The organism is Methylomonas sp. MS20, assembly GCF_050275925.1.
In the GTDB taxonomy this organism is placed as follows: Bacteria; Pseudomonadota; Gammaproteobacteria; order Methylococcales; family Methylomonadaceae; genus Methylomonas; species Methylomonas koyamae_A.
Genome location: NZ_CP189962.1, coordinates 4363026 through 4824398 on the forward strand (window position 1 = coordinate 4363026; position 461373 = coordinate 4824398).

General features: G+C 55.1%; 348 protein-coding genes, 5 tRNA genes, 3 rRNA genes and 6 pseudogenes (2 of these 362 running past the window's edge). 101 read left to right on the plus strand and 261 right to left on the minus strand.

Features of this window, described 5'->3' with window-relative positions:
• The 53 genes and pseudogenes from ACQE3D_RS19620 to ACQE3D_RS19880 form a co-directional block, all read right to left on the minus strand.
• Window positions 1-653, minus strand: the 5' portion of a protein-coding gene (locus tag ACQE3D_RS19620; protein WP_281021238.1) for a DUF364 domain-containing protein. It extends 310 nt beyond the left edge of the window; only the first 653 of its 963 coding nucleotides appear in the window; the start codon lies at window positions 651-653; the stop codon falls past the left edge of the window.
• Window positions 654-663: 10 nt separating this feature from the next.
• Window positions 664-1044, minus strand: coding sequence for a hypothetical protein (locus tag ACQE3D_RS19625; protein WP_064029638.1), 381 nt, complete (start codon window positions 1042-1044; stop codon window positions 664-666).
• A complete protein-coding gene (locus ACQE3D_RS19630) occupies window positions 1041-1547 on the minus strand; it encodes a hypothetical protein (RefSeq protein WP_064029640.1) in 507 nt (168 codons plus the stop codon). The genes ACQE3D_RS19625 and ACQE3D_RS19630 overlap by 4 nt, the downstream gene beginning before the upstream one ends.
• A 3-nt stretch (window positions 1548-1550) precedes the next feature.
• Window positions 1551-1874, minus strand: a complete 324-nt coding sequence (locus tag ACQE3D_RS19635; protein WP_064029642.1) for a (2Fe-2S) ferredoxin domain-containing protein — start codon at window positions 1872-1874, stop codon at window positions 1551-1553.
• A 250-nt stretch (window positions 1875-2124) separates the two neighbouring features.
• Complete coding sequence (gene fdxB / locus ACQE3D_RS19640; protein WP_064029672.1) at window positions 2125-2430, minus strand: ferredoxin III, nif-specific; 306 nt, start codon at window positions 2428-2430, stop codon at window positions 2125-2127.
• Window positions 2431-2447: 17 nt separating this feature from the next.
• Window positions 2448-2657, minus strand: a complete 210-nt coding sequence (locus ACQE3D_RS19645; protein ID WP_064029644.1) for a CCE_0567 family metalloprotein — start codon at window positions 2655-2657, stop codon at window positions 2448-2450.
• Window positions 2658-2666: 9 nt separating this feature from the next.
• Window positions 2667-3140 carry a NifX-associated nitrogen fixation protein gene (locus ACQE3D_RS19650; protein WP_064029646.1) on the minus strand — a complete coding sequence of 158 codons (474 nt, stop codon included), beginning with the start codon at window positions 3138-3140 and terminating at the stop codon, window positions 2667-2669.
• Window positions 3141-3206: 66 nt separating this feature from the next.
• Window positions 3207-3638 (minus strand): nitrogen fixation protein NifX, encoded by a 432-nt coding sequence (nifX, locus tag ACQE3D_RS19655; RefSeq protein WP_082885565.1) that lies wholly within the window; start codon window positions 3636-3638, stop codon window positions 3207-3209.
• A 44-nt stretch (window positions 3639-3682) separates the two neighbouring features.
• Complete coding sequence (gene nifN, locus ACQE3D_RS19660; protein ID WP_064029649.1) at window positions 3683-5080, minus strand: nitrogenase iron-molybdenum cofactor biosynthesis protein NifN; 1398 nt, start codon at window positions 5078-5080, stop codon at window positions 3683-3685.
• A 47-nt stretch (window positions 5081-5127) separates the two neighbouring features.
• Window positions 5128-6570 (minus strand): nitrogenase iron-molybdenum cofactor biosynthesis protein NifE, encoded by a 1443-nt coding sequence (gene nifE, locus ACQE3D_RS19665; protein WP_313730796.1) that lies wholly within the window; start codon window positions 6568-6570, stop codon window positions 5128-5130.
• Window positions 6571-7456: 886 nt separating this feature from the next.
• Window positions 7457-8785 (minus strand): TolC family outer membrane protein, encoded by a 1329-nt coding sequence (locus ACQE3D_RS19670; protein ID WP_071160495.1) that lies wholly within the window; start codon window positions 8783-8785, stop codon window positions 7457-7459.
• A gap of 2 nt (window positions 8786-8787) precedes the next feature.
• Complete coding sequence (locus ACQE3D_RS19675) at window positions 8788-9429, minus strand: response regulator transcription factor (RefSeq protein WP_064029655.1); 642 nt, start codon at window positions 9427-9429, stop codon at window positions 8788-8790.
• A 17-nt stretch (window positions 9430-9446) separates the two neighbouring features.
• A complete protein-coding gene (locus tag ACQE3D_RS19680) occupies window positions 9447-10805 on the minus strand; it encodes an HlyD family type I secretion periplasmic adaptor subunit (RefSeq protein ID WP_168032570.1) in 1359 nt (452 codons plus the stop codon).
• Window positions 10802-12949 (minus strand): type I secretion system permease/ATPase, encoded by a 2148-nt coding sequence (locus ACQE3D_RS19685; RefSeq protein ID WP_313730795.1) that lies wholly within the window; start codon window positions 12947-12949, stop codon window positions 10802-10804. The genes ACQE3D_RS19680 and ACQE3D_RS19685 overlap by 4 nt, the downstream gene beginning before the upstream one ends.
• A gap of 353 nt (window positions 12950-13302) precedes the next feature.
• Window positions 13303-13779 carry a hypothetical protein gene (locus ACQE3D_RS19690; protein ID WP_313730793.1) on the minus strand — a complete coding sequence of 159 codons (477 nt, stop codon included), beginning with the start codon at window positions 13777-13779 and terminating at the stop codon, window positions 13303-13305.
• 127 nt (window positions 13780-13906) lie between these two features.
• Window positions 13907-14371: a hypothetical protein gene (locus tag ACQE3D_RS19695; protein ID WP_313730792.1), complete on the minus strand. Its 465-nt coding sequence runs from the start codon at window positions 14369-14371 to the stop codon at window positions 13907-13909.
• Window positions 14372-14692: 321 nt separating this feature from the next.
• Window positions 14693-15805, minus strand: a complete 1113-nt coding sequence (locus ACQE3D_RS19700; protein ID WP_168032580.1) for an ABC transporter permease — start codon at window positions 15803-15805, stop codon at window positions 14693-14695.
• Between the two features lie 3 nt (window positions 15806-15808).
• Window positions 15809-16930, minus strand: a complete 1122-nt coding sequence (locus ACQE3D_RS19705; protein WP_281021244.1) for an ABC transporter permease — start codon at window positions 16928-16930, stop codon at window positions 15809-15811.
• Complete coding sequence (locus tag ACQE3D_RS19710; protein WP_313730791.1) at window positions 16927-18678, minus strand: ATP-binding cassette domain-containing protein; 1752 nt, start codon at window positions 18676-18678, stop codon at window positions 16927-16929. Before ACQE3D_RS19710 ends, ACQE3D_RS19705 begins: the two co-directional genes overlap by 4 nt.
• Complete coding sequence (locus ACQE3D_RS19715; RefSeq protein WP_064026699.1) at window positions 18675-19700, minus strand: HlyD family efflux transporter periplasmic adaptor subunit; 1026 nt, start codon at window positions 19698-19700, stop codon at window positions 18675-18677. Before ACQE3D_RS19715 ends, ACQE3D_RS19710 begins: the two co-directional genes overlap by 4 nt.
• Before the next feature lie 719 nt (window positions 19701-20419).
• Complete coding sequence (locus tag ACQE3D_RS19720) at window positions 20420-21163, minus strand: hypothetical protein (RefSeq protein ID WP_313730790.1); 744 nt, start codon at window positions 21161-21163, stop codon at window positions 20420-20422.
• Window positions 21164-21350: 187 nt separating this feature from the next.
• On the minus strand, window positions 21351-22349 hold the full coding sequence (locus ACQE3D_RS19725) for an IS5 family transposase (RefSeq protein ID WP_313730789.1): 999 nt from the start codon (window positions 22347-22349) through the stop codon (window positions 21351-21353).
• A gap of 33 nt (window positions 22350-22382) precedes the next feature.
• Window positions 22383-22814, minus strand: a complete 432-nt coding sequence (locus tag ACQE3D_RS19730; RefSeq protein WP_313730788.1) for a hypothetical protein — start codon at window positions 22812-22814, stop codon at window positions 22383-22385.
• A gap of 877 nt (window positions 22815-23691) precedes the next feature.
• Window positions 23692-24828 carry a hypothetical protein gene (locus tag ACQE3D_RS19735; RefSeq protein WP_313730787.1) on the minus strand — a complete coding sequence of 379 codons (1137 nt, stop codon included), beginning with the start codon at window positions 24826-24828 and terminating at the stop codon, window positions 23692-23694.
• Between the two features lie 405 nt (window positions 24829-25233).
• Window positions 25234-25890 (minus strand): hypothetical protein, encoded by a 657-nt coding sequence (locus ACQE3D_RS19740; RefSeq protein ID WP_427551240.1) that lies wholly within the window; start codon window positions 25888-25890, stop codon window positions 25234-25236.
• A 38-nt stretch (window positions 25891-25928) separates the two neighbouring features.
• A complete protein-coding gene (locus ACQE3D_RS19745; protein ID WP_168032592.1) occupies window positions 25929-26102 on the minus strand; it encodes a hypothetical protein in 174 nt (57 codons plus the stop codon).
• Window positions 26103-26108: 6 nt separating this feature from the next.
• Window positions 26109-26534, minus strand: a complete 426-nt coding sequence (locus ACQE3D_RS19750) for a hypothetical protein (protein ID WP_313730785.1) — start codon at window positions 26532-26534, stop codon at window positions 26109-26111.
• The gene (locus ACQE3D_RS19755; RefSeq protein ID WP_313730784.1) at window positions 26531-26716 is read right to left on the minus strand and encodes a transposase domain-containing protein; all 186 of its coding nucleotides are present in this window, start codon (window positions 26714-26716) and stop codon (window positions 26531-26533) included. Before ACQE3D_RS19755 ends, ACQE3D_RS19750 begins: the two co-directional genes overlap by 4 nt.
• Before the next feature lie 15 nt (window positions 26717-26731).
• Window positions 26732-26797, minus strand: coding sequence for an IS66 family transposase (locus ACQE3D_RS19760; protein WP_427551779.1), 66 nt, complete (start codon window positions 26795-26797; stop codon window positions 26732-26734).
• A gap of 9 nt (window positions 26798-26806) precedes the next feature.
• Window positions 26807-27415, minus strand: a pseudogene (locus ACQE3D_RS19765) (IS66 family transposase).
• A gap of 68 nt (window positions 27416-27483) precedes the next feature.
• A pseudogene (locus ACQE3D_RS19770) lies at window positions 27484-27540 on the minus strand (hypothetical protein); the annotation flags it as partial.
• A complete protein-coding gene (locus ACQE3D_RS19775) occupies window positions 27537-28175 on the minus strand; it encodes an IS66 family transposase zinc-finger binding domain-containing protein (RefSeq protein WP_313730782.1) in 639 nt (212 codons plus the stop codon). The gene ACQE3D_RS19775 and the pseudogene ACQE3D_RS19770, both read right to left, overlap by 4 nt.
• A gap of 58 nt (window positions 28176-28233) precedes the next feature.
• On the minus strand, window positions 28234-28422 hold the full coding sequence (gene tnpB, locus ACQE3D_RS19780) for an IS66 family insertion sequence element accessory protein TnpB (protein ID WP_427500929.1): 189 nt from the start codon (window positions 28420-28422) through the stop codon (window positions 28234-28236).
• A 166-nt stretch (window positions 28423-28588) separates the two neighbouring features.
• Window positions 28589-28939, minus strand: a complete 351-nt coding sequence (gene tnpA / locus ACQE3D_RS19785) for an IS66 family insertion sequence element accessory protein TnpA (protein ID WP_313730781.1) — start codon at window positions 28937-28939, stop codon at window positions 28589-28591.
• 82 nt (window positions 28940-29021) lie between these two features.
• Window positions 29022-30188, minus strand: coding sequence for a UDP-N-acetylglucosamine 2-epimerase (gene neuC, locus ACQE3D_RS19790; protein WP_313730779.1), 1167 nt, complete (start codon window positions 30186-30188; stop codon window positions 29022-29024).
• Window positions 30188-31327, minus strand: a complete 1140-nt coding sequence (locus ACQE3D_RS19795; protein ID WP_313730778.1) for a LegC family aminotransferase — start codon at window positions 31325-31327, stop codon at window positions 30188-30190. The genes neuC and ACQE3D_RS19795 overlap by 1 nt, the downstream gene beginning before the upstream one ends.
• Complete coding sequence (locus ACQE3D_RS19800) at window positions 31320-32300, minus strand: NAD-dependent 4,6-dehydratase LegB (RefSeq protein WP_313730777.1); 981 nt, start codon at window positions 32298-32300, stop codon at window positions 31320-31322. The genes ACQE3D_RS19795 and ACQE3D_RS19800 overlap by 8 nt, the downstream gene beginning before the upstream one ends.
• Entirely contained in the window at window positions 32297-32998 is a 702-nt protein-coding gene (locus ACQE3D_RS19805) for an acylneuraminate cytidylyltransferase family protein (RefSeq protein WP_313730776.1), read from the minus strand. The genes ACQE3D_RS19800 and ACQE3D_RS19805 overlap by 4 nt, the downstream gene beginning before the upstream one ends.
• Window positions 32999-33042: 44 nt before the next feature.
• On the minus strand, window positions 33043-34665 hold the full coding sequence (locus ACQE3D_RS19810) for a hypothetical protein (protein ID WP_313730775.1): 1623 nt from the start codon (window positions 34663-34665) through the stop codon (window positions 33043-33045).
• Window positions 34662-35483 (minus strand): sulfotransferase domain-containing protein, encoded by an 822-nt coding sequence (locus tag ACQE3D_RS19815; protein ID WP_313730774.1) that lies wholly within the window; start codon window positions 35481-35483, stop codon window positions 34662-34664. The genes ACQE3D_RS19810 and ACQE3D_RS19815 overlap by 4 nt, the downstream gene beginning before the upstream one ends.
• Complete coding sequence (locus ACQE3D_RS19820; RefSeq protein WP_313730772.1) at window positions 35467-36294, minus strand: hypothetical protein; 828 nt, start codon at window positions 36292-36294, stop codon at window positions 35467-35469. The genes ACQE3D_RS19815 and ACQE3D_RS19820 overlap by 17 nt, the downstream gene beginning before the upstream one ends.
• Window positions 36295-36339: 45 nt before the next feature.
• Entirely contained in the window at window positions 36340-37485 is a 1146-nt protein-coding gene (locus ACQE3D_RS19825; protein WP_064030647.1) for a glycosyltransferase, read from the minus strand.
• A gap of 15 nt (window positions 37486-37500) precedes the next feature.
• On the minus strand, window positions 37501-38673 hold the full coding sequence (locus ACQE3D_RS19830) for a hypothetical protein (RefSeq protein WP_313730771.1): 1173 nt from the start codon (window positions 38671-38673) through the stop codon (window positions 37501-37503).
• Window positions 38674-38703: 30 nt separating this feature from the next.
• On the minus strand, window positions 38704-39801 hold the full coding sequence (locus ACQE3D_RS19835) for a radical SAM protein (RefSeq protein ID WP_313730770.1): 1098 nt from the start codon (window positions 39799-39801) through the stop codon (window positions 38704-38706).
• A gap of 27 nt (window positions 39802-39828) precedes the next feature.
• Window positions 39829-42939: a glycosyltransferase gene (locus tag ACQE3D_RS19840; protein ID WP_313730769.1), complete on the minus strand. Its 3111-nt coding sequence runs from the start codon at window positions 42937-42939 to the stop codon at window positions 39829-39831.
• Between the two features lie 19 nt (window positions 42940-42958).
• Window positions 42959-44722, minus strand: coding sequence for a glycosyltransferase (locus ACQE3D_RS19845; RefSeq protein WP_313730768.1), 1764 nt, complete (start codon window positions 44720-44722; stop codon window positions 42959-42961).
• 79 nt (window positions 44723-44801) lie between these two features.
• Entirely contained in the window at window positions 44802-46193 is a 1392-nt protein-coding gene (locus ACQE3D_RS19850) for a radical SAM protein (protein ID WP_313730767.1), read from the minus strand.
• A gap of 18 nt (window positions 46194-46211) precedes the next feature.
• Window positions 46212-47282 carry an alpha-ketoacid dehydrogenase subunit beta gene (locus ACQE3D_RS19855; protein ID WP_313730766.1) on the minus strand — a complete coding sequence of 357 codons (1071 nt, stop codon included), beginning with the start codon at window positions 47280-47282 and terminating at the stop codon, window positions 46212-46214.
• Window positions 47275-48237, minus strand: coding sequence for a thiamine pyrophosphate-dependent dehydrogenase E1 component subunit alpha (locus ACQE3D_RS19860; RefSeq protein ID WP_313730764.1), 963 nt, complete (start codon window positions 48235-48237; stop codon window positions 47275-47277). Before ACQE3D_RS19860 ends, ACQE3D_RS19855 begins: the two co-directional genes overlap by 8 nt.
• A gap of 2 nt (window positions 48238-48239) precedes the next feature.
• Window positions 48240-49760 carry a PfkB family carbohydrate kinase gene (locus ACQE3D_RS19865; RefSeq protein ID WP_313730763.1) on the minus strand — a complete coding sequence of 507 codons (1521 nt, stop codon included), beginning with the start codon at window positions 49758-49760 and terminating at the stop codon, window positions 48240-48242.
• 4 nt (window positions 49761-49764) lie between these two features.
• Complete coding sequence (locus tag ACQE3D_RS19870; RefSeq protein WP_313730762.1) at window positions 49765-50328, minus strand: SIS domain-containing protein; 564 nt, start codon at window positions 50326-50328, stop codon at window positions 49765-49767.
• A 9-nt stretch (window positions 50329-50337) separates the two neighbouring features.
• Complete coding sequence (locus ACQE3D_RS19875; RefSeq protein WP_313730760.1) at window positions 50338-51324, minus strand: SDR family oxidoreductase; 987 nt, start codon at window positions 51322-51324, stop codon at window positions 50338-50340.
• 9 nt (window positions 51325-51333) lie between these two features.
• Window positions 51334-52434 (minus strand): radical SAM protein, encoded by a 1101-nt coding sequence (locus ACQE3D_RS19880; RefSeq protein WP_168032616.1) that lies wholly within the window; start codon window positions 52432-52434, stop codon window positions 51334-51336.
• A gap of 352 nt (window positions 52435-52786) precedes the next feature.
• Here ACQE3D_RS19880 and ACQE3D_RS19885 point away from each other — a divergent pair, with 352 nt between their 5' ends.
• From ACQE3D_RS19885 to ACQE3D_RS19900, 4 genes are all read left to right on the plus strand, one after another.
• Window positions 52787-53983, plus strand: coding sequence for a nidogen-like domain-containing protein (locus ACQE3D_RS19885; protein WP_313730759.1), 1197 nt, complete (start codon window positions 52787-52789; stop codon window positions 53981-53983).
• Window positions 53984-54330: 347 nt separating this feature from the next.
• Complete coding sequence (locus ACQE3D_RS19890; RefSeq protein WP_313730758.1) at window positions 54331-55548, plus strand: efflux RND transporter periplasmic adaptor subunit; 1218 nt, start codon at window positions 54331-54333, stop codon at window positions 55546-55548.
• Window positions 55545-57482: a MacB family efflux pump subunit gene (locus ACQE3D_RS19895; RefSeq protein WP_313730757.1), complete on the plus strand. Its 1938-nt coding sequence runs from the start codon at window positions 55545-55547 to the stop codon at window positions 57480-57482. Before ACQE3D_RS19890 ends, ACQE3D_RS19895 begins: the two co-directional genes overlap by 4 nt.
• Entirely contained in the window at window positions 57479-58873 is a 1395-nt protein-coding gene (locus tag ACQE3D_RS19900) for an efflux transporter outer membrane subunit (protein WP_313730756.1), read from the plus strand. Before ACQE3D_RS19895 ends, ACQE3D_RS19900 begins: the two co-directional genes overlap by 4 nt.
• A gap of 135 nt (window positions 58874-59008) precedes the next feature.
• Here the strand turns inward: ACQE3D_RS19900 and ACQE3D_RS19905 are convergent, their stop codons facing one another.
• The 22 genes from ACQE3D_RS19905 to ACQE3D_RS20010 form a co-directional block, all read right to left on the minus strand.
• Complete coding sequence (locus ACQE3D_RS19905) at window positions 59009-60514, minus strand: TolC family protein (RefSeq protein ID WP_427500940.1); 1506 nt, start codon at window positions 60512-60514, stop codon at window positions 59009-59011.
• Window positions 60511-61737 carry an efflux RND transporter periplasmic adaptor subunit gene (locus ACQE3D_RS19910; protein ID WP_313730753.1) on the minus strand — a complete coding sequence of 409 codons (1227 nt, stop codon included), beginning with the start codon at window positions 61735-61737 and terminating at the stop codon, window positions 60511-60513. The genes ACQE3D_RS19905 and ACQE3D_RS19910 overlap by 4 nt, the downstream gene beginning before the upstream one ends.
• Window positions 61724-62917: a glycosyltransferase family 4 protein gene (locus ACQE3D_RS19915; RefSeq protein ID WP_313730752.1), complete on the minus strand. Its 1194-nt coding sequence runs from the start codon at window positions 62915-62917 to the stop codon at window positions 61724-61726. Before ACQE3D_RS19915 ends, ACQE3D_RS19910 begins: the two co-directional genes overlap by 14 nt.
• 3 nt (window positions 62918-62920) lie before the next feature.
• Window positions 62921-63781, minus strand: coding sequence for a glycosyltransferase family 2 protein (locus tag ACQE3D_RS19920; RefSeq protein WP_064030665.1), 861 nt, complete (start codon window positions 63779-63781; stop codon window positions 62921-62923).
• Window positions 63782-63790: 9 nt separating this feature from the next.
• Window positions 63791-65599 carry an aminotransferase class I/II-fold pyridoxal phosphate-dependent enzyme gene (locus tag ACQE3D_RS19925; protein ID WP_313730751.1) on the minus strand — a complete coding sequence of 603 codons (1809 nt, stop codon included), beginning with the start codon at window positions 65597-65599 and terminating at the stop codon, window positions 63791-63793.
• Between the two features lie 36 nt (window positions 65600-65635).
• Window positions 65636-66757: a Gfo/Idh/MocA family protein gene (locus ACQE3D_RS19930; RefSeq protein ID WP_064030666.1), complete on the minus strand. Its 1122-nt coding sequence runs from the start codon at window positions 66755-66757 to the stop codon at window positions 65636-65638.
• 72 nt (window positions 66758-66829) lie between these two features.
• A complete protein-coding gene (locus tag ACQE3D_RS19935; protein ID WP_313730748.1) occupies window positions 66830-68122 on the minus strand; it encodes a hypothetical protein in 1293 nt (430 codons plus the stop codon).
• A gap of 129 nt (window positions 68123-68251) precedes the next feature.
• Window positions 68252-68857, minus strand: a complete 606-nt coding sequence (locus ACQE3D_RS19940) for a nitrogen fixation protein NifQ (protein WP_064030668.1) — start codon at window positions 68855-68857, stop codon at window positions 68252-68254.
• 29 nt (window positions 68858-68886) lie between these two features.
• Window positions 68887-69237: a 2Fe-2S iron-sulfur cluster-binding protein gene (locus ACQE3D_RS19945; protein WP_064030669.1), complete on the minus strand. Its 351-nt coding sequence runs from the start codon at window positions 69235-69237 to the stop codon at window positions 68887-68889.
• Window positions 69238-69258: 21 nt separating this feature from the next.
• Window positions 69259-69546 carry a 2Fe-2S iron-sulfur cluster-binding protein gene (locus tag ACQE3D_RS19950; RefSeq protein WP_064030670.1) on the minus strand — a complete coding sequence of 96 codons (288 nt, stop codon included), beginning with the start codon at window positions 69544-69546 and terminating at the stop codon, window positions 69259-69261.
• 259 nt (window positions 69547-69805) lie between these two features.
• Window positions 69806-71086 carry an FprA family A-type flavoprotein gene (locus tag ACQE3D_RS19955; protein ID WP_064030735.1) on the minus strand — a complete coding sequence of 427 codons (1281 nt, stop codon included), beginning with the start codon at window positions 71084-71086 and terminating at the stop codon, window positions 69806-69808.
• Window positions 71083-71505: an ArsC/Spx/MgsR family protein gene (locus tag ACQE3D_RS19960; protein WP_313730746.1), complete on the minus strand. Its 423-nt coding sequence runs from the start codon at window positions 71503-71505 to the stop codon at window positions 71083-71085. Before ACQE3D_RS19960 ends, ACQE3D_RS19955 begins: the two co-directional genes overlap by 4 nt.
• A 5-nt stretch (window positions 71506-71510) precedes the next feature.
• Window positions 71511-71795: a 4Fe-4S dicluster domain-containing protein gene (locus tag ACQE3D_RS19965; RefSeq protein WP_064030672.1), complete on the minus strand. Its 285-nt coding sequence runs from the start codon at window positions 71793-71795 to the stop codon at window positions 71511-71513.
• A 91-nt stretch (window positions 71796-71886) separates the two neighbouring features.
• Entirely contained in the window at window positions 71887-73380 is a 1494-nt protein-coding gene (nifB, locus tag ACQE3D_RS19970; protein ID WP_064030673.1) for a nitrogenase cofactor biosynthesis protein NifB, read from the minus strand.
• A 190-nt stretch (window positions 73381-73570) separates the two neighbouring features.
• Window positions 73571-74698: a response regulator gene (locus tag ACQE3D_RS19975; protein ID WP_313730745.1), complete on the minus strand. Its 1128-nt coding sequence runs from the start codon at window positions 74696-74698 to the stop codon at window positions 73571-73573.
• 4 nt (window positions 74699-74702) lie between these two features.
• Complete coding sequence (locus ACQE3D_RS19980) at window positions 74703-78797, minus strand: response regulator (protein ID WP_313730744.1); 4095 nt, start codon at window positions 78795-78797, stop codon at window positions 74703-74705.
• A 111-nt stretch (window positions 78798-78908) separates the two neighbouring features.
• On the minus strand, window positions 78909-79271 hold the full coding sequence (locus tag ACQE3D_RS19985) for a DUF4186 domain-containing protein (protein ID WP_168032641.1): 363 nt from the start codon (window positions 79269-79271) through the stop codon (window positions 78909-78911).
• Window positions 79272-79278: 7 nt separating this feature from the next.
• Complete coding sequence (locus ACQE3D_RS19990; RefSeq protein WP_064030677.1) at window positions 79279-80292, minus strand: dihydroorotate dehydrogenase-like protein; 1014 nt, start codon at window positions 80290-80292, stop codon at window positions 79279-79281.
• On the minus strand, window positions 80285-83920 hold the full coding sequence (nifJ, locus tag ACQE3D_RS19995; protein WP_313730742.1) for a pyruvate:ferredoxin (flavodoxin) oxidoreductase: 3636 nt from the start codon (window positions 83918-83920) through the stop codon (window positions 80285-80287). The genes ACQE3D_RS19990 and nifJ overlap by 8 nt, the downstream gene beginning before the upstream one ends.
• Before the next feature lie 332 nt (window positions 83921-84252).
• Window positions 84253-84783 (minus strand): hypothetical protein, encoded by a 531-nt coding sequence (locus ACQE3D_RS20000; protein WP_064030679.1) that lies wholly within the window; start codon window positions 84781-84783, stop codon window positions 84253-84255.
• A gap of 60 nt (window positions 84784-84843) precedes the next feature.
• A complete protein-coding gene (locus ACQE3D_RS20005) occupies window positions 84844-85287 on the minus strand; it encodes an SRPBCC family protein (RefSeq protein WP_313730741.1) in 444 nt (147 codons plus the stop codon).
• Window positions 85288-85415: 128 nt separating this feature from the next.
• Window positions 85416-85784, minus strand: a complete 369-nt coding sequence (locus ACQE3D_RS20010) for a hypothetical protein (RefSeq protein ID WP_082885634.1) — start codon at window positions 85782-85784, stop codon at window positions 85416-85418.
• A 213-nt stretch (window positions 85785-85997) separates the two neighbouring features.
• Between ACQE3D_RS20010 and ACQE3D_RS20015 the strand changes: the two genes are divergently transcribed.
• Window positions 85998-87371 carry a hypothetical protein gene (locus ACQE3D_RS20015; protein WP_313730739.1) on the plus strand — a complete coding sequence of 458 codons (1374 nt, stop codon included), beginning with the start codon at window positions 85998-86000 and terminating at the stop codon, window positions 87369-87371.
• 2 nt (window positions 87372-87373) lie between these two features.
• Here ACQE3D_RS20015 and ACQE3D_RS20020 read toward each other — a convergent pair whose 3' ends face one another.
• Entirely contained in the window at window positions 87374-87883 is a 510-nt protein-coding gene (locus tag ACQE3D_RS20020; protein ID WP_313730738.1) for an O-acetyl-ADP-ribose deacetylase, read from the minus strand.
• A gap of 62 nt (window positions 87884-87945) precedes the next feature.
• On the opposite strand from ACQE3D_RS20020, the gene ACQE3D_RS20025 reads away from it, so the two are divergent.
• Together ACQE3D_RS20025 and ACQE3D_RS20030 are read left to right on the plus strand one after the other, a co-directional pair.
• A complete protein-coding gene (locus ACQE3D_RS20025) occupies window positions 87946-88158 on the plus strand; it encodes a DUF2905 family protein (RefSeq protein ID WP_064030738.1) in 213 nt (70 codons plus the stop codon).
• Between the two features lie 14 nt (window positions 88159-88172).
• A complete protein-coding gene (locus tag ACQE3D_RS20030) occupies window positions 88173-88679 on the plus strand; it encodes an alpha/beta hydrolase (RefSeq protein WP_313730737.1) in 507 nt (168 codons plus the stop codon).
• 26 nt (window positions 88680-88705) lie between these two features.
• On the opposite strand, the gene ACQE3D_RS20035 is transcribed toward ACQE3D_RS20030, so the two are convergent.
• From ACQE3D_RS20035 to ACQE3D_RS20100, 14 genes are all read right to left on the minus strand, one after another.
• Window positions 88706-89047, minus strand: a complete 342-nt coding sequence (locus ACQE3D_RS20035; protein ID WP_064030683.1) for a hypothetical protein — start codon at window positions 89045-89047, stop codon at window positions 88706-88708.
• Between the two features lie 335 nt (window positions 89048-89382).
• Window positions 89383-91914: a 6-hydroxymethylpterin diphosphokinase MptE-like protein gene (locus ACQE3D_RS20040; RefSeq protein ID WP_313730736.1), complete on the minus strand. Its 2532-nt coding sequence runs from the start codon at window positions 91912-91914 to the stop codon at window positions 89383-89385.
• A 67-nt stretch (window positions 91915-91981) separates the two neighbouring features.
• Window positions 91982-92836: a flagellin gene (locus ACQE3D_RS20045; RefSeq protein WP_064030685.1), complete on the minus strand. Its 855-nt coding sequence runs from the start codon at window positions 92834-92836 to the stop codon at window positions 91982-91984.
• A 600-nt stretch (window positions 92837-93436) separates the two neighbouring features.
• On the minus strand, window positions 93437-93760 hold the full coding sequence (fliT, locus tag ACQE3D_RS20050) for a flagellar protein FliT (RefSeq protein WP_168032653.1): 324 nt from the start codon (window positions 93758-93760) through the stop codon (window positions 93437-93439).
• Entirely contained in the window at window positions 93760-94146 is a 387-nt protein-coding gene (gene fliS, locus ACQE3D_RS20055) for a flagellar export chaperone FliS (protein WP_064030687.1), read from the minus strand. The genes fliT and fliS overlap by 1 nt, the downstream gene beginning before the upstream one ends.
• Before the next feature lie 18 nt (window positions 94147-94164).
• Window positions 94165-95568, minus strand: a complete 1404-nt coding sequence (gene fliD, locus ACQE3D_RS20060; protein WP_071160542.1) for a flagellar filament capping protein FliD — start codon at window positions 95566-95568, stop codon at window positions 94165-94167.
• A gap of 34 nt (window positions 95569-95602) precedes the next feature.
• Complete coding sequence (locus ACQE3D_RS20065; protein ID WP_064030689.1) at window positions 95603-96040, minus strand: flagellar protein FlaG; 438 nt, start codon at window positions 96038-96040, stop codon at window positions 95603-95605.
• Window positions 96041-96109: 69 nt separating this feature from the next.
• Complete coding sequence (locus ACQE3D_RS20070; RefSeq protein ID WP_064030690.1) at window positions 96110-96958, minus strand: flagellin; 849 nt, start codon at window positions 96956-96958, stop codon at window positions 96110-96112.
• 133 nt (window positions 96959-97091) lie between these two features.
• A complete protein-coding gene (locus ACQE3D_RS20075) occupies window positions 97092-98144 on the minus strand; it encodes a nucleotidyltransferase family protein (RefSeq protein ID WP_313730734.1) in 1053 nt (350 codons plus the stop codon).
• Window positions 98141-98785: an acetyltransferase gene (locus ACQE3D_RS20080; RefSeq protein ID WP_313730733.1), complete on the minus strand. Its 645-nt coding sequence runs from the start codon at window positions 98783-98785 to the stop codon at window positions 98141-98143. The genes ACQE3D_RS20075 and ACQE3D_RS20080 overlap by 4 nt, the downstream gene beginning before the upstream one ends.
• On the minus strand, window positions 98782-99852 hold the full coding sequence (neuB, locus tag ACQE3D_RS20085) for an N-acetylneuraminate synthase (protein ID WP_313730732.1): 1071 nt from the start codon (window positions 99850-99852) through the stop codon (window positions 98782-98784). Before neuB ends, ACQE3D_RS20080 begins: the two co-directional genes overlap by 4 nt.
• An 18-nt stretch (window positions 99853-99870) precedes the next feature.
• The gene (locus tag ACQE3D_RS20090; protein ID WP_313730731.1) at window positions 99871-100362 is read right to left on the minus strand and encodes a hypothetical protein; all 492 of its coding nucleotides are present in this window, start codon (window positions 100360-100362) and stop codon (window positions 99871-99873) included.
• A 1-nt stretch (window position 100363) separates the two neighbouring features.
• Window positions 100364-100990 carry a hypothetical protein gene (locus tag ACQE3D_RS20095; protein WP_313730729.1) on the minus strand — a complete coding sequence of 209 codons (627 nt, stop codon included), beginning with the start codon at window positions 100988-100990 and terminating at the stop codon, window positions 100364-100366.
• Window positions 100987-102747, minus strand: coding sequence for a VWA domain-containing protein (locus ACQE3D_RS20100; RefSeq protein WP_313730728.1), 1761 nt, complete (start codon window positions 102745-102747; stop codon window positions 100987-100989). Before ACQE3D_RS20100 ends, ACQE3D_RS20095 begins: the two co-directional genes overlap by 4 nt.
• A 129-nt stretch (window positions 102748-102876) precedes the next feature.
• Between ACQE3D_RS20100 and ACQE3D_RS20105 the strand changes: the two genes are divergently transcribed.
• Window positions 102877-104049 (plus strand): phosphoglycerate kinase, encoded by a 1173-nt coding sequence (locus tag ACQE3D_RS20105; RefSeq protein ID WP_071160548.1) that lies wholly within the window; start codon window positions 102877-102879, stop codon window positions 104047-104049.
• Window positions 104050-104103: 54 nt separating this feature from the next.
• On the opposite strand, the gene ACQE3D_RS20110 is transcribed toward ACQE3D_RS20105, so the two are convergent.
• Both ACQE3D_RS20110 and hslO read right to left on the minus strand, forming a co-directional pair.
• The gene (locus ACQE3D_RS20110; protein ID WP_313730726.1) at window positions 104104-104877 is read right to left on the minus strand and encodes a hypothetical protein; all 774 of its coding nucleotides are present in this window, start codon (window positions 104875-104877) and stop codon (window positions 104104-104106) included.
• 8 nt (window positions 104878-104885) lie between these two features.
• Window positions 104886-105767 (minus strand): Hsp33 family molecular chaperone HslO, encoded by an 882-nt coding sequence (hslO, locus tag ACQE3D_RS20115; RefSeq protein WP_313730725.1) that lies wholly within the window; start codon window positions 105765-105767, stop codon window positions 104886-104888.
• Window positions 105768-105844: 77 nt separating this feature from the next.
• Between hslO and msrA the strand changes: the two genes are divergently transcribed.
• The 3 genes from msrA to ACQE3D_RS20130 all read left to right on the plus strand — a co-directional run bounded on the left by msrA (window position 105845) and on the right by ACQE3D_RS20130 (window position 109528).
• The gene (gene msrA, locus ACQE3D_RS20120; protein WP_313730724.1) at window positions 105845-106501 is read left to right on the plus strand and encodes a peptide-methionine (S)-S-oxide reductase MsrA; all 657 of its coding nucleotides are present in this window, start codon (window positions 105845-105847) and stop codon (window positions 106499-106501) included.
• A gap of 233 nt (window positions 106502-106734) precedes the next feature.
• Window positions 106735-108588, plus strand: a complete 1854-nt coding sequence (locus ACQE3D_RS20125; protein ID WP_064030701.1) for a methanol/ethanol family PQQ-dependent dehydrogenase — start codon at window positions 106735-106737, stop codon at window positions 108586-108588.
• A 91-nt stretch (window positions 108589-108679) separates the two neighbouring features.
• Window positions 108680-109528 (plus strand): quinoprotein dehydrogenase-associated putative ABC transporter substrate-binding protein, encoded by an 849-nt coding sequence (locus ACQE3D_RS20130; protein ID WP_064030702.1) that lies wholly within the window; start codon window positions 108680-108682, stop codon window positions 109526-109528.
• Here the strand turns inward: ACQE3D_RS20130 and malQ are convergent.
• From malQ to glgC, 3 genes are read right to left on the minus strand one after another with little or no spacing between them, the layout of a single operon-like run.
• Window positions 109525-111030 carry a 4-alpha-glucanotransferase gene (gene malQ / locus ACQE3D_RS20135; protein WP_409521129.1) on the minus strand — a complete coding sequence of 502 codons (1506 nt, stop codon included), beginning with the start codon at window positions 111028-111030 and terminating at the stop codon, window positions 109525-109527. The two genes, ACQE3D_RS20130 and malQ, sit on opposite strands and share 4 nt — an antisense overlap.
• On the minus strand, window positions 111027-112718 hold the full coding sequence (locus ACQE3D_RS20140) for a glycoside hydrolase family 57 protein (protein ID WP_313730722.1): 1692 nt from the start codon (window positions 112716-112718) through the stop codon (window positions 111027-111029). The genes malQ and ACQE3D_RS20140 overlap by 4 nt, the downstream gene beginning before the upstream one ends.
• Complete coding sequence (gene glgC, locus ACQE3D_RS20145) at window positions 112708-113988, minus strand: glucose-1-phosphate adenylyltransferase (protein ID WP_064030704.1); 1281 nt, start codon at window positions 113986-113988, stop codon at window positions 112708-112710. Before glgC ends, ACQE3D_RS20140 begins: the two co-directional genes overlap by 11 nt.
• A 214-nt stretch (window positions 113989-114202) precedes the next feature.
• Between glgC and glgB the strand changes: the two genes are divergently transcribed.
• The 5 genes from glgB to ACQE3D_RS20170 all read left to right on the plus strand — a co-directional run bounded on the left by glgB (window position 114203) and on the right by ACQE3D_RS20170 (window position 123539).
• Entirely contained in the window at window positions 114203-116380 is a 2178-nt protein-coding gene (gene glgB, locus ACQE3D_RS20150) for a 1,4-alpha-glucan branching protein GlgB (RefSeq protein ID WP_064030705.1), read from the plus strand.
• 13 nt (window positions 116381-116393) lie between these two features.
• Window positions 116394-117827: a glycogen synthase GlgA gene (glgA, locus tag ACQE3D_RS20155; protein ID WP_064030706.1), complete on the plus strand. Its 1434-nt coding sequence runs from the start codon at window positions 116394-116396 to the stop codon at window positions 117825-117827.
• 58 nt (window positions 117828-117885) lie between these two features.
• Window positions 117886-118602, plus strand: a complete 717-nt coding sequence (locus tag ACQE3D_RS20160) for a type II and III secretion system protein (RefSeq protein ID WP_313730719.1) — start codon at window positions 117886-117888, stop codon at window positions 118600-118602.
• 120 nt (window positions 118603-118722) lie between these two features.
• Window positions 118723-119778, plus strand: coding sequence for an extracellular solute-binding protein (locus ACQE3D_RS20165; RefSeq protein ID WP_313730718.1), 1056 nt, complete (start codon window positions 118723-118725; stop codon window positions 119776-119778).
• Complete coding sequence (locus ACQE3D_RS20170; protein WP_313730717.1) at window positions 119778-123539, plus strand: bifunctional diguanylate cyclase/phosphodiesterase; 3762 nt, start codon at window positions 119778-119780, stop codon at window positions 123537-123539. Before ACQE3D_RS20165 ends, ACQE3D_RS20170 begins: the two co-directional genes overlap by 1 nt.
• Here ACQE3D_RS20170 and ACQE3D_RS20175 read toward each other — a convergent pair.
• The 21 genes from ACQE3D_RS20175 to serA form a co-directional block, all read right to left on the minus strand.
• On the minus strand, window positions 123520-124359 hold the full coding sequence (locus tag ACQE3D_RS20175; RefSeq protein ID WP_071160556.1) for an HlyC/CorC family transporter: 840 nt from the start codon (window positions 124357-124359) through the stop codon (window positions 123520-123522). The two genes, ACQE3D_RS20170 and ACQE3D_RS20175, sit on opposite strands and share 20 nt — an antisense overlap.
• The gene (ybeY, locus tag ACQE3D_RS20180) at window positions 124356-124814 is read right to left on the minus strand and encodes an rRNA maturation RNase YbeY (protein WP_313730716.1); all 459 of its coding nucleotides are present in this window, start codon (window positions 124812-124814) and stop codon (window positions 124356-124358) included. Before ybeY ends, ACQE3D_RS20175 begins: the two co-directional genes overlap by 4 nt.
• The gene (locus ACQE3D_RS20185; RefSeq protein ID WP_313730714.1) at window positions 124814-125803 is read right to left on the minus strand and encodes a PhoH family protein; all 990 of its coding nucleotides are present in this window, start codon (window positions 125801-125803) and stop codon (window positions 124814-124816) included. The genes ybeY and ACQE3D_RS20185 overlap by 1 nt, the downstream gene beginning before the upstream one ends.
• A complete protein-coding gene (gene miaB, locus ACQE3D_RS20190) occupies window positions 125803-127158 on the minus strand; it encodes a tRNA (N6-isopentenyl adenosine(37)-C2)-methylthiotransferase MiaB (protein WP_313730713.1) in 1356 nt (451 codons plus the stop codon). The genes ACQE3D_RS20185 and miaB overlap by 1 nt, the downstream gene beginning before the upstream one ends.
• 105 nt (window positions 127159-127263) lie before the next feature.
• Window positions 127264-127992 (minus strand): MBL fold metallo-hydrolase, encoded by a 729-nt coding sequence (locus ACQE3D_RS20195; RefSeq protein WP_313730712.1) that lies wholly within the window; start codon window positions 127990-127992, stop codon window positions 127264-127266.
• Window positions 127989-128624: a hypothetical protein gene (locus ACQE3D_RS20200; RefSeq protein ID WP_064030715.1), complete on the minus strand. Its 636-nt coding sequence runs from the start codon at window positions 128622-128624 to the stop codon at window positions 127989-127991. Before ACQE3D_RS20200 ends, ACQE3D_RS20195 begins: the two co-directional genes overlap by 4 nt.
• Before the next feature lie 64 nt (window positions 128625-128688).
• Complete coding sequence (gene queC / locus ACQE3D_RS20205) at window positions 128689-129390, minus strand: 7-cyano-7-deazaguanine synthase QueC (RefSeq protein WP_313730711.1); 702 nt, start codon at window positions 129388-129390, stop codon at window positions 128689-128691.
• The gene (gene queE, locus ACQE3D_RS20210; RefSeq protein ID WP_313730710.1) at window positions 129371-130030 is read right to left on the minus strand and encodes a 7-carboxy-7-deazaguanine synthase QueE; all 660 of its coding nucleotides are present in this window, start codon (window positions 130028-130030) and stop codon (window positions 129371-129373) included. Before queE ends, queC begins: the two co-directional genes overlap by 20 nt.
• Window positions 130027-130935 (minus strand): tol-pal system protein YbgF, encoded by a 909-nt coding sequence (ybgF, locus tag ACQE3D_RS20215; protein WP_313730709.1) that lies wholly within the window; start codon window positions 130933-130935, stop codon window positions 130027-130029. Before ybgF ends, queE begins: the two co-directional genes overlap by 4 nt.
• Window positions 130932-131489 (minus strand): peptidoglycan-associated lipoprotein Pal, encoded by a 558-nt coding sequence (gene pal, locus ACQE3D_RS20220; RefSeq protein WP_064030719.1) that lies wholly within the window; start codon window positions 131487-131489, stop codon window positions 130932-130934. Before pal ends, ybgF begins: the two co-directional genes overlap by 4 nt.
• A gap of 63 nt (window positions 131490-131552) precedes the next feature.
• Complete coding sequence (gene tolB, locus ACQE3D_RS20225; RefSeq protein WP_064030720.1) at window positions 131553-132836, minus strand: Tol-Pal system beta propeller repeat protein TolB; 1284 nt, start codon at window positions 132834-132836, stop codon at window positions 131553-131555.
• A 21-nt stretch (window positions 132837-132857) separates the two neighbouring features.
• The gene (gene tolA / locus ACQE3D_RS20230; RefSeq protein WP_313730708.1) at window positions 132858-134372 is read right to left on the minus strand and encodes a cell envelope integrity protein TolA; all 1515 of its coding nucleotides are present in this window, start codon (window positions 134370-134372) and stop codon (window positions 132858-132860) included.
• Between the two features lie 9 nt (window positions 134373-134381).
• The gene (gene tolR / locus ACQE3D_RS20235; protein WP_231883721.1) at window positions 134382-134792 is read right to left on the minus strand and encodes a protein TolR; all 411 of its coding nucleotides are present in this window, start codon (window positions 134790-134792) and stop codon (window positions 134382-134384) included.
• 44 nt (window positions 134793-134836) lie between these two features.
• A complete protein-coding gene (gene tolQ / locus ACQE3D_RS20240; RefSeq protein ID WP_064030723.1) occupies window positions 134837-135514 on the minus strand; it encodes a protein TolQ in 678 nt (225 codons plus the stop codon).
• Complete coding sequence (gene ybgC, locus ACQE3D_RS20245; RefSeq protein ID WP_064030724.1) at window positions 135514-135921, minus strand: tol-pal system-associated acyl-CoA thioesterase; 408 nt, start codon at window positions 135919-135921, stop codon at window positions 135514-135516. The genes tolQ and ybgC overlap by 1 nt, the downstream gene beginning before the upstream one ends.
• Window positions 135918-136955: a Holliday junction branch migration DNA helicase RuvB gene (gene ruvB, locus ACQE3D_RS20250; protein ID WP_064030725.1), complete on the minus strand. Its 1038-nt coding sequence runs from the start codon at window positions 136953-136955 to the stop codon at window positions 135918-135920. The genes ybgC and ruvB overlap by 4 nt, the downstream gene beginning before the upstream one ends.
• Window positions 136952-137551, minus strand: a complete 600-nt coding sequence (ruvA, locus tag ACQE3D_RS20255) for a Holliday junction branch migration protein RuvA (protein ID WP_064030726.1) — start codon at window positions 137549-137551, stop codon at window positions 136952-136954. The genes ruvB and ruvA overlap by 4 nt, the downstream gene beginning before the upstream one ends.
• Window positions 137548-138045, minus strand: a complete 498-nt coding sequence (gene ruvC / locus ACQE3D_RS20260) for a crossover junction endodeoxyribonuclease RuvC (protein WP_064030727.1) — start codon at window positions 138043-138045, stop codon at window positions 137548-137550. Before ruvC ends, ruvA begins: the two co-directional genes overlap by 4 nt.
• Before the next feature lie 30 nt (window positions 138046-138075).
• Window positions 138076-138831 (minus strand): YebC/PmpR family DNA-binding transcriptional regulator, encoded by a 756-nt coding sequence (locus ACQE3D_RS20265; RefSeq protein WP_064030728.1) that lies wholly within the window; start codon window positions 138829-138831, stop codon window positions 138076-138078.
• Window positions 138832-138900: 69 nt separating this feature from the next.
• The gene (locus ACQE3D_RS20270) at window positions 138901-139542 is read right to left on the minus strand and encodes an HAD-IB family phosphatase (RefSeq protein WP_313730705.1); all 642 of its coding nucleotides are present in this window, start codon (window positions 139540-139542) and stop codon (window positions 138901-138903) included.
• Complete coding sequence (serA, locus tag ACQE3D_RS20275; protein ID WP_064030740.1) at window positions 139539-141122, minus strand: phosphoglycerate dehydrogenase; 1584 nt, start codon at window positions 141120-141122, stop codon at window positions 139539-139541. The genes ACQE3D_RS20270 and serA overlap by 4 nt, the downstream gene beginning before the upstream one ends.
• A 69-nt stretch (window positions 141123-141191) precedes the next feature.
• On the opposite strand from serA, the gene ACQE3D_RS20280 reads away from it, so the two are divergent.
• Window positions 141192-141689 (plus strand): TlpA disulfide reductase family protein, encoded by a 498-nt coding sequence (locus ACQE3D_RS20280; RefSeq protein ID WP_313730704.1) that lies wholly within the window; start codon window positions 141192-141194, stop codon window positions 141687-141689.
• A 489-nt stretch (window positions 141690-142178) separates the two neighbouring features.
• Here ACQE3D_RS20280 and ACQE3D_RS20285 read toward each other — a convergent pair whose 3' ends face one another.
• The 7 genes from ACQE3D_RS20285 to ACQE3D_RS20315 all read right to left on the minus strand — a co-directional run bounded on the left by ACQE3D_RS20285 (window position 142179) and on the right by ACQE3D_RS20315 (window position 159760).
• A complete protein-coding gene (locus ACQE3D_RS20285; RefSeq protein WP_313730703.1) occupies window positions 142179-154133 on the minus strand; it encodes a YDG domain-containing protein in 11955 nt (3984 codons plus the stop codon).
• 17 nt (window positions 154134-154150) lie between these two features.
• Window positions 154151-154888 (minus strand): SapC family protein, encoded by a 738-nt coding sequence (locus ACQE3D_RS20290; RefSeq protein WP_175463715.1) that lies wholly within the window; start codon window positions 154886-154888, stop codon window positions 154151-154153.
• 47 nt (window positions 154889-154935) lie between these two features.
• On the minus strand, window positions 154936-156657 hold the full coding sequence (locus ACQE3D_RS20295; protein ID WP_313730702.1) for a ShlB/FhaC/HecB family hemolysin secretion/activation protein: 1722 nt from the start codon (window positions 156655-156657) through the stop codon (window positions 154936-154938).
• A gap of 523 nt (window positions 156658-157180) precedes the next feature.
• A complete protein-coding gene (locus ACQE3D_RS20300; protein WP_231883575.1) occupies window positions 157181-157345 on the minus strand; it encodes a hypothetical protein in 165 nt (54 codons plus the stop codon).
• Between the two features lie 90 nt (window positions 157346-157435).
• Window positions 157436-158995, minus strand: a complete 1560-nt coding sequence (tnpC, locus tag ACQE3D_RS20305; protein WP_313728405.1) for an IS66 family transposase — start codon at window positions 158993-158995, stop codon at window positions 157436-157438.
• A 31-nt stretch (window positions 158996-159026) separates the two neighbouring features.
• Window positions 159027-159377: an IS66 family insertion sequence element accessory protein TnpB gene (gene tnpB, locus ACQE3D_RS20310; protein WP_313727828.1), complete on the minus strand. Its 351-nt coding sequence runs from the start codon at window positions 159375-159377 to the stop codon at window positions 159027-159029.
• Window positions 159353-159760 carry a transposase gene (locus ACQE3D_RS20315; RefSeq protein ID WP_231883784.1) on the minus strand — a complete coding sequence of 136 codons (408 nt, stop codon included), beginning with the start codon at window positions 159758-159760 and terminating at the stop codon, window positions 159353-159355. The genes tnpB (ACQE3D_RS20310) and ACQE3D_RS20315 overlap by 25 nt, the downstream gene beginning before the upstream one ends.
• Before the next feature lie 354 nt (window positions 159761-160114).
• Here ACQE3D_RS20315 and ACQE3D_RS20320 point away from each other — a divergent pair.
• A pseudogene (locus ACQE3D_RS20320) lies at window positions 160115-160560 on the plus strand (IS66 family transposase zinc-finger binding domain-containing protein); the annotation flags it as partial.
• A gap of 176 nt (window positions 160561-160736) precedes the next feature.
• Here the strand turns inward: ACQE3D_RS20320 and ACQE3D_RS20325 are convergent.
• Window positions 160737-160892, minus strand: a pseudogene (locus tag ACQE3D_RS20325) (hypothetical protein); the annotation flags it as partial.
• Between the two features lie 83 nt (window positions 160893-160975).
• Between ACQE3D_RS20325 and ACQE3D_RS20330 the strand changes: the two are divergent.
• Entirely contained in the window at window positions 160976-161311 is a 336-nt protein-coding gene (locus ACQE3D_RS20330) for a transposase (RefSeq protein ID WP_313730699.1), read from the plus strand.
• A gap of 96 nt (window positions 161312-161407) precedes the next feature.
• Here the strand turns inward: ACQE3D_RS20330 and rrf are convergent.
• The 6 genes from rrf to tyrS all read right to left on the minus strand — a co-directional run bounded on the left by rrf (window position 161408) and on the right by tyrS (window position 168268).
• A 5S ribosomal RNA gene (gene rrf / locus ACQE3D_RS20335) occupies window positions 161408-161523 on the minus strand.
• A gap of 222 nt (window positions 161524-161745) precedes the next feature.
• Window positions 161746-164639 (minus strand): 23S ribosomal RNA (locus ACQE3D_RS20340).
• Window positions 164640-164931: 292 nt separating this feature from the next.
• Window positions 164932-165007: transfer RNA gene (locus ACQE3D_RS20345), tRNA-Ala, on the minus strand.
• Window positions 165008-165039: 32 nt separating this feature from the next.
• Window positions 165040-165116 (minus strand) — tRNA-Ile (locus ACQE3D_RS20350).
• 60 nt (window positions 165117-165176) lie between these two features.
• Window positions 165177-166710: ribosomal RNA gene (locus ACQE3D_RS20355) — 16S ribosomal RNA — on the minus strand.
• Together the 16S, 23S and 5S rRNA genes with 2 tRNA genes alongside form the textbook arrangement of a ribosomal RNA operon.
• Before the next feature lie 355 nt (window positions 166711-167065).
• Window positions 167066-168268 carry a tyrosine--tRNA ligase gene (gene tyrS, locus ACQE3D_RS20360; protein ID WP_313730697.1) on the minus strand — a complete coding sequence of 401 codons (1203 nt, stop codon included), beginning with the start codon at window positions 168266-168268 and terminating at the stop codon, window positions 167066-167068.
• Window positions 168269-168412: 144 nt separating this feature from the next.
• On the opposite strand from tyrS, the gene ACQE3D_RS20365 reads away from it, so the two are divergent.
• Together ACQE3D_RS20365 and ACQE3D_RS20370 are read left to right on the plus strand one after the other, a co-directional pair.
• A complete protein-coding gene (locus ACQE3D_RS20365) occupies window positions 168413-169705 on the plus strand; it encodes a peptidoglycan DD-metalloendopeptidase family protein (protein WP_313730695.1) in 1293 nt (430 codons plus the stop codon).
• Window positions 169706-169709: 4 nt separating this feature from the next.
• The gene (locus tag ACQE3D_RS20370; protein ID WP_313730693.1) at window positions 169710-170819 is read left to right on the plus strand and encodes an anhydro-N-acetylmuramic acid kinase; all 1110 of its coding nucleotides are present in this window, start codon (window positions 169710-169712) and stop codon (window positions 170817-170819) included.
• On the opposite strand, the gene erpA is transcribed toward ACQE3D_RS20370, so the two are convergent.
• Complete coding sequence (erpA, locus tag ACQE3D_RS20375) at window positions 170816-171148, minus strand: iron-sulfur cluster insertion protein ErpA (RefSeq protein ID WP_313730691.1); 333 nt, start codon at window positions 171146-171148, stop codon at window positions 170816-170818. The genes ACQE3D_RS20370 and erpA overlap by 4 nt on opposite strands.
• 126 nt (window positions 171149-171274) lie before the next feature.
• Between erpA and sixA the strand changes: the two genes are divergently transcribed.
• From sixA to ACQE3D_RS20415, 8 genes are all read left to right on the plus strand, one after another.
• On the plus strand, window positions 171275-171757 hold the full coding sequence (gene sixA / locus ACQE3D_RS20380; protein ID WP_064030569.1) for a phosphohistidine phosphatase SixA: 483 nt from the start codon (window positions 171275-171277) through the stop codon (window positions 171755-171757).
• A 176-nt stretch (window positions 171758-171933) separates the two neighbouring features.
• Window positions 171934-172452: an RNA polymerase sigma factor gene (locus ACQE3D_RS20385; protein ID WP_313730690.1), complete on the plus strand. Its 519-nt coding sequence runs from the start codon at window positions 171934-171936 to the stop codon at window positions 172450-172452.
• Window positions 172442-173398, plus strand: a complete 957-nt coding sequence (locus ACQE3D_RS20390; protein WP_313730689.1) for a FecR family protein — start codon at window positions 172442-172444, stop codon at window positions 173396-173398. The genes ACQE3D_RS20385 and ACQE3D_RS20390 overlap by 11 nt, the downstream gene beginning before the upstream one ends.
• An 85-nt stretch (window positions 173399-173483) precedes the next feature.
• Window positions 173484-175907, plus strand: coding sequence for a TonB-dependent siderophore receptor (locus ACQE3D_RS20395; protein WP_313730688.1), 2424 nt, complete (start codon window positions 173484-173486; stop codon window positions 175905-175907).
• An 86-nt stretch (window positions 175908-175993) separates the two neighbouring features.
• Window positions 175994-176563: an RNA polymerase sigma factor gene (locus tag ACQE3D_RS20400; protein ID WP_313730687.1), complete on the plus strand. Its 570-nt coding sequence runs from the start codon at window positions 175994-175996 to the stop codon at window positions 176561-176563.
• Between the two features lie 53 nt (window positions 176564-176616).
• Window positions 176617-177594 (plus strand): FecR family protein, encoded by a 978-nt coding sequence (locus ACQE3D_RS20405; protein WP_313730686.1) that lies wholly within the window; start codon window positions 176617-176619, stop codon window positions 177592-177594.
• A gap of 305 nt (window positions 177595-177899) precedes the next feature.
• A complete protein-coding gene (locus ACQE3D_RS20410; RefSeq protein WP_313730685.1) occupies window positions 177900-178190 on the plus strand; it encodes a DUF1778 domain-containing protein in 291 nt (96 codons plus the stop codon).
• On the plus strand, window positions 178187-178687 hold the full coding sequence (locus tag ACQE3D_RS20415) for a GNAT family N-acetyltransferase (RefSeq protein WP_313730684.1): 501 nt from the start codon (window positions 178187-178189) through the stop codon (window positions 178685-178687). The genes ACQE3D_RS20410 and ACQE3D_RS20415 overlap by 4 nt, the downstream gene beginning before the upstream one ends.
• Before the next feature lie 155 nt (window positions 178688-178842).
• Here ACQE3D_RS20415 and ACQE3D_RS20420 read toward each other — a convergent pair whose 3' ends face one another.
• From ACQE3D_RS20420 to ACQE3D_RS20430, 3 genes are all read right to left on the minus strand, one after another.
• The gene (locus tag ACQE3D_RS20420) at window positions 178843-179325 is read right to left on the minus strand and encodes a hypothetical protein (protein ID WP_313729869.1); all 483 of its coding nucleotides are present in this window, start codon (window positions 179323-179325) and stop codon (window positions 178843-178845) included.
• Window positions 179326-179336: 11 nt separating this feature from the next.
• Entirely contained in the window at window positions 179337-180107 is a 771-nt protein-coding gene (locus ACQE3D_RS20425; RefSeq protein ID WP_313729871.1) for a hypothetical protein, read from the minus strand.
• A gap of 61 nt (window positions 180108-180168) precedes the next feature.
• A complete protein-coding gene (locus ACQE3D_RS20430) occupies window positions 180169-180603 on the minus strand; it encodes an SMI1/KNR4 family protein (protein WP_313729872.1) in 435 nt (144 codons plus the stop codon).
• A 560-nt stretch (window positions 180604-181163) separates the two neighbouring features.
• On the opposite strand from ACQE3D_RS20430, the gene ACQE3D_RS20435 reads away from it, so the two are divergent.
• From ACQE3D_RS20435 to ACQE3D_RS20445, 3 genes are all read left to right on the plus strand, one after another.
• Entirely contained in the window at window positions 181164-181403 is a 240-nt protein-coding gene (locus tag ACQE3D_RS20435; RefSeq protein WP_313730681.1) for a hypothetical protein, read from the plus strand.
• A gap of 783 nt (window positions 181404-182186) precedes the next feature.
• Window positions 182187-184724, plus strand: a complete 2538-nt coding sequence (locus tag ACQE3D_RS20440) for a TonB-dependent siderophore receptor (RefSeq protein ID WP_313730680.1) — start codon at window positions 182187-182189, stop codon at window positions 184722-184724.
• Window positions 184725-185042: 318 nt separating this feature from the next.
• On the plus strand, window positions 185043-186320 hold the full coding sequence (locus ACQE3D_RS20445) for a PepSY-associated TM helix domain-containing protein (protein ID WP_313730679.1): 1278 nt from the start codon (window positions 185043-185045) through the stop codon (window positions 186318-186320).
• Window positions 186321-186372: 52 nt separating this feature from the next.
• Here the strand turns inward: ACQE3D_RS20445 and ACQE3D_RS20450 are convergent, their stop codons facing one another.
• Together ACQE3D_RS20450 and ACQE3D_RS20455 are read right to left on the minus strand one after the other, a co-directional pair.
• Entirely contained in the window at window positions 186373-186654 is a 282-nt protein-coding gene (locus ACQE3D_RS20450) for a type II toxin-antitoxin system RelE/ParE family toxin (RefSeq protein WP_071156007.1), read from the minus strand.
• Window positions 186651-186935 (minus strand): type II toxin-antitoxin system Phd/YefM family antitoxin, encoded by a 285-nt coding sequence (locus tag ACQE3D_RS20455; RefSeq protein WP_313730678.1) that lies wholly within the window; start codon window positions 186933-186935, stop codon window positions 186651-186653. The genes ACQE3D_RS20450 and ACQE3D_RS20455 overlap by 4 nt, the downstream gene beginning before the upstream one ends.
• 114 nt (window positions 186936-187049) lie before the next feature.
• Here ACQE3D_RS20455 and ACQE3D_RS20460 point away from each other — a divergent pair, with 114 nt between their 5' ends.
• The 6 genes from ACQE3D_RS20460 (at window position 187050) to ACQE3D_RS20485 (ending at window position 196310) form a co-directional block, all read left to right on the plus strand.
• The gene (locus ACQE3D_RS20460; RefSeq protein WP_313730677.1) at window positions 187050-187775 is read left to right on the plus strand and encodes an ABC transporter ATP-binding protein; all 726 of its coding nucleotides are present in this window, start codon (window positions 187050-187052) and stop codon (window positions 187773-187775) included.
• Window positions 187775-189199 (plus strand): DUF3526 domain-containing protein, encoded by a 1425-nt coding sequence (locus ACQE3D_RS20465; RefSeq protein ID WP_313730676.1) that lies wholly within the window; start codon window positions 187775-187777, stop codon window positions 189197-189199. Before ACQE3D_RS20460 ends, ACQE3D_RS20465 begins: the two co-directional genes overlap by 1 nt.
• On the plus strand, window positions 189196-190659 hold the full coding sequence (locus tag ACQE3D_RS20470; RefSeq protein WP_313730675.1) for a DUF3526 domain-containing protein: 1464 nt from the start codon (window positions 189196-189198) through the stop codon (window positions 190657-190659). Before ACQE3D_RS20465 ends, ACQE3D_RS20470 begins: the two co-directional genes overlap by 4 nt.
• An 86-nt stretch (window positions 190660-190745) precedes the next feature.
• On the plus strand, window positions 190746-191783 hold the full coding sequence (locus ACQE3D_RS20475) for an efflux RND transporter periplasmic adaptor subunit (RefSeq protein ID WP_313730674.1): 1038 nt from the start codon (window positions 190746-190748) through the stop codon (window positions 191781-191783).
• 2 nt (window positions 191784-191785) lie between these two features.
• A complete protein-coding gene (locus tag ACQE3D_RS20480) occupies window positions 191786-194875 on the plus strand; it encodes an efflux RND transporter permease subunit (protein ID WP_313731064.1) in 3090 nt (1029 codons plus the stop codon).
• A complete protein-coding gene (locus tag ACQE3D_RS20485) occupies window positions 194865-196310 on the plus strand; it encodes a TolC family outer membrane protein (protein WP_313730673.1) in 1446 nt (481 codons plus the stop codon). Before ACQE3D_RS20480 ends, ACQE3D_RS20485 begins: the two co-directional genes overlap by 11 nt.
• A gap of 243 nt (window positions 196311-196553) precedes the next feature.
• Here ACQE3D_RS20485 and nirJ read toward each other — a convergent pair whose 3' ends face one another.
• The 13 genes from nirJ to ACQE3D_RS20550 all read right to left on the minus strand — a co-directional run bounded on the left by nirJ (window position 196554) and on the right by ACQE3D_RS20550 (window position 204713).
• Window positions 196554-197729: a heme d1 biosynthesis radical SAM protein NirJ gene (gene nirJ, locus ACQE3D_RS20490; RefSeq protein ID WP_313730672.1), complete on the minus strand. Its 1176-nt coding sequence runs from the start codon at window positions 197727-197729 to the stop codon at window positions 196554-196556.
• Window positions 197730-197732: 3 nt separating this feature from the next.
• Entirely contained in the window at window positions 197733-198224 is a 492-nt protein-coding gene (locus ACQE3D_RS20495) for an AsnC family transcriptional regulator (RefSeq protein ID WP_313730671.1), read from the minus strand.
• Between the two features lie 2 nt (window positions 198225-198226).
• On the minus strand, window positions 198227-198493 hold the full coding sequence (locus tag ACQE3D_RS20500; protein WP_071156025.1) for a hypothetical protein: 267 nt from the start codon (window positions 198491-198493) through the stop codon (window positions 198227-198229).
• Complete coding sequence (locus ACQE3D_RS20505; RefSeq protein ID WP_064031144.1) at window positions 198490-198699, minus strand: ribbon-helix-helix protein, CopG family; 210 nt, start codon at window positions 198697-198699, stop codon at window positions 198490-198492. The genes ACQE3D_RS20500 and ACQE3D_RS20505 overlap by 4 nt, the downstream gene beginning before the upstream one ends.
• 104 nt (window positions 198700-198803) lie before the next feature.
• On the minus strand, window positions 198804-199247 hold the full coding sequence (locus tag ACQE3D_RS20510) for an Lrp/AsnC family transcriptional regulator (RefSeq protein WP_313730670.1): 444 nt from the start codon (window positions 199245-199247) through the stop codon (window positions 198804-198806).
• 2 nt (window positions 199248-199249) lie between these two features.
• On the minus strand, window positions 199250-199816 hold the full coding sequence (locus tag ACQE3D_RS20515) for an AsnC family transcriptional regulator (protein WP_313730669.1): 567 nt from the start codon (window positions 199814-199816) through the stop codon (window positions 199250-199252).
• Window positions 199809-200264, minus strand: a complete 456-nt coding sequence (locus ACQE3D_RS20520; RefSeq protein ID WP_313730668.1) for an Lrp/AsnC family transcriptional regulator — start codon at window positions 200262-200264, stop codon at window positions 199809-199811. Before ACQE3D_RS20520 ends, ACQE3D_RS20515 begins: the two co-directional genes overlap by 8 nt.
• A gap of 3 nt (window positions 200265-200267) precedes the next feature.
• Window positions 200268-201440 carry a cytochrome D1 domain-containing protein gene (locus tag ACQE3D_RS20525; RefSeq protein WP_313730667.1) on the minus strand — a complete coding sequence of 391 codons (1173 nt, stop codon included), beginning with the start codon at window positions 201438-201440 and terminating at the stop codon, window positions 200268-200270.
• 15 nt (window positions 201441-201455) lie between these two features.
• Window positions 201456-202061 (minus strand): Uma2 family endonuclease, encoded by a 606-nt coding sequence (locus tag ACQE3D_RS20530; RefSeq protein WP_313730666.1) that lies wholly within the window; start codon window positions 202059-202061, stop codon window positions 201456-201458.
• 51 nt (window positions 202062-202112) lie between these two features.
• On the minus strand, window positions 202113-202511 hold the full coding sequence (locus ACQE3D_RS20535; protein ID WP_281021345.1) for a DUF3465 domain-containing protein: 399 nt from the start codon (window positions 202509-202511) through the stop codon (window positions 202113-202115).
• Window positions 202508-202828 (minus strand): c-type cytochrome, encoded by a 321-nt coding sequence (locus ACQE3D_RS20540; protein WP_281021346.1) that lies wholly within the window; start codon window positions 202826-202828, stop codon window positions 202508-202510. Before ACQE3D_RS20540 ends, ACQE3D_RS20535 begins: the two co-directional genes overlap by 4 nt.
• Complete coding sequence (locus tag ACQE3D_RS20545) at window positions 202825-203133, minus strand: c-type cytochrome (protein ID WP_064031137.1); 309 nt, start codon at window positions 203131-203133, stop codon at window positions 202825-202827. Before ACQE3D_RS20545 ends, ACQE3D_RS20540 begins: the two co-directional genes overlap by 4 nt.
• Entirely contained in the window at window positions 203130-204713 is a 1584-nt protein-coding gene (locus ACQE3D_RS20550; RefSeq protein WP_313730665.1) for a cytochrome D1 domain-containing protein, read from the minus strand. The genes ACQE3D_RS20545 and ACQE3D_RS20550 overlap by 4 nt, the downstream gene beginning before the upstream one ends.
• A gap of 212 nt (window positions 204714-204925) precedes the next feature.
• Between ACQE3D_RS20550 and ACQE3D_RS20555 the strand changes: the two genes are divergently transcribed.
• The 5 genes from ACQE3D_RS20555 to ACQE3D_RS20575 all read left to right on the plus strand — a co-directional run bounded on the left by ACQE3D_RS20555 (window position 204926) and on the right by ACQE3D_RS20575 (window position 207832).
• Window positions 204926-205489, plus strand: a complete 564-nt coding sequence (locus ACQE3D_RS20555) for a MarR family winged helix-turn-helix transcriptional regulator (RefSeq protein WP_313730663.1) — start codon at window positions 204926-204928, stop codon at window positions 205487-205489.
• A gap of 27 nt (window positions 205490-205516) precedes the next feature.
• A complete protein-coding gene (gene pdxA / locus ACQE3D_RS20560) occupies window positions 205517-206509 on the plus strand; it encodes a 4-hydroxythreonine-4-phosphate dehydrogenase PdxA (RefSeq protein WP_313730662.1) in 993 nt (330 codons plus the stop codon).
• Window positions 206510-206649: 140 nt separating this feature from the next.
• Window positions 206650-206808 carry a hypothetical protein gene (locus ACQE3D_RS20565; protein ID WP_168033175.1) on the plus strand — a complete coding sequence of 53 codons (159 nt, stop codon included), beginning with the start codon at window positions 206650-206652 and terminating at the stop codon, window positions 206806-206808.
• 209 nt (window positions 206809-207017) lie between these two features.
• Complete coding sequence (locus tag ACQE3D_RS20570; RefSeq protein WP_313730661.1) at window positions 207018-207299, plus strand: DUF5710 domain-containing protein; 282 nt, start codon at window positions 207018-207020, stop codon at window positions 207297-207299.
• Entirely contained in the window at window positions 207296-207832 is a 537-nt protein-coding gene (locus tag ACQE3D_RS20575) for a YgjV family protein (RefSeq protein ID WP_168033179.1), read from the plus strand. The genes ACQE3D_RS20570 and ACQE3D_RS20575 overlap by 4 nt, the downstream gene beginning before the upstream one ends.
• A gap of 264 nt (window positions 207833-208096) precedes the next feature.
• On the opposite strand, the gene nifS is transcribed toward ACQE3D_RS20575, so the two are convergent.
• Genes nifS through ACQE3D_RS20590 form a run of 3 tightly spaced genes read right to left on the minus strand, consistent with a single transcriptional unit; the run spans window position 208097 to window position 210593 of the window.
• Window positions 208097-209311: a cysteine desulfurase NifS gene (gene nifS / locus ACQE3D_RS20580; RefSeq protein ID WP_064031131.1), complete on the minus strand. Its 1215-nt coding sequence runs from the start codon at window positions 209309-209311 to the stop codon at window positions 208097-208099.
• Window positions 209304-210218 carry a Fe-S cluster assembly protein NifU gene (gene nifU, locus ACQE3D_RS20585; protein WP_064031130.1) on the minus strand — a complete coding sequence of 305 codons (915 nt, stop codon included), beginning with the start codon at window positions 210216-210218 and terminating at the stop codon, window positions 209304-209306. The genes nifS and nifU overlap by 8 nt, the downstream gene beginning before the upstream one ends.
• Window positions 210219-210236: 18 nt before the next feature.
• The gene (locus tag ACQE3D_RS20590) at window positions 210237-210593 is read right to left on the minus strand and encodes a HesB/IscA family protein (protein WP_064031129.1); all 357 of its coding nucleotides are present in this window, start codon (window positions 210591-210593) and stop codon (window positions 210237-210239) included.
• A gap of 197 nt (window positions 210594-210790) precedes the next feature.
• On the opposite strand from ACQE3D_RS20590, the gene ACQE3D_RS20595 reads away from it, so the two are divergent.
• Together ACQE3D_RS20595 and ACQE3D_RS20600 are read left to right on the plus strand one after the other, a co-directional pair.
• Window positions 210791-211069 carry a nitrogen fixation protein NifZ gene (locus ACQE3D_RS20595; RefSeq protein WP_064031155.1) on the plus strand — a complete coding sequence of 93 codons (279 nt, stop codon included), beginning with the start codon at window positions 210791-210793 and terminating at the stop codon, window positions 211067-211069.
• 153 nt (window positions 211070-211222) lie between these two features.
• Window positions 211223-212821 (plus strand): SagB/ThcOx family dehydrogenase, encoded by a 1599-nt coding sequence (locus ACQE3D_RS20600; RefSeq protein ID WP_313730659.1) that lies wholly within the window; start codon window positions 211223-211225, stop codon window positions 212819-212821.
• Window positions 212822-213255: 434 nt separating this feature from the next.
• Here ACQE3D_RS20600 and ACQE3D_RS20605 read toward each other — a convergent pair whose 3' ends face one another.
• A complete protein-coding gene (locus ACQE3D_RS20605; RefSeq protein ID WP_313730658.1) occupies window positions 213256-214527 on the minus strand; it encodes a sensor histidine kinase in 1272 nt (423 codons plus the stop codon).
• Entirely contained in the window at window positions 214493-215137 is a 645-nt protein-coding gene (locus tag ACQE3D_RS20610) for a response regulator transcription factor (RefSeq protein ID WP_313730657.1), read from the minus strand. Before ACQE3D_RS20610 ends, ACQE3D_RS20605 begins: the two co-directional genes overlap by 35 nt.
• Before the next feature lie 286 nt (window positions 215138-215423).
• On the opposite strand from ACQE3D_RS20610, the gene ACQE3D_RS20615 reads away from it, so the two are divergent.
• Window positions 215424-216362: a hypothetical protein gene (locus ACQE3D_RS20615; RefSeq protein WP_313730656.1), complete on the plus strand. Its 939-nt coding sequence runs from the start codon at window positions 215424-215426 to the stop codon at window positions 216360-216362.
• A gap of 157 nt (window positions 216363-216519) precedes the next feature.
• Window positions 216520-217353 carry a hypothetical protein gene (locus tag ACQE3D_RS20620; RefSeq protein WP_313730655.1) on the plus strand — a complete coding sequence of 278 codons (834 nt, stop codon included), beginning with the start codon at window positions 216520-216522 and terminating at the stop codon, window positions 217351-217353.
• Window positions 217354-217547: 194 nt separating this feature from the next.
• On the opposite strand, the gene ACQE3D_RS20625 is transcribed toward ACQE3D_RS20620, so the two are convergent.
• The 3 genes from ACQE3D_RS20625 to ACQE3D_RS20635 form a co-directional block, all read right to left on the minus strand.
• Window positions 217548-217955, minus strand: coding sequence for a hypothetical protein (locus ACQE3D_RS20625; protein ID WP_313730654.1), 408 nt, complete (start codon window positions 217953-217955; stop codon window positions 217548-217550).
• Between the two features lie 366 nt (window positions 217956-218321).
• Window positions 218322-220139: an ATP-binding response regulator gene (locus ACQE3D_RS20630; RefSeq protein ID WP_313730653.1), complete on the minus strand. Its 1818-nt coding sequence runs from the start codon at window positions 220137-220139 to the stop codon at window positions 218322-218324.
• On the minus strand, window positions 220139-220792 hold the full coding sequence (locus ACQE3D_RS20635; protein ID WP_071156053.1) for a LuxR C-terminal-related transcriptional regulator: 654 nt from the start codon (window positions 220790-220792) through the stop codon (window positions 220139-220141). The genes ACQE3D_RS20630 and ACQE3D_RS20635 overlap by 1 nt, the downstream gene beginning before the upstream one ends.
• Window positions 220793-221245: 453 nt before the next feature.
• On the opposite strand from ACQE3D_RS20635, the gene ACQE3D_RS20640 reads away from it, so the two are divergent.
• Both ACQE3D_RS20640 and ACQE3D_RS20645 read left to right on the plus strand, forming a co-directional pair.
• Window positions 221246-221659 carry a hypothetical protein gene (locus ACQE3D_RS20640; RefSeq protein ID WP_313730652.1) on the plus strand — a complete coding sequence of 138 codons (414 nt, stop codon included), beginning with the start codon at window positions 221246-221248 and terminating at the stop codon, window positions 221657-221659.
• A 272-nt stretch (window positions 221660-221931) separates the two neighbouring features.
• A complete protein-coding gene (locus tag ACQE3D_RS20645; RefSeq protein ID WP_313730651.1) occupies window positions 221932-222474 on the plus strand; it encodes a hypothetical protein in 543 nt (180 codons plus the stop codon).
• A gap of 32 nt (window positions 222475-222506) precedes the next feature.
• Here the strand turns inward: ACQE3D_RS20645 and ACQE3D_RS20650 are convergent, their stop codons facing one another.
• Window positions 222507-223142 carry a DUF998 domain-containing protein gene (locus ACQE3D_RS20650; RefSeq protein WP_313730650.1) on the minus strand — a complete coding sequence of 212 codons (636 nt, stop codon included), beginning with the start codon at window positions 223140-223142 and terminating at the stop codon, window positions 222507-222509.
• A gap of 287 nt (window positions 223143-223429) precedes the next feature.
• On the minus strand, window positions 223430-223822 hold the full coding sequence (locus ACQE3D_RS20655) for a hypothetical protein (RefSeq protein WP_313730649.1): 393 nt from the start codon (window positions 223820-223822) through the stop codon (window positions 223430-223432).
• A gap of 350 nt (window positions 223823-224172) precedes the next feature.
• On the opposite strand from ACQE3D_RS20655, the gene ACQE3D_RS20660 reads away from it, so the two are divergent.
• From ACQE3D_RS20660 to ACQE3D_RS20680, 5 genes are all read left to right on the plus strand, one after another.
• A complete protein-coding gene (locus tag ACQE3D_RS20660) occupies window positions 224173-224883 on the plus strand; it encodes a DUF1566 domain-containing protein (RefSeq protein WP_313730648.1) in 711 nt (236 codons plus the stop codon).
• A gap of 60 nt (window positions 224884-224943) precedes the next feature.
• A complete protein-coding gene (locus ACQE3D_RS20665) occupies window positions 224944-225522 on the plus strand; it encodes a hypothetical protein (protein WP_313730646.1) in 579 nt (192 codons plus the stop codon).
• A gap of 125 nt (window positions 225523-225647) precedes the next feature.
• Window positions 225648-226076 (plus strand): hypothetical protein, encoded by a 429-nt coding sequence (locus ACQE3D_RS20670; protein WP_313730645.1) that lies wholly within the window; start codon window positions 225648-225650, stop codon window positions 226074-226076.
• 521 nt (window positions 226077-226597) lie between these two features.
• A complete protein-coding gene (locus ACQE3D_RS20675) occupies window positions 226598-229246 on the plus strand; it encodes a dockerin type I domain-containing protein (protein ID WP_313730643.1) in 2649 nt (882 codons plus the stop codon).
• Between the two features lie 42 nt (window positions 229247-229288).
• Window positions 229289-229864: a VPLPA-CTERM sorting domain-containing protein gene (locus tag ACQE3D_RS20680; protein ID WP_071156068.1), complete on the plus strand. Its 576-nt coding sequence runs from the start codon at window positions 229289-229291 to the stop codon at window positions 229862-229864.
• Between the two features lie 110 nt (window positions 229865-229974).
• Here the strand turns inward: ACQE3D_RS20680 and ACQE3D_RS20685 are convergent.
• Window positions 229975-230313, minus strand: a pseudogene (locus ACQE3D_RS20685) (DUF1016 N-terminal domain-containing protein); the annotation flags it as partial.
• Window positions 230314-230361: 48 nt separating this feature from the next.
• Here ACQE3D_RS20685 and ACQE3D_RS20690 point away from each other — a divergent pair.
• From ACQE3D_RS20690 to ACQE3D_RS20715, 6 genes are all read left to right on the plus strand, one after another.
• On the plus strand, window positions 230362-230529 hold the full coding sequence (locus ACQE3D_RS20690; RefSeq protein WP_313730641.1) for a hypothetical protein: 168 nt from the start codon (window positions 230362-230364) through the stop codon (window positions 230527-230529).
• Window positions 230530-230720: 191 nt separating this feature from the next.
• Window positions 230721-233066: an EcoAI/FtnUII family type I restriction enzme subunit R gene (gene hsdR, locus ACQE3D_RS20695; protein ID WP_313730640.1), complete on the plus strand. Its 2346-nt coding sequence runs from the start codon at window positions 230721-230723 to the stop codon at window positions 233064-233066.
• Window positions 233067-233157: 91 nt separating this feature from the next.
• Window positions 233158-233598, plus strand: coding sequence for an endonuclease domain-containing protein (locus ACQE3D_RS20700; protein ID WP_083385684.1), 441 nt, complete (start codon window positions 233158-233160; stop codon window positions 233596-233598).
• Between the two features lie 84 nt (window positions 233599-233682).
• Window positions 233683-235152, plus strand: coding sequence for a type I restriction-modification system subunit M (locus ACQE3D_RS20705; RefSeq protein ID WP_313730639.1), 1470 nt, complete (start codon window positions 233683-233685; stop codon window positions 235150-235152).
• Window positions 235153-235366: 214 nt separating this feature from the next.
• On the plus strand, window positions 235367-235669 hold the full coding sequence (locus ACQE3D_RS20710) for a hypothetical protein (RefSeq protein WP_313730638.1): 303 nt from the start codon (window positions 235367-235369) through the stop codon (window positions 235667-235669).
• Window positions 235666-237456: a restriction endonuclease subunit S gene (locus tag ACQE3D_RS20715; protein ID WP_313730637.1), complete on the plus strand. Its 1791-nt coding sequence runs from the start codon at window positions 235666-235668 to the stop codon at window positions 237454-237456. Before ACQE3D_RS20710 ends, ACQE3D_RS20715 begins: the two co-directional genes overlap by 4 nt.
• A 629-nt stretch (window positions 237457-238085) precedes the next feature.
• On the opposite strand, the gene ACQE3D_RS20720 is transcribed toward ACQE3D_RS20715, so the two are convergent.
• The 8 genes from ACQE3D_RS20720 to ACQE3D_RS20755 all read right to left on the minus strand — a co-directional run bounded on the left by ACQE3D_RS20720 (window position 238086) and on the right by ACQE3D_RS20755 (window position 245300).
• Window positions 238086-238379 carry a hypothetical protein gene (locus ACQE3D_RS20720; RefSeq protein WP_313730636.1) on the minus strand — a complete coding sequence of 98 codons (294 nt, stop codon included), beginning with the start codon at window positions 238377-238379 and terminating at the stop codon, window positions 238086-238088.
• Window positions 238380-238684: 305 nt separating this feature from the next.
• Window positions 238685-239263, minus strand: coding sequence for a DUF2452 domain-containing protein (locus ACQE3D_RS20725; RefSeq protein ID WP_313730635.1), 579 nt, complete (start codon window positions 239261-239263; stop codon window positions 238685-238687).
• Window positions 239264-239880: 617 nt separating this feature from the next.
• On the minus strand, window positions 239881-240117 hold the full coding sequence (locus tag ACQE3D_RS20730; protein ID WP_064024693.1) for a TIGR02450 family Trp-rich protein: 237 nt from the start codon (window positions 240115-240117) through the stop codon (window positions 239881-239883).
• 107 nt (window positions 240118-240224) lie between these two features.
• Window positions 240225-241355 (minus strand): S1C family serine protease, encoded by a 1131-nt coding sequence (locus tag ACQE3D_RS20735; protein ID WP_313730633.1) that lies wholly within the window; start codon window positions 241353-241355, stop codon window positions 240225-240227.
• 299 nt (window positions 241356-241654) lie between these two features.
• Window positions 241655-242122 (minus strand): hypothetical protein, encoded by a 468-nt coding sequence (locus ACQE3D_RS20740; protein ID WP_157197715.1) that lies wholly within the window; start codon window positions 242120-242122, stop codon window positions 241655-241657.
• A gap of 365 nt (window positions 242123-242487) precedes the next feature.
• A complete protein-coding gene (locus ACQE3D_RS20745; protein WP_168033209.1) occupies window positions 242488-243132 on the minus strand; it encodes a glutathione S-transferase in 645 nt (214 codons plus the stop codon).
• A gap of 354 nt (window positions 243133-243486) precedes the next feature.
• Entirely contained in the window at window positions 243487-243705 is a 219-nt protein-coding gene (locus ACQE3D_RS20750; RefSeq protein ID WP_313730632.1) for a hypothetical protein, read from the minus strand.
• Window positions 243706-243947: 242 nt separating this feature from the next.
• On the minus strand, window positions 243948-245300 hold the full coding sequence (locus tag ACQE3D_RS20755; RefSeq protein WP_313730630.1) for a sigma-54 interaction domain-containing protein: 1353 nt from the start codon (window positions 245298-245300) through the stop codon (window positions 243948-243950).
• Between the two features lie 210 nt (window positions 245301-245510).
• Here ACQE3D_RS20755 and ACQE3D_RS20760 point away from each other — a divergent pair, with 210 nt between their 5' ends.
• From ACQE3D_RS20760 to cydX, 10 genes are all read left to right on the plus strand, one after another.
• Window positions 245511-246209, plus strand: a complete 699-nt coding sequence (locus ACQE3D_RS20760) for an MBL fold metallo-hydrolase (RefSeq protein ID WP_313730629.1) — start codon at window positions 245511-245513, stop codon at window positions 246207-246209.
• 3 nt (window positions 246210-246212) lie between these two features.
• Window positions 246213-247130 (plus strand): sulfite exporter TauE/SafE family protein, encoded by a 918-nt coding sequence (locus tag ACQE3D_RS20765; protein ID WP_064024706.1) that lies wholly within the window; start codon window positions 246213-246215, stop codon window positions 247128-247130.
• Window positions 247131-247258: 128 nt separating this feature from the next.
• Window positions 247259-248890, plus strand: a complete 1632-nt coding sequence (locus ACQE3D_RS20770; protein WP_313730628.1) for a multicopper oxidase family protein — start codon at window positions 247259-247261, stop codon at window positions 248888-248890.
• A gap of 31 nt (window positions 248891-248921) precedes the next feature.
• Entirely contained in the window at window positions 248922-249953 is a 1032-nt protein-coding gene (locus ACQE3D_RS20775; RefSeq protein WP_313730627.1) for a sulfite exporter TauE/SafE family protein, read from the plus strand.
• Window positions 249954-249963: 10 nt separating this feature from the next.
• On the plus strand, window positions 249964-250383 hold the full coding sequence (locus ACQE3D_RS20780; protein ID WP_064024711.1) for a phosphate-starvation-inducible protein PsiE: 420 nt from the start codon (window positions 249964-249966) through the stop codon (window positions 250381-250383).
• A gap of 26 nt (window positions 250384-250409) precedes the next feature.
• Complete coding sequence (locus ACQE3D_RS20785) at window positions 250410-250646, plus strand: hypothetical protein (protein WP_313730626.1); 237 nt, start codon at window positions 250410-250412, stop codon at window positions 250644-250646.
• Window positions 250636-252201, plus strand: coding sequence for a cytochrome ubiquinol oxidase subunit I (locus tag ACQE3D_RS20790; RefSeq protein WP_313730624.1), 1566 nt, complete (start codon window positions 250636-250638; stop codon window positions 252199-252201). Before ACQE3D_RS20785 ends, ACQE3D_RS20790 begins: the two co-directional genes overlap by 11 nt.
• Window positions 252202-252232: 31 nt before the next feature.
• Window positions 252233-252829: an aspartate carbamoyltransferase gene (locus ACQE3D_RS20795; RefSeq protein WP_313730622.1), complete on the plus strand. Its 597-nt coding sequence runs from the start codon at window positions 252233-252235 to the stop codon at window positions 252827-252829.
• A 3-nt stretch (window positions 252830-252832) separates the two neighbouring features.
• Window positions 252833-253972, plus strand: coding sequence for a cytochrome d ubiquinol oxidase subunit II (gene cydB, locus ACQE3D_RS20800; protein WP_313730621.1), 1140 nt, complete (start codon window positions 252833-252835; stop codon window positions 253970-253972).
• Window positions 253973-253986: 14 nt separating this feature from the next.
• Window positions 253987-254130: a cytochrome bd-I oxidase subunit CydX gene (gene cydX / locus ACQE3D_RS20805; protein ID WP_064024721.1), complete on the plus strand. Its 144-nt coding sequence runs from the start codon at window positions 253987-253989 to the stop codon at window positions 254128-254130.
• A gap of 35 nt (window positions 254131-254165) precedes the next feature.
• Here cydX and ACQE3D_RS20810 read toward each other — a convergent pair whose 3' ends face one another.
• A complete protein-coding gene (locus tag ACQE3D_RS20810) occupies window positions 254166-255437 on the minus strand; it encodes an ATP-binding protein (RefSeq protein WP_313730620.1) in 1272 nt (423 codons plus the stop codon).
• Between the two features lie 127 nt (window positions 255438-255564).
• Here ACQE3D_RS20810 and ACQE3D_RS20815 point away from each other — a divergent pair, with 127 nt between their 5' ends.
• Both ACQE3D_RS20815 and ACQE3D_RS20820 read left to right on the plus strand, forming a co-directional pair.
• The gene (locus ACQE3D_RS20815) at window positions 255565-257313 is read left to right on the plus strand and encodes a bacteriohemerythrin (RefSeq protein WP_071156110.1); all 1749 of its coding nucleotides are present in this window, start codon (window positions 255565-255567) and stop codon (window positions 257311-257313) included.
• 24 nt (window positions 257314-257337) lie between these two features.
• Complete coding sequence (locus ACQE3D_RS20820) at window positions 257338-258642, plus strand: HD domain-containing phosphohydrolase (protein ID WP_313730619.1); 1305 nt, start codon at window positions 257338-257340, stop codon at window positions 258640-258642.
• Between the two features lie 13 nt (window positions 258643-258655).
• Here the strand turns inward: ACQE3D_RS20820 and ACQE3D_RS20825 are convergent, their stop codons facing one another.
• The gene (locus ACQE3D_RS20825; RefSeq protein ID WP_168033226.1) at window positions 258656-259360 is read right to left on the minus strand and encodes a DUF6901 family protein; all 705 of its coding nucleotides are present in this window, start codon (window positions 259358-259360) and stop codon (window positions 258656-258658) included.
• 68 nt (window positions 259361-259428) lie between these two features.
• Between ACQE3D_RS20825 and ACQE3D_RS20830 the strand changes: the two genes are divergently transcribed.
• A complete protein-coding gene (locus tag ACQE3D_RS20830) occupies window positions 259429-259998 on the plus strand; it encodes a response regulator (protein ID WP_071156114.1) in 570 nt (189 codons plus the stop codon).
• Between the two features lie 25 nt (window positions 259999-260023).
• Here ACQE3D_RS20830 and ACQE3D_RS20835 read toward each other — a convergent pair whose 3' ends face one another.
• From ACQE3D_RS20835 to ACQE3D_RS20860, 6 genes are read right to left on the minus strand one after another with little or no spacing between them, the layout of a single operon-like run.
• Window positions 260024-262147 (minus strand): EAL domain-containing response regulator, encoded by a 2124-nt coding sequence (locus ACQE3D_RS20835; RefSeq protein ID WP_071156116.1) that lies wholly within the window; start codon window positions 262145-262147, stop codon window positions 260024-260026.
• A complete protein-coding gene (locus tag ACQE3D_RS20840) occupies window positions 262144-264117 on the minus strand; it encodes an ATP-binding protein (protein WP_313730617.1) in 1974 nt (657 codons plus the stop codon). Before ACQE3D_RS20840 ends, ACQE3D_RS20835 begins: the two co-directional genes overlap by 4 nt.
• Complete coding sequence (locus tag ACQE3D_RS20845; RefSeq protein WP_064030369.1) at window positions 264114-264728, minus strand: DUF1638 domain-containing protein; 615 nt, start codon at window positions 264726-264728, stop codon at window positions 264114-264116. The genes ACQE3D_RS20840 and ACQE3D_RS20845 overlap by 4 nt, the downstream gene beginning before the upstream one ends.
• Entirely contained in the window at window positions 264725-265750 is a 1026-nt protein-coding gene (locus ACQE3D_RS20850) for a uroporphyrinogen decarboxylase family protein (RefSeq protein ID WP_313730616.1), read from the minus strand. The genes ACQE3D_RS20845 and ACQE3D_RS20850 overlap by 4 nt, the downstream gene beginning before the upstream one ends.
• Window positions 265747-266415, minus strand: a complete 669-nt coding sequence (locus ACQE3D_RS20855; protein ID WP_071156139.1) for a cobalamin B12-binding domain-containing protein — start codon at window positions 266413-266415, stop codon at window positions 265747-265749. The genes ACQE3D_RS20850 and ACQE3D_RS20855 overlap by 4 nt, the downstream gene beginning before the upstream one ends.
• An 8-nt stretch (window positions 266416-266423) precedes the next feature.
• Complete coding sequence (locus ACQE3D_RS20860; protein WP_313730615.1) at window positions 266424-268040, minus strand: ASKHA domain-containing protein; 1617 nt, start codon at window positions 268038-268040, stop codon at window positions 266424-266426.
• 437 nt (window positions 268041-268477) lie between these two features.
• On the opposite strand from ACQE3D_RS20860, the gene ACQE3D_RS20865 reads away from it, so the two are divergent.
• Window positions 268478-268996 carry an RNA polymerase sigma factor gene (locus ACQE3D_RS20865; protein WP_071156121.1) on the plus strand — a complete coding sequence of 173 codons (519 nt, stop codon included), beginning with the start codon at window positions 268478-268480 and terminating at the stop codon, window positions 268994-268996.
• Between the two features lie 78 nt (window positions 268997-269074).
• On the plus strand, window positions 269075-270142 hold the full coding sequence (locus ACQE3D_RS20870) for a FecR family protein (RefSeq protein ID WP_313730614.1): 1068 nt from the start codon (window positions 269075-269077) through the stop codon (window positions 270140-270142).
• Window positions 270143-270332: 190 nt separating this feature from the next.
• Here the strand turns inward: ACQE3D_RS20870 and vapC are convergent, their stop codons facing one another.
• Both vapC and ACQE3D_RS20880 read right to left on the minus strand, forming a co-directional pair.
• On the minus strand, window positions 270333-270722 hold the full coding sequence (vapC, locus tag ACQE3D_RS20875; protein ID WP_064025561.1) for a type II toxin-antitoxin system VapC family toxin: 390 nt from the start codon (window positions 270720-270722) through the stop codon (window positions 270333-270335).
• On the minus strand, window positions 270719-270913 hold the full coding sequence (locus tag ACQE3D_RS20880) for a type II toxin-antitoxin system VapB family antitoxin (RefSeq protein WP_064025563.1): 195 nt from the start codon (window positions 270911-270913) through the stop codon (window positions 270719-270721). The genes vapC and ACQE3D_RS20880 overlap by 4 nt, the downstream gene beginning before the upstream one ends.
• 202 nt (window positions 270914-271115) lie before the next feature.
• Between ACQE3D_RS20880 and ACQE3D_RS20885 the strand changes: the two genes are divergently transcribed.
• Window positions 271116-273584, plus strand: a complete 2469-nt coding sequence (locus tag ACQE3D_RS20885) for a TonB-dependent siderophore receptor (RefSeq protein ID WP_313730613.1) — start codon at window positions 271116-271118, stop codon at window positions 273582-273584.
• 1329 nt (window positions 273585-274913) lie between these two features.
• On the opposite strand, the gene ACQE3D_RS20890 is transcribed toward ACQE3D_RS20885, so the two are convergent.
• From ACQE3D_RS20890 to ACQE3D_RS20900, 3 genes are all read right to left on the minus strand, one after another.
• The gene (locus ACQE3D_RS20890) at window positions 274914-275204 is read right to left on the minus strand and encodes a type II toxin-antitoxin system RelE/ParE family toxin (RefSeq protein ID WP_313730611.1); all 291 of its coding nucleotides are present in this window, start codon (window positions 275202-275204) and stop codon (window positions 274914-274916) included.
• Between the two features lies 1 nt (window position 275205).
• Window positions 275206-275466 carry a type II toxin-antitoxin system ParD family antitoxin gene (locus tag ACQE3D_RS20895; protein ID WP_313730610.1) on the minus strand — a complete coding sequence of 87 codons (261 nt, stop codon included), beginning with the start codon at window positions 275464-275466 and terminating at the stop codon, window positions 275206-275208.
• A gap of 523 nt (window positions 275467-275989) precedes the next feature.
• The gene (locus ACQE3D_RS20900; RefSeq protein WP_071156130.1) at window positions 275990-276523 is read right to left on the minus strand and encodes a hypothetical protein; all 534 of its coding nucleotides are present in this window, start codon (window positions 276521-276523) and stop codon (window positions 275990-275992) included.
• A gap of 374 nt (window positions 276524-276897) precedes the next feature.
• On the opposite strand from ACQE3D_RS20900, the gene ACQE3D_RS20905 reads away from it, so the two are divergent.
• From ACQE3D_RS20905 to ACQE3D_RS20930, 6 genes are all read left to right on the plus strand, one after another.
• On the plus strand, window positions 276898-277437 hold the full coding sequence (locus ACQE3D_RS20905; RefSeq protein WP_313730608.1) for an RNA polymerase sigma factor: 540 nt from the start codon (window positions 276898-276900) through the stop codon (window positions 277435-277437).
• A 60-nt stretch (window positions 277438-277497) separates the two neighbouring features.
• A complete protein-coding gene (locus ACQE3D_RS20910) occupies window positions 277498-278496 on the plus strand; it encodes a FecR family protein (protein ID WP_313730607.1) in 999 nt (332 codons plus the stop codon).
• 131 nt (window positions 278497-278627) lie between these two features.
• Window positions 278628-281168 carry a TonB-dependent siderophore receptor gene (locus ACQE3D_RS20915; protein WP_313730606.1) on the plus strand — a complete coding sequence of 847 codons (2541 nt, stop codon included), beginning with the start codon at window positions 278628-278630 and terminating at the stop codon, window positions 281166-281168.
• Between the two features lie 407 nt (window positions 281169-281575).
• Window positions 281576-282079, plus strand: coding sequence for an RNA polymerase sigma factor (locus tag ACQE3D_RS20920; protein ID WP_064028031.1), 504 nt, complete (start codon window positions 281576-281578; stop codon window positions 282077-282079).
• A gap of 57 nt (window positions 282080-282136) precedes the next feature.
• Window positions 282137-283105 (plus strand): FecR family protein, encoded by a 969-nt coding sequence (locus ACQE3D_RS20925; RefSeq protein WP_313730605.1) that lies wholly within the window; start codon window positions 282137-282139, stop codon window positions 283103-283105.
• Window positions 283106-283579: 474 nt separating this feature from the next.
• Entirely contained in the window at window positions 283580-285949 is a 2370-nt protein-coding gene (locus ACQE3D_RS20930; protein WP_313730604.1) for a TonB-dependent siderophore receptor, read from the plus strand.
• Between the two features lie 294 nt (window positions 285950-286243).
• On the opposite strand, the gene ACQE3D_RS20935 is transcribed toward ACQE3D_RS20930, so the two are convergent.
• From ACQE3D_RS20935 to parC, 35 genes and pseudogenes are all read right to left on the minus strand, one after another.
• Window positions 286244-287035 (minus strand): hypothetical protein, encoded by a 792-nt coding sequence (locus ACQE3D_RS20935; RefSeq protein WP_313730603.1) that lies wholly within the window; start codon window positions 287033-287035, stop codon window positions 286244-286246.
• Window positions 287025-287360: a hypothetical protein gene (locus ACQE3D_RS20940; RefSeq protein WP_313730602.1), complete on the minus strand. Its 336-nt coding sequence runs from the start codon at window positions 287358-287360 to the stop codon at window positions 287025-287027. The genes ACQE3D_RS20935 and ACQE3D_RS20940 overlap by 11 nt, the downstream gene beginning before the upstream one ends.
• Window positions 287361-287375: 15 nt before the next feature.
• Window positions 287376-287936 carry a hypothetical protein gene (locus ACQE3D_RS20945; protein ID WP_313730601.1) on the minus strand — a complete coding sequence of 187 codons (561 nt, stop codon included), beginning with the start codon at window positions 287934-287936 and terminating at the stop codon, window positions 287376-287378.
• A gap of 442 nt (window positions 287937-288378) precedes the next feature.
• Entirely contained in the window at window positions 288379-293148 is a 4770-nt protein-coding gene (locus ACQE3D_RS20950; protein ID WP_313730600.1) for a type I polyketide synthase, read from the minus strand.
• A gap of 32 nt (window positions 293149-293180) precedes the next feature.
• Window positions 293181-299744, minus strand: a complete 6564-nt coding sequence (locus ACQE3D_RS20955; protein WP_313730599.1) for a type I polyketide synthase — start codon at window positions 299742-299744, stop codon at window positions 293181-293183.
• A 2-nt stretch (window positions 299745-299746) separates the two neighbouring features.
• Window positions 299747-309352, minus strand: coding sequence for an SDR family NAD(P)-dependent oxidoreductase (locus ACQE3D_RS20960; protein ID WP_313730598.1), 9606 nt, complete (start codon window positions 309350-309352; stop codon window positions 299747-299749).
• A 15-nt stretch (window positions 309353-309367) separates the two neighbouring features.
• Window positions 309368-309550: pseudogene (locus tag ACQE3D_RS20965) on the minus strand (hypothetical protein); the annotation flags it as partial.
• A gap of 76 nt (window positions 309551-309626) precedes the next feature.
• The gene (locus ACQE3D_RS20970; RefSeq protein ID WP_064031426.1) at window positions 309627-309827 is read right to left on the minus strand and encodes an MbtH family protein; all 201 of its coding nucleotides are present in this window, start codon (window positions 309825-309827) and stop codon (window positions 309627-309629) included.
• Between the two features lie 50 nt (window positions 309828-309877).
• Window positions 309878-310567 carry a thioesterase II family protein gene (locus tag ACQE3D_RS20975; protein WP_064031425.1) on the minus strand — a complete coding sequence of 230 codons (690 nt, stop codon included), beginning with the start codon at window positions 310565-310567 and terminating at the stop codon, window positions 309878-309880.
• A 549-nt stretch (window positions 310568-311116) separates the two neighbouring features.
• A complete protein-coding gene (locus tag ACQE3D_RS20980) occupies window positions 311117-312430 on the minus strand; it encodes a dicarboxylate/amino acid:cation symporter (protein ID WP_313730596.1) in 1314 nt (437 codons plus the stop codon).
• A 105-nt stretch (window positions 312431-312535) separates the two neighbouring features.
• The gene (locus tag ACQE3D_RS20985; protein ID WP_071157324.1) at window positions 312536-313360 is read right to left on the minus strand and encodes a substrate-binding periplasmic protein; all 825 of its coding nucleotides are present in this window, start codon (window positions 313358-313360) and stop codon (window positions 312536-312538) included.
• The gene (locus ACQE3D_RS20990) at window positions 313341-314744 is read right to left on the minus strand and encodes a hypothetical protein (protein WP_313730594.1); all 1404 of its coding nucleotides are present in this window, start codon (window positions 314742-314744) and stop codon (window positions 313341-313343) included. Before ACQE3D_RS20990 ends, ACQE3D_RS20985 begins: the two co-directional genes overlap by 20 nt.
• Window positions 314734-315342 (minus strand): hypothetical protein, encoded by a 609-nt coding sequence (locus tag ACQE3D_RS20995; RefSeq protein ID WP_281021412.1) that lies wholly within the window; start codon window positions 315340-315342, stop codon window positions 314734-314736. Before ACQE3D_RS20995 ends, ACQE3D_RS20990 begins: the two co-directional genes overlap by 11 nt.
• A gap of 246 nt (window positions 315343-315588) precedes the next feature.
• Window positions 315589-316641, minus strand: a complete 1053-nt coding sequence (locus ACQE3D_RS21000; RefSeq protein ID WP_168033266.1) for an ABC transporter substrate-binding protein — start codon at window positions 316639-316641, stop codon at window positions 315589-315591.
• A 137-nt stretch (window positions 316642-316778) separates the two neighbouring features.
• Window positions 316779-317600, minus strand: coding sequence for a prohibitin family protein (locus tag ACQE3D_RS21005; RefSeq protein WP_064031419.1), 822 nt, complete (start codon window positions 317598-317600; stop codon window positions 316779-316781).
• Between the two features lie 129 nt (window positions 317601-317729).
• A complete protein-coding gene (locus tag ACQE3D_RS21010) occupies window positions 317730-318218 on the minus strand; it encodes a YcjF family protein (protein ID WP_064031418.1) in 489 nt (162 codons plus the stop codon).
• A gap of 421 nt (window positions 318219-318639) precedes the next feature.
• The gene (locus tag ACQE3D_RS21015) at window positions 318640-319755 is read right to left on the minus strand and encodes a hypothetical protein (RefSeq protein WP_139306187.1); all 1116 of its coding nucleotides are present in this window, start codon (window positions 319753-319755) and stop codon (window positions 318640-318642) included.
• A 115-nt stretch (window positions 319756-319870) separates the two neighbouring features.
• Complete coding sequence (locus tag ACQE3D_RS21020; protein ID WP_064031416.1) at window positions 319871-321535, minus strand: ATP-binding cassette domain-containing protein; 1665 nt, start codon at window positions 321533-321535, stop codon at window positions 319871-319873.
• 7 nt (window positions 321536-321542) lie between these two features.
• A complete protein-coding gene (locus tag ACQE3D_RS21025) occupies window positions 321543-322442 on the minus strand; it encodes a cupin-like domain-containing protein (protein WP_313730591.1) in 900 nt (299 codons plus the stop codon).
• A complete protein-coding gene (locus ACQE3D_RS21030) occupies window positions 322435-329637 on the minus strand; it encodes a non-ribosomal peptide synthetase (protein ID WP_313730589.1) in 7203 nt (2400 codons plus the stop codon). The genes ACQE3D_RS21025 and ACQE3D_RS21030 overlap by 8 nt, the downstream gene beginning before the upstream one ends.
• A 15-nt stretch (window positions 329638-329652) precedes the next feature.
• The gene (locus ACQE3D_RS21035; RefSeq protein WP_313730588.1) at window positions 329653-332928 is read right to left on the minus strand and encodes an amino acid adenylation domain-containing protein; all 3276 of its coding nucleotides are present in this window, start codon (window positions 332926-332928) and stop codon (window positions 329653-329655) included.
• An 18-nt stretch (window positions 332929-332946) separates the two neighbouring features.
• A complete protein-coding gene (locus ACQE3D_RS21040; protein WP_313730587.1) occupies window positions 332947-334950 on the minus strand; it encodes a carbamoyltransferase family protein in 2004 nt (667 codons plus the stop codon).
• Between the two features lie 29 nt (window positions 334951-334979).
• Window positions 334980-342656, minus strand: a complete 7677-nt coding sequence (locus ACQE3D_RS21045) for a non-ribosomal peptide synthetase (RefSeq protein WP_313730585.1) — start codon at window positions 342654-342656, stop codon at window positions 334980-334982.
• A 79-nt stretch (window positions 342657-342735) separates the two neighbouring features.
• Window positions 342736-343536 (minus strand): class I SAM-dependent methyltransferase, encoded by an 801-nt coding sequence (locus ACQE3D_RS21050; protein ID WP_139306186.1) that lies wholly within the window; start codon window positions 343534-343536, stop codon window positions 342736-342738.
• 99 nt (window positions 343537-343635) lie between these two features.
• On the minus strand, window positions 343636-348300 hold the full coding sequence (locus tag ACQE3D_RS21055; protein WP_313730584.1) for a non-ribosomal peptide synthetase: 4665 nt from the start codon (window positions 348298-348300) through the stop codon (window positions 343636-343638).
• Complete coding sequence (locus tag ACQE3D_RS21060) at window positions 348297-353948, minus strand: polyketide synthase (protein WP_313730583.1); 5652 nt, start codon at window positions 353946-353948, stop codon at window positions 348297-348299. The genes ACQE3D_RS21055 and ACQE3D_RS21060 overlap by 4 nt, the downstream gene beginning before the upstream one ends.
• Window positions 353949-353956: 8 nt before the next feature.
• A complete protein-coding gene (locus tag ACQE3D_RS21065; protein ID WP_313730582.1) occupies window positions 353957-368116 on the minus strand; it encodes a non-ribosomal peptide synthetase in 14160 nt (4719 codons plus the stop codon).
• A gap of 2 nt (window positions 368117-368118) precedes the next feature.
• The gene (locus ACQE3D_RS21070) at window positions 368119-373371 is read right to left on the minus strand and encodes a type I polyketide synthase (RefSeq protein ID WP_313730581.1); all 5253 of its coding nucleotides are present in this window, start codon (window positions 373369-373371) and stop codon (window positions 368119-368121) included.
• A gap of 2 nt (window positions 373372-373373) precedes the next feature.
• Window positions 373374-378716: a type I polyketide synthase gene (locus tag ACQE3D_RS21075; RefSeq protein ID WP_313730580.1), complete on the minus strand. Its 5343-nt coding sequence runs from the start codon at window positions 378714-378716 to the stop codon at window positions 373374-373376.
• The gene (locus ACQE3D_RS21080) at window positions 378709-384042 is read right to left on the minus strand and encodes a type I polyketide synthase (protein WP_313730578.1); all 5334 of its coding nucleotides are present in this window, start codon (window positions 384040-384042) and stop codon (window positions 378709-378711) included. The genes ACQE3D_RS21075 and ACQE3D_RS21080 overlap by 8 nt, the downstream gene beginning before the upstream one ends.
• 362 nt (window positions 384043-384404) lie before the next feature.
• Window positions 384405-384512, minus strand: coding sequence for a transposase (locus ACQE3D_RS21085; protein WP_409521127.1), 108 nt, complete (start codon window positions 384510-384512; stop codon window positions 384405-384407).
• 839 nt (window positions 384513-385351) lie between these two features.
• Window positions 385352-385427 (minus strand) — tRNA-His (locus ACQE3D_RS21090).
• Window positions 385428-385445: 18 nt separating this feature from the next.
• Window positions 385446-385522, minus strand: a tRNA-Arg gene (locus ACQE3D_RS21095).
• A 6-nt stretch (window positions 385523-385528) separates the two neighbouring features.
• A tRNA-Pro gene (locus tag ACQE3D_RS21100) sits at window positions 385529-385605 on the minus strand.
• A 143-nt stretch (window positions 385606-385748) separates the two neighbouring features.
• Entirely contained in the window at window positions 385749-387983 is a 2235-nt protein-coding gene (gene parC, locus ACQE3D_RS21105; protein WP_427551275.1) for a DNA topoisomerase IV subunit A, read from the minus strand.
• A 236-nt stretch (window positions 387984-388219) separates the two neighbouring features.
• Here parC and dusB point away from each other — a divergent pair, with 236 nt between their 5' ends.
• From dusB to purD, 4 genes are read left to right on the plus strand one after another with little or no spacing between them, the layout of a single operon-like run.
• On the plus strand, window positions 388220-389197 hold the full coding sequence (dusB, locus tag ACQE3D_RS21110) for a tRNA dihydrouridine synthase DusB (RefSeq protein ID WP_071155713.1): 978 nt from the start codon (window positions 388220-388222) through the stop codon (window positions 389195-389197).
• A complete protein-coding gene (locus ACQE3D_RS21115) occupies window positions 389198-389461 on the plus strand; it encodes a helix-turn-helix domain-containing protein (RefSeq protein WP_064024856.1) in 264 nt (87 codons plus the stop codon).
• Window positions 389462-389490: 29 nt separating this feature from the next.
• On the plus strand, window positions 389491-391053 hold the full coding sequence (purH, locus tag ACQE3D_RS21120; protein WP_313730575.1) for a bifunctional phosphoribosylaminoimidazolecarboxamide formyltransferase/IMP cyclohydrolase: 1563 nt from the start codon (window positions 389491-389493) through the stop codon (window positions 391051-391053).
• 18 nt (window positions 391054-391071) lie between these two features.
• Window positions 391072-392349 (plus strand): phosphoribosylamine--glycine ligase, encoded by a 1278-nt coding sequence (gene purD, locus ACQE3D_RS21125; RefSeq protein ID WP_313731063.1) that lies wholly within the window; start codon window positions 391072-391074, stop codon window positions 392347-392349.
• A 58-nt stretch (window positions 392350-392407) separates the two neighbouring features.
• On the opposite strand, the gene ACQE3D_RS21130 is transcribed toward purD, so the two are convergent.
• Both ACQE3D_RS21130 and ACQE3D_RS21135 read right to left on the minus strand, forming a co-directional pair.
• Window positions 392408-392812, minus strand: a complete 405-nt coding sequence (locus ACQE3D_RS21130) for a septal ring lytic transglycosylase RlpA family protein (RefSeq protein ID WP_064024900.1) — start codon at window positions 392810-392812, stop codon at window positions 392408-392410.
• Between the two features lie 163 nt (window positions 392813-392975).
• Window positions 392976-393341 carry a SirB2 family protein gene (locus tag ACQE3D_RS21135; RefSeq protein ID WP_313730574.1) on the minus strand — a complete coding sequence of 122 codons (366 nt, stop codon included), beginning with the start codon at window positions 393339-393341 and terminating at the stop codon, window positions 392976-392978.
• Window positions 393342-393716: 375 nt separating this feature from the next.
• Between ACQE3D_RS21135 and ACQE3D_RS21140 the strand changes: the two genes are divergently transcribed.
• The 3 genes from ACQE3D_RS21140 (at window position 393717) to ACQE3D_RS21150 (ending at window position 396824) form a co-directional block, all read left to right on the plus strand.
• Window positions 393717-393914: a hypothetical protein gene (locus ACQE3D_RS21140; RefSeq protein ID WP_064024863.1), complete on the plus strand. Its 198-nt coding sequence runs from the start codon at window positions 393717-393719 to the stop codon at window positions 393912-393914.
• Between the two features lie 156 nt (window positions 393915-394070).
• The gene (locus ACQE3D_RS21145) at window positions 394071-396359 is read left to right on the plus strand and encodes a Tex family protein (protein ID WP_313730573.1); all 2289 of its coding nucleotides are present in this window, start codon (window positions 394071-394073) and stop codon (window positions 396357-396359) included.
• Window positions 396360-396440: 81 nt separating this feature from the next.
• Window positions 396441-396824 carry an exosortase system-associated protein, TIGR04073 family gene (locus ACQE3D_RS21150; protein ID WP_071155722.1) on the plus strand — a complete coding sequence of 128 codons (384 nt, stop codon included), beginning with the start codon at window positions 396441-396443 and terminating at the stop codon, window positions 396822-396824.
• Window positions 396825-396854: 30 nt separating this feature from the next.
• Here the strand turns inward: ACQE3D_RS21150 and ACQE3D_RS21155 are convergent, their stop codons facing one another.
• From ACQE3D_RS21155 to ACQE3D_RS21240, 18 genes are all read right to left on the minus strand, one after another.
• A complete protein-coding gene (locus ACQE3D_RS21155; RefSeq protein WP_313730572.1) occupies window positions 396855-400295 on the minus strand; it encodes an AAA family ATPase in 3441 nt (1146 codons plus the stop codon).
• A gap of 120 nt (window positions 400296-400415) precedes the next feature.
• Window positions 400416-402431 carry a hypothetical protein gene (locus ACQE3D_RS21160; protein ID WP_281021430.1) on the minus strand — a complete coding sequence of 672 codons (2016 nt, stop codon included), beginning with the start codon at window positions 402429-402431 and terminating at the stop codon, window positions 400416-400418.
• Window positions 402432-402517: 86 nt separating this feature from the next.
• Window positions 402518-402991: a pilin gene (locus ACQE3D_RS21165; protein ID WP_313730571.1), complete on the minus strand. Its 474-nt coding sequence runs from the start codon at window positions 402989-402991 to the stop codon at window positions 402518-402520.
• A 240-nt stretch (window positions 402992-403231) separates the two neighbouring features.
• Window positions 403232-405022: an asparagine synthetase B family protein gene (locus ACQE3D_RS21170; RefSeq protein ID WP_313730570.1), complete on the minus strand. Its 1791-nt coding sequence runs from the start codon at window positions 405020-405022 to the stop codon at window positions 403232-403234.
• A 9-nt stretch (window positions 405023-405031) separates the two neighbouring features.
• A complete protein-coding gene (locus tag ACQE3D_RS21175; protein WP_313730569.1) occupies window positions 405032-406381 on the minus strand; it encodes a phenylacetate--CoA ligase family protein in 1350 nt (449 codons plus the stop codon).
• Window positions 406378-407586, minus strand: coding sequence for a glycosyltransferase (locus tag ACQE3D_RS21180; protein ID WP_313730568.1), 1209 nt, complete (start codon window positions 407584-407586; stop codon window positions 406378-406380). The genes ACQE3D_RS21175 and ACQE3D_RS21180 overlap by 4 nt, the downstream gene beginning before the upstream one ends.
• The gene (locus ACQE3D_RS21185; RefSeq protein ID WP_313730567.1) at window positions 407573-408793 is read right to left on the minus strand and encodes a TIGR04063 family PEP-CTERM/XrtA system glycosyltransferase; all 1221 of its coding nucleotides are present in this window, start codon (window positions 408791-408793) and stop codon (window positions 407573-407575) included. Before ACQE3D_RS21185 ends, ACQE3D_RS21180 begins: the two co-directional genes overlap by 14 nt.
• Window positions 408794-408853: 60 nt before the next feature.
• Window positions 408854-409933 (minus strand): nucleotidyltransferase domain-containing protein, encoded by a 1080-nt coding sequence (locus ACQE3D_RS21190; RefSeq protein WP_313730566.1) that lies wholly within the window; start codon window positions 409931-409933, stop codon window positions 408854-408856.
• Window positions 409930-410784 (minus strand): HprK-related kinase A, encoded by an 855-nt coding sequence (locus ACQE3D_RS21195; RefSeq protein ID WP_313730565.1) that lies wholly within the window; start codon window positions 410782-410784, stop codon window positions 409930-409932. Before ACQE3D_RS21195 ends, ACQE3D_RS21190 begins: the two co-directional genes overlap by 4 nt.
• Before the next feature lie 53 nt (window positions 410785-410837).
• Complete coding sequence (locus tag ACQE3D_RS21200; RefSeq protein WP_157197721.1) at window positions 410838-411077, minus strand: hypothetical protein; 240 nt, start codon at window positions 411075-411077, stop codon at window positions 410838-410840.
• A gap of 53 nt (window positions 411078-411130) precedes the next feature.
• On the minus strand, window positions 411131-411967 hold the full coding sequence (locus ACQE3D_RS21205; protein ID WP_313730564.1) for a hypothetical protein: 837 nt from the start codon (window positions 411965-411967) through the stop codon (window positions 411131-411133).
• A gap of 93 nt (window positions 411968-412060) precedes the next feature.
• Window positions 412061-413950, minus strand: a complete 1890-nt coding sequence (locus ACQE3D_RS21210) for an XrtA/PEP-CTERM system amidotransferase (protein WP_313730563.1) — start codon at window positions 413948-413950, stop codon at window positions 412061-412063.
• A 21-nt stretch (window positions 413951-413971) separates the two neighbouring features.
• Complete coding sequence (locus ACQE3D_RS21215; protein ID WP_313730562.1) at window positions 413972-415105, minus strand: TIGR03088 family PEP-CTERM/XrtA system glycosyltransferase; 1134 nt, start codon at window positions 415103-415105, stop codon at window positions 413972-413974.
• An 8-nt stretch (window positions 415106-415113) separates the two neighbouring features.
• Window positions 415114-416304: a TIGR03087 family PEP-CTERM/XrtA system glycosyltransferase gene (locus ACQE3D_RS21220; RefSeq protein WP_313730561.1), complete on the minus strand. Its 1191-nt coding sequence runs from the start codon at window positions 416302-416304 to the stop codon at window positions 415114-415116.
• A gap of 3 nt (window positions 416305-416307) precedes the next feature.
• The gene (locus tag ACQE3D_RS21225) at window positions 416308-417384 is read right to left on the minus strand and encodes a FemAB family XrtA/PEP-CTERM system-associated protein (protein WP_313730560.1); all 1077 of its coding nucleotides are present in this window, start codon (window positions 417382-417384) and stop codon (window positions 416308-416310) included.
• Entirely contained in the window at window positions 417324-418193 is an 870-nt protein-coding gene (locus tag ACQE3D_RS21230; protein WP_313730559.1) for an XrtA system polysaccharide deacetylase, read from the minus strand. The genes ACQE3D_RS21225 and ACQE3D_RS21230 overlap by 61 nt, the downstream gene beginning before the upstream one ends.
• Window positions 418194-418201: 8 nt before the next feature.
• Window positions 418202-419320, minus strand: a complete 1119-nt coding sequence (gene wecB, locus ACQE3D_RS21235) for a non-hydrolyzing UDP-N-acetylglucosamine 2-epimerase (RefSeq protein ID WP_313730558.1) — start codon at window positions 419318-419320, stop codon at window positions 418202-418204.
• Between the two features lie 3 nt (window positions 419321-419323).
• Window positions 419324-420358, minus strand: a complete 1035-nt coding sequence (locus ACQE3D_RS21240) for an XrtA/PEP-CTERM system-associated ATPase (RefSeq protein WP_313730557.1) — start codon at window positions 420356-420358, stop codon at window positions 419324-419326.
• Between the two features lie 189 nt (window positions 420359-420547).
• On the opposite strand from ACQE3D_RS21240, the gene ACQE3D_RS21245 reads away from it, so the two are divergent.
• From ACQE3D_RS21245 to tnpC (ACQE3D_RS21255), 3 genes are read left to right on the plus strand one after another with little or no spacing between them, the layout of a single operon-like run.
• Window positions 420548-420955 (plus strand): transposase, encoded by a 408-nt coding sequence (locus ACQE3D_RS21245; protein ID WP_231883784.1) that lies wholly within the window; start codon window positions 420548-420550, stop codon window positions 420953-420955.
• A complete protein-coding gene (gene tnpB / locus ACQE3D_RS21250; RefSeq protein ID WP_313727828.1) occupies window positions 420931-421281 on the plus strand; it encodes an IS66 family insertion sequence element accessory protein TnpB in 351 nt (116 codons plus the stop codon). Before ACQE3D_RS21245 ends, tnpB (ACQE3D_RS21250) begins: the two co-directional genes overlap by 25 nt.
• 31 nt (window positions 421282-421312) lie before the next feature.
• Window positions 421313-422872 (plus strand): IS66 family transposase, encoded by a 1560-nt coding sequence (tnpC, locus tag ACQE3D_RS21255; RefSeq protein WP_313728405.1) that lies wholly within the window; start codon window positions 421313-421315, stop codon window positions 422870-422872.
• 14 nt (window positions 422873-422886) lie between these two features.
• Here tnpC (ACQE3D_RS21255) and ACQE3D_RS21260 read toward each other — a convergent pair whose 3' ends face one another.
• The 7 genes from ACQE3D_RS21260 to ACQE3D_RS21290 all read right to left on the minus strand — a co-directional run bounded on the left by ACQE3D_RS21260 (window position 422887) and on the right by ACQE3D_RS21290 (window position 431391).
• Entirely contained in the window at window positions 422887-424503 is a 1617-nt protein-coding gene (locus ACQE3D_RS21260; protein WP_427551277.1) for a TIGR03016 family PEP-CTERM system-associated outer membrane protein, read from the minus strand.
• A complete protein-coding gene (locus tag ACQE3D_RS21265; protein WP_168032894.1) occupies window positions 424490-425383 on the minus strand; it encodes an XrtA-associated tyrosine autokinase in 894 nt (297 codons plus the stop codon). Before ACQE3D_RS21265 ends, ACQE3D_RS21260 begins: the two co-directional genes overlap by 14 nt.
• A 24-nt stretch (window positions 425384-425407) precedes the next feature.
• Window positions 425408-426949: an XrtA system polysaccharide chain length determinant gene (locus ACQE3D_RS21270; RefSeq protein ID WP_071155757.1), complete on the minus strand. Its 1542-nt coding sequence runs from the start codon at window positions 426947-426949 to the stop codon at window positions 425408-425410.
• A 47-nt stretch (window positions 426950-426996) separates the two neighbouring features.
• Window positions 426997-427665: a polysaccharide biosynthesis/export family protein gene (locus ACQE3D_RS21275; RefSeq protein WP_064023853.1), complete on the minus strand. Its 669-nt coding sequence runs from the start codon at window positions 427663-427665 to the stop codon at window positions 426997-426999.
• Between the two features lie 21 nt (window positions 427666-427686).
• Window positions 427687-430056 (minus strand): tetratricopeptide repeat protein, encoded by a 2370-nt coding sequence (locus ACQE3D_RS21280; protein WP_313730555.1) that lies wholly within the window; start codon window positions 430054-430056, stop codon window positions 427687-427689.
• Window positions 430057-430144: 88 nt separating this feature from the next.
• Window positions 430145-430885 (minus strand): PEP-CTERM/exosortase system-associated acyltransferase, encoded by a 741-nt coding sequence (locus ACQE3D_RS21285; protein WP_254786680.1) that lies wholly within the window; start codon window positions 430883-430885, stop codon window positions 430145-430147.
• 32 nt (window positions 430886-430917) lie between these two features.
• Window positions 430918-431391 carry a Crp/Fnr family transcriptional regulator gene (locus ACQE3D_RS21290; RefSeq protein WP_071155761.1) on the minus strand — a complete coding sequence of 158 codons (474 nt, stop codon included), beginning with the start codon at window positions 431389-431391 and terminating at the stop codon, window positions 430918-430920.
• Window positions 431392-431486: 95 nt separating this feature from the next.
• Here ACQE3D_RS21290 and prsK point away from each other — a divergent pair, with 95 nt between their 5' ends.
• Both prsK and prsR read left to right on the plus strand, forming a co-directional pair.
• Complete coding sequence (gene prsK / locus ACQE3D_RS21295; protein WP_313730553.1) at window positions 431487-433577, plus strand: XrtA/PEP-CTERM system histidine kinase PrsK; 2091 nt, start codon at window positions 431487-431489, stop codon at window positions 433575-433577.
• Complete coding sequence (gene prsR / locus ACQE3D_RS21300) at window positions 433570-434937, plus strand: PEP-CTERM-box response regulator transcription factor (protein ID WP_064026795.1); 1368 nt, start codon at window positions 433570-433572, stop codon at window positions 434935-434937. The genes prsK and prsR overlap by 8 nt, the downstream gene beginning before the upstream one ends.
• Window positions 434938-434997: 60 nt before the next feature.
• On the opposite strand, the gene fae is transcribed toward prsR, so the two are convergent.
• The 5 genes from fae to ACQE3D_RS21325 form a co-directional block, all read right to left on the minus strand.
• The gene (fae, locus tag ACQE3D_RS21305) at window positions 434998-435549 is read right to left on the minus strand and encodes a formaldehyde-activating enzyme (RefSeq protein ID WP_064026793.1); all 552 of its coding nucleotides are present in this window, start codon (window positions 435547-435549) and stop codon (window positions 434998-435000) included.
• Between the two features lie 88 nt (window positions 435550-435637).
• Window positions 435638-436078, minus strand: coding sequence for an ankyrin repeat domain-containing protein (locus ACQE3D_RS21310; protein WP_313730552.1), 441 nt, complete (start codon window positions 436076-436078; stop codon window positions 435638-435640).
• A gap of 11 nt (window positions 436079-436089) precedes the next feature.
• The gene (locus ACQE3D_RS21315) at window positions 436090-436767 is read right to left on the minus strand and encodes a hypothetical protein (protein ID WP_168032886.1); all 678 of its coding nucleotides are present in this window, start codon (window positions 436765-436767) and stop codon (window positions 436090-436092) included.
• Entirely contained in the window at window positions 436757-437536 is a 780-nt protein-coding gene (locus tag ACQE3D_RS21320) for a 4Fe4S-binding leucine-rich repeat protein (RefSeq protein ID WP_071155769.1), read from the minus strand. Before ACQE3D_RS21320 ends, ACQE3D_RS21315 begins: the two co-directional genes overlap by 11 nt.
• A 3-nt stretch (window positions 437537-437539) precedes the next feature.
• Complete coding sequence (locus ACQE3D_RS21325; protein WP_064026785.1) at window positions 437540-438094, minus strand: flavodoxin; 555 nt, start codon at window positions 438092-438094, stop codon at window positions 437540-437542.
• A 338-nt stretch (window positions 438095-438432) separates the two neighbouring features.
• Here ACQE3D_RS21325 and ACQE3D_RS21330 point away from each other — a divergent pair, with 338 nt between their 5' ends.
• Window positions 438433-439422, plus strand: a complete 990-nt coding sequence (locus ACQE3D_RS21330) for a hypothetical protein (RefSeq protein ID WP_313730548.1) — start codon at window positions 438433-438435, stop codon at window positions 439420-439422.
• Between the two features lie 2 nt (window positions 439423-439424).
• On the opposite strand, the gene ACQE3D_RS21335 is transcribed toward ACQE3D_RS21330, so the two are convergent.
• The 7 genes from ACQE3D_RS21335 to ACQE3D_RS21365 all read right to left on the minus strand — a co-directional run bounded on the left by ACQE3D_RS21335 (window position 439425) and on the right by ACQE3D_RS21365 (window position 445303).
• Complete coding sequence (locus ACQE3D_RS21335) at window positions 439425-441314, minus strand: cytochrome c peroxidase (RefSeq protein WP_313730547.1); 1890 nt, start codon at window positions 441312-441314, stop codon at window positions 439425-439427.
• A gap of 139 nt (window positions 441315-441453) precedes the next feature.
• Complete coding sequence (locus tag ACQE3D_RS21340) at window positions 441454-442767, minus strand: selenium-binding protein SBP56-related protein (RefSeq protein WP_313730546.1); 1314 nt, start codon at window positions 442765-442767, stop codon at window positions 441454-441456.
• A gap of 186 nt (window positions 442768-442953) precedes the next feature.
• Window positions 442954-443226 (minus strand): DUF4242 domain-containing protein, encoded by a 273-nt coding sequence (locus ACQE3D_RS21345; protein ID WP_064027354.1) that lies wholly within the window; start codon window positions 443224-443226, stop codon window positions 442954-442956.
• Between the two features lie 203 nt (window positions 443227-443429).
• Window positions 443430-443963, minus strand: a complete 534-nt coding sequence (locus ACQE3D_RS21350) for a DUF4145 domain-containing protein (protein WP_313730545.1) — start codon at window positions 443961-443963, stop codon at window positions 443430-443432.
• 184 nt (window positions 443964-444147) lie between these two features.
• Window positions 444148-444438, minus strand: coding sequence for a type II toxin-antitoxin system RelE/ParE family toxin (locus tag ACQE3D_RS21355; RefSeq protein ID WP_071155776.1), 291 nt, complete (start codon window positions 444436-444438; stop codon window positions 444148-444150).
• Window positions 444435-444659 (minus strand): addiction module protein, encoded by a 225-nt coding sequence (locus ACQE3D_RS21360; protein ID WP_313730544.1) that lies wholly within the window; start codon window positions 444657-444659, stop codon window positions 444435-444437. The genes ACQE3D_RS21355 and ACQE3D_RS21360 overlap by 4 nt, the downstream gene beginning before the upstream one ends.
• 47 nt (window positions 444660-444706) lie before the next feature.
• Window positions 444707-445303, minus strand: coding sequence for a TetR/AcrR family transcriptional regulator (locus ACQE3D_RS21365; protein WP_071155780.1), 597 nt, complete (start codon window positions 445301-445303; stop codon window positions 444707-444709).
• A gap of 169 nt (window positions 445304-445472) precedes the next feature.
• Between ACQE3D_RS21365 and dcd the strand changes: the two genes are divergently transcribed.
• The 4 genes from dcd to ACQE3D_RS21385 all read left to right on the plus strand — a co-directional run bounded on the left by dcd (window position 445473) and on the right by ACQE3D_RS21385 (window position 452995).
• Complete coding sequence (gene dcd / locus ACQE3D_RS21370) at window positions 445473-446039, plus strand: dCTP deaminase (protein ID WP_064031738.1); 567 nt, start codon at window positions 445473-445475, stop codon at window positions 446037-446039.
• A gap of 36 nt (window positions 446040-446075) precedes the next feature.
• The gene (locus tag ACQE3D_RS21375) at window positions 446076-449273 is read left to right on the plus strand and encodes a glycoside hydrolase family 15 protein (RefSeq protein WP_313730541.1); all 3198 of its coding nucleotides are present in this window, start codon (window positions 446076-446078) and stop codon (window positions 449271-449273) included.
• Window positions 449274-449281: 8 nt separating this feature from the next.
• Window positions 449282-450277, plus strand: a complete 996-nt coding sequence (glk, locus tag ACQE3D_RS21380; protein WP_064031700.1) for a glucokinase — start codon at window positions 449282-449284, stop codon at window positions 450275-450277.
• A gap of 306 nt (window positions 450278-450583) precedes the next feature.
• Complete coding sequence (locus ACQE3D_RS21385; RefSeq protein ID WP_313730540.1) at window positions 450584-452995, plus strand: sensor domain-containing protein; 2412 nt, start codon at window positions 450584-450586, stop codon at window positions 452993-452995.
• A 67-nt stretch (window positions 452996-453062) separates the two neighbouring features.
• Here the strand turns inward: ACQE3D_RS21385 and ACQE3D_RS21390 are convergent, their stop codons facing one another.
• Together ACQE3D_RS21390 and ACQE3D_RS21395 are read right to left on the minus strand one after the other, a co-directional pair.
• The gene (locus tag ACQE3D_RS21390) at window positions 453063-453443 is read right to left on the minus strand and encodes a hypothetical protein (RefSeq protein ID WP_064031702.1); all 381 of its coding nucleotides are present in this window, start codon (window positions 453441-453443) and stop codon (window positions 453063-453065) included.
• Between the two features lie 553 nt (window positions 453444-453996).
• Window positions 453997-454818: a lytic transglycosylase domain-containing protein gene (locus ACQE3D_RS21395; protein ID WP_313730538.1), complete on the minus strand. Its 822-nt coding sequence runs from the start codon at window positions 454816-454818 to the stop codon at window positions 453997-453999.
• 694 nt (window positions 454819-455512) lie between these two features.
• On the opposite strand from ACQE3D_RS21395, the gene ACQE3D_RS21400 reads away from it, so the two are divergent.
• Window positions 455513-455731 (plus strand): hypothetical protein, encoded by a 219-nt coding sequence (locus ACQE3D_RS21400; protein ID WP_139306125.1) that lies wholly within the window; start codon window positions 455513-455515, stop codon window positions 455729-455731.
• A gap of 22 nt (window positions 455732-455753) precedes the next feature.
• Here ACQE3D_RS21400 and ACQE3D_RS21405 read toward each other — a convergent pair whose 3' ends face one another.
• The 4 genes from ACQE3D_RS21405 to ACQE3D_RS21420 form a co-directional block, all read right to left on the minus strand.
• Window positions 455754-456062, minus strand: a complete 309-nt coding sequence (locus tag ACQE3D_RS21405) for a hypothetical protein (protein WP_313730537.1) — start codon at window positions 456060-456062, stop codon at window positions 455754-455756.
• Between the two features lie 76 nt (window positions 456063-456138).
• Window positions 456139-457032 (minus strand): CPBP family intramembrane glutamic endopeptidase, encoded by an 894-nt coding sequence (locus ACQE3D_RS21410; protein ID WP_313730536.1) that lies wholly within the window; start codon window positions 457030-457032, stop codon window positions 456139-456141.
• Window positions 457032-457760: a 16S rRNA (uracil(1498)-N(3))-methyltransferase gene (locus tag ACQE3D_RS21415; protein ID WP_313730535.1), complete on the minus strand. Its 729-nt coding sequence runs from the start codon at window positions 457758-457760 to the stop codon at window positions 457032-457034. The genes ACQE3D_RS21410 and ACQE3D_RS21415 overlap by 1 nt, the downstream gene beginning before the upstream one ends.
• Window positions 457760-459064, minus strand: coding sequence for an adenosylmethionine--8-amino-7-oxononanoate transaminase (locus tag ACQE3D_RS21420; RefSeq protein WP_409521126.1), 1305 nt, complete (start codon window positions 459062-459064; stop codon window positions 457760-457762). Before ACQE3D_RS21420 ends, ACQE3D_RS21415 begins: the two co-directional genes overlap by 1 nt.
• Window positions 459065-459438: 374 nt before the next feature.
• On the opposite strand from ACQE3D_RS21420, the gene ACQE3D_RS21425 reads away from it, so the two are divergent.
• Window positions 459439-461373, plus strand: the 5' portion of a protein-coding gene (locus tag ACQE3D_RS21425; RefSeq protein WP_313730533.1) for a TonB-dependent receptor plug domain-containing protein. It continues 51 nt past the right edge of the window; 1935 of the gene's 1986 nt are visible here — the first part of the coding sequence; it begins with the start codon at window positions 459439-459441; its stop codon lies off the right edge, out of view.

The following is a 461373-nucleotide window of genomic DNA, read 5'->3' on the forward strand; positions in this document are numbered from 1 at the left end:
CCGGCCAGGTAATCGATACCAAATTCGTGCAGTTGCGGCAGCCACGGCACGGTCGGCCCCATTAACACCGTCGTGGCATGGCAAGCCAGCTCCGCCAGTCGCGGAAACGTTTTGTTCGGGATGGAACTGGCGGTCAAAAACACCCAATCGGCCTGCGGCAACAGAAATTCGCACGCGGAATCCGGCAAATCGCTGGCGGCCGGCTGGCGCTCCAGTACCGTCAACTGCATCTGCTCCTGATACCGTTCGATGCCAGGGTAACGGCCGATCACGACCACTTTCTTGCCTTTCAAGCGCGGGAGAAAATAATCGAACACCGCCAGGTTAGCGTATTCGGCGTGACCTTCCAATGCCAGCGAATCCGGTAGCGGTCTGGCGTTGACGCTGGCGTTGATCGCCGCCATCGCCACGGTCGCCTTATACGGCTCCCACTCGGTAATCCAAGCGGCCAGATCGATGATCGGCTTGCCGCATAAGGTGCCGGACCAATTCAGCGTCCGCGTGGCGTGCCCCGGCGTCATCGCCAAACCGGTAGTCGCATCGCCCCTGCCGCGACATAGCGTCCAAACCAGACCTATCATCAACTCGTCGACCACCGCATCGCCACCGCAATGATCCAGCAGCAACTCGTACAGGTACTTAGGGTTGCCCATCGCCCCCCCCTTATTGCGGCACGTCTAGCAATTTCGCTTCGGTTTTAATGTTGTCCTGCTTGCCCCAGGCATTGATCGCCTCTACAAACCATTGCTTCTTGGTCGGGTGAGGCTGCACCACATCGTACTCGGCATAAAAGCTGCCGTCGCCGTGAAATTTGATTTGACCGATCCGGCGCTTATTGGCGTCGTACCAATATCCCACCAAATCCACGCTTTGCGTGAACGGGTCGCTGACCAGACTGAATTGCGCGGCTTCGTATTCCGGCAACGCGATCTGAGTCTGTACCGGGAAACCCAGCTTGGCAATATTCGCGGCGATGCGTTGGCACACGGTTTTGCCGAATTCGCGGCGCATTTCAACGTGTTCAGACAAACTTTCCGCGCTCATGCGGCATCCTCCAACATTGCGCTCGCCAAGTCCATGATTACCGACGCACCGGAGCGGTCTTCCGGATCCAAGCCCCGAATAATGGACAGGATCAGTTGCGCCTCCTCATCCTGTTGGCGCCGCAGATTGATAAAAGCCAGCGCTTTCAAACTATACAGATAGAACAAGTGAACGTCGCTGGCATACATATCCCGCTTGCCGGTTTCCTGGCTCAACAGTCGGTAATCCGCCGTGAAGCCGCCTTGCCGAGCCGCCTCCGCCAAGGCCGCCCGGGCTTCGCGCTCCGCTTCCTGCAATCGGCCCTGGTAAAAATAAAACTTGTACAACGCGAAATAGGTTTGCAAACAGGTGCCGTCCAAGGCCTGGGCCTGCTGAAAAAACTTCTCGGCCAGCGGTTTGTCGGCGTGGCTGGCCGCCACCGCCGACTGCAACAGTTTGTTGACGGCTTCTGGGACATCCGGGCTAAACAGCACCCGCTCTTCAAGAAAGCTGACCGCGGCCATTGCTTACCAAACCTCGGCGGGCACGATAAGCTTTTCGACAGGCTTATCACCCAGCAAATGCTCCTCGATGATGGTTTTGACGTCGTCCTTGGTCACCCGTCCATACATAACACCTTCGGGATAGACCAGCACGCTGGGTCCCAGCATGCAAGGCCCCATGCAGCCGGTGTTGGTCAGGCCGATTTTTTCGAACAAATTGCGGCTTTGAATTTGCGCCATGAATTCGTTCATCACGTCGGCACAACCGCTGGCGGTACAGGAACCGCGCGGATGGCCTTGCGGACGCGCTTGAGTACAGACGAAAACGTGTTTATTGGGACGTGGCATGATAGCTTTCCTTTTTTGAACTGAAATAAGAAATCGGGTCGCTTGCGCGACGCTGAAAGGGGGCGCCCTTTCTTAAAGCGGGCAGATCGCTTCAAGCCTCCAACCAAGCTATATGGATGGCGGTCGCTTGCATCGCGTTTGCGCTCAACGGTTTCGCGTTGAGCGGCGCGGAAGCCTGCCGATAAAAAGTGGCCATCACAAGTTCCGACGCAAGCGGAGCGCTGGACACTCCGCATCCGCCGGACGGCATTTAAGCCGCTGCCTTATGCTCGTGGGTAAAGCAGGCTTTCGGGCAGACTTTGGAGCAAGCCTCGCAGCCAATACAGTCGGCGGCATTTTTGAGGCTCATCACCATCGTGTTGTCGTCATCCTCGTCGAAGTCCTCCAAGTCGGCGGCGTCCAGTACATCTCCCCGGTCCACCAAATCGAACACGTCGCGCGGGCACACCTTGAAGCAACGGCCGCAACCGATGCAGTCGCGTTGGTTCAAATCGGTCACGTAAGATGGCGTCCAAACGCTGCCGCCAAAAGTTACGCCGGTTACAAATTCGCTCATATCGCTCTCCTCAAGCCTCATCCGCCACTGGCGGCTTGAAATTTCTTGTTGGCTTCGTCCCAAGCCTTACATGCGTCGTACGTCGTTTGGGCAATGCCCATCAACTCCCCGTAAGCATCCGGCAAACGGTCTTCGATCAGATCATGCAACACCGACGCCGCCTCGTTGGCCAGGCGTTTGGTCTTTTTCACTTCTTTTTCCAGCGCTTTAATCTCTTCGTCACTCATAATTTCACCTCAAGCTTCCGCCACTTCTTTGAATTGCTCGATCAAGGCCACGGCTTTTTCCAACACTTTCTCGGTTTTTTCGTTCAACTCTTCCAAACTGCCGAAGCCGAAGCGATGCACGTCGCGCAACACTTTGTCGACCGCGATCAGTTTGCCGACCAACACCAGCGCCCGGCCGAAGCCTTCGTGGGTGATATTGATCACCGGTACCGCCATCAGACCGCAACGTTTTTCCACCAGCGAGGAAATGGCGTTGTAATACGCCTTGACGCGGGCCAGCGTAATTTCGTCTGGATCGCCGATGACCGGCACTTCGCGTTTGCGCTCCTTGGTCATGATCAGCGGATCGATGATTTTTTCCTCGGACCAACCTTCGTAGGTGTCGTAGGTATCCATTGCTCTGAGTTGTTTGATCATCTCGACAACGATTTCAGAGCTCATCAAAGGGTCGCCGGCTTCGACGACGAGTGCGGGTTGAGACATGGTGGGTTCTCCAGTGGTTTTGGTTAGGGCGGCGAACCGCCGCAATTTGTCGATTCGTTAAAGCGCTTACTCGTCCCAGCCTTCGTCTTCCATCGCATCGAAGCGGCCGGCATCCGGCCCCTTGTGCGCGTTGATGGCCTTGGTCAGCCAGGCGGAAGGCCCGGCTTTCATTTCGTTCTGCAAATCGCCGATCAAATCCTTGATGGTGCTGCCTTCATGGACTTTGATCGGCTGTATGCCCTGGGCGATGATTTGCTTGATCGCCGAGGCGCCGATGGCTTGGCAATAGACGGCCGCGCAGCCGTCCAGCAGTTGAATCTTGACCGACAACTTATCCTCGTTACCGTCCTGGGCCAGTTCGCCGAACTGCGCGGCTTCCAGCATTTCCGATTGCTCGGGGTCGACCGCGTAGACCGCGAACGAACGGGCTGAACCGAAATGCTGGTTGACGTGCACCATATCGGTAGTGGCAAAGGCGACTTTAATCGCGGTTTCCATGGGCATCCTCTGTTCAGGGGTATGCACAACCTGCATGCGACGGGCTAGTGACATGACGGCGAGCAGGCGTGGCGTTCGTTTTCCGGTTTTTGCGAATACGGCGAGTGATAGACTTCGATCTCTTCGTGCGCGAAGTTGATCACCAAGTTAGCCAAGTCGAACAAAGCTTGGCGCGTGCCGCGATAACCGATCCAGGTTTTTTGATAGCCGCCGATGATGTCGTACAACGGAAAGCCGGTGCGCAGGATAGGCACGCCCAGGCGTTCCGCGCTATCGACCGCGTGCGAATTGCCGATCAGCAACTGCGCGCCGTTTTCCCTAGCGGTCAGCTCCAGATCTTCCAGGTCGCCGATCTTGACGCTGCTAACCGGCATTTTGCTCAGAATCGCCGCGTTAGCCGGGCTGATCGCCGCGACCACGTCGCCGCCCATGCCCTTGATCAAATGCACGCAGGCATTCAGCAAATCGGGATCCGCAGCGATCGCCACCTTGAGCTGGCCCAGCATGAAATGGGTATCCAGCATCGCGTCCTGCAATTGAGCACGTTGGCGTTCTATCCGTTGCGGGACCGGCTGTTCGCTGATTTCGGCCAGCGCCAGGATCAGCGCATCGTTGGCTTCCAGGCCGTACAAATGTTCGAAAAAGTAACTCGGCACCCCGGTTTTTTCTTGCAGCAACTCGCCGGCTTTATGCAAGGAAGGTCCAATGATCAGCGAGGCCTTGGCCTCGCCCAGCGTAGCCAGTTCCGACACCGGCGTACCGCCTATCGTCACCGGCGAAAACTCGTCTTCGGTCAAGCTGCCGTCCAGCGAATCGGATAAATCCGGCACCAGCACCGGCCGCAAGCCGAACATCTCTATCGTGTCGCGCAGGGCTTCCAGGTCGCCGGGCGTCAGCATGTGGCTGACCAACACGTTCACCTGCCGACGGCGGTTGCCGGGTTTGGTACCGGCGGTTTCGGCATCAGGCACCAGCGCGTTGACGATCTCGTGTATCGTCGCGGCATAGCCGGTCTCGACGCAACCGGTAAAATCCGGCGTGTTGACCGCGACGACGGCGACGTGATCGTATTCCGGATACTTGGCGCGAAATTCGCGCACGTTGCGCTGTACGTCGCAACCCTGGGTTTCGGCCAAACCGGTGGTCAACACCGCGATCAAGGCCGGATTGGATTTCTCGGCGATGGCTTTCAAACCTTCGACGACGTTTTCGTCGGCGCCCAGCACCGAGCTAGCTTGGTCCATCGCGGTGGTTTGCAATGGAATCGGCTCGCGAAAATGCCGGACGAAGAATACTTTCGCGAATGCGGTACAGCCTTGCGAGCCGTGCAGCATCGGAATCGCTCGGTCGAAACCCAGGCAAGCCAACGAACCACCGGTTGGCGCGCTGGCCTTTAACGGACTGACCGAGAGTGCTTTCTTACGTTTGAGAATTTCCGCCATCGCCGCCTACCTAGTTGCCTGAGTCAATCGCACGCCGTCTAATCGGACTAAGCCGCCTGAATTTTTAAGGCCGGTTCGGCCGGTTCGCTCGCGACGGGTTTGGTCTGGCCGCCGACGCGCCAAGGCATAGGCGCCCTGACCGACTCCCAAACCGGACTTTCCAGCGTCAGCGCCAGTTGGCGCACCAGTTCCAGCATGCCTTCGTAACCGGCATAACCGAATTCGCGCTCTTGGTTGATATCCAGGAACGGAATTTTGGCTTTCAACGCGGTGTACATATTGCGGCCACCGGCGATCAAAATATCGGCCTTATAATCGTGAACGACCTTCAACAGCGCTTTCGGGCTACCGTCCTCGATCATCAGCGTATCCTCGCCCATCAGTTCGCGGATGCGCGCCTTGTCTTCCTCGGTGGACTTTTTGGTACCGGTCGCGACCACGACCATCCCCAAATCCTGCAAGGCCGAAATCACCGACCAGCTCTTGACCCCGCCGGTAAACAACAGCACCCGCTTGCCTTTCAAACGCTCGCGCCACGGCGCCAGCGCCGCGCGGATTCGAGCCTCTTCGCGGGCAATCAGCACCTCGGTGCGTTCGGTCAAATCCGGATCGTCGATGACCTTGGCAAAATCGCGCAAGGACTGGCTGGTATCGGTAATGCCGTAGAAGCTGCCTTCGAACCACGGGGTTTTGTAATCTTTTTCCATACGACGGGCCACGTTCAGCATCGCTTTCGAGCAGACCATCATGTTGACTTCGGCTTTGTGCATGGTTTGCACCTCGCGGAAGCGGGCGTCGCCGGACAAGGTGCACAGCACCCGCAAGCCCAATTCGTCCAGCAAGGGCAGTACATGCCAGAATTCGCCGGCGATGTTGTATTCGCCGACCAGATTGACGTCGTGAACCTTGATACCGGGCCGCTCGGTACCCGGCGGCAATGGATCGGGATCGCGCGTGCCGACCACATGGTTCAGCATCGCATCGGCGGCAATCCGGTTGCCCAGGTTTTTAGTGCCGTAGAAACCGGCGCTATCGATAGGTACCACCGGCACGCCCCAACGCTCGGCGGCTTCCTTGCAGGTCGCGTTGATGTCGTCGCCGACCAAGGCCGGAACGCAAGTGTTGTAGACGAACACCGCCGGCGGATTGTAGGTCTCGATGGCTTGTTTGATCGCGTGGAACAGCCGCTTTTCGCTGCGGCCCATCACGATATCCTGTTCGGTCAAATCGGTGGTCATGCCGATCCGGTATAAGTCCGGCCCCGACGACCGGGTCCCGCGGTTATCCCAAGAGCTGCCGGCGCAGGCAATCGGCCCGTGGACAATATGGGCGACATCGGCGATAGGCAACAACGCAATCTGGGCACCGTCAAACGCACAACCGCCCGCGGCGGAGCCGGGTTTAGGCTTGGCACAACCGGATTTCTCCTTCTTGTTGTGTTCGCAAGCCGGTTCGTCCAATAATTCCGCAATGTCTTTATTCGTTTTCATGACACGACCCCAAGTTTTTGCTTATCAACTTGCAACCGGCGTGCCAAGCAATAACCCGATGATTTTCCAGCGATTCCCGGACAAGCTTTTTGTAGGAAAACCGACAAACCACTAAGCGCGGGCGACAAACATTTGTCGGATACTCGGTCGTTCCGCCCGGCGATTCGGCTGGACTTTGTCGAACGCCCCGTAGCCGCCAGCCTCTCGCTAACTCTAACGCTTAACGCTACCCGCGCAATCCAGTGCGACCGGCCTATTGAAGTCCATGGCTTTTGCGCCCCGACTCGATTCGACGCTTACCAACTCGGACAGCCCGTCAAATGTTGAAAAATAGGCAACGGCGGCGCGAAGCATTGAACTTGCTCATGTTCGGTTCGAAAACCTCTCCGACCGGCCGCTCGACATCGGACTGGTCGTTGTCGTATTGCTAAGTATTGGTACGGAGACACGGAACAGCGTCGTCAAGATCCAACAGCGCTGTATCGGCTATTGGTCCTGAGCAAAAGGCTTACTACCGCGCTGTTCACGCTGGAACACTCAGGAACCGACGACGTAAAAAGCCGCAACCATTTATCGCAATGATTCAAAACAACTTTTTTCAGGAGATCACTATTGATTCGACGCGGGCGAAAGCGCACTATCATCGCCGTCGCCCACGCATTATTGAAAACCGTGTGTTTGGCGATCCGATAGGGCGACAGCTATCGGAATGCCCAAACTGATGCGGTCTTTCAGAACTACTGTTAAAGGGCCGGCATCGCTACACGGCTAGGATTGCGCCCCTCAACAAGCTATTAACCAGCTATGGACTCCAACCTATCACCGATCGACATATATCCGCATCATCTGTATGTCGCCAACTCTAGAAACCCGCGCATCGCGTTCTCTAATCCGCCGAACTGATGGGCTGAATCTCTTCCGGCAATTTGGTACCCAAATGCTTATTCAATTGGCCCTTGCTCGCCAAAATTCGGTACTGCGAGAATAACTCGTCGTATTTGGCGTTAATCAACGAGCTCTTGGCAACGTACATCTCGTTGTAGGTATCCAGCAAGTCCAACAAGGTGCGCTGACCGATATTGAACTGCTGTTGGTAGGCGGTGATGGTTTTTTCGGCCGAGTCTGCGTGTTGTTTGTAGAACTCCATCTGGCTTTTCACGGTCTGGTAAGCCACCCAGGACAAACGCATACTTTCGACCACTTGGCGATGGGTGTTGTCGCGGATGTCCTTGGCCTGATTGATCAATTGCGCGGTCTGCTCACGGCGGGCGATGTCCTTGCCGCCGTTGAACAGATTGTAACGCATCCGCAACATCGCGGTCATGTCCGAGTTGGTGCCGCGGATACCGTCCAAGTTGTAATTGTGGCTGACGCCGGTTTCGATATCGAAACGCGGAAAGTACGGTGCCTTGGCGGTTTCGTGCTGGGCGAAGGCCGATTCCACGTCCGAATTCGCCGACTTCAGAATCGGATGGTCGGCCAGCGCTTCGTCGATGGCTTGTTCCATCGTCGCCGGCAACGCGGCGGTCGGCGCGGCGACCGGTTCGACCGCGTCCGGCAAGATGCCGATCACCCGTTGAAAGCCGGTTTCGGCGTCTTTCAGGTTACCGGTCTCGGACCAGACGTTCTTCTCGGCCAAAGCCACCCGGCCCATCGATTGATCGACGTCGGCCCGCTTGCCGACGCCGCGCTCGCTACGCAATTTGATTTGCTCGTTGGTGCGCAAATGCAGTTGCAGGTTGTCCTTGGCTAGATTCAGTAACTCCTGACGGCGCAACACTTTCAGGTAGGCTTCGACGCCGTCCAGCGCGGTGATCTCGGACTGGCCGAACACGGTGTAGGCGCGCGAATCGGTACGTTTTTCCTGGCGCTCGACTTCGTTGGGAGTAGCCAGACCGTCGAACAACATTTGCCGGACCTGGATGGCGCCTTCCTCGCGATGATAAAACACCGAGCCGTCGCCTCGGGTACGGGTGGTCGGATTGTTCGACTCTTCCCAACCGATGCCGGCCGTGGCGTCCACGGTCGGAAAGTAACCGGCCTTGGCTTGGCCAATTTCTTCCTCGACCGCCCGGCGTTCGGATTTGGCCGCCTGGATCTTCGGGTTGTCGTCCAGCACTTTCTGGATCGAATCCTGTAACGTTACCGCGTAGCCGTCGGTCGCAAACGCTAGTTGTATCGCGATGCTTACACCCCATCCGGTCGTCGATTTCATGCCTATCCTCTTTGATATTGGTCGGTTTCTTTTAACAATATGGCCAGATGCAAGCGATCGTCGACACCCAATTTGCGGAATATCGACGATAAATGCGCCTTGACTGTGCGCTCTGAAATATTCAGCGCCAGCGCGATACGTTTATTGTTTTCGCCCTGGCGGATCAGATTGGCGACTTCGAGCTCGCGCGCCGACAAGCCGGCGATCTGCTGCAGTTTCTGCTCGGCGTCGTAACGATTTTTCACGGTTTGAGTTTGTCTGGCGCGGGTCAACGCCCCGATCACCTTGGGGACCAGGGCGCGGCGTATCCAGATGTCGCCGTCCAGAATGCAGGCGACGGCCCGCTTCAATAATTCGGCGGATTCGGATTGATCGCAGTAACCGGCCGCGCCGTTGATCAACACTTCGATTTGCCGGCTATCCGGCCAATCGCAGCCCATCACTAGAAAACGGGTATGGCGGTTGGAAAACAACGCCATCAGACTGGCATCGTCGTCCAGCTTCTTAGCGTCCAGAATGACCGCGTCGGCGGTGAATTCGGTCTTGGGATTGTGCAACATACTGACCGTGTATTCCGAAATCAACGCGTGGTTCCATTGCGCGGTCAACTGGGGATTATTAGAACAAATCAATAGGTTAGCCACGGATATGCCGTTTGTAATTATCGTTCTCTCAACGCCCTATCCCTGGCCTTGAATATCGGCTTCATCAGGTATTCGAGCACGGTTTTCTTGCCGGTCAATATATCGACCTCGGCGGTCATGCCGGCAATGATCTGCAAGCGTTCCCCTCGGTTTTGCAAAGTGTTCGTGGCGGTGCGCAGGCGGATCAGGTAATAGCTGTCCTCATCCTTTTTTTCGCCGGGAATACTGTCGGCGCTAATATGCTCCAACACTGCGTCCAAACCGCCGTATATCGAATAGTCGTACGCGGTTAGTTTTACCACAGCTTGCTGTCCGGGGTGAAGAAAAGCGATGTCGGCAGGGCGGATTTTGGCCTCGATCAGCAACTGATCCTCGACCGGCACGATTTCCAACAAATCCATACCCGGCTGAATTACGCCGCCGACCGTATTGATCTTGATGCGCTTGACGGTGCCCTTGACCGGCGACAACACCCGCGTCCGGCTGACCCGGTCTTCCAGCGCAACGGCGGAAGCGCTGGTGCGATCCAATTCGGCCTTGGTCTCGTTCAATTCCTTCAAGGCCTCGGTCCGAAAGCGCGCCTTGATTTCGGAAAGTTTATTGCGGGCTTCGTCCAGCGCCGAACGCGCGCGCGGCATCGCCAGATTGGCCGAATTCAATTCGCCGCGCAAATCGTTGGCGGCCCGCTGCAGCCGCAACAATTCGACTTGCGACATCGCGCCGTCGGCCACCAGCGGCTCGGACATTTTCACCTCGTCCTGCAGCATGTTGTAGCTACGCCCGAGTTGCTCACTCTTGGACTGCAACTCGACGATTTCTTGTTCGCGCTGGCGAATCTGCTCGCTGAGAATATCGGTGTTCGATTTCAGTTCGTGTTGGCGGGAAGCTAGCAACTGCCGGACATTGTCGGCAATCTGGGGCGCCTGCTTGACCACTTCGTCCGGCAATTGCAACGCGCCGCCGTTGATTTCGGCGTTCAAGCGGGCGGTATTGGCCAGCAGCTCGTAATACTTAAGCTTGGCTTCCTGAAACGACGAGGCAAAACGCACCCGGTCCAGTTGCAGCAAGACTTGATCTTTTTCGACGCTATCCCCCTCGCGCACCAGGATTTCCGAGACGATGCCGCCTTCCAGATTTTGTACGACCTGGATCTGGCTGGACGGTATCGTCTTGCCTTGACCGCGCGTCACTTCATCCAGCGTCGCGAAATTGGCCCAGACCAGCGCCACGACCACGAAGACCAGCGTGGTCAGCAAAATCAAATGACTTTGGATCGGCAATTCGTACAGCGCGCTGCCGTCGGCGATGTCGAAATCGCGGCGGTCCTCGCTGCGATAGCGGTAGTCGGCCAGCCAAGCACCCAAAGTTTTTTTCATCCGGCCACCTTGATCTGGCCTTGCCGCAAGGCTTCCAACACATGATCTTTCGGACCGTCGGCGACAATGTGACCGCCGTCCATGACGATGACCCGGTCCACCAGACTCAACAGCGAAGCTTTGTGGGTCACTAGGATCAGGGTCTGATCGGACAATTGCGCCGCGAAGCGCTGCTTGAAGGCTTCCTCGCTGCTGTTGTCCATCGCGTTGGTCGGCTCGTCCAGCACCAACAACGCCGGCTGCAACAGCAAGGCTCTGGCCAGCACGATGCTTTGGCGTTGACCGCCCGACAAACCGGCGCCGCGCTCGCCGACCGGCATGTCGAAACCGAGCGGATGGCGGGCGGTAAACTGCGCGACGCCGGCCAACTCCGCCGCCCGCAGCATCGCCGCGTCGTCGACGTACCCGGCGCCGAATACGATGTTGTCGCGGACGCTGCCGAACATCAACGCGTTATCCTGCGGCACGTAGCCGATTTGGCGACGCAATTCGGCGGGATCGAGCTGGCGGCTATCGCAACCGTCCAACAAAATCGCGCCTTGTTGCGGCTGGTACAGCGCCAGAATCAATTTCTCCAACGTACTTTTGCCGGAGCCTATCCGGCCGATCACGCCGACCCGCTCGCCGGCCCGAATCTTGAACGACACATTATCCAAGGCGGGTACCGGCTGGCCGGGATAGCTGAAGCCGACCCCGCGAAACTCCACCTCGCCGGCCAAACGCGGCCGGTGCATATAATCCTTACCGGCCTCGCGTTCCACCGGCAGGTCCATCATCCGCCGCACCGAGGCCAGGGCCATCCGCGCCTGATGATAGCGAGTCAGCAAGGCCGCGACCTGACCGACCGGCGCCAAGGCCCGGCCGGCCAGCATCGTGCATGCCACCAAACCGCCGGTGGTGAGTTCGCCGTCGCCGATCCGGTACACGCCGGCCACGACCAACAGCACCGCCGCCAGTTGTTGAAAGAACGCGGTCAGATTGACGGTCAGACTGGTGTACAAACGGGATTTAAGTCCCAGCCTCGCCAGCTCACCGATATTGTTTTCCCAGCGCCGTTGCAACTGGCTGGCCGCGCCGGTGGTTTTAACGTTTTCCAAATTAGTCAGGGCTTCGATCAAGGTCGCCTGGTTCTCCGCGGCGTAGCGAAACATCGTATCGACGGTTTGCCGCAACGGCGCCTGCAAGGCGATGCCGGCCAATACCGCCAGCGGCAATATCGCCAACGGAATCCAGGCTAGTGGGCCGGCAATGCTGTACACAATCAATACGAACAGCAGCAAAAACGGCAGATCTACCAAGGTCACCAAGGTGGCCGAGGTCAAAAACTCGCGGAAGGCCTCGAATTCGTGCAAGCGGTTAGCGAATGCGCCGGCCGAGGCCGGGCGAGCTTCCAGCCGGATGTTCAACAATTTTTCGAAGATGCCGGCCGACAACACGATGTCGGCGCGCTTGCCGGCGGCGTCTATAAAGTAGCCGCGCAGCAACTTCATCGCCAACTCGAAGCCGAACACGATCAACACCCCGAGCGCCAGCACCCATAGCGTTTCCAGCGCGTGATTCGGCACCACCCGGTCGTAGACGTTCATGAAGAACAACGGCGCCGCCAACGCGAACAAATTGATCAGCAACGACGCGGCCAACACCTCGGCGTAGATCGGCCATGCGGCGTAGACCACATTGCGTATCCAATGGCCGGTCCGCGCCGCGCCGAGATCGGCGGTTCTGGCATCGAAGCGGTGATTGACTCGAACGAAGAAAGCCCGGCCGGCATACAGATTCTCCAGTTCGGCGCTGGGCAGCGTCTTCTCGCCGCCGGTTTCCGAAACGGCGATGCGACAGTTCGCCCCATCCTTACCGATCAGCACGCAGGCGTGGCCGTCGCGGAGCAACAGCACCGCCGGCAGACTCAAGGCCGGAATGTCGGCCAGCGGCCGGCGCAGCAAGCGGGCCGACATGCCGGCCCGCTCGGCGGCCCGCCCGAACAGCGCCGGCGTCAGTTTGTGATCGACCAAGGGGAGTCCCGCGGTCAACGCCGCCGGGGTTTGCGAAATATGCAGGTGCCGGCAAACTGTCAATAAGGCGGCCAGCAACGGATCGTCGAAACCGGTGTCCTGGGTTCCGGCTATCGTTAGGTGGTCGAGCATGAAGGCGGGAAAAATGGTTGAATAAGTGACGGTATCGACGGTTTGGTCGGCAATTATAGGCTAGTTGGCGCGCGGCGGAGAAAATCGCCAGTCGCTGGGGCGTAATGGTCTCTGATAGGTAGCAAGCTTGACGCCGGCAGGCCGCTAGTGGAAAGCACCGAAAAGCACACCGGCGCCAGAGACATGGAGTTGCGAACGACTGAATTCTGACGATCAGTAACCGTAATTCAATGATTACCAGCATTTCATATTAACTGAGGGAGGCTCTATTGCAAGACCTGACCCCGTTTTTGGACTACGCGTTTTATTGCGAGCTCCGTCTGCACCACCTAAATTAGGCCCATTTTGCATCTTTATTTATTACAAACATCAGAGAGGTACGGAAGAATCATGGCAAGTTTATCTTCACCAAAATGAACGGTCTCCATTTGCATCTCGTGGTTATACCTGATTTTAATAAAATGATCGGATATGGATCTTATTAAATCATCGATGTTTGTTGTTAAATACTTAGCTTGAAATCCATTTTTAATTATGTCTGACTGCATAGCCCATAATTCGATCAGAGAGTGATTTCTTGGAGCTTTTTTGTCATCCTTCTTTAACAGAAATTTCAGATACATTTCACAAGCAAAACACCCACAAACGACATGGGGAAACACTAACAGCTGGTTCTGCTCAGCAATTGGAACGGTTGAGTTAAAGCACCTAATCGACGCGTCCCTAAACTGGTTTGCCGTAGCGACCATGTCATCTAAGGCGTCGGAGTCCGGATTTTTCGACGGCACTCTAAATGAGGCTAAGTGAAACGTGCATTTTTCATCAGTCATCCGTATCGCCTAAACGACAAACAAAGTCCTTGCATAGATAGGGATACCATGTAGTGGAGCTAACCGGCTCTGCGCAGCTTTATCTCGCTGCATCCAGCAACTGAAAGGAGCGAGGTTGAGCGCCGAATTAGAAGCGTTCCGTACCTGCACTTTTGGCTTCCTTTCTCGGATTATGTGGCCCGCAAAAACTGTAGCCAGAAACAGTATGATTTTTCTTCATGTCGTCTGAAATGTTCACCACAAGCTTGAATAGACTACCCCACGTTGCAATTGGAATGTGCTTTCCGGAAGGGTGCTCAGGCTTGAAATCGAGCTCAATGGTCGAGGAGGCTAACCAGTTTTCCGGAATGCCCTTCGCAGAAAGATGCTTATTTAAGATTGATCTGTAGCCGGAAACCAGTTTTGAAAACTCTGAACTTGCTGGGAATATTGATTTCGTAAGGAGATCAAGGCGAACTATTTGAACACCACTCTGTTGCGCAAGAAGACAAAGTTTTCCAATACCCCAATAGCCACCTACATCGTTGTTGCGGCTTATGAACGAACCATATAACCCGGATGCGATGTTTTTGAGTTCCTTCCGTCGTGCCATGGTGAACCTCTAACTAATCGAGCTCCGATTAGCGATAGCATAATCGGAGGAATGTTGACTTCGAAACGAGCGATTTGGCAAGCTAATTTCACAATTGAAGGCAGCTTATCTGCATTTTTTGTCTATTCAATTTCATTGTCATTGACCTGCTTAGGGTCGATTACAGTTATTAACTGTCAACGCTAGACTCCCATTCACCGAGCGCTATTGGTTATTCGAAAACATCAACGGCTACAATCCTGTTCCTTATTCAAACTTCAAGTACTCGCCAGGCACCCCATTCAACGCCAAGGCCAGGTTTAAACGATCAAACGCCCCCCTTCAATACATCCGCTTGCGAAACAACCAGCCGGCACACGTTAGCGAGGCCAAGCCGATCAAGGCCATCGGCCAGTATTGATGCAGCAGCGCCGGGCTGTCCAGGCCTTGCAGGAATACCCCGCGGACGATGACCAGAAAGTAGCGTAGCGGATTGAGCAAGGTCAGGGTTTGCACGGCTTCCGGCATGTTGGCGATCGGCGTGGCGTAGCCGGACAGGATCACCGCCGGCACGATGACCAGAAAGCCGCCCAGCAAGCCTTGCTGCTGAGTCGTCGACAGCGAGGAAATCATCAGGCCGACCCCAACGATCGCAAACACGTAGAACACGATGCCGATATACAAGGCCGTCAAACTGCCCAGCAGCGGCACCCGGAACCACAGCACCACCATGACGATGCTGAAAGTGGCCTCGAACACGCCGATCAAGAAGCCCGGCACGGCCTTGCCGACCACGATTTCCCTCGGTGTCAGCGGCGTCACCAATAACTGGTCGAAGGTCCCCTGCTCGCGCTCGCGCGCCACCGACAGCGAAGTCACCAACATCGTTACCACCAAGGTCAGCAAACCGACGATGCCCGGCACGATAAACCAACGGCTTTCCAGGTTGGGATTGAACCAGGCTCGGGTCCGCAACTCCGCGGCCGGCAGCGGCAAACCGTGGTCCCTGGCCCAGGCGATGTTGAAATCGGCGATCACCGTTTGCGCGTAGCCTTGGGCGATTTGGGCGGTATTCGAATCACGGCCGTCCAGCAGGATTTGCACGTCGGCCGGTTGGCGGCCGCTCAGCAGGTCGCGGCTGAAATGCCGGCCGATATGCAACACCAGCAATACTTGCTTGGTATCCAGCACTTCGGCGACTTCGGCCTCGCGCCGCAAGCGCCGCGCCTCCCGAAACGCCGGCGCGCCGCCGAAGCGAGCGATCAACTCGCGCGAGGCGATGCCGGCGTCTTCGTTGTACACCGCGATCGGCACTTGGTTGAGATCGTAAGTGGCGGCGTAGCCGAACACGAACAATTGCACGATGGGCGGCGCGATCAGCACGAAACGACTTTTCTTGTCCTTGACCAGATCGAGGAACTCCTTGACCAGCATTGCGTAAATCCGCCAAAACATCGTTCACTCCAAGCGGCGCGGCGCCCGCCACCAGGCCAGCGCCATGAACAGTGCCGCCATCAAGGCCAGCGCCAGCGCGTTGGGGACGACGACTTCCCAGACGTTGCCGGCCAGAAACACCGTCTGCAAGATCGCGACGAAATAGCGGGCGGCGATCAAATACGTCGCCCACTGGACGACGGTCGGCATACTGTCGATGTTAAAGATGAAGCCTGACAACAAAAACGCCGGCAAAAAGGTGATGATGATGGCGATCTGGCCGGCGACAAACTGGTTTTTCGCGGCAATCGAAATCACCAAGCCCATGCCCAAGGCCGCCAGCAGGAACAACGAGCCGCACACCAGCAACACCCACAACGAACCGATCAGCGGCACTTCGAACAGCCACACCGCCATCGCGATCGAAAGCAGCATGCCGCCCATGCCTAGCAAATAATACGGTATCAGTTTGCCGAGCAAAACCTGGCGAACGCTGACCGGCGTGGCGATCAAGGCCTCCATCGTGCCGCGCTCCCATTCCCGCGCCACCACCAGCGCGGTCAGCAAGGCCCCGATCAAGGTCATGATCACCGCGATCAAGCCCGGCACCAAAAAATTCCGGCTGCGCAGCGCACTGTTGTACCAAACCCGATTCCGTAATTGCACCGGCCGTACCGCCCGCAAGCCGCGGCTTTCGGCGCGCGCGTTCAGCCAGCGGTCCCAAACGCCGAGCACGTAACCGCTGACCAGCCGGGCGGTATTGGCATCGACGCCGTCCAGAATCAATTGTATCGGCGCCGGTTCGTTACCGTGCAAGCGCCGGTCGAAGTCGTCCTGCAAGTTGACGATGGCATTGATTTCGCCTGCCTGCAACGCAACGGCGGCGGCCGGCATATCCGGAAAATAACGACTGCGAAAATACTCGGACTGCTCGAATCCGGCGGTCAGCGCGGCGGTCTCGGCGCTTGGGGCGGCGACTACCAAACCGATCGGCACCCGCTTGGCGTCCAGCGACACGCCGTAGCCGAACAACAACAGCAAGAACACCGGCATCACGAAGGCAATCGCCAGGCTGCTGGGATCGCGCCAGACCTGCAGGAACTCCTTGCGGATCAGACCGATCAGCCGTTGCCGGGTCGCCGTCATGCCGCCCCTCCGCCGCCAGCCGCTTCCACCAAGCGTATAAACGCTTCTTCCATGTTCGAAGCCGCTTCGCTTCCGCCGGCGCGGACGATTTGCGCCGGCGTGCCGGCCGCCAGAATGTCGCCCTCCCGCATGATCAGTAGGCGGTCGCAATATTCCGCCTCTTCCATGAAATGAGTGGTCACCAGCACCGTCACGCCGCCGGCAGCCAGTTGGTTGATACGCGCCCAAAATTCGCGGCGGGCCAACGGATCGATACCGGAAGTCGGCTCGTCGAGAAACAGGATTTCCGGCTCGTGCATCAGCGCGCAAGCCAGCGCCAGGCGTTGCTTGTAGCCCAGCGCCAAATCGCGACTGTCGGTATCGGCAAACTCGGTCAAGCCGAACTCGCCGAGGGCCCAAGCGATGCGTTCCCGGCGCGCGCCGCCCCGCAAGCCATAGGCGTGGCTGAAAAAATCCAGGTTTTGCCGTACCGACAATTGGCCGTACAACGAGAATTTCTGCGACATATAACCCAAACGGCCCCTGGCCTGGGCCGCCGCCCGCCGCAAATCCACGCCGGCCACTTTCAGGCTGCCGTTGCTGGCCGGCAACAAGCCGCACAACATTCGAAACGTGGTGGTCTTACCGGCGCCGTTGGCGCCCAGCAAACCGAAAATTTCGCCGCGTCCGACCTGAAAGGAAAGTTTTTTGACGGCCTGAAAATCGCCGAACCAGCGATCCACCGCCTCGACCTCGATGACCGGCGCGGCGGTTGGGCCGATAACCGCCAGCGGGCAGACGTTCTCGACGACGCCGTGGCCGCCGTCGCGCTCGGTCAATAGCCAAATGAAGGCATCTTCCAAGCGCGCCGGCACCGACCGCGCCGTCACGCAGTCGCTTGCCGTAAACCAGCCGGCCCAGTCCGGCGCGGCACCCGGCGCCATGACCGCCCGGACCGCATCGCCCTGCACTACCGCGTCGATGACGCCATGCTGGCCCACGATGCGTTGACGCAGTTGCCGACTAGACAACACCGCGCTAGTTAGACGATAGCCGCACCCCCGCACCAATTCGTGCAGCGCGGCCGGCGCGCCCTGTCTGAGTATTCCACCATGATCCAGTACGATAACATGTTGGCAGCGCTCGGCTTCGTCCATGTAGGCGGTGCTGAGCAGGACCGTGGTACCGTGGTCGCTGACCAGCGCGTCGATGATATGCCACAGTTCGCGGCGGGACAGCGGATCGACGCCGACCGACGGTTCGTCGAGCAACAGCAAACGCGGCCGGTTCAGCAAGGTGCAAGCCAAACCCAGTTTTTGTTTCATGCCGCCGGACAAGCGTCCGGCCAAGCGGCTTTCGAATTTGCCGAGTCCGGTCATCGCCAGCAATTCGGCAAAGCGCTCGGGTCGGTCGGCCTGGGCGATACCGTGCAGATCGGCATACAGCGTCAGGTTCTCGCGCAGACTCAGATCTTCGTACAAACCGAAACGCTGCGGCATGTAACCGGTGGTGGCGTGCAACAGCGGCCCGGTCGTCGCGGTGTCGTTACCAAAGCTTTCGACGCTGCCGGCTTCCGGCAGCAACAAACCGGCGGCCAGACGCAACAAGGTGGTCTTGCCCGCGCCGTCCGGCCCGACCAGCGCGGTGATGCCGCCGCCGGGCAATTCGAAATCGATCCGGCGCAAGGCCGCCACTTCGCGGTCGCCGGCCCGGAACGATTTATCGACGCCTTGGAACCGTAGCGCCGGGGCGTTCGTCGGCGAGATCACGGCCGCTCGGCGCAGCCAGGCTGTCCGGCCGGCGGAGCGTCGACATCGATCTCGACGCTGACCGGCATGCCCAAGCGCAGTTGATCTTGGGCATTGCAGACGTAAACCCGCACTTGGTAAACCAGACTGGTCCGCAACTCGCTAGTCTCGACCGATTTGGGCGTGAATTCGGCGGTCGGCGAGATATATCCGACCCAACCGGCGTAATGCCGGTCGGGAAAACTGTCGCTGACGATGCGGGCCGGCAGGCCGTGGCGCAATTTACCGAGATCGGTCTCGGCCGCGTAAGCTCTGGCCCACAGCGGCTCGGTCAGGGCCAGCGTCAGCACCGGCGTCTGGGCGTTGGCCATGTCGCCAGGCTCGAGAATCCGGTTTTGCACAACGGCGTCGGCCGGCGCGTAGAGATGAGCGTCTTCCCAGGATTTCTTGGCCAACAGCAATTCGGCTTCGTCGACTCGAAGTTGAGCTTGGGCGGCTTGAATGTCCTCGCGGCGCGGGCCGATCGCGGTCAGCTGGTATTGTTCCTTCAGGGCTTGCAAGGTCTCGCGGGCACCGTCGTAGGCGGCCTTGGCTTGATCGACCGACTCCACCGAGGTCAATTTGCGTTCCGCCAAATTGCGCATGCGCTCCAATTCCTTCTTGGCCAATACCAATGCCGCTTCGGCGCCCTTGACGTCATTGCCCGCCTTACCGATTTCCTGCGGCCGCGAGCCGTTCAAGGCCTTATCGACCACGTGGCGCTGGACCTCGACTCGGGCTTGCGCCGCATCCCAGGCATACTGGAAACGTTCCAGGGTCTGCACCGCCAACAATTGGCCGCGCTTGACCCTCTCGCCCTCTTGCACCTGAATTTGCGCGACGTGTTCGGAATCGTGGAAGCTGAGTTCGACTTGGCGAATATCGATATTGCCGTAAAGCTTGAGCTGGGTGGGCGGCGATTCGGAATGCCGCCAATGAAACCCTGCGGCGGCGATACCGGCCGCCGCGAGAGTGGCGAACGCCGCGATGCGTAGACTGGACATGGTGTCCTTCCCGGTCTGGTTAAATCCGTCCTGGGACGATTAAAGGCGGCCCCTTCCCGATGCCGCCGCCGTCGGCCCCAGCCGACGACGGTCTCAGTATACTGAACGGACTCGCCGCCCGCCAATGACTTACCTCCCCCAACGCACCGGCGCCGAGGGGACCGGCCGAGTTGACTGTACGCTCGGCATCGACCATCCGCCATCCTTGCCAACTTGCACGGTTCGGTTGAGGATATTGACGACGCAGTTTTGATCCAAGCCGTTGGCAATCGCTGGCCTTTGCCCTACCATTCCCAGCAGTAACGCCACGAGTACCGAATGCCACACGCCCAAACCAGTACCGAATTTGTCGAAGCAAGCGCCGCCGGCAAAATCTACGTTTGCTTTTTGTGTCCGCCTAATTTGATTTCGACCATTTATTACAATCGTCATATAAATGCAGATTATATTTGGTGTCGGCACAAACCAAAATCATCGTCGGACTCGGGTAATGTCCGTATCGAATGCAAATGGTCTGACAAAATTACCACCTGATAAGCACCTTGCAAAAGTTCACATCTATTGTGTTTATTACCAATTCATGCGCTCCTAGAGGTGTCAATCGCGCTCGCTGACTTATTGCTAAGCGCTTATCCGTCGTTTTCGGCTATACAAATCAGTTATTTCCGATGCATGCATCGCGGAAACATGGAGGCGAGCGTAACGATGCGAAACTCATTCTATCGACCTTCAAAAGCCCAATGAATATCCGCTATAAAATCCTCCTTAGCTAAAACTTGACCTGTGTCGATTGTCTGATCGAGAATTCTAGCCTTTATTAGCTCATCGTTAACTCTATAGTAGACATATGAATCGTTTACCCAGAGAATTTCACTACCCCCTTGACTAGTAATTATTTTATATTCTTTGCCTGTATTGATATTGTGCAACATTAAAATTCCCGAGAAAAAAACATTAGCGCTATCAAATCGCCAATCGATCGGCGTGCCGGTTTCTGCCATATGTTTTCTTCTTCTATCAGATCCAGGACTTTGTGTTTTCCTAGCTATATCTGCCACATAGCCCACAAGCCACTCATTCAAACCTCGCACCTCTGTTCTCCCTCCCGGAAAACCAATAATCTTCCATTTAGAGGAACGTTTGTTGAAAACATAGTAAGTACTTTTCCCCAGCTCTTCAGCGGTACTTCTTTGCTTATTGTCTCTTGAACTTAATACCAGCATATTATTTGAATTAACATAAGCAATAACATTATCGCTTTGACTAAAAAGAATATTTTCCGGAAGCCTCCAATTGGTAGTCAATTTTTCACGACCCACCCAAATTGACAATTTAGAATCAGAACCAACTTTAATATAAAAAAAATCACCAGAAATAATCCCACCAGGAATGCCACCAGCCTTTATTTCGACTACGTCATTCAACTTATAATCAATCTGGTTGCCATCAACCCCCCATGACATTGTTATATCGGAATTACTCTTACCAAGAAAATAAGTATAAGCCAACTGTTTATTAGGGAACCTCTGAAAAACTGCCGTTTTGAGTAACAGTCATTTCGAAAGCAGCTCAAAAAATTCAATAATCGCCCGTTTTTTCCATCAAAACAGTCGTTATTTGTCGAAAACAAGCCCTTTTCCGGGCCTATTTTCAAATTCCAGACGCAATCAGGCTGCGCCGCTCATACGCATCGCCGCGCAGTACATTGGCAATCGCGGTCAAAAAGGTCAGACGGGCGGCGTTTTTAGCCAAGCCGCGATAGCGGTTCTTGGCATAACCAAACCGAATTTTAATGTCCCGAAAGACGTGTTCGACCTTGGCGCGGCGACTGGCCAGTTCCCGCGCGGCTTGGCGAAGGCGCTGGGCCTGTTCGCTCTCGTCTTTCGCGAGCTTGGTCAGCTTGCCTGGACGCATCGCGATCACGCAGTCTGGCGGGTTGTCGCTGGACATCTCGGGGCGTTTATCCAAACCTTGATAACCGGCATCGCCGTGGACGAACTGTTCTTCGCCGTGTAGCAAAGAGGCGGCTTCTACTATGTCGCTGACGTTGCCCGAGGTGACTTTGAGGCTATGCACTAAGCCGGTTTCGCTATCGACGCCGATGTGGAATTTGCTGCCGAAAAACCATTGATTGCCTTTCTTGCTGGCATGCATCTCGGGATCGCGCGCTTTGTCTTGGTTTTTGGTCGAGGTCGGTGCGGCAATCAGGCTGGCATCGACGAGGGTGCCGGCTTTTAGAAACAGCCCTCGCTCTCCCAAGGTTTGGTTGATCGCCTGAAAGATCTGCTCGGTGAGCCCGTGTGCTTCCAACAGGTGCCGGAACTGCAAAATCGTACTTTCATCTGGCACGCCTTCCAGGCGGACACCGCAAAAACGTCGCAGCGATTCAATCTCGTAGAGCGCATCTTCCATTCCAGGATCGGAATAGTTGTAGACAATCTGCGCGACATGCACGTGCAGCATGGCATTCAATGGAAACGGCTTGCGCCCATGTCCTTTACCAGACGCATAATGCGGCTCGATCACCGCCACCATCAGCGACCACGGCAATAAGCCTTCGAGCTGGTCGAGAAACTTCTCGCGCCGGGTGACTTTGCCTTTGTTAGCGTATTCGGCATCGGCAAAACTGAGTTGTTGGGGCTGGTCCATGGGTGTCGTCTCTACCGCGATTTCGTTGAAATATTATACCGCTTGCTGTTTTGGGGAATTAATCAGAGGTTCCTTAGGCAAATTGACCAAATGAGTTTCTAATACCGAACATGCCGCACACTTGTCAAAAACACCAGTTTTGATACGTTTTTCCTTCATTGGGTCATCCATTTCAAGAATGTTAACTGTATCCGGCTTAACAGGAGGCGAGCCAATTACAATCAATCTTTCATCGTAATAAACTTTCAGAAATTCCGCACCAAGCTGTTTAGATACGACTTCACGGCACAAATTCAGCGCCTGCTCATTGTTATCATACGAATATAATCGCGTTGGAAACGTCCCTTCACTCAAAGGCGTGGGTGTTGAACTAATAAAAAAAATATCCTTATTAATCTCCGTTGCAAATAAATGCTCATCTGTAAACAACAGCGACAACAATATAAATATGTGATTTATCTTCATCTAAATTCCATATGGCACTCAGCAACGGGGATCAGAGAAAAGTTAAATACAATGTTACTCTAGCCCTATTATTCATTATTGGCTATCCGACCAGGATTCCAAAAATTTAAGTGCATCAAGCAATGCATCAACTTGACACTCAGCACTACCAGATAATTTATTTATTAGGTTTGATAACTTCACCCACTGAGAAATAAACGATAGTAGAAACAACTCTTCATGGATAACGCAAAATTTATAACGAAATAGGCAAGCCGCACTTAATCTATCTCTATGCGAATAGAGGAAAGATAAACTCTTTTCTTTTATAGACGAATATGCGGACTCGAAAATAAAATCGCTTGAATACTCCTTTGCCAACTTAAAAGCATTTACCCTAGAATATTTTTCGCTACAAAAAATAGTTTCTTCATTTGCGTATAATACATCCGGCCTAGTAATTACGTATTGCACCATGTTGCCTGCTATTAGAGTTAACTCCTCATTCCCTGGCAATCCGTATATCTCTTGACATGAATACCAAGTTGAGTTTTCCAGGACAGAAACAAATGCATTTTACATCAAGTCAATACGATCTTTTGAGCCACCGTCCAAACAAAATAGTTTATTTAAAATATCCATTAATCCAGCCAAAATAAATTATTAAGGGACGCAGTTTTTTGCTACTGAAGTTGAGCAATGTGCGGCAGCATTTCGTTTGCTAGAAAAGGCCGCAAGGCGTAATCTTAGGGCGTCGAGAGGCGAAACCGTATTGCGCCGCATGTTGACTTTTAATCATTCGGCGCATTACGCTATTGCCAATGCGCCCTACGCGAGCTATAGCCCCTACTCATATTCGGGTTAACTATCCTACATACACCCATCATACCCAGATCAGTTACAGCCGTAGATCGCTAAGACTAATGATTTTATGCAAAGTAAATTTACCTCCTTCAATAACAGCTTTCGAATTATTTTGAACGACAAAAAGACCATTTTCGTTTTTAAATAAAAAAATCTTAGTCGAAAGGTTAAATATCATTCCTTTCTCTACAAAGTCCTTTTCAATTAACTTTCGACCTCTGCCATCTAATATATCAAGCCTCATGCCATTTTCCGGCAATCCATAAACGACAACAATTCGATCATTATAAAAACTTACACCCCCTGCTATATCAGCTACTTTATTGGCTTTTATCGAAAAGACAACGCTCTCCCATTTCTCCTTAAAATTAGAATCGAACAAACTGACAACTCTGTTTAATGAACCAGACTTGAAATTCTCATACGTAATTACAACATCACCAGTTTGATTTAATTCAAAACTCGCATTGCGTCCTTCAATGAATTTGCTTTTAATTAATTCGCCATCCGATGACAACCAACCAAACCAGATTGAATCTTTACCTTGCGAGCTAAAACCTGAACCAAGCAAAACCACTTTTCCGTCTTTTGCAAATAATCCATTATGAACATCAATATTGGACTCATAATAACGCTCCCATTCAATGACTCCGTCCAAGCCTGCTTTCAGCGCCGCACCTTTACCCTCGGAACTTCCAATCAACAAATAGCCTTTATTCAGGACTAACAGCTCCTGAAATACTGGCGCATGAAATAATTTAAACGAATCAAGCCTAATAACAGGAAATCCATCTCGAATAATTAAGTAACCAGAACTTTCTTTAATTAGACAAATAAAACCATGACCATCTTCAATCGCAGACTCTACACTAAAATCCTGATTTTCATTATTTAGATACTTGCCCTTAATCTCACTATAGACTGAGTCTGACTCAATAGCGCCAGAAACATTAACTCTCCATATTTTTTTACCTACCAATTTCGAACTGCTTCTTTCACTTTCATCTAACATAATCCATAATTTCTGTTTATCTGGAGCAAAAAAAACATTACGAACAATATAATCATTCCTCGAATCGAAAAACTCTTTAATATTTGAAACCGTTAAAATTTCAGCATTTACTAACTGTGGAAAAATAATAAAAACTAGAAATCGGAAAAATATTTTCATGACTAATACTTTGATTTGCAACTCAGTAAGTCTTTATCATCATTATCTTTTGGCGAAGGTTTACCACCTATACAACCAGTCGTGTAGGATGGGTAGAGCGGAGCGAAACCCATCACGAGAACATCAAACCCACCGAAACCCAATGTCAAAATCGACATCTGACCAAAACACGTATTTAAGTTAAACAAATGATTTCGGCCTTATCTGATAGATTTCAGCTATAGTCTCTACCCATCTACGGGGTACGGCTTTATCTTAATCCAACCACACCCAATATATTTTCATATTTCTGGCGGAAGTCGTCAGGCGTTCCGCCATGTCGGAGCCAGCTACTTACCCGAAACAGACGAGTACAGTTGAAGCCAACATTCGGCGGCTCATCCCATGGAGTACTCGCCTTACGGGTTACGGGTTAACCATCTGCGGGCCATCGAAATCCATTTTATGGGCTTTGCCCCAAACACATGAACCATCTTTAAAATATGCTAAATAGGGTAAATTTAAATAATCAACAGCAACAACTAAGGACCCATCGTCATAGCGAAACATTTTAATATCCTTATTTATTTTCGGAACACCAATTTCAAACACTAGATCCTCAGCTTTTACAGCGGATTTTTCAGAACTACTTGAGAAATATACAATCATATGCTTTCCATCTTCTTTATACACGATATTACCCAACCATTTATGTGGCACTTTTATTATGGTAGGCATTTGTATAGGAACAATTGGCATATCCATATTTAATCCATCACCGAAAACGAGGCGAACTAATGGAGCTTTAGACTTACTGTCCACAGAGTAGCGGTAACTTAAGCTTGACGCTTTAACCACGCCTATACCAATAATACCACCCGATTCAATGCATTGAGTATCAACATTACTTCTAACAATTTCCTCTTTGGAAGACTCAGCGCTACAAACACGACAAAATCCTGAAAATAACAAACAACATATTAAAACAACATAAAAATAGCGCATTACATTATCTATCCAGAAAATAAATTTTAAAATCCACATAAACCAAAACCACCTTCCATTGTCAACAATATTTATCAACAAAATCTCGGCGTTTTAAGATGTGACTTTTACTTCTATCAAAGACCAAAAGAAACACGGTCATGCACAGGATCAAACCCAGTTAAATTAACTGTTCCTGCAATCGCATCAACATTTTGATCGGCAGGCAAAGTCACGCGCGCATCAAAAGCTGTACCACCACTATGATTGGAATTTGCCGCCGGCCTTTGGCTTGCTAACAAACCGTGCAAAGTGAACTATCCGTCCACATCCCGAGGGATATTCGTCAGAGTCGTCGGCGTTTTGCTGTTATCCCAGTAACAAGTGCAACTAGTATCACAACTCTGACATTCCCCACAATTAAGCGTACACCGCCCCCCTCCCGGCTGAGACCCACAATGCCAGCCCGCCTTAATCACTCCCACGCCGTCATTGGATTTAATGATGCTGACCGTCCCTAACCCAATCGCTACGAATTCTTCCAGGTCGTGGTCGTAGGAGTACATTTCCACTTGCGCGCCGGGTTTGTGGCCGTCGACGTTGGGCAGGGTCAACGTGACGTCTTGGTCGCCGACGGTTTTGGCGTTGACGGTGTCGAGTTTGACCAGGTAGATCGGCGCGGACAGCGGGTTGTCGGCACCGGCGATCGTAAGCGATCCATAAACCCCATCTACCCCGCTCACTTCAATCCGTTAATATAGGCCGGATCGACAGCCCAAGGCAGCAGTTTCTCGATGTCTGCAAGCGTCTTAGCTTTGGGCGGTTCCGTAAAAATAGGCTGCAGATGGCGATAAGGCTCCAATCCGTTGAGTTTGGCGGTTTCGATCAGGCTGTAGAGGTTGGTGCTGGCCTTGGCGCCGCCCACGGTATCGGAAAAAATTCAGTTGTTGCGACCAATCACGAAAGGACGAATGGCGCGTTCCGTGGCGTTGTTGTCGATGTCCAGCCGCCCGTCTCACAGTAGACGGTGAGCGAGGCCCATTGCTTGCCCAAATAAGCCAAGGCTTTGGATCAGGCTGGTCGGGGCGACTTGAGTTAAGGATACATCGGCCCAGACCTTGATCTCGTTTAATAACGGCACAGCCTGTTCCTGGCGGATGCGGTATTTATCCGCCGCTGGCAGATGCTTGATCTGTGTCTCGATACGATAAAGCTTTTGGATGAAGCCTAAGGCTTTACTGGCCTTGCCGGCTTTGGGTTGACCTTTGCCGGTGGCTTTCAGCGCTTCATCGAAGTAGCGCCGGGCATGCGCCCAGCAGCCGGCGTGGCGCAAACCATTTTTGGCTCACACGGCCGCATAGGCGGTGTAACCGTCGGTTTGAACGGTGCCGGAAAAGCCTTGCAGCAGTTGGTCGGCAACGGCTTGGCTGCGACTGGGCGCGTAGTTGAACAGTACCACCGGCTGGCCGGACGGGCCACCGCGCCTGACCCAGAGGTAAGACTGACTTTCGGCCGCGCGGTCGGGCTCTTTGAGGACCTGCAGGGTCGGGGCAGAAAAATGCTCCTGCATTTTCTGCATTTTCTGCATTTTCTGCATTTTCTGCACTTTCTGCACTTCCCACATCCCTGTGGGTCGTCGTCCATCTGCAGCGCCGGATAATTCAGCAGATGTTCTTCGAACAAATTGATCAAGGGCTGAATCAACCCGCCGCTGCGGATCATCCAGGTCGCCAAGGTGGCGCGGTTCAATTCGACGCCGATCCGGGCAAACTGCTTGCTCTGCCGATTGAGCGGCAAGGCGGCGACATAGGCCAGAGGCCGGGCGAGGCGTTGCTCTTGGGAACCGGCTGAGGCGGTAACGGCGCGGTTTTGACGTATGCCTGACAACAAGGGCAAGCGTACTTCTTGCGAATATGGCGCAACACTTGCGCCTTGGCCGGGATGATGTCCAGTTGTTCGCTGATCTCTTCGCCGATTTCCTTCAGGGCGTGACCTTCGCTACACAGACGTTGGTCTTCGGGCAGGTCGTGGACGATCTCGACGCGGGGCAGTTCGGCAGGTAAGGCTTTGCGGCCGGGTTTGCGAGGTGCCGTTGCAACGGGGGTTTCCACTACCGCGGAATCGGCGTCCTCGTTTTCGGCTTCGCCGCCTTCCTCGGCATAGGCTTCCGCTTCGTTGAACAGATCGGCTTGCTCGGCGCGGTATTTTTCGCTGTTGGCACCCAATCGCTTGTGCAGCAGCAGATTGATCTGCTCTTGCAAAACGGCGCTCTTGCCCAACACCGTGCTGTAATCCGATTTCAACTGCGCAAGTTCCGTGGCAAGATCGACGGCTAAACGGCGTAGTGCATCCATCTCGTCGGGCAGTTTCAGATCGGTTTCCATGGGGGCCTATTATACCGCATGGAAAACCCATGAGCCATTGAAGCGCAATGGAAAAACATCAAATCACCGACTTGAAATCCAGCGTCTTACGCAGCGTCATCCGGTTGATGTCATAGCCCTCCAATAGCCAATTCAACTGCTGCTTCGTCAACGCCAGCGTACCGGAAGCATTCCCCTTGGGCCAACAAAATCGTTCCTGCTCCAAGCGTTTCTGCCACAAGCAAAAGCCGTTGCGCTCCCAATACAACAGGTCACCGCCGTCGCCGAGCGGTTGCGGAACACATACAAGCTCTTCGTAAACGGATTCAAGCCCAACTGCGCCTCCACCAGCACCGCCAGACTGGCCATACCCTTGCGGAAATCCACCGCCTGAGTACAGACATAGACCGACAGGCGCTCATCCGGAGGCCGCATCATGAGGCTTGCCGAGCCGGTGTCTGTAACAGCGCCGCGCCCGTCGCTACATCTGCACCAACCTGGCAACGCAAATCGCCCGGCAAATCGAACGCTAACGTCAGCGGGCCAGACGCAAGCGGTTTTGCTTCAACCAATGCGACTGCTTGAAACAATGGTCGCTGTGGCCAAGCACCTGATGCCGCCCAAGCCGACAAACGCTGACTCATCGCGTAGAACGTGCTAATCGCCAAACCCTGTTGACGCGCGTAAGCCGCCATGCTCAAGCCTGAGTGCTGCTGTTTGAAATGTTCAAGCCATCGTCGCTGCGCGATGGTCAGCGTGGCTTCGGATAAGGGTGACTCTGTCATCGGCAATCTCCTTGTTTGATTGCCTGATCGTTTCGCGGATTTACACTACGGTTTCGATTTGTGGTTATTCAATCGCTTACGTTTATTCCCCAATATCATAAAACCGCTTCTTCAGCAAATCGCCAAGATCGCTGCGCTTGAGCAAGTCCTTGATCCGGGCCGACGCGCCGCCGGTGCCGTAGGGTTGATGGAGATTAGCCAGAGTTTCGGCCAGTTCGCCGGACCAGACTTTTTCCAGCGCGGCTTGGATCGCTTCGGCTTGCGGCGGGCAATGCAATACGCTGGCGGCGCACAGCCGGCCGCGTTGGCGGTCGCCGATGTCGACGGTCGGAATCTTGAAGGCCGGCGCTTCCAGAAGGCCGCTGGACGAGTTGCCGACCACCGCGTCGACGTGGCGCATCGCCGACAAATAGCGTAGCGAACCGAGCGAGACAAAGGCCGCGACCCGCTCCGGCCAGCGCGCCAGATAGTCTTCGATCAACCCGGCGATGACCCGGCCGCCGGCGTCGGCGTTGCTGTAGGTGAAAATGACGCGAACCTCCGGAAACGCGTCCAAGGCTTGCAGCAACTGCTGAAATTGTTCGGCGGCGGTTTCGGCTTCCAAGGTCGCCGGATGGAAAGTCGCCAACAGGTTACGTTCTGCTAATTTGAAGTCGATGGCTTGTTCTAGCCCGGCGCGATCCAACAAGGGCAGCCGAGCGATATTGTCCAAACCCGGCGCGCCGACGTTAAACACCCGCTGCGGCTGTTCGCCGAGTTGAATCACCCGTTGCCGGTAGACTTCGGCGGCGGTGAAATGCAGGTGCGACAGCTTGGTCAAGGCGTGGCGGATCGCGTCGTCAACCGCGCCCTCGCTGAGTTCGCCGCCGTGAATATGAGCGATCGGAATCCGCAGGTTCATCGCGGCCTGCGCGGCGGCGAAAATCTCGAAGCGATCGCCGAGCACGACCACGATGTCCGGGTTCAGCTCGCCGAACGCATCGGCAAAGCCAATCAAGCCCAGACCCATCGCCTTGCTGATGCCGGTTGGCGTGTCCGACGACAGCAACATTTCCACCTTGCGGGCGATGCTAAAACCGTCGGCCTCGATTTGCCGCCAGGTCAAACCGAATTCCGGCGACAGATGCATGCCGGTCGCGACCAATTGCAATGTCAAATCCGGGTCGGCCTGGATTTCGTTGAGCAGCCAATACAGCAAGCCGTATTCGGCCCGCGAGCCGGTGACGACGCAAATTTTACGCGCGGCCATCAGATCGCCACGCTGCTGGGCAGATTGACCAAGCGTTCCGCCAGGCGCCGCGATTGGCTCAAACCGTCGGTTTGGCAATGCCGGTACATCGGCAAGTCGGGCATCAAGGTCCACAACGGCCGGGTCATCACGCCGTGGGCGTTGCTGTATTCCAGAAACGCGTCGCGTTGCGCGGCATCGTCCAGCAACAGCGCGTTGAGCCAGTAATTGGAGCGGGCGCCGGCCGGCTCTTGGACAATCTCGGCGCCGTTGGCGCGCGCCCAATCCAGATAACGCGCGGCCAGCGCCCGCTTGCTTTCGACGAAGGCCGGCAATTGTTCCAGTTGCGCCAGACCCAGCGCGGCATTCAGATTCGGCATCCGGTAGTTGTACCCGATTTGATCGTGCTCGAATTTCCAGGCGTGCGCCAGTTTGGCGGTGGTGGTCAGATGCTTGGCCTGCCGAGCCAGATCGTCGTCGTCGGTCAAAATCATGCCGCCGCCGCCGGTGGTGATGATTTTATTGCCGTTGAAGCTAAGCACGCCGAGCCGGCCGAAGGTGCCGCAATGACGCTCGCCGATGCGGCTGCCCAAGGCCTCCGCCGCGTCTTCGACGACCGGCACGCCGTAATCGTCGCAAACCGTCAGCAAGCCAGCCATGTCGCAAGGGTGGCCGAAGCTATGCATCGGCAGGCAGGCGGCGATGCGCCGGCCGCTGATTTTGTTGTAAACCGAGCCGGCCCGCCGCTCGCAGCCGCGTTCCAGAAATTCGGCCAGCGCGGCCGGCGCCAAGCCCAAGGTCGCGGCTTCGATATCGATGAACACCGACTCGGCGCCGCAATAGGCGATCGCGTTGCAGGTGGCGACGAAGGTCGCGGCCTGGGTGACCACTTCGTCGCCCGGCCGGACGCCGGCCAACAGCAAGGCGATATGCAGCGCGGCGGTGCCGTTGACGGTGGCGACCGCGTGCCTGGCGCCGCTGAATTCGGCAATCTTACGCTCGAATTCCCCAACAAACGGCCCAACGCTGGACACGAAGGTGCTGTCGATCACGTCGTTCAAATAGCGCTTTTCGTTGCCGCCGAAACGCGGCTCGTGCAGCGGGATGAAAGCGTCGGTTTGGTAAATCTCCCGCACGAAACCGAGCAAACCTTCAAACATTGTAAATGTCCGTTTTGTACTTGCTCAGATTGTCGGCCTCGCCAAACCAGGCCACGGTCCGGCGCAAGCCTTCCTCCAAACCGACTTGCGGCGCGAAGCCGGTCAAGGCCTTAAGCTTGGCGTTGTCGCACCACAGCCGATTGACTTCCGACTTTTCCGGCCGCAAACGCTGTTCGTCCACTAAAAATTCGACGTCGCTGGCCATGATGGATTTGATTAGCGCCAAGGTATCGCCGACCGAGATTTCGAAATTCGAGCCGATATTGACCGTCTCGCCTATCACCATGTCGGATTCGGCCAGCGCGATAAATCCCCGGCAGGTGTCTTCGACATAATTGAAATCGCGAGTCGGCGAAACGTCGCCCAGCTGGATTTCCTTTTTGCCGGCGGCGATTTGGGTGATGATGGTCGGAATCACCGCCCTGGCCGATTGGCGGGGACCGTAAGTATTGAACGGCCGGGCGATGGTCAGCGGCAGATTGAAGGCGTTGAAAAAGCTCATCGCCATCGCGTCGGCGGCAATCTTGGAAGCGCTGTACGGCGATTGTGGTTGCAAGGGATGTTTTTCGTCGATGGGCACGTATCGCGCGGTGCCGTAAACCTCGCTGGTCGAGGTATGGATCACCCGGCGTACGCCGGCATCGCGGGCGGCCTGGCAGATGTTCAAGGTGCCGCGAATATTGGTATCGACATAGCTGTCCGGTGCCTGGTAGGAATACGGGATCGCGATCAACGCGGCCAAATGAAACACCGTGTCGATGTCCCGGCAAATGGCCCGGCAGAACGCCGGATCGCGCACGTCGCCGCACACCACTTCGATGTCGTTCTTGCACGCCGCGTCGTCGAGCCAGCCCCAACTGTTAAAGGAATTGTACTGGGCCAGCGCCCGCACCTCGCAGCCGCGCGCCGCCAGCATTTCGGTCAAATGCGAGCCGATGAAGCCGTCGGCGCCGGTCACTAGCACTTTGTTCATACCAAACCTTGTTTAATAAACGCCTCGGCGATGGCCCAGTCTTCCTCGGTATCGATGTCCAGGCTTTGCACCGCGTTCATGATTAACGGCCGGGTGTTGGGCGGATAAAAGGATAGCCGTGCCAGCAAATATTCGCTGGGGCATAGATACATCGCCCCGTTCGGGGTTAGCAATGGACGACTTTGTTGCCGGCTGGTCTGAGTCGGTTGCCGACTGTCCAACGGCACCAGATAGCCGTCGTCGGCGCGAAACAGCGTGGTCGGGTCGCGATGGATTTCCTTGCAACCCACGACCGCATCGACATCCGGTTCCGCCATCATCCGCGCGGCTTGCCAAAGCGCATCCGGCGAACGAAACGGCGAAGTCGGTTGCAGCCACATCAGGCGCTCCGGCAAATAGCCGTATTGATCGCGAAACCATCGCAACGCATGTTGCGCAACTTGCAACGCCGACGCGCTATCGGTCGCGCAAGCCGCCGGTCGGATGAACGGCGCCGGCAAACCGTATTGCCGGCCGATCTGGGCATACTGCTCGGAATCGGTCGATAGGATACTCAAGCAATCGGGCAAGTCCGCCTCGGCGATGGCCCGAGCGGTCCAGGCCAACAGTGGCTTATCGCCCAGCCGCCGGATGTTTTTATCCGGCAAACCCTTGGAACCGGCGCGGGCCGGTACGACGATCAGCGTGGCGATCGACATTAGCCCGGCAACCCGCGAACCCGCAAAATTAAAAAAACCGCCATTCAGGCCATCACTTGTTCGTAAAAGCCGGTCAATCGATGAATATTGTTATGCATTTGCAATTCCTCGCGGGCCGCCACGACATTCCGCTTCAGCTCGGCCACATCCAACATCTCGATAATCTCAGGCAAAAACTCGATTTCGCGTTGATTAATAATCACGCCAATCCGGTATTCCTTAACGATACTGCAAACCGCGCTAAAGCGATCGCTTACCAAAACCGGTAATCCGGCTTCCAAATAATTAAACAACTTGGTCGGTATCAAATGTTTGAAATGCAAATCGCCGGTATAAATACCGCCAAAATCGTAAACCATTAAACCGAAATCGTAATGGGCGATTTTTTGATTGATATGTTGCGGCATATCGCCGATAAAAAAATTGAAATTGCGGTGGCGCTTGGCTAACTCGATAAAATCGGGATATAACTTGGCGTACTCCTCCTCGGCGGCGATCAACGGATTATTGTAAATATCCAGATAACATCCCCTGGCGATTAACTTCATCACCAGTCCCAGCAACTGCGAGTCCCCAAATAATTCATGCGGCCTATTCGCTGAAAACGGTGGCACCCCCCCAACAAACACTAGCCTTTTTTCTTGATTAACAATATTCGAGGCGTGGAAGAAATCCTTGACCGGTAAGGCCGGGAACGCCAAATGCTTGTTCCGTAAATGCGGCGAATCGCGCTTGACCAAGGGCCGCCGATATTCGTCGTCGCCATTAAAAATCACGCCATCAGCATGGTGAACAATATAATTCTCGCAGGCCAGTTGCAATTGATGGTTTTCGATGACATTTTCGCCCCAGGCCATTTTCATCGTATCGGGAATTTTCGACACGGTGGCCTCCGGCAGGTAAAACGATTGACTGTCCATAATCTCGATAATTTGCCGACAGTGCTTGGGCTTATACGTATCGATTAATACCGGAATATGGTATCGAAACAGCCAGCCCTGAGTATGCAGCAACAGTTTTCTATCGACCGAGTTTAACAGCATTAAAAAACTGATAAAATCGGTATAAATAATATCGTCGAAGAAACCGGCTTGATGTTTAACCATATTTTGGTCGAATACCAATGCCACGGTTTTATAGCCGCAGTCGCGCAATACCTTGCTCAGCCGCAATTGATTGAAATAAACCTTTTTCGCCGCGAAAACGATGACAGAGCCATCGTGACCGGTTGCCTGCTCCAACGCTTCTTCCAATTTCCGGCGGTGCTGTTTAAGCAAGGTCGTATATTGCCGGCCCAGCCGTTCGCCGGAAAATACGTCGTTTACCAATATATCGCCGTCGCCGATCTCGCGCACCACCGGGGTGCCCATGAAGGTATTGGACCGATGGGACGCACTCAACACACCCAGATTCCGATGCAGCGGTTTCATCGCCTGCAATAATGCAATACTGAGTCCGGAAACCCCATCGATTAACCAACGCCGGTTTTTAGGCTCGGATTCTTCCGGCAATAGGCCGTAACACTGTTTGATAACTTGATGATTGATACCCTCTTCTTTTAATAATTCGATAAACGAGCCGCCGAGCACATCCTTAGCCTCTTCGCTAACGACAGTCAATTTCTCGAAGGACGAGAAAAATATCTCTTCAAAAAAATCGCTTCTCACGCCCATTCGTATCCATTATGCCAGTCGGTGATAAAAGGGATGCCTAATTTGGCGGCATATCCAGCCAATTCCGGCGCGGAGCGGTCTAGTTGTTCCTGAATCAGCTCTTTATTCTCCTCGGAAATCGAATCGAAATACCCCTTGGTCAAGCCGGCTCTAAAATGCGAGCCGCCGCCGTCGCTTTCGGCTTTTTTTTGCATTGTCGAAAACGCCGAATCCAGGCAAATAGCCTCGATTTGTTGCTCGGTCAACTCCAAGCTTAAAAACTCGGCGCATCGCCGCACGCAAACCGCTTTATCTTCGACCAATTGTTCAAACGTCAATATTAAAGCTGACCCGGCCGCCGCGAACTCCAGCATTTTTTGCATTTGAAATAATTGCCCGCCGATACCCTGCCAGTTAAAACCATCCGACTGCCTGCGACAAATAATCCTGGAAATGCCTTCATCCTTGCTCAAACTCGCGAAGAAGTCGGACTTATTGGCGCCGCGCCCTATTTCCCAGTCGATATTATCGGCAAAATGATGGTACATCGATAAGGTCATCGCATAGATATTCCTGACCACAAAGATACTGCGTGCATCGTTTTCGATCAGTTCTCGCTGAATTTCCGCTACCGGCACGAAATGCCAAGAATAAAAGGCGTCGGTTTTAAATACAATATTCGCCGGATCGCTCGGATCGATACCCTTAACCAGCGCCGGCTCGAACCAGGGTAGCCCGGTCATGCCGGATATAATCTGGCGTATCATCCACGTGCCGCATTTCAACGGCGTCCCAACCACAATAGGCGAATCCGACTTATTTAAAGTATTCATACCCGCCTACATCACTGTAAAACGCCAGGGTTTGCGGTTCGACAATCCGCTCGAACGCTAATTTTTTCCAGTCCGGCCAAGCCCGATACAGACTATCCGGCTTGGCCGACACCCGCTCCTCGCCGCGAAACGGCCGGTAAACCCAGCGATAAATATAGGCTAATAAGGCGTCGGAAAACTCGACGCGATTCTTGGTTAAATACGCCACAATCTCCGCGAAACGTTGCGGCGATGTCACCAAACTTTCCAAGGCAACCCGGCGGATGCGGGTATCGATATCGACCCGGTGGCGATTTAATTGATACATACCCTGATAGGCCGACCATATTTCGACATCGTCTTTTCGATAAGCTTTAAGCCCCAACGCCTTGAAATAATCGTGTTGGGCTATCGACCATTCGTGTTCTATCGGTCCGAAACTGCCGTCCGGCATGCGCATGTTGCCGGCCCGCCAACTCACGTAAAACTCCAGCCAGACGTAGGGATGGCGAGCCAAAAACAGCAACGGAACTTTATCGATATATTGGTCGATCACCTCGCGAAAATGCCAAGGCCGATACGACCAACAATCCCCGATCGCTTGATAGGTGGTACCCATATCTTCCAAAAATGCCGTGAAGGCGTCCAGCGGCGGACGTTCGGATCGGCTACGCTCGGCTAAATATTTCGGTCGCGAGCCTTCGTGGGCCATCAGCGCGAATATTTCCGGATGTGCGTTTAAAGCCTTGGCAAACCAACTAAACCAATGGTCGCCGGCATATCCCCAAGCTAGCACATAAAACACATGACTGGATTCGTTAATTTGGAACAATGGCGATCCCGGAACTAGGGTAAGGTAAATTGAATATTCATCGAATTACACGGACGAATAGCCTATCGTTTTTAAATCGTTGAAAATAGAATCGACGCGATGCCGCCAGGTGTGATGGTTCAGAATTTCTTGTGCGGCATTATTTCTGATTCGATTCGCCTCCTGTGGATTGTCGCGGTAAAACTCCACCTTATCGGATAAATCGTCGATATCGAACTCGATATAATGCTCACCTGGCGTAAAAAAGGTTTTAATTCCGCCGGGTTTCTCGTCGTATTCCCCTTTTCGAACAAATATCAAACCGGCCGACGCCATACAGTCCACAACTCGAAAATGCATGCCGTTTCCCTCATGGAAATTCATGGACGACTCGTATACCGCTCGCATATCGCCAGGATCATTCAAAAAACGCCGGTAATAATCGCGATAAGCCGGCCAATCGCGCCAATTTTCCGGACCGTAAATGTCCAGCGGCAATTTCAAATCGACCAGCGCATCCAGTAATTCCCGACGATTCACCAGCCGTATCAGCCGGCCGGTCATGTCGTATTCCAAGGTCCGATCCGCCCGCAACTCGACACCGAATAGCGCCAAAGCCAAATCCGAGAGCAAGCGCATATAGTCTTCATGCACTTTCAAACTCGCCCGATTTTCAAGCAAGGCTTGTTCTATATGCGGCAGAAACTCGCCAAACTTTAATGGCGGGCCGGATTGGGAAATGTCCCTCGCCAATTCCTCGTGCCGCCAAGGCCGCGGAATATGTCCAACGAACGCGGCGCGGTTCGCCAGCTCGGTGCCGCTCGGGCAGTAGCTTTGGGGACACGCGCCGGGTCCAAACCAACGATGAAAAGCGCGGTGCGGGTATTTTTCCAGCCACTTGGGGCCGAATAAATAAGTGATCTCGCTACCGTGAAAGTCATTGATCGGCCTGCCGTTAAAATCCACGATCCAACAAATATGGACAATATCGGCCGGCAAGTAAGGCAAATCGCTTCTGGGCCGATTCATATCGAAAATAACGCGCGTACCGCGCTCCTTGATCCAGGCTAGCATTTCCGCCTCGTTCAACGGGCCGCAATGCCAGGATAGGCGAACGTCGCGGCCGGCGAATCCGCCGGCAATTTGGCCGGCCAGATGGCGGTACCAAGCATTGTCACGCGGGAAAAACACCGAAACGCTAATATCCGTCACGACGCCAAGCGCGGATTATAAGGCGTTAAAATCACGAACAATTTTTTCGACCCGATGTCGCCAAGTATGATTCTGTCGGATAAGGTCGATGGTCTCCAGGCGCTGCTTGCCGTGCCGATAATCAAGCGCCAAGGCATGCGCATAAGCCTCATCGAACTGGTGCCACAAAAATTCGACATAATGTCTGGAATTATCGAAGAAACTATGTAAACCGCGCCGCTTGTGCGGGTCCAAACCCAAGCGGTTGTACTTATCGCCGGAGTTTTCATTATACCAGCACAACAATCCGCCGGAGGCCATGCAATCGATGGCCCGAAAATGAAAGCCAACCCCGTCGTGCAAATTAAACCGGCTAATTTGATGCACTCTGTTTAACTCAGTCGGGTCATCGATATAATATCGATAATACCCTTGATACTCCGGCCAGGCCCGCCAGTGTTCCGAACCGTATATGGCCACAGACCGAGTTTTCGACAGTGGAAACGCGATGATCTGTGTGCGATTTTTAACGCGCTTTACCCGTTCCAAAAAATCGTAACGCATATCCAGTGTTAATTCGACATGAAAACCCGAACGTTGAAAAACGATATTATCGATAATATTCAACAAGGACGCATGCGTTTGACCGAAATAGCTGATTTCATTCATACGTCTGTTAAAAATCTCCAGCAACTCGCCGAAAAGCATACCGGTATCGACAGCGCCTTCGCCAATAATCGGTCGATTTAATTCCGCTTGGCTCCATGGTAAAGGAATATGGCCGATAAAACTGAACTCGATAGTCGGCAGATATTCGTCGATCGGCCGATAGGTATCGACGCAGGTGCCTGGCGGTAACCAATCTTGAAACCCGCCGGTCGAGTAATTATCGTCCCATCCGGAATCGAAAAAATAAGTGATATCGCTACCTAAAATCGAGTGCTCATTACGGCCTTGAAAATCCACGATCCATGTGATATGCGGAATTTTTAAATCGTGCAGCACCGGTATTTCGTTCTTGACCCGATTCATTTCGAATATAAACTTCGGCCGATACGACTTTACCCAATCCGACATCTCCTGATTGTCAAGAACTCGGCATAAGCCGCTTACGCTAAACCCGGCTTGCAAAAACGCCTTGGACAAATGCGAGTACAGCCGTCGATAAAAAGCCGTATCCTTGGGCAAGAAAATCGAAATGTTATTCAAAAACCGATTGCCCTATAAAGCGTAACGAGACTAAGCCAAAGCCGATTGAGCCAACCAGAACTCTCGAACTTCGCCGCCTTGATTCGCGTACTCAATAGACTGAATAATCGCGTCCATCGAATAGTGATCCACTGCTCGGCGGCCGAAATGATCGGATATCCTATCGAAGCTCATCACCTCGCAAAACCGGCACAACGCGCAGGTCGAGTTATTTGGCGCCGTCACTTCCCGAACGTAGCCTTTGTACTCTTCGGACAGAATCAATGCGCTCAAGCCTTGTTCAAAGATATTTCCTAAATATTTCTTACCGTAACAGGTTGTCATTGCCCCTGACCAATCGACATAAAACCGGTCCTTATAGCCGGTGCAAGTATCTCGGCGTGATTGGCTGTTGTCCGTATCGAATAACCCGTCATTAAAACTCATGCTATTTTGGTGGGCTTCGATAATCGCTTTAATCTCTTTTACTACCTGATAAGCTCTCAACTTTTCGTAGATTAACAATTCTCCAACCAGTTGATCGTTGGGTTTGCGTAACTCCAGAAAACCGACCCTGAAACTGCGAAATTGATGATCTAACAAATAAGCCGCAAGTTGCGGAAGCTCGTCGAGATTGCAACGCATCGCGACCGCATTCGACGCCAGATAGGGGGTGTCCGATCCCAAACGAAGTTTCGCTTCGTTGATTAAGTCTATGGCTCTGGCGATCTCCGAGAATCCCAAACCCCCGCGGATTTTTTTGACCGTGACATCGGTGACACCATCCAACGAAATCGACAACAAGGTTAAACCGGACCTAACCAAGTTTTCGGCATCACCGGCATTACGAATCAGTTTGGCATTGGTTTGCAGCGATACCGGAATATCTTGCGTCCGTAAATAAGCGATAATTTCGAAAATATCGTGATTGATCAGCGGTTCGCTACCGTCACCAATATGCACCAAGCCAAAGCCATCAAAACCTTGCGTTACGGTTTTCAGCCGATCGGCTGGCATCCACCGGAATTTCTTCAAGTCATCGTGAAACGTACACATCGCGCAACTGATATTACAGCCCAACGACACTTCCAAATGTAGACTGGGTAACGTGCGTATGCCCAGCATTTGCTTGAACTCGGTCCGACTCATTAACATAGCGTATTCCTGATTTAGCAGTTAAACAGGCTCGGACAAGCGCAGTGCAACGGAATCTCGAATACGTTCCGCGATACTCCGATAGGAAAACAAGCGCAAGGTTTTTCGATAAGCCTTGTCGACGATTTCCGCGCGGGCAGCCTCGTTATTTAGATAAAACTCGACTTTCTCGATTAACTCCTTTTCATCCGCGTAATAAGCCACCTCATCGTCGGAATAATATTCCGACAGCGGCGCGGCATCCTTGTAAATACGCCGGGATAACATAAAACAACCCGCCGCCATGATTTCCAGCGCGCGCATGTGCAAACTGGTGCCTGGACTGCCGTTAAAACAAATCCTAGAGCGATTCATTAATTCGTTAATATTTCCACCATTTTCCGCGACGCCATGCGCATAAGGCAAAAACTTGGCGAATTTATCCCAATTTCTACCGTATAGCGCTAGCTCAATACTCAGCCCGGCATCGAGCAACGCGGCGATCGGGCGGGTTTTCATTTCGGTTAAATAGTGATAATGGAATCGACTGCCGCTGCCGGCCATTAATTGATTAATAACGTCAATCGTGATGGTTATACCGTGGTCGCCCAATAATTGTTCCACCAACTTAAATTTACCGATTTGATTATCTAGACAAAAGCGGTGAAATTGATCGAGCGGCAACTGATCGGTATATTCTAAAATAACCTGATATATCCTGAATAAAAGCTCGGCTGGCAGTTTACGCTGTTTCAGCAAGCTCGATTCGGTCGAATCATATTGCTTAAAATAGCCGCCGCCGGATCGGAATGGTGCCAGCGTTTTGGCCGGATCGATCAGATGGGTAATAAACAAGAAGTCGTATTGGTAGGCGCGGTTTTGGATCGGATAATAATAGGCGTCGTTAAAGCCGAGCGGTAAATATTCGACCGGAAAACTGGCATATAATGGATTGCGATTCATCGCCAACCAATCCTTGGAAAATACGAAGGTAAAATCCCTGGATTTGACGGCGCGGCGATTTTGGGTGATCGACGGCAACATATCCTGTATCCAATTGACGAACGGCACCGGTTCCGGCAAGCCGGCAAATTCGTGGCGAAAATGATCGATGGACAGTATCAGGTCCGGTTTAAACTCAGCGATTTGCGCCACGATACTTTCCATGCCGTTACGGCGGAAATTGGCGGTATCGGTGGATAGCTGAATTTCAGCGCCGGCTCTGGCAAACCCGTCCAGCAAGTCCCGCATGCAATATTGCAAAAAGCTGGTAAATCGCGATGCAAAGCCCATCACTCGAATTGGCGTTGCCGGGTTTTTCTGAAACTTGTCGCGCCAAGTTTCAAAACTGACTTGCCGGTAGTAATCGTCGATTATCGCCAGCAATTTTGCGTGGGAATCGCTTCTATAGTCCCTGGCCTCGTCCACCGCGTGCTGAATTTGCTGAAACTCGGTTTCCGTCGCGCTAACATTAATCGTCACTTCCGGCAAAATCGATTGCTTAGCATTCAATTCGGCGACAAACTCGCTAAAACCGGACGCTTGAAAGCACAACCATACTCTATTCTCGGCGAGCACGTCTCGTATATCCCGGACTAACATAGTGGCCAGCAAGCCGCCGAAATCGGCATCGACCAGATAAATCGGAATCTCGAGATTCGGCATTTCCGCGATCGGTGTCGATGTGGCGGAAAATATTGCGGCTAATTCGCCGCCGTCGCCGATGCCGGCCAAGCCGTAACAAGGTACGTTAAAGCGTTGAGCCACCTTCGCCTGGGCGCGTATACTCCTTAGGTTTTCGGCTTTTTTCGGCAAATCCAATTGGTAAAGCCGCTGCTCGCCGGCAAATACCGCGACTGAATAAAATTCGCCCGCGATGGCTTCCCCGACAAGTACGTTAATTTGGCGATCGGTTAAATAAACACCGAGGTTTTCATAGAGCGTCGGCCTGTATTGTTTTAGAACCTGCAAATTCCCGGACCAGCGTTCCGCGCATTGATTAATCTCTTCCGCCGGCCCTTCCAACACGATCGGCGGCTCGAGTATCTCGCGCCGCGAATTCGGCCGCGCATGATTGAAATTACACCGCAGTATCGGTAGAGTCAACTGGTCGGCTTCCGGCTCGATCCGAACAACGTTGTCGGCCCCGCAACGTTTTAAATGTTGAAAAACGGTTTGTTCCCGGCAGAAATTAAAATCGTTTTTTCTAAACGGCAGCGACGCCAAGGATTCGAATCCCATATCGTCGGCCAGCCAATAGACCATATTAATGACGTCGTCCGCCAGAAAACCATTATCCAATTGATTTTCCTGAATCAGAATATGCGGGCGGAATTCGACATATTGATTCAGCGCATCGACCCTGTTTAGCGTATGCATCACATCGCTAATAACATAGAACATCACCGAGTATTCGGCGCTAGCCAGCGTTTCCGCCAGCGAGCATAATATCGACGAAGAATTGGCCGCGTAGATTAGAATACGCCATGGCCGATCGGCCACGAAATCCGGTTGCTGATCCAGCGCTTGCCGTTCCAACTCAGCAGTGAATTGCGCCCTGGTTTCGAACACCGAATCCAGCACCTGTTGGTAGTCGGCCATTAACTCGGGGTCCGCTCGCAATTCTTCCGGCAAACGCAATCGGCTGAATACCAAAAACTCCAGGATACGGTCCAAATCCACATGGATCAGATTTTCCAAATCGCTTGCCAATTTTTCGCCGTGGTAATAGCAAAGCTGCAAACCGGTACTACCGTCGTCGGCAATCCGAACATTGCGTTGCTTTGCGGTATTCAAGGCCTCCAAGGCATTAAAAAAGTCGGTATCCTTATGATTCGGCCGGTGATTGTCCGCGTTTCGCAATACCAGAATTTCTTCAAGCATATTGCCGGGATCGGCCGTTAAATCATGCTCCCGACCGTCTTGGTCGACGACGTATTTCGGTATCGGCAGCGTGTTATTCGCAAAAAACTCGCTAAATTGATATTGCGAAACATAAATTAAATTCGGCAATAGGCTATCGCTTAGCGGCCCGTCGTAATAACAATATTGCAAGCGCTCCACGCCGGTTTCGTCGACGCAACGGTTTTGCCGCTCGGCTTCTAGCAAAGCCAATTTCAGATCGAGAAAATAGCAATCCGGTCTAACGGCCATGGCGTCATTTAAGGTTGGATTAGCGGCCGACAAACATTGAAATCCGGCTCTGCTTGGCTTGGCTAAGTTCACCGATATTGCTGTGTTTAATAAAGTTATCGACGGCCGCGGTATAAGTAAACCGTTCAGCGATAACCGTGGGTGAAAGCGCCGGCCGGACTTGTGTTTTTAATATCTCCAGCAATTCCCAACGGGTTTTAAAAAACAAACAGGCGTCGTCCCAGTGCGGCTTTTCCGCCACGTCGCGGCAATCGTAGACCAGCGGAATGCAGCCGCAGGCCGCGGCTTCGGCCAAACGTTGGGAATTGATTTCGAAAGGATGGGACACCAGCGCGTAACGCGCCGAACGATACACATCGGCAACCTGCGTGCCGTGTTTCAACTCGCCGTTGAAATGGGCGGCCACATCGGGATCTTGCTCCCAGTAGCGCCCGTAAATTTCTACCGGCATTGCCGTGGATTCGCACAGCCATTTCACCGAATAATCGCGTATTGCGTAATGCAATAAATTCCAAAATACGAAGGCGGGCGGCAATCCAAAGCGGACCGCGATTTCGCCGGCCATCGACTCGGTGACAATCTCGCCGTTATCTATTTTATCGATAAAAATCTCTACAATTTCGCGCTGCTCTGGACGACTTAAATCGACCGAGTTGAGATACGAACTACCGACGAATACGACCTTGTTTTGCCGCTCGATGTCGCCATCGGTATTGAATATCTCGTCATCGACCGCGAAATGTTGGCGAACGATATTTTTCGCACCGGTTAACGCCAAATGGCGGTCGAGTACCGGCGAAATCGAAAACACATAGTCATTGCCTCGCCAACGCAATGCTTTATGTTCGGTAATTTGCGGCATGCTGTCCTGCCACCAAGAGATATGCGTGACATTATCGTTAAGCGCCAAATTATTTAATTGATTGACGTAAAAAATAACGTGGGGATTAAATTCGATATAGTTTCGGTAGAACTTAATCAGGTTATTGGTTTCCATTTCCCCGTCTTCCATGTAAAACCATACTTGGTATCCGCGCTTTTCGAAGGCCTTGGCGACCGCCCGCGAGCAATATTGCATAACCGTGGTCAATCGGCTCGACGGCAGCATGATTTTCAGTGGCTCGCCGTCGTGAAATTTAGGCGTTACTTGTTTCGCTTGCGCCAGCAATTGCGAAATCAAGGTCCGCCTCCGTTGCTTAACCTCGTTAACGATCGTCTCGAATCCGCTCCGAATCGAGGTTTTCAACTCGTCTTCCAATTCGTCGGGCAATTCGATTTTCGTCGGCAACCGGTAAGCGGTATCGACGAAGAATTCGATGGCTTGATCCAATTCCAAATGCAGCAGATTTTCTATGCCGTGCTCGGGTAGTTCCCCGCGGTAATAACAGATTTGCAAACCGTCTATCGTCGGATGTCCGCAATAAATTCGGTTCCGTTGTTTGGCGACATTTAACGCTAATAACGGATCGGCGAAAAAACTGTCCGCATGAATATAATCGACGACTTTATATTGCGTACGCTGCTGGTGAATTTCGTCGATAATATCGGCCGGCATCTCGTTGAAATGCACGACGCCCTCGTGCGAAATAGCAATTAACTCAGGTATCGGCAAATGATTATGCGAAAAGAATTCGCTAAAATTGTCGGCGGGTACCTGAATAAAGTTCGGCAATACAATGTCGGTGAGCGGACCGTCGTAATAGCAATATTGCGGCCGAGTCCGGCCGTTTTCGACCACCGGATTTTGTTTAAGTGCGGTCAGGTAGGCATCTTCTATATTCATAAAAAATGCATCCTTCGCCGAATCGTGTTGGCTTTGCGTCTCGCTCACTTGATTCATCGCGCACCCGGTTTGGTCGATATTAAATAAAATTAATATGTTCCGGCGGATTTTTTAAATCCCACAGGAATTTGTTCACATAATCCTGGCGGCAGCCGATCGCGCAATCTTTGTGTACATCGACCGACTCGGAGACGTCTTTGTGCACCTGCCAGTAGCGCTCGCTGTTGGCGACCAGATCGTAAAACGAATCGCTGTGCAGATCGCCGATGTAAAACCGTTCCTTGTTGAAGAACGGTCCGCACGGATAGATTTTGCCGTTGCCGGAAATCTGCAATAGAAACGGCGTGCCGAAGCATTGGTCGTATTTACGGTAGCCGTCCTTGTACAGATTGGTTTCGCCGGCGGCGTTGATCTTGTTCCATTTGGCCTGCACCACGTAGTGCTCGTTGCTTAGTGCTTCGGCCTGTTTCAATAGGTCGTTGACGTTCAGATAGGCGTCGTAATCGATGCCGATTTCCTTGTATTCGGAATCCGAGCAATGTTTGATGACGAAGTAATCCACGCCCAATTCGGCACCCAACTTGGCTTCGGCCAGCACTTCGTCGAAGCACTCGGGGATCAGTACCATTTGCAGGCCTATCGTGCATTTGTAATTATTTTCTTTCTTGATTTTGACCAGTTCGCGGATCTTGGCGATCAGCAAGTCGAAATTGCCTTCCACCGACTGATGCACCCGGCGAAAACCTTCCGGCGTGCCGGCGGACAGGTTGAAGCGAATGTAGCTCATGTTTTTCAGCAGGTCGTGGGCGCGATCCATGTCCAAGGCGATGCCGTTGGTCGCCATCGCGGTGTCTATACCCAATTCGCCGGCCAACACGGTCGCGTCGTACAAAGTCGGATTCAGCGTCGGCTCGCCGTCGCCAATGAAACCCAACGAGCGCACGCCCAGCTTGCCGCAGTCGCGCACGAAATTCAGCAAGGCCTCGCGGCCTATCATCGCGCCTTTGGTCATGTTCTGTACCACCGCATAGCAGTACAAGCAGGCGGTGTTGCAGAACTTGGTCAAACCCATGTCGATATGCACCGGCGCGAAACGCTGGCCGTTTTGCCAAGCCTGCACCCGGTCCAAGTGATGCATCATCTTGTGGCCGTCGAAGCGGAAGCGTTCGCGCTGGGTACGAAAACTGGGACCGGTGAACTGATTGGGCACCGAAGGCTCGTGTTCGCAGCCGGCCTCCAGGCGCACGATGCCTTCCTGGCCGTCGTGCGACACGGTCTTGAATTTCTGCCCCGGCAAACGGCTTAACTGGCTGGTGTCGATGACCTGATAGTCTTGCGACAAGGCACTGCGATCGACGATCTGATTGGAGGTGCGCAACTTGTGGCCGGGCTTGTTGAACAACGGCGCGTCTTCCGGGATGGAAGTGACTGCGGCATTGCCGAATCGGTTGATTTGCTCAGGTTTGGACATGGCGAGTTCTCGAATAAGTTAAAACGGGCCGACGAAACTGCGGTCGGGCTGATCCTTGGCCAAATCGGATTGCAATTGCCGCCGGACGCTGTCTAGTAGCGGCCGGCGATCCAATAACTCCAGCACCGTCTCGGCGATGCGCTCCGCGCCGGGGTAGTAATGGTTGGCTAAAAAATGCGTGGTCGGAACCGGATGGTTGGGATAGGCGATCAGGCGCGGCGCTTGTTTTAACGGGTGCGGCTGCCGTTGATACAAGCGCGAGATCAAGGTATGGCCGAGCGACGCCATTTCCGGCGCGCAATCGGCCACCAGCAACAAGCCGGTTTCGGCGGCCGAGCGTGCGACAGCATCGACATCCAGCGGGGTCAGGCAGCGCATGTCCACCACGTCGGTTTCGATACCGTGTTCGGCCAGTACGGCGGCGGCCTTCAACGCTTCAATCGTCATATGCGAGAACGCGGCGATGCTGACATCGCGGCCTTCGCGCAAGCGCGCCGCGCCGCTCAAGCCGGCGGCGGGCCGATCTTTATCGACTTGGCCGATCACATGATGCAGCCAGCGGTGTTCGACGAACAACACCGGGCCGTCGTCGGCGATCGCGTCCAGCATGAAATGGTAGGCATCGCTTGCCGTGGTCGGCATCACCACTTTCAGGCCGGGCACTTGGGCGAACATCGCCTGCAAGCTTTGAGAATGCTGCGGCCCCTGCCCCCAGCCGCGACCGATGATGACTCGCACCACCAGCGGCACGCTTTGCTTGCCGTCGAACATGTAATGCCATTTGGCTGCGTTGTTGACCAGTTGATCCATCGCCAGCAGCGCGAAATCGATGCGCTGATGCACCAGCACCGGCCGCATGCCGGCCAGCGCCGCGCCGATGCAAATACCGGTCATGCCGTTTTCGGCCAGCGGCATGTCCAACACCCGCTCGGCGCCGTATTTCTCGCGCAAACCTTGGGTGGTGGCGAAAATGGTTTTCGGATCGGGCACGCCCTCGCCGATCAACAGCATGTCCGAAAACCGCGCCAACCCGTCGTCCAAGGCTTCGCGGATCGCCGCGCCGTAACTCAAGGTCAAGATCTCAGACATACACATGCCGCTCCATGCTCGCCAATGCCGGCGCCGGGCCGGCCAAGGCTTCGGAGAAGGCTTCGGCGATTTCGGCGCCGACCCGTTGCTCGATTTCGAGCAATACCTCCGCGCCGACGCCGGCATCGGCCAAGGTCCTCCCGGTATGCAACAGCGGACAGCGCTGTTTCCAGGCCAACAGTTCGCCGGGCATGCGGTAGCCCAGCTCGTCGTCCTCGTTCGGTCCGCAATGTTCCGGCCAACGGTGAGTATGCAATTCCAGGAACTGCGGGCCCTCGCCGTTGCGGGCGGCGGCGATGGCGTTTTCCGCCAGCGCATGGACGTGTTCGACCTTGTTGCCGTCGCCGCTGACGGCCTGCAAGCCGTGGGCGGCAGCAATTTGATAAATGTCGCGAGCCGGCTGGCGTTCGTATAACGGCGTCATCACCGAGTATTGGTTGTTCTCGCAAACCATCACCAGCGGCAGTTTTTTCAGCACCGCGAAATTCATGGTTTCGTGCAGCACGCCTTCCTCGAAACAGCCGTCGCCGAAAAACACTACCACGACGTTGTTTGAATTTCGGCGCTGTTCGCCCCAGGCGTAGCCGGCCGCGACCGGCACCGTGCCGCCGACGATGGGTGTGGAGGCGATAAAGCCGGCCGATAAATCGCTCAAATGCATCGAACCGCCACGCCCGCCGCAACAACCAGAGGCTAAACCGTACAGTTCGGCGATCAGGCCGACCAGACTGCCGCCCTTGGCCAGATAATGGCCGTGGCCGCGATGGTTGCTGAAGACCTTGTCGCTCTCGGTCAGATGTGCGCAAACGCCGACCGCGATGGCTTCCTCGCCGATGCACAAATGGGTCGGGCAACGCATGTGCTGCTCGGCGTAACGGGCGGCGATGGCCTCTTCGGCACGGCGGATACGCAGCATCCGGTAATACAAATCTTGCAGTTCGGCGGTGGTCGGCACGTTCATTTCAGCAAGGTGGTAATGTATTTGAACAAGGCCACCGCCCGCACCGGCTCGCGGTTGCAGACGATTTGCACGTCCAGCGCCGCCGCCGCGCTGCCGGCGAATAAGGCTGCGTCCGGCGCCAAGCCGGCGCCCAGACACAAGCCGGCCACCGACAAGAAGGCGTCGCCGGCGCCGATGCGGTCCACGACCTTGGACGAGAGCGCCGGAATCTTGTACTGGGTCTTGGCTCGATCCAGCAGCAACGCGCCCTTGGTGCCACGGGTGATCGCAATATGGCTGGCCGCCAGCCTGTCGGCCAACTGTCCGGCCAGTTCTTCGATCGCCCCGCCTCGGTCGTGCACCGCCAAACGCAATTCCGGTTCGTTCATCGACAGGAAATTGGCGCGCGGATAGCGGGTGATCAAATGGTAACCGCGATTGCCGCTATTGACCTGGGCGTTGACGGCCAGAAATTTGGCGCCGGCCGACAAGGCCGCGACCATCTCGCCGGAAATGAAACCGTTGCCGAAGTCCGGCACGATCACCACGTCGAAATCGCCTAAATGCCGCTCCAGCCAGGCCACGATCTTACGATTGATTTCCACCGGCAACGGGGCGTCGTTGTAAAAATACACCTCGAACAATTTGGCGATGTCGGCATCGACGTAGCGGCGCTTGACGATGGTCGGCCGATCCTGGCTAAAGAAAAACACCGGATCGATGTTGGGATTCAAATTAGTGCGGATGAAGTCTTCGTGGCTTTTAGTCGCGCCCAACCCGGACAACAAGGTCACGTTGCCGGCAAACTCGGCCACGTGGTTGGCGACCGCGATCGCGCCGCCGGCGAAGCGTTCGTAGTCGTTGTATTTGACCGAAAACACGTTGCCCTTGCCGGACTGGCCCAAGGCCGAGGTGTAATGGTATTCGTCGACGATGGCCTCGCCGACCACCAGCACGTTCAAGCCCTGTAAGTGCTTAAGCTGGTCTATCATCGCGTTGGCGGAAATCCGCTCCTTGAATTCGTCCAAGTAAGCGGAAATTTCCGGCGAGAACACCTCGAAATATTCGTTCAGCAAACGGGTGGAACTCGAGGTCAATTCGTCGGTGAAGAACACCTTGCCGCCGTGGCGCTCGACCGCGTCCTGTTCGTGCTGGATGTTGCCGGTCAAATCGTCGCTGGTGCTCTTGTAGTCGCTGCCCTTGACGTACAAATCCGGCTTGACCGCATCCAGCACGTTGACGGCGGTCACGGCATGGTTGATCGCCACGCTATCCACGCAAGCCAGCGCGGCAATGTTTTCGGCGCGCAAATATTGGTTGAACACCGGCCTACCGGGGCCTTTGTTGACGTATTCGTCGGCGGTGACGCTAACCAGCAGGGCATCAGCCTCCCGCGCGGCGGCCTGTAAATGGCGGATATGGCCGATGTGCAGCAAATCGAAGGTGCCGTGGCACAGCGCCACGGTTTTACCCGCCGCCTTCAATTCGGCGGAACGCTGGGCCAGTTGCTCGATCGAGACGATTTTGGATGTCGACATAAGCCTACTTTTTAATCAATTGATCGGTGATGTGGTGCAGCACGAACAAATGCGCCAACTCGACCATGCCGTAATGGCTGCTGTCCAGCCAGACATTCCAGCGCCCTAACCGGCGCAGCGGATTGTCGGGCTTGAAACCGCTAAGGGTCAGTACCGCGAGTCCCTTGGCATTGGCCGCCGCCACCGCGTTGACGATGTTGGCCGACTGCCCGGAGCTGCTGATCGCAATCAGCACATCGTCCGGATAAGCGAAGGCCGAGACTTGCTTGGCGAACGCCTGTTCGTAACCGAAATCGTTGGTAAAGCAGGTCAGAGGCGCCGCTTCGTGCAAGGTCACTGCGCACAAGCCGCCGACGTTGCGCAGATCGGTGATGACATGGCTGGCTATCGCCGCGCTGCCGCCGTTGCCTAAAATGATGACTTTGGCCTGTTGCTGCTTGACCCGCGCGAATTCGGACAAAACGTCGGCGACAACGCCTTCGCCGTCCAAAGCAGCCCCGTCCGCCGCGTTGAAACGGCAGCCCGCCATCAGTTCGGCGAATTGTCCCGCGGCTTGTACTAATGGCATCGCGACCTCCTATTTATCCAGGTATTTAAACCAATCGGCGGTGGCGTCGGCGATCGAGGCCGAGGTCCACAGCGGCGCTTCCCGCCAATAATCGATGTGCGCCAGCATGTTGGCGACGCCTTGTTCGAAACTGACTTGCGGTTGCCAGCCCAGTTTCTCGCGAATCTTGCAAGTGTCGGCGAAGGTGCAGTCCGGCTCGCCGGGTCGTTTGGGAATATATTCCACCGGGCCGCCCAACAAGCCGACCAATTGATTCACGCTGTAAGTGCCGCCGCTGCCGACGTTCATCACTTCGCCGGCTAAGCCCGACTCGGCGGCGGCGATAAAGGCATTGGCCACGTCGGTGACGTAAGTAAAGTCGCGGGTTTGGGTGCCGTCGCCGACCACGGTAAACGGCTTGCCGTTGAGTTTTTGCGCCAAAAACACGCCGAACACCGCACCGTAAGCGCCGGTGGTGCGGGCGTGCGGTCCGTAAACGTTGAACAAGCGTAGCGATAGCGCCGGCAGGCCGTACAACTGCGCCCAGTGCAATACCAATTCCTCGCCGAGATATTTAGTCAAGGCATAGGGATATTGCGGTTTGACCGGCGCGGTTTCCGGGGTTGGGCACTGTTCGGCCAGGCCGTAGCAAGACGACGAAGCGGCATACACCAAGCGCTTGACCCCGGCGGCGCGAGCCGCTTCCAGCACGTTGAAAGTGCCGTCGACATTGGTTTCGAAATAGGCGCGCGGCTTTTCGATGGACGGTACGATGTCGGCCAAACCGGCCAGATGAAACACCCAATCGGCACCGTCGAATAACGGTGCGATGGCGGCAAATTCACGAATGTCTGCCTGATTAAACGCGAAGCGGTCCTGGCCCAGCAAATCGGCGATGGTTTCCTTGCGGCCGCCGATCAGGCTATCGATGACTTGGACCGAATGGCCCAGGCGCCACAGCTCGCGGCTGAGATGACTGCCGATAAACCCGGCACCGCCGGTAACAATAACCTTCATGATTTGTCCTTAAATGAAATTGACATGGGCGGGTTGGTTGTCGGCCAGTTTGTCCAAATATTGATTGACAGCTTCCATCCGGCAGTTTTTGCGGCACTCGTGAATGTCCAGTTCGTGGCCGATGTAATGCCAGTTCGCCCGGCGCTTGTCGCCTTCCCAGATCGCCTGAAAACTTTGTTCGGCAATATTGCCGTAGGCAAAACGCGAGTCGGTCAAATAGGCGCTGCAGCCGTAAACCTCGCCGTCGGCCATGATGTAGGCCCAAAAATACGGCGTGGCGTGACAGGTTTGGTAACGTTGCTCGTCCGACTGGCTGTAATTTTTCATGGTTTGTTCGCGAAACACCACGTTGAAGCCGTCGCCGTTAAAGGCCGCCAGTTCTTCGGCCATGCCCAGCAAATCGTCGTAGCGCAGATTTTCGTAGAGCCGAGTCTCGCTGAACAGGTGTTGGGAATAGGGTTTGACCACCAGATAATCCAGGCCGATGTCCTTGCAAATCCCGGCCAAAATGGCGATTTCGCCGCGGTTTTCGGGTAACAGCAAAATCTGCGCGCCTAGCGTGCAAGTCAGGCCATAGGCGCGTTTATGCGCGACGGCGGCTCGCAAATTGTTCAGCACCAAGTCGAAATCGGCGGCTTTGGTACGGTGTATCGCCGCGTAGTTCTCGGCGCTACCGGCGTTCAAGGAGACTTTAATCCACGAGGTCAGCGGCAGCGACTGTTCGATAAACTTGGCGTTCATCAGGGTGCCGTTGGTGGTAAACGATACGTCGATGCCGGCATCCACGGTGGCTTTGACGATGTCGTTAATGTCCTTATGCAGCATAGGCTCGCCTTCGCCGGCGTACATGATGCTTTTCACGCCCAGCCGGCCCATCTCGGCCAAACGATCCGCCAGAATGTTGACGTCCAATCGCTTGGCCTGATAGCCGATGTAATCGACCGCGCAAAAAGTGCAGCGATGGTTGCAGGCGCCGACCGGCGAGATTTCCATGTAGATCGGGTAGACCGATTTGGCGAGTTCCCAGTCCTGCCTGCCGTCCAGCCATTGAGCGACGCGCTTGGGGTGGTACACCAATTTATGACTGTCGATGCCGTATTTGTCCGTCATATTTTTGTCGCTTGCCGGTGAAAAACGCTATTGTCCCAGTAAAAGCGATAATTGTGCCAACGGGATAGCTATTAAGTGTAGCGTCCGGCCGGACGAATGCGGAAATGTCCGCGCGCACCGTCAACATCCAATGCAGGCTTACCGGAACCGCTTGCCGTAGCGCGCACCTAGCCAACTAGCCGAGTTTCCATCAAAAATTTTGATTGACATCACAAAATTTCGCTCGATAGAATGGAACCGTCGCAATAATTGTCACACGATTGTCATAAATACAAGGCGAAGAGCTGGAAAACAATCGGGAGCAAACACTTGCGCGACACCAGTCCATCACAATTGCAGCAAGGAGAGTGGAATGAAAGCACTGATAGTCGGCGGAATTCTGTCCCTGACGTTAGCGGTACCCGGTTCGGCAAACGCCGTTTCGTTGTTGACGCTGGCGGATGGCACATTCGGCGAGATAGCCCTGACCCCTAACGATGACGAATCGAGTTCGATGTTGAATCTGCCGTTTGCCGTTAATTTTTACGGAAACGTGTTCAACAACTTTTACGTGAACAACAACGGCAATATCACGTTTCAGTCGCCGCTATCCGAATTCACGCCCAGCAGTTTCCCGATCTCCGAACAACCGATGATCGCGCCCTATTGGGCCGATGTCGATACGCGTTGCGACGGTTGCGGCAACGTTTACGTCGGCGCGCCGAACAGCAATACGACCATCGTCACCTGGAACAACGTCGGTTACTACAGCGAACACGCCGACAAAACCAATAACTTCCAACTGGTGTTGCGCAACCAGCAAAACGGCGATTTCGACGTCGAATTTCGCTACGACCGGCTGGAATGGACCACCGGCGACGCCAGCAACGGCAGCAACGGCTTAGGCGGCACCCCCGCGCAAGCCGGTTTCGACGCCGGCGACAACGTCAATTACTTCACGCTGCCGGGTTCGTTCACCAGCGATATTCTCGATATTGCCAATAACACCAATGTCGTCAACGGCGATCCCGGCTTCTGGTCGTTCAGCATCCGCAACGGTTTGACGCCCGGCGCAACGCCGTCCAACCCGTTGTTGCCGGTTGTCGTAGACGGCGCTTTTGTCTTCGATTTCAATGTTCAGCCTGAACAACCCATCTTTATCGACCCTGAGGTAGCGGTCGGTTACGACTACGAAGTCACATCCGGCCCCAACATTGCTTCCGTTCTGTTGCCCACCAATCTCGGGGACGGAATTTACGATCTGTACCTTTGGGAGAATACGGAGTACGTGTTCGCGGCGGCATTGACCGCAGGCATTGAGTACTTCTTCGAACCCGGCGGCGTCAGCCGCTTCCGAATTCTGGGCATCGAAGTCAGCGCGGGCCTGGACCCCAACAATCCGCAAGCCTTCGTAACCGGTCTGACCTTCGTCGGTGCCGGCGCGGTCAGCCTGACTCAAACACCGCTGGTCAGCCAAGTGCCATTGCCCGCTTCCGGACTGCTGATGTTCTCCGGATTGCTGGCTGTCGGTTCCATGAAACTCTCGCGATCCGCACGTTCGGCCGGCTAACGGGTCAGTCGCTACTCCAAAGAGGGGCGGCCGTCGCAAGGGACCGCCCCCACCCTAATGACGGAGTGAAGACTCCTCCCATCCCACTCGAGTTCGAAACGGCGCGTTGACCGCGCCAATGATTTTCGCCACCTTTACCAAGCTTTACACCCAGCTACGGCTCGACCGTCTTGCCAAGCGTCCGCGCAACACCTAAACTGAACACCGGCTCACTAGCGAGCCGCGATCCCGCCGCCGAATTGTTCAGGCTCGGGAAGATTTACCCACCTACCGCTGTCGAAGCCATCGCCACTACTGCCGGTCGGAATGTTTACTAGTACCAACCGTAATCAACCGATACCGTTGCCATGCCGCCAAACCCGGAGAATAACCGTAGCCGTCAACGTCGGCCCGCGATCATTTTGCTGTTGCTGTTGACTACCGCGATCGCGGCTTATCGCTGGCTGACGCCCACTAATAAGTCCACGGATGCCGACCGCCCCGCGTTAGCGACCGTCACGCTCGGGGACATTGAGGAAACCGTCACCGCTCAAGGCAAACTCGAGCCCAAGGAATACGTGGATGTCGGCGCCCAAGTCACCGGTCAGTTACAAAAAATCCAAGTCAAAATCGGTGACGATGTCGAGGCCGGCCAACTACTGGCGCAGATCGATCCGCGAATTTATGCGGCTCGGGTCGCCGCCGACGAAGCCAATATCAAGAACCTGCAAGCGCAATTGCGCGGTCAACAAGCCCAAGCACTGTTCGCCCGTCAGCAATACGAACGCAACCGGGAATTGCTGGTCAGCCACGGCGTCAGCGTCCAGGATTTTCAAAACAGCGAATTCACGTTGAAAAACGCCGACGCCACCGTCGCGGCGCTGGAAGCGCAAATCGAGCAATTGCAATCGACGCTGAACGGCGATAAAACCAATTTGGGCTACACCAAAATCTACGCGTCGATGGCCGGCACGATGGTCGATCAAAAAGCCCGCGAGGGCCAAACGTTAAACGCCAATCAAACCACGCCGATGATCCTGCAGTTGGCGAAACTGGACACGATGACGGTACGCGCCCAAGTCGCCGAAGCCGATGTGATGCGGCTCCGCCCGGCCATGGCGGTATATTTCACGACGATGGGCTCGGGCGAGCGGCGTTGGCAAGCCACGGTCAGGCAAATACTGCCGACGCCGGAAGTCATCAACAACGTCGTACTGTATAACGTGTTGGTCGACGTCGACAACCACGACCGGCAATTGATGACCGGCATGAGCGCCCAGATGTTTTTCGTGCTGGGCAAGGCCGAGCAAGTCCCGCTAATACCGATCAACGCGCTCGGCGCCCGCGACCGCCGCAACGACAGCGACTTGGGAGACGCCTATCGCGTCAAGGTCGCCGGCCCGGACGGCGGCGAGAAAGTCGTCCAAATCGGCTTGCGCAATCGCCGTTTCGCCGAAGTGCGGGCCGGACTGGCGGTCGGCGACCGGGTCGAACCGCCCGCCGGCGGCGAAGACAAGATCAAAAACCGCCGTAAGGACCCCGGACCGCTCGGTCCGAATGCGGCGCCCGGAGTACCGCGCCTATGAATCAGACGCCATTGCTGCAACTGACCGACATTCAGCGCGTCTATCCGAACGGCGACGCCACGGTTCGAGCGCTGGACGGCGTCTCGCTGACGATTTGGCCCGGCGAATTCGTCGCGATCGTCGGCCAATCCGGGTCGGGCAAGTCGACGCTGATGAATTTGATAGGCTGCCTGGACCGTGCCGACGCCGGCGCTTACCGGGTGCTCGGTCGCGACGTGGCCGACCTGGACCCCGACCAACTGGCCGCGCTACGGCGGGATAGCTTCGGTTTCGTATTCCAACGCTACAATTTGCTGAATACCGCCACCGCCACCGAAAACGTCGAGATACCTGCCCTCTACGCCGGCCTACCGAAGCTCGAACGCCGACGACGCGCCTTGCAGCTGTTAAGCAAACTGGGTCTGGCCGAGCGTGGCGAGCACCGACCGATGCAACTTTCCGGCGGCCAGCAGCAACGGGTCGCAATCGCCCGTGCCTTGATAAACGACCCGCCGGTGATTCTGGCCGACGAACCGACCGGCGCGCTGGACAGTCACAGCGGCATGGAGGTGATGAGTCTGCTCGGCAATCTGCACGCCGAAGGCCGCACGGTATTGTTGATCACGCACGACGAAAAAATCGCGGCCCATGCGCAACGCGTGATTCATATCGCCGACGGCAAGATCGTCGGCGACGGGGAAGCTCATATCGGCGGTTCGGCCCTGCCGCCGCCGGCGCACTCCGGCATCGGCGGCGCGGGGCTGGCGGCGGAACTGGGCGAAGCAGCCAAGACCGCGCTACGCTCGCTACGCGTCAACCTGTTTCGCACCGCGCTAACCTTGCTGGGCATCGTCATCGGCGTCGCCGCCGTCGTGACCATGTTGGCGGTCGGCCAAGGCAGCCAGGAAAAAGTGCTGGAGCAAATGCGGGCGATGGGCACCGACATCCTATCGATCCGCCCCGGCCTACCGGGCTTTCGCGGTGGCGGCGACGTGGCCACCTTGACACTCGCCGATACCGACGCGATCGCGGAACTGGCCAACGTCGCATCGGCCGCGCCGGAACGCAACGGCCGGATGACCGTGCGTTACGGTAGCGTCGATTACGCGACCAGCGTGCAAGGCGTCGCGTCCAGCATGCCGTGGGTACGCGACTGGCCGGTCGCGCTTGGCGATTTTTTCGACGAGCGCGACCAGCGGCGCTACGCACCGGTGGTGGTATTGGGCGAAACGGTACGCAAACTGTTGTTCGCCGAAGGCGAAGACCCGCTGGGCCGTTTCGTGATGATAGGCAATATTCCGTTCGAAGTGATCGGGGTAATGGCAACCAAGGGTGCCGACGCCCAAGGCAGCGACCGCGACGACGCGGTGTTCGTGCCGATTACGACCGGCCTGACCCGTTTGTTCGGCCAGAAGTATCTGGGGGGCATCACGGTGCGGGTCGAGGACGTCATTAAGATCGACGCCACCCAACAAGCGATCACCGATTTGCTGATCGCCCGTCACCAGACCGAGGATTTCCGGATACGCAACATGGCCTCGATTATCGAATCGGCCACCGAAACCCAGAATACCTTTACCTTGATGCTAGGCATTGTCGCCGCTATTTCCTTGCTGGTCGGCGGCATAGGCGTCATGAACATCATGTTGGTCAGCGTCACCGAACGCACCCGCGAAATCGGTATCCGTATCGCCACCGGCGCCCGCCGCCGCGATATTTTGTTGCAATTCAACACCGAAGCCGCGGTGGTCTGTACCTTGGGCGGATTTATGGGTGTGTTGCTGGGATTTGCCGCCGGTTACGTTTTGAAGTACTTCGAGATGGCGGTGCTGTTTTCGCCGCTGCCGGCGATCCTCGCTTTTTCCTGCGCCTTCGGTACCGGCGTGTTATTCGGCTACCTACCGGCCCGCAAGGCCGCCTTTCTGGATCCGGTCGTGGCCTTGGCGGCGGAATGACCAAGAAAGCCCGACATCCAGCGTTCCTAGTTGTGTTACTAAGCCTGAACGCCGGCTGTAACCTGTTGTCCGACTACCGACGCCCCAGCGCCGAAACGCCGACGCATTGGCGGGAAGCGCGCGCGGACGATCCGGCCGATATCGATGAGCAATGGTGGCGAGCTTTCTCCAGCGAGCAACTCAACCTTTTGATCGGCGAAGCCTTGGCCGCCAACAAGGATCTGGCCGCGGCCGTTCAACGGATAGCGCAAGCGCGCGCTCAAGCCAGAATCGCCGGTGCCGACCTCTGGCCCAGTGCGACGTTGGACGGCAACTTCAGCGACAGCCGCAACGAACTGAGCGACAGCCAGAAAACCAGCGGCCAAATCGACATCGCTTACGAGGTGGATTTGTGGGGCGCCAATCGGGCCAAGCGCGACGCCGGCGGCGCTCGCGTGCTGAGCCAGCTGTTCGCCCGCGACGCGCTACGGCTGGTCGTAATGGCCGACATCGGCCAGACCTATTTCAACCTGCTGGCCCTCCAAGAACGCCGGCAAATCGCGGCCGATTTCCTGGAAACGGTCGGCGCGATCTTGACTATCGTCGAAGCTCGCCAACGAGCCGGCGCCGCCTACGAACTGGAAGTGGCCCAGCAACGCACGGCCCATGCCAATGCCCGCGCCAGCCTAGACCAGCTGATCCAGCAACAAGCGCTCGCGGAAAACAGTTTGGCGATTTTACTCGGCCACCCGCCGCAACATTTACACTTGGCGCCGGCGCGCTTCGCCGATCTGGCGACACCGAGCATTCCCGCCTCGCAGCCCGCCGACCTATTACAGCGAAGACCGGACATCGGTCAATTGGAAATGGAGCTGGTGGCCGCCAATGCCGATATCGCCGTGGCGCGCGCCGCGTTTTATCCGAAGTTGCAGTTAAGCCTAAGCAGCGTGCTTGCCAACCCGCAACCGGCCGGCGTGGCGGCGAGTCTGGCGGCCGGACTTTCCCAGCCGCTGTTCCAAGGCGGGCGCTTGGAAGCCGCTCTGGACTACGCATTAGCCGCGAATGCCGAGTTGATCGAAAACTACCGACAAACCGTGTTGACCGCCTTCAAGGAAGTCGAGGACGCCGCCGCGACCTTCGCCAACAGCCGCCGCCGTGTGCAAGCCCTACAAAGCGCCGCGGAGCAGGCCAAGTTGGCTTACCGGATTTCCGAGGACCGTTACCGTTTGGGCGCGGTGGATTTCCAAGCATTGTTGAATGCGCAGAGCAGCTACCTGGGCACCGAAAACAACCGCGTCCAAGCAAGATTGGATGTGTTGACCGCTCAAATACAAATGTATAAAGCTTTAGGGGGTGGTTGGTCGCTGGCCGAGCAAAACACCGATCCGACGGAGCAAGTCTTGTCGCCCTAGCTAACAAGAAAACGCAATCACGCAAGTCGGGGCGCGCGGCGGCGCTGCTTTTCTCAGCCTGTCGGCCCACTAATCAGGGCAACTTCGGCGGATCTCCTACCCGTACCGACCGCAATTCCTCCGGTATTGTCGTTGTCAACGAATGTTAGCGAGCACGTCGATGCCGTACAGATGTTTCAACTCGGCTTCCGCCACCAGATAATCGAACAATTTATCCAAGCGCTGGGTTTGGGTCGCATCCAGATTGCTTTCCAGATTCCGGTATTCCATCGGGTTCATCGTGCCAAGCTCCACACTTTTCCGGCCGGCTTCCAGTCGGCGTTCCTGAACCTTGCGCAATTTGTCCAGTAGTTCGATCTGCTCGGTCAATTTGGTTAATTTATTTTGAAATTGCCTGGATTGGCTGCGGGTATCGTCGATCGCGCCGCGCAATTGCTCGTCCAACATGGTCTTGTCGTGAGAGGCCACCTTAACGGCGGCATCGCGAGCCTCGAAATTGGGCAACTCGACTTGCACTTCCACGCCCACGGTCACCAAGTCGTTGATTTCCCTGGATTGCGAAGTACCGACCGACTTGATGTAGGGACTGTAACCGGCCCAGGTCGAGACGGTGGGTTTCCAGACATCTTCGTGCTTGTCGATTTCGACCGCTTGTTGAACTATCTGGATATTGACTTCCTGAGTTTGGAACTGCAAGGCCCGGTCGATATCGTAGGCGTGAACATCGCTCTTGCCCGGCTCCAGCGGATAGTCGTCCAATTCCACGCCGGTGGCATTCTTGATATCCAGCCAGCCCAGCAACTCGTTCATTTTGGTATCCATCGCCTCGCGGGTGTCGCCGGCGGTCAATTGCTGATTCAGCAAATTGCCTTCCTCGATCACGACGCCGACTTCGGAAGCGCGCCCCAATTCGAAATTGCGTTGTTGGGTTTTGCTCTGGTCGCTGATCGCCTCGAGTTTGCGAGTCTCGATATCCAGCTTATGTTTCTGCACCAGCGCCGCCAGATAGGCCTTATAAACCGAGAACATCACATCCTGTTCGGTACGGTTCAAACGCGCCTCGGCTAACTGTATACCCAAGCGGCTCTTGGCTGCCTCGTACTTGAATTCGGATTTGTACCACCAGGGCGCGGTCCAGCGCAGACTCATATAGGTGCGTTCCGAATTGGAACGGATCGAGGTGGGATTGGCCGGGTCGACGTTGACCACATTTTCGATCTGGCTGGTATCGCCGAACTGATAACTTTCATTGACGGTGAATTCGACCTCGGACGCGTATTTGGCGTCCTCGGCGTCGTAGTTCAAACGCGCCGACCGCACGTCGCGACGCGCTTTAACGACCGAAGGGTTGTGGCACAACGCCATTTTGATCGCGCCCGGCAAGCTCAAGCGACCGACCGACTGGCGCGGTATGCCTTCGCAAAATGCGGGCGCGGCGACTTCGCCGCTGTCGGCTTCCGCATCGTCGCCATACGGCCAAGCCTGAGCCGAGGGCATGCCGGCGCAGGTCATCGCCGCACCGATCAGCCAAGCCCGAATCCAGTCGCGGCTTCTGGCTCCGGTTTTGTCTAGACGTCTATCACCGATCTCCGCCCCGTTCGAGGCTTCGACACTCATCTTCGCCGATTTTCTATTCATCATTCTTCAAATTTGACTTTATCGCCGGATTGCAAACCAACTTGTCCGCTCAATACCACGCGCTCCCGCTCGCCGAGCCCGGACGAAATCGCTACCATGCCATCCATGCTGGCGCTGTAGGTGACCTGCTTCAATTCCAAACGCCGCTCGGCATTGACCGTCATGACGACGCCGCGCTGTCCGGAATAATTCAGCAAGGCTTTTTCCGGTATCGCTAGGGCCTGAAACGGATAATCGAAGCGGCAATAGCCGTTCATACCACGCGCCAGCGGTATCGATTCGGTCGGCACCCCCTCCAATTCCAACCAAACGTTGAACGTATAGGGGACTGTCGCGTCGGCCTTGCCGGCGACCGCGATGAAGTTGTCGATTTTAATCACCTTGGCGGCGAACGGCTTATCGGGATAGGCCTGCAAATAGACTTCCGCCCGATTGCCGGCTTGTATCGTCGAAAAATAGCGCTGATCGACCGAAGCCTTGAACATCAAGGTATCGCCCAGCGACATCAAGCCGTTCTTAGGGCCTAGGATGTTCTCGCCCGCATAGGTCGCCACCTGGACGACTTCGCCGTCGATCGGTGACAGGATGTCGGTCTTGGCGCCGCGACTGCTTTGCTTGGCGTCGCCGAAGATGTTCTTGCTGCGCGACTCGAACGATTGGCTCAAACTTTCCTGCGCCTTATTCAATTCGATTCGGGCCTGATTCATGTCCGCTTCGTACTGCGCCAAATCGGTTTGGGCGATGATGCCGCTTTTGAAGGCCTCTTTCTCCCGCAAATAATCGCGGCGGGCCTTTTCGTAGGCATTCCGTTTGTCCTCGACATCCAAACGGGCCAAACGGGTCGGACTGCCGCCGTTATCCAGACGTAGCAACAGATCGCCGACCTTGATTTTCGCGCCGCTCTCCACATACACATCGGTCACGATACTGGCGACTTCGATATTGATCGGCACCTCGTGCAAAAAGCCGATTTCACCGGCCGCCGACACGGTCTTAACCATTTCCCGCTGGCTCGGCAACGCGGTTTCGATTGGAATCTCCGCGTTCATTTTGCGCAACATGGCCGGATAACCCATCGCCGAGCTCCACAAGCGGGAATTGGGCGATTTATAGGTCGGCACGATCGCCGCGTACAGCAAGTAGGCGCCCAGCAGAATTAGGCCTACGTAAAGCCAAAACCAACCGGAAACGCCGGATAGTATCGATAGTGGTTTAGGACTTTTCACGAGTAACCGAACCATATACGTTAGACAAGGCGTCTATGATACGCCGCCAATCGAAATATGTCCTCGCGTGGGCCGCTCCGGCATTGACCAAACGCTCGGCCAATTCAGGGTTTTCGAGTACTTTCAATACCGCATCCGTCAGCGCCTTGGCGTCGCGCTGCGGCACCAGCAAGCCGGTTTCACCATCGCGAATCACGTCGGAGATGCCGCCGACATCGCAAGCCACCACCGGCGTCAAGTAAGCCAAGGCCTCGACCAACACAATGCCGAGACCCTCGGTGTCGCCCCGGCTATCGACAATGGACGGCAACACGAACACGTCGGCCTCGCGATACAATTGTTCCAATTGCTCGTTGGTCACGACGCCGTGGAAGCTGACACTGGCTTCGATGCCGAGCGTTTGGGCCAAGGCCTTCCACTCGGCCGCCTTGTCGCCGTCGCCGACGATATGCAAGCGCGCTTGGGTGTGCTTGACGATGTCCGGCCACGCATTCAGCAAATAGCCGACACCTTTGCGCTCGATTAGACGGCCGACATACAACACGTCCTTGACCGGCTTGGCGCGGTTTTTCTCGACGGGTTTGATCTCGACCGTGGCGCCGAACGGAATCACGTGTATCGATGCCACCGGAACCCCGGTCAGTGCCGCGAGCTGTCCGGCGGTATAGTTGGAATTGCAGATCAAGGCCTGGGCGTGCCTGACCGCATGGCGAATGAAATAGGCGACGAACGGAAACTTCTTGGATAGCAGCAGTTCGGCGCCGTGAAACGTCAGCACGATGGGCGTGCGATGCGCCATCGCCGCGAAATAGCCCCAGATCCCATGCGGGAACGGCCAATGGACGTGAATAACATCGTAATTGCCGCGCCGGCAAAATCCGATCGCCTGGACCAGACCGGACAGAATATAAAACCCGGCCACGAACAAATACAGCGGATTGCGAATCCGGTTGGGCGCGCCCTGAAAATGGGTCAAATTTTCGAAGCGTTTGAAAAAATAACGGAAGCGGTAAACCGGCACGCCTTGCACGCTATGGTTTTCCCGGCCTTCGTAGCTGGGCGCGAACACCTCGACCCGGTAACCGCGCTCGGTCATGTATCGGTTGCACTCGACCAAAAACGAACCGTTACGGTCCTCTTCGCCGAGCGCATACACCGAAGTCATCATGCACACTTTCATGGTTTAGCGATCTCCGGTTTTTAAAATGAATTCGACGGCGGCGCCAATGGCCAGCAATAACACGCTGGTCAACGCCAATCCGGTCGCCGCGACACCGCCGAGCACACCCTGACCGAGCAAGGCAATCGCCAGCGCCGCTACCGCGCAATAACCGAAAAACAGCAAGGGCCGATCGCCGTAAGCCAGCAATAATTTAACCGTCACCAGATCGGCGATAGCGATCGAGAAACGCTTGAGTCCAAAATTGGATCGGCCGTAACGGCGTTGATGCCACTGAGTAACCACTTCCTTAAAGCGGCAGCCGCGTTTCTGCGCCAGGATAGGCACCAAAAACCGGTGCCAATCGGAACGCAGCCGCAAATCGCTCAGCTTTTCGCGGCGAATCAACTTGATCCAGTTCATGTCGTGCAAGCGCACCCCAAACAAATACCAGTTGATCCAATTGTAAATTTTCGAAGCCAACAATTTGCCGTCGCCTCTGTCCTTCCGCCAGCCGACCACCACGTCGGTCTCGTCGTCCATCGCGCCGTACAGCACCGGGATGTCGTCTTCCGGCAAGGACTCCAGATCGGACGGCACCAGACACACGTAGCGGCCGGCGGTGTTGGGATAGGTATCGACAATCGTCGCGGTAATCCCCATCTTGTGCGGCCGGCTGACCAATTTGATCGGAACGTCGCCGGAGCGGCCGGCAAAGGCCGCCACCGCCGCGCCGGTACCGTCGGTGCTGCCGTCGTCGAAAAACACGATCTCGGCCGACACGCCCAGATTTTCGACAGCTTGCAACGCGCCGCTCAGAAAGCGTTCGACGTTACCGACCTCGTTATACGCCGAGGTGACAATGGATAATTCCGGAGCCGCCATGTCGCCGCCTTATGCCTGGAAAAAACGCTGTATCGTGGCCGCGACGTAATCGATCTGATCGCGGGTGATTTCCGGGAACATCGGCAACGACAAAATGTTGGCGGCGGCCTCCTCGGTACGCGGAAAATCGCCGGCCGAGTAGCCCAGGTAAGCCAGCGCCGGCTGCAAATGCAACGGCGTCGGATAATGCACGCCGCTGTCGATGCCGTTGGCTTTCAGAAAGGCGGACAATCCGTCCCTATCCTGGCAACGCACCACGTACAAGTGGTAAACCGGCTCGCAACCTTCCGCGACGGCCGGCAACGTTAACGGTAAACCGGCCAGCTTTTCTTGATAATGGGCGGCGGCGGCCTGCCGACTGGCGGTCCATTTCGGCAAATGCTTGAGTTTGACGTTGAGCAACGCTGCTTGCAAGGTATCCAAACGACTATTGCGGCCAACGATTTCATGCAAATATTTAGTCGAACGGCCGTGATCGCGCAGTTTGGCGATTCTGGCCGCCAATTCGGAATCGTTGGTGGTTACCGCGCCGGCATCGCCGTAGGCCCCCAAGTTTTTACCGGGATAGAACGAGAAACAACCGACATCGCCAATGCCGCCGACGGTCTGGCCGTTGATCGTCGCGCCGTGCGCCTGCGCCACGTCTTCTATAACCCGTAATCCGTGTTTTTTGGCAATCGCCAGAATTTCCGGCATCGGCGCCGGATGCCCATACAGATGCACCGGAATGATCGCCTTGGTCTTGGCGGTGATTTTGCTTTCCAACGCGGCCGGATCGATTTGATAAGTCAGCGGATCGATGTCGGCAAATACCGGGGTGGCACCGGACAAGGCGATCGCTTCGGCGGTCGCGATAAAGGTGTGCGGCGTCGTGATGACCTCGTCGCCTTGGCCTATGCCCAAGCCCATCAGGGCCAGTTCCAGCGCATCGGTACCGCTGCCGACGCCGATCGCGTAAGCGGTTTTGCAATAGCTGGCAAAACTTTGCTCGAATTCGGCGACTTCCTGACCGTTGATAAAGCGATTGTTCAAAATCACCCGATCCATCGCCAGACGGAATTCCTGTTTGTGGCGCTGATACTGGGCACCGAGATCGGCAAACGGCACGCGACGGGCGGGCGCATCGGTCGGCGCGGCTCCATCGGTTTTGTACGGACTTTGCGGCATCAACTCGTACTGGCATTTAACGCCCTCGACCTCGCCGATTTTCTTGGCCGGCACGCCGAACAAAATCGCGCCGTCCTCGGTCGATTTGGTGATCACACTGCCGGCCCCAACCAATACCCGTTCGCCGATTTCGAGATTCGGGCTGACCGTCACGGCCGCGCCCAAAATCGCGCCGCGGCGGATCACCGGTCCGTTCAGACATTCCTTGGCTTTGTCGCAAGTCGGATGCGGCACGTTAGTGGTGATGACTCTAGGCCCCAGCCAGACATCGTCCTCCAGCACGGTGTATTCGCACAAACCGGCTTGGGCCTGCAGACGCACGTTGTTGCCGATCTGGCAGTGGTGCTCGATGACGACGTTAACGCCGACCGAACAATGATCGCCGAGGTTGGTATTCTCGCGAATGAACACGTAATGACTGACATGGCAATGGCTACCCAGAGCAGCGCCGGCATAAATGATCGTGTTCGAACGAATATGGGTATCGTCGCCGATCACGGTCTCCAGTTCGCCGGGCTGATAGCCCTTGGGCGGATAACCGATGATGCAAAAATCCTCGATGACGACGTTCTTGCCGAGCTTGACGTTGGGGTGGACGATGGCAGTCGGCGCCACGCTGGCCGACGACTGCGAATTTTCTGAATTGGACATGAATTAAAAATCTCGTGGGTCGAAAAACTGAAGGGGTTACTTGCGCGGTTTACGAAGATCCTCGGCCGTGTCGCTCCGTCTGCGCATTTCCGCCCGGCCCAGTCGACTATGCGTCGGCTGAAAGCGCAACCAGACTTCGCGACTGGTCGCGGCGGACTCGTAAATCGCGCTGATCAAGCGCAACGACTTCAAGCCTTCGAGACCGTCCACCATCGCACCGCCGCCGTGATTGATCACGTGCACCACGTTGCGCAAATATTCCAAATGACCGAAGCCATAGACGTTGGGCGGATTCTGGTTGAACTCTTGCAACACCAGCTCGTCGTCGGGCGTCGGCTCTTCGAACAACCACGTCTTCATCTGGTTAACGGCGAAACCGCCGATCTCGACAGTACCGTGTTCGCCAAGGATGTTGATCGACGCCTCCAAATCTTTCGGCCGGGCCGCCGTGGTGGCTTCGATGACGCCCAGCGCGCCGTTACGGAAGCGTAGCACCGCGACGCCGGTATCCTCGACTTCGATATCCACCAGACTACGCGCGGTGTATGCGAACACCGAATCGACGTCGCCGCAAAGCCAGGTCAGTAAATCCACGTGGTGACTGGCTTGATTGGAAAACACGCCGCCGTCCCACAACCAAGTGCCGCGCCAGCCGTCCTGATCGTAATAGGCCTGATTGCGCATCCAGCGCACTCGCGCGGTGGCCATCGCAATCTTGCCGAAACGCCCGGCCTTCATCGCTTGATGCAGCTTTTGCACCGGCACGTTGTATCGATTTTGCTTGACGACGAACAGTTTGACTTGGGCACGATCGCAAGCCTCGATCATTGCCTCGGCATCGTCCAACGTTAACGCCATCGGTTTTTCGACGACCACGTGCTTTTTGTATTCAACGACTTCCAACACGTGCTGAGCATGGCAACCGGTCGGCGTCAGCACGTTGATCACATCAATCTTGTCGCCCATCGCCGCCATCATTTCGTGCAGGTCGGTGAAGTGCGGCACGCCGTATTTGCTGCCGAACAATTCCGCCCGTTCCTCGGTGACGTCGCAAACCGCCACCAATCTAGCGCCTTCCACGGGTCCCGACAGTACCTCCGCATGCCGAGAGGCAATCCGACCGCAACCCAATAACGCAAAATTCAGTGTATTTTCCATTTTCTTCCCGAATAACTCATCCCCACAGAACATAAACGCGGAATCGCCGATTCCGCACCCTAAAACTTTAGATCAACCGTGCTTAAGCGCAAATGCCATCACGCTGTCGGCCAGACGGCCCGCCTCGGCATCGTCCGCGATCACCGACCAGTAGTAAAGGCAATAGGCGACTTCGCCATAATTGATTTCCTTGACCTTGCCGAAGAAACTTTCCTGGCCCAGGCCGGTACGCGTATTGCCTTCGGCCGACACTTCGCCGCTAGTCAGAATACGCGGTTTCAACCAAGCCATACCCAAGCGCACCGCGTCGAACAACTGCTGGCGCAAACGAGCATCGTCGGAATAGGACCAGGCAATTTGCAGATTCATCAATGTGACAGCCTGGTAGCTACTATCGTGACCGCCCTTTTCGACGAATACGCCATCGCCGCGTTGAGCCGCCACCACGTCGCGCAAAAATCCGTTACCGATCGCAACCAAACTAGGATCGTCCAACAATTTGCCGTTCAACTGAAATGCCAGCCCATCAAACACCAGTCGGTTGGCGGTGTGACCATCTTGGCGCAGCATTTCATCGGTATTTTGTCTAAGCCAAGCCATCGCCTGGCGGACCTTAGGCAACAAAGCTTCCAAGCGCGCTGTATAGGCCGGCTGGCTGTTATCCTCTTTCAGTATCCACAGCATTTGCCCGTAAGCTTGCAGAAAAAAAGTGTCGGCATTGATCGCCGTGCGCGGCGATGCACCCTGGCCATTATGAAAATATCCGCTCGGATCTTGCTTGCCGAACGCAAATTCCGCGGCCCGCGCCGCTTTTTCAAACAATTCGGGATTTGCTTCCACCAAAGCCAGCGCCAATACCCAGCCGGCATCGCGCTGAGCCGCGACATCGGAAAACTCGTCGATATTCCGCCCGGCCGCCCCGCTGGCATCGATACGGCGGGGATTGCCCTTATAGGCTAGAAGTTGGCGAAACGTGGTGTTCGACGCCAGCGTTCTGATGACGGCACGTTGCGCCTTGACGGGACTAGTGGATAACGGAGAGGTCGCTACCGGCGACTGGATTGCAGCGCTTGGCGCGCCTGCGTCGCTTTGGGTGGGCTTGGGCTGTTCGAGGGTTTGAAACGTCGCGTCCAGCTCGGAGAGAGCAGCGGCTAATCCGCGCAAATCGTTGTGTTGGCGAGCTTGCTCGATGGCTTGCACCTGAGCGTCGGTCACTCCCAAATCGAACCCCCGCCGTTTTAACCCTTCGTAATGCTGCTTGAGTTCGTCATAGCGGTCGCGCAAAGCCCGCTTGTCCAACTCTTCGGCATGCCCGAGCGTCGCAATGCCAAGCAACGCCACAAGCGCCCAACGATACCAATGCATTTATCCATTCCTCCGGAAAAACTCCGCGTCCAAGCAAAAAGCACAAGTATAAGTTAAAAATGTGACAATTCCGGTAAAACCAGTATTTTAACGAAATCTTAATAGAGCGACTCTTCTCGTCGAGAGCGGTTAATCTTCCGGCCCAAAGCACTGTGGGTAGTCGTGACAAACCTCGCAGGAGGGCGCCCGACAGACATACAATCCTTCGGCCTCGCAAAGCTGCTTATATAAAAACTTTTTCCACTTCATATCCTTGCTGTTGCGCGCCACCAATTCCGGAAAATTCCGCAGTAACATATCGGACAAGTCCTTGCGCGACCATAATCCGAGATCTTGCCAAAGATGATCGCTGCCCAAGCAAGCCGAAACGATCAACGAGATCAAAATTTCCCGATCGTCGGCTTCGACGGCAAATTGCCGCAACAACACTTCCAAATCCTGTTTTTCCAGCATCCTACCGTAATCCAGCACGCTACCGGACACTGCCGTTTCCGCTAACGAATATCCGGAAAAATGCCGCGCCAGCAACTGCTTGAAATCGTCGGGCTCCAAGCCCATTCGGTCCGGCAACACGCCGTCTCCGACCGCCCAACTGGCGATAATTTGCGCCAGCCAGACGCGATTGGGCGTCGGGCTGGCACGGGCCAAAAGATCGTCGCGGATCGCCTGCCTGGACTGGTTTTTTGCCGCCAAATCGGCTTCCGCCGGCGACGCTAGGACGGGTATGCAACTCATCGACTTTCCTCCGGCCGGGGTTAACCGAGTTAGTATTCGACCCGGATGTCTTCGTCTCTGACTATCATCTGGCAGGCCAGACGCCACTCGCATGGCAAATCGTCGACGATCATTTTTTCCAACTCCTCGGCGGTTACCTTACCGACTTCTTTCAACACGGTTTTTTCCTTCTCGGTCAGCGGACCGCCCATGCGTTGATTTTTTTTGTCGATACTGGTTACCCGCACTAAACAAGTACCGCACTCTCCGTCTTCGCATTCGAAGTTAATCGGAATCTTGTTTTCCAAAGCCAGTTTCAGCACCGTCTGAGTGTGACTGCCGGCTACCGCGTAAACGGTTTTATCCCGATATTCGGGACTGGTAAAGGTCACTAAAGCCATGTCTGCCTCCTGTGAAGTGGGTTACACCGGTTTGACGGAGATTTGACCGCCCAACACTTGCGCCTGACAAGCCAGACGATTGTGTTTGCCGGCCATGTTTTCCCGCAGCACCTTATCTTCCAGCACCGATGGCTCGGTCAAATGATTCCAGCCCGAAGTCACCTTCATGATGCAGGTGCCGCAATCACCTTCTCGGCAGCCGTAGGTAATCCCAGACCCGACTTTTTCAGACACTTCGATGACTCGAGTGCCGGCCGGAACCGTGACAGTGACATTGATATCTTCGAACGTAATGGTCGCTTTGGCCATTGCTAAAACTCCTTAAGGTATTGAAAATAATCCCGAAAACCGCCTAATCTGACGAATCTTCGTTGTGGAGGCCCGATAAGGCCCCCCGATTTCCACCGCCTTTCGACGGTGGATCCACCGATGCGTCCTTGCATCGGCCCGGCCGAAACCCAGGGGCTCCGGCCGAATACTCGGTAAACCGCTTTTGCTGCTCAACAAGCGGGACAATCGGTGGCAAGACTCACACGGTCCTGTCCACGCGGCGCGCGTCGATGTTGTTTCAGGCCAAATCGGCGAAATTCACGGTGCGGTTGGCTCGGGCGCCGGTCAATTCCTGCGCCAGTTCCAAGCCAAAGGCTTTGCATTCCAAAATTTCGTCGTCGGTCGGGATCAGTTTCACCCGCAAACCGGGAATCGGCACCCGCAATTTCAAGCCGCGCAGACGGTCCTCGACCAGACGCACGCCTTCGCCGGTCCAGCCGTAGGAGCCAAACACCCCGCCCAACTTGTTTTTTAGATTGACCACGGTCAGCGAGGACAACAAATCCCAAATCGGCTTGACCGCGTCGCCGTTGATCGTCGGCGTACCCAGCACCAAGCCGTCGGCTTCTTCGATCAAATCGACGAAAGGCGCCACTTCTCCGCCCTCCAGGTCGTACAGCGATACCCGCACGTCCTCGACCTGCATCGCGCCTTGGTAAATCGCTTCCGCCATGCGCCGGGTATTCCCATAGGAACTGATGTAGAAAATCAGCAGAGTCTTCTGATTGGGGCTGAGCTCGTTATGTAGGGCCGGGCTGGACAACTGCCGGTAGCGCTGGATGTAATGCTGCGGCCGGTCGCGCAAAATCGGGCCGTGCGTGGGAGCGATCAGCGTCAGCGGCAACGGCTCGATCAGCTCCAGCGCGCGTACCACGTATTCCTTGAACGGCCGCATGATGTGCGCGTAGTAATACTCGAACGAGAACCGAAAATCGCCGACGCAATCGTTGTACAAACGCTTGTCGCAAAAATGGCAACCGAATACGTCGCCGGAAAACAAGATAGCTTCCTCGGGCGCGTAGGTGCACTGAGTATCCGGCCAGTGCAGGTAAGGTGTGTGCAAAAACTCCAGACTACGGTCGCCGAGCGAGACCGAATCGCCGGTCAACACCGGCGTAAAGCTCAACTCGTTCTGTTTCAGCAACCCCTTCAACATCGATTGCGCTTTTTGCGAGATGAACAACTGCGCTTGCGGCGCCCGCCGCATCAATTCCGGCAGAGCGCCGGTGTGATCCGGTTCCAGATGATTCAGAACGATGACCTTGATTTCCGAATAATCGGCCACGCTTTCCAGTCGAGCGAAAAAATCGCCCGCAAAACCTTCCTTCACGGTATCGATGACCGCGACACCTTCGCTGCCGCGAATGATGTAGGCGTTGTAACTGGTACCGTTGGCCGTCTTCAGAATGATGTCGAAGGTACGCAGATTGGGATCGAAAGCGCCTATCCAATGCACCCGCTCCGACAACGACACCGCTACCGGAACGCCGTCATCGTTTTCCAACTTTAGGGTGTTCATGGCTTGCACGCCTCGGCGTGGGCCTGCCTAGGACACGTCTCCAAATCCTTGCCGGACGGTATTTTCAAACCTAGCCAGCGATCGACCTGGGCTTCGTCGAAGCCGCATACCCGAGTGCCGTCGACTTCCATCAGCGGCCGGCGGATCAGCAAAGGCTGCCCAACCATCAACGCGATCGCCTGTGCTTCATCCAAACTATCCGGATCGATCAAGCCTTGCTTGACGGCCGGCGCACTACGGTTAAACCATTCGGCAACCGGCATTTCGCCAAAAAACGCCCTCAACAGGTCGGGTTGTTTGGCCCATGGATGCTGCAACAAATCATGCACGACCAACAAGTGGCCGGCCGCGTTAAGCAACTGCTTCTGCCGGGTGTTGTTCAAACAACCCGGTTTCTCGTAGAAATGGACGATGGCCATCGCCGTCAATGGGCTTGCAGTTCCGCCATCGCTTCCGCCATGCGCTCCGGCGGGATACCGGTCAGCGAACCGGGTGGGTTGATTGCGATGCCTTGCGCGTCGAGTATCGCGCCTTCGATCGGGCAAATGCTGGCGCACTGGGTATCTTTGTAATCGCCCTCGCACTCGGTGCATTTGCGCGGGTTGATTTTAAAATGCCCGGCCGATTCCGACATATAAATTGCCTTGCTGGGGCACAAAGGCTCGCAGGCGTAGCAGTTCACGCAGGTTTCAATAATTTTCAATGCCATGACGTCACCTCTTGGCGAATGTGTGCTGAATGGGCGGGTTACCCGCGTACGCAAGCCTTGCTTGCGTACGCGGCGTAAATCCGGTCCGTAGTTACGCGGTTGCGCGTTGGTCGTCTTTCACCTCGTCCAACTTGCCCGCGGCGGCCAATTCCTTGTACACCGCCATCACCGCATCCTCGATCGGCTCCATCGCGTGCTCGCCGTTAGGCACGATGCCGGCTTGCTCCAGCATGTCCCAAGGCTCGTAACCGATTTTCGAACACAGCACCACTTCGCAACCTTCCAGCGCCCGGATCGTGCGCTGCAATACGCTTTCGCCGTCGCCGCAAGTCTCGTCGCCGCTGCAATACAGATCGGTTTTGCGGTGGCTCATGAAACGCACCCCGTCAGGAGACGCTTCGTAGATCAAGAACTCTTTGGCATGGCCGAAGTGCTGGTTGATCACGCCTTGGCCGCTGGTGGCGATGGCCATCAATACCGGGCGGGTGTTCAGCTTGGGCTCGTCGGCATGGCTGGCGGCTTTTTCGGCTTTGGCGGCACGTTTGCTGTGCATTTCCTCGGCAATCGCTTCGTGGATGACCTTGCGTTTTTCCATCGCGGACTGGTAATCGATTTCCATCGCCTCGATTTTGTCCATCGTGAACTCGTCGCCGCGGTCTTCGCCCAACAGACCGACCGCGTCGGCCCGGCATTGCCGGCAGTGGCGCATCATGTTCATGTCGCCGGAGCAAGAATCCTGCAGGTCCATCAGTTCGTCTTGGGTCGGACCGCGTTGGCCCATCACGCCGTAGAAGGTGCCGTGCTCGGCTTCGGCGATCAGCGGCATCACGTTGTGCAGGAAAGCGCCCTTGGCTTTGACGATTTTGCTGACTTCAGCCAAATGCTTGTCGTTGACGCCGGGAATCATCACCGAGTTGACCTTGACCAGAATGCCTCTGGCGGTCAGCATTTCCAGGCCTTTTTGTTGCTGCTCGATCAAAATCTTCGCGCCTTTCACACCTTTGATCCGTTTGTTTTCCCAGAAAATCCACGGATAGATTTGCGCGCCGATTTCCGGATCCACGCAGTTGATCGTGATCGTGACGTGGTCGATATTGTGTTTGGACAATTCCTCGACCGATTCCGGCAAGGCCAGACCATTGGTCGAAACGCACAGCTTGATATCCGGCGCTTCGGCACTGAGGCGGCGGAAGGTTTCGAAAGTCCGTTCCGGATTGGCCAGCGGGTCGCCGGGGCCGGCGATGCCCAGCACGGTCATTTGCGGGATATTGGCCGCGACCGCCATGGTTTTCTTCACCGCCTGTTCCGGGGTCAGCAATTCCGAAACCACGCCGGGACGTGATTCGTTAGAGCAATCGTATTTGCGGTTGCAGTAATGGCACTGGATGTTACAGGCCGGCGCCACCGCCACGTGCATGCGGGCAAAGTAGTGGTGAGCGTCTTCCGAGTAACACGGATGGTTTTCCACCTTGGAGCGAATCTCGTCCGACAAATGCCCTAATTGGTCATCGGACGTACCGCAAGAGTGGGAAGAACAGCCGCCTGCGCTGGCTGCGGGAGTTTCGTTTAATACTGGCAATTCCATGATGAGTACCTCGCTTGGATGGGTTACGAAGTGAGGTAGCACAGGCTATGCCAGTTCTAAAATATCTATAAACCTATGACTTTAAATAACTTTTTTTCGACAATCCCGATTTGCCCTTGGAAAGGGTCGGCGCAATGTTTGCAACGACACAAACCCCGGAATCCATTTGTAAGAATTTTTACATTGATTTTCAAAGGGGATTTGTGGCTGGACCTTGATCGGTGTCCGCATAGCATTCGGCGATCTCCCGAATTTGGGCTTCTATCCGAAAAAACTCGGCCAGCATGTCCGGATCGAAATGACCGACATGCTGCTCGCGCATCGTCGCCAACGCCGATTCGTGGGACATCGGCGGTTTGTAGACGCGCCGGCTGATTAACGCGTCGTAAACATCGGCGATGGCCATCATCCGAGCCGGTATCGGAATGGCGTCGCCGGACAAGCCGTGGGGATAACCGGAACCGTCCCATTTTTCGTGATGACCGTAGGCGATCTGTTTGGCCGCGTCCAAAAAGCCGACCCGCATACCCAATTGTCGTTCGGCGCGTTCGATGGCCTCGCGACCGAGCGCCGGATGGGTTTTCATGATCTCGAACTCATCCGGGGTTAGCCGGCCGCGCTTCAGCAAAATCCGATCCGGAATGCCGACCTTGCCGATGTCGTGCAGCGGCGCCGATTTGCAAAAAATCGCCACATCGGCTTCGTTCAAGCGCCCGGCAAAACGCGGCTGGCTGAGCAGTGCCTCGGCCAGCGCCTTCACATAAAACTGGGTGCGCCGAATATGATTGCCGGTTTCCGGATCGCGGGTTTCCGCCAACGCGGTAACGACGTGTATCGTGGCATCCTGAATGGCCAGTACTTCCGCGATACGCCGCCGTATTTCGTTCTCCAGAAAGGCGTTTTGATCGCGCAGAAAATCGGCGGCCGCCTTCAGAGCCAAATGGTTCTTGACCCTGGCCAACACGATAGGCGGGCTGACCGGCTTGGCGATGTAATCGACCGCGCCCAGTTCCAAGCCGTATCGTTCGGCTTCTTGCTCGGTCTTCGCGGTAAGAAAGATCACCGGAATTTGGGCGGTGCGAACGTCGGCCTTCAACAGCCGGCACACTTCATATCCGTCCATTTCCGGCATCATTACGTCCAGCAAGATCAGGTCGGGCGGCCCGTCGCCGGCGGCGATCCTTAAACCGTGCGGACCGCTGCCCGCCACCTTGACCCGGTAATAAGGCTTTAACAAGCCACTGATCAACACCAGATTGTCCGGCGTATCGTCGACTACCAGCACGGTTGGGCGTATCAATCGTTCGTTGGATCGCATGGCGCTACTCCGTTTCCGCGTCGGTTTCGTTCAATAGTGCCAAGGCTTTGGCAAACTCGAAGTTGTCGACAGCTTTGCGCAGTTCGGCATACCGATGCGGAAACGCGCCGGCAAACAGCTGGGCATTTGCCGCCAGATAATCGCCGGACTCGGCATCGTCGTCGCCGAGCAGCGCCTTCAGCCGGTTTAACGCAGTCTGAAATTCGCCCGCGGCGGGCGGCGGCGGCGCCTCCACCGCCGCCTCTTCCGGCAACCAGGGTTGCAAACCCGCCGACAGCACCTGGAGTTGATCGCCGATAGCGGCCAACAGCGGAGCGAATGCGTCCAGCGCCTCGCCGCCGCGCAAACGGGATTCCAATTGCTCCGCCAGTTCCGCGACCGGCAATGCACCGATGTTGCCGGCCAAGCCTTTTAAGGTATGCGCCCGGCGCCGCGCGGTCTCGCGATCGCCGCCGGTCAAGGCCGCGCCGATCGCCTCGGCGGCGTCGGCCTGACCTTCGACGAATTTTTTCAGCATGGCCAAATAGAAGTCGGTTTCTCCCAACATGCGCCGCAAGCCGGCCGCGCTATCCAAGCCAGGCACGTTTTCCGGCACCGGCGAGCGCGCCGTCGGCTCAGGCGGCCTTCTCGGCGGCCGCACCAGCCAACGTTGTAACAAGGCCAGTAAATCGTCCGGCTCGATCGGTTTGGCAATGTGGTCGTTCATCCCCGCCGCCAGGCACTCGTCGCGGTCTTGCGACATCGCGTTGGCGGTCATCGCCAACACCGGCAAATCCACCAATTCCGGGATTTTGCGAATCTCGCGAGTGGCCTCGACGCCGTTCATGATCGGCATTTGCATGTCCATCAGCACCGCGTCGTAACTGTCGCCTTGCAATTTGGTCAGCGCTTCCGCGCCGTCGCCGGCCACATCCACCCGGTAGCCCCAGCTCTGCAACAACTCGCGGGCAATCTGCTGATTCATTTCGTTGTCTTCGACCAGCAACAGTCGCCCCGCGCAATCCGCAGTCGGCAACGGCATCGACTCAGAAACCAATTGCGGCGCGGGACCGCCAGCCAGCGCTCGAATCACGCTGTCGAACAGGGATGAAGCGTTGACCGGCTTGATCAGTACTTCGTCGATGCCGGCCACGCTCGCCCCCGCCAACACTTCCTGACGATCGTAGGCCGTCACCAGGATCAACTTGGGGCGCGGAGTCAGGCCCATGCCGAGAATGTTACCGGCTAACGCGATGCCGTCGGTCTTCGGCATCTGCCAATCCACGAAAATCAGTTCATACGGTCGGTCGACCTTGATCGCCTCGCGGATCGCGGCGACAGCGGTTTCCGCCGAATCGGCCTGATCCGCCGAAAATAACATGCCGGTCAGCAACGACACCAGCACCGAGCGGGCGTTTTCGTTGTCGTCCACGACCAGCAAACGCTTCCCGCGCAAATCCGGCCGGGCCAGCGGCTTGGATCGCTCCTTGCCCTTGCCCAACCACACCGTAAACCAGAATTCCGCGCCTCGGCCCGGCTCCGAGTCCACGCCGACTTCGCCGCCCATCAATTCGATCAGTTTTTTACAGATCGCCAATCCGAGGCCGGTACCGCCGTATTTGCGCGTCGTCGAACTATCGCCTTGCCGAAACGGTTGAAACAGCGCGTGAATTTGCTCACCTGATAGACCAATACCGGTATCCCGCACCGCGAAGCGCAGCTTGACTTCCCGCCCGCTATCCCGGTCCTTGCGTATCACGACGGAGACTTCGCCGTGTTCGGTAAATTTCACCGCATTGGAACCGAAATTGATCAACACCTGCCCCAAGCGTAGCGGATCGCCGATCAACACCATCGGCACATCTTCCGCCACGTCGCAGATCAGCTCCAAGCCTTTTTCGTCGGCCTTACCCCGCACCAGGCCGGTCACGGTGTCCAGCATCCTCTCCAGATCGAACTCGATATTTTCGACCGCTAATTTGCCGGCCTCGATCTTAGAGAAATCCAGGATGTCGTTGATGATGCCAAGCAAATGGTGGCTGGATGCCTGGATGCGCTGTAAGTAGTCGCGTTGTTGGCTGCTAAGTTCGGTTTTCAAGGCCAAATGACTCAAACCGATGATCGCATTCATCGGCGTGCGAATTTCGTGGCTCATATTCGCCAAGAAATCCGCCTTCATTTTGGCCCCGTCTTCAGCCAGCTCCTTGGCTTTGCGCAAGGCCTCCGCCGCTTCGCGTTCGATGCCGATGTCATCCACCAAAGCGACAACGCCGTTGGCGGGATCGACGCCGTCCAGCGCCCGCGCCGTCACCCGCGCCCAGAACAGACTGCCGTCGCGGCGCAGCAGTTGTTGCTCGCGCCTATAGCTGCCACCGTTCAGCATGTCTCGGTCGGCAGCCTCGCCGCCGATCCGGTCAGACTCGTCGTCGGCATACCACAAATGGGTCGAGCGGCCGTCCAATTCGCCCGGCGAGTAGCCGAAGATGCTTTCCAGTTGCCGATTGCAGCGCAAAACGATCTCGACGCGCAGCAGCGCAATGCCGGACGACGCCGAGTCGAAAATCGCCCGCTGTTCGGCGTTGGCAATTCGCAACGACTCTTCGATGTCGCGTTGCACTTGCAACTGCCGGGTCAACTGGCACTGTGCTTCGATGCGCTCGGTAATGTCGTAGAACCAGCCCAGCACGGCCTCTTCGTCCCGATACACGATCGGCATATAAGACGCCAACATCCACAAGGTGCGGCCATTGCGGGTACGGATTTCGACCTGCCTGTCCATCACGCACCGGCCTTCGGCCAATTCCGCCAAGATTTCCCGGTACTCCTCCGGGCGGGTGTAGTAGCGACCGGGATCGTCGCCGGTCGCGTCGACATTGTCGATAACCTCCCCGTAGCGCTGGTTGTAAAACACCACTTCCCGACCCTGTCGAGTCGCGATCCGCACTGCGATCGGGCTGAAATCCAGAATGTCCAGCAAGCGCTGCTGATTGGCGCGAATATCGGCTTCGTGCCGCTTACGCTCGGAAATATCGCTGAATAACACAAACCGGTACCACAAGCCGCCGCGTTCATCGATGACATCGTTGCCGTATGCCAGACAAGGCAATATTGAACCATCGGCGCGCCGCAAGCCGACCTCGCCCCGGTAACCGCCGCGTAGCACGTCGGCGTCGCCTGAAGCAATCCAATCCCGAAACGAACGACCCACGACCTCGGGGTCGGTGAGACCAAGCATGCTCAACATAGCCGGATTGGTGCCGGTGACGACCCCAGCCCGATCCAGCATCAACAAGCCCTGGCTGGTCGATGCCAAAATTGCCTGAATTCGACAGCGTTCCGAGGTAATTCGCCCGATCAGAAAAGTCACGGTCGCGCCGCCGACGATCAAGAGCGTGACAACGACCGCAACCCCAATCGCCATGCCGGCCGAGTCCACCGTCACAGCCGATTCCGCCAAGGTTTGCGCCGGCCGCCGGACAAAATTGGCCGCGGCCATCGCCACGTAATGCATACCGGAAATCGCGCCGCCCAGGCAGACTCCGCCTAGCAGGGACGGCAGCCAATTCGCGCGCGACCCCGCCCGGCGCTGCCGGCTCAGCCAGGGCTTTAACAACATCGCGGTAATCGCCAGCAACACGGCGACCAGCAACGAGGCCACGAACAAGCTACGGTCGTAGCGCAAGGCGCCATCCAATCGGACGGCCGCCATGCCGGTGAAGTGCATCACGCCGATCCCGGCCGCCAAAATCGCGCCGCCGAGGATTTTTCCCGTCGCCGAATCGCCGCTATCCGCCAACGTGCGCAACGCCGCCCCCGCCGCGACGATCCCAGGCACTAACGAAAGCAAGGTCAACCAGGGGTCGTAGCCGACCGGCACTTCCAAACGAAACGCCAACATCCCGATAAAGTGCATGGCCCAGACGCCACCACCCAACATCAACGCTCCGGCCAATAACCAAATTCGACGCCGACCGTGAGACTGGCGCGCCATGGTTTCCAATGCGCAAAACGACGCGAACACCGCGATCAGCACCGAACACGCGACCATCGCAAGATCTAAGTGCCCATGCATCAAGCCGTAAGATAAGTCGCTGGGTTCCAGGAAGAAATGTTCGAGCATCGCGTCTCCGGGCCAATGCCCTCCGCCGTTCAAAGTAGGCCGGCCGGCCACACCCCGTCAGTTTAGTCGATAACGCGCGGTTTCAGCGGATGGCTAGCGGTTCGCCCCCGCTTAAGACGGACCGAACAGATATCCCGACAACCAGCGGCCCAGCACCTCGCGAATATAAGCGCGTTCAAGCTCGGTCAAAACTCTGCCGCGCGGAATGCGATGCCATTTTTCCAGGCATGTTCGGCAACAACAGGCGGTGGCGTGCTGAGCGACGAAAACCGGGTGGCCCCGATACGGGGTTTGCTTGCCGTCGTTGACCGGTTCGGCGGCGGCCAGACGCTTGGCGACGAAATCGTCGGCATGCCGTAACACCGTGTCCAGGCCCTTGTCGCGCAGGTATTTCAAATCCTTGTCCGGCAAGCGAAATTGGGCGCGGAATCTGGCCCTCGACAAGGCCGCGAACAACTCGTCCAGGTCCCGCACGCAAAAACTAGCGCAGCACGCCGACGGCCGGCGTATAACTGTCCAGCACCTGCACATAGTTGGCGCGCTCGTAGGCACTTGGGTCTATGGCATGTTGTTGACTGACGCTACCCTTCATTTGCGCGACCGAGGTATATTCGTGCTCGCGTAGCCAGATCAGCAATTCGTCAAGCAAATCGGTCAGCCGGTCGGCACCGTGCTCCAGCAACACACTGCACAAATGCACGACGTCGGCGCCGGCCAGCAAGGCCTTGACCACATCCTCGCCGCGATGAAAGCCGCCCGTTACCGCCAGCGACAAATTGACTCGCCCGTACATTAACGCGGTCCAGCGTATCCGCAGCAAGGCTTCGGCCGGCGTGGACAATTCCAGTTTCGGCACGACTTGCAGTGTATCCAGATCGATATCCGACTGGTAAAACCGGTTGAACAGCGCAACGCCGTCCGCGCCGGCCGTCGCCAACCGCCGCACGAAATGCAGCGGCGAACTGAATTGCGGCGATAGCTTCAGCGTCAACGGAATGTCGATCTGGCTTTTCAGCTCCCGCAGTATATGCAGATAACGCTCCTCGACCGCTTCGCTGTCATCCTCGGCGTTGGCCGCCAGATGGTAGATATTCAGTTCCAGCGCGTCGGCCCCGGCCTGTTGCAACGCCACCCCGTATTCCAGCCAACCGCCCAGCGAAGTACCGTTCAGGCTGGCAATCACCGGGATGCTTAACTCGCCTTTCAACTTATGCAAGTGCTCGAGATAGCGCTCTTGATAGGTTTTGATCTGATCCGGCACCGGATGAAAGCTGTCGGCTTCGCCATATCCTAGGGCTTGGCCGTAGTAAAACCGTTCCATCTGCAATTGCTCGGCTTCGATTTTTTCCTCGAACAACGACGGCATCACGATGGCCGACGCGCCGGCATCCTGCAAGCGGCGGGCGCCGTCCAGATCCTTGGCCAGCGGCGATGCCGACGGCACCAGCGGGTGAGCCAACTTCAGGCCCAGATATTCAGTCGTCAAATCAACCATGTTGGCTCTCCGGGGCAATGTCGGCTTTGATCTGGGCCTTGGCGGCGGCCACACTGGCGGCCTGACTCCAATCCAGCGCCGCCAATTGTTGGTAATAGCGGTAGCGGTTTTTCACGTCCTGTTGTGCCTGTTGCAAGAAGGCTTCCGCATCGTCGGGATGGGTTTGCCAAAGCATGCTGAAGCGGGTTTCGCTCATCACGAAGTCGCGATACGGAATCGAAGGCTCGGCCGAATCCAGATGCATCGGATTCTTGCCTTGCTTGATCTTGGCCGGATCGAAGCGGAACAGCGGCCAATGCCCGCTCTTGACCGCCAGATTTTGCTGGCGGTGGTTGTTGGACATATCCACGCCGTGGGCGATACACGGCGCATAGGCGATGATGATGGACGGCCCGTCGTGGGCCTCGGCCTCCAGAAAAGCGCTGATGGTCTGGGTATCCTTGCCGGCGTAGGCCACATGAGCGACGTAGACGTTGCCGTAATCCATCGCCAACAGCGCCAGGTCTTTCTTCGCGGTAGCCTTGCCGCCGGCCGAAAACTTCGCGACCGCGCCAAGCGGCGTGGCCTTGGACGTCTGGCCGCCAGTGTTGGAATAGACTTCGGTATCCAGCACCAAAATATTGACGTCGCGCCCGCTGGCCAACACGTGATCCAAGCCGCCGTAACCGATGTCGTAGGCCCAGCCGTCGCCGCCGATGATCCACACGCTTTTTTTGCATAAATAGTCGGCCAGCGGCAGCAAGGCTCGGGCGGCCGGTTGGTTCAAGGACGGCAAATGCTGCTTCAATTCGCCGATGCGCTGGCGCTGCTCGTAGACACCGACTTCGTCGGACTGGTCGGCGTGCAGCAGTCCGTCCACCAATTCGCCGCCCAGCACTTCGCGCAGACTCAGCAACAACTCGGCGGCTTGTTCGGCCTGCTTGTCGATCGCCACCCGCATTCCCAGGCCGAACTCGGCGTTATCCTCGAACAGCGAGTTGCTCCAGGCCGGACCGCGGCCGTCTGCGTTTTTGGTCCAAGGCGTGGTCGGCAGATTGCCGCCGTAAATCGACGAACAACCGGTGGCATTGGCGACGATCATCCGATCGCCGAACAGTTGCGAGGCCAATTTGACATAAGGGGTTTCGCCGCAACCGACGCAAGCACCGGAAAATTCGAACAAGGGTTGCAGCACCATCGCTCCCTTGATCGTGCTGGTCTTGATCAAGCGCCGGTCGTATTCCGGCAGACCCAAAAAATAATCCCAGTTTTGGCTTTCCGGCTCGCGCAGCGGGGCCTGCGGCGCCATGTTCAGCGCCTTGCGGCTGGCGTTGGATTTGTCGCGTATCGGGCAAATATCCACGCACAAGCCGCAACCGGTGCAATCCTCAGGCGCCACTTGGTAGCTGATCGACAAGCCGGCCGGAAAGTCCTTGCCCAGCATCGCCGCATGCTTGAAGGTGGCCGGCGCGTCGGCCACCGCAGGGGTCGGAAAGATTTTGCTGCGGATTGCCGCGTGCGGGCAAACCATAGGGCACTTGCCGCACTGGGTACATAAATCGGTTTCCCAGACCGGGATCGCCAGCGCCAGATTGCGTTTTTCGTAGGCGGCGGTACCGGTCGGGAAGGTGCCGTCGGCCGGCATCGCGCTGACCGGCAACGCGTCACCGCGGCCGGCGATGATTTCGCCGGTGACCCGGCGCACGAAATCCGGCGCGTTGGCGGCGACCGGCGCCTGCAAGTCGAAGGTACTGTCGACCCGCCCCGGCAACATCACTTGGTGCAGGCCGGACAGGGTTTCGTCGATGGCCTTGAAGTTGAGTTCGACGATACGCTGACCTTTCTTGCCGTAGGTTTTTTCGACCGCATGCTTGACCGCCGCGATCGCCTGCTGTTGCGGCAAGACCCCGGAAATCGCAAAAAAGCAGGTTTGCATGATGGTATTGATGCGCTTGCCCATGCCGCATTGTTCGGCGACCGCATAGGCGTCGATCACATAAAAGCGGATGCGTTTTTCCAACATCTGCCGCTGCATCGTCGCCGGCAGGCTGTGCCAGATGCGATCGGCCGGCTCGGCGCTATTCAACAGAAACACCGCGTTGTCGGCGGCGTTAGCCAACATATCGTAACGTTCCAGGAAGATGGTTTGATGGCAACCGATGAAGCGAGCGTCGCCCCGGCCGATCAGATACGTCGAGCGAATTTGCTTGGGCCCGAAGCGCAAATGCGACACGGTGATCGCGCCGGATTTTTTCGAGTCGTACACGAAATAACCCTGGGCGTGCCAATCGGTTTCCTCGCCGATGATCTTGATCGTATTTTTGTTGGCGCTGACGGTGCCGTCGCTGCCCAGGCCGTAAAACATCGCCTGAAAGGTATCGGCATGGGCGTCGGTACGAAAATCGGCGTCCCAGTCCAAACTGGTATGGCCGACGTCGTCGAGTATGCCGATGGTAAATTGATGCTTGGGCCTTTCGCGCTTGAGTTCGTCGTAGACCGCCTTGACCATGCCCGGCGTGAATTCCTTGGAGGACAAGCCGTAACGACCGCCGACCACTCGCGGCAAAGCGGCGAATTTGCCGCTGGCGGCAAAATCCTGAACCAGCGCCGCCAGCACGTCTTTGTACAAGGGCTCGCCGTCGCTGCCCGGCTCCTTAGTCCGATCCAGCACCGCGATTCTGCGGCAACTGGCCGGTAAGGCTGCGATCAGCCTATCGGCGGCAAACGGCCGGTACAGGCGCACTTTCAGCAAGCCGACCTGTTCGCCTTGCCGGTTCAGAAAATCCAGGGTTTCCTCGGCCGCCTCGGCCCCGGAACCCAGCAGCACGATCACCCGCTCGGCTTGCGCCGAGCCGACGTAATCGAACAAGCGGTATTGGCGGCCAGTCAAACCGGCGAACCGATCCATCGCCCGCTGGGCGATCTCCGGTAGCGCCGCGTAAAACGGATTGACCGATTCGCGGCCTTGAAAATACACGTCGGGATTTTGCGCGGTGCCGCGCAGTACCGGCCGATCCGGCGTCAGCGCCCGGTTACGATGCGCGGCAACCCAGGCGTCGTCTATCATCGCCCGAATCACGTCGTCGCCGACTTCGACGATCTTCGCCACCTCGTGCGAAGTGCGGAAGCCGTCGAAGAAATGCATGAACGGAATTCGGCTTTCCAACGAGACCGCGTGAGCGATCAATGCCAAATCCTGGACTTCCTGGGGTGAGTTGGAGCACAGCATCGCGAAACCGGTCATCCGCGCCGACATCACGTCGCTATGGTCGCCGAAGATCGACAAGCCCTGGCAAGCCAACGAGCGGGCGGCGATGTGAAACACCGCCGGACTCAGTTCGCCGGCAATTTTGTACATGTTCGGCAGCATCAGCAACAGGCCTTGCGACGCGGTAAACGTCGTCGCCAGCGTACCGGCCTGCAAAGCGCCGTGTATCGCGCCGGCGGCGCCGGCCTCGCTCTGCATCTCGATGACGCGCGGCACCGTACCCCATAAATTGACCTGACCGCGCGCCGACCACTCGTCGGCCCATTCGCCCATCGCCGAGGACGGCGTAATCGGATATATGGCGATGACTTCGTTGAGTTTGTGGGCGATAGTCGCCGCGGCCTGATTTCCGTCTATCGTAAGCGTTCGAGGATTTTCCATGACACAACCTTGATGCTAAGGTGAATGGCGCCGCCCGGCGGCAGCCTCTGAATTCGCTGGCGTCCCTCTCCGATTCGCCGGCGGACTGGGTCGGGCGTAGCAAACTTTAGCGGCTGCGCGAGGCTCTCCGACCGGTAAAGTTTTCGACGCCGTGATTAACCCTACTAAGCATAGTCAAAAAATGCTTGCGCAAAATTTGGTCAATTTGATGACAGCCTAATGGCAACGGCGAATGGCGGCGATTGGCAACCGCTTAATCACAAACTTATCCACAGCTTTTGTGCATAACCGTACTTTAGGACAATAGCCTGAAAGTGGCGGCCATAAGGAATTCAATCGCGAATCGGTATCCGCCCCAATTTCTGCTCGATGCCGAGAACGGCACGGTTAAGTAGATAAAAATGCCGGTCCTCGACAAACTGCAAGCCCAACATGTAGAAAATCGGTCCCCAGAACGGGTTGACCAGCATGCCGCCGAGCACGCTTTTAGCGGTCCTCGACAGATTCCGTAACGGATTGAACGCCACCGCCAAGGTTTGCCTGGGGTGCTCGGCAAACACCTCGGCAATCGGCTGCAATTGACACAGTTCGCGTTGCTCCAGTCCGGCCGAGGACACCGCCAGTTTTTTAGCCATTTTGGCAAAATGCCATCGCGCAACCGTTGCCGACACCGCAAACACCAGGGCCATCAACGGTAACAGAATTTTCGGCGGTAGCAACGGCGCGAATATCGGCGCCAGCAGCACGAGACCATATCCCAACATCACCAGATCCTCGCCGCGTTCGACGTCGCGGTCCAGATGCTCGACTATACCGGCGACTCGATTGCCGGCCTGTAACGGATAACTGTCTGATTCAACCATGTCGCTCGCCTCCGCAATGAATTCGAGAGGATTCGATTTAATGCTTGTCGCGGGAAAAAGTCAATCTTCTGAAAGAGTAACGGCCGGCAACGGCCAACGCGCTTGCAACACCTCGGCCCGCCACTGGAAAATCCGCTGTAATCGCATTCCGATCAGGCAGTAATGCAACAATTCACCCATCCAGCCCCAGCGCATCGAGTAAAACACGATGTCCGCCACTTCTACTCCGCTTCGGCAAGGCGTCACGACTACTTCGTGGCTAAAGAAAGCGAAAGGACCGACGCGCTGCTGATAGACAAAACGTCGCGGCGGTTCGCAATAGCACACTTCGGACAACCAAGCCATCGGCCATCCGAAAACCGCGCGCATTCGGTATGCAATCAGTAAACCAGGATAAATTTCCTCGGGCACCGGCGAGGCAATATCGACGTGAAAAAAATCCGGGGTAATCGCGTTGAGATGCTGAGGCGACGAGAAAAAACGCCAAGCCTGTTCGGGAGCCACATTCAGATGCTGAGATCGGTGAAGGCGATGAATAACCATGACGTAGTGAGTTCTATATCCGGTTGGACTAAACGCCAATCTACCGCGAAAAAGGTCAAACGCCAGTATAAACCGGCGCAAGTATCGCTTTAACGGTCGCCGTCGCGGTCCGGATCGCGAATTTCGGCAATCAGATCGCCCAAATTCTCTTTTTGTCGCAAAATGAAATTTCTACTCTCCACGGCGGTGCGGCCACTGACGGTCAGTAATTCCTTGCGGTATTTGTGCGCGAAATAGCCGCTGGCAATGCCTGCCACGAACAAGCCCAGCGGGCGCCTGACAAAAGCTTTGGCGATACTCCGACTGGCATGGCTGATGCCGGAAATCACAATGCCCATCACCACACCTTTAACCAGTATTTCGCCGTTGGTCGGCGGCGCCATCCTCGCCGACTTAGGTTTACGGATTTTCTTTTGCGGCATTTCCGCGCCTGCTTCCAGTGGTTTTTTCTGTTTCATCCCGCGACTCCAGTACAAATTGATCGAAACCGTCCTAACGCCCCAACAGAAGGCATGCCTGAAAACGCAAATGCTGCTTGACCGACATATCGCTATTCTCTAATCTTCCGCGACTTTTGGCGGCCGGTCAAATTTCCTTAACCGGCGTTCGGTTCGGCTCGACCCGCGCTATCGTCGCGGCTCGAACTTTGCGCCCGCGGAAATAATCCGTCAATGAACAGTCCAAGCGAAATGCCGGCGGAAAACGCCGAACTTCCAGAATCCGAAACCGCCTTCCACCACGGAATACCGATGCCCATGCCCATGCCGCTTTCGCCTATCGCCACTATTCCCTTTCGCGCCGAACAATTGAACGGCTCCTGCCGCTGCGCTTCGTTAAACCGTAAGGCCTTGCGCAAATCACTAGCGGACTCGATGAACGGCGATGCACTGTACCGCATGCTGACCGAGGAGCGGCCGCATTTGTGCGCCGACGTACCGGTATTCGTCAGTCAATCGGATCTGGATCGGCAAGCGGAAATCATTGCCGCACTGGAACGGGTAATCGCATTACCGGCGTTTCGGGAACAGGTATTGAGCCGCGCGCCGCTGAGTGCCGCTCACCAAACCCAAGCTACCGGTGTATTTCTGGGTTACGACTTCCATCTAGGCACCGATGGCCCACGTTTGATCGAGATCAATAGCAACGCCGGCGGTGCGCTGATCAATGCCCTGCTGATCCGCGCCCAGGACACTTGCTGCGAAGTCGCCGACCATCGGCAACCGGGCCGCCCGCCCATAACTCCGCCCGCGCCGGAAGCGGCCTTCGTCGAGATGTTTCTCAGCGAGTGGCGCGCGGAACGCGGGATTCAAGCGCTGCGGACCATCGCCATCGTCGACGAGCAACCCGAACAACAATACTTGTATCCGGAGTTTTTGCTGTTCAAACAACTGTTCGAAGCGCACGGTTTGCAAGCCTGGATTCTCGACCCCAGTGCTCTGGAATATCGGGACGGCGGCGTCTGGCACCAGCAAACACGAATCGACCTGATCTACAACCGCTTGACCGATTTCGGCCTGGACGAACCCCAACATGCGGCATTACGCGCGACATACCTGGCCGGCGCCGCCGTGGTCACACCTCACCCGAGAAACCACGCCTTATACGCCGACAAGCGCAATCTGATCTTGCTGAGCGACGACGATTATTTACGAACCCTGGGCGTGGATAGTCAAACCCGGGCCGTATTGCGCGAAGGCGTCGCCAAAACCATAGCCGTCGCATCGGAAAACGCCGCTGCCTTGTGGGCGGAACGCAAACGGCTATTCTTCAAGCCCGCCCGCGGCTACGGTAGCAAAGCGGCATATCGGGGGGATAAACTGACCAAACGGGTGTTCGAGGACATTCTGCAAAACGATTACGTTGCCCAGTCGATCGTCCTACCCAGCGAACGCCGCCTGGACAGCGGCGATTTGAAACTGGATTTGCGCCACTACGTGTATCGGGGCGAAACTCAATTGGTCTGTGCCCGGCTCTATCAAGGCCAAACCACCAACTTCCGGACCCCCGGCGGCGGCTTCGCGCAAGTCGTGGCGATTGCCGAATGAGATCAAACCCGCTCCAGCAAATGCCGATATATCGCCAGTTCGGCCGCGCCGAAACAGCAAAAAATCACGTCGGCATCGTAATGCACTGCGTCGAAAAATTCGTTAACCGCCGCTACCGCTACTTCGGCGGCCGCTAGTATCGGAAAACCGTAAGCGCCGGTACTGATGCAGGGAAAGGCGATAGACGACAAAGCGTGCTCGCCGGCCAACGTCAACGAATTGTGGTAACACGCGGCCAGTAGTTCGGCTTCTCGATGCGAACCGCCTCGCCAGACCGGACCGACCGTATGAATGACGAATTTGGCCGGTAAGCCGAACCCTTCGGTAAGTTTCGCCTGCCCAACCTGACAGCCGTCCAAGCGGCGACAGGCGGCCAACAACGCCGGACCGGCGGCCCGGTGTACCGCACCGTCTACCCCTCCGCCACCCTGCAGCGAGGCGTTCGCGGCATTGACGACGGCATCCACCGCCAACGTGGTAATATCCGCTTGCACGGCCTGCATAGTCCGCATTAAAACTCCCGGCCGATTTGGGCCTGAAACGCAGTCCGCCTGAAAAGGCGGAGGATAATCTAATGGTAGGCAAAATTTTGACGATTGCCGGCGCCGGTCTGTTATTGCTCGGCTTGGCAATAAGCCATGCGCCTTGGCTGTTGAATTGGTTCGGCAAACTACCCGGCGATATTTCGATTCAAACCGAAAACAGTCGAGTCTTCATTCCGATCACGTCGATGCTGGTCGTCAGCCTGTTGCTGAGCTTGCTAAGCCATCTGATTTTGCGGAAATAACGTTACCCGTCTCTATGAAACACTTAGTCATCTACAACCACGGCATGGACAGTATTCCCTGGGGCGAGAAGGCCTTGGCACTGGCCGACGTCGCCGAGCGGCGCGGGTTTCGTTTCGAAAGCATCGATTATCGGCCCAATAACGATCCGGACTGGCGGGTTTCCCGACTGCTGGCCGAAAATTTGCCTACCTACGATAAGCTGGTCTTGGTCGGTTCGAGCATGGGTGCCTACGTCGCCACGGTCGCCGCCGAAACACTGAATCCGCACGGCTTGTTCCTGATCGCGCCCGCCTTCTATCTGCCGGGGTACGCCCGCGACCGTTTCGCACCGGGGACTACGAATATCGAAGTCTTTCACGGCTGGCGGGACGACGTGGTCCCGCCGGAACATGCCTGGCGATTTTGTCGGGAACACGGCGCCCGTTTGCATCTGTACGACGCCGATCATCGCTTGCTCAGCATTCTGCCGGCGATGGGCTTAGCTTTCGACCGTTTTCTCGCGGCCTTAAGCGTCGACTAATCCATAGCACATCGGAAACCGACCGGCTAGTAACGCCCGTTACCCAACCAAGCACCCGCCGCCGCGCCAACGCCGGCCGCCAACGGATCGCCGCCACCGAACTGATAACCCATCGCCCCGCCGACCACGCCACCCAATAGTCCTGTCGGTGAACGCTGTTCGTAACGGTAATAGACCGGCGGTGGCGGCGGTGCATAATAGCGAGGTACCGGTACGTACTCGACAACTCTAGGCGGCATGTAGATGATCCGCTCCCGAATTATCGGGCCGTGCCCATGGTGGTGGTGGCCGTGATGCCAACCGTGACCGTCGGCGCTAACCGCTGACGAAAATATCAAGCCAACAATCATGAATTTCAAAGTGTTCATCGCATAGCTCCTTTTCCTGGGTGCTTGGACCAGAGCATGCGCCGCGACACTTAATGTTGACTTAAAATCGAACCTCGGGCGACTAAACAGATAATAGAACTTACGCCATCTCGATTGCCGGGCCGGGCTGGGCAGCCACACGTCGAATGCCTTACTCCGCCAGCAAGGTAATCGCCAGTCGTTGTTAATCGTGCGCGTCACAGTTAGTTTGGACCACAAAACGTCCATTGCCGGCGTCCTTGAGTAGATGGTTGGTACGCGGCTTCCCCCTGACTAAACCGATCCTTCAATTCGCCGTCGGAACAGGCGACCTTATCGGCGACGCTGTAGTTTTCTCAACCGACATCCGCCGAACCAACCGCCGAGTCGGCTCTGATTTTGGCTAATTGCAAGCGCATCGCCAAGGCCGCCTCCAATCCCGGCTTGTTCGTCAACAAGTGATCGAGCATCAATTCAGCCGCTTCGTAAATACCCTGATCCAGATATAAACGCGCCAATTTCAACTGAGCGGCGCTATCGTCCGGAAACCTGCGAATGTAGGCATTGTAAGTGTCGATCGCCACCAGAATGTCGCCGTGTAAGCGCTGAATCTCGGCATACCAAGGCTGGTAAAGCGGATTCAACCGCGCCAGGCACTCCAACGCCAGATTGGCCTGATACACGTCATCGCATTCGACCGCGATCACGACGATGCGTGCCAGCGCTTCTTCCAACAACGAGTCCCCACCGTCGACAATCTGGCGATACGCATCCAGCGCCGCATCGTGATCGCGTGCCAACTCAGCCAAATAACCGGTTATCAGTGCTTGATACGGCGCGACATTTTCCGGTTCAGGGTGTTTTCGCAGACTATTTCGCAAGTCCGCCAATTCTTCGACTTTTTGGTGTTTGAATAGCATCCCCGCCCGTTGCCTCAGGTTTTGCAAGCTGCTTTGGCCTTTGGCTTGAACAAAATGCCGGGTTTCCCTATCGTGCAGTACCCGTAGATAGGCGCTATCCAATTCGGCCAGCTCGTGTTGCAGCGCCGCCGGGATTAATTCCGCCGCGAAACGCCGGCGCCATAAACGGACGCGACCGAAACTTCGATCCTTACGGGCTTGACCAATCAATACGCTAAAATCCGGATGCAAGGCCAGCTCCTGTTGCCTGGCCAATACTCTGTCGATCGAGGCTTCGATCAACTGCAGCAGCTTAGCCGCGCCGTCGCGATAGGCATCGTAAAATACGTTACCAAGCTGTTTTGCCTCTTCGGCGGTCCAATCCTGGTCGTTAAACGGTTTCGCCAGCTTGATAAAACGGCGTATGCCGAACTTCTTAACCAAGCGGCTGTAGTGGCGGTGTTCGCGTTTGAGCTTTTTCTCGATTTTATCGAGCTTCTGCTTGTCCTTGTACTCACCAATCACGCCGTGTTCGTTGTACATCGCGTCGTTGATACGTCGGGCGTCTTCCACCAGTTTGGCGATGGAGCGAATCTGAAATCGCGCTCTACGCAAATCCGTCAAGGCCTTGACGTAATACGCGGCTTCCTGGTCGGAACCCGCCAGGCGTGATTGAACAATGTCGGCTACATCAACCGCTGTTTGCGGCAAATCGAGTTCTGCAAGCGCTACATAGCCTATGCCGTCGACTTTGGCGGCGTGCTCGGACACGTTGACGATGTCGCAACCGGCGGCGGATAGATGACGGGCTTGCAACGCTAGCGAGTGTATCGCTTGGGCAAAGTCGCAACTGGTCGGCGCCATGCCGCCGGCGTTTGTCTGCACTTGCAGGGACGTCAAATTAAAGCGCGGCCCGGCCAGCGCTTCGTTGCTGCCTTTGGCATGGGTAAAGCCGTCGCGGGTAAAACATAAATCAACACCGGCCAGTACGATTCGCCGGAAGCCAAAACGATAAGCCACCTGCAGTGCTGTGTTCGTCACGGTCGGTCCAACGCTTTCCAGGTTGGGGCAATTCAGATCGCTGGTCCAAGGCACGCGATCGCCTAAGTACAAGGCCAGGCCTCGCCATTGATTTAACAGGGTAGGCACGGTGTGATGGGAACAGACGAAAACGGTACGCTCGTCGAATTCCAGCATTTCCTTGCTAATATCGAAGCTAAGTTCGGTCGGATCGACCGAAAAAATGAAGTCGGGAAATAGATCGGCTTGCAACAATTGTCGGGCGATCCTGGAAACGGCAAAAACGACCAAACGGTCGCGATGGGTCCTGACCCAAGGCAGCGCGCTATCCAAGGACGGGCCGCCGGCCAACAGAACCACAGTTTTACCGGCGAAGGCCCCCGCCAACAATTTGGCGGGCAATTTGTTGTCGGCAATGTTATGGATTTGCCGGGCAATGAATGCCTCCGCGCCTAATTCGACGCTGGTCTGCCAATGCAGTTGCGACAATAGTTCGGTAACATGCCAACTCAGCTCGGCATATTCCTCGATATAATCGTCCTGGGCGCAGATTGCATTGTATGACCGGACCGCATCGATATAGAAATAGTCGGTAATCTTAAAGCGACCGATAGCGTCCACCCAATCGCTCATCGCGATACAGGCCATACGCTCGTCCATATCCGTCAATAAACCGTTAGCGCCGAGCGCCGCTAGTACCGACTCCGGTTCGATAAACAGATAGCGGGTTCCGTTAGGTAGCGGCCTCGCTTGCAAATAACGAAGCAGTAAACCGGAATCGGTGCCGATTATGACGTTTAACGCGTCTTCTTCGAACAAAGCCTTGCCGAACTTCGTATCGAATAGCACCTCGGCGCTAACCTTATCGAAGCCGTGCCGATTCAGGTTGTAATAGTACCGCTCCCCGAAATCGTTAACGCACAATGGCCCCAAGCGTTGTTCTTCCGAACCCTGTTCGCACTGTGTCATGTTTGGAACCCCGGTTAGTCGGCATCTCGACCATTATCCCGTTTGCACGGCTAAACTCAAGCCGGCGTTATTGCAACAACTGCAACACGCCTTGCGTTACTTTGTTGGCCTGCGCCAGCATCGCGGTTCCAGCCTGTTGCAAGATTTGGCCGCGACTCAAGTTCGAAGTTTCCGAAGCAAAATCGGCATCCATAATCCGCGAACGCGCCGAACTTTGATTTTCAATAGACGATTGCAAGTTGGAGATCGTCGTCATAAACCGGTTCTGAATCGCACCCAAATTGGAACGGAACACGTCGACTTTTCGAATCGCGGTATCGATTGCGTTAATCGCCGACCGAACGTTGTTTGAGGTCGCGTCGGAACCGATCGACAATTTAGTGCCAAACAAGGCGCTTAAGCTATTAACGGTCGCCAAATCCGAGACTGTCACCGAAATTTGGTTGTCGGTCGCGGTGTTGGCACCGATCTGAAAATTGGCATTTTTTAACGAACCGTTCAAAATTTTCTTGCCGTTGAATTCGGTATTTTGAATGATACGCTTGACCTCGGCACCCAATTGCTTGAATTCCGTCTGCAATTTTTGTCGGTCTTCGGTACTCACCGCCGCCCGGTTGGCCGCTTGCACGGCAAGGTCGCGCATGCGCTGCAAAGTCTCTGTGATGGTTCCCATCCCCGCCTCAGCGGTTTGCGCCATCGAAATGCCGTCGTTGGCGTTGCGCATCGCGACCGTCATGCCGCGAATTTGCGACGTCATTCTATCGGCTATCGCCAAGCCGGCCGCATCGTCCTTGGCGCTGTTGACTCGCAAACCAGAGGACAGACGTTCCATCGACGTTTGCAAACTGTCGTTCGTCCTGCTTAAAAACTTTTGGCTGTTCAACGAAGCGATGTTCGTATTAATGACCATTGATGATGGCATGATCGTTCTCCCGGTTTATCCTGAATGAAGTAGGCATGTTTGCCGCCATCCAGAATCAATCACTTTCCATGCCAACAAATAAAATTACTTTATTTTCAATAAATTATAAAATTTTGCTTCGTGAAACATCGCCTATCTATCCGTAGCGGCAACGGGATTTTGCCGCTCCGCTTGCCGCCAACGCCGGCCGGCGACAATTTTTTGACGACACGCCGCCGTACAATTATCGGACGCGCCTAATAATCTTCCCTCGCCGCTAAAAGCAGACTGAGACAAGTCTCGACGGGATTTTGCCGAAGCTTTACTGCCGTAAAAGATTGGCCTCGCAAGTGGCCGGTGAACACTAAAACCGGCGACCTAACATTTCCGGCCTTGCCATTTGTACGACACGTTCAGATTGATAGCTATTTTCGAGATCCGAAGAATTCCGGAGGCGGGGATCAGCGAGGAAGCTGATTTGGCATTTCGATAGGATAAAGAATGAGTTTACTTCTACTTGGAGTTGACGCAAGAAAAGCTCAAGCAACACCCCCTTAGCACAGGATTGAACCAATCTCGCGGAAGCCGATCTTGGGCAGTTTTCTAAACTGGCGATTGAACTTAACCAGCGCGATAGGCGCGTAACGCACGCTTGCCTTTTTCGAAAGCCAATTGATTGGTCTTGGCTTGAGCTTGAAGTTGTTGGATCTGCGCCAGAAACGCGTTATCCAGTTCGGCCACGTTCCGCGCGAACTGCTTCGCCTGAGGTTTTTCCGATTCGGCTAGCGGCATCGTCGCTAACGCCTCCAGCCAAGCCTGCCTCTCGTTCAATAAAACCGACAAATTTTCCCAGTCCTCCTGGGTTATGTGGCCTTTTATGGCTGCGTTAAATTGCTCCAGACGCTCTTGCCAGGCCAGGAAATCAACGCGAGGACCGGTTGCCATCACGCAATCGCATCCCAAGCTTCCTTAATGTCGCGCATCAATGTCGCGACTTCGTTAAGCTTGTCTTCGCTGTTTTCGCGACTGGCTTCCAATAGCCGGATGTTCATATAGTCGTATAGTTGGCGCAGATTGGCCGCGATTTCGCCACCACGTTCCAAATCCACGGCTTCATTCAAGCCGCCAACGATGCCGATCGCCTTGGAGATGTAGATACTTTTGGCCTCCATGTCATGATGGGCTATCGCGCCCTTCGCGGAGTTGACTCTAGCCAAGAAACCCTCCATCAACATCTGAATCAAACGATGCGGAGAATCCTCTCCGAGACCGCTGGAAGTGTGCACATCGGCATATTGCCTAGCACCTCTCTTATGGGCATCTACATACATGGGAATCCCCCTTCCGGTTTATAAATTATTGATCCAACTTGTCAAAAATGAACCAGTCGAATTAAATTGCCCGACCAGCACATCCATCGCGGTAAATTGCTTTTGCAAGGATTTCTGAAAGTTATCCATCCTAACCTGCACGTCGGTCCGCCTATCTTCCAATGTGGTTAATTGCTTTTTCAACGAGCTTTGCTGAGTATCCAAGTTACCGCCGGACTGCAACAATCCCGTTAACGTCGAGTCCAGACGGGTGGCAACACCGTCGCTTGAAGAAAACACATCGCCGACCGAATCGAAATCGGCCGCCAAGGCGGTATCTAGCTGGGTACTGTCCAAGGACATCACGCCATCTTTATCGATTTTGACGCCAATTAACGCTAAGGAGTTGTAATTGCCTGTCGCCGACGAAACCACCGAGGTCGTATTTGTCCGCACTTGGCTGGTGACATAACGTAAGGTTGCATCGCCAATTAACGCGCCGTTACCGTCGCCGCTGCCATCGGTACTGCCGCCGTATTTGCCAAGGTCTTTGGTGGTGGTGTGCAGTTTGTTGTAAGCCGTAACGAAACTGTTGATAGACTTGGTAATCGCGGCCTTATCCACACCGATGTCTATGTTTACCGAAGTACCAGGCTCTTGGGACTGTAAATTGAGCGTCACTCCCGGTAAGACATCGGTGATAGTATTGCTGCTACGCGTTGCAGTCTGTCCGTCCACCTTAATAATCGCGTCTTGGGCAACCGATGGATTATCGAAATTCGTCGAAAACAACTGAGACAGCCCGGAAGTATCCGTATCGTTGCCGTCGCTATCGCTACCACTGACAGTAAACGCATTCGTCGTGCCGCTGTTTTTGGCTGTCAACACCAGTTTAGATACCGTGCCGGTTCCGGCGGCATTGTCGACATTAACGATGCTGGCGCTGACGAAACTATTGCCCGACGCGCTATTGATCGCATCACGCATTTTCTCCAGCGTATTGTTACTACTGTCCACGGTCAGGCTGAATGTCGAACCCGAAGTCGCGGTAAACGATAAAGTACCGGTACCGACCGTCGTAGTCGTAATATCGGAAAACTCGGCTTTGGCGATCGACTTTTGAGCCTTGGCCAGCTGGGTCACTTCCAGCGAATATGAACCGGCAACCGCCGAGGCTCCGGCGGTTGCCTTCAAAATAGATTCGTCGGAGGAGGAAGCGGTGTGGGTCTTAAAAACACTACCGTCTTTCAACGAAGCGAGCGCCGTCTGAAAGTCTGACAGTCCGCTCTTCAACGTACCCAAGCCGCTCAACCGGGCGTTGGCGGCGTCCTCCTGACGCTGAATCGCGTTGAAGGCCGGCTGGCCCTCAGCGGTTACCAATTGAGAGACCAGCGAATTAATGTCGATACCGCTACCGATACCTGTCGTGGAAACTATGCTCATGACACCCTCCTCAACGAACCGCCGCTATCCCACGCTAAGCCCGATCCTGAATAACCGAACCTTGATGCCCGTCTAACTCTTGCATTCGCCTGATAAACGCCAACATTTCCTCCGACGGAATTTGCCTTACCACATCGCCGGTTTCGCTATCGACAATCTTGACGACCAATTCTTGCGTTGAATCGTCCACTTTAAATTGCAGATTGCGGGTTACGGCCTGCAACAGCGAATTGCCTTGATCGGCCGCCTGCTTTACCGTATCCAATGTCACTTTAGCGTCGTTCTGCTTGTCCTCGTCCTGTTTCGAATTCAAAGAAGACGCCGTTGAATCGCTTTGCAACGCAGACACCGCCGAACTGGCTTGATTCGCCTCGGTTCTAGTGCTGGAAAACGACTTTTCATCCGTTTGCTTATCGGTTTTCACAACAGTCAAGGGGGCTAGCTTCAGCACATTTGAAATTTCACTATTCATGATGCTCACCCTATGTTGTCAGTGTTAAAGGAAAGATTGCGCCATGACGGCGCAATCTTCCTATCCAAACTACCGGAGCAAACTCAAGACGTTTTGCGTAGACTGATTCGCTTGCGCCAACATTGCGGTACCCGCTTGTTGCAGAATTTGCTGTCTACTCAAGTTCGATGTCTCTGTCGCGAAGTCCGCATCCAGGATCCGGGATCTTGCCGCGCTTTGATTCTCGATCGACGAGTTCAAGTTGGCAATTGTCGTTGTAAACCGGTTTTGAATCGCACCCAATGTAGATCTAAAAGTATCTATCTTTTTGATCGCGGTATCAATCGCTGTCATTGCCGATCTGACGTTTCCAGAGGTCGCCATCGACCCAATCGACAATTTGGTACCGAACAAGGCGCTCAAGCTGTTGACCGCGGTTAAATCGGAAATATTCACGGAAACCTGGTTATCCGTGGCGGTATTGGCACCCACTTGAAAGTTAGCGTTTTTCAACGAACCGTTCAAAATTTTCTTACCGTTGAATTCGGTATTCTGAATGATACGTTTCATCTCCAAACCCAATTGCTTGAATTCGGTTTGTAATTTCTCGCGGTCGGAAGAACCGACCGCCGCCCTGTTGGCCGCCTGTACGGACAAATCGCGCATCCGTTGCAAGGTATCGGTGAGAGCGCCCATGCCGGACTCGGCCGTTTGCGCCATCGAAATGCCGTCGTTCGCGTTACGCACCGCCACCGTCATACCCCGGATTTGCGATGTCATCTTGTCGCTAATCGCTAAACCGGCCGCGTCGTCTTTCGCGGAATTCACCCGCAAACCGGAAGATAAGCGCTCCATCGAAGTCTGCAAAGACATGTTGGTATTGCTCAAAAACCTTTGACTGTTCAACGAAGCTACGTTTGTGTTGATTACCATTGCCATGATGTTACCCTCCAAAATCCGAAAACTGAGCCGCCGCCGGAATTATTTGTTTTGGTTGATTTACGAAAAAAAGGTTTGTTTTCAAACTCGCTGGATGTATCGGCCCCGATTTGAAATCCTTTAACCCTCGTCATCAAAAATATTTGGCGAATTCGCCCTGCGCGCGCAGAAAATCGGCTTCCCGACCAATATCCAGCCAATAGTCGTTCACCGGAAACATAGACACCGTCTCGCCTAGCGCGATTTGCTGGTTAAACAGTGCCGGCATATCCAGGCTTTTCTGGCCGGCGATCCCTGCAATCAAACTGTGATCGAGCACATAGATTCCGGCGTTGGCCAAGCAGCTCTGCAACGGCTTTTCCTCGATACCGACGATCCGTTGCTGTTCCAACATCACGACGCCGTAAGGAATCTGATACTCGTACTGGCGGACGCACATCGTCGCGATCGCTTGCTGTTCGTTGTGGTAAGCCAACAATCGCGAAAAGTCGATCTGGGTCAAGATATCGCCATTCATGACGATCAATGGCACGTCCGGCAAGCTATCAGGCAGTAACCCGATCGCACCGGCCGTCCCCATCGGCTCGACCTCGTCGATATACCGAATGCTTATCCCCCAGCGATCGCCCTCTCCGAAGTAATCCTTGATCTGGTCGGCCCGGTAATGCACCGCGATAAAGAATTGGCGGAAACCTGATTTCACGAAATTTTCGATGATGGTTTCCAGAATCGGCTTTCCGCCGATTTCTAGTAATGGTTTCGGCCTATCGTCGGTATAAGGCCGCAGCCGTTTGCCGAATCCCCCCGCCATCAAAAACACCGGATTCGGAAAAGCCGGCTGCTTGTATAAAGCCTGCAGCGATTCCAAGCGCACCACTCGGCCACGCTCGTCCACCACCGGCAACTGATACAAATGATGCCCCTCCATCACCGCGATCAATTGGGTCTTACTGTCGGTCTCGCTGGCCACCTTAGGCCGCTTGTTCATCACTTCGCCGACCGGATGCTCCAGCGCCAGGCCCCGAATCAAGGCTCGGCGAATGTCGCCATCGGTAACCACCCCGACCAAGCGCCCGTCTTCATCCACTACCAACGCGATTTGCAGCGCGCCACGGTCGATCACCTCTATCGTGGTCCGTAACGTTGCTTCCGGACTTATCACTACCTGTTGCCAATGCTGTTTCATGATTCAATATCCTTGAGCTGCGATCGGGCCGGATAGACGATTTGCCGAACCGCAACGTCGCGCGTCACGACACTGCCGGCACCTATCACGCTACCCGCGCCCACGCGAATTCCTTGGATTACGACCGCGCCGGCACCGACATGTGTCCTATCGCCAATTTCGACACCTCCGCTTAACACCGCGCCCGGTGCGACATGCACATGGCGGCCGATTACGCAGTCGTGCTCGACGATGGCACCGCTGTTTACGATGGTGTTCTCAGCAATATGCGTGCCTGCCTGAATTATGGCGCCCGCCATGATTTGCACGCCAGCCGCCAATTCCACGCTCCCCGCCAAAAAACACGTCGGATCGACGACATGACCGAAGCGGTAACCGCGCTCGGCGAATGTCTCGAAAAGTCGAGACCGCGTGCCGGGGTCACGGGGCAGCGAGCCAAGCCCGTTTATCAGCGCAATGTCTTCTGAGCCGTAATCGGCAACGACCTCATCCCCGCCCAATACAGGTAGGTCGAGCCAACTATCACCTTGTCGCTTGGCCGGGTCGGCGACTCCCAGAATATCGACCTCCAGGCGCCGCAAAATGTCCAACAAAACCTTGGCGTGCCCCCCGCTACCGAGCAAAACCACCGGCAGCTTCATGAAATCAAATCGTCCATTTGATAAGCGCGCGGGCTGGTTTGTCCCAACAACCGCCAATATTCCATCGGGCTCAAGCCTGTGCCCGGCCGTTTGGCCGCCAAATTTTCGACGCTGAACGGCTCGCCAATCGCAATATCCGCGACCGCCACCAGACTTTTGCGTACCACATCGCGATTTTGCAACTCGATCGGTTGCGGGATTTTGCCTGCACCTCCCAAAGCCAACTCGACTGAGCGAATAGCCGCTACCATTTGCGTCAATTCCGCCGGTTCCAGCGAAACCCGATGATCCGGCCCCTGCAAGCCTCTATCCAACGTAAAATGTTTTTCGATCAACACCGCGCCGCGTGCCGCCGCGGCAATAGGCACCGCCAACCCCTCGGTATGATCGGAATATCCCACCCGCAAGCCGAACGCTTGCGCCAGCGTATCCATCGCCCGCAGTTGAACGTGTTCCAGCGGCGTCGGATACTCGCTGGTGCAATGCAGCAACGTGACTTTTTCTCGCAGTGCCGCCTGGCCGGCGTCGCAGCCGTAAGCTTGCCGAAACCGCGCCAAACTCGGCCGCTCCCAACCTAAGAAGCCGAAGGCCAACACCCCCAGCGCGGTCTCCACCTCACCCAAAGTCGCCATGCCGGTGGACAACACAAGCTCTTTTCCGGTCGCGGCGTGAGCCAGCAAAAACGGACCGTTAGTGATTTCACCGGAAGGTACTTTCAGTTGCCTAACGCCGATTTCGCCGGTCAAGAATGCCAAGCTGTCGAAATCGAACGCGGTCGATAAAAACTCGATACCGTGCTCGGCGCAGTAGTCGCGCAATCGCACGTGGAATTCGTATTTCAGCTCCAGTTTCCGCAGCATCGCCAGTTGGCTCTCGCCGGCATCGGTGGTTTCTCGCTGATAGGCCGCCTTGCCGGCCTTACCGGTCACCAGTTTGTCGGCTTTAAAGGTTTGAAATTTGACCGCATCGGCGCCCGCCGCCACCGCAGCGTCTATCAACGCGATTGCGGTGTCCAGGTCACCGTTATGATTCACGCCGGCTTCGGCGATGATATAGATACTCGTCATCCTGTCGTTCTCAAAAACTCAATCGAACACGTCGCCCCAATCCGGCGGCGGGTTGCCGACGGCGGACTTCTCTTTTTCGTCGGAAGGCTCGGTCTCTTGTCCGCTGTTGTCGTCCTGCGACTCTTCGCCGGCTACTTCGGCCGTCTCGGAACCCGGCATCGAACTGAGATAACTGTTCAGCAAGCGGCACAAACCGTCGTAAAAGCCGCTAACCGCTTGCTGTTGCATTTGCTGCTCGAAAAAACCGTGCAAAAACTGTTTTTCGGCCAAAATCAGACTTTCGGATAACTCCCGCGCCTTTTGCTCGTCCAGCCGGTATTTGCCGACGAGCATCTCAGCCATTTGATCGCTGCGCTGGCCCTGCCGGTCCTTAATATCGTCCAATAAATGCTCCAGCTCCGCCTGACTCTGTTTGCGCTTGCGCCAAGCGACCAGCATCAAGGCAACCAATGCGATCAACAGCACCAACAGCAGATTGACCAATACCACGACCAGCAGCGATTCGTCCATACTACTCCTCTGCCTCGCCAGCGACATTGATCCGGATGCTGTGTTCGGCTTCCGCGAACACTTGCAACATTTTCTTACTGCTGTTTTCCAATTCCAGCGCCGTCTGATTGCCGCTAAACACGCGGGTATATTCGGCGGAAATTTCGTCTATGGTTTTCATCGCGGTGTCCAGCTGTCGAACCAGTTGTTGGTTGATGCGCTCCATGGCCGCCAGCTTGTCGACCTGCCCAACGGCACCGCTTGTCGGCTCGGGGTGATCGACCAATAGATTCTGGTACGGCTCGGCCAATTCGTCGATTTTTCTCTCGATGTCGGCCAGTGTCGCCAAATCCCGCTGTAAAAACAGCCTAAATATTTGCTGGAACAGGGCCCTCTCGGCTTTGAGTACCGCCGTCAGCACCGATTCGACCGTTTCGACCGGCAAACCGCAGTCTTCGCCTAGAAATTGTTCCAACCGATGTTGTTTGACCAAACTTTGCTCGTCCATTTGATCGATAAAGCGGTCGACTTCCGCCATTTCCCGGCCACGCCGGTTCCGAGACAGGAAAAACAATACTGCCATTAACAATACCAATACGACTAGGGCTTCCGCCATCAGCACCACGACGACCGAGTCGAGCTGAATCATGCCAACCTCTCCAATAACGCTTGCTGTTTGCGAAATTGCGCTTGCTTAAAGGCCCGGTAACCGAAATAACCAGTTCCGGCGATCAGCAGGTTCAACCCCAGCACAATGCCGGCAACCTGCAACCAATTGGTCTCGCTCACGGGCTCTCCATGAGCGTCCTCGCTCTCTCGCGCGGCCGCATCGCCGTGCTCCGCATCGGCCGCGACATCCGGTTCGGCCGGATGTGTCTCGGAGGCGGTCGGCTCGGCGACAAACCAACTATCGTCTATCGTGACCGGCGGCACCAACGGTTCCAACGTGTTACCGTCCTTACCGCGGGCAGTAACACTAAAGCTGACTTGTGTCGTCCCGCCGATCGGAACATCGGCCAAAACCAAGTCCCAGCGCCCGTCGTGCGCGGTCAACGCTCTGGATTCGCCGGCTTGACCCGCTCGGCCGATGCTGACGTTGACGGACATCCCGGTCGTGTCCAGGAGAGCGGTATCGGGAACCAAGGTCAGCGTGACCCGACGCGCGGCAATATCGATCTGCTTTTCGACGGCAATCGGTGCCGCCACCACTTCAAACTCATGGACGATTTCACGCCGGAAAGTCTTGCCGTCGGCCACTACCCGTAACAGATGCTTACCGAGCCCCGGATTCAGCGCATTCCAACCAAAGTAGCCCGCTTCGCCAGTCGCCGCCATATTGGTCGGCGTCTGCTGGTCCACGGTAACCTGCAAGCTCAGCATCGCGAGAAAATCCGCCCTGTCAATCAATTGGCCGCCATCGGTAAAATGCGCTTTGACGGTCAAACCCTGCTTTTCGGTTAAGAAATTCGGCAATTCGCCCAGTTGCAATTTCAAGTCGGTCACGATCATGACCCGGTTATCCGGGTCCACCTCCGCTTCCAGGCGCCATTCACCGGCGCGCGGCTCTCTGACGGTTATCAGATCGTAATTGGCGCTCTCCAGCCAGGACACGTTGCCGGAGGCGCTTTGCTTGCCGAGCTTTACGCCATCCGGCGTCCACAACAAAGTCGGCGCCGCGCCGGGCTTCTTGAACACCAGCACCGAAAACTCCTTGATGCTGGCGTCCACCTCGAAGCGATTTCCCGCCAGCGGCAGACTGTCCTTGGGCGCGGCCTTTTGCGCCATCTTAACGAAAACCCGCTGTAACTGGTCGGCCGACTCGGCGACTTCGGCCCATCCGCCGGTCTCGCCCGCCAAGCGTTGCAACAACTCCTTATCGGCTTGAGCGGACAACGCGATGGTCTCGACCTTGACCCGCATTTGCTGCAAGCGCGGTATCCATTCGCTGAGGATACGCTCGCGCGAATCGGCACTCTCCATAATGTCCTTGGAAATATCGACGAAACCATCGGTCAGTAAAATCAGATGTTTATTTCCCGTTCCCGCAAACCCACCGTCCAAGACGCTTTTTATCGCGTCCTCGATATTGGTGTAGAGTCCGCGCGAGTGAATATTCGCGGTAGCCTTGCCGGCTTGCTGTTTCCAGGCGGGTGAAACCGCGTCGCTAGCGGAAAGGACCTCGGTTTTTTCAGCGAACAAACGTAAACCGGCCTTGGCATTATCCGGTAATAAGTTGACCAGCAAACGGCTGGCTTCAATGCGCAAATTATGCGGATCGTTTTGCTTCATACTGCCGGACACGTCGATCAGCACTTGAATCTCGTCGGTCGCCGGCACTTGCGCCTGGAGACATGCGCTCCAGGCGATCAACCAGCCGATCACCGCAAAAATTAACGCTTTGGCCATGAATCTATCCGCGAAAGAGGGCAATAGATTGCAAATATAGTTCAAGCCTCCCACGGGAAGACGACTTTTATTCGGCCGGCGCCGGTTACACTTTATAATGGCGACACTATTACACACAAAGGAGAGCTTATGTCTATCAAACGAATGGTCGATCTGGATCTGGCAGGCAAGCGCGTGTTGATCCGCCAGGATTTGAACGTGCCGGTGAAGGACGGCAAAGTCACCAGCGATTTGCGCATCCAAGCCAGCGTACCGACCGTGGAAAAGGCCTTGGCCGGAGGCGCGGCGGTCATTTTGATGTCGCATCTGGGCCGTCCCACCGAAGGCGAATACGACGAAGCTTCCAGCTTGAAACCGGTCGCCGAACGTTTTTCGCAATTGCTCGGCAAACCGGTGCGGTTGGTGAAAGATTGGCTGGATGGCGTGGATGTCGCGGCCGGCGAAGTCGTGCTGTGCGAGAACGTCCGCTTTAATAAAGGCGAGAAGAAAAACAATGCCGAGCTGGGCCAAAAGATGGCCAAATTGTGCGACATCTTCGTGATGGACGCCTTCGGCACCGCCCATCGCGCCGAAGCCTCCACCCACGCCGTCGCCGAATACGCGCCTGTCGCGTGTGCCGGCCCGTTGCTGGCGGCGGAGCTAGACGCGCTGGGCAAGGCGCTGGAAACCCCGGCTCATCCGCTGGTCGCCATCGTCGGCGGCTCCAAGGTGTCCACCAAGCTGACCGTGCTGGAATCCTTGTCCACCAAGGTCGATCAATTGATCGTCGGCGGCGGCATCGCCAATACCTTCATCGCGGCGGCTGGCTATAACGTCGGCAAATCGTTGTACGAAGCCGATTTAATCGCGGAAGCTCAAAAACTGATCGCGGCCGCCAAGCAACGCGGCGCCGACATCCCGGTACCGGTTGACGTGGTCTGCGCCAAGGAATTTTCGGAATCCGCCGCGGCAACGGTCAAAGCGGTTAGCGACGTGGCGGACGACGACCTGATTTTGGACATCGGGCCGGAAACCGCCCGGCAATATGCCGACATTCTGAAAACCGCCGGCACCATCGTTTGGAACGGCCCGGTCGGCGTGTTCGAAATCGATCAATTCGGCGAAGGCACCCAATCGCTGTCGCTGGCGATTGCCGAAAGCCCGGCGTTTTCGATTGCCGGCGGCGGCGACACCCTGGCAGCCATCGACAAATATGCGATCGCCGACAAAGTGTCTTATACATCGACCGGCGGCGGCGCTTTCCTGGAATTTCTGGAAGGCAAGGAATTGCCGGCCGTGGCGATTCTGAAAACCCGCGCCTAAGCGGAAATACAGCCCCCGGCGCGACGCAGTCCTCGCTCGCGCCGGGTTAACGGTTTAAAGCCCCGCCACCTTTTTTTCGTCGTCGTCCTGGAAATTGCGGTAGTTGATCGATATTTTTAGGCCGGCAAAGCGTCCGGACATTTTGACCAGTTCGGACGTGGCCTTATCGAATGTCAGCCGGACTTCGCTCAAAGCCCGATCTTCGTAACCTTCCTCGATCTCTCTGGCATCCAAGCGGAAGTGGTATTTGTAAATTTCCTGCTTGTCTTCATTCTCAACCTCGAGCGGCTCACCCAATTGTTTGACCACGACTGCCTTTTTCGGCAATTTGGCGGCGATTTTTTCCATCTGGTCGGCCTTGGCTTTCAATTGCTGCTTTTCCTCGTTGATCTCGGCACCGCCCAACGAACGGAACGACGCTTCCAAAAACTCCGGCGGCGCAATCTGTAAAAACAGATTGGAAAATGTCCAGTCGGTGATTTTGTCTTCTTTATTAAAGGCCAGATCCAGATAAAAACTGATTTCCGGATTGATCGGCTTGCCGTCCTTGTCGATCTTGCGAAACCAATAGCGCCATTTTTTGCCATCGCCGATTCTTTCCTCGCTGCTGGCGTGCAACTTGGCCAACGACACGAAATCTTGGCTTAGCAACCTCGGCTCCTTGAAATGCACGGTGAAATCGTCTTTAGACGTCACCGCGAAATAGCGGTCGAATTCGTCCATTTGCAGATAAGTCTGATAGGCGTGCAGCCAGTGCAGGCAGCCGGTCAACGTGGAGAGCAGGCCAAAGGCCAACACTAATCGAAAAATGCGGGTGACTTTTTTCATGCGCGTCCTCAATGTCTGGTCGGCGACGGCAGGCCGCTGTCGACCGCCGAATTGTTCAGTAAATGCTCGACATCGACTTTGTCGTAGCGGTATTGGGCTCCACAGAACTGGCAATCGACTTCGATGTCGTCGCGTTCGCGCAAAATAGCCTCCAACTCGGACCGTCCCAACGCCGATAAAGTGCCGGCAATTTTTTGCCGCGAGCAACTGCATTGAAATGCCACCGGCTCGGCTTCGTATAGCCTGACCTGTTCCTCGTGAAATAAGCGATGCAAGATGTCCTCGCAGTCCAGGCCCAGCAATTCGTCGGCGGTGACGGTGCCGGCCAGGATTTCCAAACGTTCCCAATCCGCTTTGTCGGCGGATTCCCCAGGCAAGGCTTGCAGAAGCAAGCCGGCGGCATGCGTGTTACTCGCAAACAACCACAAGCGGGTATCGAGCTGCTCCGACTGCCGAAAATAAGTCGTCAGTACCTCGGCCAAACTGTCTTCGGTGAACGCGACGATGCCTTGGTAGGGTTCGCCGCTGTCGGACTCCACGGTTAACACTAGTCGGCCGCCGTTGCCGACCATTTCCCGCAACGTTTCACCGTCCACCTCGGGTTGACTGCGCACCAGCCCGCGAATCCGCCGCTCGTTGCTGGATTGGGCGACCAGCGCGCGCAGATCGCCGCCACCCTGAACCTGCAAAATCATCGCGCCCTTAAACTTAATGGTCGCCGACAATAGCACCACCGCCGCCAGTGCCTGTCCAAACTGAGCGTCGACCGCGTCGTTCGGCAAAGACTGATGCTGCTTAGCATCTTGCAAGCTGTGTTGCAACCTGACCCATACGCCGCGCGCACCGGCTTCTTCAAATAGAAACCGCCTTAAACAATCTTGTTGTGTCATATCGTTCCGAAACCTATCCAAATCGAGACGGGATTATAATCCCCGCCATGCTTCGATTCGACCACGGGATGTCCACCATGTCTATTCTGTTTAAAAAATCCGCAATGCCCAGCCCTGAACAAGCCTTACCCGGCCGCCGCAATCCGATTGCCAGCGGCAGTAAGCATCACGTCAGCGGCAACGGCTACCACCCACCGTTTCCGGCATCCATGCAACAAGCCGTCTTTGGTCTGGGCTGTTTTTGGGGCGCCGAGCGAAAATTCTGGCAACAGGCCGGCGTGCATGTGACGGCGGTCGGCTATGCCGGCGGATTCACCCCCAACCCCACCTACCAGGAACTCTGTACCGGCATGACCGGTCACGCCGAAGTCGTTTTGGTGGTATTCGATCCGGCCCTACTCGATTACCGCCACTTGCTCCAGGTTTTCTGGGAATCGCATGACCCGACGCAAGGTATGCGCCAGGGCAACGACGTTGGCACCCAATATCGTTCGACCATTTACTGCTACACCGAACAGCAACTCGCCGAAGCGCTGGCCAGCCAACAACAATACCAACAACGCCTTAGCGCGGCCGGCCTCGGCTCGATCACGACGGAAATCGCCCCGGCACCGACCTTCTACTATGCCGAGGAAGAGCACCAGCAGTACTTGGCCAAAAACCCGGACGGTTATTGCGGTTTAGGGGGATGCGGAATTTCCTTCGCGGAACCGCTCGATGTACGAAAAAGCTAAGGCATTATCAGGCTTGATATTATTCCCGCCAACCGGGATTCCCAGAGTTTTTCCGGTTGACTTTTAGGAAAAAATCCTTCAATTTACGCGCTTGGCGTGGCTTAGCCTAGGCTGTGAGCGGCCGGTAGCGGGCGTTTCGGGCAGTCATCCAAACAGAGCTTTAAAACTAATATTAGTCTTAACAACACAAAATCGTACTCTGTGTACATCCGCAGATTACCAGGAGGAAACATATGAAGAAGCCTGTAACAAACTGGCTGCTTGCTTCGACTGTAGCTACTATTCTTGCTGCACCAACTGTCTCTACCGCTAACGACGACTTAGAAAAATTAACCCAAAACCCTGCCAACTGGGCTTCTTGGGGCGGCGACTACGCCGGCACTCGTTATAGCAAACTGTCGCAAATCAACGCTCAAAACGTTAAAAATCTGCAACCGGCTTGGTCTTTCTCCACCGGCGTTCTGCGCGGTCACGAAGGCGGTCCCCTGGTTGTTAACGGCGTTCTGTACATCCATACTCCGTTCCCTAACACCGTTTACGCGATCGACCAAAAAACCAAAGCGGTCATCTGGGAATTCACCCCAACCATGGATGCCGACGTGACCATCCCTGTCATGTGCTGCGATACCGTTAACCGCGGCTTGGCTTACGGCGACGGCAAAATCTTCCTGCAGCAATCGGACACCGTACTGACCGCGCTGGATGCTAAAACCGGCAAACGTATTTGGAGCGTGCAAAACGGCGATCCGAAACTGGGCATGACCAATACCAACGCCCCTATCGTTGTTAAAGACAAAGTTCTGACCGGTATTTCCGGCGGTGAATTCGGTGTTCGCGGCTTTCTGGCGGCCTACGACATCAAAACCGGCCAATTGGCGTGGAAAGGTTACAGCATGGGTCCCGACAAGGACACTCTGATCAAACCGGGCAAATCCACCACCTGGCAAGACGGCAAAGTCACCCCTCTGGGACCTGAGTCCAGCTTGGCTACCTGGAAAGGCGACCAATGGAAAATCGGCGGCGGCACCACTTGGGGCTGGTACTCTTACGATCCTAAACTGAACTTGGTCTATTACGGTTCAGGCAACCCATCTACCTGGAACCCTGTACAACGTCCGGGCGACAACAAATGGTCCATGTCTTTGTGGGCGCGTGACGCCGACACCGGTGAAGTTAAATGGGTTTATCAAATGACCCCGCACGACGAATGGGACTACGACGGTATCAACGAAACCGTTCTGGTCGATCAAGAAGTCAAAGGCAAAATGCACAAAACCATCGTTCACTTCGACCGTAACGGCGTGGGATATACCCTGGACCGCGAAACCGGCGAATTGTTGGTTGCCGAAACCTTCGACAAATCCGTCAACTGGCTAACCCATGTCGACATGAAATCAGGCCGCCCACAAGTGGTACCTGAATTCTCTACCGAACATAACGGCGAAGACGTCAACACCGTTGGCACTTGCCCTGCAGCTTTGGGTGCGAAAAACCAACAACCGGTTTCTTACTCTCCACAAACCGGCCTGTTCTACATCTCAGGCAACCACTTGTGCATGGAGTACGAACCGTTCGAAGTTAGCTACACCGCCGGCCAACCTTACGTCGGCGCAACTCTGAACATGATGCCGGCTGGCGCCGATGTTCTGACTGGTAAAAAAGACGGCACCACTAACCTCGGCCAATTCACCGCATGGGATGCTAAAACCGGCAAAATCGCTTGGTCCAACAAAGAGCAATTCTCTGTTTGGTCAGGCTCTGTTGCTACCGCGGGCGGGGTCGTATTCTACGGCACCCTGGAAGGTTACCTGAAAGCGGTTGATGCCAAAACCGGTAAAGAATTGTACAAATTCAAAACCCCATCCGGCATCATCGGTAACGTTAATACCTGGGAATTCGAAGGCAAACAATATGTTGGCGTTCTGTCAGGTATCGGCGGCTGGGCAGGTATCGGTATCGCGGCCGGTCTGGACGACGGCTCCTCATCAACCAACTCGGAAGGTTTGGGCGCGGTGGGTGCGTACAGAAGCTTAGGCTCCTACACCAAATTGGGTGGTACACTCACTGTGTTCGCCCTGCCTAACTAAGATCCAACCTTAAGATCCGCGTTAAGCAAGCCTTGGCCGAGCAATCGGCCAAGGCTTTTTTGTGGCTTCATGAAAACGAAGGAAGAAGACTATGACTTACAATCGATGCGTAGCCGCGCTGGCACTGAGCTGCGCGGCCGTTACCGGCCAAGCCGACGAGAATAAATTTCGGGTTTGTGCCGACCCGCTGAATCCCCCTTATTCCACCAAGGAACTTAGCGGCTACGAAAATAAAATCGCGGCCCTCTTCGCCAAACAACTGGGTCAGGAATTGGAGTTCACTTGGTTTCCGGAACGGATGGGCTTTGTCCGCAACACCTTGAAAGCCGAAAACGACAACGGCCAGGGTTTTAAATGCGACGTGATCATGGGCGTGCCGGCGGGTTTCGATTTGACCGATACCACCAAACCCTATTTTCATTCGACTTATGTGTTGTTGATCGCCAAAGGCCGAGGCTGGGACGATATCCACGACCCGATGCAACTAACGCAACTGCCGTTGGAAAAGCAGGAAAAGCTGAAAATTGCGATGTTCGACCGTGGCCCCGGCACCGAATGGTTGCAACGCAACGGCTTGCTGGAATACGGCGTTCCTTATCAAAGCATGACCGGCGACGGCGAACACAATACGGCGATGCAAATTGAAGCCGATCTGAGCACCGGCAAGATCGATATGGTGATTTTGTGGGGACCGATGGCCGGCTACGTTCAATCGAAAAACCCGAAGAACCAGTATATCGCCATTCCGATGCAGTCCACGCCGGGCATGCGCTTCGATTTCTCAATCGCGATGGGCGTGCGACAAGGCGACAGCAAGCGCAAACAACTTTTGAACGACCTGATTGCCAAGAACTTCGATGAAATTCAGCAAATCATTGCCGGCTACCGGATTCCGTTATCGCCGATTCCCAGCACTCCCGCCAAGCAAGACAACGACTAACGCGGACCTCGGCCGAACAAGCGTATCAAGTGTTCGAAATGACCGGCTTTGTCGCCGGTTAATTGCGACCAATCGAAACGCCAGCGCCAGTTACCCTCGGTGGTACCTGGCGTATTCATCCGGTCGGCGGAGCCAAGTTTCAAAATATCCTGCATCGGGATAATAGCCAAGTTGGCTACCGAGCCCAACGCGGCGTGAATTAAGGCACTAGGCATCGGCAGACTGGACCAGCCCAAATAGTCGTATATGCGCTGCTTGTCGGTATCGTTAAGCGCGTCGAACCAGCCTTGGGTGGTGTCGTTGTCGTGCGTACCGGTGTAGACCACGCAGTTACGCCGGTAATTGCAAGGCAAATAGGGATTGCAAGCGTCGTCGCCGAATGCGAACTGCAAAATTTTCATACCGGGCAAATTAAAATCGTCGCGCAAGGCTTCTACTTCGGGGGTGATGATACCCAAGTCCTCGGCGACCAAGGTTAAAGCCGGAAAATGCTGCTGAATCGCCGCCAACAGCTCGCCACCAGGCGCCGTCACCCAGCGACCGTTGACCGCGGTGTCTTCGCTGGCCGGGATTTCCCAAGCCGCTTCCAAGCCCCGAAAATGATCGATCCGCAAAATATCGAACATTTCATACTGCGCTTCTATCCGATCCAGCCACCATTTGAAGCCGGTCTTTTTCAGGTAGACCCAGTTGTAATGCGGATTGCCCCAACGTTGCCCGAACTCGGAAAAATAATCCGGCGGCACGCCGGCCACGACATCCATTTCACCCAACGGGTTCAACTTGAAAGCTTCGCGGTTGGCCCAGACGTCGGCACTGTCGTAGGACACGAAAATCGGAATATCGCCGAACATCAGCACGCCTTTGCTGGAAGCATAAGCCTTTAGCTCGTCCCATTGCTTGAAAAACACATACTGCTCGAACTTGATGCCTTCGATGACCGCCTTCAACAACTGCCGGGACTCGCTCAAGGCATCCGGCTTACGTTGCTTAAGACCATCCGGCCATTCGTTCCAACTTTTGTGTCCGAACACGTTGCGTAGCGCTATGAACAGCGCAAAGTCGTCCAGCCAACTCGACTTGTCCTGGCAAAACTGCTTGAAATCCTGCTGGGCCGATACATCCGCCAGCACTTGAAAACCGTAAAACGCCTTAGTCACCAGACAGCTTTTGCTCAATTCACCATGACCGGAGCAATCGTTGCAGCGGTCCGCCAGTTGCAGCCAACCTCTATCCACCAACCAGTCAATACTGATCAAGGCCGGGTTTCCGGCATGAGCCGATAAACATTGATAAGGAGAACCATCGCCATGCGGCATGCCTAACGGTAGAGTTTGCCAGATCGTGGCGCCGACATCGTGCAGAAAGTTGACGAAGTTGAACGCTTCCGACCCCAAGTCGCCGCACTCGCCATGCCCCGGTAACGAAGTGATATGCAGCAAAACACCCGCGCGACGTCTATCCAAGCCAACCCCCAAAAACCGTTTTTCGAATTCGTTCAAAGTTCATTACCGCGCCGCATTGCGCCGCCCATCGCCGGACTACCGCTGCCTTGAGTGAAGGATAAGGCTAAATAGCCGGGCGGTTCCTCGCCCAAGAGCCGATACAAATTGGTTAAATTCAATCGGTACTGCTTTTCGAAATCGCTGACCGCCTCGCCGGGATTGTAGTCACCGAACCACCAAAACCAATCGGACCCTTCGCACACCGCCAACTGTACTCGCGCCTTTTCCTGCTGTTGATCGGACAAGCGGCCATCCTGCACCGCGTTGTCGAACGCCTGCTTGACGTCCCCCAACATATCCCAGCCGCAGTTTTTATCGGCGTCGCCGATCCAGGTCGAGAACGTGCCGTAAACCCAACTGCCTGCCACCAGACGCGGCAATGGCTGTACTTGAGCTTCGGCACCTTGCAGGTATTCCGAAAACGTCGTCAACTCTATCCGGGGATGTTCGCCGAGCCGGCGATACAAAGCGCTCAAAAAATGATAGCCGTTATCCGGAAAATACTCCCAGGCATTTTCACCGTCCATGATAATCGAAACCAACGGCGGCCGAGCCTCGTAATCCGCAATATTTTCCAGATGCTGAATCAGGTCGGCCACGGCATCGTCGGCATGCCATTTGGAATATTCGAAGCCAATCAGATCGGACAAACCGTCGTCCCGAAAAAAGCACACCGTGCTGGCCGATGCCAACCGGAACGCTTGATGCACGCTAGTTTTACCGGCCAGGTCGGAGGCCCGCAAGCTATTGTGCAAGACATTACCGCCGCTGGCGGCCCAGTGAAAACCGAACTCGCCGAGTATCGCCAGCGTACGCTCGCTGACGCCACCTTCGGATGGCCAACAACCGCGCGGTTCGAAACCGAAAAAGTGTCGAAAGGTGTTGATCCCCTTCCGCAAGTGCCAGCATACGCGCTCTTCACCGCCGGGGTAATTCGGCAATTTAGGCAAGGCCACATCCTGCATCGCCTCTCGGGCGCTGGCGATATCCAACATCAACGGCATGATGGGATGCGCGTATGGCGTCACCGATAATTCGATACGGCCCTTACGGGCTAATGCCTTATAGCGATAAATCACTTTAGACAACAAGTCGCCGATCACCTCGACGATTTCTATCCGGTCGTGCAACGTGAACGCCGCGCCTTTTTCGATCAAGCGTTTGATCCGGCTGTCCGTCAACTTGACGGTTTCGCCCATCCAGATCAAGTGATACCAAACCAGGATATCGGAAACGAATTGGGCGTTGACATATTTAATGGCGTCCTGATGCCCGAGAATCCAATCGGCCATGTCGATCAATTTGCGGAAGGCCGGATAGCGGTCGATTTGGCGTTCGCGGTTAGCTTTTTTACAATCGCGCAGCAGCTTCAGACGTTTGTCCGGGTCGGCCGACGCCGTCGGCTCGACCAACGCGGCCAACAACGGATCCTTCATAGCGATCCGATCATGCAAATAGCCGGTCACCTGATTAGAATAATCTTCGATTTGCTCCAGCAAAATCGGCGCGAAATTGACAACCGCCTTAGCCGACGGAGCCGCCTCCAAATGGGCGACCATATCGACGTAATCCTTGATGACGTGCAGATAAGTCCACGGCAATTTGAATTCGCCGCTCTGCGTGTCGCGGTACTCCGGCTGGTGCATATGCCAGCACAGCACCAGCTTGAGTTTTTTACCGGACATAATGCCGTCTTTGACCGAGCATCTCCGGCGTCACCAACACCACACCGCCCTCGCTGACATAAAAGCGCTTTTCGTCGTCGGCGCGGTTCTCGCCGATCACGGTGCCTTCCGGCACTTGGCAGCCCTTCTCGATAATTGCCTTGTCGATCCGGCAATGCCGGCCGATGTTGACTTCCGGTAGCACCACCGAATCCTTGACGGTCGTATACGAGTTGACGCGCACCTGCGAAAACAACAGCGAATGGCGCACCGTTGCCCCGGAAATCACGCAACCGCCGGACACCATCGAATCGATCGCCGCGCCCCGTCTATCGTCGTCGTCGAACACGAACTTGGCCGGCGGCGTTTGCGCCTGATAGGTCCAAATCGGCCAAGTGTTGTCGTACAGGTTCAAGTCCGGCTTGACGCCGATCAATTCCATATTGGCGGCCCAGTAGGCGTCTATGGTTCCGACGTCTCGCCAATAACTTTGCTGACCGCTTTGCAAATCCAGGAAGGGATAGGCATACACCCGATATTTATCGATGACGGCCGGAATAATGTCCTTACCGAAATCGCGGCTGGAGGCTTTGGTGTCGGCGTCCTTGATTAATTGCTCGAACAAAAAGCGGGCGTTGAAAATATAGATACCCATCGACGCCAATGCGGTATTGTCGCGACCCGGCATCGCCGGCGGGTTATCCGGTTTCTCGACAAAGGATTTAACCCGGCGCTCGTCGTCGACATGCATCACGCCGAAGGCCTTGGCATCTTCCAACGACACTTCGATGCAACCGATCGTCAAGTCGGCTTTGTTGGCGACGTGATCGGCCAGCATCACCGAATAATCCATTTTATAAATGTGGTCGCCGGCCAAGACCAACACGAACTCGGGATTTCGCGCCCGCAAAATATCAATGTTTTGATAGATGGCGTCGGCGGTTCCCTGGTACCAGGAATGTTCGTCATGGCGCTGCTGAGCGGGCATCAAATCGACGTACTCGCCGAATTCGCCGCGTAAAAAACCCCAGCCTTGTTGAATGTGGCGAATCAGCGAGTCGGCTTTGTATTGCGTCAAAATGCCAATCTTGCGGATATCCGAATTGATGCAATTGGACAGCGGAAAGTCGATGATCCGGAACTTGCCGCCGAACGGCACCGCCGGCTTCGCGCGCCAATCGGTCATGTCCTTAAGTCGCGATCCCCGGCCACCAGCCAAAATCAAGGCTATGGTGTTACGGGTCAAATCGTTGACCCGTCTTTCCTGTAGATTTGTATCGACGACTGACATGAGCATCCTCTAAGAAAAAATAAGCGACACCGATGGCCGCCCGGGATGGGCATATCGGCGGATTTGTCGGCATGGCACTTGCCGCGTCCGAGCATTATCGTTACTCTTCGCGAAAAAGTAAAAGCCAAGCGATTTGTTACCGAGTAGTCTATCCTGCCTGGCATGGCTGTCCCTGCCAACCATCTAACAAAACTATAACCGAAGGCGTTGCATCATGAACAAGCCAAGCCCATCCCTGCCGCTCGATCCGGAAATCGTCAAAATCATCGAGGCCAGACATCACGACCCCTTTTCCGTCCTGGGTCGCCACGGCCAGGACCGCGATACCGTCGTCCGAGTGTTTCTACCCTACGCCGAAAGCGTGAGTCTGGCCGCCGACGGCGGCGATTTCGTAAGACTACCGGATACCGACGTATTCGAATACCGCCCCGGCACCGGCGACGTTCCGAAGCATTACCAATTGGCCTGGACCGACAAGGACGGCAACGATCACCTCCAATACGATCCCTATTGTTTCGGCCCGGTGCTGCCTGAATTCGACCAACACTTGTTCGCGGAAGGCCGCCATTGGCACATCTATCAAAAACTCGGCGGTCACCGCCAAAGCGTGGCTGGGATAGACGGCGTGTCTTTCTCGGTCTGGGCGCCCAACGCGCAACGCGTCAGCGTCGTCGGCGACTTCAACCGCTGGGACGGCCGCTGCCATCCGATGCGCAGCTTGGGCGGCAGCGGAATCTGGGAAATCTTTATCCCCGGTTTAACCGTGGGCTGCCTGTACAAATTCGAAATCATCAATCGTAATTCCGGGGAATTGCTGGTCAAAACCGACCCCTACGGCCAGCAATTCGAATTCCGTCCGCAAACTGCCGCGATCGTGGTCGATGAAGATCGTTACGTCTGGCACGACGGCGAATGGATGGACCAGCGCGCCCAACATGACTGGCTGCACCAACCGATGTCGATCTATGAGGTGCATTTGGGCTCGTGGCGACGCGACCAGCGCGGCAATTTTCTGAACTATCGCGATTTGGCCGAGCAATTGGTCGATTACGTCAAAGCGTTGGGCTTTACCCATATCGAGTTACTGCCGATCACCGAACACCCGCTCGATGCGTCCTGGGGGTATCAAACCACCGGCTATTTCGCGCCCACCAGCCGCCACGGCACGCCGGACGACTTCCGCTATTTCATCGACCACTGCCACCAAAACGGCATAGGCGTGATTCTGGATTGGGTGCCGGCCCACTTTCCCAAGGACGCCTTCGCGCTGGCCCGCTTCGACGGCACGGCCCTGTATGAGCACGAGGACCCACGCAAGGGCGAACACCGCGACTGGGGCACCTTGATCTACAACTACAGCCGCAACGAAGTGAAAAACTTCCTGCTGTCCAGCGCCTTCTTCTGGCTGGAAGAATTCCACCTGGACGGCCTGCGCGTCGATGCGGTGGCCTCGATGCTGTATCTAGACTATTCGCGCGAAGCCAACGACTGGATTCCCAATATGTACGGCGGCAACGAGAACCTGGAAGCGATCGACTTCCTCCGCCACATGAATACCGTCACCCACGAGCAACACCCCGGCACCGTCGTGATGGCCGAGGAGTCCACGTCCTGGCCGCAAGTCACCCGGCCGACCTGGACCGGCGGCTTGGGCTTCTCGATGAAATGGAACATGGGCTGGATGCACGACATCCTGTGCTACATGCAACAGCAACCCATCCACCGCGCCTACCACCACGACCAACTGACCTTCGGCTTGCTGTACGCGTTTACCGAAAACTTCATCCTGCCGTTTTCGCACGACGAAGTGGTACACGGCAAACAGTCGATGCTGAACAAAATGCCGGGCGACGAATGGCAGCGTTTCGCCAATCTGCGCCTGCTCTATACGATGATGTTCACCTATCCCGGCAAAAAACTGTTGTTCATGGGCAGCGAGTTCGGCCAAGGTACCGAATGGAGTTTCAATCGCACGCTGGACTGGTACGTACTGGACTACGCCCACCATGCCGGTCTGCAAACCCTGGTCAAGGACCTGAACCGCCTCTATACCAGCCATCCGGCCCTATACCGCTTCGATTTCGAGCACGCCGGCTTCGAATGGATAGACTGCCACGATTACCAACAGTCCATTATCAGCTACCGGCGTAAATCGGCCCACGAAGAGCTGATCGTGATTCTGAACTTCACCCCGGTGCCGCGCGAACGTTACCGAATCGGCGTGCCGCAACCCGGTACCTACGTCGAAATCTTTAACTCGGATTCTCACTATTACGACGGCAGCAACACCGGTAACGGCAGCGTACTGTCCGAGCCGCAGCCCTGGATGGGGATGGAGCATTCGATCTCCGTCACTCTCCCGCCGTTAGCCGGCATCATATTAAAAATGTAAACCTGTTTAAGCGATGAAGAAAATTTTGTTCGCCACCAGCGAAACCCATCCACTGATCAAAACCGGCGGCCTGGCCGATGTCGCCGGCAGCCTGCCGCTGGCCCTCGGCGAGCTGGAGCAGGACGTGCGTATCATCATGCCCAACTACCAAGCGATCCGCAATTGCGAACCGGGCCGTTACCTGTGCACGGTCAAGGTCAACAATTGCGACGTCAATCTGCTGGAAACCTGGCTGCCCGGCAGCCAGATTCCGGTCTGGCTGGTCGATTACCCGCCGTTCTTTAAAGTACCGGGCAACCCCTACGTCGACGATAACGGCATGCCTTGGCCGAATATCGGCGACCGCTTCGCGCTGTTCTGCCGTATCGTCGCCGAAGTGGCAATGAACCGCGCCTACCTGGACTGGCAACCCGACATCGTGCATTGCAACGATTGGCAAACCGGTCTGGTGCCGGCTCTGCTATCGCTGGAACACCAACATCCGGCCAGCGTATTCACGATCCACAATATGGCCTATCAAGGCCTGTTTCCAGCCACCGCGTTTACGTTGCTGAACCTGCCCGGCCAACTCTGGCACCCGGAGGGTCTGGAGTACCATGGGATGTTGTCGTTCATCAAGGGCGGCTTGGCCTACGCGGAGCGCATCACTACCGTCAGCCCAACCTATGCCCAGGAAATCCAAACGCCGGAATTTGGTTACGGTCTGGAGGGTCTGTTGGCGCATAAGCAATCGCAATTGAGCGGTATTCTAAACGGCATCGATACCGAAGTCTGGAATCCGGCGATCGATCCGCACATCGCCCAGACCTACGGCATGAAGACCCTGAACGACAAAGCCGCCAACAAAATCGCATTGCAGCAACAAATGAACCTGCCCGTCGACGCCGAACTCCCGGTATTCGGTTTGATCGGCCGGCTGGTCGAACAAAAAGGCATCGATCTGATTCTGGCCGGCTTGCCGGAATTGTTGGAACTACCGGCCCAATTCGTTTTCCTGGGCAGCGGCGACAAGAGCAACGAATACCGCCTGATGGAATTCGCCCGCCTGTATCCGGAAAAAGTCGCGGTAACGATAGGCTACAACGAGCCGCTAGCTCACCAGATCGAAGCGGGCGCCGACATTTTCCTGATGCCGTCGCGCTTCGAGCCTTGCGGCTTAAACCAAATGTACAGTCAACGCTATGGCACGATCCCTATCGTCCGCAAAACCGGCGGCTTGGCCGATACCGTCGTCGACACATTGCCGGAAAGCATCGCCAACGGCACCGCGACCGGTTTCGTGTTTAACGACACGTCGGCGGCGACACTGACCGAAGCGATCAAACGTTGCCTAGTGATGTTCCGACACAAGAAAGATTGGCGGCAGTTGCAGCGCAACGCGATGAGCCGGGATTTTTCTTGGCAAAGTAGCGCCCAACGCTATCTTGCGCTGTACGATGAAATTTAGCGGGCCGACGCTTGCAATCAGCCTTTGGGCCGCGGCCGTTTTGGCCGACGATACGGTGATGGAAATCATCGAGCTTGGCAACCGGCCGGCGGCGGAGATCCAAGCCCTGCTCCAACCGTTACTAAACGGTGACGACCGCATCGTCGCCGATGGCGCCAAATTGATCGTCAAAACCGCTCCGGCCAAGCTTGCGGAGATCCGCGCCCTGGTCAAGCAATTGGACGGCCCGGTCCGCAATTTGACGATCAGCGTCTTGCAAACCACCAGCCAGACAGCCGGGCAATTGAACGCCGAAGCGGCCGCGACACTGCACCCCGAGCGCGTCGAACTGCGCGGCTTGGCCGGGAATACCGAGGATTTGCGCGGCCAACGCCAACAACAGCAGGTGCGCGCCACCGAGGGACAAACCGCCTTTATCAAGACCGGCGAAATCAAACCGGTCCGTAACGTCACAGTATACGGCTCCAATTACGGAGGCGCGGTGCTGAGCAGCACCCAAATGCTGGAAGCCAGCAGCGGCTTTGCGGTGGTCCCGCGCTTGGCCGGCGACGACCAAGTGACGCTGGCGATATCGCCTTGGTCCAACCAATTTCAAAACGGCGAAATAGCCACTCAAGCCGTTCAAACCACCCTCCGCGCCAAACTGGGCGAATGGATTGAAATCGCCGGCAATGCCGATCAAACCCAATCGTCCGGCGCAGGCATGACGGGTTTCAACCAAAGCACCGAAACCCAGGCGACGCGTATCCTGATACGTGTCGACATTGCCAAATAACACCGGCAAATCTCGGCCGGCCTTACTCGCTAGCACAAAAACCGATTAATACAAGTTTTTCGAGCGATTCGCCAACAATTTACCTTTCTTTCCAACCGCCTTTGGGTATCATGGGCAACCATGAAATCCATCGTCTCTCTCCTAAGCTCCCACCAACGCTTCGCCAGGATGGTTTCGATCACGGCACTGTGGCTGTGCTCCGTTTCGCTGGTAAGCGCAAAACCCTCGTTAAAGGTTTTGGCCTGGCCGGGTTACGCCGACCCGGAGTTCGTCGCCGAATTCGCCAAACGCTACGACGCCGATGTGGAAGTCACCTACGTCGAATCGGACGACGACTTATGGTACAAGCTCAATCACGAGCATCACGACGTATTCGCGGTCAACACCGCCGAATTGCAACGTTACATCGCCGCCGGCATCAGCGTGCCGCTGGATGCGGCCAAGATTGCCAATCGCGCGCGCCAACTGCCGCGTTTTCGCGACCTCGCTACTTTTCCCGGCCTAATACACGCCGGCCGCGCCTATGCGATACCCTACACCTACGCCGAAATGGGGCTAATCTACGACCGCCGTAAAGTGACCTCCCCGCCTCGCTCGATGTCGGCACTTTGGGACCCGGCCTACCGCCAGCGGGTGCTGGCTTTCAATACCAGCAACCACAATTTTACGCTGGTCGGATTACTCAGCGGCGCGGCCCACCCTTTCAGCCTCGGCGACGCCGAGTTGAACGCCGCGGCCCGGCGACTGGCCGAACTGCGCCGCAATGTACTGACCTTTTACACGTCGGCAGAGGAAGCCGGCGAACTTTACGCTAAGCACGATATCGCGCTGATTTTCGGCAACTATGGCAATCAACAAATTCAGGAGCTAAGGCGGCGCGGCGCGGACGTCGGTTACGTCATCCCCGACGAAGGCGCGCTGGCGTGGTTGGATTGCTGGGCGCTTACCCGAAACGCCGGCAATACCGGGCTGGCCGAACGCTGGATAGACTTCATGCTGGAACCGCAAGTCGGCGCGCACTTGACCGAGCAACACGGTCTGGCCAACACCACCAGCCAGCCGGCCGATCTGGCGCCAGATGCCAAATTGATCTGGCTGGAGCCGATCGGCAATCCCGAGCGTCAAAAAACCCTGTGGGACCGGATTATTTCCGGCGATGCGCCGGAGGCCTTCTGATGCGTCTGAGCATAGGCCTAAAACTGGCATTCTGGCTGGGTCTGTTCGGCACGTTGTCGTCGGGCCTGACCGGCTATTACGTCTACCAGCGCAGTCGCGCGCTGCTGATCGATTCGGCCAAGGAAAAACTGCTGACCGCGACGCGAGACTCGGCGCAACGCTTCGACGCCGCGCTCAAGGCGACCGTTGCCGATGTCGATTTCCTGGCCGGCTTGGCGCTAAACCGCGCAATACTGGAAGCCGAGCCGGCCACCAAACCTACGATGGATAAAGACAGGCTCGCCGAGATATTTAGCGGCTTGCTGGTCTCCCACCCCGAGTACAGCCAAATCCGCCTGATCGATAGCCGCCATTTTGGCCTGGAAACGGTGCGGGCAGATCGCGACCAATCCGGCGTTAAAGTGATCGAAGCACCCCACTTGCAGGAAAAAAACCATTTCCCCTACGTCTTCGAAACCGCGGCCTTGCCGGCCGGTCAGGTTTACATTTCGGAGATCAACTTAAACCAGGAGCTTGGGACCCATCTGGGCTACGGCCAACCGACCATCCGCGTCGCCACCCCGGTCAAGTCCGCCGCCGGGACAACCTTGGGCGTGCTGGTCATTAACGTCGATCTCGCCGACCTATTCAAGCGGCTGCGCGACAGTTACAGCGGCGACAGCTACCCATTGCTGGTCAATCGACGCGGTGATTACCTGATCCATCCCGATCCCGCGAAAGCCTTTGGTTTCGAACGCGGCCGGCCGGTCAGAATCCAAAACGACATTCCGGACACCGCGCCGCTGCTGAACGGTTCCAGCCGGATCGCGGTACTCAGCGATACCGCCGATAGCGCGTTGGGCGTACCCTATCTGGCCGCTTTCGCCCGCCAGGATTACGGCGCGGCCAGCGAAGGCCGTTTCGTGGTACTCGGCTTATACACCCCGCTGGACGTGGTCTCGATCGGCAGCAAGACTCTGAGCCTCCAAGTCATCCGCATCGCCTTGTCCCTAAGCTTATTGGTCAGTTTGGTTTCACTGCTGCTTGCCAAGATGCTAGCCAAACCGCTGCAGGCGATGACCAAAGCCATTGGACAATTTCAGCTGGGCTTGCCACTCGCCGATATCCCCGTCGACCGCAACGACGAGATCGGCCATTTAGCCCGCCTGTTTCGGGCGCTGGCGGAACAGCTCAACGGTCAAATCGCCGAGATACATGCCTCCGAAGCCAAACTGCACGCGATCCTGAACAACGCGCCGGTCGGGATTTGGTTGGTGGACACCAACGGTCGCTACGCCTTCGTCAACCAGACCTTCTGCCAAGCGCTAGGCATTCCGGAAAGCCGGTTTTTGCACACCTCCGCGCTGGACGAACTGCTGGGCACCGACATGGCTGCCCGCTTCGAAGCAGCCGACCAACGCTGTCTTACCGGCGGCCTGGCACCGCACCTAAGTCAGGAACAACTCACGTTCGTGGACGGCGAGAGCCACAGTCTGGAAATCAGCCGCACCAAACTATTGGGCCTGAAGGGCGAGGTCTTGGGCATTATCGGGATCGCGACCGACATCAGCGACCGCAAACACGCCGCCGATCGCGAACGCGCTCACAACCGGGTGTTGGAACGCCTGGCCAAAAGCCTGCCGCTTGCCGACATTTTGGAAGCGGTCGTCGAGGGCATCGAAACCCAAAATCCGGCGCTATTGTGCTCCATTTTGTTGCTGGACGCAGAAGGCAGCCATTTGCTGGTCGGCGCGGCCCCGCATCTACCGGAATTTTACAATTGCGCGCTACACGGCCTGCGCATAGGCTTCGGCGTCGGCTCTTGCGGCACAGCGGCGGTGACCGGCGACCGAGTCATTATCGAAGACATTCAAAGCCATCCTTATTGGACGCCGTATCGGGAGTTGGCGGCCAAGGCCGGCTTGGCTTCTTGCTGGTCGGAGCCGGTACGCGATGCCGGCGGCAAGTTGCTCGGCACACTGACCATTTATCAGCGCCAGCCGGCGCTACCCACGCCGCGCGACTTGCAAATGACCGAACAGGCCGCCAATCTGACCGGAATCGCGATAGAACATTGCCGTGCCAACGAAGAATTACGGCTGGCTTCGCTGGTCTACCAAAACAGCAGCGAAGCGATGGCCGTCACCGACGCGCTCGGCTCTATCCTGGCCATCAACCCGGCATTTTCGGCGATCACCGGCTATACCCCGGCGGAAGTCATCGGTCAGAATTACAATATTCTGAACTCCGACCGCCAGGACTACCATTTTTATCAAACCATGTGGCATGCGATTAACGCCAGCGGCCACTGGAAGGGCGAAATCTGGAATCGCCGCAAGAACGGCGAAGTGTTCGTGCAATGGTTGACGGTCAACACGATTTTTAACGAAGACGGCAGTCCGCATCGGCGCGTGGCCTTGTTTTCCGACATCACCGAAAAAAAGCAAACCGAAGAGCTAATCTGGACTCAGGCCAATTTCGACCCGTTGACCGGACTGCCCAACCGCCGGATGTTTCACGACCGGCTGGATCAGGAACTGAAGAAGGCGCATCGCACCGGCCGCGCGCTGGCGCTGATTTTTCTGGATCTGGACCGCTTCAAGGAAATCAACGACACGCTCGGCCACGATATGGGCGATTTGTTGCTTAAGGATGCCGCGCAACGCTTGCTGCGTTGCGTGCGCGAATCCGATACTGTGGCGCGACTGGGCGGCGACGAATTCACGATTATCCTGGGCGAACTCGACGATACGGAACATGTCGAGCGCATCGTCGTCAATTTGCTGCAAAAACTGGCCGAACCGTTTCAGCTGAAAGCCAAGGTGGCCTATCTGTCGGCGAGTATCGGCATCACGCTGTTCCCGAAAGACGGCGACAAAATCCACGTACTGATCAAAAACGCCGACCAGGCCATGTATGCCGCCAAGCACCAAGGCCGCAATCGCTATTGTTATTTCACGCTCTCAATGCAGGAAGCGGCGCAAATCCGAATGGAAATCGCCGGCGATTTACGCGGCGCGCTCGGCGCCGATCAATTCCAACTGTATTATCAACCGATAGTCGATCTTGCCACCGGCGTCGTGTACAAGGCCGAAGCCCTGTTACGCTGGCGGCACCCGCTACGCGGCTGGGTGAGTCCGGCGGAGTTCGTGCCGATCGCCGAGGACATCGGCATTATCAACGAAATCGGCAATTGGGTGTTCAAGCAGGCCGCCGAGCGCGCCAAACTGTGGCGGCAACGGTTTCACGCCGATTTCCAAATCAGCATTAACAAATCGCCGGTCCAATTTCATGATACCAACCAAACTCAGCGCGATTGGCCTGAACACTTACGGCAACTGGGCTTGCCTGGGGCCGGCATCATCGTCGAAATCACCGAGGGGCTGCTGCTGGATGCCAGTAACGACGTCAAGGAGCAATTGCTAAGCTTTCGGGACAACGGTATCCAAGTGGCGCTGGACGATTTCGGCACCGGCTACTCGTCGCTGGCCTATCTGAAAAAATTCGACATCGATTATCTGAAAATCGACCGCTCCTTCGTCAGCAACCTGGGGCCGGAATCGAGCGACCGCGTGCTTTGCGAGGCGATTATCGCAATGGCCCATAAACTGGGGATGAAAGTGATCGCCGAAGGGATAGAAACCGAAGAGCAACACCGGATACTCGTGGAATCCGGCTGCGACTTCGGTCAGGGCTTTCTGTTCTCGCAGGCGCTGCCGGCCGAGGCGTTCGAAGCCCGCTTGGCCGGCGGCCAGGCCGAGTTTACTTCAATTTCAGTTTGATCAAATGCACGCGGCGGTTGTCGGCGCGCAAGACTTCGAAACAAAAGTCGTCGATTTCGACTTTTTCGCCCTTCTTCGGAAAATGCTCAAGGCGCTGGACGATCAAGCCACCGATGGTGTCGCATTCGTCGTCTTCCAGAACCGCCGAGAAGTAGTCGTTGAATTCCTCAATAGGCGTCAACGCGTTGAGTATGAACTCTTTCTCGCTACGCTGGGAAATGTACTCCTCGGATTCGTCATCGTCGTGTTCGTCCTCGATCTTACCGACGATTTGCTCCAGGACATCCTCAATGGTCACCAAGCCGGCGGCGTTGCCGTACTCGTCGACGACGATGGCCATATGATTGCGCTCGGTACGAAACTCTTTCAGCAAGACGTTCAAGCGCTTGCTCTCCGGAACGACGTTGGCCGGCCGCATCACGTTTTCGACTTTCAAGTTCTTGTCGCGCAAAACGCAGCCAAGCAAATCCTTGGCAAGCAGAATGCCGACCACCTTGCTGCGGTCTTCTTCGATGACCGGGAAACGGGAATGGGCGAATTCGACAACCAACGGAAAGATGGTTTCCAATTCCGCGTCCCTAGGAACCACCACCATCTGCGAGCGGGGGATCATGATGTCGCGGACCCGCATCTCGGCGACATGCATCACGCCTTCCATCATGGCCAGCGCGTCGGAGTCTAGCAAGTGCTTTTCCTGCGACTCACGGAGAATTTCCAGCAGATCTTCCTGATCTTGCGGCTCCCCACTCAGAAAATGGCCGATACGTTCGATCAGGCTTTTCTGGTGGGGCTGACTACTCGGGGGGTTACCATCGCTCATCGTTCGTGTTCCTCCATATAAGGATTGGCAATATCCAATTTTTCCAAAATTTCAATCTCCAGGGATTCCATTTGCTCGGCCTCCAACTCGTCGACGTGATCATACCCTAACAAATGCAATACGCCGTGTACAGTGATGTGCGCCCAATGATGCTCAACCGACTTGCCTTGCTCCGCGGCCTCGCGGGCTATCAGCGGCGCGCAAACCACCAAATCGCCCAGCAAATCCATTTCCACGCCGGGCGGCGCTTCGAACGGAAAACTCAGGATATTCGTCGGACCCGCCTTTTGCCGATATTGGCCGTTCAATTCGGCGCTTTCGGTTTCATCAACCAAACGGATCACTATTTCGCTGTCGGCCTCGCGCCCGGCCAATACCGCATCGACCCAAACCTGAAACCTCGCCGGCTCGGGATGCTCGGCTTCGGTCGCGACCTGCAACTCGATCAGATTCATCAGCCGACCTTACCTTGTTCTTGCTCGTAACGGTCGTAAGCCGCCACGATGCGCTGGACCAACGGATGGCGCACCACGTCGCGCACACCGAAGAAGGTAAAACTGATACCTTCGACATCTTTCAGGACTTTCAACACGTGTTTCAATCCGGACATTTTCTCGTTCGGCAAATCAATCTGAGTCACGTCGCCGGTGATCACCGCCGTCGACCCGAATCCAACCCGGGTCAGAAACATCTTGATCTGCTCGACCGTGGTATTTTGCGCCTCGTCCAGAATGATGAACGAGTCGTTCAGCGTTCGTCCGCGCATGAAAGCCAGTGGCGCGACTTCGATGACGTTTTTCTCCAATAACTTTTCGACCCGCTCGAAACCCAACATGTCGTAGAGCGCATCGTAAAGCGGCCGCAAGTAGGGATCGACCTTTTGCGCCATGTCGCCGGGTAGAAAGCCGAGTTTCTCGCCGGCCTCGACCGCCGGACGAACCAACACGATACGCCTTACCCGCTCGGTCTGCAGCGCCTCGACCGCGCAAGCCACCGCCAGATAGGTCTTGCCGGTACCGGCAGGACCGACGCCGAAGTTGATGTCAAAGCTGAGAATCTTGCGCAGATAATCCTGTTGGTTATGTCCCCGGCCTTTGATGACGCCGCGTTTGGTGCGAATCGCCACCGGTTCGAGCTGCGATGCCGGCAAGGCCTTCAACAATTGGTCGATACTGGCGTCCTGCAGACTTAGATGCACTTGTTCGGGGGTAATTTCTTCGCGCTCGGTCAATTCGAACAGCTTCAGCATGACCGCGCAAGCCGCCTTGACCGCCACATCGACACCGGTCACCCGAAAGAAATTGCCGCGATTGGCGATCTCGACCTGCAGACGTTGCTCGATTTGACGAATATGACTATCGAGTTGACCGCAAAAATTAGAGAGGCGCTGGGCATCCGCCGGCAGCAGCGTCAGTTCTTCGGAAAAATGAGAGCTGTTCAACACTAGGCAATCTGTTGGATTTTTTCGACGCTGGACTCGGCCAATCGGCCGCGCAGGGAATTGGGTAAGGCTTCGGTAATCAACACATCGACGAATTGACCGATCAGCCTTGGGTGAGCGGCGAAATTGACCACCCGGTTGTTTTCGGTCCGGCCGGTCAAATGCAGCGGATTTTTCTTGGAGACACCTTCCACCAACACACTCTGCACCGACCCCACCATGCTTTCGGAAAACGCCATGAACATGTCGTTCAAGCGTTCCTTCAGCCGTTGCAAGCGCGCCTCCTTGACCTCCATACCGACATCGTCGGCAAAGCCGGCCGCCGGCGTGCCCGGCCGCGCGCTGAAGATGAAACTATAAGAAAAATCGAATCCGACCTCATCGATCAAGGCCATCGTGTCTTCGAAATCCTGCTCGGTTTCGCCGGGAAACCCGACAATGAAATCGGACGATAAACTGATGCTGGGGCGGGCCGCCTTGATCTTGCGGATGATGTCCAGATAATCCTCGCGACGGTGTCCGCGCTTCATTTCGGCTAGTATTCGATTGCTACCGCTTTGCACCGGCAAATGCAGGTGATTGACCAGTTGCGGAATCTCGGCGAAAGCCTCGATGATGTCGTCGGTGAATTCCAACGGATGCGACGTGGTAAAGCGAATTCGCTCGATACCGTCTACCGCGGCCACGTAATGCAGCAGCAACGCAAAGCTGGCGATGTCGCCGTCTTCGGTTTCGCCGCGATAGGCGTTGACGTTTTGACCTAGCAGATTGACTTCGCGCACGCCCTGCCCAGCCAGCGCTTCGATTTCGGCGATCACGTCGCTGAGCGGGCGACTGACTTCCTCGCCGCGCGTATACGGCACCACGCAATAGGTGCAGTACTTGCTGCACCCCTCCATCACCGATACAAAGGCTTTCGGGCCTTCCGCCCTGGGTTCGGGCAAGTTGTCGAATTTCTCGATTTCCGGAAATGAAATATCGACGACGTGCCTGTCGCCGCTCCGGGCTTTGTTCAGCAATTCCGGCAGCCTATGCAGGGTTTGCGGTCCGAACACGATGTCAACGTAGGGCGCGCGCTTTTGCAATGCCGCGCCTTCCTGGCTGGCCACGCAACCGCCGACGCCGATAATCACGTCCGGACGTTTGTCCTTGATTTTTTTCCAGCGCCCAACCGCCGAAAACACTTTTTCCTGGGCTTTTTCGCGTATCGAACAAGTGTTCAATAACAACACGTCCGCCTGCTCGGGTATTTCGGTCAGTTCCATACCGTGCGAGGCCATCAGTACGTCCCGCATCTTGTCGGAATCGTACTCGTTCATTTGACAACCGTTAGTTTGTATATACAGTTTTTGCGCCATGCTCGATGAGATACTCCAGCCTTTCTCACTAACAAAAAACCCCAGTCTCTCGACAGGGGCTAGATTGGCGCGGATTATAAACCCAATTTTCGGCAAATGCTTGTTTTATACGGCAATCCCCACCGGCAAGGCTTCAAACCAGTCCAGAAAACGCTTGACATCGTCGCCCTTGAACATGCGCCCGTGCTGGGGCGCCAGGATCTGAATATCTAATTTGCGGACGCGCTCGATCCAGACCCGCTTGGCTTGATTGGACGGCATCCAGCGTTGATGGAAATAGCGCATTTTTTCAACATGAGTATCGAAATGCTCGACGAATACCGGCGTATCGCCCTCCTCCAGCGCCGCGCCGACGTCGCCGGACATCAGAATCTTCGCGACTGGATCGTAAATATGAAAGTTGGCCGACGAGTGTAGATAATGGGCCGGCACTATTTGCAATTGCACGCCACCCAGATCGATAGTCCCACCCTGATCGGGAATGGCGACGTACTCGATCGCGTCGCAACCGAAATGCCTCAAAAAACCCTCCCAAAGTAGCGGCGCGTGCAGTCGAGCGTGCGGTAAGGCCCGATCCCACAAGCCCAACGACGAAATGATGTCGGGATCTTGGTGCGAGGCGAACAATTCGGTGATTTCCTCGACGGGCGCGTGATGAACGGCTGCCGCCAGCATCGGCGCGAACAATTCGATCCCACCCGGCTCCATCAATAGACAACGGCTGGCGGTGCGCACCATGTACTGATTGGTATCAATGATGGTGGCCGGTTTGGTGTTGTCGCGGCCAAACATCAGCCACTGATGAGCGCCTTCGTAGATTTTCGTGATTTTCATAGCTGGCCTTGGTTGCCCTGAGCGTATCCGGCGCTGATCGCGACCAACGCTCCCCGGCACTTGCTAACTTTTTCGTTGATGATTTGCGCGGCACGATCGACACTCTCGGCGACGGCTTGCAAGCTTTGCAGGTATTCGCCGGCTTGCGACGCTTCGATGCGCGAGTTGGCGGCGATCACTCTGGCGGCTCTGGCGGGATAGAGGATGCCGCTTAACTGGTTTAATAAATCATCGACGTGAATCGAAAATTCGCCGTGACAGGCCTCCGCTTGCTGTCGAGCCGTTTCCCGTACCCGTAGCAACGAATCGGCGTGACGAGCACCTGCCGCGGCCGCGACCGCCAAATCAAAGTGCCGATTGGCCTCCCGCATTCGCTGCTCGGCAACCGTCAAACGGTATAAGTTCAGAGTATCGGCATTGATCCGGTTGACCACCGCCATCGTGTCCTTAGCCAACTCGTTGATGAAATCGGTGATCGGTTTGAAGCCCTTGGCCTTTTCGCCGGCCCGAAACGCAATCGCCTTGGCATTCGCCGCTGCCAACGAAATCTCCTTGGCGACCTGTAATACCGCGTTCAATTCGGCGGCAATCGAAGCAACCGCGACGAATTGTGAACTAGTTGAACTCCGCATGATGACGCCCCAAGTCCTTGATCCGATCAAGGCAAAGCATAGCCGAGGATCGCCGAAGCGCCATCTAACCGCGAACGTAACGGGTGGGATCGGCCACGCCGGCCGCCGCGAATCCGGCCGCCCGCAACCGGCAAGCATCGCACACGCCGCAAGCCCGGCCTTCAACATCGGCGGCATAGCAAGAGACCGTGTCGGCGTAATCAACGCCCAACGCCGAACCTTGCCGAATAATGTCGGCCTTGCTCATCGCCATCAAGGGCGTGTGTATCCGGATTTGCTGGCCTTCGACGCCGGCTTTGGTCGCCAAATTCGCCATGGTCTGAAAGGCTTGGATAAATTCCGGACGGCAATCCGGATAACCGGAGTAATCGACGGCGTTGACGCCGATGAATACGTCGCAGGCGTGCAAAACTTCGGCCCAGCCCAGCGCGTAAGCCAAGAAGATCGTATTCCGAGCTGGCACATAGGTGACGGGTATGCCGGTTTGCGGCGAGGTCGGCACGGCGATCGCGCTGTCGGTCAGCGCCGATCCGCCCATCGCATTCAAACCGAGATTGAAAATCTTATGGTCGGCGACTCGATACCGTTCGGCGATGCGCCGCGCGGCCGCCAATTCGGCATTGTGGCGTTGACCGTAATCAAAACTCAACGCGTGGCAAGCATAGCCCTGCCGAGTAGCCAACGCCAGAACCGTAATCGAGTCCAATCCGCCCGATAACAACACAATGGCGGCTTTGCCCGCCGAATCATTTTCCTCTCGCGTCATCCCAAAGAAATTTATGCAGTTGAATTTGAAAGCGTACCGGCAACTGGTCGGCTAGAATCCGATCAGCCAACTCGCTTGGAGCCATCTGCCCCATCACCGGCGAAAACAGCACTTGGCAGCGTTCGGCCAAACGATGTTCGTTTACTTGTTGCTTAGACCATTGATAGTCGGCCGAGTCGGCAATGACGAATTTGATTTGATCGCGCGGCGTCAGGCAATCGAGGTTCTCGTAGCGGTTGCGCGCCATTTCGCCGGAGGCCGGCGTTTTCAAGTCCATGACCTTGACGATTCGAGCATCGACACCCGAAACATCCAGTGCACCACTGGTTTCCAAGGAAACCTGATAGCCCGAGTCGGCCAACGCACTCAGTAAACTCAAGCAATCGGGCTGCGCCAGCGGCTCGCCGCCGGTCACGGTGACGTAACGGGTCGAATATTCGCGAACCCTTTGCAAAATCGCCGAAATCGGCATTTTCTCGCCGCCGCTGAACGCGTAAGCGGTATCGCAATAAGCGCACCGTAGCGGACAGCCGGTCAGGCGGATAAACACGGTCGGCCAACCGACGCTATCCGCCTCGCCCTGCAGCGAATAAAAGATTTCGGTAATGCGTAACGACGGTTCCGCTAGCTCGTCGGTCATTGCGGCATTTGCGCCAGCTTCTTAGCGGCCAGATGTGCGGCGGTGGTTCCGGGGTAGCTGGTCGTAACCCGGGTCAGATAGTCCTTGGCTTTCGCGGCGTTTTGCAGGTCGAACTCGATGTAACCGAGCTTCAGCAACGCGTCCGGCACCTTGGAGCTATTCGGATACTGACTGACCACTTTGTTGAACGCCGCCTTGGCGGCATCGAATTCGCGGTTGATCTTGTAAGCTTCCGCCAACCAGTACTGCGCGTTGTCGGAAAGTTCGCCGGCCGGATTGGCCGCCAACAGTTCCTGAAACATCTTGATGGCCTGGCTGTTATGGCCGTTCCGCAAAGTTTCGTAGGCTTGCTGATAGCGCTCCTGCTCGCTGCCGCTCGTGGCGGGAGTTGAACTGGCGCTCGCGGCCCCACTGATTGCAGGCTTGACTTCGACGGGCGGGACAGTCGCGGCAACCGGTGCCGGGGCGGCCTGACCCGCTGGCGTCGATACCGGCGATCCGGCAACCGAAGGCGGTGTAGCGCCGGTCTGCGCCGGCGGAACCGCGGATGCCGCCGCCGTACTCGCCGCCCCGGTTTGCGCCGCCGCTGCAGCCGGCGCGCCACCCGCTTGCCCGGCCGCCTGCAACGCCTGCATTCTGTCGTCCAGATCCGAATACATATTGCTTTGCTTGCGCTGCAAGTCGGCGATCGTTTGCGATTGCTCCTCGACCATGCCGCGCAGTTGTTGCACTTCCGATTGCAATTGTTCCAGCCGGCTCAACACTTCGAAGATTGCGTTGTCGGTCGGAGCCTGCACGGCATAGCCGCCCTGCTGCCCGACATCGCCGCCGTTCGCCGGAGCGGCTTGAGCCTGGGCGCCCAGGCCCAAGCCGATACTTGCAATCAGAAGCGCCCGCCGGCTCATTGATAGCCTACTTCAACGCGACGATTTTGTTGCCATGCGGATTCGTCGTGACCGGAAACCGCCGGTTTCTCTTCTCCGTAGCTGACAACTTCCAACTGGCCGGAACCGACCCCTTGGCTACGCATCATCCGTTCGACCGATTTGGCGCGTTGTTCGCCCAATGCGATGTTGTATTCGCTGGAACCGCGTTCGTCGGCATGACCGGCCAAAATTACGTGCTGGTTCGGGTGGGAGGCCAGATAACGAGCGTGAGCGGCGACCACCGGCACATAGTCTTGTTTGACTTGCGCGCTATCCAGTTCGAAATAGATCACTTGCTTGGACAACGGGTTGTTCGGATCGCTGAACTCCGGACCCAGATTCGAACCGGAGTTGAAGCCGTTCCCGGAGCCGAATTGGCTGCCGGACATCGAGCCATCGTTGTAGCCGCTGGTCGACGCGTCGCTACCTTGAGTCGCGTCGCCCAAACCGTTCTCGCTTTCGTCGGTCGAGCTACATCCGCTTGCCAAGACGGCGATCATCGCCAAAGCCAGAGTTTTTTTGCTAAGTGTCATGCTGTTCTCCAAATAAAAAATCAAAGTCGATTAGTGATAGTTTGCAGGCTATCGCTCGGGCGATCAAGGTGCCCAGGCCGGCTCGCGAACCCCGCCGTTCTCGAAGGCCAATTTCTGCTGCATCGCACCATCGGTGGATACGACGGACAGCGCCGACTTGCCGCCGCGCGTCGCCGCGAACAAGACCATGCTGCCGTTGGGCGCGAAGCTCGGCGACTCGTCCAAGCGGCCTTCGGTCAGCACGTTGACGGTCCGAGAGGCCATATCCATCACCGCGATCCGGTAATCGCCGCCGCTACCGGTCACCATCGCCAAACTGCGACCATCGGCCGAGAAGCGGCCGCGAGCGTTGTAATCACCCTGGAAGGTCAGGCGACTGGCTTTACCGCCGGACGCCGGCATGATGTAAAGCTGCGGTTTACCGCCTTGGTCGGACGTGAACACGATCGAACTACCATCCGGCGACCAAGTCGGTTCGGTATCGATCGACAATCCCGAGGTCATCCGGGTCAAACTCCGGCCGGACAGATTCAGCACGTAGATGTCGGGACTACCGTCCTTGGACAGCGTAATCGCCAAGCGGCTGCCGTCGGGTGAAAACGCCGGCGCGCCGTTGATACCCGGATAGGACGACACGCTCTCGCGCTGACCGGTAGCCAAAGTTTGTATAAAAATTTCCGAGCGCTTGGTGTGGAACGATACGTAAGCGATCTTGCTGCCGTCCGGCGACCAGGCCGGCGCCATGATCGGCTCCGGCGACTCGGCGATCGTGCGCGGATTGTAGCCGTCGGCGTCGGCCACTTGCAGCATGTATTGCTTGCCGTTGCCGCGCGCCACGCTGGTCACGTACGCGATTCGAGTATTGAACGCGCCCTTGCGCCCGGTCAACTTCTCGTAGATCAAGTCGCTGATATGGTGGGCGGCGCGGCGCAATTCGTTGGCGCCGGCGGTTAGCCGGTAACCCATCAACAATTGGCCGTTATGGACATTAAACAAATGGAACTGAATGTTAAAGCTGCCGCCGTTGCCGACGACCTGACCGATGACGACGTAGTCCTGGCCTAATACCTGCCAATCCTTGAAATTGACGCGTTCTGGCTCGGTCGGCTTGGTCAACATATCGTCTTCGGACAGCGTTTTGAAAAAACCGCTGCCGCCCAAGTCGGCGCTAACCACATCCGACAACTTTACATTGCCAACGGCGCCTTGCTGACCGAACGGCACGATGGCGATGGGCACCGCGGTTTGCGAGCCCTTGGTGATTTCTATTGTCAAACCGGCGGCCTGAGCGACGGAAAGTATCGAAGCCAACAGGCCGACGACTAATATTCGGGGGATTAACATCATTTTCTAGGGTTCCGTTACGGGTTATTCCGGCTTAAACACAAAGGTAAATACTCTAAATTCCTGATTGAACAGATTCCTGTCCTGCGGGACCGGCAATGGCGACGCTTTTCTAACGGCGTTTTCGGCTGAACGATCGAAAATCGGATCGCCGCTGCTGCTAACGACCACCGCATCCATGACATCGCCGCTAGCCAGCAATTTTACCTGAATTGTACATTTCAAGCCCTGCGTCGCGCTGATTGGCCGAGTCCAAGCGCCCTCGACCTTACGGGCGATCGCGTCCTTGGCGGCCGAGCTGGCTTGCTTATCCGACTCGGCTTTCGCGGCCGCCGCGGCAGCGGCTTCAGCCGCCTTGCGTTCCTGTTCGGCTTTTTCGGCGGCGGCAATCGCGGCTTGGCGCTCTTGTTCGGCCTTGGCCTTGGCTGCAGCCTCGGCGGCCAAGCGCTCTTTTTCAGCCTTTTCCGCTTTTTCGGCCGCCAACTTGGCCTGACGGTCTTTTTCGGCTTTGGCTTTAGCCTCGGCTTCCGCCGCCAAGCGCTCCTTCTCGGCTTTTTCGGCGGCGAGCTTTGCTTGGCGGTCTTTTTCGGCTTTCTCGGCAGCCAGTTGTTTTTCCCTTTCAACTTTGGCCCGCGCTTCGGCTTCGGCGGCTTGCTTGGCTTTTTCCGCGTTCAGCGCGGCCTGCCGGTCTTTCTCAACCTTGGCCCTTTCCGCCGCCAGTTGTTGCTCTCGTTCGGCCTTGGCTTTGGCTTCCGCCTGTTTTAACTGTTCCTGCCGCTTCGCTTCCTCGGCTTTTTGTTCCTGTAGCTTTTTTTGCTGCTCCAGTACTTTTTGCTCCTGCAGCTTCTTCTCTTGCTCCAGTTTCTTGCTTTCGGCTTCTTGTTGTTGCTTGAGCTTGGCCTCTTCCGCCAGTTTTTGTTCCTTGAGCTTGGCTTCGCGCTCCGCTTCCTGCTGCTTCTGCTTTTCCAGCTGTTTGAGTTTTTCGACTTCCCGTTGCTTTTCCAGCGCCGCTTGCTTTTCCAAGGCCGCTTGCTTTTCCGCGATTTCCCGTTGCTTCTCCAGTTCGGCCTGTTTCTGCTTCTCGGCGGCTTCCTTGGCTTTTTTCTCTTCCAGAGTTCGCCGTTCCTTGGCCTCCTCTAGCTTTTTTTCCTCTTCCTTGCGCTTGACTGCCAGTTGTTCCTGCCGCTTTTGCTCTTCCAAAGCCTCTTGCTTTCGGCGCTCCGCCGCTTCTTGAATTTTCTGTTCTTCCAGCACTCGCTGTTTTTTGGCTTGCTGTAAGGCCTGTTCTTCGGCTTTCCGGGCATTTTCCAGTTGTTGTTGGTGCTCGACCTCGGCTTGATGCTTATTGGCTTCGTTTTGTTTCAAGCGCTCGGCTTCGGCATCGATTTCGGCGCCGTCTAGGATCGTGGCTTCGATAACTTCAGCCGGCGGCGCGGTCCGAGCGGTATCGCTGTCGGTCAGGAAGCTGATACTGAACAGCAACACGATCAATATATGTAAAGCGACCGCCAGGACAAACGAGGGTTTGAAATTTCTCATGCGCTATCGTTATTTACTCTCGGGCGGGGGCGAGGTCATCAAACCAACCTTGGGGGCGCCGGTCTTTTTCAATTCCACCATCACTTTAACGATACTGCCGTAATCCACTTCGTGGTCGCCGCGCACGTAAAGCTGGGCTTTCGGATTGTTTTTGAACACGGCGGCAACCCGAGTCTTGACGGTATCGACATCGACCGGCGTATCGGCCTCTTCGTCGCCATTGCCGATATCGACGTAAAGACTGCCATCCTTCTTGATCGACACGATGACCGGGACTTGATCCTGTAGATCGACCGACTCGGCTTCCGCTTGTGGCAGCTCGACATCGACGCCGGTCTGGACCAGCGGCGCGGTAATCATGAAGATCATCAACAAAACGAAGGTGACGTCGATGTAAGGCACGACGTTGATTTCGGCCATGACGCCGCGTTTTTTCCGCGATCTGCGATTGCTGCCACCGACGTTCATTTGCTGTGCGCCTGTCTTTGCAAAAGGACCACGAATTCGTCAACGAACAACTCGTAGCGACCGGCCAAGCGATCCAATCGAGTCGAGAAACGGTTGTAGGCGATCACCGCCGGAATCGCCGCGAACAAGCCGATCGCCGTGGCAATCAAAGCCTCGGAAATACCCGGTGCGACGTTGGATAAAGTGGCATTCTTGATTTCGCCCAGTGCCCGAAACGAGTTCATGATGCCCCAAACCGTGCCGAACAGACCGATATACGGACTGGTCGAACCGACGGTAGCCAGAAACGGCAAGGTCTCATCCAGCCGATCCAGTTCGCGCGAAAGTTCGATGCGCATCGCCCGTTGCGCGCTTTCCACTTGTACCGACGGCTCGACGTCGCCTTTCTGGCGCATCCGCGCGAATTCGCGATAGCCCGCCAAAAAGATTTTTTCGATGCCTTCCGGCTCGAAACGGTCGCTGGACATTTTTTTATACAGTTCGGCCAGACCGACTCCGGACCAGAATTCGTCCTCGAAATCGTCGGTAATCTCGATCGCCTGCTTCAACTCCTTGCGTTTGGAGAAGATGAAAGTCCATGAAGCAACCGACGCCGACAGCAAAATGAACATGACGAACTGAACGACAAAACTGGCTTCTTTAACCAGCGTCAGGATGGATAAATCGGTATTCATCAGTTTAGGGTTTCCAAAATGGCAAGGGGAATCGGTTTAGGTTTCATCGTTTGCGCGTCGAGACAGGCAATGCGAATCTCGCCGCTGGCTAATTGGTCTTGGCCGCGCATCAGGGTTTGAGCAAAGGTCAGATTGGTTTTTTGATGCTCGACGACCGAGGCGGTGGCCTGCAGCAAATCGTTAAAGCGAGCCGGTTTCAGGTAATCGACCCTCACCGAACGGACCACGAAAATCAGATTTTGTTCGCGTAACAGTTGGTCTTGCTCGAAGCCGCGATCGCGCAACATTTCGGTGCGGGCGCGCTCGAAAAACTTCAGGTAATTGGCGTAAAACACGACGCCCCCGGCATCGGTATCCTCGTAGTAGACGCGGACCGGCCAACTGAATGCGCTATTTGACAAGGTCATAAACTAAAGATGTCGTCGCTGCCCGGTTCTTGGTTGGGCGCCGGCAAACCGAAGTGACTGTAAGCTTTATGCGTGACTACCCGCCCTCGGGGCGTCCGCATGATAAATCCCTGCTGTAACAAATAAGGTTCCAATACATCTTCGACGGTGCCGCGCTCCTCGCTGATGGCCGCCGCCAAGGTATCCAACCCGACCGGCCCGCCCTGAAAGTGTTCAATCATCGCTAAAAGCAATTTACGATCCAACATGTCGAAACCGTGTTGGTCGATTTTCAACATCGCCAAGGCCCGCTGGGCAATATCCCGATTGACGACCCCGTTTCCCATTACCTCGGCAAAATCGCGTACCCGTCTCAAGAGACGATTGGCGATTCTGGGCGTACCGCGCGAGCGGCACGCGATCTCGTCGGCACCCCCGCTGTCCATGCCGATGCCCAGCATTGCCGCGGAACGCGTCACGATACTGGCCAGTTCCTCGATGCTGTAAAACTCCAGGCGTTGCACGATCCCGAAACGGTCTCTGAGCGGCGAAGTCAGCAATCCGGCCCGCGTTGTCGCGCCGATCAGCGTGAACGGCGGCAAGTCCAGCTTTATCGACCGGGCGGCCGGACCTTCGCCTATTATAATATCAATTTGGTAGTCTTCCATAGCCGGATACAGCACCTCTTCGACCGCCGGACTCAAGCGATGGATCTCGTCTATGAACAATACGTCGTGCGCTTGCAGATTGGTCAGCAAGGCCGCCAAATCGCCGGCTTTGTCGAGCACCGGCCCGGATGTCTGCCGAATGCTGACATTCATTTCGGCGGCGACGATATTCGCCAGCGTGGTTTTTCCCAAACCCGGCGGCCCGAAAATCAGTACATGATCCAAAGCCTCGGCACGACTAACCGCCGCCTGGATGAAAATCTCCATTTGTTGGCGCAATTCGGTTTGCCCAACGTAATCCTTCAATCGGCGCGGTCGGATGGCCCGATCTTGACGCTCTTCGTCGCCGCTGCCGCTGGCGCTGATCAGCCGGTCGCTCTCTATCATTTAACGGCTCCGCGCAAGGCCTGGCGAATGATGTCCTCGCAGCTTTTATCGTCTTCGGCCACCGCTCGGACCATTTTTTCGGCTTCCGACGACTTATAGCCGAGCGCGCAGAGAGCGCTGACGGCCTCTTGCCTAGCTCCGGCCGGCATGCGTGCCGCCGCTTGCTGGGTCGTCCGCGACGCGGGCTCACCGATGTCCGGTAGCCGGCCGCGCATTTCGATAATCAGTCGCTCCGCCGTTTTCTGGCCGACGCCTGGCAAACGCACCAAACTCTTGGCGTCGTTATCGTCGACACAACGGTAGAACTCGTCGATGCTTTGGCCAGACAATATCGTCAATGCCAATTTAGGCCCTACGCCGTTGACTTTAATCAGGGTTTTGAACAGCAAACGCTCGTTTTCGGTCGCGAAGCCGAACAGAATATGCGCGTCCTCGCGCACCACTAGGTGGGTATGTAAACGCACCTCCTCGCCCAAAGCCGGCAAATCGTAAAACGTGGTCATCGGCGCCTCGACTTCGTAGCCGACGCCTTGCACGTCCAAAACCAATTGCGGCGGCGCCTTGTGGATTAATTTACCGCGCAGAAATCCGATCATGCGCCGGCCCTCGCCAAACGCAAAGCGGTTTCTCGATAATGGCTGTGGCACAACGCTATCGCCAACGCGTCGCTGGCGTCGATTTGCATCTCGCCTTGGATTCCCAGCAGTATTTTGACCATGTGCTGAACCTGAGTCTTGTCGGCATTGCCCTTGCCGACCAGAGCTTGTTTGACTTGGCGGGCGGCGTATTCGTGTACCGGCAAATCCAGGTTCATCGCCGCGCAAATTGCCGCTCCGCGCGCTTGCCCAAGCTTCAAGGCCGAATCGGCGTTCTTATGCATGAAAACTTGTTCGATGCCCATCTGCTGTGGCTGATAAAGCGCGACGATTTCACTGACTCCGTCGAAAATCTGCTTCAACCGGCTCGGAAAGTCGTTGGGAAGCACGCGGATGCAGCCACTGGCAATATAGCGAACACCGCGCGGTGTGGTCTCTATCACACCGTAACCGGTGATCCGGGAGCCGGGATCTATGCCGAGTATCCTGATCAATAGCGGGCCAGGGAACGGGTTAAAAAGAACTTAATCATTGCCGAGCGACATCATGATGTCGTCGCTGATATCGGCATTGGTATAAACGTCTTGTACGTCGTCCAGATCTTCAAGACGATCGATTAATTTAAGCATTTTCTCGGCCGCTTCACTGTCCAGATCGGTTTTGACATCGGCGTGCATGGTCACTTCGGAATTTTCCGCCACCAAGCCCACCGCCGCCAACGCTTCCTTGACGTTCAAGTAATCGTCGGGCGCGGTAAAGACGTCTATCGAACCATCGTCGTTGGTTACAACGTCTTCCGCGCCGGCTTCCATCGCGGCTTCCATCACCGCATCCTCGTCGACCTCGCTCGAAAAACCGATGATCCCCACTTTGCGGAACATATAAGCCACGGAGCCGTCGGTACCCAGATTGCCGCCGTGTTTGGAGAAGGCATGCCGCACATCGGCGACGGTACGGTTGCGGTTGTCGGTCAGACAGTTAACCATTACCGCCGTGCCGCCCGGACCGTAGCCTTCGTAGCGCACTTCTTCGTAAACCACGCCATCCAAAGCACCGGTGGCTTTTTTGATCGTATTGTCGATGGTGTCGCGCTTCATGTTGGCGCCCAAGGCCTTGTCGATCGCGGTACGCAAGCTAGGATTATTGGCCGGATCGCCACCACCGGAGCTTTTGGCCGCGACGGTGATTTCCCGAATGAGCTTGGTAAAAATCTTACCGCGCTTGGCGTCTTGAGCGCCTTTGCGGTGTTTGATGTTTGCCCACTTACTGTGCCCAGCCATGCTATCCCTCTGAAACCTATAAAAAACCGAGAATTCTACCACCCTAGCGCCCGCTAATCGACCCTAGCCTTACAGCAAATAAGGCAAAACGGCCATCAGCGACGGTTCGATAACATAACAATCCGCCTCGGCCTCGACCATAGGGCGCCGCACGACCCCGCCGAAACCCACCATATAAGCGCCGGCCTGTTTTGCTTCCAGATCGGTTTTTCCGTCACCGACCATCGCCAGCGCGGCGTGGCGCATTCGTAGCCTGCGACAAATTCTGGCTTTCCCGCCGCTAACCGCCAGCGGCGAATGCACCGCAAATCCGAGATACTGACCGACAGCGTCGAATTCGACGTCAACCGCATGTACATTGGCCTCGGGTATCCCCAAGTAGTCCGCCAACGGCAAAATCGCTTGGCGCAAACCGCCGCTGATGATGTGTATTTCCTTGCCATGCGCCAACAGCGAATCCACGGTTTCCTTGACGCCGTCGACGATTTCATCGAGATACAATTGTGCCAACCAAGCAATCGCCGCCCTGTCCGGCCGAATTAATTCCAAGCGCTTGGCATACACCTCTTCCAGGGGTAACTCGCCATTCATCGCCGCGTCGGTTAGCGCCGCCACTTGCTCGAACAAGCCGTTGCGCCTAGCCAACTCGTCGATTCCCTCGACTCTGCTCAAAGTACTATCGCAGTCGAAACAGATAACATCAAACTTCATAACACGATTTGCCTTGCCGTTTGTACCGCGGGCACGTCGCAAACGGCCTGCAGCAATTGTGGATTTAACGGATTGGATACGCTGATCGCCATCATCGCCGATTGCTGGCGATCGGCATTGCTGACCTGCATCCGAGTGATATTGATGCCGGCCCCGCCCAATATCGAGCTAATAGCGGCAATCACCCCCGGCCGGTCGTGATGACGAGTAATCAGCAGCACGCCTTCCGGGACCACTTCAATTTCGAAATGATTCATACTGACCAACCGCGGATGCTGATCTCCAAGCAATGTTCCCGCCAAAATCACTGAATGATCACCGCAATGACCGGTAATCCGAATCAACGATTGGTATCCTTCCGATAATTCACTTTGAGACTCGAGCAAAACAATGCCTTGCCGCTTGGCGATCCGTTCGACATTGACCCGGTTCACCGGTGACGACAATTGCCCGGCCAACAAGCCGATCAGTGCTTCGGCGGAAATCGGCCGAACCTTGGCATACGCGGCCTTACCAAACAACGCCACTTCCAAGCGCTCGATCGGCTGATCGAGCAACTCGGCCAGCACCTTCCCGAGTATATTAGCCAAGCGCATAAAGGGTTGAGCCAAATTCAACTCCTCACTGGACACTCTGTCCAGATTCAGCGCATTGATGGCTTCGCCGGTTTGTAAATATTGGGTCACTTGCCTAGCGATTTCAACACTGACCGCTGTTTGCGCTTCCTTAGTCGAGGCCCCGAGATGCGGGGTAAAAACGACGTTATCCAATTCAAACAAAGGATGTTGTTGCGGCGGTTCTTGCTCGAAAACATCCAACGCCGCGCCCGCCAATCTTCCGGAATGCAACGCTTGAAACAGCGCCTGTTCATCGACTAGCCCGCCCCGCGCGCAATTGATCAAACGCGCACTTTTTTTCATCGCCGCAAATTGATCGGGCCCGAGCACATGGCGCGTTTTTTCTAGCAAGGGACAATGCAGGGTCAAGTAGTCGGCTTGCCGAACCAAACTATCGAAATCCATCATCTCGACGCCGTACTTGCTGAAAATTTCAGGCGCCACGAACGGATCGTGGGCAATGACCCGCATCCCTAATCCATGCCCCCGTAGTGCGACTATGCGTCCTATCGTGCCAAAACCGAGAATGGCAAGCGTCTTATGTGCGATCTCGCTCCCCATTAACTTAGACCTTTCCCATTTCCCGGCACGCACCGATTGATTGGCGGCCGGCAAATTCCGACTGAGCGAAAGCATGTGCGCAATGGCAAGCTCCGCGGTTGTCGTGGCGTTGGCATCGGGGGTATTCATAACGATAATGCCGCGCTCGGTCGCGGCATTGAGGTCGACGTTATCGACGCCGATACCGGCGCGACCGATAATTTTTAAATTTTTCGCGGCGGCAAGTACTTTAGCGCTGACCTGGGTCTCGCTACGAATCAGTAGCGCATCGTAATCCGCAATCAATTCACAAAGCTCGTCCTCGGTCAATCCGGTTTGAATTCGAAGCTGCAAACCCGGTTGAGCCGTCAGAAAGTTAATACCTTCTTCGGCCAATCTGTCCGAAACCAAGACTTTTTTCATCGTTCCCACCGCAATGCCAAGCATAACGGGCATTCTAGCAGCTTTGCTATAATCGCCGGACCGCCCCGATTGAAAAAACCCATGACACTGAAGACCGCGCTGTTCGCTTTGCTGCTATTTGGCGGTGCCGCCGGAATTTTCCAGCTCGTCGACCAAACACCGCTCGCGCCCGACCACACTTTTACCTCGCTAAACGGCGAGCAAATTTCGTTGCGGCAATTGCGTGGCTCACCGGTATTGGTCACGTTTTGGGCGACGGACTGCGCCAGCTGCCTTTCTGAAATCCCCACCTTGATCAATTGGCATCATCGATTTGCCAACCGTGGCTTGAAAATTATCGCGGTAGCGATGTATTACGATCCCCCGAATCGGGTATTAGAACTAACGAGAGAGCGAAAGCTACCCTACGACGTTGTGTTGGATGTCGACGGCAGCGGCGCTGCTGATTTCGGTAACGTAAACTTAACCCCGACGACATTCCTAATCGACAGCACGGGGAAATTAATTCTGCATCAAGTTGGAATGGGTGACTTAGTCGAGTTGGAAGCTCGCATTTCAACGTTGTGAGTAAGCGCCCTTTAAACCACGCGATTGACTTTTCGGACAAAGCGATAGCGACATCGGCAGTCTCGCCGGTACCCGACGATTAATGGCCGGGATAATCGCCTATTGCGCTCCGTCATAGGTATCCACCTCGTTATCAGTGAACACTATCTCCGCTTGTTTCGATCTGCGGATATAGACGCGGTTAATAAACCGCTTACTTTAAAACCTACGAGTCAGCCGATAAACCGTTTATCTGCGGAGCAGCTCGCTTCCCCAGCCTTCGCAAACTAGGGTCGTGAAGGCTGAGGTAAGGGCGCGATTTTTCCTGAAATAGGCGACGGGATTAAATTACCCGTCCAATATTCGCCGAAATTACAGCTGGATTTGTCCTCGGCGGAAGACACTCCGCTGGGTGCCGAAGGCTACGTAATGGTCATTGCTTAGCAGGAGAAGACTCGGTTAAAGCCGATCGATCGGGGAAACCCTAGACCGGCTGTTATTGCCGAGAAGTCAGATCGCTTGGCCTTGTTTTTCGATGGTCACGACAATCGATTTTTGTTGGCCGCTCGGACTGGTTTGAGTAATGACGACTTGCAGCGGCAATTGCGCGGCACCAGCGTTGTCGGTACTAAAACTTAAAGAGTGGCTATTGAAATTCAGCCAAGCCGGTAGCGGTTCGCCGTTACCCATTTTGGCTGTAACGGTGCCTTCGCCGGCCGTTGTAGACAATGCGCCGGCGGGCAGCGCAAAGCTGAACCCGCTCGAGTAATCGCTCACCTCGACATGGGCGACGATCTGCACCTGACTTCCCGCTACCAGGGATTGAGACGCCAATAAATGCACAGTATTGCTTAACTGAGTCGGCGCTTCACCGCCCGTCGCCATGCCGCTTGCGGCGTTCCCGCCGCTATTGATCCCCGAGTCGGCGATACTGAATTGCACGCTGCGGTTGCTGTCGGTACCTCGCAGCGCGGACATGGCCAAGCCGGTAGTCCGTCCGCCGCCGCCGCCACTGCCGGTATTGTTACTATTCGAACTTCCGCCGTTATCCGGTACCACGGTGCCAGCGTTAACGGTCTCGGTCGGCGCTGGGGTATTGACCGTAGGCGGTTGCAGAATGGTGACCATTGGGTTGCCGCCGGCTAATGTGTAATTGCTGGCCAAGCCGCCATTACCACCGTCGGCCAAGGCCAAAGTCCCGAGATCGACCGGTTTATCGATACCCGCGCGATTATCCGACATTAAACCCGCGCCGCTCAGCAACAGGGTTTCGTTACCGACCAAGGTGCCTAAATTGAAAACGTCGGAATTCACCACGTTGCTGCCGTCGAACACTCTCGAACCGGTTAAATGGATGACGTAGGGCAGAACGGTGCTGGTGGTGTTGTCGCTATAACTGATTGAGTAATTGTTGCCTCCGTTGCCGTCAGAAACACTAATTCCGCTAACCGTCACGGTGCTGCTGCCGTTGGCGTTTTTATCGGTAAACGTGTACACGCCGCCGGATAAACTATCCGAGCCGAAGAGCTGACTACCGCTGCCGGCTTTGACGATCGGTGTTCCCGAGGCGGACGTGGTGCCGTCATATGTTTTGATGACGTCGCTGGTGGTCAAAACCAAATTGGCTTGGCTAATGTCGGCGCTAAGATCGCCGCCGATCAAGGTATAGTTGCTGGCCAGGCCGCCGTTGCTTCCGTCGGCCAACGCCAAGGAGCCCAAACTTACGGTTTTACCGGTACCAACGTTTTTATCACCTAAGGCGCCCGCCCCCGTGAGGATTAAAGTCTCGCCACCGACCAGACTTCCGGTGTGCAAATCCCCGGCGGCGACAGCTGTGGTACCGTCATAACTCCGGCCTCCACTCAGGCTCACGACAAACGGGTTGATCGTGCTGGTGGTGTTATTCAGGTAGGACACCGAGTAATTATCGCCGGAATTGCCATCGTTCACGGTGACGGCGGCAACCGTGACGGTTTTGGTGCCGATACCGACATTTTTATCGGTGAAGGCAAACGAGCCGCCGATCAGGCTGTCGCTACCGTAGAGTGTGCCGCTCGAGACGATCGCGGTGCCGATTGCCGACGTATTGCCATCGTAGGTTTTACTGACGTTTTCGGTGCCGACGGTCAAATTTGCCGCGGAGATGGTGGCGTTATGGGTGCCGCCCGCCAGGGTATAGTTGCTGGCCAAACCGCCGTTACTGCCGTCGGCCAGCGCCAGACTGCCCAGCGTCAAGGACTTACCGACCCCTACGTTTTTATCCGCCACCGTGCCGGTACCGGTTAGACTCAAGGTTTCGCTTCCGACCAGAGTGCTCATGGCAAAAATATTGGCCGCCGCGTTGGTACTGCCGTCGTAGCTGCGATTGCCTGTCAAACTGACTGCGTAGGCCGTCACATCGGCGCTACGCGTACCGCCGACCAACGTGTAATTGCTAGCCAAACCGCCGTTGTCGCCGTCGCCCAAGGCCAAGGAGCCAAGCGCGACCGTTTTACCGGTGCCGACATTTTGGTCCGCGACGCTTCCGGCGCCGGTCAGAGTCAATGTTTCACCGCCAACCAGAGTAGAGGTCGTCAAACTGGCTGCATTGATGACTGTGGTGCCGTCGTAGGTACGGCTACCGGTCAGATCGACCGTGTAGGCCCCGATGTCGGCAGTATGGGTGCCGCCGCTCAACGTGTAGTTGCTGGCCAAGCCGCCGTTCGTGCCGTCGGCCAGCGCCAAAGTGCCCAGCGTCACCGCTTTGCCGGTGCCGACGTTTTTGCTGGCAATGGTGCCGGTGCCGCTCAGGTTCAGGGTTTCGCTACCGACCAAACTCCCCGCCGAGAAGATGCCGGCCGCCACGTTGGTGCTGCCATTATAGGTCCGGCTGCCGGTCAGGCTGACAACGAAGGGCGTGATGGTGCTGGTGGTGTTATTGGCATAGCTCACCGAATAGTTGGCGCCGCTGTTGCCGTCGCTGACAGTCACCCCGCTCACGGTCACCGTCTTGTTGCCTGCGCCGACGTTTTTGTCGCTAAAGGCAAAGGTGCCGCCGCTGAGGCTGTCGCTGCCGTACAGCGAGCCGCTCGTGATGGTTGCGGTGCCGGCCGCCGTGGTGCCGCCGTCGTAGGCCTTGCTGACGTCGCTGGTGCTGACGGTCAAGCTGGCCGCTGAAATATCTGCGGTATGGGTGCCGCCGCTCAACGTGTAGTTGCTGGCCAATCCGCCGTTCGTGCCGTCGGCCAGCGCCAAAGTCCCCAGCGTTACGGTTTTGCCGGTGCCGACGTTTTTGCTGGCAATGGTGCCGGTGCCGCTCAGGTTCAGGGTTTCGCTACCGACCAAACTCCCCGCCGAGAAGACGCCGGCCGCCACGTTGGTGCTGCCATTATAGGTCCGGCTGCCGGTCAGGCTGACGACGAAGGGCGTGATGGTGCTGGTGGTGTTATTGGCATAGCTCACCGAATAGTTGGCGCCGCTGTTGCCGTCGCTGACGGTCACCCCGCTAACAGTCACCGTCTTGTTGCCGCTGCCGACGTTTTTGTCGCTAAAGGCAAAGGTGCCGCCGCCGAGGCTGTCGCTGCCGTACAGCGAGCCGCTCGTGATGGTTGCGGTGCCGGCCGCCGTGGTGCCGCCGTCGTAGGCCTTGCTGACGTCGCTGGTGCTGACGGTCAAGCTGGCCGCTGAAATATCTGCGGTATGGGTGCCGCCGCTCAACGTGTAGTTGCTGGCCAATCCGCCGTTCGTGCCGTCGGCCAGCGCCAAAGTCCCCAGCGTTACGGTTTTGCCGGTGCCGACGTTTTTGCTGGCAATGGTGCCGGTGCCGCTCAGGTTCAGGGTTTCGCTACCGACCAAACTCCCCGCCGAGAAGACGCCGGCCGCCACGTTGGTGCTGCCATTATAGGTCCGGCTGCCGGTCAGGCTGACGACGAAGGGCGTGATGGTGCTGGTGGTGTTATTGGCATAGCTCACCGAATAGTTGGCGCCGCTGTTGCCGTCGCTGACGGTCACCCCGCTAACAGTCACCGTCTTGTTGCCGCTGCCGACGTTTTTGTCGCTAAAGGCAAAGGTGCCGCCGCCGAGGCTGTCGCTGCCGTACAACGAGCCGCTCGTGATGGTTGCGGTGCCGGCCGCCGTGGTGCCGCCGTCGTAGGCCTTGCTGACGTCGCTGGTGCTGACGGTCAAGCTGGCCGCTGAAATATCTGCGGTATGGGTGCCGCCGCTCAGCGTGTAGTTGCTGGCCAAGCCGCCGTTCGTGCCGTCGGCCAGCGCCAAAGTGCCCAGCGTCACCGCTTTGCCGGTGCCGACGTTTTTGCTGGCAATGGTGCCGGTGCCGCTCAGGTTCAGGGTTTCGCTACCGACCAAACTCCCCGCCGAGAAGATGCCGGCCGCCACGTTGGCGCTGCCGTTATAGGTCCGGTTGCCGGTCAGGCTGACGACGAAGGGCGTGATGGTGCTGGTGGTGTTATTGGCATAGCTCACTGAATAGTTGGCGCCGCTGTTGCCGTCGCTGACGGTCACCCCGCTCACAGTCACCGTCTTGTTGCCGCTGCCGACGTTTTTGTCGCTAAAGGCAAAGGTGCCGCCGCTGAGGCTGTCGCTGCCGTACAGCGAGCCGCTCGTGATGGTTGCGGTGCCGGCCGCCGTGGTGCCGCCGTCGTAGGCCTTGCTGACGTCGCTGGTGCTGACGGTCAAGCTGGCGGCTGAAATATCCGCGGTATGGGTGCCGCCGCTCAATGTGTAGTTGCTGGCCAAGCCGCCGTTCGTGCCGTCGGCCAGCGCCAAAGTCCCCAGCGTCACCGCTTTGCCGGTGCCGACGTTTTTGCTGGCAATGGTGCCGGTGCCGCTCAGGTTCAGGGTTTCGCTACCGACCAAACTCCCCGCCGAGAAGATGCCGGCCGCCACGTTGGCGCTGCCGTTATAGGTCCGGTTGCCGGTCAGGCTGACAACGAAGGGCGTGATGGTGCCGGTGGTGTTATTGGCATAGCTCACCGAATAGTTCGCGCCGCTGTTGCCGTCGCTGACGGTCACCCCGCTCACGGTCACCGTCTTGTTGCCAGCACCGACGTTTTTGTCGCTAAAGGCAAAGGTGCCGCCGCTGAGGCTGTCGCTGCCGTACAGCGAGCCGCTCATGATGGTTGCGGTGCCGGCCGCCGTGGTGCCGCCGTCGTAGGCCTTGCTGACGTCGCTGGTGCTGACGGTCAAGCTGGCGGCTGAAATATCCGCGGTATGGGTGCCGCCGCTCAGCGTGTAGTTGCTGGCCAATCCGCCGTTCGTGCCGTCGGCCAGCGCCAAAGTCCCCAGCGTCACCGCTTTGCCGGTGCCGACGTTTTTGCTGGCAATGGTGCCGGTGCCGCTCAGGCTCAGGGTTTCGCTACCGACCAAACTCCCCGCCGAGAAGATGCCGGCCGCCACGTTGGCGCTGCCGTTATAGGTCCGGTTGCCGGTCAGGCTGACAACGAAGGGCGTGATGGTGCTGGTGGTGTTATTGGCATAGCTCACTGAATAGTTGGCGCCGCTGTTGCCGTCGCTGACGGTCACCCCGCTCACGGTCACCGTCTTGTTGCCTGCGCCGACGTTTTTGTCGCTAAAGGCAAAGGTGCCGCCGCTGAGGCTGTCGCTGCCGTACAGCGAGCCGCTCGTGATGGTTGCGGTGCCGGCCGCCGTGGTGCCGCCGTCGTAGGCCTTGCTGACGTCGCCGGTGCTGACGGTCAAGCTGGCCGCTGAAATATCCGCGGTATGGGTGCCGCCGCTCAGCGTGTAGTTGCTGGCCAATCCGCCGTTCGTGCCGTCGGCCAGCGCCAAAGTCCCCAGCGTCACCGCTTTGCCGGTGCCGACGTTTTTGCTGGCAATGGTGCCGGTGCCACTCAGGTTCAGGGTTTCGCTACCAACCAAACTCCCCGCCGAGAAGATGCCGGCCGCCACGTTGGTGCTGCCGTTATAGGTCCGGCTGCCGGTCAGGCTGACAACGAAGGGTGTGATCGTTAAGGTGCCGTCGACATAGCTGAAATCGTAGTTGCTCGCGGTATAGCCGCTCGCGGTGATGGCGTAGCTACCCGCGTTGGTGGCACCTTGCGAGGTTCCGCCGTAACTGACGCTGCCGCCCAATACACTTGAGGTTTCGCTGTTGACTAAGCCGGTGATATTGACGCCGTGACCACCACTATAGCCCGAGCCGTTGTAAGCGCGGCTGTCGTTACTGGCGGTCACGGTTAGCGTTTTTTTGTTGACCGTCAAGGTTCCGCTGGCGCCGCCGGTGCCTATCGTCGTCGAATAACCGGCCCCACCACTGATCGCGGCTGAACCGACCGCGCCATTGACGGTATAGCTGCCGACCGCGCGGCCGGTGCCGGCCGTGCCGCCGACGATACTAAAACTGGGCGAGCCGCTTAAACCCGCGACGGTGCTCGAGTCCGTCACGCCGTCGTCGTTGACGTAGCCCGAAAAGGCGCTGCTAGCGCTAGGGTCGGCGTCGCCGTAGGTTTTGCTGATGTTGCCGACGTCGACGCTCAGGCTAGGCTGGTAGTCATAAATCAGGTGATTACCCGCGACGATCGTTCCCGGCGCATTGCCGTCGTAAGTTCTGTTGTATAGCCTGGGGAGCGCCGAACCGGCCGCCCCGGTCAGGCCTCCCTCGGTGGAGCCTGACGGGCTGTGCATGTACACCAACCAACGACCGTTGGCGGCGGATAGTACGTTGCTACCGACACTATTGAGGAACTCGCCGCCGCTGGCGGCCGCCAAAACCAGCGCATCCCCGCTACCGCTGGCGGTCAGGCTCGCGCCGCTGTTCAAAACGATATTCTTGCTGCCGCTCGCGCCGCCGGTGCCGCGATGGACGATACTGATCGTATCGGCGAGGATTTGTCCCGCCAACGTGATGTTGCCGCTGTCATCCTCGGTGTTGCCGGCACCGTCGCGTAGTTCCATCGTTACCGAGCCGGCGCCGGCGTCGATCGTGACGCCGTTGGCAACCTCGATGACGGCATTCCCGGCCGCGCGATCGGCGTCGATGACGCCGTTGGCGGCCAAATCGTTGGCGTGCAGCACTAAATTGCCGCCGTCGGTGCTGATGTCGGCATTGACGTAAATGCTGCGTCCCGCCTCCAAAGTCAGGGTCGCTGACGAACTGAAAAGCCCGGCGACATTGAGGGCGCTGTTAACGGTGATGTCGTTGCTGGCTTGTAGCGTGACGTTGGTGCCCCACCCGAGCAGATTGGTCAACACGCCCGGCGCTATGGTCATGTCCTTGCCGATTGCCATGCCGTAGGTGATGCGACTCGGATCGGTGGCGCCCGAGGTGACCCGGCCGGTATGCTCGTTGGCAAAGCTGACCACGAAGGTATCGCCGTGATCGTAGGCAAAGCCGGGCAGCAAGCTGAAATAGTTGGTGCCGGCATATTGATAATAGTCGACCCAGGGTCCGCCGGTATCGAAGCTGATGCCGCTATTGGCGGTGGTGCCGACAACGCTGTTCGCGACCGATACCTCGCCGAAGATGCCGTAAAAGGCGTCACCGTAGGTCACCGAACCCGCGTTCGCCAGCCCTCCATTACGCCAATCGGTATCGATGACCAGATAGTCGTAATAGTAGGTATTGTAGTTCACCGTTAATCGGACTTGGTTCAGGCCGACATCCTGATTGCTGTAGCTGCCGATCAAGCTATTGCCGGCAGACACCGCGCCGGCCCCGCCGATACTGGCCCGCGCCCAAGACAACGCGCCGGCGTCCGCGGCCGAACCGTTGTGCCAATGCCGGCTACCCACCAGATACGAGACGCCCAGATCAATGACGCCGTCACTGCCGACTTGGTCGCCGGCATGACTGCCTACTAAGCTATTACCGATCCCGACCACAGCACCTTGGCTGCTCTCGCCGTAAGCGAAGCCGGTTTTTTCGGCGACCCAGGTCACGGCACCGGCATCCGCATTCGCGCCGCTGTGCCAATGCGGACTTAAGACCAAGTAGTTATAGGTGTAGACACTGTTGACAGGATCGTAACCGTTGGTCAATACCGTGACGCCGCCGCTGCCGATTTGGTCACCCGCCGTGGCTCCGATCAAGCTGTTGCCGGCGCTGACGGCGCCAAGCAAACCCGTCAAACGGCTTCCCCAGGTCACCGCGCCCAATTGGCTGTCGGTGCCGTTTCCCCAATTAGGGCTGATGACGACGTAGCCTAGTCGCGTCGTGTTGTTATATTCCGCCGGGAGGGCAACGACACCGCCGCTACCAACACGATCGTTGGCGTGCGTGCCAACCAAACTGTTAGCCGCGCTGGCGTTACCTGTCAGCGGGGAAGCGGCGCCTGCCGTGGTTGTGACACTGCCCCAAGTAACCGCGCCGGCGTCGGCGGTAGCGCCGTTATCCCAATACGGGCTAGCGATCGCATAGTAATCCAGATGATATTGCTTTTGACCGTTGGCGTTGGCCGGTCCGGTTGTCCAGTCGTAAGGCAACAGCGTGATGCCGCCGCTGCCGATTTGATCGCCCGCGGTGCCGCCGATCAAGCTGTTTGCCGAGCTGATACTCCCGGTTATGCCGTTCGCGGCGGCGGTTTTGGTGACGGCTCCGACGTTCGCGGTGCCGCCGTCACTCCAATTCGGACTGGCGATCAAATAATACGCGGTGCGGGTGCCGGACCAGGAGCTCCCGTTGTAGGTCAGCGTCGTGTATTGGCCGGCCTTGACACCTCCACTGCCGACTTGGTCGCCGGCGGTATCGCCGACCAAGCTGTTGCCGGAACCGACAGTGCCTTGAATGCCGCTAGCTTCGGCGCCCATCGTGACCGCCCCGCGATCGGCGTTCCAGTGCGGACTGATCACGCTGTAGTAGTAGGTATAGGACCAGCTATCCGCGGTATCGACACCGTTATAAGTTGCCACGACGCCGCCACTACCGACCCGATCGTTGGCGTGACTACCAATCAAGCTGTTACTACTACTGATCGCGCCACTGACGCCGCTGCCGGAACTACCCCAAGAGGCAGCGCCGGCGTCGGCATTACCGCCGTTATCCCAGGTGGGCGTTAGGACCACGTAATCGGCCACGCCCACATCGACGATATTATTGACGTCGCTGCCTACGCCATCGTTGGCGGTGCTGCCGACTAGGCTGTTTCCCGCGCCGACCGCGCCGCTGACACCGCTGGACTTGCTGCCCCAGGTAATCGCGCCGGTGTCGGTCGCTCCACCGTTATCCCAATCCGGGCTCAACACTAAGTAATAACCGCTTTTCAGCAAAATACCGCCGCCGCCGACATGATCGTTGGCGGTCGAGCCGACCAGACTGTTAGCCGAACCTAGAGTTCCGGTCTTGGTGGCGGTAGCATCCCAGAAGGTAACCGCGCCAGCGCTGCTGTTCCACAGCGGGCTAAGGACCACATAGCCGGGGTCTTGTCCAAGGTCGGTGACGCCGCCACTGCCGACCTGGTCGCCAGCGTGACTGCCGACCAAACTATTGCCGCTGCCGATGACGCCGGACACGCCGCCGTTGTTAGTAGTAGTTTCGGTCGGAATATTGGTTAAGGTGTTGCCGAGGTAGTTCGTTGTGGTGATGGTGCCGTAGGTGATATTGCGACCGTCGCCCCAGGTAATCGCACCTGCATCGGCGGTCGATCCTCCGTTGTTGAAGTGCGGGCTTAGAATCAGATAATAAGGGTGCGTCGAGGTGTATCCTGTATCCTGATTACGGCTCGTGTAGTGGCTGAGGACTTGGATGCCGCCGCTACCGACCAAATCGCCTGCGGTCGCGCCAACCAAGCTATTAGCCGAAGAAACGGCGAAACCGGCAGTCGCGCCGCCGGACGCGTAACCGGTCGCGCCGTCGAGCCAAGTGACCGAACCTTTGTCGCCGTTCCAGTGCGGACTGGCGACCACGTAAGCGGCGTCGGTACGGTAAGTATTCACGTGGCCATGCGGCGGGGTGTCGCTAGGTTGACTGTTGTAGTTGGTGCTGCTGGTGTAATAAAGCACTTTGATGTCGCCGCTACCGATCTGGTCGTTGGCATTGCCCCCGACCAGACTGTTCGACGAAGAAACGGTACCTGTCAATGCGGCGGAACCGCTAGCCCAAGTGACCGCGCCGGCATCGGCGCTGGCACCGTTTTGCCAATGCGGACTGGCGATCGCGAAAAAATTTCGGTAATACTCGGTGGCGGTAATCAACGCGCCGCTACTGTTGTAATCGTGAAACTCGGTGACAAATTGCGTGACCCCGCTACTGCCGATTTGGTCCCCAGCGGCACCACCTACCAGACTGTTGGAAGATGAAATGACACCGGATATTCCGCTCAAAGCGCTACCCATCGTCACGGCGCCGGTATTGGCATTCCATTGCGGATTGAGTACCAGATATTTTAAATAGCCGTTTTCGTTGTTCCAGGCGTGGCTGGCGGTGCCGTAGTAGTTGTCGATCAACACAATGCTGCCGCTGCCCACCGCGTCGCTCGCCGAACTGCCGACCAAACTGTTGGACGACGTCACCGTTCCGCTCAGCCCCGTGGTTCCGCTGGACCAAGTCACCGCCCCCTTGCCGCCGTCCCAATGCGGACTGGAAATCAAAAAGTTGCCCTGCGAATTGAACGAGACGTTGACGTTAGTGTTGGTATTTTGGCTAACAAGCAGGGTGATACCGCCGCTGCCCAAGCGATCGTCGGCGTGGCTGCCGGTCAACGTCGCCAACAACGCGCCGGACCAACCGTTATATAAATAGACCGCGCCGGCATCCTGACCGCCGAAGTCGTCGTAGGGGTTGGTGACCACCACGTTCGTGCTCCACAGCACCGAGGTCCCGGTACCGAAACCGGAGGTAACGCCCAGTGTATTGGTGGGGTTGGGGTCTTCGAATTCGAATTGCGGGTATTTGCCGCTGTTATCTATCGTGATGTTGCGCGGGTCCAGCAACAGATTGCCGTTGCGGCCCTTGGGCGCGGCCGTCGCCACGCTACCGCCGAAGATCAGCGTATCGTGCGAAGACACCTCAACGGTACCGCCGTCGCCACCGTTCTGACCGCCCTTGGCGGATATATTGCCGTAAAAATCGGTATTCTGGTCCGACCAAACCACGATGTCGCCGCCGTCGCCTTTTGCGGTAGCATCGGCTTGCAACTGGGTAAAGGGGTTGATCCGGACCAACGTTGCGTTGCGAACCGCCGCGTCCTTGCCATGAAAACCGCCGCCGATACTGATTTTGCCGCCGCCCTTGGCGCCGTTGGCGGTGAGCGTCGCGGCAGCCAAAGTGACGTCTTTGCCGCCGGTGACGGTGATCTTGCCACCCTGTCCGGAAACGCCACTGGCATCCAGGGTGGCGGAGCTGAATACGCCACCCTGGCCGCCCGCGGTCACCGCGATGTCGCCGCCATTTTTGGTTCCCTTAGTCGACAGTTTCGCGGACGCGGTCTGGATGACTCGACTGTCGGCGGCAATCGTGATTCGGCCGCCGTGGGAGACGGTACCCTCGGCGCTAAGCGTTCCGGTTTGCAGCACCCGATCGCCTGTCAGGCGAATGTCGCCGCCGCTATTACCGTCGGCGCGGACCGTGCCGGTGTCGACAACCAACTGGCCATGCTCGACGACATTGCCGCCATGAGTATTCTCGGCGGCGGACACGTCCAGTGTACCGCTGTTACTGACTTCGTCGCCGATCAGTTCTATCGAACCGCCGCGATTGACTAGGGATTTGGCCTCGACCACGCCGCTGTTGTTAATCGCTGCGCCGCGCAATTGGTCGGCGGCGCTGGCGGTCATAATGACCCGACCGCCATCGGCGCGGATCAGCTGCTTATTCTCGATCAGCGTATTGACGGTGGCGGGATCGACCTGAACATTGACCAGTTTACCTTCGTCCAATTCCAGTGTTACGCCATCGCCGCCGGCCAACGCTACCGTGCCCAAACGGGCCTGGACCAGACCTTCGTTGCTGACGCTAGGGGCCAGCAAGGCCACGTATCCGCCGTCCTTGACACGGATTTCGCCCTGGTTGACAACGCCGGTATCGCCGCCGTCGCGCTTGAAATGGTAATTTCCGGCACGAAAATCGGCATCGCTGATGTTCATCGTCGACGCGGCCATCGCACCAACGTCGACTTGGGCGCCCTTGGCAAACAGCACGCCGTTAGGGTTCACCAGAAACACTTGGCCGTTGGCGGTCAATTGACCGGCAATGACCGACGCTTCGCCGGACGTCACCCGATTCAGCGCAATCGAGTGGGCGTTAGGTTGTTGATAATCCACGTGGGCATTGGCACCGATGTTGTAGCTCTGCCAGTTGATGATGGCTTTCTGACTGCCTTGTACGACATCCATCCGAGCGCCGTTTTGCTGGATTTTCACCTGTCCCGACGCCACTTGCCCTCCGCTCGGCAACGCGTTGCCGGCCAGTTCGGCCAAGGCGGGCTGCCAAGCGCCGGCCAAGGCGATCTGTATCGCCAGCACCAGCGGATGACGGTTGAAGTGCGGCGTGCGGCATTGGCTGGCATGTCTAGTCATGAGACTGTCCTCTCGAATCAGTGCGGTTTTTCGGTGCTTGCGGCGGCTTTGCGTTCCAACAGGCGGGCAAAATTGCTCAACGACGCCAAGTGCAGATAGATCAATCCCAGCGCTCCGGTTTGGAACAGGCTGTCCAACGCATCCCGGCTGATTTTTTGGAAGCGCGCCTCATCCACTATCCAAAGACCGGACAACGAGTAACGCTCGCCGCTCGGTGATACCGCATCGGCGCGACGCTCGGTTAAGAGGTCCAATTCGTGCAAGGTGGCGGCGAATTGCGCAGTCCGTTGCGATTCGGCGTGGAACTCCCGCAAAAAGGCGATGATTTGTTGCAGGTAAGCCGACGGTTCGCCGTCGACCAACAAAGGCTCGCCGGCCGTTTCGTTAAAACGTGGGCTAGTGTCGTCAAAACAAACGATCAATTGCTTGTCTTCGGCTTGCTCGGCGGGTACGAACGGGTATCGGCGGACGAAGGCGGGTATGTAATGACCTGCCCAGCGACCGGCACCATTGACGAACAGGTTTTCGCCATCGTTCAAGCCCAGCACCGCGACCGGGACAAAGTGCCCGTCGCCGGCTTTGGCGAAGGCGATCGGGTATTCCTTGCCGGCTTCGCCGAATTCCGGACCAATCAGCGGTACCGAGTTACTAACTCGCGCATATCCTACGTCGTCGGACGGCACGATATGCAACCGACCGTGAGCGGCGGGGTTCAGGCTGACGATGCGTTTATAAAATAGCAATTGGTTGTCCACGGTGGTATCGCAGGTTGAGTTGGTGGAAAAACGGAGCCCGAAGACGCTTAAAACGCTTTGCTCAGGCTGACCCAAAAATGAGGCGTTTTGTAAGTTCCGTCCGAGTCGTTGCCGTCCGTAGAGCGCGCTGGGTTGGCGCCTATGCGTTGAGCAACGCTGCCGCGGATGACGAAATTGCCGGGGACCGTCCAGTTGATACCGACACCGCCGCCGCTGAGCGTGTAGTGATTGGGAACGCCTTCGGTGGCATTCGGCCAAAGATCGTTATGCAACGTGATGCCGCCGTGGTCGATGAAACCGACCAACTCGACATGTTCGTAAACTTCGTAGCGCAATTCGAAATTCATCAGATAGCCCTCATCGCCGAGGGCTTCGTTGACCGGATAGGCTCTGATGCCGAAGGGACCGCCGAGGCTGAATTTTTCGGAGGAATCCAGGTTTTTGGTAGCCAACTGTCCGCTGAAACCGGCGTACAAGCGTAATTTGTCGGTCAGACCTTGCAGGCGGGATGCATTAAGCGAGAATTTTTGATAGGCGCCGCCGGCTCGAGCCGTGGCCCGATTTTGGGCTTGATCGACTGGACTGCCCGACAAATCCAGATTGCCGGCCACCATGGTCGCGCCGAACAAGGTCACCGCACCGCCGAGCCAATCGTCTTGATGGTCGCCGCTCAGGCCGACGTAACCGCTTTGCACTTCTTTGTCGCTGACCACGCTAGCAAGGCTGGTATTGTAGTAGTGGCGATCGTCGAAACCGCTGGCAACGTACAGATTCGTACTCACCCCGCGCAGGAGCGGATAGGTCGCGAAAGTGCCACCGGTCCAGGCCGAGCCTTGAGCGTCCAACGACTGAAAGGGTTCGCCCAAGGTATAGTCCAACGCGGACGCCGCCAAACCAACCCGTAGCCCGGAGTAACCCACCGGCAACGAATAAGCGACCCGCCCGTAAACGTTGCCGCTGCCGCCCTGAACGCGCAACGTCGCCAAGTCGCCCAAACGCAAGGGGTTATTGAGGTTCAGAGACCCACCGAATTGGTTCATGCCGACCGAACGCACGCCGGTATTGCTGTAATCCACGGAGCCGCTGATTAGGTTGCTGGGGTCGATTTTCAACAGCAGGTCGGATTCACCCGCTCTCGCGCCGGCTTTCAGGGTAGACGATACCGTGCCGCCGGTCAGGTCGTTCAACAGCAAAATACCGCGCTGCATATCGGCCAGCCGCAAGGCTTCTCCCGCCGGCTGAGCCGCCAACATCGTTTGTCGGGGAATGTCGTTTCGGTAAGTGTTAGCCGAGTCGTCGACTTCGACCTTGCCCAGGGTGGCTTCGCGGATCAGGATTTCGACGATACCGTCGCGAATTTGCTGAGCTGGCAATAGCGCGCGGGCGAAAAAACCACGTTGCTGGTAATACGCCGCGATATCGCGAGTGATTTTGCGCAGTTCAAGCAAGTTCAAGTCCTTGCCGATATAGTCTTTTAGAAACGACTGCAGATCGGCCTCGCTAATCAACACGGCGCCGCTGATCTTCCAACCCTTTACTTGAATGCGGATGTCGCTTTCACCGGCAGGCGCCGGTTGTTCCGATATTTCGAACGGGACTTGCGAGTTGCCCGGCAAAATCGATTCGGGTTTGATATTTCGCAAAATCGAGCCGGCCTCGGGAACCACCTCGACCGCGTGACCGACCGCTAAGTAACTGATTAATGAAGCTAAGGCGCCGGCACGAAGCGGAACGCGGCTGACGTTGCGATTTCGATGGTTCGGTTGCATACGATTCCACTTAACTGAAATGAATGAGAGTTGTGGCCTGCCCGTATTCTTATGGCAGCGAAGTCGGTTGCGACTATCGCCTATAAACTCATTTTACCCGTTACGAATTAGAGTGCCGCTTTCCGGTCGACGTTGTGTTTCGATCACATCAGCACAACCGCTCAACTCATGGGCCTAAAAGCATGCCCAGAGTAGACCACAAGAACTAGATGGAAATAATATAGTCGATTCAAAACTAACTGGCGGCAAAAAAAAGCCAAACTTTAATACGCCCGCGTCACAGTTCTGGCATTTTCCGAGCAAGGACGCTCCAGCGACAGTCGGTTTTTGTCAAATTTGTAGGGTACTTTGCATTGCATGCCCTTTAAACCACGCGATTGACTTTTCGGACAAAGCGGTAGCAGTTTATTCGGATAGCGGCCCGCCTTGCATCGCCCCTTCTTCGCTCCGTACCACCACCGATCAGGACGCCACTTCGCAGCATCAGGCCGATCAGGCGCAGTATGCGTTTGTCGGTGATCCGTTATCCCATGCGAGCAATCGACCGGTCACGATAGATTCGATCAAAGAATTTCGATAAATCAATATCCACCACGTACGGCTTGCCGCTATTGATGATGCTTTGCGCCGCTTGATGTGGAATCCGTCCCGGACGGAAGCAAACTGTGCGGCGAAAATTGCGGTTCAAATAGCGGCTCCAGCAGCAGCTTCAATGTAAGCGATCTTTGAAGGACGCACTAGAACTGAAACGGACAATGACTTAACCGTTGGCGTGCGATTAGTCCGTTAGGGCGTCGAGATTCCAAGGCAACAGCGCTTCGAACTCTTCGACAGTTTTTGCGGTGGGAAGCTTTCGGAACAGATCGACCAGATAGGTGTAAGGGTCGACGCTATTGGCCTTGCAGGTTTCGATCAACGAGTAAAGATTAGCGCTGGCACGGGCGCCGGCCACCGTATCGCAAAACAACCAATTGCGGCGGCCCACCACGAAGGGGCGTATGGCGTTTTCGCAGAGGTTGTTGTCGATGGGCCAAGCGCCGTTGTCGACGAAGCGGATCAGTTTGGACCACTGCGATGACAAGTAATGCAAAGCCTTGCCCAGCAAACTACCGGGGATTACCGCATGCAGATGTTGTAGCAGCAGGGCTTCGATTTTGACCAAAACCGGTCGGCTTTGCTCCTGGCGCCGCTGCCCACGCTGTTCGACGCTCAGGTCTTCCGTCTGAGTTTCAATCGCGTACAGTTCACCCATCGCCGCGATAAACTGCGTCGCCAGTTGCTCCGGGCCGCGCGCGGCTTTAGGAATGGCGGCTTCGGCCTCGACAAAATAACGCCGCGCATGCGCCCAACAGCCGAGGTGAATCGCACCCCGGCTGGCTGCAATGGCGTTATACACCTCATAGCCGTCGCTCATCAGTACCGCGCCGGGTTTGATGCCTTCATACAACGGCTGCGCATGCGTTCCGCCGCGCCCCGGCGTGTAGCTGAACAGCCGAATCGGCGGTCCGGAGCCGGTCATTTGTGCCCACAGATAGCTTTTGCTTTGCGCGGCTCGGCCGGATTCTTTGAGCACTTGAACCACGGTTTCGTCGCCCAGGATCAGATCGGCATCGAGCAGATGGTCGCGCAGCAAGTTGATGATGGGTTGCACTGCGTCGCCAACCCGCACCATGCTAGCCGCCAGCGTGTTGCGCGACAGATCGCCGCCGAAACGGCTCAACAGCGCGGCTTGCCGATACAGCGGCAGGCTATCCTGGTATTTGGCGGTGACGACCCAGGCTAATGCCGTTTCGGTGAGTAAGCCTTTGGGGATGATGCGAACCGGTGCCGGCGTCACGCGAATGCTTTCATCGCAGCACGGGCAGGCATATTTGACGCGGTGATGTTGAATGACTCGCACCTGTTGCGGCACGATGTCGAGCTGCTCGCTGATTTCAGCGCCGATTTCCACCAGACGAGTACCGTCATGCGCACAGATGCGTTCGGCTTCCGCTAATTCATGGCGCACGATCTCACGCGGCAGATGCGGATCGAGCGGTTTGCGACCGCGTTTCTTACGGCGGTGACCGGCCACCTCGACCGCTTCGGGCGTGGCTTCCTCGGCGATTGGAGCACCGTTCGGCGCCAACACTTCGGCTTCGTTCAGGAACAGGTCGCGCTGGGCCGGATTGGCCCGCGCCTCGGATTTTGCGGCATACAGCCTATGCAGAAAGGCATCCACACGTTCTTTCAATAAATCCCGCTCGACCGTCACCAACCGCAGTTGACTCGCCAGCCGTTGCTGCTCGGCCAGCAAGGCTTGGTAGTCTTCGGTGGACAGCGTGATGGTGGGCGTCATGCCGTTATTTTACCGGCTTTACATCCGCGTTTCAGCCCACTTGGGTATAGGTTCGTGCCGGATGCGGCCGCATCGCGGCCAAGTCAATACCGGCTAACAACCAGTGGAGTTGCTCGACCGTCAACATCACAACTGCTGCCTCTTTCGGCCAGTGAAAACGGTCGGCTTCCAGCCGCTTGAGCATCAACCAAAAACCGGTGCGGTCCCACAACAGCAGTTTGATCCGATCCCGCCGGCGGTTGCTGAACACGTAGATGGCCGGCTCGAACGGATTCAAGCCTAATGCCTGCTCAACCAGCAGCGCTAAACCATTGATGGCCTTGCGGCCGTCGACCGGCTCGCGGTGCAGGTAGACCTTCAATCCTGCGTCGAAACGAAACATGGCAGCTCGGCCAACGCCTTCAAAATCACCGGCAGGTCGCTCAGTGCGACAGGCTGTAACGCGAGTTTAACGCCGTTGGGCAACTCCGCACTGAGCGCTGACTCAGCCGGTTTCTCTGCGCTCAGCGACTGAACGGGCACAAAAGCCGGCAACGTTAATGGACTGTTCGGATTCGGATGTCCTGTTTCTCGGTAATGCCCCATCCACTTGCGCAGCAGATTGGCATTGATACCGTATTGCAGAGCGATCTTGGCAACCGATGTGCCCGAATGCAAGCAAACTTTCACTAGCTCCCGCTTGGCTTCCGGATCATAAAGGCAACGGCCGTCTCGCCCGTGCCCCACGATTAATGGCCGCGATAATCGCGTGTTATGCTCCTTCATAGGTGTCCACCTGATTATAAGTGGACACTATCTTCGTTCCTTTCGAGCTGTTTATACAGATGCTGTTAAAGGACCGCTTACGCTTCAATATAGCCTTATCGAATGGCGTTAAACTGGAATTGCAAGAGATTAGCTTGACCGATCTATCCCCTTTATTGAATGTATTGAACGGTCTGGCCGCCTTGCTGTGTTCCCTTCGAGCCGGGATTAAAGATCTACTTGCACCGCGAACCGGTCAATGGCCGTAAGGCCATCAATGGTTTGGCATTGCTGGTCGAGCAGGCATTAGGCTTGAATCCGTTTGAACCGGCGATCTATGTGTTCAGCAATCGGCGGCGGGATCGGATCAAACTGTTGCATCGTCTGTATGCGGCCAAGTCCGAGGCCAGAGCGAATCTGGCTCAGCGCGATCTGTTTCTGAACGAAGCCGAAGCTCTGGCACCCAACGCTGCACCGGTGGCCGAGGAAACCACACCTGAAGCTGTCGAAGGGCAGGCCATAGTCGCAAGAAACGCGGCCGCAAACCGCTCGATCCCCTCCTGCCTCGCGAGATTGCGCGCCATGAACTAGCGGAAGCCGAGCGCATCTGCGCCCATGACGGCACACGCCTGGTGGAAATCGACGCTAACATCAGTGAGCAACTCGATATCGTGCCGCAGCAAATCCACATTATTCAATATCAGCGCATCAAATATGCCTGTCCGTGCTGCGACAACAGCATCCGGATCACGCCGCCACCGGCGCGCATCATCCCCAAAGGCTTACTCACCGAACCCGTGCTGGCTTGGGTGGTGAGGGCGGTGTTGTCTACTGACTTCGGTGCCGCCATTGACAGCACCGGTGCAAAGGCCGATCGTATGGCTGGGCTACTGGGCTGGGCTGGGCTGGGCTGGGCTGGGCTGGGCTGGGCTGGGCTGGGCTGGGCTGGGCTGACATTTTCACAGTGCCGGTTAATCCATTTGTGCATCAGATTGGCATTGATGCCGTGTTCCAGTGCCATCAAGGCTGCCGAAACACCCGGCTGCAGATAGGCTTCACCGAGCTCCCGTTTTACTTCCGGATCATAGCGACAACGGCCATGACTCCGATGTCCCACCATTAGCGGTCGCGATAATCGTCTCTTGTTCTCCATCGTAGGTGTCCACCTTGTTATCCCCCTGCGTCAGAATAGTTGTCGCCTCAAATTTTTAGCCCCCTTTAAATTTGAGATAAAAAATGAATCCCTCCAAGAAGCAGTATTCTGCTGAGTTCAAAGAGCAAGCCTTGGCGAAAGTCTACAGTCGTGGCAAGCGGACGATTCAAACCATTGCCGACGAATCAAACCTCAGCATACATACCTTAAAAAACTGGATGAAAAGCACAACAACCACCGATACGCCTAACGCCAACCCGGCCAAGCGTCCCCATGATTGGCGTCCCGAAGAGCGCTTGCTGGCACTGCATGAAAGCCTTGGCTTGAGCGGCGAGGCGCTGAATGCCTGGTGTCGGCAACGCGGGCTCTTTGCGCATCAACTCGCCGTTATAAGTGGACGCTATCTTCAGCGCTTTTAATCAGGAGTGATAGACGTGGCTAAAAGGGCTATTACGATTTATTATGCGCAAAAAAAGCCCGTCTATTAGATTAATAAGCGGGCTTTTGGTATAGGCGCTTGGCGATGACCTACTTTCACATGGCAACCTGCCACACTATCATCGGCGCTAAGCGGTTTCACTTCCGAGTTCGGGATGGGATCGGGTGGTTCACGCTTGCTATGTTCACCAAGCAAACTGGTTAAGTCGGTTGTTGACCAACTGTCATGCAACAGGTCGGTTAAGCCGTTTGGCTTAGCCTTCAGGCATTATTTAATCTAACCACAGCTTGTGCGGACATTCGCGCTTACGTGGTTTTGCCTTTGACCTGCTTTTCATGGAAATCTGTATCGAGTTCGTTCTCTTGCGTTGTTTTCAGCGATTGTCTTAGACAACCCAAACGCATTGGGTGTTATATGGTCAAGCCTCACGGGCAATTAGTACACGTTAGCTACGCCCATTACTGGACTTCCACACCGTGCCTATCAACGTTGTCGTCTCCAACGGCCCTTCAGGGGACTTAAAGTCCCAGTGAGATCTCATCTTGGGAGGGGCTTCCCGCTTAGATGCTTTCAGCGGTTATCCTGTCCGAACGTGGCTACCCAGCAATGCCCTTGGCAGGACAACTGGAACACCAGAGGTTCGTCCACTTCGGTCCTCTCGTACTAGAAGCAGCTTCCCTCAAATCTCAAACGCCCACGGCAGATAGGGACCGAACTGTCTCACGACGTTCTGAACCCAGCTCGCGTACCACTTTAAATGGCGAACAGCCATACCCTTGGGACCTGCTTCAGCCCCAGGATGTGATGAGCCGACATCGAGGTGCCAAACACCGCCGTCGATATGAACTCTTGGGCGGTATCAGCCTGTTATCCCCGGCGTACCTTTTATCCGTTGAGCGATGGCCCTTCCATACAGAACCACCGGATCACTAAGACCTACTTTCGTACCTGCTCGACTTGTCCGTCTCGCAGTCAAGCACCCTTATGCCTTTGCACTCATTGCCTGATTTCCGACCAGGCTGAGGGTACCTTCGTGCTCCTCCGTTACTCTTTGGGAGGAGACCGCCCCAGTCAAACTACCCACCAGACACTGTCCCTAATCCAGATAATGGATCGAGGTTAGAACTCCAAACATACCAGGGTGGTATTTCAAGGTTGGCTCCACAAGAACTGGCGTTCCTGCTTCAAAGCCTCCCACCTATCCTACACAAGTAGGTTCAAAGTCCAGTGTCAAGCTATAGTAAAGGTGCACGGGGTCTTTCCGTCTAGCCGCGGGTACACTGCATCTTCACAGCGATTTCAATTTCACTGAGTCCCAGGTGGAGACAGTGTGGCCATCGTTACGCCATTCGTGCAGGTCGGAACTTACCCGACAAGGAATTTCGCTACCTTAGGACCGTTATAGTTACGGCCGCCGTTTACTGGGGCTTCGATCAAGAGCTTCGCTTACGCTAACCCCATCAATTAACCTTCCAGCACCGGGCAGGCGTCACACCCTATACGTCCACTTTCGTGTTTGCAGAGTGCTATGTTTTTGCTAAACAGTCGCAGCCACCGATTTTTTGCAACCGCCTTACGCTCCATCCGCGAGGGACTTCACTTATCAACGGCATACCTTCTCCCGAAGTTACGGTATCATTTTGCCTAGTTCCTTCACCTGGGTTCTCTCAAGCGCCTTAGAATTTTCATCCCACCCACCTGTGTCGGTTTAGGGTACGGCCACTTGTAACCTGAAGCTTAGAGGTTTTTCCTGGAAGCAGGGCATCTATCACTTCGCGTTTCTTTCGAGACACTCGTCATCACGCCTCAGCATATAGCATCCCGGATTTGCCTAAGATGCCTGCCTACACGCTTAAACGGCCACTTCCAACCGACCGCTGATATAGCCTTCTCCGTCACCCCATCGCAGTTACAACTGGTACAGGAATATTAACCTGTTTTCCATCGACTACGCCTTTCGGCCTCGCCTTAGGTGCCGACTAACCCTGCGTCGATTAACGTTGCGCAGGAAACCTTGGGTTTACGGCGAGGGGGTTTTTCACCCCCTTTATCGTTACTTATGTCAGCATTCGCACTTCCGATACCTCCAGCCGACTTCTCAATCGACCTTCGCAGGCGTACGGAACGCTCCTCTACCACTCACGCAAAGCGTGAATCCGTAGCTTCGGTACATAGCTTAGCCCCGGTAAATCTTCCGCGCAGACCGACTCGACCAGTGAGCTATTACGCTTTCTTTAAAGGATGGCTGCTTCTAAGCCAACCTCCTGGCTGTCTGTGCCTTTCCACATCGTTTCCCACTGAGCTATGATTTGGGGACCTTAGCTGACGGTCTGGGCTGTTTCCCTTTTCACGACGGACCTTATCACCCGCCGTGTGTCTCCCGTGCTGACACTTGCTGGTATTCGGAGTTTGCATCGGGTTGGTAAGTCGGGATGACCCCCTAGCCGAAACAGTGCTCTACCCCCAGCAGTGATACACGAGGCGCTACCTAAATAGCTTTCGAGGAGAACCAGCTATCTCCGAGCTTGATTAGCCTTTCACTCCGATCCACAACTCATCCCCTACCTTTTCAACGGGAGTGGGTTCGGTCCTCCAGTGTGTGTTACCACACCTTCAACCTGGTCATGGATAGATCGCCCGGTTTCGGGTCTACACCTTGCGACTCAACGCCCTATTAAGACTCGGTTTCCCTACGCCTCCCCTATTCGGTTAAGCTTGCCACAAAATGTAAGTCGCTGACCCATTATACAAAAGGTACGCAGTCACCCCACGAAGGGGCTCCCACTGCTTGTACGCATACGGTTTCAGGTTCTATTTCACTCCGCTCTCCGCGGTTCTTTTCGCCTTTCCCTCACGGTACTGGTTCACTATCGGTCAGTAAGGAGTATTTAGCCTTGGAGGATGGTCCCCCCATATTCAGTCAACGTTTCACGTGCGCCGACCTACTCGATTTCACTAAAAAAAGGTTTTCGTGTACGGGGCTATCACCCTGTATCGCCGGACTTTCCAGACCGTTCCACTAACCTTATCCTAGCTTAAGGGCTAGTCCCCGTTCGCTCGCCACTACTTAGGGAATCTCGGTTGATTTCTTTTCCTCCGGGTACTTAGATGTTTCAGTTCTCCGGGTTCGCTTCAGTGAGCTATGTATTCACTCAAAGATGACGAGGTTATCCTCGCCGGGTTTCCCCATTCAGACATCGCCGGATCACAGGTTGTTTGCCACCTCCCCGACGCTTTTCGCAGGCTACCACGTCTTTCATCGCCTCTTACTGCCTAGGCATCCACCGTATGCGCTTATTCACTTGACCATATAACCCGAATACGTCTGTATTAAGGTTTTTAGTCGCTGACATGTTCGCTGATGTTGCTTGAGAACGTTTTACGGAGGTTTTGGGCCGCTTTCTTTCGAAAGCCGCTGGCTACCGCCCGCAACTCGTTTTTAAGTATTGATCGTTAGCCGATCAAGACTTAGGTTACAGATTTCCATATTGTTAAAGAGCGTATTGATACGAATATCAATGCTATCGAGCCTTGGGTTATTAACCGAAAAGCTGTATAGCGTTGATGTTGATATCTTGGCTTAAGATCGACGTCACGTGATGGTGGAGCCAGGGAGGATCGAACTCCCGACCTCCTGCGTGCAAGGCAGGCGCTCTCCCAGCTGAGCTATGGCCCCGAATAGATTCAGACTTTCGCCTTTTCGTTAGTTGGTGGGTCTGGGAGGATTTGAACCTCCGACCTCACCCTTATCAGGGGTGCGCTCTAACCAACTGAGCTACAGACCCAGGTGCGTCTTTCAATCGAAATAATTTGTTGTGAGTACGTGTGACAGTGTTCTGTCTTTGTAAGGAGGTGATCCAGCCCCAGGTTCCCCTAGGGCTACCTTGTTACGACTTCACCCCAGTCATGAATCACAAAGTGGTAAGCGCCCTCCCGAAGGTTAAACTACCTACTTCTTTTGCAACCCACTCCCATGGTGTGACGGGCGGTGTGTACAAGGCCCGGGAACGTATTCACCGCGGCATTCTGATCCGCGATTACTAGCGATTCCGACTTCATGCAGTCGAGTTGCAGACTGCAATCCGGACTAGGATCGGCTTTTTGGGATTTGCTGGCTCTCGCGAGTTTGCTGCCCTCTGTACCGACCATTGTAGCACGTGTGTAGCCCTACCCATAAGGGCCATGATGACTTGACGTCGTCCCCACCTTCCTCCGGTTTATCACCGGCAGTCTCCCTAGAGTTCCCGACTTGACTCGCTGGCAACTAAGGATAAGGGTTGCGCTCGTTACGGGACTTAACCCAACATTTCACAACACGAGCTGACGACAGCCATGCAGCACCTGTCTCTCGGTTCCCGAAGGCACCAAGTCATCTCTGACAAGTTCCGAGGATGTCAAGGGTAGGTAAGGTTCTTCGCGTTGCATCGAATTAAACCACATGCTCCACCGCTTGTGCGGGCCCCCGTCAATTCATTTGAGTTTTAGCCTTGCGGCCGTACTCCCCAGGCGGTCAACTTAATACGTTAGCTCCACTACTAAGTTCTTTAAGAACCCAACAGTTAGTTGACATCGTTTACGGCGTGGACTACCAGGGTATCTAATCCTGTTTGCTACCCACGCTTTCGTACCTCAGCGTCAGTTTGAGTCCAGAGAGCCGCCTTCGCCACTGGTGTTCCTTCAGATCTCTACGCATTTCACCGCTACACCTGAAATTCCACTCTCCTCTACTCAACTCTAGTCTTCCAGTATCAAATGCAGTTCCCAGGTTAAGCCCAGGGCTTTCACATCTGACTTAAAAAACCGCCTACGCACGCTTTACGCCCAGTAATTCCGATTAACGCTTGCACCCTCCGTATTACCGCGGCTGCTGGCACGGAGTTAGCCGGTGCTTCTTGTATAGGTAATGTCAGTCTATCGGGTATTAACCGATAGGTATTCCTTCCTATTGAAAGTGCTTTACAACCCTCAGGCCTTCTTCACACACGCGGTATTGCTGGATCAGGCTTTCGCCCATTGTCCAATATTCCCCACTGCTGCCTCCCGTAGGAGTCTGGGCCGTGTCTCAGTCCCAGTGTGGCTGATCATCCTCTCAGACCAGCTACGGATCGTCGCCTTGGTAGGCCTTTACCCCACCAACTAGCTAATCCGACATAGGCTCATCTATTAGCGCCAGGCCCGAAGGTCCCCGGCTTTCATCCGTAGATCGTATGCGGTATTAGCGTGAGTTTCCCCACGTTATCCCCCACTAATAGGCAGATTCCTATGCATTACTCACCCGTCCGCCACTCATCCGGGTGCAAGCACCCTTCAGCGTTCGACTTGCATGTGTTAAGCATACCGCCAGCGTTCAATCTGAGCCATGATCAAACTCTTCAGTTTAATAATGCTTGATACTAAATAAGATTAGTATCCAATCTTGGCTCGACTACAGAACGTCGTTTCTTGCGAATTGACGTGGATTCTCTGCGCCGATAATTTCTAACAGAAACGTATCGCCACACATACCCACACAAATTATTTCGATTCATCTTGTTAAAGAGCCAGAGCATCTCGCCCTGTTGAGCCGACATATTCTACAGAACTTTCAGAAAGTGTCAACACTTTATTTTCGAAGCCAGAAACCAACAACTTCCGAAAAACCAGCCACCACAACACTACCGCAAGCCCGACAAATCCTGCCGCTCTTCGCTACCAACTCAGTCAGTAACGAAGAGCCGCTCATTATAGCGGTTTTCTAATTCGCGTCAAGCGTTATTTCGACGCGAGCAAATTTACGCTTACCAACTTGGTAGACATGGTTGGTGTCGACCGGGATAACGGCTTTAACGTCTTCTATTTTTTCTCCATCGATTTTCACGGCGCCTTGCTTGATCAGACGCATCGCTTCCGAAGTGCTATCGACCAACCCGGCGTTTTTCAACAAATTGGCAACTGGAATCCCAGCCGCATCGACCTTCAACCCCACGGACTGGATATCATCAGGCAGCGCGCCGCGTTGAAACCGGGCTTCGAAAGCTTCCAATGCGGAGACCGCCGCCGCCGCCCCATGAAACCTTTCGACGATTTCCTGGGCCAGCGCGACTTTGTGATTACGCGGATTCTCACCGACTGCGCAGGCTTGCCGTCGTGATTCGATTTCCGCCATCGGTCGAAAACTCAATAGCTTGAAATAACGCCACATCAAATCGTCGGAAATCGACATCAACTTACCAAACATATCGTCCGACGTATCCGCTATACCGATATAGTTATTGAGCGATTTGGACATTTTCTGAACGCCGTCCAAGCCCTCCAAAATAGGCATTGTCAACACTACCTGCGGCTTTTGACCATATATTTCCTGTAACTGGCGCCCTACCAACAGGTTAAATTTTTGGTCAGTTCCTCCCAGCTCGACATCCGCCTTCATGACGACTGAATCGTAACCTTGAATCAACGGGTAGAGAAATTCATGGATAGCAATCGCTTGACCACTTTTGTAGCGCTTACTGAAGTCGTCCCGCTCCAGCATTCGAGCTACGGTATGCTTGGCCGCCAACTGGATCAACTCGGCGCTGGTCATCGCACCCATCCAGGAAGAGTTGAACTTGATTTCGGTTTTTTCGGGATCGAGAATTTTGAAAACTTGGGCTTGGTAAGTCTTGGCGTTCTCCACCACTTCTTCCCGACTTAACGGCTTCCGCGTAACGTTCTTGCCGGTAGGATCGCCGATCATCGCGGTAAAGTCGCCGATCAAGAATTGCACCTTATGCCCGATATCCTGGAACTGTTTGAGCTTGTTGATCAGTACGGTGTGACCAAGATGTAAATCCGGTGCGGTGGGGTCGAATCCAGCCTTGATCGTCAACGGCCGACCCTCTTCCAATTTTTTCAGCAAATCCGCTTCCAGCAAAATTTCGTCAGCGCCGTAACGCAGTTGAGCCAAAGTTTCCTGCAACAATTTCCCCTCCCGGTAACCTTAAAGTTTGGGGGCGCATTATATGATGCAATTGTACGTGAGGATAAAAAATGCCCGTTTATGGCAGTTAACGACGAAATTGCCTACAATGAGACGCTCGACAAACAATGAAAAGTGATTACTGTGCAGAACAGAATACTCAAGTCGGCGCTACTCGGCGTCTACACCGTTGTTGCCGCCGGCGCAAGTTACGGACTAATACCGCATAGAACCTTCGAAGATAAAAGGACGCTTGAACAAGAAGCCCTGATCTCCGCAAAAATCAATCAGTATACGAATTACGTCGAGCCGGCTCCCGAGCAACCTTTGGACGTCACGGAAGAACTTGAACATACCGTTCGATCCGGCGAAAGCTTGTCGTCTATTTTCTCCGACTTGAACTTAAGCCGCGAAGACCTGCATAAAATCGTCCATGCCAACGCCACAGGCAAACAATTCGCCGATGTTGCCCCCGGTAACGACGTGGTGGCCACCCTAAACGCCGATGGCGAACTGGAACGACTCACCTATGCAAAAACCCCCTTCGAAACGCTGATTGCGACTCGACACGACGACGAGTTCGATGTCGAACTGCTCAGCAAAAAAGTCGATTACCAACTCGCCAGCGCCAAGGCGACTATCCACGCATCATTATTTGAAGACGGCACCCGCGCCGGGCTGCCTGAGAAACTGATTTTAAAACTGGCCGACATTTTCGCCTGGGATATCGATTTCGCGCTGAACTTACGGGAGGGCGATCAATTTACCGTGGTTTACGAAAAACTCTTCGTCGACGGCAAGGAATTCGACAGCGGCGACATTCTCTCGGTCGAATTCGTCAACCAGGGCAAGGTCTATACGGCGGTACGCTTCGAGGACAACCAAGGCAACACCGGTTACTACACCCCCGAAGGCAACAGTCTGCGTAAAGCCTTCCTGCAAACGCCGATGGATTTCGCCAAAATCAGCTCGCACTTCGATTTGCACCGCAAACATCCCATCCTGAACACGATACGCGCCCACAAGGGCGTCGATTATTCGGCGGCGACCGGCACGCCGATCAAAAGCACCGGGGACGGCAAAATCATTTTCAAAGGCGGCAAGAACGGCTACGGCAATGTGGTGGAAATCGAACACGGCCAAAAATATTCAACGCTATACGCCCATCTGTCCGGCTTTAAGTCCGGTTTAAAAACCGGCGGTTCCGTGAAACAGGGCGAAGTTATCGGCTATGTCGGCAGTACCGGTTTAGCGACCGGCCCACATTTGCACTACGAATTCAGGATCAACGGTGAACACGTCAATCCTCTAACCGTCAAACTACCTCATTCCCTTCCCATGGACGCTACGGTACTCGCCAAATTCAAGGCGCAAACCCAACCCTTGCTTGCCCAACTCAAACAAGCGAAAGGCGAAGCTCAGTTCGCCCAAAATTAAGCCCATGCCCGATCTATATATCGGCTTGATCTCCGGAACCAGCGTCGACGGCATCGACGCCGCGCTGGTCGATTTCAGCGACGGCGCCATCCGTCTGATCGCGTTTCACTATCACCCCTTCGGCGAAGAACTCCGCAACGCCATTTACCGGATTAGCCAGCCCAATCAGCCGGTATACTTAAAAGAATACGGCGAACTGGACTGCAGACTCGGCATATTATTTGGGGACGCGGCAACCGCCTTGCTGGCGAAAGCCAACATAGACGCCAGTAGCGTCAACGCAATCGGCAGCCACGGCCAGACGATTTACCATGCGCCGGAACCGCCTTTCCCATTTACACTGCAAATCGGTGATCCCAATGTGATCGCGGAATGCACCGGCATCACAACCGTAGCCGATTTACGCCGCCGCGACATCGCCGCCGGCGGTCAGGGCGCACCGTTAGTACCGGCATTTCATAGCGCGGTGTTTGGCGACTCGACGCAAACGCGAGTAATCGTTAATATCGGCGGCATCGCCAACATCACAGTTTTAAACGATCAGCCGGTAATCGGTTTCGACACCGGCCCCGGCAACGGCCTGATGGACTGGTGGTGTCAGCGACACCGCCAACAAGCCTACGACGCCGGTGGCGCGTGGGCCGCGGCAGGCAAGGTTCACGTCGGTTTACTCGCCACCTTGCTAGATGATCGATATTTCCGCTTGCCGCCCCCGAAAAGTACAGGGAAGGAATACTTCTCTAGCGCTTGGCTGACCGAAAAACTCCAACCATTCGGCGACTTACCGCCACAAGACGTGCAAGCCACGCTCTGTCAATTCACCGCCGACTCGATTGCCGCCGCGATCGCCTCATGGGCAGCCGAAACCGGACAAGTGCTGGTCTGCGGCGGCGGAGCGCACAACCACCACTTGCTAGTCTTGTTGGAAAAATCGTTGAAGATTCCGGTCGAATCGACCGCGAGATTCGGCATCGACCCGAATTGTGTCGAAGCGATGGCTTTCGCTTGGCTGGCGAAACGAACCTTACAAAACCAAGCAGGGAATTTAACCAGCGTTACCGGCGCGAAAACGCCGGTAACGCTGGGCGGAATTTATCCGGGCAATAAACGTTAAGCGGAAAACGACGATCCGCAACCGCAAGTGGTCGTAGCGTTGGGGTTCCGAATGACGAATTGCGCGCCGGATAAATCTTCCTTGTAATCGATCTCGGCACCTTGCAAGTACTGAATGCTCATCGAGTCGATCAACACAGTGACGCCGTCCTTCTCGATTTGAGTATCGTCTTCGTTGATGTCCTCGTCAAACGTGAAGCCGTATTGAAACCCCGAACAACCGCCACCGGAGATATAAACCCGCAACTTGAGGTTATCGTTACCCTCTTCCTGGATTAGGCCGGCAACCTTCCGCGCGGCATTATCGGTAAACACAATCGCATCAGCCATAATTTAGACTCTTCAGTGACTACAAAATAGGTAACGGATTATGGCTATACCCAGTAATTTAGTCAAGATTACCCAATATCGCACCGCTAGCCGTTGCGCCCCTAACCTCCGGATAACTAGAGCACTATGATCATCACCTTGCTTAGACACGCCGACGCCGAGCCGCAACGTATCGGCATCGCCGACGCCGACCGCCATCTGACCGAAAAGGGCGAGAAACAAGCCAAACGCCTGGCTAGATTCTGTCTCCGCAACCGCCTATTGCCCGGCAGACTTTACGCCAGCCCGCTGGCGAGGGCCCAACAAACCGCCAAACTGCTGCAGGCGAATCTGACCGGCTGTCCTATGCCGCATACAGCGCCATGGCTAGCAGGCGACAACGACACTCACACCTTGCTTCGAGAGCTGACCATTCTCGCCGAAGATACCGACGACGTGTGGCTGGTCGGACATGAGCCGAATTACTCCGACGTTGTAGGCCAATTGCTAAGCACCTCACCCGCAAGCGTAATCGTCAAAAAAGCCTCGCTAATACGTTTGGAGATCACGTTCGCCGAACCGGCCACCGCCACGCTATTGTGGAGCATTCCGTGTTCCTTGATGCACTGACGCAAAATGACCAACAAAGCCGGACTAGTCCGAGGTCCGAGACGGCCCGAAGTTTACGGCCGACAACCGCAAACAGCTTGGCGCCCCGAATCCAGAAGTCACCTTCACTTCATGGAAAGCGGCAATAATCGGTGCGGGAATTAGCCGAACACTTTTGCAAAACAGGATACTTTGCCATGCCTAAACCGAATCGCGGCTTCGTTCAACAACTATTCACGTTATATGCCCGTGAAATCGGCGGTTTTATCCGACGGCGGATCGGTGACGAGCAAGACGTCGATGATATCGTCCAAGAGACATTCGCCCGCTTGGCAAAATATCCGGCCTGGGAACAGGTGCAAAACCCGCGCGGCTTTTTGTACCGGACGGCCGCGAACATCTCGGTGGATTACTATCGCCGCCGCCAATTGCGCAGCGATCTGACCGAAGCGGACACCGACCCCGATGGCGTGAACGACACTATGCTCGCCCCTCACCGCCACTGGGAAACAACCCAATTGCTGGAACGATTGGAACTCTGGTTACAGGAATTACCGGAACTGCAGCGCCACGCCTTCGTGCTGCACAGTATCGAAGGCTGTTCCTACGCCGAGACGGCCGCCCGCCTAGGCTTGTCGCCAAGTTGCGCCGAACGTTACGCCAAAGCGGCCATGTTGCATGTGAGCTTACGCATGAGCGACACCGATGGCTGTTGACCCCATCCCGGAAAACGTAAGGCGGCAAGCCATCGATTGGCTATTTCGGCTGCATTCCGACGCCCACGGGGCGGACGAGCGTCAAGCACTGGCCGACTGGCTGGCCGAGAGTCCCGAACACCAAAGAGCTTTCACAGTGGTCCAAAGCCAATGGCAATCGTTAAGACATCTGCGGCACTTACCGTTTCCGTCCAAAGACGCCGCGTTGCGCTTTCGCCCCCCATCACGCCGGCATTGCTGGCGCCTGTCAACCGCGGCGATGGCGCTGTTTGCTTGCGGAGTCGCAACCTTCCACCCATCGGGTTGGCTAGGCTTTACCGCCAGCTACCACACCGCCAAGGGCGAAAGAAAAACAATCGTGCTTGCGGATGACAGTCGGATCGAATTGAACACCGACAGCGAACTGTCCGTGCATTTCAATCGTTGGCGCCGCCAAGTGTATCTGACGCGTGGCGAGGCATTTTTTAAAGTGGCACACGCCGCCGACCGACCTTTCGACGTGCGTGTCGGCAATTTACATGTGCTGGATGTAGGCACGGAATTTGACGTTTACAATCAGAGCGATCGCGTGCAAATCGCGGTGTTGGAAGGACGCGTCGAGATATTGGGACAAGAGCCCCTGACGCTAGCGGCCGATCAGGCGGTTGAGCTCACCCCGGACGGTACGCTGCTTGAGAAGTCCGGCACGGCTCATGGGGCTTCCATCGACTGGCGAAGCGGACAGTTTAAATTCCGCAATCGTCGGCTAGATCAGGTTTTGCATGAAATCAGCCGCTACCACGATGTACAGTTCAATATCCTGTCCCCGGAACTCGCCGAGTTAACAGTCAGCGGCGTTTTTAACACCGACAATTTGGCCGGGCTATTGGATGCGCTCGGTACGGTACTGCCGGTCCAGGTCCAACGCATTTCGCCGCGACAAATTCTGATTCAGAGAAAAAGCTAGTCCGCCGTTTGCGATTCCCCCACGCTTGATGATTTTTCCGCGCTGATGCGTCTAGTCAATGAACCTAATTCATCGAGAGATCATCATGGCTGAAATTACAAAATGGGCTGGACTGGCAATGTTATTGGCAATCGCCCCGGCGCGCGCCGAACCGGGCAAACAGCTCTTCGACATCGCCGCTCAGCCGCTGGCGGCCGGGTTGGAGCAATTCGCCGCGCAAAGCGGCGCGCAAATGCTCTATTCGGAACCAGCAATGGCGGGCAAGTACAGTCACGCCATCAAGGGTAACTTCACGATCGGCGACGCGGCTCAACTTTTGTTACAAGGCTCGGGATTGAACGCCAGCGTTTCCAAAACCGGCACCGTCACGGTGGCCGCGTCTACGACCGAAGCCCAATCCACGACGACCTTGCCGGCCTTGAATGTGGTGGGCAAGGCCGACTACGACGCCACGGCTCCTTACAACCAAGACTACGCACTGCCGAACGCCACTGCCGGCACCAAGCTAGACACGCCGATCATGGAAACCCCGCTGAACGTGCAAGTGGTATCCAAGCAGGTGTTGAAGGATCAGCAGGTGACCACGCTAGCCCAGGCTATTAAAAATGTGAGCGGCGTGACTGCCAGTGCGACACCCACTGATAATACGACTGCGGAGACCATCACTTTACGCGGATTTAGTTCGAACACCTATTTCCGCAATGGCTTTCGTCTGCAACAGGGCTCCGGACTTCGTGAAATGGCGAATGTGGAAAACGTCGAGATTTTGAAAGGCTCGGCGGCGATATTGTATGGTTTAGTCGAGCCCGGAGGCATGGTGAACGTGGTTACCAAACAACCCTTGGCAACCCCTTATTACGCTATACAACAGCAGTTTGGTTCTTATGATTTGTTCCGCAGCACGATTGATGCGACGGGGCCGATTAGCAAAGATCACGGCCTATTGTATCGCTTGAATATGTCCTACGAGGATAGCGGGTCCTTTCGTGACTTCGTCAAGAACCAAAAAGCCTATATTGCGCCGGTGTTTAAATGGGAGATCAGCCCCAGGACCCAAATCAGTCTGGAACTGGAATACAGCCACGACGACTTGGGCGTCGATTATCAAATGAACCCGGTCTATAACGGCCAATTGCTGCGAATTCCGCGTAGCCGGAATTACGGCGAACTCTCCACCGGTAAATACCAGCATTATTTCGGTGGCTTAAACTGGTCGCATAAATTCAACGACGATTGGTCGATCAAGCAACAAATTGCCGTTAGTCAGCAAAAAGACAATCAACCGGGCGTATTTCCCTTTACGCCTGCACTGGCGGATGACCAAATCAGTATCCCGCGCTTTCTGCTGGCGCCGATTTACGAGAACAATAGCTATTCTACGGCGTTGGATTTGACCGGGCATTTTTCAACGGCGGGCGTAAAACATACCTTGCTGATCGGTGGCGATTACTACCGGACTGACCGTCACGTTGACCAAAATCAATCGGGAAATTTTTCGCTGATTGACATCTTCAATCCCCAGCATTGCGGCAACCGCTGTGGTCTTTCGTTTGGCCCGACAGCTCATGTTACCTACCGGCAAAACACCGATCAATACGGCCTGTATCTGCAAGATCAGATGCAATTGCCATACAATCTGCACTTCACCGGCGGATTTCGCTATCAATATATCCACCAGCAAGGTGTCACTCAGAGCTTTGGTTCATCGCCCGTCGATGATCCTACGTTGCAAGCCGATGCGTTGACCCCGCGCGTCGGTTTGTTGTGGCAAGCGCGAGACTGGCTAAGCATTTACAGCAATTACACCGAAAGTTTTGGTGCCAATATCGGCAAGGTCTATCCCAACCAGCCAGTACCACCTTCGAGTGCGGAGCAATGGGAAGTGGGGGCGAAAACCGAGTTTTTTAGGGGCCGCTTACGCGCCACCCTGGCTTACTATGACCTAACCAAAACCAATGTGGCTACCGATGACAATCTGCGGCCCAATCAAGGTTTCTCCGTGGTGGCTGGCGCGGTGCGCAGCCGCGGCCCCGAGTTGGATATTCAAGGCGAAATCCTGCCGGGCTGGAACGTGATAGCGACTTATGCCAATACCGATGTGGTGACCACCAAAACCTTCAATGCCTACCCCGCCCAGGGTGATCGTTATTACGGCGTGCCAAGAAATACCGCCAGCTTTTGGAATACCTACGAATTCAAAAACGGTGAATGGCAAGGATTGAAAGTCGGTGGCGGCATCACCTTGCGCGACAATCAGGCGACTAACGACCCATCGGGTGCCAATATGGAAGTGCCTGGCTACGAAACCGTGGATTTGATGGCCGCCTACAGCCGCAACATCGGCAAATCCAAAATCTGCGTGCAATTCAACGTCAACAATCTCCTGGACAAATATTACTACACCTACATTCAACCTTATCGGATACCATCCAGCGTGGGTTACGACACCAGTTACGTCGCGTTCGGCACACCTCGAACTTTTATGGGGTCCATCAAAATCGAATATTGAACTCATTGGGCCACGGGCGGCTAACCGGGCATTACGGATGCGCGTCATTCGCCGGACCATGGCGCGACGATAATTTGCGGTGTACCATGCGCGAGAATTCACGCATTCACTCGACGCAATCACCCCAACGCATGAACGACTTGGCAAGGCACAGGGTTCAGTGCCTAATCGAAACCCACCAGAAGGATTTGCAGGCCATGTTGCGGCGACGCCTGGATTGTCCGCAGGACGCCGCCGATGTGGCCCAGGAAGCCTATCGGCGCCTGCTGAAGATCATCCCCGCTCAAGACATTCAAAGCCCCAAGGCCCTGCTGTTTCATATCGCCGGCCAATTAGCCGTCAACGTGCTGAACCGCCGGGCTTGGCACGACGCCAAACACGATGGCGACGCGGCGCTCGAAGAGCAAACCAGCCGGGACCACAATCCCGAACAACAATTAAGCCTGTCGCAAACTCAAGCCGTGATCCGCGCCGCGATCGACTCGATGCCGCCGCGCCGGCGTGAAGCCTTCGTTCTGCATCGCTTTCACAATCTCACCTACCCGCAAATCGCCGACACCCTCGGTATTTCGGTGGCGATGGTGGAAAAGCACGTCAGCGCCGGCCTGCTGACTTGCCGGCAGCACCTGCACGATGCCGGCTTGCTGGAGCCGTGACATGAATCGCCACCCCCTTTTAGCGACACGCGACGGCTCGACGGCGACCGGCGATGTCTGACCATCCCAACACGCCATCGCCGGCCGAAGCCGCCAGCGCTTGGTTTGCCCGGCTGCGTTCGCCGGACTGCGGCGCGGCGGACCGGCTCGAATTCGAGCGCTGGCTGGCCGCCGACCCGCGCCACCGCCACGAATATCAAACGTTGGAGTCGCTGTGGCAAGCGATGAGTCCGTTGCAGTCGGTCTATGCCGGTCCGTTAAGCGGTAAACCAACTCGCCGCGCGATCGCCAAGCGTTTTTATCCTGTCGGTATCGCCGCCGCGCTGCTGTTGGCGGTTGGCCTGCTGTGGCGGAACCCGTATTTCGGCGAACACTATCAACACTACCATACCGACATCGGCGAACGGCTCGGCGTGACCTTGGCCGACGGCAGTTTGCTGGAATTGAACACCGCGACCGACGTCACGGTTCGATACGACAAAGACCGGCGCGAGTTGGCACTCGAACGCGGCGAACTGTTCGCGCAAGTCGCCCACCAACCCTGGCGACCTTTCGTGGTCAAGGCCGCCGGCGGCGAAACCCGCGACATCGGCACCCAATTCGCGGTCTATCGCGGTCCGGCATCCACCACGGTCAGCGTGTTCGAAGGCGAAGTGGAAGTCCGCTCCGGCGCGGATGCCCAAGCTCTCGCCACCACCTCGCTGCGCGGCGGCGAGCAACTGGCCTACAACGCGTCCGGCCGTCAATCCGCGCCGATCGCCATCGACATCGAAGCCCGCCAAGCCTGGCGGCGCGGCGAAATCATCTGGCGCGACCAAAGCTTGGCCCAGGTCACCGCTGAAATCGAGCGCTACCATCCGGTCCGCATCCAACTGGCCTCGCCCGGACTGGCAAGCCAACGCATCAGCGGCGTGTTCAAGGCCGACGACCTGAACGGCATCGTCTCCGCCATCGCCGCATTGCTGGACGCCGAGGCGCGCCGGCCATCGCCGGACGTCGTGGTATTTGCCGAAAACCGGCAACGCTTGTAACCGCTTAACGCAAAGCGCAATTTTGCCTTTCGGCGAAATTCAATTTTCGCGATCGCAATTTCAGAGGCGGACGTCGAATCGGCAGTGGTGTTCGCGCTGCTTTATTTAAAGCAGAGTTGGATGGCAAAATAATGGCATGGCCTGGTTTCAGCGAAGGTTGGATAATGCGGTTTATCAGCGATAAGAAGGGCCGTTCGTCACCGACGAACATCCGGCGTTTTCAGACCTCGTGAATCCACTTTGGATATAATTGTCACGACAACGTCTGGCGGCTATACTGCTCTCCTCTGTGTATAGGAGGCATTATGGCTATTCAATCGACTCGCACCACCAAACTTGACCTGCGATTATCGCCCGAAGCCAAGCAGACCTTGAGCGCGGCAGCCCAGGCAGCCCATTGCTCGGTCAGTCAGTTTGTATTGGCGAGTGCCTTGGCACGCGCCGCCGAAACGCTTACCGAGCGACAACGCTTTGAACTCAATGCCGAGCAATGGGAAAAATTTATGTCCGCGCTCGATGCGCCGCCACAACTTGTACCCCAGATTCAACGCTTGTTTCGCGAGCCGAGCCCCTTTGATCTGCCGACGACCGAATGACGGGGTTTCGGATTGAGAAGCTACGGCGCGATCATCCCGTTGATCGCTTTACCTGTGGGCACGAGGAGCTTGACCGCTTTCTGATTCGCCATGCCCTCGGCAACCAGCAAGCCAACGCTTCGCAAACATATGTCGGTCTACATGACCAGGACGTCATTGGCTTCTACAGCCTGGTTGTGGGCGAAGTCGCTTTTAACGATGCGCCGGAGCGCTTGACCAAAGGCTTAGCCCGTCACCCTGTGCCGGTCATGTTGTTAGCGCGGCTGGCCGTGAGCACCGCCTGGCAAGGCCGCAAGATTGGTTCAGGCCTGTTAAAAGACGCGATGCTACGCACGTTGCAGGCTGCCGACATTGGCGGTATTCGTGCTTTTGCGGTTCACGCCAAGGACGCCCCCGCAAAACGGTTCTACGAGCGGTTTGGTTTTGCCCCATCACCGACAGATTCATTGCACCTCTACCGTCTCATCAAGGATTTGCGCCGTTCTCTCGAACAGTAACAACGCATTCCGATTAAAACCGCCCGTCGTTCCGATCGCAAAGCCGCCACGGGTTACAATTCAAACCCCGCCAGATTTTGAATGTCTGTGATCGGCCATAACTAGACAATCAGCACATGCATGGCAATGGCAAATGTATGCTTTAAAGCCGCCATTTAATCCACATCAGGGGTTAGATGTAGTGGAACCAATTTGAGGCTATAGCCAATCCCCTTACATCCTTCAAAAAAATCTGATCTAAATTTTTGCGCATCAAATCCGCCAAGTTTCTTTTGCTTTCCAATCAATACAGATGTGGAATCAAAGATAAGTTGTAATGCGTAGGAAACTACGTCTGGTACTTCAAGTAAAACAACAAAATCAGGTCTGACGCTGTAGTGCCCAACGTTGAAGCTGTCGGGCAAGTCAATACCCGTGAGTTTTGAACGTCCAGAAACCCTCTTTTGATACCTGAAAGGATACGGTGGTCGACGATCTGCATGGCTGGCATTTAGCTCAAAGTCGATCCAAAGATGCTCAATATCACCACCATATTCTTGGGAAAGATATTTACTGATCTCATTAAACGGCCCCCGAATGCTGTCACATATCGTCATTGTTTGCTGATCACAAACATTGGCAGTGATCGAAACATGCATATGTTTATGCCTTAGGAGAATTTTGCCGCATACTCACGACATAGAGTAATTTGCGAACCAAGGCTGATCCACCCTGAATAAAAACGGGAGTCATGTGGATCACTTGGGCGCACATCGATAGAGCCAACAATGCTAATGCGTTTATTTGCTTCCTTGAAGCGGACAGTCTGATACCAACTAATGTCCTGTTCGTTATTCCAATTTCCATGTGTCTTAATCAGCCACCTTCTCAGTTCAAAAAACGCCAGAGATGGCGGCTCTGTTTCTAAGTAGTCGAGGCTTGCAATAAGATTTTTGCCATACTCAGGGTTGGTATTATCTGCTTTTAGCACAAGCGCCGCCGTGTAACGCCCGTCGTCGAGAAGAACTGATAAGCAGTCCCCTGCCTTGAAAGGAGCCTTCCGGACAACCAATCGTGGCAGTGCTGAAGGTTTTGACTTAGGTACAGCAATCTTGGCGAAGAACTTGTTAAGCGCCTCCTTTCTTTTTGCCAGAGCTTTGGAATCCTCGCCCCAACGCCCAAGGCCGTTTCCCAACTGTAAATCTTTACGCACTCTTTGAAGGATGCGATTTTCGAGGCTTCCGTAAGTCCATTGGACGTGAGCGAGCGCGAGCCAAAACAACGGAGCATCATCTTCGTCATTTTCAAGTTCTGAGAAATGTGAAAGTGCAGAATCAGTCGCGATGGCGACGGATTCACCAGCTTTGATGCGATCCTTTACGAATCCAACAACATCCGAAACCGTATCATCTTGTAGTATTCCAACGCCCCAAGCACCCATCTTTATGCCTTATTCAGTTACCTTGCTCAGCCGAGTATTGACGGTCAAGTTGACGCGCTGATTAGGCATCTTGATCGTCACGGAGTCCAACCCTTTCTATGAATTCTTCAATGCTGCGCGATACGCGACAAGCACTATCTAGTCCTGCTATGCAATCGACCATAACAATAGGCCAAGGTTTGGGGCGCCCCATATCGAAGGCGATGGATTCTAGCCCACCGTTGCTACCGAAGAAGAATAAGTCTGGGTATTCCTTGCGGTAGTTGTCGTCTCGCCACAATTGGATTGCAAAGGCGACGTCAAACAACTGAAACCAGAGTGGCTCAAGAGCCAACTCGCCTTCACCACCGTTTGAGTAGCGGAGGAGCTCTATGTACTCAACTGGTAGTTCGAACGGGAGAGCACTGTTGAGTTCGACGATGTGTGACAGCGATGCGCCATCAACTTTTCGCCACTCACGGCCAGGTTCAGACAGTAATTCAGCTACAGGGCGCACGGATGTCTACGTAGAGCTACGTTTCATGATTAGCATATGATTTCCCTCTCCGTATATCATCAGTGATAAGTAATAATGGCCGGTAATGGTCAAGTTGCTGCCATTGAATCAGATGGAGCGATAGTCTGCAACGGGTCGATCTCGCTCATTGCGCCGACGCCTTTGCTCCGTCGGAGCGCCAACGCTATCCACCAAAACTTCGACGAACCTTACCGGCACCGTAACTTGTCGATCGCGGCGCTTGGCAAGGAGAGCGTCGGCGCGACGGACCCGGAGCTACATTGTTGCCGAGACGGAAGATTGCCCGCCGATCTGGCGGGTTCTTGCTCGATCCTTCGCGGTTCGGGCGAATCGAAGCTGTCCAGGGTCTTTATCACTCGACGAGTTGCCATTACAACACCGAACAATCCATTGCGGACACGGACCGATGTTCGATAAACACCCACCATCCTCCGTTGAACATCGAGCGACGCCTGATCAACAGGCAAGCTTCTGATGCAAACACCGAGGGCAGCGTGTTTAACACCGGCGCCCCGCAACTCGACACCGGACATCCTCCGATGAACAGGCGACGATCTCGACTAAACACCGAGCCGCCGCTGATTGACAGGCAGCCGTCTCTGCCGAACAGCGACGCGTGTCCGATCAACAGCGGCGGTTGGCCGCTAATCGGCAACGCTTGCGTGGTAAACAAGCGGCGCTGGCTGTTCATATTAAAAGGCTGCGTGTTCAGCGTGAAGGTCTGCCTGTTCGGCAAGCAAGCCTGGATGTTTCTGTGGCGATACCGCGTGTTGAGGTAAGAACGCTGCCGGTATCAACGGCAACCTAGCCTGTCGCGACGACACCGCTGCCGGTCGAACGCGGACACCTGACTGTTCAAACCGCACCGCAACGGGTTTCGACGGGAACGATGCGATTTTTCGGCGGCACCGGCAATGAAGGTCATGCGAGCCCGGAATTATTTCCCCATCAAGACGGTGTCGTAAAAGTCGAAACAGAACCCTCGCGGGAGAGAGGCTTTTATGACACCCTCATCAAGCGGGTGTAAATGCGGCTGGCCCGGCTGCCGCTGGTTTTCGGCTTGCCGAAAACTCAAACCCAAAGTCCCGAATTTTTGCATCGATTGCTTCAGTGAATTAGCCAGCCCGCGTAGCTCCGATTCGCGGCAGCGTAATCGGAGGAATTGTTGGCTTCGAGATGTGCGATTGCGCAAGCTAATCGCACCTAAATTTTGAGTAAGTATTCAACGCGAAGTAAAAACGCCTTCTCCCAACGGAGCAGGGGAATGAACACCTCAACATCAGCTACGCCGCTCGCTGAGCGGAGTCGAAGCGAAATCGCTGGCTTCGGCTCCGCTCAGCCAACGCCTTATTTCTACTCCGGTTAGCCAAACCGTTACAATTTTGAATGACAGCGTATTGCCTTATCCCCGTCTCCGCAAATTTCATCTCATGTGATTGCAAAGGGTCGTCGGCATCCGATGCAATTTTTTTCACGCTTATAGGTAGGGTACACAGCCTCTTCGTTTGGCTTAGTGCGCATAGGGATCGAAAACAGTGTCCCGGTCTACAAGGAGAGCGTCCATGCCGAACCACCACCGCTTATCAAACCATCAGCCATCCGCTCGCGGCAAGTCCAAAATAATTCGCTGGGCGCTGGCGGCGGCGCTGGCCGGCTTGCAGTTGGCTAGCGCCCAGGCGGTGGAAGCCGATGTGGATTTGCACATGCCGGCGCAACCCTTGGCGGCGGCCTTGGAAGCTTATTCGCGCGCTACCGGCCTGCAACTGATCTTCCGCCCGGAAAGCGTGGCCGGCCTGAGCAGCCCGGCCATCGACGGCCGCTATAGCCGAGCGGACGCCCTCCGGCATTTGCTGACAGGCACCGCCTTGAACGTGCAAACGGTTGACGACCATACCTTGGCAATCAAGCCTAGCCAGCAAAATCCGGACAATATCGAGAAGCCCGACGCGGCGGCCACCTTGCCGGCCGTCAAGGTGGTCGGCCAAGCCGCCTACGATACCACCGATCCCTACAATCCGGATTACGCACTGCCGAACGCCAGTTCCGGCACCAAAACCGATACGCCGATCATGGAAACGCCACTGAACGTGCAGGTGATTTCCAAGCAAGTCTTGAAGGACCAGCAAGTGATACGCCTCGATCAGGCCTTGAAGAACATCAGCGGCGTCAGCGTCGCCAACGGCAACAACAATTCAGCCGGCCCCAGCAACGCCGAGCAATACACGCTGCGCGGCTTCGCAACCAGCACCTTATTCCGCAACGGTTTTCGGATGGATGCGGGCAGCACCTGGTACGGCAACGGTCAACAAATGGCCAACGTGGAAAGCGTGGAAGTCCTGAAAGGGCCGGCCGCAATTCTGTTCGGCAGGGTCGAGCCCGGCGGGATGATCAACGTCATCACCAAAAAACCCAGAGCCACGCCCTACTACGCGATCAACCAGCAGTTCGGCTCCTACGATTTGTTTCGCACCAGTGTCGATGCGACCGGCGCGATCAACCCCGACGCGAGTTTGCTGTACCGGGTCAATGCCTCGTTTCAAAGCAATCATTCCTACCGCGATCTGGTCGAAAGCGACGATAAATTCATCGCGCCGGTCATCCAGTGGCAAATCGGCGCCAAAACCCAAGCGACCCTGGAAATGGAGTATCAGCATAAGCGGGCCAGCGAGGATTTCATGATTTTGCCGACCGACGGCAACAACCGGTTTATCGACTTACCCCACCAGCGCAACCTCGGCGAAAAAAACCTGGCCACGACCGACGGCTACTTCGCCGGCTTCAACTGGACGCATCAGTTCAACGAAGATTGGAGCATCAAGCATCAAGTCAACTTCCGGCGCCGCGAGGTGCGGCAAGGCCCCAGCACCTTGCCGATTTTCTTGGCGGGCAACACCTTGAGCCGGGTGGTTTACGGAATCAATCCGGAAACCAACGACACCTTGGCCAATATTCTGGACCTGACCGGCCATTTCACGACCGGTGCGTTGAAACACACCTTGCTGGTTGGCGGCGACCACTACGCCACCGATTATTTTCAGGACCTGACCTTCGGCGGCATCGGTTTCACGCTGTCCGATATCGACATCAACCGGCCCGCCCACCCCGGTCCGGGCTTGGTATTAGACCCCAGCTTGCGCCAGCTTTTCGCCCAAAAAACCGACAATTTCGGTGCCTATCTTCAGGACCAAATCGAGCTTCCGCACAACATTCACCTGCTGGGCGGATTTCGCTACCAATATGTGCATTCGAAAATATTTCGCGGCGGCGCGGACGGCGTACTACTGCCGGACGCATTCGGCCTGCCGCAAACCGACGACGATGTGACCCCTCGCGTCGCGGTACTGTGGCAACCCGCCGCATCGCTCAGCGTCTACGGCAATTACGTCGAGAATTTCGGCGCCAATACCGGGCGATTTTCGTTTGTGGAAGGCGCAGCCTTCGGCAAGGCCTTGGCGCCGGAAACCGCCCAACAATGGGAGTTGGGCGCCAAATCCGAGCTGTTCGACGGCCGGCTGCTCCTGTCCTTGGCCTATTACGATTTGACCAAACAAAACGTCGCCACACTGGACGTCGCCCGCGGCGCGGCTTGCGGCAACAATTTTTGTTATTTGTCGGTCGGCGAAGTCAATAGCAGCGGACCGGAGCTGGACATACAAGGCGAAATTCTGCCCGGCTGGAACGCGATCCTGACCTACGCCCACCAAGACGTGCGCGTTACCAAAAGCTCGGACACCTCCGGCCAGATCAAAGTCGGCAACCGCTTGCAGTTTGTGCCGGAAAATACCGCCAGCGCCTGGACTACCTACGAAATCCAACAGGGGCCGGCCAAGGGCTTGAAATTCGGCGGCGGCGTAAGCTTGCGCGATTATGTCGTGAATGCCAATAACCAAACCCGCTCGGTCGGCAATACCTTGGTCGGCCTGATGACCGGCTACAGCTTCAAAGTGGGCAAATCGAAAGTGACGGCGCAACTGAACGTCGACAACTTGCTGGACCAACGCTATTTCACCGACGCATCGCCGGTGACCGACTCCGGTTACGGCTATGTCAGCTTCAGCAACCCGCGCAGTTTCATCGGCTCGCTCAACGTCGAGTATTGACGGCCCTCGTTGCCGATTTTCCCGGCCGTGTTTATGACGGGTTTTCCGTTCGGCTGCGCTGGGGAGAGCGCTGTCTAAGGATTAGCGGGGTTTTTCGAGGCGAAGCAGCTTTGTTGAGCATGAAAAGTCGTAGCGCAAATTACGGACACACGCGTATTGGAAGGGCTTTCGATCGCGGCTGAAGCCGCTGCCGGGCCCATCTGTTCCTGCTTCGAGACAATGACCGTTAAGTCGCTAGACGCGACAATTCGCAAATTTCTGTCTGGAATTAACGCCGAGATTCGTCTTATGGATTAAACGACCTTTAACAAACTTTATATGACGCGACACTTCTGGGTTTTGGTACACCGTTACGCCGGCTTGTACATGGCTTTCTTTTTGAGCGTGGCCGGTCTGACCGGTTGCGTGCTGGCCTTTTACCACGAATTGGACGACTGGCTGAATTCGGATCTGTATCGGGTGGAAGTCCGTGACCAGGCGATGCTGGACGGTTTTGCGCTGCGCGACCAAGCCTTGGCGCTGGAACCGCATGCGTACATCAACCAACTGATGTTAAGCCGGGAATCCAACCGGGTTTTCGAAGCGGGGTTGACGCCGCGCACCGATCCGGCCACCGGCAAACCCTACGAACTGGCTTATCAAAGCCTGCGCTTGCATCCCTACACCGGCGAACTGCTCGGTTACGGCAAGGACGAAGGCTTATGGCCGCTGACCCGCCGCAACATCCTGCGGGTGATCTACAGCTTGCACTATTCGTTGGCCTTGGACGAAGTCGGCGTGTGGTTGTTCGGCATCGCCGCGCTGATCTGGACCGTCGATTGCTTTGTCGCGTGTTACCTGACCTTTCCGGTGCGGCGTAAATCCCCTCACCCTAACCCTCTCCCTGAAGGAGAGGGAACAACTTCGCGCGGCTTTTGGTCGCGTTGGGCGATTGCGTGGAAAATCAAATGGCCGGCCTCGGCCTTTCGGTTGAATTTCGACTTGCACCGGGCCGGCGGTTTGTGGACCTGGCTGATGCTGTTCGTGTTCGCCTGGTCGTCGGTCGGCTTCAATTTGAGCGAAACCGTCTACCAACCGGTGATGGCCGCGCTGTTCGATATGCCGGACTTACGGCAATTTCCGGTCCCGAATCTGCCGGAACCGCGCCCGGAACCGCGCATAGCCTGGCGTGAGGCCCACACGATCGGCCGGCGTTTGATGGACGAACAAGCCCAAGCGGCGCACGTGCGGGTGTTGGCGGAAGAAACGCTGGCCTATCAACCGGAGAAGGGCATGTATTTGTACGTGGTAAAAAGCGACCGCGACATCAGCCCTGACCACGCCGGCACCGCGATCTGGTTCGACGGCGACAGCGGCCGGTTTGGCGGTCTACTGTTACCGACCGGCGAAAACCTCGGCTTGACCCTGAGCATGTGGTTGTTTGCGTTGCACATGGCAAAAGTCTGGGGACTGCCGTTCCAAATCTTCGTTTGCGCAATGGGCTTGGTGGTCGCGATGCTATCGGTCACCGGCGTCTATATCTGGCTGAAAAAGCGGAGCGCTCTGCGGTCGTCCAAAGCCAGACAAGCCAACATCGCCGGGCGTGTCGATGCTTAAGTGTTTCGCCGTCTCCATCGAAGAAACTACCGAGCGAATGCAGCCAGGGAGTTTAGAGCTTAAGCACGCGATGCCCTTCGAATACAGTCAATACCGATATGCCGTCGTCTTCGACGCGATAGACGATTCGATAGTGCTCGACAAACACTTCTCGAATATCGGCTTGGCCCAGCTCCGGCACAATCCGGCCAATCAATGCCGAGTGAGCGGCATCTCGGGCACGCTTTCGGAGTTTGTCCACCCACTGCTTGGCGTTTTGGGGATTGTTACGCGCGATATACCAGTAGATCTCGGCCAGATCGTCCGTGGATCGATCGCTCCAGCGCAACTTCACAAGTTGGCAATTTTATGTTCCAGAACTTCCGCCAGTTGCTCGTCCTCTATGACCCGTCCCGCCTGAATGTCATCCAAACCTTGCCTCACGGCGGAGACAAATCGGGCTTGGCTATTAAGCCGGTCGAATTCGCTAGGCGACAGTACCACGGCGGCCGGCTTGCCGTTCTGGGTAATGACGATGGAACGGTTACTGGAATTAATGCTTTTAATCAACGCGGAAGCCTGCGTCTTGAACTGCCCCAGCGGCAATATATCTTCGGAAACTTGTATGGTTGACATAACGATAAACGCTCGAAACGGATCGAAATTAAGCGTCGAATATAGGTTTTATATCTCCCGGAAGCAAGGCCTTTCGCGGCAGTCTTTTTTTCATTGCCGAGGTGCCACGTTCCGATGATAGAAGCCCGAGAACTGACCAAACACTATGGCGCGATCCGAGCCCTGGACGCGTTGAATCTGCAAGTCGCCCCCGGCGAAATTTTCTGTTTGCTCGGCGCCAACGGTGCCGGCAAAACCACGACGATTCATCTGTTTCTGGACTTTATCAAGCCCAGCACCGGCGTGGCCAGGATAGCCGGCCTGGACGTCAACCAAAACCCCGATCGGGTTCGGCAACGGGTCGCCTATTTGCCGGAGAACGTCGCGCTGTATCCCAGGCTCTCGGGCCTGGAAAATTTGGACTATTTCAGCCGCTTGTCGGGCCATCGCTATGACAAAACCCGCTTACGCGACTTTCTGTGCCGGGCCGGCTTGCCGGACGAAGCCGTCGACCGTCCGGTCGCCGCTTACTCGAAAGGCATGCGCCAGAAAGTCGGCATTGCAATGGCTTTCGCCAAGGAAGCCCAGGTTTTATTGTTGGACGAACCGACCTCGGGCCTGGACCCGCAAGCCGCCTACGAGTTTTCCAACTTGCTGGTCAAACTGGCGAACGCCGGCGTGGCCATCTTGATGGCGACCCACGACTTGTTTCGCGTCAAGGAAACCGGTCACCGGGCCGGTATCATGAAGGCCGGTCAACTGCTGACGGTACTTAAAACCGCCGACACCAACGCCGCCGAACTGGAGCGGATTTACCTGGACTATATGCGGGCCGGTTTGCGCGCCACGGAGCCGGCCTGATGATTGCCGCCATCGCCGAAAAAGAGTTCACCGAATGCCGTCGCGACGGCCGTTTCAAGCTAGCGGCTGCGTTGATACTGGCATTATTCATCGCTGCCAGTTGGTTTGGTTGGCGCAACTACCTGGATTTGCTAAATCAAGCCGACATCGCCGCCGAGCACGACTATCGGCGTTTCGGCCAACAAGACCCCAAACACCCGCACGACGCCGCCCATTACGGGGTGTACGCCTTCAAAACGCCGCGGCCGCTGACCATTGTCGATGGCGGGATCGAGCCGTACGTCGGCGCCTCGATACTGAATGGTGCCCACATCCAAGGCGAAGTGGAATATCCGCCGGCCCAGGACATGAGCGCGCTGCAGCGCTTCGGCGACTTGAACCCGGCCAATGCCGCCCAAACCCTGCTGCCGCTGTTGGTGATACTGCTCGGTTTTTCGGCGTTCGCCGGCGAACGCGAGCAAGGCACCTTGCGACAATTGCTGAGCCTCGGACTGCGGCCTTCGTTGCTGCTGTGGGGCAAGGCGGCCGGCATCGCGCGGGCGCTATTGCCAATACTGTTGCCGCTTGCCGGATTCGGTATCGCCACTGCCGGCTATCTAGCGCCGGCCGAATCGCGCGGCGACGAACTGGCCCGCGCCGGTTTACTGGTGGTGTTGTACGGACTGTATCTGACTCTGCTGTTGTTTCTGACACTCGGCGTGTCCGCCTGTTGCCGCTCGGCGCGCACCGCGCTGGCAGTGCTATTGGTGTTCTGGGGCGTCACGGTGTTCGCGCTTCCCCGCATGTTGCTGGATGTCGGCGGCTACGTTTATCCGATCCCGTCCACTCATCGGTTTTGGGTCAATTTCATGACCGATCTGAGCCAATCCTGGGAAAGCGCCGAACAGACCTTGCAAAAGCAGTTGCTCGCCGAGTACCGGGTCGAGCGCGTTGAGGAGCTGCCCTTCGATTACACGGGCCGGAGTATGCAAGTCGGCGAGGAAGCGGCCTGGGCGGTGTGCGAACGTGACGACCGCCAACGCTACGATATTTACGCCCGGCAAAACCGCTTGCTGGAATGGGGCACGCTGATCGCGCCGAGCGCCGGCGTCTCGCTGCTATCGATGGCCCTGGCCGGCAACGATCCGGCGCAGCATCAAGCTTTTACCCGGCAAGTCGAACACTATCGTCGCCACTTGAACCGCCTCCTCAACGATTACGTCTCCCGCCATCAAACTCGGAACGCCAACGGTTGGGACAGCACGTTAATCAAAGCCGACGCGAGCTTCTTCCAACGCGTTCCGGCGTTTCGTTATCGGCCGCCCGATTGGCGGGAAGCACTAAGCCCCTATCCCAGAGCCATCGCTTTATTACTAATTTGGACGGCCGCGGCGGTAACGTTTGCCCGCTACGCGGTTTCCCGGCTATCGGGGGCCTCGGTATGAAAAGCTTGAGCTTATGCCGCATCGAGTGCCGGCAACTGCGTCACGACCGGGTATTTTGGGCGACTAGCTTGCTGTGCGCGGCGGCCTTACTGTTCGGTTTCAACAACGGCAGGCAATGGCAAACCGGCCAGGATGCCTTGATCGCCGAATACGCCCAACAGAGCCGCCAAGATTTCGAGGAATTGTTGAACATGGCCAAGGAGCTGCGCGCTAAAAACCAGCCGCCGGCCAAAACCGTCGCGGAGCGGGAACGCGATCCGCGCTACGCGCTGACCCTGGGCGGCATGGCGCAACATATCTGCCGGCAAAACGGTGACTTGGCGGCGCTGACCGTCGGCCAAACCGATCTGTACAACGCCTGTATTCTGGTCAACGCGTGGGAAGTCGGCGGCGCTTACGACGAGCGTTTGCATCGCACGCTGGAAAACCCGTTGCGCTTGCTGTTCGGCCGCTTCGATGCCACGTTTGCGATCCTTACGCTATTGCCGATCGCGATTTTGCTGCTGACTTACAACCAATTGTCCGCCGAACGCGAGCTAGGCACGCTGGCCCTGCTCGGCTGCCAACCGGTTCCGCCGCGACGCGTCATGGCCGCCCGCTTCGCTGTCAGATCCGCATGCTTCGTCGTGTTGACGCTGCTCCCGTTGAGTCTGGCGCTGTGGCTGGCAGCACCGCCCGCCGACGCGCCAAGCTTTGTCGCGGCTTGGGGCGGTTGGTTGCTGGTCAGTACGGCGTATCTACTTTTTTGGTTTGCCTGCGCCTTTTGGGTCAATTCGCGCGGTCAGAGCAGCGCCGAGAACGGTTTGCTATTGGCGGGACTGTGGCTGTCCTTGGTGGTGGTGTTGCCGGGCTGCCTGAATCTAGGTTTGAAACAGTGGTATCCGCTACCCTCGCGGATGGCCTTCATCGACGCCAGCCGCGAAGCCACTATTGAAGTCGGCAAGCGTAAGAGCGCATTGCTGGGCAAATACTTGATCGATCATCCCGAGCGAGTGCCGCCATCCTCAAGTGTCAATGCCGACGACTTCATCCAGACCCGCGTCGCGTTGGACGAGGAAACCCAGCGGGTAATGGCACCCGGCCGGGCCGAGTTCGCGGCCCAGCAAGGCCATCAACGCGAACTGGTCGAACGACTAGGCTTTTTGTCGCCGGCCATCGTCTATCAGCACACGGTTCAGCAACTGACGGGGCAGGGCCAGGACTACCAGCAGGCCTTTCTGGAAGCGGTCGCCGACTATCACCAACGACTGCGGGCTTTTTATTTTCCGAAATTTGTTCGGGACGAGCCGGAATTTAACGATTACCAGGCCATTCCGCAATTCCGGCACCCGGCGCCGGCCGATGCGTTTCGACGCTCCAATCTGCCGCTGGCTTGCCTCGGTGTGAGCTTGCCTAGCTTGCTGTTGGTCGTTGCCGGCTGGCGGAACATGCGCCGAATCCGTTTTAAAGTCGATGCATGATGGGCATGACCGTTTTCCCGACTCCCAGCCAACCACCCCGCCGCGCGGCGCACGCTAAGGCAACGGCCCGCGCATCCAGGTTTACATTGGAAAAGCCGATTGCCGCCTGGTTGGCGGCGGCGTGGTTAACCCTATCGGCTGCCGCATGGGCGGACGATCCGGTTGCCGTGCGGGTCGCGCCGCTCGCCCAAGTCGCCATTTACCCCGAATCCGCCGCGCCGGCGCTGGTCGTCAGTTTGAATCACTCGCCGATCGCGGCAGAAATCGACGCCTCGGTCGTCGAGCTGCCGGTCAGGGTCGGCGACGCGGTCAAGCCCGGCACGGCCCTGGCGCAACTGGCCTGCCGAGACTTCGAATTGGAACGCGCGCGTTTGCAGGGCGAGCGGTTAGCCGCCCAAGCCAAGCTGGAACTGTCGCAATGGCAGCTCAAGCAAGCGGAAACCCTGGCCCAACAACAAACCCTGCCCGACGAGCAAGTCCAGGAAAAACGCGCGCAATTGGCGGTCTTGCGCGGCGACCTGGCCGCGAATAGCGCCCGTCTGGAAACCACCGACCAACAAATCAAGCACTGCACCGTGCGTGCGCCGTTTGCCGGGGTGGTGACCGAACGTTTGATCGCCATCGGCCAATTCGCCGCCCGCGGCACGCCGTTGGTACGCCTGCTAGACACCGGCCGGCCGGAAGTGTCGGCGCAAATCCCCGATCAGGAAACCCAGGCCTTGCGGCAGGCCAGCGACTTGAGTTTTGAACACAACGGCAACCGCTACCCGCTAAAGTTGCGCAGCGTTTTACCGGCCATCCGCACCGAAACCGGCACGCACGACACCCGGCTGGATTTCGCCGCCGCCACGGCCGAAGCCGGCAGTGCCGGCCGCGTGCTATGGCGGGATAAACGAATGCACGTCCCGGCCGAATTCGTCGTCAAGCGCGGCGAACAATTGGGCGTGTTTTTGAACCGGCAGAGTACTGCGCAGTTTCACGCCTTGCCGACCGCGCAAAGCGGCCGGCCGGCGGCCATCGCGTTACCGGGCGACAGCCAGCTCGTCGTCACCGGTCAATTTGCGCTGCGAGACGGCGCCGCGATCACGGTCGAAGCCGCTCCCACGGTCCGGGGCGGCCCTTGAGCATGTGGCTGCATTCGCTGTACCGCAACCACGTCCTCGCCAATCTCAGCTATTTGATGGTGCTGATTCTGGGGGGCTTGGCCTATCCGCAACTCCCCAAGGAAAAAGCGCCGGATACGCCGGTTCACGCCGCCAGCATCGCCGTGGCGCTGCCCGGCGCCGGCGCCGAGGACGTCGAGCGCTTGATCGTCGACCCGATCGAACGCACGCTGCGCGGCAAAATCCGCGACATCAAGCACGTCAGCAGCAATGCCCAAACCGGTATCGCAACGATCACGGTTAGCTTCGAGGAACTCGATAAACCGGTCTACGAACGCCGGATGATGGAGCTGCGGCGCGAATTGCAGACCTTGGCGCAGTCGGAATTGCCGAAGTCGGCGGCAGCGCCGGACATTTTCGAAGGCAATCTGGGCTCGGACTGGTTCAAGATTTTGGTGTACGGCCCCGGCGAAGACGAAAACTTTCGCCGCCAGGCCCGCCAAGTCAAACTCGATTTGCAGCGCATGCCCGGCGTGGCGACGGTGGAAACCAAGGGCCTGGAAGATCCGGAGCTGCAGGTGGTGTTTCATCCGGAACGCCTGGCCGGCCTGGGCATCAGCCCCACCGCCCTGGCCGATACGGTCGGCGCGTACTTCCGAGACATCGCCGCCGGCATCGTCAAGGTTGACGAACGCGAGTGGCTGCTGCGCCTGACCGGCACCGAGGACGCGGCAAGCCGGCTGGCGCAACTGCCGGTCTTGGGCGCCAAGGGCGAAGTGAAGTTGGGCGATTTGGCCGACATTAGCCGTACCAGCAAGGCGGTGAAGCTCGGCGCGCGGTTTCGCGGCCAACCGGCGGTGGCGGTGATGCCGATCAAGCAAGCCGGCGCCAACACGCTGACCTTGATCGATCAACTAAAGGCCTACATCGACGCCCGCAACCGGGTTAGCGCGCATACCGGCGTGCAACTGTTTTTACTGATAGACCAGTCCGATCAAATCAGGAGCGCCATCGCCACGATGGAGGAGCACGCCTGGTCCGGCATGTTGCTGGTGTTGGCGGTGACCTGGCTGCTGTTGGGTACCCGCTTGTCGCTGCTGACCACGTTGGCGGTGCCGTTCTCATTGGCCGGGGTCTTCATCGCACTGCAGATTACTCACCAATCGCTCAATCTCAGTGTGTTGCTGGGGGTCATCATCGTGCTGGGGATGCTGGTCGACGATGCGGTGGTGGTGATCGAGGCGGTCGGCCAACAGTTGCGGCGGGGTTTGCCGCCCTTGTCCGCGACGGTGGCGGCCTTGCGCGAAGTCTGGCTGCCGGTCGCCACCTCCTCGCTAACCACGATCGCCACTTTTGTGCCGCTGATGTTGATGAGCGGCTATCTGGGCATTTTGATGGGCGTGGTGCCGCAAGTAGTCTGCCTGGCCTTGCTGATCAGCATCGTCCAGGCCTTGTGGATTTTGCCGGCCCATGCTGCCGCTACCGTCAAGTCCGAAGCGCCAAATGCCGGCAAAGCCGCGACACATTGGCGAGAACGGATGCGTTTAAGCCTGCAACGCCGCTACGGCCATGCCTTGGTTTACGTGTTACGCCGCCCCATTCAGGCCTTGCTGGTGTTGCTGGCCTTCTTCGCGCTGGCCGGCTCGGCCGTGGCGTTTTCCTGGGTAAGATTTAATTGGTTGCCAACGCCACCCGATTACGGCTTTGTCGTCACGCTGGAAATGGCCAGCGGCACGCCGTCGGCGAAGACCCTGGCCACCTTGGAGGAAATCGAACGACGCATCATCCCGTTATTCGAGCCGGGAGAATTGCGGGCCAGCGCGGCCGAAAGCGGCGCTATCGCCAAGGAAGGCCAATATTTGTACGGCCACCAATACGGCGATTTGTGGTTCAGCTTGAACCATGGCAGTCGCGATGCCGCCAGCTTGATACCCTCGGTGAAACCCCTGCTGACGAATCTCGACGGAGCCGTCGAGGCTTGGGTCGAGGGCGAAGGCTCGGCATTGGGCGGCGGCGTCGGCAAGGCGATTAACCTCAACATCCAAGGCGGCGCCGGCGCCCAACTGGATGCTGCGGTCGCCGAATTGAAAAGCGTGCTCGCCGCGACGCCCGGCGTCAGCCAAATCCGGTTGGACCGGATCGCCGGACTCAGCGAATTGAAATTAAGGCTGGATAGCGCGGCGATTCAACGGGCCAGCCTAAGCCCGGACACCGTCTCCCGCACCCTGCAATTGCTGGCGGACGGCGAGAGCGTCGCCAGCTATACCGAGCAAGGCGAGCCGGTCGGCGTGCGGGTGCGCGCCTATCAAAACGACATACGCGACATCGGCGAGCTACTGCGTTACACGGTGGCCCGCGCCGACGGCTCGACCGTGCCGCTCGGCCAATTGGTCAGTGCCGAGCCGCGTATCGGCCCCGCCAGCATCAATCATATCGATTACCAACAGATGCTGACCCTGCAGGCCGATCTCGATAAAAGCCAAATGGATACGCTGGCCGCCAACCGCGAGATTCAGCGCCGTTGGGAATGGGTCAAGGATCGTTATCCGGACGTCAAGGTGAGCTTCGGCGGCGAAATGGAAACCGTGGAAGAAGGCCTAAAACAGCTCTGGCAGTTGTTGGCGCTGGGTTTGGGACTGATCTTCATCATCGTCGGCGCGCAATTTCAAAGCTACGGCTTGCCGCTGCTGGTGTTGCTGAAAATCCCGATGGCCTTCGCCGGCGTCATCCTGGGGCTGATGCTGTCCGGGGAAGCGGTCAGTTTGTACACCTTTTACGGCGCCGTGGCTCTAGCCGGCATCGCCGTCAACTCGGCGATCCTGATGTTCTCGGCGGCCCACGATCGCTTGCAATCCGGCATGGGCGTGGTACATGCCAGCATCTGGGCGGCGCGGCGGCGATTACTGCCGATTCTAATTACCTCGTTGACCACCACGGTCGGTCTGTTGCCGCTGGCGCTGAGCGCCGACCAGTCCGCGACCGCCTGGCGGCCGGTGGCGACCGCGATCGTCTGGGGAGTGGGCTTTTCGACGCTGTTTACCTTATTCCTGATGCCTTTGCTGTACCGCTTGGGGATGGCGTGGGCCTTGCGGGGTAAAACGCATGGCGCTTAACCGCGCGGCGCGGCCGGCGGCCGCCCCAAGCCCATCCGGCCAGCGCCATGCCAGGCCGGCTCCGCGCCGGGCTTGCTCGATCGGCTGGCTGCTGGCCGCCGCGCTAGCCGCTGTTCCGGCAAGCGCGCAAAATTTGCTGGCGGTGTATCGCGACGCTCTGCAAGACAATCCCAGTCTGGAAAAAGCCCGCGAAGGCGTGGAAGCCGTCGTCGAAAGCCAATCCCAGGCGCAAGCCGCGCTGTTTCTTCCGGAGGCCAGCTTTAGCGCCAACGTTGCGCGCGACTACCAAAATATTCGTTACGGCGGCGCGGCCGCGATCGGCTTGGGCAGTCGTAGCGAATTCATGACCGGCGCCTACAGCTTATCGATCAGCCAACCCTTGCTGCATATCGACCGCTGGGTCGCGCTGGAGCAGGCCGACAATCGGGTCGCCCAAGCCGAGGCCGACAGCAGCGCCGCCGAAATCGCGCTGATGCTGACGGTTTGCGAACGCTATTTCGACGTGCTGGCCGCCGAGGAAAACCTGAAGTTTGCCCAGGCCCAACATCAATCGCTGCAGCGTAAGCTCACCGAAGCCGAACAACGGCGGGCAGTCGGCTTTCTGGCGTTGACCGATGTCCAGGAAGCCCGTGCCGGCTACGACCGGGCCGTGGCCGACGCCATCGCCGCCGATCACCAACTGCGCGACGCCCGCGAGGGCCTGCGGGAAACGGCCGGCCAGCAATATCCACAATTGGACGCGCTCAGTACCGACATGCCGTTATTGGCCCCGGAACCGGCCGACGAGCAGCGCTGGGTGGAGTTGGCGCTCACCCAAAACTACGGTTTGCTAGCGCAACAAAAAGCTGTTCAGGTCGCCCACGATGAAATTCAGCGACAGCGCACCGGCCACCTGCCGACGCTGGATGCCAGCGGCAGCCACGGTTTTGCCACGTCCGGCGGCCGTTTCGGGTCGGCGGATGTCGAGGACGATATCATCGGCCTGAATCTGAACCTGCCGCTGTACCAGGGCGGCCGCACCGAATCCCGGACTCGCGAAGCCGAACATCGCTATCGTCAGGCGCTGGCCGATCTGGCCCAACAAAAGCGCGCGGTGCGGCGCGGCGCCAGCAATGCCTATCTGGGCGTGGTGGCCGGCATCAGCCGAGTCAAGGCATTGCAGCAAGCACTCAAATCCGCCGAAACCGGTCTCGCCGCCACCCAGGCCGGTTTCAACGCCGGCCGGCGTACCGCATTGGACGTCATCGTCGCCGAACGCGAATTGCTCGGCGCTCAACGCGACTACGCCCGCGCCCGTTACGACTACTTACTCGACAGTCTGCGCCTGAAACAGGCGGTGGGTAGTTTGTCGCCGGCCGATCTGGAACAAGTGAACCGCTGGCTGATACCGACTAAAACAAATGAGCGCGAGGATGTAGGCACGCCGCGGCCTTAGCATGTGTCGCGGGAAAAAAGGCTAGGGCCAAACCTTGGTTACGTTTTCAGGACGACTGACGGGGAATCAAGGGTTGATGGCGCTGAAAGGCAGCGGTCGCATAGGCGAGACACCGGTGTCGGAACGACATCGATCGCGGCTAAAGCCGCTCCTACACCAGTAATTTTTGATTTTCCGGGCTACCCGTTTGCCGATCGCCAGGTTAGGGGCATTGGTTGCTCCCGAAGTGCGGAGTGTTCCGCATCAGCCGTTTACGGCCGCTCTATTCAGCGGATTCGCTGGGTCGGCGATCTCCGCGTCGGTCAGATAGCAACCGGGATCCTCGGCCCAGCAATCGCCGGTCAATTGCTGGGCGCGGACGCGGGTGTTGCCGTTGCAGATGGCTTGGTAGTCACAGGTACCGCAACGGCCTTGTAGCGGCCGAGGCGAGGCTTTCAATCCGGCCATCAGCGGATCGGACAGATCTTGCCAGATCTCGGAAAACGGCCGCTGCCGGACGTTGCCGAGCCCGTAGTGCCACCAAAAGGTATCCGGATGGACATTACCTAAGTTGTCGATATTAGCCACGTTGACGCCGGAAGCGTTGCCGCCCCATTGCCGCAGTTTGGCCTGGATATGGCCGGCGCGCTCCGGGAAGCGGCGTGCGACCCAATGCAGAAAATACACCGCGTCGGCATCGTTGTTGCCGGTAACCACTTCGCGGTGCAGGCCTTGCGCCTCCCAGCTCAGCGACTTTTCGAACAGCGCATCCATGACGCGCCGCGTCAATTGAAACTCGGCGTCGTCCTTGCGATTTTTGTTACCGCGCCCGCCGTAGTTCAGATGCGACAGATAAAATTTGTCGATGTCTTCGTCATCCATTAATTGCAGCAGGGCTTCGAAATCGTGGGCATTGTCCTGGGTTAACGTAAACCGAATACCGGCCTTGATGCCGTGCTCACGGCACAGGCGAATGCCGGCCAACGAAGCGTCGAACGAGCCTTGCTTCCGGCGAAATTTATCGTGGGCCTCGCGCATGCCGTCCAGACTGACGCCGATATATTGGTAGTCGATCGCGGCAATCAGGGCAATGTTGGACTGGTCGATCAAGGTCCCGTTGCTGGACAAGGCGACGTAAAAGCCCATGTCGCGGGCCCGCCGCGAAATCGCGAAAATATCCGGGTGCAGCAGCGGCTCGCCGCCGGACAGGATCAATACCGGCACCTTGAACGCCTTCAAGTCGTCCATCACCGTGTAGATTTCCGGCGTGGATAACTCGCCGGGGAAATCGATGTCGGCCGACGTGGTGTAACAATGCTTGCAGGTCAGATTGCAGCGGCGGATCAGATTCCAGATCACCACCGGACCCGGCGGCTTGCGCGCAGGTGCTAATGGCGTCGGCGCCAACACTTCACGCATGAATTGACTCAGTCTGAACATGGTTTAGCCGCCAATCCGCAAACCGGTTTTTTTCAAAATTTTGGTGCTGTACAACACCTCGTGGGCGCGGGCATGTTCGCCCAGGCGTTCGGCGATCATCGCCACCTGCCGCTCGGCATCCTGCTCGGTTTTCGCGTGCACCATCGCGAACAGGTTATAAGGCCAATCCGGCAAATGCCGGGGGCGCCGATAACAATGGCTGACAAACGGCAGCTTCGCCACCTGCTGTCCAAGCGCATCGACTAGACGATCCTCGACATCCCACACCGTCATGCCGTTATAGCGGTAGCCCAGCTTGTAGTGATTGGGCACCGCCGCGATACGCCGAATCACGCCGGTCTGTTGCATTTCGGCCAGGCACAACATCACGGTGCGCGCGGACAATCCTAGTTGTTCGGCAACGGCTTGGTAAGGCTCGGCCACTAATGGCAAGCCGGATTGGGTAGCCTGGATGATTTGGCGATCGATAGGATCGAGCGAGCTAGGACGGGGCATGGTCATTTGCGGATCAGATAACCGATCAAGCCACCGGTGGCCGCGGAAAGAATCGACATCGCCCATTTCTTTTCCTCGGCACTGGCTGAAGCGGACAGCAACGTGGAGTAGCACAAGGTAGCAATCGTGATCACAAAGCCCAACGCCACCACGAACAGGGCCAAATCCTTGAATAATCTTACCCGCCGCTCGCCGTCGGTTTCTTCCCGATTGACCGAAACGCTGAAAGTATGGTTGGGCGGCGGCTGGTTAAGATCGATATGGTTCATAAACCAATGATTTCGGTTTCCAATTTTTGGGTGGTCGGCTCAACCAAGCCCAGCTTCAACCCACGCCGGCGACCATCCTGCGCGGCCAGATACAAGGTCATGGCCTTGCGCATGATCTCGCTTTTGTTGGTCTCATTTTCCTGGGCCACGCGATCCAGCTCGCGGTTGAGATCGTCCGACAACACGACATTAAAACGTACGGACATGGCAGACTCCTATTTAATAAATGATGTGTATTTTATACACTCATTCCACACACCAAACAACGTTACCCATGACTCGGATATTCGTATTTCGAGACTCGGCCACGCTAAGCCTCCAACTGCAAACCCACGAAATATTCGTTGATCTTCGGCATGTTGTAGACGACAAGACCGGTGCGGCGCTCGATTTCGGCGATCACGTCCGCCACTTGCTCGGGTTGTTCGGTGGCCAGCACGAACCACATGTTCAAGACATGGTTGCGGGCGTAATTGTGGGCGACTTCCGGGAAGGCGTTAACGATGTCGGCGACTTCGTCGAAACGCGCTTCCGGCACTTTCAGCGCCGCCAAGCTTAACGCGCCACCCATTTGCTCGGCGTGATACATCGGTCCGAACCGCGATAACACGCCGTCGGCCAACAAGGCTTGCAAACGGCTCAGTAAATCCGCTTCCGCGATGCCCAATTCGTCCGCGATCCGCCGGTACGGCGACGCGCAAATCGGAAAACCTTGCTGCAAACGGTTGACGATGGCTTTGTCGGTGGCGTCCATATTCAAGCCAATTGCAGGTCGAAGTTCAACGTGGCCGCGGCCGCTTCGGCTCGGCCCTCGCCAGCCAAAACCGGGCTTTCCCGATAAGCAGCGTGGCGGGCGTACAAGGCTCCGCGTTGCTTGAAGCACTGTCGGCTAAACAACACTTCGAAGGTGTACTCGTACAAGCCGCAGGCATCGCGCAACGCCGCCCACTGCGCCAACACCACGTCGCGGCTCTTGCCGTGAATCATGCAATACAGGTTATACGGCCAGACCTCGCCTTGCCGCGGCCGTTGATAGCAAAGATTGACGCAGGCCTGCCGGCTGACCAAGCCGCCAATCTCGGCAACCCGCTGGTCGGGCACGTTCATCACGATCATTGCATTGGCGCGATAGCCCAACTGCCGGTGTTTGACGACGACGCCCCAGCGCTTGATCAGACCCTGCTGTTTCAGCCTGGCCAAGCGGCTGAGCACTTCGTTTTCGCTCAAGCCCAAGCGCTCGGCAATCAACGCATACGGCCGGGCGGCAATCGGCAGACCGGCCTGTACGGCGGCAATCAAACGGTAATCGACGGCATCAATCATGCAAATTCAACTCGAAGCCCAGGTTGATGAAGTAATCGGCCAGCATCGGCAGCACCATGGCCGGATAGCCGGCTTGCGCTTCGATAGCGGCAATCACCGCGTTAAGATGGTTTTCGTCATCGGCGATCAGCACAAACCACAGATTGAAGCGATTCTCGCGCTCGTAGTTGTGATTGACCTCCGGATAAGCACTGACCAATGCGCCGACGCGGGCCAGATCGGCGCCCGGAACAGCCATCGCCACCAACGCACTGCTGCCTATACTGTTTGGCGCGATCACCGGGCCGATACGGCTGATCATTTGCTGCCCGGCCAACTGTTCGAAGGCCTGCAACACTTGGTCCTCGCTGACGCCAAGCTGCTCGGCGATGTCGCGATAGGGTGTCGGGCTCAACGGAAAATCCTGTTGGTAATCGTTGAGCAGACGTTGCTGCAAGGGGGTCAACATGCGCTACCAGCCTATCCGATTCGCGCGGTCCGAGAAGAAAATGCCGCTGGGCTTTTGCGCCGGCAGACGGGCGGTTTCGGCGAAGGTTTCGGTGTCGTAGACCATCACCCGGTCCTCGTCGCGCACCGCCAACCACACCGCTTCGCCGCGCGGGCTGAATTCCATGTGCAACACCGCCTTGCCGGCTTGCAGGGTTTTGACGATATTGAAATCCTTGACGTCGATGACTTGCACGGTCTGATTGTCCGGAAAGGCGAAATTGACCCAGATCTGCCGTCCGTCAGGCCGGCCGCTGACGAACACCGGCTGACCGGCCACCGGAATCCGCTTGACCAGCGCCCAGTCCTTTTTATCAATAACCAAGACTTCATGCGCACCAATCGCCGGCACAAACAACCAATCGCCAGCCATGGTCCAGCCTTCCAGATGCGGCATTTTATAAACCGGCAATTGCTCGTCGTCCTTGCCGTAGTCTTCGAGGATATGCTCGACGCCCTTATCCGGCTGCCACAAGTCCAGCAAGGCCAAGCCTTTTTCGCCGAACAGGCCGGCGGCATAGAAATGGCCGTCCGGGCTCAACAAGGCGTCGTAAGGCGCTTTGCCGATGTCTTTGAATTTTTTGACTATCGGTTGACGCGGATTCTTGGCGTCGATCAGCCAAATTTCATTCGCTTCGAACAAACTGCAGACGAAACGTTGTCCGGGCGCATCGACCAGACCGACCACCTTGGACAACTTACCGTCGTCGCCGTAGACGGCCGGAATATCGGCCAGCGGCTCCAGCGTGTCGGCATCGAATAATTTCACGCCGCCCGGCGTGTAATTGGATGCGGCGATGACCTTGCCGTCCTGCGAAATCGCGCCGCCTATGCTGTTGCCGGCTTGCACGATGCGCTTGGCTATCTGGTCTTGCAGCAAATCCAGCTTGGTCAATCCACCGTCGCGACCGAACACGTAGGCGTAACGCTGGTCGCGCGAAAACACCACCGACGCGTGCGACAAATCGCCCAGGCCTTCGATGCGGCTCAGCATTGCCGGCTTGCTGGTGTTGACGATTTGCACCGTACCGGCCTCGCGCTCGATGACTACACCCAGATCGCCGGTGGCGCGCAAATCGGCGCTAGCGGACAGGGTGTAAAAAGCGAAAGCGCCAGCCAAAGCAATGAGTCGTTTCATGAAAAACCGTAAAAATTATTCGGCAAATACTTCCTGCAAATCGATCGTACAATCCGGAAATAGATGTGGTGTAGCACTGTCCTCCCCGGAGAACATGTTCAACAACCGGTATTGATCCTGCTCCTCGTCGAGCACGAATTGATGCACCGCTTGCTCGAACGGGTAAACGATCCAGTATTCCTTGACCCCACTTTCCCGGTACAGCTCGAATTTGGTCTGGATTTCCTTCTTGGAATTGCCTTTCGACAAAATCTCGATGATCCAGTCCGGCGCGCCGAGACAGCCGCGCGGGTCGAGTTTTTCGACATCGCAAATCACACACAAGTCGGGTTGAACGACGGTGTAAATGTCCTGGTTGGCGACTACCGATTTACGGCGATCGTATAGACGTACGTCGAACGGGGCGGCAAATGCCCGGCAAGGTTTCTTCCGAAAATACTCGAAAAGCAAACCATTCAACTGCCAGGAAACTCGTTGATGATCCAGACTCGGCGCCGGACTCATCAGGCTGATCTTGCCTTTAATCAGCTCTATGGTTTCGTTCAGGCTCCAGCTCAGGTAATCGGCATAGGAATAATGACCGTTCGGGTCCAGTTGCGAGAGTTCGGTAATCGTGGTCATGGCTGTTCTTCTGAAATCGAAAAGCAAGGTCCGATTGTAAATGGCGAGGTCTTATTGATAAACCCTGCCGCCATGCTTCAACCATCCAGCTGCGTGCCGCCCACCCGGATCGCGATGGGTCCAGTGCAAGGTGCCGCCTTTATCGCTCCACTCGTATTCGCCGGCAAAAGCCAGCTTGTCGCCAACCTTGAGGCCTTCGATTTTCGGCGCCAGGTCAATGTTATGCGCCACCAACAGGGTTTGTCCGGACTCCAGGCGAATGATGAAACGCTGATGACGGCTGCCTCGATTGTCGTCGGCCAGCAGCTTGATCACCATGCCTTCGCCTTCGATTTGCAGGTCGCTACGCTGTTGGCGGTAAGCCTGTTCGATTTGCGCGTTGTCCGCCCAAGCCAAGGGATGGACGGCGAGAAATAGCGCGCAGCCCAGAATCAGCGCATTGCGTGTCATGGCAGCCAACCTTGCCTCAATCGCGCGATCAACCAACGGCTTTCATTGATGCTCAAAAACGGCTGCCAAGGCGGCATAGCCGTACCGGCTCGACCTTTCTGGATCGCATCCAGCAATAATTCGTCGCTCTTGCCGGCCAATGCGTCCGGCATCAACGACGGTCCCAAGCCGCCTTTCGGCGGCAGGCCGTGGCAGGAACCGCAGTCGTGCTTGAGCATGTTTAACAATTCCTGCTGGCGAGCCGGATTGGGTTGGTCCGCCTGCGCGGCAACGCCGACGCCCCAAGCCAGACAGCAAGCCGCCGCACGCGCTATCAAGGCTTGACGCTACCGTAATACGCGGCGATGTCGTTGATCTCGCTATCGGTCAACGAGCCGGCGATCGCATTCATGATGTCCGATTTCCGGGTTTTGTCGCGGTATTGCTTAATCGCGGTTTTCAAATACTCGGGATCGCGGCCGCCTAGCGGCGGAAACGGTGCATCGGCGCTCGGCATCCGAATGCCGTGGCATTGCGCGCAAACCGCGCCGGCCTTGTTTTGGCCGACGTACAAACTGGTGGCCTGTCCGGGACCGGCCGCGATTAAGCCACCGAGCAGGATCAAGGAAATTTTCGCTCTCATTTGCCTTGCTCCATTTCGTCCGGCGACAAGCCGCGGGTCATGTATTTGACCCGGCCTCTGGAGAAAATGCCGGCCGGGCTTTCCATCGGAATGCTCGCGACTTTTTGCAGGCTGTTGGAGTCGTAAACCACGACTTCGTCGCCGTTGTAGCCGGCGCTGATGTAGAGGAATTTGCCGTCGGCACTGTATTCCGGGAAGTAGGCGTGACCGCCGACATCCAGGGTTTTGACGACTTCCAGCGACTTTTTGTCGATCAACTGCACGGTGCGGGCGCGTCTGTCCTTGCTGATGATGTCCACCGCCACGTAAGGCGCGTTGGCATGCGCGGCCGGCGATTCGGTACCGCCGGAAACCGGTACTTGCTTCACGACTTCCATTTTGTCCAAGTCCCAAACGCTAACCACCATCTTGTCGCAATCGCCGAAGTTGGTGCCGAAGCCCAAGGTACGGCCATCGACCTTGACCGCCGAGCCGCCGCCAACGTGCGGCACGCAACCGGCTTCGAGTTTTTTGATCAGTTTGCGTTCTTCCAGATCGATCGCGGCGACGATACTGTCGTCATAGGACGCGACCATCAATTTCTTGCCGCCGTGGGTCAGGAAGGCATCGTGCAAGTGACGGCCGACGTTTTCGATGCGGGTCACCGGAAAACCGTCTTTCTTGTAGTCGACCACCCAAACCTGGCCGGCGTTTTCCAACGCAATCGCAAAGATATCGGCATAGGGAGTGCCGATGATCATGCCGGAGTCGGAAGATACGTGTTTGCCGTCGGGATCGGTGCCTTCCAGTTCGAAGGTTTTCAGCGGCTCTAGCGTGTCGGCGTCCAGGATCACTGCGTTATGCGGCACGAAGGAGCCGGCCATGATGTATTTGCCGTCGCGCGAGACGCCCATGCCGGGCCCGTTCCAACCGGTTTTGATGCTGCGCACCGCTTTCATTGAATACAGATCGACCTTGAAAATCTCGGCGGTATCGGTTTTCACGTAGGCCCAACGCGGGTTGGCCGGGTTGAAATCGATGATGTGCGCGGCGGTACCGGTTGGTACTTCACCGACTTTTTGATGGGTCGCACTATTGATGAAGATGGCTTTGGAGCCTTCGCCGCGGCCGTATTTACCGCGCGCCGCGACGCCGATCAGGTTTTCGAATTTATCGTCGATTTGAAAGGTCGGCTTGGCCGGCAACGTGGATTCGTCCTTGACGTAGACTCTCAGCGACTTCTTCATGTCGTCGATGGTCCAGGCCGGATTCGCTTGCTTCGGCGTGGCTTGCAAATATTTGATGACGCCGCGAATTTCGTCGTCACTGAGTTTGCCGTAGAACGGCGGCATCAAGGTATCGAAACTGCCGGCCATCACGATGGTGCGCAATGCGGTCGGACTGCGGCCCTTGAGTGTGGTAGCGTTAATCGCCGGAGCCAAGTAACCGCCCAAATCGGAGCCGTGGCAGCTGGCGCAGTTATCTTGAAAAATCTGGTGCATGTCGTCCGATTTTGCGTTCGCCAAACCGGATGACAACAGTGTCGCGACGGCGCCCGCCAATAGGGATAGGTTCAGTTGTCTTTTTCTAGTTGTTTTCATTGAAATTCCTGGTCATCCGCTGGTGAAAAAAAGAGTCAACGCGCGGCATTAAACCATAAAAGGTCAGGCCGGACAGCCTTGGGACCCGCATGGTAAAATAAGCGCTTGTTGACTCCAGGCCGAATGTTATACATTAATGTTTCGATTCGCTATCAATTTAACGCTCGATGCACGCTCTTGTCAACCTTCCGCATCCAAACCGAAAGCAACGTATGCAACAGACTGATATTTATGAACTTATCGAGTGCATGACCACGCTGATCCGTTCCGAGGAACGGAAGAAATGCACGGAGTTGGGCTTGCAACCGGTCCATTTTCAAGTTTTAAACTACCTGTCTCGCTGCAACAAATACAGCGACACCCCTGCGGCGGTCGCCGATTATCTGGGAATGACACGCGGCACCGTATCGCAATCGCTGATTATCCTCGAGAAGAAAGGCTATATCGGCAAGACTCAAGACACCCGCGACAAGCGGGTCGTGCATCTGCAATTGCTGGCCGACGGCGCGGACGTGCTGAAACAAGCCAGACCCTCCGACTTGTTTCAAAGCGCCACCCAAATCCTGATCGCCAGCGACGCCCCGCCGTCCGACGCCAACGTATTTCAGCAAGCGCTGACCGCGCTGCAGAAAGCCAACCAGTCGCAATCGTTCGGCGTCTGTAAAACCTGCCGCAATTTCAGCGAGAAAGACGGCGACTATTTCTGCCTGCTGACCCAGGAAAAACTCAGTAGCGCCGATAGCGAACAAATCTGCCAGGAACATGCGCCGCGCTAACCTTGGTGGCCGCAAACGGCGTTCCGCATGACTCCGGCAGTCCGCATCGCGCTGACGCCGGGCGAACCGGCCGGCATCGGTCCGGATTTGTGCGTGCGGCTCGCGCAGTCCGCCCATCCCTGCCAATTGGTAGCCGTCGCCGATCCCGAACTGTTACGACAACGCGCCGATACACTCGGTCAGCCGCTGACAATAGACTTGTTCGACCACCAAGCGGCTATCGAACCCAGCCAACCCGGCCGCCTCACCGTCTTGCCGGTCGCAATGAAAGCCCCGGCCGACTGCGGCCGACTCGATCGGTCCAACAGCGCTTATGTGCTGGAAACGATACGATTGGCAACGCTGGGCTGCCTGGACGGCCGGTTCGCGGCAATGGTCACCGCGCCGGTGCATAAGGGCATCATCAACGATGCCGGCATCGCGTTTAGCGGCCATACCGAATTCATCGCCGACATCACCGGCGGCACCCCTGTGATGATGCTGGCGACCCCCGGATTGCGCGTGGCGCTGGCCACCACACATTTGCCGCTGGCGCAGGTCAGCGCGGCAATCACGCCGTCAAGCTTGACCGAGGTTATCCGCTTGCTGGACCGCGACTTGCGCCAACGTTTCGGTATCGCCCAACCTAAAATTCTGGTCTGCGGCCTGAATCCGCATGCCGGGGAAGGCGGTCATCTGGGTCGAGAAGAGATCGAGACCATCGAACCGACCCTCGCCTCGCTACGCGCCGCCGGTTTGAACCTGGTCGGCCCGCTGCCGGCCGACACGCTGTTCACCCCCAAATACCTGGACGATGCCGACGCGGTGTTGGCGATGTACCACGATCAAGGCCTGCCGGTGCTGAAATTCAAAGGCTTTGGTCAGGCCGTCAACATCACGCTGGGATTGCCCATCGTCCGGACCTCGGTCGATCACGGCACCGCGCTGGAACTGGCCGGCACCGGGCTGGCCAATCTTGGCAGCCTACAATTCGCGTTGCAGACCGCTCTACAAATGACAGCTAACAAGCAGCCGGTCTAAATCTGCGTCTAGGGGGCTTTTTCACAAAGTTCCGGCAAATTTGCTTCCTAAAAAGAAATAAGCCATGTCAAGTTTCACCCATTGTTAATTAATTGCTCAAGCCCTATTGTGTCAGCGTGTTAGATTTTTAGGAGATCGACATGAGTAATTTACAACGCGACATTTTGACGGGCTTGATTTTCGTCACCGGTCTCGTCGGCTTTTTCTCCGGCGAATACATTATTTCCTCGGCGCTGTTCGCGGCCAGCACCTACGCCAGCAATCTCGGTGGGGACGATAGAAAAAACCACTCTAAGTAAACGCGACCGTGGTTCTGGCTTGGTGGCGACTGGATCAAAGCGGCGTCAACCCTGCACGTCAGCATCGGCACTGGAGTGCGATTAAGACGCCGGCGAGTAGCATTCCGTGCCCATGGAACGGCAAACGCGGCTGGCATGGACTGTCGATCGGAACGGCGATGCACTAAAATGCCGGCGCGGGTAGGTGCCCGCGCAGTCTTTAATTCGAAATGACCGACAGTAAACTCTATCTGAACGTGCCTTACGCGCAAAAGGATGCCGCCAAGGCGCTGGGCGCGCGCTGGGATGCCGCCGCCAAAAAATGGTACGTGCCGGCCGGCAAGGATCCCGCCACCTTCGCGCAGTGGACCAGCGCCGAGCTTGGCGCCTCCCCAGCCAAACCGGCTAAATCATCGCTGCCCAAGTCTTCGAGCGGCAACGCTACCGTCACGCTGCCGACAATAGCCGATTTCGTTCCCTACGACGGCGACGAACCGCCCTGGAATCCATGACCGAACTGGCCGCCCTGTGGGCGGGCATTCCGATTCAACACGGCTGGGCTTATTTGGCGGGCGGGATCGGCGTAATCGTGGAATGGCGGGCCTATCTGACCCAAAACGGGTTGAGATTCCGACGCTGGTCCGCCGCCGGGGCGCTGTTGTGGGCCTTGCAGTACGTTTTGCTGGCCGCCTGGACCGCCGCGCTGACCATGGCCTGTACCGCGTTGCGGACAGCACTGTCCGCCAAATGGGACCAAGCGCCGCACAAGCACTGGGCGGCAATCGGCTTCGTCGCATTATTCATCGGGTTGACCGCAATGTCCTGGCAAGGCGAAGTCTCGTTGCTGCCGGCGTTCGCCGTCGTCAACACCACGCTGGCCTTGTTTTATCTGGACAACCGGCGCATGCGCATCGGACTTTTGGCATCCAGTCTGGCCTGGATTGGTAACGACTGGTATTGGCAAGCCTGGCCGGCGCTAATCGCGGAAAGCGTGGCGATGTTGATCAACCTACGCACCCTGAGCCGGCTACCGGTACATCGTTGATCGCGAAAAGGGCTATTTCTACCTTGTCAGATTCTCGGTAGTGCCCGTCATTTCGGCGGGGATTGCCGAAATCCAGACTCCACGGACGGATCGAAGCTTGCCATCCATGGCACTGGATGCCCGCTTCCCGGCGGGCATGACGGCGTTGCTCAAATCTGACAAAGTAGAACTATCGCCTGAAACGCAAAAAACCCCAGCCGCGGCTTTCGCCAACGGCTGGGGTTTTGATGGGAGCAGCGGAACCAGCCGCCACGCCGGCCGAACTTAGGCGTAAGTCGGTTGAAACGCCTGCTCCGGATTGGCCACCGGGCAATTGTTGACGCTGTCCCAATACGGCGACAGTTTCCGCAAAGTTGCGACAATGTTAGGCATTACCTTCAACACTTCTTCCACATCGCTCATCGTGTTGTAGCGCGAGAACGAAAAGCGGATCGTGCCGTGAGCGGCGGTGTAAGGAATATCCATCGCCCGCATCACGTGAGAAGGCTCCAGCGAGCCCGAAGTACAGGCCGAACCGCTCGAAGCCGCGATGCCCGCCTTGTTCAGCAACATCAAAATCGCCTCGCCCTCGATGTATTCGAACGCGATGTCGGTGGTGTTCGGCAAACGGTTTTCCAGGTCGCCGGTCGCGAAACAATGCGGAACCGCCTCGACGATGCCTTTTTCCAAGCGGTCGCGCATCGCCTTGACCTGAACGTTTTCGAACTCCATGTGCTGCATCGCCAACTCGCAAGCCACGCCGAGACCGACAATCGATGCGGTGTTCTCGGTACCGGCCCGCCGACCGCGCTCCTGATGACCGCCGCGCAACAACGGACGGAAACGGGTGCCCCGGCGCAAATACAACACGCCGATACCTTTAGGCGCATGCAGCTTGTGGCCGGACAGGCTGAGCATGTCGATTTTGGTGTCCTGCAACATCATCGGAATCTTGCCGACCGCCTGCACCGCGTCGGTGTGAAACATCACACCGGCCGCGTTAGCCATTTCGGCCATTTTTTCGACAGGGAAAATCGTGCCGGTTTCGTTGTTGGCCCACATCACCGACACGATCGCGACTTGGTCGGACAACAGCTTTTGGTAGGCATCCAGATTCAGTCGGCCGCATTTGTCCACCGGCAAGCGGTGTACCGTGTAGCCTTCTTTTTCCAGATTTTCGACCAGATTCAAAATCGCCGGGTGCTCGACCGTGGTGGTAATGATTTCCTTACGATTCGGCTGGCACTTGATCGCCGACAGAATCGCGGTGGAATCCGACTCGGTACCGCACGAGGTAAAGATAATCTCGGAATCGTGCTCGGCGCCCAACAGTTCCTGAACCTGGCTACGGGCTTTTTTAATGCCCCGCGCCACGCCGTCGGCGAAGCGGTGAATCGACGACGGGTTACCGAATTGTTCGGTGAAATACGGGATCATCGCATCGACGACCACGCTATCCACCTTGGTGGTTGCGTTGTTATCCAGATATATATCAGGCATGACCCGCCTCCTGGATGCTCACCAGTTTAGGCATTTGCGAAGCCGGCACGACTTTAATGAATTCGCCCATGACTTCCATCAGCCTTTGCTGAATACCGGCGATGGTCATCGCCGACATTTGGCAACCGTTGCAAGCGCCGGTCATGTTGACGTAAGCGGTTTTGTCGACCACTTCCACCAACTCGACGTCGCCGCCGTCGGCCATCAATTGCGGACGGAAGGACATGATCACTTCCTCGATTTTCTTGATGCGTTGCAAATTGGTCATCGGACCTTTTTCGGCGACCACCGGTGCCGGTTTAGCGATTGGCGCGGCGTTCGGATCGAAGGTCTCGCCGCGTTCCTTCAGGACTTTTTCCAGAATCGCTTCGATGTCTTCGTGGCAAGCCGCGCAACCGCCGCCGGCTTTGGTGTAGTTGGTCACGTCCTCGACGGTACGCAATTTGTTGGCCCACACCATCTCTTCGATCATCACCGCATCGATAGCAAAGCATTTGCAGACCAGCGCGCCTTCTTCGTGATCGTCTTTCCACTCTTCGCCGCGATAGTTGGCGACCGCCGCTTGCAGGGCTTCGCGACCCATCACCGAGCAGTGCATTTTTTCCGGCGGCAGGCCGTCCAGCTCGGCGGCGATATCTTGGTTGGTCACTTTCAACGCTTCGTCCAGCGTCAAACCCTTGATGATTTCGGTCAACACCGAAGAAGAGGCAATCGCCGAACCGCAACCGAAGGTTTGGAAACCGGCATCTTCGATGACCTCGGTATCTTCATTGACTTTCAAGGTCAAACGCAACGCGTCGCCGCAACTGATCGAACCGACTTCGCCAATCGCGTTGGCATCGGCAACCGCGCCGGCGTTTTTCGGGTTGAAAAAATGATCTTTAACTTTATCTGAATAATCCCACATGACTTTAACCTCGCAAACTTAAGAACAGGATTTAGGAGCACCGCCGTTGTCGCCGGTAGTGAACGACGAACCGCAGGCGCAGCTCTTCACTGCGTTGGGATTGGTAAACTTGAACCCGGAGCCTTCCAGGCTATCGACGAAATCGATCGACATGCCGTCCAGTTTTGGAAAGCTGAGTGGATCGACAAACACTTTGACTTCGCCGCAATCGATAATACTGTCATCGGGATTTTCCTTGGCTTCCAATCGCAAGCCGTAAGACAAACCGGAACAACCGCCATCGGTAACTTCGATGCGCAGTCCGCCGGTCGGCTTGTCGGAACTGCTGATAAAACGACCCACGGCCTTAATTGCGCTTTCTGTTAATGTAATCATGTTCTTGAGTCTCCTGAGAACGGTTTGGCATTGATCTTGTAACTCGTTAATGCAACCAGCATGCCATGCCCGCCAATTTCGGCAAAAAGGCTGATTTTGCTGGATAGCAGGCCGCCGAAAACCTCGATTCCGCGAGCCGTTTCGCAACAATGCCGGCCTATTTGTCGGCTTTGCTACAAACAAGATTGGAGAAAAAAATGAACGTAGAAGATTTGGATTTGGGCGACGTGGTTTATGCGGCTCATAGCATCATAGACGACGGCAGCATGCCGGAAGGCGAGGAAGGCGCGGTCCTGGCCGAAGCCGGCGCTCGCGGCGTGATCGTCATGAAGGGCCACGTCGAGGAAGACCCGTCGCTGACCGTTTTTCTGGTGCGCTTCGAGGACCAGGAAATGAATTTGGGCCGCCCGATAGGCTGCTGGAGCGAAGACTTGGTCGTGCCGGAATCGGAGGCCGAAGCGGTCACCCATCACTGAACCGCAACCATTCCATATCGTACCGGCGAATGAAATACATCGGCGTAGCAGCGGCTCCGGCCGCGATTGACGGCGTTCCGACACCGGATTGGCGATTCCGCGCCGCATGACTTTCATCGCCACTCGTTAACCGAACCGAGCCCTTACCGCCCCATGCCCAACGCCACCGCCGTCATTGCGTACCACAACCGCACCAAACACCAACTCAACGCCTACGCCAAAGGCCCGGAGTCGCTGGACTGGGACGACCAGCCCAGCCCGTTTCGGCGTTTTGCCGATTGCGATATCGTCAAACTACCGTTACCCGGCGCTGAGTTGGCGTGCCGCTTTGCTGAGTTGGACCGCCCCGAAGCCATAGCCCCTCGGCCCGTCTCACTGGAAAATGTCGGACTATTGATGGAACTGGCCTTCGGCTTATCGGCCTGGAAACAATTCGGTCCGGACCGCTGGTCGTTGCGTTGCAATCCGTCCAGCGGCAACCTGCACCCGACCGAAGCCTATCTGGTCAGCACCGACCACAAGCTGCTTAGCCCCGGCGTCTACCACTACGTCAGCCACGACCACGCGCTGGAACGGCGGGCGGCGTTTAGCGCGGACGGTTGCGAGCCGGCGCTGTACCTGGGCTTGTCGTCCATCCATTGGCGGGAAGCCTGGAAATACGGCGAACGCGCCTTCCGCTACTGCCAGCACGACATCGGCCATGCGCTAGCGGCGCTGAGCTACGCGGCCGCCGGGCTGGGCTGGCGCGTGGAATTGCTGAGCGAGGCCGGCGACGCCGACATCGCCGCTTGGCTGGGCCTGGATCGGGCCGACGACTTCGTCGCCAACGAGCGCGAAGCGGCCGACCTGTTTTGTCGCATTCACACCGACGCGCCAAGCACGGCCGATTTCGATCCGGCCGCTTTGTCGGGTTGCCTGCAAACGGCGGAATGGTTCGGCAAAACCGGTCGGCTGAGCGGCCGGCATTTTTACCGCTGGCCGGTGGTCGACGAAGTCGCCGAACACGCGTTGAAACCGCCGACGCCGCCCGAGCGGCAAACTTGGCCGGCCGCCGACCTGCCCGCGCCCAGCCGTGACGATTCGGCCAGCCGGCTGATTCGGGGCCGCCGCAGCGCCCAACACTTTAACGGCAAATCGGCGCCGCTGCCGCTCGCCGATTTTTACCGCATCCTCGCCGCACTGCTGCCCGGCGCCAAACCGCCGTTCACGGCCTGGAACTGGCCGGCGCAAGTGCAATTGTTCTTCTTCGTACATCGGGTGGACGGCCTGGAACCCGGACTGTACTGTCTGCCGCGCGCCGGCGAACTCGACGCGCTGAAACAAGTCTGCTCCGCCGACTACGTTTGGCAGCGCGTCGAAGCGCCGTTCGAGTTTTACTTGCTGACCGCCGGCAACGTCCGCCAAGCCGCGAAAACCCTATCCTGCCACCAACCGATTGCCAGCGACAGCGCCTTCAGCCTGGGGATGTTGGCCCGCTTCGCCGCCAACGTCAACACCGAAGCCTGGCGCTACCGGCGGCTGTTTTGGGAATGCGGCCTGCTCGGCCAGATTTTATATCTGGAAGCCGAAGCCGCCGGCGTGCGCGGCACCGGCATCGGCTGCTTCTTCGACGACGCCGTGCACGGCGTCTTGGGCTTGCAAAACGACGTTTGGCAAAGCCTCTACCACTTCACCGTCGGCGAACCGCTGGACGACAACCGCCTGCAAACCTTTCCGGCGTATGCGCATTTGAGTGATCCGGGGGCGCCTTAGAACCAAAACCTAACGATTGGCGCGGTTCGCCTACCGGATTGAGCGCCGGCAAAATCGCGGCGTCGTTTGATGGAACCGTCCCAATCGAACACCGACAAAGTCGCGGCAATTACACCGTAATTGCCCACGTTTGGCTTAACGCTATTTAAAGTCCACCCAACCACAAACCCTTTTGCGGTAGGACAAATCGTGACGAACCTTTATCGCCGAGGCACGCGGGTCAACCCACTATTCTGGCGGCGGAGGGCGACGCGCATAGCACACCCAATATCCTGCAATTTCCGGGAATCGAGGCCGCACCATTCGGGCGACACACTACGCCGACGACAGAACCCGCGACGCTGCCCAGCCACAGGTAATATCCTTGGAATGTCTGCGGCTCGGCCTGACGCAACCAGTTCGGTAGGCTGAATTTACCTTGACTGATCTTACCCCTAGTATCTCAAAACAGGTAGCAACAGCGTGAGACATGTCCCGCGTCCGAGCGCGCTATCGATCTTAAATTCACCCCCTAAATATTCCGCACGCCGATTCTGGTTGCGTAATCCACGCCCCAATGGGACGGTATTTAAATCGAATCCACAGCCATTGTCTTCAATATGAATTTCGACATGATCTTCCGAAGCGCGGGTGGCCAATCGAACGTGATCGGCGCGAGCATGCTTAAGCACATTGGCTAACGCTTCTTGCACCAACCGCAGTACATGCAGCGCATCGGGCGGTTCCAGCCAGGGCAGTTCCGGTAAATCATGGATGTCCCAGTCCAACGTGAGGCCGGCATCTGTCAGGCGCGGCCCCAAGCGATAACGGACCGTCGCTAGCAAAGTAACCAGATCATGCTCCATCGGCTCCAGTGAATCGATCACCAAGCGCAGGTCATCCACACAGCCACGCAAGGCTTCAATGACGGATGATTGCGGCAGATTGTCACGTTCAATAGCGCAGAGGGTAGCCAGTAACGTCGAGCCTAAGCCATCGTGCATGTCATACATCAAACGTTGCCGCTCCAACAACAAGGCGTTTTCACGCTCGACAGCCACCAATTGCTTCTGTTGTTGGGTCAATGCTTCGTTAAGATCCCTGGCAAGATGGCGCTCGGTCATGGTGGTGTGGATAGCCGCTTGCACCCGCAAACCATATAAAAGAACCAAGCTTATTACGACCAGGAAATAGCTGGAATAGATCAACTCGCTGCGGAAGGCTAGCGCCGAGGTGTTTAGCAACATAACCGGAAGCACTGCGCAAATCAGCATCTTTCGTGTGCAGGGCGAATTGACCACACAAAACACCAGCATCAAATTGAAAAGACTGACGTAAGCAAATACCGTCGGTATTGGAGGAGACAACAGCCAAGGCAGCGAACCCCAGACTACGCCGCTAACCGTGATCGAAAACAACAGCCACGGCATATAGCGAGGAATCGCCTTAACTAAGGATTCCTCGGTTTCCATCTTCCAAGACACAAACGATTGCGCTAAATAGTTGCCAAAGGCCGCCACACACCAAACCAATTTTAGATGCGGTGGCCAATACTCGCCCCAGACATACAGCACGGCCATGGTCAGCAGCGATACCGCCAGTAAAGACATGCGCCAGTGCGCCAAAAATAAGGCGACTGCATCGACACGGGTTCGTTCTCTAAGGCTTTCCTCTAAACCGACCGCATTCGATTCAATCACGCAACAGCCCCAACTTGCGGGCTTCATAAATCGCTTCGCTCTTGCTGTGGACCTGTAATTTCAGATAGATGCGTTTGACGTAAGTGCCGACTGTGTTGCCGGACAACTGCATCAAGCCGGCAATCTCTTCGTAGCTATAGCCCTTGCTGCTCATTTCCAATACTGTGCGCTCCTGAGCCGACAAGCGCTGCGCCTCCAAGGATTCACCATTGTTGTTCTGAAAGCGTTTGATCAACAACTGGCGGGCTATCGCCGGACTAATCGGGCTGCCGCCCTGATACAAGGCCCGAATCTGTTCGACAATATCCAAGCTACTCGCACCTTTCAGCAAATAGCCCGTGGCACCGGCCTCGATACATTGCAGCACATGGCGTTCATCGCCAAACACGGTGATCACCATCACATCGCAGCGTGGCAAAAACTGCCGGGCCCAGCGGATCAATTCGATGCCGCTACCGCTGGGCAGGCCAATATCAACCAACAGCACGTCGGGTTTAGTCTGCTCCAGCAGGCGACGTCCCTCCGACAAATCGTCGGCAACGCCCGCCAAACGCAAATCGGCGGCACTAGCAATGGCATCAGCAAACGTCGCGCGGAATTGCGGGTCGTCTTCGACGATAAGAACAGAATGACTCATGGTTTGAGTCTATCACCCAACAGCATCCCAGGTGATCGTTTCCCAGGTAAAACATTACGATTTGTCCCGTCTTCACGGGACAGGACTGGCTAGACAAAGAGGCTTGTAAGCAGAAGAATGTGTTCGTGTTCACAACGCAAAGGTTTTTCGTTGTGTGTATTGCAGAGAACCTCGTGATCTCGCGCCGGTAAGGCGAAAATCAGCGGGTCTTAAATTACCCATAAACCCCAGTTCGCCGATTGCGTTCAGCTGGGATATTTTTGTAAAAAACGCCCAAGGGGGCAATATGCAAAGCAAAGCCATACTCTTCAATTCAATGCTGCTCGCCGCGCTGAGCTGCTCCGCTATATCCGCGGCTCATGCCGGTTATGCTGCAATAGGTTTTGAGGCTTCAGCTGAAAATTATATCTATGAAGGTCCCACTCACACCTATATCACTAACAGTGTTCAGACGCCTGGCAATTGGGGCGATGTAGCCAATGGTTACTATGATACCGGTGACGTGGTGGGTGAAAGAGGCAACCACGCGGGGGTCAGTGGCTCCATCTACACGAATGTCGTGCCGACAATATCGCTGCAAGGCTATGCGGTTTCGGCTGCTAACGGACCTCATCATTGGGACTATGAGGAAAGATTAACCGCTAGCTTCTCGGGCTCAGGCACAATCGAGTATCTTGTCAACGTCACTGGTCCAGGTGGCTATGTTCCTTTTTTTGTCTCAGGTACGACATACGGCCATAAGACCAGTGGTGTTGGCTTTGGCGGAGAGATTAAGAGTTATCTCGACTTGCAAGATGTTAAGGCAAATGGGGTTTTCGATTCACAGGCCGATGCGGCGACTTCTACTTATACCCACTATCACGCATCAACCGGAGATTATAACTACCATGCCAATTTCGGGAATGAGTTTGGCAAAAACAATGACGATAGCTTCTCGACTTCGTTTGTTTACGAGATTTATGTCCAGGCGAATACGACTTTCAAGTCGTTGATGACGGCCAGCGTCCAAGGGTTTGCCGGAGAAGGTGAGGGTCAAGCGTCGGTTTATATGGATCCCTACTTCTACATCGACCCGGTCTGGCTGCAAGCCCATCCTGGGTACAGCTTGCAAACTGAAGCGGGATTCGGCAATTCAGCCGCATTACCCGTACCCGGTGCAATCTGGCTGTTCGGTTCCGGCTTGCTTGGGTTAATCAGTTTGAAGCGTCGGCAAAACATCAGTTGAAGTTGTTCTTTTCAGCGCTGAAGGTTATCCGTCTGACCATACTTGCCAGGCTGATAATCACAGTTCAGCTTTTTAAATTCCCATTTTGTTGCATTCGCCTTCGGCAATTGCCGCATTGCCTTCTATATCGCTGAGCCTTTTAAGAGACATATCGACCATGAAATTATCCCTAATTCTAGCGACGCTTGCGCTTACCACCGCAACGGCGGGCAGCTATGCCAGTTCCGTAACAGTAACGGCGAACTTTACCCAATTCACGATGGGCGGCTTCGCCAGTGCAGCCGCGACCTTCAACAATCAACTGTCGGTCAATGGCACACCGATTGATGTTTGCGGAGGCGATCCCACGTGTGCGAGTGCTATTAATAACCCCTCGAGCATAACCGTCGCCCTATCGGGAAATTCAGTCAGCTTCGGATACGACCCAAACCGGTTTCCGACAGCGCGCATGAATGAGTTTTCCTTCAGCGGTAGCCCGATGGAGGTGGCTGGCCTTGGTCCTGAAAACTCCTTCAAACTGGGCAGCATAACTTACACCAATGGCATGTTCTATTCATTGGCATTTCTAGACTTTACCCTGACCACCCATTCCAATGACGCTGCCTTGGACAATCACATGTTCAATGGTCGTATCCGCCTAGATACCAATCAATCTCTTACTTTTCCCGCCGATCCAATGGTGGAGGCCGATTACTTTACCGTGGGTCAACCAGGGGGAGGTACGTTTACCACCATGGGTAGCGTACGGGTATACGATTACGGCTACTGCCCCGACGGTATCGGGCCAAATTGCAATACGGGTTCCGTTGACTTAATCGGACACATCAATTCGCTTGACCTGGACAAGTTTGCCAATCCGGCCGGCGGCGCTTTTTTAAATGCCAGTACCACCTCGACGCTGACACCGGTGCCGATACCGCCGGCCGGAATACTCCTTGGCTCCAGCTTATTTGGCCTGTCGAGAATCAGAAAAAGCCGTACTCGGATTTAGTCCTGATTTCATAAACGACGGATTCTTTGGAATCGGAAGCCCCCCAGCTGAAGCGAATACGACTACCACTCGAAGAACTTTCACTCTTCGACGCAGACACGCTTTCATGATCGTTAGGCGATTGATTACGCCTCCCATTGCCGGCCCCGCATGTCGGCCGCCGTCGTAATTTCAATAGTGTAAAGCCCGCACCATCAAACCCGCTCGTCCAACCCACCCGGCAACGGCATGCCGTCGATGCGCTTCAGTTTGGTCAGTACCGATTCCAGAAAATCGGTATTGGTGCCTCGGCTTTTGTCGAAGGCGATGGCGCCTTCGATTTGGCCGAGATAATCGATCTTGACGTCAGCCTGGGCTTGGGGATCGGCGTTTGCGAACAGGTTGCCGTGCATCATCGGCGCGATGTCCAGCAAGCCGTCCACGCCGGCCTTGATCAGCGAGTTGATTTCGTTCAGCGACACGTTGCGTAGATCGACCGTACGCGTTGCGTTCGCAGCGACCGGCGTTGCGCCCGCTTCGCGGCTGGTTACGTTGGCCGGCCGGCTGTTGCCGGCTTGGGCGGTATAGGCGGCAAGGGTTTGCCCGATCGTGGCAATGTTCATAGTGAGCTCCGGTTAATGGACTTGCGGATCGTCCGGTCTGACGCGAATGTTGGCCGGACGGCAGCCGGCGCTTGGAAATCCGTCAGCCAATTGCATGCCACTTTCCCGGAGCAAGCTGCCCAACAACGGCAATTCCGCGCGGCACCAAGCCGCGAACCGGGAATAGCGGAGATCATGCCGTCAGCGCCAGCCCGGCAATATCCGTCGCCGTCGTCATCGCACTTCACCTTTGGGTTTATCCCCCTCACCCTGCCCTCTCCCGCGAGGAGGGTTCTGTTTCGACTTTTACGACGGCCTCCACCGGGGCTTTTACGACACGCTCCGTGGGCGAGGGAGCGGACGCGCCGAAATTTGAAATGCGAAAGGCTATTCGGCGTCTACCGCATCGGCCGCCGGCAGCCAGCGGCTCAACAAGGCGTACAGCGCCTCGGGATCGACCGGTTTATGCAACACGACATAACCTTCCAGGTCGGCTTGATGCAGCGCCGGGGAGTCGAATTCGCCGCTGATCATCGCCCCGACAGCGGCTGGGCAACGTTCCAGCAAGGCTTGCAGCAGTTCGAAACCGCTTTCGCCGGAGCGCAAGCGCTGGTCGCAAAAAATCACCCGCGGTTCGAAGCCGCCGGCCAGCGCGGCGAAGGCCTCGCCGCCGGACCCGACGCAGACGGTTTCCACGCCCCACGCCGCCAACATGGCTTGCCAGGCGCCGCGTACTTGCGGCTCGTCGTCCAACACCAGGCAGCGTCCGTTCAAGGCCCCGCCCCGCCCGGCCGGCGAAAAATCGCGGTCGCGGGTCGCCGCGCGCCGTTCGACGATGTCGGCGCTCGGCAATTGCAACCAAAACCGCGAGCCCTTGCCTTCCCGCGAACTCAAGCCTTGACTGGCCCCCATCAGATCGGCGCACCTTGCTACCACCGCCAACCCCAGGCCGTGGCCGGCGTTGTCGATGCGCCAAGCGTGCTCGGGCCGGAAGAACGGCGAAAAGATGCGTTGGCGGTCGTCCTCGGCAATGCCCACGCCGGTATCCCACACTTCCACTCGCCAGCCGCCGCCGCGTCGGCGCGCCGCCAGCAACACGCCGCCGTGTTGGGTGTAGCGCAGCGCGTTCTGCATCAGATTAATCATGGATTGGCGTAACAAAGTCGAGTCGGCCCGCACCAGCGCGTTACCGGCACCGACGCGCACCCGCAATTGGATGTCGCGGGCATGGGCTTCCTCGCGAAACAAGGTGGCAACGTCGTTCATCATCGGTTCCAGCGCCACGGTTTGCAGATTGACGGGCTGGGCGCCCAGTTCGATGCGCGACAGGTCCAGTAGCGAATTGAACATCTGCGTCACCGATTGCACGCTCTGCTTGAGGTCTTGCAAGGCCGGACTGAGCAGCAAATCCCGGTTGCGACGAGAGATGGATTCGATCAAGAACCCCATCGCATGTACCGGCTGGCGCAGATCGTGGCTGGCGGTGGTCAAAAACTGGTTTTTGGCCCGTAGCGCTTCCTCGGCCTGCTCCATGGCCAGACGGTAACTTTCCGCGAGTCTGGCGCTATCTTCCTCCAGTTTGATCTGTTGCAAGAAAAAGCCGTGGGCAATCGACGAATGGCGGTGTATCGACAATACGTAGCTGAGGCATAAGGGTAGCGTCAACGGCCAGTGCTCGGGAAAGGTCCACGGCGTCAGCAGCGTACAAACGCCCCAACTGGCGGCGAAGAAGCGTTTGAAGGCGCTGAATACCGGCGATTGATGGGTAGCGTTGGCCGCCATCACCGCCGCCAAGCTCATGTACAGCGTCAACGCGAATTCGAACGGCACCCGGCCGGCGACGACCAACACCAATGCGGTCAACCCGAAGCCGTGCAGCAGCGCCGTCCTCAGGACTACCGGCAACCATTCGGCCACCGCGAGCGCCGGATCGAGTTGCGCGCGATCGCGCAGATATTGGCGATGCAGCCGCCGAACCGCGACCACGGCAATCGAGTAGGATGCGGTCCACATCAACAAACCCCAGGGGTTCCGGTCCAGTTGGTATTTCCAGTAAGCGAAGGGCAAACCGACGAAAGGAATAATGGTAATGCTGTAGACCAAGCGGTTTAAGGTCATATCCAACAAGCGCGCCTGACCGTCGGAACTGATGTCTGCAAAACGTAAAGGGTCGGCGGCAGTTGAATCAGAGAGTGCCGACTTCATTACGAACCTTCCAGTTTTCTGCCGCGCAGCATGGTAATCACCTCGATCCGATTGCGAGCACCCAGCCGTTCCAGAATACCGGTGACGTGCTCTTTGACGGTTTGTTCGGACAAGGACAGGTTCAAGGCGATGCGTTTGTTGGGCAAGCCCTTCAACATCATCGCCAGTACCTGGCCTTGACGGGCGGTCAGACCCAGCTCGGCGGCGGTGACCGGCAGCTCCTTGAGCGGCTGATTGATACCGGTCGCGGCAAATGGACCGGTGTGAAACCAAGTGTCGCCCCGCAGCAACGCGGCCACGGCGCGGCCGAAAATATCCGGCGCTTCCTGCTTGTGCAGAAAACCGTCGGCACCGGCTTCGCGCACCTTGCCCGACACGGCCGAATTGTCGTCCGCGCTGATGGCCAGCAAACGCGTCGCTGGGCATTGCCGTTTCATTTGCACGAGTAAGGGTAGCGACGCACCTTCCGGCAGCCAAAAATCCACCACGGCCAACGACGGCGGCTGGGCGGTATCGAGAACTTCCCAAAACTCGGCGATGCTGGACACCGGCCGCGCCTGACCAAAGCCGCAATGCGATAGCAAAAAATCGGCGATGCCGCTCGCCAACAGCGGGTGGTCGTCGATAACCAACGCGCTTGCCGAATTTGTCACATTCAATTCTCCCCAATGGTCGACAGTCTCGTTCGGCATTCTCCGCCGAACAAGGCTGTCGCTAAAACATGCAAAATGATTACATCTTAACAATAGCCGGCGTGTCCCAACACCCTACTCCGGTAGGGTTCCGCCGCCACGCCGCGCTTCCGATAATGTCGCCCACTCATGTAGTCGATAGCCTGGTTTTCGGGTATCCGCATCCGTTCAAGACGGCTGTTTGGCGGAAGTTTTTTGACCTTGCTGTTTTATAAAACAATTAATTAGAGCAGCTAATACCGAAGGTACGACAAGTTACGAATTTTATAAGACATTCGATGCCGTATGCATCACTAAGGCCTATCGATTAAAAGGAGGCGCGGTGAAACCTTGCTTTCTATCGTTATCGGTTGTTGTTTTAACGATTAGTTGGATCTGCTTTAGGTTTTCACGCCAATGACAAGGCTAATTCTCATGAAAAATGTTATGACAACAATTGCCGCGTCCATGCTCTGTTCATGTGGTTTTATGACGCCGGCCAAGCAATATGCGGGCGACAGTCTGGGACCAGACGAGATTGCGGTAATCCAAAGTGTTGTGGGCTCCCCGTTTGCCGATGCTTATCATACGACCATAATCGGCTATTCGAAGATTGAACCCAACGGCTCCGGCGAACGGAAGGAATTTGGCTGGCCGGGTTTTACGGACTACCCCAGCGAAATTCATCTCCTGCCTGGAGAGTATGAAATTCAAGTCTATTGCTTTAAAGGGTTTTCGAGTCGTAGACCCAAGAAAACGCTGGCCGTACAAGCAGGTCGAATCTACCGGCTCAAATGCGATGTCCGAAACGATCAGGCGCTCATCACCGTGAGCTTACGAGCCAACTAGCCCGCTAGGGTAGTCGGTGTTTACGCAACATTTAACGCGATCTACGATTCTTGCTCAGTCGAAACCCATTTTCCGAGACCAACGCGCTGTTCCGCTTGACGTTACAAGACCGACGATAGCCGGCTCCGATGGTTGAAACAGCGCGGCGCAGGTTTGCCACATGCCTGATCGTGTCTCTGTTGGTACATCTTGGGCTAGCGTCGGCGTTGACCGATATATTTCGACCGAGGAAACCGGCGGACCGGTTGCCGGATCGCTTGGCAGTGCTATCAGTGGAATTCAAAATCCTACATTTAGCGGAAAATGGCAGGGACAATCAGTCGCCGCCAAGCTTGCCTGCTAAGATGGCGGGAGGCAGATCAAGGGCTCAACCCAAGCCTGCGCCGATTTTGACGGCCTCGCCACGGCAAGCGATTAACGTTGCACCGCGGACCGATAAGTCAGCGAATCCCGCACATCCGGAGCCTCCCAAACTCGACCTATCCAAGGTACTGAACGATATGCGCCAAGTCGCCCGTGAGTCGGTGAAGCATGACGGAGAACAGAAATTCGATCGCCGCAAATTGACAGTTAACCCGGAAAATCTTCACGCTCCGGATAGCGGGCCTAAGGACGTAATAGAGACTTTTACGCTTCCCAATGGTTACCAGCGCCGATGCGCCGTCACGGCGGACGGCAAAAAGCAATGTATGAGTAAAGAAGCGGATGACGACGGCATTTGGAACGCTAAGAGTTATGTACCGGACTCGCTGCCGTCCGACGGCAAATCCGTCGAGTTTGCTCGACGTCTACAGCAGGCTGTCGGAAAACATTAGCGCTGTCGCTCGGCTTGATGAAAACTGATGACTTAGGGTCGCGTCGTAATTTCGATTCGGCCGATGTAGGCTTCGGCCAATTGCACGGCGCTCGCTAACGCGAGCCAGCCGAACAACACGCCTTCGGCAACGCGTTGAATCAGTCCCCTGTAGACCGCCAGACAGGGGATGGCAAGCAACACCAGAACCGTCAGTACCAGTGCGCCGGAAATCTTCAAAGGGATTGCGATGCGGGAGCCCGGAATGCGCCCAAACAGCAGCAAGCCAAATCCGCCTCCCAGATATTCAAGCGCACCGAACAGGTTATGAATTTGCTGGCGCCAGGAGCCGATCAGCGGCGAGCCGGGATCGCACGGGAATAACGCACAAAATACATAAGCCGCTCCCACCCAGGAAAATGCCAGCAAACCCCGGCGCAGACCGGAGTGATTCTTGAGCGTTCGGTACTGGCAGGCCAGTGCTAGCCATTGCATCAAGCCCACCGGCAGGAAAAGTTCGTAATTGATTTGGTCCGCCAATGGCGTTCCGAACGCAGCCAACTCGCTGATGGTCTGGCGCACTGCGTCGTAGTTGGGTAGCGTTTGGGCATAGTGCCAGTTTCCCCAAGCCAACAGGCCCGAGGATGCCAGTCCCAGCCATCCGGCATGGCTACTAAGTGGCAGTTTCATTTGTGTGGGCTACCCCTGTCGGCAGATCGGATGGGCAATAGCCGGCTTAGCAGAGCATACGAAGCCACCGGGTCCAACCGTTTGTGCAACACCAGATAACCCTGCTGCTCCGCTTGGGCCAGGGTCGGCGAATCGAACTCGCCGATCATGGCCACCGATGGCGCCCCGCCCAACCCAAACCGTGGCCGGCATTGTCTATCCGCCAGGCCGGTTCGGGGCGGAAGAATGGCGAATAGAAGCGTTGCCGGTCGTCTTCTGCGGCGCCGACTCCGCTGTCGGGCATTACTTCAGCATTTGCCGGCTGCTCGTAGTAATGCATTACAGTTTGCATTGTTGGTTTTTCCGATGTCGCTCGATCCCCGAGTAAAATCCGTACACATGGCGTCCGCCCCGCTTGCCATCCCCCACGTCGCGAATTTACCGAGCCCCGACGGCTCCAAAATTTCGCATTTAAAGGTGGCCCCATCGTTCGTTTTAACGATGTACTGCATACCGTTATAACCAGTGGGCGCTTCCGTTGCCTGTGAATTAGTGATCGTGAAGTTGCCAATTTCACGGCCGATCGCCATTGATATTTTGCTCTCGGCTTTGTTGCCTCCTTGGGCAGGAGCGTTATTTGCCGTGGTTGCGCAGCCGGAAAGTACCGACAACAGCGTTACCGTCAGAAGTTTTTCTACCATTTTTGCTCTCCAACGCTCCGAGTTACAAAAAACGCAAGGCATCGGAGCGTGAAGATATGCCTAACGTCGAGTTGCGGTATCAAGCCGTCAAACTAAGCATGCGGTGGGTTATTGCCACATGAGTCGATTGCCGGCACTGGCTGATTTTCTGCAGTTGGCGGGACTCATTCAGACCGGTTAAAAACATGCAAAATAATTACATCTTAACAAACCGCCTGGTTGGCATGACACCCTACTCCGGTAGGGTTCCCAGCCTGTATCTGTCTTCCGATAATGTGCCCAGCCTTAGAGCCGTTAGTCCCGTTACCGAGTATCGGCATCTATTCGAGAACAACCTTTTGGAGAAAACGATGAAACGTATAATTTTACGCACCGCGTTGTCGGCGCTCGGCACGCTGGCTGTCGGCAGCGCGCAAGCCCAGTTGTTCGACCGGGGCGGCGGCCTGATCTACGACAGCGAGCAAAACGTCACTTGGCTGGCGGACGCCAACTACGCCAAAACCAGCGGCTACGACGCCGAAGGCAAAATGAGCTGGCAAAACGCCGTGGCCTGGGTAGACGGCTTGACCTTCTTCGACGACGTACGCGGTGCGAGTTACGACGATTGGCGCCTGCCGACCTTCAACGACCTGGGCGTGCCCGGTTGCGACTATGGATACAGCGGTAGCGATTGCGGATTCAACGTCTCCACGGCCAGCTCGGAACTCGCGCATCTGTTCTACGGCGATTTCGCTAACAAAGGCGCCCTCGATTCGCATGGCGGACCGCAGTCCGGCTACGGCCTCGTCGACGATCCGGCCACGGCCGACGACGAAAGCCTGTTCAGCCATCTGCAATCCTTTGGCTATTGGCTAGGCACCAGTTACGGCGGCGACGCCAGTAAAGCCTGGTATCTGAGCACCGCGACCGGCATGCAAAATTACATCAGCAAAGGCACCAATTATTACGTCTGGGCGGTGCGCGACGGCGACGTCGCCGCGCCGGTGCCATTGCCGGGCGCGGTCTGGCTGTTCGGTAGTGCGCTGATCGGCTTGATATACGCGAAACGTCGCGGCGTATAACTTGATTTTTAATCCGGCGGGCAGCTTTTGCAGGCCGCTTGTTACTTTCGAGGAGATCTTATGAAATTGAAACAAATGGCTGGGGTTTGGGCTATGGCCTTATTAAGCGCATCGCAGGCTTATGCCTCGCAAACCGTGCTCACCTTTGAAAACTTGAACGATTGGGATTTGGTTGACGGTTACGGCGGCATTTCCGGATGGCAAGCCGGCGGAAGCTTGCGAGATTATTCCATTTACCCGTCCCATCAACCGGACATGGGGGATCGTTATTTTGCGGTTTCTTACGGCGGTGCGGAGCTGAGTTTCGACTCGGCGCCGGTGGTATTCGAGGGAGTGCATTATAATTTTGTCGGCTTCGACAGTCATGTCAGCTACGACCTGTATTTCCAAAACCAACTGGTTTATAGCGCACCGCTGGTTCCGGAAAATCAGCCGCCGGAAGTTTATTGGTTGGCATCTGGCTACGCTGGGCGAATCGATAAAATCTATTTTCACGGGACGTCGGACGGCGTCGTCGTCGACAACCTGACCTACTCGACCACGGCCCCGGTACCGCTACCCGGCGCGGCTTGGCTTTTCGCAAGCGCCTTAGCCGGCATCGCGATCCGCCAGCCGCGCCGGCAAACGAGGTGGAAATAAAATGCGTGCGGTCAAACCCGCGGCCTAGGCAATCATTCCACCGGTCCCGCGCGATAAAGCCGTGCGCCGCCGGTTAGCTCTGAGTTAGACTCCGCATCTATCTCTGATTGCCGCGGCCGCCGCTGATGAAACTCCTTAAACTTCTACTCGCGATAACCGTCGGCGCCGGTGCCTATAATCACTGGCTGCGGCACCGGCAAGATAGTCCCCCTGGGAGTTCCGAAACGCTCGCAAACGTATCCAGCGCGTTTGTGGAGTTACCCGCGATCAACGGTCAGAGTCCGTCCTCGGTTATTGTGGTCGCGGCCGAACACTGCCCGCATGCGGATGCGCGGCGCGCCGATCGACTCGCGGAGGAATTGTCTCGAAATGGCGTGCCGGTGGTCCGAACTCACTCGGTAGACTTTGATATACCCAACGGCGGACAGGCCGATCTGGACAAAATCGACCAAGTGATGACCGGCCCGCTCCCAGTCGTCTTTGTCCACGGCCGAGCGAAGGCAAACCCAACGCTAGACGAGATACTTTCAGAATTCAGAAGCTCGGAACAGTGACTGCCTCGGCATTAGAAAGATTCGACATCAAGCCAGCCGTCAACTATTTCTTGCGGCCAAATAATCAAGGTGAAATTCTCGCTTAATCGCGATCGGTGACCGCGTGTTCAATGGGCATGTCTGCCTGTTCAGCGGAGAAGCTTGGCTGTTTACATGGCGATGCCGAGTGTTGGTATAAGAACGCCGCGCATGCAAACGGCAACGTTGCCTATCTCTATTAGACCGCACCCGGTCTAATGCTAACGCTCGACTGTTAAAACGACAACACTGCCTGTTCCAACAGCCCCCACCGCGACTTATTGCAGCGATGGCGAAAAAGTTCCCTAATAAGCCCAAAATTTATGTGGTTTTAATCATAAATTAATTTTAAGTTAATTATTAAATGCTAATGTTCGCCCGGGAACTTTTCCGGTTCCGCCGTTCGTCACGACTCGCGTTGCGATCTTAGAATCCAAGCCAGAAGACAGGAAGCCTCGCGCGAGTACTCATCACCGATTATTGAAGGTAATAGGTTGAACACCATGAGAAAAACCGGTTTTCTGATTCTGCTGACCAGCCTATTGGGCTTGGTCAGCCACCAAGGCCAGGCCGCCAACGCGGTTTTGTTGGGCTGGAATAATCTGGGCATGCACTGCATGGATTCGCGCTACGCCGAATTCGCGATCCTGCCGCCTTACAACACCATCGAAGCGCAATTGATCGTCGGCGGCAAATTGATGAAGGCCAGCACGATCCCCAATGCCGCCGATTACACGCTGAGTTATCAGGCCATCGTCGATCCGGTCAGCGGCGTGATGAACAGCACCTCCAGCGGCAAGAGCGATTGGGAAACCTACGCGCCCACGCTGTTTCCGGTTTTGAAAACGTTCAATCCGGCCTACACCGCCGACATGGGCTTGGCCGGCTGCAACATGCCGGGGATCGATAGCCCTTACGTGCTGAACACCGCGCAGCCGATGAGCTTTCAACCGGCCAACTCGCCGGAAAATACCTACCAGGCCGAAGGCGTGCCGATCACGCCCACCGACGATCAGGGCAACAAAAACACCTATCCGTTGATGCGTTTGGTCGCCAGGGATTCCAACAATGCCGTGGTCGCCCAAACCGACATCGTGTTGCCGGTCTCCGACGAAATGAGCTGCAAAACCTGCCACGCCGCCAATACTAACGACAAGGCCAAACCAGCCGGCGGTTGGATCAGCGATGCCAACCTGGAGCGCGAATACCGCCTGAACATACTCAAACTGCACGACGACACCGAATTCGCCGAGCATGCCGCCTTGTACAACGAAGCGCTTGCTGCCAAAGGCCTAGACCCGGCCGGCTTGTACGCCGCCGCGACCACCGACCAAGACCCGGCGACGCCGGGCGTGCAGGTCAAGCCCATGTTGTGCGCGGCTTGCCATTCCTCCGAAGCACTGGGTGCGCCTAGTTTTAGCGGCGCCAACGGCACCGTGCCGGCGCTGACCCAATCGGTACACAGTACCCATGCCACCGTCACCGCGCCAGGCAGTTCGCTGACCTTGGATAGCTCCGACAATCGCGCGGCCTGCTACGACTGCCACCCCGGTTCCAAAACCCGCTGCTTGCGCGGCGCGATGGGTAGCGCTGTCGCGGCCGACGGCAGCATGGAAATGCAATGTCAAAGCTGCCACGGCAACATGAGCAAGGTCGGCGACAGCCATCGCACCGGCTGGCTCGAAGAGCCCACTTGCCAAAGCTGCCATACCGGCACCGCCACCAACAACAACGGCAAAATCCGTTACAGCTCGGTGTTCAACAATCCGCTGACCTACGACAGCCAACGGGTCGCGGTCAATCAAACCTTCGCCACAAACGCCGACACGCCGGCCGCCGGATTGTCGTTGTACCGTTTTTCCAAAGGCCACGGCGGTCTGCAATGCTCGGCTTGCCACGGCTCGACCCACGCCGAATTCCCGTCGTCGCACCAAAACGACAATATCCGCAACGAGCAACTGCAAGGCCATGCCGGCGTAACGGTGGAATGCAAAACCTGCCACACCGCCGGCGTTCCGAACACCACTAACGGCGGCCCGCACGGTCTGCACCCGATCGACCAATCCTGGGTGGGCCGGCACGGCGACGCGGTCGAGCGCTCCGGTACCGCCGGCTGTAAAGGCTGCCACGGCAGCGACCTGCACGGCACCGAGTTGTCGCGAGTCCAGGGCGACCGCTCGTTCAACGTCGAAGATTTAGGCACAGTCAAATTCTATCGGGGCGGCACGGTCGGCTGTTATTCCTGCCACCGAGGTCCGAACAGCGAAAGCATGAACACGGCGGCCTATCCGATCACCGCCGACGTTTCGGCCAGCACCGCCGCCGGCACACCGGTCAATTTGACCTTGCCGGTCACCGGCACCGGCGTGACGATGCGCATCCTGAAGCAGCCGCAACACGGCACGGTCGGCTTGAACAATGCGGTCGCCACCTACTTCCCGGAAGAAGGCTTCAGCGGCACCGATAGCTTCTTGTTCGCCGGCTACGACGGCGCCAAAAACACCGTGACCAGCACCGGCAACAAGGGCGCGGTTCCGGCCACGGCGACCATTACCGTCAATGCCGCGTGTTCTTATAGCCTGCAACCCGGCAGCCAAGCCGCCGCCAACAGCGCCGGCAGCTTCAGCGCCACGCTGGCCACCGGCGCGAATTGCGCCTGGCAATTGCAAAGCGACGCGGCTTGGCTAAGCGTGACGTCACCGACCAGCGGCAGCGGTCCGGCGACGATTCAATACAACGTCGCGGTCAATCCGGCGCTCAACACCCGTATCGGCAACCTGACGGTATTGGGCGGCAGCAATCAAAACGCCGCCCAGTTAGCGGTTACTCAAGCGGCCGGCACCGATGGCGATGGCGACGGCGTAGTCGATGCGGTGGACAATTGCACCGCGCTCGCCAACGCCACGCAATTGGACAGCAACGGCGATCACTTCGGCAACCTCTGCGATGCCGATTTGAACAACGATTGCAAAACCAACTCGCTGGACTTGGGCTTGTTCAAAAGCGTTTACGGTAACGCCGCCGGCAATGCCGACCTGAAGGCCGCGGCCGACATGAACGGCGACGGCAACGTTAACTCGCTGGACCTGGGCTTGTTCAAACGCATCTACGGCAAAGCGCCAGGGCCTTCCGCGCAAGCGACTTGCCCGTAAGCGCGCCAGGCTAACAATCAACTTTAATTGGGAGTTAAATCCATGAAAATAAAAACCTTGCCCGCCGCATTCACCCTGCTGGGCGCGCTCTGTTTCGGCGAAGGCCAGGCCGCGTTAGCCAACCACGTGTTCTTCGATCCAAGCAGCCTGGATGTCAATCTGGGGGATACCTTCAGCTTGGTGTTGAAAGGCGAAGCCTTTAGCGGCGGGCTAGACGGCGGCTCGGTGGATCTGAGCTTCGACAGTGCCATCCTGCAAGCCGATTCGGTGGTGGTGAATGCCACGTTGTGGAGCTTCATCAATCAACCCGGCACGATCGACAACAGCGCCGGGAAGATCGAGTTTACCGATTTCAGCCAATTCGGCGCCAATTTGAGCAGCGGCTCGTTCGACATCGCCACTTTCACCTTTGTGGCGGTCGGTAGCGGCTCGAGCGCGATTAATCTGTCGGTGAACAATCAAGACCCCTTCGGCTCGGCCGGCAATGTCATCACCCCGGATTTCAGCAACGCGCTGATTAACGTCAGCGGAATTTCCAACGTACCGCTGCCCGCTTCGGCATGGTTGATGTTCAGCGCGATGGCGGGCTTTGTGACGCTCAAGCGCCAACGAAAATAAGCGAACGCGCCCCCCAATAAAGCCGGCGGACCGCGCTTTCCGGCCAAAGCATCCCGAACCGCGCGAAGCGATTTCGGGATGCGATGGAGCCGAGTTTTAAAATGTTTGAATCATCTGTGCATGCCCTTCGCGGGGGTAGTCGCCCACGGATATTCGATAGCCCGCTCGGCGTAGCGCTTACGGTTTTCAATGTCCTTCAATTTGCTGAGTATCACCAAGTTGTGGCCCCATGGCAATTGTCCAACAAGCTGTTGGACAATTTCGGCGTCGGGCCAGGCATCCACGAAAGCGCGCATGTACATCAAATTGGCGCGCGAAAAGCCTTTCATATCCGGAAACGAGGTGCGCAAATCGTGCGATAGCCGTTCGATTACCTTGGCTCCCCAACCTTGTTGCGCTTGCCGCTCCAATATGTCTCGACCGATTTGCCAATACAGCAAGACTAATTCGCGATTGACGGATAATGAACAAGGCGGTGACTGGCCGCCGGAGCATAAATGTCGCTTACCGAACTACCCAGCGCCTGTCGCCATTTGCTTGGCCGGTGGCCGTTGATAAAACCCATCGAGGCAACGATATGGTTAGCTGACGCCGTGCAACGCGTGGTGCAAGCCAGCACCGTGATGGCGGGATATGCCATTGTCGCCGATGCACCGAATCCATAGGCTGCCCCGCTTTATCGGCCATTCGATTTTACCCCTTTCCCCGGTCAGCCATTAAATCGATTCTTGTCGTTCGTTCCGTGACGACCTCCATCCAATTGTTGTCACACCGAATTTTCTAACATTGATGTTATTCTTTCCCTTCTGCCGGCTATTTACTGACGCGTGTCTCCGCTTAGACAGGATTCTCAATTATGGACATTAAGGAAAAGAAAGCCCTAAGCGAAACCGACATCTGCGACCTTTTCATCACCCCCGCCCTTCGTGACGCCGGCTGGGATGCGATGCGACAAATCCGCCGCGAAGTCACCTTAACCCCCGGCCCCATCGTCGTTCGCGGCAATGTTTCCTCCCGCAATAAGAAAAAGAAGAAATTCGCCGACTATGTGCTCTATTGGGAACCCGGCGTGCCGGTTGCCGTCGTCGAAGCCAAAGACAACAACCACACCGTCAGCCACGGCCTGCAACAAGCGTTGGGTTATTCGGAAATTCTGCAAGTCCCCAGCGCCTTTAGTTCCAACGGCGATGCCTTTGCCGCACATAATAAAGTGCCCGCACCCAACGAAGACATCGAAACCGAATTCGCGCTTGATGCGTTTTTGCCACCGGACCAACTCTGGCAACGCTATAAAAAGTATCGCGGCATTGCCGACCAGTCCGAAAGTTTGGTCGTTCAGCCCTACTACGAAGACAGCAACAGCAAACAAACGCGCTACTACCAAGTAGAAGCCATCAACCGCACCATCGAGGCCGTCGCCAATCAACAAAAGCGCGTGTTGCTGGTGATGGCCACCGGCACCGGTAAAACCTACACCACCTTTCAAATCATCTGGCGGTTATGGAAGGCCAAACAGGTTAAGCGCGTGTTGTTCCTGGCCGACCGCAACATTCTGGTCGATCAAACCCTGGTCAACGACTTCAAACCGTTCGGCTCGGTGATGACCAAAATCAAAAACCGCAAGCTCGATCCGTCCTACGAAATTTACCTTGGCCTGTACCAAGCCATCACCGGCACGGCGGAAGAAGACAAAATCTTCAAAAACGTCTCGCCCGATTTTTTCGACATGATCGTCATCGACGAATGCCATCGCGGCAGCGCAGCCGATGACTCGGCATGGCGGGAAATTCTGGATTATTTCAAAGATGCCATTCAACTGGGTTTGACCGCCACGCCCAAAGAAACCAAATACGTGTCCAGCACCGATTATTTCGGCAAACCGGTGTACACCTATAGCCTCAAACAAGGCATCGAAGACGGCTTTCTCGCACCCTACAAAGTGGTACGCATCGACATCGACAAAGATGTCGACGGCTGGACGCCGCCGCCCGGCATGACCGACGACCTCGGCAACAGCATCGAAAACCGCACCTATACCCGCGCCGACATGGACCGCATCTTGGTGCTCAACCAACGCACCAAGCTGGTCGCCAAACGGGTGATGAAATACCTGCTGGCGACCGATCCTTACGCCAAAACCATCATCTTCTGCGAAGACATCGACCACGCCGAACGCATGCGCGTCGCCATCGTCAACGCCGCCGGTCGATTGGCGATTGAGAACCCCAAATACGTGATGCGCATAACTGGCGACAGCGTAGAAGGCAAAGCCGAGCTGGACAACTTCATCGACCCGGAAAGTACCTTCCCGGTCATCGCCACCACCTCGGAACTGCTCACCACCGGTGTCGATGCCAAAACCTGCAAGCTGATCGTGCTGGATAAAACCATCAGCTCGATGACCATCTTCAAACAAATCATCGGCCGTGGCACCCGTATCGACGAAGAATTCGGCAAGTATTTCTTCACCATCATGGATTTCAAAAAAGCCACCGCCTTATTCCGTGACCCGGATTTCGACGGCGAACCGGTAGTGATCTACGAACCCAAAGAAGACGACGATCCCGTGCCGCCCGACCCGGAGCCTGAAAACGAACCCAGAGGCGAAGAAATCGAAGAACCCACCGGCGCCTACAAAATCCGCGTCAGCGGCGTAGATGTCAAAATCCTTGCCGAGCGCGTCGAATATCTCGGCCCGGACGGCACGCTGATGACCGAATCCTACCGAGACTTCAGCCGCAAACAGATTCAATCCGAATTCGCCTCGTTGGACGAGTTTCTGCAACGCTGGCACGGCGCCAAGAAAAAACAGGCCATCATCGAGTTGCTGGAAGAGCACGGCATTGTGCTGGACAACCTGGCCGCCGAAGTCGGCAAAGATGTCGGCGATTTCGACCTGATCGCCCATATCGCCTACGACCAGCCGCCGCTGACCCGAAAGGAACGCGCCAACAACGTCAAAAAGCGCAATTACTTCACCAAATACGGCGACCAAGCCCGCGCCGTGCTGAACGCCTTGCTGGACAAATACGCCGACGAAGGCATCGCCAGCCTGGAAAACGCCAAAATCCTCAAACTCAAACCGTTCAGCGACATCGGTACCCCGGTGGAAATTATCAATCAGGTTTTTGGCGGCAAAGACCGCTACGAAACCGCGATACAAGAACTGGAGCATGAGCTGTTCAGCAACCAGTCTCGCTAGCTTTTCCCCCCTGCTGGATGCCTACAGGGATGTAGGTAGTAGAGCAATGCAGGAGCAATTGCCGAGAGGGCCGGGGTGAGGAGAATAAAAGTTGACCCTAAACAGCAATGCCCGCAACCTCAGAAAAAACCAAACCAACGCCGAACGCCTGCTATGGCAACACCTGCGCAATCGACAACTATGCGGCCAAAAATTTCGTCGGCAATTTGCCATCGAGCCATTTATCGTCGATTTCGCCTGCCTGGAGGTAAAATTGATCGTTGAACTGGATGGCGGTCAACATACCGAGCAAGTCGAATACGACCAGCACCGTACCGAACAATTGCAGAAACGCGGTTTCAAAGTCATTCGCTTTTGGAATAACGACGTTTTGCAAAATACCAACGGGGTTTTACAAGCGATCCAGATGGAAATTTTAACTTTTACCAATAACCAAACGCCTTCTCCCTCAGGGACGACTGCATGGATGCAGGAGGTAGAGCAAAGCAGGAGCATTTGCCGAGAAGGCAGGGATGAGGGAAATCAAAAATAACGGCGAAGCCACACTATCGAATTTCCCCTCACCCAACCCTCTCCCCCTGGAGAGGGCTTTAGACCCCAGGACAAATAAATCAGCATGAGCAACGTTTCCGGCATCATCAAATCCATTCAAGACATCATGCGCAAAGATGTCGGCGTCGATGGCGACGCCCAGCGCATCAGTCAATTGGTGTGGCTATTCTTTTTAAAGATCTTCGATGACCGTGAACAAGAACTGGAACTGATCGAAGACGATTACCAATCGCCGCTGCCCAACCATCTGCGTTGGCGCAACTGGGCGCAAGACCCGGAAGGCATGACCGGCGACGAACTGGCCGACTTCGTCAACCTGCAACTGTTCCCCACTCTTAAAGACAAACTGCCGCTGCATGGCCCGGCCGGCAAACGCGCCCAAGTCGTGCGCGACGTGTTCGAAGACGCCTACAACTACATGAAATCCGGCACCTTGCTGCGTCAGGTCATCAACAAAATCGGCGAAATCGACTTCAACAACACCGCCGACCGCCACACCTTCGGCAGCATTTACGAACAAATCCTCAAAGACCTGCAAAATGCCGGTAACGCCGGCGAGTTTTACACCCCGCGCGCCGTCACCCAATTTATCGTCAACCGCATCGACCCAAAGCTTTCCGAAACCGTGCTCGACCCGGCCTGCGGCACCGGCGGCTTTTTAAGCTGCGCCATCGACCACAAACGCGAACGCTACGTCAAAACCGAGCAAGACGAACAAACCCTGCAAGCTTCGATTCGCGGCGTCGAGAAAAAAGCCCTGCCGCACATGCTCTGCGTCACCAACATGATTCTGCACGGCATCGACACCCCCACCAACATCCGCCACGACAACACCCTTAGCCGCCCGTACAAAGACTACGGCAACGCCGACCGCGTCGAGGTCATCATCACCAACCCGCCATTTGGCGGCATGGAAGAAGACGGCATCGAAAACAACTTCCCGGCCCAGTTCCGCACCCGCGAAACCGCCGACTTGTTCATGGCCTTGATTATCAAACTGCTCAAAGACAAAGGCCGCGCCGCCGTGGTACTGCCGGACGGCTTTCTGTTCGGCGAAGGCATGAAAACCCGCCTCAAGGAAAGCCTGCTCACGGAAGGCAATCTGCACACCATCGTCCGCCTGCCCAACGGCGTATTCAATCCCTACACAGGCATCAAAACCAACATCCTGTTTTTCACTAAAGGCACGCCGACCCAAACCGTCTGGTATTACGAACACCCTTACCCGGACGGCGTGAAGAGCTACAACAAAACCAAGCCAATGCGCTTTGAAGAATTTCAAACCGAAATCGACTGGTGGGGCGCCGCCGCCGACGGCTACGCCAGCCGTAAAGCCACCGAACAAGCCTGGCCGGTATCGATAGACGACATCAAAGCCCGCAACTATAACCTGGACATCAAGAACCCCCACGTCGGCGAACAAATCAGCCATGACCCGGATGAACTGCTGCAACGCTATGCCGAGCAGCAACAGGACATCGGTCAACTGCGTGACCAGCTTAAAGCCGTTTTGCAAGAAGCTCTCCAACGCTAGTAACTTTGTCCCTTCTCCCCGTGGGACGACTGCATGGATGCAGAAGGTAGAGCAAAGCAGGAGCATTTGCCGAGAAGGCTAGGATGAGGGTGATCCGAAATAATTGCGAAGCCGCATTATTTAATTTCCCCTCACCCCAACCCTCTCCCGCTGGAGAGGGAGCAGGCAATCCCCGACCGATAACTCAATCGAATACCCAATAGCAACATACTCAATGAACGATCTAATCAACCAACATTTGGACATTTGGACTTCCGCCATAGCCAGCAAAGCCAGCGTCGGACGCGGCAATAAATCCCCCTCTCCAGCGGGAGAGGGTCGGGGTGAGGGGAATCCAACCAACACCCGCAATGCCAAAGTCACCGCTTACGGCATCAAAAAACTGCGCGAATTGATTTTGGAACTGGCGGTGCGGTGGAAGTTGGCATCGCAAGATTCGAATGATGAGAGGTTGTTAACTTCCCCTCACCCAACCCTCTCCTTCCGGAGAGGGCTTTTTGGAACACGCACAACATGAACGAACTGATCAGCCAACATTTAGACCTCTGGACCACCGCCATCGCTAGCAAAGCCAGAGCCGGGCGCGGCGCTTCTTCCCCCTCTCCAGCGGGAGAGGGCCGGGGTGAGGGGAATCCAACCAGCCCCCGCAACGCCAAAGTCACCGCTTACGGCATCAAAAAACTGCGCGAATTGATTTTGGAATTGGCGGTGCGGGGGAAGTTGGTACCGCAAGATCCGAATGATGAGCCGGCGAGTGCGTTGCTAGAAAAAATTGCACAAGAAAGAATATGCTTAATAAAAGAGAAGAAGCTAAGAGCACCAAAGGCCATACCAGAAATCGATGAAGGCGAAATACCATTTTTGCTTCCAATTGGTTGGGAATGGGCAAGGTTGGATCAACTTTCACCGAATTCATTAGTTGATGGCGACTGGATAGAAAGTAAAGACCAAGATGCTTTTGGAGATATTAGGCTTATCCAACTTGGAGACGTCGGTGTAAATGAGTTTAAAGATGTTTCAGATAAGTTTATTAACGAAAACACCTTTATGCGATTAAATTGTACAGAATTGAATCATAGAGATATTTTAATCGCTCGCCTACCGAGCCCGATTGGTAGGGCCTGCTTATTTCCTGGATTGAACCAAAAAGCAATAACTGTGGTTGATGTTGCCATTCTAAGATCATTAGATTTTATGCATGACCAGTATTTAGTTCATGCAATAAACTCAACACTATTCAGAATTCAGGTAGAAGAATATGGGAAAGGTGCTACGAGATTTAGGATTTCCACTGGAAATTTAAAATCTATATTAGTGCCAATCCCACCTAAAACAGAACAACACCGCATCGTTGCCAAAGTCGATGAATTGATGGCGCTCTGCGATCAACTGGAACAACAGCAAACCGACCACCTCGCCGCCCATCAAACCCTGGTACAAACTCTGCTCGAAACATTGACTCAAGCCGCCGACGCAGCGGAATTCGAGCAAGCCTGGAGCCGTATCGCCGACCACTTCGACACGCTGTTCAACACCGAATTCAGCATCGACCAACTCAAACAAACCCTGCTGCAACTCGCCGTCATGGGCAAACTGGTTCCGCAAAATATAAACGATGAACCAGCGAATTTATTGCTACAAAAAATTGAAAACGAAAAAGACCAGTTAATTAGACAAGGGAAGATTAAGAAGCAAAAAACATATCCTCAAGTATCTGATCAAGAAAAACCTTTCGATATACCCCCTCGCTGGCTATGGGTGAGATTCGGAATGTTGGTTAACTTTCAATCTGAACTTGTAAGGCCGGAAGATTTCCTGGATTTAGATCAGGTTGCACCAGATTCAATAGAAAAAGGCACCGGTAAACTACTATTTAGAAGAACTGTAAACGAGTCAGGCATCCGAGGGCCAAATAATAGATTCTATGCTGGTCAAATATTGTATTCAAAGATACGTCCATCTTTATCGAAAGCCATCATTGCATCATTTGATGGGTTATGTAGCGCGGACATGTACCCTCTCGAATCAAAGATTCATGTGGATTTTCTATTAAAGGTAATTCTATCGGAACCATTTTTGCAGCAGGTTCGTATTTTAGAAAATCGTATAAAGATGCCTAAGTTAAATGTCGATAGCTTGTCGAGTATTGTTGTTCCATTGCCTCCACTCGTCGAACAACACCGCATCGTCGCCAAAGTCGATGAACTGATGGCGCTGTGCGACGCCCTGAAAGCCCGCATCGCCGCCGCGCAAACCACGCAACTGCAACTAGCCGACGCCATTGTCGAGCAAGCGGTGGCCTAAGCCGCTGTTTCTCCCTCTCGATGGGACGACTGCATGGATGCAGGAGGTAGAGCAAAGCAGGAGCATTTGCCGAGAGGGCTGGGGTGAGGGTGATCAGCCCGTTTATTCCCCTCACCCTAACCCTCTCCCTGAGGGAGAGGGAATTTGCGCTACACCTTCGAAATGAACCGTCAAATTATCACCGAACCCGCTGTATCCCGGTGCTTACAGGATCAGCCGCATTTTTCGACCACTACGCCGACTTCAACACCTGGCTGGAGGACAGCGACGACGCCCAAGCCCGCGCGATAATTTGGGTTTAGGCAATCTGTCGCAGCCGGCCAAAGCGCTGTTTGCCGGCGACAAAGCCAGCGATGAGCACCGCTGGGAGCGCAATATCGAACACTTCAAACCCTTGCGGCGACAAACGGCTTGGCGTTGCTGTGGTAAACGATCGCATCGCCCCGGTCAATAAAAGTCAATGGCAAGCGGCTTTAGCCGCGATTGACAGCGTTCCGACACCGGATTGGTGGCGACATCCTGTGCCTTTCATAGTAAAAACATCCTGAAATATCCAAGCCTTCCGGCTAGCGCACAGTAGCCAATCGCCAATAGGCTCGGCTAACACGCCGCGCTTCTCCATCGCATGGTCAACGCTTCATGCCGGACACGCAGGCATCGCCGCTAAACAGCCGGCATTCCAACGCGAACAGCGAGCGATGCTTGGTTAACAGGCAAGCGTCTGATTCGAACACCGGCCAACCAGTGTTTAACACCCGCGTTCCGCATATAAACACCGGGCGCCCGCCGATGGACATGCGACGATCTGTTTCGAACACCGAGGCGACGCCGATGGACAGTCGGCCGTTTCCGTCGAACAGCGGCGCGTGTCCGATGAACGGCGGCCCGCGCCTCTTGATCGGCGACGCTTGCGTGGTAAACATGAAAGCTTGCGTGTTAAACCATCGACGTTGCATGTGCATCGCGGATGACTGCCTGTTCGGCGGAGAAACGTGGATGTTTATATGGCAACGCTGACGGTTCGGATAAGAACCTTGCGCATGCAAACGACGGCGTTGCCTGTCGAGATGAGATCGTTGCGGTTCAAACACGGCCGCGCGACTGTTCAAACGGCAACGTCCCCCGTTTTTTTATCGCCGTCGTCTGCTTACCGGTATGTTGTTGGGCTTGTGCCTGACTGAGTTTAAATTTCCGGCAAGGCCCACGTGATTGGCGCGGCAAGGCTGCGCTATTCGGTTTGAGTCAGCCGCCGCTGCTTTTCGGCTTGCCGAAAGCTCAAACCCAATATGCCGGATTTTTGCATCGATTGCTTCAGCGAATACGCCAACGCCGAGGCCAGCACTCTGGCGTAATACGGCAGGGTTTCGACGTAGACCGGCAAAGCGTCTTCGATTTTTTCGGCCTGTTGCAGTGCCTGTTCCAGTTGCCGGCGGCGTTCGGCTATCGTTTGCAGGAAGGCCTGGTCGTTGGCGCAGTCGGCGGATAGTTCCAGGGTCCAGGTCAAATCGGCTTGCAACTCGCAGGCGCCGATAAAGCGGCCGGATCGATCCGGCGACCACTGCGCCGGCGCGATCAACGACAGCCGATATTCGCCGTCTTTCAGATACAGCCAATAGGTTTGCTTGGCGGTCGGTTTGAAACGAATGTGGCTGTTTAACACGAACAACGAGGTAAACAAGTCGCTGCTGATTTGCCGCAGGCTTTTGGCTGGGGCGACCAATTGGTTCCGGGCCTGCTGCAAGCTGTCCAGCACGGCGACGCTCCCCTTCCCCTGCGGATTGGCCGGTTTCGCGATCGAGCGGGTCATTCGAGTTTTCCTTTGGCTGGTCAAAAATCCAAGTCGATGCCGGTTGGTTTGGACGTGGGGGCATTGTATCGATTCGGCGTTTGGATGGGAGACGTTCCCTTCGACTCCGCTCAGGGACCGGGTGGCTCTACTCTTGGCTCAGCCAAGGGACCGGGTGGCTCTACTCTTGGCTCAGCCAAGGGACCGGGTGGCTCTACTCTTGGCTCAGCCAAGGGACCGGGTGGTTCTACTCTTGGCTCCGCCAAGGAACCTGGTGGCTCGATTTTGGGACCGGGTCGCTCCGCTCGGAGGCAATGTCGTTAAGATAAGGATTGACCGTTCGTCCTGAGCCTGTCGAAGGGCGAATAGTTAAGCCGTTCATGGTTCGACAAGTTCTCGGCAACCGCTCCTGCGTTGCTCTACCTCCCGCATCCATGCAGTCAACCACGTACGGCTTAACTTAACGGCATTGCGCTCAGGGATCGGACGGCGCCTGTTAGGAAACGGTCACATAACAACCAACTCCGCGCGGCTAAAAACCGGCCCGTTCCCTGAGCGGAGTCGAAGGGAGCGGAGTCGAAGGGGCGGACCGATTGGCTTGGTCGGAAAACCGCGCCAACCCATTCATCGACAGCCCCTCAATGCCAGCCCTGCCGCCACGTGTCCGTATCCAGCAAAGCCCGCCACGGCAGCCGTTGCCTGCGCCGGCTATGCACCGCTTCCAATTCAATCAATTCCAATGGCGCCGCCGGGTCGTCCGGCCACAGCACTTCGCTGACGATGAAGTGTTTTTCTTTACGCCGCGGCGCCACGGCGGTCCATTTGCTGAGCAGCAGTTTGCGCGGATTGAGTCTGGGCGGTTTGCTTGCGGTCATGGTTGATCACACGAGTCGTTTGTCTTGTCAGCTTACCAGCCGATCGCCGAATGGCGAGCTGGCAACAGGGCGCCGGGGCCTCGCGCGCCCGGTTGGGGGGTAAGGCATCAGTTCCCCGGTTGCAAGGTCACTTCGACTTCGCGCGTCCGGCCGTTGTTGACCAGCCGCACTTTGACGACGTCGCCGACTTGCCGATCGTCCAAACGGGCGAACAATTTGGACAGGGAATCGACGTCCTTGCCGTCGATCGCGACGATGACGTCGCCAGGCGCCACGCCGTCCGGCGTGACTTCGACGCCCCGCAAGCCCGCTTGATCGGCCGCCGAGCCGGGTTGCACCCGTAACACCGCGACGCCGGCGGTGCCGGTCAATTCGGCCAGGCGCTCGTTCATTTGCTGGTCGATCTCAATGCCCAGCGCCGGACGAATGTATTTGCCCTGTTTGATCAATTCCGGCACTACCCGCATCACGGTATCGACCGGCACCGCGAAACCGATGCCGGCCGAGGCGCCGCTGGGGCTGTAAATCGCGGTATTGATGCCGATCAAGCGGCCGGCCGAATCCAGCAGCGGGCCGCCGGAGTTGCCGGGATTGATCGCCGCGTCGGTCTGGATCAAATGCTCGACGGCCGGGCCGTCTTGGCCGCCCAGCGAGCGATCCAGCGCCGAGACGATGCCGCTGGTCAAGGTCCAGTCCAAACCGAACGGGTTGCCGATCGCGAATACTTTTTGCCCGACCTTGAGGTCGTTGCTGGTGCCGACCGGTACCGGCGGCGGCCGTTTGAAGCCAACGCCGATTTTCAACACCGCGATGTCGTGCACCTGGCTGGCGCCAACCAGCGCCGCTTTATAGTCACGGCCGTCGGCCAGCTTGACGGTGGCTTCGTTGGCGCCGGCGATCACGTGGAAATTGGTGACCACGTGGCCGGCCTCGTCCCAGATAAAACCGGAACCGGAGCCCTTGGGCACCGAGAATACGTTGCGGGTCCAGGCGTCGCGCACCAGCGAAGCGGTGGTGATGTAAACCACCGAGTCACGGGATTTTTCGAATAGTTCTATCGTGCTTTTTTCGTCGGCGGCCAAATCGCCGCGCGCCGCGACGGTTCTGACCGGCGCCGGCTCGGTCGGTGTTTCCGGCCGCCAATGCCACAGCAGGATCAACCCGGCCGCCACCGCGCCAACGGCGATCAGGCGTTTGACGAATACATCGGCTGAATGGGGATTGGGAGAATGTTGCATGGTGACCTCCGGCTTGGGGAGGCTTCCGCGACGGACCGCGGGAACCTCAATCTACGCTTTGCACGCTGGGCGACTGACTAGAATCTCGCCAGCAAGCGGCGCTACATCCACAGCATGGTGAGCGATGGCATAAATTTCAAGCGGAAGCTTCATTTTGATTGGCGAAACTGAGCCGGCCAACGCTCACAAACCACGACGGCCTCATCCAAATCGGCCAGCCGCTATACTGCTCCAAAGCTAGCCGACGGCGAAATCGGCCCCGCCGGTTTGGGATCACACCGCCGGCGGGGTTTTAGCGCTTAGTAGAACAACACCGACGCGGTGCAGTTGAGGTCGATGTACTTCGAAGCATTCACAACGCCAACAGGGGGTTCGGTGGTGAATGGTGTCTGTACGTGGGTCAAAATCAGCTTGCTCGCGAAGCGGTAAGGCGCATTGCCGAGATTGATTTGCGGAATGACCAACGAAGCGTGATCCACGCTGACATCCGGGATAAAGCCCAAAGTTACCTCCCACAGGTCGCCAATTAAGGTCGATTCCACGGAAATATCGGTATCCTGGTAAGAATAACTCTTCTTACCCAGCTCCAGATTGAGCACGGTGGTCGCCGGCAGGATGCCGACTTCCGATTTACTGCCGACACTGAGGCTTAGGCTGGCCCCGCGACCAACGCATTCATAATAATTCGGTTGTTGCGCGGCGTCAGCGGCACTCAGTCCCGCGCCTAACAGCACGGCCGTCATAAATGAGGTACGTAATAGTTTCATGATAACTCCTGTTTGTCTTGGAAATGCTCGGACAATCGATTGATCGAATCCGACTACGCTGACCAGCCGCTCTAGCAACATTCATCAGCGGGTAAACAATAACCGCAAATCCGTGTTCCGGAAACCCTCCCTAAGTAGGGTATTTGCGCGTTAGGCCCATTGAGTCGTCAAGTAAAAACTCGATAGGGCCGCGCCCGCCAAAGCTCTAACGACCAAACGACGGTTTTCGCGCCGGAAGAAACCTATGCTGAATCGTTACAAGTCTCTTAGAGAGGTTTCGGCCGGAACCGAGGCCTTTCCAACTTAAGGTATCTCCGTACGTTATCGAAACACTTTCCAAGGACTCAAGCCCCATTGCAGAGCCGCTAAATTAAGCCGCCGAACCAAACCGGCGCGGCGTCCGGCTGCCAGGCGCTGTAACCGTGCATAATGCCCGCGAAACGTTTCGACGCCAAAAACTCGCTCAACCAGCGCCGCAACGCCGGGTAAGCGGCGGCCTCGAACCAAGCATTGTCAACTGCCGCGAATTGGCGGACAAACGGCGCAATCGCGGCGTCGGCCAAACCGAACCGGTCGCCGCGCAAGTAGGCCGAGCCCCTTAGACGATCATCCAATGCCGTCAAAAACGCCTCGCCGTGTCGGCGATAATCGGTCTGGCTGTGTTCGGGATAGCGATCGGCATACTTATAGCGGTCCAGCCAGTGCTTGAACTCGCCGTCGTTGCGCGCGATCAAGGCGCGCGCCGAGTCGGTGCCGGCCAGCCAACCTTCGGGATCGGACCGCCGTAAGGCCCAGAACATGATGTCCAGGCTTTCGTCGACGACCTCGCCGGTTTCGGTCAGCAGCACCGGTACTGTGGCCTTAGGCGAAATCGCCAACAATGCCGCCGGTTTTTGACGCAATTGGACTTCGCGCAGCTCGACAACGACGCCGGCGGCCGCCAGTGCCAATCGAGCCCGCATCGCGTAAGGACAGCGGCGGAAGCTATATAGGATAGGGAAAGCGGACATCGACATAGCTAAACCGTATCGGAAAAACGCAGGGGTTTTATCACAGGCGCCGGATCGGGAGCGGATTTTTATCCTCGCTAAAAACATCGGTGTCGGCACCGCGTGCCGGAGCGACTTGGATTTAAGCGGATCGCCAACGCCTAGCACTGCTTGCAAAGACCGGCAAAGCCTAAAAATAGCCCAGGCCTTTCTACCCGTCGCTGAACGCTTGCTTCTTTCGCTGCCGCAACCAGTCCTACTCAGCGCAGAGGATTACCGGCGGCTTCGCGAACAACCTCGCGGGACACTCCTCCGGCGCTTAATGTCCGACCTGAAACTGAAAGTCGAACCGGCCGCCGCCAGCTCGAAGGACGCTTACCTGCCAGGTATTGGCTGGCTGGCGGCCAGCACCGCCCCGGCGGGTTCGCCGCCACCCAAAACTTGCGGCTGGCCGGCGGTAGAAGTAGCGGCAGTGACCGTGACAGGGTCGTGCCCTCCGAAAATCCAGGCGAACATCGCGTGGATGGTCGCGCCGCCGACGATCAAGTGCGCGAGCACAACCACCAGCAAGCCGGCTTTTATCGGATGTTTCATGTTGATGCTCCTATCGGCCCCGGATTTCGAATTGCCCGAAGCGCTACAAAGTGCGAAATCTAACAAACCTCGTGATTTTTCGATATGCGTTGAATTGCCGCACCGCCGAGCCGCCAACGCGAGACCGTCGCGACAACGCTTGGCGGCCGTGGGCGCGAGACATCCTCGGTCCGGTTCCAAGACAGCGCTGTCTCGTGCGGACCGCGAGTATTGAGGCAAGAACCGATCAATCCGGCCCGCCGCTACAACCCGTATTTGCGCCGCTTGCGCCAGAAGGTGGCTCGGCTCATGCCGGCGTAGCGGGCGGCTTGCTCCAAGTTGCCGCCACCCTGAGCCAAAGCTTCGCGGATCAGCCCGGCTTCGTCGCCGCTACGCGCCCCGGTCTGACCTGCAAGCGGGAGCTTGGCCGCCGTGCCGAACGGTTCGCGGAACTCCGGCGGCAATTCTTCCAAGCGCATTTCGCTGCCCCGCCCCACAGCAAAGGCGTATTCGACCACGTTCTGCAATTCCCGGACGTTGCCGGGCCAAGGGTAATCCAACAGCAAGCGCATTGCTTCCGGCGCGATCGCATCGATCCGGCGCCGACCTTGCAAGTTGTGGCGTTCGATCAAATGCCATAGCAACAGACCAATATCCTGGCGGCGATCGCGTAACGGCGGCAGATAAATCGGCACCACCCGCAAGCGGTACATCAAATCTTCGCGAAAGCGGCCGGCCTTGACTTCCTCCCGTAGCGAGCGGTGGGTGGCGGCAATGATGCGCACGTCCACGCTGACCGCCGCGTCGCCGCCAACCGGAATGAAATTGCGCTCCTGCAACACCCTTAGTAGCTTGGCTTGCAATTCGAGCGGCAATTCCGCGACTTCGTCCAAAAACAGCGTGCCGCCGTTGGCGCGCTGGAACAGGCCGATGTGATGCCGCACCGCGCCGGTAAACGCGCCCTTGACGTGGCCGAACAGTTCGCTCTCCAGCAAGCTGGGCGTCAGCGCCGCGCAGTTAATCGCCAAAAACGGCTGGAAATGGCGAGGGCTTTCCAAATGCAGCGCGTGAGCAACGATTTCCTTGCCGGTTCCCGATTCGCCGCGTATCAGTACCGTCACTTCGGTTTCGGCAACGTTGCGGATGATGGCGATCGCTTCCCGCATCAAGGGATCGCGGGTCAGGATGCCGTGGAAACTGTCGTGGTCGCCGGCACTGGCCGGCTGGGCTTCGGTTTGCGGTCGAACGATTTCCAGCGCCCCGACGAACACCCCGTTGCCGTCGAAAAACGCCCGCGCGGTTCGATAACACGGCAGCGTGACGCCGTTGGGCAAGTGGACGTTCAATCCCTGCGACTTGATGATGCGCAGTTCCGCCAAATTGCAAGGGTCGCCTTCGCCGTCGCAATGCAACACCGTGTGACAGGGTTGGCCCAGCGCGGTTTCGGCGCCGATGCCGAACAGCTTTTCGGCGCTCTTGCTCCAGAACAGTATCTGGCTGTCGGCATCGACGATGAATACCGCACCGCTGTCGGCCAGATCGCTGAGCGCCTCGACCAGCGGCTCGGCGCCGGCCCGGTAAAGCCAAGTTTTAAACAATGCGGATGAAAACGACATAGGCCTTCCAAGCGGTTGTTTCAAAAATGTTTCAAGCGTATCAGTATTGTTTCAATGTTTCATCATGAAACAACCATTTCCGCCTTGCCCCCTACCGACAGCCTGTAAAATCAATTACTTAGCCTATGACAATTCAGTGCGAGCTATTGGCACGGCTCTTGATTACGTATTGACAACGTCTACCCGATTCAACCAACCTGGAGAACGACGATGCTTTTCCGCCAACTCTTCGAATCCGAAACTTCCACCTATACCTATTTGCTCGGTTGCGAACGTACCCGCCGCGCCTGTCTGATCGACCCGGTCGCGTCGGAAGTACCCGCTTACATCGATTTGCTGACCAGCTTGAACCTGAAACTGGTGTACACGATGGAAACCCACGTCCACGCCGACCACATTACCGGCGCCGGACGCTTGCGGGAAGCCTTGGGCAGCAAAAGCGTCGTGCATCGCGACGCCGGCGCGATGTGCGCCGATTTGCTGGTCACCCACGGCGTGCCGCTGCAAATCGGCGACCTGGACTTCGAAGTCCGCCATACGCCGGGCCATACCGCCGGCTGCGTATCCTACGTGATGAGCGACCGGGTGTTCACCGGCGATGCGCTGTTGATCGGCGGCAGCGGCCGGAGCGACTTTCAACAAGGCAACGCCGGCCAACTCTACGACAGCATCACCGGCCAACTATTCACGTTAGCTCCGGACACGCTGGTGTATCCGGGGCATGACTACCAAGGCAACACCGTCTCGACCATCAAGCAGGAGATGGCCAAAAACCCGCGCATCGGCCAAGGCCGTAGCCGCGAGGAATTCATCGCGATCATGGCGGAACTGAAACTGGCCTATCCGCGCTTCATCGACCAAGCTTTACCGGCCAACCAATCCTGCGGCATGACCGAAGCCGGAGCCTAAGCCATGATCACGGCCTTCGCGTTGGCGATTGCGATCGGGTTGCTGCTGGGCCTGTTGGGCGGCGGCGGTTCGATTCTGACCGTGCCGGTATTGGTTTACTTGCTGCACGTCGCGCCGAAAACCGCCATCGCCACCTCGTTCGTCGTGGTCGGCATCTCCAGTCTGATGGCCTTGATTCCGCACGCCCGGCGCGGCCACGTTTGCTGGAAGAGCGCGCTGGCCTTCGGTACCGCCGGCATGCTGGGCGCCTTCGGCGGCGGCCGGTTGGCCGGCCAATTCTCCGGCGACCTGCTGATGGCCTTGTTCGGTCTGGTGACATTGGTAACGGCCTTGGCGATGATCGCCAACAAGCGGCCGCCGCGGCCCGACGAAGTCGTTTCAGGCGGTCTGTGCCCGCTAAATACGCCCTACCCGCGCCTGTTGTTCGACGGCTTGCTGGTCGGCGGCCTGACCGGTTTGGTCGGTGTCGGCGGCGGCTTTTTGATCGTGCCCGCGCTGGTGTTGCTGGTGGATTTGCCGATGACCGCGGCCATCGGCACCTCGCTGCTGATCATCGTCATCAACGCGGTAGCCGGCTTGGCCGGTTACAGCAATCATGCCGAGCTGGATTTGACGTTGACCTTGACCTTTACCGGCGGCGCGGTGGTCGGCAGTTTGCTCGGCGGTTGGTTGTCGAACTACTTAAGTCCGGCGGCCTTGCGGCGCGGTTTCGGCTGGTTCGTACTGCTGGTGGCCGGGTACGTTCTGTCCAACGCCGTGACCGCCGAACTGTGGAGCGAATTGCAGGACTTGATAGCCGATCGCGCGCATGTCAACCGCTTGTTGGCCGGCATCGCCATTTTGCTGACCTTGTTGCTGATTGGCGGACGAATTCATCGCCGGCCGCCCGGTGCGTCGGCTAAACGGCCACTGACGCATTAATCGCGAAGCGCGGAGACGCTAAGCGCTCGACCGCGAACGCCACGGCGTTTCGCGCCGACCCAGGGACGGCCGCCGTGCCGGAATCGCCGGGCGGATAATAACGATAACCGAGGTTCGAGGGGGGGAATATGTCTCAAACGTTCAGCCGTGCGCGTCGGCATTTTTTCGCGCAAGCAGGTGCGGGTCTGATGGCTTGGGCAGCGATGCCCGGCTTGGCGCGGGCGATGGAAGGCATGGGCGACATGCCGAAAACGCCGCCGCGTCAGGCTTCGGCCAACTTTCACCCGGACGTCGAACTCGACTTGATCTGCCAGCAAGCGACTCAAACGATATTGCCCGGCCAGCCGACGCGGGTATTAAAGTACACGGGAAAACTGCTGAGGGGCCCCGCCGGCACGTTGACCGAATTGCCGGATTCTTATCTGGGGCCGCTGTTGCGTTTCGAAACCGGCCAAAAAATTCGCATCAATCTGCGCAACCGGCTGCATGGCCCCACCATCACCCATTGGCACGGCCTGCACGTGCCGGCCGAGATGGACGGCCATCCGCTCTACGAGATTGCCGCCGGCGAGACCTACGTTTACGAATTCGAGATGCGCAACCGGGCGGGCATGAACCTGTATCATCCGCACACCCACAATTTGACCGGCAAGCATGTCTACCAAGGCTTGGCCGGCGCCATTCTGGTGAATGACTCCGAAGAACGCCGTCTGGGACTGCCGGACGGCGAATACGAAATTCCGATCGTGATCCAAGACCGCCGCTTCGACGGGCAAAACCAACTGGTATACGCCAGCCACATGCACGACCGAATGATGGGATTCTACGGCGACCGAATTCTGGTCAACGGTTGCCCCGATTTTCAGCTCGACGCCGACGCTCGGGCTTACCGTTTCCGCGTCCTCAACGGCTCAACGGCGCGCATCTACAAACTGGCTTGGGACGACGCTAGCCCCGTCACCGTCATCGGTTGCGACGGTGGTTTGCTGGAAACCCCGATCGACAAACCTTACGTGATGCTGGCACCCGGCGAACGTATCGACGTCTGGGCGGATTTCAGCGGGCGTAAAGTCGGAACGCGGTTAACGATGCGCAGCCGTTCTTTTTCCGGCGTATTGCCCGGAATGGGCGAGCGAATGATGGGCGGCATGCACGGCTCGGCGCTGCCGGTTGGCGGCGATTACCCGATTTTTCAAGTGCGGATAGCACGACCGGCCGGCGACAGTCCGGCATTACCTCACAAATTGTCTACTATTAAACGCTATCGGCCGACCGATACCGCCAATCCGCGACAACCCGTCCCGATCGGTATCTCGGAGGGCCCGATGCGCATGGTGCTGAACGATAGGCCTTACGCGTTCAACGACATCCAGCCCGGCGAACGCATCCAGGTCGACACTTTGCAAACCCTGGAAATTTTTCATACGCACGGCGGAATGGGTCGCGGCGGGATGATGGGCATGGGGCGGCACGGCATGGGCGGCAATATGGGCATGATGATGGCGATGGCCCACCCCATCCATTTGCACGGTCAGCAATTCCAGATTCTCGAGCGCGACACGGCCGGCGTAAGCGCGGATTACGCATCGGTCAAGGACGGCTTTATCGATAGCGGCTGGAAAGACACCGTGTTGGTCATGCCGGGCGAACGGATAAAAATGATCAAACCGTTCCAGGATTTCAAGGGCTTGTTTATGTATCACTGCCACAACCTGGAACACGAAGACATGGGGATGATGCGCGACTTCCTGGTGGAATAGCGCTTCGCCCAAGATAGCGGAGGATCGAATCATGTCGGTGGAAAAAGTACAACTCGACATTGGCGGCATGCATTGCGGCGGTTGCGAAGCGGCCATCGCGGATATTTTGCAAGCCCTGCCCGGCGTTCAGGTCGATGCGGTCAGTTATGCGGAGCACCAGGCCAAATTTAGCTACGACAACCGCTTGATCGATCTAAACCGCGTGCAAGCCGCGTTGGCGGCGCGCGGCTACCAAGCCAATCCGCGGCCGGCCGCCCGAGCCGGTCGCGTTTGGAGCATGTTGGCGTTTGTGCTGCTCTTGATCGGCGTCGGCGGCGTGACATTTTGGGGCAAAAGTCTGATGCCGGACGTGATGCGGCAAATCGGACCGCACATGGACCGCGGTCTGTTGTTGGGTCTGGGCTTTTTGACCGGCTTTCACTGTATCGGCATGTGCGGCGGCTTCGTGGTCGGCTACACCGATCCGACAAGCGGTAAATTTCGGCAAGCACTGTCTCACTTGGTGTACGGCTTGAGTAAAACCGCTTCCTATGCCGTGATCGGCGCCGGATTCGGCTTGCTGGGCGCCTTGATCGCGATTACGCCGACGATGCGCGCCGTCGCCGCGTTGGCGGCCAGTCTGTTCTTGGTGCTGTACGGGCTGAAAATGCTGAATGTTTTCGGTTGGTTGCGGCATTTTGGTTTACGCGGACCGGCCGGGTTGAACCGGCAAGTCCGCGAGGGTCTACGCCGGCGGCGGCGCGGCCCGTTGACGACCGGCCTGCTGACCGGCCTGTTGCTGGGCTGCGGACCGTTGCAAGCCATGTACGTGATGGCGGCCGGTAGCGGCGATCCGCTGCAAGGCGCGACGATTTTGAGCTTGTTCGGTCTCGGCACCCTGCCGCCCTTGTTGGGCTTCGGCCTGTTCGCCACGCTGTTGCCGGCCGGCGTGATGCGGCAATTGCTGAAAGTGTCGGCGCTGTTGCTGATCACGATGGGGGTGATGATGGGCATGCGCGGCATGAAAATGTTGAAAGCGGCTCCGGCCGACCCGGCGGCGGCCATGCACGGCCAAATGCACTGAGGAAAGCCGCATGCAACCGCAACGTTTCGACCTTTGGTACGAACGCAACAAGGTCAGGGCCGACCAAATCGGCAACCTGCTGATCGAAGCCTTTCATTACCTGGCCCTGTTCGTGATTGGCGCCAGCATCGTCTGGTCGGCGGTGGTGGCCTATGGCGGCATGATGATGCAGGGCCACGCCACGATAGGCGACATCTTGCTGTTGTTTATTTATCTGGAACTGGGCGCGATGGTCGGCATTTATTTCAAAACCAATCTGATGCCGGTACGTTGCTTGATTTACATCGCGATCACCGCGCTGGCCCGACTGCTAATCGGCGATATTCAAGCCCACCACCAGGCGGGACCCGGCATTTTGATGATTGCCGGCGCCATCCTGATGCTGGCGATCGCCACCCGGATCATCCGCAAACCCACCGACGACAACTAAGCACACGGACCCACGGAGTCAAACTCATGCAAAACGTCAAACCCATACCGCCCGACTTGCCCCGCGCCGGATTGTTGCGCTGGGAAATCGGCGTCGCCCTGCTGATCAAATTGCTGTTCTTGATCGGCCTTTGGTTTTTACTGTTCCGCTGGCTCGACCGTCCGGCCGGGCCGCCGGACATCGCCGCCCGACTGGCCCTACCCGCCGCGACGCCGGCAACGCTTTCCACCACAACCGTAAAGGAGTCCAACCATGTTCGGTGACGATATAGTCATGCTGTCCCGCATGCAGTTCGGTCTAACCGCGCTGTACCATTTTTTATTCGTGCCGCTAACGCTGGGCATGACCTTTATTCTCGGCATCATGGAATCGGTGTACGTGATGACCGGCAAGGAAGTTTATAAAGACATGACCCGCTATTGGGGCAAGCTGTTCGGCATCAACTTCGCGATGGGGGTGACGACCGGTCTGACGCTGGAGTTTCAATTCGGCACCAACTGGTCGTATTACTCGCACTATGTCGGCGACATCTTCGGACCGCTGCTGGCTAGCGAAGGCTGGATGGCGTTCTTTCTGGAATCGACCTTCGTCGGCCTGTTCTTCTTTGGCTGGGATAAACTGTCCAAGGTTCAACATTTGAGCGTGACTTGGCTGCTGGCGATAGGAACCAACGTGTCGGCACTGTGGATTTTGATTGCCAACGGCTGGATGCAATTTCCGGTCGGCGCCGAATTCAACTACGAAACGCTACGCATGGAAATGACCAGCTTCGCCGACGTGTTCTTCAACCCGGTCGCCCAAGTCAAGTTCGTGCATACCGTCGCGGCCGGCTACGTGACCGCCTCGATGTTCGTGCTGGGCATCAGCTCCTGGTATTTGCTGAACAAGCGCGACATCGGCTTTGCCAGACGCTCGTTTTCGATCGCCTCGGCCTTCGGCTTGGCGTCCATCCTGTCGGTGATCGTACTCGGCGACGAGAGCGGTTATACCTCGGGCGAAACCCAAAAAATCAAGCTGGCGGCCATCGAAGCCGAATGGGACACCCACCCCGCCCCGGCCAGCTTCACGGTGTTCGGTTTCCCGGATCAGGAAAACCAACATACCGACTATGCGATCAAGATACCGTTCGTACTGGGCTTGATCGCCACCCGCTCGATCGACGAGGACGTCAAGGGGCTGAAAGACTTGCGCGGCGAAAGTGCCGAGCGCATCAAGAGCGGCATGATCGCCTACGCCGAATTGCAGAAACTGCGGGGCGGCGACCTGAGCGCCAAAACGGCATTCGACGCACATAAGGCAGACCTCGGTTACGGCCTGCTATTGAAAAAGTACACCGAAAAGGTCGCGGACGCCACGCCGGCGATGATAGAAAAGGCCGCCGACGACACCATCCCCCGCGTCGCGCCGCTGTTCTGGACCTTCCGGATCATGGTCGCCTGCGGCTTTACGATGCTGTTCATCTTCGCGATGGCGTTCTATTACTGCGCAACCCGCGTCGCCGATCAAAAACGCTGGCTGATGCGGATGGCGGTTTGGTGCATACCGCTGCCGTGGATCGCCGCGGAAACCGGCTGGTTTGTCGCCGAAGTCGGCCGCCAACCCTGGACCATTTCCGGCGTGTTGCCGACCCATCTGAGCGTGTCCAACCTGGAAGCCGGCCAGCTCTGGTTCAGCTTGGCCGGTTTCGCGCTGTTCTATACGGTATTGCTGATTATCGAGATGTATTTGATGCTGAAGTATGTCCGGCTCGGGCCTAGCAGTCTGCACACCGGCCGGTACTGTTTAGAGCGCGGCACGGCGACTGCCGGTGCCCACTGAGTGAGCCATCGTCGATAAATAGGAGAATCGAATGAAGCATATCCATCCATCTCTGCTAGCCCTGGCGATCGTCGTCTCGGCCGGCACCAGCCAGGCACAACCGCCGGCCAGTCCGGCCCGTTTGGACCAGGTCGCCGAACGCGGCGGCCACGTCATGCCGTTCGCGTTGGACAAAACCCTGCATGTGTTCGAAAAGACCGAACACGGCGGTCTGCAGCAAGTGATTGCCAAGGACGCCAACGACGCCGAGCAAATCAGTCTGATTCGTCAACATTTGGCCGACATCAGCGCCGGCTTCCGCAACGGCGACTTTTCCAGACAGCGGCGAATACACGGCGACGACATGCCGGGCCTGGCGGAATTGGCCGCCGCGGCGGGCGCGGTGCGATTCGATTACCGCGAGTTGCCCAATGGCGCCGAAATCGAATATTCGGCGGAGCAGCCGGCCCTGGTCGACGCGATCCACCGCTTTTTCGGCGCTCAGCTCAGCGATCACGCTCGCCACGCCGTCGGCGGGCAAGCCATGAAATGCGAGCATGACGGACCCGCCGGCGATGCCAGTCGCATGCGCGACACGCGCCACGGCCATCGCGGCCGCAACGCGCAATCTACACACCCACAGGAGTAAGTCATGTTCGATTACGAAACCATACGAGTCATCTGGTGGCTGTTCATCGGCGTCGTCGGCATCGCCTTCGCGCTGACCGAAGGCTTCGATTTCGGCGTCAGCACGCTGTTACCCTTTATCGGCCGCAACGACATCGAGCGCCGCGTCATCATCAACACGGTCGGCGCCACCTGGGAAGGCAATCAGGTTTGGCTGATCCTGTTGGGCGGGGCGGTGTTCGCGATCTGGCCGGCGGTTTACGCCACGCTGTTCTCCGGCCTTTACGCGGCCATGTTGCTGGTGCTGTTCTCGTTGTTTTTCCGGCCGGCCGGCTTCGACTACCGCAGCAAGATCGAAGACCCAATCTGGCGTAACACTTGGGATTGGTGTTTGTTCCTGGGTGGCACCTTGCCGCCGGTCTTGCTGGGCGTACTGGTCGGCAATCTGATCCTGGGGCTGCCGTTCCATCTGGACCAAGACTTGCGCACCTTTTACGACGGCACCTTCCTGGGCCTGCTGAGCCCGTTCGCGCTACTGTGCGGCGTTACCGGCTTGTTGTTGACCACCTTCCACGGCGCGCTGTTCTTGAAATGGCGTAGCGAGGGCACGATACATCATCGTTCGATACTCGCGGTCGAACTGCTCGGACCACTGCTGCTGACCGCGCTGCTGGCGGCGACGCTGTGGGTGTTCTTCGGCCTGGAGCGCCCGGAAATCACGCAAATGGCGGCCGGCGACGCGCCGTCCAACCCCTTGCGCAAAACCGTGGTGGCGGCCGGGGCCGGCTGGTTCCAACACTTCATGGCCTACCCTTGGATGTGGCTGGCGCCGGTGGCCGGTTTCATCGGTCTATTCGCCGCTTGGCTATTGGGCAAGGGCGAATCGCGTGGCGCGGCATTCTGGTTCAGTAGCTTGGGTATCGCCGGCATCGCGCTGACGGTCGGCTTCGGCCTATTTCCGTTCTTGCTGATTTCGTCCACCGATCCGGGCTCCAGTTTGACGCTATGGGACGCCAGTTCCAGTCACACCACCTTGTTGTGGGCGTTCTGGATCACCGTGGTATTCCTGCCGATCGTATTGCTGTACACCCGATTCGTTTACAAAGTGATCTGGGGCAGCGTGACCGAGGAAACCGTCCTGAACGACAGCCATACTCTTTACTAATTCGGAGACACACTATGTGGTACTTTGCCTGGATACTCGGCGTCGGCTTCGCCGCCGCTTTTGCGATCATCAACGCGATGTGGCTGGAATCGGTCTGCGATATCGACCGCCACGGCGTGGACGAATCCTGCGATCATCTACGCCAACGCAACGACTGACGGCAGACCCGGCCGCGCCCGCGCGGCCGGGTTTCTTATGTTTGGGAGATCGGCAACACGACTCGAAACGTCGATCCCCGCCCGAGTTCGCTACTGACTTCCAGCCGTCCGCCGTGTTTTTTGATGATGTTTTGCGATACCGACAGCCCCAAGCCCGTCCCCTTTCCGACCGGCTTGGTGGTAAAGAACGGCTCGAACAGACGGTTGAGATGTTCGGGAGCTATGCCTTCGCCGGTATCTGCGATCTCCACCCACGCTTCGGCGCCGGCCGTACCGGTGCGAATCGCGATCTCGCCCGTGGTCTTGATGGCTTGGCCGGCGTTGATCAGCAGATTCATGAATACTTGGTTCAGCTGTGACGGCAGACAATGGACGGGCGGCACTTCGCCGTATTGTTTGCTGACGGTGCAATGGTATTTCAGCTCGTTCCAAATGATGTTGAGCGTCGAATCCAGACCCTTATGCAAATCGGCCGTTTCCCACAGGTTTTCGTCCGCGTGGGAGAAGTCCTTCAAATCCTGGATGATGCGCCTGACCCGCGCCAAACCTTCCCGCGATTCGGCAATCAACTCGGGTATGTCGTTGCGTAGAAAAGCCAAATTCTTGGCCTGTTTTAGCGCGCGAGCCCGCGCCAATGCGTCGCTATCGGTTTGACCGCCCGCCACCGCCGCGTCGCAGGCGTCGAGCACGGCAAACAGATCGGCGATATAGTCGTTTAACGCATTCAGATTGGACGTGACGAAGCCGATCGGGTTATTGATTTCGTGAGCCACGCCGGCCGCCAATTGCCCGATCGCCGCCATTTTTTCAGATTGCAGCAATTGCAGATGCACGTGTTGATTTTCCTGTTGCCGGCGTTGTACTTCGGCCTCCAGAAAAGCGTTTTGATTTTGCAACCAATCCCGGGATTTCTTCAGTTCCAGATGAGTGCGCACCCTGGCCAACAAGATCGACAAATGGCAGGGTTTATTGATGTAATCCACCGCGCCCAATTGCAGGCCGCGCTCTTCGTCGCTGCCCGAGGTGAGCGCCGTGACGAAGATCACCGGTATCGAGGCGGTGGCCGGATCGGCCTTCAAGCGTTCGATGACTTGATAGCCGTCCATGTCCGGCATCATCACGTCGAGCAGAATCAAGTCCGGACATCCGCCGGCCCGTATCAGTTGCAAGGCCCGTTCGCCCGAATTGGCCACCAGCACGTCGTAATACGGTGCCAGCGCCTGTCCGAATACCGTCAGATTGGTCGGATCGTCGTCGACCAACAGGACAGTCGCGTTAGAATCGGTATCGGAAGTTGCAATGTCCATCGGATCGCTTACAGTTATGAGGGTATGAGCTAAAGGCTGAGGCTCCTCGGCCGACAACCCTGTTTGATAAATCATTCTCCGGGTATTATCCGGCCTTCAAATCCAGAGAACCAATGTTAATACATCCATGGCTATATTAACCTGGAGCAATCAGCTCAATGTCGGCATTCCTTCCGTCGATGCCCAACACCGGCGGTTGGTGGAAATCCTCAACCGGCTGGACGAGGCGGTCGCGGTCGGCGACGAGCCTCGCGCTATCTTGGATCTGGTCGCGGCATTGATCGATTACACCGATTACCATTTCAAGCACGAAGAAGAGCTGATGCGGGCCGGCAATTACGCCGCCGACGACTTCGAGCTGCATTGCCAGCAACACCGAGACTTCGTCGCTACCGTAGTGGCCGAGCAACAAAAAGCCATCGCCGAACCCGATCGGGTGTCCAATGCCTTGCTGGAATTTCTGGTCGGCTGGCTATCGTCGCACATTCTCTACGCCGACAAGAAGATGGCTCAGGCCATCAACGACACGCATCCGGACAATCCGGAAGCGCTGAAGCAACAGCAGACCGACATCATGCAAAGCAACTTATATTCGGCGTTACGAGAGAGCGAAACTCGCTTTCGAGCGCTAGCCGACCTGTTGCCGGCGCTGATCTGGATCACCAATGCCCAGCACGTTCCGATTTTCTGCAATCGCTATTGGCTGGAGACCTTGGGCTTGGCGAAAACCGAACTGAACCTGGAAAATTGGATGCAATTGATCGACGCGCAAGACCGGGCCAGGGTCAGACAAAGCTATTTGCAGGCGGCGGTGGATTTACAGGCGGTACAGCTCGAATACCGGCTGCTGCCCGCCGGCAAGCCGCCAATTTGGGTGCTGGAAACCGCGGTTCCCAGGCTACGCGGCAACGGCCGGTTTGCCGGCCTGATGGGCTGCGGCATGGACATCAGCGTGCAAAAACAAGCCGAAACGGCGTTGGAAGGCTTAGTCGAACAGCGCACTCAGGAGTTGCGGATCGCCAACGAAACGCTGCTGATCGAGAAAAACCAGGAAAGCTTGCTGAACCAACAACTCAAGGAAGCGCAAAACCACCTGCTGCAATCGGAAAAAATGGCGTCGATAGGCCAACTGGCGGCCGGCGTGGCCCATGAAATCAACAATCCGCTCGGCTATATTTACTCGAATCTGAACACGCTGCGCCAATATCTGCAAGACCTGTTGAAACTGAGCGAAGCCGGCGAACGCTTGGCGGGCCAATTGCCGGCCGATCACGCCGAAGCTCAAACCTTTCGTAACCTGCAAAAATCGCTGGACCTTGCCTTTATCAAAAGCGATCTGCCGGATCTGGTAAACGAGGCGATGGAAGGCGCGGTGCGCGCCAAAAAAATCGTGCAGGACCTGCGCGATTTCTCGCGGATCGATACCCAGGAGCTGGCGCCGTTCGATTTGGAAGCCGGCTTGAACGCCACGCTGAACATTATCAACAACGAGCTAAAATATAAGGCCGAAGTCGTCAAGGAATACGCCGGACTCAAACCCTTCGCCTGCGTCGGCGCCCAACTGAACCAAGTATTCATGAATCTATTGGTCAACGCCGCGCAAGCTATCGACGACTTCGGCAAAATCACGATACGGACCGGTTACCAAGACAACGATTGGCTGTGGGTAGAGATCGAGGACAGCGGCCGCGGCATTCCGGCCGACATCCGCAATAAAATCTTCGATCCGTTTTTCACGACCAAACCGGTCGGCAAGGGAACGGGCTTGGGGCTGTCGCTCTCTTACAAAATCGTTCAGGATCACCGAGGCCGCATCGAACTGGAATCGACGCCCGGACAGGGCAGCCGGTTTCGGGTGTGCCTACCCATCCGCTAATCCGCCGCAGGCAAGGTAACGACCATGACCGACCCGACCGCCACCGAATCCGCCGCCGCGCCGATCAATCTGCTGTTCGTCGACGATGAAGCCAACATTCTGAAGGCCCTGCGACGGCTGTTTCGCGGCGGCGATTATCGGGTGGAAACCGCCGAAAGCGGCGCCGAAGCACTGGAAATTTTGGCCCATCAACCTATCGACTTGATCATTTCGGACATGCGCATGCCGCAAATGGACGGCGCCGAATTCCTGACCCGCGTCGCCGAGCGCTGGCCGGACACGGTCCGTATTCTATTAACCGGCTACGCCGATCTGGAATCGACCGTGGCGGCGGTCAACAAGGGACGGATTTATTGCTATTGCAGCAAGCCATGGGAAGACAACGAACTGAAAATTCTGGTCAACAACGCCGTCGAGCAAAAGCGTCTGCGCGACGAACGCCAGCGTCTGTTCGGGATCATCAACCGCCAAAACGAGGAGCTTAAGGAACTCAACGTCCATCTCGAGGAAAAAGTCGAGCATCGTACCGAACAGCTGCGGCTGTCGTTGCAAAAGCTGGATCAAGCTCACAATGCCTTGAAGCGGCAGTATGTGGATTCGGTAAAAGTCTTCGCCAAAATCGTCGAAATGCGACCCGGCATCAAGAGCGGCCATTCGTTGTTCATCGCCGAAAACGCCCGCAATGTCGCACAGCGGCTGGGCTTGAGCGCCGACGAAGCGCGCGACGTACTCTATGCGGGCCTGTTGGCGCAGATCGGCAAAATGAGCCTGCCGGACGAATTGCTGCGGCAACCGCTGCACCTGATGTCCAGCCACGACAAGAAGCGCTATTTGCAAAACGGCCGGGAAGGTTTCAATCTACTGCAAGGCATCGACGCCCTGCAAAATGCCGCCAATATCATCCACCACCAATACGAACATTTCGATGGTTCCGGCGAACCCAACTCGCTGCACGGTTCGGAAATTCCGCTGGGCTCCCGCATCCTGGCGGTGGTCCGCGACTATATCTGCTTTCTGGACGGTTTCATCACCGGCTCGGCGATGACGGTAGACCAGGCCAAAAGCCGCTTGCTGTTGCGCAAACACAGCGATTACGATCCGGATGTCGTCGAGTCCTTCTTGCGATTGTTGTCGGAAACCAGTGTTGAAGACACGCGCCCGGTCATCGAAATTTCCTGGACCCAATTGCAAGCCGGCATGGAAGCCGCCGAAATCATCTGCAACGACGTGCTATACCTAAAGAACACGATCCTGACCGCCGCTCAGGTGGATAGTATCCTGGACATGCGCAAGCGCAGCAAAAACCTGGTGCTGCGTATCCGGGTCTAACGGGCAACGCCGCTCATTTCACGCCGTAACGTTTGAACAAATAACGCAGGTCTTCCAGGCCGTCCTCGATAGACCAGGTCACCGATTGCGATAGCAGATCGAGCACGATGATCGCATTGACGGTGGCGTCCTGACTGCTCGCCGCCTTGAAGCGCCGCGTCAGGGCTCGATTGACGATCTGCAACTGTTCGTAAATGTCGCTCAGTCTGTCCAGCTCCAACCTCGCCTCGCGGCCGTCCTTGTGCAAGAAATATTGCGCGAGCAAAAACATCGACGTCGTCCGGTAAACCGTTTCCTCGGCACTGGCCAGCGGCAAATGAAAATGCGCCATCGGTTTCAGAAATTCAGTATGCGGACAAGGACTGGTTGCCATGATCAAACCGAGGATGGAACTCAACGCGCGCTGCAACGTGGTATCGCCGCTGACGCTACGCTCGGTGGTGACGACTTCCACCTTGACATTGGTATAGGAAACCAAGGTCCCGCTCCACTCGATCAACGAAATCAAATTGATCGCCACTGGGCAAAACGGCGAACGCTCGACCGACAACGGGCAGTTTTCGCACTGCTGATAATCCAGCTTGCTCCAGAACGGCGGGGCCTCCGGCGGCGGCGCGACCAACGTTTCCGAACCCGCGTCGATCTCCAGCAGCAAATCCCGAGAACTGCCGTCCTCGAAGGTCAAGGTATATCGAAAAAAGTTGTTTTGCTTGTACACGTCCGCGAAAACCCTAACTATGATTATGTTATTGACGCAACGAGCCAACGACCCGCCTCCCTACGCCGATGAACGCCCAACCCGCCCGCATCCTGATCGTCGACGACGAACCCAACATCCTAAAAGCCCTGAACCGGCTGCTGCGCCCCTACCAGGTCGTATCCGCCGACAGCGGCGAGCAGGCGCTGGTGCTCGCCGGCAAGCAACCGTTCGATCTGGTGATCAGCGATTACCGGATGCCAGGCATGGATGGTATCAGTTTTTTAATGAAATTCATGGTTCTACAGCCGGACGCCGTTAGACTGATCCTGACCGGTTACGCCGACTTGGAAGCCACGCAACAGGCTATTAACGAGATTGGGGTATTCCGATTCTTGAACAAACCCTGGAACAACCACGAAATCGTCAACGCCGTCGAAAAAGGTCTCGAATTGAAACGGGTGTTGTTGGAAAACCGGCGACTGGCCGATCAGGTCCGCGACCAACAAACCCGCCTCGACCAGCAAGAGGCGATTCTACGCGCCCTGGAAGCCGAAGAACCCGGCATCACCAAGGTCAACTGGGGGCCCGACGGTTCGATTATTCTCGATCCCGCCGACCTGGACGACAACGAGCCGCTCAACGACTGGAAACGCTGAGCTTGGCCGCGCCAAGATTTCGCGTTCATTCCTGGTCCGAGGCCAAACCATTCCCCAAATCCAGCCACTGGGGATTCGGCTGCCAATTGGCGATCCAATCGGCCAATCGCGCGGCCGGAATCGGTCTGGCAATACAAAAGCCCTGCGCCTGTTCGCAACGCAGTTTCAACAATTGTAAACCCTGCTCGACGCTCTCCACGCCCTCGGCCACCACCTGGCGGCGAAAGCTGCCGGACAGGTTGATGATGCCTTCGACGATCGCCAAGTCTTCGGGATCGCGCAAGATATCGCGGATAAAGGATTGATCGATCTTCAGCACTTCGGCCGGCAAGGCTTTCAAATAGGTCAACGACGAGTAACCGGTACCGAAATCGTCGAGCGCGAACGTGACGCCCATCTTCTGGCATTCGCGCATGACCTGGTAAACCCGGCCGATGTCGGCGAGCGCGGCGGTCTCCAGAATCTCCAATTCCAGACAAGAGGCCGGCAAGTCGGGGTGGTCGTTCAGATGCGCCGCCAAGCGCCTAGTGAAATCCTCGCGCAGCAAATGCCGCGGCGCGATATTGATCCCGATCTTGATCGTCAAGCCGTTTCGCCGCCATTCTTCCAGATGATCCAGCACGCTGCGCAAAACCCAATCGCCAATCTCGACGATCAAATCGCTGTTTTCGGCGACCGGTAAAAACTCTTGGGGCAATAACAGCCCGCGTTGCGGATGGCGCCAACGGATTAAGGCCTCGGCGCCGAGCACCTTGCCGGTGCGCATATTGACCTTGGGCTGAAAAAATAACTCGAACTCTTGGTTACGCAAGGCTCGTTCGACGTCGGCCAACGCCCTGCCTCGCTCGTGTGCGGCTTTATCCGACGCCGGATCGAACAAATTGTGACGATTCTTGCCGGCGTGTTTCGCGCCGTACATAGCTTGATCGGCATGCCGCAGCAAGGTATCGGCATCGGCGTCGTCATCCGGAAACAAGGTAAAACCGATGCTGGCCGACACCCGTAAGGCCAGATTGTCGATCAAAAACGGCCTGGCCACCGCGGCCAAAACCCGCTGCAAAATCGATTCGCATTCGTCGCGATCGGGCAAGTCCAGCAACAGCAAGACAAACTCGTCGCCGCCGATCCGCGCCACGGTGTCGCCCGCCCGCAAGCATTCGGTTATGCGCCGGGCAATCGCAATCAACAGCTGATCGCCCAATTCGTGACCGTAACTGTCGTTGATCGGCTTGAAACCGTCCAGGTCCAAATAGCAAACCGCCATCTGCCGTCCCGAACGCCGGGTCTGGGCAATCCCCTGAGTCAGCCTGTCGACCAGCAGCAAGCGATTGGGAATCCCGGTCAACGGATCGAAATGAGCGATTTGCTCCAGATCGTGCTCGTGGTTTTTCAACTGAGTGATGTCGGCAAACAGACCGATGAAGTGGTGAATCGCGCCGTTCTGATCGCGCACCACCGAAATCGAACTGAGTACCGCGTAATGCCGGCCGCTCTTGTGCCGATTCCACAGCTCGCCATGCCAATAGTTTTGCTCCAACAACGTGTGCCACATCGTCTGGTAAAACTCGGCCGGCTGGCGGCCGGATTTCAGGACCCGCGGATTCAGTCCCAACACCTCGTCGCGCTGATAACCGGTGATTCGGGTAAACGACGCATTCACATCGATAATCAGATTGTCGGCATCGCTAATCACGATGCCGTCATGGGTGTGGGCGAACACGCTGGCCGCCAAGCGCTGCTCGGCCTCCCGCGCCAGCAGCGCCATCCGCAAGCGCTCCCGTTCCAGCAAATTATGAATCCGTAATCTGGCGACATTGATGTCGATGGGCTTGGTCAAATAGTCGGTGGCCCCCAAGGCCAGCCCGGCCATTTCGGTATTTTTCTCGTTGAGAGCCGTCACGAAAATGATGGGTATGTCCTTCAAGCCGGCATCCGCCTTAAAGCGCCGGCAGGTCTCGAAACCGTCCATGTCGGGCATCATAATGTCCAGCAATACCAAATCGGGTGGGTCGTCCTGAGCCAGCGCCAGACCTTTCGCGCCGGACGTGGCGATTTGAACCGAATATTCGTCCTGCAACGCCATGCCCAACAAGGCCAAATTGGCTGGCGTATCGTCGATCGCGAGGATTTTTAGTTGACGTTCGCTCATAGCGGACCGCTCCCGGTCGAGGTTTCGGCGCGCAAAGCCCGTAACCGGACCAGCGCCCGGTCGAAACTCATGTCGTTGATCGCTTGCCCCACCGCCAGAAACCGGTTTTGCAGCGGACTGCCTTGCAGCAACTGTTGTAAGGCCTGGTATTTGCCGACCGCGTTGAACAGATTTTTTTCCAATAGCCCATCCAGCTCATCCAACATAACCGCGATCCGCTCCGAGTCCAGTTGCACGGCGGATTCAGGCACGGTTGCCGCCGCTTCGACAGTGTGCCATCCGGGCAAAAACCGGGCGAGTTGGCCCTTCAAGGCGCTCAGCTCCAAGGGCTTGACCAATACGGCATCCATCCCGGCATCCAGACAACGCTGCCGATCTTCGGCAAAGGCATGACCGGTCAGCGCCACGACCGGCACGCGCCGGCCGCCTTCCCCAGCTTCCCGTTGCCGCAGACACCGGGTTGCTTCGTAGCCGTCCATGTCCGGCATGCGGCAATCCATCAACACCAGATCGACGGCCTGTTCGGCCAGCACCGCGAGCGCGCGCCGGCCATCCTCGGCACTGATCAGCCTGACCCGCTGGTCGGACAACATCGCTTCGACGACCGCCCGATTGGTTTTATCGTCGTCGACGATCAAGATATTCGGTATCCGCCCATCGGTCGGCTCGACGAGTTGCCGGCGAGGTTCGCCGACCGACGGCATTGGATCGGCTGCCGGCTCGACCTCCGTCGGCTCGCCGCGCACCCGAAACCAAAACCGGGCGCCCGAGCCCGCCGCGCTGTCGACGCCGGCGCATCCGTGCATCAGTTCGGCGAAACGCCGTACGATGGATAGGCCCAAGCCGGTGCCGCCGAATCGGCGGGCGGCACCGGTATCGATCTGGGTGAACGGCTTGAACAGCAGTGCTTGTTGCTCCGCCGGGATACCGATGCCGGTATCGCTGACCGAAAACTCCAATTCGGTAGCGCCGGTTTCGCCGACCCATTCCCGACCTTCGATCCGAATTTCGCCGCGCTCGGTAAATTTGATCGCGTTACTCAGCAAATTCGACAGCATTTGCCGCAAGCGCACCGGATCGAGCAAATAATGCCGGTCGGGCTCCGCCAGCCAATCGGCGTGTAGCGACAAACCTTTTTGGCGGGCGCTCTCGGCATAAAGCTGACGCGTTTCTTCGATGATCACGGCCGGCGCGACGGCGACTTGCACCAATTCCAGCTTGCTGGCCTCGATTTTGGAAAGATCGAGGATATCGTTCAACAAGGCCAACAGGGTTTGCCCGGAGGTCAGTATGGTTTGGGCGTACTCGCGATGCTTCTCCGGATTGCCGCCCGGAAGGCTCAATAATTGGGCCATGCCCAGAATACCGTTCAGCGGCGTGCGGATTTCGTGCGACATCGTCGCCAGAAAGTTACTTTTGGCCCGGTTGGCGGTTTCGGCGACACGCGTCTTGATTTCGTTATTCAAGATCAAGGCCATATGCGAAAGAAAGGGTTGTAGATAGTCGCGCATTTGTGCCGAACCCAATAAATCGGTCATTTTGACGACGCCGATCAATTCCTTGCCGACCAGTAACGGCATCACCCAAGTGCAGGCCACCGGCACCTCGGTACCGCGCAACAAAGTGTGCCGGGCGTCGCTGGCGGATTCGATAAAGCGCTGGCTGCTAAAGGCTTCGGCGACCAGCGGGTCTCCGATCTCGGTCAACACGCAACGCTCGCCGAACAAATTGGCGTAATGGAGTTTGCCTTCGTCGAGATAGTAAATTTCCACATTGCTGCCGCCCAAGGTGCCGCAAAGCGCCGCCATCCAGCTTTCCAGCAAACTCTCGACGCCGGCGACGGTATTCAGCAATTCGACCATGTGCAACACCAAGTATAAATTGGCTTTTTCTTCGGATAACTTGCGGACCCGCGCCTCCAGGTGCTCGATGCGCTGTTGCAGATGGCGAGGATCGGCCGCCGCTGTCATGATTCCTCGGCCAAACGGCGTTGAATGGCATCGGCCAATACTCCTTCCAGATGTTCCAGGCCAACGTCCCGCCATAGCAACGGCAAATCGACGAAACGGGCGGCCGCCTCGGCGGCCGACGTGAAGTCGCCGTTGCAAGGCGTGCGCAAGGCCAGAATATATTTGTGGCTGCTATGAAAGATTTCCCGGACTACGTCCAGTTTGGTGCCGAAGCAGGCGGTAATCATCGGCTCCCAGGTCAACGCCCAATCTTCGACCAGAAAATACGCGCCCTTCTCCAGTTCTTGCATGAACGCCTCGTAGCCGAGCAGCATGACGATGCAATTTTGGCCGTGGGTCCGGCAGGTGTGGTGCTCATCCAGGAAATGTTCCATCAAGGGATGGCAACCGCCGTAAAACACCACGGTTTTTTCGCCGGCCTGTTCGCGCTCGGTCAAGGCCTGATTCAATTCGTCCGAAAGCCGATTGAGATAGTTGTGCAACGCGGAATCCAAAAAATAGGTGTGCACGTTCCAGCGGTTCTTTTCGATCAGCAGATCCACTTCCTTGCGTAGGATGCCGCAGCCGACCATGGTCAGCGGCGGGTCTTGCTTGAGTTCGAAGCTTTTCATTCCAGCCTCCCGTATTCGAAAGCGGCATCGACCATCGCGCGGATGTTGGCTTCCGGCACCGCCAACGGCATCACACCGTTGCCGAACAGAAAATGGCCGCCGGGTTTGCCGATGTCGAGAATGCGCTTGACCTCGGCGCGGGTCTGTTCGGGCGACCAATGAATCATTTTAATGTCGTCGATGACGCCGCAAGTCAACCCGCGCGCGCCGATCAGCCGCTTGGCTTCCGCCAGATCGGCCAACGGACTGATATAGTGAGTGCGGATGTCCAACTCGTCGAACACCCAATCGATGACGTCGTTAAACGGCGCCATGCCGCAGTAATAGACCACGTTTTCCACACCGTCGGCCAGATCACTGCGCATCCAGGGCAGCACCAGGTTTTCGATCTGCTTGCGGCTAACGAAGGCCGGCGAGCCGAACGGCGTCGAATACACCAATACATCGGCCCCGGCGGCACGGAGAGCGGCGATTTCCTGGCGGAAGAATGCCGAGCACTTACTCAGCAATTCATCGCGCAGATCGAAGGGGCCCAGCAAAAACAACTCCAGCCACTTGTCCATCCCCATCAAGATGGCCGGCAAGGTGGTCGAGGCGGTGATGTACGCGCAAATCGGATGAGTGCCGCCCACTTCGGCGCGCAAAATCCGCAAGCAATCCGCCATGGACTGCCAGGCCGGTAACAAGGTGATGTCGGCCGGCACCTCGAATTTAGCGATGTCGTCCAAATTCTTAATCACGAAATCGGCGACATTGGGCACGCCGTCGTCGGCGAACAATATTTCCCGGCAACCCAACAACTCGGCTTCCTTGCCAACGTAATGCAAACTCCACACGTTGTCGTGGCCGTACAATTTCAACAGCCGCAATTGCGCCTCGGCCACCGCCGCGCCGTCGGCGAAATAATCCTTGGCCCGCATGCCCAGCAGACCCGCGCCGTGGTCTAACAGATTACAGAACACCGGGATACGCGGCGCCGGTTCGCCGGCGATCGCGGCGGCGAGAATTTGCGACGGGGTCATGGCTTCACCTCCCGAATCAAATCGACGATGACCTTCGCGGCGGTCACCCCGTCGGGCGCCCAGGCATCGGCGCCGACCTTGATGTACAACGCCGGGTCGAAGCGGTAAGGCGCTCCGCCCACCGCCAATTTAATCCGGCCTTCCAAGCCGCGTTCCTTCAGCAAGGCCCGCACCCGCGTGCTGCCTTTCTCGCCGGTCGCGGTGTGGACCATCATCGCGGAAATCGCAATCACCTGCGCGTCTTCCTCGACCGCGGTATCGACGAATTTTTCGGCGCTGACGTTAGTGCCCAAATCGACGACATCGACCATCAGCGACTTCAAGCAACCGCTGACGATGCGTTTGCCCAAGGAATGCAGATCGCCGTAAGCCGCGCCGATGACGACCCGGCCTATCATTTCCGGCGGTTTCCGGAATTTTTCCAGCATGCGCTCGGTCACGTCGGCGGCGATCTGCGCGGTCATGAAATGCTGAGCCAGATTGGCGTCCGGATCTTTTTCGATGATTTCCATCATCTGTTCGACGGCCGGAATCACCAGTTTGAAGACCACGTCCTCGGCACTGAGTCCTTGTTCCAACGCTTGATTGACGACAGCGAAAGCCCCTTGTTTGTCGGTTTCGAAAACCGCCTCGTTGTAAGACTTGATGTAGGACTCCAAATCCATGATCGCTCCTAATTGGGCATCGGGCATAAACGCAGATGGTCGATAAAACGCGCTTCGTAAGCCGGGGAGTCGCCCAGATTGACGACACCGGCCCGCGCCAAAATGGCCTGCAGCCGCGACTCGCCCCGAGTATCCAGCAGCAATTGCTCGCATCCGGCCAATCCGGCATTCGCCATAATTTTAGTGCGTTCCGCCGACAATGCCGGCAACAAACCGACCCGGACCGCGTGACGCAAATCCAGATGCCGGCCGAAGCTGCCGCAAATCCACAGCGCGGCCAGATCGGCGAGCTCCAATCCGGCATCGGCCAGCAGTTGCGCCATCGCGGCGGCGGCCGATGCCTTGGCGCGCTGAAAGGCGTCGATATCGCCAGGGAAAATCGCAGTGCGCGGCACGGCCGGATCGAGGCGAAAGCCTTCGACCGGCGGCGCTTCGGCAAACCGCCCGGAGGGCTTGAGCAACCCGGCGTCCAACAACAATGCGATCGCGTCGATAAAACCGCTGGCGCAGAAACCGCGCGCCGGCCGGTCGCCCAGAGTATGCCATTGCCAGCCTTGTTCATCCTTGGCCACGCGAGCGATCGCGCCGGGCTCCGCCGACACGCCGTTACGCAAACCGACGCCTTCGAAGGCCGGCCCGCCCGGCACCGACGTGACGGTCAAGCGGTCACCGTCCCACAAGGCAATTTCGGTATTGGTCCCGAAGTCGGCCAACATCATCGGCTCGGCCTGCTCGATGATGCCGGTGGCCAGCACGTCTGCCAACAAATCCGAACCGATAAAGCCGGCCAGCGGCTGCACGATACGAATATCCGCCGCCGGCGTGCGCCAGTCGCGACGCCAGACATCAAGATCGTTCGGCTGGCAGGCAATCGGACGCTGCCAGTTTTCCGGTCGATACAGGTTATCGCCGTCGCCGCCGCAAATTAGCGTCAGCATCGCGGTGTTGCCGACGATGACCGCTTTCCCGAGTTGGGCCAGAATCGGCGTGATTTCGCCCAAGTCCCGGCTCAGAATATCGCGGATACCGTCCATCACCGCGTCTCGGGCCAGCCGGCCTATCGGCCGATCCGCGCCGTCGCGGCTTTCCGCATCCAGCCGGGTCAACACGTCCGCGCCGACGGCGATTTGCGGATTGACGCCGATGCGGGTGCCGATGCGCCGGCCGGATTGGCGGTCCCAAAACGACAAGCGGATATGGGTGGTCCCCAAATCGACCGCGACACCGTAAATACCGCCGCTAAGCTCGGGATCGCCCGGCCAGCGGTCGCCCCCGTCTTCGTCCAGCGCCAGCCAAACCGATGCCGGCGCCGGGTTGTCCAGATACAGTTCGCCCGGTCCGCGCGGCCACAACTGGCAGGCCAAGCGCACACCGGCTTCCCGTTCCTCGGGGGGAATTTTTTGATATTCAGCCAGCGTCGGCGGATTGAACTCGCCGCTCACGATCCGTATCAAGCACGCACCGCAGGTTCCCAAGCCGCCGCAAGCCGCGCGCACTCTCAAACCGGTGGCGTCCAGCGCTTTTCGCACCGAAATATCGCCGGTCAACGCTAACGTCAGTCGCTGGTCGGCGCTGGCGATCGTCACAGGCCAAACCGGCGGGGTTTCCATGGATTGATCCGCCAAAACCGCTCTCCAGTAAATTGCCATCCCTGAAAAAGCCTTCCACCAGCCGGCCGGGGACTCTCTCGGCCAGGCCTCAACCACTAACCCGAAAGTCCTGTGTTTGACCGAGACCTTGAACTGCCGCCGATCGGCTAACCAATCTACTATAGTCCGAAAACCGGCCGCCGACCGCCGAAACGCTCGCCCCCACCCACCAGCGGACGACTCGTTCTCCGGAAAATATGTGGATTGCGTGGCGCCGATTCGTTTGATCCAATAGGACACCTGAAACTTGACCGGCATGGCCGATCGGGCCGGCCAACGCTAAACCAGTCGCGGCGCATTTTGGGCAATCCAGCAAGAGCGCGACTTGGCCTATACCGCTCGGCTCGCTCGCCGCTGCGGCCCCTCCGGAAACGAACCGCCGTCCCTACGGAATTTGAACACTGTTGCCCCACATGGCCTTATCGATAGACGACATTAGCGGGATCTACTTCTGCGCGCGACCGCAACTCCAGCAATTTCTGGTTCGGCGCGTGCAGTGCCCGGACACCGCCGCCGAGCTGCTGCAAGAAGTGTATTTGCGCCTGCCGCACCTGAAACCGCCGCCGCAAACCGAAGGCGAGGTCCGTGCCTGGCTGTATCGAGTGGCCGGCAATCTGTCGATAGACCACATCCGCGCCCAAAGCCGCCACGCCGAGTTATTGGAACGGTTTTGCGGCGACGCCGGCGAAGAAGACGTGACGGCCGCGCCGGACCACGTCGCGATGTTCTGCGAGGAAATTCAACGGGTCCAGGCGCTATTGGCGCAACTACCGCCGCGTTGCGCGCAAATCCTGCGGCTGAATCGGCTGGAAGGCTTGACCTACGCCGAAGTCGGCGCCCACCTGGGTATTTCCCGCAGTCTGGTCGAGAAAGAGATGGTGAAAATCCTGGACCATTTGCGCGCGGGGCTGGACGACGAGGACGAGGCGTGATGAATCGGCCGCCAAAATATGTGCCGCAACGTTGGTTGGTTCGTTATTGGGGTATCCACTTCGCTCAAGGTAAGGCCTATGTCTAGCTCAGATACCCACCACCCAAACCGCGAGACCATCGAACAAGAAGCGGTGGTTTGGCTGGCTCGGCAACTGTCCGGCGAAATGACCGACCAAGAACTGGCCGAGTATCGAATATGGCTGGCCCGCGACCCGCTGCACGCCGCCGCCGACCGTAAAATGCAACGCCTGGCGCGCCTGCTGCCGCAAGCTATTGGCGCCGTGGACGCCCAGCCAAGCGCCACCGCCATCGCGCCGTGCTCGCGCACACCGGACACCAAAATGCCGCAGCGTCGGCGGATGTTCCGGCGGGCGCGATCTCTCGGCGGCGGGCTGGCCGTCGCGGCCACTCTGGTTTGGGCGGTGTGCGGCGGCTATTGCGCCAATTGGCTGTTCCATCCTTGGGCCGACTATCGAACGCTGGTGGGCGAACAGCGCACCGTTCAATTGAGCGACGGCAGCACCGTCCATCTGAACACCGATACGGCGCTAGACGTCAACATGAGCGCCGGCGAGCGCCGCGTCCAGCTACTGCGAGGCGAAGCGGAATTCGAGGTCGCGCACGACAGCCAACGCCCCTTCCGCGTAACCAGCGGCCAAGCCACGACCGAAGCGCTCGGCACGCGTTTTGTGGTGCGTTACGCCAACGCGGCGGGCGATGTTACCTTGCTGGAAGGCAAAGTACGCACCACCCGAACCAATCATCAAGGCCAACTATTGGGCAATGTCATCCTTGAGCCGGGGGAGCATATCGCGTTCAACGAAGATCAACTCGGCGCGGTGCAAACCACCGACTTGTCGATAGCAGATGCTTGGCGCAGAGGCCGGATAGTGATGAATTTTGTCCCGTTGCAAGATGTCGTCGACGAAATTAACCGCTACCGTCCCGGCCATGTGTTTTTACTGAATTCCGAACTGGCGCAACGCAAAATCCATGTCGCCATGGACATCAAACGTATCGATGATTGGCTGAATGCACTGGGTAACACGCTACCGGTTCAAGTACTGCATGCCGGGCATATTGTGGTGTTGCAAGGGCGACAGATTACAACTGACGATCATGAAACAGCTGCATCGCCCCGGTAAACGAAAGTCAGTGGCACAGGAACGGCTTTAGCCGCTATTGACGGCGTTCCGACACCGGATTGAGTGACGGCGTCCGGTGACTTTCATAGTAAGCCAAATAAGACTGGCTGCAGAAATCCCGCCCATCATGCAATTTCCAGTTCATCGGCAACGTCGGCGAACGCTTGTCGTAGCTTCCTTAAACCGCATCTCACACCACCTGTAGACCCAAGAATTGTTGAAAAGCTTGAAAATCCTTATCTGAATGCAACAACGGCATCTGGTTTTCGATACAGTAAGTTGCAATGATGGTATCGATGGTTTTTCGAATGGTAATGCCTTGTTTACGCAGATGTCTGAAATTATCGGCGGCTTTTAAACTCATTGCCGTTCCTAACAGGGCATGTACCGGCAAGGCACACAGTAATTTTTTTGCCGCTTGATAATCCTCATCTTGCCGAAACCCTTGCAACACTTCCGCCAGAATCAAATCGCCAGTGCAGACAGGCTGCACACCCAGCAAACCATCCAGCTTTAGGGTTGCCAGCGTTTCTGTGCCGTTGAAATAATCGATCCAGACGCTGGAATCGACCAAAATCATCGGTCAGCGCGCATTTGTTCTAAATCGCCTTCCCATTTTAATTGACCTTTGAAGGCTTTGATGGCTTCTTGCTGCTTTAACATCAGCAAGGTTTTTAAACCCAGCTCAACGGCCTCGCGTTTGGTTTTTAAGCCCGTCAGGCTTAAAACATCGGCCATCAATGTTTCATCGATCATGATATTGGTACGCATCGCAATCTCCATGTGTATGACTTTTGAAAACAATACACCAAAACAAGAATATGTAGCCAATTAAATGCAAGACAATGGCTGTATTTTTCTCAGCCACTCTATCCGGCAGTGCCGCGACAATTTGCCACAGCAGAATTTTTGAGTCTTTGCATGGGCAGGGGCGTTATCTAAACGGACATTACAAAAACAAGGAACCCTACCGATGAAAAACGCCAAAACCCTTTCCAAACGCCCAGCGGCATTGACGCCGCAAATAGCCTTTAAATCAGGCAAAATCCCTTTGTACCTTGGCCTGGCGGCATTGATCGCACCGACGATGTTGCTAGCGACCGAGGTTGGCAATAGCGCCACCGGCAGTCGCGCAAGTACCGCCACCCACAGCTTCAATATCGCCAAACAACCGCTGTACGCCGCGCTAAACGCGTTGGCCGAACAAGGCGGCGTGCAATTTGTGTTTACAGAGGAAATGGTTGAAGGCTTGGTTTCTCCCGGTGTTAGCGGCGACATGTCGTTGGATCAGGCTCTGACCCAGGCGTTGCAAGGCACCGGGCTCCGATACCGGATCAGCGGCGGCACCGTCACCCTGGAGGCCAAACCGGCCGCCGCCGCGAGCAGCCAACTCAGTCCATCGACGATGCCGGCAGTGACGGTGCTCGGACAGACGACTTACGACTCGACCGATCCGTACAACCCCGCCTACAGCCTGCCTAACGCATCCACAGCCACCAAAACCGATACGCCGATCATGGAAACGCCGTTTTCGGTTCAGGTGGTTCCTAAACAGGTTTTAGAGGATATCCAAGCTGTTAGGTCAACCGACGCACTCGATTATGTCAGCGGAGTTTTCAAGGCAAGCGGCTCTGGCGACTATCTAGATTGGACGACACGACGTGGATTTAGCAATTATCCGGTAGGAGATTACCGGGACGGTATGCCATTGCCTCTCGGAGACTTTATTGTGGGCGGGCGGGATCTGGCGAATACAGAGAAAGTTGAAGTGCTAAAAGGTCCGGCGTCTCTACTTTATGGGATGGCTGTTCCGGGCGGTGTCGTGAATTACGTAATAAAAAAACCGTTGGCCACACCCTATTACTCGTTGCAACAACAATTTGGCTCCTACGATTTTTACCGAACTACCTTGGATGCTACCGGGCCGATCACTAATGACAAATCGTTACTGTACCGTTTCAACTTAGCTTATAAGAGTGCGAATTCATTTCGCGATATGGTGAATAGCGAACGGGTGTTTGTTGCGCCGACCATTACCTGGAATATAAGTCCAAAAACTCAAGTAAATTTCGAAATGGAGTACGACACTGGACACGTGGTATTCGATCGCGGCATTCCTGCCATTGGTCGCCACCCAGCGGAATTGCCTCGTAGCCGATTTCTCGGGGAAGCGAATCCTCCAACCGAGTATGAAACCATCATTCTTGGAATGAACTGGACGCATGCATTAAACGACAACTGGACTTTTAGCCACCGGTTCAACGCGGTATATGCCGGCGTTGACCAAGTGGCAACCTTTCCATCGTTGGTTGACTCCAACACGGTCAATCGATTTGGCGCCCACTCAGCCAACTCGCCAGAAGATCAGGCTCTCTATTTTAATAGTATCAATCTGACCGGACGCTTCGATACATGGGGTTTCAAACACACGTTGCTACTTGGAGGCGATTATTACCGAAAAAGCCTAGATAACTTTAGGGCGAGCTTTTTTGGTTCAGATGTCAACATTTACGATCCAGCTTACCTTGGCCCTAGTATCGCGCAAGCTAACCCTTCTCTTAAGCTTGACTCCAAGAATGACTGGTTTGGCTTGTACCTGCAGGATCAAATCAAACTCCCTCTTAACATCAGCATGTTGGCTGGATTTAGATACGATAGTGCAGAGAGCAGCGTGACGATAAATAACGGCAATCCAACCATAAATCCTCGTCAGGACAGCCTTACTCCTCGTGGCGGCATCGTTTGGCAGGCAATTCCAGAATTGAGTTTGTACGGAAGTTACTCGGAAAATTTCACAGGCATTAATAGCTCTGGATTTGGTGGATCAGTATTACCACCGGAAACGGCACAGCAATGGGAATTGGGTGCCAAAGCCGAACTTTTTGACAAAAGGCTGCTTACAACTCTGGCGTGGTTCGACTTGACGAAACAAAATGTCGGGGTTTTTAACGGACTTTTAGGGGTTAACGAAGCCATCGGCGAGGCGCGTAGTGCCGGTCTGGAGGCGGATGCAAAAGGTGAAATCCTGTCCGGTTGGAATATGATCGCTTCCTATGCATATACACCAGATGCCTATGTCACGAAGGGAAATGTCGACGAAATCGATCAGCGCCTACGTGGGGTGCCTAAGCATGGCGGTAGTCTGTATACAACTTACGAATTCCAGGCCGGGACGCTACAAGGTCTAAAGCTCGGCGGCGGGGTGATCATCCGCGGCTCACAACACACTGACCCAAATGCCAATACCGCAGTGTTACCCGGCTATACGACACTAAACTTGTTGGCCGCTTACGCTTGGCAAGTTGGGGAAAGCAAATTGACGACGCAAATCAACGTCAATAACTTGCTGGATAAAGAATACTTCCCGGCTTCATTCGGTCGAAATGGTATCGAAGTCGGCTCGCCGAGGGCATTCATGGGTTCGGTCAGAATTGAGTATTGATTTACCTTAGTGTCTCTAATACGCGACGGTGAAACATCTACAGTGTTCGATCTAGAGTGAGGACCGCAAGTTGGGGTGAGGCACGAACCCCAACATTAACGGCCTTTGAAAGTTCGGTAACGTTGATGTTTCGTTGCTGATGGCTTACGGGTTGGGTTTGGCGCATCGTGTTGGGTTAGTGCCTCACCCCAACGCACCGCACCCAAACCGCCTGAATTCGCGAAGCATGCGGCGTTCTCCCCCTGATCCCCATGCCGAATTGATTCCTCGAAAAGAGCGCCTTTACGGGCCGTCGCCTATCCCAACCCAATCAATCCAGGTGCGCGACATCGGCTGAATGAGTTATGCTGAATTAACCGTCGCCGGAATGTCGGATTTAAGCCTTCGGGTGCTAACTACCGCGCAAACATTGCCGGCACCGGATCATCGAAATCGAATTGACCGCAACCCTTGCCTATGACGATTAATCACCTGCTGGACAAACTGTTTCGCCGCCACCGCGAGGAATTGCTGGCGTTTGCCGAGCGCAAAACTCGGTAAGTTGGGGTAAGGTAACGAATCCCAACATTTTGACCGGTTTGGCCTTTGTTGGTTGCCGATGGCTTTATTGGTCGAAATGACTCGCTTTCATATATGGCTGGCGGCTCAAAGGTTGTCGTGTTGGGGTTCGTGCATCACCCCAAATATGGGCTCCTCCCCAATTGCAAGGCAAGATTGCCCAAAATAATGTTTCCGACTTAATGACACCTCTAGTTGGGGAGAGGAGTCCATGTCATCAACTTACGCGCTGAATGCCTTGCCCAGCCATACTTGCTCGCGTTAACCGCAAGCCGGTAGCGGCTAGAAGCTAAGGCTTTTCGCCTCACAGCCTTGGCTTTTAGCGGCTCGCGCAAGCATAAAAGCCTTAAGCGAGAGCGGATTTGCCCAATTCGCAAACCGGTACAGCTTCGAAACCGCGCCTATTTGCCAAGAGATTGTGGCTTTTAGCTGCGACCGTCAGGCGCTTCAGCTCGCGCTTAACCCAAACAGCTTCAAGCTCCGGGCATTTTGGTGCTGGTTTAAGGCTGAACAGGTTCAACCGCAAGGCTATTTGCGTTGCGCGATCGGCAAAAAGCCTTACCAGACCGGCTTTTTGCCGTAAGCATCCCGCTCGCAGGCTAGCGGCAGAGCCGTTTTAATCGATGGCCTCGTCCAGTCTGAAAATAGATGACATTCGGAGAAGCGGGGATCAGCGAATGAATAACTTGGTACGCGTAACGTAGCTTATTGCTGCGACTGGATATGTTTGCGTTGGGAAATGGTATGCAATGCATACCTTTGACTGAATTTTTATAAATGCGCTGTGTAATTCATTCTGTCATGAAGTACCCGTACAATGTGAATTTTGGTTGCTGTAATACGGTAAAAAACCAAATGGCGATTGATGTGAAATTGCCTATATCCTTCACGTATGTAATCACAGGCAATACCCAATTCCGGATTTTTAGCGATTAAAACGAATGAAGCATTTAATTCATCAAAATAGCAATCCGCCTGCTCCTCTCCCCAGTTATTAAATGAGTATAGCCAAATACATTTTAGGTCCTGTTTCGCGAGGACCTGAAGATGGATTTTTCGCATTTCAGGTTAAACCGGCTTCTTTTTTTGCTTCCAGTTTAATTGTTTCCATATGTAATTCGCCAGCATCGCCACTCTCTTCGCCTTCAATTAGGGCTGTGCGTAAAGATTGCAGTTTTGAGTTAGCTTCTCGCTCTTCAAGCAAACGTAAGGAATCGCACATAATTTCACTTACGCTTGCATAACGTCCACTCTCTAGCAACGACTCAATCAGGCTATTCCAGTGCTCGCCGAGGCTAACAGTTTGGGTTCGTGCTTGCGCCATGTTGTTCTCCTAGCCGGTTTACGAAAGGCTATTGTAAGATATAGCCTTACACTTCGGAAAGCCTTAATTTCCGGTATGTATTAGCGCACGCACCAGCCAATTGAGCCTTTACTACTGACGGGAATATACAGCTGTGTAAATCATCTACTAATGAGGTGTGTTCAATGAAACAAATGAGTTATTAATTTTTTTATTTTACTATTACACTTCGACTCTGTTTTTGCTGTTGGAACATCTGAAAATGGCTGTTTTGAGCGACAAGGCCGTAAGGTGCAAAATTGTAGGGCAATGGGATGGAGGTGCCAGCGTCCCAACTCCATGAAAAGCGAAAGCGTCCAAGCGTTGTGCTCCCAAGCCGGAGCTTGGGAACCAGGATAAATCGCGCCACAAACCCCGATGCGCCGCTCGGCAAACCCCGACAATATTATCTGGCTAGGTAATAAATAGCCATTTCGTAAAATCGGAATATTGTCGCCTTCGGAGTGTAATCTTTAGAATACTTCTTAGTTTAAGCCATCATCCGTTAATACAGCTTTGGAGGATTCCCTTTATTTTCGACAACGCTAGCAACATAACCCGTCCATTTTTTGAATATTTGTTTCCATTCGTCAGTGAGAAGATAATCCTTCGCCGGCAAATCCAAATTAAACTCAGGCATGTAGGACCCCAATATGCCTTTTTCTAGAATTCCGTCGGCAAAAACCCCATGTTCTCTAAGAATTAAAACCGGCAAACCTATCTGAAAAGCCATCGCCGGTTCGATATGTGAATACGGGCTGGTTAACCAAGTCTCACCCAATGATTTTTCCGCCTCCGACCCAGGTTTAAATACACCTGTCAAGATTTTACTACGCCGAAAAGCAATGGTGATGATGCCATTCGACTCCATCATAATTCTACGAATCGCTCTCAGCGGGGACTCCATATCGTAGTCGGTAACGCCCAACGTTCTCGGTTCCAATTCGTTGTTGTGCAAATAGTTTACTAGCCTCTCAATGAAATCTTGTTGTGCTTGATTAAAAGGATTTGGATAACTTAGAAATATAGGCGTTTTCATTGTTTTTAATATAAGAGTGAGGCGAATAATGGTTTCCGTATTAGCGGCTTAAAAACCACATATTGATCCTGAGGTTTTATTCGAACTCATTATGCCGCTATTTATAACTCGCAGACAGATCAATTGAACCGACATGCGCAAAACCCTGGCGCTCCCCCGGTTTCTATCGAGGCTTCCCCTAGGGCCGCAAGGCGGATAAGCGAAGCGTCATCCGCCGATAAAACCGTCGATTACCCGAGACTGCCCCGCCCTGTTTGACAGGGTTGTAATAGACGTACGCCTTAGTCGGCATCATCGCGAGCGAGCCCCGGCCGATATTGTCGCCAGTCCGCCGGCCGTGGTCTAATGAAAAAGGACTTCCACTCAATCGGACGATGTATCGCTTCTCACCGGATTTTGCCAACGACCTGATTCAGCGTCACCGCGACGAGTTGCTGGGATTTCTGGCGCCTCGGGTTCGTTGTCCGGAGACCGCGGCCGACATCTTGCAGGATGCTTTTTTTCGTTTGACGCAGTTCGAATCGGAAAGCCAGATCGCCAATCCGCGAGCTTTTTTGTACAAAGTGGTCGGCAATTTGGCGATCGATCATTTGCGTAAACATCAGCGCGAAGCTGAGCGGCACGCCGCCGAGGAAGAACTGGCGGAACACGCCGACGCGACGCCCGACCTGGAACGCCAAGTCTACAGCCGGCAGAAACTGCTGCATTTGCAGCAAGCGGTCTCCGAATTGCCGCCCAAATGCCGGGAGGTGTTTGTGCTGCATAAGTTTCACCATTATCCCTACTCGCAAATCATGCGCGAATTGAACATTGCCGAAAGCACGGTGTTGAAACATATCAACAAAGCGCTGGAACATTGCCGCCGACGCATGCGCGAACTAGAACTGTCCGAGCGGGAGCGTCGCGATGCGTAACGCCGCTGACCGCTCGGTTTGCCCGATTATTTCCCGGCGGATGTCGCCGGTGGCCGGCCGATGAACAAAGCCGCGTCCGAAACCTTTTCCGCGCGCGCCGAACGCGAGGCGATAGCTTGGCAAGCCACTCTAAGCTCCGATTTGCTGAGCAACCAGCAGCGCCGAGCATTCGAGACTTGGCTGGCCGCCAGCGAGCAGCACCGGGCCGCGTGGCGCGACGTCAACGCGTTCTGGCTCGGACTGGACACAGTGAGCGCCGCCGACCTGGGGCTGGTCGCGCCACCGGCGCCGGCAGCCGCCCAAGAACGGTCGCGCGCGACCGCGCTTCGGCGCGGGCCGCCAGTCCGCCGCCATCGCGCGAGTCTGGCGCTGGCGGCATCGCTATTGTTGGCGGTGGCGGTACTCCATTTGTACGCATCCGGCTATTGGGCCGATTACCGGTCGGCGGTCGGCGGCCAGCGCCAAATACAATTGGCCGACGGTTCCAGCGTGATGCTGAACACCGGCAGCGCGCTGTCGGTCGATTTTTCGGCTAAACAACGCCGGGTCAGCCTGCAACGCGGCGAAGCGTTTTTTCAGGTTGCCGCCGATCCCGCGCGACCGTTCGTGGTCGACGCCGGCGCCGGTACGGTGCAGGCGCTGGGCACAGCTTTCGATGTCCTTCGCGACGACGACCGGGTGCGCGTCGCCGTACTCGAGCACGCGGTCAAAGTCAGCAACGCGGACGGCAAGACCTTGGAACGATTGAACGAAGCCGAGCAAATTCAATTCGACAGCCGCGTTTTGGGCAGCGCCGAGACCGTCAACCCGTCACGCATCGCCGCCTGGCGCCAACAACGGATCGTGTTTCAGGAACAGCCGCTATCTGCGGTAGTGGCTGAGCTGGAACGCTATCGGCCCGGTAAAATCCTGATTACCGATTCGGCCATCGAGAACCTACCGATCACCGGCGTATTCGGGATCGGCGATACCGATCTGGCCCTGCAAGCCATCGAACAAAGCCTGCCGGTACGCGTCCGCACCGTGGGTTCCCACCTGGTTTTGCTGTCCGCCCGTTAGTCCGCCGCGACTCGCACAAAAAAGTTTACCCGGCGAGTAGATACTCCCCCGCCGTCGTTTCGTCTTATCTCCAAGTTCGCCGCACAGCAGCGCGCGGCGGGCGTTTCCAATTCGGATAATCAGGAGATCAGATGAAACATGCTCGTAAGGACTCAAACATCGGCAACCCGTGTCGCGTCGAACTTTCGCCGTTGCTTGCGGCAATCGCGGCACTGTGCGGCAGTTTGTTAGTGGCCGTGCCGGCTGTCGGCACGGCCGCCCCGGACAGCGGCATCAGCCAACAGACGATGAATTTCGATATTGGCGCCGGCTCATTGTCCGATGCGCTGCTACGATTTTCCGAAATCAGCGGCCAGCGCGTCCTGTTCGGTGCCGAACTGGTACGCGGTCTTGGTAGCGATGGCTTGAATGGCCGGTACACGCCATCCGCCGCACTGCAACGCTTGCTCAGCGGTAGCGGCCTCAATGCCCGACAAACCGACAGCGGCAGCATCACGCTGGAAAAAGCCGCCGAAAAACCGCTGCCGTCCGGCGCCGCGACGATGCCGGCGGTGACGGTGCTCGGACAGGCGACTTACGACTCGACCGACCCTTACAACCCCGCCTACAGCCTGCCTAACGCATCCACGGCCACCAAAACCGACACGCCTATCATGCACACGCCGATGTCGGTCAAGGTAGTCCCGCAGCAAGTGTTGAAGGATCAACAAGTGGTCACGCTGGATCAAGCGTTGAGGAACGTCAGCGGCGTCGTCAGCGGCGACGGCAACGATCGCGAGTTTTACGTACGCGGCTTTAGCTCCACGTCCTCCAGCGGTTCCAACGGCGGCGGCGGCTCCACCTACTATCGGGACGGTTTTCCATTTATCAACGGCTGGCATCATACGGTCGATTTAGCCAATATCGACCGCGTCGAAGTATTAAAAGGTCCCGGCTCGATACTGTTCGGTCGCTCCGAACCCGGCGGCATCATCAACTTCGTCACCAAGCAACCGTTGGATACCCCGTACTACAGCGTCCGTCAACAATTCGGTTCTTACGGCCATTTTCGCACCGATATTGACGCCACCGGTCCGTTAAGCACTCACAAGGATCTGGCTTATCGGGTCAATTTCGCCTACCAGGCTAACGACTCGATAACGGAATGGGGCGGCGGCGAACGGATCTTTGCCGCACCGATGTTGCGCTGGCGCATCTCGGACAAAACCACTTCGACGTTTAAATTGGAATACAGCGATATCAAAACCAATGCGGACAATCCGGTTCCATACAACTTGCTGGGAAAAGTGCCTAGAAGCCGCAATTTTAACGATCCCTGGGCTTACAGCGAAGATCAGTATGTGATGTTCTCGGCGAATACCGAACACGTTTTCAACGAGAACTGGACCCTCCGCCACCGCTTTAACGCCAGTTTCGCGGAAGTCACTTCGCGCAATGTCGCCGCGGCCGGTTCAGCCGACGCCAGCGGCAATTTTGGCCGCTGGGGATTCGAACAAAATTTCGATGGCGGAGACTACTACAACAATTACTTCAACTCGCTGGAGTTGACCGGCAAGTTCGAAACCGGCTTCGCCAAACACACGTTGCTGATCGGTAGCGATTATTTGAAGACCGACGCCAGAGCCACCATGGGACCGGTGTTTGCGTGGATGCCGGGATTCGAGAGCAGTAATGCCTACCAGCCCATCCACCGTTACCAAATGCCGGGCATGACGGTGTCCAACTTTCCGCCGCAAAGAACGGCCTTCAACACCTTCGAATACGACAACCCCTGGTTCGGCTTTTACGCTCAAGACCAAGTGGAACTGCCCTACCACGTGCATCTGCTGGGCGGTCTACGCTACGACAATGCCGACACCGACACTTACGCCGACTACGGCGCGATCCCGCAATTTTTCCCCAGCGTTCAGACTCCGTTCGTCGAAAAACAAAGCAACGACCGCGTATCGCCGCGCGGCGGCGTGCTTTGGCAGCCAATACCGGAGTTGTCGCTGTTCGGTAGTTACACCGAAAACTTTGGCGCACCCAACGGCCTGAACGCACAAGGCCGAGTGTTAGCGCCGCAAACCGCCGCGCAATGGGAAGCCGGGGTGAAAACCGAGTTATTCGACGGCCGCTTGATCACTACCCTGACCTATTTCGATTTGAAGAAGTACAACTTGTCTTTCCAAGATTTTCCGCCCGGTTCGCCGTCGCAATTGATAGGGAAAGCGGAAAGTCGCGGTTTGGAACTGGACATCAGCGGCGAGATTCTGCCGGGCTGGAAGATCATGGCGGCCTATGCTTATATGCCGTTCGCGCAAACGGTGGAAGATCCGATCCATACTCAATATGTCGGCAAACGCTTGCACAACGCCCCGGAAAACAGCGGCAATCTTTGGACGACCTACGAATTCCAAAATGTCGGCTTGCGGGGCTTGAAGCTCGGCGCGGGCGTACAAGCGGTTGGTCAGCGGTTTCTCGGATATGACGAAACCCAGAAAACGCCGGGGTACGCCACGCTCAATCTGATGGCCAGCCAGGCCTGGAAGGTCGGACAAACGCGGGTGACAGCGCAGATCAACGCGGACAATTTGTTGGATAAAACCTATCTGCAAGGTCTCAATACTTACGGCGTGGGCACCTATGGCGCGCCTAGAACGTTTATGGGCTCCGTGCGGATCGAATATTAGGCAACTCGGCTTACATGGAGCAATCGGCGCGGTCGGGCTTGCCCGTCCGCGCCGACTTGCACGCCAATCCCGCACAGCGTCTTCCAATCTAAATCAACCCTCTGCCGGCTCAGCCACTTTAAGCCGTCACGCCCCGGACCATTTGGTCTCCTCAAACTGAACCGCAACCGATCGAATTCACCAAGAGGTGATATCCCCATTCGCCGCATCACCCTCGATACGCAGCGAGGCGCCTTCCTGACACAGGCACAACCACCAATCCAAACCAGATGCGCTTCGACGGCCGAATGCGTTATGCTGAATTAACCGTCGCCGGAATGTCGGATTTAAGCCTTCGGGTGCTAACCACTTAAAAAACGTTGCCGACCCCGGATCATCGAAATCGAATTGACCGCGAACCCTTGCCTATGACGATCAATCACCTGCTGGACAAACTGTTTCGCCGCCACCGCGAGGAATTGCTGGCGTTCGCCGAGCGCAAAGGCAATTACGACAATGCCGAAGACTTGGTGCAGGATGCTTTTTTGCGCTTGCTGCAACATGCCGATTTGCCGGCGGTGAACAACCCTCGCGCCTATTTGTTCAAGATCACGTCGAATCTCAGCGCCGATCAATTCCGCCGGCCGTCGCTGGAATTGATCGACCACGAAAACGCTGAGTACGACAATTATGCGTGTCCGCTACCGTTACCGGAAACGGTGGCCGAAAGCCAGCAAAGCTACCAATTCAGTCTACAAGCGCTGCAGGATTTACCGGAAATTGTCCGAACCTGCTTTTTACTGCACCGCATCGACGGCATTCCCCAGGCCGATATCGCCAAGGCCTTCAATCTGCCGCGCCGCACCGTCGAACGTTACTGCGCCAAGGCCTTGGCGCATTGCTGCGCCCGCTTGGATCAGCCGCGAGAATGACTGGCGGCTGGTTTTACAAGTCGCCACCGTAGTCCTCAGTCGCGTTTCACCGCCGCCATGATCAAACCAACCGATCCCAATATTGCCGAACAAGCCAGCCACTGGGTGTTAAAACGCCTGGACGGCGCCGGTTCAAGCACGGAACAGCGCGCTTTCCAGGCTTGGCTGGACGCCGATCCCCGTCATCTTCCGGCTTATCGCCATGCCGCCGCCGTTTGGCGGAACTTCGCGCCATCCGAAGGCCAGCCCGCCGATGTGAACTTGACGAACGCCCGCGCCCAATTTCGCGAAGCGCAATACCAAATCCGGCGCGCGCGAAACCGGCGTTTGCGCGGCCTGGCGTTGGCGGCGTTGCTGGTCGCCACGCCACCACTAACCTGGAACTGGCTGAATTCGGCCGAATACCGCACCGGCAAGGGTCAACGCCTATCGGTCGCGTTAGCCGACGGTTCGCGGGTCGAATTGAATACCGATAGCCGTCTACGAGTGAATTATGCTTGGCAGACTCGGCAAGTCACCCTGGAGCGCGGCGAGGCTGTATTCGACGTCAAACACGATCCGGCCAAGCCCTTCGAAGTGCTCGCTCCCTCGGGCCGCATTCGCGATATCGGCACCCGTTTTAACGTCTACCAAGGCCGCGACGGCACCACCGTCAGCGTGATGGAAGGCGAAGTCGAAGTCGCCACCGTCAGCAGCACGCTGAACGAGCGCCTACCGGCCGGCAGCCAAATTCATTTCGACGCGCGCGGCAGTTTGGGCGCGCGAACCTCATTCGATGCCGACGCGGTGATGGCCTGGCAAAAGAATTTACTGGTGTTTCGCAATGCGCCGCTGACCGAGGTCTTGGAGCAATTGAGCCGCTACCACGCGGTGGACTTGCAACTCGCCGATCCGGCCTTGCGCGACCTGAAGGTCAGCGGCGATTTTCCCAGCACCGATTTGACCGGAGCCTTGAAGGTTATCGCGGCGGCCTTGCCGATCAAGATCCGGCAAGCAGCGTCCGGCGTGATCGTGTTGGATCGCTAGGCGGTTTTCTCGCGCGAGCGATAGGCAGAACCGACAACTTGACGCGCCCCGCCGGCGGCATCCTTATCCGCACACCTTCCGATCGTTAAGCCAGCCGGCAGATTCCGTTCGCGTTCGCGCGGGAAACCGTCTAGCCGTTCCCTGAGCGGAGTCGTTGGGCGGCTCCCTGAGTAGAGTCGAAGGGCCGCACCCTGAGCGGAGTCGAAGGGCCGCACCCTGAGCGGAGTCGAAGGGCCGCACCCTGAGCGGAGTCGAAGGGCCGCACCCTGAGCGGAGTCGAAGGGCCGCACCCTGAGCGGAGTCGAAGGGCCGCACCCTGAGCGGAGTCGAAGGGCATACAACCTTAAATTGCCCAAACATTCCGGACAGCCCGCGTTCTTATCGACCGCGAGATTTTTTTTCGAAAAGTGGCGGTTGTCGGCGGCAAATCCCCTCTTAACGGATAGTGAAGCAAAAATAACCAAAGGAGGGATTATGCACTCACTATCCAAAGCCCTGATGATCTGCGCGTTGGCCGGAAGCGCGTGGGCAGCGTCCGCGCAAGAGAAAAGTTTTAGCTTCGATATTCCCGCGCAACCGCTGGCAGCGGCGCTGGAAAGCCTGCGGAGCCGGACCGGCATACACGTGTTCTATGCCGAGGACGCGGTAAAAGGTAAAACCAGTGCCGCGTTGTCGGGCGACTTGACGGTTCAGCAAGCGGTGAGCAGACTATTGGCGGGTAGCGGTCTGACTCACACCTTCACGTCGAGCGACACGGTCGCGATCAAGCGCATCGACACCGGCAGCGATGCCAATACCACGATGCCGGCGATCACGGTGGTCGGTAATACCGAATACGATACCAACGACCCTTACAACACCGCCTACCAAACCCGCAGCGCGACGACCGCGACCAAAACCGATACGCCGGTGATGGAATTGCCGATGTCGGTGAAAGTGGTGCCGAAATCGGTGATCAACGACCAGCAAATCACCCGCCTGGACGACGCGCTGAAAAACGTCAGCGGTGTGTTTGCCAGCCCCGGCAACGGCGGCACCACCGACTCGTTTATCGTACGCGGCTTCGTCGATTTCAACCCGTATTACAACGGCGTGCGGCTGGAGACCGGCTGGACTCAGGGCGGTCTGCGCGATGCCGCCGGCTTGGAACGGGTGGAAGTCTTGAAAGGCCCGGCCTCGATACTATACGGCCGTATCGAGCCGGGCGGCATGGTCAACATGGTGCCGAAAACGCCGTTGGCGACACCCTATTATTCGTTGCAACAGCAATTTGGCTCCTACCGCTTTTACCGTACCACGATAGACGCCACCGGACCGGTGAACGCCGACAAATCGGTGCAGTATCGCGCCAACCTGGCCTACGAAAACAAAGGCTCGTTTCGCGACTTTATCGAAGGCGAGCGGGTTTACTTCGCGCCGACCGTGCATTGGGACATCAGCGACCGCACCCAGGCGACTTTCTATGTCGATTATTTGCACAACGACACCGCGCCGGACGTCGGCGGCCCGCCACGTATCGGCAATCGCCCGGCCGATCTGCCGCGCAATCGCAATTTAAGCGAACCCAATATCCGCGCGGTCAGCGACGACATTCTGTTCGGCGTGGACTGGAGCCATGCCTTCAACAACCAATGGACCTTCCGCCACCGCTTCTTCGCCGATTTCACCGAAGATAATGAAAATCTGCCCGGCGCGCCGGCCGGGTTGGCGGACGACAACCGCACGCTGCACCGGACGAACTTCGGCAACCGCGACAATTTGGGCAGTACTTACAACACCAACGTCGATCTGACCGGCAAGTTCAAGACCGGTATGTTGGCGCACACGTTCATGATCGGCGGCGATTATTTTACGTTCGAAAATACCTTCGCTTGGCCGTCGCCGCAAGCAGTACCGGACATCGACATCTATAACCCGGTCTATTCGGGCAATCTCGGCTTGCTTTCGCGGCTGGACGCGGTCGGCAATTTGGGCTTCGAATGGTTCGGCCTGTATTTGCAGGACCAGATCAAGCTACCGTACGACGTACATTTACTGCTAGGGATGCGCTACGACAATGCCAACTCGTGGCAAGACTTCGGCGCTTTCGGCAGCGGCATCAAGGACACCAATCACGAGGATAAAGTCACGCCGCGGGTCGGCTTGCTCTGGCAGCCCATCCCGTCGCTCAGCGTCTACGGCAACTACGTGCAAGGCTTCGGCGCGCCGAACATTGGGGTTTATGCCAGCGGTGGAGCCAAAATCAAACCGCAAACCTCGGAGCAATGGGAGGCCGGCTTCAAGAAGGAATGGCTGGACGGCAAACTCAATCTGACCGCCGCCTATTTCGAAATCACCAAACAAAACATCGCCACGCCGATCGCCAATTCCCTTTTTTTCGAAGCGGTCGGCAAGGCTCGCAATCGCGGCTACGAATTGGATTTGACCGGCGAAGTACTGCCGGGCTGGAAGGTGATCGGGGTTTATTCCTACATAGACTCGGAAATCGTCAGCAACGGCGGTACCGACGAAGGTCATCGCCTCGCGAACGTGCCCGCGCATGGCGGCAGTCTGTGGAATACCTATACCTTGCAAGATGGCGCGTTGAAAGGGCTGAAGTTCGGCGCCGGCGTCGTCGCCCGCTCGCAGCGACAAGGCTCGAACGAAAACAACTTCCAGCTGCCGGGTTACGCGATCTTCAATGCGCTGATCGGCTACGAAACCCACATCGGCAAAACCAAGCTGACCACCCAAATCAACGCGGACAATCTGCTGGACAAGGAATATTTCGAAACCGGCCGGGCCGACCGCAACTTTTGGGGCACGCCACGCACCTTCATGGGCTCGGTGCGCGTGGAGTATTGATAGTCCTTTCAAATACGGACGTTTTCGAGCGGCCTAGCCGCTCGATCGCAACGCCACCATCGGTTCCGATTCAAACCCTACCAGATTTTGAATGCTTGGGATCGGCCAAAACCAGACTGATGAGTTGAATTATTGAATGGCAGGTTTTGCTTTAAAAATATACTGAGAAAGAAAATATTTTTCTAGAAAAATTCAAAACGCACAATATTAGACGAGCCTTATTTCAATTGAAGAACTTACCCTTCTATTAATGTTGAATAACATGGTGCTTGTTGCTTATCAGAGATAAAGCTATTATGATTTCATCATTATAAGTCGTTTGTTTATTTCGTTATTGTCACGTTTTAGGTCTTCAACAGATTTTGAAATAAGAAATAGCTTCTCACTGATATCATCAGCCTTTTTTAAGAGAGAGAGCTGATGGTTATTCGTGCCTTTTAATTGGTCTTTATCTTTGGCTAGACGACCTAAACTTATATCTATTTTACTTAGTTTTAATACAACCTCTTGCACAAGCTCTTTATATTCTTCAGCATTTTTTATAGTTGCCAATCTTTTATTTTGGTGGTCGTTAATTAAATCCAATTCAAATTGATCTAAACGACCTTGCTCAAGTCGATTTACATATTGAAGCATCTCATCCCTGGAACACTGAGACATCCGCTGAAACTTGTTTAAATCTGATCTACAGTCTTGATAAACGAATTCCAGCCCTCTAATGGAATTATTATCCACCTTTTCATTTATAAAATTATAATATGTTAATGCCCCTGCTGAAACGCCTCCAACTACCCCACCGATAGCAATAAACAATCCTGCATGATTATGCGTTGCAAATGCAATTACACCACCCAAAACGGCTCCTGCAATTACACCGGCAACAACATTGGGAAACATGCTTTCATAAAGACAATCCATTTGATCTTGACTAGAAATCATTAAACATTCTTTTGTTGTTTTGGTAGCGCACCCAGATAATACAACAACTGAATTAAGAATAAATATCCGTCGCGACTTATTGATACTTGGATCGATATTTGCCTCGCATCTTGAATGCGATAAACCAACGCTTGTTTTAATATTCATGATCAAGCTCTCGCTGAACCTTATCCGAATTCTCAATCAAACTCTTTCGCCAAATCTCGCATGATGACGCATCAGATCGCTGATATATGAACAAAAGACTATCTTTAATATATTTAAAATAAATGGTTTGATCATTAATGGTTTTTTTTAACTTTTCATTTTCTTTTTCTAGAGTCTCAATTTTTTTATCTAGGTCTTCAAATCTTGGATAATAAATTGCTGTTATTGTTGCAATGGTACCAATTAAGGATGCCATTAAAGTAGCAGCAGCCCCCCACATAGCCGGTGATGCATAAAAAGGTACGTTATTTTTCAATCCAGGCATATCCCAAATACCTCATCATTTTTTAATATTTACTGGTACGCAATTATAAGCCACAATTACTTCTTCTTCTCTAACTTGTATAAACTGTCCATTTATACTAAGTGGCACTGCAATATTATTTCCACATCTAAATGAAAACCCAACATATACAGCATTTTTACTATCCCTTGAAATGCAATAGTCTTGAGCAGCTTGATCGGCTCGATACACCTCAGCAACTGCGTCGTCTTTGAACCAAAAATCTATCGAATTGTCTGTCCTATCTATTACACTTATGACTGGATGTACAGAATTGGTAAAGGAAAAATGATGCATAATCTCGTCTTTAACCAACGTTTCATCAGGCTTCCCCATTAGATTTCTTACCGGATCAAATAATTTCCCCAAACTTTCTTTTAACGCTTTGTCGACTCCATATCCAATATTCTCATTGCAATTAGACGTGCCTTTTTCTATTTTAGCGCCATTCAATCCACCAAAACTGAATCTTGTTAATCCTGAGCTTGGTTGCTTCTTTAAACCTGAACAGGAAATAAGGACCAAAATAAATGCAATTAAAAAAAATCTTGTGGGCATGGCTTTGTGGCTCCCTGATGATTTTTAGCTATCTATGTTTCTCTAATAAATGTAATTAGGGCCATGGCTGGGTGAAGCGGCAGCTATACCCGGCTTTAATGGCTTCTAGCTGGGTTCATTATCATTCAACCCACCCTACTTCCACAAACTCAGCTTCAGCCTATGATCCATTGGCGGTCATTTGGAAGTGAAACCGATTGTCTCTTTTGGGTCGATTGCGCTAATTCATCACTTCCAAAAGCTGTCATTCAACACTGGCGTAATCATATTGGAATCGATGGCCTGGTTTGTATCGGAACGGGTGGCGGTTTTCAATTATTTAGCTTATTCGGACGGAAACCCATACTCCCGCGTTTCCGGTTGACAGCCCCTGCCACTGCAATGATAGTCGGGAGCGGCTTTGATTTGTCTGGGCTATACCGCGACGCCTTCACCACTAGGCTTACGTATCCGCCAGGATGTTTTGTAATTTCTCGCTAATTAACCGATCCAATTCCTGCTCGGATAAGTTTTCCACCGCCGTCCGGCCGGTATCGGCGTTAACGTCCTCGACTGGGCTCAGTAGCGGTTTTGCGTGGCGCTCCAACAAATACGCGCAGACATCGGCCACATTGGCGTAGTCAAACAATAACGTCGTCGGCAAATCGCAACCTAGGCGACGCTGCAAATTTACCCTCAACTCGACGATGGTGATCGAATCAAGCCCCATGTCGAAAAAACCTTGATAACTATCGATGGTTTTAGCTTCGTCCAGATACAGCACTTGCTTGATCGCTTGCTCGAGTTGGGTTTTGGCCAATTGGTAAGCTTCGTCCCGGCTTAACTCGGCTATTTGTTGCTCGAAATTAAGCACTGCTGGACTATCCGCGATAGCGTCGGCCTCTTCTACCAGCCCGCCGGTCACCTGCCATAAAGGTTTAGTCGCCGCCTCGGCCAAGGCCTTGCCAAATAACGGCCAATCGACGTCCATCAACACTTGCTGGCTCGCGCCGGCATTCAAGGCTTTCGCCAATAAACTCACAGCGAACGGCGCTGGCATCGCCACGACGCCGCTAGCTTGCATACGCTGTTGATCGACCCGGTCCAAGCCGGCGGCCATGCCGACATCGGCCCAAGCACCCCAGTTGACGGTTAATGCCGGCAAACCCAAGCGATTGCGGTATTGCGCTAAACCGTCCATCGCGGCATTGGCGGCGGCATAAGCCGCTTGCCCTCTGGAACCCAGCACCGAAGCCGCCGACGAACACAGCACGAAAAAATCCAATGCCGCATCTTTGGTGGCTTGATGCAACAACCAAGCCCCCGTCACCTTAGCCGACCCTACCGCCTTAAAATCGTCCGCTTGCAGATTTTCCAACAGGCCGTCTTTTAAGATGCCGGCCGCATGTATGACGCCTTTCAAGCGTCCGCCCTGTTGCTGAATATGCGCCATTAACGCGGCGACTGCCTCGCCATCGGCGATGTCGGCTTGAACGCAGCGCACATCGCCGCCTTGCCGCCGTAAATCTTCAATCTTCTGCTGCGCCTCGCCCGCAGCCGGACGGCGGGCAATCAGCCATACCCGGCCGGCCTTGTTCGCCACCAACCAGCCGGCAATAGCCAAACCCAAGCCGCCCAAGCCACCGGTAATCAGGTAATCGCCGCGCGGATCGATGACGACAGCGGCGGCGGGTAAGGCGCTCGGTGTCAATCTGGCCGCATAGCAACCTTCCGGCCGAATCGCAATTTGTTCGCCGCGAGGTGCTATCGCCATGATCGCCATCAACTTAGTCAACTGCTCCGGGCTGCTGTCGGCCAAATCCAGCAAACCGCCGAACAGTGCCGGTTGTTCCAAGCCGATCACCCGGCCGAGCCCCCACGCGGCGGCGCTTACCCAGCCGGTTGCCGCGTCGCCGTCAGCGGCGACCTGGGCGTTTTCGGTTAACCACCAAATCGGTAGCGGTTTATCCGCTTGTTTCAAGGCCCGGTAACAAGCAATAAACCGAGTCATCACCGCGCCGAGGGCTTCCGGCCCGCCATCGGCCAAATCGCAGGCTTGAAAATTCATCACCGCCAGTTCCGTCGAGGATGTCGAGGTAATATCGTCCAAACAACGTTGCCAGTCCTGCTCGCTATCGAAACACAGGCGATAATGTTGCGCGCTTATTTTTTGATATTCGCGGCTCGACTCAAGCAAGACCATCGGCATCTTGGCGCCCGAACCGGCATCAAACAGCGTTTTGGCTCGCCCTTGCCGGTCGGCAATCAACAACCAGGTTTTGGCGGCCCCGGCTGGCGGCAATTCGTAGCGCCGCCAGCTAATTTGATAAGCGCATTGCGCCTGCCGATCTTGCGAAATCGCCTGCTGATGCAATGCGGTCAGATTGTGCAGAATTTGCAGGGTTAATTTTCGTTCGTCCTCGTTCGGGGTTTTATCCTGCCATAAGGCGGCCAACAAACTTTCGGTTTGGCCTTCGGCCAAGGCCTGTAAAACGATAGACGCCGGCTGAGCCTCGGTAATCGCTTGTTTAGCCGTTGGCGCAGCCAGCCAATAAAACTGGCGTTGCCAGGGATAGTTCGGCAATTTGATTTTTTCGCCGCCGGTGACGGCCCGCCAATCGGGCGTCAAACCCGTTTGATATAACCGAGCCAACGCCCGGTAAGTTTCCGCCCGGCTATCGCCTTTACCGGTTTGGCCGTGCAGACAGATTTTTTCCGCGGCGGCCTCGATCTGCTTGACTAAGCCAAATAAGACCGGCTTCGGTCCTATTTCCAGGAAAATATCCGCCCCTTGCGCGACGAGCTGCTGCACGGCCGGATAAAACTGTACCGTTTGGCGGATATGCTTAACCCAATAATCCGCGCCGGCGATGTCCTCGCCGACGACTTGGCCTGTCAAGGTCGAGACCAGGGTCTTATCCGGCGCACGAAATGCAATGGTCTCGGCAATCTCGGCAAAAACCGGTAAAGCCGCTTGCATGGCCGGCGAATGAAATCCGTGGGCGACATTCAACGGGGTAACGGAAAGCCCAGCCTGCTCTAACGCGACGCTAATTTCTTGCAAAGCTTCCTTCAAGCCTGAAATCACCAGACTCTTGGCGGTATTCACCACCGCGATGCCGGCGCTATCGACGAACGGCGCAAGCCAGGGCTGAACGGTTTTTTCGTCGGCGGCAACGGCGATCATCGCGCCAGGTACGGCATGCTCGTTGATACTGCTGCTACGCGCGGCAATCAATTTCAAGGCATCGGACAACGCAAACACCCCGGCATGGCAAGCCGCCGCGTATTCGCCGATGCTATGCCCCAACACGAAATCGGCCTTGATCCCCCAACTTTGCCACAAGGCCAGCATCGCATACTGAAACACGAAAATCGCCGGTTGAGCATGGGTTCTCAACCGTTGTTCGTCTGCTTCGTCGCACAACAAGGCCTTGACCGAATAACCAACCCGAGGCGCCAGAATGGCGTCGCATTGGTCCACCGCCGCCCGGAATACCGCTTCACTGCGGTATAAATCCAAGCCCATGCGCGGATATTGACTACCTTGTCCGGTAAATAAAAAGGCCAGTTTCGGCTTTTTCCATTCCGAGCACGGTCTGACGTCGTTCAACAAGCCCGGATCGCGCAATTGTTGGATCAGCTCCTCGCCACCGCTCGCAAATAGCGCTTTGCGGAAGGAAAAATGGCTGCGGCAGGTATTGGCGGTAAAGCAAAAATTCTGAACTTGGCCGGCGGGCAATGCCTGTAAAGCGTCGGCATAGCGACTGGCGACCGCTGGCAAAGCCGCTTGGGTTTTTGCGGACAACGTCAACAGATTCAATCCGGTCGGCGTTTGGCAGCTCCTGGTTTTCGGTGGCGGCGTTTGCAAAATGGCATGCGCGTTGGTACCGCTCATGCCGAATGAACTGACGGCCACCAAACCCGGTTCAGCCTTATCCGGCCAAGCGGTCAACTGGGTCGGCACTTTCAGATTGAACGTTTCCCAGGGAATATGCGGGTTGGGCTCGGAAAAGCCCAAACTGGCCGGAATCTCGCGATGTTTTAACATCAAAGCGGCTTTAATCATGCTGGCAATACCGGCCGCCGCTTCCAGATGACCGATATTGGTTTTCACCGAACCGATATACAAAGGATTATCCGGCGCCCGGTCTTGGCAATAGACCGTGCCCAAGGCTTCCGCTTCGATCGGATCGCCCAATACCGTGCCGGTCCCGTGGGCTTCGACGTAAACCACTTGTTCGGCGTTAATTTTGGCTTGCGCCAAGACTTGCCGTATCAGTTTTTGTTGCGCCAACCCGTTAGGCACCGTCAAGCCGCTACCGGGGCCGTCGTGATTCACGCCGCTGGCTCTGATCACTGCGATGATGTCGTCGCCGTCGGCCTCGGCATCGGACAGCCGCTTTAATACCAGGGCGCCGCAGCCTTCCCCTCGACCATAACCGTCGGCCGAAGCATCGAAGGCTTTGCTATGCCCGTCTTCGGCCAGTGCCCCGACCCTGGATAGAAACATCGCCACGTTGGGGGTCAGCATCAATTGCACGCCGGCCGCCACCGCCACCCTGGACTCGGCCTTGCGCAAACTTTGGCAGGCCAAATGCACCGCTACCAAGGCCGACGAACATGCGGTATCGATAGCAAGACATGGGCCTTGCCATCCCATCACATAAGAAATCCGACCGGCGGCGAAACAAAATCCGTTGCCGCTACCGTCGTAGGTATTGATGCGCGAATAATCGTCGGAATAGAGCTGCAACAGGCCATAGTCGTTTTGGCCTATGCCCAGAAACAAACCGGTATCGCTATCGCGTAGCGAATCGGGAACGATGTTGGCATGCTCCAATGCCTGCCAACAAACCTCGAGCAGCAAGCGTTGTTGCGGGTCCATGCTTTTGGCTTCGCGCGGCGAAATACCGAAAAACTCGGGATCGAAATCCCCCGGCCGCTCGATAAACCCGGCTTTGCGGGTATACATTTTCCCCGGCACGCCGCGCTCGGCGCTGTACAGGCTAGCCATATCCCAACGGTCGCCAGGCACGTCGACGATGCCGTGTTCGCCGCGGCTCAATAACTGCCAGAACGCTTCCGGCGTATCAATGCCGCCCGGTAAGCGGCAACCGATGCCGACGATCGCAATCGGCTCGTTCGCCTTGGCTTCCTGGTCGAGCAAACGCTGTTTCATTTTTGCCAATGCCAGCGAAGCGCGTTTTAATTGATCTTCATTCTCCGACACGTCTCTCCCCGTACTTTGTCTGCCGACATGATTCAGAAGTGTTCCAAAAACCGGTCTATATCGGCTAATTGTTCGTCCAAGGATAATATCGGCTCCTCGCTGTTTATCGCGTTTTTTGCGTCGGCAACAGGCTCGGCGCTCGGCTCTTCCTGCTTGGGCCTAGTATCCACCAGCAAGCTCAACAGATAATCCGCCAACGCCGACAAGGTCGGATATTTAAAGGTCAAGGTCGCATCCAACGGCGGTTCGAACTCGCGTTGCAAGCGGTTGCGCAGTTCCATCGCCGTCAACGAATCCATGCCCAGCTCGAAAAATCCGCGCCTAGCGTCGATGTCGCCGGCAATCCCCAATACCGACCCGAGTAAGCGACTGACATGCTCCAGCATGACTTCCCGTTGCCGATCGGGGTTTTGCCGCAACAAAGACACAATAGATTCCCCGCCGTTAGAAGCGGCCTTGGTCGCCTGCGCCTGCCCCTGTTCCCGGCGGCTCAATAGCGCTTGAAAATAACCGTCGTGATCTTGATTGCCGGCATAGCGATCGAAGTCGATGTCGATAATCGCCAGATTGGCGTCGTCGGATTCGATCGCGGTCCGCATCGCGGCCAATGCAGTATCTGTCGCCATCGGCTTGACGCCCATCGTTTGCCATTGTTGGCGGCGAATATCGTTGACCGCCGCCGCCATGCCGGTATCTTGCCAGACCCCCCAATTGATAGCGTGCGCCGGCAGATTTTGCCGACGCCGGTAAGCCGCCAAGGCATCGACAAAGGCGTTGGCGGCTACATAATTGGCCAAACCGCCGGCGGCCAATACCGACGCCGAAGAAGAAAACAGCACGAAATAATCCGGAGAGCTTTCAAGCTCCAGACTCAGCCTATGCAAATTCCAAGCGCCCGCCACCTTGGCCGGAAAAACGCTGCTGAACACCTGCCAATCGTAGTCTTGCAGCAAACAATCGGCGAACACGCCGGCACTATGGAAAATACCGGCCAAGCCTTGCCGACCCGGTACATCGACCGCCCGACGCAAAGCGTCGTAATCGCTGACGTCGACGGCTTGGATATGGATCTCGACGCTCCCCGCCGCCGCTTGGTCCAGCGCTTGCTTCACTGCCGCGGACGGTGCCGTTCTTGCCAACAAGATTAAGTGTTTGGCGCCCTGCTCGATCAACCATTGGGTTAGCTTAAAGCCCATGCCGCCGAATGCACCGGTCACCAGATAAACGCCTTGTTCGCGTATCGTCAAAGGCTGATTGCCGCCGGGAAGGCAAGACACTAAACGCGGCACGAATAGCCGCCCGTCTCGCACCGCATTTTGCAATTCGGCCTGGGCATCGGTTTGGCAAACCAGTTGGCAAGTCGGTAAATCCAAGTCCATCCCTGCTTGCAAATCGAATAAGCGACATTGAAGCCGCGGATATTCCTTGGCGGCGACTCTGACCATGCCCCACAAGGCCGCCATTGCGGCTTGCGGACAGTCGCCGTCGACAACCGGCTTCGCACCTTGGGTCAGCACATTGAAAGCCTGTAATCCGATAGACGCCGCCCCTAAGGCCTGCAACAAATGCAAAGTGCCGGCGCAAACGATAGCCAGCGTTTTTTCCACCGCCCGACTGTCGCTGGTTTCGTCGATAACGCCGTCCAGGCCCGAACAAACCAGCACCGCATATTGGCCATTTTCTTCAGGCTCAAACCAATGTTGCAGCACACGTTCGAAATCCCGGCGTTGGAATGGGTCCACAGTCCACGAAGCGTCGGCGTGTTGAGAAAGCGCTTGGCCGTAATCGATCCTGGTACAACGATCGCCACGCGCGTTTAAATAATCCGCCAACCGGTCCGCCGCGCCCAAGCTATCGTCGACGATCAACCAATGGCGGCCGCGGGTTCGCGCCGCCTGAGTCAAAATCACGCTTTGTCGGCATAGGCGTTCGGTTGCGTCTAACGGCGCGGTAATGAAGGCCGTCGACGCAAATCCGGTTTCGCTCAATAAACCCTGCCAGCCGTTTTGATCCAATAACGGATAATTCGCCTGGCACCGCTGATCGTTGAACGCCCACCAACCGTCGGTCAACCCGAAAATCAAGTCCACCCACAGCCGGGGCTGTAAACCTTCCAACAACAGCAATACGCCCTGATCGTTTAACAACTGCCGGACATGGGACAGCGTTTGCGGTAAATCGGCAGTGGCATGAACAACGTTGGCGGCGACGACCAAATCGAAGCCATGTTCGGCAAAACCTTGACTGAAAGGGTCTTTGGCGATATCCAAGGTTTGATATTTAAGCGGCGGATAGTCGGCAAAACCCGCTTGGGCCGAACTAAAAAAAGCCGACGACAAATCGGTATACCAATACTCGAAATCGACCCTGCCGGCCAACAGCGGCAAGAGATGCCGCGTCGTGCCGCCGGTACCGGCGCCGATTTCCAAGACCCTTAATTTACGGCCTTTGGGGATTAACGCCAACCAGCCGTCCAAGGCCAGAACCGCGCTACGGTTCAAAATCGTAAAACCTTCCGCTTGGCTATATAAAGTCGCGGCGGAAATGTTGCTGTTTTCCGGAAACAGCAACGGCAGAAAATCGATGTTGCCGTTTAATACGCCGGCCAAAGCCCGCCCGCATTGCCTGAGCAATTGCATCTCGATGCCGCCGGCTATCGAACTCTGTTCCGGCCCGGCGACCAGCGGTTTCAACACTCGCCATTGCTCCTGTTCCAGACTCAAATATTGCGCTTGGCTTAACACCGTTAAACAGCGCTGCAGCAACTTCGAATAACGCGGTAAAACCCCTAATTGCCGCAGGCACTGCGCCAATTCGAAACCTTCACCCACTTGGTACGGAAACGCCAAATCCTGCAAGGCTTTCAGCACATAATTCAAGGCCTCGGCTTCCAAAACCTCGGTTTGGTTTTCGGCTATGCCTGGTGGCTGCGGCCAGTATTGCTCGGGGCCTCGGGCAATTTGCGCCAGCCAAGCCGCGCTTGCCTCGGGGTTTATCTCGTCGCTCGGGTTAGCGACGGCTTGCCATTGAGTTTTATAAAAAAGCCCGTCTTGCCGATTGGACGGCAATCGCTTTAAGCCCAAACCTAGTATGCGGGCGATAGTCTCGCCGTCTTCGGCCAGAACATCGATATCGAAAAGCCATTGCCCTGCTTCGACACCCGTTAACCGTGCGTGCGCATGGATATCGCCCTGGCCTATCGGCCGGTAATACGTCAGCAACGCCAGACTCGTTTGCACATAGGTTTCTTGGTCCTGCGGCAGCAAAGCGCCCGCCACTTGGAAACACGCATCCAGCATCGGCGGATAAAGAAAATAAGCACTGTCTCGCGGGGCGGCTTTGATCTTGCCCAGCGCCTGCTGGTCTTGCGCGGACAGGCTGTCCAGCAAGCGGTAAGCCGGACCGAAATCGATGCCTCGCTCGGCCATGGCCCGGTAATAGCGCTCGACATCCAAACCTTGGTTGAATACCGGGATAGGCGACATCGATTCAGCCGCTTGATTCAGCGTCTCTATCCTGGCGCTAAAATGGCATTGCCAGGGTAAATCATCCGCACAACGCGCATAAATAGCGCAAGCGTAGCCGTCAGCATCGGCCGTCAGTAACAATTGCAGGCTCACCGCCTGCTCCTCGTCGAATAGCAATGGCGCGGGATAACTCGCCTGCGCTATGCGGCAAGGCAGACCGCCCAAGGCCGCAACCGCCATTTCCAGATAATGGGCGGCGGGCAGTAAGAGCTTGCCGTGGTAACGATGGTCGCGGTGGAAAGCCAGATGGCTGGCTTGCAAAACGGCGCTAAAGACTTGCTTTTCCGGCTGATCGGCCGTTTCGAATGGGTTTTGCAAAAAAGGATGCAAGGCCGGCGCTGGCGCGGCCGTTCTCGGCGCGGCTTTAAACCAGTAACGCTGCCTACTGAAAGGATAAGCCGGCACATTCAAATGACGGCCTTTAAAATCCTGATAATAAGCCTGCCAATCGATCTTCAACCCGCCGCGATAAAGCGCCGCCAGCGTATCCAGCAAACCGCCGTCGGCTTGCCGGCTATCGAGGGAACTGATGGCTTTAATCCGGCCGTCCGGGTATTCGCGTTGTACCAATTTACTCAGCACGTTTTGCGGTCCGACTTCCAACATCCCATCCACGTCGTTGGCGACCAACTCGGCCAAGGCTTGGCTAAACAACACCGGGCTGCTGATCTGCTTCAGCCAATACTCGGCACTCGCCATTTCCGCACCGATTAACTGACCGGTCAGCGTGGAAATAATGTTTTTAGTCGGCGACCGATACGCGATGCCGGCCGCGCTAGCCGCGAATTCCCGAAGCATCGGCGCCATCAGCGGCGAATGAAAGGCGCGATCGACGTTCAAGACCGCATAAGCCATCCCTTGCTGCTCCAGATAACGGCTGAAGCGGTGCAGTTCGTGTTTGGCGCCGGATACCACGGTATTGGTTTTGCCGTTGTAGCCGGCGACGCAGAGGCTACTGCCGCATTCTTGCAAGGCGAGCCCGACTTTATCGGCCTCGGCCAACACCGCCAGCATGCCGCCCTCTTCGCTCAGCGCCGCCATCAGCCGACCGCGCTGCTTGATCAGCGCCAGGCCGTCTTCAAAACTGAATATCTCCGCCAAACACGCGGCGGCATATTCACCGACGCTATGGCCGAGCAAATAATCCGCTTCGACGCCCAAGGCCAACCAAGTCCCAGCCAGAGCCACTTGAAAACAATACAAGGCCGGTTGGGCATACTCCGTCGATGCCAACCGCGCCGCGCCCTGTTCGGTAAACAGCAATTCGCGCAAAGACAGTCCCATTTGCCGATCAAATGCCGCTTCGCAGGCAGCGAAATCATCGGCAAACAACGGCAAATCGGCGCATACGTCTAAAAGCGGGCCGTTAAACGCGCCCTGGCCGGTGAACAGCAAGGCCATGCGTCTTTCCTCGCCGGCTTGGCCTTCGCTAAGGCTTCGCAAACCGTCGACCGCTTCGGCCATATTGGTGCACGGCAAGGCCAGCCGATAGGCGAAATGATCGCGCCGCACATTGACCGTATAACAAAAGTCGGCGAGTTCCAAGCCCGGATTGGCCGACAAATAGTCGCTATAAGCCTGTGCTAGCGCGCGCAATTCGAGCGGAGTCCGCGCCGACAGCGTCAATAGCTGCCGGCGATGGCGGCAAACGGCAGCCTCGTGCGCCTGTTTCGGCGCTTCGGCGACCAAAACGTGCGCGTTACTCCCACCAAAGCCGAAGGAACTGACGCCGGCAATCCTCGGCTGGCCCTGCTCGACCGGCCAATCGGCCAATTGCCGGCTGACCGTCAGATTCATGGATTGCCAATCGACGTGCCGGTTCGGCTGCTGAAAATGCAATTGCTTGGGAATTTTTTGGTGTTGCAGCATCAACACGGTCTTGATAAAGCCGGCAATACCGGCCGCCCCTTCCAGATGGCCGATGTTGCTTTTCACCGAACCGATCGTCAACGGCGTTTGCCGCCGGCTGCCGTAAACGGCCTGCAAGGCTTCGATCTCGATAGGATCGCCCAGGCTGGTGCCGGTACCGTGCGCTTCGACATAAGCGACTTGTTCGGCTTTCAATCCGGCGGCTTGCAAGGCTTGTTTCAGCACTTGGCGCTGAGCGCTGCCGTTGGGCGCGGTCAATCCGCTGCTGCGGCCGTCCTGGTTGGTGGCGGAACCCTTGATCACCGCCAAGACCTTGTCGCCGTCGCGCTGGGCATCGGCCAATTTTTTCAATACCACGACACCGCAGCCTTCACCGCGCACATAACCGTCCGCGCCATCGTCGAAGGTTTTGCAGCGCCCGTCCGGCGATAACATGCCGGCCCGAGAAAAATTGATGCTGAATTCGGGCGCCAATAAGGCGTTGACGCCGCTGGCCAAGGCCAATCGGCATTCTCCGGCGCGCAGACTTTGACAAGCTAAGTGGATTGCAACCAACGACGAAGAACACGCGGTATCGACAGCCACCGCCGGCCCTTGCGTCCCCAAATAAAAGGCCAAGCGGCCGACGGCGGTGCTATGCGCGGTGCCGGAAGCCATATAACTATCGATTTCGCGATAGTCACGGCTGGCCAGCAGATGGTAATAATCGTTGCCGCAGATACCGGCGAACAACCCGGTTTGACTGCCCATTAACGAAGAAGGCGGAATGCCGGCCTGTTCCAACGCCCGCCAATGGCTTTCCAACAACAGGCGTTGCTGAGGATCGAGACTGTCGGCTTCGCGCGGCGAAATATAAAAAAACTCGGCGGCAAATTGATCGATATCGTTGAGGTATCCGCCTTGAATGCTCAGGATTTTACCGGCGGCATCGGGATTGGGGTCGTAAAATTGCGCTTTGCTCAAACGCTGCTCCGGCGCCTCTCTGACGGCGTCCACGCCGTCGGCCAAAACCTGCCAAAAGGCGTCCAAATCCTCGGCATCCCGATCGCCGCCCGGAAAGCGGCACGCGGCGCCAATGACGGCAATGTCGTCCTGTTCGCGGTTTTGCTCCAATTCGGCGATAGTGGCTTTTAGCCTTCGAATTTCGACTAAAGCGTTTTTGACCAATTGCTGATAATCGGGGGCTTCGGTACTCGCCATATTTATCCTAATTCCTTCGCCAGTAATTCAGCCGCTTGTTCCAAGGACAGCCCCTCCAGTTCGTCGCCGGCCGTTTCGGTTGTCCCGGCAACCCGTTCGTCGTTTGCCAGCAGCGTCATTAAATGACCGCTCAAGGCTTGAATCGTCGGAAAGTCGAAAATCGCCGACGCCGGCAATTTGACCGCCAAGCCGTGATTGATCTTGTTTTTGAACTCCACCGAGGTTAGCGAATCCAGCCCCAGATCGAAAAAGCCGGAATGGCGTTGACTCAAGGCATTGAGTTGCGCCAAGTCCATTCCCAATACCGCCGCCAACTCGGTGGTAAGAAAGTGTTTCAGCTTATGGCCGCGGTCGGCTTCGCTCAAGCGCCGCAGCGCCTGCGCATCGAATTGTCCGGAATTTGCAACCGGCACCGTTTCAATCGCGGGAGCCGCCGTACCGAAGGCCGCAAAAAACTCCCGCATCGGTGCATCGGCCAGGAATACCGGCCAATCGATGGGTAAGGCCGCCAGTTGTACCTCGTTACGTTTTAGGGCTTCGTTTAAAACAAGCCCGCCCTGCTCCGGCGAAATGTCGGCCAAGCCCTTGCGAATCCGGTCGCTCAGCTTCAGTTCGGCGGCGGAACCAATTTCCGACCAGCCGCACCAATTGATGCTTTGTCCAGCCAAGCCCCGCGCCCGCCGGTAAGCGGCAAGCGCATCCAAAAACGCATTGGCGGCGGCATGGTTAGACTGCCCGGCGCTACCGAGCAAGGAGGCCACCGAAGAATACATCAGGAAAAAGTCCAAATTGTCCGCTTGGCTGAGGCGGTGCAATAGCCATGCGCCGGTTATTTTCGGCTCCAATACGGTCCGATAACGTTGCCAGTTTTGTTGTCGTAACGCACCATCGCTCAACACGCCAACCGAATGCACGATCCCCTTCAACGGCCTGCCGGTTTGCCGGATTCGCTGAAAAACCGCCTGCATGGCCGCCTCGTCGCTGACGTCGGCAATCAAGACTTCAACCTCGACACCCCGAGCCCGCAGTTCTGTTATTTTGGCTTCGTTGGCTTTGGTAGGCACGGAGCGCCCGAGCAAAAACAGCTGCTTGGCGCCTTTTTCAACCAACCACCGCGCACTATACAAACCCAGCCCTTTCAGGCCACCGGTGATCAGATAACTGGCATTGGCATCGCAAACGAAATCGTCGACATTGGCTTGGTTGGTCAACACGATTTTGCCGACATGTTTGGCCTGCTGCATGAACCGGAAAGCGTGTTGCATTTGCGGCCACTCGAAGCGGGTATAGGGCAAGGGCCGGTAGGTTTGCAGTTCGATATGCGCGATAACCGTTTGCAATAATTGCTGAATCATCCGCGGCTGGCTTTGGCATAAGACTCTGACATCGACCGGCCGATAATCGACAGCCGGCGCCAAGGCCGCCAACTGTTCGTCCGTCAATAGCTCGCGCTTGCCGATCTCTAAAAAGCAACCGCCCGCTTTCAACAAGCTCAAGCCCGCCGGAATAAAATCGCCGGTCAGGCTATTGAATACAACGTCGACGCCTTCGCCGCCGCTTGCCTGCTTGACTTGCTCGACGAACGACAGGTCGCGGGAATTCATCACTAATTCGACGCCCAACTGCCGCACTTGCGGCCATTTGGCGACACTGGCCGTCGCATACACTTCGGCGCCGGCCGCCAAGGCGACTTGTACCGCCGCCATGCCGGTACCGCCCGCCGCGGCATGAATCAGCACCCGCTGTCCGGGCTGCAGTTTGGCTACCTGGAGTAAGGCGTGGCTGGCGGTCACAAAAGCGACCGGCAGGGTCGCCGCCGCCAAAGAAGGAATCGTGTCCGGCAATGCGGCGACGCAAAAAGCATCGACGATCAGTTCATCGGTAAACGCACCTTCGGCCAGGGCGATCACCCGCTGTCCGACGCTAAAATCGACAACCTCGGCGCCGCAACGGCTAATCACTCCGACGCATTCCATGCCTAAACCTTCGCGCTCGAACGGTAGCAAACCCAGCACATCCATGACATCGATAAAATTCAGTCCGGCGTGCTGAACCTTGATTTCGACCTGATGCGGTGCTAGCGCGGCTTTGGAAACTTCCACAAGTTGTAAAGCGTCGATCGCCCCCGCTTTAGCTTGGATTGCCCGCCACGAACGGTTGATTTCCACGCCGTTTGGTTGATCGATCGCCGCCAGTCTGGGCACGAAACGTTGACCGTTCCGGTAAACCTGCTGCGATTCCAGCGCACCTTGCAACAAGTCTTGTATCAACAACGCGGCACTGGCCGGCTGATCGTCAAGATCGGCAACGACACTGTTCAATTCGGGGTGTTCCAACAAGCTGACTTTATTGATCCCCCATAAGGTTGCCGCTTCCGGGCAAGTGCTTTGGTCCTGTTGATCGATGCTTTGCGAGTGCCGGGTCAGGTGGCACAAAAGGCTTACCGGGCGCTCGCCGGCCAGTAATGCTTGAATCAAGGCCAAGGCGCCGACACTGAGAAAACGCGTGTTCTCCATCAGCAGTTCGCCAGACCGCGACTCCGCGGCCGATAACGACAAAGGCCAGCAGTTGACCACGACGTCGATATGCTGGCGGCGTTCGATGGCGGCTATCGCTTGCCGGTAATCGTCAGCTTGCTCTAGGTTGACTTGAAACCGCTTCGACTCCAAGGGTTTAAATTGCTCACCGGCAACCAGTCGAAAACAATCCATGCCCCGCTGTTCCAGAATTCGACTTAATTGCTCGGCCAAGCCATTTTGATCGCCCGCCACCAACCAGGTCTTCGCGACCGGCTTTGGAGCCGAAGCCAACACCAAGGCTTGTTTAAATGGTGCATCCTGATGATCCGCGACCAAGCATTCGGCCTCCAAACCCAAATCTTGCAAGGCCTGTTGCCATTGCCGGCTATTCAATAACGGATAATCCCTGCGCAAGTTATCGTTAAAGGCCCACCAACCCTCGGTCAGGCCGAATACCGCATCGATCCAAGGCGTTGCTTCCACGCCTTCCAGTAAGACTAGATGTCCACCGCCGGCTAATAACTGCCGACAATGACTTAAAGTGCGATGCAAATCGGTCGTGGCGTGCAACACATTGGAAGCAATGACGATGTCGAAAGACTGAGCCGCGAAACCCTGTGCTTGCGGATCGGCGGCAATATCTAAGATTCGGTAATCGACGAACACGTGGCTGGCAAAGGCTTGTTTGGCCTGCTCGGTAAAATAACGCGAGACGTCGGTGAAGGTATAGCGGCATCGCTCAGCGTCCAGGGCGTTCAGAATATGGTAAGTCGCCGACCCGGTTCCCGCGCCGATTTCCAAGATGCGGCAAGCGTTAGTGGTTGCCGTGCCGCGCGCCAATTGGGCAACGGCAACCGCCAAGGCTTGGTTCAGCACGGCAAACGACGGCGAGTGCCGATAAAAATCAGTAATCGCCGAAGGATTATCCGCCGGAAAAATCAATGGCAAGGGATCGCGTTCGCCCCGCCAAACCGATGCCAGTTGTTCGCCGCAACGGGCCAGCAAATCGACTTCCGCCGCCAGCGCCGGATACTCCAGCCGTAACCGCTCCGCCAACATCCTAGCCGATGAAGGCAAAGTCCGCCGAAAACGCCAACCGCCATCGACCACATCAATGCAGCCGGCTTCACGCAAAATGGCGAGCATGCGCTCGAACAAGCGGCTAAAACGCCGCTGAACGCCAGAACTCGCCATCAAGTCGGCGCTGTCGGCATAGACCCGTGAAGGTTCCATCCCCAGTTGCTCCAAGGCCTGCAGAAAATATCCCACCGCGACTTGATTCAAGCGGCCGCCGGTGCCCTTGACGGCCTCGAAGCTTAGTCCCTGCGCAAACTCTTGCCGCAAGGTGCTAATCACCTCGCTCTTACCCGCTGCGGCTTCTTGGTGTTGCCACTGGATTCGATAGAGCCCGTCCATGATCGGCAGGCTGGCTTGAGCGGCTCGCGCGGCGACCCGTTTCAGCATCACACCGTTGAGGGCGGCAATCGCTAAACCTTCGCTGTCGTAAATGTCGATATCGACCAATAGCGCATCGTCGTAGCGCTTTACGAGCTTCGCCAAGCTCCATAATCCCGAGCCGGGATGGCCCCATAAGGCAAAGCGCTCGATACTGAACGGCATGTAACGCTGAACCCCGTCCCGAGGCAGCAACATCAAGGCGCATTGGATCGCGGCGTCGAGCAATACGGGATGCAGGCGGTAACCGGCGCCAGATTGATTGCAAGAGGCATAGGCCAACGCGCTTTCCCGACCTTGGTAGAGTTGTTCCAAACTTTGGAAACAACCGCCGAAACGGTAACCGCGTAGCGCTTGTTGCCGGTAAAAATCATCCCTGGATAGCGTTTGCAATTGCCCTTGTATCTGGGGCAAATCCAAATGCCTCTCGGCCGCTTCACGAGTCTCTATAGTGGCGACCGAGCAGCTGAAATGTTGCCGCCAATCGCCGTCTTGGCGGCTGTAAGTGGTAATGTTATCGGCCTGTTTGACGGTATGCAGCGTCAAAGCGGTTTCGGAAACGGCGCAGGCTTTCGCAACGACAATCTCTTTCAACGCCAGCCCGGTACCCGCCGCCGCGACGGCCATTTCGAGATAAGCGGCCATCGGCAAGATGACCTCCTCGTCAATGCTATGGCCGGCCAACCAAGCCAAATCGTTTAAACCCAGACTGGCTTGATATTCGTCGGCCAGCGGCGAGGAAATAGCCTGGCCCAGCAACGGATGGCAATAGGCCGTGTTTAACGACAACGGCTTTGTTCGATAAACGTCGTCAAGCCAATAGCGTTGTCGCTGAAACGGATAGGTCGGTAACGAAACCTTGTTATACGGCAGACTGCCGTAAAACGCCTGCCAATCGATGTTCAAGCCTAACTCGTACAAACGGCCGACATTTTCCGCCACCCTAAGATCGTCGTCCACGCCCGGATCCAAAGCCGGTAAGAACACGATATTTTCCGTTTGGCCGGCGACTTGCCTGGCCAAGCTCGTCAATACGCTTCTCGGTCCAACTTCCAACAATATCTGCTCGCTGCCCTTCAGGCGCAAGGTGTCGATTGCCCCGGTAAAATCGACCGGTTCGACGATTTGCCGCAACCAATAATCGGCGTGGCTCATCTGGTCGCTCACCGCCTGCCCCGACAAGGTGGAAATGATTCGTATCGCCGGTTGATTGAATTGAACCTTTGCCAATGCCTGCCTGAATTCGGACAAAGCCCCCGCCATCAACGGCGAATGAAAGGCGTGGGACACTTTTAGCTCGGTAGCGGAGAAGCCGGCATCGGTTAAGCGTTCCAACAAACGGTCCACGCCGCTTGCAGAACCGGATAACACCAGCCGCTCCGGGGCGTTGAAGCAAGCGATGACCACGTCTTCGCCGGCATTCAGAAAAGGCGCCAATTGCGCTTGCCGGCAATTGACCGCCGCCATTTTGCCGTTGGCCGGTAACGCTTGCATCACTTGGCCGCGCTTGGCCACCAGCATCACGGCTTGATTCAGGTCGAACACCCCCGCCAAGCACGCCGCGGCGTACTCGCCGATGCTGTGGCCTATCATGACGTCCGGCTCGACACCCCATTGCTGCCATTGTTTGGCCAACGCATATTCCAGCGTGAATAAAGCCGGTTGAGTCAACCCCGTTTGTCGCAGCGCTTGTTCTGAACCGTCTTCACCGAACAACACATCCACGATAGAGCAATCCAGATAAGCGGCGAACAGTTCGGAACATTGGTCAAAAACCTGCCGGAAATAGCTACGGCTAGCATAAAGTCCCCGCGCCATTTGCAGATATTGCGCGCCTTGGCCGGTGAATAAGAACACCGTTTCAGGTCGAGCGCGTATGGAATAGTCTGCTTGGCCGCAATGATTTAATTTCTCCAGCAACTGCTCGCTATTGGCCGCGGCAACCGCCAATCGAAAATCGAAATGCTGTCTTCCGGTTGCCGCTGTCGCGGCGATGCTCAACAAATTGAGCGACTTACCCGTCGTTAAGTACCGTTTATAGTCTTGAACCAAGGCTTGCAAAGCCTCGGGCGTTTGCGCCGATAACGGCAATACGCAGGCTAAATCTATAGGCTCCGGGCGTTCGGTTTCCTCGGCCTCGGCAATAATCATATGTACATTGGTGCCGCTAAAGCCGAACGCACTGATCGCCGCCGTTCTGAGTCTGTCGGCTTGTTTGGGCCAATCCATGCCTTCCAACGGTACCGTAGCTGGAATTTCGGCCAACGGAATGCGCGGATTGAGGTGTTTGAAATGCAGATGCGGCGGTATGAATCGATGTTTAAGCGCCAAACACAATTTAATCAATCCGGCTACGCCGGCCGCAGCTTCGGTGTGGCCGATATTGGTTTTAACGGAGCCTATCACCAAGGGATTGTCCGCCGTCCGGCCTTCACCGTATATTCTTGCGACAGATTCTATCTCGATAGGGTCGCCCAGTGGCGTTCCGGTACCATGTGCCTCCAACACCGAAACCGCCGCGGCCGGTAGCTTGGCATCAATCAAGGCTTGCCGCATCAGCGCTTCCTGTGCCAAACCGTTCGGCGCGGTAATGCCGTTGCTCGCGCCGTCTTGGTTGACGGCGCTGCCTTTGATGACCGCGAAAATCTGGTCCCTGTCGCGAACAGCGTCCGTCAACGGTTTTAACAACACTAAACCGCAACCTTCGCTACGCACATAGCCATCCGCCTCGGCATCAAAGGTTTTACAACGCCCGTCGGCCGCCAGCATGCCGCTTTTGGAAAAGGCCATCGTCAAATCGGGCGCCAGCATTAAGTTGACGCCGCCGGCCAACGCCAAACGGCAATCGGAGCGACGCAAGCTTTCACAAGCCTGCCGGACAGCCAGCAACGACGAGGAACAGGCGGTATCGACACTGACGGCAGGACCGTTAAAACCGAAAAAGTAAGCCAAACGCCCAGCGGCCATCGCCGCTGAATTACCGATGGCATGATAGACGTCGTAATGTCTATCCCGATTTATTTCGGCCGCCAGCAACTCGTAATCGTGCCCTGATAAACCGACGAACACCCCGGTCTGTTGAGCCAACCGCGGATTAATCCCCGCCTGCTCGAACGCTTCCCAAGCCGTTTCCAATAATAAACGGTGTTGAGGGTCTATTAAACGCGCCTCTCGCGGCGTCACATTGAAGAACTCGGCATCGAATCGATCGACATCGTCAATAAAACCGCCGTACGGATTGGCATCGGGCTGGTAGGACCGGTAATCCCAACGTTCCGGCGGTACTTGGCCGATACCATGCAAACCGGCGCGCAAATACTGCCAAAAGCCATCGGCCGAACGAACGCCGCCAGGAAAGCGGCAAGCCATGCCGACAATCGCGACGTCGAACGGCCGCTGTTGCGCTGCTGGCCTTTCCGCTGCAACCGGTTCTGGAAAACCGAGCAACGGAGACATTGCCGAGGGTTTCGCCGATTCGCCGTTAAAATAAGCGCTGATCGCATTGGCCGTGCCGTAAGAAAAGAAAAACATCGGCTCTAGCGGGACGCCCAATTGCTTGCTTAAAAGCGTGCGCAGCTCCAACAAGTCCAAGGAGTCCAAGCCCATCTCCATGAGGGCACGCTCGGGAGAAAACATCGTTTTTCTGGATTCGCCGAGTATCGTCCGTATCGCTTCGTTAACAATCTTAGCTTTCGAAACCGCATCGGCAACGGAACCCGCCGCTATAGAATCTTGGCAATAGCGTTCAGCCTCGGCCATCGAATACCGAACTAAAATGCCGTAGCCCTGATTTTCAACGTCATCGGGCCAGTAATCGGCAATCGGCTTGACCACTTCGGCTCCGTGATGAACGTGAAAATGCAGCACCGTATCCCACTGGCCGCTGTCGCGGCATTTTTGCAAATACTGCGGCATCGTCAAACTGCCCTGTTCGGCAAACTGCTTGCAACGGCTGATGCCCACGACCGCTTCGCAGTTACCGTCCAAACCACAGACGTACAATAAAAAATCCAGTATTTGATCGCCCAGGCCCAAATGCTGAACACTGGGCTTAATATTCATACCCAGAATTTGTAGGATCGCGCCTTGAGGATCATGGAGCTGCGGCAATTGCAGGAAAGTCGCCTGATCGAGAATCGCCTGCTCTTTAATGCGTTGCGTATACAGCGCGCCTAACACCTCGCCTTGTTGTTCGAGCACATATTGGCCTTGCGGGTAACGTGCCAACCTTGCCGCGATCATGTCGCGTCCGGCGGTTAAATGCACGGGCCAGCAGGCTTGATCGAGATCGACCAGGGCTTCCAGGTCATCGCTAAATGCGGGCCGCAGCCGATAAGGGCGCTTTTCGAACCAATTTAACGTAATGCGGCTAAACGGTAGGGTTCTAGGATAATGTCGAGCATAAGCCAGACGCGGAAATAAGCCGCTTTCCGCCGCCGCCCATAAAAACTCGTCGGCATCGGCCAACATCTGCCCCGAAAAGGCGTGATAGGCGTCGAAATGCAGGTTTTCGCATTGATCCAAATAGCGGGCAATCACCTGGGGCGGCAAGCTGTGGACCTCCAAGAACATCGCCCCGCTGTCGCCGATAATCGCCGACCAGCGGGTCAAATGTTCGACCAGGCTCTGATAAACCACCTTTGCGGGGATCGCCTGACCATCCCTGTCGATATAAACCCCATGCGTCCGTCCTTCGGCTCTTTGCCGCAATTGATCTTGCAGCTTCGGTGCGATGTAGGGCCGGTCATGATCGAGAAAAGAACGGATATGTAAAATTTTTCCGGTATTCGCGATGCCGGCAGCTTGTAAATCCGCCAAAAACCGGGCTGGATTACCAATGTCGGCTTGAATGGTTGTATGCGGAAATTCAGCCAAGGTCGCCGCCGTTGCCGATAGCGCCTTTTGATTGTAATCGGCGCCGATCAACATTAACGGGTAGCGATCGAGCTGCCGGCCTCGCTCGGTTTGGCTCTGAATGACCCGATAAACGCGCTTTAATAAGGTGCCGTCGCCGCAGCCCATATCGGCAATATAATCGGGCTGAGTTTCGATCGGCGTTTGATTAAAGATTTCAACGATGATGGCTTGGCAATCTTTAAAATATCGTTCATGCTGAAATCCGCTGGCCTGAACGTTTAACAAGCGGTCCAAATGATTTTCATGGCCTTCCGCGTCGCGACAAAATACCTTGCCGACGTCGCCGAATAACAGTTCGCCCATATTTGCCAGCATCGGCCGATAGGAAAACACCGTACCGGCAACAAAAATACGCTCACACAAATGCCGACCGGCGGCACTGAAAACCCATCGCTCGGCTTGGCGCTCTATCCAGCCTTTATTTAAAAAACACTGTCGCAGTCGGTCGCGCTGAGCTAAAAAATGAAACGTTTCGTCGAAACCCCGACCGTCGCGATCCGGTTTTTGTTGAAAAAACAATGGCAGTAGCCATAAACCATCCAGAAAATCGGCCAACAACGAATCCTGAGTAGACCAATGCCGTAAGGACTGATCCAACCAATAGTCGATGGTCTGTTGGCTATCGGTAGAAAAATCAAGCCTTAATAAAGACTCGAAGTTATCCGGTAGCCGAGCCGGCCAATCAAACCTAGAACCCGCTCGATAAGTTTGATTCAAGGCCAATATTTCTAAAGACTCGAGTAGCCTCAACGCGGCTTTCAAATGCCCTGAGTTGCCTTGCGTACGCGCTAACAGAGCATCGAAACTAACGGCCTTGCCATCGTTGAAAATGCTAAAAAATGTTTGTTTCCGCAAACCATGTATAACGGGAAGAGCAACAAATCCGTGACAATAGCGGTTGATCAGTTCTAACATTTCAACGTATTCCGATGAAAAATGGCACGTAGCCAATATCCGCCAAAACGGCCCGTCAAACTCGCCGAGCGCCTAATTATTGATCCATAGCCCGCCGCAAACTCAGCGGCCGCATGTCTGTCCACACTTTTTCAATATGATCCAAACACACTTGCTTAAGGCCTTCCGTACCGTCGGCTGTCCAGCCGGATGGCAAATCGCGGCTTTTCGGCCAAATTGAGTATTGTCCCTCGTGGTTCAATACCACCCTAAATATTGTATTTTCGTCGTCGAACACAAGTAATCTCCACAATAGTTATATAGTCATTTAAAAATACGATGCGCAACTTAGCCCGCCAGCGCGTCAATGATCTTTTTGGCCAATTGCTTCAACAAGAATTCATCATCTTTAAAATAAAAATGACCTCCATCGAAATACGTAATATCAATCGGCTGCAAAGTCTCCAGTTGCCAAGCTAGGGCTTGCTCGTCGCTAACATTGTCATAGCGGCCTAAAAACAAATGTACGGGAATATCCAACGCATTCTGCTTTTGATGACAATAAGTCTCTATCATCTGAAAATCCGATCGAATAATAGGTTCGAACAGCGACATGATTTCCTCATCCCGCCAAACCGCATCCGGGATGCCACCCAGCTCTCGCAATACTTGCCTAAATCGCTGACTGGGCATTTTATGTTTTGGTTCGTCTTCGATCACGGAAGGCGCTCTACGGCCGGATAAAATCAATTTCTTAGGTAACGGCATATTTTCACTATCGATCTTCCTGCAGAGCATATAAGCGATAAATGCCCCCATACTGTGACCAAAAAAGGCGTAAGGCCGTTGTAGGCTATCCTTGATCCGTTCGAAAAGGTAATCGGCCATTTCCTCGCTACAGGATATGCACGGCCGCGACATCAGGCTGCCCCGCCCCGGCAACGGCAGAACATTCAAGCGAATGCCGGTTAAACTATTACCCAACTCACGATAACAATGTTCGTTACCGCCGGCAAATGGAAATGCAAAAAGCTCCATTCCTTCCTCAACCTTAACTAGTTAAGACTTCAATCCGCTTAATTTGTGTAGCGGTGAAAAATCAATTTTGTACCGTCGTTGAAAAACATAGCAAAAATTAAGCGGCTGTATAATTTGCAACAATTCGTCAACTCTAGGAAAAGTTCGATAGCTGGTATATAAAAAATAGTCCACACACAAATACCGGATTGTTTAACCTTGAATTACACTGGTCACGGGTTCAGCACAAAATTCAAATTACCGACCACCTAACCCACCCGGCAATCCGTCATAGATTTGCCATTTAACCAACGCCGAATCACTAACGTTTGTTACTGGCGAATAACCGCGTACTTGACTAGCACCATACCTTCTTCCGAAATGGAGAATAATCATTCTTAGTCAGTCCGCCGAAAGTCTATACTCGGGAAACCGTTTTTCCGCTTCAATTCCCAGAAAACCGCCTTCCATATTACCCAATTATCCACAATCCATATTGGATCAAAATAGTGATCGGCTACTAGAAAACCCGAACCGCGCCAACGCGGAAATCGTGATCACTAAAGCGAGCTAAACCCGAGCCGGAGTACAGGTGACGTCGCTATCGGTTTCCGATAACGATACCGCCAACGCACAATTGGCTTGCACATTAAGTGCGGTCACTATCGGATCGACAACGGGATCAATTGCAATGAGCAGAATGATAGCTACACTGCTCGGTAATCCCAACGGATCAAGAATCATCGCGATCATACTCAAAGCCACCATACTTGGCGCACTCGACGAAGCCACGCCGGCCAGTATCGATCCCATAAAAATAATCAAAAGTTGCTCAAAACCAAGCTCCGCACCATAGATTTGCGCAATGAAAATGCTGGATATCGCAAATTGCAATACAGATGCCGGAGGATTGATCGTAGCCCCTAACGGAACAATCAAATCCGAAACATTTTCATCAACTTGCAAATTATCTTTCAAAGCAGCCAATGCGGAAGGAATAGTGGCGAAACTGCTAGCGGTACCCAACGCGACAATCATAGGCTGCCGCAATCCGGAAACCGTTTGCCAATAAGATAATCTGTGTTTTAATTTCCACCAAATAATTACACTGTAAACGATTATCGTAACCACGCATGCGATATAAAGATATTGTATCAATTTAACGGTGGCCCAAACGATATCGATACCCACTTGGGCAATTTGTCCGGCAAATAGGCATAACAAACCAAACGGCAATAAATGCATCATCCAGCCGATAATAGATAAAAACACATGGTAAAACGCATTCACCACAGCCAAAGCGGTTTTATTGGCTTCGGTATCTATCATACCCATGCTAATACCGATCAGTATCGAAAAAAACAAAATTGCCAACGTGTCGCCTCTATCGAGCGAGCTAAAGATATTCTCCGGAATGATCGCTTGAGCATAGGAAAAAACAGTCGGCTTTTGGACTTCCGGCGGCGCCGTTACACTCAATTCTGAACGATTGATAGTCTTACCCAGCGTAACTTGGGCATCGTGTTGCAATCCGTCCCCAGGATGCCCAAGAACCCCGAACGCCACGCCTACGCTGCTGGCAATAACCAAGCCTAAAAACAAAAAGCTACCCAGGCTCGAAAGCTGGCTTTTTTTTATGCCCGAAACAAACAAATTACCCAGACCGGATATCACTGCCGATATCAGAATCGGCAATACCAACATCTGCAGCAACCTTAAATATAAGGTACCTATCGGAAGCAGTTGCCCAGCTAACGACTTATCGAATATGCCAATAGCCACACCGGAAAAAACACCGCCAAAGATCACCCACGGACTCAGCAACCAGGTTTTTTGAGGCTTAAATGAGGCTATTTTTAAAAAAAACCGCTTAAATAAATACATTGTTGTTAATAAATACCGTATTCCCTAGCGACGGAGGCTGCCCGCCCCCAATATGCAACTTAGATGGGAAATATATAAACAGCCAATAGATATAAAAATATCAAACTACTGAATGTTCGAATATTTCGCATTCAATTCCGATATAAAATTATTTTTGGCGTGTTGGATGTATAAATTGAGCCATGCCAACAAGTGAGTATCCCGCCAGTTTACCGCCATCGCCAAAGTATCTTCGCTTTTCTTGATAAACTCCGACTTTAAAAACAAACTATCTTCAGGATGCTGCTTGCTCCAATTCATAACCTCTACTTCGTCATAAAGAAAAGCCAGCACTTTTGCTTTCTTGGTGTTTTCTATTCCTTCGGCCACACTGTCGTAACTAACAACCCCAGCCAGCGGAAATATTTTAGCGGCAAAGTCCACATAAGAACTGCCTTTTAAAACACCAATTTGGATACCGTTTTGATTTAATAATCGCTCGATTTGATTAAAGTCCGGATGATCCTTATATGCGGATAACTTCAGGCGGTTAATCAGCAGCGCTTGTCTCAGCGACCAATAGGGAACGGTAAAGCGCACCATCATCGCTCTATCCAAAGTATCGCTTAACGAGCTAATTCCGACATCCGCTTTTCCTTGGGCGATAATTTGAGCGACCTCGTCAAAAGTCCTGGCTTCTCTGTTTAAAACCAGCTTTACATTCAATTTTTCCGCGATATCTTGTGCGATTTCAATATCAATCCCTTTAAGTTGTTGGTTGCTCGCCCTCTCGCAAAACAGAGGCACGTCATCGTAATACATCGCAACGATTAATTCGCCGCGCTGTTTGATACGCATAATGTCGGAAGGCATTAAGCTGGAATCGTCGGCAACCGCTCCAAAAATCATAAAAAACAGCGACAAAAACAATTTAAAATTTAAATGACGCATAAACCATAGTTTGAATCCACATTTCATTGCCACCGCCAAATACCTGCTTCCCGCCTTTGTTTGGGATAAATGTTTCGATGCCCGCGGCAATATCTACAGCGTCGCTTACGGCCCAATCAGCGACTAAATCAACTTCATTACCGTAGTCGGATGAACTGACACTCCATACCGCCGGATCGTCCAGCTGGTAATTCAAATAAATTAAATTAACGGTAACGCTTTCAGTCGGCGACAACACCAATCTCGTAGTATTAGTGATAAGATCGGTATTATCAAATATAAACTCGCCATTAATTTCACCTTGAAACCAAGTGCCCCAAGTTTTAAACCCGAAATTCATGAAGTCAAAACCTCTTTGCATGTAAGCATAGCGATAACTTAGCGTCGGCTGCCAAGGAGTTTCTGAAAAACGGTATTCAATTTGACCAAAACCGCCGGAAATGGATTTTTCACCCATATCCCCGTACCAATAAAGAGTCGGATTATTCGGATCAACGTCGGTTAACTTATTGTTAAGCTGATAAACATATTCAGTGCTAATCGATAAACCAGGCAATTCATGCGGCAATGGCTTAAAGTCCAACCGAAAGTCATACGCATCGGTGACAGCAGTCAAACTGCCACCATAATGATCATCGTTAATATAGCTGAATCCGACATTAACAACATCCTTATAATTATATTCCATATTCATCCCTGTATATCTCTTCCGATTCTCCGGATTTCTGGGATTGTTTTCCAAATAAAAGCCTTCGAATTTCAGGCCTTTGAAGTTAATGCGGGCAATCAGTGTATTGACAAAGACCGTTCTCGAACCTATCCAATAAGAACCTCGAAAACCACCATCGTCGGTACCGTTTGCCAATAACAAGCCGGTTCCCAACTTATAATCTTGAGACCCGGCTGAAAAGTCAATCGCGTCCTGTCCCAATGCTTCAAATAATTTGCCGGACTTCCAGCCGATATGCATTTGTTCCGCCATCATCCATTCTTTAAAGTCCGGGTAAGGGGCATAATCATCTCTAGAGGAATGTGGGTGCCCCCTAAAAGTAATACCAGAAGGATCGTGTCCAAGCATCGCGCTATAAATCATACTAAAATCGCTGTATAGCTGACTGCCCTCGCCCAGATTCAGCCCCCCGCGTATTTCCGGCTCGAAAGTATGTTCCCAATAAATATTACTTAACTTATCCGCGCCAGGGTCTCCGGAGCGTTCGTTAATTTCCCCCAAGGCCGCCATTTGAACTTGCATTCTGCCGGAAAGAAAGCCATATTCTCCTTGATACACAGAATATTCCGCGCTTGCCGAAGACGCCGTCAGCGAAATAGTAATGAAAAAAATCCGCCGCCATGGATTTTGGTTTAAAAATGAATTAATCTTCATCTTCAGGCGTGCTTGTTGCCGTATAACCAGCTTGATTGCTCGTCCATTCCATGCAAACATAATCTACGGAAAACTCGGTGGGCAGCGTAATTTCCAATAATTCTTCCGGCGACATTTCCAATACAGCCTGATTGTCGAATTTATATGGAAACGGTTTATAACCAACGAAATCGCGACTTAACGCGACAATTCGCTTTAAGGTACCTGGAAAACGCTTTTCCCACGCTAACGCGGCTGTCTGTACCGAACGCATTTTATCGATTAAATATTTATTGGGAATTGGGCACTTCCGATGATCGGCAACTAAAAACTTTGTCGCTGTTTCATTTGCCGGAAAAAGCGGGTACCAAGAACAGTCCATAGGCTTAAAATCCCCGTTTTTACAAGGCTTTGAACATATAGCGTGAAGATTGTCTTGAAAAGCCAAATGATCGGTTTTCAGATCTACTTCGCCAGCCAACTCATATTCACCAGGCAACAGCATAATCCAATTACCACCGCGGAATTTACAGCAGGCGTATCCGCAGAGCGCTTGGCGCTCCATGCATGCCGAGAAAACACCGTCATCATTTAAAACTGTATTTCCCGTGTTGTACATAAACCGCTATTGACCTATTTAAGCAACGCCATAACCGAGGATGAATAAATGTGTAACAGTTAGATATTGATTACTTATCCTTCACGACATCCGAAGCGCATAATAAAATTATTCCGATGAATGGGGTGAACAGCAAAGAACCGAATAAATACCCCCAAAAGCCAAACTTTTTATTTCTCCCCAAAAACGCGATAAACCAGCTGACAAGCACATAAACTAGCGAAATTACGATTACCATAAACCCCTCTATTCGACCAGGACAAAACGCCCATCAACTATCTGCTTGATATATATTTCTTTATTGCTAGCCAAGCCATTTTTGTCAAAAAAATATCCGCCGTAACCTTGCGCGTAACCATATTTCAACGTTGAAGCCACTTGAATAGGGTTGCTGCTCCCGGTCTTTTGAATAGCATCGGCTAAAACCCGTATCGCCTCGTAGCCCTGATAAGCGCTATAGCTACCCTCTACGCCATATGTGTTCTTGAATTTTTCGTTAAATTCATTTTTTCCCGAAAAAATCGATGCTACATAGGTTTGATTCGCAGTTTGGTTAGACCAATCCCATATTTTTAGGATATCCAGACCGTCCCCTCCAATAATCGGCTTATTAACCCCCATTTCACGCAATTGCTCAATCATTTTAGCCGCATGCTCTTCCGCAGCCGCCATCACAACCGCGTCAAAATCCTTATTCATCAAATCGTAAATCATTCCTTTATAATCGGATTGCTCCACGAAAAACGATCGAGCGGCTACGATTTCCAGCGGTGGCTCAACTTGGGCGGAAAAACGCTGATACAAATTTAAACCATACAAATTCCTAGAAAATACCAGCAAAAGCTTATTCCAGTTTCTTTCCTTAGAAAACTTAATTAATTTACCAACAAAAAACTCCTCGGTTGGAATAATGCTAAAGGTATATATAAAGTTATGCTCCGTCAACAAATCAGCAGTGGCTGCCGTAGAAATGAATAAAATACCGTTATATTCGTAAGTAATCGAGGCTGGTATTGCGGATGCCGAAGAAGAATGCCCTACGACCGCGACAATTTTATGATCCTCCGCGATGCTTAACCTCGAGTCCTGCGCACTATCATCAGTCGTATCGTCATACTCGTGAATAACCAATTTAGCCTTAACCTTTTTATCATCCAATTTAAGCACAAGCCCTTGTTCATTTACTTCCTTTACGGCAAGGTTAACGCCATCCATAAAAGCTCTATCGCTGTCCAGCCAAACCGCGGCGACATGAATCTCGCCATCCCCTTGATTAGCAATGTCCGAACGCGTATTCAACGAATAGTCGTAGGTTAATGTGTACGAAAAAAAGCCTCTGTAAACTCCAAAAGAAATACCGAAAAATAATGCAACGTGAAAAATGGTCCGTAAAGTTGCCTTTATATTTCTAAGTATACTAACCTGTATGCGCATCTTTATTGCCCGGACTCACCACCAATGATAATAGGCAATTGATTACCGCCATTACCAATAATGACAGTTTTCGCATTATTCGATTCAGCTAATGCACGCGTCGCCTCTATACCCTTCCATTTCAAAACGTCATTATTCAAAGATTGACTGATTCGAGTATTGTAGTTATATATCCCATCCGCCTCGATTTTCTTTCTTTCCGCCTCCTGCGTTTCTCTCGCCAACTTATATTGATAGGCTTCGGATAATTGCTTCTGCTCGATCTTTGCCTCAATTGCATCCTCGACTTGTTTGGGTAAGATTACTTGCTGTAAAACAACATCCTGAATATAAATGTAATTTTTTTCTACTTCGGACGCCGCTTGAACGATAATGTTATGCAGACTTTCCCCTTTGGTCGTATAAATATCACTAACAGAGGTTTTACCGGCATGTACCCGAAGCGTATGATCAACTTCCGGTATAACAATTTTTTCCAGGTAATCCGGTCCAATTTTTTGATGCAATATACCGACCGAATCACGCTCCGGATAGTAGCGTATCGAAACTATAAGCTCTATTCTTAATCCTTCTTGAGTAAGCACCGAGAGTGAGTGTCCTTGTTGCTGAACCCTAGTGTTGTAAATCGCCATAGAGTTCCAAGGAAAAATTATGTGGAACCCTTCCTTATACACTCTATCGGTAACGGTACCGCCAGCGAACCTCTTATATAGAACGCCCGCCTCACCCGCCTTGATAGTAATAAACATCGTCTGATAAAAATACGCAACGACTAATAAAACAATAATCGTAGAGGTGATTACGGCAGGTAGAAAGCGCTTCATCGTTTAAATTGAGCTCAGAGTTAAATATGAAGCTCATGCCTCAAAGGAAATTAAAAATGAGCCAATCGCGGTCAGTCGTTGATACCGAACCGCGATCCGCTCATCGTTATATTTTTAATTCTCAAAAGATCAGGCAGTTACTTTTTTAGCGTCAGAGGATGCCGCCACGGCTTTACCCTCTTTAAATTTTTCGGAATAGTAGGCTCTAACTTGTTCTGGGTCGAATGTCAGAAAAGTACCGCCCGATTCAAAATGTTGAATAAAGACTTTACCAACCGCATAAGTCGAGGCACCGGCAATCAACGGCAAACTCACCGCACCGACCGTTGAACCGACAACCGGTATCGATTTAAATAAACTCATGACCAGTGGCGTTACCGAAGTCGGAAAGCTACCACCTATTAAAGCGGCCAAAGCATTTTTGCCCTTACCCTCCATAAAAGTCACGCCATAAAGATGGCTTAATCTTCTCAGCATCTCCAGTTGTATACCGGATACCGCCAAAAAATCAAAAATAGGCACTGGCACTAAACCAGCAGCCATCGAAGCATACATGCTTTTCTTTACCAAATCATGAGCAGCATCTATTGCATTATCAGTTTTTACTAAGTCAGTCATTACATCACACCTCGGTAATTTGCGAAAAATCAAACCTCACTGCTATTCAACAAATCGATACATCGATAGCAAGCAAGACGAAATATTACAATTCATGACAAAAGGCGGTGTACGCATAACAGAATGCAACCGAACATTGCCACGACTCCTCTACAATAAGCAACCCAATACCAATTGCTTAACACTTTTATTCAAACTATCAATATCAAACCTCCTTCAGAAACAGCCACTTCTAAAACACCATCAGCATTTTCCATTCTTTAAAATGCAAAAGATGGAATAAAAACCATGCTCCAGATATTGCCAATCGTTACTACGAAATATTGATATCCTCCATTAGAGAGAGAATTTAAAATAAAATCTCCATACTTTAGAAACAACTCAATAAATTCGGTTTTATATCGATTGCGATGTATTGACCCTAGTATACCTTTATCAGTTGTTGAACCGGCATATCTTTAGGATCCAACGAAACGATCGTGAATAAGTCATTTAACACTCTAAACGAATCCCTGTTCCAGGTAACGTACCCCCCATCGTTGAGATCCGCTATCTTATATTGGTTTCCGTTATATTCTACTTCCAAACCTGAGTCCACTAATTGCGCACCTTCAGACCATTGCAGAGTCAAAATTGGCCTGCGCTCGGTTTCCGGAACATCCTGCAAGTTTTGACCGGATGCCAACCAACGCTCAAAATGTTTTTGCGCCAGTCCCAACGCCCCTAAAACACCGTCGAATGAGCGCATGACAAAAGAAACCTTAGGAATGCCGTCGCTTACTCCAAGCACAAACGGACTGTCTTCCCAAAAACCGTACTCGTGCGAAGAGTACAATTTTTCTAATAACGGCAAGGCCTCGGGTGGAATAGTCAACACATTTTGGCCATTTTCAGTATCGATTCTTAGGACTTGCTGCAACTGCATTTGTCTAGCAAGACCCGCCAAGCGTAAAAAATTTCGAAAATTCTTGGGTTGGTCCTGATCAGCGATATTGTTTAAAACCAATCTTTTTCCTGACGGATAATCGAGAACAATTGAGACAACCAAAATACGCATTAGTTGATTAACCGGTACACCTTGCCTTAATTGTTCGAAAAAAATCCTACTATCGACCGGTGTATACGCGGTTTTGGCAAACGAAGCACCGCTCAACGGCGCGAAGGAGAAGGTCGGCGATTCAGTCGCGCTTAAGCCCACGGTACCTGTAAAACTAAATACCTTAGTAGCGAGAGTAGCCAACGATGCCAGCGCGGCAACCAACGGCATCGATGTATTGGTGTGGGTTGTCTGCGTACCGACAGTTGCTCCAAAGGAAAACGACGCGTTGACGCCCGACATCTGTAGAAAATGTGACGGAACGGAATTCGCTCTACGCGCCAAGTTTAGCAACATTTGCTCGTCGGACAACGACGCATGATTTTCCGAAACGTCCCGGAATTCGCTTTTCAAAGCCGCGCCGCCACATCCGGACGTAGCGAGCGATATTGCAAGTAACGAAACCAAATAACCCGACTTTTTTCTATTTATTATCTTCAACTTATGCCTCCTCTGTATAAATTTTTCACTCTTCGGCACGGCCGTAAATTTATGTATAAAGCTATCAACTCTAAGTGAATGAGTATTATTTTATTAACCCAAAAGCCAGTGGAGCTTATGTATTAACGTTTTCTTCTTCCCTCAGCTGCCCCATGTCGACAACCAATAAGCGGTCACAATGGGTAAAATATTTTTCGTCGTGAGTAACAACAATCACGGTCTTTTGTTTTTCCTTCAACTTTTGCAAAATAACATCATAAAAAAACTGACGAAACTCTGGATCTTGGTCGGCAGCTACTTCATCGAACACATAAATAGCTTTATCTTCCAAGAGAGCAATTACCAAGGCCAAACGTTTTTTCTGCCCGGTCGATAAATTAATATTGGTGAACCTGCCATTCTTGAAGCCGGTTTTCTTCTCCAAACCCATTAGAATCAAATATTCGTTGACCATTTCGACATCAACATTTTGCTGCCCATAAAATCGGTCGAATAAATGAAAGTCGGTGAAAATAATCGAAAAAAGGCTTCTATAATCAATCAATAAGTCATTTCCTATGGTCTTATTGTCTACGATGATCGCGCCCGAACTCGGCTCGTATAAGCCCGTCACCAGCTTAAGAATAGTCGATTTTCCGCTACCGTTACCGCCACGAATAAAAACAAGCTCGCCTCTGTTCAAGTTCAAACTGAAGGGGCCTACCGAAAACGGCCGCCCCTGGTCTGTGTTCGGATAACTAAAATATAGTTGACTGATGGAAATCCGATTAAAATAATCCGGAGAAACAAACGCGCGTTGTCCACTTGAAACACTTTCCTGCGCGACATTCAATTGCGACTCCAATTGATGCAAAAAATCGATCGCCACATTCGCTCTAGCCATGCTAGGAACCATATCGATAATGACGACGATGGGCCCCATGATAAAAAATATAATCGTAGTGATAGACATAATTTTATCGGCCGTTAAACTACTTAACTGCGGCAATAAAAACACAACCGATGCCATTAAAATATAAAAATATAACTGCGCATAAAGTTGCAAATTGACATTACTAATGTCGGTCGACACATTATTCCGCCAAGCTTCTTCCGAAACCTGCCTCATATAATTGCCATATAAGTCATCCGTCTTTTCCCGGTTGATCTTCAGCTCCTTAAAACCGTCCAACACATGTTGCATATAAGCAAAATATTCATTATCTTTTTCCATGGCTTGTTGCATCGAAACGCTGATCGATTGAACGAGGACATAAATACTTATCATGGCGCCGGCGATACAGACCAAGGCCATCATCAACGCCATCTTCGAAATCGTCGCCATATAAATGAAAGAGCAAATCAACATCACAGTAGCTGGAACACCTTCGGCAAGCCGATGCGCCGCTTGGGAAATCAACTCGGTCTTTTCCGATAACAAGGAAAGAATCTGCGACTTGCCTATGGACTCATAAGACAGAAGCTTTATTCCTCGCAGCAAATACAGTACGCGTGTTCTATAATCAAAAATTCCACCCTGTACTAACTCGGTGATCCTATGCGTCACATAACGCTTAGAGACAAAATACAAAGCCACCGACAACACAAATAAAATGAATAAACGTTCGTCCAAATCCGGCTTATCAAAGTCTTTTGCCGCAGCATTCAAGATCACCAACGTCAAAGCGTTAATAATCCCCGATATTAACGCGGAAGAAACCAATAAAAATTTTTTTTCTTGGTTTTGTATATTTATAAATTCCAACAATTTAGGCCGAAACAGGCCCAATTTTCCTGTCATCTTGTTGTTAACTTTTTTTAAATTGATAAATAAACCGATTAAAACGCAACACCCATCGCCAGGGAAACAAATTCATCGCTTGGATTACAAAGCCCCGTATCGTTTGGAAACGGCGGTGCCAAGGCTTCACTTTCCAAAAATGATTGCAGGAGCATACATAACCTTCACCTTGCGCAATAACCTCGTGCCACCATTGAGTCGGTATAAACAAGAGCTGGCCGGGGCTTAGTACCACCTCAAACCGATCCGCGGCCGCCTTACTAAAATCGGGATAGGCGTCAAGATCGGGGGCTAGGCTATTCACCTGACTCACCCAGAAGGGTAGAACATCGTAAAATCCAAATGGGTAAAGATGCTTGCTTTGTTTCGGCGGATACAAAACCACTCGTTTTTCGCCGTGCATCATGATCAACGTACCGTCGCCGGGATCGAAATGCATCGGTTCGACATGGCCAGAAGCTCCTAACCACAAATTTAACGAAGCCTCCGGAATAATCGGCTCGAATCCTAAGGTTTCAGTTAAAAACCGCATTTCATCGGCAATCGTTTTGACGGCCTCGCTATCGCCGATAGGGTTTTGCGCCAAATACAAATTCCTGGATTTTGCACTGCCATCGCGTAAATGCGCGGCAAAATCGCCCATCGTCATCTGAATATGGTCACAATACTTCGTCCATTCTCTTCTCGGTGCATCAAAATGGCCCGATCCGTAATCGCGTACTTGAAATTTCCTTCCATCTAAATGCTTACATAAAAAATCCAGATCCCAATCGACGGTTTCGGCCAAAAAGTCCGTGATAACCAGCGGTTTTCCGGGAACTCGATATTTCCGATTGAATTCTTCCCGGTTTAATTCGGCAACGCTTAAACGATCGATGGGTTTGCCAGCACTGGGTGCATTAGTCATCACTTCCCTCATGGGCTTCGGATTGCTCTAACATTTCTTTGATCAAGCGAGCGATGTCCCCGACGTGCGGCGGCTCCATCATATTTTCATGTTGTCCCGGCAACCAACGTAAATGAAGTTGCAAGCCTGCCACTTGTCCCCAAGCCAGATAATCATCCGCGCTGACACGCCGACTACCGTCCCGGGCCCGGATCAAAACCACGGGCGCTTCGATCTTTGGCGGGAAATAAACCATCTGTAAATTACATCGGCAAACGTTGAAATAACGTTCGATGGCTTCGTTGTCCATCGCCCTGGGAACGAATCCCGCCTGCTTAGCTTGGCTAAACACTTGCGCCAATTGCTCCGCTCTCGGCAACCGCCTCAATCGCTCGCTCTCGAAACCCAATGTGGGAAATAACGCGACCAATAGTTCGGCATCGTCGGTGTTTTGCGCCGTTTCGGCCGTCAACGACGGATGCGCGGTATCCAGCAAAGCGACGAATTCGACCTTGTCGCCGCTTTTCTCCAATTGCCGAGCGACCTCATACGCCAAAAGCCCACCAAAAGAATAGCCTAACAGCCGATAATGTCCCTCCGACTGAACAGATTTAATAAACGGCAAGTAATAAGACGCCAATTCCGGCAATTGCGTGATAAGCGCTTGCTCCGACTCCATGCCCGGCGCTCGCAGCCCGTAGACCGGCAGGTCTTCGGGCAAGGACTTAGCCAAGTCGTTATAACAAATGACGTGTCCCCCGACGGGATGAAAACAAAACAATGCCGGATTTTCCCCTTGGCGCTTTAAAGGAACTAAGGGCGACCACTCCGGCGATAGCACATTGTCGTTCAGTAACTGGCTTAACGCCGAAATCGTCGGGGCCTGAAAAATAGTAGCTAGGGGTAGCGCTTTACCGAAGGCCGACTTGATTTGAGTCATCAAGTCCAAGACCAGCAAGGAATGACCACCCAACGCGAAAAAATCCTCATCGACCGAGACTTCCCGGTCAATGTCTAGAATCTCTCGCCAAATCGCCGCCAGCGTCTTTTGTACGAACCCGGTAGGCGACATCTCCGGGGACAAGGAGCGCTCCAATTCCGGTTCGGGTAAGGCCTTCCTATCGATCTTCCCGTTCGCCGTCAGCGGCAGATGCTCCAAAACGACAATCGCCGAAGGCACCATGAACCGAGGCAATTGCCGTCGGGCGACATCCAGCAAGCGGGTTTCCAGCACTTGTCCAGCGGCAGATGCAATATAAGTCACCAATTTCCGGTCGCTGGCAGCCGCTTCACCGACCGTCAAGACGACGCAGTCATCGACGCCGGCCACCGATTTTAAAACCGCTTCAACTTCGCCCAACTCGATGCGAAACCCTCTGACCTTAACTTGGTGATCCAAACGGCCGTGATAAATTAGCCTGCCTCGGTCGTCGTAGCTCACCAAGTCGCCCGTCCTATATAGCCTTTCCCCCGCTTGCGCACTAAAAGGATTGGGAACGAATTTTTCCGCGGTCAACGCCGCTTTGGCGTGATAGCCACGCGCCAAGCCCATGCCTCCCAAGTACAACTCGCCCGGCACGCCCGGCGGCAAGGGCTGCATATAGGCATCCAGCACATAGGCGCAGCTATTGCCGATTGGGCGCCCGATACTGGGTTGGGCATTCACCTGGCGCAAGCAATACGTCGAATACGTCGTATCTTCCGAAGGCCCGTATAAGTCGTACACTTCCTTGATGTGCGGTTTCGCGTATAGCCTATCGACCAATTCCCCGGACAACGGCTCACCAGCCAAATTAACCGTTGTTACCGTATCGGGTATCGCATCGGCTTTCAGCAGTTCCTCCGCCGCGGACGGCACGGTATTGATCAAGGTCGGCACGCATGCCGGGCATTCCACCAATTCGAGCACGTTACGCAATAAAACCAAGGTTCCGCCACTGGCGAGAGTCAGGAAAATTTCGAAGACCGATAAGTCGAAACAGATCGAGGTACCGGCCAACACTCGACTCAATTGTTCAGGTCGATAAACGCTTCTAGCCCAAGCGATCATGGCCAAGGCATTCGCATGAGTAATCGCCACGCCTTTAGGTTTGCCGGTCGAACCCGAGGTATACAACACGTAAGCCAGATTTTCGGCTCTTCGCTCGGGCAAGACCTGAACGCCGATCTCCGGCAAGGCTTGATCCAACAGAATTTTCGAGGCCCCAGCCAGCCCCGGAATGGCGTTGGCCAAATCCGACTCGGTCAATAACAGCAAAACCTTGGCATCGGCCAACATATGCTCCAGTCTGGCACTGGGGTAATCCGGATCTAACGGCACATAAGCCGAACCGCTTTTAAGAATCGCCAACATCGCAACGATCAAACGCGGCGAACGCCTTAAACAAACCCCAATCAACACCTCCGGGCCGGCTCCGAGACTCACCAACACATTCGCCAAGGCATCGACGCTATCGCTTAGTGCTTGATAACTGAGTTGAACATCGCCCTGAACCAAGGCGATCTGGTCGGCGGCATTCGCGACACTCCGCGCGAATAAATCGTACAAACCGGCGGCGGCACCGAACGGCATCGCATTTCGGTTCCAATCGACAACAACTTGCTTGTACAACACCTCGTTAATCAGTGAAAAATCGCCGACCCGCTTGTCCTGTCCACCTGGGAGTTGCTCAAACAAATACGCCAGTCCGTCGCACAATCCTTGCACTTTATCGGCCTTGAACAAATCGGCGTTATATTCGAAAGTGCCGATTAGGCTATTCCCACTCTCGTGCATTGCCAGGGTCAAATCGAACTTCACGTCTCTGCTGGCCAAAGTCAGCGGCTCAATAGTTAAGCCATTCAATTCAGGTGTTTGCCGCGCGCCATGATGAAAAAGAAACATCACTTGAAACAAAGGCGTGCTTGAAAGATCGCGTTCAGGCTGTAACGCTTCGACCAGTTTTTCGAACGGCAATTCTTGATGGGCAAACGCGTCGATCACCGTCGCCTTAACTTGCGCTAAAAACGCCGACCATAATGGATTGCCCTGGATTCGATTCCGCAATACCACGGTATTCGCGAAGAAACCAATCAAATTTTCGGTTGCCCGGTGACTACGGTTGGCAACAGGCGTACCGATGCCGAAATCGTATTGGCCGCAATACCGCGCCAAAAATAGATTGAAACCGGCCAACAACAAGACAAAAACCGAACAGTGTTGCCGTTCGGCCTGCTGCTTTAACGCCGACGTCAGCTTCGCATCCAGCGTAAACGACGCACTTTGCGCGCGAAACGTTTGGATTGCGGGACGCGGGAAATCGCTAGGCAAGCTCAAAGCCGGCGGCATATCCGCCAGGGTAGTCCTCCAATAAGCCAATAATTGCTCCAAGCGCCTGGAATCCAGCCTATGTCGTTGCCAGACTGCGTAATCCTTGTATTGAAGCGATAAAGCCGGCAAATCGGCCTCAAGCGCCGACCGGTACAAAGTCAGCCACTCTTGCATGAATACGCTTTGCGACCAGCCGTCGGATATGATGTGGTGGTTATTAACGACCAACCAATGGCTTTGCGCGCCGGTTTTTACCAGCGCGATGCGGATCAGCTGCAAACGGTCCAAACGGAACACATGTCGGCTTTCTTGCGCCAGCAATTGCTCCAATTTCGACTGCTGCGTTGCACCATCCTCCGAAGACCAGTCCAGACTTTGGAAGGGTAACGGGGTGGCAGGCAAGATTTTTTGCCTCGGCCGAGCATTTTTCAGCACGAAAACGGTGCTCAGGCTGTGATGCCGCTGAATAATCCGATCAAAGCAAGCTTGCAAGCGCTCGACATCCAAGGCGCCGCCGATGCTCAACGCAATCAGCATGTTATACGCACTGCTTTCGGGATATAACTGCTGTAAAAAATACAAGCGTTCCTGAGAAAAGGACAGCGGATAATCGTCGGCGTCGGCCGCGACGCCTAACTCAAAACCGTGTTCCCGCCCGCTAGCGTCGATTGCATCGGCCTGTTGTCGCAAGGTCGAATGCTGAAATAAGGTTCGGACATCGAGTTTGACTGAAAACTCGCTGAGAATACGGTTGGCCAACTGCATGGCCAACAGCGAATGTCCACCCAATGAGAAAAAGTCGCTATCCCGACTGGCCCGAACCCCTAATAACGCCTCCCAGATTGCCGCCAACTCAATTTCGGTAGCAGTCGCCGGCGGCTCCTGCGAAACCCCTTGTTGATAATCCGCCGCATCCGGCTCGGGCAGGGCTTTATCGTCGACTTTGCCGTTTGGATTCAGCGGCAGTTCCGGCATCTCGACCAAGGCCGCCGGCAGCATATAAGCCGGCAATTGCGCTTCGAGATAGCGGCGAAGGTCCCGAACGTCGATCTGCCGCCCAGATATAGCACTGAAATAAGCAATCAGGCATTTCCCTTGTCCGGCGATCTCTTTGACCCGAATGTAACTCTGCTTGATTGGCGGATAAGCGTTAACCGCCGTTTCGATATCGCCCAATTCGATACGGAAACCCCTGATCTTCACCTGATGATCGGCTCGGCCAACGAACTCGATCATGCCCACGGCATTCCAGCGGACGCTATCGCCACTGCGATACATGCGCTCGCCAGGTTGACAGGAAAAAATATCCGGCACGAATTTAAGCGCCGTCTCCGCGGCTTGATTCAAATAGCCGCAAGACAAACCCTCGCCGGCAATGTAAAGGTCGCCAACGATCCCCTCGGGTACAGGCCTAAGCGCTTGATCCAATACATACAGACGAGTGTTTGCCAAAGCCGAGCCGATAGCGACGGTTCGCGCGTTGTCGCCGACCGTTTCGATCTCATACCACGAAGAAAAACTGGTACCTTCCGTTGGCCCATAAACGTGTAAAAAGTGCTCGGGCTTGCCATGCTTCAACACTTTTTTGACCTGTTCGGGATCAACCAACTCGCCACCGAACAATAAATACCGCAAGCCTAAAAAAGCATCGGCCCGCTGCTGCACCATTTGATTAAACAGCGCCGTCGTCAAAAACAACGCGCTAATCCGGCTTTGGCGTAAAAAATCGACAAACCGGTCGGTAGACAAACTCGTATCGCGGTCGGCAATTTCCAGACTGGCACCGTTCAGCAACGCCCCCCAAATTTCAAAGGTCGCCGCGTCGAACGCGGTATTGCTGACCTGCGCGATTCGGTCGGTCGGTTTCAAATCGACATAATTGCTGTTTAAAACGAGTCTGGCGATGGCCAAATGCTGAATGCCAATGCCTTTAGGCACGCCGGTGGAACCCGAGGTAAACATCACATAGGCCAAGGCATTGGCCGGCACGCCAACTGCCGGATTCAAGCTGGGATAGCCCAGTAAATCCAAGCGGTCCAATATCAATAACTTGGCGTCGCCGAAGACTTGCGCGTTGTCCTCCAAAGCGCTTTCGCTCAAAATAACCTTGCAATCGGCTTGCCGGTACATCGCCGCCAGTCGCTCCAGCGGATAAGCCGTATCGAGCGGTAAATAGGCCGCGCCTGTCTTTAAAACCGCGAGCATCGCGACCACGCAATCGCAGCCTCGCTCCAAATACAATGCCGCCAAATGGCCTGGACTCAACCCTTCTTCCAGTAAAAGATACGCTAATCGATTGGCCTGCTCGTCCAGTTGGCGATACGTTAAGCGCCGCTGTCCATGAACCAAGGCGATCTGTTCGGGCCGCTGTTCAACTTGTTTTTGAAAATGTTGAACCAAATTAAGCCGGCGAGGAAAATCGCTGGCGCAATTGTTCCAGTCGTAAATAATGCGCTGGTAATCTTCGGCGGACAATAAATTGATGTCCTCGATCAACACCTCCGGCTGAAGGACCACGGCATCGATAATGCGCAAGTATGATTTCGCCATCCGTGCCAGGGTTTCCGGCAGAAACAACGCTGTCGCGTATTCGAACAAGCCACTGAACGACTGGCCTTGCTCTTGTATCGACAGGGTTAAATCGAATTTCGCCGCGTTTCTGGGCGCGGGAATCATCTCGACCGATAAATCCGCTAAAGACGTGCTGGCGACGGTTTCGTTGACGTAGGTGAACATGACCTGGAACAACGGGCTGTATGCTTCGTTCCGTTCTGGTTGCAGGGCATCGACGACTTTCTCGAAGGGCAGATCCTGATGGCTATCGGCGGCAAAAAAAGACTGCCGGGTTTGCTGCAAGACTTCGACAAACGATTGCTTATTCGAGCACTCGACTTTAATCGGTAAGCTATTGACGAACAAGCCGATCAAGTCTTCCAGCTCTTTTTGATTCCGCCCGGCGAACGGCGTGCCGATCAAAAGCTGACGCTGCCCGGAATATTTCGCCAGCAACACCGCAAAGGCACTCAACAGCAACACAAAAACCGACACCTGCTGTTTTTTGGCTAAGTCCGATGCCCTGGCCCTGGTATCGGCATCGATAGCAAACTCATAACACCCGCCCTGATGGTTGGCGGTTTTCGGACGTTTAAAATCGCAGGGCAAATCCAAGAAATGAGGCACATCCTTTAAATACGCTTGCCAAAATGCCGTGGCCTGCTTACCGGCATCAGAGTTCAAGTTTTTTTGCTGCCAAAGCGCGTAATCGCCAAACTGAATCGGCAGAGCCGGTAAATCGGCGCGCTCCTGCCCGAGGCCGGCGCGATAAAACGCGGCAAAATCGCGCATGAACACATTGGCCGACCAGCCGTCGCTAATCAAATGGTGCACGCAACTGGCCAGCACATAGTCGCACTCGGCCAATTTGACCAAGCGTACGCGGATTAAGGCCTCGTGCTCCAAATCGAATCCACGACCGCTCATCTCCAGTAACACGGTTTGCAAGTCCTGCGCCTGCCAGTCACTACCGGTTAAATCGACGACGTCCAGCTTAAAGGGCTGGACCGGTTTAATATCGATAAAAAACCCCTGGTCGTTCTGACGGAAATGCGCGCGTAATATTTCATGGCGCTCGATCACGCAGGCCAATGCCTGTTCCATGCTCTCGGGCGCTAGCCTCCCGTGCAAACGCAAAAATACCGGGATATTGTATAAACTGTCAGATCCGCTATAGCGCTGCAAAAACCACAAGCGCTGCTGGGCGGAAGTCATGGGTATCCGCTCCCCCGCCTCTCTGCGCGGAATCCCGAGCTTTGCGCCTTGCTCTTTATTCTTGGCCGACAGCTTCTGGAACAGCAGCGCTTTTTGGGCCGGGGTTAATAGCGCGAGTTTATCTTTCAAGTCAGTCATAAAACCAAAACCGCCCTAAAGCAAATAACTCGTTTGATCGTCGGACAATCGAGCCAAATCACCGAGCAAGTCCGCTTGCTCTTCGACGTCGAGCGCATCGAATTGGGAAGCGAGTATCCAATCCGCTTGCCGTTTAATGCTGGGATGTTCGAAAACCACGCGCATCGGTAACTCCAAGTCGAATTCTTGTTTGATCCTGCTGACGATCTGAGTTGCCGTCAAAGAATGGCCGCCCAAATCGAAGAAATTCTGTTCGGTGCCGATTTCCGGCACTTGCAAAACCTCTCTCCAGATGCGTAACAAACTTTCCTCTATCTCGTTTTCGGGCGCCAGCAACGCCCCACGGACGATCCCGTCGTCGGCCACATCGGGCAAGGCACGGCGATCCACTTTGCCGCTGGGCGTCAAAGGTAATTTATCCAACATCAGCCATTTCTGCGGCACCATGTAGTGCGGCAAGCGTTGCGCCAAATAATCCCTGACCTCCGCCGCGTCAGGCCGGTCATCGCCAACGACCAAATACACCGTTAAATAACCGTCTTCACGTTCGCCCTTGACGGCGGTGACTACAGCCTCCTTCACGGCGGGATGAGTATGCAAAGCCAATTCTATTTCCGCCAAATCGATCCGAAATCCCCGAACCTTGACCTGATGATCGTTGCGACCCAGAAATTCGAAACCATCCGCCAACGTAAACCTTACTTGGTCGCCGGTTCTATACAAGCGACTCCCCGGCTGCTCGCCGAAAGGATCGGGCAAAAAATATTCCGCCGTACGCGCCTTATCGTTCAAATAACCCACGCCAACGCCAGTTCCGCCCACGCAAAGCTCCCCCGGCAGACCGAACGGCAGCGGATTCAAGGCTTCGTCGACCACATACAAGCGAGCATTGCCGATCGCCTCGCCAAGCGGTACCGTACTTTGCCAATAGCGATCGACCTGATCGATGGGGAAAAACAGGCACACATCGGCGCATTCGGTCGGCCCGTAACTGTTGACGACGGTTGTCGTCCGCATTACAGACTCCAACCAAGGTCGAATCCGTCCCAAGGCGATGGGCTCGCCGCCGAGAAATACATATTTCAACGACGCCAGCGAACCCGGCCGGCCGGCCGCAATATCGGCGAGCGGGTAGAAGGCGCTAGGCGTCGCGTTGATCCAACCGATTCGGTAGCGATCGATTAACTCAACGATCAAGGAAGGATCGTATTCCGGCTTCTCGTATAGATATAAAGTGCCGCCGACTACGAGCGGCGCGAAGAAATTTTTTTGGGTTAAATCGAAGCTTAACGACGTATAAACCAAGGTCGATGTCGCTTGACGCAAATCGAAATCGGCGACATACCAATTCAACACCAAGTTGGCGAAACTGCGGTGTTGCACCCCGGCCCCTTTCGGAACGCCGGTCGAACCGGAAGTGAAGATCATATAGATCAATTGCTCGGCGGCGATTTCCGGTAGTTTGTGCCCGACCGGACCAGCCGCCAATAAATCTTCGATATAAAACAGCGCCAACGTGCCGTTATCGCTCAAATGAGCCAGAGCGAACGATAAGCTCCGCTGCGATAACACATGCTTGATGCCCGCTGCGCCGACCATCAATCGGACCCGTTGCTCGGGATATTTCGGATCTATCGGCACATAAGCGGCTCCGGCCTTTAGGATCGCCAACATCGCAACCAACATGTCGACGCTGCGTTCCACACACAGACCGACCAAGTCGCCGGGCGCGACGCCGGCGTCGGCTAAGAGCCGAGCCACATGCGAGGCGCGTTGCCCCAATGCGCCGTAGCTCAGGCGCTGGTCGCCGCAGACCACGGCGGTCGCGTCGGGATGCAAGGCCATTTGCCGTTCGATAACTTGCAAAACGTTACCGTCTTTCAGCTCTGGCTTCCGGCCGCGATTCCAGGCCGCCAGTACACCGTGGTATTCGCCGACCGCCATCAACGGAATGCTCCCCGGTTTTAAGGCTGCATTAGCGGCAACGGCCTCGCAACAATTGATGAAGTGCCGTCCAAAGGCATCGATCGTTTCCGGCTTGAATAAATCGGTGTTGTAACCGAACTCCAAGCTGATATCGTCGGTATTTTCCGACACCATCAATGCCAAATCGAATTGCGCATTGCTCCGCCGCAACTGCAACTGCTCAATGACGACCCCTGGCAGTTCAAATGCCTGCTCCGGCGCGTTTTGATAGCTAAACAGCGTCTGTATCAGCGGCGAATAACTTAAACCGCGCTCCGGTCTCAGTTGGTCGACGATTTGCTCGAACGGGCAATCCTGATGCTCGACAGCCGCCAACAACAGCGCTTTTACGTGATGCAGCAATTCGCGAAACGTTAAATGCGGCTCGATACTGGCGCGCAGGACTAAAGTGTTGACGAAAAATCCGATTAAGGGCGCCAATTCGGGTTGGTTCCTGTTGGCGACCGGCGTGCCGACCACCAGATCCTGTTCCTGGCTATAGCGATGCAGCAAAACGAAATAGACGGTTAACAACACCATGTTCATGGTGGCGTTTTCCCGATGAGCCAAGGTTTTCAACGCCGCCGTCGTTTGCGAGGACAGCGCGAGCATCAGGGTTGATCCTTGAAATCGCTGCACCGGCGGCCGGGGATAATCGCTTGGCAACGCAATTAACGGCGGCATGCCGGCCAACTGCCGTTGCCAGTAAGCCAACTGCCGCTCCCTAACGTCGCCGCTAAACCATTCCCGCTGCCAAATGGCGTAATCGCCGTATTGAATGTCCAAGGCCGGCAAATCGGCTACCGGTCGATTTTCCTGATGGGCGCTGTAGAATTTCATCATTTCGTCGACAAACACGCCCATCGACCAACCGTCGGAAATAATATGGTGCACGACCGACAGCAACACGTGCTCGGTATCCGAAAGAGTCAGCAGCTGCAACTTAATCAGCGGCCCTTTTTCCAAATCGAAAACCATGCCCGCCAAATCGGCGGCGAGTTCGCGGCAAATTTGCAGTTGCCGGTCTATGTCGGCTTCGGCTACGACCTTTTGTTCCAATATTAAATCGCTCTCAGGTTCCACCCATTGACTAGGCTCACCGTTTACCGTGCGAAAAGTGGTTCGCAAAATCTCATGCCGTTCGACGATTTGCCGCAAGGCGGCTTCCAAGGCCAAGCAATCCAAGGAGCCGGTCAGCCGCAGCGCGCCGGTAATGTTATAAGCCGTACTTTCCGGCTGCATCTGTTGAAAAAGCCATAAGCGCTGTTGCGCGAATGACAATGGGAAAAAATAGGATTGCCGTGGCACCCGCGCCTCTTCGTTCATGGTGATGCTCCTCTAACGTTAACCGACAGCAGAGGGGGTCAAAACGATGTAACGCGATGACCATAATTCCTGAAAGGCCTCGTAAAGCGCCGCTTCGTTATCGGAACCGACACCTGCTCGCGCCATCAAGGTTTGTATCGGCATTTTGCCGTCGGCCGCTTGCAATACGCGATAGAGGTCATTGGGTATTAGCCGGCGCGAACTACCGCCGTAATTCCATTCGATATAGCTTTGTAGCGACCGGTGCTGGTTATCCCGGTAACAATCTTCCTGAATCAACCGTGCCGCTTTGGGCAAGGCCGGTATCAAACTCTTCAGTTCGGTCTCGCCCCAGGCTTTTTTTGTCAGCAAACAATCGCCGACGACCAAATAATCCAAGCCTGACGTCAGGTAGCAGACCATAGCGTCGTCGGCACTATCCACGATCGGTTCGGCATGGTTATTGAACGAGGTATTGAGCACCATCGCAATGCCGGTTTTTTGCCTGAAAGCGTCGATCAATTCCCAATACTCTGGATTATGAACTTTACTGACCGTTTGTAACCTCGCGCTACCGTCAATGTGAGTAATCGCCGCCAGGGTATCTCTATGCGCCGACTTGACCGGCAAAACGAAGGCCATGAACGGAAAGTCTCGCTCGTCGCCCGGCACGTCGAAAAAATCGCCGACATATTCTTCCAACACCGACGGCGCGAAGGGTCGATAACTTTCGCGCATCTTAATCATTGCGTTAATGGTCTCCTTATGCGAACCCAAACGCGGGTCGGCGATAATGCTGCGGTTACCCAAGGCCCTGGGACCAAACTCGGAACGCCCTTGCACCCAGCCGACCACTTTGCCCGCTATCATCAAGTCGCTAACCCGGTCGGCGCGATCCGTCATTTTTTCGATGGTCGCGAAAGCTTGCCATTTAGCCAGGGTTCGGTACAAATCGTCCCCGGCCAAGGTCGGCGTACCCCAATAAGCGTGCGGTACGCGTTTAAACGGCAGCTCAGGCAGGCTGCAATGCGCCGCATACATCGCCGCGCCGAAAGCGCAACCGGAGTCGGCGGCAAAGGAAGGCGCAAACACTTTTTCGAACAAGCCGGACTGCATAATCTTGCCGTTCATACTGCTGTTTTGCCCGACTCCGCCCGCCAACGCCAGCCTCTTATGTCCGGTCGTTTGCTGAAAATGACTCAACATATGCATGACGATCGTTTCCAAGGCTTGTTGCAAGGCAGCGGCCAAATCTTTATGGATTTGCTCGAACGGCTGATCGCCATGCCTCGGCATTAAGGCTTCGTATAAGCCAACGATTTTCTCGCGGTGCAAGGTGTAATCGCCGTTCGGCAATAGCGTATAGAATCCGGAAAACTGATCAGCGAAACGGTTGGCGTCACCGTAAGGCGCCAATCCCATGACTTTATATTCATCAAAAATTCTGTATCCCAGAAAGCGGATGACGTCGAGGTAGAAAAAACCCAGGGATTCGTGCACCGGTTTGGTCATCAAGGTGTTAAACGTATTCGCCCGCACGTCGACCACGGTTGTCGACACATTGTCGCCGGAACCATCTATGGTCAACACCAAGCTCTGTTCGAAGCCCGACATGTAATAAGCCGTCGCGGCATGAGCCAAGTGGTGGTTGACGAAACTAAATTTCTCGCGCGGTAGATCGACGCCGAACTCGCGCCTGAACAAGTACTGATACATAGCCCGCCCATCTTCGACGGCGGCCATGTCGGCTTTGACCAATCGCAGTTGCTTTAGCGACTCGTCCAAAAAAGCTTCGCTGACGTAAACGGCGATTAGGTCCAGCTCCTCTAAGCGAATATCGGCTTGTTGCAAACAAAACCGAACTGAGGAATGCCAGATTTTATTGGTATGTTTAATCCGGTTTAAGCGCTCTTCCTCTATGCCGGCGACGACCTCACCGTCCCGAACAATAACCGCCGCGGCATCGTGCAGCAAATCGGCGCCGAAATCGAAAAACGATTCGTACAACCGATCGAAACCGCCTGCCAGACCTAAAATTATCACGCTAACTCCTCTTTTGTTGTTTCATCCGTTCAGACGACCTTTTGCTGGCTGCGGTCCCGCTTAACCAGTTTTGGCCCCGCCTGACCGGCCTTTTCGATTGTCGACAATCTTTCGGCCAACAAGGCAATGGTCGGTGCTTCGAAAATTAGCCTTAACGGCACTTCGATCTGCAATTGCTTGCGGATTAACGCGACGATCCGCGTCGCTTTTAACGAATGTCCACCCAAATTGAAAAAATCGTCGCAAACACCAATAGCTTCGTTATTCAAAACCTGTTGCCAGATCGCCAACAGTTCTCGCTCCGTTTCATTGCGTGGGGCGACTTTCAGCGCCGATGTCGATGCGAAGGGATCGGGCAATAGAGCGTAGTCGACCTTACCGTTTTTATTTAACGGAAATTCGCCGACCTCCATCCAGACGTCCGGCAGCAAATAGCGCGGCAAGCGCTCAGCCGTTGCCGCCACCAAGCCGTCGCGATCGAACGCGCAACCGGACTTGACAATGACATACGCCACCAAGGTGTTATCGCCGCCGGGATCTTTAACGGCCTGCACCAGCACATCCCGCACCGAATCCTGCGCCTTAATCGCCGCCTCTACTTCTTGCGCCTCGATGCGGTAACCCCTGATCTTGAATTGCCTATCGGCACGACCGAGAAACTCCAAACTGCCGTCCATTCTCATGGAAACCAAATCACCGGTCGCATACAGCCTGCTGCCGGGCCTCTTGGCATAAGGATGGGGAATAAATGCCGCAGCCGTGAGTGCCGGCTTGCGGTAATAGCCGTAAGCAACTCCCTCCCCCGCGACATACAAGCGGCCTAGCGCACCAATGGGTTGCAAGCGCAGTTCGCTATCCAATACCCAAGCCTCCGAATGGGCAATGGCCTTGCCGATGGGCACGCTAGCTGCCAACGCGGACGCTTGAGTTATCCGCTGACAACAACTAAAAGTGGTGTTTTCGGTAGGCCCGTAACCGTTAACAAAGGTCGCGGCAGGAAAGCGCTGCAATAGGCGGCGCACGTGTTCCGCCGACACCACGTCGCCGCCGGCTAGCAACTGCCGGACGCTGGCCAGGTTCTCGAGCTGTTCGTCGACCATCTGCTGGAACAGGCCGGCCGTCAACCAAAGGATCGTAATGCCTTGCTGCTCGATATAAACACCCAGCTGTTGCAAGCTGGGTTGGTCTTGTTCCACTACCGATAATTCCGCGCCATTCAATAACGGCGCCCAAATTTCGAAAGTCGAAGCGTCGAACGACAACGGCGCAAACTGCAAGAATTTGTCTTTTTCCGAAATTGTCACGTAATCGCTATCGACGACCAAACGAATCACGCTACGCTGACTGACAAAAACCCCTTTCGGTTTGCCGGTGGAACCGGAAGTATAGGAGACATAAGCGACGGCCGCCGACGGAATCACTCGCCGAGGAGGCGTTTCGCCGAGGTCTTGATTTATTGGCTCATAGGGGTCGAAGCCCTGCACGCCGTTGAGTTCGAATCCGCCGCGCTGAATCGATAGACGCACGCCAGCATCCCGGCATAATGCCTCGGCCCGTTGCGTGGGAAGATCCAACTCCAATCCAAGATAAGCGGCGCCAGCCTTAATAATGCCGAGCACGGCAATAATCCGCATGCAGGACCTCGGCAACGCAACCGCGACGATGTCGCCCGGCTTGACACCAGCCATCGTTAAACGTTTGGCGATATGATTGGCCTCGGCGTTCAGCTCGGCGTAACTGTAACGGGCATCCAGACCGCGCAAGGCAATTTTTTCCCCGCAACGCGCGGCAGTTTGCTCGAATAAGCCGGCCAAATCCGGCGTCGGCAGCGGCGGTTCAATCCCGGCACTGATCTGCGTCAGCCAAGTCTGCTCGGCGACCGTCAGCATTTTCAAGTCGGCTATACGTTGCTCGGCGGATTCGGCCAAACCGTTTAACAAGCCTATGAAATGCCGCATCACTTGTTGCAAATAGCTTTCCGCATAACGGGCTTTGTTGTACAGACAAGTCAACCGCCATGGCCGACCGGGGCTGATGACGACGGTCAAATCGTAGTGGGTCTGTTCCCTGGTTTGCACATCGGTGACCGTTAATTCGGCCTGACTATCGCCTTCCTCGGCTTGTAGATGATAGTTTTCGAACACCAACAAGTGGTCGGGCGCACCTTGTTTAGGCTGGCTCTCCGCCATGGTTAAAAATTGGTAAGCCTGGCTGCTGCTATTGTGTTGGTGCAAACGGTTTAACAACACAAAAACCGGTTCCGCTTCGTCAAACCTAACCCGCACCGGCACCGCATTAATCAACAAACCCACCATCTGCTCGATATTGGCGATGGCGCTCGGCCGGCCCGAAACCACGGTGCCGAAAACCACGTCCCGCCTGTCGTTATAGCGCCCGAGCAAGATGCCCCAGGCCGCTTGCATCAAGGCATTGACAGTAAGCTTATAGCGTTTGGCGGTCTGCTGCAGCCGCTCCGGCAAATCGGCCGGCAGCGTTTGCTTGAATTCGGCTTGGCCTTGCTGTTGGGTGGGATGAGACGGCAATGCGGCCACTTCGTCGTAGCCTTCCAGATAATCAGCCCAGAATCGGCCGGCGGCCTGTGTATCCTGCTCCTGCAACCAGCGCAAATATTGGCTGAAGGGCGGCGACGCCGGCAGCTGCGGCTCGGCATGACTTAGAATGCCCAAATAAAGCCGGGTCATTTCGTTCATCAAGATTCCGACACTCCAGCCATCCAATAAAATATGATGAAAACTCCAAACCAAATACCAGCGCTGGTCGGGTAAGCGAATCAGCTTAACCCTCACCGGCGCTCGTTCGGCTAAGTTAAACGGCTGCTCCAAATCCTGTCGTAAATAATCCGCCAAGCTCCGCAATGCCTTTCCGTCCTCGCGCCAATCTTCCACGCCAAAATTCGAGTCGGCGTGCTTCAGCACGATTTGCAAGGGTTTACGCGCTTGGTCGTCGACGAATACCGTGCGTAATATGCCGTGCCGCGCAACCAACTGCTCCCAAGCCTTGCGGTAGCCGTCGCAGTCCAAGGCCCCCTGTAAACTAAAGCTGATCTGCTCGTGGTAAGCACTGGAAGCGGGTTCCCGTACGGCGTGATAGAGCATGCCTTCCTGCATCGGCGTCAACGGGCAAACATCGCCGAGGTTTTGCCGGTAAGCACTCAGCAGTTCGTCCAATTCATCAAGGCTCAAATTGCCGTGGCAAAGATCGGACGGCGTCGGCACGGCTAAGGTTTGCCGCAGGCAATGATCTATGACCGCTTCTAAGTTTTCTTTGTATAAGCGGCTCAAGCGCTGCATGGCATCTTCGGCAAACAAATGCCGGTCATAGCGCCATTCGATACACAAGCGATCTTCCAACACCATCGCACTGAATTCCAAGGCGGCGGGCCTCATTCCCTGCCCCGCGACCGCCGCGCCGACGTCGTTGCTCAAGGCGCGATACAGGCCGGCGTCGTCGTTGCGCTCGAAACGCCCCAAATAATTGAACACCAAGTCCGCGGCAAACCCCAAATCAGCCGCCGACCTTAATTCGGCCGGCGTCAAATAGCGCAACACGCCGTAACCGATGCCTTTATTGGGCACGTGTCGCAGATGTTCTTTCAGCCAGCGAATTTGATAACTTAAATCCCGATTCGGCTGCTTTTCCAATACCACGGGATAAAGGGAGGTAAACCAACCGACGGTCCGACTAACATCCAATTCCGGCAATACTGGTTCGCGGCCGTGACCTTCCAGCAATAACACCGTTCGGGTCAAACCGCTCCAGGCTTCCAAGGCCGATAACCAGGCCGCCAATAACAGGTCTTCGACCCGCGTGTTATAGGCAGCATGGGCTTGCTGCAATAATTGCCGCGTCCGGTCGGCGCTTAATTGAGATTGATGGCTCAGCGCATCCTGGTAGCAACAAGCTTTTCCGGACCAGGAAGCGGCGCTTTTACTAGCCGATTGCGCACGCCAATAGGCTAAATCGTCCAGCAAGGCCGGCTGCCGGCTATAGCGCGACAAGCCTTCCGCCCAGTCGGCATAACTATCGGTTTGCCGAGGCAGTTCATGCACTTCCCCGCGGCTCAAGGCATCGTATAAGGCGCTGAAATCTTCCAATAAAATGCGCCACGACACACCGTCGATCAGCAAATGATGCACGACTATCAATAAGCGGTCGGCGGCCGGGCATTGGTACACCACCAAGCGGATTAACGGCGCTTTATCCACCTCGAAACTTTGCTGCACGACGGCGGCATGCGCGACCATGGCCGCTTCGACGTCCGCCGCCGACAACAGCGAAACCGCTTGCACCGCGATGCGGCAGCGATCCTCCGCTAGAATCTCGGCTGCCATGCCTTGCTCTACCGAATGAAAACAACTGCGCAAGGCCTCGTGGTGTTGCAATAACTGCTGCCAAGCGCGCTCCAGATAGGGGATTTGCCAACTTCCGCTACACGCTTCCAGCAAGGCTGTGTGATTAAAATGATGGGCTTGACTGCCCTGTTGCTCGAAAAACCATCGTTGTATCGGCGTCAATGGCAAACGACCGTTGAGCTGGCGCGTTTTGTTTTCGACGGACAGCACTTTTAACTGCGGCGCTAAAGCCTGTATGGTCGGGTAGCGGAACAAATCCTGAACGTCGATTCGATAACCCTGCTTACGCAATTGAGACACCACCCGAATCGCCTGAATCGAATCCCCGCCCAAGGCGAAAAAATCGTCTTGCACGCCGACATGCTCTTGTTGCAACAGTTTTTGCCAAACTTGAACCAATAAACCTTCTTCCGCCGTTTCGGCCGCCAAATAAGGCTGGTCCGCCGCCGTTTCGGGTGCCGGCAAAGCCTGCCGGTTTACCTTGCCGTTGACCGTCAACGGAAACTGCGACATATACACAAAGCAGCCAGGCACCATGTAAATCGGCAACTGTTTGGCGACCAGCTCCCTTAATTCGGCGGTTTTTAACGCCTCTCCGGTCCGTGTGAGGTAATAAGCAACCAAGGTTTGCTGGCCTTGCTGGTTTTCGATCAGCATGACCACGGCTTGTTCGATAACCGACTCCCGTAGCAAGGCTTGCTCGATCTCGCCCAATTCGATCCGGAAGCCGTGGAATTGGACTTGTTGGTCCAGACGTCCCAAATACTCTAGCTCGCCATCGTCCAAATAACGGCCGCTATCTCCGGTACGATAAAACAGCTTATCCAACCCTAATTGGGGTAAGTGCACAAAACGCTGAGCAGACAGTTCGGCCCGGTTCCAATAACCCAAACACACCCCGGCACCACCGACGTACAACTCGCCGGGCACACCCGGCGCAACCAATTGGCCGTAACGGTTCAAAAGATAAACCGATAGATCCGGCAAGGGTTTGCCGATCACGCTGCCGGGTAAACTGATTTGCTCGGGGGCAATTTTTTTAAAGGTGACGTGTACGGTGGTTTCGGTGATGCCGTACATATTGATCAATTGCGGCCGGTCTCCGTAGGCTTCGAACCAGGGTTTCAACTGCTTGAACTCCAGGGTTTCGCCACCAAAAACCACGTAACGCAACGCCGATAGCTTGACGGTGTGTTGCCGGTCGACATCGATCAACTGTTTGAACGCGGTCGGCGTCTGGTTCAGCACCGTCACCTGTTCCCTGCCTAACAAGGCATGAAAATCGTCCGGGGAACGGCTGATCCAATACGGCACGATCACTAAACGGCCGCCGTAGGCCAGAGCCCCCCACATTTCCCAAACCGAAAAATCGAAAGCGTATGAATGGAACAAACACCAAACGTCGTCGGCATTGAATTCGAACAGCGTATCGGCCGCCGAAAACAAGCGGGCCATATTGCCATGGCTCACCAACACGCCCTTGGGCTGGCCGGTGGAGCCCGAGGTATAAATCACATACGCAGGACTATCCGGCCTTGCCTGCCAATTCGCCGGCAAATGGGTTGCGGCGTTCAACTCGGCGACAGCCACTGTTTCCAAGCGTGGCGCCACATCCGTCAACTGAACGGCTTTGTCTTGCGTCGTCAACAGCATTTTGATCCCCGAATCCCCGGCGATGAAACGCATCCGTTGTTCGGGCAACAATGGGTCCAGCGGCACATAAACCATACCCGCTTTCAATACCGCCAACACGGCGACCACCAACTCCAGGGAGCGATCGAAGCATAAGCCGACGAAATCCCCGGCCGTTAAACCTAGATCGTACAAACGCCGACCAAGATGAGTAGCATAAGCGTCCAGCTCGGCATAACTACACTGTTGCGCTTCGTAGCTCAATGCAATCGCGTCGGGCGCCGTATGAACGGCACGTTCGAAACGTAACAATAAGGCATCGAAGCTAAAGCAGGTTATACCTTGCTCAGTCTGTTGAATAATTGCTTGCCGACCTCGCGCGTCCAACAACGAAATTTCCGCTAATTTCGCTTCCGGCGATTCGATAATTTGCCGCAAAATTTGGCATAAATGCGCCTCGATGTAGCGATGCATATCGGCTTGATACTCCGAGCCGTAGGCCATTTGCACCTTAATGCCGCACTCGGCGGGCAAAAACTGGATGTCAAACGGATAATGAGTGCGCTCGATCACCTCGTTGGCTTGCACGCTTAATTCGGCATTCTCTTGAGCCGACATCTGCTTAAAGCGTTCGTCGAGCGGAAAATTTTCCAAGGTCACATGGGTGCTGATCAGGCGGTTTTGCAAGGGGTGTTGGCTCTGGATGGTCGAAAGCAGCGAATAATGATGCGCCTCCGCCTCAATCGCCCGCGCCTGAATAGTCAACAATAAGTCCCTAACGCTGATCGTCGGCGTAAGCAACACTCTGACCGGAATGGTATTGATAAATAAACCGACAATCCGCTCGACATGGTCGATCTCGGCCGGCCGGCCCGACACCGTGGTACCGAATACCACGTCCTCGCTACCGTTGTAATGAGCCAACAATATGGCCCATGCAGCGTGCAAGATGCTGTTCAAGCTGACTTGAACGGTCTTGGTCAAGCCTTGAATGCCGTTAAAAATGGCCTCGGGTAATAGAAAAGACGCTCGAATACGACCGGAATTCTGGAATGAAGAAGTCGAAATAAACGGCAATTTCACTTCGTCTTGATAGTCCGCCAGATAATCGCGCCAAAACGCCAAAGACTGTTGCTTATCCTTTCCTTCCAACCATTTCACATACTGTGCGAAGGGAGTCGTAAACGGCAATTCGCTATTTGGATTCGCATAGAGCGCGGTACATTCCGCCAATAGAATCCCTAAAGACCAGCCGTCCAAAATAATATGATGGTGGGTCCAAATGACCTCGGTCAAATCGTCCCGCAACTGCAACAAGGTAAAACGCGTCAGGCAATCTTGCTGTAACCGAAATCCGCGTTTACGGTCTTTCAACTTAATTTGCCGGCGCCGCTGTAATTGCTCCTGCACCTCTAAATGGCGCAAGTCGATAGTCTCGAAAACCGGGGATTGTTTTTTCAAAATCACCTGTAACGGTCGCTCGGCTCCGGCATGAAAGAACAAGGCCCGCAAAATTTCGTGACGTTCGAATAATTTGTCCCATACTTGGCTGAATCGTCGCGGATCGAAGCGCCCATTTAACAAATAGGCAATCTGCTGAATATAAGAATCGTCCTGATTAGATAAGGCGTGAAATAAAAACCCTTCCTGTAAAGGCGTCAACGGATAAATATTCGCCACATTTTGTTTATCGACAGCCAAGGTACAAATCCTATTTATTATCTAATATTCAAGATGACCGACATTAAAAACCGAAACACATTCCGGATGGTTTATCTCGTCAATGCTTATCGATCAGGCGCAATGCGCTTTCAGCAATCGACTTTTGATCCCAATCCAGAAAATGTTCTTTGAACGCCGTTATTTTTCTTATTACGGTATAACTATTTTGGTGTAACTTATACGGCTCAAAAAAGCTGAGCAACTCAAAATCAGAAAATTGACTCACCTGTTTTAACTTCAGTTGCTTAACAAACATTGCACACTTTGGGCAGCCGTTAACCGTATTATGAAAAATCATTAATCCGCCATTCGGATTCACAAGCGGCCAGTATTCATCGAAAAACGCTTCATAGTCCAATGCATCATTCCAAGCCAGATCAATAGGCAGATGCGATGGCGCGATAATCGAACTATGATTAATCGCCGACGATTTCGACAAAGTCATAAAGCGCTCCAAACCCAAGGCAGTCAATGCCTCCATTACCTTCGGAGCGGAGCTATATTCCTCGGAGAAATCATCAAAAGCATAAAGCATGGGCTGATACTCTGGCTCATAAAACCTGGGATCGGCACCGGTCGGCTGCGCTAAAAACCAGTCTCTTTGAGATTCAACGGTGTTCGCAACTTGATGAGCCTCTCGAGTTTTAGCGATTAACAAAGGCCGTTCTCGGTCAACGTCCTGCTGATTATCTGAAAGCGCTTTGACAATGAAAGGCGTTGTATAACCCATGCCAAATTCCACTACAGACCTAGGACGCACGCTGCGAATCAAGCTATAAAGTAATGGCGCTAAATGCTCCGTGCCTGATAAAGGACTATAGAGCGAAGCTGTTCCAGATATAAACCGAGCATCTAACATAGATTTCGTCCACTTTTAATTTTAGATGCTTGAGTTCGCTCTTGAAACAAACACTCTATTAAGGCCAAAGGCTAAACAAAATAAAAACGTTAAAGCGGTTTATATTTGCGCCAGAAAATCGTCCAATTGATTGATATCAAATCCATCGTAATCGATATCCGACGGCGTCAAGGATTGCGCCTTGCAAGTGGCGGCATGATCGATAATCGCCAATAAAGCCTGCTCGAACGCCGCCGCAAACTCGCCTACCCGTTCGCCGCGATACACCTGCCGGGGATACGCTATTTCAAACATTAATCGACCTGCCGCATGCCGACCGACAAATTCGATCAAATACGGCGTCCGTGCATTGGGCGACATGATGGCGCCGATGTTTTCATCGGTGTAAGTAAAGCGGCCCCGACTATGCTCACCGAACTGGCCCAGATAGTTAAAACTGATCGCGGGGTCTTGGAATGAATGCCGGTTTGTAGCATCGTCCATATAGCGAACCAAACCGTAACCCAGGCCCTTGTCGGGAATTGCGCGCAGGGCTTCCTTGACGGTTTTGATCAAATACCCCAAATCCCGATTGGCGGGATATTCCAGGCTAACCGGATAACGCGTGGTAAACCAGCCTATCGTGCGGCTAAGATCCACATCGTCCAGTACATCCCGGCCATGCCCTTCCAATATCAGACTCAGTGCCGAATCCCCCGCCCATTGGTGATAAGCCGACAGCAAGGCGGCCAGCAACAAATCGTTGGCTTCCGTACCGTAGGCATGGTGGACGCCGGTCAAAAACCGCTCGCTATAGTCTTCATCGAACTCGACCTTAACGATGTCAAGGTCTTGATATTTAACATCCAGACCGTCCAAACAAGGTGACAAAGTTTGCCGCCGCCAATAATCGTGTTGTTCGGCGATGATCTTCGCGCCCTGTTGCCGCAACTGCTGCATCCAGACACTCAACGACGTGGTCTGCGGCGGCGCTTGCCAAGCGCTGCCTTGTTGATAAGCGTCATCCAGCTCTTCCATCAATATCCGCCAGGATACGCCGTCGATAATCAAATGGTGCGCCAGTAATAACAAGAACTGCTTGTCCGGCAGCCGGTAATATACGGCTTTCAGTAACGGCCCGACCGTCAAGTCGAACGACTTTTGCAGTTCGGCCGCATGTGCGCTTAAGTCCGCCATCGAAGGCAGTTCCAGCTCGAAAAAAGCCAGGCGCTCGCCGTCGGCATAAAACTGTCGCCACTGCCCGTCTTGGTATTGGTAGCGCAGCAAAAACGCATCGTGACCTTGGCAAACCTGCAGCAGCGCCTGCCTAAGACGCTCGGCATCCAGCGCTTCGGTTTCCAATAAAAAAGCCTGGTTGAAATGATGAAAATCGCAGCCGTGATACCTAAAGAAATGCTGCTGAATCGGCGTCAACGGCAGTTCGCCTTCGGCCTTGTCCAACACTTCCGCAACTGCCTTGAGCGGGCTCAATCTAGGCGCCAATCGGCTTAGCGACGGATAGGCAAACAAATCCCGCACTTCCAGCTTCCAACCTTGCTGCCGCAAGCGGGAAACGATCTGCAAAGCCTTGATCGAATCGCCGCCGGAGGCGAAGAAATTATCCTCGCGGCCGATGCCGTCCAGCCCTAACACCCCGCACCAGACTTGCGCCAGCAGGCTTTCGCGCTCGCCCTGCGCCGCGCCGCCCAGTTCGTCGCTCAGACGCTGCGCCTCGGAACATTTCGGTAAGGCTTTTCGGTCGATTTTGCCGGAAGCGTTGACCGGCAAACGCTCCAACACCACAAAATGCGCAGGAATCATATACTCCGGCAGTTGCTTGGCCAGGCCGGCACGCAAATCGGCAAGGCTGGGCTTGTCTTGCACGACCAAGTAAGCGACGATCTCGACCGATTCGCCCCGATTGACCACGGCCACGGCTTGCAAAACACCGGGAAGCTTAAGCAATTGGGCATCGATTTCGCCCAACTCGATACGGTAGCCGCGAATTTTGACTTGTCCATCCAGGCGGCCCAGAAACTCGATTTCACCGTATCGATTGACCCGCCCTTGATCGCCGGTTCGGTAATAGCGTTGGCCGCCATCCGCCGGCACAAAGCGCTCCGCGGTCAATGCCGGTCGTTGCCAATAAGCCAATGCCAACGCCCTGCCGCTGATCACAATTTCGCCGGCCAAGCCGTCGGGCTGCCGGTTGCCGTAAATATCGACGATTTCCACCTCGGCATGGTCCAGCGCGCTGCCGATACTGACCGCGGCGGCGGCGTAACGGCGCTGTAGATCGACGCGATGCAGCGTGGCGTCGACGGTACATTCGGTCGGGCCGTAGACGTTGTAGATTTCCAAGCGGCCGCCTTCAGAACCGCTCGCGATTGTTTCAATGAGCGGCGGCGGTAATGCCTCGCCGCCGACGATCAATTGTCTTAACCGCAAATCGCCGCGCTCGGCCAAACCCGCCTCGAGCATGATTTGCAACAAAGTCGGCGTGCAATCGCTTAAATCAATCGCTTGGCTTTGCAAAAAAGCCAACAACATCGGCCCGTCCCGCCGCGCTTCGTCGTCGCAAATATGCAAACAATGGCCCTGCAGCAGCGCGGCGAAAATCTGTTGCACCGAGGCGTCGAAAATAAACGAGGCCATCAACGCGACATTCATCACCTCGCCGCGCTGACGGTAAATCCGGTCCGTCAAAGTGCCGACCAAACCCAGCACGGATTGTTGGCTGATCAACACTCCCTTGGGCTGGCCGGTCGAACCGGAGGTATAAATCAAGTAAGCCGGCGCTTGCGCGGGGACGTTAGGCATTGGTAAAGAACTGGCCGGCTGCTGCAAATCCCGGCAATCGATATGCGCATACGCCGGAAACAGGGATTCCCGGCCCACCACGGCGGCAACCTGAGCGTCCTGCAAGATAAATTCGATACGCGCCCGCGGTAAGGTCGTTTCTAACGGCAAATACGCGCAACCGGCTTTTAAAATGCCGATCAACGCCACCAGATAATCGTTGCCGCGCGGTAAATAAATCGCCACGATAGCGCCGGGCCGAATGCCGGCCGACGCCAAGCGCCAAGCGAGCGCCGCGGCCCGATCCGACAATTGCCGGTAGGTCAAGACCTGCCGCCCGTCGTTCAAAGCCTTGGCCTCGGGAGTCTTCGCCACCTGAGCGTCGAATACCGAAATCAAATTTTCTCGGCCCGGCTCGGCAAGACTAGGTATACGGCCGCCGCGAGGTTCGCACAGCCGCACATCGGCGACCGCCACGTCCGGGTTTTCCACGATGCCTTGCAATATTTTGCTGTAATGCAGCACCATGTTTTCGATTGTCGGCGCATCGTACAAATCGGTGCTGTATTCGAACACGCCCTGTATCCGGCCTTGTTCCAAGCCCAACTCCAAGGTTAAATCGAATTTGGCGGCTTCGCTAGGCAAGGGTTCGCGCTGCATGGTCAGCCCTTTGAGCGCGACGTCCGCTATCGGCGCGTTCTGCCAAAGAAACATGATTTGCACCAAAGGATTGGAACCGAAGTCCCGTTCCGGTTTCAGTGCTTCGACCAAACGCTCGAACGGCACATACTGCAAATCAAAGGCCTTAAGACAAAAATCCTTAACCTGCGCCAACAGCTCGCCGACCCGGGAATTGCCGTCGATACAAGCGCGCAACGGCAGGGTATTGACGAAAAAGCCGACGACAGGCTCCAGGCCCGGCAGGTTGCGGTTGGCGACCTGGGTGCCGACCAACAAATCGTCACGGCCGCTATAGCGCTGCAACAAGATGAAATAGGCCGTTAACAACAATACGAAAAGACTGACGCCTTGGCTGTCGGCCAAGCGCTCCAACTGTCCGCTCAACGCCGTATCAAGCCGCAGCGGACAAGTTGAACCGCGGTAACTACGCGCTTCCGGCCGACTTTTACCGGTAAGCAAATCCAGGCGGTATTCGCTACCCGCCAAGAGCTGACACCAACGCTGGACACCCTGCTCGATCAAGGCATGCTGCCTTGGCCTTTGCTGCCATAACGCATAATCCCGGTAACGAACAGCAATGTCTTCCTGATGGGGTTCGCTGCCGTCCATATAGCGTTGATATGCCAAACCCAATTCCCGGCTTAAAATACCCATCGACCAGCCGTCACCAATAATATGGTGCATCGCCATTAACAACACCCATTCTTGGTGGCTATAACGAATCAGTCTCACCCTGGATAGAGGGGCATGTGCCAGATCGAAGCGAATCGCAGCCATCCGACTTTTAGCCTGCGCCAATAAAGCTTGTTTTTCGCTGTCGGGGTAAGCGGAAATATCCTCCACTACCATCTCGAAATCCAAAGCCTCGGCTATCGTTTGCAGCGCCACGCCGTCGTCGTTTTCTTTGAATGAGGTACGCAGGCTTTCATGACGGCGAATCAAATACGCGAAACTGCGGCGCAACTTTTCGACGTCCAAGTCGCCCGACAAGCGGCTGGCCATCAGGATATTGTAGGTAGGCGTCGCACCTTCCAATTTAAACAAAAACCATAGCCGCTGCTGAGCCATGGACAAAGGCACGACATTAGCATCGGCAAAGCGGCCCAACGGTTCGTTCAACGCACCTTTGCTGTCCTCCGCTTGCCGGAGCAAGGCCGTCAATTCGGCCTTGTTGGCTTTCAACAGCGCCATGGTGTCCGGTGTCATGGCGCCCTTGGCCGCTTTAAAGCGCAGTTCCCCTTGCTCTAAATAAAGCCGGATGCCTTGTTGACTTAACTGTTCGAGCAAATCGGCAACCGAGCTCAAATCACACCGCCTTCGTATTCGGATTCGTCGTCTTCGTTTTCATCCTCATGCACAACCGACAGGCGTATCGCGGCTTGCAGAGCCTGAATCCGGTCGGCCAAGCGGGCGATGGTGCTGTATTCGAAGACCAACTTCACTTCCAGGTTCATATTCAGAAGCTCTTTGAGTCGCGATACGACCCGAATCGCAATCAAGGAATCCCCGCCCAACGCTGCGAACTCGTCGTGTATGCCCGGCTGGGCGACGCCGAGCACATCGGACCAAACCCCGGCGATCAATTGCTGGATTTCGTTTTCCGGCGCGACATAGCGCTGGGCCAAATGCGGCCGCTGGTGGCCGCTTGGCCGAGACTCGGCGGCGGATTCCACTGTCGACGGACTCAGCTCCCGGCCGCGCCCGGTTCGAATCAACAGCTGACGGTAGCCCGACGCCAACGCTCTACGCAGGGCTTCGCAACCTTCGACATCGCTAATGCCCCCTTGCAAAATAGAACCTGAGCTATCGGCGACCCGCCGTTCGAACGCGACCGCTTGACCTATGCTTTGCCAACGGTCCCAGTCCAAGGCATAAACCCTGCCCAAGTCATGGCGACGGCAATAATGGGCAAAAGCATCCAAATAGCTGTTCGCTGCGGTATAGGCGATATTTCCCTGGCCGCCGGTGATGGCATTCAGCGACGAAAATAAGGCGACAAAATCCAATTGCTTGAAATCCAGGCATTGCTGCAACACCTGGGTTCCGACGACTTTGGGTTGTAACTCGGCCAAAGAGCGCGACTGGTCTTGCAGATCAATAAAGCCGCGGCTATCGCTGGCGGCAATATGGAAAACCCCATCCAAGCCACCGTAGGCCGACTGGGCTCGCTCAACTGCGATTTGCATGGCTTGACTATCACAAACATCGGCCGTGCAAACCAGCACTTCGGCGCCGATTCTTTGCATATCCAGCAAGCTGTCCATGGTTTCGCCCTGCGGCCTGGCGCGGGTATGGCCGCCTCCGGTTGCAAGCCGTCTTTGCCCCGGCGCCCGACCGATGACCAAGCAACAATCGGTTTTCACCCGCGCCTCGGCTTCACCCGGGAACACCGCCACATCGGCAAACAAACCGCTATCCGCCAGGACCCCGTGCCAAGCATCCGGACTCAACAGTGGCGTCGTGCCTGCCCGCAGTTCGGTATCGTTAAAATACCACCAGCCCTCGGCCAACCCCCACACCATCTCGTACCAACGTGGAATCGGCGGCGTTTCCACCAAACACAACACCCCACCCGGCTTCAACAAGCGGCTGAGTTGCGTAATGGCTTTGCCAACATCCGGCGTCGCATGCACGACATCCAAGCCGTAAATCAAGTCAAAACTTTGAAACTCGAAACCTTGGGCAACCGGATCCTGAAAAATATCGAATACCGCAAAGCGCATGAAATCAAAGCCTTGCGCTTGCGCTTGTTGCTGTACTTTCAGCACAAACGACTTGCCGATATCGGTGAAATAATATTCAACCTTCTTGCCCCGCAAACTGGGTGCGATCTGACCGGTGAGCACACCGCTGCCGCCGCCGACTTCGAGTATCCTGACGACGCCATCGGAACGGTCGAGGATGCGATGTACTAAATGTTTTAATAACTGGTAATAAACCCTGTGATTGGAGTGTTCGATGGTTTTTTTACCGGTTTCCGAAATCAGGCTGCGGTCGCCGTCCGGATACAGCACGCCGATCGCGGCTATTTTGCCGGACAAGGCTTCGGCAAAATGGGCCACGCAGTGCGCCACCATTTCGCATAAGGGCTTAAATCCCGGATAATCGCTATCGATCAGACCTTCGAGTTGCCGAATTTCACTGGGCCAATCGCTAGGTTCATCTGAGTTGAAACGAAAAAGCTCGCCCTGCCAAACGATCAAATCGTCTCGTTGCAAAATTGCCAATAACAGGCCTAAAAATTTGTCGAATTTGGTCAGCACTTGCAAGTGAGCGCCGACCTCACTAACGGTCCACCACTTGCCGCCGTAAGGCGGGATGCCGGACTGCGCGAAGAAATTCAACAAATGCAGACTGCATAATTGCTCCAGCGCCTGCTGCAAGCCCGGAAAATCATCCAAGCCGGGAATCCGCAACTCGGCTATCAGCGTTCGCTCGGTCTGCGTCAAGTCCGCGACCAGGGCATGAAAATCCTTGCTATCGTTTAATTCGATGACAGACGGCCACAGGCTGGGATCCGGAAACGTTTGCCGGCTGGTCAACAGCAATCTGGCTTGATACTTACGCGCCAAAAATCCGGCCAGCAACATACCGATACCGCCCAAGCCGCCGGTAATCAAATAACGACCGCCGCGTTTCAAAACATCCTGGCTGGGTTCCGGCAATTCCAGGCTTTCGAGCACCGGCTGCCAATAATAACCGTTCCGCCACGCCAACACCGGATGCTTGGGATGCAAGGCCAAAATTTCCGGCCGCACCGTTTGGCCGGCATCGAGATCGACCAAACGGCACTGCATGTGCGGATATTCCTGCGGCACGACTTTAACCGGGCCCAGCAATAAAGCCTGTAACGGCGACAGCGCTGTTTCCGCGCCGCTCACTTCGAACAAGTCGCGGGTGACGACGCTGATGCGGCACGGCGTACCCGGCGACAAGCGCTGCCATGCCTTGCAAAAATTCAGCAAGCCCAGATAAGGCTCGGCGTAAGATGCTTGGCTCTGGTGCCAGGCATACACCACTTCCAGCACCTGGCCCGCCAAGCCCAAGTCGCCGATTAAACGCTCGAAATCGTCTTCCCGGGCCGGATTTAAAGTACAAACTCCATCGCTGACAGTTCGGTAATTCGCCGCCATGTTTATTTGGCGCCATGGTTGCGAAGCCGCTTCCAAATCTAGTCCTTCGGCGCCGACAAACGCCAAATAGCCGTCCGCCGCCGGCAGATCGGTTGTCGGCGGCAACAAGCAGCGCTGCCAATTAACCGTAGAGAACCAATGGCTCAAATCCGCGCTCTCGTCCCGGCAAGGCGCTTGGCTATCGGCTGTTCTCGCCTCGACCCAGTAACGCTGGCGCTGAAAAGGATACGTCGGTAGGGCCAAGCGTTGCCGCTGCTGATCTTGATAAAAACGCTGCCAATCGACCGCGATGCCGGCGCGCCAAAGCTCGGCAACACAGGCCTGTAAATCGGAACCCGCATCGGCCAAGGTGCCCAAGGCCGCTTGTCCACCTTGCAACAGCGGCTTGGCCAAGACCTGCAAGGTATGTCCGGCACCGACTTCCAATAACAGCAATTGCCCGAATTCGGCGCACAGCGTCTGCAAGCCGTCGGCGAAACGCACCGGTTTCAGCATGTGTTGTTGCCAATACGCAGCCGACGAATCGGTCGCATCGTACCAGCCACCGCTCAAGTTGGAGACAAAGGGAATGGCATTGGACTGCAGACTAAGCGTTTGGAAGGACTCGGCAAACTGGTCTGCCGCCGTCCGCATCAACGGCGAATGGAAAGCATGGGACACCGCCAAGGGATGATAGGCAATGCCTTGCTCTTTCAGGGTCGGCAATAAGCGATCGATGGCCGTTTGACTGCCGCTTAACACGCATTGGTTTTCGGCATTCACCGCCGCCAACACCAAGTCTTCAGTCAACCAGTACCGGCATTGCGCTTCCGTCGCCCTGACCGCCAGCATACCGCCGGGCGGCGCTTCCGCCATCAAGCTAGCGCGTTCCGCCACCAGCGTTAAAGCCTGTTCCACGCTAAATACCCCAGCGAGACAGGCCGCGACGTATTCGCCCAAACTGTGGCCTATCATCGCCGCAGGTGCGATGCCCCAGGAAATCAATTGCTTGGCCAAGGCGTATTCGAAAACAAATAACGCCGGCTGAGTATGTTCGGTTTGCCGTAGCCGCCACTCCGCCTGTTGCTCCTGCCCAGGCTCTGGAAACATCAAAGCCCTTAAATCCAAATCCAACAGCGCTTGTAAATAGTCGCAGCAAACGTCCACTTCCTGCTTAAACACCGCTTCGCTCTGGTAAAGAGCCAGTCCCATGCCGGCTTTTTGCGTGCCCTGGCCGGGAAACATAAACACCAGCGCCGGTTTGACGGTCGCATCATAGCCTTCCTCCTCACGGCTCAAGGCTTGCGCCGCTTGCTGCAGGTTTTCCGCCAACACGAACCGCCTTAGCGGCAGTTCTCGGCGACCGACCGCTAGACTATAAGCCACATCGGCCAGCGACAATTCTTTCCGCTGGGTTAAATGCTCGGCCAGCGACACCGCCAGCCGCGCCAAGGCTTCCGGCGATTTGGCTGATAAGGGCAGGATTTGCCGCGCTCCGCCGGCGTCGGCGGAATGCAGGATTTCGGGGGCTTCTTCCAGCACCACGTGAGCGTTGGTGCCGCCGATACCGAAAGAACTGACGCCAGCGCGGCGCGGGCACTCGGTCCGCGGCCAATCCTGCAACTGTCGGTTGACGTAGAAAGGACTTTGCTGGAAATCGATGTTCGGATTGGCTTGATGGAAATGCAGCGACGCCGGAATTTGCTGGTGCCGCAACATCAATGCCGCCTTGATCAAACCGGCGATGCCGGCCGCGGTATCCATATGGCCGAGATTGGTTTTAATCGAACCCAACGCGCAATATTGCTTTTGCTTCGCCCTGGCGAAAGCCTGTTTCAGCGCGGCCACCTCGATCGGATCACCCAGCGGCGTCGCCGTGCCGTGGGCTTCGATATAACCGATACTATCGGCCGATACGCCCGCCACGGCCAGGGCTTCCGCAATAACCGCCGCTTGGCCGTTGACGCTGGGCGCGGTAAATCCCAGTTTATCGGCACCGTCGTTATTGACCGCCGAGCCTTTGATGACCGCATAAATCGTATCACTATCCCGTAGGGCATCCTCCAGGCGTTTGAGCAACACCAGCCCGGCGCCGCTGGCAGGCACCGTACCGCCCGCCTGGGCGTCGAAGGCCCGGCAATGGCCGTCCGCCGAAGGAATTCCGCCTTCTTGGTAGAAATAACCCGCCCGTTGCGGCACCAATAACGTCGCCCCGCCCGCGATGGCCGCGTCGCATTGATAATCCCACAGGCTTTGGCAGGCGTAATGCACGGCAACCAGAGAGGTCGAGCAGGCCGTATTGACCGCGACCGCCGGGCCTTTCAAATTCAATTTATACGCCAAACGGGTGGCGGCAAAGTCTTTATCGCTGCCGATCAGCATTTGGTAAAAATCGGTCGATTCTTTCAGCCGGTAATCGCTCAACAAATGGCTGAGCAAATAGATATTCATGCCCACGCCGACATAAGCGGCAATATCGCCTTCGAAGCGGTCAGGGTCTAATGCAGCCCTTTCCAATAGCTGCCAAGCGCATTCGAGCAAGACCCGTTGCTGAGGGTCCATCAATTCGGCTTCGCGCGGCGTGTAACCGAACAAATGCGCATCGAAATTTTCGATGCCTTCGATCATGCCTTTGGCTTTGACATAAGCCGGCTGCGCCAACTGCGACGGCGAAACACCGGCGGCAAGCAGTTCCTCGTCGGAAAAAAACCGTATGCCCTCTTCGCCCTGAATCAACAAGCGCCATAAGTCCTCGATACCGTCCGCTTTCGGAAAGCGGCACGCCATGCTGACGATCGCGATCGGCTCCAATTCGTTTTCCGCTGACTGTTGTTCGTTCATGGTTGCGCTTAGCTGTTGATTAGATTTTTACGCCGGACGGTTTTTTGCCTCGACGCTTTAAGTTCGGCTTTGGCAACGGCGGCGGAGGCATCCGCGCCGCTGTCATCCAGAAAAGCCGCCAATTTGGCTATCGTCGGATAGCGGAATAAATCAACGGTTTGTAAGGCGGGATACTGTGGTTGCAGCGCGTTCCAGACTTGCATCAACAATAACGAATGGCCGCCCAAATCGAAGAAACTCTCTTCGGTGCCGAAATCGTCGCGCTGCAATACCTGCCGCCAGATGGCCAACAGTTGTTTTTGAGTTTGGGTTTTTGGCTGACCGGCAACGGGTTTGGGACCGTCGCTACGTTGAGGTTTGGGCAAGGCTTTGCGGTCGACTTTTCCGGAATGGGTCAACGCAAACGTTTCCAAATGAATAAATTCGCTAGGCAGCATATAGGCGGGCAAATACTCCGCCAAGTAATCGCGCAGCTCGCGGGCCGACGAAAGCTTGCCGCGATAGTAAACCAGCAATTGCTGGTTGTCCGCCTGCGTTTGATTGATGACGGCCACCGCTTGCTCGATATCGGCTCTATCTTCCAGCCGGGCTTCGATCTCGCCCAGCTCTATCCGATAACCGCGGATTTTGGCTTGAAAATCGAGCCGTCCCAAGTATTCGATGCTGCCGTCGAGATGGCGAACGACCTGATCTCCGGTGCGGTACATGCGTTCGCCGGCGGCCGAAAAAGGATCGGGGATGAAGCGCTCGGCCGTCAAACCGGCGCGATGCCGATACCCCCTGGCCACGCCCTCCCCGGCTATCATCAACTCGCCGGGAAACCCCGGCGGCAGCAGATTCAAGTCTTCATCGACCACGTACAACCGGGTGTTGGCCAAAGGCTCGCCTAGTTTGATCTTGCCGTCGCCCGTTACCAGGCAACGGCTAGACCAAACCGTGGTCTCGGTCGGACCGTAGACATTCCACACTTCGCCAGCTCGCTGCCTAAGCTGGTCGGCCAAATTTAACGGCAAGGCTTCGCCGCCGCACAACACTTTAAAACCGGGCCTGCCTTGCCAACCGGAAGCGAGCAACAGGCGCCAACTGGCGGGCGTCGCCTGCATCAACGTAATATCGTGCTCTTGCAATAAAGCCTGTAAGACGTGGCCGTCAGCGCTTTGCAGGCTATCGGCCAATACCACGGTGGCACCCACCGTCAGCGGCAAATACAACTCCAACGCGGCAATGTCGAACGCCAAGGTCGTCACCGCCAACAAGCGGTCGTCGGCAACGATGCCGGGCCGTTCCGCCATGGTCAGCATGAAATTAACGATATTTTTATGACTGATTTGAACGGCTTTCGGCTTGCCGGTCGAGCCGGACGTGTAAATCACGTAAGCCAGATTATCGGGCCTGACCTTGACTTGCTCGCACCGCGTTTCGGCGGCGTCGGCCGATAGCCGGGCGACATCGCATGTGGCGACCGGAAACGCCGGCGCGGTCGAACCATACACCAGCACCAACGCCGCCCCCGAATCTTCGACCATATAGTGCAAACGCTTGACCGGCAAATTCAAATCCAGCGGCAAATACGCGGCACCGGTTTTCAATACCGCCAGCAACGCCACGATCATTTCGATGCAACGCGGCATGCAGATCGCGACGACGCTTTCGACGCCGATACCCAACGCCTGCAACTGCCCGGCCATGCGCTCGGCCCGCTGTTCCAACTCGGCATAGCTCAGCGATTGCTCGCCGAATGTCACGGCGGTTTTATTGGCGGACTGCCCCGCCTGCCGCTCGATCAGACTATGCAAACACAGTCCCGGCAGACAATGGCTGGCGACCGCCCGCCGGTCAAGCTGCACCAAATCTTGCTGCGCCGCTTGCGACAACAAGCCTATCCCCGACAGCAAAGCGCCAGGTGCGCTTAACATCCGCGTCAGGATGCCTTGCAAATGCCGTAACACACCTTGAATAGCGTCGGCGTCGAAGCGTTGCCGTTGATAGGAAATTTTCAAGCTCAATTCCCGGCCCGGCGTCACCAGCAGCGTCAACGGCAAGTCGGTTTGCTCGTAAACTTGAAAATCGTTCAGCTGCAAGATCGATGAGGACTGGCTCAGCGCTTCGTCTATCGGATAGTTTTCGAAGATGAACAGCGTGTCAAACAATGCCTGACCCGCCGGCACTTGACTCCAGCCTTGCATTTCGGCCAGTTGCAAATAAGTAAAAGGCTCACGCTCCATGCCGTCGTCCATCAATTGTCGCAACAGTTGTTCCACGGTTTGCCCCGATGCCAACTTCGCGCGTACCGGCACGGTGTTGATAAACAGACCCAGCATGTCGCCGACCCGCTCCAACTCGGCCGGCCGGCCGGAAACCGTCAAACCGAACAGAATGTCGCGGCTGCCGCAATACCGGCTCAGCAACACGACCCAAGCCGCCTGCAACACAATGTTGACCGTCACCCGTTGTTGCTGAGCAAACTGTTGCAAAGCGGCTGTCGTCTTACGATCCAAAACCGCTTGCGCTTGAGCAAACTCCGCCTGCCGGCTATGGCTGTCGCCACCGCTATCGATCGCCAGTTTGTTAACGTCGCTAAATCCATCGAGTTGCCGCCGCCAATAAGCCTCCATCGTGCGGCTATCCTGTTCGAGCAACCAAGCAATATAGTCGCGAAAAGGCCTTCTATCCGGCAAACACGGTTGCCGGCCGCTTACGTAAGCGGCATAAAGACCGAAGGCGTCCTCGATCAGTTTCGGCAAACTCCAGCCGTCCAGCAAAATATGATGATAGCTGCAAACAAACACCGATTCCGTGGCACTCAAACGCAATAGGGCAAAGCGCAATAACGGCTGGGCTTTAACATCGAACGGCGTTTGCCTGTCTTGGCGTAAAAAGCTTGCCGATAATTGCTGCCGTTCCGCCGGCGACTTTTTGCTGTAATCGAGGTCCCGCCACACGAACGGCACGTCATCAAACACCACTTGCAGTGGCTGCCGCGCGCCCGGCCAATCGAAGCCCGTCCTTAAAATCGAGTGCCGCCGGATCAATTCCCGCCAAGCTCGCCGCCAGGAATCGACTTGCAGCTCACCGCTGAAACGCCAACTGACTTGTTGCAAGTAGCTGCCGGATTGGCTGTCGAACACGCTGTGAAACAGCAAGCCTTGCTGTAACGGCGCGAGCGGATAAACATCCCGCACGCCGCCGCGCCGCCTCATGTCGCTCAGCCTTTGCTCGTCCGGCATTGCCAACTCGAAGCCGGATTCGACGGGTGCCTGGGACAAAAGGCCACTCAAATGGCGTTTAAAATCGGCGAGCAATTGCAAAACGGTCGAACGATCGAACTGTAACGGGCTGTAACGCAACTCCAGCCTTAGACAATCTTGATGTACGGCGCCATTAAAATCCATCAACAAGCCAAAATCCTGCCGGCCGGAGCGCTCGTCGCCGCGTCGTTCTTGCGCCTGGGCGATGAATACCGAAGCCTGTTTAGCCTTCTCGAAACGCCCTAAGTAATTGAAGCGAATACCGGTAGCCCGTTGTTCCGCATCCTCCAGTTTCCTTCGCAGAGTCGCGTCGGCGCTCAAATAACGCAAAACACCGTAACTCAAGCCCCGATGAGGCAAAGCGCGCATGGCCGCTTTGACAGCGGCCAAGGCCGTTGCTAGGTTTGCCTCGACCGCTAACGGAAACAGCGAGGTAAACCAGCCAACGCTCCTGGAAACGTCCAAATCCTCGAACACATTTTCCCGGCCATGACCTTCGAGTTCGATGACTAGCGTAGTTTTGCCCAAGCGTTGCCACAAGCTTTCCAGCAGCGCCGCCAGCAACACTTCTTCGACGCTGGCTTGTAAAGCTCTCGGCGCCAGCATCAAGGCTTGAGTGATCTCATGGTCGAGTTGCAAGGACTCGACGACGGTATCGGCCAAGGTTATCTTGTTGCCGGCCGCATGGTCCAAGGGCAAGCGGGCAAAGCCATACTCACAATAGCGCAGCCAATAGGCTTGGTCGGGCAAGGTATTGGACCATTGCCGCAAGCGCTCGGCCCAAGCGGGAAAGGCACTGGTTTTTTTCGGCAAATTCGGGACTTGTCCCGCGCTTGCCGCCTGATAAGCCAGCTGTAAATCTTCCAACAAAATCCGCCAAGAGACGCCATCCACCAACAAGTGATGCAACACCAAAAACAAACGGCTATTTCGGTCTTGCCCCTTCGCTTGGAACAACACGACCTTTAGCAACGGCGCATTGAGCCATTGCAGCGAAGCTTGGACGGCTTCGGCCTGCTCGGCCAAATCCTCGGCATCGCGGAAGGTTTTCAACTGAAGCACCTGCTCTATCTCACCATCGGGTGGGATATAAAGCTCGACCGGCGACCTGACTTGCAGTCTGAGGACATCGTGATGATCGAGCACCGCCGCCAAGCTCTTCCGCAATGCGGCAACGTCGATATCCGACGGCACTTCCAACAGCACTGACTGATTGAAATGCTGAACGTCCTTGGTCACCGTCTCGAAAAAGTAATGCACTATCGGAGTAGGTATGACAGTCCCCGTAACCCGTCCTTGCTCGGCGCTGGATTTTTCGGCCGCCTCGGCCGATTCGGCGAGAACGGCAATCGTCTGGGCGGAAAACAACTGCTTCAAATCCAGCCGGATCCCGGCTTGTCTTGCCTTAGCCACGATCTGAATGCTTAAAATAGAATCGCCGCCCAATTCGAAATAGTTGTCGTCGATGCCGATGCGGTCCTGGTTCAAGACTTCCCGCCAGATACCCACCAAGCGTTGTTCCACGGCATTGCGCGCTTCCCGGTAGGGCTGTTGGGCTTGAATGTCCGGTTCTTTCAGCGCTTTGCGGTCCAGTTTGCCACTAGCGGTCAACGGCAATTGCTCTAGCCTGACAGTTTGGCTCGGCCGCATGTACTCGGGCAGTTGCTGCAATTGCTGCTTGACGACCTGATCGAGGTCCGCCGCGTGGCTCACCACATAGGCCACCAGGCGCTTACTTTGCCCTTGGCTCCAAACCTTGACCGCCGCCTCTTGAATCTCGGCATGCTGTTTGAGCACGCTTTCGATTTCGCCCAACTCGATCCGAAAGCCTCTGAGCTTGATTTGGCCGTCTTCCCGGCCTTGGTATTCGATGACGCCGTCGGCCCGGTAGCGGCATATGTCGCCGGTCCGGTACAGCCTTTCGCCTTGACCGAACGGATTGGGTACGAAGCGTTCCGCGGTCAGCTGCGGCTTTTGCTGGTAGCCGCGCGCCAAGCCGATGCCGGCGATGTACAGTTCGCCGGACACGCCGATCGGCACCGGCTGCAATTGGCCGTCGAGGATGTATAAACGTAGGTTGTCGATCGGTTTGCCGATCGCGACGATGGGGCTGGCGGTGTCGGCTGCGTCGCAAGCCCATTCGCTGACGTCGATCGCCGCTTCGGTCGGGCCGTAGAGATTGTAGAGACGCGCCGATGTCAATTTGCCGTAAACCTGTTGTTGCAGGCTCAACGGTAAGGCTTCGCCGCTGCAGATGATGCGCCTTAAGCTGCCGCAGTGCGCCGCTTCGGGGTCGTCGATGAAGGCTTGCAGCATGGACGGCACGAAGTGCAGGGTGTCGATGTGCTGGGCCTGGATCAGTTTGGCCAGGTAATCGCTGTCTTTATGTCCACCCGGCTTGGCGATGACCAAACGGGCGCCGGCGATCAACGGCCAGAAAAATTCCCAGACCGAGACGTCGAAGCTGTACGGGGTTTTTTGCAAGACCCGGTCTTGTTCGCTCAATGGATAACGCCGCTGCATCCAGTTGAGTCGGTTAGCCAGCGCTTGATGGTGGTTGGCCACGCCTTTCGGTTGGCCGGTGGAGCCCGAGGTGTAAATCAGGTAGGCGAGCTGTTGCGGATGGCATTCAAGGGCCGGCGCGCCGGCCGCTTGCCGGGCCAGCTCGGTTTGCAAGGCTTCGATGACCAGCACTTGGCCGGGATAATCTTGCAGCTTGGCGGCCAAGGCCTGCTGGGTCAGACACCAGCCGGCACCGGCATTGGCGATCATATAGTCCAAGCGTTCTTGCGGGTAGTCGGGGTCTAGCGGCACATAAGCCGCGCCGGCCTTGACGATCGCATGCAGGCTGACCACCAACTCCAGGCTGCGCTCCAGGCACACTGCCACCAAGCTTTCGGCGCCGACGCCTTGCGAGATTAGATAATGCGCCAATTGGTTGCTGCGCCGTTCCAGTTCGTCGTAGGTCAATTGGCGTTGTTCGAACACCAACGCCACCGCCGCCGGCGTCCGTTGCGCCTGACGGCTTAACAATTCCGGTATCAAGGCCTCAGGGTACGCGTAGTCGGTGGCGTTCCAGTCTTCGAGACAACGCTTTCGTTCTTGGGCCTCAAGCAAGGCAAACTCGGCCAAGGGTTTAGCGCCGGCCGACAACAGGAAATTCAACGCCGATTTAAAATGCGCCAACAGCCTGTTGACGGTAGCGGCGGCAAAAACCTCGGCTTGGTACATGGCCTTGATTTGCAATTGCTCGCCCGGCACGACGACCAGCGTCAGCGGATAATTGGTTTGTTCCTTGAACTGCGCGGCAACGATTTTCAAACCCGCCTGTTCGTCATTCAGCAAGCCGGCGTCCAACGGATAATTTTCCAACACCAACAAACTTTGAAACAAAGACTGGCCGGCCGCATGGCGGCCGCTGCATTCCATGATCTTGCTCAACGGCAAATAAGCGTGGGCATCGCGCTTGAACTGTTCGGCGGTCAGCGCTTGCAGCCAATCACAGGCCGATTGCCGGTTATCGATATGGGCCGCGACCGGAATCGTATTGATGAACAAGCCTACGACAGACTCAATCCCCGGCAATTGCGGCGGCCGGCCGGAAACTGTCATTCCGAACACGACGTTTTGCTCCGAACTGTACCGGCTCAGGATCAAGGCCCAGGCCGCCTGCAACAACACCGCCAGCGTGGTGCGCTCCTGTTTAACGAAAGCGCCGATGCGGCGGCTTAATTCCGCCTCCCAAACCGTCGCCGCGTCGGCATAACCGGCAGAGGTTTTCGGCTCGACGCAAGGCAGCACGGTCGCGCCCTGAATCGCCGCCAACTGTTGTTGCCAATATTGCATGGCCGGCTGCGGGTCTTGCTGTGCCAGCCAATGCAGATAATCGGCAAACGGCCTGAGCGGTTTTGCCTGGTAGGCCTGTCCCTGCACCAACGCTTGATACTGCTTGGCAACGTCCTGCAAAACCAAAGGCAAGGACCAGCCATCCATCAATAAATGATGGTAACTCCAGAGTAAACAATATCGCTGCTCGCCCAGTTTAATTAAGCTCAAATGCGACAACGGGCCACGGCTGACGTCGAAGCCTTGCCCGGCTTGTTGCTGCTGCAATAACGCCTGCCGTTGCCGCTGTTCGTCGGCCGCCATGTAGCTCCAGTCCAGTACCTGCCACGAGCAAAACCCGGTTTCGATCAATTGCTGATAAGGCTTGCCGCCGCTTTGTTGCCAAATAAACACCCTTCTTAAAGCATCGTGGCGCAGGAAAACCGCCCACCAAGCTTGTTTAAACAAATCGGCTTGCAGATCGCCCTCGAACGTCAAAACCACCTGTTGGCAGTAAACGCCTTTGTCGTCATCGTACAAGGCATGAAACAGCATGCCTTCCTGAGTCGGCGACAAGGGCAGGCATTGGTTATCGCCATCGGCGGCGAGCACCGATTGTTCGGCTTGTTTAGCCAAGCCGGCCAATTCGGCTATGGTCTGGCCGAGGAACAAATCCTCGACGCGCAACTCAAGGCCCGCCTCTCTGGCTCTGGCCACGATCTGAATGCTTAAAATAGAATCGCCGCCCAATTCGAAATAGTTGTCGTCGATGCCGATGCGGTCCTGGTTCAAGACTTCCCGCCAGATACCCACCAAGCGTTGTTCCACGGCATTGCGCGCTTCCCGGTAGGGCTGTTGGGCTTGAATGTCCGGTTCTTTCAGCGCTTTGCGGTCCAGTTTGCCACTAGCGGTCAACGGCAATTGCTCTAGCCTGACAGTTTGGCTCGGCCGCATGTACTCGGGCAGTTGCTGCAATTGCTGCTTGACGACCTGATCGAGGTCCGCCGCGTGGCTCACCACATAGGCCACCAGGCGCTTACTTTGCCCTTGGCTCCAAACCTTGACCGCCGCCTCTTGAATCTCGGCATGCTGTTTGAGCACGCTTTCGATTTCGCCCAACTCGATCCGAAAGCCTCTGAGCTTGATTTGGCCGTCTTCCCGGCCTTGGTATTCGATGACGCCGTCGGCCCGGTAGCGGCATATGTCGCCGGTCCGGTACAGCCTTTCGCCTTGACCGAACGGATTGGGTACGAAGCGTTCCGCGGTCAGCTGCGGCTTTTGCTGGTAGCCGCGCGCCAAGCCGATGCCGGCGATGTACAGTTCGCCGGACACGCCGATCGGCACCGGCTGCAATTGGCCGTCGAGGATGTATAAACGTAGGTTGTCGATCGGTTTGCCGATCGCGACGATGGGGCTGGCGGTGTCGGCTGCGTCGCAAGCCCATTCGCTGACGTCGATCGCCGCTTCGGTCGGGCCGTAGAGATTGTAGAGACGCGCCGATGTCAATTTGCCGTAAACCTGTTGTTGCAGGCTCAACGGTAAGGCTTCGCCGCTGCAGATGATGCGCCTTAAGCTGCCGCAGTGCGCCGCTTCGGGGTCGTCGATGAAGGCTTGCAGCATGGACGGCACGAAGTGCAGGGTGTCGATGTGCTGGGCCTGGATCAGTTTGGCCAGGTAATCGCTGTCTTTATGTCCACCCGGCTTGGCGATGACCAAACGGGCGCCGGCGATCAACGGCCAGAAAAATTCCCAGACCGAGACGTCGAAGCTGTACGGGGTTTTTTGCAAGACCCGGTCTTGTTCGCTCAATGGATAACGCCGCTGCATCCAGTTGAGTCGGTTAGCCAGCGCTTGATGGTGGTTGGCCACGCCTTTCGGTTGGCCGGTGGAGCCCGAGGTGTAAATCAGGTAGGCGAGCTGTTGCGGATGGCATTCAAGGGCCGGCGCGCCGGCCGCTTGCCGGGCCAGCTCGGTTTGCAAGGCTTCGATGACCAGCACTTGGCCGGGATAATCTTGCAGCTTGGCGGCCAAGGCCTGCTGGGTCAGACACCAGCCGGCACCGGCATTGGCGATCATATAGTCCAAGCGTTCTTGCGGGTAGTCGGGGTCTAGCGGCACATAAGCCGCGCCGGCCTTGACGATCGCATGCAGGCTGACCACCAACTCCAGGCTGCGCTCCAGGCACACTGCCACCAAGCTTTCGGCGCCGACGCCTTGCGAGATTAGATAATGCGCCAATTGGTTGCTGCGCCGTTCCAGTTCGTCGTAGGTCAATTGGCGTTGTTCGAACACCAACGCCACCGCCGCCGGCGTCCGTTGCGCCTGACGGCTTAACAATTCCGGTATCAAGGCCTCAGGGTACGCGTAGTCGGTGGCGTTCCAATCCTCCACAACCTGCGTCAGTTGCGCTTGAGTCAACAGCGGTATGCGCGCCAACGGCAAACGCGGGTTCTCGGCCAATTTTTCCAACGCATTAGCCAGCGCCGACAGCAAGGCCGTGATACTGGCTTGCTCGAACAAATCGCTGCTGTATTCCATCGCCAGCGACCAATGCTGGTCTTCTTCGGTCGCATATAACGTCAAATCGCATTTCGCCGTGGTGCTGGGCAAAACCATAGGCTGGACGTCCAAATCCGGCAACGAAAAAGCTTGCTGCCCTTGGCTTTGATACACGAACATCACCTGGAATAACGGCGAAACCGCCAAATTCCGCTCCGGCTGTAAGGCGTCGACCAAACCTTCGAAGGGATAATATTGATATTCGTAAGCCGATAACGCGGTCGCCTTGACCTGATCCAGCAATTGTTCGAAAGACTGCTGACCGTCGAGCTTGATCCTCATCAACAAGGTATTGACGAATAAACCGACCACATCCTGCACGTCCTGTCGATCCCGGTTCGCCACCGGCGTGCCGATCATGAAATCCGACTGCCCGCTATAGCGGTATAAGACTGCCGCAAATGCCGCCAGCAGCAACATGAAGTCGGTTGCCCCCTGCTGTTGCGCTTGCGCGTGCAACGCGGCCCGAATGGACGCCGGAATCGCGTGAAATTGCATCGCGCCGCGGAAAGTTGGCAGCAGCGGCCGGCTGTGGTCGTAATTCAATGCCAAGGTCGTCGGCGCATCGCCTAAAGCCGTCAACCAATAATCCTTAGCCGCCTTAAACCAACCTTGTTCGGCCAGCATCCTTTGCCAACGGCAGTAATCGCCGTATTGCACCGGCAAATCCGGCAATTCGGCGGCGGCGCCCGTCAGGCATTGGCGATACAAAAGCGATACGTCGTGCAGCAAGACCTTAACCGACCAACCGTCGGCCACGATATGGTGCATGACCAGCAACAGCAAATGGTGCCGAGGGGCGATTTCCAATAAACATGCTTTGAAGACTTGCCCGGCGGCCGGATTCAAACCGCTATTGACCTCCCGGCGCAGGATGGTTTCCAGCCCTTGGGCGGCGACCTCCAATTCGCTGTAGCGCACTAATTCCAATGGAGCGGGCGGTAACACCTGTTGCCGCAAGCCAGATCCTTCGCCGAAAATCTTGCTGCGCAAGGCCTGATGCCTATTCACCAAGGCTTGCAAGGCACCTTGTAAGGCCTCGCGGTTTAAGTCCCCATAGACATGAAAAGCCAGCGGAATATGGTAAACGCCACCGGCATTTTCCAGACTATTGACGAACCATAAGCGTTCTTGTGAGAACGATAAGGGCGCATCCGCCCGGTCTTGCGGCGATATCGCCGGCCAAGCCAGCCGCTGCCGATCGCCGTCCAGCAAAAGCTCGCTTAAGCCTTGAATACTGGGATGGTTGAAAACATCTTCTATGCTGAGTTTGATGTGAAAAACCGCCGCCAATTTGGCGATCAAGCGTAACGCCAGCAGCGAATGGCCGCCGACATAGAAAAAATTGCTGTGAATGCCGAACTCGCGGTGTTGCAGTAATTGCTGCCAAATATCTGCTATTTGCCGCTGCAAGTCGTTTTCCGGGGCGCTAAGGTCTTCATCCTGACTTACTACGTCCATAGCCGGCAAGGCTTTGCGATCGACTTTGCCGTTAGCCGATAAAGGCAGCTCGGGCAGCACCATAAATGCAGCCGGCAGCATGTAATCGGGCAAAAAGCCTTGCATGAACTCGCGTATCGGCTTAATCAAGGCCGGCGTATTGTCGACGCCGTCCCGCAAGGTCAGATAGGCCAGCAAGGCTTTTTCGCCGCGAAACGATTTAGCCGTCAATACGCAGTTTTGCACGGCCGGATGTTGTTTTAAGACCGCTTCGATTTCGCCCAACTCGATCCGAAAGCCTCTGAGCTTGATTTGGCCGTCTTCCCGGCCTTGGTATTCGATGACGCCGTCGGCCCGGTAGCGGCATAGGTCGCCGGTCCGGTACATACGTTCGCCTTGACCGAACGAATTGGGTACGAAGCGTTCCGCGGTCAGCTGCGGCTTTTGCTGGTAGCCGCGCGCCAAGCCGATGCCGGCGATGTACAGTTCGCCGGACACGCCGATCGGCACCGGCTGCAATTGGCCGTCGAGGATGTATAAACGTAGGTTGTCGATCGGTTTGCCGATCGCGACGATGGGGCTGGCGGTGTCGGCTGCGTCGCAAGCCCATTCGCTGACGTCGATCGCCGCTTCGGTCGGGCCGTAGAGATTGTAGAGACGCGCCGATGTCAATTTGCCGTAAACCTGTTGTTGCAGGCTCAACGGTAAGGCTTCGCCGCTGCAGATGATGCGCCGTAAGCTGTTGCAGTGTGCCGCTTCGGGGTCGTCGATGAAGGCTTGCAGCATGGACGGCACGAAGTGCAGGGTGTCGATGTGCTGGGCTTGGATCAGTTTGGCCAGGTAATCGCTGTCTTTATGTCCGCCCGGTTTGGCGATGACCAAACGGGCGCCGGCGATCAACGGCCAGAAAAATTCCCAGACCGAGACGTCGAAGCTGTACGGGGTTTTTTGCAAGACGCTGTTTTGGCCGCTCAATGCGTAACGGCGCTGCATCCAGTTGAGCCGGTTGGCCAGCGCTTGATGGTGGTTGGCCACGCCTTTCGGTTGGCCGGTGGAGCCCGAGGTGTAAATCAGATAGGCGAGCTGTTGCGGATGGCATTCAAGGGCCGGCGCGCCGGCCGGTTGCCGGGCCAGCTCGGTTTGCAAGGCTTCGATGATCAGCACTTGGCCGGGATAATCTTGCAGCTTGGCGGCCAAGGCCTGCTGGGTCAGACACCAGCCGGCACCGGCATTGGCGATCATATAGTCCAAGCGTTCTTGCGGGTAGTCGGGGTCTAGCGGCACATAAGCCGCGCCGGCCTTGACGATCGCATGCAGGCTGACCACCAACTCCAGGCTGCGCTCCAGGCACACTGCCACCAAGCTTTCGGCGCCGACGCCTTGCGAGATTAGATAATGCGCCAATTGGTTGCTGCGCCGTTCCAGTTCGTCGTAGGTCAATTGGCGTTGTTCGAACACCAACGCCACCGCCGCCGGCGTCCGTTGCGCCTGACGGCTTAACAATTCCGGTATCAAGGCCTCAGGGTACGCGTAGTCGGTGGCGTTCCAGTCTGCCAATAGCTGGCGTCGATAATCGGCGTTCAGCAGCGGCAGCAAGACCGCCGGTTTGTCTTGAAACTCCGGAAAGGACTGTAAAACGGTTTGATAATAATCGGCGAGTCTTTGGGCATCGTCGGCATCCAGTACCTCGCTATTGAATTTAAGCGAACCGACTAAGTCGCCGCCCGCTTCCATCAACTCCAACGACAGATCGAACTGCCCTTCCTGTTGAAACAAGGCATAGGGCGCCAACGCCAAACCACCCCAGTCCACGGTTTGCCCGGCAGTTCGACCGCTGCCGCTGGCATCGAGCAGTAGCTGGGCTTTTTGCAATTGCTGGAACACGAAAGCGGCCTGAAACAACGGCGGACGGCTGGTATCGCGGGACAGCGCCAGCCGCTCGATAATCAAAGCTAACGGGAAAGCCTGATGCGCCATGGCCGACAATACTTCCCGACGACAGGCGCGAACGAAATCGGCGACCGTTTGCCCGGCGGTTAATTCCGATAACAGCGGCAAGGGATTGACGAAATACCCCACGACGCCGGCATAACGATCGTCATCCCGACCGGCCAGCGGCGTACCGACACAAAGCCGTTGCTGACCGCCGCAGCGGTGTAGCAATAACTGATAAGCCGCGAGCAATAACACGTATAAGGTAACATCCAGCTCGACGGCTAGCGCCCGCAAGGCGGAGACTGTCCGGCTATCGATACGTAAAGGATACGAGGCGCCGCGGTAATTCCGCCGCGCCGGAAAAGGCCGCTTGGTGGGCAGGTTTAATAACGGTGGGGCTTGCACGAATTTATCGCGCCAATACCGCCAATCCGCTTCCAACGTTCCTGAATCAACCTCGGCCACCTGTGTTTCGGCATATTGACGATAAGAAAGCGATAACCTCGGCAAATCAGGCTCACGCCCGGCCACTAAGGCCGAATACACCTGAGCGAGTTCGTCGAGCAACAGCCACAGCGACCAGCCGTCGCCGATAATATGGTGAAAAACCAGCAATAACACCGATTGCCGGGGCGCGCATTGAAATAAACCTACCCTGAACAACGATCGCGAACCGTTCAAATCGAATGGCGCGGCGTAATGTCCGACCACCTGATCGCTTAAGGTTTGCTCGTCCCAGCCGGACGCATCGATGTGTTGAAAATCGATGCTTGCGCCAGGATCGATGAACTGGCGCGGCTCGCCGTCTTGCGCTTGAAAACGTAAACGTAGCGCAGGATGGCGCTCCGCCAAATAGCGCAAGGCTTGCTGGAAGCACTCGATGTCGACCACTGACAATATCCTGGCCGAGAAAGCCACGTTATAAGCCGCGCTATCCGGCGCCGTTTGGTGCAGAAACCACAAAGCCCGTTGCCCGTAAGTCAAGACAAAGGGCTCCCGCCGCAAGGCTTGAAAATGCTCGATTAAAGCTTGTTTATGGCTTTTAAGCGCGTCCAGCAGCGCCTCGTTGATGGCTTGTTTGGGTGCCCGGTAACGTAATTTATCGCCTTCCAGCCACAGTTCCACCCGATTGTCGGCCAAATCCCGCAGTAACCCTTGCACGCTCAAATTTCCCCCTCCAGCATATCTTCATCCTCGGCTATCGAGGCGGTCTTAATCCGCTCTATCGGCGATAGGTTCACTTGCAGATAATCGACCAAACCCCAACCTTCGCACTGCAATAGCTGGCTGACCGGCACTTCGGTTTGCAGGGTTTTGCGCATGACTGCGCGTAACTCCACGGCGGCCAAGGAATCCAAACCCAGAGAACTCAGCGAGCGGCTCAATTCGCATTGCGCCGCCGATAATTTCAAGATTCCCGCCAATTGCCGCTTGAGCCAATCGCCCAACATCGCCTTGGATTGTTCTGAGTCGGCGGAACGTAAAGCCCGCAAATATTCGTCGCCGTCAACGGCCTCCACGCCGACAGCCGGCATCAGTTCCGCCAGTAATCCCTCCGCCGCGCCATGCCCCGCGCTCTTGGCGGCCTGCCGCCAATCGAAATTCACCACGCAAACTTGCCCGGTCTGGCGGCCGCCGAGTAGCGCTTGCAACACCGTTCCGGCGCGTTCGCCATCAATCAAGCCCAAACCCGATTGGCGCCAAAATGTACGCACAGCATCGCTGCTCTGTTGTTGTATCCCGCTCTGCCAAGGGCCCCAGTCGATAGCCAGAGCCGGAAAGCCGTCATGCCCGCGTTGCCATGCCAAGGCGTCCATCGCCGCATTGGCCGCCGCGTAAGCGCCTTGGCCGACATTGCCCAACAAGGCGTTCAACGACGAATACAGCCAGAAAAAATCCAGCGGTTGGTTGCGGGACGCTTGATCCAGCAAAACCGCCGCTTGTAACTTGACCCGATTCAATTGTGCCAACCGCAACGCCGATTGCTTTAGCAACAGATCGTCGTCGGTAAAACCCGCGCAGTGCACAATGCCTTTTAGCGGCCTGCCGCTATGTTCGATGTTAGCAAACAGCCGCTCGACGGCCAGAGGTTCGCAAACGTCCAGCGTCATTACGATTAACTCGAGATCGGCATATTGGCCTTGCAAATCCAGCAAGCGGCTCGGCAACCGCGCATGCTCCCGGCGACTGGTCAGATAAAGATGACGGGCACCTTGCTCGATCAACCAACAAGCGGTCGTTAACCCTAAATCGCCCAAACCGCCGCTCACCAAGTAATTGGCGTGTTGATCGATCTCGACCGGCGAGTCGGTCGGCGGTTTATGACGCTGCAATCGTTGCGCCCATAGTTGATCGCCTATCGCGGCCAAGCGTTGCTCGCCGCTGTTGTCCAATAAGCCGGCTAGCAATGCCTCAGCGCTATCGGCATCGATGATGCGCGGTTTCAGCTCGCTATGCTCCTGGAACAAAACCGCCGCCATCCCCCACAACGCGGCACCGCCGTAATTCATTTGTCGGCAAAATTCGCCTTGCGCGTTGCGGGTCGTCAGCGTCAAATTCAGGCGATGGCCTTGCAACAACGGCAGCAAGGCCAACAACTGCCCCGGCGCCTCCATGGCATGTGCCGCGCCATCCGCCGCTAAAAAACCGCTCAAATCGACCAACTCATCGACGCCGAGTAAATCGGCAGCACTAAGCTGATTGAAAGCGACGACGCTAACCCGATGGCCTTGCCGGGTTAAGGGCTCGACCAAGGCCGGCTGGTCTTGGCCGGCAATGAACAGCCAGGACTTTCCGCCCCGGCCGACCACGGCACGATGCGGCCGCCAAACCGGTTGATAGAACCAATCGGGCATGGGCGACAGCATTTGTTTCACACGACTTTCGCTGACAGTCGCCACTTCGACGCCGGCAATCGAAAACTGCAATTGCCGCTGAGCGTTGAAAATCGCCAAATCGGTCTGCCCTGATTCATTCAAGGTAGCGCTAGTCCAACAACTCTCGGCAAAATCCCCTCGCCAGCATTCGATCCGCCGGATACGTACCGGCAAACGCAACCCCCGGCTGTCCGGCTCGAACACCGCAGCCATCAATTGCAGCGCCGAATCGAGTACGACCGTATCCACTGCGGTAGCGTCCACCCGCTGCTGATTCAGCTGGGCAACGGCCCGACCTTGCTGTTGCCAAAGCGTGGCGATGCCTCGAAAACGGGATCCGTATTGCAAACCATGTTCGGCAAACAAGCGATACAACTGTTCAGCTGAGAATTCGTCCCCTTGTTCCGACAAGCCTGACGATACGGTGGCAGTATCGATGCTTGTGCCCAAGCGCTGCAAGGCGGCGCTGAGATGCTGCCTCCATTGCTCGCCATCTTCCTCCCGGCTGACTATTTTCAAGTCAGCCGAGTCGCCCACGCCGCTGAATATCCATTGCACGTCGACAGACTCACGCTCGGGAATCAGCAGCGCACGTTCTATTTCCAGATCGACGATCGCAAAGCCTGAGTGACCATCGCGCTTGAATAACGCTTGGTAAATCGTGGCGATCAACAAGGCCAGCGGCGCGACAACCAAACCATAAACCCGGTGTTCGCTTAGCCAAGGCTGGCTAGCAAGACTTAATGTCCAGGCGTAAACACTGCTATTTTCCGCAAAGGCCGGACTACTCAGCCAACGGCCTTGCCGGTCAACCGGCGGCAGCGTGTCAAACTCGAACCAATCGGGCCAATAACGCTGGCGCTGCCAAGGGTAAGTGGGCAGATCCGTCAGTTGGCCGGCGTTAAGCGATTGCCAATCCAATTCCAAACCCGAAGCAACGACCTCGGTCAAGGCTTGGTTAAATGAGCTTTCGTATCCGGGGCAAGCCGAAACGGCAGTCACATTCGTCGCCTGTTGCCGGATCAAGCCGGTCAACACCGGTTTAGGACCGATTTCCAGCCATAAATCCACATCCTGCCGTGCCAAGGTATCCAGGCTTTGTTGAAATAACACCGGCTGGCGCAAATGCCGTAACCAATAATCGACCTGGGCGTAGCAAGCCGTTTCAAGGCCGCCGGTCAAATTGGCAATCATCGGAATCGAGGCGGCGCTTAACGCGACCTCGGCAAAACAGGCGGCAAATTCTTTTAATATGGGCTGCATGCACGGCGAATGAAAACCGTGCGAGGTGTTAAGGCGGCGATATTCCAGGCTATGCTCGGTACACACTTGCAAAAACCTGGACAGTTCGGCCTCCTCGCCGGAAACCACTTGATTTTCCGGACTGTTATAAGCAGCAATACTCAAGCTTGGAAAGTCGGCCAACATCGTTTGCAGGCGCTCGGCAAACGTAAACACCGCCGCCATGCCGCCCCGGCCGGGCGCTTCTTGCATCAGTTCGGCCCGCTTTACGATCAGTCGCAAACCTTGTTCCAAATCGAACACGCCGGCAATACAGGCCGCCACGTATTCGCCCAAGCTATGGCCTACCAGGCACACAGGGGCGAGCCCCCAAGCTTGCCATTGTTTGGCCAGGGCGTATTCGAAGGCAAACAAGGCCGGCTGAGCGTTTGCACTTAAATGAATGTCCTCGGCCGATGGCTCGAGCAACAAGCGCTTCAAATCGATGGTACTGAACTGGCGCAGCAACCGATCGCAGCAGTCGATTTGCCGGCTAAACTCCGGATAAACGTCGTACAACTGCGCCGCCATCCCCGGCCATTGCGAACCTTGTCCGGTAAACGCCAAACCCACTTTAGGCTTGGCTCGCGAGACATGGCGATAGCTTGAAAAACCGGCGCCCTGCTCCGCAAACTCCAACAAACGCGACTTGAACTCGGCCGCCGAATCGGCCGTCACGGCCAAACGGTGAGCGAAACGCGAGCGCCGGGAATTGGCGGTATAACAAATATCGGCCACCGCCGCAGTTTCCGAGCCGAATAGCCGAGTCGCATAATCGAACGCCAGTTGCTGCAAAGCCGGCAAGGTTTTCGCGGATAACAGCAACAGGTTTACGCCCGCGGACGCCCCTGCGTCTATCGGTTCGGAAGGCGGCGCTTGTTCGAGTATCAGATGAGCATTGGTCCCGCTTAAACCGAACGAGCTGACCGCCGCCAACCGGGGTTGTCCTTCGGCGGGCCAAGCCTGGCGGGTTAGGGGAATATTTACCGGCCAGGCCTGCCAATCGATATGCGAGCTGGGGCGGCTGAAATGCAAATGCGGGAACAATTCGGCTTCGTGCAGCGACAACGCGGTCTTGATCAAACCGGCAATCCCGGCGGCCGCTTCCAAATGGCCTAAATTGGTTTTGACCGACGCAATGTACACCGGGCTGCGGTCAGGATGTTTACCGTAGCAGGCGGCTAAGGCCCGCATTTCGATCGGGTCGCCCAACGGCGTTCCGGTACCGTGCGCCTCGATATAGCCGACTTGTTCGGCCTTCACCCCGGCGGTCGTCAGGGCGGCATTGATCACGGCCTGCTGGGACGGGCCGGAGGGAATAGTCAAGCCGCCGCTGGCGCCGTCCTGATTGACAGCCGAGCCGCGAATCACGGCCCAAATGCGATCGCCTTGTTTTTCGGCATCGGACAAACGTTTTAATACCACCGCCCCGCAGCCCTCCGAGCGAATAAAACCGTCGGCGTCTTCGGCAAAAGTCTTGCACCGTGCGCCCGCCGAAAGCATCCCTGCACGGCTGAAAGCCACGTAAGTTTCGGGCGCCAAAATCACATTCACGCCGCCGGCTATTGCCATATGGCATTCACCGGCACGCAAACTCTGACAGGCATTATGTACGGCGACCAAAGACGAGGAACACGCGGTATCGATGGCCATGCTCGGCCCGGTTAAACCCAGCCAATAAGACAAACGACCGGCCAACATATTCAGCGAAGCGCCGGTGCCCAGATAAGCATCGACCTGATCCGACGGCAATTTTTTGGCCATAACCGCCGCAAAATCAAAGCTACTGGCGCCGACGAAAACCCCGGTTTGAGTGGCAAACAAATCGCCGGGAACGATATTGGCATGCTCCAAGGCTTCCCAGCAGACTTCAAGCCACAAGCGCTGTTGCGGATCCATGGCCATGGCCTCGCGCGGCGAAATACCGAAGAAATCGGCGTCGAAGCGATCCAGCTGCTCAATAAAGCCGCCTTCGCGGACATACATTTTCCCGGGTCGTTCCGGATCGGCATTGAAATAATCGTCCACCCGCCAACGCCAAGTCGGCATTGGCCCGATGGCGTCCATCCCGTGGCGCAACAAATCCAGATATGCCGCCAAACCCTCGGCCCCTGGAAATCGGCAGCCCATGCCGACAACGGCGATGGCTTCCCGCGATTGTTGGGCGGTTTTAAGTTTTCCTTCCAAGGCATCGATCTTGCGCAACGCCTCCAGCATCAAGGCTCGATAATCGGTTTTCGGTTCGCTCTTTTCGGTCATCTTCAATCCATAGCCGCCAAACGCCGTTCCAATAAAGCCGAAAGCTGCTGTTCCGAAAAATCGTCGAGATTGTCGCTCAAGGGCTCCTCTTCCGCGCCGAATTCCGTTGCCAACTGTTGACTAAGATAAGCCAACAGCGCCTCAATGGTCGGATAGTCGAAAAGCATAGTCGAGGCCAGTCGCAATTCCAACGTCTGGCCTAATTTTCGGCTTAACTCCATCGCCAATAAAGAGTCGAAGCCGATATCGAACAAACGCTGCCGGGGCGCCAACCCAAGGCTTTCCGGATTCCGCAACACCTGGGCGATTCCCTGCCGCACGGCTTGTTCCAATAAAGCCGGCCGCCGGGCAGCGTCGCTTTGCCGCCATTGTTGAATCAAACTCTCCGACTGAGTATCGTGGCCAGCCTCGTTAGCCGCCATCGTTCGATAATAATTCGGCACCTCGAACGGTAAGGCGGCAAAAAACGCCGGCCAGTCCACCGGCATCACCGCCGCCTGCGGTAAATCTTCAGTCAACAAACGCTCGAATAAAGCCAAGCCCTGCCGCGGTTGAATCAGGGCCAAGCCTTTTTCGGCCATCGCCTCAGCCGCGCCGGCCAGCATGCCCTCGCCGCTCCAGCCGCCCCAGTTAATTGTCAACGCCGCTAAACCTTGCTGTTTTCGGTTCAGCATCAGCGCATCGGTATAGGCATTGGCCGCCGCATAATTGCCCTGCCCCGGCGCCCCGGTCAATGCGGCCAACGATGAAAACACCGCGAAAAACGCCAGTTCCGGGAACGATTGATCTAAAAACCGCAACGCGCTGACTTTAGCCCGCCAAGGCCGCTCGAAATCGGCTTGATTCATCTTCAACAAAGACGCATCGCTCAATGCGCCGGCGGCATGGACAATGCCTGCCAAGGGCGGCAAGGACTGTAATTGCGCCATCAAAGCGCTGACGCCTTCCGCTTGCGCCAAGTCGGCCGCGACTCCGATAATTTTCGCGCCTTGAGCTGCCAATGCCTGCAACTTCAACGGGTCGATGGCGGTTAAGCCCTTGCGGCTGGCAATCAGCACGCTATCCGCGCCGTGTTCAACCAGCCACTCCACGACCGCAAAGCCCAAGGCGCCGGAACCGCCGGTAACCAAATACGTCTTGTCGGCCGCTATGGTTAATGCCGCGCGGTTTTCCGGACGCCAAGGCAACAATCTCGCGGCATAACATTGCCCGCCCCGCAAGGCCAACTGTTGTTCGCCGCTGATGCCGGACAACAACCGCGCCAGCTTGCCATTTTCGGCGGTATCGATAGCGTCTACATCCAATGCTTGCCAAATCCGCTGCGGAAACTCCAGTGCCGCGGTCTTAAGCAAAGCCACGCAAGCGCTTTGTTTCGGGCAAACGGCCTCGAGGTCGATCACAGCACCTCCCCGAGTCAGCAGAGTGACTTTAGCCGCGATATTCCGAATTTCCAACGTCTGAACCAACGTTAAAAAGCCTAAACAGACGCTGCTGTCCTCTTCGCCTAAAAAGTCTTCGGCGCAATAAACCAAATGCAGTGATGTCGAGCTTGGTGAAAAATCCCGCCAATACCCGGAATCTCGCAACTGTTCGGGACTCATCAAGCTCAAGCCCACGACTTGGGTCCCTAATTTAGCCAGCAAGCGGTTTGCCGTTGCCGTGCCGATGCACAATACGTGCTCGCCAGCCGGCTGTTCGGTCAGGTCGGTATCGGCTAGCAATGTCCAACCCGGCCGACAAAGCCAATCCTCCGGCCGTTGATCCGCCGCTACCGCCAACGCTTGTTTGGCTAATGGCTGAAAACTGACGCCTTGCATAGCCAATGTCAGGTTATCACGGTCTTTCAGGATCACATCGACCTGACAAGCCCGGTCTGTTCTGGACGACAATCTGGCAAGACATGAGCCGCTAAACTCGAGCGGCCGGTAAAAATCGATACGCTCTACCGCGAACGGTAGCCAGGTTTCGTCGCCGGCGGTTTCGCCGACCGCTATGCCGGCGGTTTGCAGACAACCATCCCAAATAGCCGGATGCAAGAGATGTCCCGGTTCACATGCTCTGGGTTTAAAGCCGGCAAAGACCGTCTGTCCGGCGATCTCAATGCTCTCCAGCACCTTAAAGGTCTCGCCGTACACGATGTCTTTTTGCCGAAATTGCCGGTAGAGCTTGTCCGCTGCTAGGCGTTGCCGCTCGTCGCCAGCCGCCGGCGCCTCGAAATCGGTAAAGCTCATGCAAACATCGGTTTCGGCACTGATATGACGATGCCAGCCGGCAGCGTCCAAGCGGGAAAAAATACCGAGTTGATATTGGCCGCCGACGGCCTTAGCCTTAATTTGCAACTGAGTTTCGCTATCCCGCGACAAAAGCAAAGGCCGTTCGATCCGCAGATTTTTCAGCGCCAGGGCCGACGATTTACTCAACTGTTGTCCGGCTTCGAACAATATTTCCAGCAACACCGCGAACGGTGCCAATAGCCGGCCGAAGACTTGGTGTTCGCTCAAATAAACCTGTTCCCTCGGCGCCAGCCAAGTTTCGAAATAAACCGACTCCGAATCGGCTAGCTCCAAACGCTTGCTCAGTAACGGCGATAAGGTTTGCGTTGTTTCTACTCGTCTACTTTTTAACGCGCTGTCGGGCAGCCAATAACGTTTACCGGAAAAAGGGTACACCGGTAGCGGCGGGCAACACACATTAGGCTCTTGGCCGAAAATCGCTTGCCAATTCAAATCAAAACCGCAGGTATATAAGCGGGCGGCGCAATGCAGCACACTATCGGCTTGCTTGGGCTGCAAACTGGCAAATATCCGCTCCGCCTCGATCGCGTTGGCCGACAACATCGGCGCCAAAACCGGCTTCGCTCCGCATTCCAAAAACACGTCGCAACCCAATTGCCGTAACGCGCCCACATTGTCGGCAAAGGCGACCGGTTGCCGACAATGTTGCAGCCAATAATCGGCCCAAACGATGTCATCGCCGATGATTCGTCCGGTGACATTAGACATCAACGGCATGAAGGCTTTGCCGTACGCCGCTTGTTCGAAGATCCGCCTCAACGCCGGTAATACTGGCTCCATCATCCGGGAGTGAAAAGCATGCGAGACCGCTAGCGGCGTACACTGTACGGCACTCTCCGAAAAATATTGCCTAGCCTGCTCGATCAGTACGCTAGAGCCCGCCAAGACGCAATGCCTAGGCGAATTGACCGCCGCGATGTCCAACTCCGGCCAGTTAGCCGCCAATAACTTGCCAACCTCTTCGCGGCCTGCCGCGACAGCCAGCATCGCGCCTTCGGCCGGTGCTTGCTGCATCAGTTGCGCCCTGGCGGCCACCAAGCTTATAGCCTGTTCCAAGTTGAATACGCCGGCAACGCAAGCGGCGACGTATTCGCCCAGACTGTGCCCCATCACCGCATCCGGCTCGATATCCCAAGACAGCCATAGGCGAAACAGCGCGTAATCGACCGCGAAAATGGCCGGCTGCGCATAGCAGGTTTGTTGCAATTGCGCGTCGCTGCTGTCGAATAACAGTTGCTGCAGCGGTATAGGCAACGATTTTTGCAAATATTCGGCGCATTGATCGATGGTTTGCCTGAAAACCGGCCAGCGCCGGTATAAATCTTGGGCCATGCCGGGATACTGCGAACCCTGACCGCTGAACACCATCGCCAATTTTGGCTTTTGCCGGCCTTGCCCGGAGCGGTATAAACGCCCATCGTCCCGACCTATTGCTAACGCCGACAAAGCCTGTTCGATCTGCTGTCGATCGGTGGCGACGATCAGCGCGCGGTGTTTCAAATCCGCCCGGCTAACGGCGGCGCGATAACACACCGCATGTAAATCGGCATCGTGCGCAGCCAGCCAGTGTTGATATGCCGCCGCCAGCGCCGTTAAGGAAGCCTCGCTGTTGGCCGAGAGCTTTAGCACCAAACCCCGGCCCCGTTCGACAGGGTGTTCCGCATTCCGAGCCGGCGCTTCCGCCAGCAATACGTGCACATTGGTGCCGCTCAAACCAAAGGCGCTAACGCCGGCTATCCGCGTTTGTCCTTCCTCCACTTGCCACGCCTCGAACTTTGTCGCCACTTTCAGCGGTATCGCCTGCCAAGGAATATGGGCGCTGGGGGTGGTAAAGTTTAAATGCGGCAGCAGCATGCGCTGTTGCAACATCAAGACGGCCTTAATCAAACCGGCAATCCCCGCCGCGCCTTCCATATGACCGAAATTGGTTTTCAAGGAACCGATATAAAGCGGATTGACCTCGGCTCTATCGCCGCCCAGGACGCTGTTCAAGGCGCCGACCTCGATCGGATCGCCCAAGGCCGTACCGGTGCCGTGGGCTTCGATATAACCGACATCGGCCGCCGTCAACAGCGCATCGGCCAAGGCCGCTTTCAATACGGCTTCCTGTGCCCGTTCGCTGGGTACGGTCAAACCGCTGCTACGGCCGTCGTGATTGGCGGCGCTGCCCTTGATCACTGCGCAAATCGGATCGCCTGCCGCCAACGCATCACTAAGCCGCTTCAATACCACCAGCCCAACACCGTCGCCACGACCGATGCCGTCGGCCTTCGCATCGAAGGTTTTGCACAAGCCGTCCGCCGCCAGCATCATCGCCTGACTTTCGGTAATCGCGGCACGCGGCGATAGCTGCAAATTAACGCCGCCGACCAAGGCCATATCGATTTCGTTGCCGCGCAGGCTTTTCACCGCCAAATGCACCGCCAACAACGATGAAGAACACGCGGTATCGATGACCATCGCCGGGCCTTGCATACCGTAATAATAGGCCAAGCGACCGGCCAGAATACTCGGCGCGTTGCCGGTACCGGTATGCACGTCGATGGCGCTGTCGTCCTTGATCAGCTCGGCGTATTCCTGCGTCATGCAACCGATATACACCCCGCTACGACTATTGCGTAAGGTTTTGGGATGAATGCCGGCGCGTTCGAAAGCTTGCCAGCTGGTTTCCAGCAATATGCGTTGCTGCGGGTCCATCTGTTCGGCTTCACGAGCGGCAATGGCAAAAAAATCGGCATCGAAGCGGTCGATATCGCTTAAAAAAGCGCCGTAACGGCTGCTGATTTTGCCGGGCGTTTGAGCGGATTCGGCATAATATTCGGCTAGCGACCAGCGCTGTTCCGGTACTTCGCCACGGGCATTTTTGCCTTCGGCCAAAAACCGCCATAAAGCCTCGGGAGAATCGCAAGCGCCGGGAAAGCGGCACCCGATCGCCAGCACTGCGATCGGCTCGTGCGCGGCCTGTTGATAGTGGGCCAACTGGCCGCGCAACTCGCGCAACTCGTCCAAGGCTCTGCGCATTAAGGCTTGTTGTTTCTCCGACTCAGTCATCGCTCTGTCCGCTTTCCCATTTCGACAATTCCCGCTCCAACAGCACCGCAATATCCTCTTCTTCCTGATCAAACGCTTCCGTCGGCGACTTTTCCTGTCCGGCCTGCTCGCTGAACAACGCCGGGAAAACCTCTAGGCTGATATATGCCAATAATTCGTCGACCGACGGATATTTGAACGCCAGCGTGGACGGTAAAGCCGTCTGGGTGGATTTTTGCAAACGATTGCGTAATTCCAGCGTCATCAAAGAATCCATGCCCAACTCGGCAAACCCGATTCCCGCAGCCAATTGCCCAAGGTCGTGCAAGCCAAGCACGGCAGCGACATGCTCGGTCAAATGCCGGTGCAAAAACCGCCGCCGCTGCTCGAGCGGCAACAGGCCAAGCTGTTCGGCCAGGGTCTGTCGGTTTTGCTCAACCGGCTCGAAGGCTTTGGTCAACGACGAACGGTTAAATTTGAAGTGCCGCCAATCGACATTGAATAAACCGACCGGCGCCGGAAGACGCTCTCGATTGTCGGACAAAAGCCGCTCGAGAAACGCAAACGCTTGCTCGGCGCTTAATTTGCCGATCCCCGCCAAAGCCAAACTATCGGCAGTTTGAATATCGGCCATGCCCGCGCCGGCCCAAGGCCCCCAGCCCATACTCAAGCCCGGCAAGCCTTGCTGCCGCCGCCATTGCATCAAGGCATCCATAAACCCGTTAGCGGTCGCGTAATTGCCTTGTCCGGGCGCGCCCAACCAAGCCGCCATCGAGGAATAGGCCACGAAACAATCCAAGTTCAATCCCTGGCTAAAACGATGCAAATTCCATAAGCCAAACACTTTGGGTTTCAGCACTTGCGCCAGCCGTTCACTATCTAGATTGGCCACAACGCTGTCCTGCAACACCCCGGCGGCATGGAAAATCCCACGTAAATCTTCGCCATGCTCAGTCAAAATGGCTTGTACTTGTTGCGCATCGGCAATATCGGCTTTCAGCTCGATCACTTCGGCGCCCAAACGCAAAATCGCCTCTAACCGGTCTTTGCCGCTGTCCCGAACGCCGTGGCGCGAGACTAACACCAGTTTAGCGACGCCTTTTTCCGCCAACCAGTGCGCCGTTTGCAGCGCCAAAGCCCCGGAACCGCCGGTCAGTAAATAAGTGCCCCGCGCGCTAAAACCCGGTTTTTGGGCGACGCTAAACGTATGCAACCGCGGCGAAAAACAAGAGTCGCCGCGTAAAGCGATTTCGGTTTCTTGCGCGTGACGCGTTAAAACTGCCACGACATGCTCGGCGGTAAGCCGGGTTTCATCCCAATCCAACCATTGGCAAGGATTTAGCGGATACTCGTGGTTAAAACTACGCAATAACCCGGATAAGCCCTCGAGAGTCGGATCGAGCACATCTGTATCATTAACCGGCCTGGCTTGGCGGCTTAACAGCGCTATTTTGACCCCGGCCCGTTCGCCGATGGCGGCGGCCTTTTGCAAAAATCGCAATAAAACAACGGCGTTTTGTGCCGCTTGCGACGCCATATTCTCGGCCAACGAAGCGCTATCCAAACACAACAAAACGCCTTCGGCGTTTAGGTCCGAGGCGATAAACCCGTCAAAACCCAGCCATTGCGCCCAGGCCGCCGTATCGGCGAAGGCTTTGGCCAAGGCATTCCCTGTCACCAGCCAACGCGAAGCAAGCGGTTCTACTGTCGCCTTGGACAGCGCCTCGGTTTGACGCCAAACGATGGCGTAAGCGTTTTTCTCCACCGTCAAGGCTTGCCGCATCGCATTGCTGTCGGCTTTACGCAAGCTAACGGCGGATAATTCGGCAAGGACTTGCCCCGATTCGTTGAATAATGTCACCCGGCCTTGAATGCTGCCTTGCCGGCCGATTTCCCCATCCGTCAAGCACGCATGGCACCATAACTGGGTCAAGCGGTTTTCCGCCGCCAATTGCAATTGCTCGACCGCTACCGGTATGTAAGTCTCGGTGTATTGCTCCGGCACGGCGGCGCCTAACAATTGAAAGCAAGCATCGATGAGTCCGGGCGGCAGTCCGAAGGTCTTATCCTGAGCTGTCAAGGGACGAATCCTGGCCAAAGCCTGATGTTCACCTTTGAATAATTGCTCGAACCAGCGAAAACTTTCGCCCAATTGCACGTGTTGCAGCGTCAGCAATTGGTAGAAATTTTGCACGTCAACCGACTCCGGGCATTGCCGGCGCAGTTCCTGCAAATCCAGATCGGCGAAGTTAGCCGGGGCCGCTACCATCGACGCCGTCAGATGCTCGGTAAACTCGGCAGGCTTTTCGTCGAACAAGCTAATCACTTTAACTTGATATTGCCGCTCGCCCAGCGGCGTCAGTCCCAGCTGTAATAAGCGCTGTTCCTGTTCCGCCAGTTGCAGGGCTTCGATAAACTCGATATCTTGGATCTTGAACGCCAACATCGGGTAGCGCTCCCGGCCGACCGCAATCAAGGCCGACAAGTGACACGCACCCGCGACCACCACGCGATCGAAGACTTTATGATCGAGTAAGAACGGCAAATGCCGGCAAGCCATCCGGCCTTGGTACAAATCACCCGCCCAAAAGGGCGTCTTTATCGCTTGTTGCAACATCGGATGGATGCTCTCGCCTAGCGAGACATCAGCTTTAGCCGGTCTTGGGCTGAACCAATAGCGCTGTCTTTGCCACGGATAATTCGGCAAACTCAGCAAACGCCGGCGCCGGCCTTGGTAAACGCTTGGCCAATCCAAGTCGTGGCCGGCTTGGTATAAAACCGCCGCGACTTGTTGGCAGGCGCGCCAGTCGTTGCCCTTGGCATCCAGGGAACACGCGCCGGCAAGATTCGTTTGTTGCACCAGGCTACTCAATACCGGCCGACCGCCAAATTCGATAAAGAAATTAGCACCTAGTCGCGCGGCCGCCGTCAATGCCTGTTTGAATAAAACCGGCTGCCTGACATGCCGAAGCCAATAGTCGACGCTACGCAAGACTTCGCTTTCCGCTTTGCCGGTCAGCGTTGAAATAAACGGCCATTGCGGTTTATTGAAGGCAATCCCGTGCAAACAGGTTTCGAAATCCGCCAACATGCTATCGATCTGGGGCGAGTGAAAACCCCGCTTGACCGGCAAGACTTTAGTAAACCAATCCTGTTGCCGGGCCCGCACGGTAAAGTCGTTAATCGCTTCGCCGGCACCGGACACCACAATCTGCTGGTCGGCGTTAACCGCGGCAATAGCCAGTTTGGATTCCAGACCGCTGAGCAATTGACGGACTTGTTCCTCATTGGCGTAGACGGCCAGCATAGCGCCGTCTTCCGGCAAGGCCTGCATCAACCGGCCTCGGCAAACCACCAAGCGCAAGGCCGCCTGCAAATCGAATACCCCGGCGATACAAGCCGCGGCATATTCGCCCAAGCTATGGCCCAACACCATGGCGGGCTTTACCCCCCACGACAGCCACATCTTGGCCAATGCGTATTGCAATGCGAATAAAGCCACTTGCTCGTGCTCGGTCTGCTCCAAACGAACCGAGGCTTGGTCGCCATAAAGCAATTCCGTAACTTGAGTCCGATTTTGTTTAACCAATTCGGCGTCGCAAGCATCCAAGGCGGCCTTGAATACCGGCTGCCCGTTGTATAAGGCCCATCCGGCACCGGCTCTAACGCTGCCTTGTCCGGCGAATAAAAATACCGGTGCAATAGGCGCTTTAAGATTCGATTGCCAAGTTTTTTCCGCCAACGAGGTTTGTAAAAACCCTTGCAACTGTTCGACGCTATCGACTACCGCAGCCAGTCGCCAATTAAAATCGTCTCGGCCGATATTGGCGCTGAAGCAAAAATCCGCCAAGTCTTCAGCTTTTAATGTAGCCAATTGCTTAAGGTGGCTTGCCAGCCAATCCTGCAAAGCCGGTTCCGATTTGGCCGACAATTTGAACAAATAGCTGCCTTCCGCATCGCTCGACACAGCGGTTTGCTGGCAATCGGCCGCCGCCACGAGTACCTGGGCATTGGTGCCGCTCAAGCCGAACGAACTGACGATCCCCGCTTTGGACGGTAGCGGCCAGGCCGCAGCCTGTGTTGCGACTTTCAGCGGATGATCCTGCCAGGGAATGGCCGGATTCGGCTGGTCGAAATGCAAACTGGCCGGAATCCGGTTATGGCCTATCGCCAAAATCAGTTTAATTAAACCGGCGATTCCTGCCGCGGCTTCCAAATGGCCGATATTGGTTTTCACCGAACCCAACAATAATGGCTCGGTCGATTGTTTGCGCAATACCTCGGCCAAGGCCTGGTACTCGATAGGATCGCCGAGCGAAGTCCCGGTACCGTGGGTTTCGATATAAGCAATTTCGTCGGCCTGTGCATTGGCAGTTTGCAGCAATTTTCGCAACAACGCTTCTTGGGCTCGGCCATTGGGCACCGTTAAGCCACTGCTGCGACCGTCATGATCTACTGCCGAACCGCGAATCACCGCCAAGACTCGGTCACCGTCGCGTTGGGCGTCGGACAAACGTTTCAGCGCCAGCATACCCGCCCCTTCGCCTCGCCCGTAGCCATCGGCTGAGGCGGCAAAGCTTTTGCATCGTCCATCTTTTGCCAAAGCTTTGGCGGCCGACATCAATATAAATGCGCTGGGCGACAGCATCAATTGCACACCGCCGGTCAAGGCCAAATCGCACTCTTGAGTCCGCAGACTTAAACACGCTTGGTGTAGAGCCACCAGCGAAGAAGAACAAGCGGTATCGATAGAAAAACTAGGGCCTTGCAGACCTAGTTGATAAGACAACCGACCCGAAGCAAAACAAAATCCGTTACCGGTACCGGTATAAAGTTCGGCGCCGGCCATATCCCCCGACTCACGTAATAAATGTAAATAGTCTTGCTGGCCGATACCAATAAATACACCGGTTTGACTGTTCTTCAAGCGTCGGCTGGCAATGCCGGCATGCTGTAAGGTTTCGTGGGCGAGCTCCAGTAACAGGCGCTGCTGAGGGTCCAGGCTGTTGGCTTCGCGGGGAGGAATGGCGAAGAATTCCGCGTCGAAACCGTCGATTTGCTGCAGAAACGCCGCTTCGCCGACATAGGTGCTACCCGGCCTTTCACCGCTAGGATCGAAAAATAAAGAATGGTCCCAGCGCTCTTTAGGGATGGGACCGACCGCATCCACTTCGTCCTGCAGCATTTGCCAGTATTGCTCGACGGAGTCGGCTTTTCCCGGAAAACGGCAAGCCATACCGATAACGGCAATCGGCTCAGTCTGCGAGCGCTGATAATGTTCTAACTTAGCCTGTAATCTTTCAATCGCCAAAAAGGCTTTTTGTAAAGGCGTTAGGGAGTGATCCACGTGATTTACCATGCTACTGATAGCACAACCCTCTTAATTTAAGAAAATCATCGAATAATTTCGTTAACTTGTAATATCTAGCGTGACAGTATGCGCCTCAGTTAACTGACAATTAAGGATAGTAAAAATCCTCCGCAAGGCCGGGAAATTTATAATGCGACCACTAACGCGCGTCCTTATCGTTAACTACCAATCGGTGGCGACTCGTGGCCAAAGGTGTATTTACGCCATTCGCGGGTCTTCCTGCCCTTGATGCCGGAAATTTTCCCGATCCATCGCCCCCCCCCCCCCCTGCCGGCCATCTAAACAAAATACCGTCACGCCCCGTAATGCTGCCGCGCGAAGTCGCGCTTTTTCTCGCGTTAGAGCCTGGGCAAATGAATCGCGCTCTTGCCTTTGATGTCGTCAATAATCTGCGACATCGAAATTTTTGGCGATTGCAAGATCAGCATATGCACATGGCCCGGCATCGCTTGCCCGTCCAATGCTCAGCTTTCTATCTGGCTACTACTTGCCAAAACACTTCACGGAACGATCATGAAACTGCCGCATCGCCCCGGCGAATGCAAGATGCTGTGCGAGAGGCGGCGGAAAGAGGTCGATTAACTTTTAAGAAGCTAGAGCCCGACACCTAACATACCCCGTTGGGCTGTGGCTCAGCTAAGCTCACAGTTTGTGTGGTGTCAGAAAACAACTAGGGCGAGTTCGGCAGTCTTAAACAGAGCTGCGCGAGATGGCAATGGATGCGTCGCTTCAGCCGGAACTCGTTACGCTAGAAAGCACCGGCATTGAATGGCAAAGCCCATATGCGGCTTTGGAGTGGCACGGCTCAAGACCAGCCGAGGTCTACGCCAGCCATGTCAAGCAAAAGCGCAGGGGAAACACGTCACACCCCAGAACCTTGGCATCCACAGCCGCCAAAAACCGGCGTTGCCGCTCATCCAGCGCTTCTCGGATTAGCACCCAATGTTGGCGAATGCAGAATCAGATACCATGCATCGAAGAATATACGACTACAGGGAGTTGAATAAGCTATTTGTTAACAATACATTGCGATACAGCAACAAAACGCAAAAGTCATCTACCAATGCTGACGCCGAAAATTCAGAGGTTACCTTTTGATTTGCCATCGACAATTGACAGCTTTGCCGCAGAGCAGTTACGGGAGACCTAATTTATTAGAGCACCGCGTGTAGGCTTTACAGGGAGGGATTTGTTTTTTAGAAGGCGACGCCAGCAACAGCAATCTATTAAGATGCCTGATGGCTTTTTAAAGCGGAGAGCAACACTTGCAAGGCGCTGATTTTACTGGGGTGAACGATGGGGCTCGAACCCACGACAACCGGAATCACAATCCGGGGCTCTACCAACTGAGCTACGCTCACCATAACGTGAATTTGCAATGGCACGCTTGGCAGGACTCGAACCTGCGACCCTCGGCTTAGAAGGCCGATGCTCTATCCGGCTGAGCTACAAGCGCAAAACTTGGTCGGGGTAGAGAGATTCGAACTCCCGACATTCTGCTCCCAAAGCAGACGCGCTACCAGACTGCGCTATACCCCGAATTGATCTTGTTTTCTCCCCGCCACTCGCATGAGCACCGGAAAGACCGACATCTTACCTGTCCGTCCAAGCCACGTCAACCACTTTTTACGTTACCGAGCGCGGCAGACGTGTCGGTTCCCGAAAACACCACCGCATCTGAATCAAACCACACTTTCCAATCCATCGACTTTTTGAAAGCCTCTAGGCAATATATTTCCGCGGTTGGCGCGGCTGCCGGAGTATTGAGCGATGTCGATGGCCTTCAACGTGACGAACCGCTTACCGGACAGAATTTTCAGCTCACCGTGGGTCACCAAGGCCGTCACCGCGACCACCGCATCCTTACCGGATGCCAGATCGGCGGACGGAATCTGAATCAGCTTGTTACCCTTGCCCTTTGCCAATTCCGGTAAATCTGCGACCGGGAAGATCAGCAAGCGGCCTTGCAAGGTCGCAACCGCCAGCCACTCGGCGTCCCGCGGAATCGGCGTCGGCGTCATGACTTCGGCCTTATCCGGTACGGTCAAGACCGCTTTGCCGGCCTTGTTCTTGCCGTAAAGCTCCTTTAATTGCACCCGGAACCCGTAACCGGCGCTACTGCTCATCAACACCCAATCCTCGGCCTGCCCGGTAAACACGTCGGTGAAGATGCTGCCTGGAGGCGGATTCAGCCGCCCGGTCAACGGTTCGCCTTGACTACGCGCCGACGGCAGGTCGTGGGTGGTAATCGTGTACACCCGACCGGTCGAATCGAGCACATAGGCCGGCAAGGTAGTTCGCCCCTTGGCCGACGACAAATAGCCGTCTCCGGCCCGATAACTTAGGCCCTCGACTTCGATGTCGTATCCTTTTGCCGCGCGAATCCAGCCCTTCTGAGACAAGATGATGGTCACCGGTTCGTTGGCGATTAGCTCCGTGGTATCCAGGGCTTGGGCGGCTTCGCGGGCCACAATCGGCGAACGACGGGCGTCGCCGTATTTCTCGGCGTCACGTTCTATTTCCTTTCGGATCAAGCGGTTCAGCAAATGCGCGGAGCCGAGAGTCATTTCCAACTCCTCCCGCTCCCGCTCCAACTCGTCCTGCTCGCCGCGAATCTTCATTTCTTCCAATTTCGCCAAGTGGCGCAGCTTCAATTCCAGAATCGCTTCCGCCTGCACGTCGCTCAAACCGAAGCGCGCCATCAATACTGGCTTGGGATGGTCTTCCCGACGAATGATCGCGATCACTTCGTCGATATTCAGGTAGGCGATCAGCAAACCTTCCAGGATGTGCAGGCGCGCCAGGACCTTGTCCAAACGGAATTGCAAACGCCGACGCACGGTTTCGGTTCGGAACGAAATCCACTCGGTCAGAATTTGCCGCAGATTTTTCACTTGCGGTTTGCCGTTCAGACCGATCATGTTCAGGTTGACCCGAAAGTTTTTCTCCAGATCGGTCGTGGCGAACAGATGCGACATCACGGCGTCGACATCGGTACGCTTGGTCTTGGGGATGATTAACAAGCGGGTCGGATTTTCGTGATCGGACTCGTCGCGCAGGTCCTCGATCATGGGCAGTTTTTTCGCCAACATCTGCGCGGCGATCTGCTCCAACAATTTCGCGCCGGACACTTGATGCGGCAACGCGGTGATGACGATATTGCCGTCTTCGACCTCGTATTTCGCGCGCATTTTCACCGAGCCGTTACCGGTCAAATACAGCTTTTGCAAATCGGCGGCCGGCGTGACGATTTCCGCGTCGGTCGGAAAGTCCGGACCCTTGATATGCGCCAGCAAGCTTTCCAGCGGTGTCTCCGGCTCGTCGAGCAGTTGCAGGACGGCGGCGGCCACTTCCCGCAGATTGTGCGGTGGAATATCGGTCGCCATGCCCACCGCGATACCGGTGGTCCCGTTCAAAAGCACATTGGGCAAGCGCGCCGGCAGCAGCGATGGCTCTTCCAGCGTGCCATCGAAATTGTCCACCCAATCCACCGTGCCCTGGCCCAACTCGCTGAGCAGGGTTTGCGCGTAGGCGGTCAGCCGCGATTCGGTATAACGCATCGCCGCGAAGGATTTGGGATCGTCGGGCGAGCCCCAGTTGCCCTGCCCGTCGATCAACGGATAACGGTAGGAAAAATCCTGAGCCATCAACACCATTGCCTCGTAGCAGGCCGAATCACCGTGCGGATGATATTTACCCAATACGTCACCGACGGTACGCGCCGATTTCTTGTATTTAGCTAGAGCTGTCAGACCCAGTTCGGACATCGCATAGACGATGCGCCGTTGCACCGGCTTCAAGCCATCGCCGATGTGCGGCAGCGCCCGGTCCAGAATGACGTACATCGAGTAATCGAGGTAAGCCTTTTCGGTAAAGTCTTTGAGAGGGAGAGTTTCGAAGTTTTCCTGTACGCCCATATCCAGTCGTTTGCAATCAATGGCTAGCCGCGGGTTGCGGTGAAGTTTTGTCTTTCTAAAATATCACAGGCGTCGAAACGGGTTAGCGAGAAAACGCGAAAGCGCGCCCATCGCGGCCCGATAGCGAAAGCCTGACGTCGGCAGCCGCGTTGGGCTCGTCGATTCGACCCGACAAAACATCGTGTCCGGCGCGGTTTTCGAGTATCATTTTCGGCCTTCCGAAGCCTCCCCAAGTTATGCGCATAGGCCCTTATTCCCTGCCCAACAATTTGCTGCTGGCGCCGATGGCCGGCATCACCGATCAGCCTTTTCGGCAACTTTGCCGCCGATTCGGCGCGGGACTGGCGGTATCTGAAATGGTAATCTCCAATACCGAATTGCAACAGCACCCCAGAACACTGCAGAAAACCGATTACACCGGCGAAACCGGCCTCAGAGCCGTGCAAATCTTGGGTAACGATCCGGTGAAAATGGCGGAAGCGGCCAAATTGAATCAACAACGCGGCGCCCACATCATCGACATCAACATGGGCTGCCCGGCCAAGAAGGTCTGTTCCACCGCTGCGGGCTCGGCCTTGTTGAAAGACGAGAAGCTGGTGGAAAACATTTTGACCGCTGTCGTCGCCGCCGTCGACATACCGGTAACGTTGAAAATCCGGACCGGCTGGGACCGTGAAAACCGTAACGCGGCCAAAATCGCCAGTATCGCCGAAAACTGCGGCATTCAGGCCCTGACGATCCATGGCCGCACCCGCGCTTGCAAATTCGAGGGCCAAGCCGAATACGACACTATTCGGCAGGTCAAGCAAACCGCGCGGATTCCGATCATTGCCAACGGCGACATCGACAGCCCGGAAAAAGCCCGACGGGTACTGGCGCACACGGGCGCAGACGCCATCATGATCGGCCGAGCCGCGCAAGGTCAGCCGTGGATTTTCGCCGAACTGGCCGCCGCGCTCAACGGCGAACATTGGCAATACCCTGCGCTGGCCGACGTCCAGGGCGTAATGAACAGTCATCTGGAGTATTTATACCGTTTTTACGGTGACGACTGCGGTGTTAGAATTGCCCGCAAACACATCGGCTGGTACTTCGAACGTCTGGGCGGCTTGCCCGCCGAGCACAAGCAGTCTATCAATCAAGCCCAACATCCCGTGCAACAACTGACGCGGGTTAACGCGTCGTTCAATCATCTCCTACCAAGAGCCGCCTAGATGGGAAGCCACGACAGCCAAAATGCCAGCGACAGCGTCGATACGTTGTCCGACCACGTCCGCCATTGCGTCGAAGACTATTTTTCGCATCTGAACGGCCACGATTCCAGCGGTCTGTACCATTTGGTGCTGGCCGAAGTGGAAAAACCGCTACTGGAAACCACGCTGAAATATTGCGATTTCAATCAAAGCAAGGCGGCGGTCATTCTGGGTCTCAGCCGCAGCACCTTGCGTAAAAAGCTCGACCACTACGGTATCGGCTAAATCGATTTTCTTTTGTTTTTGAGGTTTGCATGAAAAAACAAGTCAACCGGGCGCTGGTTAGCGTCTCGGATAAAACCGGCGTACTCGAATTTTGCCGAAGTCTCAGCGCGCTGGGCGTGGAACTGCTGTCCACCGGCGGCACCGCCAAATTGCTGGCCGAGCATAAAATCCCGGTTACCGAAGTGTCCGACTACACCGGCTTTCCGGAAATGATGGACGGCCGAGTGAAAACCCTGCATCCCAAGGTGCATGGTGGAATTCTGGGCCGGCGGGGGATCGACGACGCGGTAATGGCCGAGAACGGCATCAAAGCCATCGACATGGTCGTGGTCAATCTCTATCCCTTCGAACAAACCGTCGCTAAACCGGATTGCGATCTGGAAACCGCGATCGAAAACATCGACATCGGCGGCCCCAGCATGATTCGCGGCGCGGCCAAAAACCATAACGACGTCGCCATCGTCGTCGACCCGGCCGACTACTCCAGCATTCTGACCGAACTGCAAGCCGAGGCCGGTTCGCTGAGCCACGAAACCCGCTTTCGATTGGCGCTAAAAAGTTTCGAGCATACCGCCCGCTACGACACGATGATCGCGGCTTATCTAAGTAAGGTTGTCGATGCCGGCCATTTTCCGGAAACGCTGAATTTGCAATTCCATCGACTGCAAAGCATGCGTTACGGCGAAAACCCGCATCAGAACGCAGCGTTTTACGGCGAGAAAAACCCGCCGGCCGGCAGTATCGCCAGCGCCAAGCAACTGCAAGGTAAAGAACTATCGTACAACAATATCGCCGACGCCGATGCCGCGCTGGAATGCGTCAAATCCTTCGACGAGCAACCGGCCTGCGTCATCGTCAAGCACGCCAATCCTTGCGGCGTGGCCATCGCCGATAGCCTATTCGACGCCTATAACGCCGCCTATACCACCGATCCGACGTCGGCCTTCGGCGGCATTATTGCTTTCAACCGGGAATTGGACGAACAAACCGCCGGCGAAATCGCTCGCCGCCAGTTTGTCGAAGTCATCATCGCCCCGCTAGTTTCCGCCGGCGCCAAGGCCGCGCTAGCAAAAAAACCGAACGTACGGGTTCTGGAAACCGGCCTCTGGTCGCCAAACCAACCCGAGGCGCTGAACTTCAAACGCGTCGCCGGCGGTCTGCTGGTGCAGGACAAAGACACCGGCAGCATCAGTCCCGCAGACTTGAAAGTGGTCAGCAAGCGCGCGCCGACTGAGCAAGAGCTGGCTGATTTGTTGTTCGTCTGGAAGGTGGCCAAGTTCGTAAAATCCAACGCCATCGTCTACGGCAAGGGCGGCCAAACCATCGGTATCGGCGCCGGTCAAATGAGCCGGGTTTATTCCGCCAAGATCGCCGGCATCAAAGCCGCCGACGAAGGCTTGGAAGTGCCGGGCTCGGTGATGGCGTCCGACGCGTTTTTCCCGTTTCGCGACGGCATCGACGCGGCGGCGGCGGCCGGCGTCACCGCAGTGATACACCCCGGCGGCTCGATGCGCGACCAGGAAGTCATCGACGCGGCCGACGAACACAACATCGCAATGGTGTTGACCGGCATGCGCCATTTCAGACACTGATTGCGGAGTAAGTACATGATGAACGTATTGATCGTGGGTAGCGGCGGTCGCGAGCACGCGCTCGCCTGGAAGGCCAGACAGTCTCCGCTGGCGGGGCAAATCTATGTCGCGCCCGGCAACGCCGGCACCGATTTGGAGAACGGTATCGTTAACGTCGACATCCCGGCGGACGACATCGAAGGTTTATTAGGGTTTGCACTGGCCCGCAACATCGGCCTGACTATCGTTGGCCCGGAAGTGCCACTGGTAAAAGGCATTGTCGATCGCTTCTCGGCGGCCGGCTTGAAATGCTTCGGCCCCAAAGCACAAGCCGCGCAATTGGAAGGCTCCAAATCGTTCTGCAAGGACTTTCTGGCCCGCCATCGCATTCCGACCGCCGAGTACCAAACCTTCACCGACACCGAAGCCGCAATCGCCTACATTTGCCGCAAAGGCGCCCCGATCGTCGTCAAGGCCGACGGCCTGGCGGCCGGCAAGGGCGTCATCGTCGCCCAAAACGAGCAACAGGCGATAGACGCGGTCAACGATATGTTGGCTGGCAACAGTTTCGGTGAAGCCGGACATAGGGTTGTCGTCGAGGAGTTCCTGGTCGGAGAGGAAGCCAGCTTCATTGTCATCGCCGATGGCGAACACGCGCTGGCGATGGCCACCTCGCAAGATCACAAGGCTCGGGACAACGGCGATCTAGGCCCCAATACCGGCGGCATGGGCGCCTATTCGCCGGCGCCGGTGGTCACGCCCGCCATCCATCAGCGTGTCATGGACGAGGTAATTTATCCCACCTTGCAAGGCATGCGCGACGATGGCACGCCCTACACCGGCTTCCTCTACGCCGGTTTGATGATCGACGCGCGCGGCAACGTCAAGGTGTTGGAATACAATTGCCGATTCGGCGATCCGGAAACTCAGCCCATCATGATGCGGCTAAAATCGGACTTGGTCGAACTCTGCTTGGCGGCGTTGGACGGTAAGCTGGACCAAATTACAACCGAATGGGACGAGCGAGCCGCGCTCGGCGTGGTGTTGGCGGCCGGAGGCTACCCGGACGCATACGCCAAGGGCGAACTGATTTCCGGGCTGGACGGCGTCGATTCTGCAAATGCCAAAGTCTTCCACGCCGGCACGCAAAGCGCCGGAGGCACCATCGTCACCAACGGCGGCCGAGTACTGTGCGCCTGCGCGCTAGGCGACAATATCGCCGACGCACAACGCGAAGCCTATGCGCTGTGTAAACGCATCAATTGGCAATCCATTTATTATCGTACCGATATCGGCTTCAAGGCCATCAAGGCTTAGCGCAAACCATCGAAAACAAAAAGGCGCGATTGCCCGGCAATCGCGCCTTTTTTCCGCGCTAAGCTTCGCCCCAGCGCAAGATTTCGATCTTGACTTGAGCCAACCCGGCCTGGACAAATCCCAGCTCCTTGGCGGCTCGTTTGGAGACGTCGAGCAAGCGCTTGTTATGCCGGCCCGGCCGTCCGTTGACCCGCAGATCAACACTGCGGTTATTGTTGAGATTGACCACCCGCAGCAAGGTCCCGAACGGGAGATTGGCATGGGCCGCTGTTAACGAATTTTTGTCGTAGATTTCACCGCTTGCTGTCCGCTGACCATGCAGTTTGTCGCTGTAATAAGAGGCGACTCCGCTATGTGCAATGGACAATAAACCGTGTCTTTCTGTTTTCGCTAAACTTACAGAGCTAAAAGACGCTAGACTCATAGAAACCAGCATAACTGCCGTCCATTTCGTTTTTCGCATCCTACCCTCCTTTCGTTGAGTATTGACAGGAGGTAGGGAGGTTACCCCAGAAGGCATTGATTTGGCAAGCCTTTACGGCCAAACGGCTCTAGCGTCGCTCCAAAAACGTGACGATCCGCCAACAAAAATCCAGAGCCGGCAAGGGATAGCCGGCGTCAACCGATCAGCCAAAAAAGAAGAAAATTTGCTTGGTCATCGCGACTTTCGAAATATAAAACAGGCAAAGCAAGGCCACGCCAAACCACCTCCAGCGACTTGCGCCCTCCTCGCGGATAGTCCGAACACCGGCGATCATAAAGCCGACCAAAACCACTAATTTCGCGACAATCCACCCGAAGTTGCCGGCAAGCCAGTCGCCTTGAAATACCAAAATCGCACCACTCAACAACAACACGCCGGCGATGACATGCGGAGCCAGTTTCAGCCACTTCCGCGCCAATAGCTCCGGCTTAAATTGCGCCAACGCTACCCGCCCCAAAAAACTGACCACCAGCAATGCCACGAAAAACAAATGAATATGCTTAACCATGTAAACGTTTCTCCGAATGTAAAAAGACAACCAAACCGCCGAATACCGAAGCTATCCGCCCGATCAGTAGCGCTGGCGAGCTTAAGATACCCCGAACCGAAGCTAAAACCCACATCCGCCTCGATACCGGTCGCCTGTCTGCAAGCGACGCCTTGCGTCCCAGCCGCATACAAAACAAATTTTTATCAATAAATTCATAAATATAAGCCGACGCCAACACCAATCAGCACAAAAAAAAAATAATGTTTTGACACAAAACAAATTTAAGTGTAAAAAATACCCCGTCGACTAAAAAAACACTAAACATTCGACATACAACTCGAGTTGCCCCTGCTAGACGGGCTGATTATTACAACAAAGATGAGGATTATAAAAATGGCTGAACAAGAAAAAGACAATACCTTTACCGTCGTCGCTGTCGTAACCGCTATCGCTATTGCTGGCGTACTACTTCTGAAAATGGACGAAACTAAACATTTGAAAATGAGCGGCGAAACCACTGCTCAAGCGGAAGCGCAAGTCTTGGCTAAACACAAAGACTTCAACAACGATATTCTGAGCCAAGCAAAGTAATCGTTTTCCATAATAATAATTAAGTTCTTCTTTCGATTAGGCGCTGTTTCGATAGAAACAGCGCCTTTTTTGTGCCTCACGTAAACCGGTCCGACGCTTCGACTGGCGCTTAACTACGGTAAAATCACCGGTTTCCAACCATCTCTGCAAAGCTCAATGGATGTCATCAAGCGCATAGCCGCGGAACTCTCCGTCAAACCTCAACAAATCGCCGCCGCCGTCGCGTTGCTCGACGAAGGCGCCACCGTGCCGTTTATCGCCCGCTACCGTAAGGAAGTGACCGAAGGCCTTGACGACACCCAATTGCGGCATCTGGAGGAACGCTTAACGTATTTGCGGGAACTGAACGACAGACGCAATACGATACTCGACAGCATACGTTCGCAGGGCAAACTGACACCGGAGCTGGAACAGGCCATACTCGACGCAGATACCAAAACCTTGCTGGAAGACTTGTACCTACCTTACAAACCCAAGCGCCGTACCAAGGCGCAAATCGCCCGCGAAGCCGGACTGGAGCCGCTGGCCGATGCGCTATTGGACGATCGCGATCTGGTTCCAGAGCAAGTCGCCCAGCGCTATATCGATGCGGACAAAGGGATAGCCGATGTCGCCACCGCGTTGGATGGCGCCCGCCAGATCATCATGGAACGGATTTCCGAAGACGCCGAATTACTTTCCGAACTGCGGGAGCGCATTTGGAACAAAGGCATATTGCAATCGACCATCGTCGCCGGCAAGGAAGTTGAAGCCGCGAAATTCAAGGATTACTTCGATTACAGCGAAGCCATCAACAAAATTCCGTCGCATCGCGCGTTGGCCCTGTTCCGCGGCCGTAACGAGGACATGCTGACTTTAACGCTGAAACCGGCCGAGCTTGACCAGGAAGAACATCAACTCTGCACCCAATTCGTTTGCCAGCGTTTACAGATCACCGACACCGCTAAACCCGCGGACTCTTGGCTGGCCGATACCGCCCGTTTCGCCTGGAAGATCAAACTCTTCACCCGCATCGACATGGATTTGAAACTGCGCTTGCGCGAAGCCGCCGAGCAGGAGGCCATCCGCGTTTTCGCCAGCAATTTGCGCGACTTGTTGCTGGCGGCGCCGGCAGGTCCGAAAGCGACGATGGGTCTGGATCCCGGTATCCGCACCGGCGTCAAGGTGGCGGTGGTCGATGCCACCGGCAAACTGCTGGCCACCGAAACCGTTTATCCCCACCAGCCGAAAAACCAGTGGGACCAATCCATCGCCACGCTGGCGCGCATGATTGCTCAATTCGGCGTGCAACTGGTCAGTATCGGCAACGGTACCGCATCCCGTGAAACAGACCAATTGGTCGCCGATTTGATGAAACGGCATAAAGAACTGCTGTTCCAGAAAATCACCGTTTCGGAAGCCGGCGCCTCGGTGTATTCGGCATCGGAATTGGCCGCCAAGGAATTTCCCGATCTCGACGTATCGTTACGCGGCGCGGTATCCATCGCCCGCCGCTTGCAAGACCCGTTGGCCGAATTGGTCAAGATCGACCCCAAATCCATCGGCGTCGGCCAATACCAGCACGACGTCAACCAAGTGCAACTGGCTCGCATGCTGGACACCGTGGTCGAAGATTGCGTGAACGCGGTCGGTGTTGACGTCAATACCGCATCGGTCGCCTTGCTGAAACAAGTCTCCGGCCTGAGTGCCAGTATCAGCGAAAACATCGTCGCCTTCCGCAACCAAAACGGCCCTTTCGCCAACCGCGCGCAGTTGAAGAAAGTGCCGCGCCTCGGCGACAAAGCCTTCGAACAGGCCGCCGGCTTTTTACGCATCATGAACGGCGACAACCCGCTCGACGCCTCGGCGGTGCATCCCGAGGCTTACCCGGTGGTCAACGCCATCCTGGACGACACCGGCAAATCGATACGCGATCTGATTGGCCAAAGCCAGGCACTACGTAGCCTGAATCCCGCCAACTACGCCAACGCCGACTTCGGCCTGCCGACCGTCACCGATATTTTGCAGGAATTGGAAAAACCCGGCCGCGACCCGCGCCCCGAGTTCAAAAGCGTGCAATTCAAGGAAGGTGTCGAGAAAATCACCGATCTGGAACCCGGCATGACACTGGAGGGTGTGGTCACCAATGTCGCCGCCTTTGGCGCCTTCGTCGACATCGGCGTGCACCAGGACGGTCTGGTGCATATTTCTCACTTGGCCGACGACTTCGTCAAGGATCCGCGCGATGTCGTCAAAGCGGGCGACATGGTCAAAGTCAGAGTATTGGAAATCGATGTCGCTAGGCAGCGGATTTCGTTGAGCATGAAAAAGAGTGTCGACGAAGCCGACATCGTGCGCGGCGAAAAGCCGCAAAGGCCCGCGAACAAACCGGCGCTTAAAGGCAAACCACAGCCGGCCGTGCCGAATACCATGAGCAATGCCTTCGCCAAGGCCTTGAAAAAGTAAGCACACCCACTGCTATACTTGCTCGGGTACCGTCGCCCGCTTGCGGGCGGCGCCGATTCGTCAACAGATTCAGGATACGCTATGAAAGCAAAGCAAACCGTTTGGGCCTTCAGCTTGATCGCCGCGTTCGCCGCCGCCGCGCATGCCCAACCCGGTGAAAACGAAAGCTATGGAGAAACGGTAGGCCGCAAACTCAGTTCCGGGCTGGCCAATATCGCCACTGCGTCGCTGGAAATCCCTAAAAACATCATCCTGGTGAATAACCAAAGCAATGTCGTGTACGGTTTCGTTGGCGGCACTTTCAAAGGCTTGATCAATATGGGCGCCAGGATGGGCGTCGGCGTGCTTGACTTAATCTCGGCGCCGATTCCCACTCAACCCATCGTCAGGCCGGTCTACGTTTGGGACGATTTCAACGCGGACACCACTTACGGCAAAGCCTTCAAACCGACGCCAAATCCATGAACACCTGAACAGGCCCGACCGCGCCGGCGGTCAGGCCACCATTTTCAACTCGCTAAAACCGTTGGTGTTTTTGACCAACTCGATTTGGGTCTTAATCCGCTTTTTCACGGCATCTACGTGAGAAATCACCCCGACAATCTTACCTTGGGTTTTCAGGCTCTCCAGCGTCGTCATCGCCAGATACAGCGCCTCGGCGTCAAGATTGCCGAACCCCTCGTCCAAGAACAAGGAATCGATCGCTCTACCGTTGTTGGCAATTTCCGATAATGCCAAGGCCAACGCCAGGCTGACAACAAAACTCTCGCCGCCCGATAAGGTTTTCGGCAAACGCCGTACGTTGATCTGCTTAGTATCCTCGACTTCCAATGCCAAACCGTACTCGCTAAAGCCGTTACGTAAATAATAGCGACCGCTCAAGCCTTCCAAGATTCGATTCGCCTGCCGTAGCAGTTTCTCGACCAACAACTGTTGAATCCGCCGCCGCATCCCGCCCTGCTCGTGGTTGATCAAATTCAACTCCGCTTCCGCTTCGGCGAAAGCCGCTAGTTCCCGCCGCAGTTGTTCTTGCAGTTCGCCAAAGGTCTCCGCGTAAGTCTGTTGCTTGGCAAGTTTGTGCTCCAAGCTCCGGATCTCGTGCTCGGTAATGTCGATTTTTTCAGACAGCGCGCGTTGCATGACTAGTAAATCGGCCGCTGTGTCGGGCCCAGGCAACGCGGCATAGGCTTTTTGCAAGCGTAAATCCTGCTCGGCCAATTCTACGTTCAATGCCGCCAAGCGCTGCTCCATTTTCGCTAGAATCTCGGCCATTTCCGTTCTGCTATTCCATTGCTCTAACACCGACCTCAAGCTCTCCAAATCGCTGAAGCCGTCGGCCAACCATCGGTCGCGCAATTGGCCAAAGTGGACGTCGTAATCCGCCTCAAGCTGACCAAACCGGGCTTCAAGGTCGGCGATTGACGTTTGTTTCTCGAACAATGCCAAATGCAAACCCGACAACTCATGGTTTTGCAAGGCTTCGGTCAGTTCGGCAATTTCCGCTTGATAGCGAATAATGCGCGCCTGACCGGATTGCAAACCGTCCTGCAAACCGTTGATATCGGCAAGCACACCCTGTTTGCGCAAATCGCGTATTTGATAGTCCTGGCGCCGGACATTCAGGCGATCGAACAAAGCATTTTCCTTGGACTTGCCCGGTATTTTCTCCCCCAGAGGCATCAACGCTTTCTCCAGTTTGTCCAACAAGGCCTTTTCAGAAGCTTTCAACGCGGCCAATTGCTGTTCGCCTTCAATGGCTTCGGGCGGACGGTTATTCCACGCGGTTTCCAATTGCTCGACGACAGCCGCCAATTTGAGGATTTGCGCTTGTTTCACGCCGATTTCGTCGGTCCATTTCCCAATGTTGCGTTGCCACTGGCCGACATCTTTCAGCAGCAGTTTAATTTTTTCGAGTTCTTCGGTTTCCTGGTCCAAACACTGCTTTTGCAAGCTCAGATTTTCGATCGCCATACCGTCGCGGGCGACATTCAGCCGATTCACCAAAACCCGCCATTGCGCGCGCATTTCCTGCAAGCGCCGTTCCTTGGCGGACATCTGTGAACTACGTTTTTCCGCCGCGGTCAACTGGGCTTCGATATTGGCCATGGCAGCCTTCAAGGCTTGCATTTTGCCGCGCTGATCGACTAACGCCTTTTTCGAGTCGGTCATTACCGGCGGTTTCGACGTGTAAGGATGATGCAAGGAGCCGCATAGGAAACAAGGTTTGCCGTCCACCAATTTCCCGCGATCGGGCGTCATTTTGCGCAACAAGGCCTCGTTGGCGATCGCTTGTTCCAGCGCCGAGCCGATGTTTTCCTCTCGGCCGAATTCGTGTTTCAGCGCCGCCAATTTGTCGCGCAGTTCGCCCTCGTCGGGAAACTCCGACGACTTGTTCGTCGACAGCCAACCGAACAAGCCCTTTTTGGTCACCTTCGCATTGACACTGGCTAACGAATACAACTCTTGGAAATCGTTGACCCTCGCCTGTTGCTCGGATAACAGCTCGCGAATTTCATCGACGCTTCTACCCTGACCGTGCGTCGCGATATTTGCCTCGGCTGCCGCGATCCGCTCCTGTAACTCAACCAAGCCGGCCTTGGCATCGGTCAAGGCCGTTTGATTCTTTTTCAAGGCCGCCGAGGTATTTTTCGACCAAGCCAACTGCGTCTTCTGCTTGGCACCTAGTTCCGCGATCTCGGTTCTGAGATTGCGCAACTGCACGACATCCGGAAAGTCCGTTAGCAGAATGGCCTCGCTGCGATGCTCTTGCAACCACCCTTCCAGCTCGGTGAGCGCGGCACGTTTGTCGGCCAAGGTTTGTTGGGCCGCCTCCACCGCCGCCAGTTCCCTGGGCAATTCTAATTTCAACTCGCTGAGCCTGATCTTGATGTCGTCGATAATCCGTTTCTGCGAAGCCCAATCCCGGTCGCCGGCCGGCGGTTCCAGATCGCTGCCGCCAACGCCCAACTGCTGACGCAGGCTAGCCACTTCCCGGCGCAAACTCGCTAGCTCGCTTTGGAGTTCGCCGATTTTAGACTGCTTGGCATCCAATCCCGCCAACTGTTCACGATAGCTGTCGACATTGTCAATCGCGGCGATTCGTTGCAAATCCGATTGCAAAGTCTGCATTTGGGTTTGAAGCTCGGCGGTTTGCCGGGCCAGTTGCCGCTCTTCGGCCTCCAATGCGGCGACGTTTTCCAATTTAAGCTGATGTTGTCTTAAATAGTCCTGCTGACCGGACAATTCGGTGTGTTGATCTAGAAAATCCCGCAGGTCGGCGCGACTGGCGTCGAGTTCTGCTTCCTCGAGCAAGGGAATCGCGGCGCTATCCTGTTGCAATTGGCGGACGCGATCCGCGATTTGGCGATAGTGGGCTTCGACTTGTTGGCGGTATTGTTCGTAAATGTCGCCGCCGGCGATTTTTTCGAGTATGTCCATGCGCTCGCTATCCAGCGCATTTAAAAATACCGCGAAATCGCCTTGCGGCAACACCATCGATTTGCTGAATTTATGGAAATCCATACCGGTCAGTTCGGCAATCCGCCCACGCACCGTCGATGGCGTTTCGGCCAACAACTCGTCGCTCTCGCCAAGCTTGGTCAACGACATCTCGGTCTCGGCCCGCGACTGTTTATCGCCTTCCGCCCGCCTGGCATACCAATCGGAACGAAACTTCTCGCCACCCAACGAAAACTCGACGCTGGCCACGCTTTCGTCGGTCTGTTTGGTCATTACATGCTCGGCCGGCTTGTCGAAACGAAAGGTCTCGCCATAGAGGCCCAGCGTGATGACATCAAGGATACTGGTTTTACCCGAACCGTTCGGACCGGTAATCGCAAACACGCCAGCCTCAGCGATAGGCCCTTGATCGAAATAGATCCGCCCTTCGCCGGCCAGGGAATTGATGTTTTTGTAACGAATGTTCAGGATGCGCATGCCGGATGAATTCAGTCATTCGAAAGTAGGAGGCGTTCGCACGAACGCCATCCGAAAATCGACACCATGTTACACGATGGGCACGCCTTAGGAAACCGTAGCCCCAACCTTGTTCGGAATCTAACTATTAGAGTTTAAGTCCTTGACTCTACTCGCTCGGATAAAATCTCGAAGCGTCGAAAACTCTTTCCGATCAAATCCATTAACGTTAGGCCACTTTTCAACGACGTCAATTATTGCCTCTGCTTTTTCGTACTCCCTTAGCGTTATAAGCAAATAAGCTTTCTCGGTTTGAAAATATACTTTATCTGGCGCCGCCAAAATAGCTTTTTCCATAAAATCGAAAGCTTTTTGAACTTCTCCCCGCTTACAGAGAACCTTTGCTTTGATTAAACTCATCATTCCCTGATCATAAAACTCCGGCCGAGACAACGCTATATCAATCCACCCTTCAATATCGCCACTAATTTCACGACATTCGTAGTCGTCATTTATCAAACAATTCGCCACACTCCTCAGCTCTAACATCGTACGCAACGGCGAGGATTTTGCACTTATCCTTCTTATAACCTCTTGATTTAACAAGTGTCTAAGCTCTTCCATATATGCCATATTGATCTGTATAGAATCGTCATAGGATCTTGGAAGCGTCACCGGTGCCTCGTATACTTTTACACGGTTGAGATATATCAGTCGACTCAACTCAAGGTACGCCTCCACCAGTGAAGCAATTTCATAGTTATTCAACTTAGCTGCTTTCAAGTAATATTGATAACTCTCTATATTTGGACCAACCTTAAGTTCGACAGTGTTTGCATACACTGTATTTGCCCGAGGAGATGACGGGTGATTTCTAACCTCGAAATAAGCCAGGCTATCCAAATCAGCCCATATTGAAGCTCGCAAATACGTACCTGCTGACAAAGCGACAATCAAAGCTAAAAACAGCGCATTGATAAAGCTTTTACTTACGTATTTCGAAAGAAATTGATACACGCCTAACACAAAAAAAATCACCACACCTACGCTCGGCAGATAATTGCGATGCTCAAAAACCAGCTCCAATGGATATATCGTAGACTCGATGGAATGCCCTACCAAAAACCACATAATTGCAAAACCCACCAATGACTCTTTTCGACACAGCAGGGAACGGACTGGTACTGTGAGCAGTACAATTATTCCCACCAATGCTAACGCAGTAGTTGCCGGGTTAAATAAGCCAAAACTAATTGGGAAGTCATCATTAAATAATCCAAAACTACGATTATCCGGATAGAACAACAATCCGACATAGTAAAATAAAACTCTAGCCTCGGTCATCAAACGCTGACTTGGAGTAAACTCTCTAACGGCATAATCTCGAAATATAAAGTCCGGAGCGACCAACAACAGCACCAGACCGACCAGCATCGGAAGTACCAAGGTCAACGCATAATAGATACGTAATTTAGACTTATCCGATCGCGATCTATTTTGCTCACGGGGCAAAATAAAAAACTCGCAAACAGCGATCATGAAAGGCAATAACAATGCATTTTCTTTCGCCGCCACGCCGAATCCAGTCCCCGAGATGCAGCCAGCGAACATTAAAATCAAACTATATTTCGCATTTAATGCCAACCGACCTTTCAAAAACAGCCAAATCCCCATTAATACGAAACTCGTCGAAAGACTGGTCATACGTTGTACAACGTAAAGCACTGTACTGACTTGTAATGGATGTAACGCCCAGACCATGGCTACTAACCAAGCCACATAATCCGATGGACAGCTTGGTGCATACGCTCCAACTAAAAGCCTGGCGACCAAAAACACCAGTATCGCGTTTACGCCGTGAACGGCGATATTAGTCAGCTTAAAGACTTGTTTGTCGTAGGATTGTCCAGAAAAATAATAATTCAACGCAAAACTAACCCCCGCTAACGGCCTTTTAAATCTGGCCCCGGTATTCCCAACCATCGCAGAGCGGATAGAATCGACATCCAAGCTGTCAATGGCAACTCCAGAATTATCCAATATATTTGGAAAGTCATCGGCAACAAAAGGGCCATTTTTCCCGGGAAAATAAACCAGGACAACAGCCAGAAATAATATTGACAGCTTTAGATACAAATTAGAAAATACACTAACCATTAACAAATCACAGAAGATTAATGCCAAAAAGAAAAGGGGCTAAAAAGCCCCTTTTCAATAACCACCTCAAAATTACGCTTATAATCTTAGGTTTTTGGGTTGTACTTAGCGTTAACCGGGTTTGAAGTACCTGAGGCTGGTATGCTCCATTTCATGCCCGCTCCAGCAGTGCATTCGCCTCTATAATAAAGCTTATTCGACGTCGAGGTAATCGAACTCCCAATTACAGTATAGGTAATCGTAACCAGAGCAGTACTAGAGCTTGATGTCGTGAGTAAGGCCGAATTCACATACTTGCCGTTTATCGTAGTAGACGCTGCCAAACCATAGTCCAGATTAGTTTTAGTTGCCGTAGCTCCCAAATCTTGCTCACTACAAGCCACCCCCGCAGCAGTAAAAAGCGGAGAGGCCAAACTCGGACCTTCTGAAACTTTAGCTTTAACGGTGTAGTCTTGATAAGCCGGAATCGCGATAGCGGCCAAAATACCGATAATCGCGACGACGATCATCAGTTCGATCAAGGTGAAACCTTGTTGTGTTTTACGCATTTGAATGTTCATAGCGGTATCTCTCTGTCTGATTGAATAACGAACGCATTAACCAATACAAGACTTATGCCAGAACGGGCTTTTGCGATTACAACATAGCTAGTGATTTTTTTGAAAACAAGATCAACAGCTTACCTAAAACCCAGCCCTAGACCACTAAATCAAACAGCAACCCGCGGAAACCCGGCAAGCCTTGCACCATCGTTCCAAGTCGAAAACTGACGTTTTTTGTCACTCGCCTTGCCGCGTGCATCACGCCTTTTGTTTGCCGGCAAACCACAGTTCCAACATCATCAAAATCCAGATCAGTTCGCCGTAGTAGGCCGCGTGTATGCTTTGATGCATCGCAATCGCGTGATCGAGAAATTCCGGCTTGAAATAACCGCGCTTTTTCAACGCGTTGATCGCGTCGTAGGCCAAATCTTTCAAGGGTTGATGGTCTTTGAGCCAAATACCGAACGGCAGCCCGAAGCCGTGCTTGGATTTGTTGATGATCGCGTCCGGCAGAAAATCCGCCATCGCCTGCTTATAAAACCAACGTAATTTTTGACCGTGCAATTTAGCGGCGGACGGTATTTGGCAGGACAACTCAACGATACGGCTATCGAGCAACGGATAGCAGACCTCAACGCCGGCCAGTTCGCACATCCGATTGACCTTGACCAAATCGTTGTCGTGCAGCGTGGCTTTCCAGTCCATATACAGCATTCTGTTCAAGGTGCTCGCCTGATCCGGGCGCCGGTAATTGTCTCGTAGCAGTTGCAGCGGTTCGCCGGTATCGATTTGCGCCAGAAAATCGCCGACAAAAATGTCGGCAGCGGTGTGACGGTGCAAAAAGTTGTAATCCTGCAATCGATCCGGCATCGCGGCCTTGGCTTGCTCGATATAGCGTTTGGCCTTGAACGGCAATTTAGTATTCGCCAAGCCGGCCGGCAAGGCGTTCAACACCCCTTCCAAGCCGGCGCCAACCGCTCGGGGCAGCCGATGGTAATGCTCGAACAACATCTGCTTGGCGTAGCGCTCGTTGCCGGCGAAGATCTCATCGCCGCCGTCCCCGGCCAGCAAGCGCCCGACGCCGTTGTCCTTAGCCAATTTCGCGCAATAGTAGGCCGCCAAGGCCGAAGAGTTGCCGAACGGCTCATCGTAATACGCAGCAATCATCGGGACGGCATTTACCGTGTCTTCCGGCGTTACGTAATACTCGTGTTGACGCGTATTGAAATGTTTGACCGCAATGTTGGCGTATTCGATTTCGTTGTAACCTTCGACCGGAAAACCCATCGAAAAGGTCTTGGCCTTCCCGGGAAACACTTTAGCCAGCGCGCCAGCCACGCTGGAACTATCCAAGCCACCGCTTAAAAATGCGCCGGTATCGTCTCCGCTGCCGACCATGCCGCGCACGGTTTCGATCAAGCCGGCTTTCAAATCCTCGCCGACCTGCCTTAAATCGAGCGCGGATTCGTTAAACGACGGCAACCAATAACGGCGCAGTTCCAGTTTGCCGTCTTCGAAACTCAATTGCTGACCGCCTTCCAACTTCTTGACCTTGGTGTAGATGGTGTTTGGGCTAGGGCAATGGTGGTAATAGACGTAATCGTAAATAGCCTGCGCCGAAATTTCGCTTTCGACCGCCGGATGGCGAACCACGAAATCGGCACTGGAACCAAACACGATCACGGAATCGGTAACCGCGTAATAAATGTGACTCAAGCCGATAGGGTCCGTGGCAGCCAACAGCAAACGGCGGACGCTATCGATCAAAACCACGCCATCGCATGAGCTACCGCCATCGAATAAAGCGGCACCGTGCCGCCGATACCGCGCCAAGACTTCCCGCAAATGCTCCGTAGAAGCAGCCGTCTTCAAAGCAAACAACAGAATGCCATCGTCTCGGAGCAGCGCCGGCGCTTGACTGGCCAGTCCGAAATGACCGTCGTATTGAAAATCGAAGGCCGATCCGGCCCGACCGACCAACTCGGTCAGACTCGCGACAGCGCTTTCGTTCCAGGCTCCGCTGCCCACCCATCCCGCGAATTTTGTCATGTTGCTCGATTAAGGCTTGACGTGGCTGATAACGTACCGGAATTTGCCGGAACGCTCCTTGGGTATGTAATCGGTATATTCGATCGCAACGTTGACCGTATCACCCAATCGCTTTTTAAATTCCGCGACGATGCGTTGTTCGGATTCGGCTCGGTAAGCCTCGGTCTTGACGATTTGCACGCTGGTCTTATCCAGACTGTCTTGCGTGATCTTGAAAGCGTCGACACCTTCTAAATCGCGCAACACATAAATCAAGGCCAGGCCGTGCAGCACGGTGCCGTCCCGCGCCACAACGAAGTCGGTGGTGCGACCTTGTATGTCTTCGAGTAACGGCAGCCCTCGCCCGCAAGCGCAAGTTTTGTCGGACAAGATTCCCATGTCGCCGGTGCGGTAGCGGATAAACGGGAAATCGCGCGTAGCCAGATGGGTGACGACAATCTCGCCCAACTCGCCATTGGGCAGCGGCTTGCCTTGTTTATCGACAATTTCGACGATGATGTCTTCCGCCGTGATGTGCATCGCGCCTTCCGGACACTGATGAGCGATGAAACCGGCATCGCGGCCGCCATAGCCGTTGGCAACCGGACAACCGAAGACCGCTTGAATCTTGTCACGCTGATAATCGTATAAGCGCTCGGACGTGACGAACGCCACCTTGATACCCAAATCGGTCATTGCCACGCCGCGCTTTTCGGCGTGACTGGCAATATGCGCTAACGCCGACGGATAGCCGAACAGCATTTTCGGCCGGATTTGCCGTATCCTGGCCACGAAGCCGTCCAACTTTTCTTGAGACATCTCGAAAGCCGGTATTAAATGGGTCCGCAACAGCTTATCGCGAATCAGCCGAATTTTATCCTGCGCGCCCAGCTCGATCGGCGACCCCCATATCACCGCTTCGGGATCGCCGATGTCGACACCCCACCAGCGGGTGGCGCGCCATTTGGCGGCCACATCGTGACTGACGCGGCGACTGCCGATGTAAAAAATCAATGGCTCGCCGCTTGATCCGCCGGTGTTGAAGCGGGCCAAACCCTCGGCATCATCCGCCCGCATTTTATCCAAATTGGCGCGTATCGTCGGCTTGTCCAGCAAGGGCAGGCGCGCCAAATCGTTTAAACTGGCGACCTGCGCCGGCTTGAAGTCTAATGCCGCAAACAATGTCCGATAGTAAGGCACATGCTGGCCAATATCGGTTAGAAACCGTGTCAAGTCCTTGACCTGAGCCTGGCGAATTTCGTCCACGCCCAACCACTGGCTACGCTCCATCGCCTTGCGCACCCTGACGGTACTGTGTTTTTTTAACGCTTCGTGTAGAGGAAACAGCACGGAGGAGCACAGCGAAGTGTAAAGGCTCATGATCGATTTACCAGTTGGTTGAATTCCGCCACCAAGACAGCGACGCGTTGATCCCAGGCATTCTGAGCGGCATAGGCAATAATCGCATGGCGATCCCAGTCCCGCCCTAGCGCGGCATCGAGCGCCTTCAGCAAGGCATCGCGATCGCCGAACGGCACCACCTGCCCCAAACTATCGTCGCAAACCACCTCGCGATTGCCGCCAACATCGGTGGTTACAATCGGCAAACCGCAAGCCATCGCTTCCAAGAGCACGTTGGCCCAGCCTTCGTTAGCCGTCGCCAATACAAAAACGTCGGCGGCGGACAGAACCTCTTTCAAGGCTGCGGCGGGCATCGCACCCAGGAAACGCACCTGTTCAGCGAGGCCGAGTTCGGCGACTTGCTTCTCCAGACGCTGGCGAATATCACCCTCCGGACTGCCGCCACCGACAATCAAGTAGCGTAAACCGGGATGTTTTGCCAGCAGCGCCGGCAATATCTCGATGACTCGGTGAAACCCTTTGCGATCGACCAAGCCACCCACTGAAATCAGCACCGGCGCATCGACGTTGAGTTGCAAACTCTGACGAGTCGAGACTTTATCCAGCGGATAGAAGACATTCGTATCGACGCCATTCCCCACCACCAAAATTTTATCGGCTTCGGCACCGATGCTAACGACATGTCGTTTAAGCGATTCCGACACAGAGAACACTCGAACGGCCCTACGAAGCGCCGCCAACAGGCGCGCCCGCCGACTGGCGATTTTGGACAACGGTACTTCGGTGCCGCGTAACGTGATTGTAACCGGCACGTGGAAACAGCGCCCCAACCATCCTGCCGCGTAGCCGTCCGGATAGGCAAAATGCGCGTCAATCAGATTAAATCCGAAGTTGCGAGACAATCGGTATAAAGTCCGATAACTGCCCAACGCCATCATCAATCCGTCCCACCGGCGGCCTAATCCTGGCAAGGACAGAAACCTCGGGAAATAAACGTCGATACCGTCCTGACATTCGTAAGTGGCGGGCTGTGGCCGGTAATTGGGCTTGAATTTGCGGATCACCCCTTGAAACGGGAACCATGGTACCGGCGAGACCACCGCCAACGCACAGTGCGCCGCGACCCTGCGCATGCGCTCCCGGACGAATACACCGGCATTCGGGCGAACCTGACTGGGGTAGAGACTGCTGAAAACCACCAGCCTGGGATCAGTCCGTGTCATGCCCGTCCCGTATCAATCCGGCATACACCGCTTGATAACGTGCCACGCTGGTTTGCCAGTTACGGATTTGTTCGACATAGTGCCGTCCAGCTCGACGGATGTCGTCCCAATGCGATTTATCGGCCAAGGCATTCAAAACGGTCGACGCCAAGGCCGCTTGGTCGCCGGCTCGGAACAAATAGCCGGTCCGACGATCTTCGATCAATTCGTGATGACCGCCGACATCCGAAGCCACCAACAGGCGACCTTGCGCCATGGCTTCGAGCGGCTTCAGGGGCGTAACCAAATCGGTCAGTCGCATCGACAATCTCGGATAGACGAAAATATCGACCAAATTGTAATACCGTTGCACCTGATCATGGGGAACCCGTCCCGGCATCACAACCCAGCCCGCCAGCCCTAAGGCTTGAATTTTCTGTTGGATTTGTGCTTGTTGCGGACCGCCGCCAACCAACAGCAGCCGGACATCCGGCCGCTGCCGGACGATCTCGGGCAAAGCATCCAGCAACAACAATAAACCTTCGTACGCATAAAACGAACCAATGAAACCGAGTACAATTTTTCCCGTCAGGCCTAGTTGATCGAGTAGCGCGGGCTCGGCAACATCACCGAAACTGAATTTTTCGATATCGACCGCGTTGGGAATCACGGTGATTTTTTCGGCTGGAATACCCCGTCCGATAATATCGTTGCGGAGTCCTTCGCAAATCGTCGTCACAGCATCGGCATTCTTAAACACATACGTTTCCAGGGCTTTGGTAATACGGTAACGCAAGCTACCTTCCGCGGTCGTACCGTGGTCGACGGCGGCATCTTCCCAAAATGCCCGGCATTCGTAAACCAACGGCAATCGGTATTTTTTGGCCATTCTCAAAGCCGCCATCCCGTTTAATGCCGGAGAATGAGCATGCAGGATATCCGGGCGAATTTCCGGAATGATCTGGTCCAACCTCCGCGCCAGAGTCTGAACAATCGCCCATTGGTTCATAACGGGTAATTTTGCCTGTAAACCTCGCGGTTGGGACGAACGATAAAAATCCAAGCCATCCACCGTTTCGAAATCGCTACCGGGAGCCTGATGCTTGGCGGAAGTCACATGAAAAGTGTGCCAACCCAGCTTACGTTGCTGTTCGAGTATCGCTCGGGTACGAAAGGTGTAGCCGCTGTGCAATGGAATCGAGTGATCCAGAATATGTAAGATTTTCATGTCGAGAAGGTTCTTGTTTAAGACTGTCGAGTCGGCTCGCCATGAAGTGAGCACCCGGAATTAGTGCTTCTCTTTGCCGGTCAGACGCATCCAGGCCTTGATAGTCAGATGGGGCAATAGCAAATACCACGGCATTTTTAACCAATGCGCCCGCAAAAATAATACGTTACGGGCCAAACCTGTCCAGCGGTCGGTGCAACTTGGATGGACCGGCATCAGCGCGCGAATGAACAAAAAATCCATCACCGCGAGAATTGCCTTGGCGGGCGTCACTTGTTGAAGTTGCCGGGCCAATTCGTCCGACAGCGGTGTACCGAGTATTGTAGTCGAGTAACGCAATGCGTAAAGGACTGGCCTTGCCAGACCCAATTCGGATGAACGTGAAATCAATCTGACCTGCTGTTCGCCCAAACCGCGAATCAGCGCATCTAAATCGACCAAGTCCCGCAAGCCGTGCTCCAATTCACCGTCGTAAAACAAATGAACCGCGCTGTGTATCACTTGATCGACAGGAGATAATACCGCTAGTCCATCGAATTTATCCAATGCGCGCGCATCGGCTAGTAGTAATCCGGCATCGGGACAATCCTTACACGTTATCGGCAGGATGTTATGGTGTAGATCGATGACGCTGCCCCTGGACAGGTGTCTGATTGGTGGAATTTCATGCATCCAGCGCCGGTAATAACGTTCGTTGTAAACGCCGTTTTGCCCGCCCATCCAACCATGAATCATCAAACGCTTCTCGGCGGAGCCTATTTTTTCGCGGGGAACCAGTAAATCAATATCTGAAAAGACCCTACCTCTCGCGGCGAGGTGTTCAGTCACTGCATACGCCGCGCCCTTCAACAAGACAAAAGGAAACTCTAACTGTCGAGCCACTTTTTGCAACTGGCGAATTTCCCAAAATAGGTCGTTGCTTTGTTTTTCGGAAAAACATTTTGCGGAGATTAAATGCCGACGCGCGGCTTCCGGAATACCATCTAGCCCGCCACGGCTTTCCACCTGATGAACCAACTTCGCCAGTAACATCGATGCACGCGCCTGCCTGACTAATAATCCCCATTCGGGTAAGGACAACTCGGCATGAGACACCTGATCGTTGATCACCTTGACCAACAAGGGCCATTCAAAACTCATTCGGCGCTCTTAAGTTGGTCGAAAATTTGAACGGCATCGTCTAGGCAGCTGTAACGCAACTGGTAACAGCTTGCCCGGTCCAATACATTACGCAAGGCGTAAAATCCCGCGTAGCCTAACCGACTAAAATTAAACGCGTTATCCGCTACATCAATAAACGTTAACGATTTTGCCTTTGGCGCAAACTCGGTCGCGGAGCCAGCTTCATATTTTGGAAATATGACCCAAGCAATCGGACAAGACTCGCTCTGCCGACTGACGCTGGTTTCGGGTGGCTTAAGATGGCAAACAGTGCCCTTCGATGTATCCGTTGACAATGGCCCGAACACAAGGCCAGGATAGCGCTTGGCGACGATGTCAATGGATTGATTCTTCAAGCTGACGGGACGGGGAAAGGGGTGTACTCGGAATGTCACTGGATCAACCAGAGTCAATTCGTCCGATAGTAATCGCCAACCTTCTTGAATCAACGTGGCGGTCAAAGTACTTTTTCCGGATCCCGGCGGCGCCGGTAACACAGCCGCCCAGCCATTTTTCTCTATGACAGCAGCATGGATTATCAAAAAAGTATTAATTTGACTAGATACACACCAATTCATCCCCCATTCGATCAAAGCCGGGGCATGTTGTAGCGGTAAAGGATTGAAGGGCGCGTAGCCATCAAAACGAAATTCAGCGCTTTTACTTATCGAGCTGAACCAATTATGTCCAGAAGCAACCGATACGGGGAAATCGACGAACACACTACTATCAAAAACTTCAAAATCGGCATACAAAATCGAAAGACTCTGCGCCACTGAAGCCAATTTAGTCGTGATAGCAAAGCAAAACTGACCAAGTTGCAAATTCAAACCGCTATTTCGCAGTCGGCTATTAACCTCCTGGAAAGGCAAATGCTGTAATCTCAATTTACCGGCTCAATTAATTCTTTTTGCAACAAAACCTGTATCAGACTTTCTAAATACCCAGCTTTGTCGCGCGATTTATCCGATAAGTCGAAATTTCCGATGATGTCTTCAAGCATCGTTTGATCAAATGGCGTAGGCTGAAAACATCGCTGAATCAGCTCTAACGGCATCGCCTCAAACAAAAACGTAGTACCGGAGTTGCGATGATAAATCACGACCCCATCACCCCAATCCACGCAATAGACTTCTCCAACTACTCGCCAGAGCATAAAACCAGAAGACTGTTGTCTTACGCCGTGCAACCGTCAGCGATCAAGTGATGGCAAAAGTCAATAATATCCTGGGCTGAACAATCTACTGCACCAACTTTATACTTACCTCCGGTCTTTACCGCCTGAAAACAAGCTTGGACATCCGACAGCGAGCTTCCAACCACATGTTTGCCATCACAAGCGTTAACAAACAACCAAGCCATACAGTTATCCAACCCTATATCAGTCCCTTGATCCAGCTCTTTTATACAATCGTTTAACGTTTTGTTGGCATTGGTGGTAGGCCCTAACGCAGTATCACTGAAGATATAATATCCGTAGGTGGCCTCGTTACGCTTAAGAGTCGCATAGTCATTCTGGCCGTTGGATCGCAATTCACTCTTCGTTTTCGGCGCTTGAGTGCTTTTAGTCCACACCGCATTTAAGTTCCATTGCCCCTTTTGAGTGTCGTTCCGGTTTGAGGTCCAAGAGTTTGGCGCCGTTCTATCTCGTCGACACCCAGATCCCCCTTCCAAAGTTCCACCCGTGTCGTGTTTACTCGAGTGAGGCTTACATTTGCTTAAAGGCCACTGACTCGGGTTGTCGCAATAATGCTTCGGGGGACGCGGCCCCGGATTAGTCACAATATTACCGGAGTACGCAGTTCTATTCGGACCTATTGAATGAAACCCAGAAATGGTACATTCGTCAACGCCACCAGTACCCCCTCCCCATGCAGGACGATTAGCCAAAGTTAGGATGACAGGAACCGCAACGCCAGCTTTAGCAAACTTTCTTCTGGATTTATCAATGACTTGCTTGCCCTCTTGCAGTTGACCGTTCTCGATCAGGCTATCATCTTCTTCGAATCGCATATTACACCGCCACTTAGAAAAACTTGAATTGGTTCGCACTCTAGCAAATCAATTAATTAATGTCTATTGCCCGCTCGTACAAGTTAACCAGCGTCAAAACCCGGCATTTCTAAGAAACGCCTCGAACATTAACAGCGACCAAATTGCAGCGCTGTAATCTCGCAAACCTGCCTGGTGTTGGGTGACCATATGCTCCAAGTAAGTGCGATTAAACCAACCCGTTTGACCAAGCGTATTACCCAACAAGGCCTCCCGTACGCGTTCTTTCAAAGGCCCTCGGAACCAACTGCTCAAAGGCACGGCAAACCCCATTTTAGGTCGATACAGAATATCGTTCGGAAGATAAGACTCCAGTGACTTTTTAAACAAATATTTGCCTTCACGACCATTGAGCTTATAAGACGGCGGCAATGTCGCCATCCATTCCACCAGTTTGTAGTCCAACAACGGAACCCTGACTTCCAAGGCGTGAGCCATGCTTGCCCTGTCGACTTTAGTCAGGATGTCACCGGCTAAGTAAGTCTTCAGATCCAGATATTGAACCATAGACAGAGGATCGCTCGGTGCTTTTTCCCGATATCGATGAAATACCTCGATTGCGCCGTAACCTTGCAATTCCGCCCTTAGCTGCTCGCTAAATAATTGCTGACGCATGCCATTAGACAGCACCGACACGCTATGAAAATAGCCCGCCATAGAATCTCGGCCTATCGACTCCAACGTGGTTTTTGCTCTAAATACCTTCGGTGCCCAGTCGAGTTTTGGGTAGACCCGACCTAAGGTCGAAAACAAAGGCATCCGCAAACCGTCCGGCAATAAAGAACGCATTCTCTCCTCGTAGGTATGCCAGCGATAGCGCCGATAACCCGCTAAATTTTCGTCGCCGCCATCCCCGGACAACACCACGGTCACTTGTTTTTTGGCTAACTCGCAAACTCGATAAGTGGGTAATGCGGAACTGTCGGCATAGGGTTCGTCATACAAACCGGATAAGCAATCAATCAGACTGAAATCATCGGGATCGACTTGTTCGACCCGATGAGCAGTGTGATATCGACCGGCAACTTGAGCCGCGAATTGCGATTCGTTGAATTTTGGATCGCCGAACGAAATCGAGCAAGTATTAACCGGATCGTCGGACAAACCGGCCATTAAAGCCACGACCGCGCTGGAATCAACGCCGCCCGACAGGAAGGCTCCCAAAGGCACGTCAGCCATCATCCGGATTTTAACAGCCTCCCGTAAGCGTTCGATCAACTCTTCACCGACAGCATCCATGCTGGAGAAATTACCGGGGTCGAAAGTCACATCCCAATATTGACGAGGCTTAATCCGTTCGTCTCCGCGCCGAATCGCCAAACAATGCCCCGGCTCCAGCTTATAGACATCCCGATAAATTGTTTTAGGGTCTGGCACGTAACCGAAACCGAAATAGTCCTCGACCGCCGTCGGATCAATCCGAGTTGGCAGCAGCGGATGCTGCTTAAGCGCCTTCAACTCGGAACCGAATATGAAATGTCCGTTAGCCAATAGTGAGTAGTACAACGGCTTGACACCCAATCGATCACGCGCGAGGAACAAGGTTTGTTGTGGTCTGTCCCACAACGCAAACGCAAACATACCCCGTAGTCGCTCCACGCAAGCTTCTCCCCACGCTTGCCAAGCGTAGAGTATTACCTCGGTATCGCAGTGAGTTCTGAAGCTGTAGCCCAAGGCTTCCAACTCGCCGCGCAACTCGGGAAAGTTGTATACCTCGCCATTGTAGGTTAGGACGACATTTCTATCCGCGCTGTGCATCGGTTGCTGACCGCTAGACAAGTCGATGATCGACAAACGACGATGCCCAAAGCCCAAGCCGGGCTCGCTATGCAGACCGCCCTCGTCCGGTCCACGATGAAACTGGGATTCGTTCATTTTCGACAACAATTCGCGGTCAATTTCCCCGCTGCCTTGCATATCGAATATCCCCACGATGCCACACATATTATTATTCTCCGGCGCTATTTATCGCTCGTCATAAACCTGTTGGTAGCGAGACACCATATTATCGATCGAAAACTCCTGGCGGATGCGCTCCAATCCGGCCGCCCCAAAACGGCGACGCTTGTCGGAATCGGCAACCCACTCCGCTAGCACCCTTGCCATAGCCTCCGGATTTTCCTTTTCGACCAGCATCCCTGTCTCTCCGTCCAAGATCAGCTCGGGATTGCCTCCAACCCTCGTCGCCAACACTGGAAGCCCCGTTGCCATCGCTTCCAGTATAGTATTGGATATACCTTCGGCCTTGGATGGCAACACAAAAATATCCAGGCAACGCAAAATATCGGGGATGTCGTCACGATCACCAGACATCCAAGCTTGGTCTAACAATCCGGCATCCGTCAGTAGGCCCGCACTCTCTGCACGCAAAGGCCCGTCCCCTATCAACCAAAGTCGAGCCACTCCAGCAAAGCCCGGATACATTTGGCAAGCATGAATGTATGCCCTAACCAGTGTCAATTGATCCTTTACTCCATGCATACGACCCACCGTGCCTATGACGACTTTCCCGGACAAAGGCATATCGCAATGCATTGGAGCCGCCCGATCGCAATCGCGAGGATAAAACCGGTTTGTGTCAACACCGTTACAAATGCGAGTGATTTTAGCTGCCGGAATTTTGACCTTTTCCTGCAAATAATCCTGCAAATGTTTGGACAATGGAATGAATCGATGAATGATTAGCCCCAACGCTCGACGCAAGCGCTGATACTTTAGGTTATTGCCGTCAGGATCAAACACGTCCCAGCCGTGTTCCCCGTGAACCCGGTAGGGTATTCGAGCCAACCACGCGCAAACCTGATATTCGATAGCCCCTAGATTTCGGGTATGCACAACCGCAGGCTTCCAAGCCTTAAACAACTTATAAACCTTATAAAACGACGCCCAGTCCTGCCCCGGTTTCTTATGCAACTGGTGGACGACGACATCGGACCGGTCGATACGCTGGGTAAAATCTGTCGCATCGGCCAAACAAATGATGGCATGCCGATAACGTTCTTTCGGCATTTTGTTAATGATATTAACTAAGCCATTTTCCAAACCGCCGATGCCGAGGCGGTAAATGATATGCACAACCAAAGGCACCGCTTCGTCCATCGTCGACCTTAACCTCCGAGCAAAGTCAAAAGCTTATCGGCATTCGCGGACCAGCCAAACGCACGTTCGACAAACCGACGGTTGTCTTCGGCGTAAACAGTAGGTTGTTGCAGGTAAGACACAACCCTTTCGGCAAACTCATTTGGTTCATCGGCGAGGGCGACCTGCAACTCTTGACCAGCAGATATCCCTTCCATCGCCGCCGACGTTGCGACCACGGGCTTAGCCATCGCCATAGCTTCCAAAACCTTGTTCTGTATGCCTCGAGCAATACGTAACGGTGCCACGATCAAACGGGCGTGAACAATATACGGTCGCACATCGTCGACTTTGCCGGTAACGATCACCGCCGAGTCGTTTTCCGATAACTGCAGCACTTCCTTGGCAGGCTTGGAACCGACTATGTAAAACTTAGCATGCGGGCATTGTCGCTTGATCTCCGGGAACACAGTCTCGGCAAACCACTTGACCGCATCGACGTTTGCCCAATAATCCATGGCACCTGTAAATACGATGGGGGATTGTCCGCTCGGAAACGGCGAATCATCAGCCACTTTAGGATCAAAACGATCAGTATCGACACCGTTATTTACGAAATCAATCTTGTCTTTCGCGATCGGCGCCAGGGTCTTAAACAACGCGGATTCCTGTTCCGAAACAAATATCGTCTTCGCCGCCCGACTGGCAATTTGTGTCTCATAACGTAACAAAGTCCGAGCTTCGCGCCGATAGATCCAAGCGGCCGGCCAGCTTTTACTGCGAGCATATTGACTCCACTTATCGGAGTCGACATCGACGAAATCCGCGACGACCCTTAACTCGGGGTAACGCTCGACGTACTGAGCCATAGGCGACGAGAAAATCAGCGCGCGGTCTATACCCTCGGTACTTATGACCTGATCAACCCAACGAAGCAATGTAATATTTCGATAATACAGCAGACTCAACGCCTCGCCGCTGAATAGGCCGCGCGCGCTTTTAAGCTTATTGAGGCCGGGCGACAATTCCACACAACATACATCCCTGCAATAAGGCTTGAGCGCTTCAATATATTGGCGGTCTTCAGGATCATCCACAAAAGTGCCGAGGAATATCTCGTACCGTTTGGCTAGCGCTCGCAGAAAATGAAACGAGCGAATTTTGTCACCCTTGTTGGGGGGAAACGGAATCCGATGAACCAGGTATAGCAGCTTAGGCACGAATTATCCCAAATCCTTGGCCAGCCATGGTCCCACAACCTGACTGACTGGCAGCGGCAGCCTCTTCCAGGCTGCAATAAATAATCGATACTTGGGATTCAACGGATTGATGTCCGGAATCTGCTTCGCCTTCACCAAATCGATTTCGTAGTACAGCGGCTCGGGCTCAAAGCCCCAGTGCTTCTTGAAGCGATAAGAGCCAGTATCGATCTTGCTGCGCCCGTAATCAAACAAGCGACAGCCTCTATCCACCGCCCGCCGCATGACCTCCCAATACATGAAATCGTTAGCTTTTAAGTCTCGAGCAGCCTCGGTGCCGCCGCCGTAATAAGGCAAAACTTCATCCTTGAAATAAAAATTCATCACGCTAGCCACTAAACGACCTTCGTGCTCGATCGATAATATCTCGCAATCGTTACCGAAAGCCTCTTTTAGTACTTTAAAATAATGCCTCGGAAACACGGGAGTCCCCAAGTTTCTGACGCTTTCGGAATACGCTTGAAACAATCGATCCACATCATTATCTACTACACCGACCAAACCCGCTTTGATGCCCGCTCTCACCATCGCTCGCTGTTTTCTGGGAATCGCGTTCAGGTTTTTTTCGTGGTCGGAATCGAGCGTTTTGCGAAATGTTACGTACAACGCTTTATGCGGCCAATCGCGATGCGTTTGAACGCGATTTCTCATTTCAAGGCAATCAACGTTCAAAGTTCTGGCCAATTGTTTGCCTTGCGCCTGTAACGCACGGAACGCCTCGTCGTTACTGGCAACAATGCCGCCGTATACGCAAAAGGCATTCGAAACCAGCGTGTTTCCAAACAGTAAACTGTTGATGTGCGTCAGCGGTAGAATGCCGGTAATTTCGCCGTCCTGCTCGGCATAATAGTAATAAGTATCGTGACCGAAGGCAGCGGCAATAACGCGTTGCCACGCGGACAAGTGGAAAAAGGTGGAGTCGGCCGCAGCCATCACGTAAGCATCCCAACGCGGGGCTTGCGATGGTTCGAGTAATTTGATCATGGCGGTGTTGTGGATTTCACGGATTCCGATAAAAATACCTTTTGCATGGTATTCCATTCAAAGTCGCTCAACAGCCTTTCCAAGCGGCCAGCGACTTTATCAAGATTCAAATAGTGGCGAAACCGAGCTTTCGCAGGCAGATTGGCCTGCCGAGGCTGCTCCGGATCGATTTCCCAAGGATGGAAATAAAAAACTCCCGACTGCATTTCGATATCGTTGAGACGCTGATAGGCCCATTTCGACACAGCATAGGGGTACAAGCGGAAAAAGCCGCCGCCACCGCAGGGCCAATTACGGTCGAATATGCGCAATGTGGTTATCGGTATTTCCAACAAGCCTGGTGCATTGTCGGGCCGATAGGCAAATCGCGGCGCACCGGGCATTCCATACAAATCGTGCTTGACTGGATAAATACTGGAACTGTAAATAAAACCTTCAGCCTCCAATATTTCCAAGGCCCAAAGATTATTTGCGCCTATCGAATAACTCGCCGCCCGATAACCGATGACCGCTTGTCCGGCTAAGTCTTCCAGAATTTGCTTGCTAACCCGAATGTCTTCCCGAAATTGCTCCGGAGACTGCTGGGTGACTCTAATGTGTCGATAGCCGTGACAAGCCAGTTCGTGACCATCCTGCACAACGCGGCGTATTAAATTGGGATAGCGTTCCGCGACCCATCCCAATGTAAAAAAGGTAGCTTTTACTTTATACGCATCGAATAAATCCAGAATCCGTTGGGTATTGGCTTCGACCCGATGCGGCAGATCATCCCAATCGGAACTAGAAATATAGGGTTCAAACGCGGATACTTGGAAGTAATCTTCCACATCCACCGTCATGGCGTTAACGATGCGTTGAGGCTTCATATACCCACTTAGAAATAACGCTGCAACAAACGCTCGACAATCCGTGTCGCCGCGTTACCATCCCAATACTCTGGAATCCGCCCCCTTTTACCGCCGCTGTCTAATATCTCGTGGACGCAGGCCTTAATTTTTTCCGCATCGGTACCGACAATCGTATTTGTACCGTCGGTAACCGTTATCGGCCTCTCTGTATTTTCTCGCAACGTGACGCACGGAACCCCCAGGGCGGTAGTTTCCTCCTGTAGCCCCCCCGAATCTGTCAGAACCACTCGCGCTGCTCGCATCAGTCCCAGCATTTCCAAATAGCTAACTGGCGGCAATAGAGAAACACGTTCAGTTGAGAATTCGTCGAGCAAACCCTCGTGGGCAATTTTTTGCTGTGTCCTAGGGTGCACAGGGAAAATTACGGGAAGCCTCTTACTAATTTCACCGACGGTTTTGATCAAACGCACCAGTGTATCAGGATCGTCAACATTGGACGGACGGTGCAAGGTAAGCAACGCGTAGCCTTCTTCCTTTATCGCTAGAGAACTCCCATAGGTCGCTAGCGTCAGATCGGGCGTCACAGCTTGCTGACAATTCGCTAACAGCGTATCGATCATCACGTTGCCAACAAAGCACACCCGCCCTTCATCGATACCTTCTCGCTCCAAGTTATGGAGAGCGCCGCGCTCGGTCGTAAACAGCAGATCTGAAATTTGATCAGTTAAAACTCGGTTGATTTCTTCCGGCATATCCCGATCGAAACTTCTCAGCCCGGCCTCAACATGTATCAAAGGGATGCTTTTCTTAACCGCAACCAGCCCACATGCGATTGTCGAGTTGACGTCGCCGACCACCAATACCGCGAAAGGCGACACCTCATCCAACACCGGCTCGAATCGCAGCATCGTGTTAGCGGTTTGAACAGCATGACTGCCAGATCCAACCCCAAGATCTCGATCAGGCTCCGGGATCCCTAATTGTTGGAAAAACGTGTCTTTCATCGCTTGATCGTAGTGCTGCCCGGTGTGCACCAGATAGGGAACTATCGGCTGACCTACCGCTTTCAAAGCTTTAATAATTGGCGCCATCTTCATAAAGTTTGGGCGCGCGCCGACGACGCAAACAAGCACATTCGATTTCATGAACTATTCCGAACTAGAGGTGTCGTCGTAGACCGGATCCATGTCCAGTTGTAGCAAAATCGCTTTCCTAAGTAGCGCTCTTTCCTTATTGATGGTGCTGCGAAGATTAGTAACCAAATCTTCCAACCGCCCTATTCGCGTTTCCAAATCCATATCTTCACTGTTACGAGAATGGGCCGAGTGTAACGGCAAATCCTCTGGACGCGATTCATCTCCGCCTTCCAATAACATTTCTTCCTTAACCTCAACGATAACCCGGTTAACCGACTGCTCATCAATAAGACCGAGTTCTTCCAAATAACCGAAAAGCATCAATCGATCACACAAAGTGTTAATCCGACGCGGAATACCTCCGGTAAATTGGTGGATAGCCTCGAAAACACCGACGCCGAACTCTGGCTTGCCTTGCCAACCAGCGGTTTGTAATCTAAACAAAATATATTCTCTAGTTTCCTCGACATCTAAGGGATCAAGTTGAAACGTAGAAACAATGCGCTGCTTAAGTTGCTCCATATCGGCCGAATATATGGTGCGCTTCAACTCAGTTTGGCCTATCAAAAACACCTGAAAAACAGGGTGACCATTCACATCTAAATTTGTCAACATCCTAAGCTCTTCAAGGGACTGCTTAGGCAAATTCTGCGCCTCATCAACGATCAACAAAAGACGTCGACCTTCACGCGCCTTTTCGACGATAAAACGTTCAAAACCAGTCAATAAACTAGCTTTATCACTTAACGTAAATTTAAATCCAAACGTGGATGCGGCCATCCGCAAGGTATCTTCAGGCCCAACCTGAGAGGTCATCATTACCCCAATGAGCAATTTGTCCTTGTTCAGATTCTTAATTAAACTTTTAACCAGCATTGTCTTGCCAGTACCAGGCGATCCAATCACTAGAACAAAACCCTCTCCCTGAGTTAGCCCGTAGTGCATGTATGCCAAAGCCCGCTTATGAACTGTACTTTGAAAAAAGAAGTCCGGATCCGCGCTTAATTGAAAAGGCTTTTGGTTAAGGTTATAAAATCCGTCGTACATATCGAGTAGGCAAATTAAAATCGCACAGCAAAATTGGCGGTTGCCCTATTTTCGGTATAATCGAATCCGAAAGAGCTATCTGAATTCTGTTCTATGTGCCTAAACTCCGTAAGCGGTCCTTTAACAGCATCTGTATAAACAGCTCGAAAGGAACGAAGATAGTGTCCACTTATAATCAGGTGGACACCTATGAAGGAGCATAACACGCGATTATCGCGGCCATTAATCGTGGGGCACGGGCGAGACGGCCGTTGCCTTTATGATCCGGAAGCCAAGCGGGAGCTAGTGAAAGTTTGCTTGCATTCGGGCACATCGGTTGCCAAGATCGCTCTGCAATACGGTATCAATGCCAATCTGCTGCGCAAGTGGATGGGGCATTACCGAGAAACAGGACATCCGAATCCGAACAGTCCATTAACGTTGCCGGCTTTTGTGCCCGTTCAGTCGCTGAGCGCAGAGAAACCGGCTGAGTCAGCGCTCAGTGCGGAGTTGCCCAACGGCGTTAAACTCGCGTTACAGCCTGTCGCACTGAGCGACCTGCCGGTGATTTTGAAGGCGTTGGCCGAGCTGCCATGTTTCGTTTCGACGCAGGATTGAAGGTCTACCTGCACCGCGAGCCGGTCGACGGCCGCAAGGCCATCAATGGTTTAGCGCTGCTGGTTGAGCAGGCATTAGGCTTGAATCCGTTCGAGCCGGCCATCTACGTGTTCAGCAACCGCCGGCGGGATCGGATCAAACTGCTGTTGTGGGACCGCACCGGTTTTTGGTTGATGCTCAAGCGGCTGGAAGCCGACCGTTTTCACTGGCCGAAAGAGGCAGCAGTTGTGATGTTGACGGTCGAGCAACTCCACTGGTTGTTAGCCGGTATTGACTTGGCCGCGATGCGGCCGCATCCGGCACGAACCTATACCCAAGTGGGCTGAAACGCGGATGTAAAGCCGGTAAAATAACGGCATGACGCCCACCATCACGCTGTCCACCGAAGACTACCAAGCCTTGCTGGCCGAGCAGCAACGGCTGGCGAGTCAACTGCGGTTGGTGACGGTCGAGCGGGATTTATTGAAAGAACGTGTGGATGCCTTTCTGCATAGGCTGTATGCCGCAAAATCCGAGGCGCGGGCCAATCCGGCCCAGCGCGACCTGTTCCTGAACGAAGCCGAAGTGTTGGCGCCGAACGGTGCTCCAATCGCCGAGGAAGCCACGCCCGAAGCGGTCGAGGTGGCCGGTCACCGCCGTAAGAAACGCGGTCGCAAACCGCTCGATCCGCATCTGCCGCGTGAGATCGTGCGCCATGAATTAGCGGAAGCCGAACGCATCTGTGCGCATGACGGTACTCGTCTGGTGGAAATCGGCGCTGAAATCAGCGAGCAGCTCGACATCGTGCCGCAACAGGTGCGAGTCATTCAACATCACCGCGTCAAATATGCCTGCCCGTGCTGCGATGAAAGCATTCGCGTGACGCCGGCACCGGTTCGCATCATCCCCAAAGGCTTACTCACCGAAACGGCATTAGCCTGGGTCGTCACCGCCAAATACCAGGATAGCCTGCCGCTGTATCGGCAAGCCGCGCTGTTGAGCCGTTTCGGCGGCGATCTGTCGCGCAACACGCTGGCGGCTAGCATGGTGCGGGTTGGCGACGCAGTGCAACCCATCATCAACTTGCTGCGCGACCATCTGCTCGATGCCGATCTGATCCTGGGCGACGAAACCGTGGTTCAAGTGCTCAAAGAATCCGGCCGAGCCGCGCAAAGCAAAAGCTATCTGTGGGCACAAATGACCGGCTCCGGACCGCCGATTCGGCTGTTCAGCTACACGCCGGGGCGCGGCGGAACGCATGCGCAGCCGTTGTATGAAGGCATCAAACCCGGCGCGGTACTGATGAGCGACGGCTATGAGGTGTATAACGCCATTGCAGCCAGCCGGGGTGCGATTCACCTCGGCTGTTGGGCGCATGCGCGGCGTTATTTTGTCGAGGCCGAAGCCGCCATTCCTAAAGCCGCGCGCGGCCCGGAGCAACTGGCGACGCAGTTTATCGCGGCGATGGGTGAACTGTACGCGATTGAAACTCAGACGGAAGACCTGAGCGTCGAACAGCGTGGGCAGCGGCGCCAGGAGCAAAGCCGACCGGTTTTGGTCAAAATCGAAGCCCTGCTGCTACAACATCTGCATGCGGTAATCCCCGGTAGTTTGCTGGGCAAGGCTTTGCATTACTTGTCATCGCAGTGGTCCAAACTGATCCGCTTCGTCGACAACGGCGCTTGGCCCATCGACAACAACCTCTGCGAAAACGCCATACGCCCCTTCGTGGTGGGCCGCCGCAATTGGTTGTTTTGCGATACGGTGGCCGGCGCCCGTGCCAGCGCTAATCTTTACTCGTTGATCGAAACCTGCAAGGCCAATAGCGTCGACCCTTACACCTATCTGGTCGATCTGTTCCGAAAGCTTCCCACCGCAAAAACTGTCGAAGAGTTCGAAGCGCTGTTGCCTTGGAATCTCGACGCCCTAACGGACTAATCGTACGCCAACGGTTAAGTCATTGTCCGTTTCAGTTCTAGTGCGTCCTTCAAAGATCGCTTACTAAACTCCAACTTTGTGTTCATCAATAATGGCCGCCCCAAATTTATGGGAACGGAGCGAGTTAAACCCAATGCTACATCGTAACGTGTATTACTTGCTGCGGAACCAACCGAATGTTGCCAGGAGGGCTGAAGATAAAAACTTAATCGAGGCACAAAACTCCATTGCCACCCCCCGGAGATTCCATAAGCCGAATCTTCTCCCACTCTCAGCTCATAGCTTCTTCTTTCATTAAAAGCAGTGGCATTGAAGCGGCTTTTACCGGTCTGATACGCCAAATTTACGCTAGCACGCTTTCTAACAATTACGTCATCAACCAAATCAAAAGGATTTAATACTAATTGAGAGTTATTATAATTAGGACCTTTTATTACGTTACCCGACCCATCCAACGCTAAAAAACCCTGACTAATAAGGTCTTGAAGATCCGCCACATCCGTCAAATTGCCAGAAGCATCTCGCAAGAAGAAGCCTTGCTCTACTAGAAGCTGTTGAAGAGTGGTCGTATCTTGAGAATAACTAAAACCCAAGCTAAATCTCTGCACTCGATAGTTTAAATTAGCATCCCACGAGCTTCCTGTATTTAGCCCGATATCCTTATTACGGTAAGTAATTGCCGAACCAAAATTAGAAGACGGATTAAAAGTCATAGTGACATGCTTATTGTTACCGACTCCGACTTCCAATGAATACCATAAACTCGGACTCCACCGCCCGCCAATGGTATAAAAAAAACCATTGTTAATACTGTTCGCCGCTAGAGTTCGGTAGCTATTATCCGAAAAGCCTGCCTGACCAAACACATTAAACTTCCGGTTAAAATAATACCGAGCATTACCACTATACTCCTCAAATCGAACATCTTGTCCAGAATTTCTATTTTGCTCGCGCGAAGAATAGTTCATTCCCCAAGTAACCGAGCTGAACTCGCTACCACTGGTCAATCTCGCTTCTTTAAAAAAACTATCGGAATCTGATATCAGATTTTGAACGAGCGGAGAAACCAATGCCGAGTCACCATTATCGAATGAAGAACGACTGTAACCGACTTTAAATAAACCGTTGGCAAATCGCCCGAACCGTGGTGTCCAATATGGGGAAATATTGAAATTTTTTGCCTCGGTTCGACTACCGTTACCTGAGATATTATCAGTCGCAACAAAAGCATTACTAATATTTTGCTGACTGATAGAACTGCTGGTTTCAACAAACAATCTGTTTCTAATAATCTGATAACGAGAACTCATCTGTAACTGATGATTAAAGTCTACGCTATCCGAACCTTGAGCATTATACAAACCCTGCAACCGGTAGTTCAGATTAAAACTGCTGAGCGCGGAAGACCCAAATAGCGATATTCCAGGACTAATATCGGTAACAAAACCACTTTTCTTTGCATTTTCAGACAAATTCAAATTATCTGAAAATATTTCGCTGACCGACATGCTAGGTGTAGCACGCCACTCCAAAGCGACCACATAGCGCGAGTGAAATATACTGATACAAACCAAAAACGCAATGTACCGAAGCCTTAACCTATTAAAACAATGGGCTTTACTGCTGTCCATACTTACCGTAACTGTAATTATGGCCGTATATATCTATCTCACGCCTAGTCTTATTCAGAAGAGTCATTACAACATCACAATTACTCAGCTTTGAAACCGCTTCGTTAACGACACTTTGTGGGGTAATTTCGGCAGCAATCACCAAAACAACCTGTCCCACCAGCTCAGCCAAAATCTGAGCTTGCGTAGCCACTAGCAAGGGCGGGGAATCGAAAATCACAATCCTGTCTTTATATCTACGACTGATTTCCTCCGCAAAAAGATACATCCTTTGACTTGACAGTAGCTCCGTAGAGTATTTATGGCGTTTGCCAGCAGTAATCAAGCTAAGATTTGGCAGATCTGTTTTTAACAGAATATCAGAAAATGTTATTCTATCGTCCTCCAAGTATTCAATCAGCCCCAATGGGCTTTGAACACCCAATTCCTTGGCAATACTGGGCTTTTCCACATCAGCATCAATCAACAGAACCTTTTTATCTCGTTCATTCGCCAAACTAAGAGCCAGATTAATTGATATAAAAGTCTTTCCCTCACTCGGTAAACTACTACATATGAGAATCAAATTTGGACGACTAATGCCGTTACCATCTCCTCCTTGTACATTATTTACCAAAGGACGTTTAATAACACGAAACTCCTCGGCCAATTGTGACTTAGCATCATTATTATCAATATAACCTTTCTCCGCCAATCCCTTCCAATCAAGATTAACCTGCCGCTCGGAAAATTGACCACTGACTGACTCGGCCAATGCTAATTCTTCGGAGTTTATTACAATAGCAGGGCTGGAAGCACTCCCTTTTGGCAAAACTTGATCATCATCTAAAACCAAGCCCTGCTTTCCGGCTTTCTTGAGCGCATTTTCGATAATGCTCATAAAGTTACCTATAAATTATTCGCACTATTTTAATAGCTCGAATATCATTATTCCAAGATAGCTTGAAATAAAAATCAAAAACGTAGCAATCAACACCCAGTCGACGTTATTGGACTGATTTATACCTTGAGAAGTTAAGGAAACACTCCCCAAAGAAGGCAACCCCGTCACCAAACGAACCTGTCTGGCTGACATAAATACCGGCCGAATAAAATATATCAAAAAGGCCACTCCGAAGCCCACCACCACAGACACTACTAAAACCAAAGAGTAAAACAATTTCCTATTAGGGAAGCTAGGCTTGTCAGGCTTGCTAGGAGGATCGGCGATTTTAAATTTGAGCCTAGAAGTCTGATCATCAACACGCTCTGTAATATGAGCTTGCTCACGCCGCTCTAATAACTCGGAGTACTTATGACTGATAGTCTCATAATCACGATTCAAATTTTTCATTTCAGTTTCAATTGTAAGACGCTCATTTAGACCCTCTTGCAACTTATTAATTCTAGACTGAATCGAGTCTACAAGCGACTGGTTGGAAGCAACCTCGGCAGCTGCGTTATCCAAACCCATTTTTAAAGCTTGAACATAGGGGTTTGCCATCTTATCAGCCCCTAAAGCAACTCCTCCCACCGCCGGTTCCTCAACTGGAGCTTTTGCTGCCTTTGCCTCTTCCTCCTGTTTCTTAAGTTGTTCAACTAGCTTATCGATTTCAAGTATCTCTGGATGCCTTTCAGTGTATTTCAGGAGCAGTTCTGTTCGTTTATCTTTTAAGGATTCGATTCTCGCATTATCAGCGGAAACCTCTTGACTAGCCGTAGGCATACCCCAATCCTCATCCGAGTCTTGAACATCAACCACCTGTTCCGCTAGTACGCTTTTTCGTGAAAGCGCCTGTTGTAAAGCCGTATTCGCTTCTTGCAATTGCTCCTTCAACTTTTGCAGCATTTGGAATTGATCGGACTCATTTAGCAAATCTAAATTTACTCTCTTGAATTCCTCCTTAGCCTTTTCAGCGTCTTGCAACCGTATTTCGTAATCACGAATTTGTTGTTCAATAAACCGCTGAGCATCACTTGCATCAGCCATCGCCTTACCTTCAGTTTGCTCTGAAAAGACGGTCAAAACAGCCTGAACGACACTTTTAGCAACCTCGGGATCCTGAGAAGTGTATGCGATATCGAAGATATCCCCTCGCCCACCAGTTATCGTTATATCTTTTTTAAGATTTTCAATGAGCTCGGTAGCAGCTGCAGATTCGTTTTCAGAGCGCGACAATTGAGACAACTCTATGATTTTCTCTAAATTTGGCCGAGTAAACATAAGTTGCTGAATAATGCGAATTAACGCCGAGATGTCCGGCTCTACCACCATCCCTCGCATTAAAGGGCGAATTACCGTAGCCGAATCGATATGGACTTTCGCCTTTGACTCGAATTTATCCGGCATAAAAAAAACGTATGCCCAAGCGACTAAAGAAACAAACAAAGCAAGTATGATTGCCAGACGCTTATACTTCAATGTCCCTTTCAAATAAAAATATACTTCTGAAAGTTCTTGTTGCATATCAAACAGCCATGACTAAGTAATAAAAATCAAACGTTTCTAGGGACTTAAAAATAAGCATCCGGGATTATTAATATGTCACCAGGCATCATCAAAACATTAGCGGATAAATCTGCATCATCAATCAAGTCGTCAATTCTAACCCCGTAAGATTTCAACTCTCCATTGAAGTTACGAATGACAGTAGATCTATTGCCATCGGCATATTGGTTAAGTCCGATTTGGATAACAACATCCAGTAAACTCATTCCTCGCTCATAGGGAATTGTTTTCCCTTGGTATCGCCCAATACCCCCACCTGTTCCGCCGCCCCCTCCACCAGATCCACTGCCGCCAGAAGAACCTCCACCGATTCTGCCGATCACTCGAATTTGTTGGGTATTGACTCCCTTAAAACCCGAAACCATGACGACTACTTGCGGGCTTTTCACATAGGTCGCTAGAACTTTCTCAATTTCTCTTGCAAGTTCGAACGGAGTTTTACCGTTAGCCAACAACTCCTCAACTAAAGGAACTGTGATTTTACCATCTGGCCTGACAACCGCAGAAGTCGACAACTCAGGGTTACCCCAAACAAAAATATTAACGCTATCCCCAGGTCCAACTTGATATGTATAATCAGACGCTTGCTGAACGTCCTCCAACATTGGCTGAGAACATCCAGCATTGAGAAATAGCAAAACAGCAAATCCAACAGTATTGAAAAACCTATTCATTTCAGCGCCCGATAATTTCCATTATTTATGTTCTAGTTCACTCAAAATCTTTCTCGCGTCGCTTTGCCCAGCAAACTCACGCCCTAATTTCTCGGACAGAGCAATAGCTTGCTTCAATTCGGATATTGCTGTCGCTTTGTTTCCAACTTTTGCGTGAGCAACCCCTAGATGATATCTTAGCTCTGGCATCTTGGGTTCCTTCAACACCAATTGTCCGAGCAGTTGCAATCCGAGATCGGTTTTTCCGATTTTAACCAAAGACCACGCGTACGTATCTTTAAAATAAGTATTTTCAACATCTTTTAACCTTTCAGCGAGTTGAGCCCCCTTATCCACTTCCTCAGAGTTAGGTGATTCAATCAGAAGAGCCGCCAGATTATTCACTACCATCATAGAATCGGGAAATTTCTCCAATAACTTACTATAAAGTCGCTTAGCGCTTGCAAAATCCCTGAGCTGCTCATAAACAGCCCCTAGCGACATCGACAACTGAATGCTATCCGGATTGGCTTCCAACCCTCTTAAGAGAATATCTTTGGCAATTGCAATGTCCTTGTGTAACGAGGCTTCGATTCTTGCCAAGGATTGATACAATGGCACAGCATTCGGAAATCGCTTCAGTTGTTCGTTTATAAAATTTTTAGCTTTAGCCGAGTCGTTGTTCGCAACATAAAAGTCAGACAAAACACTCGCAATAGCAATATTACCTAAATGTTTCGAATAGTGATCCTCTAAAAAATCTTGCGCTTTTCTAGGTTCGTTTATTGCAGCATAGACCTTAACCAAGTTTATCATCGAGTTGAGATGATCGGGAGACTCAATCAACACAGACTTATATAACTCAGCCGCGGATTGAAATTGTTTTTTCCCCTGCATTACCGTTGCCTGTAAATAGAGCGGAATTGCTTTATTTTTAGAAAGCAGTGCAACACGCTGAACGACCTCTTGCGCTTCGTCTAATCGCCCTTCCGACACATCTGCTTCTACCATGGCAATCAGAAATAGGATTTGGTTTGGTTTGGCTTTAATCGCTTTTTCTAAATAGTGCCTAGCAGTATCTCTCTGCCCCGCTTTCATATAGTCTTCATACACCGGAAAAAATGCTGCAGCATTGGCTGGATTAATATCAAGAGCCAATTTTAAATTCCGATCCGCCTGCTTTCGATCATTTTTCATCGCGTATGCTTGACCAAGCAATTGATACGCGGAGTCAGCATCCTTTTTTTCCCAAACCAATTTATTTAAAAACTCCAAGGCATCATCAACTTTATTTTCAGAAAGCAATAACCTACCGCGTAATAACTTCGCTTCGTAGAAATCTGGTTTTACGGTTAATACTTCGGTCAAGGCTTTATCTACCTCGTCATAGCGCTTATCTCCTAGCGCCATCTCAGCTATCACAGTTTTTGCAGCTAACCCTAGATCGCTATTTTTTTCCACTGACAGCACGTCTTTCAATCCATTTACACCGGCGTCCCTAAACCCGGAAGCGATCATCCATTTGGATAACTCAAAGACTGTGTTTTGGTCGTTTTTTGCTGCGCTGGACAATGCAGAGTATTCGGAAACAACTCTGTCTTTTGCTTTTGCATTTAAAAATTCTAGCAAAACGACTTTAGGTTCTATTTTATCTTTAGAAGCCTCAACAATCTGCCTAAGAACATTTTCAGCCTTATCAAGCTTTCCTGTCATAGAATACATTGATGCCAGGGTTACCTTGAAATTATCGACATCTGGGTACAACGTCACTAAGGACTCATATTCGGCAACCACTTTCTCAATATCATTGCGAGCGGAGTAAGCTTTAATTCGTAACAACCTGAGCGGCAAATTTTCAGGCTTTATGGCTAGGGCTTTTTCAATTAATGACAATACTGAATCAACTTCCCCTCGTTCGAATGCTAGGGCAGCGCTCAGGGAGATTGCCTCCGGATTTTCCGGCGCGGATTTTAATACAGAGTCGACAATATCGCTTGCTTCCTTATATTTCCCCTCGCGGATGAACGAAGAGGCAAGCAAAATCTGCCCATCAATCTCTGCCGGCTCTTTTTGTAATACATAATTCGCTTGCTCTCTCGCCTTATCCACCTCACCAAATATTAAACTTATTTTCCCAAGCTTTAATCTCGCTGGAATCATATCCGGAGCCAGCTCAATAGCTTTGGACAAATTTTGCCTCATCGATTTTAAGTTATTTTTCTTTTCATCTACGAGAGCCATATAATAATAAGTATCAGCATTACCTGCCTGACTCTGATTAGCGCTTTTAAACTCTAAGAAAGCGGTGTCTATCTCTCCTTTATCAAACAACTCCTTGCCTTTTTGAAAATGCTCTTTCGCGGCTTCTTCCGGGGATTGACACCCTACTGAAACTAAAATGAGAGTGGCCAAACATAACGATCTAATTGTTAGCACTCTTGCCGACGGAAAACCCACTTTTATCTCCAAAAATTTCAACATTATCTAGAAGATTAAAAAATCACTTGTAAATATTTGCTCTTATCCATTGGTACAGCTCCTTTAATTCGGGATGCATATTTTCCAACGCTGACTGAGTCGTTATAAAATAAGGAGCGCGAATACCGTGATAGTCAATGTCTTTGCCGACTCTTTGAAAATGAATACCGGACTTCCCCATCATTCTTGGCAAGAACGGCTCCATCATCGCGAATACGTTGGTCTTTTCGACCATCTCAGTCAATACCGTGGCGGCAAAAAAACACGCCACCGCAATTGAGGAAAATGTTCGTTGTTCCTGCGGCGAAAACTGGAAGCCATTTATTTCACCAAATCGTGTCAAGGTTTCACCACTCCGACGTCTGAACGCGCCATCTACAGCCAATCTTGAAATTTCGCAGACAGAGTGTCGATCTAACTTCATAGCGTCAATCATTTCAACATTGAGGCTTTCACTACAATAGCGTTCGAACGGCAACGGAGACGTCATTCTATCGCCATCCGCAGGCACCAACCTTACACATCCGGCCGGCATGCCGCTCTCCTTGTGAGTAATTAGACAATGTAACGAAGACTTATCGTAATCGTCCATTTCCATCTGATCCGGGAAATGATCAGTCGATTCATATTTGAACTCTTCACAATAAACACGATATCTAATTCTGTAGACCAAATCCTTTTGCTCTGCCTGATCCGCAAGCGCAACCGAAAAAAATCGACTGAAACTTTCTGCAACAGATACCTTGTTTCCAGGCTCCATCATTTCCTCTCGTTTAAAAGCGCGATCCGTCACGCTTAAAGATACTTGTCGATGTCATGCGCCTTAATTCCCCATACCAAAAGATGTTCTATTCTTTCATTTGCTAAGGTTAAACGATTGGACATACTTTGAAACAATGCCTTGAGAAAAAGGTACCCCTGAACAGGGTGGTCATCCAAATAGACGCTTAGCATATCGCTACGCACTTCCAGCAAGGAAATATCGGTCAACGCGACGACCGATGCCGTGCGCTCCCTCGGCCCATACAAACAAACATCCCCGAAAACCGCGCCTTCAGGCAAATCGCACAAACCAGGCGAAATGCGGCGATTTTCGTCAAGCTCCGCCCCGCCTAGCACTCGAACTGTCCCACTCTCGAGATAAAAAAGGGAGTTACCCTCGTCACCTTTTCGAATGATCGTTTCACCGGCTTTCTCGTCAAACCTACGCCAAGCGATGCCTTCTTGAAATTTGGAATCCGCTAGCAAGTCGTGGATTATTTGTTTCATGTCGCCGTCTGTCTAAGCCTAGCTACCTATGCACAAGCATAAGACCCATTCAATGCAAAACATACCACCAAAATATCGACGTATAATCATATAATATGGAAAACTACATCTATGTCAGCTACCTGAGCGCCACCGTCGCTTACGCACTACTGCTCGGCTACTCTATTCTGAGGAAACCAAAGCACCTTCCCTTTATGTTTGCGGCACTTTCATCCTTATTATGGTGCGCACGAACCACTATAACAACATCGAATAGCTATTATTTTTATGCCGATACCCTTAGCTATGAAACGGTCCGCAATTTCGCGTGGTTCGTCCTCTTAGGTTCTCTACTATTCCAACAACGACACCAACGCACCTTATCTCTATTGAGGTCTAAAACAGCGCGGCTTGCGTCGCTTTTGACCCTCTTCATCCTTAGTATAGAGAGTTTTCCAGATTACCAGGACTTCCTGAGAGAGTCTTTCGATTTCGATCCCAGATTTGTAGCGCATGTAGTGTTCGCGGTATTCGGTCTGATCCTAGTGGAGCAACTGTATCGTAGCACACCGCTGAAGCAACGCTGGAACATAAAGTTCTTGTGTGTCAGCTTAGGTGCATTGTTTGCGGTTGACCTCCTTCTTTTTAGCAAATCATTGCTGTTCAAGCAGTTAGATTTTTCACTTTGGCAGTCCAGAGGCATCATTAACGCGATTTTGACGCCCTTCTTAGCCATTACGTTGCCTCGTCTTCAATTTCCGGACTCGAACACCGAGCTTACCGTTCCCAGAAAATCGGTTTTTCACTCCACCATTCTGTTTGGATGCGGTATCTACCTGATTTTAATGTCATTTGCTGGATTTTATATTAAGCACGCCAACGAAAAATGGGGAGAAACCGCTCAAACACTGTTCATTTTTCTTGCCATTATTCTTCTGATTATTCCATTTACTTCAGGAAAAATGCGCGCGCTGTTCAAGATCTACTTCAGCAAGCATTTTTTTCACTACAGCTACGACTATCGTGAAGAATGGTTGAAAATTTCCAAATCCCTGGCGAAACTGGAATCCATAGAGGAACTAAAGCTTTTTATTATCAACACCTTAACCGACCTTGTTGAAAGCGCTGGCGGCGGGTTGTGGCTAAAAAACGACCAAGGCCAATTTTTTCTTGCTGCGGAACAAAATTTGAAGCTAACGCCACAGGAATTGGAATATTTGCACCATTTGGAAGATCTGCCCGAGTACCTTACCAACAAACAATGGGTCATTGATTTTTTTGAACTGGCTCACGCCCCTGAAGTATACGATGATATCGATCTGTCGCCCTGGTGCTACGAGGACAGTCAGGTCTGGCTGATCGTTCCGCTGTTTCACATGAACAAATTGGAGGCATTCGCGGTTTTAACGCAAGCCCGCGTGCCAAGAAAGCTCGATTGGGAAGACCATGACCTACTGAAGACCGTTGGCATGCAACTAGCCAACGCTCTGGCGTTGAGTCGCGCTAGCGAAGAGCTGGTTAGCAGTCGCCAATTTGAAACCTATCACCGTTTGTCGGCTTATCTAGTTCACGATCTTAAGAATGTCGGCGCTCAGATTGGTTTGATTGTAAAAAATGCAGCCAAACACAAACATAATCCGGCGTTTTTTGACGACACTATCGACACCCTCAACAATGTTTCCGACAAAATTCAGCACATCGTCGAGCAACTTAAACAAGGCGAAAACCAAGTCAGCTCAGTCGTTTTGGTAGATTTGGTCGACGTTATTCGCCGGATAATCGCCAGTAACATAAACCCAATTCCGGTGATTCTAAGTACGACTCTGACCGAGTGCCTGGTAAAAACCGACCAAATCAAGGTCTCTAACGTGTTAGCGAATCTGATTCAAAATGCTCAAGATGCTTCTAACGGCAAGGGCGACAAAGTAGAGCTTGAATTAACCAAAGACCCTGACTATGCTGTGATAAAAATTATTGATAACGGTAGCGGAATGGATCAGCGATTTATCGCTGAACGACTCTTCAAACCATTCGACACCACCAAAGGGAATGCCGGCATGGGCATTGGGGCGTACGAAGCGCGCGATTATGTTTTAAAAAGCGGAGGCCAGCTTCAAGTTGACAGCACGCCCGGAGTCGGCACCACGTTTACGATTTACCTACCATTAGCAAAGCGGGTTTCCGCTCAACCAGGGCATAATGACTGAATCCAAACTTCTACTGATCGTCGAAGACGATCCAGGCCTGCAAAAACAACTGAAATGGAGTCTAGAACAGTACGAAATAGTACTGGCAAGCAACCGCGACGAAGCGATCGCGGCTTTGCGCCGCCATACCCCTAGCGTCGTTACTCTAGACCTTGGTTTGCCACCAGACCCCACCAATGCGAGCGAAGGCATCGCCACGCTACAGGAAATGTTGGCACTAGCGCCCTCGACCAAAATCATCGTCGTGACCGGAAACGACGATCGAAACAACGCGATTCAAGCCGTTGCGTTAGGCGCTTACGATTTTTATCAAAAACCGATAGACCCCGACGTGCTCGGACTGATAATCGAACGAGCTTTTCAACTAGACGCGCTGGAGCGCGGTTATCAGGAACTGAAACAACAAAAACCACTGCACGGAATCATCGCCACTAGCCCGCAAATGCAATCGGTGTTGCGGATGGTGGAAAAAGTGGCACCGACGCAAGCAACCGTACTCTTGCTGGGCGAAAGCGGCACCGGTAAGGAAGTCTTGGCGAGGACGGTGCATAGACTCAGCGCGCGCGCCGACCAACCGTTCGTCGCAGTGAATTGTGCCGCGATTCCGGAAACGCTGTTGGAAAGCGAATTGTTCGGGTACGAAAAAGGCGCATTCACCGGCGCGGTCGCTCAAACCAAGGGTAAAATTGAATACGCACAGGGCGGGACTTTTTTTCTCGACGAAATCGGCGACCTGCCGTTCGCTTTGCAGGCCAAACTTTTGCGGTTCATACAGGAGCGGGTCATTGAACGACTCGGCGGCCGGAAGGAAATCCCGGTAGACGTCCGCATTATCTGCGCCACCCACCGTCATCTACCCGATTTAATCGAACAAGGTCAGTTCCGTAGCGATTTGTATTACCGCCTTAGCGAAATTGCAGTCGACATTCCGCCGTTGCGTAAGCGAGAAGGCGACATCATCGCTATCGCCACCGCCTTGCTGCAACGCTACTGTCGCGAAAACAGCCGGAAGGAAAAGCATTTCTCGCAGGACGCGGCACAAGCGCTCGAAGCCTACCTTTGGCCGGGAAATATTCGGGAGATGGAAAACAAAATCAAACGCGCGGTGATTTTGTCGGACAGCAATTTCGTCACCGCCGAGGAACTACAACTCGGATCGACAACCGACAAGTCCATGCCCCTAAATCTGAAAGCGGTCAGAGAGGCGGCTGAAACCGTCGCGATCAACCGTGCACTGTCCTATACCGACCATAACGTTTCCGAGGCAGCCAAACTGTTGGGCGTCACTCGGCCCACGCTGTACGGATTGTTCGAAAAATACGGAATTCCTATCTCGGCCCGCAACCAGAGCGACGACTAGCCGCCTCAGGCAAGCGATTCCGAGCAGCATTTTGCGGCGCGGAATCATTCTATAGATCCATTACCACTGCGATTCGCCGGTCTCCGGATCGTACATTTCATGAAACACCTTATGCCGGTTAGCTATCAGCTCATCAATGCTGGGAGAATTACTCATCGCGCGCTGAATAGCCAATTTCATCGCCTCGTAATTCGTACGGTACAAATCCTTACGGTCCAGATTGGGGTTGGTTGCGCAAGAGGGATCTATCCAAATCATCGCGACGATACACAGTTCATTGGCTTGTAACCGAGGAATGACGCCATCCGCGACACTATCGATCACAGCGTCGGCCACTGCGGACTGCACCGGTCCGCCAAATAAATTAACGTAAGCGGAAGACTTGATCGTCACCTTAGGTACCATAATCGTCGCCGGCCGCACTTGCTGGTTTGTCGCCCTGATGGCGAACATCCGGGTATGGCCTTCGGTCTGGCCCATCAAATTGGCGAAAGCATGGCCGGCCGGACCTTTGACGTCGCCGAGCAGTATTTCCGGCATTGCGTCGGTACCTTGGCCTTCGCTCGAAAATACGGTGGCTTCGCCGGTTCTAAACCAATATGAATCTGACATGGTGAGTCCTTGATCGTAATTGCGAAAGCCGGCATTCTATGCCGCTCGCAACCACCCGGCAATAGCCGACAGCAAGGAATCAGGAGTCCTAGCGCTTACGTAACAATTGCAGACACTGACGGTTGGCCGCCAAATCCAATGCGCTAAAGTCGTCGTCGGTGGTCAGACGCGGATTGGCGCCGGCGTCGAGCAATTGAGCAACCACGGCGTGTTTGCCGGCCGATGCCGCGTAAATCAATGCGCTGGAACCGCTAGGATTTTGATAATCGATGGCGATACCGGCTTGCAACAGCAACGCAATACACTCCGCCGATTCAGCAAAACAGGCAGCCCACAACGCGTTATTGCCGTAGGCATCCAAAACAGTCAAATCAGCGCCGCTTTCAAGCAAATACACCAACACATCCGCTCGACCGTGTCGAGCCGCCAAGATCAAAGCCTGTTCTCCCCGCCCGTTAACCGGTGCGGCAGGCGGAATCGCAAAGCCGTTTTGAGCCAGCCATTCAGTGATTTCGGTATTCGGACTCATCCTAACCCCACTTATACCAATGACGGCCTGGACAACAGCGACACATGCCCAACCCCATGTTGGCGCAAGGCCTCCAACAATTCCAAACGTGCAGCCTCGCCCTTGCCGCGCAGATAGCGTAACTCCGCGACCGTTAGCAATGTAATCGCCACTAGCGCCACCGGTCCTCCCGGCAACATGGCCACGGCATCAAGGCCAGCCGGTAGCGACAACAGCGCCCCAACGCGACCGCGACCGTCCTTGATGTGTTCGATATTAAACTCGATCGACAAAGGCTCGCCCGCCAATAATTTCTCGCAAAGTACCGGGTAGCCGGCCAGGGTATGGCTGACCTCGGCAGTCAACGGAAACAGCCAGGTATCCGCCAACGCAGTGAGCGGGCGATCCTCGGTGAGTCCGGCATCCGGACTTTCGATAAAGACCTCCAGACCCAAGCCGGTTTCCGGTCGATCGCGTTCGACCCAAGGGTCGGACAGACCGTCGGAAATGACACAGGCGTTAGCGCCATGCCGAGCCGCCAACCAAGCGGCGCCGGCCGGCCATTCCGGCCCATCGCTCATAGGCCCCATCAACGACGTCAACGACGCAACTTCCGATTCGAACACGCGACCGATCAAAGCCTGCCGCGCCTCGCTCGCCAACCGCAAACGGTCGGCATAGGTTAAACCTACGACAAATTCAGCGCTCATTCGCTACCTGCTCGGCGCACCGCGCCTGCCATCGTTCCCGGGCCATCAGCGCGACTTCCTCGTCGGGGTCTTCCATCATCCGCTGCAATAATTCGCCATCGGCCCGCAAGACCACCTCGTAACGCACGGTCCAGTCCGGATCGTCGGCCATCATCACCAAATCGTCGATCTCCATACGCTGCGCCACGATGCGGCGAATACCCACTTCATGGTCTTCAGCCATTAAACCCAGACTGACGGCGGGAATGCGCTCGGCAACGGTACGCCGAACCTCGGTGTCGGCATCGGCCACCAAGCGAAACAGCCGCCCCTCGGGCAGGCGTTTGGCAACATAAGCTCGCACCAGATAATCGGTGTCGCCCGCCATCAACTCCAACTGCGCCTCCGGCAAACGGTCGGCAACCGTCACTCGCACCTCTCGATCGCTGTCGTTGATTAGTTCCAGCAACCACTCCAGCGGGACTCGGTAGGCCAATACCCGTCGCACCGCTTCGTCGGGATCGGCCAACAGCGGCCGCAACAAATTCGTCGGCAGATAGCGGGCGGCTATCGCCCGTCGTTCCCAAAATGCATCTTGCATGTACTCGCGAGCCAAAGCGGGATGCAGCTTGAAAAACCGGTCTATTTGCCGACCGCTCTCCGCCATGATGCAAATATCGCCGGGCTTACAAGCCCCCTGCGCCAACAAACTGCTCCGATACGCGCAAGCGTTACAGTCGGCCAACGGCGTCAGATCAGGTTCCCGAACTTCCGGTGATTGGGCGGCCATCGCTTAAGCCGCCTCGGCCCTGACGGGCAACAGTTCCGGCGTTACTTGCGATAGCCAAACCCGTATACGCTCGTCGGTCAAATGCGGTTGAGTCCGCTGATCCAGTACCAAACCGACAAATTGACCGTCGATGATCGAATCGGAATGTTCGAATTGATAACCGTCTGTGCTCCAGCGCCCAATCACGTCGGCGCCATAGCCGCAAAACACGCGGTACAGTTGAATCAGCGAACTGGCAAACCGCGAAGCGTAGCGCTCTTGATGTCCGAGACCAAACAACGCAATGCGCTTGCCGGTCAGATCGCAATGTTCCAACTGCGGTACAAACTCCTGCCAACTGCGCTCCTGGCAACCGACGGCCATGCCGGGCAAATCGCCGATACCGTAACTGGGTGTCCCCAGGATCAGCGCATCGTATTGCAGCAAATCGTCCAGACTGGCCCGATTGACATTTTTCGGTTTGTCCGCCAACTCTTCACCCAGCAGACTGTAGATCTTCTTTGCCACCAACCGGGTACTGCCGGTATCGGTACCGAAAAAAATGCCGATTTTGCCCATAAATCACCTGTAGACGAGTTTGCGAGGAATGGCCTTAAGCCTTTTCGCAATTCTCAGCAAATTTCGATCCAAAACAGAATCCTTGCTCGCCAACATTTTTTAATCACAAATTCAATAACATAAAACACCCGGCATGCCCCGACGGTTGAGCTCTTTGAAGGTATGGCTACAATTGCCGGGAAACTGGCGAGATTGCCACACAGCCGAACAGCCCGCCGGTTAGCGACTCATATCGCCCGCCCGCGAACACAAGAAGTCAGAACCGCTATTGTTCGCCAATCCAGACTAGGCCTCCGAACCAACAACACCGTTTTCAAGACCAAAAGGGAGATTGATCCATGGCAATTTTGCGTTGCAGCGCTTGCGCCTATCTGCGCGAGGTACCTTCCGAGCATGCCGGGAAGACCGTCAAATGCCCGGTGTGCGAAAAACCCGCCGCGATTCACGACACAGTCGGCTTCGTGACCGGTTTGATCGACAAGTACAGTGCGCTTTTGAGCAAATACCGGACTCTGGAAGCGTTGCAACCCGCCCCGCCGTCCACGGGCCAACCGCCGCAAAAAATCGAGGATCTGGATTTGCACAATACGGCGGTGATGAGCCAAAGCACCCAATACCAACCGATAGTCCGTTGGTTCGAGCGCAAAGGCGTGCAAGTCGAAGTCAATCACGACGCACTCGATACCCAGGGCTTTTTCGACGAGGTCGCGGTGGAGCTTGGAGATCAGCTGGCGACGCTGAGAGAGCTGCTCGACAAAATCCGCAAGGCGCAGCGCAATGACTACGGTTCGGTGACGATGAATTTAAGCAATCACAGTCAAAACCAAATCAAAATCATCACCGGTTTTTGCAAATCGCTTTACGACTACTCGTTCGTCGCCAAATATTTCTACAACAAAAACGAAAAGCGCGTCCATCTGACGCTGCAAACTGCGCCAGCCATCGTCAACTTTTTCAACGGCGAATGGTTGGAATGGTATGTGTTCATGAAATTGCTAAAGCATTGCTACGACAGCAACGGCCTGTTTTCCTGTCTCCGCAATTTTACGATCCGCTTCGCCAACGAGGACCAATACGAAATCGACGTGTTTTTCCTGATTAATAGTCGTATTCCCTTGTTCATCGAATGCAAATCCGGCGAATTCAGACCCTTTATCGACAAGTACGGCAAAATGCGCCGCCGCCTCGACATCGACAAAAACCATTTTTTACTGCTGGCCTTGGGAACCAGCGACGAACAAGTCGCCGGATTGACCAAAATGTACGACATTACCTTCGTCAACGAAACCAACTTTATCAAACACATCCGTGCTTTGATGGCGCCATAGCTTCAACGCGCCAACGCATCGCCGACCGGCGCTGCAAACGCGTCGGAAACCAATCGACCGACATTGGCGCCGGTCAGCGCCTTTAAAAACGCCACCAATTCGTTCACTTCGCCGTCAGTTAAGGCCAACGGCCGCATCGCGGGCGCCAGATTGTCGTTGGCAACGCCACCCCGATTGTAAAAACGTACGACCTCTTCCAAGGTCGCCAGCAAACCGTCGTGCATGTAAGGCGCGCTCAACGCCACATTGCGTAGCGACGGCGTTTTATAAGCCCAGCGGTCGGCCGGATTCTGGCTGATTTCGTAATAGCCTAGATCGTTAGGTTTTTTGCCACGCACCCCCGACAAATGCCGGATATCGGCATCGACGAACACTCCCGGCGCCACTTGCACGTGTTGCGTATCCGGCATCTTTTGCATGGATTCTGCATAGCCGATGCCGGTGTTGTGGCGTTTTTGATCGGTGAACAGCGCCGACTTTTCCCCCACGCTATGACAGTTGCTACAACCCGCCTTGCCGGTAAACAGCGCGAAACCCCGCTTGGCGGATTCGTCGAGCGCATCCGAGCGCTTGCCGAAATACCAGCGATCGAACGGCGAATCCGCCGAATTCAAGGTGCGTTGATAGCTGGCCAACGCCTGACCTATCGTCTCCATCGTCGGCGCTTTGCCGAAAGCGGCTTCGAACAGGCCACTGTAGTCGGCGGCGGTTTTGATTTTGTCGATTACATAGCCGATGGACGGATTAGCCATCTCGTTATGCGCCAACAATGGCCCCCAGGCTTGTTGTTCCAGCGTATTTTCGCGGCCGTCGTGGAACAACAATTGAGCATAACCAACGTTGTACAGCGAGGGCGCATTGCGGCGCACGCTCCGTCCCTCGACGCCGACCGCCGTCGCCATCTCGTTGTTGGCGAAACCCTGTTCCGGGATGTGGCAAATCGCGCAGGAAAAGGTATTGTTCAGCGACAGCCGCCGGTCGAAAAACAACTTGCGGCCCAGCGCGATTTTGGCTGGCGTGAGCGGGTTGTCTTTGGGCACGGGCAACTTCGGCAAACCCAGCGGCGGCTTTAGGGCAAAAGCCAGCAAATCGGCGGACTTACCTCGCCGCTGTTCGAGTGCTAGAGAGTCGGTCCGATAATCGGCTTGCCGATAACCTTGTTTATCGTCACCGGCCCGGTACAAACGTTCGTCATTAACCGTTTGCGCCGATCTCATCGGTTTGGCAAGCGTCAATAGCGTTTTGACGTCGTTGAGCAAGGTATCGGCATGCAAGGAATCGACGTTATAAATGTTGCGTACGTTCTTGTCCTTATCGATCAGATACACCCGCAACAGATGTGAATACGTGCCGCTAAAGCGGCCTTGCTCGTCGAGGATTTTTTGCACGCTCTGCTGGTAGCCGTCCAAAATCGGCTGTAAGGCCGCTTCGTCGCGCGTGGTCAAAAACCGCCAATCGAATTGACCGGCGTTAAAGCCGGCGCCGTAGTGGCGCATCATATCCGGCGTATCTTGAGTCGGATTAAAGCTCAGGGTTATCAATCTGAGTTTGTCGGCCAATTCCGGTTGTTTCTGTAACTGACGACCGATCTTCTGCAGCACTTGGGTGGCCAGCGGGCAGCCGTTGCTATCGCTACAAGCCGCATAAATAAAGCTGAGCAAGACCAGCTTATCGCCCATCAGATCGTGAAGACGCTTGGGCCGATTATCGCTGGTCAACACCTCGCCGTCGGCCGCCGCCTGTATGACCTGCAACTGGTAAGAGCCGGGGGCCGCAAGTTGAAAAACGAGACCGGCATGACCGGGAGCGAGCGTTTGCCGATCCAACGGATCGGCAAAGCCTGGTGCGGTCGCGAGAACGGCGACCAAGCCCAATAGAAAGCTGAATTTCATTGCGGTGGATTCCGTTGGCGAAATTGAACGATCCTTTCGCCACGACCAGCGAATCCCGGCGGTCCGCGCCTAAGCAACGGAACCGGCGGTTACGCTGGCGTAGCGACGACCTTTTCGGTGTTTTAAACGCCCGCGCGAGCTACTTCGGCGCCTTGCCGTACAAAGCATACGCCCCAAACCGCATTTGATGCGCCCTACCCAGCTTCTCTTTATTGAAATCAATCGAGAACTGCTCGGTCAATTTGCTGCCATCCCAGCTGTAGGCTTTGAAGAATTGCTCGTTATCCGCGCCTTTCTTATCCCAATTGGCCAGCAGTGACGAGGTGTAATACAAACGTTTACCGTCCCAACTTGACGACACCATATTCACTTGCGCGCCGATTTTTTGTTCGAACACTTGTTTGGGGTGGAAAGGGTCGCTGATGTCGAAGCGGCGGGTCATACCGTCCATGAAGGTGTTAACCCACAGGGTTTTATCGTCGCTGGAGATGGAGATGTCCACCGGCAACGGGATTTTCGCCGGCTCGCCGATGTCCGCGACGTCCTTGGCTTGCCATTCGCCTTTGTCGTCCTGATGAATCAGCCAGATTTTCGAGGTCAGCGCGGTGCTGGTGAAGCAGTAGTTATGCGCTTCGTCCCAGGCACAGCGGATTTCCAACGGCGCGCCGGGTACGTCGAAGACTTTTTTCGGCTGGCGGCTGTGTAAATCCCACTGCACCACGGTATTGCCGAAGCGCTTCATCGCTTCCGGGTCGGCCAGCATTTTGCCGAAGTCCATCATGTAGTTGGACCAGCCGGTGAACGACGAAGTCAGCATCAGGTTACGACGTGGCAATACCCGTACGTCGTAGTTATAACCGTCGGCGTATTTGCCGGATTTGATCGCACCTTCCAGATTGCTGTCGGTCGGCAGCCAGTAGGTAGCGATGTAGTCGCCAGTATTTGTGTATTCGACCAGCGCGGTACGGCCGCCATGATCTTTGTTATTGGACAGGCCGGTGATGATCATCCGGCCCGGCAAGGCATACAAGCTGTGCGGACCGACCACGCCGCCGCTCTTGGCGACGAAATCGGTGATGGTTTTGCTGAGCTTGGGTTTGGCGGGGTCTGTGGCCACATCGAAGATGAAAATCTTATTGGTATCCAGGCCCCCGGCCCACAAAAAGCGGCGATCGTCGGTGAAGTCGGAGTGATGGGCCTCGTTGCGGCCACCGACAGACAAGCTAGCAACCACCTTGCCGTATTGCTTGGATTTTGGGTTGACGTCGACGGTGACCAGTTTGTCTTGTTCGTCGCCAACGCCTTCCGCGCCTAAAGTCCAAATGTAGACAAAATCTTCCTGGCCGGTAATTTTCGCCATGTACGGCGAGGCGCAGGTTTCGTCCGCGCTGGCCGACAGGCTGGCGGTGCCGAGCAATAGCGCGGCGGTAAAGGTGCTGAGTTTAAAAGTCATGAGTGTTATCCCCGTAAATTATCGTTTTAATGGTGTCCTATCTTCCGCGCTCGAACGCTCCACCCTGGCACGCGCAAACGCTGATGAACCGCTCCAGCGGTTCAGCGTTGTAGGGTGAGCACTGCGTAGCTTTTGCCCGGCAATCGCGACCTCCGACGAGGTACGCGGCGCTCACCCTACCCAAGCTCAGTCCCCCGTGGTCGGATCGATCACGGTCTTGATTTCTTCTATCCGATTGGCCGGAAAACCGCCTTGCTCGGCGTGTTCGCGTATCGCTTGTTCGTTGTCGGCGATATAAATGCAGTACACCTTGTCGCCGGTCACATAGCTGTGCAGCCACTGGATGCGCGGCCCCATATCGCGCAACACGCCGCAGGATTTTTGGGAAATGCCTTGCAACTCGGCTTGCGTGAACTGGCCGGCGCCGGGAATGTCGCGTTCGATGATGTATTTGGGCATGATAATCTCCTAATAAATGACCGGTCGTCTAATTTGCCGGCGTTAAAAAATGCTGCCGTGTGGGCAGCGGTTATTTCGATTCGTAAGCTGGGTAGAGCGAAAGCGAGCCGAAGACAACGTTGAAACCCGGCTAGGCGTCTGCCAATGCTGGATTTCCTTTCATTCAACCCAGACTACGCACTTCAGTCTAATATTGGGGCATCCTACGATCCTTGCGCCGGTATTTTGTTTGGAAATTCATATATGAATTTCATAAGCATTTCTGAAAAAGCTATTAGATCTTCGCAGTCTGATTTATCCATAAGAGCAATTTCGTGAGTTGCCTCATTACCCTTTTTACGAATATGATCCACCCAGCCTCGGCCATTCGGCGGGATATATCCTTGATCTGCTAAATAATTAACGTAATAAATGAATGGTTTACCTTCTTCGGCACCCTGTTTTACACCAATATTCATTAAGAGTTTTCTACAAAGTAATACCGAACCGGTATACGCCGACGCCGCAACAGAATTTCTTGCTTCTTTGTATAGTAACGCTAACTCTTCAGGTAGATGATTGACATCATTTCTAGGTGCCACATCAGGGTACTGTGCTCCATAAGCGAAATGAGTAGGTCGTTCGCAATGAGGACATATATAAATTCGTTGCCCTAAATTTGAGAAATATCCTTGATTAGATGCAACAACATTACCGCAATGTCCACACTTATACTGAACTGACTGCAAGCTATTCAAGCTATTCCACGACATACCAAATATTCTCCAATTTCAAATCTTGTGTCCTAGGCGTACCAATAAAGGTTAACTTGATGTTTATTTAAGCCCTAAAATCCTGACAAACCGCCTGCAACAGCTCCACCCTCGACCTTCATTTTTGGCAACGCACCCTGCCAGGTCATCCAACACCAAATCCACGACATCATTTTCTAGAATTCCAATAATTAGGCTGTTTTCGCAAATGCATCACCGCCAAAATCTCCAATTTTCCGGCTTTTTCCCGAAACACTAACGCATATGGAAAACGCAATATCCGGCACTTGCGAGTTTCATCATCTACCTTTCGATACAACATGGGATTGTTACAAACCCGGTGGGTGGCATCGTCCACCGCATCGATAAGGCGCTTTTCCAAACCCGCTTGTTGTTTTTGATAAAACAATATTGCTTGTTCCAACTCCTCGCGGGCCTGAGGATGCAGGAAATATTTCATAAAAAGCGCTGTCTTAGCTCCGCCATGACTTGTTCGCCATCCAGCAGCAGCGCCGAATTGGCGTCTATTTCCTTGCAACGCTTTTGGATTTCCTGCCGCCACTCCTCGGAAACCGGAAAGTCTTCTTCATAATCCAGGCTTTCGATCAAGATTTCCGCAATATATGCTCTTGCTGCCGGAGCCAGTTTTAATGCCTGTTCGGTTATCGTTTGTGCATCCATCAATCACCTCCAATTTAGCGCTAGCATGCGATAAGGCAGGAACTCAATCAAGCCCTAAAATAATCATCCAACAAATCCCGGCAAACCGCCTGCAAGGGTTCAACCGACTGCTCGACTTTCATCCGCAACAACGCGCCCTGCCAGCCGTTTAACATCAAATCCGCCATACTTTTCGCGGTCTTATCGGTGCGTACTGTACCGTCTTTCTGGCCGCGCTCCAGCGCGGTTTTCTGCAAATCGGCGTAGCGACCGACCGCGTCCAGCAAGGCGTCGCGGCATAGCGGACTGGTATCGCCGATTTCCCCCATCAAATTGCCCAGCAGACAACCGCCCTTGAAACCGGTTTTGGCCACTTCCGCTATCAATTCCGCGTAATACGCTTTCAATGCGCCCAGTCCGTCCAATTCCGGGTTTTGCAAATGCCCGGTCAAGCGGACGATAAAAGGCTCGATGTAATGATGGATCGCTTCGGCGGCGAAGCGTTCCTTGCTTTCGAAATAGGCGTAAAACGAGCCCTTGGGAATTTGCACGGTGTCCAAGATCTCTTTCAGGCCGGTGGCGTGATAGCCTTTTTCCAGCAGCAAACTGACGCCCTGCTCGAGCAATCGATCTTTTTTGACTTGTTTCGGCTTTAGCGATGACATGGATTAATTATGCGACCGGTCGTCTAATTTGTAAATCAGTTTTTCCTAATATTTTTAAACGCGACCCACGGGCCGATAAAACCGGCCGAACGCGGCCGGAGTAGCGATTTTTCAGCCTTGATATGCTATGTTGGCAGTCTGTTCCTTTTTTAATGGTAAGCCCAGCAACATGAGCATCAAATCAGACCAGTGGATACGCAAAATGTCCGAGCAACACGGCATGATAGAGCCGTTTCAGGCCGGCCAAGTTCGCGAATCCGCTCAAGGCCGGATCATCTCTTACGGGACGTCGAGCTATGGTTACGACGTGCGCTGTTCCAACGAATTCAAAATTTTCACCAACATCAACTCGACTATCGTCGATCCAAAAGATTTCGACGAGGCCAGCTTTGTCGATGTCAAGTCCGACGTCTGCATCATTCCGCCCAACTCGTTCGCGTTGGCCCGTACCGTTGAGTATTTCCGAATTCCGCGTGACGTGCTGGTGGTCTGCCTGGGCAAATCGACTTACGCCCGCTGCGGCATCATCGTCAACGTCACGCCGCTGGAACCGGAATGGGAAGGCCACGTGACCTTGGAATTCTCGAATACCACGCCGCTGCCGGCCAAAATCTACGCCAACGAAGGCGTTGCCCAAATGCTATTTTTCGGCGGCGACGAAGTCTGCGAAACCTCCTACAGGGACAGAGGCGGCAAATACCAGGGACAAACCGGCGTCACTTTACCCAAGGCCTGAACCCGACCATTCCGTCCCACCCAGCCCGGCACCGATATGACCCAACCCAGTAGCGACGCGTTAGACCAATATTACCGCCAAGTCCACGACATCATTCTCAGCCGGCAAAACTGGATTAGTGGCTTGCTGCCGGCCAGCACCGCCGTCACCGTACACGGCAACTATACCGACGCTTGGGTTAGGGACAACGTATATAGCATTCTGGCGGCTTGGGGGCTAGCGTTGGCTTACCGGAAGAACGGCGAAAACCCGGAACGCGCTTATTTGCTGGAGCAAAGCGTCGTCAGGCTAATGCGCGGCCTGCTGACCGCAATGATGCGCCAAGCGCCTAAAGTCGAGAAATTCAAGCACAGTCAGGACCCGCTCGACGCGCTGCACGCCAAATACAACACCCAGACCGGCGAAATCGTGGTTGCCGACAACGAATGGGGCCATTTGCAACTAGATGCCACCTCGTTGTTTTTGTTGATGCTGGCGCAAATGATCGCATCGGGGCTCCGCATCGTGTTCAGCGTGGACGAAGTCAATTTCGTGCAGAATCTGGTGCACTATGTCAGCCGCGCCTACCGCACGCCGGATTACGGCATTTGGGAACGCGGCAATAAAATGAACCACGGCATCGCCGAATTGAACGCCAGTTCGATCGGTATGGCCAAGGCGGCGCTGGAAGCGATGTCTGGCTTCAACCTGTTCGGCAAGGATGGCGGCCAGACCGCGATCATCCATGTCGTCGCCGACGACATCGCCCGTACCCGAATTACGCTGGAATCGCTGCTGCCGCGCGAATCGATTTCCAAGGAAGTCGATTCGGCGGTACTCAGCATCACCGGCTTTCCAGCCTTCGCGGTCGACAATGCCGCTCTCCGCGAAAAAACCGAGACATTGATCGTCGAGAAACTGCAAGGCCGATACGGTTGCAAGCGCTTTCTGCTGGACGGCCACCAAACCGTCATCGAAGACCACCAGCGCCTGCATTACGAACCCAGCGAGCTGAAGCAGTTCATGGACATCGAGTGCGAATGGCCGCTGTTTTTTTCGTACTTGCTGCTCAATCGCTTGTTTGCCCGCGACGCCGACGGCGTGGGCGACTATCGGCGCCGTTTGGAACACTTATTGGTGGAACGTAACGGTCAATGGTTGTTGCCCGAGCTGTATTTGGTGCCGGAACCGGCGATCGCGGCCGAGAAGCGCCACCCCCACAGCCAAGAACGGGTGCCCAACGAAAACGTGCCGCTAGTCTGGGCACAAAGTCTGTTTATCCTAGGCTGTCTGCTGCAGGACGGCTTGATCGCGCTAGACGACATCGATCCGCTGGGCCGTTACAAATCCACCCGCCTGTATAACCGAACGCCTTTACAGGTGGCGCTGCTGGCCGACAGCGAGGCGGTACAAGCAGACTTACACGCTACCGGCATCGTCTCGCAAACACTCGGTGAAATCGCGCCGATACAGGTGCGCGAAGCCAGCGAACTCGCTGCGGCCTACACCCAAGTAGGACGCAACGATCGAATCGGCCTGACCGGACGCCCCTTGCGCCAAATTCGCAGCTTGGCGACCTCCCGCCTTTATCTGCTGGCCGGCGAACCGCTGCTGTTCCTGCCGCAATTCATGAACCAACAAGGATTCTATATTGCGATGGACAATCGCTTGTTGATTCAACGCCTGCGCATGGAATTGACGTATTTGGCACACCACTGGGACAGCCCTAAGCCGCCAATCTTCGTCATCAACGTCAAGGACAACATGCTGCACGGCGCCGATCGCGAAATGTTGCTGGATTTCATCCAGCAAATCGGCTCCGGCAAATTGGCCGACATCGAGGTTAGGCTCGGCCTGTTAACCGAATTCGCGGCCGACTCCTGTCGTGAGAAAATCGGTTATCTGCACGATTTTCGCTTTTCGGAGCCGCGGCGTGACGACGCCGAGCGCCCCTGCGCGCACGCCATGCCGCACGAGGCCGCCACCCCACAACCTTTGGACAGCTATACGCTGACCGCCTGGGAAATCGGCGACGATGCGTTGTTACTAGAGCAATTGCGCGGCAACGGCAATCTGTATGCGCAACTGGAAGCCTTAAGTCTGCTCGGCGGCCGCCACGGCTTGGACCATCCTGTGCGCTTGGCCGGCCAGGAGTATTCGGTGCGCGACCTGCTGGAAGAGGTTTACGCCCGCGCCGGCGACCGCCACGTCTGGTACATCGTGCGTCGCGCAGCCGGCATTCTAGGCAAGTACGATATCAATCTGGAACAGGCGGCGACCGACATCCTGGTCCGCCAACACGGCTTGACCGTCGGCCGCGCCTACAGCGGCAAAGCCACGTTACGGCGGCCGACCGACTCCTGGGAAATACTGCAAACCATCCGTAGCTTTAACAATCAGGATAGCAATCAGCACATTGTCATCCAGGAATTGATCATTTATTTGGGCATGCTGATCAAACTCAAGCCAGAATTGTTTGCCGACATGCATACGATACGGGTCGGCCATATTCTGCAGCTGATCGTGGCCCGGCAAAAACGCGCCAGCCAAGTTTCGCTGGACCAAGCATTTACCGAGGTATTAGGTCTGCCGCCGCACCGACTGGTGGAACTGCTCAGAGAAACTTTAGAGGATTACGGCAATAGCCAAACCCAACTAGGCTTGGTGGAAACCCTGCATTACGACGGCGCGCAACGCGACTTGAGTTCGGCTCGCTTCCCGGCAACGATGAACCCGAATCGCGGCGACTCCGAGGACTGGTACGACTGGCGCGAACGCCAAGGCAGCGTCGGCCGTGAAAACGACGCTTTTTTCACCGGCGTTTGGACGGTACTGGAGCGTTGCCAGGGCCTGATGATAGGCGAAAAAATCAACGGTATGCGCCGGCTCGACAGCGAGACCACGCTGTCGCAGATGACGCCGGGCGAGCAAACCTTTAAATTGCACGTCAATCACGTACTCAATAAAATTCAGGCGCCGGTCTACCGGCAATTGACCGCCGAGGCATTGCGAGCGCTGGGTTCTATTTTCCGGGACAACCCGGCCTTACGGGTGGACGATACGATAGTCACCGACATTCTGATCGGCCACGCCGTCAGAATCTGCTGGCTGCACGATCACCCTGACCACCGCGACCAATACGAAAATTACGTGTCGCTGGCTTGGCAGGCCTTTTATCAACTGCCGCCCCACGCCGTTGCCAACGGCATTCTCGACGCCCTGATGCATTTACTCGACACGCCCAACGCCCAGTGAGGACCGATATGATTTTAGCCGGCGACATCGGCGGTACCAAAACGGTGCTGGCCTTAATTGAACCATTAGCCGACGGCACGCTGCACAGCGTGCGCGAACAAACGTTTGCCAGCCGTGAATTCCTGGACTTCGAGGAGATTTTGGACTTATTCCTCGCCGATCAGCCCCCGCCAACGTCAGCCTGTTTCGGCGTCGCCGGACCGGTGGTCGAACAACGCTGCCAAACCACGAATCTACCCTGGTTGCTGGATGGTCGACGGTTGCAACAGAAGCTGGGTACCGACCAAGTCAAACTGCTTAACGATTTGGAAGCGATGGCTTTGGGCATGCTGCACCTGCCACCGGAAGATTTCGTCGAACTGAATCCCGCCGCCGAACCCCAAACCGGCAATATCGCCGTGATCGCGGCCGGCACCGGACTCGGCGAGGCTGCTTTGTATTGGGACGGCCAACGCTATCATCCCATCGCCACCGAAGGCGGACATAGCGACTTGGCGCCGCAAACCGAACAACAGGATCGGTTGTTGGTCTATTTGCGCCAACTGTTTCCAGACCACGTCAGTTGCGAGCGGGTGCTGTCCGGAAACGGCTTCAGTCATTTATACGATTTTCTGTTAGCCGACCGTTTCGCGCCGGCCTGCCCTGCAATTCCCGCCGCGCACGCCGAATCCGAAGTGGACCGCAACGCACTGATTTCGCGTTTGGGTGTGGGCGGCGAAGACCCGCTCTGTGAAGAAGCAACCCGTTTATTCGCCGAATTGTACGGTGCGGAAGCCGGCAATCTGGCCTTGAAGCTGCTTGCGACGGGCGGCGTGTTTATCGGCGGCGGGATAGGCCCGAAGATTCGTAAGGTTCTGGAGTCGGGTGAGTTTTTACGCTCATTCGCAGCCAAAGGCCGCTTTCAACCGCTGTTAGCGAAAATACCGGTAAAACTCGCGTTGAATCCACGCGCACCGTTGATTGGCGCCATGCATTATTTTGCCGATTTGCTTGGCAAGCACTAACTATTCGGCGAATGCTCAGCGATCTGTCACCCCCCTCTTTCAAAAAAGGGGGAGCGGCGATATCCGCCTCGAGCTCCCTTTTTCGACGGGAAACTTGGATTTAGGCCGGTTGTGAAGCCTATGCTGAACAGCTACCGCACGCCTTAATCGAGCCCGCCTTGCACGATACTTGGTCTGCGAGTCCCCCATGCGATGCGGCTTTGGCAATCGACACTATCAGCCCGCGAGGTTTATTGTTAAGATCGATACGTAGCAGTCTCTCACAGGGCTCGGCTAGCCGAAATCGACCTATACCAAAGCGCTGACATGGCCCACACCAGATCCAAGCTCGAACACTCCCTATCGCTGCTGAAAGCGACGTTGGACGCCACCACCGATGCCATTCTGGTTGTCGACGCGGCCGGTCGCGTCATGCAATACAACACCGAGTTCGCCCGTATGTGGCAGATTGACCGGGAGTTGCTCAACGCGGACACCCAATCCGCGCCGCTCCGCCGGATCCTGAACGGCACGGATTTGCAAGACGATGCGGAAACCCGCTGGTTTGAGGTACGCCGCGATCCGGAACGACACGCTTACGACGAACTATTGTTAAGCGACGGTCGGATCATCGAACGCCACCAGACGACCGAATATCGCGATGGCATCGCGGTTGGGCAAATTTGGCATTTTCGCGACATTACCGAACGCAAGGCCTCGGAAACGCCGTTGGCGCAATTGAGCTTCGGCATGGATCAGATGCGCGACGCTGCTTATTTGATCGACAATGATGCCAGGATTATCTACGCCAACCGCCACGCTTGCTTGGAATTAGGCTACAGTCGCGAACAATTGCGAGGCATGCGGGTTGAAGACATCGACCCCGCGCATACCGACACGATTTGGCGAACTCATTGGCAAGCGCTCAAGGCATCGGGTTCGCTAACTTTAGAGACCCTACATCAAACCAAGGATGGCCGACTGTTTCCGGTCGAAGTCGTGGCCAACTTCTTCGAATACGCCAACACCGGTTACAACCTGGCGATAGCCCGGAATATCAGCGAACGCAAGCGTATCGAAGAAGTCTTGCAGCAAGCCGCGTTAATTTACCAAAACAGTAGCGAAGCCATGCTACTGGCTGACGCAGAGGGACGTATTATCGCGGTCAACCCGGCTTTTACCCAGATTACCGGCCATTGCCGCGAGGAGATCGAGGGCCAATCCATCGATCTTATCAATACCGAAGATCACCGCAAAGCGATGTGGCAGAGCGTTCGCAAATCCGGTTTTTGGCAAGGCGAAGTTTGGGATAGGACCCAATCCGGGGACAGATACGCAAAATGGCTGACGGTCAACGCCATCAAGGATTCGGCGGGGCAGATATTTCGATTAGTAGCACTGTTCGCGGACATCACTGAAAAAAAACAGGCCGAGAACCTGATCTGGCAGCAGGCCAATATCGACCCGCTGACCCAATTGCCAAACCGGCGCATGTTTCACGACCGCTTGGAGCAGGAAATCAAAAAAGCCGGCCGGGATAAAACCCGGCTGGCTTTGTTCTTCATCGATCTGGATCTGTTCAAGGAAGTCAACGACACGCTGGGACACGACATGGGCGACAAACTTCTGCAAACCGCCGCCCAGCGTATACGTCTGTGCGTCCGAGACTCCGACACGGTTGCCAGATTGGGTGGCGACGAGTTCACGGTGATCCTAAGAGAAGTCGGCGAACCTTGTAACGTGGAACGGATTGCGGGTGCGATATTGGAAAAAATGGCGGAGCGCTTCGAGTTAGGCGCGGACGTTGCCCACATTTCCACCAGCATCGGTATCGCCTTCTACCCGGATGACGCTAGAGATATCAAATCGCTGCTAAAACACGCCGACCAAGCCATGTATGTGGCCAAAAATCGCGGTCGCAATCAATATTGTTTTTTCATCCCTGCCATGCAGGAAGCCGCGCGGCATCGACTTGGCCTGAGCAAGGACTTGCGCTCGGCGCTGTCCACCCGGCAATTGACTGTTTACTACCAACCCATTGTCGAACTGAGCAGCAATCGGGTATGCAAGGCCGAAGCGCTGATTCGCTGGCACCATCCCCAACGCGGCCTGATCGGCCCGGCCGAGTTCATTCCCATAGCCGAAGAAACCGGTCTGATCAACACAATAGGCAACTGGCTCTTCGAACAAGCCGCGCAACAAGCTCGCAAATGGCGACTCTCGATACACGACGACTTTCAAATCAGTATCAACAAATCCTCGGTGCAATTTCGCAACGAACGCGAAAACCACCAAGCGTGGCTCGAAAAGTTGACTCAACTGCAATTGTCCGGCCAACACATCGTCGTCGAAATCACCGAAGGCGTGCTACTGGAAAGTGGCAACCGCTTTCAGGACCAGTTGTCCTCATTTCGCGACGCCGGCATTCAAATCTCGTTGGACGATTTCGGTACCGGGTATTCGTCGTTGTCTTATTTAAAAAAATACGATATTGATTATTTAAAAATCGATCAGGAATGCGTTAACAATCTTTCCGCCGATCCCGCGAACTTGGCACTATGCGAAGCCATCATCCTGATGGCCCACAAGCTTGGCATTCGCGTCATCGCGGAAGGCATAGAATCGGAAGCCCAGCGGCAATTGCTCAAAAACGCAGACTGCGACTTCGGCCAAGGCTTTTTCTTTGCGAAACCGTTACCGGCGGATTTGTTCGAAAGCCGATTTTCCGAACAAACCTAAAAAGGTTGAGAACAAGAACCGGAGCGGCCGACTAGCGCATGGGCCAGCCGGCTAAACCGTGACGAACTTAGTGCGCGGCGTTATAGACTTTCAACATTTCCTTATAGATTTCCAGCGTGGCTTTCAAGCTCGCAGGACCTTCCGCGTCGCCGTTTTCCAATTGCTCGCGAGCGGTTTTCAGACGATCACCGGCTTTTTGGCGCAAGCGTTCGGTCTGCTCGTAGCGGAATTCCTTTTGCAATTGACGCACATCGCTCAGCGCTTTCAGGACTTCGGCTTTATCGGCGCCCTTTTCCACCAAACTAACGGCTTCTTCGACTTTCGCTACCGTGCCTTCAGCGGCGGCACGAACTTTGGCATCGCCCGCGCTGTTTGCAAATGCCGGAACGGAAATTGTCGCAGCCATCAAGCACAAAGCCGCCAAAGTTTTTTTAATCGGATTAATCATTAGGTTTCCTGTCTTAATTGTTTAAATTTCCCTAATAAATCTATGTTATTACCACCCATTTATTAGTGCATATTCAAATGCACCGGCATGCTATCACAGATCAAAGCAACACCGTTAAAACAGAAAAATGACAAGCAATAACCTTATTAATACAGGGTTTAATAATCAGAAAATCCCCCTCGAATAGCCATTCAAATTGCAAGAAATTTCACTTAGAAATTAAATCGGAATGACCAATAGAAAGCGACTCGATATTAATAGACGAGGTCATCGATATTTGGAGCGGACACCCAAGACATACCTACCTTGGGCGATACCAAGAACAACCTGCAAAATACATCACGGGAATGCAACTGCCCAGCGAAAATCGACGCTGATCTTTTAATGTTCACGATTGCAACGATAGTTCCGACGGTCCGCTCGCGCCGACACTTCAAGAGCGACGCGAGCTCCCCCACCATCCACCAGTCAAACTCACGCTAAAACGGCAAGCGACAAATCGGCTCCGACGAATATTGAGAAATAAGCCGCCAGTTTTCCTGATTGTTAGCTCTTATTCGGCCGCCACGTATTGTCCGGGCAATGCTGGGCTTTCGTATTGAATGCCTTCCGGAAAATACGCTAACGAATTGTTGGCAATTTCACGAGCCGCCAGAAACTGTGCATAATAGTTTCTGGACGCGAAACCGAACGCAGGACCGTCATAGCTTTCCACTATCCGAACGAAATCACGACCCGCCTGATTTTGAGCGCGTTTCATACCGCCGATACCGTGATTGTACGAGGTAACCGCAGCCGGCCAATCGCCGAGCTTAGCGTAGGCGTAACTCAGGTAACGCGCCGCACCGGCCGCAGAGGCAAAAGGATCCAGACGTTGGTCGAAACGGTCGCCACCTGGCATAAAGGTTTTTGCGGCAGCCTTGGTAAACTGCCACATGCCGACCGCTCCGGCGGAGGACTTCGCCGCCGGCTGAAACGACGATTCAACATGCGGTAAATAAGCCAGATCCTCGGGCAAACCAGCATCGCGAAACACTTTGCGGAATTGCAAATCGTAGCGACCGCTGATTTCCATCCCTCTTTTGAAGCGCTCCCGAGTTCCGCGCTGCGAGCGCAAACGCTCGGATGAGCCGGCCAATATCGTAGTCAGCGGCTTCCCGGTACTTTCCAAGCGAGCGATCAAATCCCTGTCGTGATTACTTAATGCCGCGTTATAGCGCAGTTTGGTTTCCAGACCTGACAGCTGAGATTTCCAATATTCGCGGCGTTGGCTGATCAAGTCTTTTTGCTCGCTGGTTAAACCTTCACCGACATAGCCGGGCAAAGTCATCACTTCATAGACAATGTCCAGATACCTATCATCATGAAACGCCACCTGCGATCGCGACCATACCGCATAGGTATTTCGCCAAAAGCCGACTGCCGGCTCCAACTCCGCAGGCTTTGGGAAAATCCCAACATAAAATTCTGGTTGAAGCGACGGGCGTTGCGGCAAGTGCCGCTGCGACTGCGGTTGTTGCTGTACACTGTAAGGCTTAAAGCCGGCCAATTTTTCTTTTTTGACCGAAGGACTGCTGCACGCACTTAACAGTGCGAACATCATCAACATTGAGACTAGATGTGACTGAAATCGGCTCATGGAAATTTCGAAATTGACAATTGCGCAACCGAGGCACTCCAGCCAAAAATGGCCGCACCCTGGGATTCTTGGAATTTCAAGGAATAATAGCGCTTATTTCGAAAGTTCGTGAAGATTGGATTAAAAAGTGGTCAATTTTTTTATGCAAAATTCGATAAACGTTTTCGCGTCAGCTATACCGATATTAAAAACCGGTCGATATTCAAGCGCGCCACGGATAGGCATGCGTATCGCACGCCGCGAGCGTAACAAATATCGCGCATGACCAAGACTCGACCCTTTTTCAAATTGCGGAAAATTTGTGCAATACTTTGAGAACTTCTGGATAATTCACAATACCGAAGAAAAGACTACGAGAAAATGTTGAATTAGCAACAGATATTATTCGTTATCCGCAGTATCCTCAAACGCTTGTCGGCAAGGAGGATCTATGAAAAAAACCGCAATGCACCCTATGTTGTGCTCCCGCTGTGGAGACGAGATCAGTATTTCGGATCTACCGTTTTTGGAAAATAGCCGCTTATGCGCACTATGTAACAGCATACATTTTGAGTTTACTGATTTTGGCGCTAAAACCGATCAAAAACTTAAACAATTTTTGAAACCAGTCCCGCCATTCCACTCTCAAAGCAAAGAAGCGACCGGTTGACCAGTGTCGGGGTGCTCGGTTATCACTGCTTCAAATTTTTGTAACCCTCTTCGCTTTCGCGCATGATTTTCTGGCCCTCTTCCATCATGCGACGCGCCTCTTCCAGCTTGCCCTGAGCATCGCGTTGAATGATCTCGGCACGCTCGACCATTTGCTTACCCTCCTGCCAACGGCTACCCAACTGTGCAATTCCTTGACTATCACGTAGCATTTGATCGCCCGATAGAATTTTTTCCCGGGCTGGCTTCGCAGGTTCGCCAGCGCACCCGCTCAACGTAGCGGCCGTCAGGAAAATAGCAGGAGTTACGAATAACGGTGCGAATTTGCGCATCTGAATTTCCTCTTTTTTACCTAAGAACAACTTAATAAAAATTATCGCCACCAGAAAACGACCGCTGCAAAGGCGACTACACCTCTAGTGGGCTCGACTTACCCCAACTAAGCCAAAATCGGATACCAGCCAGCGCCAACAACAACCAAACGCTAACCAAAGGCCCGATGACTCCGTCATAATAGGTATTCACTAAATACAGTAGCTTCGACTGCAAATTAACGTTAAAAAAATCCCTAAAGACTTTTATCTGCCAAACCCAAGCCGCATGGCAACCAACACAAAGCCCCAGCGATTCCGTCCAACGCAACCTGATGGTCGCCATAAAACAACCGACAACCAATAGAGCGATGAGCGCGGTCAAGATGTCGGGGTTCAACCAACTGCCGAACGCTTCTCCAAGCAGTTTCATACCTGAAAAAGGTGTTAGTTCGGCATACGGAATCAGAGATGTACTTTTTAAGAAATGCAGGGCGGCGTAATACAGCGAACTCAGTACGACCGCAATCGAGAGTGGCAAGACGCGCCGCAACGCCGTCAGTAACAACCCGCGGAATAATAACTCCTCACCGACACCAATCAATAACGAGAAAAACAACCCCAAACCGAGTTTTTCAGCAACTTTGTTGACACTCCAAACCCGACTGTCGTCCCAGACATGCACCCCTAGTCCGTAAAGTACGATTAACACGGGCAATAGGCTCGCCAAACCCAGTAAGAACCCCCAACCCATCTGCCGAAAAAACACTTCGCGCGATGCGAAGCCAAAATTCGACCAATCCAGCCGCAAATAGTGCTTCAACGGCCATACACTTAGCAACAGCAGCACCAATGTAATCTTACTAACTAACTTCGCGAGCGGCAGGACATCACCCACCAGCAGCAGAACGCCGTAACCGATAAACCCGGCGACAACGGCCAATAATAGTAACAAAGCTAGCGGCGCCAGCAACGCAATCGCGGTCCGCATTAACGAAAATCCCCCCACAAGGCCTGCACTGCGGCCAATGCCGCTAGGACCGCGGTTTCGGTACGCAAGATCCGCCCTCCCAACTTGACAGGGATAAAGCCAGCCGATTTGGCAGATTCCCGCTCCGCCTCGGAAAACCCACCCTCCGGACCGGATAGCAAGGTCACGGTTTCACCCTCCGGCCTCAAATCGGCCAAACTGAAATCAGCATACGGATCGAGAAATAGGCGCAACCCGGTTTGTTCCGACGCCCACTTAGGCAAGTCGGCTAAGTCCGCCAATTCCGGCAGAATGGTTCGGCCCGACTGTTCGGCCGCATGTTGAATGATGCCCCGCCAGTGAGCTTGACGCTGTTGCTTTTTATCCTCGTCAAATTTAATTACGCAACGCTCGGTGACCAACGGGGTCAGCCTTGCAACACCCAGCTCTACCGCCTTCTGCATCGCCCAATCCATGCGATCGCCCCTCGACACCCCAATGCCAAGTATTACCTTTAGCGGCGTTTCGACATTACGCTCGATACGGCTTTCTACTCTTGCACTAACCGTTTTACGACTAACTTCGTCCAAACGACAAAAATATTCATCGCCCAAGCCGTTGAATAATATAACTTCGTGATCCTGCTTTAGTCTCAGCACGCTACGCAAATAGTGAGCGCGCGTCTCGTCAAGTTGGACGCTGCCCCCAACCTGTAGCGGCTGGGGAATATAGAGACGAGAAACCCTCATTAGTCCTGCACCGCCAGCTGCACACCCTGCCAGGCCACCTCAACCATCAACTCAATCTCCGCTTCGTTGATCACGTATGGCGGCATGAAATAAATAACGTTTCCAAGCGGTCTCAGCAACACCCCTTGGGCCAGCGCATGCCGGTAAACCCGTAACCCTCGCCTTTGTTGCCAAGGGTACGGCTCTCGCGTCCGCTTATCCTTCACTAATTCTATCGCCGCGATCAGACCTGTTTGACGTACTTCTCCGACCTGGGGATGCTCGCGAAAGCGTTCCAGCGCCCCCGCCAATACCGCCGCCAAGTGCCTATTGCGCGCCAAAACGTCTTGTTGTTGAAAAATACCGATGGTCGCGAGGGCGGCCCTACAACCCAAGGCATTACCGGTATAACTATGCGAATGTAGGAATGCGTTCAGATTTCGATACTCGTCGTAAAATGCCCGATACACATTATCGGTGGTCAATACGGCCGAGAGCGGCAGATAGCCGCCGGTCAATCCTTTAGAAAGACAAAGAAAATCCGGACTAATACCGGCCTGCTCGCAGGCGAAGAGAGTACCGGTACGTCCGAAACCGACCGCAATTTCGTCGGCGATCAAATGCACCTCGTAACGATCACAAGCGTCGCGCAGCAATTTCAAATACACCGGATCGTACATACGCATATTGCCGGCACATTGCACCAAAGGTTCGACGATCACCGCGCTCACGGATTCGGCGTGTTCAGCCAAGGCTTCTTCCATCGCCTTGAAGCGGCGACTTGAGTAATCCCGCCAACTTTCGCCAGGCTCGCGAAAATAGCAATCGGGCCCCGGCACGCTGATTACATCCATCAATAGCGGCGCATAGGTTGACTTGTACAAGGCAACATTGCCTACCGCTAAAGCACCAAGCGTTTCGCCGTGGTAACTGTTCTCCAACGTGATGAAGCGGTTTTTTTCAGTCTTACCCAGATTACGCCAGTAGTGAAAACTCATTTTAAGCGCAATTTCTACAGCTGCCGAACCACTGTCGGCGTAGAAACACTTATTCAAGCCAGCCGGCGTAATTTCCACTAATTTTTCGGCAAGCTCGATCGCGGCTTGATGGCTAAATCCACCAAGTATCACGTGTTCAAGAGTATCGAGCTGGTCTTTAATGGCTTGGTTTATCGTTGGATTAGCGTGACCGAACAGATTGACCCACCAGGAACTGATCGCGTCCAAATAGCGGTTGCCGTTGAAATCCTCCAGCCAGACGCCGCTACCAGACTTGATCGGGATCATCGGCAATGCCTCATCCCCGCTTAATTCATAGTCTTTCATCTGGCTACACGGATGCCAAAGCACAGCCAGATCGCGTTCGATTAAAGCACGGTTGTTCAACAATATCTCGCAATGGAAGAGTGGTGACTTGACGACAATATTGTGCCATTTTTCTCAGTCCGGAGATCATCTTCGCCACCCGGAAGGAACGCTGGTCGCACCAGCAACTCGGCAAATTGGAAACACTTCAATTCAAAATGGCCAGTTGCACTAAAATTCCATCAGACTCCAGCTGCAAGACGAACATTCGAGCCCATCTTAACAAAACATGATAGATCGCCTGAAAGTGGGAATTTTACACAAGTATCGGTCAGCCGCGCATTCTGCTACGACCGACGACGCGTTTGTTTTCGCCTTTTGCTGCGGACGCTCAAATGCTTAGAACTTTGGCGGGAATAATACTGATCCTGCCGAGCCTCGCCGTAGCGGCTCCCGATCCTGGATCGGTGGATCTAACCGATCTGTCAGTAGAACAATTGCTGAATGTTCACGTTATCAAGGCATCCAGACTTGGCTCATCCGTCGCCCATGCCCCAACGTCCATTTCGATACTCACCGGAGAAGATATCCGGACGTTCGGGTGGAGAACCTTAGCCGACGCCTTAAATAGCTTACGCGGCATCTTTCTCAGCAACGACCGCAATTACACCTATCTAGGAGTTCGCGGATTTGCCCGAAGCGGAGATTATAATTCCAGGGTCTTGTTGATGATCGACGGCCAACGCATGAACGAAAATGTCTACGATGGCGGTTACATCGCCCAGGAATTCATGCTCGACATGGAGCTGATCGACCGCATCGAATACGTGCCCGGCTCAGGTTCGTCTATCTATGGCGCAAACGCCTTTCTAGGCATGATCAATGTCATTACCAAGACAGGCAAAGGGATAGACGGTGCGCTAGCATCCGGCCAAATAGAAAGTTTCGACACTTACAAGGGCAGAATTAGCTACGGCAAAACCTTGGAGAACGGTGCGGATTTGGTATTTTCCGCTTCGCATTATGATCGCGCCGGGGTCGATAATCTGTATTTTCCGGGATACGATACGCCAGAAACGAATAACGGCATCGCCCAAAACCTCGACACCGAAAAAGCCGACCGGCTATTCGGCAAAATCGCCTACCAAAATTGGACCTTGAGCGGCGGCTATGTGAGCCGCGGCAAGCAAGTGCCGACCGCCTCTTACGACGCCATTTTCAACGATCCCCAGTACTTCACTAACGACAAGCAATTCTTCACGAATCTTAAATATCTAAAAACGCTCGATACCAATAGTTCTGTTTCCGCGAAAGGTTTTTTCCAGGGCTACGACTACTACGCGGATCAACCTACCGGAACGGAAAACGCCCGCGTCATCAATTACGACGAAGCCAGCGGTCGTTGGTTTGGCGGCGAAATACAGTTGACAACGACTGCATTTGATATCCACAAACTGATTGCCGGTCTGGAATATCAGTACGACCAACGCCAACGACTAATCAACTACGACAAAGATCCTTATTTCAGCTATGTAGCCGGCCATCGTAACGGTCATCGGCTGGAGCTGTTCGTTCAAGATGACATAAAGCTGGATACGAATTGGATATTCAGCGCCGGCCTACGCTTGGACTATCATCACATGTTGAAAAACTTGCAGCTCAATCCTCGGCTCGGTCTGATTTGGACCGCAAGCGACAACCTCTCGGCCAAACTCTTGTATAGCTCGACATTTCGAGCTCCCAACGCCTGGGAGCGCGACTACAATGCCTTTGGCATCATCCCGAATCCCAAGATGCACGAAGAACAAATCAAGAGTTACGAAGCAACTGTTGAATGGCATTCCAATGACAATCTTCGCCTGTTGGGCTCGCTTTTTTTCAACGACATCTCCAACCTGCTACAGGCTGCTCCAACTGGCGATATTGACGGAAATTACGCCGTTATGAATGTGGGCAAGTATCATGCCTATGGCGCCGAATTCGAATCCGAAAAGCGTTGGCGGAACGGCCGTTTGTTTAAAGCCTCCTACACCTATAGCTGGTTAGAGGACCACAACGCCGACGAAACCTGGAGCAACGATTCGCCGCAAAATCTGCTCAAACTGCATTTCGCCGAGCCTCTCTTCGATGATCGATTGCGCCTGGGGATTGAAAGCATATTCGTCGATCAACGTAAAACTTACTGGGGAACCAGCGCCCGTGCTTATGAATTGATCAATCTAAATCTGAGCTCGGATAAGTTGGTCCCAAAAACGGATATTTCTTTCGGCGTATACAATGTATTCGACTCCCATTACGAAATGCTCGGCCCCGATCAACGGGCGAACGTG

Coding starts and splice junctions, on each gene's coding strand:
- tolB (WP_064030720.1), bottom strand. CDS start 132,836: ATGATGTTAATCCCCCGAATATTAGTCGTCGGCCTGTTGGCTTCGATA.
- ACQE3D_RS21085 (WP_409521127.1), bottom strand. CDS start 384,512: ATGCCGGGCCATGTGCATATGCTGATCTTGCAATCGCCAAAAATTTCG.
- ACQE3D_RS21060 (WP_313730583.1), bottom strand. CDS start 353,948: ATGAACGAACAACAGTCAGCGGAAAACGAATTGGAGCCGATCGCGATC.
- ACQE3D_RS21030 (WP_313730589.1), bottom strand. CDS start 329,637: ATGACTGACTTGAAAGATAAACTCGCGCTATTAACCCCGGCCCAAAAA.
- ACQE3D_RS20795 (WP_313730622.1), top strand. CDS start 252,233: ATGAAGCATATCCATCCATCTCTGCTAGCCCTGGCGATCGTCGTCTCG.
- ACQE3D_RS19950 (WP_064030670.1), bottom strand. CDS start 69,546: ATGGCCAAAGCGACCATTACGTTCGAAGATATCAATGTCACTGTCACG.
- ACQE3D_RS19850 (WP_313730767.1), bottom strand. CDS start 46,193: ATGTCCAAACCTGAGCAAATCAACCGATTCGGCAATGCCGCAGTCACT.
- ACQE3D_RS21010 (WP_064031418.1), bottom strand. CDS start 318,218: ATGACTGACTTAGTAAAAACTGATAATGCAATAGATGCTGCTCATGAT.
- ACQE3D_RS20100 (WP_313730728.1), bottom strand. CDS start 102,747: ATGGCCAAAGCGTTAATTTTTGCGGTGATCGGCTGGTTGATCGCCTGG.
- ACQE3D_RS20460 (WP_313730677.1), top strand. CDS start 187,050: ATGATAGAAGCCCGAGAACTGACCAAACACTATGGCGCGATCCGAGCC.
- ACQE3D_RS20385 (WP_313730690.1), top strand. CDS start 171,934: ATGCCTAAACCGAATCGCGGCTTCGTTCAACAACTATTCACGTTATAT.
- tolA (WP_313730708.1), bottom strand. CDS start 134,372: ATGAGAAATTTCAAACCCTCGTTTGTCCTGGCGGTCGCTTTACATATA.
- ACQE3D_RS20985 (WP_071157324.1), bottom strand. CDS start 313,360: ATGCGTCATTTAAATTTTAAATTGTTTTTGTCGCTGTTTTTTATGATT.
- ACQE3D_RS21020 (WP_064031416.1), bottom strand. CDS start 321,535: ATGACAGGAAAATTGGGCCTGTTTCGGCCTAAATTGTTGGAATTTATA.
- ACQE3D_RS19805 (WP_313730776.1), bottom strand. CDS start 32,998: ATGTCGATCGCCACGCTGATCGTCGTACCGGCCCGCGCCGGTTCCAAG.
- ACQE3D_RS20785 (WP_313730626.1), top strand. CDS start 250,410: ATGCAAAACGTCAAACCCATACCGCCCGACTTGCCCCGCGCCGGATTG.
- ACQE3D_RS20650 (WP_313730650.1), bottom strand. CDS start 223,142: ATGAAACTGCCACTTAGTAGCCATGCCGGATGGCTGGGACTGGCATCC.
- ACQE3D_RS21180 (WP_313730568.1), bottom strand. CDS start 407,586: ATGACACGGACTGATCCCAGGCTGGTGGTTTTCAGCAGTCTCTACCCC.
- ACQE3D_RS20480 (WP_313731064.1), top strand. CDS start 191,786: ATGTGGCTGCATTCGCTGTACCGCAACCACGTCCTCGCCAATCTCAGC.
- ACQE3D_RS19870 (WP_313730762.1), bottom strand. CDS start 50,328: ATGCCATTAGTACAAGCCGCGGGACAATTCGCCGAACTGATGGCGGGC.
- ACQE3D_RS21275 (WP_064023853.1), bottom strand. CDS start 427,665: ATGAATAGGTTTTTCAATACTGTTGGATTTGCTGTTTTGCTATTTCTC.
- ACQE3D_RS21390 (WP_064031702.1), bottom strand. CDS start 453,443: ATGATTAATCCGATTAAAAAAACTTTGGCGGCTTTGTGCTTGATGGCT.
- ACQE3D_RS19920 (WP_064030665.1), bottom strand. CDS start 63,781: ATGGCGGCTCCGGAATTATCCATTGTCACCTCGGCGTATAACGAGGTC.
- ACQE3D_RS19650 (WP_064029646.1), bottom strand. CDS start 3,140: ATGTCTCAACCCGCACTCGTCGTCGAAGCCGGCGACCCTTTGATGAGC.
- ACQE3D_RS20080 (WP_313730733.1), bottom strand. CDS start 98,785: ATGAAGCTGCCGGTGGTTTTGCTCGGTAGCGGGGGGCACGCCAAGGTT.
- neuC (WP_313730779.1), bottom strand. CDS start 30,188: ATGGCCGCGCGTAAAATTTGCGTCGTCACCGGCTCGCGGGCCGAATAC.
- ACQE3D_RS19700 (WP_168032580.1), bottom strand. CDS start 15,805: ATGTTTTGGCGGATTTACGCAATGCTGGTCAAGGAGTTCCTCGATCTG.
- ACQE3D_RS20535 (WP_281021345.1), bottom strand. CDS start 202,511: ATGACACGCAATGCGCTGATTCTGGGCTGCGCGCTATTTCTCGCCGTC.
- ACQE3D_RS20555 (WP_313730663.1), top strand. CDS start 204,926: ATGCAACAGACTGATATTTATGAACTTATCGAGTGCATGACCACGCTG.
- ACQE3D_RS20855 (WP_071156139.1), bottom strand. CDS start 266,415: ATGGATTTGGAGTCCTACATCAAGTCTTACAACGAGGCGGTTTTCGAA.
- ACQE3D_RS21140 (WP_064024863.1), top strand. CDS start 393,717: ATGGCTGAACAAGAAAAAGACAATACCTTTACCGTCGTCGCTGTCGTA.
- ACQE3D_RS20195 (WP_313730712.1), bottom strand. CDS start 127,992: ATGAAAATCACGAAAATCTACGAAGGCGCTCATCAGTGGCTGATGTTT.
- ACQE3D_RS21285 (WP_254786680.1), bottom strand. CDS start 430,885: ATGATGGAGCCTGGAAACAAGGTATCTGTTGCAGAAAGTTTCAGTCGA.
- ACQE3D_RS20425 (WP_313729871.1), bottom strand. CDS start 180,107: ATGGGTGCTTGGGGCGTTGGAATACTACAAGATGATACGGTTTCGGAT.
- ACQE3D_RS20880 (WP_064025563.1), bottom strand. CDS start 270,913: ATGCGTACCAATATCATGATCGATGAAACATTGATGGCCGATGTTTTA.
- ACQE3D_RS21145 (WP_313730573.1), top strand. CDS start 394,071: ATGGATGTCATCAAGCGCATAGCCGCGGAACTCTCCGTCAAACCTCAA.
- ACQE3D_RS21270 (WP_071155757.1), bottom strand. CDS start 426,949: ATGCAACAAGAACTTTCAGAAGTATATTTTTATTTGAAAGGGACATTG.
- dusB (WP_071155713.1), top strand. CDS start 388,220: ATGCGCATAGGCCCTTATTCCCTGCCCAACAATTTGCTGCTGGCGCCG.
- ACQE3D_RS20035 (WP_064030683.1), bottom strand. CDS start 89,047: ATGAACACTTTGAAATTCATGATTGTTGGCTTGATATTTTCGTCAGCG.
- tnpC (WP_313728405.1), bottom strand. CDS start 158,995: ATGACGCCCACCATCACGCTGTCCACCGAAGACTACCAAGCCTTGCTG.
- ACQE3D_RS20465 (WP_313730676.1), top strand. CDS start 187,775: ATGATTGCCGCCATCGCCGAAAAAGAGTTCACCGAATGCCGTCGCGAC.
- ACQE3D_RS21355 (WP_071155776.1), bottom strand. CDS start 444,438: ATGAAATATTTCCTGCATCCTCAGGCCCGCGAGGAGTTGGAACAAGCA.
- ACQE3D_RS21335 (WP_313730547.1), bottom strand. CDS start 441,314: ATGAAATTCAGCTTTCTATTGGGCTTGGTCGCCGTTCTCGCGACCGCA.
- nifE (WP_313730796.1), bottom strand. CDS start 6,570: ATGAAAACGAATAAAGACATTGCGGAATTATTGGACGAACCGGCTTGC.
- fae (WP_064026793.1), bottom strand. CDS start 435,549: ATGTCAGATTCATATTGGTTTAGAACCGGCGAAGCCACCGTATTTTCG.
- ACQE3D_RS21070 (WP_313730581.1), bottom strand. CDS start 373,371: ATGACCGAAAAGAGCGAACCGAAAACCGATTATCGAGCCTTGATGCTG.
- ACQE3D_RS20915 (WP_313730606.1), top strand. CDS start 278,628: ATGAAACATGCTCGTAAGGACTCAAACATCGGCAACCCGTGTCGCGTC.
- ACQE3D_RS19680 (WP_168032570.1), bottom strand. CDS start 10,805: ATGAAAAAAACTTTGGGTGCTTGGCTGGCCGACTACCGCTATCGCAGC.
- ACQE3D_RS20520 (WP_313730668.1), bottom strand. CDS start 200,264: ATGTTGACCCCCTTGCAGCAACGTCTGCTCAACGATTACCAACAGGAT.
- ACQE3D_RS20640 (WP_313730652.1), top strand. CDS start 221,246: ATGAAAAATGTTATGACAACAATTGCCGCGTCCATGCTCTGTTCATGT.
- ACQE3D_RS19635 (WP_064029642.1), bottom strand. CDS start 1,874: ATGCCACGTCCCAATAAACACGTTTTCGTCTGTACTCAAGCGCGTCCG.
- ACQE3D_RS19695 (WP_313730792.1), bottom strand. CDS start 14,371: ATGGCACGACGGAAGGAACTCAAAAACATCGCATCCGGGTTATATGGT.
- ACQE3D_RS21365 (WP_071155780.1), bottom strand. CDS start 445,303: ATGTCATCGCTAAAGCCGAAACAAGTCAAAAAAGATCGATTGCTCGAG.
- ACQE3D_RS20895 (WP_313730610.1), bottom strand. CDS start 275,466: ATGGCGCAAGCACGAACCCAAACTGTTAGCCTCGGCGAGCACTGGAAT.
- ACQE3D_RS21170 (WP_313730570.1), bottom strand. CDS start 405,022: ATGACAAAATTCGCGGGATGGGTGGGCAGCGGAGCCTGGAACGAAAGC.
- ACQE3D_RS20980 (WP_313730596.1), bottom strand. CDS start 312,430: ATGTATTTATTTAAGCGGTTTTTTTTAAAAATAGCCTCATTTAAGCCT.
- ACQE3D_RS20510 (WP_313730670.1), bottom strand. CDS start 199,247: ATGGACGCCACCGACAAAGCCATCGTCAACCGTTTGCAGCAAGGTTTT.
- ACQE3D_RS21135 (WP_313730574.1), bottom strand. CDS start 393,341: ATGGTTAAGCATATTCATTTGTTTTTCGTGGCATTGCTGGTGGTCAGT.
- ACQE3D_RS20515 (WP_313730669.1), bottom strand. CDS start 199,816: ATGATTGATGCCGTCGATTACCGTTTGATTGCCGCCGTACAGGCCGGT.
- ACQE3D_RS20420 (WP_313729869.1), bottom strand. CDS start 179,325: ATGCATGTTTCGATCACTGCCAATGTTTGTGATCAGCAAACAATGACG.
- ACQE3D_RS20165 (WP_313730718.1), top strand. CDS start 118,723: ATGAAATCCATCGTCTCTCTCCTAAGCTCCCACCAACGCTTCGCCAGG.
- glgA (WP_064030706.1), top strand. CDS start 116,394: ATGAAGAAAATTTTGTTCGCCACCAGCGAAACCCATCCACTGATCAAA.
- ACQE3D_RS20715 (WP_313730637.1), top strand. CDS start 235,666: ATGAACGAACTGATCAGCCAACATTTAGACCTCTGGACCACCGCCATC.
- ACQE3D_RS20110 (WP_313730726.1), bottom strand. CDS start 104,877: ATGAAAAAAGTCACCCGCATTTTTCGATTAGTGTTGGCCTTTGGCCTG.
- ACQE3D_RS19875 (WP_313730760.1), bottom strand. CDS start 51,324: ATGAAGGTTATTGTTACCGGCGGTGCCGGGTTTATCGGCAGTCATCTC.
- ACQE3D_RS20445 (WP_313730679.1), top strand. CDS start 185,043: ATGACGCGACACTTCTGGGTTTTGGTACACCGTTACGCCGGCTTGTAC.
- ACQE3D_RS19940 (WP_064030668.1), bottom strand. CDS start 68,857: ATGAGTTGCATACCCGTCCTAGCGTCGCCGGCGGAAGCCGATTTGGCG.
- ACQE3D_RS21385 (WP_313730540.1), top strand. CDS start 450,584: ATGGCCCACACCAGATCCAAGCTCGAACACTCCCTATCGCTGCTGAAA.
- ACQE3D_RS20090 (WP_313730731.1), bottom strand. CDS start 100,362: ATGGACGAATCGCTGCTGGTCGTGGTATTGGTCAATCTGCTGTTGGTG.
- ACQE3D_RS19960 (WP_313730746.1), bottom strand. CDS start 71,505: ATGGCCATCGTCCATTTCTACGAGAAACCGGGTTGTTTGAACAACACC.
- ACQE3D_RS20735 (WP_313730633.1), bottom strand. CDS start 241,355: ATGCAACATTCTCCCAATCCCCATTCAGCCGATGTATTCGTCAAACGC.
- msrA (WP_313730724.1), top strand. CDS start 105,845: ATGTCTATTCTGTTTAAAAAATCCGCAATGCCCAGCCCTGAACAAGCC.
- ACQE3D_RS20590 (WP_064031129.1), bottom strand. CDS start 210,593: ATGATTACATTAACAGAAAGCGCAATTAAGGCCGTGGGTCGTTTTATC.
- queC (WP_313730711.1), bottom strand. CDS start 129,390: ATGACGCGAGAGGAAAATGATTCGGCGGGCAAAGCCGCCATTGTGTTG.
- ACQE3D_RS20265 (WP_064030728.1), bottom strand. CDS start 138,831: ATGGCTGGGCACAGTAAGTGGGCAAACATCAAACACCGCAAAGGCGCT.
- ACQE3D_RS21185 (WP_313730567.1), bottom strand. CDS start 408,793: ATGAAAATCTTACATATTCTGGATCACTCGATTCCATTGCACAGCGGC.
- ACQE3D_RS20680 (WP_071156068.1), top strand. CDS start 229,289: ATGAAAATAAAAACCTTGCCCGCCGCATTCACCCTGCTGGGCGCGCTC.
- ACQE3D_RS21005 (WP_064031419.1), bottom strand. CDS start 317,600: ATGAAGCGCTTTCTACCTGCCGTAATCACCTCTACGATTATTGTTTTA.
- ACQE3D_RS21375 (WP_313730541.1), top strand. CDS start 446,076: ATGACCCAACCCAGTAGCGACGCGTTAGACCAATATTACCGCCAAGTC.
- ACQE3D_RS20270 (WP_313730705.1), bottom strand. CDS start 139,542: ATGAAGTTTGATGTTATCTGTTTCGACTGCGATAGTACTTTGAGCAGA.
- ACQE3D_RS19840 (WP_313730769.1), bottom strand. CDS start 42,939: ATGGCCGTTAGACCGGATTGCTATTTTCTCGATCTGAAATTGGCTTTG.
- cydX (WP_064024721.1), top strand. CDS start 253,987: ATGTGGTACTTTGCCTGGATACTCGGCGTCGGCTTCGCCGCCGCTTTT.
- tolQ (WP_064030723.1), bottom strand. CDS start 135,514: ATGAATACCGATTTATCCATCCTGACGCTGGTTAAAGAAGCCAGTTTT.
- ACQE3D_RS20690 (WP_313730641.1), top strand. CDS start 230,362: ATGTCGCTTACCGAACTACCCAGCGCCTGTCGCCATTTGCTTGGCCGG.
- fdxB (WP_064029672.1), bottom strand. CDS start 2,430: ATGAGCGAATTTGTAACCGGCGTAACTTTTGGCGGCAGCGTTTGGACG.
- ACQE3D_RS20045 (WP_064030685.1), bottom strand. CDS start 92,836: ATGCCATCATCAATGGTCATTAATACGAACATCGCTTCGTTGAACAGC.
- ACQE3D_RS19900 (WP_313730756.1), top strand. CDS start 57,479: ATGACCAAGAAAGCCCGACATCCAGCGTTCCTAGTTGTGTTACTAAGC.
- ACQE3D_RS20670 (WP_313730645.1), top strand. CDS start 225,648: ATGAAACTCCTTAAACTTCTACTCGCGATAACCGTCGGCGCCGGTGCC.
- ACQE3D_RS21075 (WP_313730580.1), bottom strand. CDS start 378,716: ATGACTGAGTCGGAGAAACAACAAGCCTTAATGCGCAGAGCCTTGGAC.
- ACQE3D_RS20905 (WP_313730608.1), top strand. CDS start 276,898: ATGTATCGCTTCTCACCGGATTTTGCCAACGACCTGATTCAGCGTCAC.
- ACQE3D_RS20820 (WP_313730619.1), top strand. CDS start 257,338: ATGACCGACCCGACCGCCACCGAATCCGCCGCCGCGCCGATCAATCTG.
- ACQE3D_RS19800 (WP_313730777.1), bottom strand. CDS start 32,300: ATGAACAAAGTGCTAGTGACCGGCGCCGACGGCTTCATCGGCTCGCAT.
- ACQE3D_RS19775 (WP_313730782.1), bottom strand. CDS start 28,175: ATGGAAACCGATCTGAAACTGCCCGACGAGATGGATGCACTACGCCGT.
- ACQE3D_RS20605 (WP_313730658.1), bottom strand. CDS start 214,527: ATGAAGCCCGCAAGTTGGGGCTGTTGCGTGATTGAATCGAATGCGGTC.
- purH (WP_313730575.1), top strand. CDS start 389,491: ATGAAAAAACAAGTCAACCGGGCGCTGGTTAGCGTCTCGGATAAAACC.
- ACQE3D_RS20485 (WP_313730673.1), top strand. CDS start 194,865: ATGGCGCTTAACCGCGCGGCGCGGCCGGCGGCCGCCCCAAGCCCATCC.
- ACQE3D_RS20780 (WP_064024711.1), top strand. CDS start 249,964: ATGCAACCGCAACGTTTCGACCTTTGGTACGAACGCAACAAGGTCAGG.
- ACQE3D_RS19705 (WP_281021244.1), bottom strand. CDS start 16,930: ATGACGGCGACCCGGCAACGGCTGATCGGTCTGATCCGCAAGGAGTTC.
- ACQE3D_RS20000 (WP_064030679.1), bottom strand. CDS start 84,783: ATGGTTGAATCAGACAGTTATCCGTTACAGGCCGGCAATCGAGTCGCC.
- ACQE3D_RS20745 (WP_168033209.1), bottom strand. CDS start 243,132: ATGTCCGCTTTCCCTATCCTATATAGCTTCCGCCGCTGTCCTTACGCG.
- ACQE3D_RS21290 (WP_071155761.1), bottom strand. CDS start 431,391: ATGAAACAAATAATCCACGACTTGCTAGCGGATTCCAAATTTCAAGAA.
- ACQE3D_RS20530 (WP_313730666.1), bottom strand. CDS start 202,061: ATGACCACGATTACCGAACTCTCGCAACTGGACCCGAACGGTCATTAT.
- ACQE3D_RS19925 (WP_313730751.1), bottom strand. CDS start 65,599: ATGTCCAATTCAGAAAATTCGCAGTCGTCGGCCAGCGTGGCGCCGACT.
- ACQE3D_RS20995 (WP_281021412.1), bottom strand. CDS start 315,342: ATGTACAACACGGGAAATACAGTTTTAAATGATGACGGTGTTTTCTCG.
- ACQE3D_RS20400 (WP_313730687.1), top strand. CDS start 175,994: ATGCGCGAGAATTCACGCATTCACTCGACGCAATCACCCCAACGCATG.
- ACQE3D_RS20175 (WP_071160556.1), bottom strand. CDS start 124,359: ATGAGCGATGGTAACCCCCCGAGTAGTCAGCCCCACCAGAAAAGCCTG.
- ACQE3D_RS21205 (WP_313730564.1), bottom strand. CDS start 411,967: ATGCGATTCGAAGAAGATGATAGCCTGATCGAGAACGGTCAACTGCAA.
- ACQE3D_RS19630 (WP_064029640.1), bottom strand. CDS start 1,547: ATGGCCGCGGTCAGCTTTCTTGAAGAGCGGGTGCTGTTTAGCCCGGAT.
- ACQE3D_RS21130 (WP_064024900.1), bottom strand. CDS start 392,812: ATGCGAAAAACGAAATGGACGGCAGTTATGCTGGTTTCTATGAGTCTA.
- ACQE3D_RS20830 (WP_071156114.1), top strand. CDS start 259,429: ATGAACGCCCAACCCGCCCGCATCCTGATCGTCGACGACGAACCCAAC.
- ACQE3D_RS19990 (WP_064030677.1), bottom strand. CDS start 80,292: ATGGTTGATTTGACGACTGAATATCTGGGCCTGAAGTTGGCTCACCCG.
- sixA (WP_064030569.1), top strand. CDS start 171,275: ATGATCATCACCTTGCTTAGACACGCCGACGCCGAGCCGCAACGTATC.
- ACQE3D_RS20130 (WP_064030702.1), top strand. CDS start 108,680: ATGACTTACAATCGATGCGTAGCCGCGCTGGCACTGAGCTGCGCGGCC.
- nifB (WP_064030673.1), bottom strand. CDS start 73,380: ATGGAATTGCCAGTATTAAACGAAACTCCCGCAGCCAGCGCAGGCGGC.
- ACQE3D_RS19915 (WP_313730752.1), bottom strand. CDS start 62,917: ATGAAAGTGTGCATGATGACTTCGGTGTATGCGCTCGGCGAAGAGGAC.
- ACQE3D_RS20665 (WP_313730646.1), top strand. CDS start 224,944: ATGAAATTGAAACAAATGGCTGGGGTTTGGGCTATGGCCTTATTAAGC.
- ACQE3D_RS19905 (WP_427500940.1), bottom strand. CDS start 60,514: ATGATGAATAGAAAATCGGCGAAGATGAGTGTCGAAGCCTCGAACGGG.
- wecB (WP_313730558.1), bottom strand. CDS start 419,320: ATGAAATCGAATGTGCTTGTTTGCGTCGTCGGCGCGCGCCCAAACTTT.
- ACQE3D_RS19735 (WP_313730787.1), bottom strand. CDS start 24,828: ATGAAAATATTTTTCCGATTTCTAGTTTTTATTATTTTTCCACAGTTA.
- ACQE3D_RS19980 (WP_313730744.1), bottom strand. CDS start 78,797: ATGCTCGAACATTTCTTCCTGGAACCCAGCGACTTATCTTACGGCTTG.
- ACQE3D_RS20910 (WP_313730607.1), top strand. CDS start 277,498: ATGAACAAAGCCGCGTCCGAAACCTTTTCCGCGCGCGCCGAACGCGAG.
- ACQE3D_RS19720 (WP_313730790.1), bottom strand. CDS start 21,163: ATGTCATGGGGGGTTGATGGCAACCAGATTGATTATAAGTTGAATGAC.
- ACQE3D_RS20705 (WP_313730639.1), top strand. CDS start 233,683: ATGAGCAACGTTTCCGGCATCATCAAATCCATTCAAGACATCATGCGC.
- ACQE3D_RS20315 (WP_231883784.1), bottom strand. CDS start 159,760: ATGAAGGAGCATAACACGCGATTATCGCGGCCATTAATCGTGGGGCAC.
- tnpA (WP_313730781.1), bottom strand. CDS start 28,939: ATGACAGAGTCACCCTTATCCGAAGCCACGCTGACCATCGCGCAGCGA.
- ACQE3D_RS19895 (WP_313730757.1), top strand. CDS start 55,545: ATGAATCAGACGCCATTGCTGCAACTGACCGACATTCAGCGCGTCTAT.
- ACQE3D_RS21405 (WP_313730537.1), bottom strand. CDS start 456,062: ATGCGCAAATTCGCACCGTTATTCGTAACTCCTGCTATTTTCCTGACG.
- ACQE3D_RS21340 (WP_313730546.1), bottom strand. CDS start 442,767: ATGACTTTTAAACTCAGCACCTTTACCGCCGCGCTATTGCTCGGCACC.
- ACQE3D_RS19890 (WP_313730758.1), top strand. CDS start 54,331: ATGCCGCCAAACCCGGAGAATAACCGTAGCCGTCAACGTCGGCCCGCG.
- ACQE3D_RS21330 (WP_313730548.1), top strand. CDS start 438,433: ATGGCAATTTTGCGTTGCAGCGCTTGCGCCTATCTGCGCGAGGTACCT.
- ACQE3D_RS21265 (WP_168032894.1), bottom strand. CDS start 425,383: ATGAGCATTATCGAAAATGCGCTCAAGAAAGCCGGAAAGCAGGGCTTG.
- ACQE3D_RS20990 (WP_313730594.1), bottom strand. CDS start 314,744: ATGAAGATTAATTCATTTTTAAACCAAAATCCATGGCGGCGGATTTTT.
- ACQE3D_RS20630 (WP_313730653.1), bottom strand. CDS start 220,139: ATGAAGTCGGCACTCTCTGATTCAACTGCCGCCGACCCTTTACGTTTT.
- erpA (WP_313730691.1), bottom strand. CDS start 171,148: ATGGCTGATGCGATTGTGTTTACCGATAATGCCGCGCGGAAGGTTGCC.
- ACQE3D_RS20140 (WP_313730722.1), bottom strand. CDS start 112,718: ATGTCCGGTAAAAAACTCAAGCTGGTGCTGTGCTGGCATATGCACCAG.
- ACQE3D_RS20865 (WP_071156121.1), top strand. CDS start 268,478: ATGGCCTTATCGATAGACGACATTAGCGGGATCTACTTCTGCGCGCGA.
- purD (WP_313731063.1), top strand. CDS start 391,072: ATGAACGTATTGATCGTGGGTAGCGGCGGTCGCGAGCACGCGCTCGCC.
- ACQE3D_RS20010 (WP_082885634.1), bottom strand. CDS start 85,784: ATGAAACAGAAAAAACCACTGGAAGCAGGCGCGGAAATGCCGCAAAAG.
- tnpB (WP_313727828.1), top strand. CDS start 420,931: ATGTTTCGTTTCGACGCAGGATTGAAGGTCTACCTGCACCGCGAGCCG.
- ACQE3D_RS20505 (WP_064031144.1), bottom strand. CDS start 198,699: ATGTCCGTACGTTTTAATGTCGTGTTGTCGGACGATCTCAACCGCGAG.
- fliD (WP_071160542.1), bottom strand. CDS start 95,568: ATGAGCATAGTTTCCACGACAGGTATCGGTAGCGGTATCGACATTAAT.
- ACQE3D_RS20975 (WP_064031425.1), bottom strand. CDS start 310,567: ATGGAGCTTTTTGCATTTCCATTTGCCGGCGGTAACGAACATTGTTAT.
- ACQE3D_RS21310 (WP_313730552.1), bottom strand. CDS start 436,078: ATGAGTCCGAATACCGAAATCACTGAATGGCTGGCTCAAAACGGCTTT.
- ACQE3D_RS20925 (WP_313730605.1), top strand. CDS start 282,137: ATGATCAAACCAACCGATCCCAATATTGCCGAACAAGCCAGCCACTGG.
- ybeY (WP_313730716.1), bottom strand. CDS start 124,814: ATGAATCTGATCGAGTTGCAGGTCGCGACCGAAGCCGAGCATCCCGAG.
- ACQE3D_RS20760 (WP_313730629.1), top strand. CDS start 245,511: ATGCTTTTCCGCCAACTCTTCGAATCCGAAACTTCCACCTATACCTAT.
- ACQE3D_RS21230 (WP_313730559.1), bottom strand. CDS start 418,193: ATGAAGCCTCAACGCATCGTTAACGCCATGACGGTGGATGTGGAAGAT.
- queE (WP_313730710.1), bottom strand. CDS start 130,030: ATGACCGACGAGCTAGCGGAACCGTCGTTACGCATTACCGAAATCTTT.
- ACQE3D_RS20200 (WP_064030715.1), bottom strand. CDS start 128,624: ATGCGGAGTTCAACTAGTTCACAATTCGTCGCGGTTGCTTCGATTGCC.
- ACQE3D_RS19715 (WP_064026699.1), bottom strand. CDS start 19,700: ATGTCCAGTCTACGCATCGCGGCGTTCGCCACTCTCGCGGCGGCCGGT.
- tnpB (WP_313727828.1), bottom strand. CDS start 159,377: ATGTTTCGTTTCGACGCAGGATTGAAGGTCTACCTGCACCGCGAGCCG.
- ACQE3D_RS21025 (WP_313730591.1), bottom strand. CDS start 322,442: ATGACTAATGCACCCAGTGCTGGCAAACCCATCGATCGTTTAAGCGTT.
- ACQE3D_RS20850 (WP_313730616.1), bottom strand. CDS start 265,750: ATGACCCCGTCGCAAATTCTCGCCGCCGCGATCGCCGGCGAACCGGCG.
- ACQE3D_RS20440 (WP_313730680.1), top strand. CDS start 182,187: ATGCCGAACCACCACCGCTTATCAAACCATCAGCCATCCGCTCGCGGC.
- ACQE3D_RS20740 (WP_157197715.1), bottom strand. CDS start 242,122: ATGAAACTATTACGTACCTCATTTATGACGGCCGTGCTGTTAGGCGCG.
- ACQE3D_RS20405 (WP_313730686.1), top strand. CDS start 176,617: ATGTCTGACCATCCCAACACGCCATCGCCGGCCGAAGCCGCCAGCGCT.
- ACQE3D_RS20920 (WP_064028031.1), top strand. CDS start 281,576: ATGACGATCAATCACCTGCTGGACAAACTGTTTCGCCGCCACCGCGAG.
- ACQE3D_RS21225 (WP_313730560.1), bottom strand. CDS start 417,384: ATGGAATACCATGCAAAAGGTATTTTTATCGGAATCCGTGAAATCCAC.
- ACQE3D_RS20285 (WP_313730703.1), bottom strand. CDS start 154,133: ATGACTAGACATGCCAGCCAATGCCGCACGCCGCACTTCAACCGTCAT.
- tnpC (WP_313728405.1), top strand. CDS start 421,313: ATGACGCCCACCATCACGCTGTCCACCGAAGACTACCAAGCCTTGCTG.
- vapC (WP_064025561.1), bottom strand. CDS start 270,722: ATGATTTTGGTCGATTCCAGCGTCTGGATCGATTATTTCAACGGCACA.
- hsdR (WP_313730640.1), top strand. CDS start 230,721: ATGGACATTAAGGAAAAGAAAGCCCTAAGCGAAACCGACATCTGCGAC.
- ACQE3D_RS20025 (WP_064030738.1), top strand. CDS start 87,946: ATGGTAGGCAAAATTTTGACGATTGCCGGCGCCGGTCTGTTATTGCTC.
- ybgF (WP_313730709.1), bottom strand. CDS start 130,935: ATGAGCCGGCGGGCGCTTCTGATTGCAAGTATCGGCTTGGGCCTGGGC.
- ACQE3D_RS20410 (WP_313730685.1), top strand. CDS start 177,900: ATGGCTATTCAATCGACTCGCACCACCAAACTTGACCTGCGATTATCG.
- ACQE3D_RS20620 (WP_313730655.1), top strand. CDS start 216,520: ATGAAATTATCCCTAATTCTAGCGACGCTTGCGCTTACCACCGCAACG.
- ACQE3D_RS20470 (WP_313730675.1), top strand. CDS start 189,196: ATGAAAAGCTTGAGCTTATGCCGCATCGAGTGCCGGCAACTGCGTCAC.
- ACQE3D_RS20610 (WP_313730657.1), bottom strand. CDS start 215,137: ATGAGTCATTCTGTTCTTATCGTCGAAGACGACCCGCAATTCCGCGCG.
- ACQE3D_RS20790 (WP_313730624.1), top strand. CDS start 250,636: ATGTTCGGTGACGATATAGTCATGCTGTCCCGCATGCAGTTCGGTCTA.
- ACQE3D_RS21325 (WP_064026785.1), bottom strand. CDS start 438,094: ATGGGCAAAATCGGCATTTTTTTCGGTACCGATACCGGCAGTACCCGG.
- pdxA (WP_313730662.1), top strand. CDS start 205,517: ATGACTCCGGCAGTCCGCATCGCGCTGACGCCGGGCGAACCGGCCGGC.
- ACQE3D_RS20390 (WP_313730689.1), top strand. CDS start 172,442: ATGGCTGTTGACCCCATCCCGGAAAACGTAAGGCGGCAAGCCATCGAT.
- ACQE3D_RS20750 (WP_313730632.1), bottom strand. CDS start 243,705: ATGAAACATCCGATAAAAGCCGGCTTGCTGGTGGTTGTGCTCGCGCAC.
- ACQE3D_RS19955 (WP_064030735.1), bottom strand. CDS start 71,086: ATGAACACCCTAAAGTTGGAAAACGATGACGGCGTTCCGGTAGCGGTG.
- ACQE3D_RS19965 (WP_064030672.1), bottom strand. CDS start 71,795: ATGGCATTGAAAATTATTGAAACCTGCGTGAACTGCTACGCCTGCGAG.
- ACQE3D_RS21115 (WP_064024856.1), top strand. CDS start 389,198: ATGGGAAGCCACGACAGCCAAAATGCCAGCGACAGCGTCGATACGTTG.
- dcd (WP_064031738.1), top strand. CDS start 445,473: ATGAGCATCAAATCAGACCAGTGGATACGCAAAATGTCCGAGCAACAC.
- ACQE3D_RS20835 (WP_071156116.1), bottom strand. CDS start 262,147: ATGAGCGAACGTCAACTAAAAATCCTCGCGATCGACGATACGCCAGCC.
- ACQE3D_RS20565 (WP_168033175.1), top strand. CDS start 206,650: ATGAGTAATTTACAACGCGACATTTTGACGGGCTTGATTTTCGTCACC.
- ACQE3D_RS20615 (WP_313730656.1), top strand. CDS start 215,424: ATGCAAAGCAAAGCCATACTCTTCAATTCAATGCTGCTCGCCGCGCTG.
- serA (WP_064030740.1), bottom strand. CDS start 141,122: ATGAAAAAAGTCTTGGTTTCGGACAGATTGGCCGAAGAAGGTATTAAC.
- ACQE3D_RS21240 (WP_313730557.1), bottom strand. CDS start 420,358: ATGTACGACGGATTTTATAACCTTAACCAAAAGCCTTTTCAATTAAGC.
- ACQE3D_RS20870 (WP_313730614.1), top strand. CDS start 269,075: ATGTCTAGCTCAGATACCCACCACCCAAACCGCGAGACCATCGAACAA.
- ACQE3D_RS20330 (WP_313730699.1), top strand. CDS start 160,976: ATGAATCCCTCCAAGAAGCAGTATTCTGCTGAGTTCAAAGAGCAAGCC.
- ACQE3D_RS21315 (WP_168032886.1), bottom strand. CDS start 436,767: ATGAGCGCTGAATTTGTCGTAGGTTTAACCTATGCCGACCGTTTGCGG.
- ACQE3D_RS20955 (WP_313730599.1), bottom strand. CDS start 299,744: ATGGCGAGTACCGAAGCCCCCGATTATCAGCAATTGGTCAAAAACGCT.
- ACQE3D_RS20600 (WP_313730659.1), top strand. CDS start 211,223: ATGCCCAACGCCACCGCCGTCATTGCGTACCACAACCGCACCAAACAC.
- tolR (WP_231883721.1), bottom strand. CDS start 134,792: ATGGCCGAAATCAACGTCGTGCCTTACATCGACGTCACCTTCGTTTTG.
- ACQE3D_RS21400 (WP_139306125.1), top strand. CDS start 455,513: ATGAAAAAAACCGCAATGCACCCTATGTTGTGCTCCCGCTGTGGAGAC.
- ACQE3D_RS20525 (WP_313730667.1), bottom strand. CDS start 201,440: ATGAAACGACTCATTGCTTTGGCTGGCGCTTTCGCTTTTTACACCCTG.
- ACQE3D_RS19885 (WP_313730759.1), top strand. CDS start 52,787: ATGAAAGCACTGATAGTCGGCGGAATTCTGTCCCTGACGTTAGCGGTA.
- ACQE3D_RS19815 (WP_313730774.1), bottom strand. CDS start 35,483: ATGAATACTTTAAATAAGTCGGATTCGCCTATTGTGGTTGGGACGCCG.
- ybgC (WP_064030724.1), bottom strand. CDS start 135,921: ATGACCTTGTCAAATAGCGCATTCAGTTGGCCGGTCCGCGTCTACTAC.
- ACQE3D_RS20595 (WP_064031155.1), top strand. CDS start 210,791: ATGAACGTAGAAGATTTGGATTTGGGCGACGTGGTTTATGCGGCTCAT.
- ACQE3D_RS19865 (WP_313730763.1), bottom strand. CDS start 49,760: ATGTCGACATCCAAAATCGTCTCGATCGAGCAACTGGCCCAGCGTTCC.
- ACQE3D_RS20570 (WP_313730661.1), top strand. CDS start 207,018: ATGACCGACAGTAAACTCTATCTGAACGTGCCTTACGCGCAAAAGGAT.
- ACQE3D_RS20370 (WP_313730693.1), top strand. CDS start 169,710: ATGCCCGATCTATATATCGGCTTGATCTCCGGAACCAGCGTCGACGGC.
- ACQE3D_RS20435 (WP_313730681.1), top strand. CDS start 181,164: ATGAACAGGCGACGATCTCGACTAAACACCGAGCCGCCGCTGATTGAC.
- ACQE3D_RS21190 (WP_313730566.1), bottom strand. CDS start 409,933: ATGAGTTTTGAATGGCCCTTGTTGGTCAAGGTGATCAACGATCAGGTG.
- ACQE3D_RS21420 (WP_409521126.1), bottom strand. CDS start 459,064: ATGAAAGACTATGAATTAAGCGGGGATGAGGCATTGCCGATGATCCCG.
- ruvA (WP_064030726.1), bottom strand. CDS start 137,551: ATGATCGGATTTCTGCGCGGTAAATTAATCCACAAGGCGCCGCCGCAA.
- parC (WP_427551275.1), bottom strand. CDS start 387,983: ATGGGCGTACAGGAAAACTTCGAAACTCTCCCTCTCAAAGACTTTACC.
- miaB (WP_313730713.1), bottom strand. CDS start 127,158: ATGGCGCAAAAACTGTATATACAAACTAACGGTTGTCAAATGAACGAG.
- glk (WP_064031700.1), top strand. CDS start 449,282: ATGATTTTAGCCGGCGACATCGGCGGTACCAAAACGGTGCTGGCCTTA.
- ACQE3D_RS20415 (WP_313730684.1), top strand. CDS start 178,187: ATGACGGGGTTTCGGATTGAGAAGCTACGGCGCGATCATCCCGTTGAT.
- ACQE3D_RS20885 (WP_313730613.1), top strand. CDS start 271,116: ATGAAAAACGCCAAAACCCTTTCCAAACGCCCAGCGGCATTGACGCCG.
- ACQE3D_RS20395 (WP_313730688.1), top strand. CDS start 173,484: ATGGCTGAAATTACAAAATGGGCTGGACTGGCAATGTTATTGGCAATC.
- ACQE3D_RS20575 (WP_168033179.1), top strand. CDS start 207,296: ATGACCGAACTGGCCGCCCTGTGGGCGGGCATTCCGATTCAACACGGC.
- ACQE3D_RS19625 (WP_064029638.1), bottom strand. CDS start 1,044: ATGAGCGCGGAAAGTTTGTCTGAACACGTTGAAATGCGCCGCGAATTC.
- ACQE3D_RS19795 (WP_313730778.1), bottom strand. CDS start 31,327: ATGTTTGAAGGTTTGCTCGGTTTCGTGCGGGAGATTTACCAAACCGAC.
- ACQE3D_RS20725 (WP_313730635.1), bottom strand. CDS start 239,263: ATGACCCGCTCGATCGCGAAACCGGCCAATCCGCAGGGGAAGGGGAGC.
- ACQE3D_RS19685 (WP_313730795.1), bottom strand. CDS start 12,949: ATGCTCGACCACCTAACGATAGCCGGAACCCAGGACACCGGTTTCGAC.
- nifS (WP_064031131.1), bottom strand. CDS start 209,311: ATGCCTGATATATATCTGGATAACAACGCAACCACCAAGGTGGATAGC.
- nirJ (WP_313730672.1), bottom strand. CDS start 197,729: ATGTTCAGACTGAGTCAATTCATGCGTGAAGTGTTGGCGCCGACGCCA.
- ACQE3D_RS20765 (WP_064024706.1), top strand. CDS start 246,213: ATGATCACGGCCTTCGCGTTGGCGATTGCGATCGGGTTGCTGCTGGGC.
- ACQE3D_RS20810 (WP_313730620.1), bottom strand. CDS start 255,437: ATGGACATTGCAACTTCCGATACCGATTCTAACGCGACTGTCCTGTTG.
- nifU (WP_064031130.1), bottom strand. CDS start 210,218: ATGTGGGATTATTCAGATAAAGTTAAAGATCATTTTTTCAACCCGAAA.
- ACQE3D_RS20710 (WP_313730638.1), top strand. CDS start 235,367: ATGAACGATCTAATCAACCAACATTTGGACATTTGGACTTCCGCCATA.
- ACQE3D_RS21035 (WP_313730588.1), bottom strand. CDS start 332,928: ATGAACGAAGAGGCGCGGGTGCCACGGCAATCCTATTTTTTCCCATTG.
- ACQE3D_RS20170 (WP_313730717.1), top strand. CDS start 119,778: ATGCGTCTGAGCATAGGCCTAAAACTGGCATTCTGGCTGGGTCTGTTC.
- ACQE3D_RS20890 (WP_313730611.1), bottom strand. CDS start 275,204: ATGCGAAAAATCCATCTTCAGGTCCTCGCGAAACAGGACCTAAAATGT.
- ACQE3D_RS20075 (WP_313730734.1), bottom strand. CDS start 98,144: ATGAAACAGCATTGGCAACAGGTAGTGATAAGTCCGGAAGCAACGTTA.
- ACQE3D_RS19855 (WP_313730766.1), bottom strand. CDS start 47,282: ATGTCTGAGATCTTGACCTTGAGTTACGGCGCGGCGATCCGCGAAGCC.
- ACQE3D_RS19835 (WP_313730770.1), bottom strand. CDS start 39,801: ATGAGTCGGACCGAGTTCAAGCAAATGCTGGGCATACGCACGTTACCC.
- ACQE3D_RS20500 (WP_071156025.1), bottom strand. CDS start 198,493: ATGAACCATATCGATCTTAACCAGCCGCCGCCCAACCATACTTTCAGC.
- ACQE3D_RS20660 (WP_313730648.1), top strand. CDS start 224,173: ATGAAACGTATAATTTTACGCACCGCGTTGTCGGCGCTCGGCACGCTG.
- ACQE3D_RS20040 (WP_313730736.1), bottom strand. CDS start 91,914: ATGACACAGTGCGAACAGGGTTCGGAAGAACAACGCTTGGGGCCATTG.
- ACQE3D_RS20160 (WP_313730719.1), top strand. CDS start 117,886: ATGGAAATCATCGAGCTTGGCAACCGGCCGGCGGCGGAGATCCAAGCC.
- ACQE3D_RS20125 (WP_064030701.1), top strand. CDS start 106,735: ATGAAGAAGCCTGTAACAAACTGGCTGCTTGCTTCGACTGTAGCTACT.
- ACQE3D_RS21260 (WP_427551277.1), bottom strand. CDS start 424,503: ATGGACAGCAGTAAAGCCCATTGTTTTAATAGGTTAAGGCTTCGGTAC.
- ACQE3D_RS19725 (WP_313730789.1), bottom strand. CDS start 22,349: ATGGACCAGCCCCAACAACTCAGTTTTGCCGATGCCGAATACGCTAAC.
- prsR (WP_064026795.1), top strand. CDS start 433,570: ATGACTGAATCCAAACTTCTACTGATCGTCGAAGACGATCCAGGCCTG.
- ACQE3D_RS20900 (WP_071156130.1), bottom strand. CDS start 276,523: ATGAAAACGCCTATATTTCTAAGTTATCCAAATCCTTTTAATCAAGCA.
- ACQE3D_RS20495 (WP_313730671.1), bottom strand. CDS start 198,224: ATGCCCCGTCCTAGCTCGCTCGATCCTATCGATCGCCAAATCATCCAG.
- ACQE3D_RS21175 (WP_313730569.1), bottom strand. CDS start 406,381: ATGAGCCTTTACACTTCGCTGTGCTCCTCCGTGCTGTTTCCTCTACAC.
- ACQE3D_RS20815 (WP_071156110.1), top strand. CDS start 255,565: ATGGCTATATTAACCTGGAGCAATCAGCTCAATGTCGGCATTCCTTCC.
- ACQE3D_RS20675 (WP_313730643.1), top strand. CDS start 226,598: ATGAGAAAAACCGGTTTTCTGATTCTGCTGACCAGCCTATTGGGCTTG.
- ACQE3D_RS20030 (WP_313730737.1), top strand. CDS start 88,173: ATGAAACACTTAGTCATCTACAACCACGGCATGGACAGTATTCCCTGG.
- ACQE3D_RS20550 (WP_313730665.1), bottom strand. CDS start 204,713: ATGAAAACAACTAGAAAAAGACAACTGAACCTATCCCTATTGGCGGGC.
- ACQE3D_RS20755 (WP_313730630.1), bottom strand. CDS start 245,300: ATGTCGTTTTCATCCGCATTGTTTAAAACTTGGCTTTACCGGGCCGGC.
- ACQE3D_RS21160 (WP_281021430.1), bottom strand. CDS start 402,431: ATGGTTAGTGTATTTTCTAATTTGTATCTAAAGCTGTCAATATTATTT.
- ACQE3D_RS21165 (WP_313730571.1), bottom strand. CDS start 402,991: ATGAACATTCAAATGCGTAAAACACAACAAGGTTTCACCTTGATCGAA.
- ACQE3D_RS19880 (WP_168032616.1), bottom strand. CDS start 52,434: ATGACGGACAAATACGGCATCGACAGTCATAAATTGGTGTACCACCCC.
- ACQE3D_RS20455 (WP_313730678.1), bottom strand. CDS start 186,935: ATGTCAACCATACAAGTTTCCGAAGATATATTGCCGCTGGGGCAGTTC.
- ACQE3D_RS21215 (WP_313730562.1), bottom strand. CDS start 415,105: ATGGACGAAGCGGTGCCTTTGGTTGTGCATATCATTTACCGCCTCGGC.
- ACQE3D_RS21410 (WP_313730536.1), bottom strand. CDS start 457,032: ATGCGGACCGCGATTGCGTTGCTGGCGCCGCTAGCTTTGTTACTATTA.
- ACQE3D_RS21210 (WP_313730563.1), bottom strand. CDS start 413,950: ATGTGTGGCATCGTGGGGATATTCGATATGCAAGGCAGCGGGGAAATT.
- hslO (WP_313730725.1), bottom strand. CDS start 105,767: ATGACACAACAAGATTGTTTAAGGCGGTTTCTATTTGAAGAAGCCGGT.
- ACQE3D_RS20775 (WP_313730627.1), top strand. CDS start 248,922: ATGTCGGTGGAAAAAGTACAACTCGACATTGGCGGCATGCATTGCGGC.
- ACQE3D_RS19645 (WP_064029644.1), bottom strand. CDS start 2,657: ATGAGTGACGAAGAGATTAAAGCGCTGGAAAAAGAAGTGAAAAAGACC.
- ACQE3D_RS21050 (WP_139306186.1), bottom strand. CDS start 343,536: ATGTTAGATGCTCGGTTTATATCTGGAACAGCTTCGCTCTATAGTCCT.
- ACQE3D_RS21245 (WP_231883784.1), top strand. CDS start 420,548: ATGAAGGAGCATAACACGCGATTATCGCGGCCATTAATCGTGGGGCAC.
- ACQE3D_RS20545 (WP_064031137.1), bottom strand. CDS start 203,133: ATGAGAGCGAAAATTTCCTTGATCCTGCTCGGTGGCTTAATCGCGGCC.
- ACQE3D_RS21345 (WP_064027354.1), bottom strand. CDS start 443,226: ATGCCCAAATACATCATCGAACGCGACATTCCCGGCGCCGGCCAGTTC.
- ACQE3D_RS20295 (WP_313730702.1), bottom strand. CDS start 156,657: ATGCAACCGAACCATCGAAATCGCAACGTCAGCCGCGTTCCGCTTCGT.
- pal (WP_064030719.1), bottom strand. CDS start 131,489: ATGACACTTAGCAAAAAAACTCTGGCTTTGGCGATGATCGCCGTCTTG.
- ACQE3D_RS20940 (WP_313730602.1), bottom strand. CDS start 287,360: ATGCCTGGATTGAAAAATAACGTACCTTTTTATGCATCACCGGCTATG.
- ACQE3D_RS20770 (WP_313730628.1), top strand. CDS start 247,259: ATGTCTCAAACGTTCAGCCGTGCGCGTCGGCATTTTTTCGCGCAAGCA.
- ACQE3D_RS21415 (WP_313730535.1), bottom strand. CDS start 457,760: ATGAGGGTTTCTCGTCTCTATATTCCCCAGCCGCTACAGGTTGGGGGC.
- ACQE3D_RS20845 (WP_064030369.1), bottom strand. CDS start 264,728: ATGAAAAGCTTCGAACTCAAGCAAGACCCGCCGCTGACCATGGTCGGC.
- ruvB (WP_064030725.1), bottom strand. CDS start 136,955: ATGATAGAGAGCGACCGGCTGATCAGCGCCAGCGGCAGCGGCGACGAA.
- ACQE3D_RS21360 (WP_313730544.1), bottom strand. CDS start 444,659: ATGGATGCACAAACGATAACCGAACAGGCATTAAAACTGGCTCCGGCA.
- ACQE3D_RS21155 (WP_313730572.1), bottom strand. CDS start 400,295: ATGCGCATCCTGAACATTCGTTACAAAAACATCAATTCCCTGGCCGGC.
- ACQE3D_RS20945 (WP_313730601.1), bottom strand. CDS start 287,936: ATGCCCACAAGATTTTTTTTAATTGCATTTATTTTGGTCCTTATTTCC.
- nifN (WP_064029649.1), bottom strand. CDS start 5,080: ATGGCGGAAATTCTCAAACGTAAGAAAGCACTCTCGGTCAGTCCGTTA.
- ACQE3D_RS20095 (WP_313730729.1), bottom strand. CDS start 100,990: ATGATTCAGCTCGACTCGGTCGTCGTGGTGCTGATGGCGGAAGCCCTA.
- ACQE3D_RS19935 (WP_313730748.1), bottom strand. CDS start 68,122: ATGCATTGGTATCGTTGGGCGCTTGTGGCGTTGCTTGGCATTGCGACG.
- nifJ (WP_313730742.1), bottom strand. CDS start 83,920: ATGGAAAATCCTCGAACGCTTACGATAGACGGAAATCAGGCCGCGGCG.
- ACQE3D_RS20625 (WP_313730654.1), bottom strand. CDS start 217,955: ATGAACATTGCCACGATCGGGCAAACCCTTGCCGCCTATACCGCCCAA.
- ACQE3D_RS20730 (WP_064024693.1), bottom strand. CDS start 240,117: ATGACCGCAAGCAAACCGCCCAGACTCAATCCGCGCAAACTGCTGCTC.
- ACQE3D_RS20720 (WP_313730636.1), bottom strand. CDS start 238,379: ATGTTTACCACGCAAGCGTCGCCGATCAAGAGGCGCGGGCCGCCGTTC.
- ACQE3D_RS19730 (WP_313730788.1), bottom strand. CDS start 22,814: ATGAAGATAAATCACATATTTATATTGTTGTCGCTGTTGTTTACAGAT.
- cydB (WP_313730621.1), top strand. CDS start 252,833: ATGTTCGATTACGAAACCATACGAGTCATCTGGTGGCTGTTCATCGGC.
- nifX (WP_082885565.1), bottom strand. CDS start 3,638: ATGGAAACCGCGATTAAAGTCGCCTTTGCCACTACCGATATGGTGCAC.
- ACQE3D_RS19670 (WP_071160495.1), bottom strand. CDS start 8,785: ATGAAATCGACGACCGGATGGGGTGTAAGCATCGCGATACAACTAGCG.
- ACQE3D_RS20065 (WP_064030689.1), bottom strand. CDS start 96,040: ATGAATAGTGAAATTTCAAATGTGCTGAAGCTAGCCCCCTTGACTGTT.
- ACQE3D_RS20655 (WP_313730649.1), bottom strand. CDS start 223,822: ATGGTAGAAAAACTTCTGACGGTAACGCTGTTGTCGGTACTTTCCGGC.
- ACQE3D_RS19930 (WP_064030666.1), bottom strand. CDS start 66,757: ATGGAAAATACACTGAATTTTGCGTTATTGGGTTGCGGTCGGATTGCC.
- fliT (WP_168032653.1), bottom strand. CDS start 93,760: ATGGCAACCGGTCCTCGCGTTGATTTCCTGGCCTGGCAAGAGCGTCTG.
- ACQE3D_RS19690 (WP_313730793.1), bottom strand. CDS start 13,779: ATGACTGATGAAAAATGCACGTTTCACTTAGCCTCATTTAGAGTGCCG.
- ACQE3D_RS19975 (WP_313730745.1), bottom strand. CDS start 74,698: ATGCGATCCAACGAACGATTGATACGCCCAACCGTGCTGGTAGTCGAC.
- prsK (WP_313730553.1), top strand. CDS start 431,487: ATGGAAAACTACATCTATGTCAGCTACCTGAGCGCCACCGTCGCTTAC.
- ACQE3D_RS19845 (WP_313730768.1), bottom strand. CDS start 44,722: ATGAATATAGAAGATGCCTACCTGACCGCACTTAAACAAAATCCGGTG.
- ACQE3D_RS19945 (WP_064030669.1), bottom strand. CDS start 69,237: ATGGCTTTAGTGACCTTTACCAGTCCCGAATATCGGGATAAAACCGTT.
- ACQE3D_RS20020 (WP_313730738.1), bottom strand. CDS start 87,883: ATGCGGACTATGCAGGCCGTGCAAGCGGATATTACCACGTTGGCGGTG.
- ACQE3D_RS20015 (WP_313730739.1), top strand. CDS start 85,998: ATGAACAGTCCAAGCGAAATGCCGGCGGAAAACGCCGAACTTCCAGAA.
- neuB (WP_313730732.1), bottom strand. CDS start 99,852: ATGACGAGTATCTATATCATCGCCGAAGCCGGCGTGAATCATAACGGT.
- ACQE3D_RS20840 (WP_313730617.1), bottom strand. CDS start 264,117: ATGACAGCGGCGGCCGATCCTCGCCATCTGCAACAGCGCATCGAGCAC.
- ACQE3D_RS20935 (WP_313730603.1), bottom strand. CDS start 287,035: ATGAATATTAAAACAAGCGTTGGTTTATCGCATTCAAGATGCGAGGCA.
- fliS (WP_064030687.1), bottom strand. CDS start 94,146: ATGTATGTAGATGCCCATAAGAGAGGTGCTAGGCAATATGCCGATGTG.
- glgB (WP_064030705.1), top strand. CDS start 114,203: ATGAACAAGCCAAGCCCATCCCTGCCGCTCGATCCGGAAATCGTCAAA.
- ACQE3D_RS21150 (WP_071155722.1), top strand. CDS start 396,441: ATGAAAGCAAAGCAAACCGTTTGGGCCTTCAGCTTGATCGCCGCGTTC.
- glgC (WP_064030704.1), bottom strand. CDS start 113,988: ATGTCAGTCGTCGATACAAATCTACAGGAAAGACGGGTCAACGATTTG.
- ACQE3D_RS20105 (WP_071160548.1), top strand. CDS start 102,877: ATGTCTATCAAACGAATGGTCGATCTGGATCTGGCAGGCAAGCGCGTG.
- ACQE3D_RS20930 (WP_313730604.1), top strand. CDS start 283,580: ATGCACTCACTATCCAAAGCCCTGATGATCTGCGCGTTGGCCGGAAGC.
- ACQE3D_RS21320 (WP_071155769.1), bottom strand. CDS start 437,536: ATGGCCGCCCAATCACCGGAAGTTCGGGAACCTGATCTGACGCCGTTG.
- ACQE3D_RS20070 (WP_064030690.1), bottom strand. CDS start 96,958: ATGGCAATGGTAATCAACACAAACGTAGCTTCGTTGAACAGTCAAAGG.